We start from the raw sequence: 461,373 nt of genomic DNA on the forward strand, positions 1-461,373 counted from the left end.
TTGTCGACACCGGAGACTATCTCCCGAATGCTCACAGCCGGAACTGTGACAAGGTCCTCAAAGGTGAACATCAGATTGCGAATGTTAAGAGCCAGTTCAGGCTGCGCGCTCTCGATCGATTCCAGAATTCTCTTGGACTCTTCCGGATTGACCCGATTCAACAGATCGGCCACCGCCCGGAAACCCGAATAGCTCTTCCGTTTGGAATCTCCCACGTTCTCCAGCCGCCGATGCAGGACCAGCGCAACCTTCTGCGCCATTTCCGGCGAAAACTGGCGCATCTCGGCCAGCCGCTTGATCGAGACCACCTTATGATCCTCGCTGAGATTGTCAAAAACCTGCGAGGCACGTTTCGGGTCGAGATGAGCCAGCACCAGCGCAATGGTCTGCGGATGTTCCGAATCCAGCAACTTGCCCAACTGCTGCGGATCGGTCTTCTGCAATTTGCCAAGATTGCCCTGGCTGGCTTCCTGAGCGCGCCGCACCAGCATCAGCAGATCCTCTGCGCGCTGCTTGCCGAAGGTGTCGTGCAGAAGACGCGAAGCAAAATCCAGCCCGCCGTGCATCATCACGTGCTGAGTCTCAAGCAGTTCCCAGAACTCTTCCAGAACGGCGCTCGAAACCTCCGGCGGAACAGACCTGAGATCGGCCAGTTCTTCCGTAATCCGCTGCACATCCATCTCCGGAAGAGAACGAAGAATTTCTTTGGCGATGTCCTCGCCAACAGCGACCATCAGTATCGCCGCCTTGCGCACTCCGTTCATCTGCGCAGTCAGCCTCCGCTGCGGCGCTGCATCCTGTCCAAACTCGGCCAACGCGATCCTCCTGTCCAGCCACTTGCAGTTTCTGTTGCACGTTGTCGACTTCGAGAATTTAGTCGGAGTGAATCCAACTCTGCAGCAATCGGGAGCTCTGTGCCGGATCGCGCTTCAACGTTTCCGTGACCTGATCGAAGACGCGTTGCACGCGTTGCCGTTCCGAATCCAACGATGCCTGTTCCGGGGTAAGCAGACCCTCCGGTTGGGCGGGCGGCGCGGCAAGAACCGGCTGTTTGCCTGCGGGGAGTGCCGACTCCCTGGCATGTTTCAGCGCCGGCCGGATGGCAAGCGTGATCAGCAGTACCAATCCCACCAGCAAAGTCGCAAACTTCACGAGAACAGGCGATCGTTCGATCATCGCCAATGCCCTGCTCAAAAGTGACGGAGATGCAGCATTGCGGTTCTCGTCGAAGCTCATATCCTGCACCGTCACAATATCGCCCCGGCTCCCGTCAAATCCGACCGCTGCCTGAGCCAGTGAAGTCAGCATCCGCAACTCTTCAGCGCTGCGTGGCTTCCAACTGGGATTCTTGCCGTTCGGATCTCCGGCTGCGGCTTCCATGCGGTCGTTGACCACGATGGCTGCCGTCAGACGGCGAATGTGTCCCGGCTCCTGCGTCACATGCCGAACGGTCTTCGACGCTCCATACGTTCCACTCTCGGTTTTGGCGCTCTGCGGCGGCGTCACCTGCTGTGGATAGACCGGAAGAGCCTGAGAGTTGGGGGCATTGCTCGCCGTTCCCGGAACCCCCACCGGCACTTGTTGAGGAGAGGTCGTCTGCTCGGTGCGTTGCATGGAAAGCGTAACCACCTTGGCGGGGTCGTAACTCTCTTCCGTGACGTCCGTGGATGTAGGATCATAATCCACCGTTACAGATGCGCGCACATTTCCCTGTCCGGTTACCGGTTCGAGGGTTTCGACCAGCTTCGCTTCCAAACCTTCTTCCATCCCCAGCCGGATCGCCTCGCCGGTCTTCGGACCCAGCGGCAGATGACCGCTCGCATCGATCAGAGACACCTGCGCCGGAGACAACCCATCGACGGCCGACGCCACGAGGTTGCGAATCGCTTCATCTTCGCCATCCGCCAGCGTACGATGACGCAGCGTCAACACGACCGCCGCTTTGGCGGGTCGCTCTTGGTCGCGAAAGAGCGATTCATGCGGCATCACCAGATGCACGCGCGCCGACTGTACATCGGCCAGCGTAGCGACCGTATGCTCCAGTTCGCCCTCCAGCGCTCGCTGGTAGTTCACCTGTTCGTCGAACTCCGATCCGACCCAGTTGGGCTTATCGAAGAGCTCAAACCCCATCCGTCCGCTGCGCGGTCCGCCCTTGGACGCGGTCGCAAGACGCGCCTTGTCCAGCTGCGGAGCGGGAACTCGAATCGCCGTTCCGTTGGCCGCCAGATCGAATGGTATCTGCGCCTGGGTAAGAACCTGCGCCATCTGCCGCGAATCCTCCGGATCGAGACCGGCATACAGCGTTCGCCAATCCGTTCGAGTGCCGTACCAGGCCATACCAGAGATCGTTGCCAGGATGAGGGCTGCTCCGATCAAAGCCCAATTGCGCTGCCGAGGCGGCAACAGCGCCCATTGCGCTGCACCTTTGCTCCAGTAATCCCCGAAGACTCCGAGCGCACCCTGCGCTCCGACCGGCTCTGGAATCCCCGGAGTCGGCGATTTCTTATCTAACTGTGCTCCAGCTGCCATGGCTCCCCATCAATCCGACTTGAACGGCTAGAACTGCATTCCCATGACCTGCTGGTAGGCCGCCAGCGCCTTGTTGCGCACCGAGAGCACCAGCTCAAAACCCATCCCTGCCTTTTGCGATGCAATCATCGCCTCGTGCACATCCACGCCCTTGCCCGTCATCAGGCCTTCGATTGCCGTCTTCGCCTGCTTCTCAAGCTGCTCCACCTGCCCCATGGCGTCGGTGAAAACGTCGGCAAAGGGAGCCGGAGCGCCCGCAACAGCGCCGTGTAAATCCGTAATGCCGGGCGCGAATGCCACACCGTTCGCCGGACCGGCCTCGAGCGGTGCACCGAAGAGAGAAACTGGAGTCTGCGTCACTGGCAACATGCATCTGCCTTTCTGGTTTGCGATTCGGCAGCCGGCTTCACTTGGAGATATCCAAGGCCGAACTGATCATCGATTTCTCGGCCTGCACTGCCGAAGCATTCAGGCCGTAGGCCCGCGTCGCTCCCATCAGGTCGACCATCTCGGTAAGCGGGTTGATATCCGGATAAGAGACATATCCCTCAGCGTCCGCGTCTGGGTGGCTGGGATCGTAGCGCTTCAGCGGAGGCGCCGTATCCTGCACAACCGCTGCAATGTGTACTCCCGGTGCGATATTGCCGCCAGCGAGCGACCCCGTAGGCAACCCGGGCGCAAATCCGGAAAAGGGACCCTGGCCCGGAGCAGCCATCGACGCATCAAGCTGATTGGCAAACTCCGGGTCGCCTCTGCCAGCCGCAAAGACCACGTGCTGGCGGTGATAGGGCGTGCCCGCAGAAGTCCGTGTCGTTTCCGCGTTGGCCATGTTGGCCGCCACCACTTCGGCGCGCATTCGCTCCGCCTGCATCGCCGATCCGGATTGATCGATCATTCCAAAGAGATTCACTCGTCGGCTCCCGTTCCCGCGTTTCTATTTCGCGTCCGCGTGGATCGCGTCCATGATCCCGTTGTACTGCCCCTTGAGCAGCGCCACTCCGGCCTTGAACCGCAACTGCGCCTCGGCCAGATTCAAGCCCTCCCGGTCCATCGAGACGTTGTTTCCATCCGGCCGCACAATCAGGCCATCCTCGGCGATCAACTGCGGCTCAGGAAGCGCCTCGTCCGAGTCGATAGCATTCATCGCCTGCCGCATCTCGCCCTCAAAGTCCATCCCTACAGCGCGATAGCCGGGAGTATCGATATTTGCCATATTGGCGGACGTCAACTGGATCTGACGGGTATTGAGGTCCAGATACCTGGCAATTTTGTCGCTTAAATCCGTAGCTATCTGCATACTCTCCTGACTTCCTCTGCGCTTTCGGAACTCGCTGGCAGAGTTGCATTCGCTCAACCACGCGAACCAGACACAGCCTAGAAACTTCTAATGCAATTCCCGGAACTGCATCACAGCACAAACAAAGCTTCTTCAATTCACCGGGACCAAGCCAAAATCAATCTCATCCCGAGAAATCACTGGCTCGTCTCCAGCCAGAATCGCGGCTCGCTCCAACACATGCTCCAACTCCCGCACGTTTCCTGGCCATGGGTGACCGGAGAGCTTTGACATGGCGCCGGGATCGATCCGCTTCACGGGCGACTTACGCCCCATCCTCTCCAGGAAATGACCCACGAGTTGCGGCAGATCTTCCATGTGTTCCGACAGAGCCGGAGTCCGAATCAGAAAAACAGCCAGCCGGTAATACAAGTCGGCGCGAAACAGCCCCTTCTGCGCTAATTCCGCCATAGGCTGGTGGGTCGCGGCAACAATTCGCACATCTACCTTGACCCTCTCGTTATCCCCAATCCGCTGCAACTCGCCGCTCTCGAAGAACCGCAGGAGCTTCGATTGCAGCGCCAGCGGAATCTCACCGATCTCATCCAGAAACAGCGTTCCGCCGTCGGCCGACTCAATCCTCCCGATTCGCCCCTGTACCGCGCCGGTAAATGCACCCCGAGTGTGACCGAAAAGCTCCGCCTCAAGGAGTGCCTCGGGAATAGCCGCGCAATTGATGGCAACAAATGGTTTACGGCTTCGGGTCGAAAGGCGGTGCAGCGCCTCGGCTACCAGTTCTTTTCCCGTCCCGGTCGGCCCCTCAATCAACACTGGAGTCGACCTGGCGGCAACCAAACGGATGCGGCGGCTCACATCCAGCATGACCGCGCTGGATCCGATCAGCTCCGGAATAGGTTCCGTCTGGGCCTCGCGGCGGGCAACAATCATTGCGGGCACTCCACCTCCGGCAAGAGAAACGGGAATTCCGGCTCCTTGCTGAGGCGACTGAGCCAGCCGAGTCAGATCGGTCGATTTGTCATTGCTGCTCTGCCTGGACGGGCTCTCCGAAGCCGACATACATACAGGATTTCTGAGCCCAGAGTCGAACGCTTGAGGGCGTTGTTGTCCACGGGCAAGAAAGAGTTGCGCGATGGAATCACTTCTTTCCTCCAATTCGGGCGCTGCCTGCCAGGACGCCGTGTCACTCTCCAGGCTCCGCAGTGCGTACAGTAACTCCTGGCGGTGAGGACTGCGAGTGCCCTCTTGAAATGGTGTGCCGTCGGTCATCATCACGTCGACAAGCGGGTTTTCGCGATGAAACTCCGATAGAAACTCGTTCACTTCCAGATCGGCCAGCCACGGATCGATGACCATCGCATCCAGTTGCGGCATCGCCGTTTTGGCAGCCAGCCAGGCTTCCGCGCCGCCGGGAGCTTCCAGAACCTGCCAGCGCAGGCCAGACAAACATTCGCGCAGCCGTGCGCGAAGGCTCGCATCGGCACTCGCAATCAGGACAGTCTTTGTTCGCGACCGGGTCGACACCAGCGGAGCGGTCGGTGCAACGATCGAATTTGCGGACGAAATGACACTGTGCAACATGCGCTGCTCTCCTTGGATAGCGTTATGTAACTAAGAGTTGAGAATCGCTCTCTGAGTTCACTGCTTCAGGCGATCGGGACCGGACTGGATTCAGAACTGTTCAGCGGATCAGGATGCGCTATCGGAACCGTGCCCGCCAATGCGTTCCGGCTGTTTTGGGCTGCAAGCAAAGCCTGCACCGAAACCTGCATCTCCGTCTCGGTTGGCACCACATACCCCTGCCCGCGAACAGTGCGCAACAGGAAGCCCGGGGGAGGATCTTTCAGCTTGCGGCGCAAGTAGTTGATGTACACGTCGACGATGTTGGTCGTCTGGGCCGGCTCCATATCCCACACCGCATCCAGTAGTTCGACCCGGGAGACACACTGGCCTCGATTCAGCATCAGGTGCTCCAGCAGCGCGAACTCTTTGTTGGTCAGAGCGATTACCTGATTCCCCCGCCTTGCTGTATGCTCCAGCCGGTCTAGTTCAAGGTCTCCTGCTCGGAGAATCAATCTCGCCTCCCGTTTCCGCCGGACAAGTGCCCTGCACCGTGCGCGCAGTTCGTGCAGGCTGAACGGCTTCACCATCAGGTCGTCTGCGCCCAGATCAAGACACCGAATGCGCGTTTCCACTTCCTGCCGGCCGGTCAGGATCAAGATCGGCAGCTGAGGGTCGATAGCTCGCATTTCGGCAAGCGCCTGCTCCCCGTCCAGCACCGGCAGATTCAAATCCAGAATCGTCAAATCCGGGAGTTCGTCCCGAAATGCCCCCAGAGCCTCGACGCCGTCATAAGCACAACGCACCCGGTGACCGTCTGCTTCCATGCCTCGCCTCAAGAACATCGCCAGCGCCTGGTCGTCTTCGACTATCAGCAACTTCATGAACTCGCTCCCGGAGGTCAGACGCCATGTATTTTTGCTGGCGGCAACTGCCTCACCTCCACACTGCCCTGTGAGCCGAAGGTGCCTCAATGGAATTCCATTAGGAGAATCTGGAGAGTTCCGGGATTGGGAGAAGTTGAAAGGCATTCCCAAAAATGCTTCCAAATGGAACACTTCTGAGGGGAAGATCATTGGAATCCTCCCACCGCGCCCGACAGCCTTCACAATCTGTTGGGGAAGGTAGAGCGAAAATAGTTCTGGCTATTTCGCTTTTCATTCGCTAGAATGCGCCCATGGCTGTTACACGCAGACAAAAAGAGGTTCTCGACTTCCTGGAATCGTTCGTCAACCGCAATGGCTACTCGCCTTCCTTTGAAGAGATCGCGCGAGGATTGGATCTGAAGTCGCTTGCCACTGTTCACAAGCACATCACCAACCTCGAAAAGAAGGGGCTGCTGGACCGGGTTCACAATCGGAGCCGTTCCATCGACGTTGTGCCTGTCGGCACGCGCACCCGGACCAGCGAGCGCTTGCCCCTGATGGGTAGAATTGCCGCCGGTCTTCCGGTCGAGGCGGCCGAGAACACCGAGAGCATCTCCTTGCATGATGTGGTGGGAAACAAGGATGTCTTCGCACTTGAGGTGCGGGGTGATTCGATGCGTGACGAGCACATCATCAGCGGCGACTACGTCCTCGTCGAACGCACCCGCACCGCCCGTCAAGGCGAGATTGTGGTCGCCCTGGTGCGCGGGTCGGAAACCACCTTAAAACGCTTTTATCTGGAAGGCGGCCAAGTACGCCTGCAACCGGCGAATCTAGAAATGGACCCCATCTTCGTCCCTGCCGCGCAGGTCGCAATTCAGGGACGAGTCCTTGGAGTCATCCGCCGCTATCGCTGACTTATGGCTGTCTTAGAGACAAAAAAGCGGCCAGGCATTAAAGCCGCCGGCCGCTTTTTGATGTCTTAATTCACGCTGGCAGGAGACAATGCCAGAACGCGATTGACCTTTTCTTCGATCACTTCCCGGGGCACATACCCGACAATCTGATCTGCAACCTTACCACCCTTGAAGATCAGCAATGCCGGAATTCCGCGGATTCCATAACGCGAAGGCGTAGCGCCATTCTTGTCGACATCCACCTTGACTACCTTCAGTTTACCGGCATACGCCGTCGCTAAATCGTCAACGATCGGGGCGATTGCCTTACAGGGGCCGCACCAAACCGCCCAAAAGTCTACCAGGACAGGCTGCTCCGATTGCAGCACTTCCTGATCGAACGTTGCATCACTCACTTCAAACACTGCGTTTCCGGCCATGATTCTCCTCGCGGTCTTGACAGTCAAGATTGCCACTCTCTGTCAGTCTAACCGCACCTGCCAGTTTATGAGATGCAATTGATCGCCGGAAGTCGCAAAGGCAACGGTCTAGGGCTAAAAACCCAGAGCCCAAACTGCACCAAGCCCAAAATGAACCTGAATATAAAAGCGCCCGGACTCCATCAAGGAATCTCGGGCGCTAGAGCAGCCCTCCCCCAGAACTGCCCACACGGTGAATCTAGGTTTTCTTCCGATCAAAAGCAAGAAATCTTAGGTAACACTGAAGGTAATCACCATCGGGGGATGTATTACTTGCTAACTACCATGGAATAAGCGGTTCAGCGGCGATAACTCCTTGCCTCTCCCTTATCTTTCCGCCGGTTCTAATTCATTGATGGAATTCAAGTTTCTTGTCACACCTCTTCGCTCAAACCGGACCGCCAGGATCTCCGCTTCCGCCTGTCCGGAAATAGCATCCCGAACCGCCTCGCAGGCGCCCGCGACCCATTCGTCTCCGGAAAGTACGAGCAAGACCGATGGTCCCGCGCCGCTCAAGGCTGCGCCCAGAATTCCCTCGCTCCCGGCTAGCGGAAGCAGAAGCGGCAGCAGCGGACAGATCTCCGATCGATATGGCTGGTGAATCCGGTCGGCCATCGCCGGACGCAGCAGGTCCCCGCGTCCCTGCGCAAAGGCGAGTCCCAGAAGAGCCGCCGCCTGAATATTTGCGACCGCATCGGCGCGCGAATACCTCTCCGGGAGCACGGCCCGCGCTTTGCTGGTGGCCAGCGGCGCCGTGGGCATCACAACCATCGCTCGCCAATCAGCGGGAGGCTCGACCCGCGCCGAGTGAATCACCCCACCTTCATAAGCGGCGACAACCATCCCTCCCAGCCAGCACGCGGCCGCGTTGTCCGGATGCCCTTCCAGCGCACACGCCTCTGACAGAATCCGCTCGCTGCTCCAGTTCAACCCGCCAAAATGCGAGGCAAGCGCAATCGCCGCCAGCCGTCCAGCCGCGGAAGAACCGCAGCCCATGCCCAACGGAATCTGATTCTCCATCCGCAGGGCCAGCGGAACCACGTCCCGCCCTTCCCGCGCCAGCAGAGTGCGATATGTCTCCAGAATGAGGTTGTCTTCCAGCCGCGAACACAAATCCGCATTCCGGCCCGCCGCAGAAATGGAGAATCGCTCAGCCTCTTCCGCTTCGACAATCAGATGAAAACCTAGCGCGACGGCGGCCGTATCAAAGGCTGCTCCCAGATTGGCCGAGGTCGCCGGCAATTGAAGTCGAATTGAGTCCACTGTCAGACCCACCTGTCCTGAATTTCCTTGAGCGCCTTCAGCACTGCGTCCGGCGTGGCCTCAACTTCGACAGCATTCCGGCGAAGCGGCTCCATCGTTGCAAGCACGGGTTCAGCCTCTTCCGGTTGCAGCAGCGTTCCACGGTGAAAATCGATCGTGTAGTCGGCATCCTTGAGAGTATGTCCGGTCAGGAGCAGCACGACTGTATCGGAGGGCGCAACCTTGCCTTCGGCCACCAGCTTTTTCAAGCCCGCCAGCGTCACTGCCGAAGCTGGCTCGCTGCCGATTCCCTCGCGGCCAATCTCGGCCTTGGCGACGGCGATTTCTCCCTCGCTCACATCCAGGCACCATCCGCCCGTCTCGTGAATCGTATGCGCCGCCTTCCGCCACGAAGCCGGACTCCCGATCCGGATGGCTGTAGCCCTCGTATGCGCGGCCACCGGCTCCAGCTTCTTCCCGTCGTTCGCAGCAAAGCTCCGCGCCAGAGGATTCGCGCCCTCAGCCTGAATCACCGAGATCTTCGGCAATCGCGAAATCAGCCCCAGAGCCTTCATCTCGCGCAATCCCTTGCCCAGCGCCGAACTGTTTGCGAGATTCCCGCCGGGAACCAGAATATGCTCCGGTACGCTCCAGTCAAAGTACTCCGCAATCTCCAGCGCTGGTGTCTTCTGCCCTTCGAGCCGATATGGATTGACCGAGTTCAGCAGATAGATCGGCGCCTGCTGCACAATCGTCGAAAGCACACGTACGCAGCCGTCAAAATCCGTGTTGAGCTGGCATGTCACGGCGCCATAGTCCATCGCCTGCGACAGCTTTCCCCACGCAATCTTTCCCTGCGGAATCAGCACCAGGCACTTCAGTCCTGCCCGAGCCGCGTAAGCCGCCATCGCCGCCGAGGTGTTTCCCGTCGACGCGCAGGCCACCCACTCAAAACCCCGCTCCTTGGCAACGCTCAACGCTGCTGTCATGCCGGTATCTTTGAACGAGCCGGTCGGATTCATGCCCTGATGCTTGGCAAAAACCTGATCCACGCCAAGCGCCTTGGCCGTCCTCGGCAGGTGGTACAGAGGAGTGTTTCCCTCCTGCAACGTCACGGCATTTCCGAAGCTATCCAGAATCGGCAGCAATTCGCGAAAACGCCAGACACCAGAGCGGTCAAGGAGTTCAGAAGACGCCCGCCGTTCGCGCCACAACCACTTCAAGGCCCCGGCATTGGGACGGTCCGTGCCGCCCACCAGGCCCCAGCCCGGATACTCCACTTCAAAGAGGTCGCCGCACTCTTTACAACGAAAGATCGAACCAGCCTGATCTCCGCGAATGCGCACACCGCAGCCGAAACAACGCAACTGATGCAGATTGTCGTTCATCCTAAGTGTTAGCCTACCAGCAAGCACCCAGAAGCCGGGTGAACATCGAAAGAAGACCCAATGTTCGAATTCCTGAACCGTTCTAAATCGATATCGCAGATCGTCGTAAAACGAGACCCCGCGTGCCGGCCGATTTTCATGGCCATGGCCCTCGCGCTTCTGGCCATGGTGTCGACGTCAATCTCCGCTCACGCCCAGACGGCTCCCCTGCGCATCGCCGCGGCAGCTGATCTACAGCCTGTCCTGCCGCCCATTCTGAATCAGTTCCGCGAGTCCACCGGGATTGAGGTTCAAGCCACCTACCAGGCTTCCGCCGCCCTCACGACGCAGATTCTCAACGGCGCTCCCTTCGATCTGTTTCTCTCCGCTGATCTCAGCTATCCCAAGCGCCTGCTGGATGCCGGAAAGGCAGACACAGCGGGCCTTTCTAACTCCGCGTCGCCCGTCTCCTACGCGCGCGGCACGCTCGTACTGTGGACCCGCAAGGATGGTCACTGGCCCAACCCAACCCTTGAAACCCTTCGCGATCCATCGCTGCAACGCATCGCCATCGCCAACCCCGACCGCGCCCCCTACGGCCGCGCCGCCATCGCCGCACTCACCAATCTCAAACTGCTAGATACCCTCAAGCCAAAGTTCGTAACCGCTGAAAACATCTCCCAGACAGCGCAGTTCGCCGAAACCGGCAACGCCGATGCCGGACTGATCTCTCTCACCTCGGCTAAAACCGAGCACCTTGCGTCCATCGGCAGTTACTTCGTCATCCCAGGTAATCTCTATCCTCCCATCGAGCAGGGCGCGGTCATCGTCAGCAACACACCGCAGCGCCAGAATGCCCATCGGTTCCTGGAATTCCTCCTGTCCCCGCCCATCCAACAGCAGCTCGCCAAAAGCGGCCTTACACCCGTGAATTAGCCCATGGATTGGCAGGCTCTCACACTCACCCTCAAACTCTCCGCAATCACCACCGCAATTCTGCTCTGCCTCGCAATCCCTCTTGCCGCATGGCTTGCCTTGGGGCGCTCTCGCTGGCGTCTTCTCGCACAGGCCGTCACGGGGCTGCCGCTCGTCTTGCCTCCTACCGTGCTGGGATTCTACCTCCTGATTCTGCTCGGCCCCCGAACCGGCTTCGGCCGCGCTATCGCATCGCTCCTCGGTCATCCTCTGGCCTTTTCCTTTGAAGGACTCGTCGTCGGCTCCGCCATCTATAGCCTGCCCTTCGCCGTACAACCCATCGTCGCTGGATTCGCCGCAGTCGACTCGTCACTGATTGACGCTGCGCGCCTTCTCGGAGCCAGCCCGCTCCGCCTCGTCCGGACAATCCTCGTCCCCCTGGCCAGCCGCTCGCTGCTTGCCGCCGCTGTACTCAGCTTCCTGCACACCATTGGCGAATTCGGCGTCGTCCTCATGCTTGGCGGAGACATCCCCGGAGCCACACGCACCCTCTCGCTCGTCCTCTTCAACCAGGTCGAGGGATTCGACTACGCCGCCGCAAACCGAACCGCAACTCTGCTCTTCGTCCTGTGCCTCGCCGCTTTGGTCGTCGTCTACGCTGGGCCGAATAATCTCGCAACCGGTCCAACCAGCAGCAATTCCCGCAGTCGCAATCGTGGGAGTGGCAATGATTGAGTTCCAAATCGAAGCCAAACGCGGGGGGTTCCACCTTGAAATCGAGTGCTGCCTATCCGCCCCCTGGACCGTAGTCTTCGGCCCATCCGGCGCGGGCAAGAGTACCTTACTGCGCATCATCGCTGGACTCGAAGAACCGGATTCCGGCCACATCACCATTTACGGCCAACCCGTAACGAACACACGAGCGAGGTTAAACCTTCGCCCCGGGCGCCGCTCCACCGGGCTTGTCGCGCAAAAATCCGCGCTGTTCCCACACATCTCCGTTGCTGCAAACGTTGCTTACGGCCTTGCGAGTTGGACTCAGATCCCCCGGCAGCAGCGAGTCGCTGACATGCTCGAGCTCGTCGGAGCTGCACACCTCGTCGACCGCTCGCCGCGCGCACTCTCCGGCGGCGAGGCCCAGCGCGTCTCCCTGGCCAGAGCACTCGCGCCTATGCCGCGCCTGCTGCTGCTCGACGAACCGCTCTCCGCACTCGACGCAGACGCGCGCGACCAAATCCTAATCCGGTTGCAGGCCTGGCTACGCGAACAGGCTATCCAGACCATCCTCGTCACCCACGACGCCGCCGATGCCCTGGCCACCGAAGCCGAAGTCGCGCTCATCCGCGAAGGAAAGCTGGCAGCCCTCGGCCCGGCCAGCGAAGTTCTCGCCACCGAACGTCAACGTCTGCTCGCTCGGCTGAATGCCGGCTAAAATCCAACCAGAACAGGCTCCATGGTTAGTGCTATGCCATCACGCGCCAGTCGCCCAACGATCAGATCTCGCAGCGCAAGGATGTCACTCGCCGACGCGCCGCCGAGATTCACTAGCGCCAGCGTGTGCCGCGAAGAAATCCCCGCGCGCCCCAGGCGAAACCCCTTGGGAAACCCTGCCTGCTCAATCAGCCAGGCCGCAGGCAGCTTCACCTGGCCCGCGCCGGCCGGATAGTGCGGCGGTTCCTTACCCAATCTTGCAGTCAATTCCTCGAAGCTCTCCATCGAAACAATTGGATTCTTGAAGAAGCTCCCTGCGCTCCGGCAGTTCTCATCCCCATCCACCAGCAGCATTCCCTTGGAAAGCCGAATGCGCCGGACTTCCGCGGCAATCTCCGCCAGAACGGGATCAGAACCCGCTGAAAAAACCCGCTGCAGATCTGCGTACCTGAGATTTGCCTTCCCGCCAGGAGTGAGCCGGTAATCGACTCGCAGCACTAGATATCGTCCCTTCGCCGAAGAATTGAAGACACTGCTCCGGTATGCGAAGCCGCACGCCTCCCCAGACATTTCCTGAAAATTGAGCGACTCCAGATCAAGAACCCGGACACGCTCGATTGTCTCCGAAACTTCTTGCCCGTAGGCCCCCACATTTTGCACCGGAGTTCCGCCTACCGACCCCGGAATCCCGGCAAGACACTCGATTCCCGAGCACTTCTCTGCAACCGCTCGCTGGACAAATCCATCCCAGTCTTCTCCAGCAGCCACGCGAAATTCCCGCCGGCCGCCGTCTTCTTCCGCCTCAACGCCCTTGAGCGCCATCCGCAGAACCAACCCAGCAAAACCTGCATCCGAAATCAGCAGATTGCTCCCACCGCCCAGCACGAAGAGCGGAAGCAACCGCTCTCGCGCCCAGGTCACCGCATCCACTATCTCCGCCTCGCTGGCAGCCTCCGCGAACCAGCGCGCCGGGCCGCCAATCCCAAATGTCGTGAACGGCGCGAGCGCCACATTCTCTTGAATCTTCATTTCCGTCAGCCTACAACAGTCGGCAGACCACGAAATGAAGCCTGGAACCCGAAGCGCGAGGATACGCTCAGCCACCTTTCCGGTAGAATAGAGGAACAGGCGATCACGCCCTGCCGGAGGCAACGATGTACCCAGAGATTATGGTTATACCCATGCGCGAAGAGTTGACCCGCGCTGGCATTCAGGAAGCGCGCACCGCCGAAGAAGTTGACGCGGCGCTCGCCAAGCCGGGCACCACAATGCTCGTCGTCAACTCCATCTGCGGTTGCGCAGCCGGCAAGATGCGACCCGGCGTCCGCATGGCTCTCACCCACTCCACGCTGCCCGACCAGAGCATTACAGTATTCGCCGGTCAGGATCGCGAAGCCACCGAGCGCGCCCGCTCCTATTTTGAAGGCCATCCGCCCACGTCTCCAGCGATCGCCATCCTGCGAGACGGCAAGCTTGTCTGGCTGATGCAGCGCTTCATCATCGAGTCCAGCACTGCCCCCCAGATCGCCGGTGAAATCGTTAAGGCCTTCGATGCCCTGTGCGCTAAGGCAACCGCGTAACAAAGTTTTTCAGCCTCACGCAAACGGCCTCCGGATCCGGAGGCCGTTTACTTTGCAACTTACAATGAACGGCTCAATCCGCCTCAACCGCCTGCGGCAGATTCTGCACCTTGCTGTGCTTCAGCGAATACCCGAAATAAACAACCAGGCCCAGCAACAACCACCCAATCATCACCGCCCAGGTGATAAAGGCCAGTTGCGTCATCAGATAGCCAGCCGAAAGAATACCGAGAATCGGAACCAGCGGCACCAGCGGCGTCTTGAAGGGCCGATGCATCTTCGGATGCCGCACCCGTAGAATCCAGACACCTGCGCACACAATCGTGAAAGCAAGCAGTGTGCCGATATTCACCAGGTCGGCCAGGTTGTCGATGGGCAGAAATGCCGGCATGACGGCAGCAAAAACGCCAAAGACGATGGTTGTGATCCAAGGCGTGCGAAACCTCGGATGGATAGCTGACGCCCACTTCCAGAGCAACCCGTCTTTTGACATCGAATAGAAAACCCGCGACTGGCCGAGCAGCATTACCAGCATCACGGTAGCCAGGCCGAATACCGCTCCCACCTTGACCATCGTCGCGCCCCAACTGATGCCCGTCGCATCAATGCCAACCGCCACGGGAGCGCCTACATTCAAGGTGCTGTAAGGCACCAGGCCCGTCAGAACCGTCGACACCAGAATGTAGAGAACGGTACAAACGGCAAGTGAACCCAGGATTCCGATGGGCATATCCCGTTGCGGCTTCTTGGCCTCCTGCGCCGCAGTCGAGACAGCGTCGAAGCCGATGTAGGCGAAGAATATCCGCGCCGCACCTCTGGGGATTCCGCCCCAGCCAAAGTTGCCATGGCCGTCGGACGGCGGAATGAATGGATGCCAATTCGCCTTCGCGACCTCGGGATGCCGAAACAGGAAATAACCTCCAATAGCCAGAAAAACACCCACGATCCCAAGCTTGACGATCACAATCGCCGAGTTGAAGTTCGCAGACTCCTTGATTCCAACCACAAGAATTGTCGTAATCACCATGACAATCGCCACCGCAATCAGGTTGCAAATTCCGGTGACATGCGGCAGCCCAGTCGCATCGATGCCGGGCGGCAGTGTCATCAACGGAGTCCACTGTTCCTTATAGAACACCAGCACGTTGCCCGTGGTCGTTGTCAGTTGCGGCGGAATATAGATGTGGTACTGCTGCAAGAGACTATTGAAATACCCCGACCACCCGGAAGCGACTGTCGCGGCACCAAACGCATATTCGAGCACCAGATCCCAGCCGATGATCCATGCCACCAATTCCCCAAGCGTTGCGTAGCCATAGGTGTACGCCGAACCGGCAATGGGAATGATCGAGGCGAACTCGGCATAGCAAAGTCCCGCGAAGGCGCAAGTGATTCCGGCAAGCACAAAGCTCAATGCCACCGCCGGCCCCGCGTACTTGGCAGCCGCCTGACCTGTCAGCACAAATATTCCGGCGCCAATCACCGCACCGATGCCAAGGGTGATCAGGTTCAACGCGCCCAGCGAGCGCTTCAGCGTATGCTCACCCTGTTCGCCTGCCTCTTGCGAAAGCATCGACATCGGTTTAATGCGAAGTAGTCTTGACATCAATGAGGGCACTCCTCCTCAACAGCTTGGTTCGAATTGATTTAAGCCAGCGGAGCTACGCAATCTTGGGCCGCCGCGACCAGAAAAGATAAACAGGAATGCCGAGCAATACGATGATCAACCCTGGCCAAGTGTATTGTGGCTTGTACCGCAATAATACGACACATATCCATGCAGCCATCACAATATACAGCGCTGGCAGAAATGGATATCCCAGCGCCTTGTACGGCCGCGGTTCCCCCGGTCTCTTCACGCGCAGCACAAAGAGCCCAACGATGGTCAGAATATAGAACAGCAGAACGGCAAAGACGATGTAGTCCAGCAGTTGCCCGTACGATCCCGAGATACACAGTACCGCAGCCCACACTGCCTGCACCACCAGCCCGGCAACAGGCGTACGATACTTCGGATGCAGCTTGCTGACCGATGAAAAAAAGAGCCCGTCGCGGCTCATCGTGTAATACACCCGCGCTCCGGCAAGCGTCAGCCCGTTGGCGCAGCCAAAGGTCGAAATCAGGATCGCTCCCGCCATCAGAAACGCTCCACCGCCGGGGAAAATCTGTTCCAGCGTCGCCGTGCCAACACGCTCTTCCGCGGCATATTGCACTCCGCGCGCCAACACCGTCGCGCCGTGCGGGTCACCATGAAGTGGGAGCACCAAAATGTAAGCCAACGAAGCCAGAAAGTAGACCGTCAGCACAAAACCCGTTCCCATCACCAGCGAGAGCGGAATATTCCGCTTCGGATTCTTTACCTCGCCAGCCGTGAAGGTGATGTTGTTCCACGCATCCGCGGAAAAGAGCGACCCGGTCTGCACGACCGCCAGAATCACCAACAGATTCACCAGCACAGTCGGACCGCCGACGCCAACCTGCACCGGATGCAGCGAAGACCACCCAGCATTCCGCCAGAACTGCTGCAATCCAGGGCCAAAATTTGCCGCCCAGGCAATCGGATTGCGCCCAACCGTAAAGCCCAGCAGCACCAGCGCCGCCAGCGAAAGCCCTTTCGCCGTCGTAAAAACATTCTGAATCATCGCCCCGATATTCAATCCGAAGATATTCAGGAACGCCAGCAGAAAAACAATCAGAATCCCCACCAGGTTTGCCGTGCTGATGCCGATATCCATGTTCCCCAGCACCATCGGCCCAAACGGAATCGACGGAACATGCGCAATATGCCAGAGCCAGTGCGTACTGGAAATCGACGGGAAAAACACGCCAAGAAACTTTCCGAAACCCACCGCAACCGCAGCGATCGTCCCCGTCTGAATCACCAGAAACAAAGTCCAGCCGTACAGAAACCCGCATAAAGGGCCAAGCGACTCACGCAGATACACATACTGGCCACCGGCCTTGGGCATCATGGCCGCCAGTTCGCCATAGCTCAGCGCGCCAATCATGGTCATGACAGCCGTCACCACCCACGCCGCGAGAAACAGCGCAGGGGAGTCGGTCAGCCGCCCGATCTCGGCGTCCACCAGAAAGATTCCCGATCCGATCATAGAGCCGACAACAATCGTCGTGGAGCTGAAAAGCCCAAGCGACTGCACCAGTTGAGGACTGGACGGAATCGATGCCGGAACAGGTGGAGCTTCTCTAAGGGAACTGGTCGAGTTCGTCATTTGGAATGGTTTTACCGGAATTGCAATAAAAAGTCTTCTGCTTTCTTTATATCGCGTTAACCCAGCGTTGCCATCCACCGGCTAAACTCCACCGCCGGGTCCTGCGACCGAAAGATCGCAGCGGATACAGCAACCACATCTGCACCCGCCCTTAAAATGGCCGGAGCCGTGTCAAGCGTGATTCCCGCTGCTGCCACCAGCACGGGCTTCGCTCCAGCCGTTGCACGAAAACGCGCCACGCCCTCCACTCCAATCGGCGGAACGGAGGTCTGCTTCGTCGTCGTCGGAAAGACCGGCCCAAACGCGATGTAATCCGTTCCACGAGCCAGAGATTTCATCAACTGCGCCTGTGTGCTTGCCGAAGTCCCAATCAGCGCCGCTGCTCCCAGCAGCTTTCGCGCTTCGGCAGGTGGCAAGTCGCCCGCATCCACATGAACGCCGTCGAAGGCCGCCGCCAGCGCCACGTCCACGCGATCATCCATCACCAGCTTCGCCAACGGCATCGCTACCCGCAGAATCCGGGCGTCCGACAGCACTTCAGCATCTGTCCCGATCTTATTGCGGTATTCCATCAACCGTACACCCGCATCGGCCAATGAACGCCCCAGCCGATCAAGAAACTCCCCCCGGCCAACGGCAGGAAAAACAGAAACATCCAGAATCGGATAAATCTTCGGAAAAACGAAACCCATGAATCAAGACTAATCGACAGAAAAGAGAAGAACAGGGACCAGAACGAGAGTTCAAGGATCAAAACATACGTCACATACGTCGAGCCAAACGAAATCTCTTCTGCTCCCCGATTCCTATCCCTGCTTACTTCACATTTCATCCGCTGAAGGCCCGTACACTCCGGGAACTTTTGCGCCCAGCAAACGCAGATCGACGCCAAGCTGTGCTCGGTGATGTACCGTGTGGTTCAGCACCCAGTTACGAAAGACGTTATAGCGTGTGTCGTCAATCCAGGTCTGATCGCCCGCCACCATCTTCCAGTTGTCGTCCCACTTAGCCGGGTCAAACCCACCCAGTGCCGCTTTCGCCTCAGCCGATTCCTTGTCGAAGCGCTCCAGTAGAGCGGCCTTGTTCGCAGGAATGTACGGCTTCCAGTCTTCGCTCGGCTTCCACTCAAGTTTGTCCGTGGTCAGCGTGGAAATCGCCCACTCACAGGGAGTCTCTGCCACATGCCCCGCCAAACGTCCCAGCGTAAAGGACTTCGGATGCGGTTTCCAGCTGAAATCCGCATCTTCCGGAATAGCATCCAGCACTCTGCGGGTCAATGCCACTTCACGATCGAATTCGGCGATCAGTTCCTTTTGAATGTCCATAAGCAACCTCCAATCGTTGCGGAATAAGCATACGGGAAGTTGCGTGACAATACGAATAAAAAGCGAAACAAAGAGGAATTATTTGCGAACAAATCGCCGCCGGCTCAGGAACGCTTCGCCAGGAATCGCTCCATGAACTTCGTATCAAAATCCCCCGCGCGAAAGTCCGGATCGGCAAAGATCTCCTGGTGCAGCGGAATCGAAGTCTCGATCCCCTCCACCACAAACATCCCCAGCGCCCGTTCCATGCGCGCAATCGCCTCTTCGCGGTCCTTGCCATGCACAATCAGTTTGGCGATCAGCGAGTCGTAATACGGTGGCACAACCCCCTCCGCGTACTGCGCCGTATCCACACGCACTCCATTCCCGCCCGGCAGATTGAAGACCGTAATCTTCCCCGCCGAAGGAGTGAACTTGCGTGGATGCTCCGCGTTGATGCGGCACTCAATGGCATGGCCCCGAATCTCGACCTTCTTCGGCAGAATCTCATCCAGCCGTTCGCCGGAAGCAATGCGCAACTGCGCCTTCACCAGATCGATGCCCGTAATCGCCTCCGTTACCGGATGCTCCACCTGGATGCGCGTGTTCATCTCGATAAAATAGATCGACCCGTCCTCATCCATCAGGAACTCGATCGTCCCGGCATTCTGGTAGCCAATTTCAGTCAGGCAACGCTTCAGCGTGCTGCTCAGGTGCTCGCGGATCTTCGGCGTTACCTTCAGCGATGGCGCTTCCTCGATCAGCTTCTGATGCCGCCGCTGAATCGAGCACTCGCGCTCAAAAAGCACTTCGACATTGCCGTGCTCATCGGCCAGTATCTGAAACTCGATATGCCGCGGCCGTTCGATGAACTTCTCCATGTACAGCTCGCCGTTGCCGAAAGCGTTCGCAGCCTCAGTCGATGCAGCGTGATAAAGATTCGGCAACTCCTCGGCGCTTCGAACGATCCGCATGCCGCGTCCGCCGCCGCCAGCCTTGGCTTTCAGAATCACCGGATAGCCGACTTCTGCAGCCCACTTCAGCGCATCCTCGGCATCGGCAACCACCCCATCCGAACCCGGCAGAATCGGCACCTTGGCCTTCTTCATCGCCTGCCGCGCCTTTTCCTTCTCGCCCATCAAGCGAGTCACTTCCGGCGGAGGTCCGATGAACTTGATGTTCGACACCCGGCACACCTCGGCGAAATTCGCATTCTCGCTCAGCAGTCCATAGCCGGGATGAATCGCGTCCACGTTGGCGATCTCAGCCGCCGAAATCACTGCCGGCACATTGAGATAGCTGTCTCCCGGTCGTGGTGGCCCGATGCAGATGGCTTCATCTGCAAACCGCACATGCAGCGAATTGCGATCCGCCTCGCTGTACACGGCAACCGTGCGAATGCCCAGTTCCTTGCAGGCACTAATGACGCGCAGCGCAATTTCGCCGCGATTGGCAATCAGAACTTTCCTCAACATGGGCAAATTACGATACTCGAATGGCAAAGAGAGGTTGGCCGTACTCGACGGGCTGGCCGTTGGTGACAAGGCGCTTGACGATTTCGCCGCTGGCGTCGGCTTCAATCTCGTTCATCAGCTTCATCGCTTCCACGATGCAGACGACTTGGCCTTTTTCAATGCGGTCGCCGTTGGAAACGAAGGCCGACGAGCCGGGTGAAGGCGATTCGTAGAACGTGCCGACGATCGGCGATTTGATAATGTGCAGGCTCTCGGCCTCTACCGCAGGCGCTGAAGGCGCAGCACCAGCAGACGGAGCAGACGCGGGATCAACAGCCAGCGGCGCTACGGCCATCGCCGGCGCTGCCGCGCCCGGCTGGGACAATCCCATTAGCCTCGCCAAAGAAACCAGATCCAGACCCGATGCAGGAGCCGCAGGCGGCACAACCGCCGAAGCAAACTTCAATCTCACCTTGAAATCGCCCCGATCCAGATCAAATTCGGCGATCTCGTTCTCTTTCAAAAAAGCAATCAGTTCTTTTAACTCTTCCAAACCGTCTGGTTTCATACTTGGCTCTTGCTCTCCAACTCATTCCAACTCAAAAAGTGTTGTCATCCTGAGCGCAGCGAAGGATCGGCTTCCGTCTTTCCTGATCCTTGATTTCTGTCCCTGGCTTTAAAGCTCAATCAGCGCCTTCGGGGACTTCGTGAGCACATTCCCACCCGTCCTCGTCACCGCCACCATGTCTTCAATGCGAACGCCAAACTCTCCTGCAAAATAGGCCCCGGGCTCAATCGTAATCACCATGCCCGGCGCCAGCTTGTCTTTCTGCCCCGCGCCAATCCGCGGGCCCTCATGAATCTCCAGCCCAACGCCGTGCCCGGTCGAATGGCTGAACGCCTCGGCCATGTCGGCCACACGCAAGACCCCTCGCGCAGCCTCATCCACCTCGCCGCATTCCACTCCCGCAGACACAGCAGCCACGGCAGCTTCCTGCGCCGCAAGCACCGCTTCGTACACCTCGCGCTCACGAGCGGTCGGCTTGCCCAGGCAGACGGTACGCGTCATATCCGAGCAGTAACCCTTGAGGATAACACCGAAATCCAGGGTGAGTAACCCTCGCCGGGGCAGCCGAGCCTGGCTCGCGCGGCCATGCGGCAGCGCGGACCGCTCACCCGCGGCCACAATGCTCTCAAAGGACATCCCCTCAGCCCCGCGCAACCGCGCCTGATACTCAAGCTCTGCCGCAACCGCCGCTTCCGTCAACCCCGGCCGAATGAAACCAAGCAGATGCTCGAACAAGCTGTCGCCCAGCCTCGCCGCCTCAGCCATGATGCCCAACTCGTCCTCATCCTTCAGCCAGCGCAGCGGTTCGATGAGCGACTTCCCCGGCATCAACAGCTTCCGCCGCAGCTTCGCAGGCAGCGCCGTCTTGAACCGCTCTAATTCCGCCACCGAAGTATGAGCCGAATCAAACCCGACCGTCGCGCCCTGAGCCGCACCATCCCCCAACGCAACCTGCGCCGCCAGCCACTCGACCGCCGCCACAGCCGGAGCCGAAGGCACAATCTCCACCTTCGCAACCTGCACTTCCTCGGCAGCCTGCACGATGTAGCGTCCATCGGTAAACAATCGAACCGCCCGGCGAGTTACCGCCAGCGCCGCACTCGACCCCGTAAATCCACACAAATAGCGAACATCCGGCAGATGCGTTACCAGCAGCCCCTGCAACCCCGCCCCACTCATCCGCCGCCGCAACAACCCGATGCGTTTCGAATAATTCATCCGGTTAGGTATATCACGCCACAGGACTCGGCACCCAGAGCGCCTACGGCGCGCCGTCATCCCAGCCCAGGCCACCGGCCCGCCCTCAATAAGTTAAGAATCAATTCGGCTTGCCGATCACACAGACGTGATGTGGAAACCTGTCAGTTTTACTTAGGTATTGACCGTGGATAGGGACTCCAAACCTCCAGCCGTGTGATGTCGGTCATTTCGCCGCTGTTCAGGCCCATGTGGCCGTGCATATTTGCGGCGAACCTTCCAGTGCAGATGACATATTGGTCGTTGACGGCCTTGATTTGTCCTTGTGTCATTTCCTTCGGGACGTCAATCCAAAGCCCATTCTTTGTAAGACTGTAAAGGAAGTCATCGCTGTGCAAGTAAATAACGTTTCCTTCGAATTCCAAATGAAGAAAGCCTGTTATCCGCACCCTCTTGTTGTCAAAAGCCTGTGGATTTGCAATCAGCTGAATCAGGCTGACATCCTCGCCCCCAACATCGGGGCCGCCCTTAGGGTAATATCCGTCCATTTGAGCATGTGCGGAGCAATTGGGCGCGAGGAGGAGAATTCCCAACGCAAACATCCCAAGACGGTTCATAGGGCTACTCCAATTGAGTAGAGTTTGGGTAAATTGTATCGCCCGACGAACGGGAGCCACTGGTTCTGGTCGGATGGTCGCCTACCCGGAAGTCACTGTCAAGAAACTGGCAGAGGCATCAACTTGTCGCTTTTCCCGCTGGAAATAGCGACAAGCTTAATACGCCGCCTTAACCGGCTTCTTCTGCTTCGCCCCCACCGCCGGCTCCGGCACAGCTGTAGCCATATCCGACTGGCGATCCATCCACTCATCCAGCCGCGAACGCTTAAATCGCCACCGGTTTCCCAGCTTGAAAGCGGGCACAAAGGCCTCCGAGGCATACTTATACAGCGTATCCGGCGAAATTCCCAGGTAATCCGAAGCCTGGCGAATGTCCATGACCTCGCGAATCTCCGGAACCAGCAGGTTGGACTTGACAGCATTGCGCATGAGGGAGTCTCCGAATAAAGTTCGTTGCGATCCGTGAAAGTCGGGGGACCGATGAGCCGTTATCCCTGTGTATAACGCGAATTCAACCCGAAATTCAAGGCTGACGCAAGGCTATTCCTGTAATTCTCCATGAAACCTCGGTCCTAGTCCGCTTTTATGGTTCGCCCAATTCTCCTTCTCAATCCCCCCAATCCCATCCTGTTGGGCATCAGACTTTCCCCGATACATTCCCTTGTACCGTTGCGGCAAATGGTGCGAATCTCCCTGAAAACGTCCGCCATGCACTCCGAATTTGATCCAGCCCAATTACAACTTCCGCCTAAAGGCAGTGTTCTATTTCGCAGTAGTTGGCGGTGAGCATCCATCCGCCTATGATTCCGGCAGGAGATTCATCTCCACATCCTCTCGTCCAGTCCGCTAGGAGGAATCACCGTGCAAAGGGCCTCAAACCAGTCCGCCTCAATGATTCGCTCCGTCACGGCAGCTCTCCTTTGCGCATTACTCCCCGGCCAATTCGGACAATTTGCCTGTGCTCAAATCGGCACTCAAGTTGGCTCGGCCCTCGGGGCACGTCTGGGAACACAAACCGGCAAGAAGCCCGCTCCCGTCGCAACAATCGAGTCCTCGCCCGATGCGGCAAAGCCCACCACCGATCCACGCATCCTGCACCTTCTCAGCCGCTTCACCTTCGGCCCCACAACAGAAGAGATCGCCTACATCCATGCCCTTGACGGCAAGCACGACGGGAAACATGATGTGGATCAATGGTTTGAACAGCAACTCCACCCCGACCGCATCCCCATCTCCACCGGTGACCGCTTTCTCGCTGACCGTCTCTCCGAATTCCCCGCGCTGCTACTGCCCGTCGACGAACTCCTCGCCCGTTTTCCCAGCGGCGCCATGATCCGCCAGTCCGCCAACGGCAAACTGCCCATCCCCGACGACCCCTATCTTTACGCCATTTATCGCCGCCACATCGGCATGTTCGAAGAAAAACAAGCCCAAAAGGAACAATCCAAAGCCACGCCGGAATCCCCAAAACCCGCCCCGGCGAAGCAGGAACTGGCAGGCAAAATGAACATAACGGCCCCGCCAGCGGTCGAAACCAATCCCGCCGCAACCACCGAGCCAGCCAAGCCCACCCCAACCAAGCCTGAAACGGCCAGTGCAGCACGTCCCGCCTACGCCGACCTGCTGGTGAAGAACGTTCTCGCCCTGCCTCCGGCAAAACGAGTACAGCGCATTCTCTACATGCAGCCCGCCGAATACGAACAGTTCCACTCCGCCCTCAAAGGCCCGCAAAAATCCCAGCTAATCGCAGACCTGAATCCCGTAGAGCGCGAACTACTCTCCGACTTCGATAACCCGACCCGCACCATCGTCGAAGAACTCCAGGCCCAGCGCCTGTTACGCGATATCTACAGCTCTCACCAGTTAGAAGAAGTAATGACCACCTTCTGGCTCAACCACTTCAACGTCTATCTCCATAAGAACGAAGAAACGCCCTACTATCTCGTAAATTACGAACGCGATGTTATCGCTCCGCGCGCCCTCGGTAACTTCGAAGACCTGCTCGTCGCCGTCGCCAAGAGCCCGGCCATGCTTCTCTATCTCGATAACTCCAGCAGCACCGGCCCCGACTCGGTCGTCTCCGAAAAGCAAAAGGAACGCGCCGCGCTCGGCAAAGCAACCAAAGCCACCCCTCCGGGCTTAAACGAAAACTACGCCCGCGAACTGATGGAGCTGCACACCCTCGGCGTCAACGGCGGCTACACTCAAGCCGATGTAACCGAAGTGGCCAAAGTCTTCACCGGCTGGACCGTCGACCGCCCGCAACTCGGCGGCGGCTTCAAATTCGACGAAACCCGCCACGAACCGGGCAAGAAGCTCGTCCTCGGCCATGTCATCAAAGAGAGCGGCCAAAAGGAAGGCCTGCACCTGCTGCACCTCCTCGCCACGAACCCTGCAACCGCGCACTTCATTTCGCAGAAGCTGGCCGTCGCCTTCGTCAGCGACAACCCGCCGCCCGCGCTCGTCAACCGCATGGCCCAGACCTTCCTCGCCAAGAATGGCGAAATTGCAGCAGTCCTCCGCACCATGGTTCACTCGCCGGAGTTCTGGACTCCTGAGGCCTATCAGGCCAAGGTCAAAACGCCTCTCGAATACGTCGTCTCAGCCGCCCGCGCCAGCGGCGCCAACATCACCAATGCCCAGCCCCTCGTGAATGCGCTCAACCAGATGGGAATGCCTCTGTACGCCTGCGTCCCACCCACTGGCTATTCAGACAAAGCCGACACCTGGGTCTCGACCGGCGAACTGGTCACCCGCATGAACTTCGCGCTCTCGCTCGCCACCAACCACTTCGGCGGCGTCCGGCCACAATGGGCCCCAGCCTCACTGTTGACGGGGTCTCCAACCGAAGCTGAGCAAAACCTGGAAGCCCAACTCATCCCAGCAGGAGTCAGCGAAAAAACCCGCGCCGCAGTCCTTAATCAGAACCAATCCGCTGCATCAGCTCAAGTATTTCCGCAACCAGTCACCGACCAATCCCTGAGCGGAAAGCCTCCAACTCCAGCCGGACTGGCCAATGCGATCCAACAGCAAAACGGCCAGATAGCGGGCCTTCTCCTCGGTTCCCCCGAGTTCCAACGCCGATAGATTCAGGAGTCTCCGCATGACCAGCACACGACGCATCTTCCTTCGCAACGGCGCACTCGCCCTCGCCGGAACCACCGCGCTTCCCGCATTCCTGACCCGCGCAGTGATGGCCGCGACGACTACGGCAACTGCGCAAGGCAAGAAGCTCGTCGTTATCTTCCAGCGCGGAGCCGCAGACGGCCTCAACATCGTCGTTCCCTGGCGCGAACCGAACTACTACGCAATGCGCCCCACCATCGCCATCCCGCAAAATCAGGTCCTCGACCTCGACGGATTCTTCGGTCTGCACCCGGCCATGGCATCGCTCCAGCCGCTCTACCGTCAGGGGCATCTGGCCATCATCCACGCCACCGGCTCACCCGACGGCACCCGCTCCCACTTCGACGCCCAGGACTTCATGGAATCCGGCACACCCGGCACCAAGAGCACGCGGGACGGCTGGCTCAACCGCGCCCTGCAAGCCGAAGACCTCCGCCGTCGTCAGGAACACACCGCATTTCGCGCGGTAGCTCTAGGCTCCGACGTCCCCCGCACCCTCGAGGGCAAAATCCCCGTCCTGGCCATCAGCAACGTGCAGGACTTCGCCGTCGGCGGGCGCGGTCCAAAGCCTGCGCCAACAGCAACGGCATTCGAAGCCATGTACGACCAATCGAGCGATTCCCTGCTCCACAACGCTGGAGACAATTCCTTCGAAGCCATCAAGATGCTCCGCGCCACCGACCCCGCGCACTACACCCCCTCGCCCGACGCCAACTACCCCGACAGCCCCTTCGCCAAGAACATGAAGCAGATCGCCCAGCTTCTCAAAGCCAACCTCGGCCTCGAAGCCGCCTTCACCGATATAGGCGGCTGGGACACCCATCAGAACCAGGGCAGCACCGACGGCCAACTCGCCAACCGCCTCCGCGACTTCTCCGACTCGATAGCCGCCTTCTGGCGCGATATGGGCCCTGACGCCGAAAGCATCACCCTCGTCACCATGTCCGAATTCGGGCGCACCGCCCACCAGAACGGCACCGGCGGCACTGACCACGGCCACGCGAACGCCATGTTCGTCTTAGGAGGCAACGTGAGAGGCGGCAAAGTCTACGGCAAATGGCCCGGCCTCGCCGATCACCAGCTCAACGAAGGCCGCGACCTCGCCATCACCACCGACTACCGGCAGGTCCTGGGCGAAGTAGTCAGCAAGACAATTGGCGCCAACAACCTGGAAGTAACCTTCCCCGGCGCAAAGCTAAACCCCAAACAATTCCTGGGATTGGTATAGTCTCACCCGCAAAAGCAGATGCCCGGTTCTCGTAAGTAAGGACCGGGCAACATTCACACATAGTACCAATCTGTCAGGGCAACCTACTCAGATCACCTTCCGATAACGCAAACCATCCTCGCCCCACCCATAAAACTCCGCATCCACTCCAAACCGCAGATACCCGCAGCCTTCATACAAAGCCACAGCATCGGAGTTCCGCTCGGAAACATGCAACTCTATCGCCGAGCAGCCCGCCTCGCGCGCGCTCTCCTCCACGCGAGCAAGCAACTGCCGCGCCACGCCCATCCGTCGAAAGGCTGGCAGCACCTCAATGGTCCAGATATAAGCGGCGGAAGGATCGTCCTCGCTCGATAGCCCCAGAATGGCAAACCCGGCGCGGACATTGTCTACAATCCCCAGCCACGTCCGGCAATTGGGATCATGCGCCAGCGAACGCATCAACCCGCGGCTGAATCGCAGCGGAGGAGCAAAGCAAACCTCCTCCACCGCATACAACGCCCGCAGATCGGAAACCTCAAAAAGCCGCGAAGTCACAGTAGAAACTACATTCGTCACGAATGCTTAGATCGTATCCGACGCCTTTTCGTTTCACGGTACATTGAACGGAGGTACCCAGGCTTCAATTCTGAAACCTGGGCCTTGGTCATGAACCAGAAGCCAAAAGCTACCCTAAACCTTCGCTTCCAGATCCGAAATCACGTCAAAGAACCGCTGATCCAGCCGCCGATTCGTCGCAATTGCTTCCTTGATCGTGATGTCCGTAATATCGGTGCCCTTGAGCACCGCGATCCGGCCCCACTTCTGCTGGTGCACCATGTCGATGGCGTGCAGCCCATACCGCTGCCCGAGCAACCGGTCATACGCCGTCGGAGAGCCCCCGCGCTGCGTATGCCCCAGGTTCACCGAGCGCGTCTCAAAGCCCGTCTTCTCCTCGATCAGCTTCGCCAGCGCCTCGCCAATCCCCGAAAGCCGCGCATGGCCGAACGAATCGACCTGCTTCGACCCGATCACCTGCCCAACCTCCGGCAGATGGCACCCCTCAGCCACAACCACAAGCCCATAGGTCTTGCCGCGATCGTAGTTGTACTTCAGCAGGGCCGAAACGTGATCGATATCGATCTCCTTCTCCGGCACCAGCACCACATCCGCGCCGCCTGCCACGCCGGATGCATACGCGATCCAGCCCGCATCGCGGCCCATCACCTCGATCACGATCACGCGATTGTGCGAATCCGCCGTCGTCCGAATGCGATCCACAGCCTCGGTCGCAATCGAAACCGCCGTGTCGTAGCCAAAAGTCGCGTCCGTACCGTTAATGTCGTTGTCGATCGTCTTCGGCACACCCACGCCCGGGATGCCAGCATCCGTCAGCGCCAGCGTCACTGACTGCGTATCGTCGCCGCCCAGGGCAATGAGCGCATCGATCTTGTTGGCCTTCAGCACCTGCTCAACCTGCTCGATGCCGCCCGGAATCTTCTTCACATTGGTCCGCGAAGAGTGCAGAATCGTCCCGCCCAGCAACTGAATGCCATCCACCCGTTCCAGCGTCAGCGGAATCCACTTGTTGTCCAGCACGCCGCGCCAGCCATTTAAAAAGCCGACAAACTCATCGCCATACTTATTGATTCCCTTCCTCACCGCGGCATAGATCACCGCATTCAATCCCGGGCAATCGCCACCACCGGTCAACAGCGCAACTCGCATCGCTTCATCTCCTCAATAATCGATCTGGCTGACGCAAACACCCGCCAAACCGTCCTCCGACAGTGTACCCGCTCCAACTCCGGCAACGCGCCAAACCCCTGAGTTTTGAAACGTTCGGCCTCGACCGTTCACTAACTGGTGATGGAAAGGCCCCGCCTGGAGTGTTCAACGGAGAGCCAGCCATATCCACGAGGAGAACTCCATGACAGAATTCACAAATCCCTTTGAAAGACCCTTCGAAATCGAGCGAAGGCATTTCATCCCGCGGCTGCTCACCAACCCGAACTACTTCGGAAACCTGCCTGACAGCCCGTACAAACCCGTCAAGGAAATCATCGCCAACACCTCCTACGAGGAACTGAAGTGCATTGGCTTCAACCCTCAGCTCAGCCGCATCGAGGGGGTTGTCTGGATCAAGCAATCCACCGGATACAACGGCGGCCTCTGCACCAACGGCTCGCTGGAATACGTCAGCTTTTATCTGTCCTACGACAACGGCGTCACCTGGCTCTTCCAGGGAACGACGAATTTCCAGGTCTTCGACGTCGATATCCATCATCCGCTCGAATACGCAGTCGATCTCGCCATCTCACCCGAACGAAAACTTTGCCGCGAGGCCAACCTGCCTCTGCTGCGCGGAGTTCTCTCCTGGGCCACGCCGCCCACCAGTCCAACCATTCCGCCCGTGTGGGGCAACATCCTCGAAACCCGCATCCAGATCGCGCCCTATCTCCGAAAAATTCCGATTCACGATTTCTTCCAGACCGTCGATGTCAAACTGCCGAGCGATGTCGCCGAACTCATCTCCACCAGCGCCACCATCGACCTCGCTGAACCCAAGGAACTCTCTCCGGCCGAATTGCAAAAACTATACGGCGATACCTCGGTTCCCGCTCATCGCTATCTGCACAAAACCGTCCAGAAAGCGCTGAATTTCCCGGCTGGACTGACAAAATCGACCAGCCTCTTCAGCGGCCTGGACATCGACATCGCCGCCATCATCGCAGAGCTGGAAAACCCCAACGGCAGCACCGAATTCGAGCAGCTCGAATGCATCGGCCTGGACGAAGGCGGAATCGTAGACGCCCTCGTTGGAACCCTCCAGATCAAGCTTCCCATCGGCTACTCCGGCGGCCTGTGCACCGCTGGCAGCACCGAGTATGTTGCCTTCTGGATCGACTGGGGCAGCGGCTGGGAGTGGGCGGGAACGCCGTCCGTGAGAGTCTTCGACATAGCCTCAATTCCCAGCGAAGGTCTGAGCTACGCCGTCTATTGGCCGGTCGACCTCAACTCCCATCGCAAACCATGCACCGAAGGACCGGTAACCGCGAAAGTCCGGGCCATCCTCTCCTGGGATATCGCTCCGCCCGCAACCGATCCGGACTACGTTCCAGTCTGGGGCAATCGCCTCCAAACGCACATCCTCGTCGACCCAGGCGTACCGGTCCAGACCGGTAACTACACGCCGTTCCTGCAATCGATCTGCGACGTCGCCGTCTGCGATATCGACCAGACAACAGGCTGGGCGCCCGGCGACAGTCCCTTCGGAGCCTCAATCTCCATCTTCGGTTACATCCCGGGCGCGCCAACGCTGGATGTCATCCTCGCCGGCAATGCACCGCTCTATCAGATCACCGTGCAGCAATGGGATACCGCAACCAACACCGGCATCGGCAGCCCGCAAATACTCACCGATCCGTTCTCCGTCACTGTCACTCAGCAAATTGGCGGCGGAGCCGTAACCAGCTTCCCTCTTACGCAGAGCGCCCCCGGAGGCTTCTTCACCTACCAGAATGCGACACCCGGCCCAGCAGGCTGGCGAAGCATTTCTCCCGACGGGCTCCTGGCCATCTGGAACTCCGCAGCATCAACCGGCACCTGGATGATCTCCATGGTAGTAACCGACCCCGTATCCCATGCGACATTCCTCGGAGGTTCGATCGACTGCTCGAATGGAACAACGCGGCAAGGTGTAGTGATCGATCTGGATCAGCTCGCCCCAGTCACCGATCTCGAGATCACCGGCTACATTCCAGCCGGAAGCTCCGGTCCGTGCCAGTCGGCTGTCAATTGCCAGACCTTCACCGTGGGCGACACAATCTGTGGCACCTACAGCGTCAGCGACGAGCATCTCGGCAGCTTCAGCCTGAGCGAGGAGCCGTTCCCCAACCCAGCCGCCTTCACCATCGACGGCAACCCGGTGGACGGGCTCTCGTATCCCAATCCACTGCTTCCGCTCTCCGGAACAAAATCCGGCGTGTGGACCTTCGACACCACCGGCCTACCAGCCTGCGGTTACACGATCCAGCTTCTCTCCGGAGACAGGACGATCGTTGACTGCGTAACCAACTGGGAAAACAACTCCGAGTTCAAAGGCTTCTGCCTGAAAGAACCCGGAGCGGCCAGCTAACCAATGAACGACCTGTATCGCCTGCTGCTCGGCGTTCTATGCGTCTGGCGAATCACGCATCTCTTCCAGGCCGAAGATGGCCCATGGGACGTGATCGTCCGCATCCGCCAAGCGGCAGGCGACGGGATTGCCGGTCAACTGCTCGATTGCTTCTATTGCCTGAGCCTGTGGATTTCCATCCCGCTGGCCTGGGCAATAGGGCATTCGATCCAGGAAAAAATCCTGATGGGTCTGGCCTTCTCAGGTGGAGCAATCCTGCTGGAACGCTCTACCTCAAAGGCCATCCCGGACGCTCCAATCATCCAGGCGTTGTTTGAAGAAGACAAGGAGAAATAACCATATGACTTGCTGCGGTCAAGGAAGAGGCAAAGTCGCCATGAACGGAAAACTCACCCGTCCGGCGCAACGCCCAACACCCGTTTCGAGCGCCGTTCTGTACCAGTACACGGGAACCACAGGAATGACGGTCACGGGGCCAATCAGCGGCGCAAGATACCGCTTCGATCAACCTGGCGCAAAGGTCCAGATCGATCGACGCGACGTCTCTTCGCTCACCGGTCTGCCCAATCTCAGCCGCCTGACCTGACCGGACATCTCAAAGAGCGCTTTGAAGAGCCGCTTCCTCTTTTGCAGCACTTGCCGAAATCTCGCCGGAGGGCAGGAACACAGAAAACGCAGTCCCGCTGCGGCCCTCTCGCTGCGTGCTCCACACCCGGACGTGCCCATGCTGCCGCTCCAGCAGCTGCGCGACCACCCACATGCCAAGCCCGGTTCCCGTCTCCGTCTTCGTCGTAAAAAAGGGCTCAAAGATGCGCCGCATCGTCACCCGGTCCATGCCTACGCCGGAATCACAGAAGGTCGCCCGCATCCCGGCTTGCTCCCGGTTCCGCCAGTCGCAGGAAGACTGCAGCCGTATCACCAGACGGCCCCCTTGCGGCATCGCCTCGACGGCATTCGACATAAGATTCGCGAAAATCTGTTGCGTCTCGCTCGGCAGGCAGGCGATGCTCGCCTCGCTCTCCGCACGCACTTCCACTGAAATTCCCGCAGCCACTAACTTGCCGCGAAACAGAGTCAGAACCGCATCAATCAGCTCCGACAGCTTCGTGGTCTTTGGTGAGCCATTCTGGCGGTGGAACTTCAACGTCTGCTGCGTAATCAGCGAGACTCGCATCAGCTCATCCATCGCCTGGCGTGCGTGCGCATGGGCAGTCTCAGTCGTGTCAGCAAGGGTAACCAGAAAAAGCAGGTTTGCGACAGCAGCAAGAGGATTGTTGATCTCATGCGCGACCGAGGCCGCCAGCCGTCCCACGACGGCCAGCTTCTCGGCACGCAGCATCGCCTCGTCGGCCTGCTTGCGCCGGGTTACGTCCGACAGAACGCCCATCACCCGCGTCAAACGCCCCGCGCTATCCCGCTGGCATTTGCTCTGCGACTCCAGCCAGCGCACCGACCCATCCGGCCACACGACGCGATATTGGTGGTGGTAATCTGCCACACCCTCGCGAATCCGCCTGGCCGCCTCCTGCACTCCATCCACGTCCTCCGAATGAACATACCGCAACCAGGACTCACCAGAAGGCTCGATGGAGCCAGGTTCCAGACCGATCATCCGGTACATTTCGTCGGACCAGTAGCCCGTACCATCTTGCAGATCCCAGACCCACAACCCCATGCCATTCGACTGCAAGGCAATTTGCAGCAACTCATCGCGGTCTTGCACTGCCTCACTGGCACGGGCGCGTTCCTCAGCCAGCTGCCGCTCCGCATTGGCAAGGCTTAGCCGCCCGCGCAGTCCTTCCATCGCAATCTGAGCGCGCTGTTGCGCCAGCCGCCGGATTGTGTAGCCCAACAGGATCGAGATCGTGAGAAAGACCGCCAGTCGCAATTCCTGCGGAGCGCTTCCCACCGAGAACCGGAACTGGGATCGCGTGAGATACGAATCAACGAGGCTCGCTTCGGTAAGGGCACAGGATACTCCACCCCACATCCCCAGAAACCACGAGCTCAGAATCACCGCCGGAAACGCGAGAAGCAATGGAAAGGCGCGAAGCGGCTCAAGCGAGTAAGTCAGACCCGCCGCAATCCCGGCCGCGCAGCAGCCCAGCAATGCGCGGACCATCCATGGCAGCCCTTCCAAGGCCGTGACAGCGGGAAACTTCAGTACCTTCATTCGGCGTAGGCTCTTCGGAAAGCGTCGTCAACCTGAGCGCGAAACCACGCCCGGATGCACCTATTAGAAATGTCGCGCTGTCCCAACAGGAATATTACATAGAAGGGAGCCGCCACGCCAGCTTGGGCTGGCGTCCCTGCGACGCCGTCCAAACCCGAACAGTATTTCGCGAAAACGGACAAGGACACTCTCCCGATCCAACAACCGCAAACGGTCAAACCACCTCTTTGCAACCACTTCCAACAACCCGGACCATCCTCTCGACAGGCCATGAAATTGCTACGAGTGGATGCCAGAAGCACGATCAACGGAGGCATAGATGGCGCACTTTGAACGCATTCGCGACGTAATCTCCGGGCCAATGAGCCCCGAGATCATCCAGCAGCGAACTAAAGCCGGTTGGCAGATGGTTTCGATCGAATGGCGGCGCGAGCTGCCCGATTCGGAGACCCCCTCCGAAGGCGCATACGACGAAGACATCCCCTACGGCCTGCGCATCTCCAACGACGGACAGCGTCTCGAAGTCGACCCCACCGAGAACCGCGCCCTCATGCTAATGATGGATCTCCTCGGCCAGGATTTCTCCTACTCCGCCATCGTCAGCGACCTCAACGAAAAAGGCTTCCGCACCCGCTCCGGGCATCCCTGGACCCGCGTCGCCGTTTTCAACATGATGCCGCGTCTGATCGAAGCCGGCCCGCGCATCTTTCACTCCGAAGAGTGGAAAGCCGCTCAACCCTCCCGCCGCGACAGCTGATCAGAAGGAACAGAAGAAGACAGAAAAGAAACAGGCCCTTGAATCCAAGGGCCTATTTTGTGTCAGCTCAAGTTGTCATAAATATTAGCGATGCCCGTGCGGAGCCTCGTGTCCGTGCTCGTCATGCATCGCCTGACCGTGAAATTCCGCGCGGTGATCTGCCGGATGTTCTCCACGTGCCGGCAGAGGACCATGGTATCCATGCCGATAATCGAAATGGTGATCCACGTGTCCGTAGAATCCATGTGGCCCATGGAACCAGGGTCCCGCGCCGATGAACACACCGCCCGTGAACCACTCCGGCCCATAATACCCATCCGGCGCGCAATTATACGGAGGAACTTCGTAGTAGCCGTACGGGCAAACCGGCGGCGCACCAATTTCCACGGCCACTTGTGCAGGGGCCCGATTCGCCGCCCCAAAAAGCAGGCCGGCAGCAAGAGCTGTCAAACCAAAATACTTCAACATAGGCATAGTCTTAACCTCAGACCATTGGAAGGGCAGCAGGCACAAATGGTTGTTCGGCAATCTTTTTTGCGGCATAAGATATCTGACCACCCCGTCCCAGACCTGTATCGAACCGGACACCAGCCGCACGCAGATCAACCTGCAACCAGTCATGATTCAATGAGATATGGCTAAAACTGGAACGCTGGCCCAGCAGTTTACAGAGTGGAAGATCCAGTAACCCGCTAGGCTGGAACTAAGCGTTTCGTCAGGCGGTTTAGTCTGACTAGGATTCCCTTTTTCGAAAGGCCTTCTCAATGAGCACCGTCAAGCTATGGACCGAGGAAGAAGTCGCAGCAGATCCGCGCGTAAAAGCGGTCTTCGAAGACATCCGCGCAACTCGCAAATCCGACTTCGTCAATAATTTCTGGCGCGCACTCGCCAATCAACCGGCACTCCTTGAACGCACCTGGTCGAGCATCAAGGAAGTCATGGTCCAACCCGGTGCGCTCGACCCGCTCACAAAGGAATTGATCTATATCACGGCTTCCACAATCAACGGCTGCAGCTACTGCATTCATTCCCACACCGCAGCAGCCCGCGCCAAGGGTATGACCGACCAGCAACACGCCGAACTCCTCGCCGTAATCGGCATGGCCGCCGAAACCAACGCACTCGCGAACGCTCTCCAGATCCTTGTAGATCCGGAGTTCTCAGTGAAATAAGTACCTGTCTGGAGAGATTCGCGGCCTTCGCACAGGTCTTCAGGTAGGGTGATTTGAATCCTTCGACGCGCCTGTCCCGCGCCCATCCTTGGAGAAACCCTCGCAAGGTGTTTCAATAGAGCCACATGCCTCAAACCGGAACGCTGGTCCTGCTGCTATTCATCGTGCTCGTAGCCGCCGCCCTCCTGGTGGTCCTGCAGCTCACGCGTCTCGGCTATCTGGTTCGAACATCCATCCCCGACCGTCCCCGCCGTCGCGTCTTTCTATCCTCGGTCGCGTTCTTCGTAACCTTCCTCGGAGTTCGTCTGCTCGTCTACCTGGTCGATAGCGGCAAGGGTCCATTCCACTGGGTCGTGATGGGCGGCCGGCATATCCATCACCTCGTCTGGGGAATTTTGATCCTGCTCCTCGTCGGCTACGGATGGCTGCTTGATCTTGGACGCGCGCACTCGCCGATGTCCATCCTGCTCAGCCGCATCATGTCCATCGCCTACGGCGTCGGCGCAGCGCTCACATTGGATGAGTTCGCCCTCTGGCTCAACCTCGACCCCGATGTCTATTGGGTCAAGACCGGCGGACGTCTCAGCGTTGACGCCGTCGTGCTTTTCGGATCGCTGCTCATGGTCGGCGCCTGGGGCGCGCCATTTTTTCAATCTCTTCAGCGACTATGGACCCGAGGCGGAACACTCCGCCGCAGAATGGTCAAGCCTATTCGCCGCGTGAAGTGGCCTCATCGGCGTAAAGGCCCGCGATCAACTCCGCGTATCGCTCCGTAATCACCCGCCGCTTCAGTTTCATGCTGGGCGTTAATTCACCTGAATCCAGCGCCCACTCATCGGCAACCACCCGGAAACGCTTCATCGTTTCGAAGTTCGCCAGCGTTGAATTCACCTTCGCCACGATCTCCCCGTATTGCGCCGTCACCCTCGGATCAGCCACCAGATCGCGCCGCGTCAGAGCCCCGATTCCCTGCTGCCGCGCCCAATCCTCCAGCGCCGCAAAATTGGGCGAAATCAGCACCGAAACAAACTTGTGCTTATCTCCCACCAACGCCGCCTGCGCAACCAGCAGATTGGTCTTGAGCCTGCCTTCGATCGGCTGCGGAGCAATCAGCTTTCCGCCCGAAGTCTTCAGCAGCTCCTTCTTGCGATCCGTAATGTATAGGAAGCCGTCGCCGTCGATCTTCGCGATGTCTCCGGTATAAAACCAGCCGTCCGCATCGAAAATTTCGTGCGTAGCCACCAGCTTCTGCCAATACCCCTGAAAGATCCCCGGCCCACGCACCAGCAACTCATCATCCGCTGCCAGCCGGCACTCCACATTCGGCAGCGGCTTACCCACCGTTCCCATCCGATGCACTCCAGGCGTATTGATGGCAATCACAGGAGAGGTCTCAGTCAATCCATACCCCTCCAACACTGAAATCCCCACCGAAGCAAACCAGTTGCCCGTATCGACCCCCAGCGGCGCGCCACCTGAAATGAACTTCGTGATTCGCCCGCCAAAAGCCTCGCGAATCTTCAAATACACCAGCTTTTCCGCCAGCCTCCAAAACGGCGAGCCAGGCCGTTTCCCGTCGTGAATCATGTCCTTGTAGCCTGCTCCCAGACCAACCGCCCAAGCCAGAATCCGGGCCTTCATCGGCGACACGTTCGATTTCTGCTCCACCCCTTGCCGGATCTTTTCATACACCCGCGGCACGCCCACAAAGAGGGTCGGCCTCACCTGCTTCAACGCAAGAATCAGCTTATCGAACTGCGTGCAGTACGCCACCTGGGCGTCCGAATAAAACATCGCATAATCCAGCGCCCGCGCCGTGATATGCGACAGCGGCAGATAGGAGATCGACGAATCCTCCCGTCCCAGCCCAAAGTCTCGCGTGGCATAACTGGTATTTGAGGCCAGATTGCCATGCGTCAGCATCACACCCTTCGGCTCTCCGGTCGTCCCCGAGGTGTAGATGAGCGTCGCCAGTTCATTCGGCTGCACCGACTCCACAAGCGCGTCAAATTCCGCGTCGCGGTCCAAACCCCGCTCGTCCAGCGATTGCGTCAGCATCGAAAACATGACCGCGTCCGGAGGAACAGCGATGGAATCCATCATCACCACATGCTCCAGCGACGTCTCGCCGCGGATCGGATGCACCTTGTCATACATCGCCCTCGTCGAAACCACGGCGACCTTCGCGCCCGAGTCGCGCAGCAACTCCCCAATCTGCTCCGTAGTCAGCGTCGGATAAATCGGCACATCCACCGCGCCAATTCCCAGCACGGCAAAATCCGTAATCTGCCACTCCCAGCGGTTCTCGCTCAAAATCGCAATCCGGTCGCCGCGCACGATGCCCCACTCCCGAAAAGCCTTCGCCAGAGTCCGCACACGCTGGTAGACCTCAGCAGAGGAAATCCCCTTCCACGCGCCAGCCTCGTCCTGATACAGCATCGCGTCCGTGCGCTTCGAAGCAGCCACGCGCAAAAACAGCTCATTCACCGTTCGGATATCCCGATTCAGGCCCGTCGTCTCTATCGCTTCCGTCTTCAATTCCGTCCCGCTCATATAGCTCCGCAGCAAATCGCCTGGAAAAGCAATGGCCAACGTGCAAGTGTAGCAGCGATGCCATGGGAACGCGCACGCCATGTCATCCTTTCCGAAAGGCCGTCGATCATTTCCACCACTCCGACCGCAACTCCCTTTCAGGCACAACTTCCGCCGGAAGACCCGGCTCAGGCGCCCACAGCTTCACGCCCTCCGCAGCAAAAATGCACTCGATCGGCTGTCTCCACGCATGAAGCGCAAGATTGAAGAGTCCCCAATGAATAGGCATCAACAATCCCGTGCCGCCCATTGCCCGGAACATCCTTACTGCGCCCTCGGGCCCCATGTGAATATCAGCCCACAGCGGATCAAACGCTCCAATCTCCAGCATGGTCAGATCGAACGGCCCATACTCCCGCCCAATCTCCGCGAACCCATCCCATTCCCCGGAATCCGCGCCGTAATAGACTCGATGGTTTGGCCCCGCCAGCACAAATGAAGTCCACAAAGTCTGAAAGCGGTTGAACAGACTGCGCCCGGAAAAATGCCGCGCCGGAACCGCGATAATTTCCAGACCGCCCACAGAGACGCCGTCTGTCCAATCCAGCTCCGTAATACGCTCCGCTGCAACACCAAGCCCAGCGAGAATCGAGCCCACCCCAAGCGCCGTCACCCAGCGCGCCCCGCGCACAGCCTCCAACCGCGCCAGGTTTGGAATGGTACGTGCGCCAAGATGGTCATAGTGATCGTGTGAAAGCAGAACCGCATCAATGCGCGGCAACTCTTTCAACCGCAGCGGAGGAGCAAAAAATCGCTTCGGCCCCGCCCAAGCCATCGGCGCGGCGCGCTCATCCCAAACCGGATCCACCAGCACCCGTGCTCCGTCGATCTCGATCAGCATCGTCGAGTGCCCCATCCACGTCACGCGCAGCCCGCTCGCAGGCGCCGTCTCATAGATGCGTGCATCTGTCCGAAAAGGCCCTAAAGCTTTCTTCGGAGTCGTCTCAGCCCTGTTTGTCAGGTAACGGCCGAGCACTTTGAAAAGCATTCCAGGATCGCCGACACCCGTCGGCACCGGGTTCAGAAACTTCCCATCAACCCTCTCCGCACGCCTGATCATCGTCATTCGTCGCCATCACTCCCATCGCAGCTTCTCTCTGAGATCGTCTCATCCCGCGCACGGCCCGAACCCACTTCGATTGCACCCATTCCAATTCAAGCCGAATAGCGGAATTCCAAAAGTAAAATGGAGCTTGGCCAGATTCTTGGAAGATCGCTTCCTTTTTCTTTCATACAAATGAGGATTTCTTTGATTCGCCGCTGTTTTAGCAACCCGCTCTTCCTGCTCGCCTTCGCCGCGGGCCTCATCGCCTTCGCTATCCAATCCGGAGAACTGGGCACCGCCGACACCACCCACCGCCTCCAGTCCGCCCACGCCTTCTGGACCTCCGAGCCACCCGTCTTTCCCAACGAATTCCCCGAATTCGGCGTTCACGGCCGCGGAGACACCCTGCAAAGCTGGTACGGCATCGGCCAATCCCTGCTCATGCTCCCCGCCGACATCGTCGGCACCGAGATCGAGCACCTGCCCATCTTCGCCAACTACTTCGGCAACGACCCCGCCGTCCGCAGCATCCTCGTCAGCTTCAGCACCAACATTCTGCTCTCCGTCCTCGCCGCGCTCATCTGCTTCCGATTCCTGCGCCAATTCCACTTCACCATCAATCAATCCGTCGCCGGCACGCTCGCCCTGCTTCTGCTCACCACCCACCTCCACTACACGCAAAACATGATGGAGAACAACTACATCTTTCTCCTCACCATCGCCGGCTTCTCTTTCCAATACGAGTGGCTGCAAACCGGCTCCCGGCGCGCGCTCCTGATCGGCTCAGCCGCATTCGGACTCAACCTGCTCACCCGCCTCACTACCGGCCTCGATCTCCTCGCGGGCAGCCTGTTCATCCTGCTCGTACTTCTCTTCGAACGAACCAGCAGCCGCGCCTTCTGGCTGCAATGCCGCACCTACCTCGCGACCACCCTTCCTGTCTACGCCGTCTTCGGCCTGTTAGACCGCCTCTACCAGTTCTACCGCTTCGGCTCGTTCACCAACACCTACGTCAGCGTCGTCGCCAAAGAAACTCTGGCCCGCCATCCCGATTGGCCCAAAACCTACCCCTTCGAAACCCCATTCCACATCGGCTTCTACGGCGCGCTCTTCGCTCCCGAAAAATCCATCTTCCTCTTCGACCCTCTTCTGATCCTGACCATCCTGCTCATCGCCACATCCTGGAGAAGATTCAGCCCGGCCATCAAGGCCTACACCATCACTATCTTCACGCTGCTCCTCACCTACATCTGCTTCTATGCACGCTACACCGTCTGGAGCGGCGACGATGCCTGGGGTGATCGCTACGTCTCCACCACCGTCGAGCTAGCCACCCTCCTCGCGCTTCCGCTACTACTCCGCCATCGCCGCCAACTCCCGGCATTCCTCTTGCCCACCGGGATCGCTCTCCTCGCCATCAGCGCCGTCGTCCAGGCTGCATCGCTTGCATTCTGGATCCCGCTCGAGCTTTACCAGATCGACAACTTCGGCCATCCCATCTTCACCATCGGCCTGCGCCTCGAAAACATCGCAGCCTTCGCCCTCGGCAAAATGGACGCCTGGGGCCTCAACACCCCAGCCATGACCCAGGACCAATGGGACTACGTCCACATCACCACCTGGAACTTCCTACCCTTTTTGTTGAAACGCGTCGGAGCAACCCCGGCCTGGGTGGTTAACATCGCCTTCGCCATCTGGTATGCATCGCTGGCTGCTCTCGCATCTGTCCTCTGGCAACTCCGTCGAGTCCTCGCGCCCAGCGATTCCACCATCGCCCACCGCTAAAACAACAAAATCCGGCGTGCGGGAACCGCAACACCCCTGATCTTCGTTCTGACAAAAGCAGTTTCCGCTGTACCATCAATCCAGATCAGAATCAGGATCAGAATCGGTTCCCGACCCCATGAGCACCTCCGCCGCACAACCCGAAGCCACCGGCGAAGCTCGCACCAAAGCTCAGACACCGGCGCCTACCGCATTGTCCATGCGCGAAGTCCTGCGCATCCCCACCATGCGCCGCCTCTGGTACGCCCAGATCGTCTCCAACTTCGGCGACTTTCTCGCCCTCTTCGCCGTCATCGGAGTCCTCACCTTCAAACTCCACGCCACCGCCCAGCAAGTCACCGGCGTGCAGATCTCCTACCTCGTCCCCATTGCTATCCTCGGCATCCTCGCCGGAGTCTTCGTCGACCGCTGGCCGCTCAAGCGCACTCTCGTCTCCAGCGATGTCATTCGCGGCTTCCTCTGCCTGCTCCTGCTCGTTTCCACGCAGATCTGGCACTTCTACGCCATCCTCGCCGCCATTAGCGTTGTCTCCAGCTTCTTCGGCCCCGCGCAGGGCGTAGTCATCCGCGAAGCGGTTCCATTCCACGGCCTGCGCTCCTCCAACGCGCTCATGCAGCAGGTCATGTTCATGATGCGCATCATCGGCCCCGCTGCCGCCGGAATGCTCGTCTCCGCCTTCGGGCCGCAGGTCTGCTACTGGCTCGACGCCGTCAGCTTCTTCGCCTCGGCCACCTTCATTGCGTCCACGATCATCAAACGCTCCCCATCCATCCACCACCACACCGCAGCGGAAGACAAAGGAGCCATCGCCAAAATCTGGCATGACATGCAGCAGGGCATGTCCTTCATCCTTCATCACTCCGCGCTGCTCTTCGTCATCCTGGCCATGTCCGCCGGAATGTTCGTTCTCGGCTGCTTCGGCCCGCTCATCGCCGTCTACGTCCGCGACTCCGTCCACGCCTCCACCACCGTCTACGGATGGGCATCCGCCATGATCGGCGTGGGCATGTTAGTCGGCGTCAACGGACTCAACACCTGGGGCACAAAGATCCGCAACACCACGCTCGTTTACGTAGGCCTGCTCGGCATAGCCTTCGGCATTCTCATCCTGTGCCTCATCACCTACATCGGGAGCACCCTGCTCGGAGACTTCCTCATTGGCTGCGCCGTAGCCTGCATCATCATTCCTGCTCAGACCTTGATGCAGCAGGAAACTCCCCCCGAACTGATGGGCCGCGTCGGCAGCACCTTCATGTCCTGCGTCTTCTCCGCGCAAATCCTCGGCCTGCTCCTCTCCGGAGCACTATCCCGCTTCACCAGCGTCCGCAACGTCTTCGCCATCTGCGCCGCCATGCTCGTCCTACTTTCGCTCGCAGGCAAACTCTTCATGGAACCGAAAACCTCATCCTGAGCAAAGCGTCGATCCGCATGACGGAATCACCCCGCATCGCAGCCGTTCAATAAACCGTAAGCGACAAAGTAGCCGCATGCTGCAGCGACCCAGCCGTTGCAGTCACCACAACTACAGAAGTGAGCGGCTTAAGCGTCGTCGATGACCCGCATCCAACCATCCCGCTCAAACCAGCCACGCTCGCGGCAAGCAACAACAGCATCGGCAACCGCCGCCTTCGACGCCCCAGGCAGCAAAGCGCCACCGCCAGCCCCGAACTCGAAATCCACAACCCCCTCCCATGTCGGAGCTCCGCCGTAAGCGCGGCAGCGGACACCGTCAACGTTGTAGTCGAAGCCGCCGCGCCCGACGGCGTCACCGTCGCCGGAGAAAAGACGCATGTCGCCCCTGAAGGCAACCCCGAGCAACTAAACGAAACCGCCGAATTGAACCCATTCTCAGGAGTGATCGACAGATTCGTCTTCGTGCTCCGTCCCGCCACAACCGTCAAAGATCCAGACGACACCGCAACCGAAAAATCCGGAGCAGGCGGAACGATCACGTAGCTAGCCGTCGCTACCGCACTGTTGTTGTATCCCGGAGCTATCGCAATCGCCTTCAACGTTTCTGAGGTTGCAACAGTGATCGGCCCTGTATAAACCGTCGAACTCTTCGTCGGCGTACTTCCGTCCGTTGTGTAGTAGATCGTCGCTCCCAGAGTCGCGTCAGCGATAGAAACCAACTGCGCGCCAGTATAAGTACCACTGGCCAGCGAAAAAGCCCGCGTGGACGCAGGTGGCGGCGCAGGATAGCTCCCTGCCTTGCCCCTCGCCACAACAGTCGTCTGTCCGACGCAGCACGGTCCGACGCCAATCAGTATCAGCACTGCAAACGCAGCGCCAAGCCTCAGATCACACCATTTCCTTGGAAATCTCCCCTGCCTCGGCAACCCGACCCCTCACCACAAATAAATATTCCAAACTAGAAGACCGCCTGGTATCGCCCAATTCGCAGCGTGGGGGGAGAATCACGAACAAATCAGAGGATCGACCAAAAGAATAATTCACAGAATTCAAAGGAGGCAAAGACACAAGAAATAGTCCGGCTCCTTCCCGCTAAATCCGGCTGCTACAATCTTGGACGAGCCGAGGGGTTTCCAATGATTCGCGCAGGTCTGGTGGGGTATGGATTGGCGGGCAAAGTCTTTCACGCGCCATTAATCACAGCTGTCGAAGGCCTGGAACTGGCCGCTGTCGTCGAGCGCAAATCGCGCAACGCCGAAGCAGCCTATCCCGGCATCACCACCTATCCTTCGCTTGAGGACATGCTCGGCGACCCCACCCTCGAACTCATCGTCGTCGCCACCCCCGACAATTTCCACGTCGCCCACGCCAAGGAAGCTCTTCAAGCCGGCCGCCACGTCATCGTCGACAAGCCCGTCGCCGGAACCGCACGAGAGATCGCAGACCTGATGGCCAGGGCTGTGGAAATCGACCGGCATCTCATTCCCTTTCATAACCGTCGATGGGACAGTGACTTTCGGACACTTCAGAAACTATTACTTGAAGAGAAACTGGGCCGTGTTGTCTACCTTGAGTCAACCTTCGACCGCTGGCGTCCGCACCCTCGCCTCACAAAATGGCAAGAAGACGGCAGTACCCCGGGCGGCGTTCTCACCAACCTCGGCACCCACCTCGTCGACCAGGCTCTCGTCCTATTCGGCCCACCCGAGGCCATCAGCGCCGACATCACCAGCGAACGCGACGGCGCAGCCGCTATCGACTCCTTCACCTTGCGCCTACACTATCCGCGCCAAACCGTAAACCTCGCCAGCAATTACTTAGCAGCTCTGCCGCGCCCCCGCTATACCGTCCGAGGCACTCAGGGAAATTTTGTAAAGTGGGGCCTCGACCCTCAGGAAGAGCGCTTAAAGGAAACCGGGCGCGTCGTTGAACCCAACTGGGGACTCGAACCTCCCGCCTCCTGGGGAACCCTGGCCATGGAGCCGAAGGGCGAGCCGGTAGGCGACACAGGCGGCAGCATGGTCACTCATCCCGCAAAACCCGTTCCCGGCGACTATCGCCTCTACTACGCAGGCGTTCGAGACGCCATCCTCGGCAAATCCCAGCCGCCCATCCAGGCAGCCGACGCCTGGCGCGTAGCCCAGCTTCTCGAATGGGCCATCGAAAGCAACACCCAGCGCAAAGAAATCCCGTGCAACTGGAATTTGGAGCCTTCCCTCAACTGGCTACCCTAAGCAGCCTTCACCAGCTCCGCCGGATCTTCCTGATCTGGCTTCCGCACCGTCGCAATCCAGATCAGGATCAACCCCGCCAATACCGACCCGAGACTCGCCAGCTGCGCATTCGATAAACCCCAAAGAATCTTCGGATTGCGCCGGATAAATTCAACCAGAAAGCGAGCGATGCCGGTCAACAGCAGATACTCGCCAACAATCTCGCCCGTACCCAGCTTCTTTCCCCCGCGCTTCCAAAGCCACCACCCAATCGCAAGGCCCACAATCAGCTCATAGATCGGCGTCGGATGCACCCGCACCCCCGGCGGCGTCGGATCAATCCCATTCGGAAACCCCATCGCCCATGGAAGATTGCTCGGAATCCCATAATCCCCGTCGCCGGAGGTAAAACACCCGATCCGCCCCATCGCATAACCAACCGCAGCGGCTGGCGAAGCCAGATCCAGCGTCCGCAAGCCGCTCAATCCATTCATCTTGCCTTGCACAATCAGCGCAATAATCCCGGCGACGAGTCCGCCAAACCAGGCAAATCCCCCCGTCGACCAAAGCACCGACCAGCCGTCCATCCGAAACTCCTGCGGTGAATCCACCACATGCCAAAGCTTCGCGCCGATAATTCCAGCCACCACCGTCAGCGCCACAATCCCCAGCGCATCCGCCAACTGCCCCTGAGAATCGACAACGTGCGCTCTCTTAAAGCTCCAATGCATCACGATCGCACCGCAGACTGTGGCCACCCAAAGCATCAAGCCAAAAGTAGGAATCTCCCACGGCCCGACTGGGATTAGCCTTCCCCCAAGGTTCAAAACGAAATGAATTCCAATGTGGATATAAGGCAACATAGATTCCAGAATACAGCGACGAGGGACAGAAACCAGGGAACAGGGATCAGCGAATAGGGAATAGAAACACGAGTGCACGCCGCCTTCCCAGCTATTCCCTGATCCCTGATCCCTATTCCCTATTCCCGGCCTCCCAAGCGATACTGGAACACATGGCGACCTCTACCTACCAGGGCCTTGAAGTCCTAATCAGCCGCGAGCAGATCGCGGAGCGCGTGCGTCAGATGGGTGAACAGATCACCCGCGATCTGGCCGGAGAAAAACTGGTCATGATCGGCGTGCTCAAAGGAGCAGCCCCGTTTCTGGCCGATCTCGCACGCTGCGTCTCAGCCGACGCAACCTTCGACTTCGTAGCTGTCTCCAGTTACGGCAAAAGCAATCGCACCTCAGGCGCGGTCAAGCTCATCAAAGACCTGGACGAGCCGATCGAAGGCAAGAACGTTCTAGTAGTGGAGGACATTCTCGACACCGGGCTGACTCTAACCTTTCTGCGCAAGGTTTTCCTGCAGCACCATCCGAAAACTTTACGCATCGCAGCCCTGCTCGACAAACCATCCAGACGCATCGAGCAGATCGAAGCCGATTACGTCGGATTTTCCATCCCCAACCTCTTCGTCATCGGGTACGGAATGGACTTCGCGGAGCGCTATCGCAATCTACCCGACATTTGCCTCATGCCCACCGAAAGTCAGTAGCCGATGCCGCAAAACAGGGCTATACTCCTGTTCCGGTGTGGGCATCGCAACCCCAACCCACTGGAACCGAAAAGCCTTCCCAAAGGAGTAAAGCGGAATGCCAAATCGAACGCAGTACCCCGATGTAGTGCTTACAGCTTCACCGCTGCAATCACCCAGCATCGCCCTCGACACCGATGTCGACGCCGATCTGGATATAGACAATGGATACTTTGACGCCGCAGCCTTCGCGGCCGACACACTCTCCGACTGGCGTCGGCTCGCAGCCGTCATCGACCACACCCTGCTCAAGCCCGAGGCCACGCGGACGCAGGTCGAAAACCTCTGCGACGAAGCCATCCGCTACCGCTTCGCCTGCGCCATGGTCAACCCCGTCTGGGTCTCCACCGCTGCAGGCCTGCTCGCCGGAACCGGCGTTCCCGTCGGCGTCGTCATCGGCTTCCCTCTCGGAGCCTCGCTCGCGTCCACCCTGCGCCAGGAAGCAGCCGCGCTCATCCGCCTCGGAGCACGCGAACTCGACATGGTCATCTCCATCGGCCAGCTCAAAAGCGGCGAACACGCGGCCGTCGAGCGAACCATCCGCGGAGTAGCCGAAGTCGCCCACAACCACGGCGCACTGCTAAAAGTTATCCTCGAAACCTGCCTGCTCACCGTCGAAGAAAAACTCCGCGCCTCCGAAATCGCCATCCACGCAGGCACGGACTTCCTCAAAACCAGCACCGGCTTCTCCACCAGCGGCGCAACCGCCGCCGACGTAGCCCTGCTCCGCGGAGTAGCCGGAGCCCGCTGCGGCGTCAAAGCCTCCGGAGGAATCCGCACCCTCGCCGACGCCAAAGCCATGCTCGAGGCCGGAGCCAACCGCATCGGCGCCTCCGCCTCAGTAGCCATGGTCCGCGAACTCGGCGCCGACTAGCCTACTTTCATCGGGGAGCCCTTGAAGCTCCGGGCTCCCCAATCCTCCGGCGCCAGATCCCGCACATGCTGCGAAAACAGCCAGCGGTGCCCCTCCAGATCCTCCGCAGCGTACTGCCGTTCCCCGTAGATCGTTTCGTTCAGTTCCTCGACAATCCGCGCCCCCTCGGCTCTTGTTCGCGCGTAATGGGCATCCACGTCGTCCACAAAAACCGTCAGATACACCGTCCCATGCCCAAGATCCATCGGAGTCGGGAACCCTCGCGCCCGGGACACCTGAATGCAAGCGTTCCCCGCGTAGACCTGTGCGCCGTTCACAGGTCCTCCACGCTCGCCATAGCGGTAATGCTCCACAAACCCGAAGACCCTTCCCAGCCAGGTCAGCGCGTCCGGAATGCACTCATACATCACATGCGGCAACACGGTATCGGTCGGAACAGAACGGTTCTTCATCATGGCTCGACATTCTAAGACGATTCTTCCGATTCGCGCCACACCCATCCCCAAAGATCGACATTCCGCTACAATCAAGCCGGATGCCTGACGAAGCCGCACTTCCTCCGACCGAATTAAAACCAGCTCTCGAAGCCGCCCCAGAAGCAGTTGCACCCGAAGCCGCTTCCATTGACCGGCGCGCCCCCGAGCTGGAGGGAGATTACCGCCCCGCCGCCGGCAATTACCTCGACCCCATCAACGCCCGCATCGAAACCACCGACCTGAGCGTCCTGCTCCGCATGTCCGAAGCACTAAACACCACGCTCGACTTGCGCACTCTCCTCAAGCGCACCTCTGAACTCATCCGTTCCGTCATCCAGTACCGCATCTTCGCCATCCTCCTCCTCGACGAGAGCAGCAAAGAACTCCGCATGCGCTTCCAGATCGGTCACACCCCCGAGATTGAGCGCATGACCTTCCCTCTAGGCCACGGAGTCGTCGGCCAGGTCGCCCAGACCCGCAACGCCATCCTCATCAACGACGTCTCCAAAGCCGAAAACTACGTCTCCGCCAACGACGCCGTCCGCTCCGAACTCGCCGTCCCGCTCATCAACAAGAACAAAGTCATCGGCGTCCTCGATATAGAAAGCGAAGAGCTCAATTACTTCCGTCCCGAGCACCTCCACGTGCTCACTCTCACCGCCTCGCGCATCGGCCAGGCCATCCAGAACGCGCGCCTCTACTCCCGCGTCACCCGCCAGACCCAGGCCCTCGAAGTCCTCAACCAGATCTCAGTCGAACTGACCTCCATCCTCGACCTCGACCAGCTCTTCGAACGCATCGGCCAGCTCCTCCGCCGCCTCATCGACTACCAGATGTTCACCATCATGCTCGTCAACCCCGGCGGAGACCGCCTCGTCACTCGCTACGCCTGGCGCTTCGGCCACGCGAGCACCCCCACCCGCTCCATGCCCATCAGCACCGGACTCGCCGGCGCAGCAGTTGCCGAGTGGCGGCTCATCAACGTCCCCGACGTCCGCCTCGACCCCCGCTACCACATGGTCAATCCTGAAACCCGCTCAGAGATGATCATCCCGCTCTTCTACAAAAACCGCGTCATCGGCGTCCTCGACCTAGAACACGTCAAGCCCGGCTACTTCCACGAGCGCCACGAGCGCACCCTGACCACCCTCGCCGCGCAAATCGCCATCGCCATCGAAAACGCCCGCCTTTATCAACAGGTCGTCCGCCACGAGCAGCAACTCGAACGCGACCTCTCCATGGCCCGCCAGGTGCAGTTACGACTCCTGCCGTCCACCGTCCCCGAACACACTCACGGCGAATTCGCCGCCCGATTCCTGCCAGCCCGCTCCATTGGCGGAGACCTCTACGACTTCGTCGAATACGACAACAACCGCACCGCAATCATCCTCGGCGACGTCAGCGGAAAAGCCGCCCCAGCCGCCCTCTTCGCCGCACTCGTCAGCGGTATCATGCGCTCCGCGGCCATGCAGCGTCCGGCGCCCTCCGAGATGCTCAAGCTCTTGAACGAGGCCCTGCAAGAGCGCAAACTCGAGTCGCAATACGTCACCATGCTCTATTGCGTCTGGAACGACGACAATCGCACTCTCCAGGTCGCCAACGCCGGAGCCGTCCCGCCCATCTTCTGCCGCGGCGGCCAAATCACCACCATGCGCGCCGAAGGGTTCCCCCTCGGCATGTTCCCCGAAGCCGAATACGAAGAATTCTCTGTATCCACCCAACCCGGCGACGCCTTCGTCTTCGTGTCGGACGGAATCACCGACGCCGAAAACGCCCAGGGCGAAATGTACGGCACCGACCGCCTCACCGGAATCCTCTGCGGCCACCGCACCATGCCCGCCGCCCAGATCGCCGAAGCCATCTTCGCCGACGTAGCCCGCTTCCAATCCGGCCAACCCCGCTTCGATGACGAAACAATCTTGGTCCTGCGAGTCAGGTCTTGAAAGTTAGACCTTAAGAGTCACACCGGACCGCCGGAATCCCTGTCTCAACCACCGCGCTCCAACACCCCCCATCAATAATCGATCCAGTCGCTTCAAAATCCCGGTCGTCCGGATTCCATTTCCGTGCTAGCATGAATGCCATTACGCGCTCCGGCCTCTTGCAAATCTGCTGTGGAGCGTCCCTCTCAAAGTTCGCCATAACTCCCAAAGGAGGCGGACATGGCTACGATTCCCGCACACGTCCTATCAGCCTGCATCTCAGGCCTGTTTCTTGCCGCCACGCTTCCCGCCCAGGTCACTCCTGAACAGACCCCTCCCACCCAAGCCTCTCCTGCCCAGGCCACGGACGACGCCACGCCGCCCTCCGGGGTTTCAAAGGTCCGTATCGTCCGCTTAAGTGAGGTCAAAGGCGAAGTTCAGTTGGATCGCGACATCGGCCGCGGTTTTGAGCCGGCAATGACCAACCTGCCCATTGTTGAGCACAACCGACTGCGAACCGCCATGGGAGTCGCCGAGGTCGAGTTCGAAGATAACAGCACGCTGCGGATCACTCCTGATTCGCTCGTGGAGTTCCCGCAGCTTGAGCGCCTTCCTGCGGGCACAACTGCCTCTTCCGTGCACGTCATAAAGGGCATGGCCTACGTCAGCCTGGTGAAGACGCGAGGCAATGAGTTCAATCTTCTGTTTGGCCAGCAGAAGCTCCAATTGCCGCCCTCCAGCCACATTCGGCTCCATGTGGATGATTCGGAAGCCAAGCTCGCGGTGCTAGACGGAACAGTGCGCATCGACGGCCCCGCGGGCCCGACCGATGTTCCCAAGAAAAAGACGGTTACCTTCCACTTGCAGGACCAGGCTCAACCAATCCAGACCAAGGACGTAGCCGCCGAGGCATTTGATACATGGGACAAAAACGCTTCCGGATACCATGCGCAATCCGCATCCCTCGGTGCATTCGGTAGTTCGCCCTATGCCTACGGCGTGGGCGACATGATGTATTACGGAAGCTTCATGAATGTTGGCGGTTGCGGCTCCATGTGGCGTCCCTATTTCGCCAGCGCTGCCTGGGATCCGTATTCGAACGGCGCCTGGGCCTGGTATCAGGGCGCGGGCTATTCATGGGTTTCTCCGTATCCCTGGGGATGGACTCCCTATCACTATGGCAGCTGGTCCTATTGCTCCGGCGCCGGCTGGGGATGGCAACCCGGAGGTTCCTGGAACGGGCTGAACAACAGCATCGCGTCAGCTCCAAAGAACGGCACAGGCTTAATTCCGCGTCACCCGATCACACCACCCCGCGCCGGCGAAGCCACACTGACCGAAGTGAACCTGAAGCCTCTCGTCAAGTCAGAAGTTGCTACAGCAGACTCCTTCGTCTTCCGCAAAGACTCCGCGGGTCTCGGCATTCCACGCGACACCCTGGGCAAACTGGATAAGTTTTCGCAGCATGCCATAGAACATGGTGCGGCGACCACGGCCATTTACATCAACGCTCCGTCATCCGCCAACGGACGCCCATCGAATGCTGCCGCAGCAGCAGGCTCGATCCATCGAGGTACTGCCCCGCCCTCAGGAGCGGAGATGTCTTCGAGAATGGGCTCATCGAGCGGCGGGAGTGGGAATTCAGCAATGTCAAGTGGGGCCTCCAGCCATTCCTCTGCCGGATCAGGTCATCCGCACTAGGAATCAGTCAGGTTAGGCTAGAAATCCTCCCAACGGAGGCCATCGCTCTACAAGATCGAACTTAGCCGGTGGGTTTTTACTCCCCACTTGCTAAGTTCGAGCCGAATGCAAGCAGACGACCGTCGCAATCCTTGACTACAAACTCCCGCGTGCGCCATGGCATGTCAGCCGGTCCCCGGGTGAACTCCACCCCTTTGGACGCGAACTCCGCGTGAAGCGCGTCTGCGTCTTCGACAAAGAGATATGCATCCAGCAGTTCGTCCGCATATTTGTCCGGATTGGCAGTCGGCGGATCGGCGCAGCGAAAGTGAATCGCGTGCTGGTCGCGCGCCACGATGGCGTACGTCGGCGGATCCTGCCATGCCCCCAGACACTCGAAGCCGAGCTTGTCCTTGTAATAGGCAAGCGTGGCGGGAATGTCTGTGGTGAAGAACAGAGGTGCGATCTGACGGATCATCGATCAAGTGTGCGGCAGCCCAGCTATCGCCGGCGAAGTCGAGCGCCAGCTACTATACATCCCACCTCACAAAGGGATGCTGCGCCGGTTTTTCGCCACAAGTCCGAGGTCTTGCAGTTGGTTCGTGCACGCAATAACTAATCAGTATCGAAGAATTCAAAGGTGACTAAAGTTGCGCATATCCAAGATTCTGCGGTTTATAGAATCAATCAGGCAAAACTGGTCACAAGAGCTCGGCAGCGGTCGCGACCCTTGAAATTCTGGCCCCAAAAACCTGGAGGAACGGTTGAAACGCAATCGGTTCGCTTGGATACTTTTCCAGCTCCTGGCCTCGCATGCCTTGGCTCAGAAAGGCCCAACCACGTTCGATTGGCCGGTCTACGGAGGAAACATCCAGGGTTGGCATTACAGCCCAGACAGCCGAATCAACGCCGACAGCCTTCGCCGATCGGGAGGCTTGGCTCTCAAATGGTCCTTCGATCAAATACCTCGCTACGACGGCCCATGGTTCCACAAACACTCGGAGAGCTGCAAAGACGGTTTCCACGAGACCATGCAGGACACCCCGGAAGTCTCAAGCGACGAACTCTTCGTCGCAACCTGGCATCACCTCTACGCCTTCGACACCCGGCCTAAACCAGGTTCCGCCATCCAGCCCAGGTGGATCTATTCGCTCTCCTTTGAAAACTACTCCTGCACGGGCTACTTGTGGTCCGGTCCGTATCTCGCAGCCTCTGCAACCAATCGCGGAGTAGCAATCGATAAGGGCGTACTATACGCTACCACCCTGGACGGCCAGCTGATCGCTCTCAAAGACCTGAAGAAGCCAAAGCCACAATTGCTTCCGGGCTTTCCCATCAATTTGCTGGATCTCAAAACTCGTACCGGTATCCCACTCAACCAGATACCCGACGACCAGTCGCAAAGCTACTCCACGTCATCGCCGCCTATCGTCTACGACGGGAAGGTAATCGTAGGCGTGGCCGGTGGCGACGGTTTAGACGACGGCTTCATCCAGGGATTTGTCACCGCAATTGATCCCCACATCCCCGAGGTGAAATGGATCTTCTGCACGGTTCCTGGGCTGAGTCTCAACGCGGACTCGCCCCTCGGCAACAACGTTATAGGCTGCACCGATGACAAGTCACAGCCGGCCACATGGCCTTCCAACAAAGCCGGCAGAGAGGGCGGCGGCGCAGTATGGATGACCCCCACTATCGATCCTTCGCATGGGCTGATTCTGTTCGGAACCGGCAATCCCGTAGGCTCCCGCAAAGACGCCGCGGGAGAGATCCATCGATCGGCGTACACCGGCGACGACAGATCGGGCACGAATCTCTTCACGGACTCGATCGTCGCCCTGGATTCGAAGGGACGACTGCGCTCCTATTACCAGGAAGTGCACCACGATCTCTGGGACTACGATCAAGCGTCTCCAATCATCGCGATCAAGGACAAAGACATCGACATCCTGGGAGCCGCTGGCAAAACCGGCTGGTGGTACCAATTCGACGCGGGAAAGTTCACGCGCAACGACCCCGGGTCCGCCATGTTTGATCTCACCGGCAAGCAGGAGACAGCCGTTTCGGTCCATCCTGCCTATCAACACGCGTGGCCCACGCAGCCCGAGCCAGCGCCGGCATATAACTTCATAGCTCATCGCATGAATATGTTTGCCCCCCCCATTAAGCCCGTGCATCCAGGCGACACTATCTGCATATCTCCCGGTACCTTCGGAGGCGCGGAATGGGGCCCTGTCACCTATGACCGGCAAACAGGGCGCATCTACCTGATCGATGTGGAAGAGCCAACCTCCTATGCATCCACCACCGAAGGAGCCCACCGGCCACCATGCATAGGCGTCAATGACCCAAAGCAAAGCTATATAAGAGCAATCGATCCCCATACCGGCAAAGTAGATCCAAACCTCATCAGTGAAGACCTCGGCGAATATCCCGGCGGATTGCTCTCGACCGCGGGTGGTTTGATCTTTGTGGGCACGCGTGACGGAAGGCTCAGGGCATATGACACCAGCCTGAAACTCGTGTGGAGCGGCTGTGTCGAGAACGTCGAAAAGATAACTGGCTGCCAGTTCACCATAACCGCTGCACCCATGTCGTTCACGATTCGGCGCACTCAATACATCGCCATCACGGCAATGTCGATTGCTCCAGGAGGAAACAGCGCAGTCTTCGTGTATGGCCTTCGGGGTAAATAACGCGTCATCAATCTCTAGTGATGCGAGCAGCATTCTCTTACGAGGCATTCGTCAGGCGCCCTGTGACTATCCTCCACCGCAAAGTGAGTAGATAGGAAAAGCAGTTACTGCAGAGGGCTGCGAGCAAGAATCTTGCACTGCTCGACTTGTTAGAACGAGAGCAATGCGGACGACTCAAATCGAACTAGGCCAATCGCATAATTGCGCCGCGTCAAATCTTCGTGTTGCAATGGTCACCCCAAGAGTACCAAGCATTGAGAGACATTGCATTTCGAAGTTTTGGTGTATATCCACGCGCCAGCTAGATTCATTCTCGCAGCGCTCGTGTTCTCCGCGGCTTACCTGCAACGCTGGTTGATTATCTCGTCCGAAGTGATCGGGACCTGTTTTGGTGCAATTGGGAGACTGGTTCAAGGCGGAAGACAGATGAATCGATTGGTAAGGATTGCCTGGTTCTTGCTTGCGGCTGCTGTGTTTTCTACGGCTTCTCTGGCTTCTGTATCTGTTTCACTTGCTCCCGCAACTGTACACGTACCGCTCGGCGGTCAAACTCAATTCACCGCGACCGTTGGCGGGACTACCAATAGTGTCGTGATCTGGAGTTTGAACGGCGTAAATTGCAGCGGAAACACATGTGGCCAGATATCCAGTGGTGGTTTGTATCTAGCTCCGGCCACTGCTCCATCGTCGAACGTTATCACGGTCACCGCAACATCGCTGGCTGATCTCTCTGCATCCGCCAGCGCATCCGTTATTTTGGGCGCAACTTCGGACATTACTGTCTCCGTGTCACCGGCACAGGCAACAATCGTTGTGGGCCAGAAGCAGCGCTTCATTGCCATGGTGAACGGAACAACCATCACCACTGTTGCCTGGCAGTTAACCGGCGCGGGTTGCAGCGGATCGGCATGCGGCACCCTCACGACTGATGGTCTCTATACCGCACCCTCAGGAGTACCAGCTCCGCCGCAGGTTACGATCACGGCACTATCTGTGGCTGATCCTGCAAAGTCCGGTTCCGCGACGGTTACGATTGCCCCGCCCGTCGCCGTGAGTGTTTCTCCTGCGACGGTTCAAGTCACAACTGGAACTCAAAGGCAATTCACGGCAACCGTCACCGGCACATCGAACACCGCTGTATCGTGGAGCCTTGCCGGCAGCGGCTGCACTGGGGCGGCCTGTGGGAGTATTTCCAGCACTGGACTTTACACTGCGCCAGCGTCCGTGCCCTCGCCTCCTCAGGTATCGGTAACCGCAACATCAGTGGCTGATCCAACCAAGTCGTCCACAGCGACGGCGACAATCATTCCACCCGTCGTAGTCACGGTTTCGCCATCGACCGCGCAAGTGATCGCCGGAGCCCAGCAGCAGTTCACGAAAATTGTCACCGGTACATCCAACACCGCTGTATCCTGGAGCCTTGCAGGCAGCGGATGCGCCGGGGCAGCCTGCGGGAGTATTTCCAGCACTGGACTCTATACTGCGCCATCGTCCGTGCCCTCGCCTCCTCAAGTATCGGTAACCGCAACCTCGGTGGCTGATCCAACCAAGTCGGCCACTGCTTTGGTGACGATCATCCCGCCTGTCGTAGTCACGGTTTCACCATCGACTGCGCAAGTGGTCGTAGGAGCCCAGCAGCAGTTCACGAGAATTGTCACCGGTACATCGAACACCGCTGTATCCTGGAGCCTCGCCGGCAACGGCTGCACCGGGGCGGCCTGCGGGAGTATCTCAAGCACTGGACTTTACACTGCGCCAACGTCCGTGCCCACGCCTCCGCAGATATCGGTAACCGCAACCTCGGTGGCTGATCCAACCAAGTCGGCCACTGCTTTGGTGACGATCATCCCGCCTGTCGCAGTCACGGTTTCACCATCGACCGCGCAAGTGCTCACTGGAGCCCATCAACAGTTCACGGCAACTATCACCGGCTCATCCAACACCGCCGTATCGTGGAGCCTCGCCGGCAGCGGCTGCACAGGGGCAACCTGCGGGAGTATTTCAAGCACTGGACTTTACACTGCTCCAGCGTCGGTACCCACGCCACCACAGATATCTGTAACCGCAACCTCGGTGGCTGATCCAACCAAGTCGGCCACTGCTTCGGTGACGATCATCCCGCCTGTCGCAGTCACGGTTTCACCATCGACCGCGCAAGTGCTCACTGGAGGTCATCAGCAGTTCACGGCAACTGTCACCGGCTCGTCCAACACCGCCGTATCGTGGAGCCTTGTCGGCAGCGGCTGCACCGGGGCAACCTGTGGGAGTATCTCAAGCACTGGACTTTACACTGCGCCAGCCAGCGCTCCTGCTCCGAATCAGGTTACAGTCACCGCAACTTCTGTAGCCGACGGCACCAAATCTGCCCACGCTACAGTGACAATTATTGGACCGGTGTCGGTCACGATTGCCCCAGCCACCGCACAAGTTGTCATTGGAAGCAGTCAGCAATTTTCCGCCACGGTGAACGGCATATCGAATACCAACGTCTCGTGGAGCGTAGCCGGCGCCGGTTGCAGTGGAACAGCCTGCGGCACCATTTCCCCTACCGGCCTTTACTTTGCGCCCGCTGCTGTTCCAAATCCAGCGCAGGTATTTGTCACAGCAACCTCATTGGCCGACGCAACCAAATCGAGTACAGCCACGGTAACAATCACTCCGCCGATTGCGGTGACGCTCTCACCAACAACGGCGACGTTGACGGTGGGCGGACAACAGCAGTTCAAGGCTGTGGTCACTGGATCGACAAATACCGCTATAACGTGGAGCGTCAGCGGCAGCGGCTGCGTCGGAGCAGCCTGCGGGATGATCTCGTCAACCGGGCTCTACACTGCACCGGCATCTGTTCCGAGTTCCGCGGTGATTGTCAAAGCGGTGTCTGTTGCCAATCCAAGCAGCTTCCGAACCGCCACGGTGACCATTGTCCCGCCAATTGTTGTCAGCGTCTCACCCGCTACAGCGGAGCTTGTTGCTGGCGCCGATGAGCAGTTCACGGCAACTGTCTCTGGAACGACAAATCGATCCGTCACCTGGAGCGTCACGGGCAAGGGTTGCTCTGGACTGGCATGTGGCACAATCACGTCCACTGGTTTCTATGGCGCTCCGGGGATCGTTCCTAACCCGGATCAAGTAACTGTGACAGCGACTTCAACCGCCGACCCAAGCAAGTCGGATAGCGCGACAGTGACTATTCTTCCACCCGTTGCCGTAACGATTTCGCCGTCCAGCACTCAGGTAGTCGCCGGCGGACGCCAGCAGTTCATTAGGATCGTGACCGGAACGACGAATACTTTGGTGCACTGGAGCGTAGAGGGTTCGGGTTGCAGTGGAAGCGCCTGTGGAACGATCAGTTCGAGCGGCCTCTACATCGCACCGGCTAACATTCCAAGTCCTAATCAGGTGACTGTCAAAGCAACATCGGCGGCTGACAGCACAAAATCGGCATCGGCGATCGTAACGATCATTCCGCCGGTTCTTGTGACCATCTCTCCTACGAACGCTGTTGTAGCAACGAACAGCCAGCAGCAGTTCCGTGCGATCGTCGCTGGCAGCACCAATACCTCCGTCGACTGGAGTCTCAGTGGCGCCTCCTGCTCCGGCTCTACCTGCGGCAGCATTACTTCCGCAGGCTTGTATATGGCTCCGGCAACTGTACCGTCGGGCGCTACCGTGATTGTCAAAGCTACGTCGCAAATTGACGTTTCGCAGTCTGCTTCTGCAATCGTAACCGTCGTGGCTAACCAGAACTCCAAGTTGCAAGGTCAATACGCATTCGAATTCACCGGTCTCGACGCCAATGGCATATACGAGTCGGTAGGATCATTCACCGCGGATGGCAATGGAAATATCACATCGGGCGAGCAAGACGTGAACAACACGCTCGGGCCCAGAACAACTCTCGCCGTCACAGGAAAGTACCAGGTAAGCGGAGAAAATCGTGGCACGCTCTCACTCGTGAGTTCGAGTGGAAGTCAAACGTTCAGCTTCGCGCTTAACTCGGCCGGGACCTCCGGCAGGTTCATCGAGTTCGATAGCTCCGGGATTCGCGGATCGGGCATTCTTGAGCAGCAGGATAGCACTGCATTCTCCCTGACTGCGCTGAAGGGGCCGTATGTTCTCAGTCTTGCCGGCAAGACTGGAACAGGCAATCGCATCGGCGCTCTCGCCATCTTCGACTTCGATGGCTCGGGTGACATTGTCGGCGGCAGCATGGATGTGAACGATGGCGGCACAATTTTGCCGACATTTGCCTCCTTCCAGGGCATCTACCGTGTTGACAGCTCGGACAGCTCAGGACGCGGCATTGCGAATCTAAGTATTCCCGGATTCGCCGGCGGCGCGTTGCAGCTAGCCTACTATGTCGTATCTGCCAATAAGCTCCTGTTGGTTTCCACCGAACCGCTCAGTTCCAGTAGCCCAATCCTCGGTGGCGTCGCAGAGCTGCAATCGGGAGCTCCGTATCTCGAATCGTCCTTCAAAGGTCCAACGGTATTTAGCCTCAGTGGAGTGAGCGGCAATATCCCGCAAGTCCTGGTGGGGCGAATCTCATTTGATGGAATTTCTCAGCCATTGGTGGAATTCGATCAGAACACCGGTGGCGCCATAACCACCGGCAACGTGCTCACCGGAGCCTACAGTGTGGGCCTGACTGGAACCGGAACACTGAACCTGGATAACTCAAACGGCATGACGAAGGTGTGGGACATGTATGCTATTGCTCCAAATCATGCCTATTTGATGGATGCATCCTCGTCTGATGTCGGCATGGGCGAACTGAAGCCGCAATTGGCCGAGCCACCTTTCGCGAACACAAGCGTAGTGGGCTCGTATCTCATCGGTTCAGGGGAGCCGCTGGTCTACACGGCGCCCCTGGACTCTGGCGTGGCCAACTTTGACGGAGTCCGCGCCGTCGCAGGCGTTGAGGACATCAGTTCGAGCTCCGCACTCTCTTCCGCCCAGCCTCTGATAGGCAGCTATAGCATATCGGGTTCTCTGAATGACGGCAGAGGAACCATGCTTCTCACTTCACCCGGCGCTGCGACTTATGCGCTATGGGTAACTAGCGCATCCGAGGTATTGGGAGTCGAGATCGATTCGTCCAATCCGCAGCCGGTCGTTCTGCACCTGGAGCAATGATGGCCGGGATTTAGAGCGTGGCCAGCTTCCGGTCATTCAATTTCCGGTTCTACTTGCCACGTGGTTCCGCGCGGCGGGCTAGGCATTCTGGGGAATAGCTTCTCCTCCGCCAGTGTGTCAGCATGTTCGCCGGGCAACTGGAGCGCCGCTTTGCATGGGTCGAACGAAGCGTTCAACCCGCTCAGGCATGGCGCGATCCAGGCGGCAGGAAGCTTCTATTTACGGTAAAAGCATCCTGCGATCTTCAACTCGCGAAAGGAGGGTTGACAAATGCCGATGCAGAACACGAAGGCAACCGACAACAAGCAAATTGCGCATAGGTTCATGGAAGAGTGTTGGAATAAGGGAAACCTCGACGCGATCCCGGAATTCGTCGCTGTAAACTGCCGATTCCACGATCCCGTCTTCCCCCACCTTGTCTCAGGAGCCGCAAACATGCGCAGCCACATCGAGAACTGCCGCCGTGGCTTCCCCGATACGAAGTTCACGATCGAGGACACGATCGCCGAAGGCAATGAGGTTGTGCATCACTGGACAGTCACCGGTACCCACAAAGGTGAGTTCTTAGGCCTGGCCCCCACCAACAGGAAGGCCACCGTTAGTGGCACCTCTATCTTCCGCATCCACAATTCCAAAATCGCCGAACAATGGTCGGATTGGAACCTCATGTCTTTGATGGAACAACTGGGAATCGCTTCAGTACAAGCCTCGCCGTCGAAAACGTCGAAGGCCGAGTCGAAGGTTCACGCCTGAAGCTTGCAGAAAGCCCGCCGCGCTCGTCTCTATTACGACGGCCGTTCTCACAATCTCTCTTTGACCAGAGAGACCTCCGATGCCCCATCACTGGGTATCGCATTCTTCGGCCTATCTTTGTCACCTCGACTGCGGCGGGTAGTCTAACAGGACAAACCATCCACACCATTTCGCCGGCTTCGGTCCCGGCCGGCTAGCTCAACTTTTACGGAGATGTCGCTAACCCAGAAACACGCGTCATCTGGTGTTGAACGATAGCGAAGCTACGGCTAGCCTTTCGAAACATGGTGACCTTGACGGTTCCGGGTTCAGGGACTCCGCTGTCCCCGCTTGCTAGAAATCACTCAAAGTCACTGTTCCGACAGGGCCTTCACCGCATCGGTTGCGTCTGGATATCCGTGCGCGCTGGATTTCTGATACCACGCGAGGGCGTCGGTTCGACTCGGAGATGTTCCCAATCCTTTTTCGTAAAGGTAGCCCACCTTATATTCGGCTTCAGCGCGTCCCTTCTGGGCAGCCATCAGGTACCATTTCATCGCGTTTGGATAACTCTGCGCGACTCCCAATCCTTGCTCGTACATCTCGCCTAACCGGTATTGGGCTTCGGGCCGTCCTTGTTCGCCCGCTTTCGCGTACCACTTCGCTGCCTCTGCGTAATCCTTGCTCGTTCCGCGGCCCTGGTCGTACATCACGCCCAGCCGGTACTCGGCATCTTTGTGGCCCTGCTTCGCAGCAAGCGTGTACCACTTGATAGCTTCTGTAGGATTTTGAGGAGACTGCGCTACATCGTACATTCCTCCCAGCCGATACTGTCCATCGGCATATCCCTGATCCGCTGCAAGCCGGAACCATCGCATCGATTCCCGCACGTTGCGCGGAACCGCCAGTGCGTACTTCATTCCGAGCCGAACCTGAGCGTTGGGATCGCCCGACGCAGCCTGTTGATTGAGCGCAGCAGCGTCGTCTTGCGGAAGGCTGAATCCAAGCGGTGCAACCGCAATGACAAGTGAGAGTAAAGCTGAGAGTCGTTTCATATCGGTCCTCATTGCTCGAAGTGCAGAATTGTTGGTTGAGGAGTGGTCGAGTCAACATTCAATCCGACAAATTCGGATGCGCTTGTCACCCAAACCGCGATCGTCTTGCCACTTGGCGAAGTCAGCAAAATCGAACCTCGGCCATTGTTCGAAACGCTCGATACCGAATAGGTTCCAGTCAGTATCTGATTTGGCGAAAGCGTGGAAGCCTGACTTATATCTTCCGCTCCCGTGGCCGCACCAAGGCCCTGGAGATTGCTGCCTCCGTCAAAGTTCGCAGTGCCTGAGTCGAGTGGAGTTGTCTGCAGGATCGGTTCGCCGGAGCCAAATAGATAGCTGCCGAGTATGTTCGAATTGGAGAAGGGGGCAAACGCCGTTTGCGCCTTCATTTCGCCAACGGACACGGTACCCGTTGAAGCATCCATCAAGAATGCCGTGTTCGGCGAAATTGCGTATAGATACCAAATCGTAACGCTGCCGTTGGCCGGGTTATCGAGATTGATAGTTCCGCGTCCATTCAGTTCTATGTCGTAAGCACCTGTCATGACCGTGCCGACACTGACGGTGCCTCCATTGTTTTGATCGAAAACTGCCGTAATGTTTGAGCCACCGTTGAACTCGAAGCGGCCAACGGTATCTTCAGGAGCCGTTCCATTTGTGCCGCTCAAGCTGAACACAGACCCGCCGCTAAAGGAGGCGGTTGTATAAGGAGCTCCGCTCTGCAATTCGGCCGGACCACTGAAGATTGGATTGTTGAAGCTGAGTGGATCAGTCGAGATCAGCAACAGCTCGTTCGCAGAGACTACATAGAAAGCGAAGTCGAACATCCCTCCATCAAAGCCCGGAATGCTGAGCGTTGCAGTTCCGCGTCCCGTCGAATCCACCCCATATGTTCCGGAGAACGTTGCAAAAGTTGGCGAAACAGCGCCACCGTCGTTGACATCCAGACTGCTGCCGGAGATGAACCCACTGCCATCGGGAAAAATAAGTCCCAACGCGCCGATACGTTGTCCAGAAACGTCCATGCCCGTAAGCTTGAGAACATAACCTCCGGCCAGTACGGAAGGATCGAATGCAGTCGTGTCCTGCTTCTCAAGCACGCCGGAACCACGTACTCCGGATGAATCAAACGAGATGAATCTTCCCTTCGTCCCGAGAAGGTTCAGTGCAAATCGAAACGTATGCGCTCCCAGCGGCCCACTAATGGTCATCACACCGCGATTGTCGGCGCCAACCTGGTAGGTTCCTGAGATGGGTGAGTCGCTAAGTACGCTGGCAGTGTTATTAATATCCTCGTGACCTGAAACCAGCTTGCCATTACCGTCAGCAGTGAATGACCCCGCCTCCTGATAAACGCCATTGCTGTCGAAGCCTGAGAACAGAAAGGCGAATTGCCCCGACAACTTTGCGTTAGCGGTGGGATAGATGGTTACAACGGCTGAGGCCGAAGTAACGTTGTTGACCTGAGAGGTTGCCTTGACGATCACCGTAGCCACAGAAGGAACAGTCGCCGGCGCCGTATACAAACCCTGAGATGTGATGGTGCCGCATGCACTTCCCGAGCAGCCAGATCCACTGACGCTCCATGTTACGGCGTGGTTTGTAGAGCCTGAAACCGTTACTCCAAATTGCTGTTGCTGCCCAACGGTGACAATGGCGCTTGTCGGCGATATGGTCACCGAAACAGGAAGAATCACAGTGACCGTTGCTGAAGCTGCGGTCTCGCCATCCGCATTAGCGGTGGCTGTTACCGTCACCTGCGGAGGGTTGGGCACTACACTGGGAGCGGTATACAGTCCAGTCGAAGAAACGGTACCGCACGCCGCACCGGAACAACCAGCCCCTGTGACACTCCACGTCACGCCGGTTGTCGTTGTGTTTGTCACCTGAGCAGTGAATTGCTGCCGCCCTCCTGCGGCGACCTGTGCCGATTTCGGAGATATGCTTACAGCAATCCGCTGAACGATCGTCACCGTCGCCGTACTAGACTGCGTGGAGGCGGCAACGGACGTTGCGGTTACAAATACAAGAGATCCAGCAGGGAGCGTGGAAGGCGCCGTATAAACCCCGCCTGATGTGATCGTTCCACATGCAGCGCCGGAACAACCATATCCGCTAAGACTCCACAGGACGGCGGTGTTGCTCGTTCCGGTTACAGTGGCCTTGAAAGTTTGTTGCGCACCTGTATTCAATTGCACGCTGCTTGGTGACACCGCGACAGAAACCTGACCTGGCGCCACGATAGTGACCAGGGTAGAGCCCGATTGCGAAGGATTTGCGAGAGATGTCGCGGTGACTGCAACCGTGTTGGGGCTAGGCGCTTTTGCCGGCGCTGTATAGAGGCCCGTTGACGAGATGGAGCCGCACGTGATGCCGGAGCATCCGCTGCCCGAGACGCTCCAGATCACCACGCCGCTTCCGGGACCGCTCGCGGAGAACTGTAACGTCGCCCCAGGCTTTACCTGAGGAGCACTGGGAGCGACCTTGATAAGTGAGGAGGAAGCAGCGACTATCGTTGCTGTCGCGCTTGCCGATTTAGTAGGGGCGGCTACGGAAATCGCCGTGATCGTGACCTTGGGTATCGCTGGAACGCTGGCGGGAGCAGTGTATACGCCGGAAGTTGAAATCGATCCACATGCGGAACCTGTACAACCAGTCCCGGCAACAGACCATTTCACAGACGTATTCGTAGTGCCCGTAACTTTCGCAGAGAACGTCTGCTGTCCTCCGGCGCTGACTTGAGCAGTCGACGGCGATACAGAAAGCGAAACCGAGGATGCAGACTCTATGCTCACCGTAGCAGAAGCTGACTTCGTTGGAGTAGCTGCGGAAGTCGCGGTAACGGTGACTTGTGCCGGTTTCGGAATGACGACCGGCGCTGTATACAAACCGCCCGAAGTGATCGCGCCACAGGCGGTCCCGGAACAGCCTGCTCCGGATACGGTCCAGTTCACCTTGGTATTCGAACTGCCCGTAACAACTGCGGAGAACTGCTGCTGTCCTGACGGGGCAATTGTTACCAGCGTGGGGGAGATTGTCACTCCAATGCCGACAGACGATCCAATCGTAACGCTGGCGCTGCCCGACTGAGTGAGATCGGCAAGGGAGGTTGCAACCACCGCTACGATTGCAGGATTAGGCGCCGTAGCCGGCGCCGTGTAGAGTCCTTCTGAAGTAATCTCCCCGCAGGAAATGCCACTGCAACCGCTCCCCGAAAGGCTCCAAAGTACAACACCGTCTGCTGATCCAGTAGCCGTGAACTGCAACTGGCCGCCAGGATTAACATGCGCGGAAGCGGGTGAAACCACTACCGACGCCATGGCGGCACTGTGCAAAGCTGCAACTAACAGCGCGATCCACATCGAGTTCTGAAGGCACTTCATTGACCACCTCGTAGTACCTCAAATCAAAGAATGGGGGAGCGCTATTTCCTGGTAGTTACAGACAACGGGCTATCTCTGTGATATTTGCGGTCTCTGGGCGGCTAAGGCGTTCAACTGCTGATTCACAATGTCCTTGAGGGCCGCATAGTCGACAACGCCGCTGAAGAAATGGCCATTGACAAAGAAGCTGGGAGTGCCCGTCAATCCAAGACTCTTGGCTTCATCAAAGTCTTTCTTAACTGCAGCCGCCTCTGCCCCGCTATCAAGGCACGTATCGAAACGATCTCCATCAAGCTTCAACACACGCGCGTGTTCCTTCAGCGCATCCAACTCCGTCAGTTTGCTGTAGAAGAGAACGTCGTGATATTCCCAGAATTTTCCTTGCTCGCCAGCACAACGAGATGCCTCCGCCGCCTTTTCCGATCCATGGTGCATTGGCAGTGGAAAGTCTTTAAACACAACTGTGAGCTTGTCACCATACTCCTTTTTGAGTTGCTGTATCTGGGAGTTCACTTTCTGGCAATACGGGCATTGGTAATCGGCAAATTCCACCAGAACAACCGGTGCACCTGTCGCTCCGTGCGTATAGGCTTTGGCGATATCCACTTGGGCGGACGGGGGCATCAACTCGATATTGATCGCCGCCTGCTTACGCAACTGCTCCACATACGCTGCGCGAGCCTTATTCCTGCGCAGTTCCCGAATGTGCTGCAACACATCATCGTGCACTGATTCAAAAGAGTCTTGCGTGTCCAATCCTTCGTAGTAGACCTCGAGCTGGTCTTCTGTGGGATCCTTCACTCCCTTATAGACTTCCGTTTCTAAAAGCTGATCGAGGGGGATACCCTTTTTGCGCGCTTCATCCGCAAGAAGCCGGTTATCGATTAGTTCTTCGAGAGCCTTTCGCTCGTTAAGATAAAACTGATACTGAGCCTGGAGAAGCTTTCCGCTCTCGAACTGCTGCAGATCTGTGAGTGTGAGATCGGCGCCGCTAACCCTGGCAACGACCTGGGCTGATTCTTGTCCGGACTGACCATTCAGCATGGTTGCGGCTGTGAGAGTTAGTAGAACAACCAAGGAACCTACGATGTGCCCAGTTTTCATTGCCTTTTCCTTCTCCATCGTTGCGAATGCGTCATTGATAAGTTGTGCCAGGGCGGGGAAGTCTGCTGCCCCTGGCACTCGAGGACTTTCGGCCGTCTGGCATGCCGTAGTGCCTTTCTTCCTGCATGCCGAGATGGTTTTGTCACTAGTCGCCAGTACCGCAAGAGCAGATGCCCTGTCCGCTTCCCAGGATGTTCACGAAAGCGCACTGCGCCTGCAGATTTGCAAGCTCGGTCGCGCCAAGTGTGGAATCCGAGGACTCGGTTTCAGTGATCGGCCAGGCAGTGCCTACGGCGTTCTGGATATGAGTTACCCACGCGCGAAGGTTTGCTTTTGGCGTGACATTGGATGTCGGATCGCACGGAGAGTTGTTGACCGCGGCAGAAACGATCTTAACAACACCATTCCTCGACACAACGCCGGTCAGTGGATTCGACGTCAGGTTAGAGCGAACCGATAGCGTCCGCAGGCCGTTGTGGGTCTCGACGCAACCGCAGCACTCAGTCAGCTGTTGATCTGCGTCAAACACGTAGATCATCGCGCAGAGGTTCCCGTATGTCAGGCCTGGATTGTCAATCCGGACAGTCGCATCGGGCGCTGGAGCGGCGTTATTCGAGAAGTAGTTGACTTTGTACACATCCTGTGCGGAGGCAATGCCGGCGCCGACTGTGATCAGGCCAGCGATTACCAGGGCAACGGAAAGCGTCTTACATGCTGTGAGTTTCATTCGGAGTCCTCCTTAGCGTATTCTCAGCTTTCGATAACAATAGCTGGGAGCGCTCAGTGCCCAACTCTAACCACAATTCAGTTCTTTGCAATTACCCAGTTGACCTACTCCGGTTAGTTATGCCATCCACGCTACTCCATACGCATTAGCCTGACCCCCATATGCATTAGTCCAGCATTCAGCCGATCAGCTTAACCGATAAGAACTAAGCTTTCGCAACATGTTGAGATCACGTACGACAATCAAATCCGTAGTGCCACGCGGTTAGATCGCATGAAATGCAGGCCCGAGTACGAAAGGAGCATCTGCAGCGCCCTCGTTGAATGCGGCATCACGATCGACCACAAAACGGTCAATCGCATTCAATCTGCGAAGAGGCCATAAGAGCATTTAGACACATTCCCAACGCACTCATCCGTGGCTTCTGCGCCGCAAGGGCCCTATTGTGGCGGAGACTGATCGTCCAACGCCTGGAGCTGGCGTTTCTGCAGCTCATCCAGAACTTGACCTGTAGTTCTTCCCGACGCAGCCGCAGCCTGCTGAACATTGAAGCCGGCAGGAACACCGACCACATTAGTTGCACTGGAAGTGGGCTGATTAGGGGGAGGAACTGGTGGGCTTGGCTCTCCCTGACTGTCATTGGTGAAGCCGGCTGCGCCGTACAATGTCGGGGCTTCAGCTTGATCGGCAACCGGCGAGCTCACGTGCTTCGATCCTGCAGAAGCTAAGTCAGGCCGTGAACTCAGTATGAGCTTTGTTACATGCTGTGGATCTTCGAATGAAGTCTGAATGACATAGTTAAACTTCGACCCATACAAGAATTGAGTCAAGGCGTCTCGCAGCGGTGCTGGCCCTACATGATCGAAGATTGGGTCATCCATAGACTCAGCAGGGAGTTCCACCGATATCCCTGTGCGAGTGCGAATTGCTCCAATCACATCTCTCAAAGGAATATTCTGCGCGTTGATTGTAAGCATCCCGTCGGAGTAGGAGACGGCCGACGCCTTAGGTGCTGGTTCCCCTTCGGGTGCTGAACCGGGCTGCTGCGACGGATCGAGGGCTCGCTCCAACTCAGGCCCGGTCTTCTTCTTCTTGCATAGCAAACCTTGTTCTGGCGTTGCTGAACTGGAAAGCTTATCTTGTGGAAGACTGAGATCCTTGACTTTCAATTCCGAAGTGCTTTGCGACCCGGACGGTTGCTCTGCATCGACCGCGTCTGCGTTCGCCGGCTCGCCTTTGTGCACGCCGAGGGCAAGTTTATGCGGATCGTCCTGCTTAAGTCCGTCGCATATCTGAGCTTGGGAATTCCGCGGCTGATCCTCGGTGGAGGAACTGCCGGTCTGCCCCAGGACGGTTGGCGATGATGAGACAAGCGCCCAGAATGCCGCCAGCAGTAAGAAGTACTCGGAACCGCTCCGAATACCATCTGGAAACCGCAAAGATGTCGAATGTTGGCCATTCGAGAATGACAACGATTTGGAACGCAGCATAGCGTCCTCCTGCGGCTCCAATTGCACCACCGCTGTTGCCTGACCACAATCGCACGTATGGACTAACCAAAGAGACTAGAGATCGCTTATCCGCAGTAGAACTGTTTTGTTGTTTTTCTTATCTGTTCATGCAACGCTCACTGATATATCGCTTTGTTGCAATTTTGTAAAACTCGCTAGGCTGCAACTTCGCTTTTTGCCGCGCGTCTATTGGGCGATAGTTTCCCCAGCAGGTATAAACCAATGTAACTAGAGGTGTAAGTTCGTACTCATATACTACCTACCGATTAGTCCAAATAGGCGAGCCCGAACGGCGCAATCGATTCTTCTTGACAATGTCCAAACTACCATGGAAAACTCCGGATGCAACTAAATGAGCTCATTCTAATTGAGCAAAGTCAGCCGTTTCTGGTGTCCGGCGCCGTCCGTGACATGGACCGGATGCCAGGCAGTTGTTTCGATGCACGGTTTCCCAGGTTGCCCCTACATCGAATCCTCGCCTCCGGCCACCAAAGTATCGGCACCAAAATGCGGAGGTAGGAACGATGACTACGGCGTTTACCATGCCGGGCTTTCTGTTACTGAACGAGGGATTCCAGCCGATTGCTTTCAATTCCGAGGCTCTTCAGATATTGGCGTTTCCCACAAGGCCGGAACGGATTCCGCACACAGCCGTATTTCTCGAAGACAAAATCAGATCAAGCCTCTTGGATCGACGCAACGATTCCTCGCCGGAATTTGTCAAAGCGTATCGGTCGGGGGGACGCATGTATATCTGTCGCGCGTTTCACATCGATTGCAAAGGACAAGAGGTTGCACTTTGTACTACGGCTCTCATTCTGGAGCGTCACTACTCCTCCGTAGCGGAGTTGAGCGATCTCCTGCGTCAGTTCGATCTGACGCCGCGCGAGTTGGAGACGGTGACCTTGCTGGTCGAAGGGCTCACCAGCAAGGAGATCGCGAACCGTATGAACATCAGTCCAAATACCGTTAAAGCATTTCTGCGCCTCGTGATGGTAAAGATGGATGTCTCCACACGGTCCGGGATTGTGGGAAAGATCGTAGGGCCTCATTCCTGACAGAGTGCTTAAGCTTGCTGAACTAATTCCTCTGAGGAGTTTACCGAACGTCGGGAATAGGGTAATCATGGCTCTACGTGAAACGCACAAACCATTTCGATCGGCGTCATGAAGTACGATTGCCTCAAAGCCTTGAGGTAACGGTCAGTGAGCTGCCCCAGCTCGGCTCAACGGAAGATCCCGGCGTGTGCGCCGTAAAGGCCCGTGTGCAAAATATCAGCCATCATGGGGTTTGCCTTATTACATCCTCGCCAATAGAGAAGTCATCGCTCATTCGGTGCGAGATTCCGGTTGGAGATGCTCCTTTGCTCATTGCCACTCTGATGCAAGTCCGTTGGACTCGCAAGCAGGTAGCGCCGCCTGAGAGCTTCATATCAGGACTGGAAGCGCTTCTCTGAAAACCACTGCGAGCTCTGCATCTCGCGAGTGATCCGTATTTCCTGGCTCCTGCATAGTCCTATCTTCTCAAAAGAATTGCCTTTCTCTCGATTGGGAGCAGGGGCTTTACAGCTCCGTTCTTCTGCTGTGCCGTGTCGGCATAGAGTCTAGATGAGTTGCGATTAGCTCCCATGAAGTAATACAAATGGGCTAACATCCTTGCTCTAACTCGGAGTGTTTAAGCTACTTAGATACTTGCGTCCCACCACCTCCTGGCCTAAAGTCTTACTCGTTCAAAAGCCTAGCCCATTAGAAGTAGTCGCCGATGAGGTATCTGCAGATATGATCGATGCCAAGACTCAAATTCTCCATGCCAACTGCAAGCAGCAACTCGCAGCGGTTACCCTGTTTGGACTAATGCTGTCCGGATGCGGAGGGCCGAAAGCGATACTGAGCACTTCTCCTCAAATTGAGCAGTTGAAGGTTACTCCCACGGCTTCGAGCATTGCGCTCGGGCAGACGGCGAATTTCGCCGCAACAGCGATCTTGACAGATGGCTCTTCCAAGGACGAGACCAATTCAGTGACGTGGACTAGCAGCAATGGCGGCGTTGCTAGTATCGATGCAACCGGTCATGCCACATCGGTGTCCCCGGGGAATGCGACGATTGTCGCGACGCTCCATGGGGTGACAAGCGCTGCATCACTCACAGTTTCCAAAGCCGCAATGGTAAACATCGCAGTCACTCCGTCCTCTTCGTCGCTCGCGTCCGGGACCTCGATCCAACTGAAGGCGACCGGCACCTTCACCGATCTCAGTACACAAGACGTCACCAACGCTGTCACTTGGAAAACATCTGACCCAGGTATCGCGGCTGTAAGCTCCGCCGGTCTCGCTGCTTCCATATCTATGGGCAAAGTGTCGATTACTGCATCTGCCGGGTCTGTGAGCGGGTCCTCCCAGCTTACTGTGACGGCGGCAACGCTTGTCGCCATTTCGCTGAACCCGAGCGGGATCACCGTTCCTGCCGGGATCACAGCTCAATTCACGGCGCAAGGCACCTACTCAGACGGTAGCGTGCGCGACCTGACGAGCGCCGTCTCATGGAGCAGTTCTCCGCAGGGCATAGCAAGTATCAATTCCTCAGGATCCGCGACCGGTGTAAAGGTGGGAACAGCCGCGATCGCCGCGCAGTTGGGAGGTGTGAGCGGCACGAGTACTTTGACCGTTTCCGCCGCGCAGCTGAAGTCGATCTCAATCAGCTCTGGGAGTTTCACGATACCGCTTGGCAACGTCGAGCAAATGACCGCAACGGGCACCTACACGGATGGCAGCACCCACGACCTGACAAACTCCGTCTCATGGTCCAGCGCTTCCGCAGCAATAGTCAGTGTCAATTCCTCAGGATCCGTGACAGGCCTGAAGCTGGGAACAGCAGCGATCGACGCGCGATTGGGAGGCATGACCGGCACGAGTACTTTGACCGTTTCCGCAGCACAGCTGAAATCGATCTCAATCAGCTCGGGAAGCCTCACAATACCGCTTGGCAACGTCGAGCAAATGACCGCAACGGGCACCTACACGGATGGCAGCACCCACGACCTGACAAACTCCGTCTCATGGTCCAGCGCTTCCGCAGCAATAGTCAGTGTCAATTCCTCAGGATCCGTGACAGGCCTGAAGCTGGGAACAGCAGCGATCGACGCGCGATTGGGAGGCATGACCGGCACGAGTACTTTGACCGTTTCCGCAGCACAGCTGAAATCGATCTCAATCAGCTCGGGAAGCCTCACAATACCGCTCGGCGCCGTCGAGCAAATGACCGCGACGGGCACCTATACAGATGGCAGCACCCGCGACCTGACAAACTCCGTCTCATGGTCCAGCGCCTCCGCAGCAATAGTCAGCATCGGCAGCGGCGGCTCCGCCAAAGCCAGCGCACTCGGCAAAACCGACGTTTCCGCAATGAGTTCCAAGATCAGAGGTGACGCAACGGTGACCGTCTCCCCTGCGGCTCTTTCCTCAATCGCTGTTTCGCCTTCAAATCCAGCCGTGCCTTTGGGACGGGGTGTTCAACTCGCTGCCATCGGATCATTTACGGATGGCAGCACGCAAGATGTTACAGGTTCCGTGACGTGGGCAGTGAACGACGATTCCATTGTGAGCGTGAAAAGCACCGGATACGCGACCGCTATTCACGTGGGATCAACCGGTGCGGAGGCGTCGATGAACGGCATTCAGGGCACCGTAACCATTCTTGTCGAACCCCTTGCGGCAGTCGGCTATTTCGCTACCAGGCCGAACGGGATCGATACCGCACTGCGTGTGACAAATCCCGGTTCCGATGAACCGAATCTGTGCGTAATGGTCTATGTCTTCGATCAAGATCAGCAGATGTCCGAGTGTTGCGGCTGTCGGATCTCTGGCGATGGCCTTCGCACTTTCTCCTTGAACAAAGACCTCATCGGCAATCCCCTGACTGGCCGTGTTTCAACATCGGGTTCGATCCTTCTGGCAACCGGCGACTATGTCAGTAATCCGTCCTGCAACGCTTCTTCGATCAACCCTACGGGCACGGCGAGGGCTTGGAGCACACACCTTCAAGCGAACTCCGCAAACTCGAGTACTGTCTCTGAAGAACCCCTCTCCGAAACTCCGCTTAACGCAACCCTGACCCTTGCGCTGCAAGCGCAGTGTAGTTTCGTTCAGCAACTCGGTGGAGGCCAGGGGATTTGCACTTGCGGCACCGGCGACTGAATATCGTCACAAAGCGGCTCCGCTTGGCTGTCGGGGGCGCACGAAATCAGTGGGCACAAATTCTATCGGTCGGAGTCAACGAATCGAGTCTGCAGTTCTACGTAACGATGCCCATTTGTGTCATGTAGGCATGCATATCCTGCTCGCTCCCTTGAAAGAGGAGCACATACGTCCTTCGTCCATCGGACCAGCGACTGTCGCTGCCTGCTGTCTCGTGAAAAGATTTGATCGTGTTCTCTGCCGTCAATCGGGCATCGATGATCAGCAGGCTGGCGCGTTGCTCGTTCTTCATCTTGAGCAGGACAGCTCTGTGACTGGCGACCTTAAGCGAGCTTGCGGCGCGAAACTCTATTTTGCTCAGTTCGGGAGGCAGCTCCGCATCTCCCGAAAGAGCGCGTGCGCTCCAGTCGAGAAGCTGCTTTTGATCGGTGCTGTTGATCTCCACAGAGGGAGGCTGACTGAGAAGAGTCGCTACCTCTCGGCTCAGACGCGCGTCCTGGAGCCAGGGGCCGAGCCTGAGCGTGACGCCAAGGAGAAGAGATGCCGCGATGGGTAGCAGAAACCAATTTCTCCAACTGGACTTACGAGGTGCTTTCTGAAGACGCTCATAGTCCAGGCTTGCGAAGATTTTTGCCTCCAGCGAAGGGCTCTCTGGGATCTCTGAAAAGGTCTGGCGAATCCTCTCATCGCTCGCGCTGAAGTTCGCGAACCATTGCGCACATTCGGGGCAGGTTCCAAGATGGTCAAGGAGTGGCTTGGAGTCTGGGAGATTATCACCCGGACGCCACGCGTACATCTCCGATTTGTAAAGTTCGCAGCTCATAGGAATTTCGCCTTCTTCATCTGAACTAATTTCGTGGGTGCCTTCATCAACTCTTGCAGTTGTTGTCTTGCGCGGGCGAGCCTGGACATGACTGTTCCAATCGGGAGTCCCAATGCTTCGGCAATCTCCCGATAGGAGAGATCCTGGAAGTAAAACAGAACAACCGGAAGACGATACCGTTCCTCGAGCTTTTCCAGAGACTGATGAAGGGCAAGAGCATCGGCACTGAGAGCCGGCCGGCTCTCCGGCTCATAGAGCATCTCGTCGAAGGAGACTGCCCCTCTCGATTTCGTTCGCCGCCGCATCTGGCTATGACAGTGTCTTAAGATGCCAACAAGCCATCCTTTTACAAGTTCCACATCACGCAGACTCGAACGAGAACGATAAGCCTGCAAGAAAGCCTCCTGGGTCAATTCTTCCGCGTCTGTCCGCGAGCCAGTCCACCAGTAGGCGATCCCGAAGAGGAGCCTCTGGTGCTGCCTTACCCAATCGTTGAACATCTGGTCAGTGATCTGCACCGTAAACCGTCTTTCGATTGCCCGCTCTGCTTTCACCAATAAAGTGCATTCTGCCTTCCGTTTTATTCCAATGCTTTCTATCTTTTCTCGCAAATATTCTTCGCAAGGCCTAAATCCATAATTTCATGCGGATTGAATCGCATGAACTCGGAAGCGAATTGAACACCTCGAAGGTTTTCATACACAACAGCGGAAAACTTCCGGCGCTGAGGGAATAAACCGGCTCTCGCTCGACACTTCATTGACAGCAAAGACGAGCCGTATGGAGATTGTCTCGGTACGTATAGAAGGAGCAAATCAATGAAGCTCAAATGGATGCTACCCGTTCTACTGGTTACTTTGACGGCGGCTGCGCAAATTCCCTCTGGCATGGATCAGTTCATGCAGGTGATGCAGACGAGCATGACAAAGATGGATAAAGGCATGGCCGCCGCACCGATGACCGGAGACGTCGATCACGATTTCGCCACGATGATGACTCCCCATCATGAGGGTGCCATCGATATGGCCAAGGCGGAGCTGAGCTACGGAAAAGACCCCGTGATGCGCCGGCTCGCAGAAGAGATCATCGTCGATCAGGAATCCGAAATCGATGCCATGAACCTTTGGCTCAGCAAGAAACACTAACCATTACGCTCACCCTTACCTTCGAAAGAGAGACAAACGATGCGCTTCTTAGTGATTCCCGCACTCCTGACCGCTTGTGCGGTGTCCGGTCTAGCCCAAACCGCAGACCGCGTCTACACAGCCGACCAGACCTCGAATACGGTCTCGGTCATCGATCCTGCGACAAACAAATTCCTCGGCTCCATTCATCTCGGCGATGACGTGCCGGCGGCGCTGAGCCCCCTGTATCACGGCGAACTGCTGGTGCATGGCCTTGGTTTTTCCCCCGACCACAAGACGCTTGCCGTGGTCTCCATCGGCTCCAATTCCGTCACCTTCATCGACACGGAGACCAATACGGTCAAGGGAAAGGTCTATGTAGGCCGCTCTCCGCATGAGGCCTTTTTCCGGCCCAATGGTAAAGAGCTCTGGTTGGTGGTGCGCGGTGAAAACTATGTAAGCGTGATCGATCCGGTGAAGATGAAAGAAGTACGCCGCATCGAGACTGCGAACGGTCCAGGCATGGTGCTCTTTCGCCCCGACGGTAAATATGCATTTGTTCCTTCCAGCTTTACTCCGGAGATGGATGTTATCGATACGAAGACCTACAAGATAGTTGCAAGGGTACCGCAGGCAAGCCCGTTTTCCCCAAACCTTGCGGTCGATCAGGACGAAGTCTGGTTTACTCTCAAGGATTCGGGCAAGACCCAGGTCGTAAGCGCGAAGCCACCCTTCCAGACGCTGGCCACGCTCGAAACAGGACCCATCACAAATCACGTTACCTTCATAACAAACGAAGCAGGACGGTTTGCCTATGTCACGGTAGGAGGCAAGGACGAGGTGTTGGCCTACCGCCGCGTGACCGGCTCCGCGCCTCAGTTAGTGGCAACGATTAAAACTGGTGACCTGCCCCACGGCATCTGGGGGTCCGGCGATGGAAGTAAGGTTTATGTCGGTTTGGAAAATGGGGATTCAGTGCAGGCTATCGACACGATGACGAATCGCATTGTAGCCACGATCCCTGTCGGCCAGCTGCCCCAGGCGCTCGTTTACGTTCCCGGGGCAGTCTCCTCCGATGCGGGCAACGCCAATCTGAAGCCTCTCGGCATTTCAAGCGATGCGCTCCACCTCGAACTGGTCCCACCAACCTCTGGCGATTCACAGGCACACGCGAGTGTCTCGATCAACTCGCTCGGGCCGATCGACAACGTGCAGATCGCGGCAACGGGCCTTACGCCCGGGAAGAAGTATGACCTGATCCTGACCGGCGGCTCCGAACCTCAGAAACTGGCAACGTTCAAAGCTAACATTGGCGGCGTCGCGATCGCACAGACGATGGGGCCTATAAAACATGCTGTAACCCCGTCGCAGACCGCATCCGCTATGACGCTCGAGGTCCTGTCGGACGATGAAAACGGGGGTCAATTGGTGCTGAAGCAGATGTAGCCGTCGATGTCGGGCACGTGCAATCAACATGCCTATCACTGGCGGGTCAGGCAAACCGAGGGTGACGACGTTATCATCTCTACCGGCAGGGTGAACAGAAACGTCGCACCCCTTCCCTGGTTGGCGTTCGCCCATAAGCGGCCACCGTGTGATTCGATGATAGTGCGGCTGATCGCCAAACCCATGCCCGAGCCCTGAGGTTTGGTGGTGAAGAAGGCGCTGAAAATCTGGTCAGTCTTGTCGGCTGGCAATCCCACACCGGTGTCGCTGACTGAGAGTAGCAGTTGACCATCCTGAGCCAGCTCCGTTTTAACCATAAGTTCACCGCCAGTGTCTTTCATCGCCTCAATGCCGTTGAGCATGAGGTTCATCAATACCTGCTGCAGTTGCACGCGATCTGCCGTGACCGGAGGAAGTTGGGAGGCTAGATTCGCACGCATGTGAATCGAGTAGCGGTTGGCCTCACTGCGCAGCAGGACAAACATTGCAAGAACCAACTCGTTCACATCGACCAATCCACGTTCCGGCGGAGCGCCTTTCTTATAAAGAGATCGCAAACCGTCGATTATCTCCGTCGCACGGGTGCCGTCTTTCATGATTCTCGATGCCGCTTCGCGCGCCTCTTCCACATCCGGCCGGTCGCGCGTAAGCCATCCCAGGCAGCTCGCGGCGTTTAGCATTGCCGCAGTGATGGGCTGCCTTAGCTCATGAGACAGCGAAGCGGCCAGCTCTCCCATCATGCTGATCCGGTTCTCATGTGCGAGATCTGCCTGTAGCTGGCGTACTTTCTCGCGTTCCTGTTCTGAGCGTTTGCGATCTTCAATGTCCGTCAGAGTTCCATACCACTTGAGAACATGTCCGTGCTCATCACGGAACGGCACAGCACGAACTAGAAACCAGCGATAGGCGCCATTCGCATCGCGATGGCGTGCCTCATTCTCGAAGGGTGCGCCAGTCGCCAGCGACGCTTGCCACTTGCTCAGGTGCTCATCCAGGTCATCGGGGTGAATGGTGAGCTGCAAGCCAGAGTCCAAATTGGCTCTTTCTGACAGCCCTGTATAGTCCAGCCAAGGTCGATTGACAAATTCCGTGGACCCATCGGACCGGGCGGAGAATGCCATTGCCGGAATCGTTTCCACAACGTCCCGAAGGTGCTTTTCCTCTCTCCGGAGCTGCCGAATGCGCCATCGATAAAATGCCCCGAGCAATGTTACAGAAACGATCACGCAGACCGCACGGAACCACCATGTATTCCACCACGGAGGCAGGATCTTGATGGCTAACTCCAAGCCTGGCTCGCTCCAGGCGCCCCGGCTGGTTGCGCCCTGCACACGGAAGGTATACATCCTTGTCGGCAGGGTGGTGTAAGTCGCCAACCGTTGGTTGCTGCCCACCTCGTGCCATTCGTGGTCTAATCCGTCCAGCTTGTAGCGGTAGCGGTTGGTAGCCGAATTGAAATAGCTGAGTGCGGAGAACTCCAGCGAGAAGACGTTCTGGTCATGAGAAAGGGTGAAGGCGCTGGTGTAGCCGATGGACTTCCGGAGCGGTGAATCAGTTCCAATCGTCACGGGGTGGTTGAAGAGCCGGAAATCAGTGAGAACGACCGGCGGAACGTATGGACTGTCCCCCACCTTGTCCGGATGAAATGCTATGCCTCCACTGAATCCCCCAAAAAACATCTCACCACTCGAGCTTTTGAAACAAGTGCCCCAACCGGTCAAGTCCGCACCGGGAAGACCATCCGCGGCGGAGTAGTTCCTGAAGGTCTGCTTTGACGTATCGAATTGCGACAGACCGTTATTGGTGCTCATCCATAGATTGCCGCGTTCGTCGTCAAGGATGCAACTCACCACATTTCCAGATAAGCCATCTTGCTCGTCGTAAGTCTTAAATCTGCCGGTCTTTGGGTCGAATCTGTCCAGCCCATCCTGAGTGCCAACCCACATCGTCCCTGCGTGATCGATGTGCACAGAGTTGACCCGGTTGTTGCTCAGGCTCGTCGGGTCATTTGCGTCGTGCTGGTAGATAGCCGTGAACCGCCCTGTGGTTGGATCGAAACGTTGCAGACCTGAGGAATGCGTGCCAACCCATAACTCTCCCTGACGGTCTTCCTCGATCTCGATATCGACCAGCGCCCCGCTTTGTTTATCGGGCTTATACACGGTGAAGTGAGAAGTCGCCGGATCAAAGCGATTGAGGCCATCAAACGTGGTGGCCCACAGCGTACCGTTGTGATCGATGAGCAGCCGATCCACAACATCATTGCTCAAACTGAATCGATCCGTTGGGCTGTGCCGGAACGTCTTGAGCGCTCCGGTCTTGGGGTCGAAACGGGCCACCCCATGGCTGTCGCTACCGAGCCAAAGAAAACCCGATCGGTCTTCGACGATAGCAATCGGGCGCGGGCTGACTCCTGGTCCTGCAGTCTGATAGAAGGTGTATTGCCCTGTGTTGCGGTCGATGCGGTTGAGCGCGTCAATCGTGCTGATCCACAGGATTCCTTTGCGATCCTGATAGATGCCGTTGACCATCGTCCCCTTGAGGCTGTTCGGATTGCCGGGCTCGTGCTTGAATTTCTCAAAGAGCGGCGGTCTCGTAGAGAACCGGTTGGGCGCCAACATGAACATGCCTGTCCAAATGTCTCCCTCGCGATCCTGAAACAGAGTAATCACATTGTCTTCGCTGAGACTATCCGGGTTCGCGGGGTCATTACGGTAGCGAATGAACTTCTGGCCCTGTCGGTCATATTTGACAAGGCCGTCGCCATACGTCCCAAACCACAGAGTGCCTTCCCGGTCTTCGAACGCCGTCATAACCCCGGTCAGCAGTGCATCAGAAAGATGCCCCTTGTGGAACGAATAACGAGTAACCGTATTCGTCTTTCGATCGAAGACCCCTAAACCGCCTCCAGTGAGCTGGAATATCCAGAACACGCCAAAGCGATCCTCATAGAACGACGTAGGGGCAAGGTTCTCCAACGGGACGTGGAGCGTGACCTTCCCCGAATCCCGATCGAACGCATCCAGCCCTTCGTGGGTCCCAACCCAGAAAATCCCCTCTCTGTCTTCGCCGGTTGTTCTGATCTCGTCGCTGCTCAGGCTCAAGGGATTGTTAGGATCGTGACGATAGTGAATGATCCGTCCGGTAGAGGGATCGAATCTGTAGAGGCCCTTCCTGGTTCCAAGCCACAACAAACCCGTGTGGTCCTGGCTGATGGTGGTGACAGGAACCGTTTCCCCTTGCGAGCCCGCGGTATCAATGCGGTAGTGAGTAAATGTCTCGGTGACCGGGTTGAATTTATCCAGAAAATCATCGCATCCGACCCAAAGTGTGCCCGAGCGATCCTTGAACAGCGAGTAAATGTAGACTCCGCTTAGACTATTGGCAACACCAGGCTCATGCCTGAACACCTTGAACTTGTAGCCATCGTACCGGTTCAGTCCATACTGGGAACCAAACCACATGAAGCCCTGATCGTCCTGCACGATCTGCCATACCATCGTTTGTGATAACCCGTCTTCCGTCGAGAGTCGCGTGAAACGGATATCCTTCCCGTCGACCACTGGCAGGATGACTGTGTGAGGGTCCACATGCGCCTGCCGCACGACTCCAACATTCACGGGCCGATTGTCGGGGCGACCCGCTGCGTCGTGGGCCATCCCCAATGTGGTAGAACACAAGAGCGCGGCAACAGAATAGCCGACAGCCAGGCGGACGAGGACCGTCCGCTTAATCATTCCTTGAGAGACAATGGAAATCACAATATTTGCCACTTCTGTCAGGGAGTTCAGATCTACTCGCTGTAATAATACCCCGCAACTCTACAACAGGTTACGAGATCACAGTCGCAACGCCGACTTCCCTTCCGCGGCGCCAATCCTCGGGGCCGCCCTCATCGCGCTGCGTTCTGCGCACGATGAGGGTTGGCTGGCAACTCTGTCTCTAAACTTTCTCCAGCACAATATGGGTCGCGTATTCAGTAGGGCTGTGTTCTGTCACCGAAAATCCAAGCGCAGGCAGGTCGAGATCGGCGAACAGCGCTTCTCCCTGACCGAGTACGACGGGGGAAAACGCGAATTGCAGAGAATCTATCAGCCCAGCTCGCAGATACTGCCGCACAGTGGAAACACCACCTCCGATCTTGACATCTTTCTCGCCCGCTGCTTGCTTCGCGAGTCTCAACGCTTCTTCGATTCCGCCGGTGGTAAAGTAGAAGGTCGTTCCTCCCTCCATCACCAGAGGCTCCCGCTCGTAGTGGGTTAGAACGAAGGTTGGCGTATGATAAGGCGGGTTATCGCCCCACCAGCCCTTCCATGAGCGATCCAGCCACGGGCCGCGCACGGGACCGAACATATTGCGACCGAGGATGAAAGCGCCGAAGTTCTCCATTGCTCTTCGCGCAAACTGATCGTCGGTATCGACAGCTCCACCTTCTTGCCCATGCATCGCGCGGAATGTCTTTGTCCGAAAGAACCACTGAAAGATCTCGGTCCCCCGCTTGCCGAGAGGATCACTCAGGCTCTGCTCAATCCCAGCGCCGAAACCATCCAACGAAACACTAAATCCTGCAACACGAACCTTTGGCATCTGTATTCCTTCCTCCTGGATTTCTGTGCAAACTCTTTCTTGCGTTGGCCGGACGCCGCAGCTAAATCAGCTTCCCTCCCCCGGCCACGGTCCTGATCACTCTTCTGCCCGTCCTCAGCGTGCGGTTTCGTTTCGCCGTCGCTGCTCGCTCTCCTGCATCATCTGGTTTAGATCGGCTGCCGGCCGTATCTCCCACGGCCCATACCTCAGGCCCGGATGCTGCGAGATCAGCTGAATGGCATGGTTCATATCCCGCGCCTCCAGAACGAGAATGCCGCCAAGTTGCTCCTTGGTTTCCGCGTAGGGTCCGTCGGTAGTTGCGACTTTGCCGTTCTTCCAGTACAGGGTCAACGCGGTTTCCGGGGGTTGAAGAGCCATTCCGGAAGCAAAATGCCCATTGGCGCGCAAATGGGCGTCGTATTCAAAACACTCATCGAGCATCGCGTGCTGCTGGTCCTCAGTCATGCCCTGGAATTTCCCCGGCTCGATGTATCCCAAACAGATATATTTCATCGTACGTCTCCTATTGTTGGCGGCCAGCAGTACAACCTTGTGTGCTGGATCGTTCCCCCTATAGTCGTCGAGCGTGGGAAAGATCGACAGCAGGGCCGATTTTTATTTCAATTCCCGCAGCCGTCCCGCGAGAAAACGGCGTTCTGGCTCTTGTCGGACAAGGGCCAGCGCCTTCTCATACGAAGCGCGCGCCTCGGGAATTCGCCCCAGCCTGCGACACAAATCCGCACGGGCAGAGTGTGCGAGGTGATAGTTGGCGAGTTCCTCGCGTTCCAGCAAGTCATCGATGAGACGAAGACCCAGTTCCGGCCCCTCGGACATTGCGACGGCAACTGCACGGTTGAGTTCGACGACCGGAGAAGGTTGAATATGAACCAGCCGGTCGTAGAGCAGCCGGACTTGGCGCCAATCCGTCGATGCTGCCGAGGGAGACTCGGCGTGGACTGCGGCAATGGCGGCTTGAAGGGTGTACGCACCGAAACGCCTCGACGCAAGAGCGCGCTCGGTGAGAGAGATGCCTTCAGCGATCTGGTCCTTGTTCCAAACGGAGCGATCCTGCTGATCCAGCAGGATCAACTCGCCTTCCGGGGAACTCCGGGCCGCACGGCGCGACTCCTGCAACAGCATAAGCCCCAACAAACCCATCACCTCCGGTTCCGGAAGAAGGTCGAGGATCAGTCTGCCCAGACGGATTGCCTCGCGGCTCAGCGCGCCGTGTGTCGATTGCGCCGAATACCCCTCGTTGAAGATCAGATAAACGACCAGAAGTACGGCTCCCAACCTTGCCGGTAATTCTTGCGATACAGGCACCTGGTAAGGAATAGCCTTATCGCGGATGACGGCCTTCGCGCGCACGATGCGCTGCGCGAGCGTCGCCGGATTAACGAGAAATGCTCGAGCAACCTCCTCTGTTGTCAGGCCGCACACTTCACGCAGAGTAAGAGCAACTTGTCCTTCCGGCGCCAGAGCGGGATGGCAGCAGGTGAAGATGAGACGGAGGCGGTCGTCCTCGATCTCCTCTTCCTGGGGTCCATCGTTGATGCGCGCCTCTAGGTTGAGCGCGAGGTCCGTTTGTGCGGCGTCGAAGCGCGCCCTCCGGCGCATCCCGTCAATGGCCTTGAAGCGTGCGGTTGAAATGAGCCAGGGGCGCGGGTTGTCTGGTATACCGGCCTTACGCCAGGCGTCCAAAGCAGTAGCAAAGGCCTCGTGCATGGCCTCTTCAGCGAGATCGAAATCGCCAAGGAGGCGCACCAGCGTAGCCAGAATCCGGCCCGATTCAGACTGGTAAAGCGTCTCTATGGTTCTGCTCAAATGTTCGGGTACATTCGACGGCATGCAAGCCACACTAGCAAACGTGCTGTCTCGGCACAACCAGTCTCGACTTCACAGTTGTGATCACGACTTGAGAGACTAGCTGTGCTAACAGTCCAATGGGTTCATTGAAGGCATCTTGCGCCCGGACAACAGGATAAATCCTCGTAAACGCCAATGCGGGCACGGCGAGATTTGACGCCCGCGTTCAGAACCGTATCAAAAAAAGAGACCGCCACCTTGCATGGAGGTCTCTTGGCATAATACGGGGCTTATCGCGCCACATCGCTTTTGATGGATGTGAGAACAGCGTCACAGGTCAGTTCGTCAATTACCCGCATAACTTCCTGCCCCGTATCAAACTTCGCAAATTCAATAGCCAATTGCGCCGCTGATGATCGATAGTGCGGTTCGTTGAGGACAGACCGTACGGCTTGCGCCAACGCCTCGACTGTTGGGGTATTCGTCTTTAGATCGATGCCGGCTCCGGACCACTCGACGCGCGCATTTACATCTGCCTTATCCTCCGTAAGACCGGCTGTCACGAGTGGGATTCCGTGCTTTAACGCTTGATTTACTGTGTTGTAGCCTCCATTCGTTACGAAGACATCAACCTTCGGCAGGAGCCACTCCAACGAAAAATAGGATGCAGCGCGTGTATTCGCTGGCAACGGCTTTGGCAGTTCATCGATCGAGCGGCCACCAACGCCGACAACTACCAAAAGATCTGGATCGTCTTCAAGTGCGGATAACGTCGGCGCCACCAGTTGTGTGAAATTGTGGTTTGAAACAGTCCCCTGAGTAACAAAAACTACCTTCCGGGAATCATCCAATTCATCTGCCCAGGCCGGAATCGGAGCTTGCTTCGGAACAATTGGCATTGCTCCAACGAAATGCACCGTTGGAGGGAGATCAGCTCTTGGGAATTCGAAGTCCGGCACGGTGAGTTGCAGACAGGCATCAGGTAACTGGATAACCGCGTCCAAAATGTTCAGCGGCAACGCCGGGAAACCACCGCCTGTCAGAAGAGAGTTGATGTATTCGCCAATTGGCTTCGTAAATGCAGCATCAATCTCATGGGCAATTTCGGCATAAGCGTTTTTCCAGGCAGGCGGCAAACCCAGATTGCATGGAGCATTGTCGTGGCGATGCCAGAGTAAATAGGTTGACCCAACAGAAATGATCGGCGGCCGGTTGGCGCGGGGTCCCAGCAAGAGCGGAAGAATACCTAAAAACAAATTGTCAACGATGATGACATCGGGGGTAAATGTTTCGATTGCATGTTGTACGTCCCGATTCTGATCAATCAACGGATCTGCAAAGACGCGTTCGAAGTAAAACCGTGTCATCTCGACACCTGGTGCCATCGTCCGAAACTCCGGATACGCTGCGGCGAAATCCCGTAAGTCAAGATCAGCAGCTCCGGAGAAAGGTACGAATCTTGCGCCGATGTGCTCGATTCGGTCGCGGAGTACGTTGACCGACAGACCAATCACTTCATGGCCCTGTTCAGTAAGAATTCGTCCAACTGAGAGTACGGCATTGAGATGGCCCATGAGGGGTACGGACGTTATAAGAACCTTCAAGATTTATTCCTTTCGCTTACGTGGTAGAGTTTGGCTGTTGTACATGTGCAACGGCCGTCTGCCAATTCGAGACAGTTGGCCCCACAGTACTCCTAAGTGGAATCGGGGCATTCCTAACAGCTCGGGAGTGATAGGCCTCCCGATGTTAAGTGACCGAAAAGCCCTGTTTTATTCCCAATCTTTTGAAATACCGAAGTAAGCCTCTTCAGAGGCCGATCCGGCGGCGGCATTCGCCGAGCCAGCGTTCCAGCTCCGACAGAAGGAACGGGGAGGCCGAGCATATGCCGGGAGGCCTGCTTCGGTTAAGATCCATAATCGCCAGTACCTGCAACAGTTCAGTAGTGGGGTGCGAAAAGACCTTCACTCTCACTTGTCGCGCCGGATCGAACTGACCGTCCGTAAAAATGCTCGATTCACCGCAAAGATCAAATGAATAGTGGCTCTTCGGTTTTTTGGGGTAGAGAATGCCGGGCCAGGATCTGGGTTATGCTTTTCTTGCTTCCAACCTTGAGCGGAGTGGAGATTTAATGTCTGTTGATGTTTGTGACTTCAATCCTTGTTCCTTGCCATCTCTCGACAATAATCCCCAATCACTCCTCGCATCGTCCAAGTGCAAATGCTTATACGGCATAAGGTTTGTCTATACCACTGCTTTCGAAATCTCTCTACCACGCAGGCACGTTGGTTTTGCTATCAAATAATCCTTCGCGACGAAGAGTCCTGCCGTGAAGTGCTCCCCTTATCATTCCTGTCACAACAGAGAGTCGTCGAAATATTGAAGTACCGGTCGGTCCGGGTGACTTTTTGTGGCGGCAACGAGAACGGCACTTCACTCCAGGAAACCGAATATAGTGCATTCGCATTCTCAACGCATGTACCATCGCCGAGTATCAAATCGAGTTGATTTGAGTTCGAGAAGCGTTTCGGCCTGTTCACGGAAATCGACATCCATGTAGGTCATTTGTCAAGAAGAAGCACGAAGTCTCTCTGCGCGCTTTATTTCTCTGCGTAGATGACCTGCCCGCCTCGTATCGTGTAGCGAACTTGTGAAAATGCTGAAGAGTTCTGAGCCGGGTCAGCGCTCAGAATCACAAGATCGGCATCCAATCCTTTCGCTATGCGTCCGCTGCGAGTGGAGTAGCCGAAGCGCTGAGCGGGGTTCGTAGTGAGGGAAGCCAGAATCTCCTGAAAACTCATCCCGGCGCGGGACATCCACTTGAATTCTTCGGAGGTGTCGAACTGCTGAATGTAGCCAACATCGGTGCCGAAGAGAACTTGCCCTCCTGCTCGCGAGAAAGCCTCCAGTTGCTGGGCCGCTCTGCTCATCCCCTTCTCGACATCGTCCGGTGAGGCATTGCCCTTTTTGGATTCGACGTCCCAAAGGGTGAGCGTCGGAGTAAGAGCCATGTGAGCAGCCGCCAGCCGCTGAGCGAAAGACGCACTCCAAAGCTCGTCGCTGGGAGTGGTGTGGGCCAGGATATCGACCCCGCTCTGAATCGCGACCTCGATTCCTTGATTATTGGAAACATGGGCAAACACAGGTTTGCCAGCACTGTGGGCCTCGGAGACAATCACCTGGGCGAGGTCTAAAGGCATAGTCAAGATCTCATCGCGCTCGATCGAATTCGCAAAAATCTTAATGCCATCCGCGCCGTCGCCAATCTGCTGGCGCACTCGCTCCTTGGCTTGCGCCGTTGATTCCACCTCCGGAATGCTGATGTGATTGGCTTCGAGGAACCCTTTGACGTAAATCGGCGTTCCACCTTTCACCCAAAAGGGCTCGCCGACTGAGAGAATCCGCGGTCCTTTCACGTCGCCGCTTTCTATGCGATGGCGGATGAGATTGGTGTTCTGGAGCACAGAAGCGATGTCAAAGACGGTAGTGAATCCCCACCGTGTAAGCATCTGTTGAAGTTGTGACGAGATCTGCCCGGAGGAGAGATTTTCGGCATGAAGCAGCCCTGGCAAAAGGATGTGCACGTGGCTGTTCCAGAAGCCGGCAGTCACGACGAGACCCTTGCAGTCGATTACGGTCGTACCGCGTGGGACTTTGATCTCTGCAATCGGTCCAACCGATAGAACGCGGCCGCTGTGTACAAGGATCGTGCCGATTTCGATAGGTGGCTCAGATGGGGACAGATAAATCTTTGCACCAACCAGGGCCAGATCGGACGCGTGGCTTTGGAAAGTTGCAAAAAATGCCAGAACCAGAAGGATAGGTAGCGTCAGTCTAAGTCGCATCTTTAGAACATACGACCTAAGCTCAAAAATTGTTCCGAAGTGTCTTTAGGAATGATCACTTTGCCATGCGTGATTGAACTTAAGAACGCTCATTCCATAATTCGATCGTCGTGGCATTCCCGTCTCTTCGCCGCCCACAATTCTTCGCTAAACTGAAGAGTCATACCAAAATCATCCGCAATCCTCCGGAGCTTGTCTTGCACACCGCCACAGAAGAACGCCTCATCCGTCCCGCCAAAAACATCTACGGCAGCCTGCGCCTTCCCGGCGACAAGTCCATCAGCCACCGCTACGGAATGCTCGCCGCCTTCGCCGAAGGCACCTCGCGCTTCACCAACTTCTCCACCGGAGCCGACTGCGCCTCCACGCTGGCCTGCATGAGCGCCCTCGGCGCACAGGTCAACCGCCGCGAAGACGGCACGGTAGAAGTCACCGGCGTAGCAGGCAAGGTCAACCAGCCCTCCAGCGAGTTAGACTGCGGCAACTCCGGCAGCACCATGCGCATGATCTCCGGATTGCTCTCCGCTCAGCAAGGCGAATTCACACTCATCGGCGACGAATCGCTCTCGCGCCGCCCCATGAAGCGCATCCAGCTTCCTCTCGAATCGATGGGCGCCAGACTCACGCTAACTGAAGGCCACGCGCCCATCCACATCCACGGCTCGCAGCTCAAGGCCATCGACTACACCCCGCCAGTTCCCAGCGCCCAGGTCAAAACTTGCGTTCTCCTCGCCGGTCTGCAAACCCCGGGCACCACCACCGTCCGCGAAAGCATCCGCACCCGCGACCACAGCGAACTGGCTCTCCGAGCCTTCGGTGCCAACGTCGAGCGCAGTGTCGACTCCGTCTCCATCACCGGCCCGCAAACCCTCAAGGCCATCGAAGCAGCCGTCCCCGGAGACATCTCCTCCGCCGCATTCTTCCTCTGCGCCGCCGCGCTCTTCCCCGGCTCGCAACTCCTGCTCGACTCACTCGGCCTGAATCCCACCCGCGCCACGCTCCTCGACGTCCTGACCTCACTGGGCGTCCAGGTGGCCGTCCTAAATCTCGAAGACAAGCACTCCGAACTCGTCGGTACCGTGCAGATCACCGCGCCACCCGAAGGCCTCGGCAGCACCTCAGTCACCGGCTCCCTGGCTGCCCAACTCATCGACGAACTGCCCGTCCTGGCCACCATCGCACCCTACACTCGCGGCGGCATCCGCATCCGCGACGCCAAAGAGCTGCGCGTCAAAGAGTCCGACCGCATCGCCTTGGTCGTTCAGAACCTCCGCGCCATGGGAGCCGAAGTCACCGAGCACGAAGACGGCATGGACGTCCCCGGTGGCCAGCAACTCCACGGAGCCACCATCGACTCAGGCGGCGACCATCGTATCGCCATGGCCTTCAGCGTAGCCGCCCTCCGCGCCACCGGAGACTCACTCATCCGAGGCTCAGAATCCGCCGCCATCAGCTTCCCCGAATTCTTCGACCTGCTGGACTTCATAGCGGAACGATAGCCAGATCAGCTCCATCCCAACTTCAGAACAAACAGAAAGGCCCGGCGCCGAAATCTCGGCTGCCGGGCCTTCCCTTCTGCGGGGAGAACACTATTTCATTCTACTGATTCGCTGGCGGCGCAGGCAACGTAGGCTCATTTCCCGGCTTAGCCGGTTCCAGTCCGGGAATCACCGGAACTTCCTTCACCACCCCCGTCGCAGCATCTCCGAGGCTGATGCCGTAGTGCTGTAAGGTTGTCGCGAGCAACTGATAGAGCAGCGCGCGATCCTTCGCATACGCGGCCTTGGCCGAGATCAAGCTGTTCTCCGCCGTCGCCAGATTGCGCGACTGCTGCAAGACTAGCGCCGTCGTCGAAGCTCCCAGGTGGAGCTTCTTCTGCTCCGCATCCAGGCTCTGCGCGTTGTACCGCTGAGACGCCTCCGCAGCCAGCACAGCGGCCCGATCGTTCGTCAACGCAAACTGCTGATTGACCACCTGCATGCGAATCTCGGTGTAAAGCTGCTCCAGCCGTAACTGCGCCTGCCGGTATTCAATCAAGGACCGAGACCGATCCGCCTGCGCCGTACGATTCCTCAGCGGAACATTCAGCGTAAAGCCCGCACCCTTATCCGGCGCCGAGTTGTTGAAGAGATTCTGCAGCACTGTTCCATAACCCGACGCGGGAAAGGATCCGGGAGCATACGGCCCACCCGTCGCGAAATTGAGGGCTTCCGGACTCTGCGCACCGCCCAGAGCACTCGAGTTATAGAAAGCGAAACCATTGAGCTGAGGCAGCAGCCCGTTCTTTGTCGCCTTCAGCGTGATCTCATCCTTCTTCAGCGAGAGCACAGCCTGTTCCAGCTCCGGCCTCTGCTGAAAGGCCGTCTTCGCCAGATCATCCGCCGACTGCTTTTCTTCCGGCAGCTCTTCCAGGCTCACCCGGTCCGTCGGAATCACCGGCGCGGCGATGAGCGCCGGCTCGTTCAGATTCCGTGCAATCGCCTGCTTGATGATCAACTGCTGATAATTCAGGTTGCTCTGCGAACTGATGAGCGCCTGCTCATCCGAAGCGACCGCTGAATCCGCTGTCACCACATCCAACGGAGCCATTGTGCCAATCTCAAGCTGCTTGCGGTCGTCCGCCGCAACCTTGCGGGTCTGCTCGATCGCCCGTTCCTTTGCCTGCAAGTCCTCGTACGAGCTCACCAGCGCCCAGTAGATGTTCTCCACCTGGTTGACCGTATAAAGAATCTGCTGCCGGAAGGCTGAATCGGTAATTCGCCGGTCAAAGATCGCTTCCTGGATATATCGTTTGTTCACCCATGTCCCAGCCCCGTAGAGGAACGGCTGAATGAGCTTAGCCTGGAAGCTCGAAGACAACTGAGGACTGTAATCGACAAACGGGTTGTCCGTCGTCTGCCGGCTATTACTAAGGGACACCTGCAGATTGGCGCCCGTTCGAAACCCCTGATAATAACTGAAGTTGTATTGGTCGGTATTGGTAGTAAGCGTGGTCTTGCCACCCGAAAACAAGGTGTTTGGCTGCGGAGCCGATGCCCGCTCCAACTGGATCGTTCCCGTCAGATAAGGATCGAAGTTCGCCGGCGCCGGACCCGCACCGTCCGTCGAAACCACCAGACCCGATGCCCCGGTAGCAGCGCCGGCAGTCGTGCCACCTGGGCCGCCGCCGATCGTCAAGGTAGACGAGCTGCCGCCCAGCGTGTTGGTCAACAGACCCGAATTGACGCCACGAAAGAGGGAACCAGCCTTGGTGCGCAGAATATCCGTGTCGGCGATATCCAGGTTGTACCGGGCAATCGCCAGATCGTAGTTGTTTTCGAGCGCCAGAGTGATCGCGTCGCTCAGGCTCAGGTAAATCTTCCCGTTCTTCACCAGGTCCGAAAGCCGCAGGGAATTCATGAAATTCGCTGGCGGAACATCCGTTCCCTGAAAAATCTTGATCGGATTGGGAAACGGATTGTGTCCTTTGCTGAAGTCCTTGGCCGTATCCCGCAGGAAGAGCGGTTCTGTGCTCACTGGCGCCGGAGCAGCCGGCACCTCCGTAAGCACCTTGTCCCCAGCCTGCGGAGAGGTCTGCTGGGCGATCCCTGGTGGCATCGCGGTCGTCAGACTCAGCAGCACCACAGCAGCGGCGCGCAAATTTCCAGTGGTGCCGCTGCGGCTCTTGCCGCGAGATGCTGTGACATTCTCCATTTGCTTGCTTTTCTCCTGCGCTAATTCAAGATTCCGGTACAAATGCATGAATCCTCTCCACCTATCTCTGTGCCAGATCGAATGCTGCACATCCAGACTCACCAGTCAACCCGCCGGACGCACTTTCTACACACTTGCGCCACGAACCGGGAACCTGTCGAGTAATCCTGTTTCTGCTACGAATCGGATACGTCAGGCGGAGCAAATTCGTTCCCGCAAACACCTGCAAACGCTCGGAGGACACACCTCACGCATCTCGAAAATCACATGGCTCCGTCCCGCCCCATCAAACCTTGCCGGAAGCCACCTTGTTTTGGACAGAAAAACTGAGTATATCCCAGCCCCAGGAACAGCCCGGTCAGTCCGACTTGCCCGATGCGGTATCCTCAGCCAAGCGGATACCCCAGATTCGAATCGAATTCGATTCGAAGACGATTCCTGAAGACGATTCTTGAATCAGGGTTCCCTTCCTTAGACGAACCAATGCAGAACTGGAAGCTGACCCTCACCTACGACGGCACCAACTATTACGGATGGCAGGTCCAACCCGGCCTTCCCACCATTCAGGGCGAGCTTCAAGCCGCCATCCAGCGAGTGCTCAGCAGTTCCTGGGGCGAAGCTCCTCTGCCGCAAGGCTCCGGTCGGACCGATGCCGGCGTCCATGCCCTCGGTCAGGTCGCCAGCTTCGAGCTCGGCGCACCCATTCCGCCAGAAAACCTCCAGCGCGCCCTCAACCGCACCCTCCCAGCAGCCATCCGCGTTCTCGATGCCCAAATCGTCCATGCCGCCTTCCACGCGCGGCACGGCGCCCTAGCCAAGACCTACGAATACCGCATCTTCCGAGGCCAGCTTTGCTCGCCGTTTCTCGCGCCCTACATCCACCACTGCCGCTGGCCTCTCGATTTCGACGCCATCCAGGATGCAGCCAACGCAATCATCGGGGAACATGACTTCCTCAGCCTTGCGGCCAGCGATCCCGACCTCACTCTCCGAGGCGAAGAAGAACCCGAAGGCGATACCAGTATCCCAACCCGCTCCACGATCCGCACTATCTTCTCTTCCGAATGGACCGAATCTCCCGGCGAACTACTTGTCTACCGCGTCCGAGGCAATGGATTCCTCCATCACATGGTCCGCAACCTCGTCGGCACCATGCTCGAAATCGGCCGCGGCCAGTTCCCTGCCGGCTCCATGCCCGCAATCCTCGCAGCCCGTTCCCGCTCCATCGCGGGACCCACCGCCCCAGCCCGTGGCCTGTTCCTGCATTCCGTCGAATATCCAGAAGAATCTCTGCTATAACGAATCTGCTATGACGAATCCGAAATAACGAGTCTCTGTTCCGAGGAGGCGAGAAATCATGCCCAACCCCGTCGTCCACTTCGAAATCGGCTGCCGCGACCGCGAAAAGTCCACTGCCTTCTACCAGCAGCTCTTCGACTGGGAGATGACATCCGGCCCAATGAGCACCGACATCCGCACCGACGCGGAAAACGCCGTCGCGCAGGCCATCGGAGGCCACATCGTCAGCCTCGGCCACGAGCCCTTCCATTACACCAACTTCTACGTCGGCGTCAGCAACGCAGCCGAATACCTCGCCAGAGCCGAAGCCCTCGGAGGCAAAACCCTCGTCCCACCCATCAAGCTCCCCAACGGCAGCACCTTCGCCTGGTTCTCCGATATTGACGGCAACACTGTCGGTCTTCTCTCCCAAGAATAAGCCAGAATCTCGCGTGTTACTTTAATTTACATACATAACATCAAGATAACGCTCCACTTGCTAATTAACTACCGCCTCTCCCTCTCAGCTTCCAGCAGCTTCTCCCAGTTCCACATTCCACTCGTTGTCTCCTTCGAGAGCGGAAATCCCAACTGATGCGCCAGCATGCACACCTGTCCGCGATGGTGAGCTTCATGAGAAAGCATGTAGCAAAGCATCTCCGGACCCACCGGCCACGGTTTCGCCCAACCGTCTCTCCAAAATGTCTCGACCCGTCCTCCGCCATCGCCAAATGCTTCCGCCAGCATCTCCGAACAGCGAGCAGCGCTCTCAGCCAATCCGGCACGGGCCTCTTCCGGCGTGCAATGCGCCCGGTTGAGCTGTGCCGGAACGCCCAGATGCGAAGCCGTAAGCCTCACCCACTTCGTGCGGACGTTGTGCACATGCGTGAAGATCGCCGCAATAGTGCGGACTTTACCTGGCGGTTTCGCCCTCCACACAGCAGGATCAAGGTGTTCAATCAGAATCTGATTCATCCGCTCATTCATGCCAAAGATCTGAACCGCCGCCTGGCCAAATTGAGAGGAGGGCTTATATCCAGTAGCATCCACGGCTCGTCACTCCTAAACCAATACCCGGCTGGAACTTGACCAATATTACCCCCGGTCCGTCCGCAAAGCCGCATCAAAGCAGGTCAAACCCATCCCCGCCCATACCTGCTAGCCTGAAAGTACAGATATGGCGATTCTCTCGCGCAGTTCGGCCTTTTCCCGTGTACTTGCTCTCGCCGAGCAGCGCCCTCTACACGAAGCCTTCCGCTGGCTCCACCTTCACAGCCAGCAGATGCTCCACTGGCAAATGGAACTCGTAGCCATCCCCGCCCCGCCCTTCGGCGAAGAACAGCGCAGTCTCTGGATGGCTCGCCGATTCCTCGAAGTCGGCCTCTCCGATGTGTACACTGACGCCATCGGCAACGTCTTCGGCACCATCCCCAAGTCCAATTCCGAGCCAGAGAACGAGCCGGAGGATCAATCACCCATAATCCTCCTGTCCGCCCACCTCGACACCGTCTTTCCGCTCGACACCCCGCTCAAACCTATCCTCCGTGGCGAACGTATCGAAGCCCCTGGCGCCTGCGATAACGCTTCTGGAATCATCGGTCTACTGGCAATAGCTCAAGCACTCTTAATCTCCCGGATGCCTCTCGGCGCGAACCTCGTCTTCGTCGGCAACGTCGGCGAAGAAGGCGAAGGCGACCTGCGTGGTGTACGTCACATCTACCAGCATTCACCCTACGCCGGCCGCATCGCAGCCCACATCGTCCTCGACGGTGCCGGAGCCGAAACCGCAGTCACCCAGGCTCTCGGCAGCCGCCGCTATCAGGTCACCGTCAACGGTCCAGGCGGCCACAGCTTCACCGACGCTGGAACCCCAAACCCCATTCTTATCCTGGCTTCCGCCCTGACCACGCTCGCCGAATCCTCACGCGACCACTTTCCGGACGAACCTCGCAGCACGCTGAATGTCGGCACCATCCAAGGCGGCACCTCCGTCAATACGATCCCCGAAATCGCCACCGCAACCGTCGAGTTCCGCTGCACCGACCTGCGCCCCCTCGTCCGTCTCGAAGTCGCCCTGCATCGCGCCGTAGAGGACGCCGTGGACGCCGCCAACGCCAAGGTCAGTGTCCGCTCCGACCGAAGAGAGCAAAAGCATTCTCCAGGATTGCTCCGCTATATTATTGAAAAAATTGGAGATCGACCCGCGTCCGAGCTGCCATGCGAATCCCCGCTCATGGAGGCCATCAAGGCCGTAGACCGTCATCTCGGTCTCCGCACCGACCTGCGCCTCGGCTCAACCGACGCCAACATTCCGCTCTCGTTGGGCATTCCCGCCGTCTCGCTTGGGGCAGGCGGCGAAGGCGGCGGTGCGCACACCCGCGCTGAATGGTACTCCGCTGCCAATCGAGAATTGGGTCTGCGGCGCGTTTTGCTGCTAACCCTCGCCATGCTCGACTGGGCAGGAAAGCAGTCCTGATTGCCGAATTTTGCCGTCCGCACAGACGGGACCGCGAACACAGATCGTCCGAAATGCTAGATAATTTTTCGGAACTGTTACATCGTTTGCCGGATTTCTAACGTAAAACGCCAGACAAGTTCGATCGATTGTGCCGTGTGAAGCGCGTCGGCGGAAAGCTATCCTCTCATGCGCGGATTCACCCATCGGTAGGTCAGATCCGTTAGCAGGTTTACCAGCACGTAGGTCAGCCCGATAGCCAACAGACTTCCCTGCACCAGCGCATAGTCCCGACCCGAGATTGCCGTCACCACCAGCCGCCCCAATCCGGGCCAACTGAAAATCGTCTCCGTCACAATCGCCCCGGCCAGCAGCGCGCCAAACTGCAACCCAACCACCGTCACAATCGGCACCAGCGCATTGGGCAGCGCATGGCGATAGACTACTGCATTCTCCGAGAGTCCCTTGGCCCGCGCTGTACGAATGTAGTCCTGGTTCAGTTCCTCCAGCATCGCCGTTCGCACCATTCGCGTTAAAATCGCTGCCAGCGAAACCCCCATCGCCACCGCAGGCAGCACCAGGTACCTCCAGCCGTCTGCCGAAAACAGTCCACCAGGCCCGGCCCCTGAAACCGGCAGCGATCCCAGCCCGATCGAAAACACCAGAATCAGTACCGGCCCAAGCGCAAAGGCCGGCACCGAGAGACCGAAGAGGCTCACCAGACCCACCGTCTGATCCTGCCATCGACCGCGGCGCACCGCAGCCATCACTCCAGCCGGCACCGCCAGCGCCAGCCCCAGCGCCAACGCCGAGACGGTCAGTTCAATCGTGTACGGATACCGCGTCGCAATCAGATGAACCACGGTGTCATTCAGCCGGATCGACCGCCCCAGGTCGCCATGGAGCACATCGCGCCAGTAATGCAGATACTGAATCCCGAGCGGCAGGTCCAGCCCATACTGATGCCGCAACGTCGCCAGATCCGCCGCCGTCGCGCCTTCGCCCAGCATCTGCTGCACCGGATCGCCCGGCACCAGGTGAATCAGCAGAAAGACGAGCGAAACCACCACCCACACAACCGGAATCGTCAGCAGCACTCGCGTAAGGATCGACTTCATGGCTCACTTCCACCATAAAGCCTCGCGGCCAGCCGGCCCGAAATCAATGGCAGCGACTAGAACACCACCTGCCGAGGGCCTTGCGCGTCCCTGTCGCGGCGGTACGCCCCTCTCGTCATAATCTTGCGCTTGTTGCGCGACCCGCCATTGCATTCGCTGCAGGACAAAACCAGATTCCACGGCGAGCCATCGGGGTTCGTCGCATTTTGAGCATCCTGATACAACATCATCAATTCCTGGTCGCCGCTGTTTCCAAGGTTTTGCGAGGCAACGTGATCCCCTTCCACGCCCGCGGACGTCACCGCCTTCCCGCACCAGAAGCATGTGAACACAGCGTAGAGCGTTCCTTCGATATTCTTCACTACAAAGTCGCTATTTTGATAAGCGGTGTTGATGACACTCGCTTTGTACGAGTTGCCTGGCCAATCGTTGAGGTCCCATTGATTTCCATTGCGATCTGTATATCTGGGCATACTGTCTCACATCCCTTCAATGACAACTAAGTCTTCCGGCCGTTGTCTTCTGGACGATTGTGAATGAAAACGATCTTCCTGAAGGCCCGCTCTGGATGTCATTGCATCCGCAGGAAGACCACGCAGCGGGTTTATAACACAGTCTTTCAACCACGGTCGAGAAACTTCCGTACCGCGCAGTATCCGCGAAGTATCATGGATCGGAACTCCAATTCAGTTATCGAGATAAGGGAAAGTCCCATGAAACAATCAGGTCATAGACTTCTGTTAAAATTCGCCATTCTGGCTGCTTCTGTATTCGTTCCTTGTGCGCACTCCGCACTCATTGCTCAGACGCCTGTCTCGAAGCCGGAAGAGATCGAGTGGACCTGGGAAGTTCGCCCCGTGCATCCTGATCCAAAACTCCCAAATGTTCTCCTGCTCGGCGATTCGATCACGCGGGCGTATTTCCCTGAGGTGCAGCGCCAGCTTACCGGCGTCGCAAATGTCTACCTGATGGCCACATCGGCCTCTCTAGGCGACCCGCGTCTCACGCGCCAGATCGAAGAGTTTTCCTCCGCCGAGGCAGTCAGCTTCAGCCTCATCCACTTCAACAACGGTATGCATGGCTGGACTTATTCCGAGAAGGAGTATCAGTCGGCATTTCCGGCGCTTCTCACCGAACTCCACACAATCGCACCGAAGGCCGCGCTGGTCTGGGCCACATCAACTCCGGTCAGGACGGAAACCCAGCCGGGTCCCACGAATGCCCGGGTCGACGCCAGAAACGCGATCGCACAAGCCGCAATCCAGCCCAACGGAATTGTTCTCGACGACCAGCACGCGCTCATGGCGCAACACTCCGACCTCTACCAGGACGCGGTGCATTTCAACGATCAGGGTGCCGCGATCCAAGGCAAGCAGGCCGCGCAGATCATTCGCGAAAGGCTGGCCAAACTTCCGGCCCAGTAACAGGCGATTGCATCTCGCAGAAAATTCGCTTCCTAGGGTCGCAATTCCATTGCCTCGAACGACGAATCATGCGATAACTACGTCATGCGTAGTACGCGACACGTAGTAGAAGCCGGCAACGTCCCCGAAATGGGCCATTTTTCCGACCCTCCGTTGCTTGTGCTTGCCAGCCTTGCCAGCGGTCCTAAGCACGGCCACGCCATGATCGAAGACATTGCCGCCATCTCCGGCTCGCGCCTCGGCCCCGGCACGCTCTATGGCGCCATCGCCCGCCTGGAGCAGCAAGGCTCGATCGAGCCGCTGCCTCCTGAGGAGCGCCGCCAACCCTATCGCATCACGGTGGACGGTCTGCGCGTCCTTCGCGCCAGACTGACCACTCTGCATCACTTCACCAAAGCCGGCCTCAAGCGGTTGGAGGCTCTATGACACCCGCGCTCGCCCGCCTGCTCACCCGCCTCTATCCCCGCAACTGGCGGGCGCGATACGGCGCAGAGTTCGAGGCTTTTCTTCAGGACACTGAAGGCGGCATTTCTACGGCAATAAACATCGTCTGCTCCGCACTCGGCGAGCGCATCTTTCCGACGCAAGGAGGCAACATGAATCCCGATCCAAATTCCTTCGGAGCCATCACAAAGCAGCCAAGCGCCTTTCTTCCACTGACCATGTCCCTTACCGCACTGACAATGCTTGCCTCGGTCCTGATCTGCGAATTGATTCAAAATGGCCAGATTGTTCGGGAAGCAGACGAAGGCACCGTCGCCCATCTCTGGCAAATCCTGATGGCTGGTCAATTGCCGATCATCGCCTTCTTCGCCATCAAGTGGCTGCCGCGCGCGCCAAAACCAACACTCGGCATACTCGCCCTGCAAGCGGGAGCTGCGCTCGCATCGATGGCCCCGGTCTATTTCCTCAATCTGTAATGGCCAGCTACCTATTCACCTACGGCACCTTGCAGCCGGGCCTTGCACCAGACTGCATTGCGCACGCGGTCAATAAGCTGCGCTCAATCGGCGAAAGCTCTATCCACGGCGAACTCTACGACCTGGGCGAATATCCCGGCGCAGTCCTCAATCCCCGATCCAGGCACCAGATTCACGGCATGGTATTCCTGCTTCCGGAAGACGCGAATATTCTCCGTCAATTTGACGATTACGAGGGATTCCAGATCGATTCTCCCGAAACCAGCCTCTTCCTGCGCGAGCTGCACCCGGTAGTCCTCACTGCCACTGGTCAAACGCTTCCCTGTTGGGTCTATGTCTATAACGGAAAACCAGACCCCGTGCGAATATTGCCAAATGGGAGATTCTTAGGTTGAAGATAGTTCAAGATCCTTACCGGCAATGGCCTCGAACCCTTTAAGCAACAATCTCCAACCCTTTTTTCTCGACCAGTGAAAGGAGCTTCAGGGATGCTCCATGAGGATGCTTCTCTCCACGCTCCCACTTGGAAACCAAGCCGGGAGTCACATTGAGATAAGCCGCAAAGACGGTCTGACTCGCCTTCTCGCGCACTCGCAATGCACGAATCTTCTCTGGCGTCATCTCTTGAATGGGCGTGAGGCAGAGTGCATCGAATTTGCGCATCGTCTTTTGATCAATTCCCCCAACGCGATGCAGATCGGCCGCAGTTTCATGAATCGCAGCCATGGCGTTGCTTCGATATTTCTTAGCCATTATCTCTCTCCTCCTGTTCATCGACATTGAGCAGCGCACCATTCTGGACCCGCTTCGTCATCTCCGCTTTCGTGTAACCTAGAAGCACTTCCGCCAGCTCTCGAAACGCCTCAAGCTCATTAGGCTTAATATTTGCAAGATCCTTCTTCTCAAAGCCGAATACAAACACTGCGCGATCATCTTTCTTGAAGAGAATAATAGAGCGTGAACCACCCGACTTCCCTTCTCCATGACGCGCAATGCGTTGTTTGATTACTCCTCCGCCAAGATCGGCATCGATCACGCCTTTATTGACTAGCCAAGCCGTCCTCCAAAGGTCTGCGTCGGAGATTCGAGCCTTTTTCGCGAATCGTGCAAATGCCTTGCTCTTATAGGCGGAAAACTCCTCTGAAGGCTCTTTCTTCATCTACACAACTATAGCACTAAGTATCATAGTATTCTGAAACCACTTCTTTCTCCACTGGCTCTACGCGAATCTGTTTGATGCGCCGACCATCCATCTCCGTAACCGTCATACGCCGTCCTTCGAAGACGATGCTTTCGCCACCGCGTGGAATCTTCCCCAGCCGCATCAGCAGAAACCCGGCCAGCGTCTCCACGCCGCCATCGCGAGGAAGCTTCCATTGCATCTGTGTCTCCAGATCGCGCAGGTTGACGCTGCCTTCCAAGAGCAACGCTCCTGACGCCGTGGTCAGCACGGGCCGCGCGGGGTCGTCAAATTCGTCGTTTAACTCGCCGGTCAACTGCTCGACGGCGTCTTCCACCGTCACCACACCGACTGTCGAACCGTATTCGTCCACCACAATCGCCATCTGCCGCCGCCGCTGCTGAAACTCCCCGATCAGATCGAGCACCGTCTTCGTCTCCGGAACCATCAACACATCCCGCATTACCTGGCTCACCCGCAGTTCGACAAACGGAGCGACAGCCGACCGAGTGCCCGCCGTGCGCCGAAAGTGCATCAGCCGCGCCAGGTCCTTCGCGTAAACCACGCCGATAATGTGTTCCGGCCCGCGCGTCTCGTCGTAGACCGGAACCCGTGAGTGCTGATGGTCGATCACCGACGCGCTCGCCGCGTCAATCAGCGTGTCCCCAGGCATCGAAATGATCTTCTGGCGCGGCGTCATAATCTCGCGCACAGGAATTTCGTCAATCTCCAGCGCACGGTGAATCAGCCGCTCCTGAAACGCCGGCAGAACGCCCATCCGCCGCGCCGCTGTCGCAATCAGCTTCAACTCCTCGGGCGAGTGCGCCGATGCCTCCGCCGTCATCGACACGCGAAACATCTTCAGCACAACCCGCGCCGAGCTCTGCAGCAGCCGAACTCCCGGGCGCGTCACGGCCATGAAAAAGAGCATCGGCCCGGCCACGGCAATGGCCAGATTCTCAGCCCGGCGCAGCGCCAGCGACTTCGGCACCAGCTCGCCCAGCAGCACATGGAGGTAGGTGATCAGCGCAAACCCCACCGTCACCGAGGCGATATGCGCAAAGACAATGGCGTGCGGCAGCCCTTCCATCCATCCGTAAAAAAGCTCAGCCGCCAGCGGCTCGCCGATCCAGCCCAGCGCCAGGCTGCACAGCGTCACTCCAAGCTGCACGGCCGGCAGGAAGCCATCCAGATCGCGCTGTAACTGCCGCACCGAGGTGGCTCCGGGAACGCCGGCGGCGATCATCTGCTCGATCCGCGTATCGCGCATAGAAACCAGCGCAAACTCCGCTGCCACGAAGAATCCATTAGCCAGAATCAGGATGGCGACAGCGACGATTTGGAGCAGTGGCAGACCGTGCATGACTCTCTTTTCTTGGCTGAGTCTAACATTCAGCAGTTTCCGCAAACTTTCGCAGGGTTCACCGGATTTTCACGAACCCTCTGCCAGGTCCAACCAGGTTCTGGAACCAAACTCCGGAACCAAACGTATGAGTCCTCAGCGACCACCCCCATCTGTGCAAAAAGTTCGGGGCTGGCCTAAAATTTTCCGCAATCGGCAATCATTGGAGGCAGTTGTGGCTGCAAGAAAAAAGGGTCGAATCTGGCTCTGGATCAGCATCGTCGTAGTCGTGGTTCTCGTCGGAGCAGGCGCCGGCATCGCTCATCTCGCCTCCGGCACCCGGCTCGATCCCAACAAGATCGGAAAGGTCACCCGCGGAGACGTCGCAAAATCCGTCGTCGCCACGGGCAAAATCACGCCGATCACCCAGGTTGAGGTTAAGTCCAAGGCTTCCGGCATCGTGCAGCAGCTCTTTGTCGACATCAACAATGTTGTCCGCAAGGGTCAGCCGCTCGCCCAGCTTGACCAGCAGGAGATCTCAGACCAGGTCGCCGCTCAGCGCGCTCAACTCGCCGCCCAGCAGGCCAACGTCACCAACTTCGAAGCAGCCATCGAGCAGGATAAGGTCAACGCCGCCGCTCCCGACCTTCCCATGTATAAGGTCACTCTCGACCGCAACAACGAGATGGTCAAGCAGGGCCTCGTACCCCAGCAAAACCTTGACAACGCCAACCGCGACTACCTCGCCGCCCTCACCAAGCGCGACGCCTCCAAAGCTCAGATCGGCGTCGACAACGCCAAGCTCAAGCAGGCACTCGCCCAGGTGCAGCAGAGCGAAGCCAGCCTCAAGCAGCTCGAAGAGCAGCTCGGCTACACCACTATCGTCGCACCCATGGACGGCGTCGTTCTCTCGCGCGACGTCGAAATCGGCGACGCAGTCAGCTCCATCCTTGTCCTCGGCTCCACGGCCACACTCGTCATGACTGTGGGCGACACCACCGAGGTCTACGTCAAGGGCAAAGTAGACGAAGCCGACATCGCCCACGTCTACATGGGCCAGCCTGCGCGCATCAAGGTTGAAAGCTTCCGCGACCGTTACTTCCAGGGCAAGGTCACCAAGATCTCACCGATGGGCGTCGAAAAAGACAACGTCACTACTTTTGAAGTCCGCGTCTCGATCAATAACCCCGGCGGAGAACTCAAAGCACAGATGACCGCCAACGCCGAAATCCTCCTCGACGAACACAAGAACGTGCTCACCGTCCCGGAGAATGCGGTGATCTACGACAACATGAAGAACGCCTCCGTCGAAATCCCCGACAAGGCCCAGAAAGAGGGCAAGCGTAAGATTCCTGTCAAGGTCGGCCTCTCCAACGGGTCGGTTACCGAATTGCTCAGCGGCCTCAAGGAAGGCGACCAGGTCGTGCTCCAGTAAGTTCCCGTTATCCCGCACTTAGTTGCGGGATAACTCAATGCGGCGTTTCATCGCAATGTTCGTTTCCGGACACAGGAGTTGCAAATGCGGACAAGGCCTCGAAACAACAATCCTCCGCATCTCCGCAAAACACTTAGAATGAGCATGATGCACTCCGGCATCTTTGGCACGTGGGATGCTACTTATCTGGCAACGAGAATAAGGCCGCAGTTGCGAAGATTCTCCGCGGCTCCCATAACGGCAATTGACCCGGCAATCACCCTGTGAGGAACGATATGAAGCATTGGATTCCCGCAACTGTCCCAGTACTAGGTCTCGTATTCGCTCTCAGCGCAATCCCGGCGCTGGCCAGCGAGGCTACCTTCGAACGCACGCTCTCCGTTTCCGGCGCAGTTACGCTGCACATCTCGACCGGCTCTGGTTACATCCATATCAAGCCCGGCTCCGATGACAAGGTGCATGTCTTCGGCCGCGTCAAATCGTCCGGCTTCGGCGGCAGCGAAGACCGCGTCCGCGACATCGCCGCGCATCCGCCGATTGAGCAGACCGGCAGCATCCTCCGTATCGGCGGGCACCAGGAGAACATGCACAACATCTCCATCGATTACGAAGTCGAAGCCCCAGCCCGCGCGTTTCTCGATGCCGGTTCGGGCTCAGGAGACATCACCGATGACGGCGTCGGCGTCAACGCCCGCCTGAACACCGGCTCCGGCACCATCCACGCCACTGGCCTCAAAGAGAGCTTTACCGTTGAAACCGGCTCAGGAGATATCTACGCTGAGCAATCCGGCTCTGGCGACATTAAGGCCAACACCGGCTCCGGCACCATCGAAATCAAGAACATCTCTGGCGGCCTGCGCGCCCAGACTGGCTCCGGAGACATCAAGCTTGGCGGTCAGGCTAAAGCAGACTGGCGCGTTACTACCGGTTCTGGCAGCGTCGAACTCTGGCCTGACCACTCCGGATTCACGCTCGACGCCTCAACTGGCTCAGGTGATATCAAAACCGACCACGAAATGCTCGTGCAAGGTTCGATAGAGAGCCACCACCACATCACAGGCAAAATCAACGGAGGCGGCCCCACAGTGCGGGTCGAAACCGGCTCCGGAGACATCCGCGTCCACTAGCTGCGCGAGTCGCTAGTGAACAAACGGCCAGCGAACCGTGCACTTCCCACGGCAGTTGCCCCCTGCCTGTGCTTACTGGTCGCTGGCCATCATTAAAAAGCGTTCCTCGGCGAGGTCTGAAAGGCTCCACGGGACGGGCCTCGCCTTTTTTTAACGTCAAAAATACAGACTTTCACTCCCTCACGCAAACCCTCTCAAATACCCCCGCGTCCTCCCGCTTCAATTAGACCCATTCCAATAGCAAAATCCCATCCCCGCGTCGATTTCCCATTTCGGAACTACAACGTAAACGGAATTCTGATTCATGTTTCAAACAACTGTTTCACGGAGCTACACTTCATCCCATCCGCCCCCAGAATCAGGAGATATTCCACTGTGTCCGAAACTGTCCACACCGGTATTTCTGACAACTCCCTTGGAGCCGTCAGCTACCTCACTCTAATTCCTGCGATCGTCTTCCTGGCTATCGCCCCTTACAACCGGAGTGCATACGTGCGCTTCCATTCCTGGCAATCCATCATCGTCGGCGCGATCGCGTTCCTCGTCAACTTCGTCCTTAGTTCCCTGATGCAGTCGACCTCGTTCGTCAGCCCGCGTGTATTTCTCACTCTCAGCGCATTGATCGGCGTCGCTTATATGCTCGTCATGATCCTTTGCGCAGTCCGCGCCCTCAACGGCAAACTCTTCAAGCTCCCTTTGGTCGGTGCCTGGGCCGAACGCCAGGCAAACCGTTAACCCCACGGACGTTCCCTCAAAAGAGCGCCCACATTTCGATCATCCTTGTAACTCCAGCTTGTCTCTCCACTTGGACAAGCCTCACCCGCTGAACGGATATCTGGCTCCGGCAATGCGCAGGCGCCAGCGACCTCAACCATCAGCCCTCCCCTCAACATCTCGCCCATCCTTGCCTCGTCCCAACGAGCCAAGGATGGGCCTTATAACTTTCGGATAACATCCACTGGTATTTTCTAAATTCTGCGGAACAACTCCCATCGCAAACTAAATCGATTGCGTTGAAAGTCGCAGCGAAGAAGCCAAATCTTCCCATTCGGATCGCATCCGAGGACGTCGCAAATCCCTTGACATCGCCACTTCCGGTCAACTAATCTCGCGGCGCTTCCATCGCGACCTCGCGGCGAACGCGAACGGCCACTCCTCGAATTCAACGCGAATATAGCCAATGTCTACGGGAGAGCTACCAATGAGATTCCGGACTTCCATACCGCGCCTTCCTGGCAAGGCCGTGTACATGCTCGCGCTTTTGCTTTGCATTCTCGCATCGTCCTCGGTCCTTGCGTGGTCCGATCCTGCGATCCCCGCAGGCCACATCCGCGTTCACTACTTTCGCCCGGACGGCAACTACAGCGGCTGGACAATCTATGCCTTCGACAACACCACCGAAAACACCGGCAACTACGGCGGCGGCCCTGTTCAGGTGACCGGAACCGACAGCTATGGAGCCTACTTTGACGTCGGCGTGACCACCGGCGCGCAGGAAGTCGGAATCATCATCCACAACCCCACCGCCTCAGGCGGCGACCAGAAGGACACCCCCAACAATCTCTTCGTCGATCCTTCAACGCAGGGCTTCGAGTACTGGGCCTATTCCGGCATAGCCAAGCTCTACACATCGCCGATTAACCTGACCAATCCCACCGCCATTCTGCCCGGATACGTCCGCGTTCACTACCACCGCACGGACGGCAATTACAGCGGATGGACGATCTACGCCTTCTTCGATACAACCGAATTCGCAGGCGATTACAACAGCGGCCTCGTGCCTGTAACCAATACCGACTCATACGGCGCATACTTCGATGTAGCAGTCGTCGCCAACGCCCAGAATCTCGGCCTTATCATCCACAATCCCTCGGCATCCGGCGGCGATCAGAAAGACCCAGGTCCGAATGAGTTTGTCGATCCCACGACCGAAGGCTTCGAATACTGGGGCTACACCGGAATCGGCAAGCTCTACAAGAGCCAGCCGAGCCTCACCAATCCCAACGCACTGTTGCCCGGCTATGCCCGCATTCACTACTACCGGCCCGACGGCAACTACGCCAACTGGTCCGTCTACGCCTTTAACGACACCGCCGAATACACCGGCGACTACAACGACGGGCTTACCTTCGTCACCAGCATGGACACCTACGGCGCATACTTCGACATCAGCCTCATTCCCAACGCGCAAAACCTCGGATTCATCATTCACAACACCGCGACCGGCACAAAAGACCCCGGCCCCAACATGAACCTCGACGTCGCCACCAACCTGCAAGCCTGGGCCATCTCCGGCAATGCCACAGTCTTCACGTCGACGCCGACACCAACCCAGATCCTCGACAGCCTGCTCAACGTGGAGCAGGCCTACTGGCTCGATCGCCAGCGGGTCGCCATCCAGCCGCAGTTCGCGCAAAGCGGAGATACTTACGTACTTAGTTCGAGCCTCACGGGCGGCCTTTCCGTGACTCCAACCGGCATCACCGGCGGCACAACCATTCCGCTCACCGCCGGCGGAACGCTTACCGCCGATGAACTCCTTCGCTATCCACAACTAAGCGGCTACACCGTCCTCCAACTCCCCGCCACCACAACAGTCGCAGCACTGCAAACCTTCCTCCAAGGTCAGCTCGCCTTCTCCGCCATCGGCTCCAACGGCTCGCTGCAATACGCCACCGGCATCCAGGACGCAGGCGTCCTCGACGACCTCTACTACTACCCCGGCAAACTCGGCGTCCTCTTTCATCGTGATGAAGCCACCTGGTCCGACTGGCCCGAAGACGAAAACTACGCCATCAAGCTCAAACTATGGGCGCCCACCGCGCAATCCGTCTCGCTCCAGCTCTTCGATCACGAAGCCGACACCACCCCTTCCGCCACGGTTCCCATGCACGAACACAACGGCGTCTGGGTAGCCGGCGGCGATGCAAGCTGGAAGGACAAGTACTACCTCTACAGCGTCAAAGTCTGGGTCCCATCCGACTCCGCAGTCGACACCAACGTCACCAGCGATCCCTACTCCATCGACATCGCTCTCAACGGTACAAAGAGCCGCATTACCGACCTAGACTCCGACGAAACCAAGCCCCAGGGATGGGACGAACAAAACTCCCCGTCCCTCCGCAGCTTCAGCGATCTAAGTCTCTACGAACTCCATGTCCGCGACTTCAGCATCAACGACCCCACCGTCCCCGCAGCCCATCGCGGCTATTACGAAGCCTTCGACGACCAGACCTCCAACGGCATGAAGCATCTCCGCTCCCTCGTGCAGAGCGGCCTGAAAGCCGTCCATATTCTGCCGTCCTTCCACTTCGCCAGCGTCAACGAAGATAAGTCCACCTGGGTCATTCCCAGCGGCCTCGCCGCCTTCCCGCCCGACGGAACGCAGCAACAGGCCGCCGTCACCGCCAGCCAATCGAACCCCGCATATAACTGGGGCTACGATCCCGTCCATTACATGACTCCGGAGGGCAGCTACGCCATCAACCCCGACAACCGCGTCCGCGAATACCGCGTCATGGTCAAAGGCCTCCACAAAGCCGGCCTCCGCGTCGTCCAGGACGTAGTCTTCAACCACACCAACGCCAGCGGCGAAGGCCCCAACTCCAACCTCGACGAAGTCGTGCCCAACTACTATCACCGTCTCGACGCCAGCGGAAACCTCGAAACCGGCTCCTGCTGCCCCGACACCGCCAGCGAACACAAAATGATGGAGAAGCTCATCATCGACTCGCTCCTGCTCAACGCTCGCCAGTACAAAATCGACGGCTTCCGCTTCGACATCCTGAGCTTCATGTTCACCTACAACATCACCGACATCCAGAAAGCCCTGCAAGCGCTCACCGTTGAGAAAGACGGCGTCGACGGCAGCAAAATCTACCTCTACGGCGAAGGCTTCAACTTCGGCGACACGGTCAACAACCAGATCGGCCCCAACGCCTCGCAGGTCAATCTCTACGGCTTCGGCGTCGGCACCTTCAACGACCGTATCCGCGACGGCACGCGCGGCGGCAGCCCCTTCACCGACGAGCGCGTCCAGGGCTTCGCCACCGGCGTCTTCACCGACCCGAGCGACTTCACCAACAGCACGCTCTCATCCAGCCAGCAGCAATCGCAGCTCCTCCAATACTCCGACTGGATCGACGTCGGCCTCACCGGCAACCTGCGCGACTTCACCTTCATGGACAGCGCCGGAGCCACCGTTACCGGCGCCCAGATCAGCTACAACGGCCAGCCCACCGGCTACACCAAGAGCCCCATCGAAGCCGTCAACTACGCCTCCGTCCACGACAATCAGGACCTCTTCGATGCCGTCCAGTTGAAGTCCAGCTTCAGCGACACCATCGCCACCCGCGCCCGTCGCCAGATCATGGGCATGAGCCTCATCACCCTCGGCCAGGCAATCCCCTTCTACCAGGGCGGCGACGACCTCCTGCGCTCCAAAGACATGGATCAGAACAGCTACAACTCCGGCGACTGGTTCAACAAGATCGACTGGTCCGGCCAAACCGCCAACTGGGGCATAGGCCTGCCCATCGCCAGCCAGAACCAGAGCCAGTGGCCCATCATGACACCGCTGCTCAGCAACCCCGCCTACACTCCGCTGCCCGCCAATATCGCCTACAGCCAGGCAGCGTTTAACGAACTGCTGCAAATCCGCTATAGCTCAGACCTCTTCCACATGGCCACCCTCGAAGAGATCCAGCAAAACCTCACCTTCCTCAACACCGGCCCAAGCCAGACCCCTGGCCTGATCGCGATGAAGCTCGACGCCAACGGCGGCCACTACGGCGCCTACAAACACATCGTCGTACTCTTCAACGCCACCAATGCCTCCGTCACCTTTACCGACAGCCGCCTGCAGGGCCTCGCACTCCGCCTGCACCCTGTCCAGCAAAACTCCGCCGACCCCACAACGAAGCTCTCAACCTTCAACTCCAAAGCAGGCACAGCAACGGTCCCCGCCATGACCACAGCCGTATTCGTAGCCGAATCCGAATAACGAACATCCATGCGGGTGCGGGTGCCCCAGGTCTCGATTCTGAGACCTGGGATTCTGAGACTCGCGTTCAAAGCAAAAAAGAACCCCACAGACGTTCATCCGTCTGTGGGGTCTTGTCTTTGCCTTTGCTATCGTTAGTGGCCCAGCCCGGCAGCCATCGTCTTCACCATCGTCCCATTGGCGTCATCATCCTTCAGAGCCCACACATACGCGCCGCCAAGCCCACCCGGAACCTTGACATCGATATACAGCATCTTCAGAAACGCCGTAGTCGGATCGTCATAGGTATAAAACGTCTCCGACGCTGGATCATACAGCGACACCGCCAGCCTCTGCGCATCGAAGTAACTGCTGTACCCATTCGCCTTCAAGTTAGCCAGCGTCCCATAAGTCGCAATCCCCGGAGTCAGCAACGTATCGCAACCCGACGTAGCCCCGCTCAAATCCGTGCACAATCCCGTCCCATTCGCCAGCGGAACCGCCGACGGCCCCTTAGAACTCTGGTACAAGCCATGGTTCACATTCGGAACGCCAGTCCAGCCAGCGCCATAGAGCGGCAATCCCATCGTGTACTTCGACGGCGGAACCCCCGCACGCAGATAAGCATCCACCGTCGAATCAATATCAAGATCCTGCCCATACAAAGGATCTTTCTTCGAATCAAACAGCGGAGACGCATCATTCGTCTGCGTATCCCACGACCCGGCATAGTTATATCCGTCAATGGTGATGAAATCCACCTGCTCGGCAGCATGTTTCAGATCGATGTTCACATAGTTCTGCGCGCCCGCCGGCCCGTCAAACGACATCACATACTGCTTGCCCGTTGTCTTGCTCAGAGCATTCAACTGACTGCGAAACTCCGCCAGCAACGCCGTAAAGTTCTGCGTATCGGCCGACGTCGGAAACTCCCAATCGATATTGAAACCATCGAAGAGACCAGGAGCCGTAACACCCGTTGCGATATTTCCCTTCACAAACATATCAATGCACGAAGCAGCCAGCGCCTGCCGCCCGGCCTGCGTACTCGACGCGCTCACAAAGCCCGCAAGGTTCGTAGCCGAAGCGCCTCCAATCGACATCAGCACCTTCAACTTAGGATGAAGCTGCTTAAGCTGTTGAATCGCCCCAAAGTTCCCATACAGCGGCGCAGAATACGCCACACCGCTCACACTCGGCAGATTAGGTGTCGAATAGTCCGCCCAGCTATCGGCAATCGAGCAGGCAGGCGCAGGACTGGTAGTTACATTGGCAAACGCGTAGATAAGGTGCGTCAACTTATCCGCCACGCCATTCTGTTGCAGATTGGCGATGTTATACCCGGCATAGTAGATACTCCACTCCTCGAAGTATCCGCCAAGAATCTTGCCCTGGCTGCGATCTTGCGCAAATGCGGGGTGCAGGCTTGCGAGGAACATCATCAAACACATCAAAACCGCTTGAGTGAATCGCTGAAAAAATCGTCTCGACATTCGGGAGCGCTCCTTGAATTGAATTCCTGAGATTCGCGGAGTATAGGGGAAAGCCAATTCCATCTGCAATGATTATTTTCAAAGAAAGTGATCAACAATCTGACCGAACACCACCCCAACGACGCAAACAGAGGGGAGCAATGGCCTTCAGGCCACTGAAAAACCGGCCACGGAATCCCGCACTCCCCTTGAATCTCAGCCCTAGCGAAGAGGTGTCCCATCTTTGGCGCGCGCCTCGAACAACGATAAGACTCAGAGCCCGTCGGCTTGGGCTTTTTGGGTTAGACATTTGGCTTAATTCAGTTAAGCAATTTACAATCAATACTTTACGAGAACAACCTAAGAACGAGTGCCCGATGACGATAATATGACTGGAGGGAATCAGTTAGATCCCCTTACCACATGTATTCGGACTGCGAAATGGTTTCTGGGTCTTAATACAGCGGCCCAACTCACAGAACCACGGCGAGAAACCTCCATCCGAGATGAATATTGGTAAAATGATGTACCCTAATCTCATCCGACTAATTAGGTAGGGAAAATCCCCATCTTTTCAACGACATGTCAAATCTAGAACGCAGAAAAATCGCCCCCCCCGGCCAGCTTCAGACTGAATTGTTGAGGTTCACTGTATTCCTCCCTGTCGCTGAGAAGATCGGCGATCAAAATTGGTGGACTGAATTGGTCGGCGTCGAACCAGAAATTCGGAATTCTCGGCCGAACATAGGCTTCCTCCAAGAGGCGGGCCCAATTGACGCCTACGGGTTGGTTCTAACTACAAACCCAGGCCGCGTGGATTGGCTATTAACTCCGAAACAGCAAGAAGGTATTCCACCCATATCTCGCTGGGCGGGTCCCCTCAATGAGACGTTGCCTTTCTTCCAAAAGCTCATGACCACGTGGATCGCGGGTCATCCCTCCGCCGCCAGATTAGCTCTCGGAGCAATAGTGCACGAAAAGATGAACAGCCGGCAAGACGCTTATAGGAGACTAGCTAAGTATCTGCCCGCTGTCACAATTGACGCAGACGGGTCGAGCGAATTGGCCTATCAAATAAATCGACCAAGGCAGTCGAAGGTCGCTCTTGGATTGCAAATCAACCGTCTAAGCAAATGGTCCGCTAACCTTTTCGTGCCATTTGGATTCTCGATTAACAATCCTGCACAGGCACAGATGGAAAGACTAGGCGACGGCGAAACCACCTGCCGCATTGAACTGGACATCAATACGGACCCCGCGTATGTGGAGGGGTTCAGCCAGCTAATCATAACCGGGCTAACTGCAGAGTTCTGTGAGCTAGCGATGGAAATCACTGAGTTTGGAGACATCCAATGAGTGCCTGCCATACAGCAATCCCGGCCGAATTCGAGTGGTCTTGCCCACCCTCAATTGCAAAGGTTACTGTCGATGCTTATGAATCCATGATCAGCACAGCGCCTAAACCATTTGAGAGAGCTTCGGGACTTATTTTGCGCAATCCGCAACTTAACAAACTGGTTCCGACAAACCCATCAGGGATAGTAGGAGCTGGCCGCACAGAAAGTGGCGTGTCGGGGCCCGTAATCCTTACAACCGAATCGGGGGAGATTGGCGAATTCGAGAATTACCTTTCCGGAACTACACTCCTGCTAACTGACCGCGGAGGAGTCGGCCGATTCCAAGAAAACTCGGCCGGACCAATCTATTCCTTTACTGATTTGGAAAACGGATATTATAGGAGCAAGGTGCCTTTCGTCCGTGCCAGAAATCACGAGACGGAAGACAAATTCAGGCTTGCTTTTCAGAGAGCCACCGAAGAGCGATTCGAAGATGGCATGGAGAGCCAATTTTCAAGGGAGTTGGAGACTCTGGTGAAGACCTTCGGCACCGATCCTTTCAGTATTCTGAATAGACTCTTCAAAGATTCCTCAATTTCCCCCACTGTCTGGGCGGAAGCTGTAAGGTGGGTTGGGCGTGCGGAACAACTCCTTACCCGCTCAACTAGACTTCTATTATTAGAGCTGTCCATTTCGTCCGAATTTGCTGTTGTCCGCGATAGCGCCGCTCTCGGAATAGCCTATATGGACGATCAGTTGGCAATACCTATGATCGAACGGGCGATCGCATCAGAGAAACTGACTGAACTGAAAGCGGACATGAGGCAAGTCCTCCAGCAACTAAGAGGGTGCTAGTGTCTCGACTTCTTATCACAGTTAACAAGAGACTATGGGACAAGGAGTTGCTTCCGAGCTTTGTCCAACCGGGCGACATTACTGCGGACTGCCTAATGAGTCTGAGAGTCACAGACAACAGTATGTCTGTTTGGGAAGTTACCGGAGACGACGCCAACCTTGAGCGGGTGCTTACGGCGCTAGCCGCGAATCGTGATCATCCTACCAATATCGACTATTTGATATTCGACTCGAACATCCCAGCATCCCTGGGGCTGGAAGTGATAAGAAGGCCTGGCGCAACTCCAGACGTGGACGCAAATGAAGCTTGGCACCGCGATCTCGTAGATATATCAGGAAGGAAGCTTCTAGGGTTCGCCGTAGAAGTATTTCAGAATTCAACCCGGAGAAGATGCCCGGGAAAAGATGTCCTGAGACTGCTCAAAGAAGCATTTAGGCGTAAGGAAATCGATCGGGAAAGGATACCCCCGACTTTGTTGCAAAAGATCGAAAACGGCCTGCAGCTTTAGCCTCGCTGGCATGACAGTGGATCGTGCATGACTTGAAATCTCCAAGAACAAGAAGAAGATGCAAATCCCAGCTTTTTCGATTACTCGTTGTCCTAGGGAAGTCATCAAAGACAGTATCCGGCGTAGCAATCGCCTTCCGCGCTCAATTGGAAATCTTGGCGGTCCTGATAGTCCCCGTTGAGCCCGCGAAAGCAAGGGCTAGATGATGGTCAACGTTCATCCTCACTTCGCACGCTTACCCTGAACCGCATGACTTCGCCCCCGATCGTCGAGAGCGATTTTCCTGGCTGCCTGCCCAAATGATAGCCCTCGCAATTCTCCCGATGCGGACCTCAGCCCAGACCAATCCGAAAGGCTGGGAAGCTCGCGCAGGAGCTGATCCAGGCGCTCCAATTGAAGATCCTGCCCAATGAATCCGGCTGCCTCGTCATCATCGGAGTCTCCTCCGAGCAGGTTAACGTTGAGGGCCACGCCAAAACCTTGCGCCAGCCCATCAGCCCAAACTGGGTTCCGTGAACAGCAAGCCGCATTTGCCGAGAATTACCCTCAAATCAGCCAGAATAAAGTGAGACGAGCCCTGCCGTGAGACGCGCTCGTCCATCCGTCACCACCCGGGAAGAATCCGCAGCTGCAAATGCGCACAAAAACCGCCCTAAACGCCCTTTTAGCGACCAAATTCCTACCATAATCCAAACAATCGAAATGACTTACGCCCCCAAAACATCTACCCCTACCCCTCTAAATTCTCCTTTTATTCGCCCATATAGCGCCACCGCTATATCCCAAAACCACCTGAAAACCGGATCACAATCACCCCAAACTCCCCGTAACCGTATCTATAAGCAAACAAACCACATCCAACAAACTCCCTTGACACATCCCAGCGCCCCAAACCCCCGTAAAATGTTCCACGTAGAACACCCGTAGAACACTCCTCGTTACCTGCCGCAAAGCCGCAGACCCCGCTTTCCCGTAAACTGGAGTCATGTTGCGAATTCTTCGCCCCCTGCCAACAGACTCCATCCGACTGCTGGTCTTCGACCTCGACGGCACCCTGATCGACTCCTGCCAGGACCTCTGCAACTCCGTCAACGCCACACTGGAGCACTTCCACCTCCGTCCCCTGCCGGACGAAGTAATCGCCAGCTTCATCGGCGACGGCGCCGCCATGCTCATCCGCCGCGCTCTTGCCGTCCCCGGCGAGCTTCCCGCCAACGGACCTGCCCCGGCCGAGGCTTTCTTCGAGGAAGCTTTTGCCTACTTCCTTGCCTACTACCGCGCCCACAAGCTGGACTACACCACCGTCTACCCCGGCGTTCTCGAATCCCTCGAAGCCCTGAAAACCCTCCCCGATGGCAGCGCCCGCAAAATGGCAGTCCTGACCAATAAACCCGTTGGGCCAGCCCGGGCAATCTGCGACGGCCTTGGATTATCTCCTTATTTTTTCAGCATTTATGGCGGCGACAGCTTTCCTACAAAAAAGCCTGATCCATTCGGCCTGCAAACTCTGATGACAGAATCCGGCGCAACACCAGCGGAAACAGTGATGATCGGCGACTCCGACATTGACATCGCGACCGCACGCAACGCAGGAGCCTGGGCGATGGGATGCACCTTCGGTCTGGCCTCCGATACTTTGGAAGACGTCACGCCTGACGCTTTTGCCGATCACGCCTCCGCCTGGGCCCTGGCGCTCGGCGGTGCGGAAATTGTAGCGTGAACAAATTTCGCTGCTGAAACGTCCATAGATTGAGTTGTCATTAAATTGTCAGGTACGTCCATTTATTTCCCCGTTTATCATGCGGGTCAGGAGCTACCCTTGCACTCTGTCAAGTTTCGTTGTACTGCTCTGTCCTCTGCCTTGTCCGTTCCTGTTATTGCACTGATTTCACTTCCCTTTACCGCAGTTGCCCTGCCTGCGGCCGGGCCGGGCGTGACCGGTTCCGGAAGCTTCACCGCCACCTACCCGGCAATCGGACTCGGAAATGGCCCGGCGTCGTCTGCCCCGGCAGCGGTCGTGCGCGGAACCGTAGCCGACCCGAGCGGCGCGATTGTGCCCAACGCCGAGGTGGACCTTGTTGACGGCAAAGGCGCGGTAGCCGCAACACTGCACTCGGATGGCGAAGGTAATTTTCAACTGGCTGCTCCGGCGCTCGGCGACTACACGCTGGTTGTGTCGGAGGCGGGTTTCGACACGGTGAAGACAGTGGTGAAGCTTGGGCCGCAGAGCGCGCCTCCTCTGACACCCATGCTGCACATCGTGCTGCCGATTTCGGCGGCGTCGACAACGATCAATGTGAATGCCGGCAGCAGCGTCGATTTGACCGCGACAGACGCCAATTCCGATACGTCGGTCATGAGTGCGGATGATTTGAAAGCGTTACCAATCTTTGACAACGACTACGCCACGGCAATGAGCGCCTTTCTCGACTCCGGCACCGAAGGGACCGGCGGCGCGGGATTGCTTGTCGATGGCGTGGAGGCAAACCGGGCAACGGTTTCCGCCTCTGCAGTGCAGGAAGTTCGCATCAATCAGGACCCTTATTCAGCGCAGTATTACTGGCCCGGCCGGGGACAGATGGAGATCATCACCAAATCGGCCGCGGACCACTATCACGGCCAGTTCAATTTTTCCTTTCGCGACTCGGCTTTGAACGCGCAGAATGCGTTGGCGGCGACCAAGCCTGCTGAGCAGCGGCGCATCTATGAGGGGCATGTCACCGGGCCGATTCCACATGCCAAGAACAGTGGATTTCTCATCACCTTCAATCGGGCAGAAGAGGATCTGGATGCAGTCGTGGTGGCCACGCTTGCGCCCACGACGGCCGATCCTACGGGACTATTCCAGGCCAACGTTCCGGCGCCCACGCGCGACACGGAATTCAGCACACGGGCGTCGCACCAGTTCGGCGACCGGCACTCGGCCTATGCGCAGTATTCCTACCAGGATTGGAATGCTCAGAATCAGGGCGTTGGCGGCCAGACGCTGGCTGCCGCCGGCTACACCAACCGCTACCATGAAGACGACGTAATCTTTCACATCGATTCCACGCTGTCGCCGGTACTCCTGAACCAACTTTCGCTCGTATTCGAGCATGATCGCGGACAGAATCAGAACGCTATCGAAGCGCCGCAAGTGAGTGTCTCCGGCGATTATGTCGGCGGATCGGCGCAGAATGACTCGGTGTCCACGGAATACAACGCACGGCTAAACGATATGGTTACCTGGACTCATGGAAGACATACCGTTAAAGTCGGCGCCAGCATTCCGCATATCGACCGGCGCGTGCTCGACGATAACACCAACGATCAGGGGAGTTATACCTTCGCGCCGACGCTGGGTGCGAATGGAAATGTCATAGCCACCGCATTACAGAATCAGGCGGCCGACCTGCCGTCTGCCTTTACGGAAAACAGTGGCGTTTCGCGCTTTGTCTATCACCAGCAGGAGGCGGGTGCCTTTGCGCAGGATCAGTGGAAGATCACGGATCGCTTCTCGCTCACTCCGGGACTGCGCTATGACTGGCAGAACTTTCTGGCGCAGGATCGGTTGACCTTCTCGCCGCGCGTGTCGTTCGCGTGGGCCATTAACCCAGACCGCAAGATTGTGCTCCGCGGCGGCGGCGGTGTTTACTACGACCGCTTTGGCTCTGGCCCACTCATTGATCTTGCCCGCTATCAAAACGGGCTGCGGCGGTCTGTGAACCTTTCGCTAAATCCGGTAGCCGAGCCACAGTGTCTCGGCAATTCGATTTCCAGCTGCGTCGCCGATGCGCCGTATAACCTGGTGGAGTTGCAGCCGAACGCAAAGGTGCCGTATCAGATTCAGTATGGACTCTCGATCGAGCGCGGCTTCGGCAAGAGCGCGGTCGGAACGATCAGCGTGTATTCCGTGCGCGGCGACGACCGCTTCCGCTCCGTGGATATCAATGCGCCGACGCCGGAGTCCAATTACACCGAGCGGCCCAACCCAGCATATGGACGTATTCGCGAGATGCAACCCGAGGGAACGTTCATGGGCAATAGCATGGACATTTCCTTCCACGGCGCGCTGAACAAGTACTTTACCGGCTTCGGACGCTATACCTGGTCGCACTTCGAGTCCAACCAGGAAGGAATTGGATGGTTTCCGCAGAACCAGCTTGCACCCAATGACGAGTGGGCGAACTCAAGCTGGGACCGTCGCAATCGCCTTGGCATGTATGCCATCTTCAACCATGAGAGCGTCGCAAATCTGGCGGTGGGAATTTTCGCCAACGCGGGTTCACCGTGGACGGTGCTGACCGGCACCGATCCTTATGGCGATGATCTCTTTAATGCGCGGCCGGAAGGCGTGGCGCGCAACTCGGAGAACCTGCCCAACTATGTTGATCTCGACGTCCGCTGGGGACACGATTTCCATCTGACGCAGAGCAAGGAAGAGGAATCGCCGAAGCTGGGCTTTTCCGCAGGCGCATTCAACGTGCTGAACCACGAGAACGGGACGGCAGTGGATCAGGTGGAGAGTTCGTCGGAGTTTGGACAAGTTACGACGGTCGCTCCGCCTCGACGAATCCAGTTGGCGATGCGGTTTGAGTTCTAAGACAACCGTAGTTCACAAGCCTATCGGTTTCGAAATCGGGCGCGGCTGATACAGATCCGCGCCCGATTCTCCGTTTTCAGGCCTGCAGGTTGATACTTGTGTCCAGATTGTTTTCGGCCTCGATCAGGGTGCTTCCCGTCGCGCTCACGCCAGGAAGGTCGGGAACGGTGGCGACGTACTCCCCTGCCGAAAGGCTGATGTCTGTCGAGTAGGTCTTGCCTGCGACGCTGGTGGAATAAACAGTATTTTGAGCCACTAGGCTGGTCGTGCTCTGAGACTGCGCCAGGCTGGCTGCCGTTGCGGACGTGTTGTTGATCTGCATAGCGTTCCCTGCCTTTCTAAGTAACGATCACCGCGTAGGTTGGACACGTGGGTTGGAGTTGAACGGTCCAGCTCTCATCCATGAGAATTGTGGACAATTGCCGAGAATTACGGCAGTGGGTCAGTTTGAAAAAAGACCGACCCTCAGGGGCTAAACCCCTTTTATATTGCCGGGCTTAATGTACGGGCTGAAGCCCGTACCCTTCAAATTGACCCATCACCAGAATTACGCCCAGAAGGACACTGGAGCCGCAGTGGATGGCTGCGAAGACTCCTGCGCCTGCGAATTGGCTTTCGTTTCAAACGGCGTCCCGATTTCGAGCGCCGCAGCATTGAGCTTCGCGGCTGCATCCCGCAGTTCGCGAGCCCGCCGCAGCGACTGGGCGTTCTCTACGGCCTGGGCTCCGGCGAGAGCGTTACTGCCCGCAGTCGGAGCCATGGTGTGTGAATATGCATGCCGAACCTCCCTCCGGTAAGCGCGGAATATGACTTGCCACATTCCATGCAAAGCCAATACCAATCCTCCTTATCGGCGGATTGGAAAATTCCAATAGAATGCGGGATTCAATTGGATGGGAGTGGCGATCTGGCGTATGCGCGGCGGATTCCGGGAACTTCGGAATGGCTCGGCGCGTATTTCGCTCTCAGGAGGGCTGCCGTGCCACGAAATTCGTATCCCACGGTTCGACTTCTACGCGGTATCCTCGGAATCTTTATCTTTGTTCTCGCGACCGGATGGATGGTGACTCCAGCGCTTGCGGCTCAGGATGTGGTTCAGTTTGGAAATGCAATCAACGTTGCGCCGAGTGAGACGATCCACGATGCCGTCTGTTTTTTCTGCAGCGTGAATGTGAAGGGCAACGTCAATGGCGATATTGTTGCGTTTTTCGGCAGCGTGCGCATTGACGGCCACGCCAACCATGATGTCGTGGACTTCTTCGGCGATGTGAAGATAGCCGACAATTCCTCAATCGGCCATGACCTGGTGAATTTCTTCGGCGGAGTTCGCATGGGCGAAAACGCTACCGTCGGCCAGGATGAAGTGGTCATGTTTGGCGAGTTGCGCACTGCTTCGACCGCCAGCGTCGGAGGCGAGCGCGTGGTTGAGCCAGGATGGGTCTTCTGGGGACCGTTTCTGGCGATCTGTTTCGGAATATATTTTCTGGTCCACGAGCTCCGAAGCTATAACCGCAGGCGGATGATCCGCTTCTGAGTCGACGGTCTAGTGCTTCCCTAGGCCCAGCCGCCGTCGACGATATAACTTTGTCCGGTGATTGCGCTGCTGTCTTCCGCAGCGAGGAAGAGAGCGAGGCGTACCACCTCGTCCGGAAGAAGATGGCGTTTGAGGGCCTGATTGGCGAGGACCTCGGCGCTGTATTCAGGCGTCAGCCAGAGCCTCCGCTGCTTTTCGGTGACAATAGCGCCGGGCAGAATGGCGTTGACGCGGATGTTATCCTTGCCTACTTCGTGCGCAAGCGTACGGGTGAGACCGACGATTCCCGCTTTCGCGGTGACATAGACCGGCACGCCGACCGATGGGATCAGCCATGAGATGGAACTCATATTGATGATCGACGCGGAGCCGGATTGCTTCAGCGCAGGCAATGCTGCCTGAGTCACGAAGAACTGGTGGCGTAGATTGACGGCCATTAGGCGGTCCCAAGACTCAGGGGTCACTTCTTCAACGGTTTGCCGCAGGTCGTTGGCTGCGTTGTTGATGAGAATGTCGAGGCCACCCAGGGATTCAATTGTGCTCAACACGGATGTGCGAACTGCGTCCAGATCGGTGATATCGCAGTGGATGTAATCTGGCTTCGGGTGGCCGTTGGATTCTATCTGGTCGACCAATTGACGGGCTGCTTCATCCTGAATGTCGAAGAAGGCGACTCGTGCTCCCTGCTGAGCAAAGCCGGTCACAAAGGCTTCGCCAATGCCGGTGGCGCCGCCGGTGATGAGTACGCGGCGGCCTTTGATGCTCGGGTAGATGGCGAACTGAGATTCGTGATTGGTCATTGACTACCTTGGGACTTCCCTGTCCTGCTATCTTCGGCTTCTTCGCCTGGCGTCGACTTTGATCCAGTGCTGGAACTCATCGGCGTAGAGTTCCCCGTTCAGATCGGAAACGCGCTGCTGCATGCGCGTCTGCGCGTCGGAGATTGCCTGGTTGTAGATGGTGGGTCCGATCTCTTCGAGGAAGAAGTTGAGCAACAGGCCTGCGGGAAGTTCGCCAAGGGGTTCCGTCATATTCTCCTCAAAGTAACGCCGAAGCGAAGCAATGGCATCGGCGCGCGCCTGCTTTGATATCTCTATTTCCGTCATTCGGGGTGACTCCTGGTATAAGCGACACTTCATGATACCCGCGTCATGATACACGAACAGCCATGACCGCTAAAGCGAGGAAGACACGAGCTACTTGGACGGAGTTATATCCGTGACGGGCAGGTCCCAGTGGGATACCAGAATTTCAAAGCGTCGCTGCTCCTCGCGCTTGTAGGCCTCCTGATCGGGATAAAGCTGCTTGATAAGCACTTCTTCCTGCGGATTCGCAGTCGTTGCGATGGTGGAGTTCGGAAAGGTGATTGTGACGCGATAATCCCAGCGGCCATCTTCGGTGGTGTGGTATGCGGGGGACTCGATCTTGACGGAGGACATGCGGCCGGTTTCTACGATTTTTTTGAGGAGCGGATAGTGGTTCTTGAGGAAGAGCGAAAGGAACTCCTGCTGATGACCCCATTGCACCTTGTAGTAGTACTCGATGGTGTAGGGCGCATTGGCGGCGGCCTGCGGAGGCGCGCCCTGGGCGAATGCTGGAACGGCGGCAACGGCGAGAAGCAAGGCCAGGAGAATGCGGCGCATGATAGCTCCTTTGGAGGCATTCCGACGAGGATGGGAGCAATTCTATCCTGAGATGCGCGAATGGATGCTATCTGGCGGGAAGTCCCTGGTTGGCGAGGGTGTTGGGAGCGGCGTGGAGAATGACGGCAAGGGCGACCAGCAAAGCCGCGTAGTAGGTCCAGGTGCTCCAGTCTGATTGCTGAGGCTTGTCCTTCGTGAAGAGACGCCAGGTTGTACCCGCCGCGACGAAGAAGAAAATGCCTTCGCCGGTGTAGTACCAGAGCCCGAGCGCGGTTGCGAGCAATGCTGCTCGCTCGACGACGCCGAGAACGCTCGCTGCCTGACCGCCATCGAGGACCCAGATGGGGATAAGATTGAGGACGTTCAGGACAGCTCCGGTGCGGGCCAGAGCAGCCCAGAGCGGGTCGCCGGTCTGCGCGTAAATGAGAAAGCAGACAGCGGCGGCGATCCAGCCTGCGAGCGGGCCGGCGAGGGAGATCTGGGCGATCTGGCGGCGGGTGACGCCGAGGCTGGTCCAGCGGACGTAAGCTCCGAAGCCGGGGAGAAAGACGGGCATTTCAGCGGGCAACCCGCGGCGCTTGATGTCAACGAAGTGACCCATCTCATGAATCAGGATGCAGACCGAGATTCCGAGGCCGTAGCGCCAGCCGAAGATACTTACGTAGAGAGCGATGAAGAAGAGGAAGCTGAACAGGAATTTCAGCTTGAAAAGAAAGAGGAAGAGCGTCTTGAACTTGAGCAACAACAGGGCGAATGGACCAAGCGGACCCAGCTTCTTAACCCATCCCTGCGTGGCCTGGCCTTTGGCTGGCGCGGACTGTGGGGCGGGTTGCGTGGTCTCCAACGCTCGCATCCGTTCGCGGACCCATTCGGCTTGTTTTGAGCCGGGAGGCAGCAACGACAGGGACCGGTTCCATACCTCTCTTGCCTGCGAGAATTCGCCGTTCGATTCGTGAGCGCGGGCTTCCTGCGCCAACGAATCCAGTTCGCGACTATAGATGAGCGCCTGGCACTGAGGACAGGAGAGCGCCCCGAGTGGCAGGTCGGAGCCGCAGTTGGGACAATTGGCGATAGCTGAATGAGGAATGATCGACAAAGTTACACGATGCTTTCTAATCGATCATAACTGGTTGAGCCAGAGTTTGATGGTCACGGAGCTGCCACCCAATACGGACCGTCTACACTGAGCGGCTTCGGACGGGTCATCTTCCATGCGACGCAAAGGCCCAGGAAGAGCATCGCCATGCGGATTCCGGCGGCAACGAAATTTGTTCCCAGACCAAGGAAAGGAGAAGCAACGCCCCAAATCGGGACCTGATTCAGCAGACCAGCCCAGTTGGTCGAGGAACCTGACTGGGAAAACGCCTCATACAGGTTCACTGGAATCGCGGCGAGGGAAATTGCCGAATAAGTCAGCACGACAGCCGCAAATTGGTATCGGCCTCCACCCAGGCCATTGGAGCCGTATTTCATGGACATGCCAACGATCCAGGCGACAACAAGTGCAAGATAACCAAGCGTGCTATGCGTGGCGATCGTGAATCCGGCATAGAGGATGGAACCCACAATCGCTCCTCCGATGCCGAAGAACAGAGCCAGGGCATAGGCAACCTGACTATCGGAAGATCGCCCGGTGCGCGCCTGCACGGCACAGGAGGGGCAGACCATCTGGCCGTTGATACGAAAGTATTCGAACGAGATCAAGTTATTGCAGTTGCGGCAAAGCTCGGTACGAGATAACTCTGCTAACTCGGCTCCTTGAAACCGCGGAAAATCCGGGTGGGAAGTGTGACTCGCGGGTAACGAGTCCAAGTTAGAGGTGTTTTGTTCTAAGCTATACATAACTCAGGAGAGTAGCATTGATTCACACACAAGCTACTACTCCATCGGTGAGTCTTTGGTAATTTACGGTAACATTGCAGGAAACTCAGTTTCACAATAGAACATACGACATCTATGTCATGGGTTATATATTTTGCGATTGCTGGATTATGTTGGAGTTATTTAATTGTGCCGTGGAGGCTGGCTTTGCACTATTTCAGGCTGAAAGGTCCGGACACGACCAGGGGCCTGAGACGCGTTAGTTGCCACGCGATAGTCACGCTGAACAGGAGGACGATCAGGCCGATGCCGGCATTGACTGTGTTGTTTGCGAGGCCCCGGAAAGGTGAGGCAAGGCCGGTGAGTACGAGATCCGTGAGCAGCGCACTCCACTGGGAGGTGAATCTGGTTAAGGAATCGAGGTTATTGTAAGTGCCGTAGAGAAATGCCGGGAGTGCCTTGAGGGCAACGGCGAGATACGTGAGCGCGGCGGCAACGACCTGGACGCGAAATCCACCAACGCTTCTCGCTCCAGCCATGACGGTCTTGCCTACGATCCAGCCGACAAAAAGAGCCAGATAGCCGACGGTCCAGCCCATATCGGAGTTAAGAGCGGCATAAATAGCGCAGCCTGCGCTTGCGCCGACGATGCCGAAGAGAAGCGCGCCAAACAGGGAGCCGTGGCTCGGCGTCGAGATGCCTGCATGAATCTGATCGGCGCAGGTCGAACAGATCTTTTGGCCATTTACCCGGTAAAACTCACTGAAGATGAAATGGCTGCATTGGCCGCAGCGCAGTTTAGCCTTCTTTCCGTACTCTGCCGAGGAGAACTGCGGCAGGAAGGCATTCGTCTCACGGCGCAGGGACGTCGCAGCCAATTCCTGCGTAGTTTGGAGGGATTCTGGCATGGATGACGCGAGATTACACGAATTCGCAGGAATGCGCGCTATTAATTTCGCGATTTTTAGTAATGGCTAGTAATCAAGGGTCCAGTGTTGGCAGCCTGTGCGGGCTCTTGCTTAATGTGTAGGGTGACGCAGGCATTTTTGGCGCTGTGAACAGCGTCCTGGCGCGGCGTCATCTGTGCGTGACTTCCGGCTCGCTGCTATACCTTGTAGGGGCCGTCCAATCGATTGAGATTGCGCGACCTGGAGGCGAGGATATTCAAAAATCGGTCGAAACTCAAAAAACGGTCGAAGGGTGACCGGTTTTCGTTTGAACGGCGAGCGCGGGCCAGAATAGCGCACAGGGCGCACGCCACTTGACCGCTGACGCGGTAGTAGACACCGCAGAGGAAATTGCCGCAGATTGGGCAGCGGTCTATGCAGCACGCCTCGCCTTTTCCAGCGGAGGTGGGAAGCGAGTGAGCAGAGTCGAATGAGGGACTCGCGGACGCTCCGGGCTTGGATGTATTTTGAATTGAGTTATCCATAACTTAGGCGAGAGTAGCACGGTTGCTGTCAATAGCCAGCTTATAAATAGAGATAATTCTAGTAACTCTGGGTAACCATCGCTAGCTTCCTTGCGCCTGGAGCAATACTTACGACATTTATGTCTGCTATTATGCTCAAGTTTTTGAGCCATTTAAAAAGGAAAATAGCTTTCGAATTCGCTTGATGTGTCTTGAAACGAGACATAGTAAGGTTGCCGTGTCGTCTAAGCACTGAGCTGTTGTAAGTGGTGGTCGAGATGTTGTACATTCCTTTGCCCCGCTTTTCGGCGGTTAGTTTTCCAATGAAGCAGTGAGGATTCTTCGTGCAAGCTGCCAGGCCACCTTTGCAGAAGCGGTCAAGCAGGGCGATGAACCTGTGCCGTTCCGCGACGGTTGATTCGTAGAGGCTCTTCGTGGTGGGTCAGTGCACTTGAGTTGAGTTGATCGAGCTGGCGATTCTTCACGAAAGATTGCCCCGTCACGTGGTTGGACCGATGCTACACTTCTCCTGCTTCTTATGGGGGTTCGATTTCCATGTTCGAAAGCGACATCAATACGGTGATTGGCGCGATCATCGAGTTGTTCACGCAGATGGGTAACCCGCCCCCTTTGCAGGCGGGACAATGGGGGCCGACGATTACGACTTATTGCGGGAACGGGGCCTGGAATATGCGAGGCACGTCCAATTACTTCAACTGCGGGGTGAACCAAGGTCCGAATACACCCGGCCCGTTTGGACAGAAAGGGCATCTCTCCCGGCAAGATGGTGAGAACGTTGCTTTCTGGTTCGAGCAGCAGTACGCGCAGTTTCGGCCCAACGTGCTCCAGCAGGGGACGAAATGGAACTTCACGATGGTGATCGGCCACTATGCGTTCAACTTTCATATGGAGATCGGTTGACGGCGGGAAACTGTTCCACGCAGAGCACTGTTGGTGAATGGAGCAGACTTGGCTCGAAGAGTTGTTGCGATTGGTTTGTTTTCAGGTGTATGGAGACGCCTGCTTATTGGGATGTTTGCGCCTCGTTGCAGCAAATGGGGATGTCGGTGATCCCCTGTATCAAGACGTTTCGCGGCGCGTGGAGTCTGTGGGATCGAATGTGTTCAGGTTCATCACGTCCTTTACATATTGTTCCGGGGAGTTCGCGGTACGACTTTCCGGATAAACAGCAGCTCCAGACGTAGACAAGGAAAGTTTGTCCAGTTCACCCCGTAGATGCTTGGCGAGCGGGCGGCCATCCTTCTCTTCGAAGATGGTCACATGCGTTCCTTCTACTACGCAAACACTTACTGAGTCGGCGATGTCTCTCCACTTTTCTTCCACTCTGGTTTCAAGCCGCAGCGGCTGGGCCGTTGACACGTAGACCAGCATGGGACCGGAGTATTTCTTCGGTACATATTCCTCAACTGCGGTATGCAGAGCTTTTGCATATTCCTGTGCGTCCCGGGGGATATGGTTAAAAAAGGACAATCGACTCTCTGCCGGATGGCGCTGAATAAGACCGGCTGCTTCCCTGCGTCTTTCCTGTACCCTTGTAATGGATTCATTTGCTTTATTCCAAATGACCTTTACGGCCGACAGAAGAGATGGATTCCGCTTGACTTCTTCATAGGCCCACTCGGCGAAATTTCTATTCTGGAAATAAAAGCGCGCACACTTTTCGAAGATACCGAAGGGTCTTTTGTCGGCTGGGGTATTGAGCGGTCCAAAATCGATTGCGATCAGCAGGGCAACTTCCCTGTCATGGACGTTCTTCAATTGTTGCGCCATTTCAAGAGCAATGACCGCACCCACGGACCAACCAGACAGAGCGAGCGGGCCTGCCGGCTGAAATTTTTGAAGCGCATCGACATAATATTTTGCGAGCTCCTGAACCGAACTGCCGCGTTCGGCATTTCGTTCGGAGGAAGGTGGGTGGATGCTAAAGAATGGCTGGTCTGGGCCAAGCATCTCCGCCAGACGAAGAAAGTCTGTAGAGCTCGGGTTTAAGGAATTTACGCCATAGAAAGGGATGCGGCTGCCGTCGTCCATGGCCACAACATGGAGAGGCGTGATTGGCCCACCCACCTGGCCTTTGCCTGAACGCCACCTTGCCTCCTTCCAGCGCAAAGCGAATGCGATTTCGCGCATCTTCGTGATACTCGAAGTTCCAGTATCGATGTCCAAGACATTGCGATTATCTTCAGGCGTGGCGTTCATAAGAGCGTTTTTCTCAAACTTTCAGATACGAACGGACACCGACAAGTGCATTTGACTACTGGACACCTGTGGCTGTTCAACTGCATTACTGCTTGAGTGCAAGATAACCTGGAATGATAGTCGAATTGTACGTGCCCCGGCTCAGGAGCAAAAAATCCTGGAACCGGTAGGCATGGTGAGGACTACTAGCTGCAACGACCGCAGGGGAGGCGGATCCTAATCTACACAGCCGTGCTTCACTCACCGCACTAATCAATTATTGTAATTAGCCCCTTGCGCAATCGAAAGAAAATTATTATTGCGCCGATCTCGGCCATCTTGCGCTTATGAGGATTTTGCGATCATCTCATTCGGATCATTTCGCGTAATTTAAGGGTTTTATAGGCCGAATTCGCCTTATGTTCACCTTTTGGGCTATGGACCGGACTTAAAGGTAGCCCGGAGGAAGACGCGGCGCTCTGACATAAGTCATAGCGAATCCCGCAACCGGAGCTTAATCTTTGATGTGAGCAGGCTTCTCGATTTTGCCGAGGAGGCGAGCGATGAAAGCGACTCAAGTACTCGGGTGCGACCCCGTCTCGCGCAATTGGCTTGTGCCCGCAAAAGCAGAAAGGACTTAAATGGAAGCATTTTCACTTGGTTTTTGGGGCCTTGCCGACCAGAGTCTCCAATGGATTGGAAGAGGTGCTGCGTGGGTTCTGTTGAGAAGGCGTTACCCAAGAGACGAAAGCGCTCTTTGTGCCGCAACAGGCGGTGCGCTTCTATGCGCGGTGTTCGGCGGAGCCATCGGATTTGCTCTTTCTGATCCTTCGCGAGATATAAGCGCGATTGGAGGAACGATACTTGGATGTTTGCTAGGGATGTGCACAGGAATCATTTTCGGAGCGTTTGTTGAAACTGTCGACAGCGCGATTAAAGACCTGCTGAGATCTTTGAATTCGAAATAGCTATCAAATTTAGTTAGCTTTCAACCCTGGAGCGCATTAGCTGGTCTTGTTACCCAGGGCGTTGCTCTGGGCTGGGATAGCGATGCGCCTTTGGCGCTTTGGGTTGGTCGAGATTATCGGAGCGTGCTGAGTCGGAGGGCTCGAAAGAAGCCGGGTTTTGTCGCTTGCGCATGGCCGAGTGGGGGCTTTGAGAAGCCCAGGTCTCAGAGGCGAGACCTGGGGCACCCTCGATTGTTACTTATTGAGATCTGGGCCACCCGCCATTCGAATGAATATAAAACAGACGCATTATAGGATTTGGACACAACGATTGACGTGGATTTTAGAGTCCCTTGACCATATTTGAATGCTATCGATTTTGTTTCGCTTTCCGACAGTAGAAACTCCGCGTGAATTGGCTCTGCTTCGTCGAGAACTTTTCCCTCTCGGCGATGTCTTTTGTCGAGCCATGCTGGATATTGCTTCTTGACCTCAAATTTCGCGCTCGCGTTCACTGGCCTGAGCCTGTAGAGCGCATTCAGAAACGCGCTCTTTCCTGATTCGTTCTTCCCTACTATGCAAGTGACATCGCTTTGGATGGCCACCTCGTTGGAGTCGAGGATGCTCTTGAAGTTCTCTACTCGGACACTCGTAAGTTTCATCTAACCCCCATATTCTTGTTGTGCTTGAAGATATCAGATTGATTCTATTCCTAGACCTCGCTTTGCGATTGTAGTCGATGGGCAAATCTCCAATATATTGCGGACGATATTTCGCCTTATTTTCGCCTTTCTTGTATACTGATTGCTATGGACTTTCAACTCGTTACGCCTTATCAGCCTAAGGGGGATCAGCCTAAGGCTATCTCGGAACTGGTGTCGGGGTTGGCTGCCGGGGAGCAGCACCAGGTTTTGCTGGGGGTTACCGGGTCGGGTAAGACTTTTACCATGGCCAAGGTGATCGAGGAGTTGAATCGGCCTGCGCTCATTCTGGCACATAACAAGACGTTGGCGGCGCAGCTTTATAACGAGTTCAAGCAGTTCTTCCCCTCGAACGCGGTCGAGTACTTTGTCAGTTATTACGACTATTATCAGCCGGAGGCTTATATTCCCGCCGGGGACTTATATATCGAGAAGGAAGCTACGATCAATGAGGAGTTGGACAAGCTTAGGCTATCGGCTACGCGAAGCTTGTTTGAGCGGCGGGATGCGATCATTGTCAGTTCGGTGAGCTGTATCTATGGTCTTGGTTCGCCGGAGGCTTACTACGGGATGTTGTTGTTGCTGGAAAAGGGGCAGCGAATTCACCGCAAGGATATCTTGCGGCGGCTGGTGGAGATTCTGTATGAGCGGAACGATCACGACTTCCGGCGCGGAACATTCCGGGTGCGCGGGGATGTGATCGAGGTCTTCCCTACTTATGACGAGAATGCTTACCGGATTGAGTTGTTTGGGGACGAGATTGAGTCTTTGTCCCAGATCGATCCGTTGTTTGGGACAGTGAAACAGAAGTATGCGAGGCTGCCGATTTATCCCAAGAGCCACTATGTAGTGCAGCCGGAGCGCAAGGCGCAGGCTATCGAAACCATTGTGGCCGAGCTGGCGGATTGGGAGGCTGAGTTAGAGAAGCAGGGGCGAATGGTGGAGGCGCAGCGCATTCATCAGCGGGTGCGGTTTGACCTGGAGATGATTAAGTCGATGGGTTACTGTCATGGGATTGAGAATTACTCGCGGCACTTCAGCGGACGGCTGCCGGGTGAGCCTCCGCCGACGCTGCTGGATTACTTTCCGAGGGACTTTCTATTATTCGTCGATGAGTCGCATGTAACGATCCCGCAGGTGCACGGGATGTGGTTTGGCGACCAGAGCCGGAAGCAGAATCTGGTGGATTATGGGTTTCGGCTGCCTTCGGCAAGGGATAACAGGCCGCTGAAATTTGACGAGTTTGAAAACCGGATCAACCAGACGATTTATGTTTCGGCGACTCCGGGGCCGTATGAGCTGACCAAGGCGGCCGGGGTGGTGGTGGAGCAGGTCATTCGGCCGACGGGGCTGATTGATCCGGAGGTTGAGATTCGTCCGGTGAAGGGGCAGATTGACGACTTGCTGGGGGAGATTCGCGACCGGGCGAAGCGCAATGAACGGGTGCTGGTGACGACGCTGACCAAACGTATGTCCGAAGACCTGGCGGGGTATTACACCGAGGTCGGCGTGCGCTGCCGGTATATGCACTCGGAGATTGAGACGCTGGAGCGGATCAAGATTCTGGCGGGGCTGCGCAAAGGTGAGTATGACGTGCTGATCGGGATCAATCTGCTGCGGGAGGGGTTGGATCTGCCGGAGGTTTCGCTCGTCGCGATTCTGGATGCGGACAAGGAAGGTTTTTTGCGGTCGACGGGGGCGCTGATTCAGACGATTGGGCGCGCGGCGAGAAATGTCGAGGGTCGGGCGATTTTGTATGCCGACAGGATGACGGATTCGATGCGCCGGGCGATTGACGAGACGGACCGAAGACGTGAGATTCAAAGAGCTTACAACCTGGAGCATGGGATTACGCCGCAGTCGATTTTGAGCAAGCTGGAGAATTCTCTGGCGGCGATTTTGAAGGCGGAATATGGCGATCCACTGGAGGAAGCGGCGGAGGGAATGCCGGAGTTTGCCTCGCAGGCTGAGCTGGATAAGTACCTGGAGGGGATGGAGGCGCAGATGCGGGAGGCGGCCAAGAAATTTGAGTTTGAGAAGGCGGCGAAGTTGCGGGACACCATCAAGGAGCTGCGGGCGAAGGAGTTCTTGTTCGGTTAGGGATGGCAAAACCGATTAACTTCCAGTATTTTCAGGCAACCTCTGCGCACTTTAGCACATCTATGTGGCTAGTTGGTAAATACCGGGGGAAAAGCTAGATGGTAACATTCATCCGGCCACGGGTGATTATGGAGAAGATTTTGCTAGTGGACGACAATCCACTTCGGGCCTCAATGAGGAAATCGTTATTGGAGGGTAGCGCACCGGATGTGGTGCGAGCGCTGGATGCGTCTGAGGCGCTGTGCCTGGTGGAGTCGCCGGAGTTTGCGCAGGGGCTGGCGCTGGTGATTACCGGACATGCGATGAAAGGGATTTCAGGGCCAGAGTTTGTGGCGGAGTTTCGCAGCAGGATGCCGGCGGTCCCCGTGCTGGTTCTTAGTGCCGTGCCGAATGCGGAGCAGGAGTATCAGGGGATTCCGGATGTCCTGGTTTCGCAGACGACGTCACCGGATGAGCTGAGGTCGCTGGCGCGGGGGCTAGTGGTTTCCCGGCAGAAGCGAACGGCTTGAGAAACTGCCTTCCGTGTAACGGGTTTTGCGGTCGCAGAACAGCTTCGGCTAGAGAGTCCTGATAGAAAGACAGAGTGAAAAATGTCCGTCATATGCGCCGGTTTCCGGCGCAATTTTTATTGACATTTACGTCTATTTACTTACGTCACAGTTCATTCCATGCGGATGGTCAGGACCGGGCAGCTGGCTCCGTAAAGAATCTCCAACAGGGTGTGGCCGAGGAGGATCTCACGCAGGACGGAGTGCTTCCTGACGCTGGTGATGATGAGATCTGCTCCAGCTCTGGCTGAGGCCTGGCAGATAGTTGGGCCTATTGCACCCTCCAGAACTTCCACTTTGGTATCGGCGAACTGCACCACCGCATGGAGTTGCTCCGTAGCGGCTTCGATTCGCTCCGGGGTTGCGTGTTTCGGCAATACATGCGCGAGGGTGTATTCGACGGGCAAGCGACGTCGAAGGGCGCGGGCGTATTCGAAGTTCCGAATGGATTCGGGGCTGAGGTCTGTGACGCCGAAGACGTGGAAATGACCTTCGCCAACCCATTTGCGGACTGGGCGGCAGTCGGCGACAGTCAGCACAGGGATCATGGTTTTGCGCAGAATGCGTTCGGCGGTCGAAGCAAGCGCGAATCCGCCGAAGTTTGATGCGGCTTGCGTTCCGAGAACGAGTATGTCGACCCGGTATTCGGCGATAACCTGCTCGATCTGGGTGTCGAGGTCACCCTTGCGCATCAGTATCTGGCAATCGATGTGCTGCATTCTGACGGACTCGGCGAGTTCTTCGAGGGCCGATTCGCTGCGCTGGAGAATTTCGAGCGTCGCTCCAGGGACGCTGTTTGCCACGAAGGCTGTCGCGTTGAGGACGTGCATGAGCAGGAGGGATGCGCCGTAGACATGCGCTACCGCGATCGCATGTTCCAAGACCAGGGATGTCTTGGGCGAGAAATTTACGGGAACCAATATCCGGTTTACTTTGCCTTCGAGAAAGTTGCCTGGTGTGTCGTTCATTCGTGCTTTCCTCTCGGCTTCTAGGCTGTCTCATCTCTAAGTTCGGCGAATGAGGTTATGCATTATTCCTGGCATCGCCTTCCGCCCTCTGTGAGATGAGCGGCGCGGATCTTTGATCCGGAATTTGTTCGCGTCCAGTTCGCTTCAGGGGTCGGAAGCGAGGTGTCCTACGACTCCGCATTACGACACCGCATTCCGTCTCCTCAAACCTTTGGTTGAGTTTCGTAACAATTGCTTTCCATAGGATGAGACTGGCTTTACGAGGCGCTTGGTAGCGTGTGGCGGCTGGTGCGACAATCGATTGTGACAAATAGGGCGGAGTGGCGAAAAGCTTATGGCGGCATTTGGTAGTTTTGCTCTTCTGATTGGACTAGCGCTGGCGGCTTATAACCTGTTTGCCGGCGGAATTGCGCTGCGTCTCCTGGCTGTCGGCGGGCTGGCGAGGGTTTCGCCGGAGAGGCTGGCTGAGACGGCGCGGCGGGCGGGGATTGCCGGATTTGCGGCGGTTACGGCTGCGGCCTTTGCGCTGAGCTGGTCGGTCTTCCACAACGATTTTTCTATCGAATATATTGTCGAGCACTCGAATATCGCACTGCCCGCGCCGTATAAGTTCGCCGCGCTTTGGAGCGGGCAGGAGGGTTCGCTGCTGCTGTGGGCATGGTTGCTGGCGGCGTATGGGTTTGTGCTGCGACTGACGCATAAGAGCGACGTGAAGCTTCATGCCTATGCCGGAACGATTCTGGCCGGGGTGCAGGTCTTCTTTCTGCTGTTGCTGAACTTTGCCGCGCCGCCGTTTTCGCTGGTGCGGGGCGGGGTTGCGCCGGCGGATGGGAATGGCCTCAATCCCCTGCTGCAGTATCCGGAGATGGTGATTCATCCGCCGATGCTGTACCTGGGATATGTGGGATTCACGGTGCCGTTTGCGTTTGCACTGGGCGCGCTGATGATGCGGTATCCGGGTGAGAAGTGGATTCACATCACGCGGCGCTGGACGATGTTTACCTGGATGTTTCTGACCATCGGGATCTTCCTTGGTATGCACTGGGCATATGCGGTGCTGGGCTGGGGCGGGTACTGGGGTTGGGACCCGGTGGAAAATGCTTCGCTGATGCCGTGGCTGACGGGCACGGCTTTTCTGCATTCGGTGATGATGCAGGAGAAGCGCGGCATGATGAAAAGCTGGAATGTCTGGCTGATCTTCTCGACTTTCATGCTGTCGATTCTTGGGACGCTGCTGACGCGCGCGGGGCTGGTGAGTTCGGTTCATGCCTTTGCTCAGTCGTCGATCGGGAACTGGTTTGTGGCGTTCCTGGTGCTGATCGCTGTCGTCTGCATATTCACCTTTGTTTTGCAGAAGGATCATCTGAAGTCGGAGCATCGCGTCGAGTCGCTGGTGAGCCGGGAGTCGAGTTTTCTCTTCAATAATCTGGTGCTGCTGGCGGCCTGCTTCACGATTCTTTGGGGGACACTGTTTCCGGTGCTCTCGGAGTATGTGGAGGGGACGAAAACGACGCTCTCGGGCGCGTATTACAGCCACATTGCAATACCGATCGGCGTGTTTCTGCTGCTGCTGACAGGCGTTGGGCCGCTCTTGGCGTGGCGGGCATCGTCGTTCAAGAGCCTGCGGCGGAATTTTATTCTGCCCGGGGTTGCGTTTGGGGTGACGGCGATCGCCTGCATCGCGGTGGGGTTGAAGCCGTGGGCGGATGAGGGCGTTTTTTATTCGCTGATGACGTTTTCGCTGGCGGCGGCTGTGGCTACGGCGGTTGCTTCGGAGTTTCTGCGCGGGGCGGCGGTGGTACGGCGGCAGACGGGCAAGGATTATCTGTCGTCGACGATTCTGCTGGTTCGGAGGAGCACTCGGCGGTATGGCGGATACCTGGTGCACTTTGGCGTGGTGATCATCTTTATCGGATTTGCCGGTTATGCCTTCAATCGCAGCGCGGAAAAGCCAATGGGGCCGGGCGACAAGATGGAGATTGGGCCGTATACGCTGGTGAACCTCGGCAATACGCAGGAGTCGAACGCGAATTACGACTCGGAATTTTCGCTGCTGGATGTTTATCAGAACGGCAAGAAGGTGCTGGCCCAGTCGATGGCTCCCGAGAAGCGCGTTTACGCGGTGAACGGGCAGCCGCAGACGATGGTGGCCAACCACTCGACGATGCAGTGGGATTTATATGTGGTGTATGAGGGACGGGATTCGACGACCGGGTTGCCGATTATCAAGGCCTTCCTCAATCCTCTTGTGATGTGGATCTGGGTGGGGCTGGTTGTGGTGGTGCTTGGAACGCTGGTGGCGCTGGTGCCGAGTCTCAGCCCGTCGCGGGCTGCGGTGGCTGTACCGGTGCCGCAGCCTGGGCCGATGCAGGCTGCTGTGGGAGTGACTGGGGGCGGAGATTGATGCGGTTTCTTAACGGGCGTGTGTTGGACCCCATCCTTTGTGCAAAATCGCCCAAAGGATGGGGCACCCAGATTTCCAGATTCTCCAATATCCGGCCCAAATTTTCGGGACCGTTGGCTCGTGTGGCTCAGGCCCTGCTGGTCGCTTGCGTGGTTTGTTTTTCTGTGGGGGCGACTGATCCGCAGGCTCGGTTTAACGATCTTGGCCACAAGATGATGTGCACCTGCGGGTGCGGCCAGGTGCTGCTGGAGTGTAACCATGTGGGCTGCACGGTTTCGGGTGGAATGCGGGATGAGTTGACCGCGGGCCTCGCCACGGGCATGAACGACAGCCTGATCCTGCAGAGTTTTGTGCAGAAATACGGGGCGACGGTGCTGGCTGCTCCGACGACTCAGGGGTTTGATCTGGTGGCCTGGATCATGCCGTTTCTGGTTGCAGCCGTTGCCCTGGTGGGAACGATTCTGCTGGTGCGGAACTGGGCGAAGAATCAGGCCCAGCTCGTGCATGTTGGGGCAGATGGCAAGGCTCGACCGCCGGGTATTGGAGCCGAAATGCGGGACCGGATTCGCAGGGAAACGGAGACGGATTAAAGCATCTGCGTACCCCACCCTTTGGGCAAAAGACGCGCCAAGGATGGAGCGCCCGAAGATTTGGTTTAAGACAGAATTCAAGAGCGCGAGCGAGGGTTCGATATGTCGAGTACGGACGGGATGATTGGCGGCGCGGTATTGGCGTTGCTGCTGTTTCTCTTTACCTTCTGGCCGGAGAAGAATGCGGCGGTGCAACGGCAGAAAACACGGCTGGATTTTCTGGAAGAGTTGAAGGAACAGATCTACGCGAATCTGCGCGACCTCAATTTTGAGTATCAGGCGGGCAAATATCCGCTGGAGGATTACACGGTCCAGCGCGGGATTCTTGAGAAGGAAGCGGCGACGGTGCTGGCGGAGATGGATTCGCTTCAGGCACATGCAACAGGGGTTAGGCATTAGGGAATAGCCGGCCGCGGCGTCTGGTGAGCCCGCCGATTTCTTGCTTGTGGAAAGGTTCTGTTTTGAATTCAAAGACTTTCTTTTGTCTGCGGGTCTCTGCGCTCGCGATGCTGGCTGCTGGTTCCCTTGCATTTGCGGGGACGATTACCGGTACCGTTACGAACATGACAACGAACAAGCCTGCTGGTGGAGACAAGGTTTCACTGCTGAGTCTCTCCGCCGGGCTGGAAGAGTTGAGCAGCACGAAGACAGACGCGAGTGGACAATTCAAGCTCACGACGCCTTCTTCTGATGCGCCTTTTCTGATCAAGGTGGAACATCAGAAGGGCGCGTATTTCAAGAACATGCCGCCAGGAGCGGTCAACGCCGTTATCACCGTGTATGACGTGGCGGCGAAGGTAGGGGGCGTCTCGACGGAAGCCGATGTGCTGCGGATTGAAGCTGACAACGGGCAGTTAAAGATTACGGAGAACTACTTCGTCAAGAACGTCTCTTCCCCGCCCCGGACGGAGTCGAGCGAGCACACGTATGAAGTTGTGATTCCGCCGGATGCGACGCTGGAGGGCGCGGCGACCGTTGGTCCAAGCAACATGCCGCTGGCGGCGACTCCCGATCCCGTCAGTCCGAAGGGACACTATGCGTTTTCGTTTCCGATTCGGCCGAATGAGGGCGAGAACGGAACGCGCTTTCAGTTGACGTACCACGTGCCGTATTCGGGCAGCTACAAGTTCACGCCGAAGCTGATGCAGGCGACCGATAATCTGGCGATCATGGTGCCGAAGAGCATGAAGTTCGAGCCCGGCGCGGGCACGAGCTATCAGACGGTTCCGGACAATGTGAGCGCTCAGACCTTTCTGGCGCGGGGTGTAAAGCCGGGTCAGGCATTGGAATTTACGGTTTCAGGTACGGGCGCGTTTCCGCGAGATTCGCAGGCGGGCGGACCGGATGGCGGTGGTGCTGCTGGTGGCGGAGCGGGTCCGCAGGCGGGTGAGGACACCGCGGCGCAGGGTGGGCCTGGTGGGAAGCCTGGGGGTGGATTGGGGAATCCGATCGACACGCCGGACCCATTGAGCAAGTACAAGTACTGGATTCTGGGCGGGCTGGCGCTGGTGCTGGCGGCTGCGGCGGCTTTCCTGCTGCGCAAGCCGGCTGTGGCTGCCGTTCCAGCGTCCCCGGTGGGCGCTGCCCCATTGCCGGCTGAGCCGCAGATCGCGGCGTTTGCCGCGCCGAGCGGAAAAAAGAAGAGCCAACTGCTGCTGGATGCACTGAAGGAGGAGCTGTTTGCTATCGAGAGCGAGAAGGTGGCCGGAAAGCTTTCTCTGGAAGAATATTCTGAAGTTAAGTCGGCGTTGGAGATTGTGCTGCGTCATGCTTTGAGCCGGCAGTGATGGGACTGTTGCGCTGTGCCGGCTATCGCTGATCCCCACCCTGATTTGTGGCGATGCGCTATTGATTCAATCGCATTGATTGGTTGCTTAGGTTGGAGTTATGAAGACGCTGATTCGAACGCTGATTTTGCTGTCCCTGATCGTCTGGCTAGGCGCGGAGATCTTTTTTCCTGCTATTGCGGCGATTACATTTGGGCAGCTTGCGCCGGATACGCATGCGGCTGGTCAGATTGTTGGCGCGCTGCTGCGTATTATGCACTGGATGGGACTGGTCTGCGGAATTGTGCTGCTGGCGTTGCTGGCGTTGGCCCCCGCCTGGGGTATTTTCAAGTCGCGCTCGGTATTAGCGCCGATGGTGCTGGTATTGCTGATGGTTGGGCTGACGGCTTATTCGCAATTCAGCATTATTCCGGCAATGGAGCGGGATCGCGTTGCGGCAGGCGGTGTGATTGACGCGGCTCCCGCAGACAACCCCGCGCGGATTGACTTCAATGTCCTGCACGCGCGCAGTACGAACGTAGAGGGCACGGTGCTGCTGCTGGGGATTACGGTGGTGGCGCTGGTGGCATACGCCGAGAGTGCAGCGGCCAATCGTGTCTAAAGAACGTCTAATATCTGAAGCAGAGTATGAGCAACTGAAGTATTCGTGGCTTAAACCTTGATAGAACGATCCGGGAATTAACTCCAGCAGGAAAAGATGAAACAAATCGTAGTTGCGGTGCTTGCCGCTTTGATCCCTTTCGCCCCTTATGGGTTGTGCGCTCAAGATTCGACTCCTCTTACTCAGATTCGATCCACGCCGCTGCCGGAAGTAACGGGTGGCGACTTCGATCACTTTGCGGTGGATATTCGTCATGAGCGGCTGTATGTGGTGTCTGAGGTCTATGCCTCGATTGAGGTCTTTGGCCTGAAGACGGGTGAACACTACCAGAGTGTCCGCGGGGTGGTGAAATCGCCGCGCAAAATTGCTTTCCTCGAAGACAAAAATCAATTGATGGTGCTCGATGCCGGTGGCGCGGCGTGTCTGTTCCTCGACGGGCACGATCTTCATCTCATGGGCAGCGTTGCGTTGGAGCCCGGGCCGGATGCAGGGGTCTATGATCCGGTGTCCCGGATTTTTTATGTGGGTAATGGGGGTCGCGCGGCGAAAGCTGACTTTTCCTATATCAGCATGATCTCGGTAGACCAGCAGAAAGTGGTGGGCCGCGTACGGGTGGAAGCCTCGACGCTCAAGACGCTGGTGATGGACCAGGCGGCGCAGAAGCTCTACGCGACGATGCGCGACAAAAACCAGGTGGCGGTGGTGGACCTGAAGACAAGGACTGTAGAGCAGACTTGGTCTTCGCCGGAGCTGCATGTGGACTCTGCGATGGCGATGGATACGCTGGATCAACGGGTGTTTGTGGGCAATCGCAATCCCGGTGAGTTGGTGGTGCTGAATGCGCGCGATGGTAGCGTGGTGGCGACGCTGAAGATCGGCAACGTCTCCGATGATATGACGTATGACGCGACGCACCATCGCATCTACATCACAAGCGAAGATGGGTTGGATGTGGTGGCGCAGGACGCCCCAAATCGGTACCGGGTGGTGCAGCATATCGATACTTTGGGAGGAAAGACTTCTATCTATGTACCATCGTTTGGACGATTTTTTGTGGTGCATACAAAGGGAGAGTTGGCAAAAGAGGCGGGATTGCAGGTATTCAAGGTGAATTAGAGCAAAACCGCAGTAATCGTATCCCTCTTTGGCATCGTTCAAAGTGGATTTTTCTTGAGGAAAAATCCACCTGGCCTTAGTCGCTTCGAGACACACCTACTGTGGTTTTGCTTTAACGCACGAAGGAGGATGAGGCACCCCGATGCAACAAGGGATGCTTCGGACGTCCAGCGAAGTTTGTGCAGTTAGTCCGCGTTCTCTTTCACGACCCTCAGCGTCACTTCTTTCAAGAAGGAGGCGCCGGGGTTGCCATGGTCCGGCTCCAGTTCCCACACGACATCTTGAATCCTGTAGGAGTGGTGAGCGTTTTCTCCATCACGGATGCGAATCGACTCTCCGATGCGTGGAACCCTGGAGCGCCCTGGAAGCCTGAGCTGGATGTCTGAGGAGCCTGCCTCCAGTATCTGAATTCCGATGGAATGGCCGGTTGCTAATCCCTGAACCACCGCGTCTGCGTCGCTTGCGCGGGTGGCTGCAAGTTCCTTTTCACCAGTTTCGATCAGTGAGCGCGCCTTCTTGAGTTGGATGCCTCGATCCCGCAGGATGCGAGCAGCGAGACACTTTTCCTCGCGCAGAATTCCCAGCAGGAGGTGCTCGGGACCGATGTGCTTGTTGCGAAGACGCTCAGCCTCTTCGGCGCTATAGGCCAGGATGCGCAGGGCCTCGTCGGAGAGGGGCAGGTCGATGCTGGTTGCGATCTTTTGCCGTTTCGTGGTGAGTTCAGAGATTGCAGCACGAATCTCTTCCTCGCTGAGATTGAGGCCGAGAATCAAAGTGAAGACGCCCTTGTTTTCCCGAAGCAGGCCAAGTAGCAAATGCTCGGTCTCGATGTAGGGACTACCAAACTCGCTGGCTTCGTATCGGGCAAAAAAGATGACGCGGCGGGCCTTTTCGTTGTATCGCTCAAACATTGAGCCTCCCTGAATTGCGGACGCTTCTAAATTTACATCGAGCCTGTGAGCTTTCCGCTGTGCTGGTCATAGTATTCTGACAAATGCTTAAACTTTCTTTATTTCTCGGTACGGTTGCGGCGCTGGCGGATATTGCCGGCGGTCTGGTGTTGGTCAAAGCAAAAGGCGTCCAGCGCTATCTGCGGTATTTTGTTGCGCTGGGCGCGGGCTTTCTGATGGCCACATCCGTGCTCGAAATGCTGCCGGAGAGTTTGAAACTGGATGCGAAGCTGGCACCTGTGCTGGTGATGGCGGGCTACTGTGCTTTGCACTTTCTGGAACACACCATCGTCGCGCATTTTCACTTTGGCGAAGAGACGCATCATGGCGAATTCGTTTCGACGCATACCAGCTACTCGGTGCTGGGTGGGCTGGCAGTGCATTCTGTGTTTGATGGCGTGGCCATCGGATCGGGATTTGCGATCAACAGCCTGCTTGGCTGGCTGATTTTTATGGCGATCTTTCTGCACAAGGCTCCTGAGGGATTCACGATGGCTTCGGTAATGCTGGCCAGCGGCAGCAGCCGGCGGACGGCGCTCTATTCTGCCGTGGCGCTGGCAGGGGCGACGCTGGTTGGGGTGCTGGTGATTGGACTGGTGCCGCAACTGGTGCGGTATGGGTTGCCGGTTTCGGCGGGTGTGGCGCTTTACGTGGCGGCGACGGATCTGGTGCCGGAGGTGAATCGCGAGCCGGGGGTGAAGATGGCGCTGGTTTTCTTTGCCGGGGTGGCTGGGTTTCTACTGTTGCGGATGTTGATGCCATCGATTTGATGGGTTGAAATTCGTGAATCCCACCCTTACCGCAAAGTGCGCGTCAAGGATGGGACACCCGGCACCCGGAGATCCCCAAATGAATCGCCCGCAACTGGAATGGGAATGCTCCTTGGGCGGTTCGGGTTTTGGTATGCGGTGGGATTGACGGGCGGTACACTGGAAACGATGAAATTGGATATGAGCTTCCCGGCCGCGCTTGGCAAACATCATCCTTTGCGCAGGTTAGCTGTCAAGGATGCCTTTGCGCTCGGGACTTTGGTCGCGATCACGCTGGCGCTTTTCGGCATCACCGGTCTCTACTACAGTGCCTATACTCGTTACCGCGCTGCTCTGGGATTGCCGGTGGATAATACTCCGGTGATTACGCTGCCAGTGGTGAGGCGGCATTGATGCCTAGCTCGTCCGACGGTTCTCAGGCGCCTGGGTTGCCTGACTTCCAGCGGCCCAGTCTCGAAGAGCAAATCGTCGAGAGGCCAGTCTTCAAACAGCCAGCCAGCCGAGAGAAGCGGCTCTTTCTTGTCCTTCCTATCTTTATCGGCATCCTCTCCGGATTACTGGTGGTCTGTTTCCGCATCTCCATCGAGTGGCTTCGGCTTGCGTTGATGGGCAAGAGTCTCCACCGAGGCGACTGGCGCCTGATCGCCGTGCCTGCGGCGATTGGCTTGATTGTGGCGCTGCTGGTCGAGTTTGTCTTTCCCTCTGTGCGTGGATCGGGGCTGAACCAGACAAAGGCAGCGATGTATATCCACGATGGGTATATCTCGCTGCGGACGATGTTCGGCAAGTTCATTTGCACGGCGCTGGCGCTGGGGGGTGGATATTCGTTAGGACCGGAAGACCCTTCGTTGCAGATTGGCGCGGCGATCTCGTCGACAGTGAGCCGGAGATTTGGGCTTTCGCCTGAAAATCTGCGGCTGTTTGCGCCAGTGGGCGCGGCGGCGGGACTGGCGGCAGCTTTCAATGCTCCGATCACGGCGCTGCTCTTTGTGATCGAGGAGGTTGTGGGCAACTGGAATGCGTCGGTGCTGGGGTCGATTGTGTTGGCGGCCATCTCCGGGGATGCGGTTTCGCGCTGGTACTTCGGCGATGCGCCGCTGTTTCGCATACCAGAGCTGGAGCTGCGCGACCCGCGCGAACTGCTGGCTTACGCCATTCTCGGGGTTGCAGGAGGATTAGCGGCGCTCGTGTTTGCGGCGACGCTGCGGCAACTCAGGCCCAGGCTGGCGGCACTGCCGCATTGGACGCGGCTGGTGCAGCCTCCGCTGGCGGGAATGTTGATCGGGCTGATTGGATTTCTCGGGTATCCGCAGGTGATGGGTGTGGGCTACGAGACGATCAACCAGGCGATTGGCGGAGGATTGCCGTGGAAGCTGCTGCTGGCGCTGGCCGCGTTGAAGATGCTGGCGACGACGCTGGGATTCTCTTCGGGAACGCCGGGCGGCATGTTCGCGCCGACGCTTTTTATCGGGGCGATGCTGGGAACGGCGATCGGAAGTATTCAGCAGATCTGGCTGCCGCATCTGACAGGACCGATCGGATCGTACACGCTGGCCGGGATGGGCGTGCTTTTTGCCGCTTTTCTGCGTGCGCCGTTGACCTCGGTCTTCATGGTGCTGGAGGTGAGCGGGAACTATTCGATTGTGGCGCCGGTCATTCTGGCGAACACTGTGGCTTACCTGATTGCACGCAGATTCGATCCCGTTCCGATCTTTGAGGTGTTTACGCGTCAGGATGGGCTGGATCTGCCGTCGATGGAAGAGGTACGTGCAGAAGAACGGCTGCATATCGAAGATGCTTTAGACACGGTCATCGAGTTCTCGGAAGAGCCGATGCCGATTCCAGTGCTGCCTGCCAGTCTGCGGCTGCGCGAGGCGCTGAACGAATCGGAAGCCAGCCCGCATGATTCGGGCGCAGTGGTAATTCAGTTTCCGGATGGAAACGGATACTCGCTAGGTGCCGCGGAACTGGAGAAGTTTGGCGCCAATGCCTCGCCGGAAACGGCGGTGGGCGATCTGCTGCCGGAGGAGCGGCTTCCGCTGCTCTATCCCGATATGCCTCTGGATGGGACGCTGCGCCACTTTGCGCGGTGGCCAGCGCTACTGATTCGCAACCGGGCGCGAACCACGGCTGTGGAGGGTGTGCTTACGGAAAACGCGGTGCTGGCTTGTTTCCGGGAGCAGCGCCACGGCGAAATGGGGTGAAGTTAAGCGCTAGGAATGACTTCGAAATCGGTATTTCCCGGCGTAAAGTCTCGCCAGAAGCTTTGCGTAATCGACTGCAACCTTGAAATTGGCTTTGCTTGCACCACGATACCTGCGGCCGAACTCGAATGGAATCTCTTCAATCGATTGAATGCGACCACGTACCAGAATTTCAAGGAGGAGTTTGAAACCCGAACGTTGGAATCGGATCTGGTCGAGGCAACGGCGGCGCACCATAAAAAAACCCGACATTGGATCTTTGGCCCGGACACGCGACCTCTGTAACGGCCAGGTGACCCAGACGGCGGCGGCGGAAAGGAACTTGCGGGCTGGATTCCATTGGCCGAGTTCCCCGCCGGGAGTGTAGCGGCTACCAATTACAATGTCGCGATCGTCTAAGATAGCAGCCAGCAACTCTGGCAGAAGTTCGGGCGGGTGTTGGAGATCGGCATCCATCACACCAAGGACTGCGGCGTCTGTTCGCTGCCAGCCGTGCAGGATAGCGCCGGATAATCCCCTCTCACCCTTTCGCACCAACAGGCGAACGCGCGGATCTTCCACGGCGAGGGCTGAGACGGCCTCGACGGTGCCGTCGCAACTGTCGTCGTCGACGACCAGAATTTCGTAAGGAACACCAACCGGATCTAGAACAGACCGGACCTGACGCAGAACATTGCAGATGTTTTCAGCTTCACGAAGGGTTGGGATCACGAGCGCGAGTTTTGCAAGTTGGGCATTGCCCCGTGGCAACTCAGCCGCGTCAAGGTTGGCTCCGGTATCCACCGGCATATAGGATGGTTTTATGACTACTGACGACATGTTTATCATGAGTATACGGAGTTCAACCGATTGAAGCGTAACAAATTCCTAGCTGTTCTTCCGCCGACCCTGATATTCACCGTTCTCGGATTTGCGGTGATGGGTTACCACCCAGGCGCAGAAGATGACGGCGTGTACCTGACAGCAGTCAAAGCCGACCTCCATCCTACCCTTTTCCCCCACGATTCAGAATTCTTCCGCCTGCAATTGCAAGCTACTCTATTTGACGGGTGGATGGCCCACTTTGTTCACATGTCCGGCATTCCGGTTGCGTGGGCTGAATTGATATGGCAATTTATCTCAATTTTCTTCATCTTACTGGCGTGTCGAAACATCGCTGCACAACTATTCCCTGAGAAGCGGGCGCAATGGGCTGCAGTTGCGCTCATATCGGCGATGTTCACGCTTCCGGTGGCTGGGACGGCGCTCTACCTAGTCGACCAGCATCTGCATCCGCGCGCGTTGGCGACCGCGTTAGTTCTGATCGCGGTGTCACGAATTATGGCGGGGAAACGGTGGCAGGCTCTGCCGTTGTTGACTCTCTCCATTGTGCTTCACCCGATTATGGGTATGCTGGGCCTTTCCTTCTGTCTCATCCTCACACTCTCGATGCTCGAACCGGTGCCAGTGCGTCTGCGTGAGGTAGGCAGTACGCTGGCATCCGTGATGCCCTTGGGATGGATCTTTGAGCCGCCATCCCCGGAGTGGCGGGAGGCTCTGAATACGCGCTCCTACTACTTTCTTTCGCGCTGGACGTGGTATGAGTGGCTGGGCGCGCTTGCTCCGCTGGTGCTCTTCTGGCTGTTATGGCGTGTCGCGGCGAGGCGCGGCGAAACGAAGCTGGCAAGGCTCTCGCTGGCGATCTTTGTATATGGACTGTTTCAGCAGATTGTGGCCATTGTTGTGTTGGGAGTGCCTGCCTTTGCGCGCATGACTCCAATGCAGCCGATGCGCTTTCTGCACCTGATCTACGTCTTTCTTTGCCTGATCGGCGGCGCATTCCTGGGTAAGTATCTGCTTAAGACAAGCGTCTGGCGATGGGCGGTCTTTCTGCTGATTGCCAATGGCGGAATGTTTCTGGCGCAGCGGCAACTCTTTGCCGGAACGCCGCATCTTGAGCTTCCCTCCGAAACGACTGGGAACAGGTGGCTGCAGGCCTTCGAGTGGATAAGGCAGAACACCCCTGAAAATGCGTACTTCGCGCTTGATCCGAACTACATGTCTCTGCCGGGCGAAGATTACCACAGCTTCCGGGCTCTGGCGGAGCGCAGTGAACTCTCCGACGCAATCAAGGACACGGCTGTCGTGACACAGGTACCCAGCCTGGCTCCGGAATGGCATGAACAACAGGAAGCGATGGCTGGATGGTCGCATTTTCAGCTCGCGGACTTTGAGAGGTTGAAGACGCAGTTTGGCGTGAACTGGGTGGTGGTCTCTTATCCGCCGCCGGCTGGGCTGACGTGTCCGTGGCACAATGGAAGCATTTCCGTGTGCCAGATACCTAGATCATCCGTGGTAGGTGCTCAGGGATCAGAGATCGCTGCTCACTGACTACGGGATACCGACCCCTTGCATAGGGATCGGTTCCAACCGATGATCTTCCGTGCCCTTTGCTACTTGGGGTGGTTTCCGACAGAATAGTGAAGGACTAACTTCCCAACGACACGGAGACTGACCGATGTTGAACCTGACGCAGCGCCTCACGCTTGGATGCCTGCTGCTGGTTGCATTGTCGTTGACGCTTGCGGTATGGGTGCATCGGGAGCTGGTTCCGGCTGGAGCTGCGGGCGGCCATGCGCCGCTGATTCTGTGGCTGCTTTCTGGAAGCGCGATTCTGGTGGCGACGGGTACGCTCATCTTTGTGCTGCGGCCAGTTGAGCAGCTATCCCGGGACATTCGGAGGATCGCGTCGGGCGATCTGGCGCACCGTTCAGAATGGGGCGTGGGCGCGAAGGGCAGGGACAGCTTTGGCATTATTGCCAATGAGATGAACCGCCTCGCGGTACGGCTGCGCGAATTACGCGAAACGGAAGCCGGGCGGCGGCAGATGGAGTTTCAGCTCTCGGATGCCGTGTTGCAGTCCATCTTTGAGCCGATTATTGTGACTGACAGCAAGGGGCACGTGCTGAAGCTGAACCAGGCCGCGGCGGAGTTGCTGGGAGGGCCAGCGTCGGCGCAGACGGAACGGATGGCGATCATCAATCTCGCGAATACGCCCGGCGGGGATAAGATTCTCGAGGCCATTCGCAATGCCGTGCAGATGCAGAAGGCGGTCGCGGCGGAGGACGAGGCTGCGATGCTGCCGATGCGAATTGGCGAGCGGGAACAGAGCTTCCGGCTGCGGACGACGCCGATGCGGGACTCAGACGGGCGTTTGCTGGGTGCTGTGACGACGCTCGAAGATGTGACGTCGTTACAGGATACGGATCGGTTTAAGACGCAGTTCATCGCGGTAGCTTCGGCGCGGCTGCGCAATCCCTTGTTGCAGTTGCGACGGGGATTGTATGCGCTGACGATGGGTTTTGCAGGTGACTTGCGGCCGCTACAGGCCGAGCTGGTGACGGCGGCGACGCAGGAGGCGCAGAAGCTGGATGACCTGATGGCCGATCTGATCGAGGTCGCGGAGCTCGACTCGGGCAAGCGCGAGCCGCTGATGGAACGGCTGAGGCCGTATACGGAGCTCGTGGATGCTCGCAACCGTGTGACCGATGAGGCGTGCCAGCGCGGCATTCGCGTGGAGATTCGCGCGTTTGCGGATTTGTCGTTTATTCAGGCGGATCGGCGGGCTGTGCGGACTATTTTTGACAATCTGCTGAGCAATGCGCTGCGCTATACGCCAGCGGGTGGCGAAGTGGTTCTTGAGGCGGAAGAGCGCAAAGGCTTTATTCAGTTTTCGGTTCGCGATAGCGGGCCTGGAATCGCGGCCGAGCGGCTGCCGAGAATCTTTGACCGCTTCAGCTCCTTTTCGGATGGCGGTTCCGGTCTTGGACTGGCTCTGGTGCGGAGGCTGGTGGAGTCGCTGGACGGACAGATCTCTGTGGAGAGCCGCCTGGGCCATGGTGCAACCTTTCGCTTCACTCTTCCTGTTGCCAGCGTCGAAGTGAGCCGTCACCCGGTTGAGGTGGGCTGAGCGTGACTGAGCTAGCGACCGAACTGCAACTGGAACGCAAGATCGAGCCGGCCAAACTGCGCATTTACATCGGCGCCGCACCGGGAGTCGGCAAGACCTACCACATGCTCAACGACGCGAACCTGCTGCGTGAGCAGGGAGTGGATGTGGTGATCGGCCTCGTTGAATCGCATGGCCGCAAGGAGACCGAGGCGCAAATTCGCGATCTGGAGATTGTGCCGCTGCGCGTGATTCCCTATCGCACGGTGAAACTGCAGGAGATGGATGTCGAGGCCATCCTGGCGCGGCATCCGCACACGGTGGTGGTTGACGAACTGGCGCACTCCAACGTGCCGGGGAGCAAGAACCGCAAGCGCTATGAAGATGTGATGGAGTTGCTGGATGCAGGCATCAATGTGATGACGGCTGTCAACATCCAACATCTGGAGACGCTGAACGACGCGGTCGCGCGATCGGCGAATACGACCATTCGCGAGACCGTTCCTGACAGCGTGTTGAAGCGCGCAGACGAAGTCGTGAACGTGGATGTGACTGTGGATGAGTTGCGGACACGGCTGCGTCAGGGGAAGATTTATGCGCCGGAAAAGGTTGAGCAGTCGCTGGCCAACTTCTTTCGCAAGGGCAACTTGAACATGCTGCGCGAACTGGCGCTGCGCACCACGGCAGAACAGGTGGGTTCGCAGGCGGCGCAGTATCGACGCAACCAGGGACTGGAACAGGCTCCGATGCCGGAAAAGGTGATGGTGTGCCTCTCGACGCGGCCGGGTACGGAGAAGCTGGTTCGTGTGGGCGCGCGCGTGGCGGGACGGCTCGCGACCAACTGGTATGCCGTTTATGTGGCGCGTCCCGAGGATGACAAAGGGCATGGCGACCCGGAGGCTTTTCAGCGGCTGCAGGAGTCTCTGCGCATGGCGAGGGAACTGGGTGCGCAAGTGGTGACGCTGCATGAAAAGAATGTCTCAGATGCGTTGATTCGCTTTGCCCAGCAGGAGAGCATTTCGCATGTGGTTTTTGGGCAGTCGGTCCGGTCGCGGTGGGATATTCTGCTGCGCGGCTCGGTGTTGAACCGGTTTCTGGCCGAGGTGCGCGATGTTACGGTGCAGGTGGTGCCGGTGCAGAAGCTTGTCCGTCGGGGATGACGGAAATTCAGAGGCTTTTCGGATATTCCCTCAGGGGCTAAAGCCCATTGATTCTGCGATCTTTATGTAGGGGCTGAAGCCCGTACCCTTCAGGTTCCTTGAGACGGATCACTTGCTGCGGATGCTGCGGAATTCTCTCCTTGACAGCTTAGGAGAGCTTGGCCTATTCTCCTAATCAATTTAGGAGACCACGTGACTGACCAGGCTCAACTTCTTCCCGGAACGCTCGATCTTCTCATTCTCAAGGCCGTTTCACTGGGACCTCTGCACGGGTACGGCGTGCTGTTGCGCATCGGGCAAATCTCACGAAGCGCTCTGCTGATCGAGCAGGGAGCGCTTTATCCGGCGCTGTTCCGGCTGGTGCGGCAGGGGCTTTTGAAGTCGAGCTGGGGTACTTCGGAGAACAACCGCCGCGCCAAGTTCTATGAGCTTACCGATCAGGGGCGCAAGCGTTTCAGCGAAGAGACGGATGGCTGGAATCGTCTCGCCTCGGCTATGGCCACCGCGCTCGCCGCGCAGCCGGAGGAAGTATGAGCTTAGTCGAATCGATTCGCTATCGCGTCGCTGCATTCTTCCGGCGCTCCCAGAAGAATGCCGAGTTGGAAGAGGAACTGCGCTCGCACATCCAGCATCGCGCGGACGATCTTGAGCGATCGGGACTGGGCCGCATGGAGGCTGAGCGCCGGGCGCGGGTGGAGTTTGGCGGCTATGTTCGCTACAAAGAGGAAAGCCGGGAAGCGCTCGGCGGCAATTTCTTCGAAACGCTTGCGCAGGACTTACGGTTCAGCATGCGTAAGTTGCTCAAGTCTCCTGGATTTACCCTCACTGCCGTTTTAACGCTGGCTTTGGCCATCGGAGCGAATGCCGTCGTATTCAGTGTGTTAAACGGACTGGTGCTTCGCCCGCTCAATGTGCCGAAGGCGAAGGGCCTTTACATGATTGAGCGCGGCAGCGATGAAACGCCGCAGCAATCGTATCCCGACTATCGCGACCTCCGCGACCGCAACCGCAGCTTCGATGGCATGGTGATCGCGAGCATTGCGCCGGTTGGCCTGGACATGGACGGCAAGGCGTTCACGACATGGACCAATGAAGTGAGTGGGAATTACTTTGACACGCTCGGCGTTCAGCCATATCTCGGCCGCTTTTTTCATGGCTCAGACGAGCACGGACCCAACGGCAGTCCATACATCGTGCTTTGCTACGCATTCTGGAAGAGCCGTTTCCACGCGGACCCGAACGTGATCGGCCGCGTCGTGCAGGTGAATAAACATCCCTTCACCATACTGGGCGTGACGCCGCCGGAGTTTCGCGGGACAGAGATTGTCTTCAGTGCTGATTTCTTCGTGCCCATCGTCGATCAGGAACAGATTGAGGGCTCGAACCAGCTCGAAGGACGCGGGACACGCGGTATGTGGGTTGTGGGACATCTGAGGCTGGGCGTGCAGCCTGCGCAGGCGGTGGCGGATCTGAATTCGATTGCAAGCTATCTCGCAAAGACATATCCCAAAGAAGATGGCGAGATGACCTTTATGCTGGCAAAGCCGGGGCTGATGGGCGATATGCTGGGCCGTCCCGTGCGCGCCTTTCTGGCCGGGCTGACGCTGCTGGCAGGGTTGATTCTTCTGGCCGCATGCGCCAATCTGGGCAGCCTCTTTGCGGCGCGCGCCGCGGATCGTTCGCGTGAGATTGCGCTGCGCCTGGCGCTTGGTTCGAGCCGGAGGCGAATTCTGCGCCAGTTGCTGGTCGAGGCAGTGCTGGTGTCGATAGCTGGTGGCGCGGTGGGCCTTGCAGGCAGCATTGCCTTATTGCGCTGGTTAAGCACTTGGCAGCCGGTGCCGAATTTTCCTATCAATCTGCCTGTGAATCCGGATGGGAATGTCTACGGCGTAGCTTTGCTGCTGGCGTTGGCCAGCGGATTACTTTTTGGCGTGATACCGGTGCGCGAAGTGCTGCGCGCTAATCCCTGGCAGACGGTCAAAGCGGGCTCGACAGGTGCGCCGGCGCGGCGGGTTACGGTTCGCGATGTGCTGCTGGTTCTGCAGATCGTCGTCTGTGTGGTGCTGGTGACGTCGTCTCTGGTGGCGGTGCGCGGCCTCGCGCGGTCGCTGCACAGCAATTTCGGATTTCAGCCGCAGAACGTCCTGATTGTGAATACCGATCTGGACATGGCGGATTACAAAGGAGCGCGTGTGCCCGTGATGCAGAAGCGTCTGCTGGAAGCGGTTGCGGCGATCCCCGGCGTGAAGAGCGTGGGGATGAATGATCGTGTGCCGCTGGGCCTAGGCTGGTCTTCGGATGTGGTCTACCGCGACAGTACGACGGACATGAAATCTGCGAATGCTGCTGGCGAGGCGATGTTCTACAACGTTTCTCCTGGATACCTTCGTGCTGCGGGTACGCAACTGCTGGCGGGCAGGGACTTCACAGTACACGACGACGGCAAAGCTCCTCGCGTCGCCGTGGTGAACCGCGAATTTGCACGCAAGATACTTGGTTCCGATGTCAATGCTGTGGGCAGCTATTTCAAGCTCTTCAGCGGAGCGCGCGTTCAGGTCGTGGGTATGGTGGAAGACGGAAAGTACAAGACCCTTACCGAAGATCCACAGCCGGCGATGTTCTTCCCTGTTTTGCAGTCACCCACCAGCGCCACGTGGCTGGTGGTGCGCACGAATCGCGATATGCAGTCTATGACAGCCGCGCTGGAGCGGGCGATGCGCGAACTCGATCCGGCATTGCCGTTCAACATCGTGAGCTGGAATAAGGAGTTGGACAGCGCGCTCTTCGCGCCGCGTGCGGCGACTATCGCGCTGGGAATACTGGGCGTGCTGGGCGCGATGCTGGCAGTGACGGGCATCTTCGGCATGGCTTCCTATTCGGTGAGCCGGCGGCTGCGCGAACTGGGTATTCGCATCGCGTTGGGAGCGCAGCCAAAAGAGGTGCTATGGGCTGCGCTGGGCAGGGCTTTACGGTTGCTGACCGTCGGCTCAATGGCCGGGCTGCTTCTCGGACTTGCGGCTACGCGGGTGCTGTCTTCCATCGTGTATCAGGCGACGCCGCGCGATCCGCTGGTGCTGGCGGGAGTAATTGTGGCGATGTTGTTGCTGGGGTTGCTGGCTACGTGGATTCCCGCGCAACGCGCGTTGTCGGCCGACCCTCTGATATTGCTGCGCGAGGAGTGAATTAGAGAGCGAAGATTGCGTGAGCGCCTGTGCGGAGGACGATTTCTCGGTGATAATCGGATGACTTCCCTTGCGTGTGGAGGATTCCATGGCGAACCGGTTTGGTACGGACGTTCTGATTCAGGCGGAAGACCCGAAGGGTGTGGCGGCGTGGTACGTCAATCATCTTGGATTCGAAATCACCGGCGAAGAGCCTGAGATGATCAGCCTTCATGGAGAGCACATCAACCTCTTTATCGAACGCGGGCCTGCGCTGGGACCGGTCTTCGAGGTCTCAGTTGGCGATGTCGAGGAAGCCAAACTCCGGCTGGTTAATAACGGCTGCAAAGTCGTCAAGGATGAGCCGGATTTTCCGCGATGCTATGTCCGTGATCCATTCGGGCTGATTTACAACCTGACGAAATAAGTTTCTCCCGGTGGGGGAAACATTATTCGCTGAAGACCTTGACCTTCACGTTGGAGCCGTCTTCCTTGGCGGCGACATCGGCAGTCAGTTCGTCGAGTTGATCGATCAGCTCTTCGAGATTCTCCGGCTTGATCTGCGAGAGGGTTAGTGGAACGCCGTGCTGGCTGAGCGCCTGGTCGAGGTGCTGATGGGCCTGGGCCGGGATGAGGCTGGCAAGGCGAACGCCTGCGCGGAGCAGTTGCATGGGGACGCGGATGTTGACGGTCGTCGGGCCCTTGTTTCCATTCGTTCCTTCGTCGGTATCGACGAGTACGCGAAGATACTTGGCGCGGCTCTTTGGCATTTCGGCCTTTGCGCCATTGCTGGGCGAACTACCGTTCGGCGCGGATTCGGAGGCGGCGCTTCCATTGGATTCGAGGGCGGTAAGCAGACGCTCGGCCTCTTCGGCGGTGATCTTGTTGGCGGCCAGCATGTTCAGGATTTGACGGCGATTTTCGTTCATGGCAGTTCTCCCAGGAGGCGGTAGCAGAAGGCGAGAAGATGATGGAAAGCTGCGGACCGGGTTATGGACTGCAGCGCGGAGTCGAAGGTGTTGGTGAGATTCGAGCTTAGGTGCGGGTGCAACTGAGTGATAGAGGTGAGCGTGACAGCAGCGAGGGTCCAGGCAGTCAGCGCTAGTGTGACGGCAAAGAATCGCTCTCTTGTTCCGGCTGCTGCTAAAAGCCTCTCCGCCTCGGCGACGTCAAGTCGGTGAGCGGCGAGGAGGGTGAGGATTTGAGAGCGCTCAGTTGGCATGGCCGCCTCCTACAGAATTTCCACCAGGATCTGGTTGCCCTCGGCGACGACACGCACGTCGGTGCCGGGCAGGGCGCACAGAATGCCCCAGAACACCGAAATGGATTGCCAGAAGTTGATGCGGCCGAGGAAACAGGCCGCTAGCAGGACCAACAAGAGCAGTGGCGAGAGAAGGATGACGGGAATCCAGAGCAGAAAGAGCGGAATCCAGAGGCGCAGGCCACGCCAGTACGGATTGTGGATGTGGACAATGGCGACATTGGGTGTCATTTGAGGGCCTCCAGTGCCTTAATGGCTTCGGTGGCTGTGATTTCGCCTTTGTTGAGCCGGTCCAACACTTCGGTGCCCATTTCGGCGCCGGTGGGAGCGGGGTTGGTTTCGACAAACTCAAGCTGGCTGGCGATACGGTTGAGGCGCGACTTGATGGTCGGGTAGCTAACGCCGAAGGTCTGCTCCATATCCTTGATGGAACCGTGGGAGCGGACGAACGCTGTCACGAAGATCTGGTCTTCGAGGCTTAACCGGGCGAGTTCGGGCAGGGTGAATGCGCCTTCGACGGTGATCTGCTTCTCGGGGAGGCGGACGCGCTCGACCAGGATTGAACTGCCCTGGGCGATGCGGAGCAGGTCTTGCCAGTCGGACGGTTTTTGGGGAATGGCCATTGGGGAATATCTTTCCTTAACGACAAGAACACAATAATTAATCTTTTTAATAAATACAACAATATTTGTTGAGAAAATTTATTTTTCCAAAAATCGAGCGCCATTCAGAAAACCTCTCCTAATTCCAGACGAATCGAGTGGCACAGCAGTCAAGGAATGCCAAAGTCTATTCGCTTGGACCCGTTGTTTACTTTTAAAGCTTTGTTGAGGGAATTTAGTGGGCCGAGGCAGAGCTGCAGCGGGGCAGTCTGGCAAGTTTTCCATGTCGTCGCCGGTACAAATTGGTTTCTTAAGGGTGGCGACCACTTCCCGTCGCTCAATCTGCTGCATGTGAAGGTGAAACCGTGTCAAGGATGGAGTACCCCGCACGTCGCGGAGAACATCATAGAGGTAGACATCGCGCCGTACCCCTTCAAACGCGAAACCTCGCGCGAAGTTTGTAGAGGCCGAGATCGGAATCATACTGTTCGGCGCGATAGTACGACGGGGGTCACGAAAACTCTCGTGTTGCGCAAATCGCGGCTGTCGTCATAACTGTACATCTCGCTTCGTAACGTTATCCCCGGCCCCAAAAAGCAAGGGACCGGGGCACCCTCAGTTGCTTAGGACGAAGGGTGGGTCACCCGTCCGACTTTACTCGACGACTTCGAAGAGGTCCATCGGGTAGGGATGATTTCTCATTGGCTTGCGGGGTAGATAAAGGACCCAAATTCTCGCGCCCGCACCATACTCATCCGCACAGTCGCTTTTTCCCTTCATCGTAGTGCCGTCCTCAGTACAAAATTGGTACTCTACCTCATATCTTCGATCGGTGAGTTTACAACTTGTTACTACCCCCCCTGCGGCATTCCCTTCACGTGCCAATTGTCGTTCCCGCCATATGAATGCGAATACTAGGGCGCCCAAGCTCGTAAAGAAAATCTCAATCGCCGTATAGAAGCCTCCGATTGCGACAGACCACTCCCATGTATCCGGGTGATTGATGGTTGGATTGGTCGGAAGGAATCGGATGGGTATCTTGTCTGCTTTGTCGAGCGATGTACCGTCGGGCGGCACTTTAGCTTTGCCGGAATAATGGACCCCGTTGACAGAGAATCTGTAATTGACACCTATTGGCGCGAATCGAACAATTGAGAATCCTGTCACCTCGCCGATGACCACACGACCGTTGCTACGTAAAATGGCCCTCTGTTGGAACCCTATGATGTTGTTGTAACAGAGCCACCCAATCGTGATTAGGCCGCCGGCGAAAAACACAACGACTAATGTCAATGCAAACTTCGCATCAGGCGATGAATTCAGCCGCACCTTTCTCGGCACGGGTTGGGTCAGTTCCGAAGGAACCGAAGCGCCCGTATTTGTCGAGGCCATCCAATCCATGTTTGCTTCCTCCTACTAAGGCTCTAGCGCAGCTCCTATCCCTGTAATGCCACATCCGAGGACAAAACCAATGTCGTCGACAACGAACGCCGCCTCATTGGCCGCTGTGGGTTTTTCCAAGTAGTTGTTGAGGTCATGAATGGCCACTGCGCCGCTCGTTACACAGGCTCCCAAGTCGGCTGCGCTTTTGGCCAACTTCAAGAAGTTGCCGACGGGCGACGCACTTATAGTTACGCACCCATAGATTCCGGCGGCGATTCCGGCGGCAGTATAGCCATCAAACTCTTCCGCCAACAAGACTGTGGTAGCCGCAAAGACTATATTGGCAAAACATCCAATGGTATTCACATATTCAACAGTAGATAGGGACTTCCGCGAAATTATCAATGTGTCTTCAATGATGTCACGACCACGCGGATCGCTCCAATTCGTCGGATTGCCCCCCGCATAGAGGTATTTATGCAACGTAATCGGCAACCAGAGGGCGCCGTCCTCTGGATCTCTGCTCAAGAACCTTCCGGTGAGCGGGTTGTAGTATCTGGCGCGGAGGTAGTAGAGGCCAAGGTCCGAGTCGTACTGTTCGGCGCGATAGTACGACGGGCCGGGCGACGCTTCGTGGATTGCAATTGTCGCGGCAATCGTCATAAATGTAGACCTTGCATCGTAGGCGTAATTCCGGGTCTGAAAATCCGGACCGGCGGCCATCCGGCGGCCTGATTTATGTGAGGTTCTACGGAACTGTCAGCGGGCGCAAGGCGTGGGCGTCGTCGGTCTGGAAGAGGCCAGTGGGCCCGGCGACTGTCGATGGTTGCGACCGGAAGAGATAGCGGACGGAGAAGCCTGCGGTCAGATTGGTGTAGTTGCGCGAGTTGTTGGCGCCCGCGAATGCGCCGACGAACCAGTGGTCGCTGATGCCGTAAGCGGCCTGGCCGCGGAGATCGTAGTTGGGGCCGACGCTCGTCAGGGCTGCGAGTTTGGCGTTGTTGAAGGTGTTGGTTTCGATGCCGAGATCGAGCGGGTCGAGCGGTTCTGCGTCTTCTGAGAAGGCCTGGATTCCAAAGCTGCCGAGAACCGTATAGTGCAAGCGCGGGCCGCGATGGCCGGTCCAAGTGATGGGCACGTTCGCGAGGAAATAGAACTGCGGGCTGAAGTATCCGCCCATGCCGTAGGTGTAGGCCTGCAGGTTGTAGGTGTAGTGCATGGCAAAGAAGTTGGCGCCGACGTTGAGACTGCCGTATTCCGGCATGGCAAGGACACGCCAGTAAGCTCCGGCGGAGCCGTCAAAACGCTTGTTTTGCTCGACATGGAAGCCGGTGATGTATTGGCCTCCTGCTCCTAGATAGAAGCCGGAGGTCAGGTCGCCGCGCGAGTATTGGACATTGCCGGAGTTTGCGATTACTCCACCCCAGACGTTGCCGGGATTGAAGGCGGTGATCGAGCCGGGATCGCGCAGGCCGGAGTAGGAAAGCTGCGTATCTTTGACCGAATCGCGGTTGAAGGTGAAGGTGAACGGTCCTGCGCCGGGCCGCCAACTGGCGCGCGCGGTCCAGTTGGAGATGAGGAAGCCGTAGGGCGTGTAACCGCCGGCGATGGCCAGATTGCCAAAGGTGAGCTGCGCTTCGCCGGCGATTCCCGACGAGTTCTGCTGCGCGGGGGGCGTGGTGGAAGCGGCGGCTCCGGTGAGCGTTCCGATTGGCTCCGGGCTGGAAGCGGTAACCGCTCCGGTAGTGAGCTGGATGACCGCGCTGCCGTTGGCCTGGCCGGAATCGAGAAAGGCTGGCCTGGCGATGAAGGTCAGACGCGCAGCCTTAGCGAGCGGAACAGATGCCTCGAAGATAGCTTCGAGGGAGGTGAGTGCGTTGTAGCCGGGGTCGCCTGTGCGATAAGCGATGGTGCCGGTGCCACCCAGCCATGGACTGTAGCCGCCCTCGATAGTGCGAAGCTGTAATTCTGCCTCTTCTCTGGGATTAGGCGTGGTGGTCTGTGGATGCGTAAGGCGCGCCCACGGTCCTTTCAGGGGAGGCAGGTTGCGCTCTTGCAATTCCTGGTCGCTGAGGCCGGTGTTGCTGGTGGACTGGGTGCCCTGCGTGGCCGCGTCGGTGACTGGAAGCTGCGGGACGGCCGCGGGTGCTTCGCCAGGTGCGGTGACGAGCGTCGGAACGGAGTTGGCGCTGGAGGCGGGCTTAGGTTTGCGCCGTTTGCGCGTGTGTTTCGTAAGCTGAGGCGTGGGCTGCTGCGCGACGGGTTGCGGCGGGACCACGGGCGTCACTGGCTGAGGAGCAGGCGGAGTGGCCTGTTTTTGGGCTGAGTATGCGCCAGCGGCTGCGTCCTGAGCGGAGGGCGTGTACTGCGCGTTACTGTCGCTTCCGAAAGCCTCTGTGCGCGCCGGATTGTTGGTCTGGTTCTGCGCAATGGTCTGACTTGCGGCTGTTGTCGAGGCTGGAAGGCCGACGCCAGGAGTGGCGGCGTTGGGAAGATAACGAATGACGCCTGCTGCCAATCCTTGGGTAATCTGCCCATCCGTTTCATCGGTTAAAAGAGCCTGAGCCCGCGCGGCGACGGGATTCATGGGTTCTGATGAGAGACGGAGACCTGTCTGGGCTGGCGACTGGAAGCTTTGTTGCACCAGTTGCGGGTAGACTGGCTGCGTTGTTGGCTGGGTCCTGGGCTGGGGTGCGGGCTGCGGCGTAGGCTGAGTTCTGATGGGCTGATCGCGCGGTGAGGCGGTCGCGGAGCTGGTGATTGTTTCTTCGGTTGGGGGAAGATGAATCCGGCCGGAATAACTTGTGGAAGATGAATCCTTCTTCGCGCTCGCGCTGGTGGAGGTTGCGGATTTGCCTGGCGAGGTTTTCGCCGTCGCTGGATTTGCGTTCGGCTTGCGGTTTGATGACGACTGCGGATGGTAGGGCGGAATCACGTAGCCCGTCGGGCCTGCTGGAGCCGTTGGGCTCGCTGCGGGAGACGGATTGATCTCGGAGGACGGCAGCGGCGTAATGGTGGTCGTGGGCACCGGATATACGGGCATGGAGCCGGGAAGCGTGCCGGAGGCTGGCTGCTGATTGTTCAGAATGACGGGCGGACCCGGATCGTATGGATCGTGGCCGTAGGCGGGCAGCGGAGGAAGCTGCTTTGGCGACTTTCCTGCCCTTGCTGTGTCCTGATCGGGATTGAGGAGATGGGCCAGATCGTCCGGAGTGGCGGCGCGGCTGTTTGGCTTGATGGTCTCGGGATGGACGAGTTCGTGAGCGAGCTTGTCGGTGGGCGAGACCTTGGGCATAGCGGCGAGCGAGGCGCGCCAGTAGTCGGCGGCGCGGGCATTGTCTCCGCGAGCCTGCTCGAAACGAGCGGCTTCGGCAAGGATGGCGGAGTCGCGCGGGTAGCGATCGAGAGCCTGGCGCAGCCAATGTTCGGCCTGGGCCTTGTCGTTGGCGGCGAGAGCTGAGCCGATGGCACCCTGAAAATCCGCCGCTGTTGCGTCCTGCATGTCGATCTGTTTGAAGATTTCTAGCGATTCTTTGGCTCGGCCGACGCGGAGGTATCCGCCAGCGACGGCTTTGCGTACGGAGAGGTTGTCTGGGAAGGCCTGGGCGGCTGCGTCCAGGATGTCGATGGCGCGGGCGGTGTTGCCGTTGTCAAAGGCGGTTGCAGCGCGGCGGGTGCTCCAGTTTGCCCACAAGCCCTGGATGGTCTCGCGCTGGGCCGTCGTGAGGTCTTCGCGAGCTCCGAGGCGCATCAGGGCCGGGTAGAGAGCGCGGTCGTTAAAGGTGTTGTAGAGCAGATAGGCGTTCTGAATTTCGACGTCTGCAGGTGGCTGCTGGCGTAAGACGGCATAGTGTTTCTGTACCTGATTGAAGAGCGCCATCGCATTGACCGTGTCACCTGCGTTGGCATAGAGGCTGGCTTCGCTCTGCTCGAACTGAACGTCGGCCTCCAACTGCTTTCGGACGGCGGGCGGGATCAGCTTGATCTCCTCCAGCGCCTCTGCATCGCGGTGCGTGGCCTGCATGGTACCGATCAGCCCGCGCCAGGCATCGAGATTATCCGGGTGGGCTTCGAGGATCTGGTGGTAGAGCGCGTAAGCCTGCGCGGTGTTGTTGCGCTGGAGGTAGATGGCTGCGAGTTGAATTTGGAGGCCGAGAGACGGCGCGCCGCCCGCCTGCATCTGGAGCTTTACCGAGCGCTCCAGCAGTCCCTGGGCGATTTCGAACTGATTGGACTGCTGATAGATGGAGCCGAGCATGGCAAGGAAGCCGGAGTCGCCGAGGGCGGCTTCATAGGTATCGGGCGGCATCTTTTCGACGAGTTCGATGGCCGCGTTGTCGTGCTGCAACTGATGTTCGGCTGTGACCAGGCCCATCCACGCGGGCAGGCTGGTGGTTTCGTCGTTGAGCACCTGCTTGTACAACTCGGCGGCCTGATCGTAGCGGCGGGCGGACATGAGGATGCCTGCGTATTGAAGCCGGGTTCCAGTCTTGAGCGCAGAGCCGTTGTCGGGAAAAGGCAGCGCCAGAGCCTGTGCGAGGGTCTTTTGAGCGTCGGCATCGCGGCCCATGGCCTGATACATTCCGGCGAGGGTCTGCAGGTAGTCGGGATCGCGGTTCAGGTTGGCTTTGACGGATGCCGGAAAGCGCGTCATGAGGGACATTGCCTGCTGCGTCTGGTTGTTGCGCGCGTAGGAGAGGAACAGACCGCGCCAGGCGTCGAGGGAAGCAGGCTGGATCTTGAGAATTTGCTGGTAAATCGCCGATGCGTCCGGGTATTGCTGGTTCTTGGTGTAGATGCCAGCCAGGCCATTGAGCGCTTCGGGGCTGCGCGGACGCATGTCGAGCGCGGCTTTGTACTTCTCGGTGGCTACATCGAGCTGGTTGGCATTGAAAGCGGTCGAAGCCTCGCCCATGGTGAACCAGAAGCGCGAGGTGGCGAGGCCTTCGCTGACGGAGTGATCGCGGAAACCGTTCTGCTCGGCCTGTTCGAGGTAGCTGATGGCTGCGCCGAAGTTGCTCTGTTGCATGCGCAGGAAGCCCATGCCAGCAGCGGCGCGGGCGTCCTTCTCGTTCTTGTCGAGCATGGCCTGGAAGCGGGTTTCGGCTTCGGTGAGGCGATGCGCGTTGAGCGCGGCGAAGGCGGCTCGTTCTTCCGGAGTACGAGCGATCCCGGCATTCATCTCGGCCAGCTTGCCTTCGTTGGCTTTCAGGCGCTGTTCGAGTTCAGTGTCTTTGGGATGGGTCCTGAGGTACTCTTTCAACTCCGCCGCCGAAGCGGGGTTGGCGGAGTCCCAGATGAGCGCCTGGCGGAGCGAGTTTTGCGCGTCGGAGCTGTCGATGTGCTCGTGCAGAATCTTGATGCCTTCGGCGCGGGTGCGGGCGTCGTAGGTCAACATGCGACCGAGGGTCACGATGAAGCGGGGATCGCCGGGGTTGCGCGCGGCGAGGGCTCGCATGGCGTTCAGCGCCTCGGTCTTGCCGTTCGGAGTGGCGTAGAGGGTTTCGTAATAAGCGAGGGCGATGTCGCCGTCCGGCGGGTGGTCGCCGTAGTATTCGCGATAGATGCGCATGGCGGCTTCGGGATTGCCAGCTTTGGCAAGCGTACCGGCCTGGCCCAGGCGAACATCGCGGGTCTTGTTGCTGGTGAGGCCCTGAATCCGGCTAATGTTAGGGTCGCTGGGGTTGATCTTGCGCAGCTTGTCGAGCGCTTCATCGGAGGCTGCGGAGTTGCCGCTGAGACGGTAGTCGCGGGCTACTCCCGCAAGCGCCATCTGATTATTCGGATCGGAGAGAAGTATCTGCTGCCAGACCTGGACAGCGATGTCGGGACGGCCTCGGGATTCAAGCGCCTGGGCCTTTTCGATGAGGGTCTTTTCGGCGTCGCTTTGCTTCTGCGCCTGAGCTGATGCGGAATAGTTTGAACTCAGAAGACACAGCAACAGAGACGCAGCCAAAACAGCCACGCCGGGAACAGTCAACCGCTGCTGTTGTCGTCGCACTAGCGACTCCATCGTACTAGTAGCTCCCCACTGCTTCCAAACTGATACCGCTTCTCAATCCAGCCGCTGCCGAACAGGACTAGGTTTTGATCGTAATACGTTGGACCGGTTCCGTAACCTGCACCGTACAGATTCGATTTTTCATCGAGTTGCGATTTTATACGCACCAACTGTTGGGCAACAGAGGCCTGGTTGGAATTGCCGCTCAAATAGGGCAACAATGCGGCGGAAAAACCGACTGGACCGGGTGTATTCATGGGCACTCCGTCGCTGTTCACCTTCTCCGGTGGCGCGGGGTGCTGCTGCATATAGGCGTTCATTCCGGGCAGGGCGTGGAGGATACGCGCCTTGGCCGGAGTTGTGTCCGGGAGCATGCCTGCCCAGAGATAGACGCGGATGGCGTCGTAACTGCCCAAAGGATCGGGGGATTTATGTCCGTTGGCCTGGCATGGCGCGAATCCTTCGCCGGGGGTATAGCAGACCCAGTCCATGGCGAAACCGTTCTTTGCGCTGCGCTCAAGGATGGTTGGAACTTGCATGGCGAGGTTTGCCCAGGGGCCTTCGCGGTCGATCGCTGCGAGACGCTGGAGGATAAAAAGCGGCATGTAGCTGGGGTTGAGAACGGAGAATTGTGGAAATTGGAAGCCCTTTGCGCCGGGCAGCAATACGGGGCCAATTCCGGAGAGTGTGGCGATTTCTTTATGGGCGATGACCGACGCAAGGCGACGGCCGAGGGTGGCATAGTGGGGATCGTTCCAGAGACGGCCGGCTTCGATCAGGTCGTAGGCGATCCACAGGTCGGAGTCTGAAGCGGAGTTTGCATCGAGAGCGCCCCAGTTGCCGTCTTTGCCTTTGCCCCAGCTCCAGGCTGGGAGATGAGCGCCAAGGTCGCCTGCGGCAAGATTGCCCTCGGTCCATTCGAGCACCTTTTCGAACCGGGCGCGATCGTTGTTGACGAGAGCGAAGAAGAGCGCGTAACTCTGGCCCTCGGAGGTGGTGCGGTCGCCTCCCTGAGGGTCTATGACGCGGCCGTCGGAGCTGATGAATCGTCCTACATATGCCTGCCAGAGGCGGGCATGATCGGACTGAGAACCCTGGGGACTCTGGGCATAAGCGTAGCCCACAATCAGACCGGAGAACAAACTGAAAAACAGACCCAGCAAGCCTAAGCTTCGTGCCATGGACGCCGCCCACCTTCCGCTTTGTCGCTCGATGCCCCGCATATTAGTTGTCTTCCAACTGGAGGCGCTTGCGCGCGTGAGTGCGCAGCCAGATGCGAACCCAGACGGCCAGCAGGAAGGAGAGTCCCAGAGCGCCTACGGCAGCGAGCCACGGGACCTGCATGAACCACAGAGTAATGCGAGTCCACCATGGCAATGTACCTATGTGATACACATTGCCGCCGAGGCGGAAGGACTGAAAGAGCGAACCGTGCAGAACGGAGACCGTCCCGTTGATATCGCTGGCCTGCTGCACCTTGAGGAACGTGGTGAGGAAGTTGTCATAGGTTGGGGCGTCTTTCACATTGATCACCACAACGCTGCGTCCTGGGGTGAAGGGCGACTCGATGCCTTCGATGACTGAGTCCGGGGTGCCCGATGCCGTCAGGTCGCCGGACTCGGTGTGCTCTTGCGCCTGAATCTTCCACCAGGCATGATGCGGCAATCCGAAAAGACCTTCGGCGTCTTTGATTTGCACCTGGCCGCCTTGCAGGTTCACAGGAAGCTTGTCGGCGAGTTTGGCGAATCCTGGCTGGTCGTCCCCTGTGCCGAGAACGAGGAAATCGGTGTCCGCGCCGGACTTCATGGCATCGGAGCCGTCGACCTTCACGCGGAAGACGGGCATGCCGGTCTGGCGTCCAAAGTGCCCCATGAGGGTGAGGTATAGCTCAAGCTCCTGTGGCGTGGGCAAGGAGGGCAGAATGACTGTGGTTTCGCTCAGGTCGGCGTGATGCGTGAAGGGGAAACCGGCGTTGGCGAAAACTTCGAGGTTGGGCAGCGGGGCGTAATGTGGGTAGCTGCGCAGGTCCAGATACGTATCGCGCAGGATGGCTCCCTGCATGTTGATGGGGGTGGTGTCGGTGCAGCCGCCCTTCTTGACCATCTGGAAAGTGAAGTCGAAGGAGAGCGAGTTTGAGAATGGGCGCAGGTTGACGACCGGAACAGGGATGTCGGTCTTGACGATGCGCGAGGGTTCAGAGCCGGGGATGAGCGGCAGCGACCCCAGATAGGCGTTGTTGACGCGGACCTGGATGCTCGAAATGGGTCCGATGGGGATGGAGTTGTAGCGATACACCATTTTGAGGATGGCGTTGGGCTTTTCGCCGTAGAACATATCTGGCGGGACGCGAAAATAGACATTGACTGGCGCGGAGCCATCGCCTTGCAGGGATTCAGCGGACGCATAGTCCCATAGGGCGATGGTGCCGTCGGTGCGCGCCCATCGCGGCGCTACGTCGGGGCCTGGCGAATTGGGCAGCTTGAGGTTGTCGATGGTGACGCTAGATCCCGCGAGCATGGAGGAATGCAAACCCACGGCCTGAGCGGCAATCAGCGTCTGATCGGCGTCCTGGCCGGTCACGATCAGGACTTTACTGTACGGATCGGCAGGATTGGGCCGCATGGCGACGGTGGGGCCGGTGATTGTCCCGAGATTCAGGCCGCCGGGCAGGTTGCCGGGATTCTCCGCAATGACGATGGCGTTACCGCTGGGCAACGGGCCGATGTAGGTGGGAAAGCGGACTGGCCGGTTTTCTGATTCCATGCCGAAGTAGGAAGAGACGATGCCGGCTGCCTGGATGGCCTTGGGAGATGGCAGCGCGGGAAAGACGACGGGAAGTTTGGGAGCATCGACGACTTCGGTGTCCAGGAACGGCAGGGGCAGTTGCTTGAGATCGTCGGTGAGCGGGAGCACGTCACCGGAGAAATCCATGTAGGTGCGGGTAGCGACGCGAGCCCAGAGCGTGGTGTTGGCCGGGTCTTCGCAAACCATCACGTAGTGGCCGATGAACTCCATGGTGAGGATGTTTTTGCGGACCAGAAGCTCGGCGGGTATGGATATCTCAGCTTCTTCCTCCTTGCTGCCGGTTGCCGCAGTTTGGTCGGGAGGAATGGGCAGAGTTGCAAAGAGGGTGCCGTTGAGCATGAGTTGCAGGTGGCTGAGCTGCGGCAACAGGCTCGGAGAAAACGAGTAGAAGATGTGAATTTTGGCGGACTTCACCACATGCGTCTGCTGCAGGGTGAAGAAGATAGAGTGCTGGCTGTCGATGCCATGCATCTCGATCGGTCCTGAGCCAACGTCGGCGAGGGTGAAGAGATCGCGGAACTGGCCGGGAGGCGGCGGTGCGACTTTGGCGATGGCCTGACGAGCGTCGCTGCCCACCGGGATGGAAGATCCAGACACCCCAGATTGAGCGCTGGCAACCGTCGAGCCGAGACCAAGCATTGTCATTGTGGCCAGCATGGCCATTGGCAACAACATTGCCAGAAGCATATGCGCGGCACGCGTAGAGGGAAGTTTGTCCTTGGCTTTGGACTGGGACTTGGATTGGGAAGCGGTTGCACCTTTGGCCGGACCTTTGGCTTTCGCGGCTGATTTTTCCTTAAAGAACAGGCTCACAAAAGTCATCTTCAGGCCCTTGAAAGAGATGGAAAAGATGCGCCCGAGGCTCGTCATGGGCTGATCGATTTCGCGGCTTTCGCCCCAGCCGAGCCAGGTATCAGCGCGCGAATAGAGAACCATGGTGAGGATTTCCTGTTCGGCGATGGTCAGGTCGCTGAATCTCGCGCGCAGTGTGGTCTTGTCGCTGAGAACAATGGTGGCGGGAAGATCTGCCTCGACGTTGGGCATGGGAAAGGTCAGCCTGGCCAGTTCGCCGGGCGTGATGTCAATAGGTTCGTTGATCCGGATGGCCGTGCCGCCGCTGGAGAGGTCGATGGTTTCGCCCTGTACGATACGCCCATCGGCGAGCTTGATCGTAACCGCGGTGACGATCTTGATGCGCACATGGTGGCGTAACTGCTGCATCTCGCGCGAAACCGCGGTACATACGCCGAGGACGACGATGTTGAAGAAGCACCAGACGCAGTTCATGATGACGGTGCCGGGGCGGTCCTTGTCCCAGATGAAAAAGCGCGGAATAGCGACGAGCAACCCGAGAAAGTTGAGAAAAAGCAGCACGAGGAAGGGCTGCGCGATGTTTTTATCAAAGAAGCTGCGCTTGACGATGCCGCCCTTGGCGGTGACGTTGAACTTGCCCAGTTTGGGATTGATGAGCGCGAGCATCGTCGGCAGCAGGATGTACGGTGAGAGGACCGTCTCGTAGATCTCGTTCCAGAAGGAGTGGCGATGCTGCCCCTGGATGCGCGAGTTGACGATATTGGAGAGCGTGAGATGCGGCAGCGCATAGGCGAGAATTGCGGCCCAGTAGCCGGGCACGTTGGTATGCGAAAGCAACAGGTAGATCAGAGGCGCGGTGAGGAAGATCAGCCGCGGCAGCGGATACAAAAAGTGAGACATCGCATTGAAGTAGCACAGACGTTGCGCGAGGCTGAGCTTAGGGGCGAAGAGCGGGTTATCGGTGCGCAGAATCTGGATCATGCCGCGCGCCCAGCGAATGCGCTGGCCGACGTGCGCGGACAAGCGCTCCGTGGCAAGGCCGGCTGCCTGCGGAATGTTGATGTAGGCGGTGTTCCAGCCGTTGGATTGCATGCGCAATGAAGTGTGCGCGTCTTCGGTGACTGTCTCGACCGCGATGCCGCCGATTTCATCGAGCGCTTCGCGGCGCAGTACGGCGCAGGAGCCGCAGAAGAAGGTCGCATTCCAGAAGTCATTGCCATCCTGCACGATGCCGTAGAAGAGCTCGTTTTCGTTGGGAATGACCTGAAACTGCCCCAGGTTTCGCTCAAATGGATCGGGCGAATAGAAGTGGTGGGGCGTCTGCAGCATGGCCAGATTGCGATCGCGCAGAAACCAGCCGATGGTCATCTGCAGGAAGCTGCGCGTGGGCACATGATCGCAGTCGAAAATGGCCACGTAGGGCGAGTCAAGCGACTTGAGTGCCGTATTGATGTTGCCTGCCTTGGCGTGGAAGTTGTCCGGACGAATCTTGTAGCCTACGCCGGCCTGAAAAGCGAAGTCGGCGAACTCCTTGCGGCGTCCGTCGTCTAGGATGTAGACGTGCAGCTTGTCGGTGGGCCAGTCGATATTGAGCGCGCCGAGCGCGGTGTAGCGGACGATTTCGAGCGGTTCATTGTAGGTGGGAACCAGGACGTCGATGTGAGGCCATTCTTCCGTGTTGTCAGGCAGCGCCATGGGCGCACGGCGCAAGGGCCAGATGGTCTGGAAGAACCCCAGGAAAAGAATGACAAAAGCGTAGCTCTCGGCGAAGACAAGGGACAGGATGAAGAAGGCATCGAGCGCGCCCCAGTGATTCGACGGGTCCTGAAAGAACTGCGCCGTCATCGACAGACGCCAGAAGCCGTAACGAAAGGTCGCGAAGAGCGACAGGATCATCAAGGTCAGCGTGATGAGGTACGAGTCCGAGGTGCGGCCCAGCGCGAGGCCCATCAGGAGCGTAAGCAGGCCGCAAACCGCCTGCTGCGGCCAGGTGAGCGGCAGCGTGGCGAAGAAATAGAACATGACCAGGGCGACGCCGAGAAAGCAGAAACGGAGCAGCCTGTTCAGGAAGGTCTCGCCGGCACCGATTTCGTGCCAGACCTGGGCAACGCTCATCGTTCACTCCAGCGCACGCCACGATAGGTTTGCGTCGCGGGAGCATTGAGGCTCCGCACCCATCCGGCGAGGTTGGCATAGTCTTCGGCAACGACGGCGTTGGGGGCGTAATCCATTACGGTCATTCCTTCGGCAAGAGCTTCGCTGACTGCGGGACTGCGACGCAGCGCGAATGGCAACAGACGGTCCCCGATCTGCTCGCGCAGGATCTCGCGAACATCGAGATGCAGGGGCAAAGAATAGTCAAACTGGTTTAGTACATAGTACGGCATGATCTGCTTGCCGCCGGCATTGGCGACGTTGCCGCTGTTGCGGAAAAAGGCTTCAATGGCACCGACGCTGACGACCGAGTTCATATCGGGAAGGACAGGGACAAGTACGACCGGCGCGAGGCGAAGGACACGCCGCGTGGTGGAACCGGAAGCCGTGGGCAGATCGACGAGAACGCGATTCGCGCCGCGAGTATAGCGAGCGACTTCCGACGCCAGCCAGTCCTGATTCGTATCCTGATTTGGCGTATGGCCGGGGTCGGCGCTGCGCTCGGGTGGCTGGCCTTCTGGGTCGAGGGTGACGAGCTGAATGGGTGCGTCTGTGCTGACGCCTGGAGGATTGAAGGTGCGCAGCATTCCGGGACGCTGATCGCGTGCGCCGAAGAAGAATGGAAGCAGTCCGTAGGCGGCTGTATCGACGAGCAGGATACGTTCTCCGCGCGAAGACAATGCCCTGCCGAGCGATGCGACGAGGCTGGTCTTACCGACTCCGCCGGCGAGGGAAAAGACAGCGAGCACGGGAACCCGAGCGGCGGGTTGCGACGGAACCGGTTCGGGCGCGGATTGCGGATCGAAGACGCTCTTGAGCGCATACCAGCGATTGGCGATGCGGTCGCGCGAGCCTGCTAGGGTGTCATCGACGAATCCGGAATTTTGGCCTGAATTGGGTGAGTTGCCGGGACCTTGTCCTGATCCTTGTGCCAATCCTTGCCCTGGCCCCTGGGCGTACATCGGAATGGGCGTCCCCGTCTGCTGCGCGACTGGATAGTTTCTCTGCGCGGCGTATTGGGTCAAAGACGGTTGCTGCGCGGGAGCAGACGGCAATTCGGGGGCGAGCCACGCCGGCCGCGAAGCTGCGTCGCGGAACTCGCGCGGCTCTCGCAGTTCTGCCGGGTGCCAGGGAGAGGATTGATAGGACTCCGCCTGCGGTGCGGCAAAGGACTCCACTGGATATTGCGGCAGAGCGTATTGAGGAGCTGGGTAGTCGGGAAACGCGTTCGGGACCGAAGCTGGCGGCGGATAGGACGGAACCTGAAAGGAATTCGAATAGCCTGACTGACTGCTTCCTGACTGATTGGAGACCGCTGTCGGGTACGGAGCGGGCGGATATTCCGGCGCGCGTTCGGCTGGGAGGGAATACGAAGGGAATACTGTCCGCTGCGGCTCTGAGGAAAAGGACGGGCTGTGAATGGGCACTCGTTCGGCGTGTTGAGACGGCGCGAACGGCTGACCGCCGGACGGCCCGGATGAGCAAATTGACGCGGGATTGGGCGACTGTGCGCTGGCCTGAGGAAAAGACGGCTGCGGATTCCCCGCCGCGAACGGCGAACCCAGGCTGCCTGGGTGGGACTCGGGCAGAGCAGGCTGCCACGCCCGCTGCTGTGCGGCCTGACGCTGCGCTTCCTGAGCCGCGAGAACTGCCTGGCGCTCGGCCTCGGCCTGGCGCGCGATCTCGGCAAGACGCTCAGCTTCGGCCTGGCGCGCCGTCTCGGCGGCTTCGGCGGCAAGGCGAGCCGCGATTTGCGCCTCTTCCTGGCGCTGGCGTTCGGCTTCTTCTTCCTCGCGCCGCCTCTGTTCCGCTAATGCCTCTTCAACCCGCAGGCGGGCTTCTTCTCGAGCCTGCGCCCGAGATGCTGAGAAATCGCGGTATTTTGCGCCATGCAGATTGGCCCAGGAATAGAGTGTTGCGACATCTTCCGGAGTCGATGTATCGCCTTGCTCGATCTGGGACTTGGAAGCGATCGGATTTGAATCTGGCACAGCCATCTGCAACTCTCCACGGCAACTCTGGATTGCCGAACTTCTGGACTTCTCATAGCGTCCGATAAGTGAGACGGAATCGCGCGTGGAAGTCCAAAGAAACCGCGGCCAAAATCGTTACAATCATTGCGCCGAACGCCGGATACGCGAATGGAGACGGAGCTTGCAGAACAGGCTTCTGGTCAAGACTTTAGGGTGAGCCTGTTAGCAGAACGATAACACCCCTGCGGTTACCCTCGTGTACCACTTTCTTGTTACCGGCGGCTCAGTGCCTAATCGGGACGGCGAGTAAGCATTTTTCTTGCTGTACGGTAACATTTTGAGGGTCTTCCAAGAGATAGCAAGTCTGGTGCATGACAGGGCACTCCGTGAATCGGCCGACCGGTAGCCCTCATGAAACCTTCTGCTATAGGAAGAATCGGCAGATTGAGGTAATTTTGTGGTCGAAAATCGGGCCGTGACTCGATTGCCAGATTTGCGATTGGTGGGCCTGGAAGGAATCAGGACGGAATCTGACCCGGCCGGAGATTGTGCTACCTTTGTAAATGGAAGGCCTTCAGGAGCACGTAGCTCAGTTGGTAGAGCAACGCACTTTTAATGCGTGGGTCCTGGGTTCGACTCCCAGCGTGCTCACCACTCCGCAGGCCGCCCACCCTTTCAAAACTGAATAGCAATGCAGTGACAGGGATCTTCGCGAGCGGTTTGTGTAAATGCAAACCGCTCGCGAGAGCCATGAGGCGAATTTTTACTCTGTGGCTTCGGTTTCGGTGACGGTGACAGTGACGGGAGCTTCCAGCTTGAAGTGCCAGATGAACTGGGTACCGCTCCACGACTCGATGAAATGCGCCGTGCCTCTCCCCCCGGAGAGCGACCGGTCAGATTCTTTGAATATCGTATAAGACGTCTCGTCGACCATCTTTTTGTTCTCAGTCCGCTTTTTATGTTTATTGCCGCTGGTGCCGCACCACGCATTCCCGATGTAGTTATAGTCATAATCGAAAATTGAGTCGCAGTTGATCGGACTGTTGCCCTTGTACGAGCTCCAGCCGGTCCGCGCTTCGCAGGCTGTGTGGCGCGAATAATTCTTGCGCCACCACTTGACTTCTTTGGCGAGTTGCTGCTGGGCCTCTTGTCTGGAAAGGGGCATGTGAGCGTTTCCTCCTTGTGCACCAAAGTTATATAACGTCAGACATCCCATTGCGTAGTGTCTTTCTTATTCGCCCAGAGCTCGCAGACGCGCCGCAGCATCTTCGGGAGTAATGTCGCGCTGAGGCATGCCGAGCATTTCAAAGCCGACCATGAATTTGCGGACAGTGGCCGAACGCAGCAGCGGCGGGTAGAAGTGCGCGTGGAAATGCCATTCCGGATGGGCCGCGCCGTCGACGGGCGATTGATGGAAGCCCATGGTGTAGGGGAAGCTGATGTCGAAGAGATTGTCGTAGCGGCTTGTGACACGCTTAAGGATGTCGGCGAGGCTGTCGCGTTCGTCGCTTTTGAGTTCCGGGAGCAGGCCGCAATGGCGGCGCGAGAGGATCATGGTTTCGAAGGGCCAGACGGCCCACCAGGGAACGACGGCTGTAAAGTGATCGTTCTCGACGATGATCCTTTCGCCGGAGGCGCGCTCGGCGGCTAAATAATCGCAGAGCAGGCAGGAGCCGTGCTCGGCGAGATAAGCCTGCTGGGCTTCGGTTTCGATGGCTGGTTCATCGGGAATGTGGCTGGTGGCCCAGATTTGGCAGTGCGGATGCGGATTGCTCGCGCCCATCATCGCGCCCCGGTTCTCGAAGATCTGGATGTGCTTGATCCAGTCCTGAGCGGCAATCTCCTCGGTTTCTGCGGCCCATGCGTCAATGACGCGGCGAATGTCGGGCCGCTGCATTTTAGCGAGCGTGAGGCTGTGGTCGGGATGGAAACAGAGGACTTTGCAGATGCCTTGAACGGGTTCCGCGGCCAGCAGCGGTGAGGAGGTTTCGTCCACGCTGGCGGGAGGATTCGGGAGGACGGCGGCGTAATCGTTTACAAATGAAAACACGCCATCGTAGTCAGGGTTTGCTTCTCCGCCGGCGCGTTTGTTTCCGGGGCAGAGATAGCATTCCGGATCGTAGGTGAGGCTGGCGGGGGCTGCGGACTTGCTGACTTCTCCCTGCCACGGGCGCTGGGTGCGATGCGGCGAAACCATGACCCAGGAGCGGCGAAGTGGGTTCCAACGGCGATGCGGGTACTGCCACTGCTTTTCCATGTTGCTGCTTTCTTGGTTTGGAGTCTGTCTCATCAGGACTTTACATCATCGGGCAGTTGGAAATCATCACGCGGTGGGACGGTCGGGTGCGGGCATGGTGGCCAGAAACTGGTTCAAGAAGGCGTGGCTATACTCTTCAAGCAATTCAGAGACGCGCTGCGGATCTCTGGAGCGCACGATGAGGCCCGCGTGGTGGTGCTTTCTCATGCGATGGACGATCTCCGGCGCATTGAAGCTGGAGGTGTCCGGCTCTTCTTCTTTAGCGAGGCACAGGACGCTGCCGGCGTATTCCTCAAAGGCAACGGGTGGCGTGTAGACCTCGCCGCGCAGGTGCGCGACTTCGATCTTTGCCCATTCGCGCCACAGATTGACGCCGGTGGAATATTCGACCAGGTCTGAGATGAAGGCTCCGCCCACACGGGCAGCAATTTCGAGGAAATAAAAGCGTCCGTCGGCGTGGGCACGGATGTACTCGCCGTGCGTGACGCCGCGCTGGAGGCCGAGGACTGGCGCGAGGCTGGCGTTGAGTTCGGTGAGTTGCTGCCAGTCGCTGCTCTCGCGGTCGACGGTGCGAGTGGTGAAGACTCCACCCTCGTGCATGACCTGCATGGGCGGACGGCCGTACTGATGGACCGACGAAAAAACAACTTTGCCTTCGCTCACGATGGAATCGACGTGGAAGATGTCGCCGGGAACGAACTGCTCCATCAAGAAATAGCTCTGCCGGTCGCCAAGTTCGTCGAGAGCGCGCCACAGGTCTTCCGGCACTTGGATTTTCTTGATTCCGAGCGCGGAAGCTTCGGAGCGCGGTTTCAGAAGCCACGGAGCCGGAACGCGATCCATGTAGGCGCGTAGTTCGTCGTAGTTGAGCACGCGGACGAATTCAGGAACGAGGAAACCGGCGTCGCGGGCGCCCATGCGCATGGCGAGCTTATCCCGGTAATAGGCGATGGCGGATGTGCCGATGCCGGGAATGCGCATGTGTTCGCGCAACTGGGCAACGATCTCCATATCGAATTCGTCGAGAGCGACAAGGCGGTCGAAGTTCCGGCTGCGCGCCATCCAAGTGACGGTGTTGAGGATCTGCTCATTGGTGAGTCCCGAGGGCATGGTCACCAGCTCTTCCAGGCACTCGGCCGGCCAGGGCGCATGGCGATGCTTGTCAACGGTGAGGAGCGTGGTGTGGATGCCCAGATCGGCGAGCTGGCGCAGGAAGTCGTGACCTTTTTCGTAGCTGGCTATGCACAGAAACCGCTGGCTTCTCTCCGGCATGGTTTTTCTCCTGACTCTGGAGTGAATGGCGTCGCGTTGCGTTGCGGAACAGATACGGACTCAGGGGCGGTTGTGTCGATTGAGGATAGTTCTACCACAACCTGCAGGGCAGGTTGCGCGCATCGTTTGGTCTCTCCCGTGTGCCCCTATCATGTGCCCTATGACGTTGCGCTTCCGGGCTTGGGCCAGGACAGGCCTTGGAGAGTACACTCAATCAGACGAAAGCGATTGGCGATGTTGAATTTTACCGATATTCCCGCACTCCATGACCAACTTACGACACGCTGGCACCAGGACGCGTTCGAGATCTGGCGTCCTCCGGATGATCCGTGGGCTTCGCTGGTGGCAAGGCAGCACCTGGCCAACTTCGTGCTTTGGCATACGGAGGACGAAGCCCGGACACCGGGAGCGACCGATGCCGATCTGGCGCGCGTCAAGCGACGCATCGACGAGACGAATCAGCGTCGCAACGATCTTTCCGAACAGATCGACCTGGCGCTGCTCGAGCGCCTTTCGCTGGAGAAGCTGCCGAACCCAAGAGCGCCGTTACACTCCGAATCCCCCGGTCTGATGATCGACCGGCTTTCGATCCTGGCTCTGAAGCTGTTTCACACCCGCGAAGAGATGGAGCGCGCGGGTGCGCCGGAGGGCCATATGGAGCGCAACATGGAGCGGCTTGCAATTCTCGCCGAGCAGCGCGGCGACCTTGCCGCTTGCCTTGTCCGATTGTGGGAAGAGGCCGTGGCCGGCAGCCGGCGCTTCAAACTATACCGGCAATTGAAGATGTATAACGACCCCGCGTTGAACCCCGCGGTGTATCGCAGTGTCCATTAGCGACCACGCGGTCCAGACACTCGCTGCACCCTCGCGGTGGGGCGGGAAATACCGCCCCGAGTTGGGGACAAACGTGGCTAAACTGGAGGCCAAACCCGAGGCCATTGACGCGAGGCGGGGTTCTGCGTATAAAGAGGGGCTGAAGCCATGAATACTTTTGTGGAACGCGGACCAGTCCGTGAATCTGCCAAAGTGATTGCGATGGCGCGACGACTGAACATGACGCTCGAGGCCCGAATACCCTTGTCCACCCGTAGGAAGGCAATTCCGCCCAATGAACGTCCCGGCGGAACCGGTACCGTGAATCGAGGCCCGGCGAACCACGGGATCACACATCAGGACGCGGCGACGGTCCAGCACTATCAGGCCGCTCTGCAACTGCTGCAACAAGCCAAATTCGAGAAGGCGCTTGTGGCCTTTGAGAAGCTGCTGGGAACTGCCCCGCCTCCGCTGGCGGAGCGTTGCCGGATGTATGTAACAGCTTGTCACCGGGAACTGAGCAAAACCAAGCTGGAGTTTGCTTCCCCGGAAGAGCAGTACGACTACGCCGTGTCGCTCTTGAACATGGACTACTACGAAGAGGCGCGGGACCAATTCCGCGAAATTCTTCAAGGACATCCCTCGGCGGACTTCGCTCTTTACGGGCTGGCAGTCCTGGATGCGATTACCGGGCAGGTCGAGGAATGCCTGGAACATCTGGCGATGGCGATTGAGGGTAATCCACGCAACCGTTTGCAGGCGCGCACGGATACCGACTTCCAGAGCATGCAGGACGATCCGCGATTCACGGAATTGCTCTACCCCGAGGCACCGTAGAATGTAGTTAGAGCGGAGTCGTTCGTTTCGAAGAACTCAAGACGCCCCTCCCGCGAAGGAAGATTATTTTGAGTACCTCGTTGACGAGCGTGCAGCCGGTGCCCTTGCGGGTGGTGGCCATTGGGGGAGGTACGGGGCTCTCGACCCTGTTGCGCGGTCTGCGCAGGCATGTGGCGGCGCCGGGTCAGATGCCGGGCCAGACCGTCGAGCCGAGCCTGATTACCGATCTTGCCGCTCTGGTGACGGTTACCGACGATGGCGGCTCTTCGGGGCGATTGCGCAAGGGATTCAACATGCTGCCGCCGGGCGACCTGCGCAACTGCATGGTGGCCCTCAGCGAGGAAGAAGACCTGATCGCGCAGCTCTTTCGGCATCGTTTTCGCTCTGGCGGAGACATAGAAGGCCACAACTTCGGCAATCTCTTTGTTGCAGCGCTGACGGAGATTACCGGGGATTTCGGGCAGGCGATTCAGCTTGCATCAAAAATTCTCGCCACACGCGGGCGAATTTACCCGGTGACTACCGCCAACGCCACGCTGGTGGCCAGCATGGACGACGGCAGCCTGGTGCGCGGGGAGACGAACATTACCGCAAGCAAGTGCCGCATCGTGGAGTTGATGCTCGATCCGCCTGACGCTGCGCCGCTTCCCGAAGCCATCGAGGCGATAGAGCGCGCCGACCTGATCACCGTGGGCCCCGGGTCGCTATACACGTCGCTCATCACCAATCTGCTCGTGCGGGGCATTCCGGAGGCTCTGGCGAAGGCACGCGGGTTGCGGGTATTCATCTGCAACCTGATGACCCAAGCCAATGAAAGCCTCGGTCTGAGCGCCTCGCAGCATATTCAGAAGATTTACGAGCACACCGGAGCACCGATCTTCGATTACGCGATTATCAATACCGCACCGGTTTCGCCGGAGATGCTGCTGCGCTACGCTGCCGAAGGCTCGCTGCCGATTACGCCCGATGTGGACCGTGTGGAGAGCATGGGCGTGCGGTGCATCGTGGGCAACTTCCTGAGCGAAGGGGATGTGTTGCGACACGCGAGCGACCGAGTGACCGGCGCGCTGATGGAGCTGGGCCGGTTTGCGGTTGTCAGAAACTGACGGAGAATTCCCCGATTCTCCAAGATTCCGCTTCCCCACTTCCCTGCTGATCCCGTACATTAGGTCGCGCTGGTGGTACCGCTGAAATCCCCCTAGTTCCACGGAGAAAACATGCGCGCGAGCCGCGGTTGGATCGTTCTTTCTTGTTGCACGCTAGCCTTGGCAATGGTCGCCTGGGCGCAGGGCCGCAGGGCTGGTCTTTACGAAGTCACCACTGAGATGACCTGGCAACAATCGCCATTTCCTAATGGGATGGGTCCGGCGCATGGTCCGCGAACCAGTCAGGTATGCGTCAGCCAAGAGCAGATCGATAAGTACAATGGCGTTCCTCCGCAGACGCGCGGGGACTGCCAGGTGAGCAACATGGTCAAGAAAGCCGACGGCTACACTGCGGACATCAGTTGCACGGGGCAAATGATGGCGAAAGGGACCGTGGAGGCGTCGTATACCGAGGATGGCCATGGCAAGACCAAGATGCACATGGTCGGCACGATGTCGATGGGGCCGAACTCCGCGCCGGTGGAGTACACGATGCTGAGCGACTCGACCTACAAGGGCGCGGATTGCGGAAGCGTGAAGCCAGTCGCCCACTAGGGAGGGCGAATTAGCTTGCGAGGGCTGCGCCTTCTGTCGTGCGCTTGAGCTGGCCGCAGGCGGCGTAGATGTCGCGTCCGCGCGGACGGCGGATGTAGGTCTGGATTCCGGCGGCGAGGAGCTGCTGCTGGAAAGCGGCGACGGACTCGGCGGTGGGGCTGTTGAAGGCGATGCCGGGGCCGGGATTCCAGGCGATCAGGTTGACCATCGCGGGCAGGTTAGCGCGCCGGACGAGGCGGATGACCTCGGCTGCGTGCTCGGGCTGATCGGTGATGCCGCCAAGCATGACGTATTCGAAGGTGACTCGTTCGCGCGGGCGGAACGGGATGGTGCGCACTGCGTCCAGAACCGCTGCGATGTTCCATTTGCGGTTGACGGGCATGATGGCTTCGCGGACCTCGTCGTTGGGCGCGTTGAGGCTGATGGCCAGCTTGGGCCGGATTTTTTCCTGGGCGAAGCGTAGGATGCCCGGGACGATACCGGAAGTGGAGACGGTCATGCGCGGCGCGGCGATGCCAACCTCGTCCATCAGTAGGCGGACGGCGGCCATGAAGTTGTCGTAGTTCAGGAACGGCTCGCCCATCCCCATGAAAACGAGATTGACACGGCTCTTGTTCAGCTCGACGCGATGGCGGTCGAGTACGGCGACGACCTGCCCGGCGATTTCGCCCGGCGTGAGATTGCGCTGCAAGCCGAGTTTGGCGGTGAGGCAGAACTGGCAGTTGACGGCGCAGCCGATCTGACTGGAAACGCAGATGGTTGCACGTCTCCAACTACTGGTGGCATCAGGCGAACTGGCTTCGGTGCTATTTTCTTCGCTGAACTCCGCGCCATCGTCGCCTTCGGGCATCCATACGGTTTCGACGGTCTGGATGCCGGTCTGAATCAGGTAGCGTTCGGTGCCATCAATGCTGCGGAAGCTCTCGGCGATATGGGGCCGGCCGACTTCCCACCCCGCTGCGGTGAGCTTGTCCCGCAGGGATTGCGGCAGCGTAGTGACCTGATCGAGATGGGTGACTCGCTGGCGGTAGAGCGCGTCTGCGAGCTGTTTGGCGCGATAGGGGCGTTCGCCAAGCTCTTGGAACAGCGCTGTCAGGGCGGCGGAGTCGAGGCCAAACAGCTGCTGCCGGATCGGGCTGGCTTCGGCTGCGTAGCCGTCCAGTGAAATCAGCGTTCCGGCGGTCGCATCGGATTTGTAAGTCGACTCAGTCATGAAGGATGGGGCGAATCCCGGCGCGAAAGCGTGAATTGGCCACTTTCAGGATACCAGCGGTTGCGTTTTCGCGTTTCTAGCCGCGTGGCCAGCATCGCCGCGAAGCCTGGCGAAAGGTCATTCGGCGCGCAGTGCCGCGGAAGAATACAATCGAATGGTGAGCTATGCCGAATAACGACCCGACCGCAACCGACACCACGACAGAACGAAACCTCTGCCGCACGGTTCTTCCCAATGGGCTGATTGTGCTTACCGAACGAATGGAGCATCTGCGCTCTGTTTCGATGGGGGTGTGGGTCAAGTCCGGCTCGCGCTACGAATCCGCCGAGATCAACGGCATCTCGCATTTTGTCGAGCACATGCTATTTAAGGGAACGCGCTCGCGCTCGGCGCAGCATATTGCGCGGGAGATGGATGCGATCGGCGGCAATCTGGACGCGTTTACCGGCAAGGAAACGATCTGCTTCAGCGTCAAGGCGCTTTCGAATCATGTGCCTATCGCGCTCGATGTGCTTTCCGACCTCGTGCTCAACCCCACCTTTGCCGATACGGATATCGAGCGCGAGCGGGGGGTGATTCTGGAAGAAATCAAGATCGACGAGGATAATCCCGACGTGCTGGTGCACGAGATCTTTACACAGAACTTCTGGAAGGATCAGCCGCTGGGCAAACCGATTCTGGGTACGACGAAGACCGTTTCGGGACTTCAGCAGCCTACGCTGTTCGACTATCATTCGGAGCGTTTCCGGGCTGGGAATATGGTCTTTTCGGCGGCGGGAAATCTCGATCATGACCAGTTTGTGGCAGCTGTCGCGGAGCAGTTTCAGACGCTGGCTTCCGGAACGGCGGAGATGTCGTTTCAATCCGCGCAGGTGAGCGCACCGATTATTTTGCGCAACAAGCGGTCGCTCGAACAGGTGCAGATCTGCCTGGGCGTGCCTTCGCCACCGATTACGGACGAGAACCGCTACGCGACGCTGATTCTGAACACGGTGCTGGGAGGCGGCATGAGTTCGCGGCTCTTTCAGACGATTCGCGAAGAGCGCGGAATGGCCTACTCCATTTATTCCGATCTGAGTCCGTACAGCGACACGGGTGCGCTTTGCGTCTACGCTGGCACCTCGGCGGACAAGACGCTGGAGATGCTGGACCTGGTGATGGCCGAGTTCCGCGCACTGAAGGAGTCGCTGCTGACCGACGAGGAGCTGCACCGCGCCAAGGAGCAGGTCAAGGGCAACATTCTGCTGGGGTTGGAGAGTTCAGGATCGCGGATGTCGAACCTCGCCAGGCAGGAGATGTACTTCAACCACTTCTTCAGTGTGGAAGAGGTACTGGAGCGGCTGGACGCGGTCACGGCGGATCAGGTGCAGCAGATGGCGCAGAAACTGTTTGTCTCCGAGCGGATCGCGGTTACGCTGCTGGGCCGGTTGGACGGGCTGAAACTGCACCGTTCGCGGCTGGTTTGTTGAGCGGATTCAAGCGAAATTCGAACTCGCTGCGTCTATTGCGTTAGCAGCAGTCTAAGGCGGGCGAAAGCCAGCAATTCGCCGCCCGCGAAGGACTTTCTTTTTAGCAGGCGAACGGTTAGGATTCTTTTCGTACAGGCTTGAACGCTTGTCGTCGGCAATGCCAGGATGATGGCTCAAACATTGAGGCTTTGGACACCCATGAATACTCTCAGAATGAAGACCCCACGCCAACGCCCCAACGGCTTTACGCTGATGGAGTTGTTGATCGTAATCAGCATCATGCTCATCCTGATGTTGATGGCGATCCCGAACTTCAACAAGATGAAGGCTTCGGCGAACGAGAATTCGGCGATCAATTCGCTGCAAGCTATTTACAAGGCTGAAATCCAGTATCAGACCACCTACCCGGCGAACGGCTTTGCATGTTCGCTGCAGGCTCTGGGCGGCGATCCGAAACAGGGCAATCCGACGCCAACCTCGGCGCAGTTGCTGCAAGGCGATCTGCCTGCCGGAGTGAAGGCCGGCTACACATTCAACATCGTCAACTGCACCAAGGTTACGGTCAACAATACCGACCAGATCACCAGCTTCCAGGTGACGGCGGTTCCGCAGGCGGTGGGCAAGACCGGTTATCGCGGTTTCTGCATAGACGAGTACAGCGAGATCAAGGCCGATCCTCAGGGCGGAACAAACTGCACTGCGTCGATCCAGTGAGCAAATCCGAATCGAGAAAAGCGGGCAGCAGGGCCGGGAGTGGCGTATCTTTCCTCACGGCTCTGCTGCTTTTTGCTGCATCCCTATCGGTTGCCGGTCAGCAGGTTGCTCTTTCCGCGAACGACCTGGCAAAGCGCGTCGACGACCACTACAACCATCTGCAAACGCTCAAGGCCAGCTTCAAGGAGCAATATGACGGCCTCGGGATGCATCGCTCCGAAGCTGGCGTAATGATGCTGCGCAAGCCGGGGCGCATGCGCTGGGAGTATCAGAGCACAGCAGGTAAGGTCTTCGTCCTCGATGGCAAATATGCGTGGTTCTATGCTCCGGGCGACACGCAGGTGCAACGGATCGCCGCCAGCCAGCTTGACGATCTCCGGTCGCCGCTGCGTTTTCTGCTCGGACATACAAAGATCGAGTCCGAATTGCAGGGCTTGACACTGGCGACGGGGCCTGGCGGAACATATACGCTCTCGGGACAGCCCAAAGGCCAGCAAAAGCGCATTGCAAAGCTGTCGCTCACCGTGACCGCAGCAGGCGCTATTACAGGAATATTGATTGTGGAAGCAGATGGCGCAGAGACACGATTCAATTTCACGGACGAAGCCGCGAATACCTCAATCCCGGACGCCGCATTTCATTTCGCTCCGCCGGCTGGAGTGCCGGTAGTCGACGCGTTGCCGCCGGTGTAGAAACAGCTCGTTGGCGGGTTAGCGCCGCTCGCGCAGCGTTAGCGAGTTGGCGGTGCGACACCGCTGCATCGTTGACCTTATTCGTATCGCAGAGCTTCGATTGGATCGAGGTTCGCGGCGCGGATGGCCGGAATCATGCCGCTGACGAGGCCAGTGACAACGAGAATTCCCGTAGCAACCATCACCGATGTCGGCGAGATGCGCAGATAGATATCCGCGTCCTCCGCGTGGGTGGCCATGGCGCTGTAGAAGGTAATCCGCCCCACTGCCACCGACACCACCTCAGCGAGGATGATACCGAGCGCGCCGCCCACCCCGGTAATCACAAACGCCTCCGCCAGGAACTGCGTCAGGATATGCCGCTTGTGCGCCCCCAGCGCCTTCTCGATCCCAATCTCGCGTGTGCGCTGCTGCACCGCCACGAACATGATGTTCATCAGTCCGATGCCGGCAATGCCCAGCGTCAGCGCGCCCACCAGGGCCAGCAAAACCTGCAAGGCAATCGAAAGAATGCGGAACTGGCTCAGCTCTTCCATGATGTTTGCCACATAAATCGCGCGGTGATCCGAGGGCCGGAAGTGATGTGCCGCGGCGAGTGTGGCGCGCAGATTTTTTTCCACCAGCTCGTAATTTCCGACGTAGTTCAACCAGATGCCGTCGAGGTACTTGGTGTCTTTAATGTCGCCCATGGTGCTGAAGGGGATGTAGACCTGGCGGTTGTTATCGTTGTCTCCCTCCTGCATCTTGGATTCGAGCACGCCGACCACCGTGAACCGAATGCCATTGAGGCGGATCGACTGCCCGATCGGATACTGGCCGGAGAAAAGCTTCGTTTTCGATTCCGCTCCGATGACGGCCACATGCGCTCTTTGCGCCTCTTCGGCCCCGTTGAAGAAGCGTCCGGTCTCGACCGGCAGATGCATCACCTCTTCGGCCACCGGCAGCACGCCGTTCACCGTCCAGGTGTAGGTGTGCAGATCGTCCTGCACCGGCACATCCTTATTCACTGTCGGCGTAATGTGGACCATTCCCGGTACGCTGTTCGCCAGCAGGTCCACGTCGTCCTGCGTAAATCGCACCTGCACTCCCGCCTTGTCTCCACCCGCCTGCTCGCTGGTGCGGCCGGGGAAGGTCCCGATCAGCGTCGTGCCCCACTGCGCGAAGATAGCTTCAATCGCCCGGCTGAAGCCTGCTCCATACGCCAGCAACAGCACCACTGTGGCAATGCCCCACGCCATGCCAATGATCGTGATGGTGGTGCGGCGGCGGTTGTAAACCATCGCCTCCCAGGCCTGACCGAGAATATCTTTCAGCATTGCAATTCCCTTCCCGCTATTCTCTGCGAAGTGCTTCTACCGGTTCCAGCGCAGCGGCCATGCTTGCTGGGTAGACGCCGGCGACGATGCCGCAGATGGCTAGCGAACCCAGCGCCAGCGCCGCCGACCACCAAACGAGTTGAGGCGGGTCGAAGCCCGGCATCTTACCTGTAAGCAGCCCTTGCAGGATCGCCATGAATCCTGCCGAAATGCCAATGCCTATGATCCCGCTCACGCCGGTCAGGATCAGCCCCTCCCAGAAAAACTGCGCCAGAATGCTGCCTTTGGTCGCGCCCAGCGCCTTGCGCAGCCCGATCTCACGCGTTCGCTCCGTCACCGAAACCAGCATGATGTTGATAATCCCCACCGCTCCGAGGCCGAGCGTAACGATGCCTACTCCGCCGAGGAAGAGGTCCATGGCGTCAAAGATCACATCCACCAGATGGCTGGTGTGAATACTGTCAAACTCATCGAATGCGTCCTTGAGCGAAGGATCGAAGTCGTGATTGTGTCCCAGCACCCGGTGCACCGCAGGCACAGCCGCGTCGCTGTTACCCTTGGTCGCAGGCTGATATTGAATCGTGTTCACCGCATCCTTCGGGATGTTTTCGCCCTTCATGGCGAATAGTTCCTGCGCGGTGGTGAGCGGGATATAGACCTTTTGGTCGTCGAAATCCTGACCGCCTCGGGCGATGGTGGCCACGCTACCGACTACCGTGAACCTCGTTCCGTTGATGGTGATCGATTCGCCCAGAAAGGGATGCCCCGGATAGAGTGTATGCGCAGCTTTCGAACCCAGGACCGCCACGCGGCGATGTTCGGTCAAATCCGCATCGTCCAGAAAACGGCCCTGTGCAACCGGGACGAACCGGATTTCCGAGAAATTTGGCTCTACGCCTAAAACCAGCATGGAAGTATTGGACCAGGCGCTCACCTCGTACAAGTCGTTCCGGTTCAGAGTAGCCGTCACCGAGCGAAGCTCCGGCAGCTTGCGCATATCAATCTCGTCCCGCAACGTGAGCTTGTACGGGCGCATCGCTGTGTGCTGGTTGGGCAGCGCCGGAATCGTCGCGTTGAAGGTCATCACCACATCGTTGCCGATACTGGCCAGGTTGCGCCGTTGCCCGGAACGAAAGCCCTCGCCCAGACCTACCAGAACCAGAAGCGAACCCACTCCCCACGCGATGCCGAACATGGTGAGGAAGGTGCGCAGCTTGTTGGCCATCATGGCGCGGAAGACTTCCCCGAGAATGTCACCAAAGTTTTGCATAGGAGGATCGCAGGCTCAGCTTGCCCGACGGCATGCTGAGGAGTTGTACGCAGAAAGGGAGCGGCCGGTTCCGTAGACTGGATCGCAAACCGGATCGCACGGCTGGTTCTGGATCTGGTTCTGCGTTTTGGACGGATTTGCAACAGGACGGTTAACGGCTTTGCTGCGAATCTTTAAGGCTTTCCCTATCGGAAAAGCGGCTCTGCGGCATCGAGTTCTACTTTGGGCGCATATCCGAGCTGCTGCCAGAATTCGCAGACCAGAGCTCGCGCTTCCGGGGTGGTCTGGCTGGTGACGCGGATGGGAATCTCTGCTGCTTTCAGGGAAAGCTGTGCGGCTTTCAGATCGATTCCGATGCACTGGCCGGGACGATAGGTGCAACTGGCGAGATCGGCGATGGAGAGACTTGTCGTCGGCGTGGCGAAGACCGTGCGCGGCGGCGCCATGCGATCCAGCAAGCTGAAGATTTCCAGCTTGGATTCGAGTTCATCAGGGACGCAGTCGATGGCCAGGTCGGCATGCCGCACTGCCTCCTCGACGGTGCGGGCAAAGCTCACCAGCGGCATCGCTTCCGGGCCTAGTTCTTCGCGCAGAGACTCCTCGGCGTGACGGAGGCTGGACGGCATCACGTCTTCCAGGATGACTCTAAAGCCTGCGCTTGCGGCATGTCGAGCGAGTTGGCGGCCCAGCGGACCTGCGCCAATGATTGCGACTGTAATTAGGGCAGTGGTCAAGCAATTCACCCGAGAATCTTCAAGCTCCGGACGGAAACAGCCAGCGCCGACGGCGGGAAATACCGGCTACTTGGCGGCAAGCGCGTCGAGAACATCCTTGGCGCTAGGTTTGGCCTGGGCGAGATGCGCGGAGACACGTGCCCGCTCCTCATCGGTCAATGTGGCTACTCCGGTGAGAATGCGGCGCAGCGTTACGGACACGTCATCGATGTAATTCATCAGGCGGATTGCTTCTCCGGTGAGTGGCATGGTGGGGATCCTCGCAGGTGATTAATTCAAGCTCTATTGTCCGTGGTTGGGGTGTGGGGTGTAAAGGCTGGCTACGCGGTGTTACCACCGCACGCGAACCAAGGCGACTCCCTGACGCGGAAGAGTCAGGCTGATTTCGGTCGTGCCGTTCGCCACGGGGACGGAATGAGGCGCAACGATCTGTTCCAACGCACCGGAAGCTTCGAGCTTCTGTTGCTGCTCGGTCGTCGGCTGGGCCGGGCTGCCCATCTGTTGCCACACCGCATAGGAATTGCTGTGACTCGCATCCATGCGGAACTCCTCGGCGGTGGCTGATTCGCCGGATAATCCTTCGAGCCTGAGTTGGATGGCGGCTTCCGCACCGGAGATATCGTCATCGTGATAGTGCCAGATTAGAATTCTGGCTTCATGATGCTTGTCTGGAGTTGTCTGCGTTGTGGCGACGGCGTTAATATCCGGCGAACCGACGGCTCCTACTTGTTCGATATCTTCTAAAGAAAGTGCGCCGGAGCTATCAGTCTGCGCCCAGTTACCGCCTAACATGCCCATCATGCGGAAGACGTTTAGAACTGGCTTGTCGATGCCATTGGTGGCTAACTCGCGAAAGCCTGCAAAATAGGGTTGGTCTTCGAACTCGAAGGCCCATGTTACCGAGCCTTCGACGGTCAGCCCGTATTTGCGGGCGAGTTCGTAGGTGCGCATGGTGGCTTCGGCGACGCTCACGCCGTAGAGCGGTCCATTGCGATAGCCGTTTTCCGGTCCTTTGCAGGCAGCGCAGCCTTCGGGGTCGCTTTCGCCGAGGACGATCGGCGTATTCCTCCACTCGGGATAGCTTGCAATAATTCGCATCCCGCGATCAACGGCGCGAAGCTGATGGCCAATGTCCATGCGGACGTGGCCATTCACGGAAACTGGCCTGCCCTTGGGGTGATAGCTGATGAAGTCGAGCGGCGTGCCGGTCTTGCCGGTCGCGGTGTTTACTCCGTGGGCGCAGTGCTCCAGAAACTGGCGCAGGAAGGCTTCGGCGCGGCTGGATGCTACTCCGGTCGATTCGGGACCGCCGATGCGCGCGTTCGGCAGCACGGTGCGGATTGCGTTGGCGCTTACATCGTATAAGTGGTCGTACTCTTCGGGCGTTCCGTGCCAGTAGCCGATATCCGGCTCATTCCAGATTTCCCACATCCATTGGTCGACGCTTGCGCCATATCGCTGCCTGAGGTGCGCGGCGTATGCGCCGACTAACTTCGCCCACTTATCGTAGTCCTTCGGAGGATAACTCCAGCCGGTGTAGATGTCGCCTTTGGGAAAGGTGTGACGATAGGGCTCCGGATGGATTGAAAGAGCTTCGGGCATGAAGCCAATCTCGACCAGAGGACGCACATGGGCAGCAGTGAGGGCGTCGAAAATGTGGTCGGTGATGGTCCAGTCATAAACGACAGTTCCGTCGGGCTTTTCGGTATAGGCGTTGGTCGAGCCCCACTTAAGCGAACCTTCACCGTTGCCGCTTGTCAGCAGGTTATGCGGACGGAAATAGACGGGAACGGGGCTCAGAGCGCTGAGTTCATGAAGCAGTTTCTGGCCGTTTGGGGCTGAGATGTAATTCGGCTCATCCGCGCCGAAGAAATTCCAGATGGGCTTGTAGGGACCCATGGTTTTGTCGGCGTGAACGGTGATGGTGACGGGCCGGGGTGGCTGCGCGTAGACAGTAGGGGGCAGGAGTCCGCAAGCGATGGCTCCGGCAAGGGTCCAGGCAATTCCGGCTGGCAGTATTGGGTTGAATCGCAATGCTCTCGCTCCAGGGAAACGATTTCTGATATTGATTCGACAGGAGCGATATTAACGCATTTGGAGCCTAAGGAGTCTCAACGGGGCCGCGCCGAAAGAGAATCGTGCCTTCCTCGTAGCCAGTGCCTGCGGGCGCGAAGCCAGTCTTTTCGAGTACGCGGATCGACCCGCGCAGATGAGGAAAGGTTTGCGCGACGAAGGCTCGAATCTTTCGGCGCGATTGAAGCCACGGGAGCATCGCGACGACGGCCTCGGACGCAAAACCCTGGCGCTGCCAGACTGGAAGGATTCCATAGCCGATCTCTGCTTCTCCTGTGTCGGGCTTCGGCAGTCCGCAACCGAAGGTGCCGATGAGCGTGCGACCGGTTTCATGGCGGACGGCCAGATAGCGGCACCAGCCAATCGCTTCCGGGGTCTCGGCAAAGAGTTTCAACAGGTATTCGAAGACATGCAGCTCCCAATTCTCGTGCGGCCACTCGTCGGGAACTTCAGCGCCGAGGACGCTTCCTAGTTCGATTCTCATGGCCGGGCTGTTTCGCCGTTGAATGAGGAGCGATTCGGGCGTGACGGCGACGAGGTCAAGACGCGGCGTGGCGATGTCCTCGAAGATGGGCATCGGTGGGAATATCGAGGGTCTGTGTGCCTGATTGTGGATCATTTGTTCGCTCTCGGATTACCGGCCTTCCGGCCTGGGTTCAAAAATCGGGCATAGCCTTCTTGCCGCAGTGAATGGCGGTGAAGTGCTTCGGGCGCGAATCTAGCGAGAGACGATCATAGGCAACGACGAAATGGTAGCATGTCCCGATGCGCCCAAAATCAAGTGCTTTCGCCCCAGCAAAATCGATAGCTATTCTGGCCGTGTCCAATCACTCAGTGATGAAAGATCTGATGAGGTTGAAATTGGCGGCTGGGAAGAATGTGTTGACCGTTCACATCTTGACCGAAGGCAATATGAATCTGGCCTATTTCCAGTTCAAAGAAGCTTAATTAGTGGCCTTGGAATGTCTGGATGAGCAGCCAGATGTTCAGGCCAGCGATGACTACGGCTACCGTCCATGACAGCCATTTGAGCCATGCGGCGTTTACGAACTGACCCATCTTGCGGCGGTCGCTGGTGAAGGCTACCAGCGGGAAAACGGCGAAGCTGAGTTGCATGCTCAGGACGACCTGGCTGAAAATCAGGAGCTTTGCGGTGCCGTGTTCTCCGTAGAGCGCGACGACGATTATGGTGGGAATGATGGCGGCGAGGCGCGTGATCAGGCGGCGCTGCCACTGGGGCAGGCGGATGTTGAGAAAGCCTTCCATGACGACCTGGCCGGCGAGGGTTCCGGTCAGAGTCGAGTTCTGGCCGGAGGCGAGAAGCGCGATGGCGAAGAGGCCGCTGGCGGCTCCGACGCCGAGCAACGGGGAAAGCAGCCGGAAGGCATCTTCGATTTCGGCGACCTCGGTGTGGCCGCTGCGATGGAAGACAGCGGCTGCGACGACCAGAATCGCAGCGTTGACGAATAGAGCCATGGTCAAGGCCGCGGCTGAGTCCCAGTTGGCGAAGCGGATGGCTTCGCGCTTGCCTTCGGTTGTGCGGGGGTAGTCGCGTGTCTGGACGATGGCCGAGTGCAGATACAGGTTGTGCGGCATGACGGTCGCGCCGAGGATGCCGATGCCGATGTAGAGCATTTCGGGGTCGGTGAGCAGGCGGCTTTGCGGAATTAGCAGGTTGGCGAGAATGGGCGCGTATTCGGGGCGGGAGAGGAAGATTTCTATGCCGAAGAGCGCGGCGATGGTGCCGATGAGCACGATGACCAGCGCTTCGAGATAGCGGAAGCCACGATTTTGCAGGAGCAGGATGAAAAGCACGTCGACACCGGTGATAAGCACGCCGATCATCAGCGGGATGTGGAAGAGCAGTTGCAGCGCGATGGCCGAGCCGATGACTTCTGCAAGGTCGCAAGCGGCGATGGCGATTTCTGCGATGAACCAGAGGGCGTAGGCTACCGGGCGGCTGGAGTTGGCGCGGCAGGCCTGGGCTAGGTCCTGTTCGGTGGCGACGCCTAATTTGATGGCCAGGCTTTGCAGCAGGATGGCCATCAGGTTCGAGAGCATGATGACGAAGAGCAGGGTGTAGCCGTAGCGCGAACCGGCGGCGAGGTCCGTGGCCCAATTGCCGGGGTCCATGTAGCCGACGGAGATCAGGAAGCCGGGGCCGATGAAACCGAGGAGGCGGCGCCAGAGATGCGGCGATTGAGAGACGCGCACCGAGGAAAAAATGTCCGGCATGGAGGGGCGAAGGACTTCGACAGGGATTTCGCCGGACGGATTTTCGGTCATCTGGGTCGCCATGGTTTAGAGGGACGGACTTGCCCCCTTAGCAAGAGTATGCCATAGGGCATTAACCATGGTTAATAAATATTATTTGCCGCGTTTTATCTCATCGAATCTTTTGCGCCGTCCCGAAGTGGGACTCGTTTGACCCAGACGCGTTCGGCGGCGGGGCGGCCCAGGGTGGTTGATCCGAGGGGAGTTTCGATGGAGACGGTCTGGTCGTAGTTTTTGGCGACGAGGCGGATACGGGTGGTGGGGCTGATGCCGGACTGGTAGAGGAAAACGAGCAGTTTGGGGTCGCGTTCGTAGAGTGAGGTGACGACGTAATCGGCGTTTTCGGCGGCTTCGGAGAGTTGGATCAGGCCACGGCGGCGGCGCTGAGTCGGGCTTTCGGGAAGGACGGTGTTGCCGTGGGGGCAGGTTCCCTGTTCGCCGAGTTTTTCGATGAGGCGGGCTTCGAAGGCGGGTGAGACGGCGTGTTCGAGGCGCTCGGCTTCGGCATGGATTTCGTACCACTCCATGCCGAAGATTTCGGAGAGCATGCGTTCGATGAGGTGATGGCGGAGGGCGGTGCGGTAGGCGGTCTCTTTGCCGCTCGCGGTTAGTCGGACGATGCCGTCGGGCTTGACTTCGACGAAGCCGTCACGTTTGAGGCGCTTGAGGGCCATGGTGACGGCTGGGGCGGAGACGGAAAGCCAATGGGCGAGCGTGGCCGGGATGACGTGAAGGCCTTCGGATTCAGCTTCGAGGATGGCTTTGAGGTAGTCCTCTTTGGAGACGGTGATGGATTCGGTCATGGTTTGCGGCGCTTACGGGGGCAGATTTGGGGCTGACTTCTGGTTTTCAGGTTGCATTCGAATGATAGAGAAGATCGCGGGCGGATGCGAATTGGAGTCTGGTCAGTTTGAGAAAGGCAAGCCCTCAGGGGCTAAAGCCCCTTGATATTGCATGGCTTAATGTACGGGCTAAAGCCCGTACCCTTCAATCTCAAGTCCATCCCCTCCACGCTGAAGCCCTGCCCTTCAAACTGACCCACTACTCGAATTGGTGTGCCGTAGGAGAAAAAAAAAACCGGTCAATCTTCAGGGTGGGGGTAGGGGGTACCTTGTTTTTGTTGTATCTGTTTCATTATGCTGGAGTTAATGACGAAATTGGGTGTGAAATATGCTCATTTTCAGGGGGTTTTGGGGCTGTTTTTGTGCTGGATTTGTTCTTCTTTCTTAGCAGCGAACTGTGGGCGGCGGAGGCGATCTGGGCGGCGTAAAGAAGCCGGGCGGCATCTGAGCCGTTGATGGCGTCGATGAGCATGGCGTGGGCGACGCAGGCGATGAAATCGCGGATGTTCTTTGGGCCGGAGAGCGGCGGCATGGCGTTCCGATAGGCGATTTTGGCTGCACGCTCACTGTCCCACTTGTTCTCCCCCTGCTTGGCGGCTGAGCTGTGAGCAGTTGTGTAGGCCTGGGAGCAGCGAGCGACGGCGGGGTTGGCGGCGGCGGGACAGGAAAGATCGAAGGGTTCCGCGGGTTTTGCCGGTGTGACCAAGGCCTGCTGTACATATTTGGCCAGTTTGGTTCTCACTGATTCTTTGGAATATTCGACGGTTGCAGTTTGCGTGCCTTCTGACATTCGCTTGACTCCTTCGGCGGCTGGAACCGGTGTTGAAGATTTATGGCAGCCGACTCTCTTCATTGTGCTGGAATTGTGGGTAATTCTACGCAAATGAAAGGTTGGTGAGATGGCAGGAGCTAAATGTGTCGGATCACCGTATAGACTTCATTCCCACAAAGGGTGAGTTTCGGGACGCATAGAAAACGGCTGATATGTTTGGAGTGAAAAGCGGCTAACGCAATAGAGGGCACAAATGGTTCGAGAAGAAGCATCAGACGCCAGAGAAAAGTTCGAGTTTACTATCACCCCATTTGTGAGTGGCGGGTTTCTTCTTTCAATACATTTCTGCGGGGACGGACGCAGCAACATAACGGGTGCTGGAGTATGGCCGACGATTGAGAAGGCCAAACAAATTGCGCTGGAGACTTCGCATCGACTTCTGAATGGCGCGACTGTTGAATGGCAAGATTGAGTTGTCTCGAAAAGGGTAAGTTTCGGGGCGATTCGCGGCCCCGCTGTCTGATGCAAACCGAGAGATGTGGCGCTGTGGAAACCCAGGTCTCAGAAGCGAGACCTGGGGCACCCATGCTTCGATTATTCAGATCTTGGCCACCCGCCGATGGATATTCGGAACGCTTGAGCCTTCGTTTACAGTGGCTTCGCTGTTTGTCCCGAAACTTACCCTTTGCGGGACGGTCAAACGCCGAACTGGCGCAAATGATGGTCAAGGTGTTTGTACATTAAAATCGCCCACTCCTCCGGCGTCATCTTTCCAAAGAAAGTATGCGGATTGCTCGTACACCCTGCCGCCCCTCCCGCCGCAAATTTGTCAATTAGTCCCGATAACCGGTCCCGTTCCTTGCCCAAATCTCGTTCGTCGGCCACGATGAGGCTTCTGGCTGTTGGCGAATTCTTCCGGATCGGGTCTTCGTTCCGAAACACAATCGGCTTGATCAGCCGCCCCATCAGACGTGCGGGTAGCGCTCCCTTTTCTGGCACCACTTCTCCGACCGCCCACTGCATACTCACCGAGCAATGCGCCAGCATCTGCGCCGCGGTCATCGTGCCCCAGCGCCTCTCACTTTGCGGCTCCAATTGTCCCAGCCGGGTTTTTACCTGATTCGCGACCGTCGCATCGAACAGGTTTTTCATGATCCCATGACTCCTTTGAATGAGAGTAACGGAGAGCCCGTCTCAGAGATAGGTCATTGAAAGATCATTTTTCTGCGGTTCGCTAATTGAATATCCGAACAGGCGCAGTTTCACAACTTACCCTTGGTGAGACTCAGGCAGCGTCGTCATCTTCAGGAATCTTGCCGGATGCAGTTTCGCTGGGATAGTTGAAGAGGAGTTGATTGCCGTCGAGATCATCGACCACGAGAAGTCGATAGCCCCACGAACCCTCCTTGACTGGAACGCCCCTGCCTTCGAGTTCTGCGCGTAGCGCATCGAGCGCGGCGACCGCGACCTCGTATGTTGCTGGCTCGACGTTCAGGGAGATGAAGATCACTCCCTTGCCAATCTTCTCCGGAGCCATGTTGTTGGCCAGGATGAAAGCGCTGCCCTGCCGGTCGACCTCTGCGACGCGCGCGCTGCCTTCCTCGTCGTAGCGCCATGGGCTCGTGAAGCCGAGCAGGTCAATGTAAAAGCGAAGCGAAGCATCAACGTCCTTGACGTGCAAGATGGGGCGTGCGAACCAGTCCGTCATGGACAACGTCTCCTCGAATTAAAGGTTTCACAAAAGACTCTTTGTGAGACGAGCAGTCGGTCAGAAAATTGGCTGCAGTACTATCCGGCCGTACGCGATGAACGCCATGATAAGGCCCAGCACGCCGCTCATGATCATGGGCGCGACCTCGCGGTACTTGACATGCACGCCGACGAATACGAGGCTCTCGACCGCGAGGACCGTGGCGGCCAGGATGGTCAGCGGCGGCTGCCAATGGAACGCGGCGGGGACGATGAGCCCGACCGTGCATATGAGTTCCAGGATGCCGAGAGTCATCCAGACGTTTCGCGGCAAGGCGCCAAAGGATGGGACGTCCTGGCTTACCTTGTCGAACAGGAAGACCTTCATGACGCCCGACGATCCGTACAGGAACGCGGCGAGGACTTGCAGGACCCATAACAGTATGTTCATCGTGGCCTCTTTCCGGTTTCCGCGTCAACGCGCAGGGCGGTTTCTTCCCGCGCTACCCACTTTCTTAGCCATGGTGAGCCTGAACAACCCGATGATAATTCCCTTTGGTGTTACCGGTTACTAAGAATGTGGAACAGCGAGCTGATTGGCAGCCGTCGCGATAACACGCTCGACGGCGCTGACGATTGCGTCGATGTCTTCGTCGTTGGTTTGCCAGTTGCAGACGCTGATGCGCATGGCCCGTTGGCCCTGGAATGTGGTGCCGGTGAAGAAGACTGTGCCTTCGGCACAGATGGCAGCGATGATCTGGTCCGTGAATAAGTCATGATCTGCCGCGGTGGCGGTGGGCGATGGGTTCAGGAAGCGGACGAGGCCCTGGTTGATGACAGGCGTATTGAGCGCCCTCGCGTGTGGCAACGCACCGATACGCGATGTGAGTTGGGTAGCGAAGCGGCAGCAGCGATCGACGAGAGAGGCGATGCCGTTGCGGCCCAGTTCGCGGAGTGCGGCGTAGGTGGCGAAGCCTCGGGCGCGGCGCGACATTTCGGGATTGAAGTTGATCTGGTCGCGCGCGTTGGTGCTTGCTGCGATGTAGGCGGCGCCTTTCGACATGGCCGCCTGATGCGATTCGGGATGCGCGACGAAGGCGTAGGCGGAATCGTAGGGGACATTGAGCCATTTGTGTCCATCGATGACCCAGGAGTCAGCGAGGTAAGAGCCGTTGAGCAGATGCGCGTGGCTGGGGGATGCGGCGGCCCAGAGGCCGAAGGCGCCGTCGATGTGGACCCAGGCGTTGTGGCGGTGAGCGATAGGGATGAGTGCGGCGAAGTCGTCGTAGATGCCTTCGTTCACATCTCCGGCCTGAAGGATGACGATGGACGGAAGGTAGCCTGCCTGTTGCAAAGCTGTTTCGAGAGCTTCGGGCAGTAGCTGGCCTGCGTCGTTGCCGGCCAGGTAGTGGATGTTGGAGGAACCGATGCCGAGCATGCGGATGGCGGCGACGGATGAGGCATGGACCTTGCGGCTGGTGAAGACGCGGATGGCGGGAGCGGCGGCGAGGCCGGCTTCTTCGATGTCAATACCGAAGCCGGCGAGGACGTGATGGCGCGCTGCGGCAAGCGCTGTGAAGTGGGCCATCTGGCAGCCGTTGGTAAAGGCGAAGCTGGCGGTGGAGGGAATGTTGAGGATGTCTTTGAGCCAGGCTCCGGCTACCTCTTCGACGACGGCAGCGGCGGGGGAGTGGGCGTAGATGGCGGCGTTCTGATCCCAAGCCGAGGTGAGGAGATCGGCGGCAAGTGCGGAGGGAAGGCTGCCGCCAATGACCCAGCCGAAGAAGCGGCTGCCGGAGGAGCGATTGAGGCCGTCTTTGCAGGCTTCGATGAGGTCTTCGATGACTGTGGCAGGATCGAGGCCGGTGTCGGTCAGCTCGACGCCGAGGGCGGAGCGGAGGTCATCAAGGGTCGCGGTTCCGGCCACGCGGGCTTGAGGCTGGGCGATGTATTCGAGGGCGTGATCGAAGGCTAGCTGGAGGGGGTGAGCTGAATTAGCCATTTGTATTGATGATACTGCGGGGGAGCATGTGAGACGCAATGGTATCCGGCGAGGCGCTTGCACCGGCGGGAGCCGATCCCTGAACGATTGAGTATGCCATCGACTCTGTCCCTTCCGAATTCCGGTTAGGCGACCAAGCGGAACTCAAAATCGCTGGCCGCAGTCGGGTTGGAAACGCGCATTGGACTGTGGGCGCGAGTTGAACGCACAACCAATGGGATGGTATGCCGCCTTTGGCCGGACTATGAGAGGGAACGACGAGGATGTTTGCGGTCAGTTGTGCGAGCGAGGCCTTAGGCTCGCTTTTCGATAGCGTACCGGGAGCGCCCTGGAAGGGCGCGGTCGGCTCATGGGGATGCGGGGTCAGATCGTGGGGAAATGGATGTTCAGCTTATAGCAAAGAAAGAGAATCAGGAGAGCGCCCAGTGTCGAAAAAATGAGGCCGGCTGGATGATATCGTTCGTTCCTCGGGCGAGAAAACATATGGGTAACGGCGCCGCCGAGGACCGATCCTATGATGCCGAGAACGATTGTCCAGAAGAGAGTCATATGGATGTGCATTATTGATTTCGAGATAAGCCCCGCGAGTAGCCCGATTATTAAATACCAGAGTATGTGAAACATACCGTTGCCTCCATGTTCTGCCTTCGGCCGGAATCTCGATTTTCGGCAGATCAGTCCGGAGTTTAGCGATGCTGAAGGAGATTGAATGGTCATTCCGATACGTGCGAGCGAACAACTGGGCAATTCCTCCAAGCCGGCTTTTTCCGGCAGCCTGTTCAGGCTTGGCTTGTTGCTGAGCCTGTCTGACGGCGGGCTTTGACGTCGCGCATTGGAGGCTGGCCGAAGAAGCGGCTGTACTCGCGATTGAATTGGCTGGCGCTTTCGTAGCCGACTTCGAAGGCGGCGCTGGCAGCGTCGAGGCCGTGATTCAACATGCGTTCTCTGGCTACGTGCAGGCGAACGTGCTTCTGGTATTGCAGCGGGCTCATGGCGGTGAGGGATCGGAACTGATGATGGAGGGTCGATACGCCCATGCGGGCCATGGCTGCGAGTTCGTCGATGCGCAGGGGCTTGGCGTAGTTGATGCGCAGCCATTCGACGGCCTTGGAAGTGCGATGGCTTTGTTCGCCCAGGGTTGCGATGGCGCGGAGATGCTTTCCCTGCGGGCTGCGCAGGAGACGGAAGACGATTTCGCGCTGGATGAGGCTGCCGAGGAAGGGGATGTCCTGCGGCGTGTCGATGAGGTCGACTAGGCGGGCGCAGGCATCGAGGAGTTCGATGGAGGTGACCCCGATGGCCATGCCGCGTGCGTCGGCGGAGTCCTCGCGAACGTGAAACTCCTGCTGGGAGAGAATTTCGCGGACGGCGGGCATTTCGAGTTTGAGGATCAGGCCGAGCAATGGGACTTCTTCGGTGGCTTCGACGACCTGGCTGACGACGGGCAGATCGACGGAGGTGAGCAGGAAGGTCGACTCGTCGCAGACGTAGGTGGTTTTGCCGACGTTGACCTGTTTTTTTCCCTGCACGAAGACGACCAGACTTGGTTCGTAGGCGGCTGAGGCGCAGGGGGTGGGCTGGCTGCGGCGGTAGAGGCGCAGGCCCGGTATTGCGGTGAGCATGTCTCCTTCGGCAATGGCGTGCGCAGCGATCTTGCGGGCCAAAATCTGGCGGGCCTGTTCATCCCTTTTCGTTGCAACTGCGTAGTCTCCGTTCCTGTCTTTGTGGTTCGTCATCTGAGCCCTGCCACTCCCTCCAAACCAGCGTACCTCCGATGCGGGAGGGTATGCACAAAAATCTGAGCATCGACAGGATTGGGCAATAGATTGGCAGGATTGGGATACCGCTGAAATTGCTGCCTCCCGTAGTCTGATTCACGAGCGAATTGCTCGCCATTTGTAGGGAAGGTTGAGGAAGATTCATGTACAACGCAAAAGCTTATTCTGTCGCGAGCGCGACATCGCCGTTTGCCTCCACCACGATTGCCCGCCGGGAACCGACCGAGCATGACGTGCAGATCGAGATTTTATTCTGCGGGATCTGCCACTCTGATCTTCACCAGGCCCGCAATGAGTGGAGCGGCGTGATGCCGACGGTTTATCCCTGCGTGCCGGGACACGAGATTGTTGGCCGGGTGACGAAGGTTGGCTCTGCTGTGACGAAGTTCAAGCCGGGAGACCTTGCGGCTGTGGGTTGCCTGGTGGACTCGGATGGCACCTGCCCTGAATGCAAGGCCGGGTTTGAGCAGTTTTGTCAGAATTTCACGTTGACTTATAACTTTCCGGACAAGCATACGGGCGGAGTTACCTATGGAGGTTATTCGGAAAGCATTGTGGTTAAGGACCACTTTGTTGTGAAGGTTCCATCGAACCTGGATCTTGCGGGCGCTGCGCCGTTGCTTTGCGCCGGGATCACGACTTACTCGCCGATGCGGCATTGGGGTGTGGCCAAGGGTAAGAAGGTCGGCATTGTTGGCCTTGGCGGACTGGGGCACATGGGCGTGAAGTTTGCGCACGCATTTGGAGCGCACACGGTTGTGTTTACCACTTCGCCGGGCAAGAAGGACGATGCGCTGCGGCTGGGAGCCGATGAGGTTGTGATTTCACGCAATGCGGATGAGATGGCAAAGCATGCGGGGAGCTTCGACTTCATTCTCGACGCCGTTGCCGCGGATCACGATATCAACGCCTACATCAACCTCTTGCGTCGCGACGGGAATCTCACGATGGTGGGCGCGCCGGAGAATCCGCTGGCGGTCGGGGTATTCGGGCTGATCATGGGACGGCGCAGCATTTCAGGTTCGCCGATTGGGGGATTGGCGGAGACGCAGGAGATGCTGGATTTCTGCGGGAAACACAACATTACTTCCGATGTTGAGGTAATTCCGATTCAGAAGGTCAACGAAGCGTACGAGCGGCTGCTCAAGTCGGATGTGAAGTATCGGTTCTCGATCGATATGGCTTCGCTCAAATCGGAATAGCACCCCGACCATTTGGGGAGACAAATGCAAAAGCGTAAGTTGGGTAGCAACAATCTGGAAGTGTCGGCGATTGGGCTTGGCTGCATGGGAATGAGCTTTTCCTACAAGCCCTTCCCGGAAAAGCATGAGGCGATTGCTCTGCTTCGTGGGGCGGTGGAGCGCGGCGTTACTTTTTTCGATACGGCTGAGGTCTATGGGCCGTTTAACAATGAAGAGCTGGTGGGCGACGGTCTTGCGCCGTTTCGCGGGCAGGTAGCGATTGCTACGAAGTTCGGATTTGATATCAATCCGGATGGGAGCCACGGCCCGAAGGGCACGGACAGCAGCCCGGCTCGGATTCGTCAGGTTGCGGAGGCTTCGCTCAAGAGGCTCAGGGTCGACACGATTGATCTCTTCTACCAGCACCGGGTCGATCCTAAAGTTCCGATTGAAGACGTGGCTGGCGCGGTGAAGGAGCTGATTGCTGAGGGCAAGGTCAAGCACTTCGGCTTGTCGGAGGCTGGCGCTAACACCATTCGCCGCGCTCATGCTGTGCAGCCGGTTGCAGCGCTTCAGAGCGAATACTCGCTTTGGCATAGGACGCCTGAGGAGGAGATCATCCCGATGCTCGAAGAGCTGGGCATCGGATTCGTCCCATTCAGTCCGCTTGGCAAAGGATTTCTGACGGGAAAGATCGACGAGAACGCTACGTTCGCCAGCACCGACATTCGGAGTTCGATCCCTCGCTTCAGGCCGGAGGCTCGGATTGCGAACCAGGCGCTGGTCAATCTTTTGACTAATGTCGGCGAAGCTAAGAAAGCTACTCCGGCGCAGATTGCGCTGGCTTGGCTGCTGGCGCAGAAGCCGTGGATTGTGCCGATTCCGGGCACGACGAAACTGCATCGGCTGGAAGAGAATATCGGGGCTGCTGCGATTGAGCTTTCGGAGAACGATCTTGCGCAGATTGAAAGCGTGGCATCGAAGATTGTCGTGGAGGGTGCGCGATATCCGGAGCACCTGGAGGCGATGACCGGACTCTAGACTGTTGGGCGGCTTGGCCGATGGCGGCGCGGAGAGATCGAGTATGAAGGCTCTGTATTTAGGGTTGTTGGTCGGCAAGGACCTGTCTCGCGTTTACGAGTTCACCCAGGACGAACGGTTGACCATCCGATCTGCCCGGCCCGAGGAACACTGATCTGTCACCTGGGAGCATTATTGAGCTAGTTGCGCTGCGTTGGCCATGTATCGCGAACTAGTTCTTATCAGGGGAATGAGAATGACTCCATGGAAGAAGGACGAATTGCGCAGGATTGCGGAGGCCGATGACTTGCATATAGCGCCTTTCCGTGAGGATGGGAAGACATATGGCACTCCGACATGGATATGGTCGGTTGCGGTCGATGATGCGCTCTACGTGCGGGGCTACAACGGGACAAGCTCTCGATGGTATCAGGCTGCAGTGCGGCAGAAGGCGGGACGGATCACGGCCGCGGGCATGACGAAGGAGGTCGAATTCGGTCCGGCAGAGGGTCCGATGAATGATGGCATCAATGATCGCATTGATGACGCTTACCGGACGAAATACGGTGGCAGCCCGTATCTCGATCCGATGATAGGCAAACGCGCCCGCGCTGCGACAGTCCGGATCATGCCGCGTGAAGGCAATGCGTGATTCGCGGCTGAAGATTCGCCGGTAAACCATGAGAGATTGGAAGATAGAAACGACAACGGAGAGGATGGCGCGCGTGGAAATTAAGAGGATCGGCATACAAGCTTCAGCAAAGGGACCTTCGGATTGGTTTACTGGCATGGTGCGGATTGATCCGCTATTCACTGCGCCCGATCCGGCGCGGGTCGTCGGCGCTCAGGTCACTTTCGAGCCCGGCGCACGCACCGCGTGGCATACACATCCGCTTGGCCAGACGCTGATTGTCACCTCGGGCTGCGGCAGGGCGCAGCGCTGGGGTGGTCCGATTGAAGAGATTAGGCCCGGCGATGTGATCTGGTTTGCGCCGGGAGAGAAGCATTGGCACGGGGCTTCGCAAACTACGGCGATGACCCACTTCGCCATCCAGGAAAAGCTGGACGGGAAGACTGTCGATTGGATGGAGCAGGTGAGCGAGGAGCAGTTTGGCGCGTAATCCTGCGAATTCGTGTTGCGCTATGCTACGTTGACCTTTTTGGGGCATGGTTATGCGCATTTGGACCGCAATTCTGCACAAATTGCGCATTCCGTAACGAAATTAGGAACGAATCTCGAGCGGAAATCACAATTCTCATCTCAGAGTTGTAACTTGCCGAGTATGGAGAGGCGCAGGAACGGCGCGCCCATTCCTTGCCTTCCATAACAAGGTTCGGCGCCGTGACGCATTCAGGGGATTGTGTCACTCATAAGAGCCATGTAACACTCGGGCACATCTGAAGTAATCAGTCCAGTGACCACGAGGATAACAATGGTAACTAGGAAGTTGTCAGCCAGCCGGTGCGATGATCGCACGCAAGAATCACTCAAGCCCGAGGCTGGCTGCCCAATCCATGTTGTTAACCCGGACGCTACGGTAAGTCATTGGAGCGGGACGGCAGAGTTTGCGAACGGCTATGCAGACAGTGAAACAGAGGATTTGCGCGCGGGGAAGGACAGTCATGGCTTTCCGGCGATAGTCCGCAATGAACCCATGTACGGTCGCGAGGGAGTGATCGAGTTTGCGGTAACCCGGGGGAAAGATGCGGGCGTTTTCGGCGCAAAGGAGTCTGTTGCTGGGATAACACAGCAGCTTGAGGTTGCGCTCGGGCATGCGCCGGCAGGCATGGCGATCTTCGATAACGCTGAGGCGCTGGTGTTTGCGAATGATAAGTTCTTCGACTTATTGGGTTTGTCGAAGGGAAACGTCCGGTCTGGAATGGGACTTCGGGCTATTGTCGAGGCAGGAGCGGGGGCTCAGCCGGTCGAAGCTCTGTATAAGGACTTCTGTCTCAGGCGCGAGGCTGGCGTGCAACGTGAACTCCGCCGTGTTTCCGACACAATGGAACGCTATATCTCCATACGCGAAGAATCGCTTCCCGGCGGCGGATGGGTGGTAGTCGTTGAGGATATCTCTGAACGCAGGAACTCGGCGCTTGTGATCGAGCAAATGGCGCATTATGACGGATTGACAGGGATCCCAAACAGGGCATTGTTTCTTGAGAATCTCATGCGCGCGGTAGCGCAGGCAGATCGCGGAACTCCCTTTGCTTTGCTGAGCCTTGAGTTAGACAATCTCAATTGCATCAATGACACATTTGGCCACCCCGTTGGGGACGAGTTACTGAAGGCTTTGGCACGAAGGCTGGACCAGTGCATTCGGGAGGGAGATACGATTGCGCGCGCTGGAGGAGACGATTTTGCCATTATTCAGACAGGTATCTCGGGACCGAATGACGTGGAGGCGCTGGCCATCCGGGTTGCGGAATTGCTGCGGGAGCCTTTCGAGATTTGTTCCCAGCAAGTGATTGCGGCAGTCAGTATCGGAATAGCCCTCGGACCGCAGGACGGGCACGATATGGATCGGATTCTCACGAACGCGGACCTGGCGTTGAATCGAGCCAAGGCAATGCGTCCCGCACCGTATTGCTTTTTTGACTGCTCTTTGGATGTTGAAATGGCCTCCCGGCGATCGATTGAGCAGGATCTGCGTTATGCGCTGCTGCGTGGCGAACTGGAGGTCTATTACCAGCCGTTGATCGATCTGGCAGCGGGCCGAATTATGGGATACGAGGCTCTACTGCGTTGGAATCACCCGACTCGCGGAGTGGTTTCGCCTTTGGAATTTATCTCGGCGGCGGAGGATTGCGGGCTCATTGTACCGATTGGCGAATGGGTGCTTGAAAAGGCTATACGGACGGCTGCGCTTTGGCCGTCGAATCTCAAGGTGGCGGTCAATGTATCCGCTGTTCAGCTAAGAACCGGAGTGTTTGCGAACACAGTGAGAGATTGCCTGGCTATGTCCGGCATGGCGCCAAAATGTCTGGAGCTTGAAATCACTGAATCCGTGCTGCTCCAAAATTGCAATATGACGCTCACGGCGCTGCGGGAGCTGCACGATCTTGGCGTCCGAATCGCGCTGGACGATTTTGGGACGGGGTTTTCGTCGCTGAGTTGTTTGCGCGACTTTCCTTTCGACCGCGTGAAGGTTGATCGAAGCTTCATTCAGGGATTGCCGGAGGAAAAGCATGCAAGTTTGCTGGTTAAGGCGATCGTGGCGATGGCTAGCGGCTTTGGAGTCGCTGTAACCGCTGAGGGGGTGGAAACGCTCGACCAGTTGCGATACTTGCATTCGATCGGCTGCACCGAGGCTCAGGGGTTTCTGTTTGGGCGGCCTGCGCAAGCAATCCGATTGAACCACCGGTATATGATCTGCCAGGAAAGTTAGGGCCGAAGGGCAAAAGCGGATTCTCTTCGAGAATGACAGAAAGAAAAACAAAAGCAAGGACTCGCAGTGGCCTCAGGCTGGCGTTGCGGAAGTGGTTGGCGCGGAGGGTGTAAGACCAGCGGACTGGGTCAGTGGATCGTTGTCGCGGTCGGTGACGTCTACGAGATCGGCGAGGCGGGCGGCCAGCTCGGGGGTCCAACTGCCTTGGGGGGCACGCCAGCTCCAGTTTCCGCCGGCTATGGCTGGGGTGTTCATGCGGGCTTCGGAGCCGAGGTTGAGCAGATCCTGGGCAGGGACGAGGGCCATTTCGGCGACGCTTGAGGAGCTGGCGCGCATGAGCTGCCAGACCGGTGTCTCGTGGACGGGGCCAACGTAGGATTCCAGGTTGGCGCGGGTGGTTTTGGAGGTCTTTTGCCACCAGCCGAGGGTGGTGTCGTTATCGTGCGTGCCGGTGTAGGAGACGAGGCCGGGGACGAAGCGGTGCGGCAGATGGTCGTGGGCCTCGACGGAATCGAAGCCGAACTGGAGGACGCGCATGCCGGGCATTTTCTGGCCCAGGCGCAGGGCGTCGACTTCGGGGGTGATGACGCCGAGGTCTTCGGCCACGAGCGGCAGCGGGCCGAGGGTGTGTTCTAGACGGTCGAAGAGTTCCGCGCCGGGGGCTTTGATCCATTCTCCCTTGACTGCGGTTTCTTCTTCGGCGGGGATGGACCAGTAGGCTTCGAAGCCGCGGAAGTGGTCTAGGCGGACGATGTCGTATTGCATGCAACTGCGGCGGATGCGCTGCACCCACCAGGCGTAGCCGGTTTCGGCGAGAACGTCCCAGCGGTAGAGGGGATTACCCCAGCGCTGGCCCGTGGGCGAGAAGTAGTCGGGCGGGACGCCGGCGACACGGATGGGGTGGAGGTTTTCGTCGAGCTGGAAAAGGCCGGGATTTGCCCAGACGTCGGAGGAATCCATGCTGACGAAGATGGCGATGTCGCCGAGAATACGGATTTTCCGCTTGGCCGCTGCGGCGCGGAGGTTGCGCCATTGCTCCTCAAAAGCGAATTGGAGGACTTGTTCGGTGGCGAGGTCGCGACCGAACTGCGCGGTGGCATCGGCCATGGCCGCGGGTTCGCGGCGGCGCAGCGGCTCGGGCCAGGCGGTCCATGCACCGGTATTGAAATGGCGACGGAGGACGGCGTAAAAGGCGTAATCGTTGAGCCATGAGGCTTCCTGGTTACAGAAGGCGGTGAAACGCTGCCATTGGCCTTCGAATTGGGGCTCATTGGGAGCGCGGTCGAGGAAGTTGCGGGCTGCTTCGTGAAGCAGGGGTTGCTTGCGGTTCTCGATGTCTTCGAAATCAACATTGCCGTTGCGGCCGGCGAGGTTGGCGATGCGGTCGCCGGAGATCCAGCCCCAATCGCAGAGGAGTTCGAGGCTGATCAGGTAGGGATTGCCGGCGAAGGCTGAACTGCCGGCGTAGGGAGAGTTGCCGTAGCCGGTGGGGCAGAGCGGCAGAACCTGCCAGATGTGCTGTTTGCCGGCAGCGAGAAAGTCAAGGAAGTTGTATGCCTCAGGGCCGAGGTCGCCGATTCCGCCGTAGGAAGCCAGGGAGCTGATGTGCATCAGAAGGCCAGTCGAACGTTGAAAGCGCATGGCTTCATTATCCGATGGATACCCGAGGTTGGGTGCGCAAAAAGAGATCGACCGGACCTTCAGCCCCCTTTCTGGTCCTCAATACCCAAAAGCCCAGGCCGATGGCCTGGGCTGGGATAATTCGCGCCTTCGACGCTAGGGTATGTTACTGTCCGAGGTCGACGCCGCCTTTGGCGGCTTTGGCGTTGACCTGGATGAGACGAGCCTTCTTGAACTCATCCTGGGCGTTGGATACGAAGATCCCGAAGACTTCTTCGCGGCGCTGATCGAGGATTTGTTCGCGGGTTTGATCCAGGTTCTTGGTGATCTCGTCGGCGGTTGGTTCCTGCTTATCGAGGAGCTTGGCCACGACGCCGGTGCGCTGTGCGTCGATGGGGCCGCTGATGGAACCGACGCTCAGAGTGAAGAGGTCCGGGGCGACCGTGCCGACCTGTCCAAGATCGGGAACCTGACCGGATTCGCCGACGAGATCGCTGGTTTTGACGGTGGCTCCGACCTCTTTCGCGGCTTTTGCCAGATCATTGAGAGCGTGGGCCTTGTCGGCGAGTTCCTTGGTCTTCTGGGTGAGCAACTGGGGCAGGCGCTCGTCGGCGTAGTCCTTGGCGACTTTGTCCTTCCAGTCGGCGAAGGTGGGCGCGTGGGGCGGAGTGACGCCGGTTACCTGGAAGATTGCGAAGCCTTCGCCGCTGGGAGCAAAGGCCGGATCGGCGCCCTGTTTGGCCGCGAATGCTTTGGCAATCACCTGCGAACCATCGGGCAGGCCGGAGATGACACCCTGCGCGCTGAGGGACGGGGTGGTTACGACTTCCAGATGGTGGGCTGCGGCGGTCTTGGCCAGGCCGTTCTTCGCGGCTTCGGTAGCGAGGGACTGCGCGTAGGCGGATTCGGTCTGGGTTTCTTTCTGGCGAAGCAGGGTGGACTGGATGACAGGCTGGACTTCGCTGAGAGGTTGGGTGTGCGCGGTCTGGCGCTCCTCGACCTGAACGATGTGGTAGCCGAACTGGCTGTGGACGATTTTCACGTCGCCGATCTTCTGGCCGAAGATGGCGGCGTCAAACTCAGGAACCATCGCGCCGTGACGGGCAAAGCCGAGTTCCCCGCCCTGCGCGCCGCTGCCGGGGTCTTCGGAGTTCTTTTTGGCGAGTTCGGCGAAGTCGGCTCCGCCCTGGATCTGCTTGAGGAGTGCGTCGGCCTTGGCTTTCGCTTCGGCATCGGTTTTGGATGCGCCGCCGGGGAACTTAATCAGGATGTGGCGGGAGCGGGCCTGTTCGGGCACCTGGTACTCGGACTGATGGGCGCTGTAGTAAGCCTGAATCTCCTGATCGGAGACTTTGGGCGTGCCGCCGGGAACCTGATCGGCGGTAAAAGCGAAGTAGGTGATCTTGCGCTCTTCCGGAACGGCGTTGGCGTAACGGGCCGCGTTCTTGGTGAAGAAGCCCTGGAGATCGGCGTCGCTGGGGTTGATCTGCTTGCGCAGGTCATCGGAAGAGATGACGGCGTAGTCAAACTTGATCTTGATGTTCTGCTTGCGGTACTGATCGCGAATTTCGCTGTCGCTGACGGTGACGCCGGCGGTGATCAAGGAGCGCAGGCGATTGACAGTGATGTCTTCGCCAAGCGCCTTTTCGAAGGCCGCAGTGGACATGTCGAACTGGCTGGTGATGAACTGGCGGTATTTTTCTTCGCCGATGAACTGGCCTTTGGGGAAGAGAAATTCGCCGTACTGGCCGGTGTGGAGGAAGTTACGCACATCGTCGTCATTGGCCTGGACGCCGAGGCTGGCGGCCTTGGCGAGCAGCACCTTCTGGAGGATGAGCTGCTGGCCGACGCGCTGCACCATATACGGCAGGGCGAAGTCAGGCAGGCGCTGGCGCTGCAATTGCTGCTGCGCTACTTCCTGGACGCGGGTCATGGTCACCGTGTCGCCGGAGAAGGTGAAGCGGCTGTACCAGTGCGGGTAGACGGTCGCGTAGGTGTCACCCGTCACGGAGTCGGTCTGGAAGATGCCGGGGATCAGGGTGACGACCATCGTGATGACGGCAGCGCCGATGATCACGATAAAGATGGCCTTAACGAGGCGATTGTCTTTGCTTTGCAGGAAACGAATCATGAGCGGGTGACGACCTTTTACGGATGTGCGCGACCGGAATCGGGGGCGATGCTGTGCCCTGCGGGAGGCGAACTTCTCCTACAGAAATTCTTGGTTCTCTGCGATTATAGACGAGGTCGGCAGTATCTTTCCTGAGGAAGAGGCATCGATGGCAACTCCCCCGCCGGAATTGGAATGGAACGACGATTTTCGGCTGCTGGTTTCTAGCCGGAGCAGCAGCATGGAGTGGCCGGATGCGGAGCATGCGGGCGCGTGAAGCCAACTGCTATCGACCGAAGGTTGTTCTGCCGGGGGCTCGCGACTCTCGCGGGTTCTGCGGGAATTACCTCCTGGGCTCGGCCTGTGCTAATGGGCGAGAAGGCCGGGTATGGGCTGGTCGCGCAAACCGACCGCTTGCGAATCCTCAAAGCTGCCAACGCGGCTATGGATTTCGAGCCGGCGACGATCACATCGTTCCCGTCGAGCAAGAGTCCGGGCGGCGTGCATGATTATTTTTCTCAGGCGGACTATTTCTGGCCCGATCCGAAGAATCCGGATGGGCCTTACGTCAATCGGGATGGGCAGAGCAATCCGGACAATTTCAATGACCATCGCAAGGCGATGATCGCGTTGTCGATCCGAGTGCCTGCGCTTACGGCCGCGTGGATGCTGACGCGGGATAAGCGATACGGAGAGCGCGCCTGTGCACATCTTCTGGCGTGGTTTGTTACACCGGCCACGCGGATGAATCCGAATCTGGAGTTTTCGCAGGGAGTGCATGGGGTTTCGACTGGCCGCTCTTACGGGATCATCGACACGCTGCATCTGGTGGAAGTAGCACGCGCGGCGAGTATTGTGGCTCCTGCGATGCTTTCGGCGGAGGAGAGTGCGGCACTGAAGAGCTGGTTTCGCAGCTATCTGGAATGGATGAAGACTAGCGATAAGGGAAGGACGGAGCGGGATGCGCTCAACAATCACGCGACCTGCTGGGCCTTGCAGGCTTCGGAGTTTGCGCGGCTGATTGGAGATAGCGAAACGCGGGAACAGGTCCATCGGCAATACACTGACGTTCTTTTGCCCGGGCAATTGGGGGTGGATGGGTCGTTTCCAAAAGAGTTGGTCAGGACCAAGCCTTACAGTTATTCGATCTTCAATTTCGATGTGATGGCGGCGCTTTGTCAATCCCTGAAAGGCACGGGAACTGACCTGTTTTCGTTCCGGTTGGCGGATGGACGCGGGATTTGCAAGGCTGCGGAGTTTTTGTATCCGTATCTGAAGGATAAGAGCGGGTGGCCTTATGCCAAAGATGTCGAACACTTTGACGCGCTGCCGGTGCGGTCTCCGGGATTGCTGTTCGCGGGGCTGGCGTGTGATCGGCAGCAGTATATCGCTTTGTGGAAGACGCTGAATCCAGATCCCGAGGATGCGGAGATTATTCGCAACTATCCGGTGCGGCAGCCGCTGCTTTGGGTTTGAGGAATGTGGAATTTGGCCGTGTTTCAAGCTGGAACTGGGCAGGATTGGCGGCTTCTATAATCAATCGTTAGAGTTGCCGTAGAGAATCTGATGACGCGTCTCCGAGGAAATGTCTGCCTTTGAAGCCTGATATGACAGTGCGGTTTGCCGGTGTGGAGCTGGCGAACCCGATTATTGCCGCTAGCGGCACGTTTGGCTATGGGATCGAGTTCGAGGAGATTGTCGGGCTCGAAGCGATTGGGGCGTTTGTCACCAAGGGGCTGTCGCTGGAGCCGATGGCGGGTAATCAGGCGCCGCGTATTGTGCAGACTGCGGCGGGGATGCTGAACGCCATCGGGTTGCAGAATATCGGCGTGGTGGAGTTTATCGAGAAAAAGCTGCCGCAGCTTACGCGATATCCAAAGGCGAAGTGCATTGTGAATGTCTTTGGGAACAAGGTCACGGATTATGTGCAGGTGATCGAGCGGCTCAATGATGCGCCGGGGATTGTGGCTTATGAGCTGAATGTCTCCTGCCCCAATGTGCATGAAGGTGGGATGACATTTGGGGCGGATGCCGGGGCGTTGGAATATCTGGTGGCGCGGGCCAAGGCTGCTTCGAAGAGGCCGCTGATTGTGAAGCTTTCGCCGAATGTGACTTCCGTGGCGCAGATGGCACGGATTGCGGCGCTGGCGGGGGCGGATGCGATCTCGCTGGTGAACACCTTTCTGGGGATGGCGATCGATGCTGAGACACGGCAGCCGACTATTCGCAATGTGACGGGCGGACTCTCAGGGCCGGCGATCAAGCCGATTGCGCTGCGGATGGTGTATGAGACCGCGAAGGCGGTTTCGGTGCCGATTCTGGGGATGGGCGGGATTGTTACGGCGGAGGATGCCGTCGAGTTTCTGCTGGCCGGGGCTACGGCGGTGCAGGCGGGAACGGCGAGTTATGCCGATCCGCGGGCGGTGGAGCGGCTGGTGACGGGGTTGACTTCCTGGTGCCGCGGGCATTCGGTGGAGCGGGTTTCGTCGCTTACGGGTGGGTTGACGATTCCGTGGCAAGGTTAGCCGAAGTTTTGGGGGAAGGCTTGGTTGCATGCGATTGCTCTGGTGCTGGCGGTGTAAGCGTGAGATGCCAATGTTGGACGAAGCGGAGTTCGCCTTGGCTTCGAGTTTGTTCCATGACGCGATGAACTCGGCCAAGGAAGTTCGCAAGAACACCGGTGTTCCAATCCCACATGAGTCAGTTCAGGTATGCTTTCGGCCTGTTCTTGATTACTACGAGCGGGTTACGGGATATAAGGAAACGAATCATGACGCGGTAATGCATCATCGGATTTCTCGTTATTGACCACCTTGTGAACGATGTGGCAAACCGCTCAGAACGCCGAAGGCAAAGCTATGCGGCAGTTGCATGTGGCCAGTGAGTAGCCTCAGGGGCTAAAGCCCTCTTGATTTCTGTGGTCTGATGTGCGGGCTGAAGCCCGTACCCTTCGTACTGGCCCACAGCCAAGGCATTCCCTCGGGGCCTAAACGCGGATTCATTCTGTGGCTTTATGGCGCGGCTAAAGCCGCGCCCTTTCAAGACAAAAAGAGGCTTGCGTCAAGCTGGAGCGGGTCACTGGGCCTGATTCTTTAGCAGCGCTACTGTGGCTTTGGGATTGATCAGGTGGCGGCGGCCGTCTGGGCTGGGGTCTGCGGCTTTCTCCATCAGGGCTATGACTTTTTCTGGGGTTAAGGATGGGTCGATTGCTATCAGCTTGGCGGCCAGATTAGCTACGTTGGGCGAGGCCATGGAAGTGCCTGAGAACTTCATGCGGGTTCCGCCGGGGACGAAGCTTTCGACCTGAAAGCCGTCGGCGTCGAGAACTACGGTTGGGCCGTAGCTGGTGAAGGATGTCTCTTCGCCTGCCTGATCGACGGCGCCCACGGTGAGGAGATTGGGCTCTTTGAGGGAGGCGGGGACGTCGCCGAGGAAGCCGGGATTGCTGTCGGAGTTGCCTGCGGCGCAGACGAAGAGCGTGTTGGGCGCGCTCCGGATTGCGCCTTCGACGGCTTCTTTCCAGATGCGGTAGATCTTCGCGGCGAACTGTTTCCGCAACTCAGGGTCTTTTTCGGTGCTGGTCTTATTCAGCCACTGCTCGATCTCGCTCTGGCTATCGGCCCAGCTCATGTTGACGACGCGGACGTTGTGTTCGCGGACGTAGTTGCCTAACTGGAGGAAATCGGCTTTGAAGCGATTGGCCCACTCTTCGGTGGGCGCGAAAGGCAGATCAGGGAGCCCGTCGTTGAACTCAAGGACGACGAGGCGGGCTGCGGGATTGCCGCGCACGGCGATTCCGGCGACGTGGGTACCGTGCATATACTGGCCGAGGAAATTCAACTGCTTCAGGAATGGCGCGAGCTGGTCGGGCGGCGTGGTGGATAGGTATTTGCGGGCTGCGTCTGCGGCAGGGGAATCGATGCTGTTCTGGGCGTCGTCCATTCCCTGCTCCAGTTCCAGGGCCTTGGGGTAAAGACTGGTTTGCTCCGCGGTGAGGGGCTGCAGATCGGCAACGTAGGGCTTTCCGTCCAGATCGAACGCCAGGCCGTGGGGGCCGAAAACTCCCGGGGATGGGTCGGTGAAGAGCTGCTTCGGATAGAGGGCGGTGTCGACGCCGGAGTCCCAGATGCCGATGCGCACTGGAGTCAACTTTTCTGTCTCGGTAAGGGTTACTTCCCGCGTGGCCCAGATATCCGGTTTTTTCTCTGTATGCGCCTGAATGTAAGGGACGAGGACGGCTTCGATCTGCTCTTTTAATGGCAATTGAAACTTGACGACGACTCGCGAACTCAACAGATTGACGGCGGCAGAGTAGTCAATGCTACCGGTTTTGGCCACTTGCGGGTCCACGTTAGCCTTGTAGCTACCGGCAAAGAGGGATGGCGACATGATTTGAAAGGATGCTTTGAGCTCCTTCACGGTATCCTGCACTGCGGCCCATGGAAGCGCGTTGACTTCCTTTTGAAAGTTGGCAAGGAAGGTGCTCGCAAATGCGGGACCGCTGCTGGAGCCAGTTTCGATCCACGCATTGAGCAACGGACGAGAGAGGATGCCGTCCGTGATTCTGGCTTCAGGCTTCTCCTCAAGATCGCGGACTTTGTTGATGGTGGCAAGTGCACCTTTTGGGTCGCCGGCAAGGATTTGCGCGTTGAATTTTGCCAGGAGATAGCCGCGCAGTGTGGGCTTGTCGTCGATCTGATAACTGGCCAGGATGGAATCGATGTCGGCGGTTACTTTGCGGGTGAAGGCGTCGAAGGTGGCGTCGTCGGCTGCGAGAAGATCGCTGGCGCTGCCGGTCAGCGGATAGCTGATTCGGGGGAGATCGGCGTCGCTGGTTACCTTTTTCTTCGCGGCTGCTTCCTGTGCTGAGGCCCGATAGAAAAGCATGGACGCAAACAGAAACAGGGCACAAGCTAGTGGCTTCATCCAATGGGGCATACGATACCTCACAGTGGGGGACGCAGCTATGGGAGCACACTTTGGCTTGCTGGACCAGAGAATTCTTATTCGATGGATTAATAGGGAGTGCGCCGTTGGCGGCGTCAACTAAATTCGCATGCCGGGAGATGCAAAAGCCCGCTGCGGAGTGATCCGCAGCGGGCTTTTGGGGTTGACTGATTGCGCTTGGCTCAGCGCGGCCTGAGGGAGCGGATTGCTTCGGGCAGGCGCGCTTCGATCAGGCGGGCTCGCTCGGCCGCCATGCCGCCGAGATAGGCAGAGGCTGGCGTGGTTACGAGCACCAGGATAAAGGCGATAAGAGAGAAGCCGAGGCCGGCGAAGGCTGCCGAGACCAGCATCTGGTACATCGAAACCTTGTCCAAGCCGAGGATGTTGAAGGCGACATGCTCCATGAACTTGACGCGCTGCAGGACAGCCAGAGCGAAGAGAAAGGAAATCATGGAGAGCGCCGTGAGGACAGCCAAGGTTCCATCAAGAGATCGATGGAATTTTTGCCGTGCTTTGCAGTGTGCGCATTCTATGAGGTGCTGTTCGTAATCTCGGCGCATCTCGGGAGTAATGCCGGAGATGTCATAGCGCCAGCTACCCAGAATGGCTCCAACTACCCTGTCGGTGCATTGGGTTCTTGCCATAGAGATTAGACTCGCTTTGCCGCGGTTTTGGTTCGCATTTTTAACACTTCGTGACCTAGGTGGACCTCAACAGGTTTGAGTGTCCACAGCTTGTACGGTTGAAGAACCGGACAAGTTCCTGGAACAAGGAATATCCCACTATTGTAACCTATGGCGGTTACGAATCCGTTACGTAAATCGCCGTATGACACTCAAAAGCAAACAGGATCGAGTGGCTCGTCCTGGCTGGCGAGGTAGAGACGGTTGGCGAGCAGGTTCGGTTTGGAGACGAGTGCGCGTTCGGCGGCGAGGCGGGCCAGCTCGGGCAGATTGTTGCTTTCGGACAGATGGGCGAGGATCAGGTAGGTCGCCGTGCCGTCGTATGTCTCTTCGAGGAACGCGGAGGCGGCGGCGTTGGAGAGATGGCCGACGCGGGACAGCACACGCTGCTTGACTGACCATGGGTACGGCCCGTCGCGGAGCATTTCGAGGTCGTGGTTGGACTCGAGCATGATGAGGTCGCAGCGGCGGAGCTGGGCCTGGACGTTGGGCGGCATGTAGCCGAGGTCGGTGGCGATGGCGAGGCGGATACCTTCGGCGGTGAAGACGAACCCGACGGGGTCGGCGGCGTCATGAGGGATGGTGAAGGGGCTGATGCTGAGGTCGCCGATGGAGAAGGTTTCGCCGGGGCGGAAGTAGGAGACGCTGGGAAGATGGGCGGGATTAGGTTTTGGCGCCTCGGTGACTGTTTCCGACGGCGGATTCAGGTCGGCGCAGGCTTGAAGAGCGATTTCCTGGGCAGGGGACAAGCTTACCTCGGGGGCTAAAGCCCCGGTCGTTGCATGGGTGTTATGTACGGGCTGAAGCCCGTACCCTTCAGCGGATAGGTTTATTTCGCCGTTCGTAGCGCTATGGCTTGGTTCAGATAGGATATTTGCGGCTTCGGCGGCCTGCTTTTGTTCGCGGTATTGCTGGGCCCATTCGGCGTAGGTAATGCGTTTTTGTGGGGTTACCTGGCGAACCCAGGCGCGATGGGTGGCTTCGGTGAAGTAGACGGGGATGCCGAGCTTGCGGGCGGTGACGGCGAGGCCGTTGATGTGGTCCTGGTGCTCGTGGGTGACGAGGATGGCGTCGAGGGTGCTGGGGTCTTCGCCGACCTGCTTCATGCGGCGGAATAGCTCGCGGCAACTGAGTCCCGCGTCTACGAGAACACGTGTGGAACCGCCCGTGCCGGGGGTGCAGGAGACGATCGAGCTGTTCCCTTTTGAGCCCGAGGCGAGGACGGTGAAACGCACCATCTTATGAGCATAGTCCTGTTCGGTGTGGAATTGAGGGACGGAATCGGGATGGGATTTGCGAATTCGTAACTGACCCGTTAATAGGTGTAAAAGCCGCGGCCGGATTTGCGGCCCAGCCAGCCTGCGTCGACCATGCGAACGAGGAGCGGGCAGGGGCGGTATTTGGGGTCGCCGAGGCCTTGATGCAAGACGCGAAGAATGTCGACGCAGACGTCGAGGCCGATGAAATCCGCAAGGGTGAGTGGCCCCATGGGGTGAGCCATGCCTAGTTGGAAGACCTGATCGACGGCTTCGGCGGTTGCGATGCCTTCCATGACGGTGAAGGCGGCTTCGTTGATAAGCGGCATGAGAACGCGATTGGAAACGAAGCCGGGGGAATCGTTGACTTCGATGGGTGTTTTGCCGAGACGAACGGCTAGATCGCGAACGGTTTCGAAGGTGGTTTGGCTGGTTTGCAGGCCGTGAATGATTTCGACGAGGGCCATGACTGGGACGGGGTTGAAGAAGTGCATCCCGATGACCTGCGTGGGCCGGTTTGTCTGGGCGGCTAGTTTGGTGATGGAGATGGAACTGGTGTTGGTGGCGAGGATTGCGGACGGCGGGAGGATTGTGTCGAGGGAACGGAATAGCTCGGACTTGATTTCGAGGCGCTCGCTCGCGGCTTCGATTGCGAATTCGGCTTGGGAGAGCTGGTCGCGGTCGGTGATGAGGTGAATGCGGGCAGCGGCGGCTTCGACTTCGTCAGAGGTGAGCTTGCCTTTGGCGGCTTCCCTGCCGAGGTTGGTGCGTATGCGGGCTAGAGATTTGTCGAGGAGGGTTTGGTCGATGTCACAGAGGAGGACAGCAAAACCGGAGCGGGCGAAGATGTGGGCGATGCCGCCGCCCATGGTGCCTGCGCCGATTATGGCTACTGTTTGGATGGGGGACATTCAGGCTACTCCTAGAGTGGGGTGCGAACCTCAGGGGCTAAAGCCCCGATTCGCAGCAGTTGCTAATGTACGGGCTGAAGCCCGTACCCTTCAACTTGAGGCCACAACTTTCCATCGCATTGGAGATTGTTAAGAAGCAGGTCCTTCACTTCGTTCAGGATGACAATGCTTTGATTTTGAAGGAATTTCGGAGGCAATCAGTCCACACGGACGATGAGGCAGGTGATGTTGTCGTGGCCACCGGCTTTGTTGGCTGCCTGAATGAGGCGGGAACATAGTTCTTCGAGCTGGGCTGGACTGGATTCGGAGCTGAGGGTGGGTGTGTTCAGCAGGGACTCGATCTTTTCGTCGCTCAGTTCGCGGGAGAGGCCGTCGGAGCAGAGCAGGAAGAGGTCGCCGGGCTCTACTTCGGCTTCGATTACGTCAGGAGTCACATATTTCTGAGTGCCGAGGGCGCGGGTGATGACGTTGCGCAGCGGCGAGCGAGCGGCTTCGGCGCGGGTCATGCGGCCGAGGCGGACTTGCTCTTCCACGAGGGAATGATCGTGGGTGCAGAGCTGAATGTGGCCATTGCGGAGACGGTAGCAGCGGCTGTCGCCGACATTGAGGATCCAGACGCGGGGTTCTTCGTCGGGCAGGCCGGCAAGCAGGCCGACCAGGGTGGTGCCCATGCCGCTCAGGCGCAGATTGCGCTGGCTGCGGGAGTGGATGGCTTCGTTGGCGGCTACAACGGCTTCTTCGGCGATTTTGGGAATTGGGCCTGCAGAAGTTCCATTCTGGGTGTGGCCGGACCGGGTTTGGGAGTTTTGGGGATCGCGGCGGGCTTCTCTTTTTTCTGTGACAAGCCGGAGGACTTCTTCGACGGCCAGGGAGCTGGCGATTTCGCCAGCAGCGGCTCCGCCCATGCCGTCACAGACGAGGTAGACGCCGTGTTCGACCGAATAGCCGAAGGCATCCTCGTTGGAGGCACGCTTGCGGCCACGATCGGTGATTGCTGCGGCGGTGTATCGCACTACTGCGGTGGCCACGGAGTTCTCCCAAACGATAAGTTTACAACGAGATTTCAGAAATCGGCGAAAGGGGCGGTCATGGAGTTTTCGTTGGGTACAAAGGCAGCTCAGGGTTTGGCGAGAATCGGCTGGGATGCATGGGGTGGAGGGATCGGTGGCGCGGGCGGCAGATTGTAGACCTGGATGGCTCCGTCATTGAGGACTGCGAACCGCTGACCGGAGGGGGAAAGCGCGAAGTTGCCGCCGCCGTCGAGGACGGGCGAGGCCGGGACGGTCAGCTCGACTTTTCCGTTGGCGACATCGAAGACCTGAACGATCTGATCGCGGATATCGGAGTCGTCGAGGGGGTTGTAGGGGCCGATGGGATGGGTGACTTCGAGAGTTGCGCGGGCGAGCCGCGTACCGTCGGAGGAGGTTTCGAGGAGCGGCCAGATTCTGGTTGCGGTGCATGAGGCGTCCCACAGGCGGGCGTGGTCTTTGTCGCTGTTTCGCAGAAGAGCGGTCAGGTGACGCGCGCCGGTGGCGTTGCAGGCAGAGGCCAGGACGACGCCGGGAGAGAGTGCGTCCAGGGTTGGATTGCAGGTGGATTCGACCCATCCCAGCGATACTGTGGAGCCTTGGAAGTATTGGTAGCTCACCATCCAATTGCTGCCGCTTCCGCGCAGGGCCTCGTAGTATCCCTCGCCGTCGACGGGGAGATGGATGGCGCCGTTGACCCGGCTGAAGAGCATGACTTTGCGGTTATCCATGCGCAGGATGCGGACCAGGCTCTGGGACGTGGACTGCGCCTTTTGAAATTCGGCGTCGAACCGGTCGTTTGCCGCCATGCTGGCAGAGGTGGTGGATGGCGGGGATTGCTGAGTTGCATCGGCCTCGTCTTTTGTCTCGGCTTTGGGTGTCTCGGCTTTGGGAGTCTCCGATTTTGGGTCGGCAGCGGCGGGCTCATTGGTATCGGCAACGATGAGGGCCTGGTCGGGTGCGAACTCGATGAAGCTGACGGGGCCGGGAAAACGAAGGAATGGCTGGAGATGCAGCGCGGCATCGCCGATCTGAAGGGCGTTTCTGTCGCGGAGGATGAATTTTCCGCTCTTGAGCGGCCAGAGATAGCGGCTGTAGTCGTGCAGCTCCCAGAGAGCTTCGGCGGTGACTTTGCCGTCGGGGAGCGAAAGTGTTACCGCGCGAATATGCCGTTTGTCCTGCAGAGGCTGGCCGGGACCGGCGGGTTCGCGGGCGATGAGTCCGGGGACACGAAAGGTGAAGAGCAGGGTGTCTTCGTCGAGAAAGTTAAGCGAAACCTGGGCAAAGCGGTCGCCGAGATAGAACGCCGCGGGCGGGGCGAAGCCTAGCGGAGCTACGGGGATGGCGAAACTGGGGGGAACGACGTTTTGATCTGCGGCATGAGCCTGCTTCTTTTTGGCATCGGCCGAAGCAGAAGCGGAGGCGAGCATGGAGGCGAATGGATCCTGGGCTTGGGCCTGGGCGCGAGAAACGCCGACGGCGGCGAGGGCGAGGGCCAGGGCGATTCCTCTGGGGATCAGGAGCCTGAAGCGTAGGCCGGGGCTGAATGAGCTTGTCATCACCGCTCACCATTGTCGCTTATCCGGGGCGAGGATGGGAGCCGGTTTGAGACAGGTGTGCGACAGTTGAAAGGATGGATCAGGAACGGACACAACAGGGACGGACACCACGCAATTTGAACTGGCTGGGGTATGGCGCGTGCGCCATGGCAGGCTGCCTTTGGGGGACAGGATTTTTCTTTGGAAAGCTGGCGCTACGCGAGATGGGCGTGGGGCATATGGTGCTGTACCGGTTTCTGTTTGCCAGCCTGGGCATGCTGCCTATCGCCTGGACGGCGAGGCCGAGGCGCGAGTTCCAAAACGGGTTGGTGGGAACGATAAGACCGGCCTGGACGGCGCGAGAGATTGGTGTGCTGCTGTTGTCGGCGGTGCTGGGGATTCCGATCCAGTTTCTGTTGCAGTTTGAGGGACTGGCGCGGACGACGGTGAGCCACGCTTCGCTAATGGTGGGAACGATGCCGGTGCTGCTGGCGCTGGGGGCAACGATCTTTGCTGGAGAGCGGCTGGACTGGGTGGGATGGCTCGCGCTGGGCGGTTCGACGGTAGGGGCGGCGTTGATTGTATTGGGCGGGCATGAGGCCGGAGCTGCCGGTGTTGCTCCGTCGCTGACCGGGGATTTACTGGTGGTGCTCTCGCTGACGATCGCGCTGGGATGGATCTTGATGAACAAGAGCCTGATGCTGGTGCATGGGCCGCTGGCGGTGACGGCATACGGAATCCTGGCAGGAACTCTGATGCTGGCAGCCTGGGTGATTGCGGTGGATGGTCCGCCGCCGGTGGCTAGGGTAAGCATGACGGCGTGGCTGGCGCTGGCAGCGAGCGGGGTACTGTGTACGGCGACAACAACCCTGCTTTGGAACTGGGGAATACATCATGTTCCGGCGAGCCGGGCCGGGGTGTTCCTGAACATTGAACCGGCACTTGGTTCGGTGCTGGGCGTGGAGCTGCTGGGTGACAAACTGGGGCCGTTTGCGTGGGTCGGGGGTGGGCTGATTCTGGCCGCGGCAGTTACTCTAACGGCTCGGGGGCATGACTTTGACCCGGAAGTACTATTGGATTAAACCAATACATAGGTGTCTTCTACTACCAATCGCGCAACTTTTGCCGATAAATGTGCTCATACAGGTAGGTAGTTTGTGGAGGCTCCTATGGCTTCTCTCATGTGGAATCACTCCTGCAGCGTTGGCGTGCAGGCAATGGACAATCAGCACGGTATTTTGTTGGATGCTTTGAATGAGCTTCGAACGGCTTTGCTGAAGGGCACCGAGTCAAAGGTAGTGCGAGCGATGCTGGCGCGAGTCTCCGAGCTGATGCGGCTCCATGCGGAGAGCGAAGAGCGTCTGCTGGCGCTTTATGACTATCCTGGGCTGGCTGCGCACAAGGCAGAACATCAGAGACTGCTGGGACGGCTGGCACAGTTTGATGTTCGCTTTGAACAGCGGCAGTCGGGCGCGGTGTATGAGCTGGTGGAGTATCTGCGGAAGTGGTTTACGAATCACACGGGTGTTTCCGGGCAGAAATATGGGCCGTGGCTGCAGAAGTGCGGCGTGCAGTAGGGATTTGCGAGAAGCCTCCAAGAGCAGTTGTAAACACCAACAAGCATTTGCCCTGCTTATGAGTTAGGTCAGACCTGTTAGCATCTAGCTAACTTTTCTGAGGAATATCGAACTTGACTCACCGGCATGACTTATCCTTCGAGTCCCATCCTTCTGGCTTGACTGAAGACCAAATAGAGAATTTAGAAGCGCAGTTCGCCGAACAGCAAACAATCGTAAACCTCTGCTGTATACCGTCTGGGCTTGCATTCCTCTTCGCTGCCCACGCCTCGTTTGCGGCGATCACTCAATCGCTCACGAACTCCGACGGAATTCTTGGATTTCGAGTCCCATGTCAGCCTGTCATCTGCTGGTTTTTTGCTGGCTTTGGGGCAGTCAGTCTATGTTTTGAGATCACTCTTCAGGTATGGGCTCTCTTCGTTGGCCATACAATGGTTAACCTTTATGCCGACTGGGACAGCAGGCAACCCAAGAAATCCCGTGGTGGGATCATATATTACGATGCGCGCAGTGCTCTCCGGTGGCTGTCGCTCCTGATCACACTTCCAATTGGCGTATTGACCGTTCTTGCCTTAAATATGCACACTACCTTTGGCGATGACGGCATTCACGAATTCGGGTACGCTTTCGCGAGACCAACCGTTCACTCTTACATGAATATCCGCCAAGTTGGTCTCATCCGAGGAGTCTTGGGCAAGCACAACAAGTTCATCGAGAGACCTTTCGTTGTACTCGATTTCGTGGACGGCCATCGTTGGAATCAGAACAACTGGGACGACTCGTCGGCGGCCACGGAGCGAACAATTCAGGCAGTTATCGAGAAACACACCAGTGTGCCTATCGCCGATGTTCTAGTCATCGAAGACCTACCGAGCCCAAATCACTGACACAGCCAAAACTGGTCGAATTAGCCTTCAAACGTAAGTTGCGGCGAGATATAGGCGGGCGTGAAGGGCTTGGGTTCGCTGGCCAGATCGTAAATCAGGCGCTCCAGAACGAGGCGCTTGTCGGGTGGCGAGGAGCGGAGTTCGAGGTCGGCGCGGGCGATTAGGCGCAAGGCGCGGCTCAGATCGCGGCGGCTCTTGTAACGGCGGGCCTGACGGATCAAATCATCGGCGGCGAAGGGCGGCATTCGGAAGCCTTGCCAGAGCGCCTGCCAGATGGCTCGGGAATCACGGACGTTCTTCTCTAAAATTACAAGCATCTGGCGGAAGGTGCGAGCCAGCATATAGAGATGGCCAATAGCGGCTTCTTCGCCAGCCTCGGAACTATTCAACAAGCCATGCAGCAGAGCCAGAGCGCGGGGGCGGTCCTTGGCGCTGATGGCGTCTGTGAGTTCGTATAAAGAGCGCTGCTTGGCGCTCAAGACCATGGTTTCCACGTCACCGAGGGTGATGCGGCCGCGACCGTAGCTGAAGAGCAGAAGCTTTTCTAGTTCGGAGGCGATGAGCATCATGTCGGAGCCGAGGGCGTCGACGAGTTCGCGGACAGCGTCGGGGTCCATCTTTGTGCCCTGCTCCTGAGCGGTGGCGGCGACCCAGCGCATGGCATCGGAGTCTTCGACGCGGGCCAGCTCGACAATGCCGCAGTGGTCACCGAGGGTTTCGCGCAGGCGCTCGAAGCGATTTTTGTCTTCCATGTCCATGCGCCGCGGGTCGGCGGGGATGCGCAGGTGGTCGGCGATGAACAGAATGAGCGCCTGCGGGTTGGGCGACGCGAAGTAGCGGTTGATTTCGGCGAACTCGTCTTTTTTTGCGCCGCGGGTGTAGAGCTGCTTGAGGTTGCGGACGAAGACGACCTGGAATGGCGCCATGAGAGACGGGGTGCGGGCGCGATCCAGGATTTCGAAGATGGAATGCTCGGTCAGGTCGAGTTCAGAGAGGCAGAAGTCGCGCAGGTCTTCGGGGACGAAGGCTTTGAGGACGGCTTTGCGGCAGCGCTCGTAGAGGAAGGTTTCGTCGCCGACGAGGACGTAGCCGGGTTTAAGCGCGCTGTTATTGGTGGCTGCGGCGGCGATATCGGCGGTGAAGCGGTCTGCGGCGGCGAAGCCGACTCCGGGACGCGATGTGCTCATTGAAAATGGCCCTCGGCGATGTGTCCCGGATTCATTGGTTTAAGGATACCTGTTGCCGGGGTCGGCGGGCGGTGGAAATCTGGGGCGGAATTGGGGTGATTACCATTCGCGCTGCGATTTTTCGGCTTTGGTCAAAAGCTTTCCAGAACATCCGCAACGAGGGCGCGGGCGAAGTCGCGGGAGAGACGCTGGACGGCGGCTGGGCTTTCGTCGAGGAAGCTGGGTAGATCGGTGGTGGCCTGATATTCCTGGCGGAAGACGTAGTTGTTGTTCTGGTAAAGGACGCGGCCGTCGCGCGCCTTGAGAGTAACGGCGGCTACGAGGGTGATCAGGTAGCTCGAAGACTGCTGCGTCTGGGAGTTGTAGTTCAGTGGAGCGACGGTCTGGCTCAGGATGGTGCCGTGGAGAGTGGCGTCGGCATCGGAGTTGTCGTTGGGAGTGACGACGAGGCGGGTGCGCGTGGCGAATTCGCGAATGACTGCCGTGGTCATTTCGATTTCGGTGCGGTTGGAATTGGTTCGGGTCGCGAAGACGGGAACGGCGAGGGTCTTTGTACCGGGCGGCAGGTGGGTGGCGGAACCGACGGCGTGGTAGCCACAGGCGGTCAGGCCGAGGAGAAATGCAGCGATGGAGATAAGGACGGCGGACCTGCGCATGACTCTTTTTAGTGTACCTGCGGATTTATGGATTCAGCGCAATCCCACCCTTGGCGCAAAGAGCGCGCCAAGAATGGGCCACCCAGATTCAGTCTATTGAAGCAGGATCATTCAACCCAGGCTGTGGCGAGTTTGCCGAGGCCTTCTTCAGGAAGCGCGAGGCCGTCGGAGCGATTAGAGAAGTAGCGCTGATTGATTTCGATGGAATCGAGTTGCTCGGTTCGCTGAAAGCCGGCGGATCTGAGTTCGTTTTCCATCTGTTCTGAACGGAAAAAGAGACGGAATGGTTCTCCGGCGGCGGCTACGCGGGCGGCCAGGGATTTGCGGGCACGCTGAAGGGTGGGGCTGAGTTCTTCGTCCGAGAGGGCGTAGTCGAAGGTGATGCCGCTGCCTACGGGCATGGCCGCGATCAGATCGAGGGTCGAACGGAAAGCGGGAAGAGTGAGGTAGGGCACGACTCCCAGCCAACTGAAGAAGGTTGGAAGATTGGCGTGGAAGCCGCCTTCGGCGAGGCCATCCTTTAAGGTGCGGTGTTCGAAATCGAGAGGGACAAAAGTGAGATTGGCCGGTTCCGGGATAGCCGCAGAACGCAACATGCCTCGCTTCCACTCCTGAGTGGCGGGAAAGTCGACTTCGAAGACTGCGAGATTTGGGAAGGGATTGCGGCAGGCGAAGGTGTCGAGACCGGCGCCGAGGACGACGTACTGGGTTGCACCGGCGGCGACGGCAAAGGCCAGGTTGTCTTCGGCGTAGCGGCTGCGGGCAACGATGAAGGCGCGAAAAGCTCGCGCCCTGGGGTCGGCGTGGCGCACCGGATCGGCGTGGAAGGCAGTTCCGAGGAGCGGCACGGCGAAGGGATCGTCGAGGATTGCGGGGCTATCAAGAATCAGGTGGGCGGCGCGGCGGCTGGCGACGGCCAGGGCGGTCATGCTGGATCGGCCGGGGCGCATGATGTCAGTTTAAGACAGCCGGTGCGTGCGGCGTAGGATGTTTCCATGAACTGGATTTTCTGGTCGTTGCTTTCCGCATTGTTTGCCGCTGCTACCGCCATTCTGGCCAAGATTGGCGTGGCGCATATCGATTCCAACCTGGCGATGGCGATCCGGACGACGGTGGTCGTCGTATTTGCGTGGTCGATTGCGCTGGCGCTGGGCAAGCATGGGGAGATCCGGCAGGTGGATGGGCGGGCCTGGCTGTTTCTGGCGCTTTCGGGCCTGGGAACGGGGCTTTCGTGGCTTTGCTATTTTCGCGCGCTGCAACTGGGGCCAGCTTCGCGGGTGGCTCCGCTGGATAAGTTGAGCGTGGTGCTGGTGATGGTGTTTGCGGTTGTTTTTCTGGGAGAGAAGATGTCGCCGTGGGCGGTGGTGGGCGGGTTGATGATTGCGGGGGGCGCGGTGGCGATGGTACTGGCCTAGATTGTTGGGAATGATCGCTGAGAATGCAAAAAGGCCACCCTCGCGGATGGCCTTTTGATTGTTGCCTTTACGGGTTGATTGATACTTCCGTGGGTTATGCCGGGGAGGGTGAACCTTCGGGGAAGCCGGGGCCACCGCGTCCAGACTCCGGTTTCAGGACTTGCTGAACGCTGCCGCCGCCCTGATCGCTGGGCGATGCGAGGGATGAGCGGACTTCGGGAAGTTCGGTGCCTTCGATCAACATGCGAACTTCTTCGGCGTCGATGGTCTCGCGTTCCAGAAGAGCATTTGCAATGCGGTGCATGGCGGGCTGGTTGGCGTCTACGAGCGAGTATGCGGATTGATAGGCCTCGTCGATCAGGCGGCGAACTTCCTGATCGATCTGGCGCGCCGTTTCTTCGGAGAAGTCACGGTGCTGGGCGATTTCGCGTCCGAGGAAGATCTGTTCTTCCTTTTTGCCGAATGTCAGCGGACCGAGGCGGCTCATGCCGTACTCGCAGACCATGCGGCGGGCTAGATCGGTTGCGTGTTCGATGTCGCTGCCAGCGCCGGTGGACATCTGGCTGAGGAAAATCTCTTCCGCCACACGTCCGCCGTAGGCTGTGGCCAGACGGGTTTCGAGGTACTCGCGGGTATAGTTGTGGCGGTCGCCGGGAAGGTAGACGGTGACGCCTAGGGCCATGCCACGCGGGATGATGGTGACCTTGTGGATGGGATCGGTGTGGTCGCGAAGGACGGAGACGAGAGCATGACCGGCCTCGTGATAGGCGGTGACCTTCTTTTCTTCGTCGGTGAGCAGCATGGACTTGCGCTCGGCACCCATGAGGACCTTGTCCTTGGCGATCTCGAGGTCGTACATGGTGACTTGCTTGCGGTTTACGCGGGCGGCGTTCAACGCAGCCTCGTTGACCATGTTGGCCAGATCGGCGCCGCTGAAGCCAGGTGTTCCGCGGGCGAGGACGTTGAGGTTGACGTCGTCGGCGACGGGAACCTTCTTGACGTGGACGCGCAGGACTTCTTCGCGGCCACGGACATCGGGAAGGCCGACGACTACGCGGCGGTCGAAGCGGCCGGGGCGCAGAAGGGCTGGATCGAGGACGTCGGGACGATTGGTTGCGGCGACAAGGATCACGCCGTCGTTGGATTCGAAGCCGTCCATTTCGACGAGGAGCTGATTCAGGGTTTGCTCACGCTCATCGTGTCCGCCGCCGAGGCCTGCGCCGCGATGGCGGCCAACGGCGTCGATTTCGTCGATGAAGATGATGCAGGGGGCGTTCTTCTTACCTTGTTCGAAGAGATCGCGGACACGGCTTGCGCCGACGCCGACGAACATCTCGACGAAGTCAGAGCCGGAGATGGAGAAGAACGGAACGTTGGCTTCGCCTGCGACAGCGCGGGCGAGCAGGGTCTTGCCGGTGCCGGGAGGTCCGACGAGCAGGACGCCCTTGGGAATACGACCGCCGAGCTTCTGGAAGCGCTGGGGCTCGCGCAGATACTCGATGATCTCTTTCAGTTCTTCCTTGGCTTCGTCAACGCCAGCGACATCCTTGAAGGTCACTTTCTTCTGCTGCATGGAGAGCAGGCGGGCGCGGCTCTTGCCGAAGGACATGGCCTTGTTTCCGCCGGACTGCATCTGACGCATGATGAAGAACCAGATACCGAGGATCAGGACCAAGGGTCCGATCTGGAGCAGGATCGGCCAGAAGAGGTTGCCCTGTGCGTCCTTGATGGTGGTCTGAACCTTGTTCGCGTTCAGGAGGTCGTACATATTCGGGTAGTTGCTCGGGACCTCGGTGTGGAATTGGGTCGATTCCTTGCCGTCGCCTTTCAAGTGACCGTGTACTTCCATGCCCTGCACGGAGACGTCATTCACCTGGCCTTGCTGAACCCTCTCAAGGAACGCGGAGAAGGGTATGTCCTGTTCTTTGCCGCCCATCACGGCACTCTTTTGCACGACTCCAAAGAGCAGCACGAGACAGATGACGATGAATGCCCAGAACATGATTGTCTTAACGGTCGAATTCACCAGGACTCCTTTTTGTGGCATGGGAGAGAATTGCGTGGGGACTCCCAAACCGCTTGCTGCCCATTAGACGTCTTGACACGCCTGAAAGAAACAGGAAGATGAAAACAATCCCCATTCAATCAGACAGCATGCTCGACGCATACCAGCCAGTCCACTGATTGTACTCCTAACTGGGCAAATCTGGCACTCCGCATGTGGTCCGTTTGGGGCAGGCTGCAGAACGAAAGAACCATCGGAATGGAAGACTTGGCTTGCTGGCGACTGGAACCTGCGAGCTATCTCGGTAACGGAATATTCCGCAATTTCGTTCCCGGCTTCCGGGTATATCGGCGTTATATCGACGGAAAAATATGACTTTACGAAAGTTATTGTTCGCGAGGGAAGATTTTTCCGATCTTCGCTACTCCTCTTCGGCTGTAATGGTCATTTCGGAGTGGGGCGCAAGCTCCGCGCCTTGCATCCAGATGATCTGGCCCTGCCATTCGACGACTGGCCATGTGGCGCGGGCGGTGCCGGTGACTTTGAGGCGCTCCAGGACTTCCTTGATCTTGCGGGGGCCGCTGGAGTAGCGAAGAGTGACCCGGTCGCCGGGACGCCAATTGCGGATGGTGGCGGGCGCGACGGCACCGGCTGCCTGGGCGCGGAATCGGCGGCCGAATGCGGTGGTTTCGCCGGGGATGGGGAGCTGGAATTCGGTAGGTTGGCTGGATTCGGCTCGATTGGCGGAGCGGGCTGCTTTCGCGGAGTGGGGCGCGAGGCGGAGTTCGCGGGGAGTGCGCTCGGCGGTGATTGGGCCGGGAAGCGCGAGTTGTTGGCCTGACCGGCCTTGGAGTCCCAGTTGGCGGAGGGACTCGGCGGCGTCGAAGCTGAGGGAAACTCCTAGCTGGGCGGCGGCGTGGCGGAGCAGACGGCGTTGCATGGCTACGGGTTGCGCGGCGAGGCGTACCGTGTCGATGGCGATGGCGCTATCGGCAGTGCTGGCGCGGCCGCCTCCGCGGACCGGACGGCCAGAGAGGAGAAGTTGCGGGGCGAGACGGGCGATTTCCGATGCCCACCAGGCTTCTTCGTCACGGGCGAGGGTGGCCATGTTGTTGAGATGTTCCCGGATGCGGGGGTTCCATTGTTCGAGTTCAGGCAAAAGCTGGTGGCGGAGGCGGTTGCGGGTATAGGTGGGATCTTGGTTCGAGGCATCTTCGCGCCACGGTTGGCCGAGGATGGCGAGGTAGGACTCGACCTGGGAGCGCGTGGCGCTGAGGATGAGGCGGAGAATGCGGCCTTCGGGAAACTGGACGACGGGGTGAATGCCGGATAGGCCCTCGGTCCAGGCGCCGCGGAGGAATTTACCGAGAACGGTTTCGGCCTGGTCGTCCAGGGTGTGGGCGGTCGCGACGGCGTCGATTTGATGCGAGGCCATGAGTTGGCGAAACCAGGCGTAGCGCAAGCGGCGGGCGGCTTCTTCGATTGATTCGCTGCTTTTGCCTGTCTCGGGAGCTCGGGTGGCTTCGGCTGCCGTGTCGACCTGATGGGTATGGAACTGGATTCCGAGGGATTGGGCGAGTTCGGCGGCAAATTGCTGGTCGCGGTCGGCCTCGACGCCGCGCAGGCCGTGGTGGAGGTGAGCGGCATGGAGGACGATGCCCAGTTCTGCCGCGTGGGCGGCGAGCGCCCGAGTCAGAGCTACGGAATCAGCTCCGCCGGATAGGCCGACGGCGAGGCGCAGGCCGGGTGGGAGCATGGTTGTGTCGAGCGGGATTGAGGGAATTGGAGCAGGATTTGCCACTGGATGATGGTAAATCCAGTTGCTACAGCGGCTGGAGTCTGTCTCCCAGGCCTCGCGTTGTATACTCCGATGGTTATGCAGGTATTTGCCATACTCCCGGCGGCAGGCGTTGGGACGCGGATGGCCGCGTCTCAACCCAAGCAGTTTTTGGAATTGAACGGTTTGCCGATCCTGATCCACTCGCTGCGGGCTTTTGCGGCGGCGCGGCGGGTGACGGCGATCTACGTGGCTGTACGGCGAAACGAGATTGAGCGCGTCGAGTCGCAGGTTGGCGAGTATGGCGAGAAATTTGGATTTGCGGGGCGCGTCTTTGTGGTGGAGGGCGGCGATACCAGGCAGGAATCGGTGGTGAACGCGCTGAATGCCATTAACGAAGGACGGGGCGGCGACGAGGAAGACATCGTTCTGGTTCACGATGCCGTGCGGCCGCTGATTGACGCCGCGACGATTGAAAGGACGATCGATGCTGTCGCGGAACATGGCGCTGCGATTGTGGGCTTACCAGCGATTGACACGGTGAAACAGGTAGAGCGCACGGCTCATGGAGCGCTGGTGACCTCGACGATTCCGCGGGAGTTTGTGGTGCTGGCGCAGACGCCGCAGGGGTTTCGTTGCGGACTGTTGCGCAGGGCCTTTGCGGAGGCGACCGCCGATGGCTTTGTCGGCACGGATGAGGCCAGTGTGGTGGAGCGTGCCGGGCACGCTGTCGCCGTTGTACCCGGCTCTCAGGTTAATCTGAAGATCACACAACCCGGCGACCTGGCATTGGCGGAGTTCTACCTGCGCCAGCGAGGTTAGCCGAAAGAGAAAGTCACAAAAACCATGGACACACGTATTGGCTTTGGCTGGGATTCGCATGCATTCAAGCCGGGCGTTCCGCTGCGCATTGGCGGGCTGACGCTGGATCATCCTGAGGGGCTCGCTGGACATTCCGATGGCGACGTACTGCTGCACGCGATTACCGATGCGCTGCTTGGAGCGGTGGCGGCGGGCGATATAGGCAGCTTTTTTCCTCCGGGCGATCCGCGATGGAAGGATGCGGATTCGGCGATTTTTTTGAACCTGGCGATTGAAGAGATTCAACATGCGGGATACGGCATTGTGAATGTGGACACCACCCTGGTGCTCGCCGCGCCGAAGATTTCTCCGATTGCGGGGGAGATGCGTGTGCGGGTGGCGGAGCTGCTGTGTATCGATCTCGATCAGGTGAGCATCAAGGCCAAGACTCCCGAGGGATTGGGCCTGGATCATGTGGCGCAATGCCATGCCGTAGTGCTGCTGGAGCGGGTGCGTGACCCTGAAGATCTTAAGAGCATGTCGGCTGTGATACAGAGCCAGCGCGAGTTGGAGGATGTGGTCGAGGATCTGCTAACACAGGTACATGGGGTGCCGAAGCGGACCGAGATCGTGCCCGCCTTTGATACGGACGACATTACTTAAAGGCAGGGAACAGAGATCGGGGAACAGCGAACAGATACCGGGGGATCATGCGGATTCGTGTACTTACGATTGCTTTGGTGCTGGGCTCGGTCTTCCCTGCCCTGTACGGTCAGGCGAATGAAGACTGGCGGACACCGGCTGAGTTATCCGAGTATCGCACTACGCCGGATTATGCCGAGACGTTAAAGTATCTCGACCGGATTACGGCTGCTGCGCCGGGTCAGGTGAAGATTGAAGACTTTGGCAGAACTGGCGAAGGGCGCGATCTGAAGATTGTGATTGCTTCGAAGGATGGGGTCTTCGATCCGGGGGCGATTCATGCTTCGGAGCGGGTGATTCTGTTGGTGCAGAATGCGATCCATGCGGGAGAGATGGATGGCAAGGATGCCTGTCTGGCGCTCTTGCGGGATATGGTCGTCAATAAGTCCCGCGCTTCCCTGCTCGATCATGCGGTATTCGTCTTTATTCCTGTTTATAACATCGATGGGCATGAGAGGCGGTCACCTTATAACCGGATCAATCAGAATGGTCCGGAGGAGATGGGTTGGCGCGGGAATGGGATGAATCTCAATCTGAACCGCGATTACATGAAGGCCGATACGCCGGAGGCTCGGGCTTTCCTGAAGTTATTTCACCGCTGGCTTCCGGATTTCTTTGTCGATGACCATGTTACGGATGGTGCGGACTTTCAGTATGACGTGACTTATACGATCGATGACGGGCCGGATGTTGCGCCGGCGACGGCGAAGTGGATTCGGGAGACAGTTACACCAGAACTGGAACGGCAGGTGGACGCGGCTGGGCATGTGGCTTCGCCTACTTACATTACGCTGATGGATGATACCGATCCGGCGCAGGGATTAGGGTTCAACGACAATCCTCCGCGGTTTTCGACGGGGCAGATCATACTGGAAAATCGGCCGGGGATGCTTGTCGAGCTGCATATGCTGAAAGATTACAAGACGCGGGTTACGGGAAACTACGAGATACTGCGGGCTCTGCTGGAAGTAATGAACCAGGATGCGGCAAAGTTGATCGCTTTGAATGCGCAGGCCGATAAGGATGCGGCGAAGCTGGGTGCGCATCCACTGGATAACTCGAAGTTTCCTTTGAAGCTGGAGTGGAACGGCGAGACGACACCATTTCTCTTTCGTGGATATAAGTACACGCGGGAATTGAGCGCGGTTTCCGGGACAATGTGGGTGAGTTATTCGCATGAGCCCTGGAATGCCACGCTGCCGTTTGCAACCGGAGTCAAGGTATCTGTCGCAACTACTCCACCCGCGGCTTATATCATTCCACGGCAATGGACGCATGTGATCGATGTGCTTGCCGCGCATGATGTGGTAATGCGGCACACAACTGCCGATTGGACAGGCAAGGTTGAGCGTTACCACTGCGATGGAATGGTGTGGCAGGGACCGCCGTTTGAGGGGCGGCATCCGATCTTTGCGGGAGAAGGCGCTGGTAATGAGCCGGGGAAGTTCGGCAATTGCTCGCTGACGACGGAAACGGCCAGTTTTCCTGCGGGTTCGGTGGTGGTAGCGCTGAATCAGCGGCTTTCGAAGGTGGCGATTCACTGGCTGGAGCCGGAGGCTCCGGACTCGGCGATGCGGTGGGGATTGTTTGACCCGATCTTTGAGCAGCGGGAGTACGGCGAGGGATATGTGCTGGAGAAACTGGCGCGGGAGATGATGGCGAAAGATCCCGCGCTGAAGGCGGAGTTTGAGAAGCGAGTAATGAACGACGCGCAATTTGCAGCGAGTCCGGAGGCGAGGCTGGAGTTCTTTTATGAGCGGTCGCCGTGGTTTCTGGAGAATCGCGTCGGGTTGTATCCGGTGGGGCGGTTGCTTTCGCTGGATGGAGTGCCGGTGGAGTAGCTCATAAATGCGGTACCTGGTAGCGCAGAATCTGTTCGTCCACGGTGACGAGCGTTATGCTTTCCAGATATGTCTGAGCAACGAGCAGACGGTCAAATGGGTCGGTGTGAATCGCAGGCAGACTGCCTGCGGTCTCCGCATGTTCTACAGAAATCGCTAACGCTTCAAAACGATACTTGGCAATCGCATCTGCAATAGAACCGGCGAAAGCCAGCTTGCCGATTTTGCGCTTGATGCCAATCTCCCATGCGCTGGCTGCACTCACATAGATCTGGTTCTCCGGCAGACGGATGGCGTCTCGATGCACGCTTTGCAAACGAGAATCGTTTTGAGTCCACCAAAGGAAGATATGTGTATCGAGCAGGATCTTCATCGGTTCAAAGACCGAAGTCGCGCAGGACTTCATCCGGCAACGGCGCGTCGAAATCATCTGCCAGATACGTTATGCCGAGGTAATTTCCGCCAGGTTCTCGCGGAGAAATAGATTCGGGGCCTATCGGGACAAGCTTGGCCAGGGGTTTGCCGCCTTTGGCGATGATGATTTCTTCGCCGTGGGCGGCGCGCTCGACGAGGCTGGAGAGCTGGGTCTTGGCTTCGTAGAGATTGAACTGCGTGCTGGCCATTGCAGCCTCCTCTAGCAGGTCGCGTTGACTTCATTGTGAACTGATTCTCGTAGTTGGTCAAGTTGGTCAAGCCGATCTGTCAGGCGGGCGCCCCAGGCGTCTCCCTGCTAACATCAAGAGTTGGTAATCATGACAGAACTGAACTCATCCCCTGCTCCTATTCGCGTTCGAATCGCTCCTTCACCCACGGGTGATCCTCACGTTGGAACGGCTTACATCGGCCTTGTGAACTATCTTTACGCGCGGCAGCGCGGCGGGCAGTTTGTGCTGCGCATTGAGGACACGGATCGCGCCCGCTTTGTGGGGACCAGCGAACAGATGATCTTTGACGCGTTGCGCTGGCTGGGCCTTGCGTGGGATGAGGGTCCGGATGTTGGCGGTCCTTATGGGCCGTACCGCCAGTCGGAGCGGACGGAGATTTATCGCAAGCACGCGGAGATGCTGCTGGCGAACGGTACTGCTTACCGCTGCTTCTGCACGGCTGAAGAACTGGAAGCGAGCCGCAAGCAGCAGATGGCGGCGAAGCTGCCTCCGCGCTATGCGGGGACATGCCGGGCGCTGAGTGCAGCGCAGATTGAGGAGAATCTTGCGGCGCAGAAGCCGTTTGTGATTCGCATGAAGGTGCCGACGGAAGGATCGACTACGTTTACGGACGAGTTGCGCGGCGAGATCACCTTCGATCACTTCAATGTGGACGATCAGGTGCTGATGAAGTCGGATGGTTTTCCGACGTATCATCTGGCGAACGTGGTGGACGACTACCTGATGCAGATCACCGATGTGATTCGCGCGGAGGAATGGATTTCTTCCACGCCGAAGCATGTGCTGCTATACCAGGCCTTTGGATGGCCGATTCCGCGGTTCTGGCATATGCCGCTGCTGCGTAATCTGGACAAATCGAAGATCTCGAAGCGGAAGAATCCTGTTTCGCTGGTGTATTACCGCCAGGCGGGGTTTCTGCCTGAGGCTGTGCTGAACTTTCTGGGATTGATGGGCGGCGGGATGCCTGCCGACATCAACAACGCGACTGAGAAATTCACGCTGGCTGAGATGGTGGAGCATTTCGATGTGAAGAATATCCGCACGGCAGGGCCGGTCTTTGATCTAACCAAGCTGAAGTGGCTGAATGGCGAGTATATTCGAGCGCTTGCGCCTGCGGATTTTTATGCGGCGCTGCGTTCGACGGTGCTTTCGGATACCTATCTCAGCGAGATTGCAGGGCTTGTTCAGACGCGGGTTGAGACGCTGGGACAGTTTGGCGATCTGACGCACTTTTTCTTTGCAGACAACATACTTCCGGTGCAGGAGGTGTTTCTGCCGAAGAAGCGGACGCTGGAGGAGACGCTGGCGTTTGCCGCAGAGCAGCTTGCTGTGCTTGAAGCTGTCGATTGGTCGACCGAGGCGCTAGAGCCGACACTCAAGAAGCTGGGCGAAGAAAAGCAGTGGTCGGTCAAGGAGAACTTCATGCTGCTGCGTGCGATTGTTACGGGCGGCACGATGAGTCCGCCGCTGCTGGAGAGCGTGATTGTCTTTGGGAAGGCTCGCACGCTGGATCGAATGCGGCGTTTTCTGGAGGCGCAGAAGGGCCAGAAGAAGTAGGCAGTCAAGTTACCCAGTCAGGCTATTTCTTTAAGAGCGGTTCGCGGTCGATCTGGTTGCCGTCCAGCAGGATTGTGTTGATGCGGCGGGCGTTCCAGATGTTGACGGTTGGATCGGCGTCGAGGATGAGGATGTCGGCACGGCGGCCTGCGGTGATCTGGCCGAGTTCGGTCCAGTGAAATTGATCGGCGTAGTTATTGGTGGCGGCGGCGAGTGCTTCGCGCGGGGACAGGCCGAGGCGCACCAGCATCTCCAACTCGGTGTGCATGGAGATGCCGGGCATGGTGCCCATTGCGGATGCTCCGCTGGCGGCCAGGTAGTGCGGATACGCCTCGAAGATGGCCTGGTTGATGGCCCAGAGTTTCGAGGCTTCCAGATCGGCCTTCTTGCGCACATTCTCTTGCAGCCATCGTTGGGACGCCATCGGCAGGTGGCGGCCCCAAGACGGGATTGGGTAGACGGCCTCGCCGGTCTTTGGATCGGGCGGAAAATTCAGGTCCCGTGGGTCAAGCAGTTGCGCTGCAGGTTCTTTCCAGAGATTGCGATGACCGGGCAGGCGCAGGTAATAGAGGCTGAAGGTGGGCATCAGCGCGGTTGGGTGCGCGGCGAGAAACTGGGCGTAGAGGCGCAGGCGGTAGTCGGTGGGCGGCAGACGCTCGGCGTAACCGTAGGCGGTGCGGCTGGCTGAGCCTTCGGGGTCATCCATGAGCGGTTGCTGGAGTTCGTCGGGGATGACGCCGAGTTCATACCGGCTCATGTGCAGGAGAGCATCGACGCCGGCTTGAATCGCGACTCGGTAGGGAGTTGAAACGAACTCGCCGTAGGTGATGAGGCCCATCTGATGGGCGTGCTCGATGATCCATTGGGTGTTGGCTGCGGTTAGATCATGACCCAGCCATAGGACTCGCGTGCCGAGTTTGGCGGTGTCGGCGAGTTGGCGGGCGGTGTCGTCCGGGCTTAACTCGACAGAGTGGCCTGGAGAGCCTTTCGGGTCGGCGAGCTTCCTAGCCCACCCAGGTTGGCTGATGAGCAGGCTGAAATCGTCGGTAGAGCCGATGCTGTCGACGAGATAGAGGTGAGGGGTGGGGTTCGCTTGCTGATCGACGTGGCCGCGGCGCTCGTCGCTGCTGGCTACGACCGTCGTGACGCCCATGTAGAGGTTAGCATTGGCCTGGCCCTGGCTGTTCATACCGGCGAAGCCATCGATGAGGCCGGGAATGAGGAATTTTCCGGTGCAATCGATGACGCGCGAGCCCTTGGGGATGGGCAAGGCAGAACGGGGACCGACGGCGAGGATGTGCCCGTCGCGGATGTAGACGATGGCGTCCGGGATATCGTTGGCGGAGTGGCCCCAATTGGTGACGTCAATGATTGTTCCGCCAGCCAGGACGAGCGGTGGCGCGGGAATTGATTTAGGTGGGGCGAGTTGCGAGGCGTGCGTGGAGGCTTTTGGACTCAGGGCCTGAGCCGGGAAACAAATCGCAGGCGCCACGAAGATCGCGCACAGAGATCCCAGAATTGATTTTGGGATCAATCTTGGATTGAACAGGCCCGGCAACAATCGCGGCATTCTTCGCGTAAGAGGTGGCATCTTGAGGGTGTTCCTCATATTGTTGCATGGCGACACCAATAGGTGGCGGCGCCTAAATCATCCGCTCGGTTGATTCAACTTGATCGGGTTGTCTTCCGTTGTCCTCTTTGGGACTTCCGAAGCAGTTGTTGCGGCCCACTACAGGTTTATCATCGCAGAGCGCTACGCTCCTGCTGATTGCGGCAGGAGTGCAACGAAAGATTTGACGAACTCGCCGTCAGATTGCGACACGCGTGCGATGCCTGATCCCAGCCAGCCAAGGCTGGAGCTGCGCATACGCGGCGTCGGCGGTGATGCCGTAGCGGGCGCGAAGCTGGTCGACTTTGCCGTGTTCGATGAACTGGTCTGGCCAGCCGATGCGAACTACGGGAACGCTAAGCCCGAGCTGGTTCAGCGCTTCGATGATCGCAGAGCCGAAGCCGCCGCTGAGAACGTGATCTTCAAAGGTCACGAAGGCGCTGGCGCGGCGAGCGAATCGTTCGATGGCTTCGAGGTCGAGAGGCTTAATGAAGCGCGGGTTGATGACTGCGGCGGAGTAGCCCTCGCTGTCGAGGCGCGAGGCAAGTTCCTGCGCCATGACGATCATGGGACCGAGGCCAAAGATAGCCACGTCGGAGCCATTCGCCAGCACCTCGGCTTTGCCGACGGGCAGTAGCGCGGGGCGGGGTTTGCGAGCGACGCCGGCGACGACTCCGCGAGGGTAGCGAATGGCGCTGGGGCCGGGGATTTGCAGGGCGGTTAGCATCATGTCGGCCAGTTCGTCTTCGTCTTTGGGAGCCATGACGACGATCTCGGGAATGTCACGCAGATAGCCGATGTCGAAGAGGCCGTGATGGGTGGGGCCGTCGTCGCCTGAGAGGCCGGCACGGTCCATGCAGAAGACGACGGGCAGCTTTTGCAGGCAGACGTCGTGGACGATGGGATCAAAAGCGCGCTGGAGGAATGTCGAGTAAATGGCGCAGACAGGCTTGAAGCCCTGGGTGGCCATTCCGGCGGCGAAGATGACGGCGTGCTCCTCGGCGATGCCGACATCGAAGTAGCGCTTGGGATGGTGCGGCCGGAAGTGGTCGAGCGCGGTGCCGTTGGGCATGGCTGCGGTGATGGCGACGACTTTTTCGTCCTCGTTGGCGAGTTGAACGAGGGTATCGGCGAAGACTTCGGAGTAGGTGACCTGTCCAACGGGCTTTGTTTCGCCGGTTGCGGGGTTGTACGGGCCGAGACCGTGGAATTTCTTCTGGCCGTCGAGGGCTGGCTGGAAGCCTTTGCCTTTTTGTGTCAAGACGTGCAGGAGGACGGGCCTGTTTTCTGTCTTGAGGAATTTGAAGGTCTCGATGAGCAGCGGGAGATTGTGGCCGTCGATGGGGCCGTAGTATTTGAGGCCGAATTCCTCGAATAGCATGGAGGGCCAGAGCATGCCTTTAGCTGCTTCTTCGGCTTTGCGGGCGACATGGACGACAGCTTTGCCGCCGAAGCGTTCGAGCAGGCGGGTGGCGGAGTCGTGGAGGTGCTTGTAGCGCTCGTTGGTGACGATGCGATGGAAGTATCCGGCGATTGCACCGACGTTGCGGTCGATGGACCACTCGTTGTCATTGAGAACGACGATCAGGCGCTTGGTCTGCTCGGCAATGTTATTGAGCGCCTCGTATGAGATGCCGTTGGTGAAGGCGGCGTCTCCGGCGAGGGCGACGACGTGGTTGCTGCCGCCGTTGAGGTCGCGGGCCACGGCCATACCGAGGGCGGCGGAGAGTGCGGTGCCTGCGTGGCCGGCTCCATAGGCGTCGTGCTCGCTCTCGGTGCGCAGCATGAAGCCGTTGAGGCCGCCGGGCTGGCGGATGGTATCAAATTGTTGACGACGGCCGGTGAGGATCTTGTGGACGTAGGCCTGGTGGCTGACGTCCATGGTTATCTTGTCTTCCGGGGTGTTGAAGGCGATGTGCAGGGCCATGGTGAGCTCGACCACGCCGAGGTTGGGGCCGAGGTGACCTCCGGTGCGGGACAGCGTGTGGATCAGAAACTCGCGGATCTCGGCCGCCAGGGTTTCCAGTTGAGCGGGGGTGAGGCGCTTCAGATCCTGCGCCGATTGGATGGTGTCTAACAGTGTCGCCATTCAGCTTCCTTCCGCGTCCATTTCGGGACTGACTCGGGACGAGGTCGTTCGGCATTGGCTGAGTACGGCACCGCCTTCCCAACCGGGAGGGCGAAAAATCAAGACCGAAAGAAAAAGACCCCACCACGCAGGGGTCTTGAGGCAGCCAAGGCCTCCCTGATTATAACAATTCTGCAATTTTGACTTCGCACAGGCTCAAACGTTCGACGACGTCGTTGCAGCAATAGTCACATATAGGACGCTGCATTTCGAGTGCGGAGAGCAGATTTTGTTTGCGGTAGGATATGGGTGCGGACTGGCGCAGATGAGGGCGAGATCGGGGCGAGATGAAAATTGGTCGGGTTGGAATATTGGCTTTGATTTTAATGGCGGGATCGCCTGCTCTCGTCCGGCAGGCGATGGGCCAGGTGCTGGGCAGCGGCGTGCTTACGCCGGGGGCTGCGACGGATGTCCCGAACCCGCTGGCGGATACGACGATGAGACCCGGAAAAGCGATTCTCTTCGACCTCGAGGCGAAGTTTGCCAAAGCAACGGCTGAGGGCGGGGGCAAGGCCTTTGCGACCTGGTTTGCCGAGGACGGGGTGTCGCTGGCAAACGGCCAGGCGCCGGTTCATGGACGCGATGCTATTGCCAAACAAGCTACCTGGTCTCCGAAGGATTACCAGCTTTTGTGGACTCCGACGGATGCGGTGATGAGCGCGACCGGAGACATGGGCTACACGTGGGGTCACTATGAAGGACACAGCCGCGATGCGGATGGTAACTCGAAGGTTACGTCGGGGCGCTATCTGACCATTTGGCGAAAAGAGCCGGATGGCGCGTGGAAGGTTGTGCTGGACGCGAGCAACGATGAACCAGCCAACGCGGGCGACTGCTGCAAGCTGCCGCCTGGCCAGTAAAGTCAATAAAATAAAGCATTACGAAGGTTTTAACGGTACTGTATTTAGATCGGGAATTGCCTGCATCTGACATTACTTCTGTTGGATGGGTGCCGTGGGGTTTGCTGACCCGTTTGTGCGAGTTCCAATTCGTTGCCTTTCAGCCATACTGAATTTCGTTGGTAAATGGCCGTCATGTCTCTAATTGAAGATAAAACCCGGCCGGAAAGCCGAGTTGTGGCTTCGGCTCCGGAGCACGAGGTCTTCGACCGTAATCCGGACCCCGCTCTGGAGGAGCTGGTGCGGCTGGCGGCGGTGCTTTCGGGCGCGGACTATGCGTACCTGGGCTGGCTGGATTCCCGCAAGTTGTGGTTCAAGTGCACCTATGGCTTTTTGGCGCGGGAGCAGGAGCGGACGACGACAGCCTGCCAATGGATGATGCAGCAGGGCGCACCGTTGCTTTTGCGGGACACGGCTGAGGACAGCCGTTTTCGGGCCGAAGGGGTCGAGCTGGAGAATGCGCTACCCTGCCGGTCGTATCTTGGCATTCCGCTGATTGGGCCGGGAAACAGGATTATCGGAACTCTGGCGGTATTGGCGATTGAGCCCGGACGTTTCAGCCCGGAGCACATCAGCCTGATCAGCATTCTGGCGCGCCAGGCGGTGACACGGGTTGAGTTATACAACCGGACTGCGGCGCAGGAACAGGCGCAACGTTCCCGGCAGCGGCTGGAACGGGCGCTTGCGATTGAGCGGAATTTTGTGTCTGCGACGCTGGATTCGATTCCGGCGCTGGTTGCGGTGCTGGATACGGCGGGGCGGATGGTGCGGTTTAATCGCCCGGCGGAAGAATTGACCGGATTGAAGCTTGGCGAGATTGTAGGCCGGCCGTTTGTGGAAGAAGTTCTGGTGGAGCGCGAGGCCAGAGGCTGGGCGCAGGACAAGGTTGCGCTGGCGTCTGCGGGGCAGACGGTTGGACCTTATGAGAATTTGTGGCGGACCGCGCACGGTTCGCCGCGAAGGGTCAGTTGGACCCTGCGGCCCTTGATTGGACCGGGGATTGGATCTGGAATTGGGCCCGGCAGTGGAACGGGTGCTGGCTTGGGACTCGACGCGGGGACCGAGGTGCAGTACCTGATTGTCAGTGGCCGGGATGTGACCGGGCAGCGGCAGGCAGAGCAGGCGCTGCTGACGAGCGAGACGCGGTATAAACAAGTGGTCGAGAACAGTCTTGGTTTCGTTTTTACCTGTACGCTGGAGGGCCGGCTGACGTCGTTGAACACGTATACGGCGGAAAGTCTCGGGTATCGTACGGAGGACCTGATCGGGAAGCCTCTCTCGGGCCTCTTGAGCAAGGCGGGGTTGGAGAGCTTTGCCGAGAGTCTGAAGACGGTGATCAAGACCGGCGAATACCAGGGAACGATTCCGATTCTGAGCAAGGACGGAAGTGAGCGCCAGATTGCTTTTCGCAGCCGCCGGATGGATATACCCAGCAACTCCTCTTTTGTGCTGACGCACGGGATGGATGTGACCGAGCAGAATGACGCCGGAGATCAGCTCAACCTGGTGAGACGTCAGCGGGAGTTAATTCTGGCCGCGGTCGGCGATGGCATTTACGGGATGGATCTGGAAGGAAAATTTAGTTTTATCAATCCAGCCGCGGCGAAAATGCTGGGCTACACAGCAGAAGAGATGCGCGGAAAAGATATTCACGAGTTGATTCACCACAGTCATGCCGATGGCACCCAGCATTCCAAGGCGAACTGCCCCATTCTCCTTGGATTGCGACGCCGGGAGGGAGTTCGCATTCGAGATGATGTCTTCTGGCGAAAAGATGGGACCACGATTCCTGTGGAATATATTGCAAGTCCATTGATTGATGAAGGGGCAATTGCCGGTATGGTAGTAGCTTTCCAAGACGTATCAGAACGACGTCGGCTTGAGAAGATGAAGGACGAATTCATCTCCACTGTGAGCCATGAGCTGCGCACCCCACTGACTTCCCTGCGCGCATCGCTGGGACTGATCTCTTCCGGCTCGCTGGACAAGCGCCCGGAGAAGCAGAAACAGATGCTTGAGGTCGCGATCGGCAATTGCGACCGGCTGGTGCGGCTGGTCAACGACATTCTGGACTTTGAACGCGTGGAGAAAGGCGGTATGCCGCTGCACTGCGAGGTGCTGCAGGCGGGCGACATTCTTCGACGCGCGGCAGATGTCGAACATGAGGCGGCGCTCAAAGCGCAGATCACTTTTCGATTTGATACGCCATCGAAGGTGCTGGTTTATGTGGACCAGGATCGCATTTTGCAGGTGCTCGCGGAGCTGGTTTCCAATGCAATCAAGTTTTCACCTCCGCAGACGATCATCAAACTGACGGCACAGGCGCTTAAGCGCAACCTTGAGCGTAAGTCTGAGAGCGGTCTGGATGAGGTTTGCATCATCATTGAGGACCAGGGGCGCGGGATTCCGCAGGACAAGCTGGATATGATCTTTGAACGATTCCAGCAAGGCGATGCGTCCGACTCGCGGGCGCTGGGTGGAACGGGATTGGGTCTGGCGATATGCCGCCGGATCGTGCAGCAGCATGGAGGCCGCATCTGGGCCGAAAGCGAACCGGGTAAGGGCAGCCGGTTCCTTTTTACGGTGCCTGCGGGCAAGGTGGAAAGCAAGACAGAATCTGCAACAGCGCCGTGAGAGAATTCCCTCGGCAGAACCTGAAGCCAAGGGGGCTGCCTGAGGGTCATTTTCGATGGCGACACGCCCCAATGTTCTCAATCTTTTGCTTGGCCGGCCCCTCGCAACTTCGGAGGAACGCGCGGAGCATATTGGCCCGATTGCGGGTATCCCCATCTTTGGGCTGGATGCGCTCAGTTCGGCTGCGTATGGACCTGAAGCGGCATTGACGCTGCTGATTCCGCTGGGACTGCTGGGCGTGAAGGAGATTGTGCCGATCAGTCTGGCGATCCTCGGGCTGCTGATTCTTGTCTATTTCAGCTACCGGCAGACGATTGAGGCCTATCCGCAGGGAGGCGGCTCGTTTACCGTTGCGAGCGAGAATCTGGGGGATGGCGCGGGATTGCTTGCGGCGGCTGCGTTGATGATCGATTACGTTCTCACGGCGGCGGTGGGAATCTCGGCTGGCGTGGGCGCGCTGATCTCGGCTGCGCCATCGCTGCAACCGCATACGCTTGCGATCTGCCTGGGAATTCTCGCACTGCTGACCCTGGTGAACATGCGCGGGGTGCATGACACGGGCGTCGTGTTCATGATTCCCACATACCTGTTTCTGATCACGTTGCTGATCATCATCGGCGTGGGCGGTTGGCAGATTCTGGCGAGTGGCGGGCATCCGCATCCGGTGACGCCGCTGCCTTCACCTGCTCCCGCGACAGCGGCGCTCTCGCTTTGGCTGCTGCTGAAGGTTTTTTCTTCCGGTTGCACGGCGATGACAGGGGTGGAGGCGGTGAGCAATGGGGTGATGGCTTTCCGCGAGCCGGCCTGCGGCAATGCCAAGAAGACGCTGACGATCATCATCGCACTGTTGTGCGTTCTGCTGCTGGGGATTGCCCTGCTCTGCCGGGCGTATGGCGTGGCGGCGACCGACCCGGATGGGGCACATTACGAGAGTGTGCTCTCGATGTTGACGCGGGCGGTGATGGGGCAGGGATGGTTCTATTACTTGACTATCGCATCGATCCTGCTGGTGCTGGCGCTGTCGGCTAATACGGCCTTTGCGGACTTCCCTCGCCTGACCCGTGCTATTGCCCTGCATAACTATCTTCCGCATGTCTTTCTGCTGCGCGGGCGGCGATTGCTGTATTCGTGGGGAATTTATGTGCTGGTGGCGCTGACTGCGACGCTGCTGATTATCTTCGGCGGGGTGACGGACCGGCTGATTCCGCTGTATGCGATTGGGGCTTTCATGGCCTTTACGCTTTCGCAGGCGGGGATGGTGATGCATTGGCGGCGGCAGGGGGGCGCGTCCTTAAAAAGTGTAGTGAACGGCGTGGGTGCGCTTGCGACTGGCGTAACCACGCTGGTGGTGCTGGTGACGAAGTTCGTCTCGGGCGCGTGGATTACGGCACTGCTGATTCCGGGGATGATCCTTTTGATGCGGGCAGTGCGGCGGCACTATGACCGCGTGGAACGGGAGACTGCGCTGGAAGCGCCGTTGATTGCAGCCCACGTTGAGGAGCCGATTGTTGTGATGCCCATTGACCGCTGGAGCCGCATTTCGGAAAAGGCTCTGACGTTCGCTCTGTCGCTATCATCCGATGTCCGTTGCGTGCACATTCAGGTCGGTGACGAGGACGACAAGATCAGCTCCGATTGGCCAAAGCTGGTGGTAGCTCCTCTCGAAGCAGCTCAAAAGCCCGTGCCGAAGCTGGTGGTGCGGAAGTCCTCGTTTCGTTATATTCTGCAACCGCTCCTAGATTACATTCTCGAAATCTGCCCGGCGGACGAGGCGCAGCGGGTTTGCGTACTTGTCCCGGAGCTGGTGGTGCGGCACTGGTGGGAGAACCTGATGCACAATCGCAGGGCCGATCTGCTGAAAGTGCTGCTTCTGGTGCGCGGCAACCGCAATATCGTGGTGATTAATATTCCCTGGTACCTGGACAAGGAGAAGCAGACCGGATGAGGGTGCAACGCGAATTCAGACTGTTAAGCTGAATGAGAGCCCCGGTTTGCCGTTTGGACCGTCTAAACGATTTAAGCAATATCGATCAGGCACATCAGGCAAATATTTGAGTTGAGGGATGGATTTGAGGAGATCTTTGGTGAAGGGTAAGTTTTTGCTGTCTGCTTTTGCGTTGTTGCCCATGTCTCTTTTCGGCCAGGTGGCCAAGCCTGCGGCGGCGGACACGGCTCCGGAGTTTGCGCGGTACGAGATCTTTGCTGGAGCGGACTATTCCAGCGCAAACCAGGTGAAGAGTTCTTCGGCCCTGGTCGGCTTCAATGTCGGCGCGGATGCGAAGCTCAAGAAGTGGTTTGGCGGGGTGGTGGATTTTGGCGACTACGGTGACTCGCACGGATTGGTGACGCCGACGGTCACGACATTTCTGGCCGGACCGGAGTTTTATATTCCCTCCGACAGGCTCACCGGATTTCTGCATGTGATGTTTGGCGGAGCGCACACCAGCAACGCGGGCGAAACGCCGGATATTTCGTTTGCCTATGCCTTCGGCGGCGGAATTGAATACACCGTCAAGAAGCATTGGGCCGTGCGTGTGTCCGGGGACGACATTCTGTCCTCCTTTGTTCAGAGCTATGGTACTTCTGGCGAATCTCCGCACACCCGGGCGAATGGTCGCGCCTCCGGCGGCATTGCTTACCGTTTCTAGCCATTGGACTCTCGTTATTGCAAGGTCGCCAGCCAGTTGAGTACAGCGACCTGAAGGGCAATGCGCTGATCCGAATAAGAGTGGTCTGTCTGGAAGTGTTGCTCGGTAACATGGGTGCCGCCCAAGGCTCGGACCGTGGTCGCAAGGCGAGTGGCTGCGGGAGAGAGGCCGTCGTCTGAGGTGATGAGCAGGAGCGGGCGGTTGCCGAACATCGCGGCGTAATCGACAAAATTCCACTGCTTGCGGTGGGAGAGCATCTCGTCAGCGAGACTCTCTGCCGTGCAGCCCGCCAGCGGCAGGATGTCGTTGTCGGCGAGGCTCTTGAGGAGCCGGGTGCGATTGGCGGCTTCGTGGTCCGCCGGGACATAGCCGCCTGCCCAGTCACTCATGTTGGCTGCTGAAATGAGCCCGATTCCAAGGATTGCAGGGTCTTGCGCGCCTGCGTAGGCTGCCATGAATCCGCCCATGCTATGGCCGACGAGGGCGATGCGTTTTGGGTCGGTGCGCAGGCGAGTTGCGTTGGCCGGATCGCGCAGGTAGGCTATGGCTGCGACCGTGTCTTCGATGGAATTGGCGAAGGAAAATGAGCCCGGCGAGCCCCAACTGCCGCGATAGTCGAAGAAAATGGCGTTCCAGCCAGCGCGGCGAATCGATTGAGCTAGATCGAGGTTCTTCTCATTGCCCGGGAAGCCGTGAAGGACGATTACGACCGGGTGCGGGCCAACGCCGGAGGCCAGATAGGCGATCGCGTTCAGTTGCGCGCCATGGCTGGGAATCTGGAAGGCATCCATTTTGGCGGGATTCGCCTTGTCTGCGGGTGGGTCGGCGGTCAGAGCCGCGGGCGGTTGCTGAGCTGCGGCTGATGTGGATGCGGCGAGAGTTGCGGTGAGCAGGACGGCCGAAAGCTGGAACCTGAGCATAGCTGCCATTGTGCGGCATGAGGATGGCCGCGTCCAGCGAAGCCTTTCATCGTGGCGCTGTGCGGTGCTATTCCTGATGGAGTGCGCGGGCGACGTCCAGTTTGAGGGCGCGTCTGGCCGGAACGAGAGCGGCGACCACAATGATCGCGAGAAGGACGCCGATTGCAGCGGCGTAGCTGGCGAGATCGAGATTGCTGACGCCGTAGAGCACACGACGAAGTACGTGCGAGAGTGCGGCGGTGAAGCCAACGCCGGTGATCAGTCCGAAAAAAACTGGCCAGGAGAACTGACTCAGCACGGATGCCAGAACTTTAGAGTGACTGGACCCCAAAGCGATGCGGATAGCGATGTCTTTAGTGCGCTGAGAGACGGTGTACGCGACCAGGCCAAGAATCCCGAGGCCCGCAAGGAGAACGGCGACACCGCCGAGAAGACTTACGATCTTTGCGATATTTTCGGAGCCACGGGTAGCGTCGCGGAACTCGCCTTTGAGAAGGCGGATGTCCGGAAAGAGCTTTGGATCGAGGCTTTGTGCTATAGATCGGATTGTTGGAGCTAGGCTTTCAGGCGTGCCGGCCGTCTTGACTAACACGACCAGATCGGTCATGTCCGCCTCCTTCGCTGCGTGATATAGCTCGACAGTGTCGCCATCCTGCATGTCGATCAAGCGCGCATTGGCTACGACTCCGACGACCGTATCGCCGGGGCTGGAACCGCTGGCGTCCTGCTTGCCGAGAGGGTCTTCGCCGGGCCACTGTTTGCGGGCGAGGGTGTCGCTGATGATGACCGCGTGATTCTCCCCAGGAAGAAAGTTGCGTCCGCGCACAATCGGAATCTGCATGGTCGAGAAGAATGCGGGATCAACCTGAAAGGGGAAGATGCGTACCTCATGCCCGTTAATAGTGTTGGAGATGGTGGAGACACGGACGTGCCCAAGAGGCGGCATGGAGGTGAGCGCAACAGAGGTGACGCCGGGGATTGCGCGCAGGCGATCTGAGAATCGTTCGAGATAGTTGCGGGCTTCGGCTGGCTTGTAACCATGGGTTCCGAGGCCCGGATCGATTGCGACTACCTGCTCGTAGCCGAAGCCGGGGTTTGTGTAAAGAGCGTGTTGCAGGGCCCGTACCAGCAGGCCTGCGACGATGAGGAGCACGCAACTTGCTGCTATCTGTGCGCCGAGCAAAACCTGACGGGCGGTGGTCTTGCGATGGCGCTGGCGGGCGATCTGCAACGCAGGTGCAAACCCGAAGAGGACGGCTGCGAAGAATCCGATGCATACGGTGAAAGCGATGACGCGCCAGTCGGGCGTTGCTGTCATCCACAAGGGCGCGTCGGCATGGACGATGGTGATGCGCATGACCACATAGCCAAGAAGCAGCCCGGCGAAGGAACCTAGAGACGAGAGCAGCAGGCTTTCGGTAAATAGCTGGCGGAAGATGCGGTTGCGGTTGGCGCCAATGGCTACACGGATACTAATTTCGTGTTCCCGGGCAACGCCGCGGGCGAGGAGCAGTCCGCCAAGGTTGGCGCAGGCGACCGCGAGAATGAGCAGAACGAGGGAACCGGCCATGGTTACGGCAGTTAGCAGTTCGGGCTGCATCAGTTGATCGTGGCCACCGGGATCGCTGCGGATGTATTCGTTGTCCCAGATGTCTTTCGGATGGATTTTGCGCAGTTGATTGGTGAGTGCGAGCAGTTCCTGTTCGGCGGCTTTTGCAGAGACGCCGGGGGCGAGCCGTCCCCACATCTCGGCTGGCCCACTTGAGCCCTCGTCTGTGAGGGCGGTGTTGCCCTGGATGAAGTAGGGAATCTGAAGGATCGGGAACCAAAGATCGGGGTGCTGGCCGCCGAGAGACGCGAGCGCGTTGGGGGTGACTCCGATGACTGTGGCGGGCTTGTGATTGATGTGGACGATCTTGCCTGCGATGTTGGGATCAGAACCGAAACGCCGTTGCCAGAGGCCATAACTGAGGACCACGACTGGAGCTGCGGTGGGCGCATCGTCCTGTTGAGGATCGATGAGGCGGCCGAGAGCCGAGTGGGTGCCGAGTTCGGAGAAGTAGTTGGCAGTTACGAAGTTGTCAGAAACCGGCTGGACATCGTTTTCGAGCTGCAGGCCGCTCGTACCCAGGGTGCCGATCACGGCAGAGAGTGTCTTAGCGTGATCGCGGTAGAAGATCATTGACGAGTAGGAAATCGTGTTGGTGGACGCATCCGGAGAACGGCGCTGGAGGCGGACGAGCGATGCTGGATCGCGCACAGGTAAATATTGAAGAACCATGAGATTAAAGAGGCTGAAGGCGGTTACGTTCACGCCTATTCCGACGGCCAGAACAAGGATCGCGCTCAGCGTGAAGCCGGGTGAACGGCGAAGCGTGCGTGCGGCGTAGGCCAGGTCCTGAAAGAGGCGGTCGAACCATTCAAGCCAGGTCCAGCCCCAGGCTTCCCGGGCTTGCTCTTGCAGACGGACTTGGTTGCCGAAGGTGCGTTTCGCTTCCGGGCGGCCGGCGCGCTCGGCCATTTCGCGGTGGAAGGCCATTTCTGCTTCGAGTTCGCGGCGCTGGCGGTTACGGGTAAGCAGATAGCCGATGCGGCGGAGGATTTCTCCGATCTTTTCCATGGTTGGGCCTTTCGTGGACCTTGCCTCTCAGGCGGTGCGCAGTACGGATTGAATGGCCTGGGTTACGCGATCGTAGTCCTTGAGTTCCGCTTCAAGTTGCTTTTTGCCAGCAAGGGTGAGGCGGTAGAAGCGGACTTTCCGGTTGGTTTCGGAGATTCCCCATTCGGCCGAAGCCCAGCCTTTGAGCAGGATTTTTTGCAAGGCGGGATAGAGCGAACCTTCTTCGACCTCCAGAACCTCGCTGGAAAGGACGTGGATGCGCTGGGCGATGGCGTATCCGTGGAGTGGGCCGGAGTGGAGGACGCGCAGGATCAGCATGGCCAGGGCTCCGGAAGGCATTCCGGACTTAGGCATTTCGTTTTTAGGCATAGCATTCACAGGCATAGAATGGCTATGCCTATAATCAAAAGTCAAGGATTATTTTTGTACGCAACGCGATTCTTCTATTTTCGTGAGAGGTTGAAGGATCTATGCGGGAGGCAATTCGCCTATGTCTTCATTCCAGATTTCAGGATGTGCTGCGATATAGCCGGACAGCAGGTCGACGCACTCCTGGCTGTCGAGGTCGATGACGCGGATGCCGTTTTCTCGCAGCCACGCGACACCTCCCTGGAAGTTGCGGCTTTCGCCGACGACGAGGGTTCCGATGCGGAACTGACGGATCAGGCCGCTGCAATACCAACAAGGAGCGAGGGTGGTGACCATTACGAGGTTACGGTACGAAACCTGACGGCCCGCGCGGCGGAAGGCATCGGTTTCGCCGTGGATGGAAGGATCGCCGTCCTGGACGCGGCGGTTGTGTCCGCTGCTGAGGAGTTGGCCCTGCTGCGTGAACAGCGCTGCGCCGATTGGGATTCCGCCTTCGGCGAGACCTTGTTGGGCTTCTTTGAAAGCTACCGTCAACATTTGTTGAAACAGGCTGTCTTCTGAGTGTGATACGGGATCTGGCAACTTAGTTTCCTTGGAATTCGTCATCGGCACTATCATGCAGGATACGGTATGACGGTGAGAGTTTTGCGTGGAATCAATCTTTGTGGGTTCGTGTAAGAAATATGTAAGATGAACCCCAAGGGCAGCGTGGAATCATTTCAGAAGTGGGCTGATCGTTCCCGATGAGCTGACACACGATGTATTGGAGAAGAGCGATGGCAGACGGACCAAAATTGCGAGACGACCAGCACTTGCTGGGGTTAGAGCCACTCACAGAAGCGGCGCACTCGGAAGAGCATGGCCTCAAGGGGCGGGTGAGCCGGCGAAGCTTTTTATCCGGGCTCGGAGCAGCGGGATTGGTCGCGAGCGCTTCTCCGCTGGCAATGGCTGCGGGAGTGGAAGCGCCAGCTGGTGCACAACCGGAATCAGGTTCGTCCGCGGCAGCATCGACCGTGCTGGTGAACGGGAAGAGCTACGACCTCAGCGGGCTAGAGCCTCGGGTTACCCTGTTGGATCTGTTGCGCGAGCGAATTTATCTGACTGGCACCAAGAAGGGATGCGATCACGGTCAATGCGGGGCCTGCACGGTGCATGTCAACGGGCGCAGGGTGAACTCGTGCCTGACGCTGGCAGTGATGGTTGCAGGCAAGGAAGTTACAACCATTGAGGGCCTTGGACAGCCGGGCAATCTGCATCCGATGCAAGCGGCTTTTGTGGAGCATGACGGCTATCAGTGCGGCTATTGCACTTCGGGACAGATTATGTCTGCTGTGGCGCTATTGAAGGAACCGATTGGACCTACGGATGAGGACGTGAAGCACGGTATGGCTGGCAATATTTGCCGTTGCGGAGCTTATCCGAATATCGTGGCGGCGGTGCAGCAGGTGCGCGGCCATGCTTCCAACACAAGCGTTTCTTAAAAAACCTGGAACCGAATCAGGGGGTTACGATGCATAACTTTACTTATGAGCAGCCTTCTACTATCGACAAGGCTGTTAGCTCAAGTGGGCGTTTTATTGCTGGTGGAACGACGCTGGTGGATCTGATGAAGCTGGGCGTGGAGTTGCCGTCTGCTTTGGTGGATGTGACGGCGCTACCGCTGGACCAGGTGGAAGTGCTGCCGAATGGCGGGCTGAAGATTGGGGCGATGGTGCGCAACAGCGATCTTGCGAATCATCCCGAGGTGCTGAAGAACTATGCGGTTCTGTCGCAGGCACTCCTTTCGGGCGCCTCGCCGCAGTTGCGCAATATGGCGACGACGGGCGGAAATCTGCTGCAACGGACGCGGTGTCCTTACTTCCGCGATCCTAGTTCGGGAGCATGCAACAAGCGCGATCCCGGCAGCGGATGCGCGGCGATGGAAGGTCATCACCGTATGATGGCGATTCTCGGAACGAGCGATCATTGCATTGCTACACACCCTTCCGATATGTGCGTGGCGATGACAGCGCTGGAAGCTGTGATTCATGTACAGGGCGCGAAGGGCACGCGGGAGATTGCGATTGGCGAGTTCTACAAGCTGCCGGGGGATACTCCGGAGATTGAGAATGTGCTTGAGCCGGGCGACCTCATTACGCATGTCACGCTGCCTCCTGTTGCCGATACGAAGCAGGTGTATCTGAAGCTGCGCGATCGTGCTTCGTATGAATTTGCGCTGGCTTCGGCTGCGGTGGTTGCGCATGTGGAAGATGGGCGTATTCGCTCGGTGCGCGTGGCGATGGGCGGAGTGGGAACGCGCCCGTGGCGTTCGCATGGGGCGGAGGTGGCTTTGACAGGGAAGGCTCCGAGTGTGGCGACCTTCCATGCGGCTGCGGAGGCGGCACTCAAGGGAGCCAGGACGCATCCGGAGAATGCTTTCAAAGTGGAACTGGCGAAGCGCTGCGTGGTGCGCGCGCTGAAGATGGCGACTGCTTAGAGCGGAAGTACGTAAGGAGATTTAACAATGGCTAGCGTGTTTGATGCAGTCGATGAAACGGGCAAAGTCGTTACAGGAGCTGCGGTGATTGGCGCTTCGGTGCCACGCATTGACGGGCCGCTCAAGACGACCGGATCTGCGCAGTATGCGGCAGATTTTCACTTTGAAGGGTTGGCTCACGCGGTGCCGGTGCAGAGTACGATTGCCAGCGGAAGCATCAAGCGGATCGATGTATCTGTCGCGGAGAAGATGCCTGGAGTTCTGCTGGTGCTGCATCATGGCAACATCGACAAGCTTTATCGCGTGGTGCCGAATGACTTCAGTGCGACTTCGTCGGAGGCGCGGTCGCCGTTTGAAGACGAGAAGATTTATTACTGGGGACAGTATGTTGCCGTTGTGGTTGCCGAAACGCTGGAGCAGGCGACCGAAGCTGCGCAGGCTGTCAAGGTTGAATATGCGACTGGGCCTCAGTCGCTGAATCCAAGCCTGAGCGACTACGCGGGTAAGCGTAAATCGGGTTCGAAGCGCGGGGATGTGGACGGGGCTTTTGCCTCTGCGCCGTTCAAGGTCGATCAGAACTACATCACCCCGGTGGAGACTCACAACCCGATTGAAATGCATGCGACGGTTGCGACGTGGGACGGCGAAAATGTGACGCTGTACGAAACTTCGCAGGGCGTAGTGAATCATCGCTTAGCCATCGCGCAGATTCTGGGCGTGCCGCGTGAGAATGTGCAGGTCATTACCAGATTTCTTGGCTCGGGATTTGGCGGGAAGCTGTTTCCATGGCCGCATTCGGCGATGGCGGCGGTAGCTGCCCGGCAGTTGAAGAGGCCGGTGAAGCTAAGCCTTTCGCGGCGGATGATGTTTTCGAATGTGGGCCACAGACCGCGCTGCGAGCAGCAGATTAAGATCGGCGCGACGGCCGAGGGCAAGCTGGTTGCGCTGCGGCAGGACTATCTGAATCACACTTCGTTTATCGACGAAATTGACGAGGGCTGCGGCGAGGCCACGCCTTATCTGTATAGTGTGCCTAATCTTGAGATTACCTCGGCGCTGGTGCAGCGGAATATCGGCACGCCTTCGCCGATGCGTGGTCCGGGCGCGGTGCCGGGGCTGTTTGCGATGGAATCGGCGATGGATGAGTTGGCCATTGCGCTGAAGATGGACCCGGTGGAGTTGCGGCTGCGCAATGAGCCGGTGAAGGACGAAGGGACCGGGCAACAGTTCTCTTCGCGGCATTTGAAGGAGTGTCTCGAAACCGGGAAGCAGAAGTTTGGATGGGACAAGCGAACGCCAGCGGTCGGTTCCATGCGACGGGACGGCAAGATTCTTGGATGGGGAATGGCGGCGGCGAGTTGGGGCGCGTACCGTTTTGGCGCTTCGGCAACAGTGGAGCTTTGCGCGAATGGACGCGTATGCGTTCGCTCGGCTACGCAGGATATCGGGACTGGAACCTATACGATCTTTGCGCAGGTAATGCAGGAAAAGCTCGGCGTTCCATTCGACAGGATCGATGTCTTCATGGGCGATTCCAGTCTGCCGGAGGGGGCGATGTCTGGCGGATCATGGGCAACTGCCAGTTCCCTGCCCTCGATTTCGGCGGCGGCGACCAATGCGAAGAAAACACTGCTGCAGTTGGCAGCCTCGACGGCTGGCTCGCCTCATGAGAATGTGGAACCAGCAAAGCTGGAACTAACCTCGGGTTGGGTTCATGCCGCAGACAAGCCATATCACACGGGAATTCCGTTTGAAGAAGTGGTCAAGCTGGCACGGCTGAGCGGTATTACAGGCGAAGGCAAGACGATTCCGACGTTTGAAGATCCAAAGGCGAAGGATCTATCGCTGCACTCGTACGGCTGCCAGTTTGTGGAAGTGGAGTGGGAGCCGGAGATTGCGCGGCTGCGCGTGAGCCGCGTAGTTTCGGTGATTGACGGCGGCCGCATCATCAACCGCAAGGCGGCGACCAACCAGATCATGGGCGCGGTGGTGATGGGCGTGGGCATGGGCTTGCTGGAGCAAACTGTTTACGACCAGCGCAACGGACAGCCGATCAATGGCAGCATGGCCGATTACCTAGTGGCTACTTGCGCCGACTCGCCCAGCATTGACGTCACTTTCCTGGACCATCCTGACCTGGCAATGAACGAATACGGAGCGCGCGGGGTCGGGGAGATTGGATTGGCTGGCGTCGCGCCGGCAATTACGGCGGCTGTTTACCATGCAACCGGAGTTCGCGTGCGGGAGCTGCCTGTGCGGATCGAAGACCTGCTCAAGTCGGATATTCGCGAGGCCTAGTCGTTTTCTATGACCGATCTCGAACAGATATTGCCGCTGTGGCAGGACCTCCGGAAGAGTGCGACGGAGTACGTCCTGGCCACGGTGGTGAAGGTCGAAGGTTCGGGATACCGCAAGACTGGGGCACGGATGCTGATTGCGGCCGACGGACGCCGGGTGGGGACGATCAGCGGCGGGTGTCTGGAGGCCGAGGTTGCGCGCAAGGCCTTCTGGCGGACCGAAGATGGGCCGGTGGTGCGGCGCTACTCAACCAGTGCCGAGGACGGTGACGTTCCGTATGGGATGGGTTGCGGGGGCATTGTCCATGTACTGTTGGAGCGGAGCGCAACAGCGGATGCGCTGTTGAAGCGGCTCGCGGTAAGTTTCCACGAACGAACTCCTTTGGCAATCTCTACCGTGCTCGACGGAGAATGGATTGGGCACCGCGCGTATTGCGGGTCTGAGCTAGAAGAGGCTGGCCATGAGGCCGGCGCCAAAATTGGCGGTGCGCTTTCCGAATTGGCATACCAGAGTTTTCAAGGACAGCGGTCTTTCGCCCATACTGTTGAGACCGGAGATGGGCGAATGGCCACCGTCGGCGTTGAATGGAATGCGGCGCGACCGGGGCTCTTTGTCTTTGGGGCGGGAGACGACGCGATACCGCTTGTCCGGCAGGCGCGGCAACTGGGATGGTATGTTGCTGTGGCCGATGGACGCTCTCATCTGGTAACGCAGACGAGGTTTCCGGAGGCGAATCACTTGCAGGTGCTGCGTGTGGGGGAACCTGCGCGGTTTACAATTCTCCCGACCGACGCGGCGACGGTTATGACCCACAGTCTTGAGCAGGATACTCGGATACTGACAGGATTGCTGGAGGAGGAGCCAGCTTATATTGGCGTGCTAGGACCGCGCCGGCGCACTTACGATATGCTGTTCTCTATCGCCCAGGATAATGGCGTGCCGGATGTCAGAGTCGATTCTCAGGTGGAACGATGGATGGAGCAGCTACACGCGCCGATGGGACTGGATCTTGGCGGAAATAGCTCGGCGGAGATTGCTCTCGCTGTAATTGCGGAGATTCAACAAGACAGGCATCGGACGAGCGGGTTGTCCCTGCGGACCATAAGAGCCCGCCACGCCGGGTTACGTAAGATCACCGCTTAATTAGCGCATATTATGCCGTTCGGTAGAACGCGCTCACCATGATCCTGAATGGCAACTTACCTGGCGGACACATTTACTGAATTTGTTTACTGATTTGCTGCTCGGAAATAAGTTGCTCGAAAGCGGACAGGCCGCGCAGGCCAGCGAATTCCTTGTCTGCGAGGACCTTTTTGCGGTCGGTGAAGCCTTCGTCGATGGCCATTCGCAGGTATCCTACCGCGCGGTCGGGCATTCCAACGCGTGCGTAGCTCTTGGCGAGATAATAGTTCATGGCACCGCGCTTCTGGGTTGGAGTGGGTTCTCCAATGCGCAGCTGACCTACTCTCTCGAACACTTCAGGATCGATGCCCAGCGCGGCTTGATAACAATCCCAGCCTTTCTTGAACTTATTTTCCGCCAGCAGATCCGTGCCCAAATTCTTGTAAATCAGGGCCGACTTAGGCTTGATTTTGAGCGCCTTGCGGTACATATGTTCGGCGATGCCATACTCTTTCCGGGAGTAATAAACCGAGCCGAGATTATTCATAACATCCGCATTTTTTGGATCCAGCTTTAAAGCCGTCTCATAACTCTTTTTGGCTTCATCTGTCACGAACATCTGCTGCTGAGCGATGCCGATCTTGTTCCACACGGCGGCCGACTTGGGGGAAACCTGCATGTATTCCTGAAGCGCGGCCTGAAAGTGCTTGCGTACCATCTGGAGGTCGCCAAGCTCTTCTGGAGAGAGTGCAGACTCTGCTCCGACGCTGGCCGAGGAGGGTTGAAAGACAGGCACCTGGGCGGGAATTGCGCTTTGCGCCATGAGAAGGGGGGTGAGCCCGGTCAGAAACGCGACAAGAGACCATGCAGCATGAAGCCGAGCGTTACGCCAGAAACGATCGAAGCAAAGAGTTGCTGTTGCCATGTCTGTCACCCCGGCCTCTGAATTGCGGAGCGCAAGTCACTTGTCCGGAGACCTCGTCTGTCGATGAAAGGGCTTCACTTACCTACCAACGAACACCCTTCTCAAACTTTCGCGGTGAATTGTGACAGGATTGTAAGAGAATCGTCAAGCTGCTAGCGCACACCCGATAAACAGGCATGACCAGTTTTGGGCTCGGAAGCGGAGCCGAAACGCGCTGATCCCTGTCAACTGGCAGGCCGACCGGGAATCGTGGACGCAAGTTGCTAGTCGTACCCACACGGCTGCGGACATCGGCAGGCAATCGGCTGGAAGCTGTTCAAAAGGCATATCTTACCGAGAATTGCATCTGGCGAGATTGCAGCAGTGATGCGCTTCTACCTCCGATATAGATTGTATATATGCCGCAGTTGGCACTGATGGCGGGGATAACCAGCCAAGCGCTACCTGCGCCGGTCGCGATGCAACATCGCGACAGAACCGGATGCGCGCCTGCGATACTGAGTCGCTACCGCTATCACGGGATTAAGCCGAACGGGTCTTCCCCTTGTTTAGCGGGGGAACCGACCTGGCGCCATTCGTTGCCACTTCAAGAAAGGCGTGAGCTGCGCGGGTCAGGGTTTTATCCTTGCGAAACACGAGGGCTAATTCCCGCTGTATCCGCATCCCATCCACCTTTATCGTTTTAAGAGCACCTGCGGATTCATCGGCGAGCACGTTGGTATGCGGGAGGAATCCCATGCCAATTCCCGCGCCAATCAAGCGTTTCAGTAACTCGCTTGACTCAAGCTCCATTGCTATTCTTGGTTGCAGGTCCTTGCTGTGAAAAAAGTGGTCAATCTTCTCTCTTTGCCTGCCGTGCTTCATCATCAGCAATGGGTATTGAAGTATCTCATCTAACTTAACGGTATCTCTTTCCGCAAGAGGATGTGTCGTAGAAGTTACAAGTACAACTTCATCCTTGTGGATGTTATGTACCAGCAAACGGCTGTCCTTGACCGGGAGAGATACGATTCCAAAATCCACTTCGCGACTGAAGACGGCCTCAAGGGTCCGTGATCGCTCCGAACGAACGATGCTGAGATGGACGCGGGTGTACAGTTTCTTGAACTGGGCAAAGACTGCGGGGAGTACATAGAGGCTGGTCGCCTCGCTAGTGCTCACGGAGATTTCCCCGCGCGGCGAATGATACAACTCGCTTACGCCGGCAAGGATATGACTATGGCACTGCAAGCAGTGCTCCGCAAAGGGCTCAAAAAGACGCCCCGCAGCGGTGAACGTGACCTTGCCGCCCTCGCGATCGAACAACCGGGCGCCCACTTCATTTTCGAGCGAGCGAATCTGCGCCGAGATCGCCGGTTGAGTGACACCAAGCTTCTCCGCAGCCCTGGAAAAGCTCTTCAGCCGGCTCACGAGTTGAAATGTCTTAAGTTGCTCAAAGTCCATAATTAGGTAGGCCGCTGCAATGTGCATCTGGGAGATAGGAGCGCTGGTTTAGAGGAATCGACCTTGGCCTGATGATAAATCATTCTTATTCTCCGGACAAACAATATCATCGCCGACCGTTCGCGAAACCCTCTGACTTAAGATGTCGGGACAATACTTGCGTGAGCCCGCGACAAGACACCTCATTGAATGTCGAGATTCCCACGAGAAGTGAGAGCGCAGCTTCTACGCCTCATTTAGAGGAAATGATCGCCCGGAGACGGCGCACGTTGCCTGGTATCTGGTCACGCGGGATACTACCGAAGCCGAGGATGAATCCGTTTTGATGTTTTTCGCCGAGATAAGACGGAGAAAGCGGCCATAGCCAGAGCCGTTCGCGGGCGGCTCTGGCTGCTATCTCAGTGTCGCGCAGTCCGCTCTGTAGCGTCATAGTCAGGTGCATACCGGCTTCCGCTCCGTGAATCTCCAATTCATGCCCGAATTCGGCTTTGAGGGATTCGACGAGGGCTGTTCGCTTTTCGCCGTACGTTTGGCGCATTCGGCGAATATGGCGCGTGAAATGTCCTTCATTGATGAAGTCAGAGAGGACTTCCTGGTAGAGGTAGGGGGGGAAGATATCCATGACATGGCGCACAGAGACAAAACGCTCCACAAGATCGGGCGGAATCACGATGTAGCCAAGCCTAAGGGATGGAAAGAGAACTTTGCTGAAGGTTCCGATATAGATGACGCGCTGGTTCACGTCCAGGCCATGCAGGGAGGCGATAGGGAGGCTCTCGTACCGGTATTCGCTGTCGTAGTCATCTTCGATGATCCAGGCTCCCACGCTCTGCGCCCAATTGAGGAGCTGGAGACGGCGCGATGCACTCATTGTTACTCCGAGAGGGTACTGGTGTGAGGGAGTGACGAATGCAGCTCGAGCCTTACGGCGCGCACGGATGCCGGCGGGCACATTCATGCCTTCGTTGTCCACCGGTATTGGAACGGGGACGCAGCCTGCAGCCATGAGCACGCTGCGCTGAAGGCGATAGCCCGGTTCTTCGACCCAGACTGGATCGCCTCGATCGAAGAGCACTCTCGCTGTGATATCGAGCGCCTGTTGTGAACCGGAGACGACCATGATCTGATTTGATTCGCACTTTACGCCCCGGGCGGCACGGAGATAGTCCGCGATCGCTTCGCGGAATCTGTCTGTTCCGAGCGGGTTTATATGGTGGATGGCATTCGCATGCGGGTTGCGGCTGTGGCGGGCGACCAGGCTCGACCATAACTGGAACGGAAACTGATCGAGTGCCGGCTGATGAACGCCGAAGGCGCCCCAACCGCGAACTGCAGGGTGATTATCGAATGCCGGATATAGAAGCGAACCGCGTGCTACAGAGCGGGGACCAGAAGGTTTTTGAACGGAAGCCTTTGGAAGCAAAACCGACATTCGCTGTTCGGGCAATGAGGACGAAACGAATGTACCCGAGCCGACGGTGCTCTCGAAGTATCCCTCGGCGAGCAGCTGCGCGTATGCGTTGAGAACGGGAAACCGGGAGACCCGTAGCTCAACCGAGAGTTCGCGGCTCGACGGAATCCGTTGGCCGGGGCGCAACTCCCGCCGCAGGATTGCGGAACGAAATCCGTCATAGATCTGCTTATGCAACGGACTCGGGGATTTGCGGTCGACTGCTATCGCAGGTAGGATGCCAGACGCTGTGCGGTTCACAGAAGCATTATAGTGGCCAGCATCTTTTTGGTTCGAGTGGATATGGCTACTAGCCACTCTATTTCAGAAGATCAATTGCACTCGATGCTCTCAACAGTTGGCGAGCGGTCTATTTTAAGAGATTCGTTCGATTAGGCTTTGCTGCGTCTACGGGCACAATTCCCTTCTGCGAGCCGCCGTCGAGCAGCAAGGGCAAACTGAGAGGTGGGCGAAAATGGATGCAGTCTCCTTCATGCAGCGCCAAAAAGACAATTCCGCCGATGAGCACAGGCTGACGGATGCTCTGGGGACGCTCTCCGGGCGAAGACCAAAGGCTCTGTTGCCGATCATGGTGGGCGGTTTGGCGGCAGGAGGATTGGACCTCATCTCCGCATTCATCACGTATGGTTGGGGCGTGCCGCGCGTGATTGCAGCGGGACTGCTTGGAATCAAAGCGATTCACGGCGGCCTTTTCGTCTACTTTCTCGGTGTCGCTTTGCAGTTTTTCATCGCGTTGTCCGCGGCTGCGATTTACTACGCCGCAAGCCGAAAGCTTGAGTTCTTAAAGGACCATGCGCTCATTTGCGGATTGTTTTATGGCATCGCGGTTTTCCTTGTCATGAATCTGATCGTCGTACCGCTTTCCGCGTTGCACGGTAGGGGACCTTTTGGATTGATGGCACTGATTCAGGGACTGGTGGTGCACATGCTTCTCATCGGGCTTCCTATTTCTTATAGCGTGAGAAGATTTTCGGAGTAAGCGTGTTAGCCAAGATCCGATATAAGTCTGGAGGATACAGGGTTGGTCACGATAGGTAAGCCTGGCAGGTTTCTCTTTGCTATCTCCATTGCGGCATTCGGTGTTCAAAATATTATCTGGGCTCGCACCGGCGGGACAGTGATGCGGATGATTCCCTGGCTTCCGAGTATGCCGCTGCTGGTATATCTCACGGGTATCGCATTCCTTGTTATAGGAATCTGCATGACGGTCAACCTGAGAACCCGGCTTGCTGCAATTCTATTGGGCATTTTGTTTCTTCTTAGCGAAATCTTCCTTCAGATACCCAGGGCAGCCGCGAGCCTGCTGGATCTCAGCCTCCGCACGGTAGTTTTTGAGGTTTTCAGCCTGTGTGCGTCGGCTTTGTTCCTGGCGGGAATGCTACCGGCACAAATCAGATTCGTGGACCGCTGGCAAGGTGCGCGGAGGGGTTTGATCCTGTCGGGCCGTGTCTTTCTGGCGGTGTCTTCTGTTGTCTTCGGCATCAGCCACTTTCTGATTCCGAGCTTTATCGCCACTCTTATACCGCCGTGGATTCCGGGACCGGGATTATTCTGGGCATATTTCACAGGGATCGCCTTTGTTGCGGCGGGTATCAGCATTGCGACCAATTGGATGGGCAGTTGGGCAGCGGCGATGCTTGGAACGATGTTTCTTCTTTGGTTCCTGCTGTTGCATTTGCCGCGAATCATGAGTTATCCGCGTTCGCACGATCCGGCGGAGTGGTCGAGCGCCTTTATTGCGCTTGGTCTTTGCGGAGGGTCGTGGATTGCAGCGAGTGCGCTATCCAGTAAGCGGCTGAATGCATTCACCGGAGGCTCGATCTAGCCCACCGGCACCAGCGAGGTATCGACGGGTTTGTAGGTTGGCGCCATTTCCATTCTTACTGGTGTCGGTGTAGGCGATAAGTGCTGTATCTGCTGGCTGGACTCGAAGCGTACGAGCGCATCTTTTTGATCAAAGGTGAAGGTGAAGTTCTGCATTGCGCTGGAGCCGAAGTTTGCAAGCGGAAAAGCGGGATTGATCTCGACGAAGGGCCGCAGGAATATGTAGTTACCGAAGTGGAGGTCCGAAGTAAGGCGGGCGGCTTTGAGTTCGAAGCGCGACGAGAGGGATTGTCCAATGCCGAAGAGCGATGGCGCGTTGTCGAAGTTGAGATGAGAGGCAATCTTCTCGGGAAGGCTGAGTCCGGTGCCGCCGGAGTCGATTTGCGCGTCAATCTGAAGCGATCCGATGTGCAGTGGGACGATCGGGATGCCGTCGGGCATGCGGAAGGGCAAGACGGATCGCTCACCGTCCGGCTCCAGCGATCCGGAAGAGAGCGCCATGCGATGGTTTGGATAATCCAGGGTAAGGAGATAGTCACGAAAGAGCTCGAACCCGAGCAACCCGTCGCAGACGCCATCGGCGTCGCTGAGAGAATGTCTTGCGGCCTTGACATCGCGGAAGACGACGCCGGCAACCTCAAGGGATTGAATCATAACCAGCGGCACTCTTTGTCCGCCTTGTTTGCTGGCGTCGCTCAGGTGGACATAGCCAGTGACAGGCAGCCCGAGTTCGTCGGCCAGTTCCCCGGTTACGAATGCTTCGGCGCCGGTTCCTGTGTCGATGACGAAGCGGAAGGGACCTTTGCCGTTGACCGACACCATGACAAACGGCTTGTCATGGGTCAGTTCCATTGGGGTCGACAACGGGACGATCTGAGAAGCAGTCTTAGATGCGGTCTGGGCTGCCAGTGCCGCGGCGATGAAGCCCGCAGTTATCACGATTGCACAAATCCGGGGAAAGAACCTGGACATAACTGTGCCCCTTACGGCCTCTGCTTTCTATGCACCCGACCGGCAAACCATCGAAAGGTAGGCAGAAACAGCATCGCCTTGAATTCGGGAAATGCGGTCCTGTTTCTGCCCCATGCCGCAACGGAGGAAGCCGGCATCCTCTCAATTTATGACTCGCCAAGCAGGAAGAGGCAATAGCCACTCTGACGCTGTTTGCCATAGCCACAGGTGAACTTGAAAGAGGAATGGACGCGGCCGGTGAGAGGTAAGTCACTTCCATTGAATTTGTTGGAATAATTTACGCAGACGCTTGCCTTTGGCGGGATGGATCATTTCTACGAAGCTGACGCGTCCCTCTAGATGGAGTTGGAACTGGGGACGGGATTCTCGGTTCTGACTTTCCGGACCATTGCGGATGCAGTTATGGAGGATCGCTTTGAGGCGGTCGAAGTCGCCGCGCACCAGATTGACGTGCTTATTTACAACGAGGCCGGCAAGATATTGGCGGACGCCCTGGCGCATGAGGCGCGTCTTCCGATGATGGACGCGAAAGCCTTCCTCGGCAAGGATTGCGGCGGCTTGGATGGCAAAACGCGGCAGGCATTTCTCGAAGACTTCGCCGCCGGAGAATGCCAGGTCGTCGGCATAGCGGGTATAAGTTGCGCCGCATGACTGCGCAAGGCCATTTAGGCGGCAATCGAGGTGGTACGTACAGATGTTCGCAAGCGCCGGCGATGTGGGCGCCCCCTGAGGAAGATGAGGGCGGGAATAGAGCCGTATGGCTTCGGCTATCTCTGAACGATTCAGCTTCGTGCCGAGCTCCGGGCTGCTCTCAGACCAAATGCTACGCGGTGCGGCGTTGGTGCAGATGCCGCCCAGCAGGTCGGCGACGGACTCGGGATAGCCTGCGGTGCGAAAGATGGTCTGAATTCTGCAGGCTGTGAAGGATGGGAAAAAATCCTGCAAATCCATACGGAGAACCACTCTCCGGCCCGCGTGAGGGGCGGCAAACGTCTTGATGGAACGCCCTTTGACGAATCCGTGCCCCGTCGGATGAATGGGGATGTTGTCGAGGATTTTGGTGAGAATCTGGCGCTGGATAATCTTAAGATGCTGCTTTGGCGATTCGATGAGCCGAAGTCCGCCCGAGTTCTTGCCAACGACTCGATAGTGATAATGACATAGGCGGGAAGCGCTGTTCGCGGCACCGTTGACGGAGCCATGTTTCGGTCCGAGCCCTTTCAGATTGGCGAACCATTCCAACTCCGAGACGCTGAGATGAAGCCAGTCGGCGAGGGATCTCACGGATTCGATGGCGGGGATGCTCCAGTTTACGGCGGATGGGACGGGTTGCATCCGTTGGGGCGCGGCGAGCAAGTCGGCTACGGATAGCTCGGGATATCGTGCGAGGGCGCGATGTAGGCCGTGATCGCGTTTCAGGAAGTCCAGGACCTCCTGACGTCTTGGCCGGAGCTTGTTTTCGAAGTTCTCGCGGTATCTGCGCGCCAGGGGCGTCAGCCAGCGCCATTTCCTGCCGAGGGTCTGGCTGCAACGGAGGACGATTTCGTCGACGGAAGGCTCACCGGCGAGGATCGACCTTGCCAGCGCAATCAGCAGCAGCGGATTGGGCGCTTGAGTTGACAGTGGAATGCTCCAACGAGTCTGTCCTTGCGAGAGCGGATCTGCGCATTCGCGCAGCGAGGCTCGCGCGACGAATTCCCAGTCATTCACGATTCCCTGGGGTAGCCCCAGAGAGGCCGAAGTCGAGCCGCGAGGCCCGAGCTACGCCATGCTTGGAGCACTCCACCGTCAGCAAGATGATAACAAGACGGCCTTGGATAACAAACGGTCTCATTTGCGAATGTGCGAACCGAAGCATCCGCCTCTTACCGACTTTGAAGTCGGCTTTATTCTGAACCGAAGGCGATGAACACGGATTGGGCCAACTCGCGCATTTATGATTGCGAACATGAGGAACACAGTCCGCTGGGGAGTACTCAGCACCGCAAATATCGGTCTCAAAAAAGTCATCCCTGGAATGCAGCAGGGCCAGCAGACGAGCGTCACGGCCATCGCGTCGCGCGATCTTGCAAAGGCTCAGGAGGCGGCTGCCGCGCTGGGTATCGCCAAGGTGTATGGGTCTTATGAGGAGCTGCTTGAAGATCCCGAAATCGACGCCATTTACAATCCGCTGCCAAATCAACTGCATGTACCGTGGACGATCAAGGCGGCTGAGGCGGGCAAGCATGTTTTATGTGAAAAGCCGATCAGCCTGACAGCTGCCGAGGCGGAGACACTGCTGGCTGTTCGCGCGCGAACGGGTGTAAAGATCGGTGAGGCGTTCATGATTCGCAGCTATCCGCAATGGCTGCGCGTTCGGGAGTTGCTGGACGAAGGCCGCATCGGAGAGCTTCGCTCGATCATGGGGTGTTTCAGCTATTTCAACGTCGATCCAGCCAATATTCGGAATATCGTCGAATCCGGCGGCGGCGGTCTGATGGACATTGGTTGCTACATGATCCATGCGTCGCGCTACGCCTTTGCGCAGGAGCCGGATCGCGTGGTTGGGCTGGTCGATCGCGATCCCGTGATGCAGACGGACCGGCTAACCTCGGCGATGCTCGATTTTGAAGGCGGCCAGTCGATTTTCACCTGCAGTACGCAGCTGGTGCCTTATCAGCGCATTCACTTTCTTGGCACGCGAGGACGGATCGAGTTGGAGATCCCATTCAATGCTCCGCCGGATCGGCCTACCCGGCTCTTTATCGACAGTGGCAAGGATGTCTTCGGCGGCGGAATCACGACAGAGACCTTCCCTGTCTGCGATCAGTACACGCTGCAGGGAGACGCGTTCTCGAAGGCAATTCTCGAAGATACCGAAGTTCCTGTTTCTGTAGAGGACGCGATTGGAAATATGGCTGTGATTGAGGCTATCTTTGCATCGGGTGCTTCGGGGCAGTGGGAAGCGCCGAATCGATTCAAGAATCAGCACCCCTGAAGGTGAAGCTTATCCGCGATATACGCCGAATTTCGTTTCTCGATTCGCATACCGAGGGCGAGCCAACGAGGCTTGTGCTTGCAGGAGGCCCCGATCTTGGCGCGGGCCCGATTGCTGCGCGGCTGGAGCGGTTTCGGCGGGAACAGGATGAGTTTCGCTCGATGGTAGTCAATGAGCCGCGCGGTTCGGATGTGATTGTAGGTGCGCTGCTTTGCGAGCCAGTCGATGCGAGCTGCGCGGCTGGAGTGATCTACTTCAACAACGTGGGATATCTGGGCATGTGTGGCCATGGCACGATCGGATTGGTCGGTTCGCTGGCTTATCTGGGGCGAATTTCGGCTGGAGTGCACCGCATTGAGACGCCGGTGGGTGTGGTGTCGGCGACTCTGCACCCTGGCGGCAAGGTCACGGTGGGGAATGTTCCGGCGTATCGATTCCTGCGCGGTGTTTCGGTTGAGGTTCCGGGACATGGGAGGGTGACGGGCGATGTTGCGTGGGGTGGAAACTGGTTCTTTCTGGTGGAAGACCACGGCAAGGAGTTATCGCTCCGATATGCCGAGGAATTGACAGAATTCGCGTGGAGTATTCGGCAGGTTCTGGCTGCTGCGGGGGTGACTGGGGCGGACGGCGCCGAGGTCGATCACGTGGAGTTGTTCAGCCATTGGGATAGTGGCGATGCCGACAGCACGAATTTCGTTCTGTGCCCCGGCAAGACTTACGACCGCTCGCCCTGCGGGACGGGTACTAGCGCGAAGCTGGCTTGCCTTTACGCAGACGGGAAGCTTGCGCCGGGCGAGGTTTGGAGGCAGCGCGGTATTCTTGGCGGGGTCTTTGAGGGAAGCTTCCGAGTGCAGGGTGATGCAATCCTGCCGAGCATTACCGGTTCGGCTTATGTGACGGCAGAGGGCTCGCTGCTGGTTGACCCTGAAGATCCATTTCGCGTGGGGATTGGCAAGTGAGGACGAGTTACGACGCGGTTGTCATCGGCGCGGGTATCGTCGGCGCAGCGTGCGCGATGGAGTTTGCGATTGAGGGCATGAGTGTCGCCGTGGTTGAGCGAGATGTTGTTGCCGGGGGTGCTACGGGCGCGGCGATGGGGCATGTTGTGGTAATGGACGATTCGCCGGCGCAATTTGCGCTCACACACTACTCGCAATCTCTCTGGCATGAGCTTGCTCCGGAACTGCCACTGGACGTCGAATACTATCGGCCGGGAACAATCTGGGTAGCGGCTGACGAGGAAGAGTGGGCTGAGGTTTGCCGGAAGCGGGAGTTCTATTCGGCGCATGGCGTTGCAGCGGAGTTGCTTGATGCAAAGCTCCTCGCCGCGGCTGAGCCAAATCTGCGGCGCTCCTTCCTGGGTGGCCTTCTTATGCCTGCTGACGCAGTTCTGAATCCGTCGCGTGGGGCAGCTTATCTTCTGGACAAAGCAAAACAGCAGCGGGCTGGAGTGGATGTTTTTCTCGGTCAGACGGTAATTTCGGCTGGGGATGGCGTTGTGTCATTACGGGACGGAACCCGGATTCATTCGCCGGTCATTGTCAACGCGACTGGCGCGGTTGCGCCTGAGCTGATGCCGGGGATTGCGGTGCGAAAACGCAAGGGCCATCTGATGATTACCGATCCTTGTCCGGGGTTTGCCAATCATCAGTTGGTGGAGCTGGGCTACCTGAAGAGTGCGCATACTTCCGAGATGGATTCGGTTGCTTTCAATGTGCAGCCACGCAGGAACGGACAGTTGCTGATTGGGTCGTCACGGCAGTTTGATTCGGAGGACCCAGCTGTTGAGCAGCACATGCTGGATGCGATCATGGACCGGGCACGGCTGTATATGCCGGAGATTGGTTCGCTGAAGGTGTTGCGGGCGTGGACGGGTTTTCGCGCGGCAACGCCGGACAAGCTGCCGCTGATTGGACCAAGCGAAGATCCGACGGTGCTTCTCGCCACTGGACATGAGGGTTTGGGCATCACGACATCGCTGGCGACTGCGCGGTTGCTTGTCGATTTTATTGCGGGAAGACGGACCTCGACCCCGATTGACCCTTATCTGCCGAGCCGGATGACGAAAGACTCTTCCAGTGTGGGAAATGATTAAAGGAGAGACACGATGAAATGGCAAGGCGTATTGCCCGCGATGACGACCTGCTTTGATGAAGAGCTGAAGGTCGATCACGCCTTCATGACGAGACATGCAAGTTGGATGCTAGACAGCGGCTGCACGGGAATTGTTTCGCTAGGTTCTCTGGGCGAAGCGGCGACGCTCAACTTTGATGAGAAGATCGCGATCCTGAAGAACATGGTCGCCACCGCGAACGGACGCGCGCCGATCGTCGCGGCGATTTCCGCGCTGTCGACTGTGGAAGCGGTATCGCTGGCAAAGGCTGCGGCGGATTGCGGATGCGAGGGACTGATGGTGCTGCCGCCTTATGTCTACCTCGGAGACTGGCGGGAGATGAAGGCGCATGTGGCCGCAATCTTTGAAGCCACGCCGCTCTCGTGCATGCTCTATAACAATCCTGTCGCTTACGGAACGGATTTTCTTCCTGAGCAGATTCACGAGCTGGCGTCTGAACACCCTAACATGCAGGCCGTGAAGGAATCGAGCACGGATGTGCGGCGTATTGCGGCGATTCGCGCGATTGAGGATGGACGTTTGCAGATTCTGGTCGGCGTGGATGACCTGATCGTCGAAGGGATCGCTGCCGGCGCGACGGGATGGATTGCGGGACTTGTAAATGCTCTGCCTGTCGAGTCTGTCGCGCTCTTTGATCTTGCTACTCAGGGACGCGCCAGGGAATGCACTGGGGAAGCCTTTGAACTTTACCGATGGTTTCTGCCGTTGTTGCGTATGGACACGGTGCCGAAGTTCATCCAGTTGATCAAGCTGGTTCAACAGGAGGTGGGTGAAGGGAGCGCGCGTGTTCGACCACCACGTCTTGAACTAACAGGGAGCGAGTTGAATGCCGCGTGTGCAGTGATTCGTGCAGCGATTGAGAACCGGCCAAGCCTTATGGCCAAGGTTGAATAGAATTACGCAATTTTTATGGACGTATCGGTAGCCTGAATGGATAAGCCATGGTTTCCGCACTCGCAGTAAAGCGGCTATTACGAATCCTGGCGTCTACGTGTATGATCGCGGCGATCACGTGGATCGCCTATATCCTGCATGCGAAGGCCTTCATTGCGGGATTCCTATACCTCCTTCTCGTTTTGCCGATTGCATTTCTGTGGGGCTTTGTTGAAGCGACGATCGCATCGATCCTTGCGGTTTCCTGTCTGGATTATTTCTTTACTCAGCCTCTGCTCAACTTTTACATGTCGGACCCGCAGGACCTGTTTGCCCTGGCGGCCTTTGAGACGGTTGTATTGTTCATCAGCCGCCTGGCGGCCCGGTTGCGGAGACAGGCTTTGGAGACAGCGGAGCATCAGGCCAGCGCCGCCCGGCTTTACGCGATGAGCAAGGAGCTGCTTTTTATCGATCGGGGAGAACCGGTCGGCCCGCAGCTCGCACTACTGATTGCCGATGTCTTCGATGCTGCAACCGTAGCAATCTGGAACGCTCAGAGTGCGAAGCTGGATGCGGCGGGAACGCAGGGCATCACGGAAGACGAGATGAGAGCGGCCCATCTGCGCGAAAGCCCGCAGGACGATCACAAATCGGGCAAGCTCCTTCGCCCGCTCTCGCTCAGATCACGAAGGCTCGGGACTCTCTGCCTAGTGAGCGGTCCGAATAACAGGATCGATGGGCGAAGCGCGGACGCGATTGCTTCCCTGGCCGCCATCGCTATGGAGCGGGAGCGCGCGTTTCTGGCAGAGAGCAGCGCCGAGGCGTCACGACAGAGCGAGCAGCTTCGTTCCGCTGTTCTGGACGGGCTGGCGCATGCATTCAAAACACCGCTTGCCACAATTCAGGCAGCTAGCTCCGGTCTTGTCGAAATCGGGAGGTTATCTGCGGTCGAAGAGGAGCTCGTTGCTGCGATTCAAACAGAGACGCAGCATCTCACGGATTTGACGACCCAGGCGTTGCAGACCGCAAGACTGGAAGACAAGCAGCTCAAGGTCAACAAAGAGCGCATACTCGTCGAGACATTCCTCCACACGGACTGGTCACAATTTGCGCACGGGCTGAAGGGTCATCCATTGAAAATTGAAGCACCGGATAAAGGCTGCTCGGTTTGGGCCGACCCCAGGCTGTTGCAGATGGCGCTGTCGCAGTTCCTCGATAACGCGTCTAAATATGCCGAGCCGGCATCGCCGATTCGATTGTGCGCGGCGGTTACGGACTCGGAGACGGTGTTCAGTGTTCATAACCGGGGTTCGTACATCTTTCCGGAAGAAGGGGAAAAGATCTTTCAGCGCTTCTACCGTTCCCCGGACTCGCGTTATCGTGCGCCGGGGACGGGCATCGGTTTGACCGTCGCGAAACAGATCGTGGAAGCTCATCTAGGCCACGTCTGGATGGAAAGCGATGTGCACAGCGGAACTACGTTTTATATGGGTTTGCCACACATTCATCGGGAGGTGCGATGAGCGAGGCTCAGGGCACGGTTCTTGTCGTTGAGGATGATGTTTCGCTGCGCCGTACCTTGCGCACAACGCTTACCGCATTGGGCTTTGATGTGGGCGAAGCGGGTACCGGCGAAGAAGCCCTGATGCGTCTGCGCATGGTGGATTATGAGGTGGTGCTACTGGACCTCAACATGCCGGGCATGGGAGGCATTGAAACCTGCCGCGCTATTCGACGCGCTTACCCGCGCCTGCCGATTCTGATGCTGACAGTGCGAGACAGCGAGGACGATAAAGTGTTGGCGCTCGAGACAGGCGCGGATGACTACATCACCAAGCCTTTTCAGATGCGCGAACTGACGGCACGCATTCGTTCCGCGATTCGCCGCTTTCGTGCGCCGGAGATGAGCACGGAGACGCTGATCGAGGTTGGGCTGATTACGCTCGATCCTGTCCGCCGCAAAGTCACCAAGGGAGATACTGCGGTGCATCTGACGCCGAGGGAGTTCAGTGTGCTGCAGTTGTTGATGGAGAACGCCGGAAAGCCGCTTCCGCATGTCAAGCTGCTGACTGCCGTTTGGGGGGAAGAATGCAGCGAGAATCGCGAGTACTTGCGCGTGCTGATGAGCACTCTGCGCAAGAAACTGGAGACAGATCCGGCGAACCCCGAATATCTGCTGACGGACAGCTACATCGGATACCGCTTCCGGGATAGATGAAAACCTCGCATGGCGGCGCGCATAGCCTCGACGGATCTTTAGATCGATATTGACTCAGGGCGGCTATGATAACTGGGATGCGAGGAGGTTCGGTGGAATGGGGTTGAGCGAGGACTTGGAGCAGGTAGCAATGCAGGAAAATGCGTTGCAGTTGCCGCGACTGGACATGCAGGTGGCATGGGAACTGGGAAGCAGCCTTAGAACTATGGCGAAAGAGCGTGGAATGTCGGTGGTGATCGATGTCCGGCGTTTCGGCCAGCAGTTGTTCTACGTAGCGCTCGAAGGCACGACGCCGGACAATGCGGAATGGGTACGCCGCAAGAGCAATCTGGTGGCGCGTTTGCACCGCTCTTCCTATGCGATTGGCTTGAGCCTGAAGATCAAGAATGAGACGCTGCTCGAAAAGTACGGACTGCCGATTGCAGACTATGTGGCTCATGGAGGTTCGTTCCCGCTCGCCGTCGCCGGAACGGGAGTGGTGGGCAGCGTGACCGTCTCCGGGCTGCCACAGCGCGAAGATCATGAGCTTGTCGTGGAAGCACTCTGCGCCGCATTGAACCGGGATTACTCAGCGTTTCGGCTTCGCGCAGAGTAAGACCTCTTCATTCAGCCGCAACAAGACCTGATATTCGGGGTCATACGCTCCTAGAGTCTCTACCAGTCAGACATTGGCGAAACAAACTCACGAACTTCGCGTCATGCTTCTTATCGGCAGCATTGCATAGCATGCCGTTTCGAGCGCCTTGACGCCGCAGTGGTGACACGGAAGTTGCAATTTGCTCTATTGGCTCCTGCGCCAATGGCGTGGTAACGTGTGGAGGTGTACATTCGTGCACTCTAGGATATTTCTTTTTGTTTGCAGTATCTTTTGACACTGGGTCGATTTGAGACTGATCCGAGGCTGGATCGCGGCTGAACCCAGTGCTTTTATTGCTTTGACGAAAGCCAGGCCGAGACGATGGATGCAACCTCCGCAGGGATGATTGGCAAGTACCAGGTCATAAGGGTGCTCGGACGCGGGGGCATGGGCGAAGTTCTTCTCGCACAGGATGACCTCGGACGCCGAGTCGCAATCAAGAGGCCATTCAAATCTGCGATGGAGGATGGGTTGGCCCGCTTCAAACTGGAAGCGCGAGCGTCGACTCTCAGCCATCCCAACATTCCCGTCGTATACGAAATGGGGATGCAGGATGGATTGCCGTTTATCGCCATGGAGTTTGTCGAAGGGGACCCGCTCGACAAGCTCATCGCGTCGAATAAGCCGCTGGAACTGATCACGAAGCTGAGCATCATTGAGCAGGTCTGCTCGGGTCTCGGCCATGCCCATCAGAAAGGCATCATCCACCGGGATATCAAGCCTGCGAACGTCATTGTGCAGCCGAATGGCGTGGCGAAAATCATTGACTTCGGTATCGCCAAGATTCAAAACCTGGAGCAGACCTCCGGCCTTACGCAGACCAGCCAGATCATCGGTTCGCTCCACTATATTGCGCCAGAGCGATTCAAGGGCGAAGCGATCGACGGCCGCGTGGATATCTTTTCCGCCGGCGTCATGCTGTATCTGCTTCTGACCGGGAATTTGCCCTTCGGCGGCGGCGAGGCCACTGCCTCTTACCGGATCGTGAATGAGGCGCACACCTCGCTGAGTTCCCACATCCGCGATTACCCGCCGGCGCTGGACGGGATTATGGATCAGGCGCTAGCGAAGGATCCGGAAGACCGCTTCCCAACGGCTGAGGACTTTGCGGACGCACTGCACGATGTCATCGAAGATCTGAAAAAGACTCGCGTCTTCCAGTTGGTTGATGATGCCGAGCGGCTCAACATTGAGAGTCGCTTCGCGCCAGCCTTGGAACTGCTCGATGAAGCGTTGAAGCTTGACCCGGCCAACACGCAGGCTCGAAAGCTGCGCCGGTTTGTCCGGGAGCACCAGGAGCGGCAAAGGCGCGCAGAACGCTTGCGGGAGATCATTGCGCGCGCAGAGGAAGCGCTTGCCGCCGAGAACTATCCGGAGGCACTGGCGCTGCTCAAAGAAGCGCAGAAGTTGGACGCGACCTTCCCGGAGCTGGCAGAGAAGATTCAGGTGGTCGAAGAGAAGAAGCGCCGCTACGAGCTGAGCGTTGCCGCGCTGACCGAGGCCGCAGCGGCCAAGGATCGCGGCGATCTTACAGCGGCGCTGCGGATCACCGAGAAGGCAATCCAACAGGATCCTGAGAATACCAAGCTGATCGGAGTGCGCGGCGCGCTGGTCAAGCAACTGGAGACGGAGGCGCTCCAAGGCAAAGTTCTGGCGCTGATCGAATCGGCACGTCGTGAGATTGCGGTGCAGCATTTTCCGGTTGCCGAACAGCTTCTGAAAGAAGCGGAGGGTATCGACCCCTCTCACCCGAAGATTGACGAGTTGCGCAGAGAACTGACCAAGGTCAGGGAGTCGGAAGAACGCCGCCAGCTTCTGGAAGAGATTCACAGGCGAATCAACGAGTTTTTGCGCTCGGACAACTACGAGCAGGCAGCCGACCTGCTCAATCGCGCCATCGACAAGCTGCCGGCGGAGACTTCCCTGCACCGGCTCAAGGTCGAGGTCGATACAGCGGCGCGCAAATTCAACGCCAAGCAAATCGTGGATGGCGCCATTGGTTCCGCCAGGGAACTCTTCCCTACGAATCCCCTCGAGGCGCTCTCTGGTCTGCAAAAGGCGATCGAGCAGATGCCCGGCGAAGAGCGGCTCGTCTCTTACGAACGGACGCTGCGACAGGAGTACGAATCACATCGCGTCGAACAACTGCTGGCGGATACTCTGCGCAAGGCCCGGGATCTGATTTCGGAGCGGGAGTTCGAAAAGGCGATCCTGGTTCTGGAGACGTATCAGCTGGAGTCCGGCAATCAGGCCGATGTGGGCGACCTGCTTACCTTTGCGCGGAACGAACTGGCAGGAAAGCAACGCCGCATGCTGGTGGAGCGGACAACAGCCGAGGTCCGTTCTCTCATTCGAGACGAACGACTGGAGGATGCCATTCGCGTGCTCGAACCTGCGATTCGAGATTCGGGCGACGCAACGCTGACGCGCCTTCTAGAAGAGGTCCGAGAGCAACAGGCCTCCGTTGCGCGCAAGCTCGAAGTATTGCAAAAGCGCGTTACCCTGTTGCGGGAGAACGGCGAGCTTGACGAGGCTGTTCAGGTGCTTCAGGAGCACCTTGCGCTAGCGCCGAAGAGTCCGCGGGTGCAGGAACTGCTGACGGCCGTGACAGCCGAGCGCGATCACAGACAGGTTACGAATCAAGCGATCACGGTTGCGCGACAAGCGACGCAACGCCACGAGTTCCCCGCAGCGCTCGAAGCACTGCAAGCGGTGGTGCATGCGTATGGTGACTCCGCGGAGTTGACGCGGGAGATTCAGCAGGTTGAGGCCGCGCGCGCTGCTTACGCTACGGAGATTGTCGGCAAATCAATCGAGGCAGCGCGGGCGGCCTTGCTCAAGAGCGATGCGGATGGGGCGCTGACGGCATTGAAATCTGCGAGCGCAATGATGGAGTTCGCAGACGCTGCCAAGCAAGCGGACTGGAAACGAATTGCGCAGGCGGCCAAAAAGGCTCTTCAACAGCCGGCCTCGGCTACGTCGGCTGGCGCCGAGTTCATCGGAGCGATCAGCGATGCGCCGGCTGCAAAATCGCGCACTCCTCTCATTCTGGGTGTGGCTGGCGCGTGCGTGGTGCTTGCGGGCGCTGGTGGTTTCTTCTGGTGGAAGAGCCAGCCAGCACCCCAGCCGGTTGGTCCGACTGAGGCGCATATTCGAATCGCGAAAGCTCCTCCCGGCGCACTGGTTTCGATTGACGGGGGCAAGCCGCAGCCTGCCGATGCCAACGGTGAGTTGATGGTCCAAGTGCAACCCGGGTCCCATGTGCTGGACGTTTCCAAGGATGGCTTCGATCCCTTTACCGACAAGATCCAGGTCGGCGCGGGAGAGACGGTGCAGGATTATGTCTCGCTGACCAAACAGCCGGTCGCGGCGAAGGCGGGAACCTTCTCGCCAGCGGGAAACCTGCCGGAGTTCAAAGTCGCGGTCGATGGGAAGAACAGAGGCTTGATGCGCGCAGGCGCGCACCTGATTCTGGAAGAAGGCTCGCATAAGATTCGGTATTCGAACCCGGATGATTCAGACTCCCAGGAACATACGATCCAGATCGCGGCGGGTCAGAATATCGCGGATACCTTCACGCTAAAGCCGCCTGCGCCTCCGAAGCCGGTTCAGAATACCCCACCGGGGGTGTTAGCCGGCAAACTCGCGATTCAGACCGTTCCGGGCGCACAGATCGTTGTCGATGGACAGCACAAAGCGACAGCCGACGGTTCGGGCAATTATCTGTTCGATAGCCTGCCCGCAGGCCAGCATGTGGTGGATATTGCTTCGGACAAGTACCAGCCGGTTCAAGGGCGCCAAGTCAACGTTATCGGCGGCCAGACCCAATCGCTCAACGTTCAACTGACTCCGATACCGCAAGCTCCAACAACGGGTGGACTTGCGATCCAGACGACTGCTGGCGCGACGGTCTCTATCGATGGTCAACGCAAAGGCGCTGCGGATGGCTCGGGCAGGTTTGCGTTGGATGGTCTGCAGCCCGGTCCGCACTCGATTGACATCTCTTTGGACAAGTACCAGGCGATGCAGGAGCGGTTCTCCGTCACAGCAGGACAAACCCAGACCGTCTTTGCCCAGTTGCAGCCGGTACCGCAGGAACAAGCCGTTCAGCCGAAGCCTGTGGATACCAGCGCGGCGGATACACAGGCAATCCAGGAAGCCCTCGAACGGTTTGAGGCGGCATTTGACGGCCGCAGCGTCGCCAAGCTGCAAACGGAATGGCTGGATATAGGCAAGCAGCGTGGCAAGCAGCTCGACGACCTTTTCCATAACTTCGACTATGCGCAGATTACGGAAAAATGCTCGGGAACACCAACAATTTCCGGTGGAAGCGCCGAGTGGAAGTGCAACGAGCTGGTACAGTTCCAAAAGGGCGTTTGGCTGAAGGCACAGCCCAAGACCCTGTATTTTGTGAAGCAGGGTAACCGTTGGGTAATGAAAGATAAGTTGCCGTGATTGGATGCTGAGAAGTTATCGGTAAAGTATGTCCGCCGCAAGGCCCTGAATTCCGTAATCTTATATAAACCATCAAAGGCATAGGAAGCAGCGTGATTCAAAAGAGCACGCTGCTCTACTTTCGCGCCCCAGAGAAGGTCTACCTTGTTTTGAAGCTGTAGGAGATGCCGCCGGAAGGCGAAGGATCCGGGCGCAGACCTACGTTGTTCAATTGCAACAGGACATTTCCGTAGAGAATCAGCTTCATCTTTCGGAACGGCTTCCACTTAAGGCCGCCGCTGAAGTTTGCGGTCGTGTACGTATCCTGAAACGTGTTGACGGTAGTCAGCGTTGCCGAGGTGGTACTGGGAGTTGGCGGCGTGGCGTAATCCAAGGATACTGTTCCTGTGGCAATCGAATTCGCGTTCGCAGACTGAGTGGAAATCACATCACCGGAGATCGTCAGGTGACGGTTGACTCCGTAGTCCGCGCCCCCGACGAATTGAACTCCTCCCGGTAATTGCCGGTTCGGACCAGTGCCACTGGGATTCAGCAGTACCGAGTTGGTGTTCCATTGGTAGGCAATCTTGGCATGAGGGGATACGCGCCACTTGTAGGACGTGAGGGCATAAAGATTCACGCCGTAGGCGCCCGAGCCAAGATAGTTCAGGGCGTCTCCGGTTGGCAGGCGAAGCACGCCGCCGGCTGCGAGCGAGCCACGCCCACCGTCCCCGCCACTCCACAGAACGTGCTTTACATTGATGGCCACATCGCCGATGCCATTTGCGAAGCCAGGAACATAGGTGTTTCCAATTCCGTTGGTGGAGACGATCTGGCCCTGCGTGTTCAGGTTGTAAGCGGTCGCGCTGATCGCTCCCGCGCCGATCGAAACTCGTGCGTAGGGAACAATGACGGTGATGTCTGTGTTCTTTGGTAGCCCATATGTGGCCAAAGCTACGTATTGGTTGTATTTGAAGCTGATGTGCTGCTGCTGTTCGATGTACTGATTCGAGCCGTTTCCAGACGCGAAATATGCGAACGGCACCGATGCCAGGTTGATGCCGTCCAAGTGATTGAAGGTGAACTGCTGAAAGTTGAAGCCGAAGACAAGGTTCCCGCGACCGACGGAGTCCGGACGGTCAACAAGAATTGGGCCGAGATTATCAAACACCTCCGGATTGCCCTTCACGACGAGCACCGCTGTTCCAGGAGCCGAGACGGCAAGCGGCAACTGGCTCAACTGAGCGCCGATGGAACCGTCGATTGCCGCTGCCGTCGCAACGCCCGTCAAGCCCGCATTGCCGACACTTGCGTTGGTGGTGAATGGAATCAAGCAAACCAGTGGGAGTTTCCCGGTGGCGCTGCAGTTGACCTGCGCCTGCGCACTCATGCATCCCGCGCACCAAAGTAAGAGAACCATTAACTTGCTCTTTGTCATCGTCATATCCTCACTCAGTTTGCGATCCTCGACTTTGCCGTTGGACCACGTTAATCCGCTCCAGAACACACTTCAATCCTTACCTAGAGCAGCGAAACTGCGCTGCCAGGCTTTGCTTACTGCTCGATCAACAGCGGAACCACCGCCACGGTTGTTGTATTTCCGTTTTGAGTGCTTTCAATCTGAATGACATAGGAGCCGACCACTCCCACCGTTGAAGACGCGCGGGTGAACCCCCCGCTGCTGCAGCCTACGCCGTGCATTGCGGCGATCGCGAGCAACACCATTCCGAGGTAGCGCAACCAGGTCTTCCGTCGCCTTCTTGCCCCCGGCAACAGACTCAATGCGAACAGTAACGGGACACCCATCGCAGCTGCCGCAAAGACTGTCCGTGAAGTGGCCACCTGTGCTGCGGCCGCCGTGCCCGCCGTGACGGTAAAGCTGTAGGAGTTCGGACTTCCCGAGACCGGAGTAATCGCAGAAGTCTGAATACCTATCTCGGTCATGGGAATGACAGTATAAGTTCCATTGCTGTTGACGATGCTGATGCTGCCGATAGACAGTGACGCGCCGCTTGGCAAGGGCGACGCAAGGTTGAACGTTGCCGTATCTGTACCAACGATGGGTGTGGTCGCCTGAGTCGCCAGGTTAATAACACTCACAGAGACCGCCACTATATGAGTCAGCGTCGGTACCCTTGCATCGCCGATTGTCAGTTGGACCGCGTATGTACCAATCGGAGCCGCAGAGGTAGCGGTTATCACGACTACGCCTGTTGCTGGCGTCGGGGACGGTTGAGGTGCGCAGCTCAAGCCCTGAATCGCGTTGCCGGACGCGTCCGGCGCTACATTGCAGGCGATGACCGCGACCGGATCGCTGAAGCCGTTCAAGGCCGTGGAGGTCAGGTTAATCGCGGTCGGACTGAACGGATCTGTGAGGTTCGTGTTCGCGGTTGTGGACGAGCCCTGTGTGAGGGTGATCTGGCCAGGCGTGATCGAGGACGAGAAGTTCTGCACTGTTTGCGTGATGGGGGAGCTGGTGCTGCCGCCGAAGTTCGCGTCCCCTGCATACGTGGCTGTGACTGCCACGGTACCGCTCACTGTATTCGGGTAGCTGATAGTGCAGGACTCCGTATATGGAGCCGCTCCTCCTGGGGGCAGAGCCGCAGTCGCGATGCAACTGTACGAAGCACCTCCCTGCGTCAGGGAAAAAGTGACTGGGCCGGTCGGAGCAGTCCCCGCAAATGCTGGCGTGACGGTCGCGGTGTAGGTGACGGCCTGCGTAACTACGGTGACCAACGTGGATGAGGCCACGCTGATCGAGGTCGCGGTCTTGTTCACCGTTTGGCTGAAAGGAGTAGTGGAAGAGCTCGTTGTAAAGTTGGCGTCTCCACTATAGGTGGCGGAGATACCGTGCGGGCCGGCTGTTCCAAGAGTGGCTTTGCATGGGGGAACACTTCCGTCAGCGGCTAAAACCGACGTGCAAAGAGTGCCCGAGACCGAATCGGAGAATGTTACGGAACCGGTTGGCAGCGTTAAACCGGCGTCGGTAACGGCAGTGGGGGCAATAACCGCGGTAAAGCTTATCGATTGATTCACCGAGGACGGGCTCGGGGTGGGCGCTGAGACCGTTACAGATGTGCCCGACGCATTCACGGTTTGAGCCACAGGCGCCGCAGTTGACCCGACGAAATTACTATCGCCGCTCGTATAAAGAGCCGTGACCGTGTAGGTGCTTGCTGCCGGGAATGGCGCAGTGCATACGGCTGAAGTGGTCGACCCAACAGTTTTCACGGTTTGCGGTGTGGAGCAGAGGATGATAGTGGTTCCAGCTTGAACGTAACTGAAGGTAACCTTGCCGGTTGGATTAGTCGTCCCGGCGAGCGCTGGTGAGATCGTTGCTGTGAGTGTTACAGGTTGATCCACGGTCGACGTGGAAGGCGAAGCAGTAACGGCTGCGGTGGTGGCAGTCGGATTGACGATCTGGTTCAGTGCGTTGGAGGTTGCCGGCTGGAAATTCGAATTCGAGGGTGCGAATGTAACGACGATTGTGTGAGTCCCGGCAGTTGGGAGGGCGGCGGTGCAGGAGGGCGCGACGCCGCTCGCGAGTGCGAGCGACGAGCAGAGCACGGTCTTGTTGAGGGTGTCGGTGTAAGTGACGGCGCCCTGAGGAATCGCTGAACCAGACGTGGAAGCTGTCACCGTGGCCGAGAAGGTGACCGGCTGATTGACCGTCGAAGGCGCCAGGCCGGAAGTAACTACGACCGAGGTGGCTGCGGCGGTGATCGTCTGCGTGTAGTTGGCGGAGGTGCTTGAACTGAAATTTGTATCAGCGGATGTAAAGGCTGCGGTAATGATATGCGCGCCCGACGAAGTGAAGGCGAAAGAGCAGGTGGGCACGGTAGCCGTCCCCGAGATCGGATTAGAGCATAAGGTAGTTGCCGGAGTTGTGGAGGTATCGGTGAAAACGACCGTTCCCGCCTTGGGCAATACGGAGCCGGGGAATGCCTCACCTAACGTCGCCGTAAATATCACCGTCTGATTGACGGTCGAGGATGCAGGCGATGATATCAGCATGGTTGTGGTGCCCGACGGCTGCACGTTCTGAGTTACCGCAGCCGAGGTGTTACCCGTGAAGTTGGTATCTCCACTGTACACAGCCGTTACACTGCGCATTCCTTCTGTGGCAAAAGGCGCGGAACAGGCGGGAACGGTGCCGTTCGAGGCGATCGTCGAGGTGCAGAGCAAAATGGGTTTGCCGGAAGTGGTGTCAGAGAACGTGACTGTACCCGTCGGCAGCGTCAGACCGCTGTCTGTGACAGACGGCGTGACGACTGCGGTAAAGCTGACGGACTGATTGACGGCAGATGGTGCGGGCGTGAGCGTCGATATAGCTACGGTTGTGCTAGTGCCCGTTACCTTTTGCGTCGCAGTCACTGGAGTTCCCGCAGTGAAATTCAAATCTCCGCTGACATAGGTCGCTGTGACTGTGTAAGTGTTAGCCGCAGTGAATGGAGCGATGCACGTGGCAGAGGTTATTCCGGCTGTCGTCTTCACTGTCTGGGCTGTCGAGCACAGGACTACCGTGGAGCCGCCCTGAACATAGCTGAAGGTTACCTTTCCAGTTGGATTGGTCGCTCCGGAAGGCGTTGGCGTGATCGTAGCCGTTAGAGTCACAAGCTGGTTCACTGTTGAGGTCGAAGGCGAAGTTGTCAGTGCGACTGCCGTCGTACCGGCGTTCACGACCTGATTCAACACACTCGATCTAGCGGACTGGAAATTCAAATTTGAGGGAGTGAAGGCAGCAACGATGGTGTGAGTGCCCGCAGTCGGCAGCGTTGCCGTGCAAGACGGAACATTGCCTGTGCCCGTCAGGGTAACCGTGCACAGAAGAGTGCTTGGTGTGGTGAAAGTATCCGTGTACGTCACCATGCCTTGTGGGAAGGCGGCTCCAGCACTAGCGGACGTGACGACAGAAGAAAAGGTCACGGACTGATTCACGGCCGATGAGGTTGGCAACGAGGTGAGGCTGATGGTGGTGCCAGCAGCAAGAACGGATTGCGCATAGCCAGCGGAGACTGGACTGGAATTGAAATTCGCGTCCGTGGAGTTGAATATGGCCGTGATTATGTGCGTTCCGGCAGACGTGAAGGCATAGCTGCATGTAGGCACTACGCCTCCGGTCACCGTATTGGTGCAGAGCACTGTGGCTGGGGAAGTAGTGGTATCGGTATATACAACTGTTCCTGTCTGGGGTGATGCGGTACCGGTGATGGCAGGTGTGATCGTAGCTGTGAATACTACCGTTCCATTGACACTTGAGGTAGCCGGTGACGAGCTCAGCGTGGTCCTGGTGTTTGTGGGACTGACAATCTGGGTTGCTGTTGCCGCCGACCCGGCCTGGAAGTTCGAATCTCCGCTATAGGTCGCGCTGACAGAAGCTCCAGGCGAAGGAATGGCCTGACTGAATGCGTAGCTGCAGGTGGCAATATATGGACTTGTTGTACTGAGAGAAACCGCTGAACATAGAGTCGTAGAGCCCTGCATGAAGGTAATTGTGCCGCTCGGGGTAACTTTCGGATTTGCGTTGTCTGAAAGTTGAACAGTTGCTGTGAACACCACTGTCTGGTTGACCGAGGAAGTTGGCAGTGAGGAAGCCACCGTCACCTGCGGTAGGGCCTTGTTTACCGTTTGCGCCAGTGTTGGCTGGGTACTTACGGTGTAGCTTGAATCGCCGTTGTAAATGGCGCCGATCACATCGGCGGGAGCCACCAGAGAAGAGGTCGTGCAGCTTGCGGTCCACGAGGAACTCACGAGCTTGATTGTCTGTGGTGGGCAATCCGTGCTTGGCACTTTGTTTATGGTGAAGCTCACCGTTCCTGACGGAAGCACAGGCGTCAAGGTCGCTGCGCTGAGGTTGGCGGTGAATGTCACCGCCTGGTCTACGGTCGGAGCGACGGCGGAGGAGGTCAGTCCGAGAGTCGCAGGCAACGCATTGACTGTCTGACTGAAGCTTACCGCAGTAACGCTGTAGTTGCTGTCACCTGCGTAGGCGACCCCGACCGACTCCGCAGTTGCAGAACCGGCCAGACTGCTGGTGGTGCAGGTCCAGGTGCCTCCACTATTCCTGGCGACAGATGTGCAGCCGGCAATGGCGACGTTATTGACGGTGAAGCTCACTGTCCCGGTAGGCGCGATTGGAGTCAAGGGATTTGAGCCGGCGCTAAGGGTGGCAGTGAACGTGACCGATTGGTCGACGTTGATCGTGCCAGAGGATGATCCGACACTCAAAGAGGCGCTCTCAGGGTTCACCGTTTCGCTCACTGCGTTGGAGGGCGTGTTACCTGGATTCGTGGTGTCACCACTGTAGACGGCGGTGATCGAATCGGTTCCTGTAAGGAAGGACGATGTCGTGCAGCTGGCCACTCCACCTGAATTCAGCGCCGTGGTGGCCGAGCAGTCGGGAATGAGCGTGGCTACGCCGCCGTTATTGGCGCTGTAAAAGCTGACCGTACCTGCGGGACTGCCAACAGGGCTGACGGTAGCCTGAAGAACGAAGGCCTGGTTGACCGCCAGGGTTGTGGGTGGTGTGACAACCAGCGAGACAGTAACGCCTGAGGTTGGCGTCTCTGGCATCACATTTGCGAGTACAGTAACGTCCTTGCCCAGTGTGGCAGATCCGGTATTGCCATTGGCGGTTGCCAAGCTGGCGCGGCTTGAGTTGGTGGAAGTAACAGCGGCGAGCGCTTCAGGGCCTGTGCCGACTGGCATGGCGAAGGAAGCAGCCAGTGTACCGTCTCCTTTTCCGTACAAGACGCTTACGGTGGAGTCCTGAGTATTCGCGACGGCCACGTCCAGTTTGCCATCTCCGTTGAAATCAGCGATGACCATCGAACCCGGCGCGTTGCCGACCGCATATGGGACTGAATTCTGGAAACTGCCGTCGCCTTTGCCTCTGAGGACGGCCACTGTGTTAGCAGAAGAACTGGAGACGAGCAAATCGAGCGTACCCTGTCCGCTCAGATCTTCCAATGCAATGGAAGATGGGTTATTCCCAGCCGGGACGTCTGCTGCCGCCTTGAACTTGCCCGTTTGGCTTCCGAGAAGCACGCTGGCTGTACCGGAGGATTTGCAGGATACGTCGATGCCGCAGCCATTGGCGACAACAATATCAAGGCTCTTATCGTTGTTCAGATCGCCAACGGCAAGCGATACCGGCGAGTAGCCCACGGGATATATAGCGGAATTGCTGAAGCTTCCGCCGCCCTGTCCTAACAGAATCTCAACACTTCCCGCTTCTGTACACTTTGCGCTTCCGCAATCCTCAAGCACGGCGAGGTCCGGCTTGCCGTCATTGTTAAAGTCACCGACGCCGACGGCGATCGGAGCACTGGTTACTGAGGCCGTGAAGGGTTGTTCAAAACTCCCCTCTCCCTTGCCTATCAAAACCGCGACGGTCTTGTCCTGACGGTTGAGCGCAACGATATCCGGGATCTTATCTCCGTTCACATCCACAAGCGCGACTGAAACGGGGCCAAAGCCGACTGGATATGTATCCGAGGGCTGATAACTGCCGTCCTTATTGGCGAGGAAGACAGTAACCGAACCACCCGAACTGCAGGTTGAGTCTGATCCACAATAGTTGGTCACGACGAGGTCCGGCAGTTTATCGCCGTTGAGATCGGCAGATGTCACAGCGCGTGGCTGCATGCCGGAGGGATACGATCGCGCGGCTTTGAAGGTGCCATCGCCGTTGCCAAGCGCAATACTGACCGATTGAGATAACGAGTTGATTACGGCCAGATCCAGGTGGCCGTCCCCATCGAAGTCACCAGATACTGCGGCCAGCGGACTGTTCCCGACCACAAAGTCAACCGAAGTCTTAAATGTTCCGTCACCGTTGCCGCTGAATACGCTGAACGTATTGCTGCCGCTGTTGACCGCAACAAGATCGGGGATTCCGTCACCATCCACATCGGCCGCAATCGTAAAGATGGGGCCGGTGCCAACAGGGTATTTAGCCGGCGACGCAAAGCTCCCATTGCCTTTGCCAAGAAGGACGGAGAGCGTCTTGGCTCCTGGCTCTGTAACTGCGAGATCGAGATTGCCATCGCGGTTGAAGTCCCCCGAGACGATGGACGACAGTGAGCCGGAACCAACAGGCACATCGGCAAGAGCACGAAAACCGCCGCTGCCCGTTCCCAGCAGAATGGTGACAGTTCCATCCGCATTCGCGAGGGCTATGTCAGTATGGTCGTCGTTATTGAAGTCGGCGACTGTGATTGCTGTCGGCGTCTTAATTAAGGACGTGAGAATCGGCTTTTGCAGGTTTCCCTTGCCGTCGTTGAGCAAGACCGCCAACGATCCACCTGTCCTACTGGTTACTACAAGATCCGTCCGACCGTCTCCATTGAAATCTCCGGCGGCAAAAAAGGCCGGATCGAAACCGAGGGCGAGAGTTTGCTTCGGCAGCAATGTCCCAGTGCCGTTACTCGTCAGGATACTGATCGTTCCCTTCGACTCATCCCCGACAACTACCTCCGGCTGTCCGCTGGCGTCGAGATCGGCCACAACAACAGCGCCTGGGTGCGAGCCCGTCGTGTAGTCCACGCCGGAAGCGAACTTGCCATTCCCTGCCCCTAGAAAAACCGTGACCTTGCCAGTGATGGAATCGGTTGTGACCAGGTCAAGCTTGCCGTCCTGATTCAGATCGCCTGTGGCTACGTTCGTCGGCGATCCGGAGAGAGCCAGCGAGGGCGCAATGACGAACGGAACGGGCGCAGTCCCGCTTATCGACGAACCAGCAGTCCCTGACTCGGCGGATTGCGCGGAGATGCCGGTCATCAGACAGGCATTCGAAACCAGCAGAAGCACTATAGCCGAGGCAATACTTCCAGAGAGGCGAAACCACTTTTGAGGATTCATACCGATTCTCCAAGCAACAAAGCTAAAGACCTACATTGAAACGCAACCAGAGTTTGAAAATATTGCCCCGCTCAATTCAGGGCTTGAAATGGACGAAAAGCGTCCCGTTCGCATAAAAAACGAAGGAAGAAGTTAGATGGAAAGCAACCGTGCGAGGTAGCAACCACTCAATTCGCCGACGCAGGTTGCAGGGCGGTGCAGTAACTTTGTTAAAACCGCAACAATCGATATGCCTTTCCTCACAATGTTACCTGGCAGGAAAAATTTATCGTTTCCGAACGGAAGTACCGAAAGTAACACGCCCCTATACCCAAGTCAAAACAAAAAATGAACGTGGTTGGACAGTGGCAAATCGTCTACAGCAATCCGGCTGCGCGCACAGCAGGTGGCCGGTTTCTCTGAATGTCAAAGCGTGAGATCTGAGACTGAGGTCTGAGAGAACGATAAGATAGACAAGGCTTTACTAGATCCATTGGGGGCCTTCCCATGATATCGCTCTTCTTCGTTGGGGACAACATACAAGGACACGAGTGCTCCCACAAGATGAAACGTCTCAGGATCAGTTCTGAGTTATGTTCCAGACAAAGACAAGCTCCGCCTTTCGGCGACTTTGAAGTCTTCTCGTATTGAGAGCTTCTGGCGTACACTCGTTTTTGACCCGAAAGGAGCCCTGCCATGCCGCTTCAGGTGTGTATGGGAGCGATGATGCAGTGTACCTTTGGCGCTGCGCCAAGTTCACTGGTTGTTCTGCCCACGAACAAGGTGCTTACCGGCGAGGTGCCGGATGCCAACATCATGGACCACATCCCCATGACCAACATCATGCCGTTTGGCATGTGCATGTCTCCCTCCAACCCAGTGGTCGCAGCGGCCACCGCAGCAGCTCTGGGAGTTCTCACGCCAATGCCATGTATTCCCAACACGCCGGCGCCCTGGGTCCCAGGCGCGGCAACTGTCATGCTTGCTAACTTCCCTACCCTCGATAATGTCTCCCAACTCATGTGCATCTGGGGCGGCGTGATTACGTTCAGCGACGCAGGAGAAGAGACAGTCATGGTACCTTGAGGTGCCGTGCATCTTCTTCGACTTTGCTCTGTGGAATTTCGGCCACCAATGCGCATCCGAAGGATTTTCATCGATTTTCTGCGCGAAATGGTTTAACTTGCTCCGGTGGCTTTGGTCCGCCCATGAGGCCGGTTGTCATGACTCAGACAGCAGCATATACCCTCGATTTCGCGGCAGCCACGGATATCGGCTGCCACCGCGGTAACAACGAAGACAGCTTCGGCTACGATGCCGAACTACATTTGTATGTCGTCTGCGATGGCATGGGCGGAAGCGCCGCCGGAGAAGTGGCCAGCGGAATGGCTGTGCGGGCCTTGATCGAATCATTTGAGTCGCTTGCCCTTCAAGCGGTGAGCAGTGGCGAACAACTCTCCATAGAGCAGCGTCTTCTGTATTCCATCCATGAGGCAAACCGGGTTGTCCGTTCGGCCTCCGAATTGAATCCTGAACTTCACAACATGGGTACGACGCTGGTCTGCGCCTGTCTGAATGAACACCGCATCGTGATTGGAAACGTCGGCGACAGCCGCGCTTATATGATCCGCAATGGCGTTTGCACGCAGATAACACTGGATCACTCTCTGCTGGACGAACAGGTGCGCCAGGGACTGATCACGCCAGAGATGGCGGCGGCATCCAACTTGCAGTCCGTGATCACCAGGGCCATCGGCACCGCGAACGAGGTCGAGGCGGATCTCTTCGCTGCGGAACTCAATCTGAATGATATGTTCCTGCTGACCTCGGACGGGTTGACGCGCTATGCGAAGCCCGAGGACATTGCTAAGGCTGCTTCTCCCGACGCGGAGTTGACGACAATCTGTCAGAGCCTGATCGATCACGCCAAACAACGCGGAGGCGCGGACAACATCACCTGCATGATGCTCCGGGTTGTCGAAACACCACCTGCTTCGCAGAGTGCGCCAGACTTAGCTTCGTAAATCAAATCTATTTCGGCTCGCATTCAGCGAAACACTCTTGCAGCGCCCGACGGATCAGCGTGATCCGTCGGGCGCTGTTTTGCGAAGAAACCGCGTAACTACTTGACTACGGGCGAGACGCAGGTCAGACCGGTGAAGTATCCGGGCAGGAATAACTCGGCTCCTGGTCCGGTAATTTCAAAGCTGACAACTTTTGTGGGTGTTCCGGATTGATCGACTTTCTGGCCGGCAAAAGTTGTGACAATCGGGAAGTCGAGTCTAACTCCAGCCGGAGACTTGGTGGGCTGGCCTACTTTGGCCAACTGGAACAGAGACCACGTCCCCTGGAAATCGCCGCCCTGGCTTGTGTCGTAGAAGACAGTAGCCTGATGGGCGCTTACGCCATTCCACGTGTAAGAAGAACCATTGGGAATCTTCTGACCATCCACTGCAATCGACGCGGTTCCAATACCCTTGCTCGGCAAAAAGCGCGGCGTAAAGCTGAAGGTCGGGTTCTGGCTGCCTGGTGGATAAAGCTTCGAAGAGACCGCGGCCGCATGGCTGAAGAACTGCACAAACTTCGGGTTCACCGGTTGCGGCGCACTCGGTGCGGCGACATACTGCCCTCCCTGCGGCACCAGATAAGCCTTGAGGGCGGTGTTATAGATCGACCATAACGCTCCGGTGTCAGGAGCGAAGACCTGGTTGACCTCGGGCAATGTGGCCATCGTCGTCGAGTTCGGATTGAAGGGGAACTTGCCGAGGAGCGGATTCAGGGCTCCACAGATCTTGGCTCCAGCACCGTTGGCAGGTGCGCCCGGGCTCGGTGCGAGCTTGGCAGCGCATTGCACCGGTGCTTGCATCAAACCGAGGACTGTGGCTTCGGTGTGGAACTGCGAGTCGACGTTGAAAGACTGGGCGGCCTGCTGCGCAGCGATGCCTGCGGCCGAAGCCGCCTGGATGACAGGCGCAAATGCAGTCGGATCAGTGGCCGCCGCGGGGTTCTGAGCGACCAAGTCCAAAGCGCCCGAGAGAGCAAGCAGCGCATTCACATAGCCGGTGCTCCCTGGCCCGATGAAGCGGTCGGTCGCGTTGGGATCGACCAACGCCTGGGTCGGTTGGAAGGTGGATTTGATCTGCGGATCGCCGACAGCGGTGTTGTGGGAGACCGTATAGAACAGGGCAAGAAGCGGCGAAGCGGGACCAGCCAGCGCATTGAGCCTTGTCGGAGCCTCATGTACGTTGCCGCAACTGACCACCTTTGCGTCGATGAGGAAGGCATGCCACTCCTTGATGAAGTCTGAGGAGTACTGCGCAGCGAGATCCTTGCTCACGGAAGCCGTGTTGAGAGACTGTCCTGCTTGATCCCCCAAGACCCAGGTTTCGCCCTGTAAGTAACCTTCGGGATGCTGAAGGGCGTTTTGCATGAAAGCGAAGCCGGTTTTTGTGAAGGCTCCGCGCACCACATGGCCGTCCGTTACGGAGGCAGCCGAGCCGGGATACTGCTTGTTGAAGTCGATGTTGGAGCCGGTCTTGTCGGCGTCGTTGAGCATCGCCTGGTAAACGCGGGTCTCAGCCAGGAAGTGGGAGAGATAACCGCGCGTGTGGCTTACAACCATGGTGTCGGGGTTGATCGAATATGGAGGCTGGCGGACCAGTTCATTGGCGTAGAAGTCGATCTGCTTCTGCGCAAGCTGCTGTTGGTCTCCGTCGATTTGCCGTGATCCTATCCAATATTGGAGGAAAACCGGGGTAAGAAACTTGGCAACGCTCTTATCTGGATTGCTCGTGGTAATGAGATACGCCTTGAGCGGGTTATATGCAGCTAGATAAGACGAGGAATCGCTGCTGGTTGCTGGAACATCCGGCAAGGTGCGCATGTAACCGACAAAGCCCGCCTGCGTGGGGTTGAGCAGCATCGGACGGAAGCGGTCGAAGTAGATTCGCCTTGCCTGCGCGTCCAGTTTGGCCCCTTGATACAGACCCCAGCGATAGCTCCATGGGGCACCGTTCTGCTGGTAGCCGTCCAGTTGAACAATTGTTTGGCGCAACTGATCGAGGTGTTGCAGATCGCTCAGACTGGGCAGCGATGGGGCAGTCGCAGCTGTAACCGGCAGGGCCTTGGCCGCGTTTTGAATCTGATGTTCCAATCCAAGATTGTTGAAGAACGAGACCAGGAGCAGGACGGTGTACACCGCGAAAAGAAATGCCAGCGTTCCGAAAAGAATGCGGCGGAAAAGACGCGCCGGAGCGGTCTGCTGCGTAGCTGAGAGCGCGCTCTTATCGCCAAGGATAATTTCAGGAAACAGTCGCGGCAGAAAGGTCCATTGTGGCACGCGTGATGCGACCATCGTGGGCGGAGCAGCAGTGCGTCCGGGCGACTGCGATTTACCCAGAGAGATGTTGAGGTATTGGGTTGCGCCTGCGTCCTGCGAAACGCGTTCCTCGGCGACGGGCGCATTGGCCATTCGCTCAACTATCTGCGCGCGGATGCCGGTGAAATAAACGCCGCGCAGATAGGGATTAGCACTTAGCTGGCTGGGCTTGCACAGCTCCACCAGATATTGGTTCAGGTTTTTGCGAATCTTGCCAAATTCGCGAGGAAATTCGTAGACGCCGGGCGCGTTCCGCGGCTCGTTTTCGCGGTCGAGCATCTCAACGCGGAACTCTCCGAGTTTGTACGTAAGGCCGTCGAGAACAGCGGCAACCATCCGTGTCGCCTGATCGGCGTAGACACCGGCTGAAACATCGGTTTTCGGCAGTGGAGAACCGAGAATCTGGCGGACTTCCACATTCGAGAGATTACGTACGTACTCCTCGAAGTGAGGAACACGGTCCAGCTTGGTGACAATCACGTAGACGGGCAGAGTGGTGCCCAGCAGGCGGCTGATCTCGCGCAGTTGTGCGCCGGTGGCTCGCGCCGCTGCCATCAGAGACGCTCCTCCGTCGGCGAGGAGAAGTTGCTCAGCACTGACGCAGACAATCGCGGCGCGTGCGGCCGCGCCTGTGCCGAATGCGGAGCGATAGGCTTTGGGACGGGTGCGCTCAATCATCCGCGTGAGCAATGCGTTGCTCTGGCGGACGCTGGCTCCCGCTTCGAGAATGGCGGCAAGCTTGGTAAACCAAAGGTTCAGGACAGGAGTCGGAGCGGATTCGCTGTCACGCGAGGCTGTACCGGCTACCAACTCGGGATCAAGGCCGGATCGAACTACGAGTGTGGTTTTCGCCGCACCAGTTTCGCCGAGGAGGTAGATGACGGGCAAAGCGGCCAGGGTCTTCGCACCCTGCTGCGACTCGCGCAGCTTGCGATTCGCGTCATTGAGCAGTACGTCAACCTCGCCAGTGGCTCCGGCAGCATCTCCCTCCTGCCCCTCCCTTTTCTTTGCCCGGAAATGCAGAACGAGAATAACGACGGCAGCCGCGACACCAGCCAGGAGGATCAGCACGATAAAAACAATGGCCGCGACCCCCTGCAGATGGAGCAGGTAAGCGAGACCGAAGGCCAGAAGGGCGGCAATCAGAAGAACGGCGGCAACAAGCACATAGACGAGCAAGGGATCCCCCAAACAACCTTAGAAAAACTAGCCGAGCTGCGACGCTCCTGAAATCAGGGCAACCAGGGAGCCGCCGTATACGAGAATCGTCAGCAGCAGCAAAGCGATGGCCGCAATTCCCAAGCCGCGGCTCCAGCGATCGATCGCTGCGGTCTGCTTGACTTCGGGCGCTGGCGCGCCATCCGGCATGAATGCCACCTGCCCACGGATTCGATTGATCTTTTCCCGAGCCTGGTGGATGAGTGTTTGAATTTCCCCGCTCGGCCGGGATGCCCCAGCACTTCGTGCGGCACCCTGCTGCGTGGAAAAGTAATCTGTTGTACTTGTGCTAAGCGCATATTGGCCCTTGAACCCAAGCAGCATGCACAGGCAGAAGACCTCCAGGCAATCGGCGGTCTCCTGGGAATCCTGGCGGGCAAGAAGCGAGCGCAGGTGTTCGAAGAAAACCTCCCCAGCACGATTGTGGCCGAACATTTCTTCCTGCAAGGGGCGCTGAGCCCAGTCGGCGAAAGCCGGACTTTGCAGCTTGAGCACGCTTTCGTCCAGCAAAGCGACCACCGCGAAGAAAGCCAATTGATTCATCTCGCTGGAATAGCCGAGAGCTTTGGCGTCTTCCATGGCGGATTTGAGGGCGGCGCGGATGCTTGTCCGAAATCCCTGCGAGTTGGGAACCGACTGCTGAGCAAGCGAAGAGAGCCGCAGGATGGTGGTGAGCGAGTTCTCGTAACACGAGGCCAGGCTGTAAGTGCGCTGCGGACTTTCCTTCATCGATGTTTTCCCCGATAACGCTGCAATTTACCCCAAAGCCGACATTCGCGTCGCTGAATCAACTCAACGATCCGCGAACACGAAAGGATCGGTCCGGAAATCATTAAGAGCATACCTCAACCAAACGGAGGCAAGAGAAAAACTTCCGGCACGTATGGAAAGTGGCGGGGACCTGCTATGCGTTTCTTCCCAATCGATCGTTTGATCGCTTTCCGATTCGCGAACACGTTGTCTATGTAACGGGACGCCCAAACAGAGCACTCTCTCCCAGGAGAGTTTGTCGAGGGCGTGACAATCACTTTACGCAACAATCCGGGGCGTGTAAGCTTCGCAATGAGCACTGCTGCAAACTGTAGAGGACGATCTTTCGTATGACCGTGAACGACTTCAATCCGGGACAGGAGCCGCATGAGCAGGGAGAATCGCTCAGCGCCACGGGAATGTTCTTGCGTGCCCTTGAATCGAATTCGACGCCGCCTCAACAGCCAGCCGAAGCGGATGTGACAAAACCTGCCGCGCCGCAAGCTGCGCCCGCAGTCTCAGGCCCATCTCCTTCCGAACCTGGTGAGTTTACGCGAATGTTTCAGGCGTCGAACCCCGCTCAGAGCTCGAATCAAGCTCCGTCTACAATGCCGGTTCCGCCAGTGCAGCCTGCGCCTGCTTCCACGGCACCGGCTAATCCTCCGAGCCCTGCACCCGTTCCCGCCGCAGGGCCAGGTCCGGGAGAGTTCACGCGTATTTTTGTGAAAGCTGCGGCTCCGCCAGTTGAGCCATCTGTCCGAACGGTGGTAGAAGCCTCGCCTTCGGCTGTCGCACCGTCCCGCATGAAGGGTTTTTCCACTCCGGGGATATCAGACTCCGCATCTGCGGAGGGTAGCTTTACGCAGTTCTTCAAGGCTGCGTCTGCCGCCCCAACTCCTGCGCCTCCTCCGCCACCTGCTCAGAGCTTTGCACCACCCGCGCCTGCACCGGCTAAGCCTGCACCTACGAAGCCTGTTCAATCCAATGATTGGCCGAATGAATCGGCGTTCAGCGCAACCTCAAAGCCGTTCGAGCCCACGCCGAGCCCTGCGCCCATTTCCACGACTCCAGCCTCCGGCAGCGCGGCTGGCCTTCTTTCGGCGCTGTCTTCGCCGGGAGCAGGGACATACGCGCCGCGTCAGGCGGAGCCAGTTCCCTACCGGCCTGAGCCGATGCCTTCGTACACTCCTGCTCCGCCGCCGGCAGAGCCGTCGAGCATAGAGGCCGGCAGCGTTACAAGATTGATCCAGCGCCTGTCGCAGGTTCCCAAGGAAGCTCCGCCGGAGCCTCTGCCACCCGCTTCGCCTGCTCCCCTGGGCGCAAGTCCAAGTTCCGGCCCCGGAGAGTTTACTCGGATGATCTCCGGGAATGCGGTGCAGGCTGCGATTAGCACTGCGCCGTCCGCTCCGCCGGCTCCGGCAGTTGCCGCGCCTGCCGCGTCCATTCCGGCACCGGCAATCGCGGCGCCTGCAATCAAGGCTCCCGCGCCGCCGCCGGCTCCCAAGTTCGAAGCGCCTAAGCCTGCGCCGCCGGCAGTCGCCGCACCCAAGGGCAAGTTGGAGGCCATGGTGCCCATCCTGCTCGTCGTGAACACGTTTCTGCTAGTTGTCTTGCTGGTGGTAGTTATCTTCGCGATGAAAGGCAAGTAACTTCGCAGTAAGATAACTGGCTTCGCCATTGACGGCATCACTCAAGCGAGCAAGCCATTGTCGCGCAGCAGCGTGTCGGTCCGCTCAAAACTCGAAATCAGGATCATCCCCTGAGATCGAGCTTTGCCAGCCCATCTGGTTGCATCATCCTCATTGAACTTCAATTCGATCAGCAGCGCGACCAGATCGTCATAATTGTTAGCCTTGGCCGGCCGCGTAGCCAACCGGCCTGCGTAGGGAACAAACATTACCTCAAAATATGGCCGTACCCCTTCCGATCCAGGGTTCGCCGAAATGCGGAGATTCCCTGTGAGCTTCGCCATCCATCCACTCCTTGGTCTTGTGGACCTTCTTCTTGACTTCCATGCCTCCTCACCAGTCTTTCACAAGTGCCCAAGCCTCTTGTAACGAGATAAGTGTCGATCGATCGCAGCGATATTCCGCGATGAATGGACATGGAGGGAACGATGGATAAAACGGCCGGATTCTCCGGCCATCCATTACGGATGGGCGACAACAACAAAGCCGCGCTCGATCAGCTTGCGAATCATGGCCAGGCATTCGCGCCGCACCGTTTCCAGGGGAGCGTTTGCCGTGACGGCGAAACCCTGGATAGCTTCCTCGGCGGTCCGCGTACCGTCGCAGGTTGCGAGGAATTCCGCCACCAGCGGCTGCACCGTCAAGTGGAAAGGAAAACCGCTGATCAGGCGCAGGGTAAGCGACTCGGCGCGCCACTGACCTCCTGCCTGATCGCATATCTGCTCCAGTCGCACATTCGGCGAAAGCATCGGTCGAATCGCGAGCAACTGCTCGTCTTCCTCCATAGCCCGCACCAGATCGTGCGCAGCGAAGGTGGATACAATCAACTCGCCAAGATTACCAGTCGGAGTCTTGGGCACCTCTTCGATCCGCACCCAGTTGCTTCCCGAGCGACGACGCATCACTACAAGTCCATCGTGAATGGCCTCGACACCTCGCTGGCGATAGTAGTTCATGTAGCCGTCATACTGCGCGGCGTCATTCGTGGAGTCCTGCGATGTCTCTCGAATCCGATGTTGGGCGTACTCCGCTGGGTCCTGCGTCAGTCCCTTCATCACCCAGGCGTCGCAGCCAGTCCCCTCCAGCCATTCGGCGATGCGTTCCTCCCAGGGTTGACCTTTGACCTGCGCCCACTCGCAGAGCATCTGCATGTACCCACCCTCGTTCAAATAGCTCGGAGCCTCTTTTACCAGGCGGCGGCAAAGGCCATCGAGTTCCATTGAGTTATCGCAAAAAAGATAGTCGGTTTGCGGAGTTATGAAAAACGGAGGGTTGGAAAGGATCAGATCAAAACTGCGATCTGACACGGGAGCGAAACAATCTCCGGTAAGTACCTCAATGTTATTTACTTCATTAAGCCGGGCATTGAATTGCGCAAACAGAGCTGCTCTTGCGTTCAGATCCGTGGCTACTACGATGTCACTGTGCCGGGCCGCGCCGAGGCTTAGGATGCCACTTCCGGTGCCCAGGTCGAGCGTTGCGCGCGAGTGGCGGCGGACTGCGAACTTGTTCAGAAATTTGCTGGTCGGGTTAGGCCAGAGCACCAGTTCGGCCTGATGTGTCTCGAATGCCGAGGGATAATCGGACGCAACGAGAAAGTCGTCAATGGGCAAAAGCATCGCCCCGCCTACGAACCAATCTTCTTTCAACTCGATCAATCCCGATTCCAGCAACAGCGAGAGGAGCTCTTCAGGAGCCGCTTCCCGAACTGGAGATTTGTGTTGCGCACACCCCATCCAGAACCAGCGAAGCAATGCGTTGAGCAATGTTGGCGCGGAGGTGCGATCGAGCAATCGCGGCAGATTACGCAACTGGCGGGAAGGCAACTCCGCGGCGCCAAGGTGCTTGCGCAAGTTGGGTTCGGTATAGCCGGCTTCCACGAAGAAGTCGCGGAGTCGTTGGGAGTTCTGGGACGAAAGTAGCGTTAACATACGGTTCCAACCTTACCATTACCGCCAGCAGGAACAGGAAGATGTACCATGTAGGTCGATCACTCTTCGCCTCATTCGTGAATCTGTTCGCAGCCCTCCCAGTGACACGTTACCATCCCCGCTTTGCGTTGAAAACCCTAAGGTAATACGTGAAAAGATTTTGTCTTGACCAGCCATTTTGCGTGTGGTATCACCATTACGCACAAGAAATTGATCGATGGGGCTCTGAAAACTTCCGTTAGTTTTCTGCGCGATCTTCTTCTGCTACAGTTCCTTTGTTGCTCATTTTCAGAAACGTTCTCGATCCCCCTAGCCGCCAACTCCTTTACCGGAAACGCATTGGAGTGCGGCTGAAAATTCATTGAAACGATCGACCGACTTTGATCACTATCGGTAAAGGAAGGAATCATGGCCAGGCAAAGCGCACAGCACAAACTGGACCGGGTGCGGCCTCCGCGGGTGCAAATCACCTATGACGTTGAAGTTGGTGGCGCAATCGAAATCAAAGAGCTCCCTTTCGTTGTTGGAGTTCTTGGAGATTTTACGGGCAACCCGGAGCAGCCGCTTCCGAAGCTGAAAGACCGGAAATTTGTAGAGGTAAATCCGGACAACTTCGATACGGTTCTGGAGGGTATGAAGCCTCACCTCGCTTTCGCCGTAGAGAACAAGCTCAGCGACGATCCCGAAGCCGCAAATTTGAAGATCGACCTCAAGTTCCGCAAGTTTGACGACTTCGAGCCTGCCAATGTCGCCAAGCAGGTCAAGCCACTCAAGGAGCTTCTCGATCTGCGCACACGGCTGTCGGATTTGCGCGGTTCGCTGCAAGGCAACGACAAGCTGGAAGAATTGCTGCTGGAAGCAGTCGGCAATACGGAGAAGCTGGATAAGCTGAAGGGTGAAATCGGCAAAGGAGAATCCAATGGCTGATGCAGTTGCAAACCCGCAAGCCGCCGCTGCTTCCGTGGAGACACAGGAAGGCAGCCTGCTCGACCAGATAGTAGAACAGGGCCGATTTGGCGTTGAAAGCGCATCCCGCGAGCGTGGCAAGAATCTGGTGAAGGAATTTGTTGCCCAGGTTCTCGATGGTTCCATGACCATCGCCAAGGACGCCGAGATGATGATCAATGCGCGCATCGCGCAGATCGATCACCTGCTCTCTCTGCAATTGAACGAAATCCTCCATCATCCCAGCTTCCAGAAACTCGAAGGCTCCTGGCGCGGTCTGAAATATCTGATGGACAACAGCGAGACTGGAGTCGGACTCAAGATTCGCGTTTTGAATGCCTCGAAGAAGGAACTGCTGCGCGACATCGAAAAGGCGCCCGAGTTTGATCAGAGCGCGCTCTTCAAGAAGATCTACGAGGAAGAGTACGGTGTCTTCGGCGGAGCGCCATTCGGCGCCCTGGTTGGCGATTACGACTTCGGCAAGCATCCGGAAGACATGGCATTGCTGGAGGGTGTTTCGCACATCGCTGCGCAGGCACATGCGCCTTTCGTCAGCGCAGCCTCGTCTGATCTCTTCAACCTGGAGAGTTATCTGCAACTCGATGCTCCGCGTGATCTCGCGAAGGTTTTTGATAGCACGGAATACGCGAAGTGGAAGTCCTTCCGCCAGAGCGAGGATTCCCGTTACGTTGCCCTCGCGCTGCCTCGCACGCTGGGCCGCCTTCCATATGGCGCGGAGACCAAGCCAATCGATGAGTTCCGCTATGAAGAACACGTGGACGGCACCGACCACTCGAAGTATCTGTGGATGAATGCCGCTTACGCGCTGGCCTCCAAGATGACACAGTCCTTCTCGCTCTATGGCATGTGCGTTGCCATGCGTGGCGTCGAAGGCGGCGGTCTCGTCGAGGGTCTGCCGGCTCACACCTTCTCAACAGACGAAGGCGACGTTGCCCTGAAGTGCCCGACCGAAGTGCCCATCACCGACCGCCGCGAAAAGGAACTCGCCGACCTCGGATTTGTTCCGCTGGTGCATTGCAAGGGCACGGACTACGCGGCGTTCTTCAGCGTTCAAAGCTGTCAGAAGCCCAAGGTGTATGACACTGACTCGGCCAACGCCAATGCGCGTCTCTCCACGCAATTGCCGTACATCATGGCAGTCTCCCGATTCGCGCACTATCTGAAAGCGATGATGCGCGACAAGATCGGCAGCTTCATGTCGAGAGAAGAAGCAGACCGATTCCTGAATCGCTGGATTACAAAGTATGTCACACCGGATGACTCCGCTTCTCCTGCGACCAAAGCCGAGCGTCCGCTGCGCGAAGCCAGAATCGACGTCACCGAAGTTCCAGGCAAGCCGGGGTGCTATCGTGCGGTTGCATTCCTGCGTCCTCACTTCCAACTGGACGAACTCACTGTTTCGCTTCGGCTGGTTGCTGAGTTGCCCGCCGCCGCGAAGTAACTCCTCTGTGCCTCTTTCTGGACACAGGGTCGTTTTATCCTGTTGTCTGCAATCGCAAGTTTTTTTTTGAAACAGATACCCGAAGGAGATCGAAATGGCAGTTAATGCGTATCTAATCATCGACGGGCGCCCTGGTCCGAGCACGAGCAAGAAGGATGCTATCGACATTCTTTCTTTTAGTTTCGGCGCCAGCATGTCCGCGGTTATCGGCGCGGGTTCTTCCGGGGGCGAGTCCCGTTCGGGCCGCGCCAATCTCGGCGACGTCACCATCATGAAGGTGCTGGACAAAACATCCCCGCTTCTTTTCGATGATTGCGTCACGGGAAACTACCTGAAGAAAGTCGATGTCGTTTACGACAAGCCGATGGGCGACGATCAGCAGGACTACTTCAAGATTCACATGGAAGACGCGCTCATTACCTCGATTCAGCTCTCGGGTTCGAGTGAAAACCCGGTCGAGTCCATCAGCTTCGCCTTTAGCAAGGTCAAGGTCAGCTACAACCCAGAGGAAGACGGCGCTCTGAAGGGCTTCATCGACAAGGGCTTCGACGTACTCAAGCTCAAGCCGTGGTAACCCGCGGGCAAGCAGGGAAACGGTGCCACTAACAGCCAAAGAACTTTTCCAGGCAGGCAAGGTGCGGGAAGCCGAGAAGATGCTCACGTCGTATCTGCGTGAGCATCCCTCCGATACGGCTCAACGCACCTTCCTTTTCGAATTGCTGTGCTTTGAGGGCGAGTACAGTCGCGCTGAAAAACAGCTCGGAGTGCTCGCGGGCGGAAGTGTCGAAAAAGAAACCGGTGCGATTGTCTACTACGCTGCACTTCATGCGGAGAAGACACGTCATGAACTGTTCGAGAAAGAGGCCTTTCCCTCGGACTCGGCAACAACAAAGGCTCCACTCAAGGGCGAGCTGAACGGTAAGCCGTTCAACGACCTGCGCGATGCCGACCCGGATATTGGTGCGCGGCTGGAGGTATTTGCAGCCGGTGCTTACCTGTGGCTTCCTTTCGAGCATGTGTCATCGCTCGAAATGGGAGCGCCGCAGCGATTGCGCGATACGCTGTGGGCTCCAGCCCTGGTGCAAACGGCGCCTTCCTTTCGAGGAATGGACCTCGGTGAAGTATTGATTCCGGCTATCTACCCATTTTCATGGAAACATCCGGATGAAGCCGTATGGCTTGGCAGGGTAACGGACTGGTCCGTTGACGGCGATGGCCGGGAATATCCGTCGGGACAAAAGATCTTGCTCGTGGACGGCGAAGAAGTACCATTTCTTGAAGTTCGATCCCTTCAGTTTTTCCACCCCGCTGCCGCGCCCACCGAGTAGCAAAGCTATCCAGACAGGTTCCTGGCCAATATGCCCCTTCGCGAAGATATTCTCGCCCCGATTCCCGGAGAAAATCCCAGTGGGATCGATCTGCGCTACGATAACAAGCTGCTCATCCACGACAAGATCAAAGAGGCCCGTCGTCAGGACGACGATCTTTCTCAGGGCGATTGGCAGAGCGAGCGAAAGACGGCCAATTTCCCCTTCGTGGTGAAGCTGGGGCAGGACACGCTTGCGACTGTCTCGAAAGATCTTCAGGTTGCGGCATGGCTGACCGAAGCGCTGCTCCAGACCGAGCGATTCGAAGGCCTTCGGCAAGGTCTTGAACTGACCCATAAACTGATGATCGAGTTCTGGGAGACGGTTTACCCGATCATCGAGGATGGGGATCGTGAACTGCGTGCCGTTCCGCTTGCCTGGATTGGCTCAAAGCTCGACTTTCCTCTGCGCTCGACCCCGATTTGTGGAGCTGGCTACTCCTGGTTCGTTTACAAGGAATCCCGGGTTGTTGGTTACGAAGACCAGGCCAAGACCGACAAGGACAAGAAGACCCGGTCTACGATGCTGGCCAACGGCAAGATTGCTCCGGAGGTTTTTGACAAAGCCTTCGCGGAAACGCCCAAGGCTTTTTATCTGAAAGCGGAAAAGGACCTTGACGCCTGCATTGAGGCGCTTGCCAATCTCGATAAATACTGCGACGAGATGTTCGAGGACGACGCGCCGGCCTTTGGCACCCTGAAGACGGGACTTACGGAAGTCCGCCATACGATTCATCAGTTACTGGAAAAGAAGCGCGAGAAGGAACCGGATCCGGTCGAAGTCGAGTCCGTTGCTGAAGTTGCTTTAGAAGACACGCCCGCTGAGGAAGGGGACGCCGCTGCGGCTGCTTCGACTCGCGGTTTCGCAGGCTCCTTTGTGGCCGAACCTGCGGACCGTCGTCAGGCCGTGGCGAGCATTGCAGGCGCCGCGGCTTTTCTGCGCAAGCGAGAGCCATTCAGTCCGGCTCCTTACCTGTTGCTGCGCGCGCTTCGCTGGGGCGAACTCAGAACAGCTACGCGCCTCGGAGAAAGCAATCTGCTCGAGGCTCCGCCGACGGAGTTACGCCAGCAGATCAAGCGGCTTGCGCTGAACAAAAAATGGAGCGAGTTGCTGGAGGCGGGCGAACAGGCGATGGCGCTGCCGGGCAGCCGGGCGTGGCTCGACTTGCAGCGGCTTTCTGTCGCTGCCTGCACGGCCCTCGGAGCCGATTATCAGCCGATCGCGACTGCAATCCAGTCCGAACTTCGTGCCCTGTTAAACGATTTGCCCGAACTGCTCGATGTCACTCTGATGGACGACACACCCGCCGCGAATCAAGAGACCAAAGCCTGGCTGAGGGGTCTGCAAACGCCCACACCGTTGCCCCCGTCCGAAGAAGATGCGGCGCCGGAAGAGGCTCCTGCCGAAACCAATGGAACGCCCACCTGGCTTGCGCCCTCGGTCGATGCCTACATGCTCGCGAAGGATGCGCTCGCCGCTGGCCAGGAAGAGAAAGCCTTTGCCATCATGCGCGCCGAGGTGGGCCGGCAGCGTTCAGGGCGAAGGCGTTTCCGGCGCACCATGCAGATGATCGAGCTGGCCATTGCCGCCGGCAAGGACGGAATCGCGCAGCCCCTCCTGGAAGACATCGCGGCGACAATCGAAACCCACAAACTGGATGCATGGGAAGATCCCGATCAAGTGGCAAGCGATCTGCTCAAGTTGATGCGCTACAGCAAGAAGATTCAAGGCAGCTCCAGCGACAAGCAAAAGCTCTTTGAACGTATCTGCCGCCTTGACCCCGTCCAGGCGTTGAACGCGGGGTAAACGATGGCCAGGAGCCTTGGCGAAACAACGATTACCGTCTCCGTTCTGGATCGGCTTATCGATCTTGAGCCGGAAAACCGGATGGAGAATCCGCTGAGCCGTTCCCAGTCCGTGCGTCTTCTCAAGAGCGCCGTACGCCGAGATCTGGAATGGCTATTGAACTCGCGTCGCATCTGCGACCCTCCCAACGAAGCGCTGAAGGAAGTGAATCGCTCCGCCTATGTGTACGGGCTGCCAGATCTCTCATCGCTGACCATGGCTTCGACGGGAGATCGGAACCGGCTCGTGAAGCAGATTCTAGCCACCATCAACCTATTTGAACCGCGCCTTTCGAATGTACGTCTCGTGATGGTTGAGACCCCTGATGCGGCCAAGAAAGACGTGCGTTTGCGTATTGAAGCGATGCTGCGGATGGACCCTGTGCCGGAGCCGGTGTCCTTTGACACGGTCATCGAATTGAAGAGCGGCAATTGCCATCTCACCGGAAGCGACGATGGGGGGCGATGATGCGCGATGATCTGCTGCTTTACTACGAGCGGGAATTGGACTATCTGCGCAAATCGGCGGCGCAGTTTGCGGAGAAGCACCCCAAAGTCGCCTCGCGCCTGGTGCTTGAACCGACCAAGTGCGAAGACCCGCACGTCGAGCGGCTCCTCGAAGCATTCGCCTTTCTTACGGCACGCGTGCACCTCAAGATGGAGGACGAGTTTCCGGAAATTACCGAGGCGCTGCTGACGGTCGTCTATCCGCAACTGGTGCGTCCGATTCCGTCCATGTCGGTGGTTGAGTTTCAACTCGATCCGGACAAGGGAAAGCTCACCAGCGGCATGAAGATCGAGCGTAACTCGCCTCTCTATTCAAAGCCCATCGGCGGCGTCCCCTGCACCTTTCGCACTTGCTATGACACGACACTCTGGCCGCTTACGGTCGCTGCGGCGGAATTGAGCGCGCCCAGCCGGTTGAAGCCCGCAGTGAAGACAAATGACTCGGCGTGGGCCATCCGGCTTGAACTTCGCTGCGCCCGCGATGTGACTTTTCCCGCGCTCAAGCCGGACAAGCTGCGCTTCTACCTGGACGGCGAGAGCGGCTTGGTCAACATACTGTACGAACTGCTTTTCAGCCGTCTCAATCGCATCATGATTCGTGATCTGACGGCGGGTTCGCGGCTGGCGCCAGTAACTTTGCCGGCTTCAGCCCTGAGCGCGGTCGGATTCGGTCCCGACGAAGGTATAGTTCCCTACCCTTCCTCCTCGTTCGCTGGACACAGGCTGCTGATGGAGTACTTCGCGTTTCCTGAGAAGTTCTTTTTCATCGACTTATCCGGCCTCGAAGCCGTCGGCGAATCAGGTTTCAAGGACGCAATCGAGATCATCTTCCTCATCTCGGAAGTGGAAGGGGAGGGCCGCGTTCAGCGCCTGGAGTTGGAACTCTCCAAAAAGACCTTCCGGCTTGGATGCTCTCCGGTGGTCAACCTCTTTCCGCAGGTCGCCGAGCCGATCCAGTTGAATCAGCGCAAATACGAGTACCAGATTGTGCCTGACGTGCGAAGGCCTTATTCGATGGAGGTCTACTCGATCGACGAAGTCGGGGCCATCAATTCGAGCAACCAGAAGATTTCAACTTACGAACCGTTTTACTCGCTGCGGCATGCTGCGCGGAAAGAAGACCGGCCCTGCTTCTGGCTGGCTCGGCGGCGTCCTTCGGCTCGGCCAAACGACGATGGCACGGAGGTTTCGCTGTCGCTCGTAGATCTCTCGACTGCCACGGTCGATCCCGACGCTACCGTGCTTTCCGTCCGCACCACATGCACCAACCGCGATCTGCCGTCGCGCCTGCCCTTTGGCAATCAGGACAGCGACTTTGAGATGGAAGGGGCTGTGGCGATGCGGCGTATCGTGGCTTTGCGCAAGCCGACTGCGCCGGTTCGCCCCGCGCTGGGTAAAAGCACGTTGTGGCGGCTTGTCTCACATCTTTCATTGAATTATCTGTCGCTTGTCGAGGAAGGCAAGACCGCGCTCCAGGAGATTCTGCGGCTTTATGACGTGGGCCGCACGGCGTACTCGCAGAACGTGATTCAGAGCATTCTCCAGATCCGCAGCAAGCCGCATTTCACGCGCCTGATCTCCGAGCAGGGAGTCAGCTTTGCACGCGGTATACGCATTGAAATGGAGATCGACGAAGACCAGTTCACGGGTGGTGGCGCGTTTCTCTTCGCCAGCGTACTGGAACGGTTCTTTGGCATGAGCGCCTCGTTGAACAGCTTCACGCAGTTGAGTGTTACCACTCCTCAGCGAAAGGAGGGCCTCCACGAATGGGAACCGAGAGCGGGACGGAAGCTGCTGATCTGATCGATCCTGATGATCCAAATAACCCGGTCAATGAACTTGATTCAATCGACGAGATGGATTCGCTTGATCAATTTGACAAAGCGGACCAGGCAACTCCGGGCGCATCCATGAACCGGATGAATTCTCTCCTGGGCGAAGAACTGGTCGAGGATGCGCACTCCTTCGAGTTCTTTCAAGCCGTTTCGCTGCTGCAACGGCTCCGCGCGGATATGCGTCCGGTCGGAGGCTTCTCCAGCCCTGAGAACGAGGTTGTGCGGTTCCAGGTCAACCAGCGGCTCGGCTTTCCGGCAAGCGAAATACAGAAGCTCGAATTGAAGGACGACGCACCCGCAGAGATGACGGTCAATTTCATGGGGCTGACCGGTCCGCAGGGGGTGCTTCCCTACACCTACAGCGAGTTGATCCTGGAACGCGCGCGGGCCAAAGACTACAGCCTCGCGGCATTCCTGGATATATTCAATCATCGCGCCATTTCGCTCTTTTACCGGGCATGGCAAAAATCCCGCTTCCCGGTGACTTACTCCTCGGGCAAGCACGATCTTTTCAGCCACTATCTACTCGATCTCGTCGGACTGGGCACAACCGGGTTGCGCGACCGACAGGAGATTGACGACGAGGCGCTGCTGCACTACGTTGGCTTGATCGCCATGCAGTCGAGATCCGCTACGGCCCTGGAGCAGGTCCTCGCGGACTACTTTGAGGTGCCAGTCGAGATTCAGCAATTCACGGGGGCATGGTACGGCCTCGATCGCTCCACGCAATGCATGATGCGGGACGAGGAGTCGCCATCAAGCGAGGTTGGTTCCGGCGCAGTCGTTGGCGACGCCATCTGGGATCGTCAGGGGCGAGTACGCATACGTATCGGTCCGCTCGATATGGATCGCTACAACGACTTTTTACCCCAGGGCAGCGCGTACGACTCGCTTCGCGCCATCACTCGCTTTTTCAGTAATCAAGCCATTGACTTCGAGGTGCAACTGGTGCTGGATCGCAGCCAGGTGCCCGCGATTGAACTCGATCTGGACTCGAGCAAACCAGCGAGGCTGGGCTGGGTGTCCTGGGCGAAAACTATTCCGCTGAATGCCGATCCGGACGATACAATTCTGTCTCTCTAAGGGGGAACCATGGGACTGAACCTGAAAGCACTGATTGCCAAATTGAACGACCCTTCGCGGGCTGCGCTGGAAGGCGCTGCCGGCCTGTGTCTTTCCCGCACCCACTACGACATCGAAGTTGAGCACTACCTGACCAAGCTGCTCGACTCGTCCTCGGGCGACTTCGCGGCAATCATCAAACACTTTGAGATCGACAAATCAAGGCTCACTGCCGAACTGGCGCGTAGCATGGACAAGCTGAAGTCCGGCAACGCGCGCACTCCGGCTATCAGTCCCACCGTCCTAAAGATGCTGACCACCGCGTGGACCATCGGCTCGATCGACTTCAACGCGGGCCAGGTCCGCACCGGGTTCACCATTCTCGCACTGGCCTCCGACGAGGAGCTTTCGCGACTGATCCACGACGTGAGCAAGGAATTCCAGAAGATCAACGCCGAAGCGCTGCGCAAGGATCTGATGGGCATCGTAGCGCTCTCCAGCGAGACGACAACCAGCGGAGCAGCTATCGGCTCATCCGGGACAGGCGAAGGCGGCGCAAAGCCCATGGGCGGCAAGACGCCGAATCTCGACCAATACACGGTTGATCTGACAAGCAATGCCAAGCGCGGCAAAATCGACCCGGTGCTGGGCCGCGATGCGGAGATTCGTCAGGTCATCGACATCCTCACGCGACGCCGTCAGAACAACCCCATCCTCACCGGCGAGGCGGGCGTAGGCAAAACGGCCGTCGTCGAAGGCTTTGCCATTCGAGTCGTGCAGGGCGATGTGCCTCCACCACTGAAAAACGTGAAAGTGCATACGCTTGACATGGCGCTTCTACAGGCCGGTGCAGGCGTCAAGGGCGAATTCGAGAACCGGCTCAAGGGATTGATCGAAGAGGTGAAAGCTTCTGCCACGCCGATTATTCTCTTCATCGACGAGGCTCACACCATGATCGGCGCAGGCGGTCAGGCGGGGCAGAACGACGCCGCCAACCTGCTTAAACCTGCGCTGGCCCGCGGCGAATTGCGCACTATCGCCGCAACCACGTGGTCAGAATATAAGAAGTATTTCGAGAAAGATGCCGCGCTGGCCCGCCGGTTCCAGGTCGTCAAGGTCGAAGAGCCAAGCGAGCATCAGTGCATGATCATGATGCGCGGACTGGTGGCGTCGCTGGAGAAGCACCACAATGTACGCATTCTGGATAGCGCGGTAGCTGCCAGCGTCCGGCTCTCGCATCGTTTCCTTGCGGGGCGCCAGTTGCCCGACAAGGCGGTAAGCATCCTCGACACGGCTTGCGCCCGGCTTTCGCTGGGCCAGAACGCCACGCCGCCAGCCATTGAGGACCTGACGCGAGTGATCGACGCGCTGGAAGTGCAGACGCGAATCCTCGAACGCGAAGAGATCGTCGGCGCGGACCATCAGGAGAAACTGGCCGAGATTGCTGAACAGAAGCAGGCCGCAGAGGAAAAGCTGAAGGCATTGCAGGCCCGTTGGGACAAGGAGCGCGAGCTGGTCGCAAAGATTCGCGAATTGCGCGACAAGCTCGAAGCCGACCACGGCAAGAAGGCTTCTGCAACGCCTGCTGAAGCGACGCCGACGGACGACGCTGGAGAAACAGCCCCGCAAGTAACGAAAGAGGCAGTAGCGGAGGCAACAACGGGGCCAGTATCAGAGGCTCCATCTCCCAGAGCGCAGTTGCAGGCCCTCGAAGCGGAACTTGCCGCGCTGCAAGGAGAAACAGGGCTCATCCAGGTATGCGTTGACGCGCAGATTGTCGGCGAAGTGCTCTCGGCGTGGACGGGAATTCCCGCAGGCAAGATGCTCAAGGACGAGATCGCGACCATCCTCAGCCTTCAAGACCATCTCGGCAGACGCGTTATCGGCCAGCCCCATGCGATGGAAATCATCAGCCAGCGCGTCCAGACCTCGCGAGCCTCGCTCGACGATCCAAACAAGCCTGTGGGTGTCTTCATGCTCGTGGGCCCGAGCGGCGTAGGCAAGACCGAAACGGCCCTTGCGCTTTCCGACTTGCTATACGGCGGCGAACACAACCTGATCACCATCAACATGTCCGAATTTCAGGAACCGCACACTGTATCCACGTTGAAAGGCTCGCCTCCGGGATACGTGGGCTACGGCGAAGGCGGCGTACTTACCGAAGCCGTTCGCCGCAGGCCGTACTCCGTCGTGCTGCTCGATGAGGTCGAAAAGGCTCATCCCGATGTGCTGGAGCTCTTCTTCCAGGTCTTCGACAAGGGCAATATGGAAGACGGCGAAGGCCGCTCCATCAACTTCAAGAACAACATCATTATCCTCACGACCAACGCCTGCACGGACCAGTTGATGAAGCTGGTCGCCGACCCTGAGACCGCGCCCAGTCCGCGTGCGCTCATCGACACGCTGAAGCCAGAGCTGAACAAGATCTTCAAGCCGGCATTTCTCGGTCGCATGGTCTTGATCCCGTATTATCCCGTGCGCGACGAAGCGCTCAAACAGATCATCCGGCTCAAGCTGGGCAAGATTCAACGCCGCATTCAGGAGAACCACAAAGTGAAGCTCTCCTACGACGACGCATTCCTCAACGAAGTAGCAAGCCGCTGCACCGAAGTCGAAAGCGGCGCAAGAAACGTGGATAATATCCTCACCAATTCTCTGCTGCCGGACATCTCACGCACGATACTGAGTGGCATGGCCGAAGGCGAGAAGATGAGCGCAATTCACGTCAGCATCGGGGAAGATGGGTCGTTTGTTTATCAATGATGCATCACCAGGATGCATCGCTTGGAGGAACAAGCGGATACCAGCAATTGAAGCTGCAAGAAACGAGAGGCCATGGGCGGACATCGTAATCCCGGACCAACCGGAACCGGAACTGCCGGGAACGGTCATTCCGCCCATTCGGGCAACACGCACTCTCATTCCGGAGAACCTTCGTCTGGCCACAAGAAAAATCAGCATACGAAGCCACATCCAACTGGAACACCCGCTTCCGTCAAGCCGGTTCCGACTTCGAATCGTGTGAAACGGGTCGTAGTGGTCTTCAATGCAGATACTTCAACCGGAGAGGTTTTTGCGGTCGCTCCGGATGGCTCGATCCTTTTGAAAGGGGACGTAGTTGTCGGCGGGAAAGATTCGCCGACGCCAACCGGAACCTACCACGCCTTGCGTTGGGAATCGAATCATGTTTCCCAGAAGTACGGGTCTTATGCGAACACGCCCTGGGATCAGTCGCCGTTGGGCCTCAACGCATTCGGTCCCTTCCAACTGCATCTGAAGGAATTGGAAAGTAGGGGAATTTATCTTCATGGCACAATGGGCCCGTCCTGGAACCCATTCACGGCTCTGAATTCTCTGCTCAGTCCTACATCACATGGATGCGTCAGGATGTCGAATCGCACTGACATCGGCCTTCACGATCTGATGCCCCATCCGGAAGGAATTGAAGTCAAGATCAGCACCGACAAGAATGACATCCCTACCGGTCAAGGGAAGCCTCAAGGAAATCCATGACCCGCGCCGTGCTCGTAGTTTTCGTGATTTGTCAGATCGCAGGAGAAGTAGCTACCTGGCTCAGTTCGGATCATTCGAGCACGGCGGGACCCTGGCTTTGGGTCATCAGCGTAATATTTCTCTTGCCTGGAGATATCGCAGCGACCTGGTTGATTGAGAAGTTTCTGTGGAATTCTTCCTGGAATCTGCATCAGTTGCAATGGTTCAAGGCACCCTGCGAGATCGTCATCAACGCCCTGGTCTGGGCGCTCATTGCTGCGTGCTTCACCAGGATTGGCGGGAGATCAAAAAGGAAGAATGCTTAACGGATGCAGAGAATACACGCGGATTGACACGCCTGCCGGACACTCTGTAATCACGACAGCCAGGAAGGTTTGAATTCAGCTTATGCCTACTTCACAAGAAGGCCGTCTCATCTCCATTACCACGCCGCTCGGCGACGATGTACTGCTGCTCGCCGGTTTCAGCGGACATGAGGCGATTTCGCGCCTCTTCAGCTTCCATCTCGACCTCCTCACGGAGCAGGGCCCCATCGACTTCTCCCAAATCGTCGGCAAGAACGTAACGATATCGATCAGCCAGTCGGACAACACTCCCCGCTACTTCAATGGCCTCGTCAGCCGGTTCGCCCAAAGCGGCGGAGATACACAGTACATGCGCTACCAGATGGAAGTAGTTCCATGGACATGGATGCTGACCCGCTACGCCGATTGCAAGATCTTCCACAACAAGACGATCGGAGACATCATTCAACAGGTTTTCTCCGATCGCAGCTTTACCGATTTCAAAATGTCGCTCAGCGGCACCTATTCGCCGCTCGAATATTGCGTGCAGTATCGAGAGACCGACTTCAACTTCATCTCGCGCCTGATGGAACAGAACGGGATCTTCTACTTCTTCGAGCATGAGTCAGGCAAGCACACGATGGTGATTGCCGATTCTTCGAGCATTCACCAGGATTGCCCCGGACAGTCGAGCGCGGGATACAACCTCGCGGGCGGCGGACTGGACGCCGACGACGTCGTCAACTCCCTGAGCCTCGAACAGGAACTGAAAAGCGGAAAGTATACGTTGACGGATTATTATTTTGTGACTCCCTCAACCAACCTGCTGGCGAGCGAGTCGACTGTTTACGAGGTCGGAGGCAACTCCGGCTTTGAAGTCTTCGACTATCCCGGCGAATACACGACTCGGGGTGATGGCACCTCCTTTGCCAAGCTGCGCATGCAGGAAGTGGAAGCGGACCATTTGCTTGCCCATGGCAGCAGCGTCTGCCGCGCCTTCACGACCGGCTACAAATTCGAACTTGAGGACCACCCCCAGGACGCGTTGAACGACACCTATGTGCTCACTGAGATCCAGCACATTGCCTCCGTCGCCGAGTCATACTCGACCAGCGGCGGCGGCGAGGGCGAGGGCAAAGACAGTTATTCCAATCTCTTCACCTGCATTCCGGCTACGGTTCCATTCCGGCCCGCTCGCATTACGCCCAAGCCATTCGTGCAGGGAGTTCAGACCGCGACCGTTGTCGGCAAGAGCCAGGACACCGAGAACAGCAGTGCCGATGATCCAGGCACCGATGGCGAAGAGATCTGGGTCGACAAGTACGGCCGCGTGGTGGTGCTGTTTCCATGGGACCGCAAGACTGCGTGCTCATGCTGGGTTCGCGTCTCGCAGGACTGGGCAGGACAAGGATGGGGCGCCATCACGATTCCGCGCGTCGGGCAGGAAGTCATTGTCAGCTTCATCGAAGGCGATCCGGACCGGCCGATCATCACCGGGCGCGTTTACAACGCTACCCAAACCGTTCCCTATGCTCTTCCCGACAACCAGACTCGCAGCACCTTCATGACGCGGAGCTCCAAAGGCGGCAGCAGCAGCACGTACAACGAACTTCGCTTCGAAGACAAGACCGGCAGCGAACAGGTCTTTTTCCGCAGCCAGAAAGACTATGACAATTACGTCGTAAACGACACCCGCGAATGGATCGGCAACAACTGCAGCCTGATCGTAACCAAAGACCAGATGGAAAGCGTGGGCGGCGACCGCCATGAACAGATAACTGGCAAGAATATCGTCAAGATTGGAGGAGACCGGCAGGAACAGTTAGGAGCAAATGAGACCATCACAATCGCGGGAAACCGCAATGAGAAGGTAAGCGGAAATCACGTCGAAACGATCAGTGGCGACCTCAACAGCAACATCTCCGGAAATCTCAACCAGAAAATCGGTAGCACCTTGTCGCTCCAGGTGGGCCAGAATCTGTACGAAAAATCCGGCTCCAATTACGCACATCAGGCGGGCGAGCAGATCCATCTCAAGGCCGGAATGACCGTGGTGCTGGAAGCCGGCACAGAGATATGCCTCAAAGTCGGAGGCAACTACATCGATATCAATCCAGCCGGCGTCTCGATCGTTGGAACCATGGTCATGATCAATAGCGGAGGCTCTGCGGGCTCGGGCTGCGGCTCAAGTCCAACTGATCCCACAAGTCCCGATAGTCCAACCGATCCCACGAAACCGGATGAGGCCGACGACGGAAGCAAAGGCACCAAGATGAACTCGTAGCCGCATACTGGCGAGCTTCCGCCGTTGCTCACCTCGCTCTGAATTGTTATCGTACAAAAGGTCCGGTCATCGCCCATGAAGCAACTACAGCCCGTCCTCTGGAGCAAAGGCACCTTCCTGACGCCGCAACACATGCAGCTTCAGGACAGGTTCCTGGAAGACAGCCTGAACTTCCGGCTGCAGGCGCTCAAGTTCTGCGCCTGGGGGTTCAGCGAGGTCGTGCTCGATCAGGAATTGCTCGCTGACGGGCAACTGGCTGTCACCCGCGCTTCCGGCATTTTTCCCGATGGATTGCTCTTCGATATTCCGGGCCCGGATCAGCCGCCCCCCTCAAAAGCACTGGCCGAGTTCTTCGATCCCGGCGTGCGCGACCTCGACATCTACCTGACCGTACCGGATTACAAGCAGAAGGGATTGAACGTCGCCGGATTGGGCCGAGTGGCCGGCTCTCGCTACCTTGCTGAGATTGCCACCGTCCGCGATGACAACACCGGCACCGGCGAAAAGCCGATCCAGATTGCTCGTAAGAACCTGCGCTTGCTGGCCGCGAACGAAACTCGCGAGGGCAGCTCCGCGCTGCGCATCGCTAATGTGGAGAAAACCGAGTCCGGCGCGTTCCGGTTCAATACGCGCTTTGTTCCTCCGCTTCTCGAAGTGCGCGCCAGCGATTACCTGCGCAGCCTGATTAACGGCATTCTGGAGATACTATCGGCCAAAAGCACGCAGCTTTCCGGCAGCCGCCGGCAAAAGAACCAGAGCCTGGCCGACTTTACCGCATCGGACATCGCTAATTTCTGGCTGCTGTACACAGTCAACTCCAACATCCCGGTACTCAGCCACCTACTGCAAGGCCAGCGCTGTCATCCGGAGGAACTCTTCTCGGCCCTCACCGCGCTCGGCGCATCGCTCACCACCTTTTCAAACACGATCCGCCCGCGCGACCTGCCGCTTTACGACCATTTGAATCTGAGCAAGGTCTTTACCGATCTCGACGAGAAGCTTCGCATCCTGCTTGAGACAGTCGTGCCGACCAATGTCGTTTCTCTGCCCCTGAAGCACGTCAACAATACGATCTACGCGGCGGCGATCGATCAGGACAAGTACCTCAACAACACGCGCATGTACCTTGCGCTCTCAGCAGACACCAGCGAAGACACAATCATTCGCCGCGTCCCGCAACTGGTGAAGCTCTGCTCCGCGACGCACATCGAACAGCTCATCAGCAACGCATTGCCCGGCATTGCGCTCACTCATGTATCGAGTCCCCCCAGCGCGATTCCAATCAAGATGAAGTACCAGTACTTCAGCCTTAATCAGTCCGGCGCAGCGTGGGACACGGTGACCCGCGCACGCAACTTCGGCGCCCATGTTCCGGCAGATATCCCAAATCCTCAGATGGAGCTGATCATCCTGCTTCCACAGGCGGGTGGAGCGAAATGAGAACGCTGACAAAACCCGTCTGGTCTGAGGGGATGTATCTTGGCCCGCACCATTTTCAGGCCCAAAGCCGCTACTTTGAAGACGCCCTGGACTTCGTTACCACCAGCCTATGGCGCGACGCCTATGGATTTGCGGGGCTTCAGTTCGACCCGGACGCTCTGCGCAACGGCACCCTGGCGCTGACCCACGCGCGCGGTCTCTTCTCCGACGGACTCGCCTTTGACCTGCCCGGCTCAGATATTGCTCCGACGCCGAGGGATTTCGCCGCATTGTTTTCGCCCGTGGCCGATCACCTCACCATGCACCTGGCGGTTCCGGTTGCGCTGCGCGATGGCCAAAATACCAGCCTGCAAAGCGCCGCCGCACCATCCACTCAGATCCGCTATCAAGGCGTCGATCAGATGCTGCCCGACCAAAATACTGGCCTCGACGAAAAGCCGATCAAGATCGGACGCAAGAATCTCCAACTGCTGGCCGAAGCGGAAGTCACGGATCACTGCGTAAGCCTCCCGGTTGTTCGCATCCTCCGCGACGGTTCCGGTCATTATGAGGCGGATCACACCTTTGTGCCTCCCTGCCTCAGCCTGAGCGCCAGCCCAGCATTGATTGACATGCTGCGCCGTCTCATCGAGATTCTGGATGAAAAGAGCACTGTCTTCACCCAGGAGCAGCAGCAGCGCGATGGTGTCTTCCAGGCAGGCATGTCAGCCCGCCACGTGGCCCAATACTGGTTCCTCCATGCGCTGAACTCGAACGTGTCGCCATTGCGCCATTTCCTGCTCTCGCGCCACGCCCATCCCCAGGAGCTTTTCCGCGAGATGTCCCGTCTCGCCGGGGCTCTGTGCACCTTTGGGCTGGAGGTCCATCCCCGCTCGCTGCCTGCCTATGATCATCAGGAGCTTGGAGCGCGTTTCGCGGCCCTCGATGAACACATCCGCCGTCATCTTGAGATCGTGATGCCCTCCAAGGCCATCAAGATCCCCCTCAGCCAGGTCGAGACTTTCCTCTACCAGGGAGAGATCCAGGACGAGCGCTGCATTGGACCGGCGCGTTGGATTCTGGAGATATCGTCTCCCATCGGCGAGGCTGATCTCATCGCGCGCGTGCCAAAGCTCTCCAAAATGTGCTCTGCACGCTTTGTGCTCGAGCTGATCAAGCGCGCGTTGCCCGGCCTGCCTTTGAATCATCTTTCCGTACCACCGCCGCAGATTGCCGCTCGCGTCGAAAGCCAGTACTTTGCCGTCAATCGCGGCGGTCCGTGTTGGGATCACATCGTGCAAACCCGCCAGATCGGCGTGTATGTTCCAGCGGAGATACCGTCTCCACAACTGAGCTTGATTGTCCTGCTGGACGAGTAAGCCTCTCTTGCATGGCTTCCATGCGCTTCGCTGCCGATCCCTTGAATGGGGTACCTCCATTCCATTCTTCTCAGGGATGCGGGCTGAGTTGCTGCTCGATATCATTTTCAGAGGAATCTCATTGAGGTCCCTGGAGGATAAATCCTGCAGCGGCTCTTCTCCTCTTTTCCGGGCGGTTGGCCTGGTATCGGCCTGCTGCTATTGCGTCTGGCGGTCAGTTATCGGCTGATCGATCTCGGACTTGGTTTCCTGCTCGCCCAGGATTCGTCGAAATCCAGCATCTGGCTTATGGGCGCGACTTGGCTTGTCGCCGGTTCTTGCCTGCTCACGGGCTTTCTGACTCCGATTGTCAGCGCTGCGGCGGCAATTGCAAGCTCAACGGCAGTCCTTTCTCTGCTTTCATCGATCCCCCTTGGAGACTGGCGAAGCAGGATGACATCTGTCGACATCACGGCGGTCTTAATAGCTCTGGTCTTTCTTGGCCCTGGAGCGTTCTCTTTGGATGCGCGCCTATTTGGGCGGCGCGAGATCATCATTCCCGACACTCATCGTCCACCGAGACCGTAACGAGCGGCGCGATCACTCGGTACGAAATCTCCCCGGAGTGGCTCCGGTGAACCGCCGGAAAATTGTCGTGAACTGGCTCTGGCTGGCGAAGCCGCAGCGATAAGCCACTTCAGCCAGCGAAACATCCGCGTCCTTTAGCAATTGCTGAGCACGTTCGACCCGACGGCGAGATACATACTGGTGCGGCGTAAAGCCGGTCGATTGCCGGAACATATCCGCAAAATAATGCGCGCTCAGTTTGGCCACCTTCGCGAGCGCATCGATCGAAAGGTCGCGCTCGAGAAATTGCTCAATATATTCTCGAACCCTGCGCTCGCGGGCTGGCCCCAATCCCATGGCCGGCTCGGATGCTACCTCCAGATTGTCGTTGTAGCTGCGCAAGAGGTGAGTCGCCAGGACCGTGACAAGCGAATCTGCGAAGTCTTCGCACAGCCTTTGCGTTTCGCATTCCCGATACAGGGCACGCCCCAGTTCTTCGATGAACGGATCGCGCACCAGATGCGCTGTTCGCAGCTCAAAGGAACTGGAGTGCAGGATTCGCTCCGCAGTGTCCGCAAGCACGCTCTCGCTGATGTAAATGTGGATCAGACTCGCGCGGCGTTGCCAAAGTGTCCGATGAGGTTCCCCGGCAGGGATCACGGAAACCGCGTTTCCGCTCAGTTCGCGATGGCCTGGAGGCTTTGATCCGCTCCTCCACTCGGCATGGACGTGAGCTGGTTCCAGCCCGATGGTCACCTGAGTACAGTCGTGGGTGTGCTCGCGCCAGGCACTGCGAGGCTGGTCGGCGGCATAGACCCAGTATCCTTTGCCCTCAAACCAGAAATGCTCCGACGGGAGCGGGTCTTCGGCTCCAACGAGAATAATGCGCGTATCTTCCCGTTTTTCTGCAGGTTCCGGATTGTTTGCTTCAATTTGCTTCAATTTCCCGCCCGTACTTTCATTCTAAAGAATCCAAAATCCTTCGGGAGATGCGGAAAGACCGGCGCCGCAGATTTAACCATACTGAGATTCATGGACAGGGCTGAAGTCGTTCGGTACTTCACCCCAAAGGAGATGCGCATTTGAGCACTGAAACAGCATTGGAACTTATTCCGACAGCCAAGCTTACACAGGATGTCCAGATTTTTGAATACAGCAAGGCCGCTAACCCAATCGAGTCCGGATCAACGCCGAGCATTCCGATCAAGGAGTTTGCGGCGGACCTCTACGCGACCGGCAAGAGCCGCATTGCGCCGCTGGACCTGAGCGCCGAACTGCGAACCTCTTATGCGGCGACCAGTCCCAGCCTGTTGGCCAGCTTTGTTCGCATTAATGCCGGGGAGGAACTGACGACTTCTCCGAAGGCCAGCAGCGAGTTCTATTACGTCATTCGCGGCAAGGGAACCACGGAGACTGCCGAGGGCGCAATTACCTGGAAGGACGGGGATTTCATCACGCTTCCCGGACTGCGAGCAACCCACTTCGCGGAAGAAGACACAGCGTTCTACATGGTCAACGACTCGCCCCTGTTCGCCTATCTGGGAGCAAAGCAGTCCGAAGCGCGCTTCTCCCCGACTGTTTATACCCGAGAGGCCGTTTTCGCCGAACTCGAAGCCGCCAGGAACGACCCCGAGGCTTCAAAGCGCAGCCGCATCAGCGTCCTGCTGGCCAACAAGAACTTTGAGCAGACGATGACCATCACCCACACCCTTTGGACCATGTTCGGGGTAGTCGGGCCCGGCACGCGCCAGCTTCCTCATCGCCATCAGTCGGTTGCACTGGATTTTGTCGTGGAAGCGAAGCCGGGAGCATACACACTTCTCGGCCCGGAGCTGAATGAAGACGGCACGATCAAGGACGCGGTTCGCGTCGACTGGGTGACGGGAGCAGCCTTCGTTACGCCTCCAGGCTATTGGCATGAGCACGTCAACGCCTCCGACGCCGATGCATACGTAATGCCCATTCAGGATGCGGGCCTGCATACTTACCTGCGCACGCTCGATATTCAGTTCTTTCTAGAAGATTAGCTCGTGGATTAACGCAAGGATTAGCAGGTCAAAGACATTGGCTGTGGAGCGAATCGCTCCACAGCTCTCAACCATCCAAAAACTAATGGCAAGGAGAGCATCAGGCAGGAATGACAGACACAATCATCAATAAACAAAACACACAGCTTGGCTTCATCGGCCTGGGACTCATGGGCAGCCGGTTGATCCGCCGCCTTCATTCTTCGGGCTGGAATATACAGGGATGGAATCGCAGCGCGGAACCAGCACAAGCCCTTAGCCGCGATGGAATTGAAGTCGCCGATTCGCTCGCAAAATTGACCGCTGATTCCGCGGTCGTGCTTTCCTGTCTCGGCAACGATACAGCGGTTCAGGCTGTGTACTTCGACGAGGGCGGCGTCTTTGCAGCCGTCGAGCCGGGAACAATCATTCTGGAGATGAGCACCATCTCGCCTGAGCTGTCGCGCCTTCTGCATCAGGAAGCTGAGAGTCGCGGTGCGCTCTTGATCGATCTGGCGATTTCTGGATCAACCGCGGCTGTCGAGGCGGGCGCAATTACCCTCCTGGCCGGCGGCGATCCGGACACGTTCTCTCAATGTGTTCCCATCTACGAGTCGATTGCCAAGCAGTGGTTTCTGATGGGGCCGGCAACTAGCGGAATCCGCATGAAGCTGGTCGTCAATCTTCTTCTGGGCGTCAACATGCAGGCCATTGCGGAGGCAGTCTCGCTCGGGGAGCATCTGCGGATCGAGCGCGATGTGCTTCTTGATGTCTTATCCAAAACGGCAGTGATCGCTCCGGCCTTCGTCGGAAAATTCCAGAAGATCAAAGACAACGACTATTCGCCGCAGTTTCCGCTGCGTTTGATGAGCAAAGACCTGGATCTAGTTGACAAGGCAGCCAAGCTCTCCGGCGCAGAATTACCGGCAACCAAGGTGGCTAAGTCGATCTACGCTTCCATCTTGTCCTCAAGCGGGGATCTGGATATGTCTGCCATTACGCCCTTCGTCGGGCACTATCTCGATTCGCGTAAGTAATCGCCAAAGATGGCGTGTATCGAATTTACGTAGGCGCCGGGTGAAGGATGCAGTCCGTCCGGCAAAAGCAGTCAGGAGAAACTAAAATGAACGATCAAGAACACAACCCCGAGCAGGTCGAAAGCCCATCGCGCCGGAGCTTTCTGGGAGCCGGTTCCGCAGCATTCGCCGCAGCGGCATTCGCAGGACTGGCTGCAAATGCGCAGGAAGTTACACAGAACAAAAAGCAGGTCTCCGGCTGGCCTGGCGTTCTGAACGGCAAAGTAGCTGTCGTCACCGGCGCAGCGCGCGGAATCGGACGCGCTGTCGCTGTCGCCTTTGCCGAAAGCGGAGCGAACGTGGCCGGAATCGACATTTGTGCTACCGTCGATCCACGCTCCGGCGTCACTCCCGCCACTCGCGCGGAACTTGAGGAAACCGGGAGGTTGGTCAAAGCTGCGGGCGGTCAATGGCGCAGCTTCGTAATCGACCAGCGAGATTTGCCCGCCCTCCGTGGTGCTGCATCGCAGATCGAACGCGACTTCGGCGGGATTGACATTCTTTTCGCGAACGCCGGAATCCAGGCATTTAAGCCGCTGCTCGAACTCGAAGATGCGGACTGGAGCATCACGATTGACACCAATCTGACCGGCACTGCGAACGCGATCCGCGCCTTCGCTCCGGCAATGGTGAAACGCGGCGGAGGCCGCATCATTGTGACCACATCGACGCAGGGGCGTCATGGCACGCTGTATGCAGCAGCTTACTCCGCTTCGAAGTGGGGAATTATCGGACTGATGAAATCGGCGGCGCTCGAACTCGGCAAACACGGAATCACGGTCAACGCACTGGTCCCAGGACTCATCGACACGCCGCTGACACGCCACGAGGAACGCTATGCGCAAGCCCTTGAAGTTGGTGGCAAGACTCCGTCCGGCAACCTACAAAAAGACGAGCAAGACGCACGCAACGCGCTGCAGACAAAGTCTCCGCTCGGCGTACCATGGATCGACCCTGCAAATGTAGCTCCCGTGGTCGTCTTCCTGGCCTCGGACGCTGCGAGAATGGTTTCTGGATCGACATACGACGTCACAGGCGGCGACAGCGCGAATAACGCCACATAACCAACCTCGACCCCGCACGTATCAGTTGACGCTGATGGACATGCCGAGTCGCCGGAAATATCCGCGGCTCGGTCGTTTCACAATAAACACACCAGGCTTGCGGATGTATACCTTATCTTGTGAAGGACAACGTAGCGAGAGGTGCCATGGAACGCAGAAGTTTTCTCAAGTCAGCAGTAGCCGCCGGAGTTGGCGTAGCGGCCGTTGGGGCCACTCTGGCCCAATCATCCACACTCGACAATCAGGCGCAGGGAGGTTCAAGACCGATGTCTCCAGATATGCTGTACCGGGAACTTGGTAAGACTGGTGAGAAAGTCTCCGCGATTGGGCTTGGCGGCTACCACCTTGGGAAGCAGGACGATCCCCAGGAGAGCATCCGGCTCATTCGCTCCGCGATCGATCGCGGAATCACCTTCATGGACAACTGCTGGGATTACAACGATGGCTTAAGCGAGGTGCGAATGGGGCAGGCGCTGCGCGACGGCTATCGTTCCAAGGTCTTCCTCATGACCAAAATGGACGGCCGAACAAAGGACTCCTATAACAAGCAGCTCGAACAATCGCTCGGACGACTGCAAACCGATGTCATCGATCTTGTTCAGTTTCATGAAGTCATTCGCATGGAAGATCCGGATCGCATCTTTGCCGAGGGCGGTGCGATTGAGGCGGCCGTAGCCGCGCGTAAGGCGGGCAAGATTCGCTACATCGGATTCACCGGCCACAAAGACCCTTACGTGCACCTCCGCATGCTGGAGGTTGCAGAAAAGCATGGCTTCCATTTCGACACCGTGCAGATGCCGATCAACGTCATGGATGCCCACTTCCGTTCCTTCGGCAAGCAGGTCGTCCCGGTATGCGCTCAGCGCGGAATCGCGGTTCTGGCAATGAAGACTTTTGGAGACAACTTCATCCTGAAAAGCAACACCGTAACTCCGATCGAGGCGCTGCATTACTCGCTGAACCAACCGGTTTCGGTGGTCATCACCGGGATCGACTCCACAACGGTCCTTGAACAGGCGCTCGAAGCTGTAAAAACCTTCAAACCGATGAGCGATGCAGAGACCGCGAGCCTGCTTGAACGTACAAAAGACGCCGCATCCGATGGCAAATATGAACTCTTCAAAACCTCCAGTCACTTCGATGGAACCGCGCACAATCCTAGTTACCTTGGCTGACTAACTTCCTTTATCTCGAAAGATCAACCGCAAGACTCTACCTTACTTTTGGAGCAATCATCATGAGCCAAACACAAGCAATTACAGCAGCGGCTGCAGGAACCTTCCCCATCGGAGGCGATCTGATCGTCAATCGCCTCGGCTACGGAGCCATGCGCATTACGGGTCAAGGAATCTGGGGACCTCCCGCCGACAAAGCCGCGTCACTTGCAACTTTGCGGCGAACCATCGAACTGGGCGTGAACCTGATCGACACTGCCGACTCGTACGGACCCGGCACTTCCGAAGAGTTGATTGCCGAAGCGCTGTATCCCTATCCAAAGGATCTGGTCATTGCGACCAAGGGTGGATGGGAACGTCCGGGCCCTGGTCAGTGGACTCACAACGCCAGTCCCAAACATCTCACGCAAGCACTGGAAGGCAGCCTCAAGCGGCTTCGCGTTGACAGGATCGATGTTCACCAGCTTCATGCACCGGACAATGCCGTCTCTTTCGAGGCATCGGTTGAGGCGCTGGCAAAGCTGCGCGAGCAAGGCAAGATCCGCCACGTGGGCCTTTCGAACGTAACGCGCGAACACATCGAACGCGCTCGCAAGATTGTCCCCATCGTCTCAGTACAGAACCGCTACAGCTTTGCCGATCGCGAGTCCGACTTCATCGTCGACTATTGCGAAGAGCACGGCATCGCATTTCTTCCGTGGGCTCCGCTGGGACAGGCCAAGGAAGCGCATGACGCCATTCAGAAAGTCGCGAAGGAACTCCACGCAACGCCGCTTCAGGTCGCGCTGGCGTGGCTGCTCAAGCGATCCAAAGTGATTCTGCCTATTCCCGGAACCTCGTCGGTGGCGCACCTTGAGGAGAACATCGCCGCTGCCGGCCTGGAGTTGCCACAGGCAGCTTATGACAAGCTCGAGGCCGTAAGTCACCCACCGGTCAGCTTGCGCGGCTAACGGCTGAACAAACGCTGAACAATCGCTGAATAAACACACCAGGCTGCCATCTACAGAACTTTGTAGCTGGCAGCCTGGACCACGTTTCAGTCAACTAGCGTACCTGGCCTGCCGAGTTCTCGAGAAGGACGTTGGAAAGCACTGCTGTATCCGACGTGGCTGGCAGGTGCGAGCAGAAGCCTATACCTACGTAAAAGGGCCCGTCAAAGTGCAGCGTGATCGGCGGCCCAAGCTGGTGCATCGGCTCTCCCTCAAGGCTGACGAAAATTGCAATCGAGTCGCCATGCTTCTCGATCCCAACGCGCCTGGCGAGAACACCATTGAGGCCGCCGCCAAAGCGATATTGCAGATCCTTGATGGATTGGCCTTGTTCAGGACGATACGCCAAGTGGATCATGCCCACGCCGTGTTCGCCGAGCATCGCTTCCTTGGAATCGTCTTCAAGATTCTGGCGAATGACGAGGACTGCCTTGCGGTCACCGTAGCCCTTGGGGTCCGGAAACGTGACATCGGCTGCGAGTGAGACGTCTCCGGAAACCTTCGTCCAGAGATAACGGAACTCGTCGCGCGTATACCAGATGTTGTATCCGGCGGAGTGGATCGTGTACTGCTTCGTGCCGGCGTCGTAACTGGCGCTTCCCGGCACCACTGCGGCGCCAATATCGGATTGTCCCTGAAAGACTCCTATCGGCGTGTCGAAATTTCTGCTGGGCCGGTGAAAATCCCCGGGCGGCGGTACCTGCACATGCGTTGGGGAGCCGGGTTGCGCCCAATCCGGAACGGCCGGCGTTGACGTAGCTGGTGATTGAGCGAGCAGCAGTTGCCCCGCTGCGCCGACCGTGAGCATGAATACCGAGACGTGCAAGAGTTGTCTATAAAACGCGCGACGGTTGTGGGTTTCCATAGCACAGAACTTTAGCAGACTTGCTCACGGTAGCCATACCGTTGGCAAAGCACTGATACCGCTGTGCCGCAATGCGTCGACTGGAGTGAATTGACAGCACGAATCTCGATCTAGTATCCATGGTGCGTCCTTAAATACGCTCGCTGATCCATCCCAGTCTGCCAAATCCAAGAAGAGTTCCAGGGAGACGTCAACTGTGTCCATCCGGCAAGGTCTTTCACGGTACACTGCTGCGCTGCGGTGCGCAGTAGCCGTGGCGCATTCCATAATTCGTTCCAGTCGAAATTCCAGAGCGAAGCTTCTGCGCTTCGGGCTTCCGGCTCTTGCTCTTCTGCTTGTCTTTCATGCAACGCTGACGACCCAGGTCAACGCGCAAGGGAACGGCGCTGCAGTTGTGCAGGCGCCTCGCCCGTGGGGGCAAAATCCCAGCGGGATGCGCGTCTACATATGGGCGGGGCTCAAGTCGCACTTTTCCGGGCAGCACGACTATCCCCAGTTCCTCGCGGACTGGAGCAAGGTTCTCACCGAGCATGGCGCGGTAGTTGACGGAGCCTTGCATGCACCCACCGCGGCCGATCTCGAGCACACCGACGTTGTGATCCTGTACAAGGGCGACGCGGCTTACCTGAGCGATGACGAAAAAACTGCTCTCGATGCTTATATCAAGCGCGGAGGAGGACTGGTCAGCTTGCATGACTCGCTATGCGGCCCGGACCCCGCGTATTTCGCTACGCTGGTCGGCGGCGCGAAGAAGCATGGCGAGGTGAACTACACTCTCGGAGCGCCCATCCCTTACACCGTGGTAGATGCGGCCAACCCGATCATGAGCGGCATGACCAACATCACGATCTTCGACGAGGCCTTTTACAACATGATATGGGCGCAGAATCCTGGTATTCATGTGCTGGCGACTGCGGTCATACCGGGCACGCCGAGCGCGGGCACGCACAAGGGCGAAGTGGTGCCGCAGATATGGACATACGAACATACGCTGCCTGGCGGCGAGCCCGCCAGGGCCTTCGTCTGGATGCAAGGGCATGAGTACGCGAACTTCGACAATTACCAGATTCAGCGCATGCTGCTGCGCGGTATTGCATGGGCGGCGAAGAAGCCCGTCGATTCGCTGATTGACTATGTGCCGCCGCCGCCGACGCATGTGCAAGCGGCTGGGACGGGACGATAGCGGACTGAGTTTTTGGGCGAAAATGCAGGACTTGCGACACGACAAACTCATGGGGGGGTGGGGGTGGTCCTATTTTTCCCGTAAACGATTGAAAAGGTTATGGCTTACAGCGGAAATCATGGTGCTTAAATGGCGTTTTTGGGCGGTTTTAGTGCTGATTTGCGACAGCGAATTTCCTCTGCGAATCGCTGTCAGACAAGCAAAGACCGCCTCGGATGCCGCCCGGTTTTATTCTGGCTGATCTATTCTGACTGATTTGAGAGTAATTCCCGGCAAAGTTGGTTCGAGATTCTTCTAGAAGCGCCAGACCAAGCCTGTTGAGATACGGCCGAAGTTATTGGGCAGGCCGGGGAGCCGATACGGATTGGGGGGATACAGGTTGGCGCCGAGAGCGAAATTGGTGTACTGATAGCCGCCGTCCACACGATAGGCGAAGTGCTTCGAGAGCGTTGTGTCCAGGCCGCCGCCGAAGAACATCGCAAAGGAAGCAGCCACGCCGATTGCCTGGTTTGGCCCCCAGTTCTTGTTCAGACCGGCGTCTCCAAAGAGTGCTTCGCCAAAGATGGATTCTCTGCGGTAGCGCCAGACGTATTGGCCACCGGCCTCGATGAAGAGAGCGTGCTGAGGTGCTCCGAGGTTGGTTCCGCGATAGCCGTAGGTGTCGAGTTTGAGACGCAAGCGATGCCACGACGGAAAGGCGAGGGATGCGTCCCATCCGTTGAGCGACTGCCGCGATCCAGGAACTCCGTTGAAGGTGTTGGAAAGATAGGTGTAGCCGCCGTAGAGCTCATGACGGGCAGGAGCGTCCGATTGGGCGCGAAGGACGGGCGACAGGCAAAGGAGTGCGATGAGCGCGAAGATTCGAGACGGCATTCGGTATCCGGGTAAGTTGACCTGATCTATCGTATCGGTTTGACGTGGTTTATGGGAATGGACAGTCCTCGTTACTTCGCAGTCCAGCCGCCGTCGATGAGGATGTCGGTTCCGGTGATGAAGCCTGCTGCGTCCGAACAAAGATAACAGGCGAGCGAGCCGATCTCTTCGATCTTTCCCCATCGCCCGATCGGCAGGCTAGCCATGAATTGCGCATTGGCTTCCGGATTGTTCATGACGGCTGTGTTCATATCGGTTGCGAAGGGGCCGGGGCTGATTCCGTTGACGGTGATTCCTTCGCCGGCCAGTTCGAGTGCGAGCGCACGGGTGAACCCAAGTAGCGCCGCCTTAGCGGAGGAATACGCGGTACGACCGGGCAGCGAAACATGGCTCATGATTGAGGTCATGTTGAGTACGCGGCCGTAGCCGGAACCTTTCATGCCGGGCACGAAGGCACGGGACATCAGAAAGGTCGAGATCAGGCTGGAATCGAGGACGCTTCGGAACTCTTCCAACGAGTAGTCAACCATATTCTTGCGGATATTGGTTCCGGCGTTGTTGATGAGGATCTGGGGTGCTCCGAAGCGCTGCGTGACTGCTTCGGCCAGATTCGCGACCTGATCTTCCTGCGTTACGTCGGCAGTGAAGATGGCCGCTGTTCCGCCTAGTGCGGCGATGGTGTCGCGTACCTGCGTGAGGCGCTGTCTATCGCGTGCGACGAGGGCGATGTTTGCGCCGGATTCTGAGAGGGCTTTCGCCATTGCCTCGCCGAGGCCACGGCTTGCGCCGGTGATGACTGCTGTTCGGCCGGTCAGATCGATCTTCATGGGACGTGTCTCCTGTTTTGAGGTAGCTATGGATGAGTGGTATGCATTCCCTCAGGGGCTAAAGCCCACGTTCATTTTGTTCTGCTTTATGGCGCGGCTAAAGCCGCGCCCTTTCAAAACGTCGACGCGTTCATCTGTCTTCGTGCCGACTCAGGATCGAGGTAGAGCCAGCAGATGGCGGATATGGTTGCTGCCGCAGCCATGGTGTAGATGAGGATGTTCCAGTTGTTGCTGGTGCGTTCGAGGATGATGCCGCCTACTACTGGCGCGACGAAGCCGGCGAGATTGCCTAGCATATTCATTGCGGCTGCTACGGTTGCAGTGTACGGGCCTCCGATTTCGACGCAGGCATCCCAGGAGATCGGCATGGTAAGGTCGCTCGCAAAACTGGCGAGGCCCATGGCCAGCATTGCGAGGACGACCGATTGAATCTGTGCGAAGGCCAACAGGAGGATGGCTGTTGCGAGAAAGCCGCAGAAAGCGATGGCGCGACGGGGTAAGCGCTTTGGGGCGAGTCCTGAGGCGAGCGAACCGAAGCCTCCGAATAAGAGCGGCAGGACCGCGAGAGCGGCTGCGCGTGTGGGAGACTGGCCGCGCCCTTCGCGCAGATAGGTGGGCAGCCAGGTGATGTAGAAGTACCAGACGTAGGCGAAGCAGAAGTACTGGAGGACAAGGATCGATACCTGCGGAGTGAGCAGAAGTGAGAGCCAGTTTCGTTCGCCGGGCCGGTGTGCGGTGAGTACGCGTGAGGAAGCAAGCAATTCCCTTTCTGCTTCGTTCACGGCGGGATGTTGCGCTGGATCGTCTTTGAACCAGAGCAGGAAGATAACGCACCAGACGAGCCCCAACGCCGCGAAGCAGACGAAGGCCCAGCGCCAGCCGAGCCAGGTGATGCAGAGCAGGGCCAGCGGCGGCGTGGCCGCTCCTCCCCAGCGCGTGCATGCCCACATCAGGGCCTGTGCTGTGACGCGCTCTCGCGCTGGGAGCCATGCACTGAGCATTCGTGTGAGATTGGGGAAGCAACCGGCCTCGCCTGCTCCGAAGAGGAATCGGATTGCGTACATGGACGGGACGTTCCAGGCTGCGCCGGTAAGTGCCGTGCAGGCGGACCAGGCGAGAACGATCTGCGCCAGAACTCGCTTGACGCCGAGACGGTCGCCGAGCAGGCCCATGGGGATTTCAAAGATCGCGTACGAAAGTCCAAAGGCTCCGAAGATCAGGCCCATCTGCTGCTTTGGAATATGGAGGTCGCGCGCGATGGGTCCGGCAGCCTGGGAGATGGCGACGCGCTGCACATAGGAGAGCACGGCGAGGCCGATGGCCAGCGTGACGACGTTGTATCGGACGCGACTGGATGTATGAGTGGTCTTCATTGTGGCAGGCTCCAGGCGTAGAGGCTGTCGCCGGCTCCGAAGACGATGTATTGTTTGCCGTCGAGGAGGTAGGTGATGATGCCGCCGGATTCGTTGGCTCCCAGTTCGTGATGCCAGAGGATCTGGCCTTTATCGGCGCTGAAGATGATGGCGTTCTTCTGGTCGTCTCCGGTGATGAGGAGATTGGTCGCGGTGGTCAGGATGCTGGGGCCGAGAGTCGTGGGGGCATTGTTCAGGTTTGGATAGACGTGTCGCCAGACGGCTTTGCCGGTAAGCGGGTCGATGGCTTGGAGGACTCGCTCGGATGGGCCGATTCCCTCGCCTGTGCCGCCGTAGCCGGAAGGCTGATCGCTGTCGTCGGTGAGATAGTAGATAGCCTTGCCTTCGACTGAGTTCACGTAGACCAGGCCGGTGTTTGGATTGTAGGCAGGGGCTTGCCAGTTGGTGGCGTTGACGATGTTGATGGACCCGCCGACGGTGGGGTCTTTGTCCGGGATAGGGATCGGTTCGCCTTGCGGCGAGAGTCCGGAGGAATAATCGAGCGGGACATAGGGCTTGACGACGAGGTATTTGCCGGTGACGCGGTCGAGGGTTACGAAGAAACCGTTGCGGGCTGCCTGCGCGAGCAGTTTGCGCGGCTTCCCACTTACGACGCGGTCGAAGAGGATGGGTGCGGTGGTGTTGTCGAAGTCATGCGTGTCATGAGGCGAGACCTGGAAGTACCACTTCAGTTCGCCGGTGTCGGCGTCGAGGGCGACGATGGATTCGGTCCATAGATTGGCGCCGGGACGTCCCTGGCCGGCGAAGACCGGGTTAGTGTTGCCGGTGGGCCAGTAGAGCAGGTTTAGCGCGGGATCGTAGGTGCCGGGCATCCACGTCATACCGCCGCCGTGCTCGGATGCCGGTTCGTTGGGCCAGGTGGTCAGCGCGGGATCGCCTTTGCGGGGTGTAGACCACCAGGTCCATTGGAGATTGCCTGTGATGGGGTCGAAGGAATCGAGGAAGCCGGGCATGTCCATCGCATCGCCGCCTACGCCGATGATGACGTGGTTCTTGACGATGAGAGGCGCGGAGGTCGAGAAGTATTGCTTGCGGGCGTCGGCGTAGTTCTTCTTCCAAAGCTCCTGGCCGGTATTGGCGTTCAGCGCGATGAGCCAGTTGTCGGGCGTCTGAAAGAAAAGTGTTGTCTTCCAGATACCGACTCCGCGCTGGCCTACGAGATGGCCGCCGTGATCGACCCAGTCGTAGTGCCAGATCGGGTTTCCGGTGCGCGCGTTAAGGGCCCAGATGTGATCGGGAATCGTGATGTAGAGGATTCCACCGACTAGCAAGGGTGTGCACTTGATGATGGGAACGGGCGCGCCTCGCTGGGCACCCACGTCGGTGATCTTGTAGACCCATTGCTGGGTGAGATGTCTTACATTGGACGGCGCTATTTGGGTGAGCGTGCTGTAGCGCCTGCCGCTGTAATCTCCGTTGAAGGTGGGCCAACTGGTAATGGGGGCTTTGCCAATGATGCCGGGGTCAACCGAAGCATTGGGTGACGCATGTGGGACAGGGGGCGCTGCGCCTGCGAGAGTCGCGGTTGCAATGAGGATGCCGGTGGCGAGTCTCATTGCAGCGTCTCCAGGTAGGCGGTGACGTTGTGCATATCTTCGTTGGTGAGCGACTGGATTATCTGATGGTGTGCTGCGAGTGGATCTTGCATTTCGACCTGTACACCGGGCGTGCGGTCGACGATGTGTGTCTGGCCAGTGTGATCGATGAGCGTGATGCGAAAGTCGCTGATTTGTGTGACTCGCCCGGTTAGGGTTGCGCCCTCGGGGGTTTTCACGGTTGCGGTGAGGGCCAGAGATTCGTTGGTAGAACGGATCGGCCAGATCCAGCCGCGCTGTAGTTGTTCGGGTAGGCGGAAGCGGCTGCCGATGTGCGCGAAGGCTCCAGGGGCGTGGCAGGAGACGCAGTGGGACGAGACGTATTCGCGGCCCCTTTCTTCGTTGCCTACGAGGATGTTGAGCACATGATAAGCGCCCCGATTGGCCACTTCCTCGACTTGGACATGCACGAATTCGGCGATGTCCTTGAGCTGGTCTTCGGGCATGGTGGCGAAGGCGGGCATGCCTTTTTCCGGACGGCCCATTTTCAGGAACTCCGCGAGATGTTCGCCATGATCGTCTTTGAGCACCTCATCGGAGGTGATGAGGCTGGCTCCGGTTGCGCCGCGGGCCTGCGGGCCGTGGCAGAAGGCGCAGTTCTGCTGGTAGAGCGGCGCGCCGCGTGCTGCGGCGACTTTGTCCGGCTCAGGGCCGAGACCGAGAAAGGTGCGCGTGGCGGCGGCTCGCTGGTCTGGCGTTGTGCTCTGGGAGGCGGGCTGAGCGCCGTTCGGCAATTGCTGGCTGATTGCGATCTCCGCAAGGATTACGACGGCTCCGGCGAGCAGTGCTCGGACGACCGGATAGCGCATGCCTGAAGTTCCTTTCTCGATAGGTCACTTCGCTTGAAATAAATACGGACGCATTCCGTGCCGTGCAGTCGCCCGCCGCAAGTATACAAATACATCCCGGTTTGGGCGACCCGGGGCGAGAACGCACCGAATTACGGCCCGGATAAAGGTGCGTTAAAGACACTTTGAATTTAATTCGCTGCTTCGAATCCGGGGGAGGGTATGATGCACAGATAATCTTTAATCCGACTTTTTGATGGAGCGTGTGCATGGAAAACTGCAGACTTCGCCTTTTTGTGTTCCTCGCTGTGATCTGTTCCGTGGCCGCTGCTTCGACGGCTGCTGAGACCATTTCGCTCAAGGTGGATGCAACCAAAACTCCGCAGAAGATTTTGCGCGTTCATCTGACGATGGCGGTCAAGGCAGGCCCGCTTACGCTGTACTATCCGAAGTGGATTCCCGGCGAGCACGGGCCGGATGGTCCCATCGCAAGCCTTGCGGGGCTCAAATTCGAGGGCGGCGGGAAGGCCATTCCGTGGAAGCGCGACCTGCTCGACGCATTCACCTTTCATGTGGAGATTCCCTCTGGCGTAACGCAGTTGGAGGCGGACTATGACTACATCGAGCCCCAGGGTGGGTCCGCTACGGACAAGCTGCTGGTGCTCGAATGGAATGAAGTGGCGCTCTATCCGGCTGGCACGGCTGCGGAGCAGTTGAGCTATGAGGCAAAGCTTGTGATGCCGGATGGCTGGAAATTCGGCACGTCTTTGCCAGTGGAGGGGCAGTCGGGAAATCAGGTTTCCTTTGTGCCGATTTCTCTGGATCTGCTGGTGGATTCTCCGGTGATTGCCGGCGAATACTATCGCGCTATCGATCTCACTCCGCCGGGCGAGCCGATTCATCATGAGATTGACATGGTCGCAGACAGCGAGGCCGCGCTCGACATGAGCCCGGAGATTCAGAAGCAGATGACGAATCTGGTCGCTGAGTCGGGCAAGCTTTTTGGGGCACGCCATTATCGGGACTACCATTTTCTCTTTACGCTGAGCGATCATGTTGCGCATTTTGGGCTGGAGCATCATGAGTCGAATGACAGCCGTCTGCCGGAGCGCACCTTGATCTCTCCGGATGCGGGCATGGCGCTGGGAGGTCTGCTGGCGCATGAATTTGCGCACTCATGGAATGGCAAGTTTCGGCGTCCTGCGGACCTGACGGTCGCTTACTATGAAGAGCCGATGAAGACCGATCTGCTGTGGGGTTATGAGGGGCTGACGGATTTCGTGGGACCTTTGCTGGCTGCGCGCAGCGGTCTTTGGACACCGGAACAATATCACCAGTATCTGGCCAGCATCGCGGCGATGCTTGGTCCTGGCAGACCTGGCCGCACCTGGCGGCCATTGCTCGATACCGCCGTCGCTGTGCCGGGGTTCGGTTTTGGGGGCGGCAGCGGCTATCCGAGTTGGCGGCGTGGAAGCGATTACTACGACGAAGGCGATCTGCTTTGGCTTGAGGTTGCGACCATTATCCATCGGGAGACGCACGGGCTGAAGTCGATTGATGACTTTTGCCACGCGTTTCATGGAGGCGCCAATCAAGGTCCGCAGGTTAGGACATATACCTTCGAGCAACTGGTGAGCGATCTGAATGCTGTCGCGCCTTTTGACTGGGCTGCGTTCTTTCACACGAGGCTTGATTCGACCTCCGCCGATGCGCCAGTTGGCGGAATTGAGAACGCGGGTTGGAAGGTGGTCATGAATGGGGAGCCAGCGAAGTTGCCAGGACGACGCGGCAACATGGATGACATCTACTCGATCGGTCTGCAGGTTGGCAGTGACGGAACGGTGACGGATGCTCTCGTCGGAGGTCCTGCGTTCGAAGCGGGCATCTCGTCGGGGATGAAGGTCATTGGTGTGAATGGCCGCGTTTACACGCACGATTTACTTGAGGACGCGATCAAGACTACAAAAGACGGTGACCACCCTGTGACTCTTCTTGTGGTCGTAAACGACTACTTCCAGACATCGACGATCCACTATAACGGTGGCGAGCGTTACCCGCATCTGGTGCGGGATGATTCAAAGCCGGATTATCTGGACGACATGATCAAGGCGCAGGCTGCGCATCTATAAATTTGGCCGCCTCTTTGACTGCGGCAATGCCGATTATTGCGGTTCAAAAGAGTACGGAGGGAAGCCACGCTCCTGCTGGATCGTTATATAGCCCGATGCTCATCAGAGTCATCGGCTGGACGACGCGCAGACCGTTGGCCAGACACCAGCGCAGGAGAGCGCTATTGCGGGAAGGTACGAGAATTCCCGATCCGGCTAAGGATTCTGCGGATACGATGAGGGACTGCAGGTCAAGATTCGTCTCTGCCGTGGAATGGCCAAAGAAGCCGAGGTGCGATGTATAGCCGGTGATGCGGCCGGCGCGCTCCACCACGCACGCTGTACCGTGCTCGATTGCCTGTGCCAAGTCGACACCGCGGTCGAAGCCGTGAACTTGGTGCGACAGAGCGTTGCAGGCGCTTAAATCATCTGGTGTGGCCGGCCGCGCATGGCATCCCGTGATACTCCGTTCGAGGGTTCGTCCCTGCACACAACTCAGGGGTTCGCGGATGTCAAAGCCCAGCGACGTATAAAGCGAAAGCGAACGATTGTGAAAAGCGGCCTGGACGAGCCGAACACCAGCTGCGCCGCGCTCGCTTGCTCGATCCAGAACGGCTTGCATCAGTTTGCGGCCTGCTCCGAGATTCTGCGTTGCGGGGTCGATGGTGATGGGGCCGACGCCCATAATGATGGAGCGCTCATCAAGGCCGTTGCTACCGACGATTCGGCCTTCGCTTTCGGCCACTACGCAAAAGAAGCCGGGACTTGAAAACAATGTCGAAAGCAAGCCGACTGCGGCCTCTGGTCCGGGAAAATCGCAGGGAAAGCCGTGAGCTGCATTGATGGAGGCAAACGCGTCGTAGCAGATCTGGCCGCAGACAGGGCCGTCCTCTGCTTTGGCGGGCCGCACCACTACCTCGGACTTTATCTTCGACGACATATCGGAACAGCCTTTGATTTTTCAGGAAGTATAGCAGCCGCGCGGTTGCGCTCGTTGCAAGGTGGACGATGATTGCAAATCAGTCCTGATGCGAGCGGAATCTTAAAATGCCACGGCTTCGCGCATTTCAGCAAGGCGCGCTGCGAGGAATTCCAGGAACTGCGGCATGCCTGCGCCGGTCTTGGCGGAAATGCTAAAGACGTCCATGCCGGGGCGCACGGCCTGGATGTTGGCGAGTGCGGCTGACGCGTCGAATTCGACTGCCTCGGCTAAGTCAGTCTTAGTGAAGATAGCTACATCGGCGCTGTTGAAGATGGTCGGGTACTTGAGGGGCTTGTCTTCACCTTCGGTGACTGAAAGCAATACAAGGCGCAGGTTTTCGCCGAGGTCGTAGGAGGATGGGCAGACGAGGTTGCCTACATTTTCGATGAAGAGGAAGTCGAGCTGGTTGAGGTCCCACTCATCCAGGGATCTCTGCACCATGGCGGCTTCAAGGTGGCAGAGCGTACCGGTGGTGATCTGACGGACTGGCGCGTGGCTGCGGGCGAGGCGGAGGGCATCGTTTTCCGTTGCGAGATCGCCGACCAGCGCGGCCACGCGATAGTGTTCGCGGAGGATGGTCAGAATCTTTTCGAGGAACGCTGTTTTGCCCGAGCCGGGGCTGGAGACGAGGCTGACCACGAATACTCCGGCATTGCGAAATTGCTCGCGCAGGGCGCGCGCGATATGGTCGTTTTGCTTCAGCACATTCTTGCGAACTTCGATCAGGCGTGGTTCCTGCATCATGATTGGACCTCCAGTGCGGTGACTTCGAGTTCCCTTCCGCGAACGATCTCCGACGATGGCGCGCCGCATTGGGAGCAGCAAAACATCTGGATGGTACTGAGTTCGCATTCGACCTTGCAGACGAGACAGAATATAACCACTGGGACTTCCTCGATCACCAGACGCGATTGTTTGAGCGGTGTATCGAAGGATGCCATCTCATACGACGCGATGAGCGATTCCTTGACTATGCCGGAGAGAGCTCCGAGCTTGAGATGCACTGCGTTGATACGCACGCCGCGCTGTTCGGCTTCTTGCTGAGCGAGGTCAACGATGCTCATCGCAATCGAGAGCTCATGCATCGGGATTCTCCTTCGCTTCCTCGCGTGAGGCGCAAACCATTGTCGCAGATTCGGAGGCTGCTGAGGCGGCGAATGCTGCGAGCGTTGCCTGGCCGAGGCTGATTCCACCATCGTTGGGCGGGACGGCATGGTTGGTCCAGACGTGAATGGAAGTCTGCTGGAAGAGCGAATGAATTTGGGAGAGCAGGAGTTCGTTCTGGAAGACTCCTCCGGACAGGACTGCGGCGTTCAAACGATGCGCCCGGCAAAGATCGACAACGCAATCGCGCAGGGTTGTTGCCAACGATAGGTGAAATGCGCGCGCGATCTCGCGGATGTCTCGTCCGCGCTGGCGGTCGGAGATGACGGATTGCAGTAACGGACGAAAATCGAGTTCGGAGCCTATGAATGGAAAAGCGTAAGCCTCGGCGTGGGTTACGCTGCGGGCGAGGTGTTCGAGCCACATGGCGGCCTGGCCTTCGAATGAGATTTCGCGAGTGAAGCCGAGCAGGGCCGCGACTGCATCGAAGAGGCGGCCGATCGAGGTGGTGGGGAAGGTGCGGACGCCTTTGGTCACGAGTTCCACGGCCATATTGAAGCGGGCGGGAAAGTTGAAGGGCGTTGCGGTCATATCTGGCAATGGATCGAGTTGAGCGAGAAATCCAGCGGCGGCCTGCACTGGGAATCGCGCCGCCGCGTCTCCACCGGGCAGAGCTGCTGAGCGAAGATGCGCTACTCGTTCGAAACCCTCGCTGACGGAGCCGACGAAGAATTCGCCGCCCCAGATGCTGCCGTCGTCTCCGTAACCGGTGCCGTCGAAGCTTACGCCGACGACGCGCGTTTGCCATTCGCCGCGCTCGGCCAATGCTGATGCGATGTGTGCGCGGTGGTGTTGCATGGCGACGCTTTGTTGCGCATTTAATTCAGAGGCGTACATCGTGGAGGCATATTGGGGATGACTGTCATGCACGAGGAGCAGATCGTTCCAATTTATCTCGTACATGGAGACCAGATCTGAGATCGTTTCCTGAAATGCGCGGAAGGCGTGAAAGTGATCGAGGTCTCCGATGTGCTGGCTGACGAATGCCTGGCCATCTACGACGAGAGTAATCGTGTTTTTGAGGTCTGCGCCGAGGGCGAGAATGGGGCGATTGGTGGGTAAGGATGCCACGGCTCCGGGAGCGTAGCCGCGTGCGCGCCGCAGGATCACTGGGCCAAAGGCTCCGTCGTGGATGACTGAATCGTCGACGCGGCGGGCGATGGGGCGTTCGCCGATGAGGAATGCGTCGGCTATACCGTTCAGGCTTTCGAGAGCGTCTTCTTCTTCGAAGGCAATGGGTTCGCTGGAGCGGTTGGCTGAGGTCATGACAAGGGCTTCGGGTGCTCCTGCTGCGAAGAGCAAGTGTTGCAGAGGCGTATACGGCAGCATGACTCCGAGATCGTCGTTGTCCGGGGCTACGCCGGGCAGGTTGATTCGGGCGGGGGCGAGGACGATTGGATGGGCTATGGAGGTGATCAATTGCTCGGCCTGCGGCGAGAGCGTTACGAGCGTTCGTGCAACATCGAGATTTCTGGCCATGACCGCGAAGGGCTTTTCCTTGCGGAATTTTCTCTCGCGCAGTGCGGCGTTGGCGGAGGCATTGAAGGCATCGCAGGCAAGGTGATAGCCGCCTAGTCCCTTCACTGCGACGATCTTGCCTTCGTGGAGAAGTTGGGCGGCGCGTCGGATTGCCTGTTGCGTCTCCGCGATGGTTTCACCTTGTTCGCACAGGTGAAATCCGGGGCCGCAACCAGGACAGGCGATGGGCTGGGCATGAAAGCGGCGGTCGGCTGGATTGTGATATTCGGCGTAGCAGCTTGCATCAAGCGGCCAGGAGCGCATGGTGGTATTGGGCCGATCGTAGGGCAGTGCGAGGACGACGCTGTAGCGCGGTCCGCAATTAGTGCAGTTGATGTAAGGGTACAAGTAGCGCCGGTCGGCCGGATTGAAGAGTTCGTTGAGGCAATCGGAACATACGGGCAGGTCGTGAGAGATGCGTACTGTGGGCCGTTCGTTGCGTTGGCTCTCGCGAATGCTAAAGCCGCGGAAGCTTTGGACTGCAACGGTTTCAATCTCGACTACGGAGACCTGGGCGGCTGCCGGAGGATGGATGCGCATTTCGTCGACGAAGGACTCGAGGTCAGGTTTGGGACCCTCGACGTGAATCTCTACGCCCTGCTCGCCGTTCAGTACCCATCCGAAGAGGCCAAGGCTATGTGCGATTCGATAAACAAAGGGACGGAATCCGACGCCTTGCACCACGCCGCGCACGCGAATGGAATAGGCAGTCAACATGCCCTACGCTGGCCCCACGATGCAGCTTCTGCCTTGCCAGCCGATCTGGATGACTTTACCGTCTTCTACCAGAACCGGGACGCTGCGTGAGCCGCTCAATGCTCGCAAGCGGGTGTTGGCTTCCTTGTCGGTTTCCACGTCGTACTCGCGGAACTCACGATTGCGCCATTCGAGTGATTCGCGCATTTCCTGCGTGTAGGGGCATGTGGGGGAGCCATACAGCTCAAGCACGGGCATGATGAAGTGCCTCCAGTGTATCGAGAATGACGTGATATGCGGAGGCTTGTACCTCCTGAATGCGCGGAATGTAGTCGCTGCGGATGATGATGGGGAAATCGGCCAGGCTGCGTCGCGCGATTTCGCCACCATCGTTGCCAAGCAGAGCGATTGTCAACAGCTTGCGTTTGCGCGCCTCTTCGAGAGCGGAGACAATGTTGCGCGAGCCGCCGCTGGTGGAGATGCCGATGGCGACGTCGTGAGGCTGTGCCTGCGCCATGAGTTGGCGCAGGAAGATCACTTCTACCCCGATGTCGTTGGCGAGCGCGGTCAGGTTGGCTGGTTCCATGGAGAGCGAGATCGCAGGAATGGCGTGGCGGCCTGGTTGCGGCAACACGCAGTCCATCGCCCAGTCGTTGGCGTCGGTCGCGGAGCCGCCATTGCCGAAGAGGATGAGCTTTCCCCCAAGCAACAGGCGCTCGTGAATGGCGATTGCCGCGGCACCGATCCCCTCTGACTCTTCTTTGGCTAACCGTGTGCGCAGCGCCGTGTCGTCGCGTACTTTCATTTGAATGGACGACGCAACTTCATCTACGAGAGATGAGGTTTTTTGCTTCTGCTGGCCGAGGAATGGATAGAGAAAGCCGGCATCGCCTACGTCCTGGCCCAGCTCGCGATGTTCGAGGAAGACATGCACTGTCTCCCAGAGCGTGTGGTAGAAAATCTCGACAAGCTCCTGATGAATGAAGGGGTCTTTGATGTCTGTCTGGAGCGCGTAGGAACCAAATGGGCCGGGAAGAGCGAAGGTCATGGCGCCGCGAGCGCTGGCTGATGCAAGAGCCGCCCACACCTCTGCGTCCCCTTCGGGCGGACCGAAGCCGAAGACGATGTCGTCGCTTCTCAGGATGGCTTCGAGCCAGGGCCGGCCGAGGGCTGACAGGTCGAGCGCAGGGAGGGCACGCTTGCCGACGATAACCGGATGGACAAACTCGACGGAGACGTGCTGGGCATCGGTCGAATACGGGCCGCACCCCAAGGCGAGCAAACGCCCGCCGCTCAAAAAACGCTCCGCCATATCCCGGCAGGCCAGGGCCAGTGGGCGGGCCTCACGGGTGAAGAAGTCTTCGAGAATCGAATTGCGGCGCAGCAGGCGTTCCTCTATCTGTGCTGCGAGATTGCAGGCAGTTGGCATGGCGAGACCTAGCATATTCGCGGCAGCGGGTCGCCGACGAGCATGTCGATGATCCGCGAGCCGCCGTAGCGGGTGTTGACGAGAACTGCGTTGGCTGGCTCTTCCCGAATCTCTCCGATGATGCGGGCATCTTCGCCGCCTTCGGTTAGTTGAATTGCGTTCAAAGCCATATCGGCGTATTCGGGTGCGACTACGGCGAGAAACTGGCCTTCATTGGCGATGTGAAGCGGATCGAGGCCGAGCAGTTCACAAGCGCCGCGAACGGCTTCATGGATCGGGATCTCTTCTTCGAGCAACTCGACTCCCAACCCGCAATCGCGCGCCAGCTCGTTGAGGGCCGTCGCCACACCGCCGCGGGTGGGGTCGCGCATCCAGCGAATACCGGGACCGGCCTCGGCGGCGAGCGCCTCAACCATGGGCAGAACCGAGCGGGTGTCGGAGCAGAGATCTGCCTCCAGATCAAGTTCGCCACGGGCAAGGAGGATGGTTATGCCGTGATCGCCGATTGGCCCGGAAATCAACACTCTGTCGCCTGGCCGGACGGTTCGCGCGTCGATGTTCACGCCGAGTATGGGGCTGCCGATGCCCGCGGTGGTGATGTACATGCCATCGGCCTTGCCGCGTTCGACGACCTTGGTGTCTCCTCCGACCATAGCCACACCTGCGCGCTTGAGAGCAGCGGACATGGACCGAACCTCGGCTTCGAGGATGCTGCTGGAGAGGCCTTCTTCGAGAACAAAGGTTACGACCATAGCACGCGCCCTGGCCCCGGAAACGGCGAGATCATTCATGGTTCCGTTTACGGCAAGTTCGCCGATGGAGCCGCCGGGAAAGCGCAGCGGCTTGACGACGAAGCTGTCAGTGGTGAAATGAACCGACGCGCCGCCAATCTCAATACGGGCTGCGTCAGTCAGCGCTCCGTCTGACGCGGAGACCAGGAGTGGCGCAAACAGGCCCTCGACCAGCCTGCGGCTGGCTTTGCCGCCCGCACCGTGAGACATTTCAATCTGCGGGTCGCGGAAGCGAACGACCGATGAAGTGCTGGCGGATGAGTCGTCGGTCTTCAGGCTACTGCGGTGATTGAGGTCACCAGCGACTTCCGGTACTCGTAGTTGTAATACGCTGCGCATGAGCCCTCCGACGAAACCATCAGCGCGCCAATGGGATGTTCCGGGGTGCATTCCTTACCAAACAACTTGCATTGCGCGGGTTTCAAAACGCCTTTGAGCACTTCTCCACATTGGGCCGACTTCGGGTCCGCGACTCGCGTCTCGGGTACGCCGTAACGCCGCTCGGCATCGAATGCGGCGTATTTCTCGCGAATGCGAAGAGCCGACTGCGAGATGAAGCCCAGTCCACGCCACTCGAAGTATGGCCGTAGTTCGAAGACCTCGGCCATGGCTCTCAGCGCCGCGCGGTTGCCTTCCCAGGGGACGACGCGCTTGTACTGATTCTCGACTCTGGCCTCGCCTGCCTTCAATTGCTGCAGCAACATGATGATGGATTGCAATAGATCGAGCGGCTCGAAGCCTGAGGTGACAACCGGCTTGCCCTCATTTTTCGCGATCCATTCATACGGTCTGCAACCGATCACCGCTGAAACATGGCCTGGCCCGATGAAGCCATCGAGCCGCATGTCGGGCGAATCGAGGATAGCGCGAATGGCAGGGACGATGGTGACGTGATTGCAGAAGACAGAGAAATTTTCGATGCCCTCAGCCTCAGCGCTCATCAGAGTAAGCGCTGTGGAGGGCGATGTAGTCTCAAAGCCGATGGCGAAGAAGATAACTTCCTTGTCGGGGTTCTTGCGAGCCAATTGCAGTGCGTCTGCGGGAGAATACACGATGCGCACATCTGTGCCACGGGCTTTGTGTTCAAATGGGCTGCCGTGGGCCCCAGGCACACGCATCATGTCACCGAAAGCTGCGAAGATTCTGTTCGGTTCACGAGCGATCATCAGCCCGTCGTCGATCCTGCCCATTGGAAGTACGCAGACTGGGCAACCAGGACCATGAATCAGCTCAACGTTCGAGGGCAGAAGGTCCTTCAATCCGAAGCGGTAGATGGCATGAGTGTGGCCTCCGCATACCTCCATGATCCGGTAATGGCGGTCTGGGTCGACGAGACGGTAGATCTCTTGGGATGCCTTGGTGATGAGTTCTGGATCACGGAATTCGTCCACATATTGCATCGTAGTGTCTCCGTATCAAGCAATGAGCAAAGTCTTAGTTGGGAAAATCGGGACCATAGCGAGTTGCACCTTCTTCTAGTCCGTAACCACGAACCTCCTCCATCGCCTGTTCCGTTTCGCCGAGCATGGAGAGCAGACGCATCTGCTCGGCCGCATCGAACTCACTGATCTTAGACATAGCGAAGCCGACGTGAATCAGCACCCAATCGCCTGTCTTGGGCAAATCGTCCGCGAGCAGACCGAGTTGAACTTTGCGGCGTACGCCGGCGACTTCGACGACGCCCACCTGATGCTGGCCGGAGACGAGTTCGACAATCCTACCCGGTATCGCTAGACACATTGCTTTGCCCGCTTTCGCTCCAACGTTTCATGAGTTATAACATTCATCGTTGTCATCCTTGTTGCCGCGCCACCATCTCGAACGAGAATTTGAGTTCATCTTTGATTTTGAGTGCACCGCCCATTACGGAGAGTGGTCTAATCGCGTATTCGGATTGCCTCAAGATAAATTCACCGGAGGCCCGGAGCATCTCGTCATACATGGCAATGCGCGCTGTCAAAGGCTGGTTACGAGTTACTCCATGGAAACTCAAATTGCCATTGAGCATAGCGGAATACAGAGCTCCGTCGATCCTGGTAATGGAAACCACCGCAGCCTCATAGACAATCTCGGGATGCGCTGCGACCTCGATTACCTGTTCATTCATCAGCTTCTCAATCTCGCGTCGATCCTTGTCGGTGATGTCGTCCAGAACGCTTAATGAGGACGCCTGGATCGACAGCTGGAATCCGCCTCCTTTGAGATCGTCAGGATTGAAGTCCACGGCGCCTGCAAATTTGCGGATGCCGATGGTTGGGTTATGCCCCATGGCAGATAAGACGCCAGTAGCGAATGCCTGCACGGTAAACCTGCTGGCTTTGGGGTCTATGACGAAGTGCGCGAGTTTTGTTGCTGCAGCTTCCATGGAATCTGTCACGATTTCCCTTGCTCCATCCATGCGAATAGAGCCCATTCCGCTCTTCGGCTTTGACGCCTCTTACATCGACCGCAGTTTGAAGTACCGCTCGACATCCGGTATGACGGTTTGCGCAAGGTTGCCAACTCCGAGCTGGGACATGTAGCGGCGGATCATGGGGTTGGAGAGGATGAGTCCTGCTCCAAACACCATGAGGGCGACACCGCCGAGCAAGTACAGCGTGTCCTTATCGTTGCTCAATCCTGCGCGGTTCGCTTCAATCAGAGCCGTTGCCATACTGTTCTCCTTTACCGAGTCAAGTGGGTTAATTTCACAGTTTCTCTTTATTCAGAATTCGATTTACCAGCGAGGTGGTTGTAGTTACGGCTTCCGCAACCGCAGCCTCGACGGGCGCGCTAAGTCCCATATGTCCCTCGTCTCCGCCCAAAGTCGCGGGTTCGCAGCCTACCAGGAGCACTCGTTTGAGTGGCCCATTCATTGCGCGGGCCATGCGCAGTACGTTCATCGGATGCATGCTGTGCGGTTCGACGAAGTTTGGTTCGGATGCGGAAATCTTATCTGCATCCGGCTCCATAATGGAGACGGTTCCCGGTGGTTGTCCATGGGGATACGCGTCGATGAGGATGGTGGTTTCATAGCCGTCCTGCAAGGCGTAGGCCAGGTCGAGGCCGCGGATGCCGAAGTCAATCACACGCACTGCGGCGGGCAACTCGCATTTCGCCAGTCGACGAATCACCTCCACTCCGAATGCGTCGTCGCCGAAGAAGATGTTACCTATACCGGCGACGAGAATCTCCGGCTTCGCTGACAACGCTTTGACTGTCTGCTGATCTGGTGGGAGCAACTCGACTTCCGGGGGGCTGAAGAAGAAGCGGTGACCGGGTTGGCGCATCATGCCTAGATCACGTCCGGGATCATCCTCAAGCACCACGCAGATATGTATTTCACCTTCGTAGTCCTGCTCAAGACTCTCGATCGTTGCGATTTGTCCACGCAGGGCGATATCCAGAATATCGCCACCGTCTTTGGGATGGAGGCGCACGCGGTCTCCGGTTCTCAACTCGTCGCCGTTGACATACACGTGGTCGACTATGGCGTTGTCCTCGAGAAGGTTCCATTCCCATTCATTCATCGGAGCTCCTCATTGACTGGAGTCAAGCCGCGCAGTACTCCGTGCAGCTTCAAGAATTGCTCATCCGGCATGGATTCTGTGCGTTCAAGAATCGCGCGTGTGCGATCGTCGGACTGCCGCATCTCGCGCTTCTCGTCGTCAGTCAGGGTGAGAATTCGCAGGGAAAGAATCTCGTCGATCTCGGTGGAGTCAAAGAGATTGCCTGCGCTCTCAGGAGCAATTTGCGGGTAGTCGTAAAGGATGATCGGCGAAGATAGGACTGTATCTGCGTGCTTCGCAGCTTTGTCACCGACAAGAACCGGCCATGTGCCAACGTTGTTACACTCTGTGGCAAAGTCTTTCAAGTCTGGCGGAGGCTCAAGCAGGGATACGAATTCACCTAGCTCGACACCAAGAACCGTGTGCGCCGAGACCATCGAAAACATGAGGACAGCTTCGCGTTCCTCCGATTCAAGTTCGTCATTGCCAGCCAGATTACTAACTTGCACCTGGAGCCGGAAGAGGCCGTCGTGGCAACGCTGCGAGGATAATTGAACCGATCCTGTCAACGTCTCCCACTGGCGGACAATTGCTCCTTCTTCCCTGCCCTGCTCATCCACCAGATACTCCACAGTCTTCCCTTTCGGAAACGTGAACTGTATGCACGAATGCGACAAAAGATTCGTCGGATCAAGCTCTCCATAAGTAAGATCCCGTTCAACTGCCTCCTGCCACGGTAGATAGACTCGACCGCATGATTCGAAACTATCGACGAATTCATATAGACGAGACGCTTCAACGCGTTCTTCAGATTTCGATGTGTTGAGCCGGGCGATGGATCGCTGAACAATTTGAAGGAAACGCACCTTCACTGTGAGACGCGTCGAGTCCGATACTCTGACCAGGCACTCGGTCTGCATCGAGGAAGCTTCCGATCCCAACTGAAGGTCGCACCAGGATTGGGGATAGAGCACGCCGAAGTTCCATCGCTGCTGGTTTTTGATCGACGACTGTCTATAGGGATACAGCATATATCCCTCATAGAGTACGGCTTCGGCGATCTCTTCGACGCGATCCAGATTCATGATTTCACCAACTCCTCTGCAAGCAGCATCCTCTCCAGCGCCTGTTCCCACGTAGGGATGCAATGTTGCATCTTGTATAGATAAAGACGATTAAAGACATCACGACGCAGGCTAATCCAAACACCGTTCGGGTAGTATGTATCCATCATTTCGCGCCACACTTTCACCGGCAGCTTAAATCTTGCTTCCTGTTCCCATGAGATGGGTGCTACTTGCAGCGCGCTATCGAGTGGTGCATAGAAGACGGTGCCGCTAAAGAGCATGAGTAAGGGGATTTCACCGTCGGAAAGACCCTCAAAATACTTCGTTGCGGCGACGTTGAAGTCGAAGGTACACGGGACCTGAAGATCAACAGTAGTAGTAGCGCCCTCGAAGCCGGGAACGACCAGGTTGACGTGGGTCCACAGCATGCTACGCAGAGTCTGGCTCCATCGATCTGGCTCGCCAAAAAGATCGCGCATGCGGCCTTGTTCCTCTGGAGTATAGCGGCGGCGGGTGACTTCGATCTGTATCTGGCAACGCAACGCAACGGTGTGAATGGCCTCGTCGGATTTAGCGTTTCTGATTTTCAGCCTAAAGGCAAGCATGGGAACAGCCGCGAACGGGACGATTTCCACTGCATCGATATGGAAGCTCAGATCAGGCATATAGCCCTCCGCTGACAGGTTCTGCCTTCGAGCGCAACTCCGTGAAAAACCGGCCGATCTCGGCCCATACTTCTGCGCCTCCGGAAAGGCCCCGCCAGTTTGCGCGGATGAGGCCGACGAGTTTGTAGCACTCGTCGATTGGCGCGATGTAATATTCGGCGCGCGTCATACCGTACGCGTGGCCTACGCGATTAACAAGCAGTGCTTCGATGTCTGGGCGCATTGCATGCAGTACTGGATTGTCATCTGCAATCTCATTCCATGCTTCGAGCGGCAGCAGGGATTCAACTGCGCCGGCTGGACTCGGATAAAGGGCGATCATCCTGTTCTCGGCACTAGAGCGAAAGAAGTATGCCATATTGATGGGAATGAGAAGACTCTCCCATTGCCCATCAGTCATGACGAAGTTGACGAGATACTGAGCGCTTCTCGCGACACGTTTGTACTTTGATCTTTCCATGCCATCGAAGAGCATGGCGCATGCGTCGCAGGCGCAGAGAATCTGGCGGGAGGCAAGTTCGATCAAGTGCGCATGGTCATGAATCAAGCCTGCGCTGCAGAGTTCGCAGAATTCGGTTGCACGTGATGTCGACCGCCTTGTGCGCGTGAACTGACGCAGCGCTCCGAAGGCCTGATCGAATGAAACGGTGGGCTCCTCATTCATGGCGAGGCCTTTGCTCCTGATGGCCGTTCGGAAGATTCGCACCAACTGCCGTAAGACTGCGGCCCAGCAGGCTTTCCAATGCGACAAAGCCGTTTGGAACTGGCTCATCCAAGCCCAGAATCTCAAGCGTGGTTACATCCGGCGCGAACTCGTAAACGCAGTCTTCAACGATAGCCCGCAGATCCTTCGTGGAGGAGCCGCAACTGTGGCCTGAAGTGGCAAGGCGCAATTGAACATAGCCCCTATTGCTCTCGTCGGCACGGATGAGTTCCACTGCGGTGGCAAGTTTACGCAGGCGCGGGCGCATGCGTTCGACGGCTCTCATCACACGCGTTTGTAAATCATCCGGATGCAGTGAATAGAGCAGGAGCAGGCTGCCGACGATGGAATCCTGACCGAGTTTGTGAATCAATGCCGGTCCCGTCTCCGCACTCTCGAATACGATTTCCATAACGCTTTCCAGACCTGCGCCATGAACATCCATGAGAAGCTGGACCAACTCTTTCCCGGTGACTTTCGCCGCGCTTTCCGGCAGCCGATCGAACTCTTCGACCAGTTTGCCGAGGCGCTTCATTTGTTCCTGAAATTCGCTGTCGTTGGCCACACGCCCCCTTAGGACTTTCGCTCAGGCGTGAGCGCGGCTGCAACAGCACGCGCTCACGTTCTGCAGATAGACAGTTCACGGCTGCTGAACGCCGAACATCGGAGAGTGGTGTGTTTCGAGTACCTTCCCATTGCCGAGGTACATGTGCACACCGCAGGGCAGACAGGGATCGAAGCTGCGCACTGCGCGCATGATGTCGATGCCCTTGAATTTATCCGGACCATTTTCTTCGAAGATCGGAGTGTTTTGCACAGCATCCTCATACGGGCCCGGAGTGCCATAGGAATCGCGCGGGTTGGCGTTCCAGGGAGTTGGAGGGTAAGGATGATAGTTGGCGATCTTATGATCGCGGATTACGACGTGATGCGATAGAACTCCACGCACCGCTTCGTGGAAGCCGCAGCCGATTGCTTCCTCAGGCACCTTAAATTCGTTCCATGTGCGCGTGCGGCCAGCGTGCAACTCGGCCAGGGCCTGCTCGGCGAAGTGAAGCGCTGCTGCCGCGGCGTAAGCCTGGAAGTAGGTGCGCGCTCGATCCCGCTCGATGGCATTGCTCCACTTGGGGATCTTCCACTCGAACTCGACCTCTGGCAGCGAAGTGGTTTTGGGAAGGTAGATCTTGACGCTGTGACCTGTCGCTTTGATATAGCCAATGTCGACGATTCCGGCCAGCGCCGTGGCCCAGAAACGCGCGATAGGTCCACCGCCGGTATCGAGCGCGAGATAGTCGCCGGTGCGCTTGTCGTACCAGCGAGGCGACATAACCCATGTGTACTTCTCTTTGAAGTCGCGCTTCTGAGGTCTGGGGAAGGTGCTTTGATTCCAGGGGTGACGCTGGTCGACGGGATTGCCCAGCGGGTCCTGCTTGACGAAGGTCTGTGAGTTTTGCCAGTCGTCATAGTAGGAACTGCCGAGCAGAATTCGAATGTTCAGATTGATATCCACGAGATCTGTCGTAACCAACTGGCCGTCGACAACAACGCCTGGGGTAACGAACATGCCGCGACCCCAGTTCGTCATGTTCGCATAGGTGTAGTCGCAGACTTCGGGGTCGTTGAAGGAGCCCCAGCATCCAAGCAAAATGCGCCTGCGACCCACTTCTTCATAGCCGGGGAGGGCTTCATAAAAGAAGTCGAAGAGATCGTCATGCAACGGCACGACTTTCTTCATGAACTCGACGTACTTCATCAGGCGGACGATGTAGTCGGTGAAGAGTTGCACTGTTGGTACTGTGCCGACGCCGCCGGGATAAAGCGTAGACGGATGAACGTGGCGGCCTTCCATCAGGCAGAACATCTCGCGCGTCATGCGACTCACTTGAAGTGCTTCACGATAGAATGCGCCGGTGAATGGATTGAGCGCGGTCATGATCTCGCTGATGGTGTGGTAGCCGTGCAGTTCAGCGTGAGGCGCGGCAGTGCGCTCTGCCTTCTCCCATACGCCGGGATTGGTCTCTTTGACCATTTTTTCGCAGAAATCCACGCCGACCAGATTGTCCTGGAAGATGTTGTGATCGAACATATACTCGGCGGCTTCACCAAGGTTGACGATCCACTCGGCAATCGCTGGCGGGCGGACGCCAAAGGCCATGTTCTGCGCATAGGTGGCGCAGGTGGCGTGGTTATCTCCACAGATTCCACAGATGCGGCTGGTAATGAAATGGGCGTCACGAGGGTCCTTGCCCTTCATGAAGATGCTATAGCCCCGGAAGATGGACGAAGTGCTGTGACATTCGGCAACTTTGCGCTTGCCAAAATCGATCTTGGTGAAGATACCCAGACTGCCGACGATCCTTGTAATTGGATCCCAGTTCATCTCGACTAACTGGCTGGTTTGGGCGGCGTCTTCTCTTTGCGCGGCGGTAATCGTGCCCATCGTAGTGTCTCCTTTGCTCAGTTAGTACGTACTGGACTTGTAGCCGGTGGTGAGTTCGGCGCGTGGATGCCGCCACTTTGGCTCTTTGTTGACAGTGGCGTTGGTCATGGAGCGCAGGGCGCGAATCGCCGTGCCGTAGACGCCGACCGCGGTGCTTGAGAGTTTGCCGCCGGGAGGCTCGTCCATGAATGGCATGAACTTGTCGGGGAAGCCCGGCATAGTGCAGCCGATGCAGATGCCGCCAACATTGGGGCAGCCGCCGATACCGGCCATCCAGCCGCGCTTGGGGACGTTGCAGTTCACGACAGGCCCCCAGCATCCGAGCTTGACGATGCATTTCGGCGAACCGTAGGACGTGGCAAAATCACCCTGCTCGTAGTAGCCTGCGCGGTCGCATCCCTCGTGCACTGTTTTACCGAAGAGCCATGTGGGCCGCAGTTGGTCATCGAGCGGAATCATCGGGGCCAGGCCAGCGACTTGATAGAGCAAATACAGCACTGTCTCCATGAAGTTATCCGGCTGCACCGGGCAGCCGGGTACATTCACGATCGGCAGGCCAGCCTTGGATTTCCAGCCCCAACCGAGATAGTCGGCCAACCCCATGCAGCCAGTGGGATTGCCTTCCATGGCGTGAATGCCGCCGTATGTAGCGCATGTTCCGCAGGCGATGACGGCGAGTGCTTTCGGAGTCAGGCGGTCGATCCATTCATTGGTGGTGATGGGCTGACCAGTAAGTGGATTGGTTCCGAGGCCCGCCCAGTAGCCTTCTTTCTTGATCTTCTCGTTGGGGATGGAGCCTTCCACGACAAGCACGAAGGGATCGAGTCGTCCTGCCTCTGCCTCATACCAGAATTTCAGAAAGTCATCGCCGTTCTCATAGGCAAGCACGGGATTGTGCAGATGCACTTTTGGCAGCCCCGGGATTGCGCCCAACAGGACGTCTTCAATGCTTGGCTGCGTGGCCGCTGTGATGGAAACGGAATCTCCGTCACACCCCAGACCTGCGGTGATCCACACGATGTGCAGTTCCGCGACTGCGGGTTTCTTCTGAGTAACTCGACCGTAAGGAGCTGCTTCTGGTGTCATAACCTGGATTCTCCTTTTCGGATATTGGCTGGTCTTGCATGTAGATTGCAGGCGACACCGCGCGGCATCCGCCTAAAACGCAACTCAATCGCGAATAAATTCAGGAACGATAAGTCCGAATGATGTAAGCGAATTTTCCCGGTTTGCGTCAGCGCACAGTGGGCTTTAGCTGCGTTCACGCTCAGGAGAGACAGCGGGAAAACACCCCTCCTTAAACCCAGTTATCGGAACAGACGCGAGGAAAGGCTCGCAAGCGGGATGGACCCTATTCTGCGCTCATACTTGTTGCTCAAAGATAGATAGGGGAATTCCTGATACTAATATCAGGGAGTTTTGTAACTGGGTGTAGATACGCGAGCATCCTGCGGGATTGGAGTCTCAAAGGAAAGTCCGACTTGCGATAACTCAGCTTGACTTCTCGTTGATCTTCCACTGAATGGCGTGCTGGATCAGTTCGCGACCGCTGCGCAGTGCGAGTTTTTCTTTGAGGTGAGCCTGGTAAGTCTCGACCGTTTTAATGCTCAGGTGTAGTTCGTCGGCTATTTCGCGGGTCGCGCGGCCTTCGCCGATCAGGCGAAAGACTTCCAACTCGCGATCGGAGAGCGCGGCGATGCGCGACTGAATCATTGATGGGGCGCCACCGATGAACTGCTGCAGCATCTTGTTGGACATGCGGTCACTCAGATACAGGTCGCCATTGAGGATGCGGCGAATCGCTACCAGAACTTTTTCCGAAGCCTCCTGCTTCATGATGTAGCCGTTGGCGCGGGCACGTAGTGCGCGTTCGGCATAAATCGCTTCATCGTGCATGGATAGAATCAAAACAGGCAGGCCAGGGTCGGAGGCGCGAATGCTCTTGAGCAATTCCAGGCCGTCAGGACCGTTGAGCGAGATGTCCAGGATGAGAATGTCCGGTCGATGCCGGGCGATGGCCTGCATCGCGGCTTGCGCTTCCTCGGCTTCGCCGCAGACTTCCATATCGTGCTGCTGATTGATTAGAAGTGCAAGCCCCTGGCGCATGAGGGGGTGATCGTCTACAACCAAGACAGCTTTCTTGCCCTGATGCCTGAATCCCTCGCTCATGGTGGTTGCCGCCATGTGTCTATCCATAGGACCTGATGGGGAATATGCATGTTACGGCCGTTCCCTGAACGGGCGCCTGTGCGATCTCCAACGAGCCGCCGATCATGCCGGCGCGATGGTTCATGATGTGAAGACCCATGCCATGGCTGTTTCCATGAATGAGGGAGATTCCACTGCCGTCGTCCTGGATAAGCAGCGTACCCCAGCCATTCTCGGCCGTCAAACTGAGCAGGATGTTGCGAGCCCTGCCATGTTTCAGGGCGTTGTTCACCGCTTCCTGAGCAATGTGATAAAGGTGAGTGGCCATGGCATCGTCGTGAATCAGGACTTCGCTGCTGCACTCAAAGCGGCAGGTTATCCCAAATAGATCCTCAACTTCTGCCGCCCTGAGTTGCAGGGCCGACATCAGTCCCCGCGCGTCGGAGACTACAGGCAACAAACCTCGGGCCAGTTCGCGGGTCTTGTGGATGGCTTCATTGACCAGGCGCACGATTTTGGCGGCATCGGCTGCGTCAGTCAATTGTTTCTCAGCCAGTTTTGCTTCGTGCACCTTGGCCATGAAGGCTATACCGGTCAGGTGCTGCCCCAGGCCATCATGCAAGTCCTGCCCGATGCGCCGCTGCTCTCGGGCGCTGATGTTCACCAGCGCTTTTTCCAACTGCTCGCGTTCGGTGATATCGATCCCTGTCGCGATGATGTAGTTGGGTGTGCCATTGATTTGCGGCAGCATGGTGGTGGACCACGCGATAAGCCGTCGCGCGCCGTAGCGCGTCACCCAGTGGCTGCGGAAGTCGCGAGGCAGTAAATCGGCACTCAGTTCCGCAAAGGTAGCCTTGAAGCGCTCAACCTCTTCGGGTAACAGGAAGCATTCCCAGATGCATTTGTTTCGAACTTCGTGGAAGGAGTATCCAGTCGTCAGTTCGCAGGCACGGTTGAAGCGCACGATACGGCCTTCCGGGTCCAAGACGGTGACCAGGGCGCCGACCGTGTCCAGGATACCGGAGACTACGTTCCGCTCCTGTTGCAGAGCCTCTTCGGTGCGTTTCAGATCGGATATATCGAAGGCAACGCCGTGAATGAACCACGGCTCCCCGTCCGCCCGCCTCACCATTCGCGCGTCGCAGTGAAACCAGACCACGTGGCCATCGCGCGCAATCACCCGGTAAGAGGAGCGGAGCGGCGTGCCTGATAAGAACATGCTTGCCGCTTCCGTGCTCCAGCGCTGTTTGTCGTCGGGATGAATGTGCTGATACCAGCGAACTGGGTCTTCCAGCCACTCCTCGCGGGAGTATCCCAGTGCTGCCTCGATCTCGGGGCTGACATAGGCCTCGCTGACCCCGCGGTCTAAATAGGCCATGAAAACGACGGCGGGAATCTGTTCGAGCAGGGCGCGGTATTTGGCTTCGAGATTGGAATCTGGAGCGTCTCTCGAAGGCAGCGGCGACGCACTTGGAGGGACTTGGACAAATATGGAGGCCGCTTCCTCAGTCGCGTTGCTGAAGACACTCGCCAGATTGAGAAGGATCGCTTCCGCGTCAACGAGTTCGGGAGAAGACGCAAATTCCTCGAAGTGAGGACCTCGGTTTCCCCAGCCGGTCTGCTGAGATGATGCCACGGTTCTCTCCGCCTAAGTACATTCCGTCCAAATACATTCGGTTCCGGCAATCAACTTTTGGTTGCTTCAACCGAAATGAACTTCTGCCTTCCGTACTACTTGGCTGGTTGAGCGGTTCGCTGCCGCCAACTCGGTATTTTGTTCAGGGACGCCTGTGTGAACTTTCGAAGTGCATGAATCGCCCGCCCGTATGTCTGCACTGCCGACGAAGAAAGCAGCGATCCGGGCGGCTGGTTCATGAAGGGCATGAACTTGTCGGGAAAACCCGGCATCGTGCAGCCGATGCAGATTCCACCCACATTGGGGCACCCGCCGATTCCTCCCATCCAGCCGCGCTTGCCAACGTTGCACTGCACCACCGGTCCCCAACAGCCCAGTTTCACGATGCATAATGGCGATCCGTACTCTTCTGCAAACTGCGCCTGCTCGTAGTAACCTCCACGGTCGCATCCCTCGTGGACCGTATTTCCGAAGAGCCAGGTGGGGCGCAGCGCTTCATCGAGAGAAATCATAGGCGCGCGCCCTGCGGCCATGTAAAGGAGATAGAGCAGGGTTTCCATGAAATTATCCGGCTGGACCGGGCAGCCGGGCACACAGACGATGGGAATGGCGGCCTTGGACTTCCATTGCCACCCGAGGTAATCGGGCAGCCCCATGCACCCGGTCGGATTCCCCTCCATGGCGTGGATGCCGCCGTAGGTAGCGCACGTTCCCACGGCGATCACGGCCCAGGCATGAGGAGCGAGCCGGTCAATCCATGAGCAGGTGGTAATGGGCTGGCCTGTGGCTGCATCCGTGCCCAGCGAAGCCCAATATCCCTCCGCTTTATTGTTTTCATTGGGGATAGAGCCTTCGATTACGAGAATGAACGGCTCTAGTTTGCCTTCCGCAGCCAGGTGGAAGCGGCGCAAAAAATCGTCCCCGACCTCGGAAGACAGAAAGGGATTATGGAAGTTCACTCGGGGAGTCCACGGCAACGCACCTCGAACTATGTCCTCGATGCTCGGCTGTGTTGCCGCAGTCATGGCGATCGTATCTCCGTCGCAGCCCAGACCGGCGGTGATCCAGAGAACATCGATTTCCGCGATTGGCGGCGAATTCAGACTCCAGTTAGCCAAAAATCACCCTGCGCTTCCCAACGGGAATATGCGACGCAGGGTCCATAGTGTGCCAGAAATGAGGTTTAGGCAAGCGGAGAGGAGCCTCCGCTATGACTAGATCAGCCGATGGCACTCCGGATGAGCTCGCGAGCGAGTTCGATTTCTTCCGCTGTTACGGTGTGAGGCCGGCCGGGATAACGCCTGGTCGTCACTTCCGCGCCCATGTCGCGGAGAATGGCCGCAGACTCCTCAACCCTTGACCAGGGGACGTGCGGATCGGGGTCTCCGCTGGCGAAGAGGGCGGGCATACCTCCGAGTTCAGCGCTCCTTAAGCTGATTTGATCGGAGCTGGTTTGATCGCTCCGGATTGAGCCGGGCGGTCCGATCAATCCACCGGTGAGAGCGATCAGGCCTCCGTAGCGGGAGGGAAAGCTCTTCACAAACTCCGTCGAAAGACAGGCGCCTTGCGAAAATCCGCCGATGACGATGCGGTCGCGTGGAATTCCCGCCTCTTCGATAGATCGGACCACCGCGTTCACCTTGGCGAGAGCTGAGCTAAGGAATGGCTCGTTGGCCTGCCTGGGGGCGAGAAACGACTGCGGATACCATGTGTTCCCTTTCGCTTGCGGCGCAAGATAGGCCACTTCCGGTTCCCCGATTGCCTGCCCCAGGCCCAGTATGTCCGCTGCCGAGCCGCCGCGCCCGTGGAGCAGCACGACGGCCAGCGCAGCTTGTTTGAGAGGTGCGCCGAAATGTATCACCTCTCCGTTACCATGCGGATCAGAAATCATGCGAGTACCTCTTTCCCTAATTTCTCTGATTTGTGGAGAACAACCGGAGCAAGGCGCTCTTCGATAAGTGCACGCTGCGGCTCCAGCCATTTCGGAACTCGAAGCTGCTCACCGAGAGATTCGATTGGTTCATCGGTGGCGAAGCCCGGTGTATCGGTCGCCAGTTCGAACAAGACACCGCCCGGCTCACGGAAGTAAATAGAGCGGAAGTAGTCGCGATCCATCACGGGCGAGCTGTGAAGATGCTTGCGGATCACGTCTAGCCACTCCAGTTGCGCCTGGTCGTCGGCCGCGCGAAATGCGATGTGATGCACGGTCCCGGCGCCAAGCCTTCCACGAGCCGCCTTCGGATTGACAACGACATCGATGTGGTTGCCCAGCGCATCACCCTCTGCCGAAAAACGTAGCCGATTGCCTTCTTCGGCGACTTTGCGGAAGCCGAGCAGCCCGAGCGCGTCTTCGGTCTGACGAGCGTCCCGTTCGAGCATCGTGACTCCGAAGAAGCCACGGATGGCGTGTTCGGCAGGCACGTCCGCAAAGCGAGGAGCTTTCGCGTCCGAAGTGTCCGTGTGTCCGACGAGTTCGATCTTCATTCCATCGGGATCGCTGAAGATGAGCACCGTCTCTCCCATGCGGGTCTCCGTTTGCTCCAATTGCACGCCCTTTTCAACCAGCCTGTTTACCCAATAAGGGAGCGATGCGGGTGGAACGCTGAAGGCGGTATGCGTCACCTCACCGGCGCCGGTTACACCCCGGGCAGCTCCGGCCCACGGAAAGAACGTGAGGATCGTGCCCGGTGTTCCGGCGTCATCTCCAAAATAGAAGTGGTACGTCCCGGGATCGTCGAAGTTCACTGTTTTCTTGACGAACCGGAGTCCGAGCACTTTGGTGTAAAAGTCGAGGTTGCGTTGCGGGTCTCCCGCAATGGCGGTTACGTGATGCAATCCAACGATTGGGCTTGGCATTTTCAAATCTCCTTCGCTATCATAAGATTCGATATCGAAATAAAAGATTCAAACACGACAATTCCGCTACCTTAAAAGCTGTGCGGCGGGATGGAGCTGGATTCGGCGAGCTTGCCGCCGATCCGCGCTAGTCTGCATTAAGAAGGTAGAAGGAAGGGTAAGAGCTTGCAAAACATCCTTGTCCTCTTTGAGGCCACGCAGGAAGACACCGAAGGGCTCGCCCTGGCGATCGGGCTTGGCTCGGTGCATCAAGGAGCGAATATCCGCCTGCGGCATCTCGATCCGCAGCCGACCGCACAACTGGCGCATAAGAGTTATGGACGGCTCAAGGCAGACGATCTGCGCTGGGCCGAAGGCATCGCCGTAGTGCTGGAGACTGGTAGCTCGGAAGCCCTTGGCGAGATCGAACAATGCCTTCTGCTACTCTCCAAGGCCGGCAGTCCGTTCTCTAAGGTTGCCTATGTCTTTGGCGGGGATGCTGAGCAGAAGTCCGTTTCCCATTTGCATGGAGCGCTGCAACGGGCGGGCTTTCAGTTACTCAGCCAGCAGCCAGCGAATCAGGTGGTCACTCCTGCCTTCATGACGCAGATCGGCGAAAGGCTCGCTGAGGAAAAAATATGAACGAATGTCGAATCATGCTTCGACACCGAAACATCTGAACGACAATGAGCGTTCGTCGGACGAAGGAAAGCGATGCGGATTCAACCACCGGACCAAAGCTTTGGGTGGTGCTTGCGCGGGCCTACAAATCATTTGCGTCCTTTATTGAGAGTTGTGTCGAGGCTGAGGGACTTTGCCTGAGTGACTTCATGGTGCTTGAGGTCCTTCTGCACAAGGGACCCATGACAATCTCCGCCATTGGAGACAAGGTTCTGCTTGCCAATGCTTCCATGACATCCGCTGTGGACCGTCTGCATTTGCGCGGCTTCGTGCTGCGGAAAAACCACGAGAGCGATCGGCGTATCAGGATGGTCGAACTCACTCCCGAGGGACACGGATTTATTTCTGAGCTTTATGAGAGACATGCAAAGGAGCTGGAGGCCGTAGTTTCGGTTCTCACGCAAGCTGAGCGGGCTTTGCTGCGCTCTTCGCTTAAGAAGCTGGGCTTCTCGACGGCGGAAGCTGCGAGTAAAAAGGTCGCCGCAACCGACAAACATGGATTGGTCGCACATTGATTGGTAGCGGCGGTTGGTCGCTCCAACCGCAATTGATGCGCGACAGATGGGGAATACAGCCATGATTACGATACGGAAGAGCGAAGAACGGGGCCATAGCGACAAAGGATGGGTTGACTCGTACCATACCTTTTCGTTCGACAGTTACAAAGACCCGGCTCATATGGGATTTCGTTCTCTGCGCGTCCTTAACGACGATCGCGTGACGGCTGGCAGAGGCTTTGGTGCACACGCCCATCGCGATATGGAGATCCTGAGCTATGTCCTTGATGGCAAGCTGGCGCACAAGGACAGTATGGGACATGGGGAAGTCCTCGGTCCGAACGAGATCCAGCGAATGTCGGCAGGCAAAGGCGTTGTACACAGCGAATTCAATGGGTCGGAATCCGATCCGGTTCGCTTTCTTCAGATTTGGATCGTGCCGAAGATAACTGGCGTAGAGCCTGAATATGAGCAGGTGAAGTTCGACCCGGAAGAGAAACGGAATCGCTTCAAGCTTCTCGCCTCCGGGGAAGAAGCGCCTGGAGCAGTGCGAATCAGACAGGACGCTCGAATGTTCGTCGCTGAGTTGACTTCTGGCACGGAGTTAGAGCATAGGCTGGCCGCTGCGCGCTTCGCATGGGTTCATGTCGTCAAAGGGACCGTCCGATGCAACAATCAGGCTCTCGGTGCCGGAGATGCCTGTGCGATCGAGCAAGAGTTGGAGCTGAAGATAGTCGGCTCCGGTCCGGACGCAGCAGAAGTTCTGCTGTTTGATCTCGCGTAGGCACGCCCTCACCATCCCACGACAACCATGTAGAAATTCGAGTTAGATACTCTGGCGGCAGATAGGTGGTCCAGCGGGCACGTTACCTCGTGCACAATTCTCCTATTGACATTCTGTAGGACGAGTTGCATACTCATATAGTCTCTCGATAGGACTCTCTGCATGAGCAATTCTCAAACAAATCTTCTTCAAGGCACGCTTGATTTGTTGATTTTGAAGGCTCTCGTCTCTGGAGAACTTCACGGCTTAGGAGTCTCGCGCCGGATTGAGCAGATTACGCAGGGGACATTTCTCGTCAAGCCCGGCTCCTTATTTCCAGCGCTCCATCGCATGGAGGAAGCGGGATGGCTGAGTTCGTATTGGGGTGAATCGGAGAATAACCGGCGAGCGAAATTCTATCGGCTGACTAAGTCGGGCACCGCACAAATTCGGGTCGAAACAAAGGAATGGTCGAAAGTGGCAATTGCCATGGAGAACGCTTTGAAGTCTACTTAGGGGGCAACTGATGAATGTCTGGTCCCGCGCCAAGAATCTCTTCCGAAATCTCTCACAGAAGCAACAGGTTGAGAGCCAACTCGACGAGGAACTCAGTGCTTATGTCGATATAGCTGTAAAGGAGAAGATTGCCGCGGGGATACCCGCTTCCGAGGCTCGCCGGATCACGCTGGCTGAATTTGGCGGGATCGAGCAAGTCAAACAGGCGGTGCGCGATCATCGCGCCGGCACACGGTTGGAACGCCTTTCACGGGATATAAGTTTCGGCTTGCGCCAGTTGCGGCGAAACCCCGGGTTCACGGCGACGGCGATCCTTACGCTGGCGCTTTCCATTGGTGCAAATACAGCGATCTTTTCTGTCGTGAACGCGCTCATGTTGAAGAGTCTTCCCTACTCTCAGCCCGAGCGAATGGGCACCATTTACACCCGCATCACAGGCACAAAGCCGTCGGACGAGCGTCATCATATCAATGGCGAGCAATGGGTGTTGCTTCGCGATAACGTTCCCGCATTGATCTCAGCGGCTTCTGGAATACGAGCCTCGGGCGTCAACGTTCAAGCGGGCTCCAATGTGGAATATGTACACAACGCTCGAATCTCCGCGCACTACTTCGACGTTCTGGCCATTCAACCGGCATTGGGACGCAACTTCACTGAGGACGAGGACCGTCCTCACGGCCCTAAGAGCGCCATCCTGAGCGACAACTTATGGCGAAGCCTATTCGGCGCCGATCGCAATCTTATCGGGAAGACCATTCTCCTGAAAGGTGAGACCTATACAGTTGTCGGCGTACTGCCACCAGATATTACGACTCCATCCAATGCTGACATCTATACCTCGCTGCAAGCAGCGCGCGATGGGGAAGGCGGTGGTACGAACTTCGAAGCCATCACCCGTCTGCGCGACGGCGCCACCTGGCAGGAAGCGGATGCCGAGATCAACCGGAGTTGGTTGAAGCGTGCCAGCCGCTACGAACTGGAGGACGACCCAGGCGCACAAGTGACCTACTACTCTGTGCCGCTTCAGAAAGGTCAGGCGGCGGCGCTGCGTCCGCAGGCCTTGACGTTGCTGCTGGCAACTGGATTGATCCTGCTGATTGCCTGCGCCAACCTTGCGGGACTGACGCTGGTGCACATGATGCGGCGCATACCTGAGATTGCCACTCGCCTCGCGCTTGGAGCTTCTCGGTGGCAGATTCAACAGCAATTCTGGATCGAAAACCTGTTGCTGGCGATTGGGGGCGGCGTGGCTGGCATCTGCGTGGGCTACGTTGGTCTGAGATGCCTGCTGCAGTTGTTACCTGACCACTTTCTTCCTGTCGCGCATGTTCCTCTCGACGGTCGCGTGCTCGCATTTACGCTGATTCTATCGCTTTGTACCAGCGTTCTATTCGGCATGCTCCCGACGCTCGTGATTCGCAAGGTTGATCTGCGCTCGTCGATGGCGCAACGCAGCTTAGGAGGAAACCATCATCAGCGTGTGCGCCAGGCACTCATTATCGCAGAGGTCTCATTTACCGTCGTGCTGCTGGCCGCTTCTGGCTTGTTGATTCGCACGCTGATTCACCTGGAGACGCTTCCGCCTGGATTCAATCCAAACGGAGTCATGACGGCGAAAGCATCCCTTGACGATATCCGTTTTCACGATCCGGTCACGTTCCAAAAGCTATTGTCCGAAAGCACGGCAGCCATGCGTCAGATACCGGGTGTGCAGGATGCGGCAGTCGGCCTCGCGTTGCCGTATGAGCGCTCTGTGATTATGGGTGGAATCACCATCGGAGACGGCAAAGAGATCGGGCAAAAGGCGATGGCGGACCAGATATACGTAACACCGGGTTATTTTTCTACCCTACAGATCCCTGTTCTTTCGGGGCGATCTTTCACCGAGGCTGATGACGCGAATACGCAGCATGTGGCAATCGTCAATCAGGCATTCGTGCGCAAGTTCTTTCATGGAGCAAACCCCGTCGGCCGCCACTTGAATCTTCGAGACACCATGATAGTGGGAGTTGTAGCGGATGTATCGATGGCGCCCGGTATCGACGTAGCCGCTCCTCTGGCCGGTGAAGAAACCATATACATTCCGGCAACTCAAGTGGCGGTTAGTTTACTCTCAATGGTCCATGTCTGGTTTCAACCGAGTTGGATCGTTCGAACTGCTGCGCCGGTCGAAGGACTTACTGCGCAGATGCAACGTGCACTTGCTACTTCCGCACCCAACCTTCCTTTTTCTGGCTTCTACAGTATGCGCGACCTGCAGACGAAGACCCTCGCGACGCAGCGCGTAGAGGTGGCGCTATTGAGCGCAATGGCAGGTTTGGCACTACTGCTGAGTGCTGTTGGAATATTCGCGCTCGTGGCCAGCATGGTCGGGCAGAAGACGCGCGAAATCGGAATCCGCCTTGCTCTCGGGTCGACGATTCGCCAAGCCATGCTCCATATCGGAGCGCCCGGAATTGAATCCTCGGGATTTGGCCTCATTCTGGGTTTGATCCTGTGTGCAGGAGCTTTGCGAGTTATGCATAGCGTCCTCTATGGCGTAGGTGTCTATGACCTGACCACGATACTGGCCGTTGCAATGATACTGGCTGTTGTAACTGCCATCGCCAGCATCGTACCAATTCTTCGCATTTCTTCGATAGATCCTGCAACGACACTGCGAGAGGAATAGAAACGATTCAGCAGCGAAATCGCCTGCGCACAAATTTTGCCTGGCTAAGTTCCGAATAGTCGCAATCTGGAACTTACCTCGCCCTTCCACGCCCTATCTCAATCCCGCATTCAACTGAGCTCGTGCTGGGCTCGCGCTCGGCCGTGGCTCTGGACTGTGATATTAGAGGTATCATTCCTGGACGAAAATAGAGCGCCCGGGAACTGAAAATGCTCGTACAATCCCCGTTTTCTCTGAATCCGCTGGCTCCCTGAGGAAAACTCCGGGGCCTACCTATTTTTGTGACGCTTTTGTGAAGGGCGAAGAGCTATTGATACCTTCCTCAGGTGGCGGCGGAACCTGTAAACTCTGGTCTGTACCCGAACATCGCAATTCCACAAAGCACGCATGCTGCATGAATGCTCTTGAGGTTTCGTCTCGTGGTAACTTCCTTCGCCTCTTCGACAAACCCGGCTCAAGATGCAATCCCTCAGCAGGGGCATCCCTCTATGTCTTCTGCCGGAGTTGAAATGAACGCGAGCACGTTGGTGAAAGAGATATGGCAGGGGTGTTGGCAGCGCGATTCCTGGAATCGTGCTGCCCTGTTTCGTCTCGCTGGGGTTTTTGTGCTCGCAGCCCTCAGTTCGTGGCTGGGCATCGTGCTTTCGCATCAATCCGAGGGAGTCGCTACAATCTGGCTCTCCAATGGACTGATCCTCGGTCTTCTCATCACGCAGCCGCGGCGCCGTTGGCTGGCCTACTTCTTGATTGGACTGTCCGCAGATACCTTTGCCGATATGTTCTACGGCGATCCCTTCCGGCTGGCGATTGGTGTTTCCCTTGCCAACTCCGTCGAGGTTGTCTCTTCATGCCTCCTGCTCACTCTGTGGTTTGACTCGCCTCTGGATCTTTCCAAGCGCAAGACACTTGTTGGCTTTCTGGTTATTTCCGTTGTGGGGGCGACCGCGCTGACTAGCGCACTCGGAGCCTGGTGGACCCTACTCCTTGTTCCGGGACCGCCGTGGTGGCAGATGTTCCGGACATGGTATCTCGGGGACTTGCTGGGCATGGCGGTGCTCGCGCCATTGGTCATCATGGTGCAGCGGCCGGCATTCTTCTCGATGTTCCAGGCCAGGCACTTACCTCACACGCTGCTCGTTCTTTCCCACCCGATGATTGTGACCGTACTGGTCTTCACACACAGCAGAGATCCGCTGATCTTCTTGATGTTTCCTACGTTCCTCCTCGTGGCTTTTCGCCTGGGACTGCCTGGCACCGTAGTCAACATTTTCCTCGTTACCCTCATGGCCATCGGCTTCACCGTGAAGGGACACGGCCCTCTGATGCTCATCGTCGGCCAACACATGCTTCTGCACAGGATCGTTATTGCGCAACTATTTGCGGCGGTCGCAATTTTCACGATGTTTCCGGTAGCGGCGCTTCTGGAGGAGAAAGAGGAACTCAAGAACTCACTCGCTGCAAGCGAGGCCAGTTATCGCAAACTAGCCCACGCGGACGAGTTGACGGGGCTGCCTAACCGGCGGGCTTTCAATCTTCAGCTCGAGAACGCGTTTGCCGACGGGTTCTCGAACGGCAAACATCTGGGACTTGTCATCCTCGATGCCGATCTCTTCAAACAGTACAACGACCACGTGGGTCATCTCGGCGGAGACGCATGTCTGCGCTCCATTGCGCAAGTGCTCGCTGGCATCGTGGAACCGGCAGGGGCGTTTGCAGCGCGAATCGGCGGCGAGGAATTTGCGGTAATCCTTCCCGACACAACCGAGCCGCGTGCTCTACAGGTTGCTGAAGAGATTCGGCTACGTGTCGCTGAACTCGGTTTGCCGCATCCCGCCAGCCCGTGCGGAGTGCAAACCGTCAGCCTCGGGGTTGTGGTCCGAGTACCAATCAGCGGTCAGGCTTCCATTGAACTGGTGAGGTTAGCGGACCAGGCCCTGTACTCTGCCAAGCTCTCCGGACGAAACCAGGTGGCCTGCGGTTAAAACGATTCGTATTGAATTCCCCATGACTGTTTTTTCTTATTCGGGGATGCAAGACCATTCGATCGCGGCGTGCCCAGTGCCTTTTGTGCCAATGAGAGTAAGGCAAGCTGGCATCCCATGAATCGGGACAAACGAATGACAAATCGATAACAACTGCATGCCCCGCGCCAGACGATACTCGCGATCATGGCGATTGAACGAACCTACGACTCATCGAGAGCAATCACGCGAATTCTATGCTTACGGCTTTACGCCATTCTGTTATTTGCAATCCTGTTCGCACAGACTTTCCCTGCAACAGCACAGACTCCTGGCACCGGCGCCATTTCCGGCATGGTCTTCGATCCGGCAGGCGCCCCTGTTGTCCGAGCCAGCGTAACCGCCGTCAACGAACAGACGCATCAGTCCCGGTCAGTGGCTTCCAATTCTCAGGGCCTCTTCGAAGTCTCTCTACTCGTACCGGGTAACTACACACTCTCAAGCACAGCGACCGGCTTCGGGACGACGGCTCTCGATGCGGTCCAGGTGACGGCAAGCCAGACCACTTCGGTGCACCTCACGCTTGCCATCGCCTCCGAATCGCAGACGGTGCAGGTCAACAGCGCCGCAGAGGACGTTGAGTTGGAGAGCTCAACGCTCGGCGGCCTCGTCAACGAAACTGCGATCAGTTCCCTGCCGCTCTCAAACAGAAACTATACGCAGATCCTCGGCCTCTCACCCGGAGTTGTCGTTGACTTGCCGGATGCCACAGCGTTAGGCAGCGGCACGCAAAACGTTGCCTCCGATGGCGCCACGCCTACCGCCAACAACATCCAGTTCAACGGGATCGACGCCAACAATCTTGCGGAGAACTCCGCCGCAGCCGCCGAAACCGACGCAGGCACCGCGATTCCCGCGCCAGATACGATCCAGGAGTTCCGCGTGCAGACCGCGAACTTCGATGCCGGCTATGGACGAGGTACAGGCGCAAATGTCGACCTGGTCAGCAAGAGCGGTAGTAACAGTTTTCATGGCAGTGCGTGGGAGTTTGTGCGCAACACAATCTTCAACGCGAATGACTTCTTCTCAGAGCTTGATGGACAGCCTCGGCCGGACCTGAAACACAACCAGTTCGGCGGCGCCATCGGCGGACCGATCCGCCGCGATCGCACGTTCTTCTTCGCCTCATACCAGGGCCTGACGGAAGTGAATGGCCTAGGCGTCGAGCAGCACCCGATTTTGCCTCTGCTTACCTCGGACCGGTCCGCTGCAACGCTGGGTGCGCAGTTCTGTCCAGCAGGGCACCTCGACAATGCCGGCCAGCCAGCTACGGGATATCTGACCCTGGCCGGAGGCACGCAGGTCGCATGCGACGGCTCCAACATAAACCCGGTCGCCGTGGCCATCCTCAACGCCAAACTACCCAACGGCCAGTTCGCCGTGCCCAGTCCTCAGGTTCCAATTCCGAATACCGGCCAAGACGCCTCGGATCAGGTTCCGATGGGTCAGTCGACCTACGCCATTCCTGCGCGCTTCCGCGAGGATCAGGCCACCGCTAACATCGACCAGATCCTTACCGGTAAGAACACGCTTGCCGGTCGCTTCTTCTATGCCCGAACGCCAACAACAGAGCCCTTCTCGCCGAACGCCGCCAACGTCCCCGGCTGGGGTACGGACCAGCTCAATCGGAATACGATGTTTGTGCTTGCCGACACGCATGTCTTGCGCGCCAACTTTGTGAATGTCGCACGCTTTGGCTACATGCGCTTCGATGGCATGTCCAAAGTGCAGAACCCACTCACCGCCCAGGCCATCAGCGAAGGCACGCCCACCGGCGCCGTCGGTGCTGGACTCAATGCGCCGGGCCTCACCGTGGGCGGCTTCACCATCGGCGACGCAGGAACACCCTCTGCATGGCAGGTGACTAACTCCTTCATCTGGCAGGACACCGTGGCCCTGACCGAGGGTCGCAACAACATGCGCTTCGGGGCGGAGTTCAAGCGCCACCAGATCGATGCCAATACACCGATCGAAACCGATGGACTCCTCCAGATCGGCACCTTCGATGACTTTCTGCTCGGCCAGAGCGCGGCACAGAATGGCAGCCCCTTCGGCCTCAGCAACGTCAGCAACAGCACTGCTGGCGCGGGCATCTTCCGACGCAACGAGCGCTACACCGATACTGCGTTCTTTGTGCAGGACGACATCAAGCTCACGCCTCGTCTAACCCTCAACGCCGGGCTGCGTTACGAGATCTTCGGTGCCCCCACGGAGACCGACGGCCGCCTCGCCAACTTTAACGCCGATATTGCGGCCACTGGTCCCGTGTCGCCGGAGGGGACTTACAGCGGCTTCACGCTGCCTTCGAACTTTTCCGGTATGTTGCCGCAGGGCTTGATTCGGACCTCGTTCCCTGGCCTCTACCGCACGCCCCACGGTGATCTTTCTCCACGTCTCGGCTTCGTCTGGCAACCTACGCACGAGCCAGCGCTCGTCCTGCGCGGAGGTTACGGCGTCTACTTCGACCGGCACTCCGGCAACCTCGCCGAGCAAACCTTCACGCAGGCTCCGTTCTCCGTTCTCCAGATCGTGGCCGGCGCTCCCAACGGTGCGGCAACGTTGCAGAATCCCTTTGTTCCCGTTGTGCCGTCCAGCTCAGCCTTCCCCATTTTCACGCCACGCACAGCAACCTCGACACCGTTCATTGAAGGCACGAATCCCGGCATGCTCGACGGCCGTACCCAAGAATACAACCTCAATATCGAGTACGCGCTTGGACACGGTTATGTTTTGCAGACAGGGTATGTCGGCACGCAGTCCACGCATCGCTCTGGCCAGGTCGAGTTCGATCAGGCCGCGCTCGCCAGCCCTCAGGCTCCCATCAACGGACAGACCAACAACTCCATCAACAATGTCACCGCGCGCATGCCCATCCAGGGAGTAAGCCAGGGCTCGCTCTTCACCGATTCTGTCTTCGTCGGCAACTACAATGCGCTACAAGCGGGTTTGGTCAAGCATCTCTCGAAGGGCCTGCAACTCCAGGCAAGCTACACGTGGTCCAAAAACCTTGACGAGGTCAACGGCGAAGTCGGAACTGACCTCTTCGAGTTGCAGCTACCCACCAACAACCAGCATGACCTGCGTCACGCCTCCTACGGTCCTGCGGGAACCGATCGCGACCAGAGGGCTGTGATCAACTTTGTCTGGACCACTCCCAGCTTCGCCAACACGCCGATTCTTGCACGCCGCATTCTCTCCGGTTGGGAATTTTCGGGCATTGGCGTCGTGCAATCCGGTATCCCGCTCAGTGTTTTTGACGGCAACGCCGGCTCAGTCTACGGCCTGCTCGGTGGCGAGGTGCGAGCCCAACGCACCGGCAGCAATCCCAAGACCCACGGGTCGCTCTACTCGCGAGTCCTCAACGGCTATCTTGATCCCAAAGCATTCACCCGGGCACCCGAGGCGCCCAATGGCACCAGTCTCGCCGATCAGGACTTCGGCAACAGCGGCGTGGGCTTCGTGCGCGGTCCGGGCCAGCACAACATCGACCTCGCAGTCGAGCGTTCGTTCCCTGTCCGAGAAGGCACAAGCTTCCGCTTGCGCGCTGAGGTCTTCAACCTCACCAACACACCACAGTTTGGCAACCCTAATACCAGCCTTGGCTACACAGACCCCACGCTCGTGAATCCATCTGCCAGCAGCACTTTTGGCAAGATCACCAGCACTTCATCCAACCCGCGCATCTTGCAGCTCGCAGCAAAACTACAGTTCTGATACGGGACATAGCTACAGCCCAGGATAGCTCGCTAACACTCTTCTTTATAAAGATCAAGCCTATGGAGATCAAGGATACAAATGGTACAACAACCTGATATTGAATGCGACACTTCCGTTAGTGCACCAACGACAACCGAATTTCCCCGGCACCCGCTGGAGGGTCCCAGACTCACGCTGCGGAGCATTTTTTATCCATATGGCTTTCCGATTGAAATCAGGACCAACTCGGCCGACGTTCTGCGTCAATACGAAGCCATGTGGGGAATGTTCGAAAAGCAACACACGACGGATCTCATTCGTGCGGATGTCCAGGTTGTCACCTCCGATGCAAACGTCTGCCCTCCTGCCCCTGCTTACAGGCTCATCCTTCCTCTCATGATTGGTTCGGCGGACGCTGACAACTACAGCATCGTCGATCTCGAGCGCTCCCACGCTTCGATCGTGATCTCACAGGCTGCACTGCGGAATCCGCTCTATGCACAATACTTCCTCCTCGGAGTTCCTGCCTGCTGCATTACTACGCGGTACACCACGCCAATACATGCCGGATGCGTGGGGCTGCACGGCCGCGGGGTGCTCTTGTGCGGCGATTCCGGCGCGGGCAAATCAACGCTCTCTTACGCGTGCGCCCGTGCCGGTTGGACCTACACCAGTGACGATGCCTGCTTTCTGCTCGATCAAGGCTTCGGACGTCGCGTCACGGGCAACTGCCACCAGGTACGCTTTCGTCCCACTGCTGTCGAGCTCTTCCCTGAACTCTCAGGGCTTGAGATCACGCCGCGAGCAGCAGGCAAGCCCTCCATCGAGCTCTCCACCCAACCGATGAGACACATCCGGCGCGCATCAACAATGGGCATAGATGCCATAGTCTTCCTCAACCGCAATTGGGACCGGGCACCGCAGCTCGTCCCCGGCAGCCTGGAAGCTGCGCGCAAATCCATGCGTGAGGTGCTCTTTGGCTCCGTGGACACTCGTGCTGTGCAACACAAGGCCATTGACCGGCTACTGACTGCACCGCTCTATGAGCTTCGCTATACGAAGCTCGACGACGCTATCAGTCTACTCCGAGGACTGGTCGGGGATGGGCGATGATCGAGCTGTCGATTGACTCCGCGCCGCCCGACGCGATGACTCCGTCGCTCTGGAGAGATCCTTCGGGATGGATGCGTGACAAACAGCTCAGCCGCAGCTACTGGGTCTTCTTTTCCGCTGCATTTTTCTTCGACGCGGGCTTCGCTGTCTACTATTTCCTCTTCAACCTCTACCTTCTCGACTGCGGCTATCATGAACGGCAAATCGGGTGGATCGGCGGAGCACTCACTCTGGGCTCGGTCGTCGGGACATTGCCTGCAGGAGCCCTCACCCGGCGCATTGGCATCGAGCGCGTACTCACCGTACTCTTCCTCGTTGCACCGCTTCTGCACGCGATTCGTGTCTTCTGGATATGGGAGCCGGCACAGATCGGTCTTGCCTTTGTCTCCGGCCTGGCAATGAGCAACTGGGGCGTCTGCTTTCTTCCGGCCATCGCACGGCTCACGACCGAAAAGAACCGCACCGCCGCATTCAGCCTCATCTTCTCGGTAAGTGTCGGCACCAGCATGTTCGGCGGCATCGTATGCGGATATCTTCGTAACGTTCTCGCTATGGCGGGAGTTGCCATGCAGCCTGTCGATGTGAAGCGGTTTATCCTCCTCGCAGCTTCCGTTACCGTCCTGCTTGGACTCTTTCCTCTGTTTCGCCTCCGCATACCGGAGCAAATTTCAGAGACATCTCCAGAGGAAAAGACGGCATATCCAGATGCTTCGTGGATCGACCGCTTGCGCCTGCCTCCAGTTCGCTCATTTCTTGCGCGTTTCCTCTTCTGCATGGCGCTTTGGTCCGCGCTCCTGGCTGCGTTTACACCCTTCGCCAATATCTATCTTGCACGCGATCTGCACATCCCGATGGAACAGATCGGCCTGCTCTTTTCCGTTGTACAAGTAGTGCAGCTCTGCATGGGTCTGCTTACGCCGATGGTCTTCCGTGCAATGGGACTGGTCAAGGGCATCGCGGCAATGCAGGTTGCCGCAGCCCTCTTGCTCTGGGCCATGGCTGCCGTAACAGAAGCTCGCCTTGCTGTTGTGCTCTATCTCACCTTCTCAGCAGCGCAATGGATGAGTTCACCCGGACTCTACAACCTGCTCATGAGCGCAACGCCGGATGGAGAACGAAGTTCGGCTGCGTCGATGACGCTCTTTCTCAACGCGTTGGCTTCCTCGGGCGCTACTGCTACAGCCGGCCTGCTCTTCACACGCTTCGGTTATCCGCCAGTCTTCGTCGGTTTGGGCGTTGGAGCGGTCGTAAGCGCCATGCTCTTTCTACTGCTCATGACACAACCGCAGGAAAGCAGTTCCGGGCAGGATGCTGCTGGTGATCAGCATCGCGCCCAGTGCTCGCTGTAGATCTACACCTTACGGATTAAAGAACTTGAGTAGCTTTTGTTCGTCTTCCCGGCTGAGGTTTGCGCGCACCCGCATGTGACGCACAATCGTGCCAGAGATTCGCGGCGAGAAGCCTTCCGGAGCAGTATGGCAACGCGAATAGTTCTGTTCAAAGACACGTTGGCCTTCCTCCTCAGGCTGTGTAACAGTCTTAGCATTGGTCGCGGCTTTTTGACCGGCCGGCACTGCCGTCTTAGATTGGGCATGCAGCGAAGTCAATATAGGAATGAAGAGAGCGCCAAGCACCACGACACCGGTTGCAATATGTTTGCGACTCATTCCATCTTTCCTTTCCATGTCGGGAATAGAAAGCGATACACTACGCCCGTCTCCCAGATATTGCGGTTACCGGAAGAAGAAAACTGACGTGAGTAGCTGGTCAGAATCCTCACGTTGTGAGGCAAGTTGTAGTCGAGCCCGAAGTCGACCCGCTGCGTATTGGTAAGCGGCAGGCCATCACTCACGATGGTGTCGCGCCGAAAGGTCTGCTGAATGCGAAAAACGGGCTCAATACGCCCTGCCCAGCTGTCCAGCCCGCCAAACTTCTGCAGCCTGTAGTCCGCTTCAACCCAATAGCCCTGTGCATGATGGCCACGGGCAAACTCTGAACGGAGCCGAAAGGCCGTATTCGCAGGCTCCCACCACACATGCGCTCCATAGAAGTTCTCATGCGTGCCCTGCAGGAGGCGATTGTAGGAGAGCCCAACCTCCAGTCCCTTGTTCGGCAGATAGAGGCTTAAGCGTCCTCCTGAAGAACGCTGAGAATTGAATTGCTCGTTCCCGCTTCTGGCTGAAAAATAAGCGGCATAATCGATCGAGTACGAATGGCGAGCAATCGCGGAACCACGCAACTGCCCACCTAGACCAGTGCCAGTCGACATCAAGCCCAGGCTGGCGATCAGCGGTCCATCCTGTAGATTGTTGATCCACACCGGCGATAGCCGCTCGTTGTAAGTACCGAACGGGATCAGGAAGCTCCCGCCCACGACGGTCAGATGTGGCGAGGCAATGTAATCTCCCTGCATATAGGTAAGCCCGACGAAGTGCGTGTGACTGTATCCTGGCTGCCCATCGCCGTTCGGAGAAAAGCTCTCCGTCAACGCTGCTCGCGACTCAAAGAGCAGATGAGGCCCAAGCGGCGCCGCGATCAGCGGTTCAAGGATCGGCAAGTAAGTCGTATTTCCGCCATTTGTGCTGGTAAGAAAGCCCCCGCCACCCGAAATCAAGGGCACATCCTGCGCGGACGCTGAGTGTGCCACACAAAGGAAGACAAAGCCGGCAATCGCTATCGTCTTTTTATCAGACCGAAGACAAGACTGTATTCGACGTAACATGGCATAACTCTAGCCGGATGCGCATCGCAGCATGTCTTTCCATCATCTGCTCTTTGTCAGTTGAATGTCATCGCGTGTTGGCCCTGGATGACCGCGCGACGCACAACAGAACGATGAAACAGAACAATGACAAATGCCTGACCGACAGATGACAACTCCGAATCCAGCAGTAGATACAGTCATCTCAGTACAGCCAGCAATCGGCACATTGATGTCATCCCATCGCCTTAGCCGTGAGATGACTGGATGTCCGCAACACCACACTCACACAAGGAGCACTGATGAAGCCCAGATTCCTACTGCAGGTGCTGCTTGCCGCAGCTTCATTAGCCGGAATCGTTCCTGCGGCAGGACGCGCTCAGGCTCCGCCAAGACGCATCGAAATCACAGCCAGCCGCTTCAACTACAATCCTGGCACGATCACGCTTAAGAGGGGCGAACCGGTTATCCTGGTTCTAAAAAGTGCGGATGTCGCGCACGGGCTTCGCTTTCGTGACCTGCATGTTGATCTGAACGCGCGCGCGGGCAGCACCGCGCAGATCGGCTTCACCCCTGACAAAATCGGTGAATTCATCGGTCATTGTTCCGTTTTCTGCGGCTCAGGACACGGATCCATGCAACTCAGACTGCACGTGGTGAACTAGCCATCCGCGTCCAGCCCACATTCGGCATCTTCTACCAGCCGGAAGCCTTGGCGAGCCGGAGATGTACAAGCATTGAATGCGCTCGATCCATCTTCGCGAGAGTGGGCGGTGGTAACGCGGAGCGCATCCTCTGCCGAGGTGTCCTTGACCGCAGTTAACCCCGGCGTCATCCAGGCGTGGGTGGAGCATCGTTCTCATCGGCGTGCTGGGGAACCGGGAAATGTCACCGGATTGTAATTTTAAGCCGTTCTTTTCTACAAAATAGCTCCAGAGTTCCCCAGAAGGGCACACAATAGAGAAAGAGAGGCTGCAGACAACATGGTCAACGATCTGGAAATGGCACCCGGCATGCAAGAGACGTCTCTGGCTGCAAACAGCCGCGGCACAATCCTCGTCGTCGAGGACGACCCACGACTGCAAAAGGTGCTCCGCAGAATCTTCGCCGACGAACAATACACCGTCGTCGTCGCCGGGGACGGCCAGACTGCACTCGACCTTTTTCGTCTCGAGCATCCGCTTGCCGTCATCCTGGACCTGATCCTCCCCCAGATCTCCGGCCGCGAGCTCTGCCAAACCTTCAAGAGCATTTCAATCGATACGCCCGTCATCGTACTTAGCGCGATCACCGAAGTCGTCGACAAGGTTCTCCTTCTTGAGCTTGGCGCCGACGACTACGTCACCAAGCCCTTCAGCCCACGCGAACTCACCGCGCGGGTGCAGGCTGCCGTGCGCCGCCAGCATAAGCCGAGGACCGCCGCGACCTATCGCTTCGCCGACTGCGAGATCGACTTCAAGCGTATGACCGCCTGGCGAGCTGGTAATCCTGTTGTGCTCACTTCTCACGAGTTCAAACTGCTCAAATTCTTTATTGAAAACGCAGAGCTAGTTCTTACCCGGGAGGTCTTGCTCAACGAAGTCTGGGGCTATAACGCGTATCCAACTACCCGCACCGTGGATAACCAGATCCTGAAGCTTCGTCAAAAGCTGGAATCCGATCCGGCGACCCCCCGCCATTTACTCACCATCTACGGGGCAGGATACAAGTTTGTTCCTTAACGGAAATATGGACGAAGCGACACGGCCCGCACCTTCCGACAACTTGCATGCGCTCGCTGCTGACCTTGCGCCACGGTCACCCGGCATTGGCACCTATCTGCTGCTCGTCTTCGCCATGGCCCTGGTGACAATCCTTGTCACCGGCCTCTCGCTCCTGCTCATCCGTCACGAGCTTCACCAAGAGGTTTCTGAAAATCTTTCCCAGGATCTGACTCACTCCGTCACTACCTTTGAGGACATGCAGGGCGAGCGCATCAGCGCACTCGATCGCGAAAATGCGCTTCTGGCCAATTTGCCCACGCTCAAAGCCCTCATGACCAGTCGAGACGACCTTACGATCCAGGATGGCGCCGTCGAGTTCTGGAATACCAGCGGCAACGATCTCTTCGCACTCGCGGATTCAAGCGGCCGCGTCATCGCCGCATACACCCGCGGCTCCTCTTCAGACGCCGCCTTGCGTCAAGGGCTTAGTTCTTTGCTGACAGCTCCAGGCAAGCATTATCTGATTGATGGAAACTCCCTCTACGCCTGCTCCGTACGTCCGCTCTTCTTCGGTAGTGAAGAGACCGGAACCCTTCTCGGCTATGTCATCAGCGGCGCCTCTATCGAACGCACAGTGCGGCAGATCAGTAGCCCCACGGGTGTAGAAGCGGCCTTCCTGAGCGGCGGCCAGGTCGTCGCCAGCACCCTCGATCCCGCCACCCTCACCGACGTCGTTCGCCAACCGGGGTTGCTTGGCGGCAAGCCGGGGGCTCCTGCCACTGTCGAGTCTGGAAGCACGCACTACCTCGCCGCCGCACAAGACCTATCCTCTTCAGCGACCGCGCCCCTGCAGCTTGTCGTGCTCAAATCCTTTGCCCCGGCTGAGCGTTCCATCAACCACATCGATCGCATGATCCTCTCTGTCGGCGCTCTCGCTCTTCTCTGCGGCGCCGCGCTGATGATCGTCCTTTCGCGCATCCTCACCAGGCCCCTCGAACAGCTCTCTCGCAGCGTACGCGCCTTTGCGATCGGCAATGGCAACTATCGCATACCCCGTTACGGCACCCGCGAAGTCCGCCAGCTGAGCACAGCCTTCTCCGCAATGCGCCACGAGATCCAGGATGCAAACCAGGCCCGTCTTGAGGCCGAACGTCTCGCCACCATTGGCCGCATGGCCAGCTCTATCTCCCACGACTTCCGCCACTACCTCGCCTCGATCTATGCCAACGCGGAGTTCCTGCTCACCAGCCGTATCTCCGAGCCGGAGCGCGCCGAGATTTTCGACGAAATTCGCATCGCTGTTCTCGGAGCCACAGAGATGATCGAATCGCTGCTCATCTTCAGCCGCACCGGGCAGAAGATCTCGCGCTCTTCCGAATCCGTCTCCAAAATCCTGGAACAGGCGATCGCTCTTGTCCGCGCGCATCCTGACTCAGATGGCGTCCGCATCGTGTCTCGCAGCGACGATGCGACACAAACCTACGCCATGATCGACGGCAAACAGATCGAACGCGGGATCTTCAATCTGCTGCTGAACGCCTGCCAGTCCACACGCCTCAACGGCGAGACACCCACAGTGACCGTTATTCTGCAGGCCGAAGAGACACAGGTTATCCTTAGAATCGCTGACAACGGTGAAGGCGTGCCGGAAAGCATTCGCGGCAATCTCTTTGAACCCTTCGTCAGCGTCGGTAAACACAAGGGCACCGGCCTCGGCCTCACCCTCACTGCCTGCATCGCCGCCGAGCACGGAGGCGATATCGTCCTCCTCAGCAGCCGTCCCGGCGAGACAGTCTTTCAGATGCGCATAGCTCGCGATCCGCAGCTGTCTTCTGCCGATGTTTCTTCAGACACAGAACAACACGAGCGGATGATGTCCCATGAGACAACATGAATCCACGCAGAGAGTATCTGACACCAGATATCTCCCTCTTCTTTGTCACCCAGGGCCATGGCTCCTTGCGATGATGCTGGCAGCTTTCTCATACACACTCTCCGCGCAGGCTCCGGCACAGGATCCTCCCCGGCCCGATCTCTCCACACAGATTGAGAACCTGACAAGAATTCTTGAGGTTACCCAGGCACAGCTTGAAGAGTCGCAGCGCCAGTTGAACGCAGTCCGCGAGCAACTATCTGCCCTGCGGAAGCAGATGTCGCAACAGGAACCGGCCTCGCCTTCCGTTCCAACCATGAGCGGCCCCGTCGCGGAACTTGCCGCTGGAACAAGCGTGGCTGCGGACTCATCCTCCTCGTCCAGTTCTACCGACGTAGCTATCAACGAACTTCGTGAGCGCCAAGCGCTCCAGGAATCGCAGATCGCCACCCACGAGCAGGCAAAGGTCGAAAGCGCATCGAAATACCCGGTCAAGATTACCGGCCTCGTGCTCTTCAATGGCTTCGTCAACACCAGCCAGGTTGACGTCTCGGCTACGCCCACCGTTGCCGTCGGCGGAGCAGGCAGCACCGGGGCCACAATCAAGCAGACTATCCTGGGCTTCGACGCTCGCGGACCGCACATCTTCGGTGCCTCCAGCTTCGCTGATCTGCGCGTCGATTTCTCCGGAAGCTCACAATCAAGCATCAGCCCCGGGAGCTTTGCCGGGCTCTATTCCGGCAATTCCGCTCTGCTCCGCCTCCGCACCGCACACGCCGCTTTGCAGTGGTCCAACACTGAGGCATTCTTCGCCTTAGATCGCCCAATAGTAAGCCCCGATTCGCCAACGTCTCTCGCTGCCGTCGCCGAGCCGGCGCTGGCCTGGTCGGGCAACCTCTGGACCTGGAATCCACAGATCGGCCTCACCCGCGACATTCCCTTCGGAACATCGCAGGGACTGCGTCTACAGGCCGCGCTGATCGACGTATCCGATCCTCCAACAACTCCCATCATCCCCTCCTCTACATCCGCCAGCAGCACGCCCCCGGGCACGGCGGAGCAGAGCCGTTGGCCGGGTGTCGAAACGCGTATCGCTCTCTTCCGCTCCGGCACGGCGGAAAAGGAAAATCATTTTGGCCTCGGGGGCTACTACGCTCCGCACCGGTTTGCTTACGGAAAGGACTTCGACAGCTGGGCCGCAACAGTCGATACCAACCTGCATCTTCCCGCCGGCCTTGAGTTCACCAGCAGCGCCTACCGCGGCCTCGCCCTTGGAGGACTCGGCGGCGGAGCCTACAAGGACATCGCGTACTATATCGATTCAAACTTCGACTTCTACATCCATCCGCTCGATAGTGTCGGAGGATGGGCTCAGCTCAAGGAACGGATCAACAACCGCCTTGAGTTCAATGCCGCCTTCGGCACAGATATGATCTTCGCGCGCCAACTGCGCCGTTATGCTCTCTCCACTGGAAGCATCTACCAGAACCTCGATGCCACTCGGACATTCACTGGCAATTTCATCTATAGTCCGACCGCATCGCTGCTCTTCTCCGTCGAATACAGACGACTTGAGAGTTCGCCCGTCTCCGGCACTACAGCCACCAGCAATATCTTTGGCATTGCCGCTGGATACAAATTCTGAGGTGATACAACTCTGATGGAAAGCCGGGTATAAGTTCGGATGAATAACGCACGATATTTGCGATACGCACGATCTTTGTGCTGGTTTCTGTGCGCTTCGCTGTGTCCTGCCACTGCGATGGAGGCCCACTCACGCCCGGCAGGCGAACAGGGCGCTGAGATACGTCTCCATCTGACCTGGCCGCATACGACCGTCCACCACGCTGTCCCTGCGGTCCTCTGGCTCGAGCCACTTGCGGGAACCCCAGCCGTTCCCTTCATCTCCAGCGAACACTACACTCTGGCGCAGAAGAATCGCATGTTTCTTCCACACCTGCTCGTGGTGCCGGTAGGAGCAGTGGTCCAATTCCCCAACAAGGACCCTTTCTTTCACAATGTCTTCTCGCTTTTTGACGGAAAGCGCTTCGACCTCGGCCTTTATGAAGCTGGCTCCAGCAAGTCCGTCAACTTCTCACGTGAAGGCGTCTCCTACATCTTCTGCAACATTCATCCGGAGATGAGCGCCGTTGTTGTCGCGCTCTCCAACTCGCTCTACGCCGTCGCAGACCACAACGATACCTTCTTGCTCACCGGCATCCCTTCGGGCGACTACAGGCTGCATCTTTGGATCGAAGGTATCCGCCTCTCGGCCCTGGACGCGCTGAGCCGACCCGTGCATATTACCACGGGTATCGTGGACCTCGGTGAGCTCAACATCCCAGTAAGCTCACCACAGGAAAAGGGTCATACCAACAAGTTCGGCCAGCCGTACGCGCCACCTTCACAATCTCCCTACTAACAACTCCGTCCCGCACAAAGCATCTTCGCTAGCCAAAATCCTATTTGTCTCGGGACTCAGTTGTATTCGAAAGCGCTTCTTGGAGGCGTGGCGGTCGTCCAAACTGACTCGCAAGAAGGTGCAGCATCCACTGCCGATGCTTCGTCAGGTACGCGGAAAACCGTTCTGGATGGGCGGGATCGAAGACCGGTTCCTTCCAGTCGAACGTTGCGGGACGATAATTTTGATCGATAACGGCGGCTGGATCATGCGGCAGATCTACATTCCTGCCTAGATATTGATTCCCTTCAAACTGTATGTCTGTAGCGCCGCCCCACCCTGGATCAATCTCATATGTCCCGTCCGGGTTATGTTTCACTTCATGGCCATAGTGGCCTGTCCCCGCGACATCGAATAGATTTCCCCGGAAAATTGCGCCTTTTGACCACCCATCCCAACTGCTCACCAGGAGCACTTGCACGTCATCCTGCAGCCCTATATAAATCGCATTGTTCTCGACGGTTGTCTGATCGGCTCCACTTAAATTGAAGATTCGTGTGTGATCATTCCGGCTGATGTTGTATTTGATTACGGTGCCGGTATTGCCGAAATTTTCCGCAGGGTTGCGCTTGCCGGGCGTGCAAATCAGCATGAATCCGCCCTCGTTGTCGTGGCTATAGTTATAAAGGAAGTGCGTATTTCTCGAGTTGAAGTCTGAGTCGAATCCCTCTCCGTCGCGAGTCGTGTGCGTGAATGCGGCCTCATTTAACTGGAAGAGTGAGTTGTCCGTGCTCCACGGCCAGATTCCAGCGTTATAACTCCCCGCGCGCCTGTTGCAGTGCAATACGATGTTATGCTCTATCAGCGCGCCATCGGTTGCCCAGGGAACGATGCCGTCACCACCGATATCTTCGGCGTAGTTATCGCGAATTACGACGTGCAGGCTTGGATACCACCTGGTTCGCGGCGTCTCCGTGCTCTGTCCCGCAATGGCGGAACGGTCAACCTTCCAAACAATGTTCCGTTCAATCGTCAAGCCATCGAATCTACTTGGAACCTTGTCGCCAATGGTGCGAAAGAGAATGCCCCCGTTTTCTTTGCGTTCATTTGTCCCGTTCACATCGTGGATATAGAGATCGGCAACTACGAGATGATGAGCTGTTCCAAAGTTCGTGACTGCGATCAGTACACCTCGCCTGAGGCTTGGCTCTGCTCCATGGTTGGTGATCTCAAGATGCCGCACTTCCACTTCTTCAACGTTTTCAAGATGGACAACATCTTCCACCGCGCCATTCCCGTCGATGCGCGGAAGTGGTCCGTCTCCATAACGATCGATGACGATAGGCGCCCCATCTACTCCCGAACTCGACAACGCCAGCTGCCCTTCCCAGCGTGAGCCGCTACGAAACAGAATATGGTCTCCTTGCCCGAAGTGATTTTCGTTCACTTTTTGCAGAGACTTCCATGAAGTGGCTGGCGACGTGCCTGCATTCGAATCGTTGCCGCGGAGCGAGTCCACATAAAAAGTAGTCGCGCGTAACGAGATTGGCGCAGCAAGGGATAGTCCTACCAGGAGCAGGACGAGCGATCTGTTCACAGTGAGCCTCCTCGGCTTTTATCTATTGAGCTGCTGGCGAAGCTGACCGCAAAGCGGCTTTCGCAAGAGAGGAAAAGTCACTGAGCTGCCAACGATCTCTCCATCGAATCGCGAGTCCCTCGGAAGTGAATTCGACAGGCAACCACAGATAGCGCCCGTCGATTGCGTTGTCGGGATTCCAACGATCGGCGACGAAGATAAACTCGCCAGCTTTTCCGTGCACAGGCAGCATATAAGTTCCCTGAGCAAGAAATGTCTTGTCCGCGTTCGGACCGATTGATGGATTGCCCAACGGCGTCCACGGACCCCATATCGAATCGGCTATAGCCGCATAGGCCGCATTCGGCGCCCAGCCTGTGCAATGAGAAGCGACAAAGTAGTACTTGTTTCCATACTTAAGAATGGTTGGCGCTTCAAGCTTTTCGCCGATGAAGACTCTCCTCCAGCGACCGCTGGTTGAGAGATAGTCTTCGCTCAATTCCGAAAGATGCATCGTTTGATTCTCTTCCGAAGCAGTGAGAAGATACGCCTTTCCATCTTCATCCTGAAAGAGCGTCATATCACGTGACATTTCATTATCTGGACGAAAACTCTTCAGATAATGGAATGGTCCAATCGGCTTGCTGCTGACGGCGATGCCAACGCGGGCTGCACGGTAACCCTGCCCCTTCAGTTCAAGGTGGAACCACATCACATATTGTTTTGTGCGCGCATTATAGAGAACCTTCGGGCGCTCGAGGACGGAGCCCGCCACGATGTCGCTGGACTGATCGTCAGAGACGCGAAGCGCAATGCCTTCGTTCTTCCAGTGATATAGATCACGCGAGGAATAACATGAGAACCCGACGTTGGCTACATTGCCGCCGCGACCCGCTGTCTTGAATTCTCCGTACCAGTAATATTTCCCATCACGATAGAGAAATCCCGCTCCGTGCGCATTGATTGCGACACCTTGCGAGTCAAGCCATACTGCCCCGGGAGCGAAAGAATCTTCGGCAAATAAGGATTGCACTGCAAGAACAATTAAAAGCGATAGAGTAAGGCAGGCGAGTTGAATTATTTGGAATGATTTACGCATAGCGATTCTCGAGACCTTATGTGGAATGTTCAACGAAAGCGTGCTCCGGCACAGACGATGATGCACGGAGACCAACCTGCAACCGAAATGCGGCGATCTGAATCGACCGCCGCCACTGATTCCGGTTAACTACCATTCGAACCGAGCGCCAACTTGGCCAGTGCGATTTCCCGACACACCATTGACATGTCCGAAATAGCCGCTGCCAAAGGTCGTGTTTGGGTTGTTCCAATAGTGCCGATTGAAGACGTCGAAGAACTCAGCGCGCAGTGTGACGACATAGCGCCCGTCTGAACCAAAATGAGTCTTCTTCAACAGGCTCGCATTCTCTTGCGGCGCCGCCCAACCGCGCCAATTACTGAATAGCGTGGGACTGTTGCCGAGTTGGCCAAAGGTTGGATTGGAGAAGTTACTCGGGTCCACGAAAAGACTACTGGGATCGGGGGCCTCTCCGGCAATCGAAGGATTCCACGCTGGATTATAACTCTTGAATTGGTTTTTGAAGTTGGGATGCGAAGCCACGTTGGTGTATACCGCGCTCCATCCCGGATAGTAATTCATGGAGCCCACCGCCCCCAATTGACCAGCATTGCCATAGGAAACGATTGTTCCCGCAGTCCAGCCGCCAACTGCATAATTGAGCACTCGGGACTCGGAGAGGAACTTGCGTCCCTGGCCAAATGGCAGACCGTAGCTGAGATAACCTTTCACCGTATCGTTGGTGTGCGCATAACCGGCCTCATGCTTGTACTGATACGGATCCTGCCACCAGTAATTGTACGTCCAGGTATCGGTCAGCGCCGAGCCTGTATTGCCCGTCGATCGCGACCAGTTATAGCTCATGTCCAGATTGAGCGCGCCGCGCTGCTTGCTTCCTTCTACCGTGATGGCGTTATACCCTGACTGGCCAAGCGGCGAGTTGGTAAAAAAGACTCCGCCGCAATAGCAGGCCTGGACTTGCGGGTACGGATTGATGGCGAAGTACGCCTCCCCTGAAAAACCGGGATAAGGATACGGCACGCCCGCGCTTGCCGCCGAACTGGCGCTCGACACCCAGTCCCAGATGTTACCCGAGTTCAGCAGCTTCTGATAAGTGCTCCATGTCGGAAAGTTAGTCGGATTCAACGCTCCATCATGCAGGTTTCGGCCAGTGTTGCCAAGATAGCTGACTTCCACCTTTGCATCTCCGGGAAGTTGATATTGCAGCCCGGCATACCAGTTCTCCGTAAGTCCTAGCTGTCGGCTATGAGGATCGATGCTGGCCGGACCCCAACTCGTCTGAAGTGCAGCAGAAGTAGGATCAGCGCCGGTTGGAGGAGTATTGATGCCAGGGTATGGGCTCTTGTCCCATTGAAATGCCGGCGCTTGAGCCGACACCTCGAGCACTTGATTGAGACCGGTAAAGCCTACCGCAGACCCATACGGCACACCCGAGTATCCGTTCCACCCAAGTGGAACATAGTTGACCCCGAGTGAGCCGCGAGCCACCATCTTGCTGGTAACTTGATAAGACGCACCAAGCTTCGGAGCAAACTGATGCCAGTCGGTATAAGTTTCGAAGCTCCCGTTGGGATTGCTGAGCCATGTGTAGGCTCCAGGAATGCCTCCAAACACTTGATTGGGAGCGTTCACATTAAAGTCTGACCAGGTGCCGCCCAATACATGCAACGGTCGCGTCAGTTCCCAGCGCAAGTCGGCGCTAAGTGTAAGCCGTGAATTGATCCGAATATCATCCTGACCGAAAAACGCTACTTCCTTGCGGCGGCTGTCGAGATTGAAGGGGACTTGCTGGTTGGCGCTCTGCACCTGGCCGAGCATCAGGTTCGCAAAAGCGGAGCCCACATAAGGCTGAACACTGGTATTCGTCGGAGCGAAGGTGTTGTTGGAATAGTTGAACTTCAAGGCCCCGCCGGCGCTATCGGAGTTGAAGCCCAATTCGCGGTACTCCATTCCGAACTTCATCGTGTGACGGCCTTTGGTCCACGACAGCGACTCATTGACAATAGCGTTATACGCAACATATCCTCCGCCGCTATATTCCGGAGAAGTGCCGATCGAGGTTTCGCCCAGGCCATTCGGCGACCCATTGAGGGCGATTTGAGGGAAAATATGGAGGGGATCGACTGAACCGAAGCCAATCTGATCGGGCCAGTTTGTAGAATTGGCCAGCAAAGTTGTGGCTGTGCTTTTGTTCTGAAACGAATTGAACGTATAAGCGATGACATTGAGAATGTTCGGCGAGAAGGTATGCGTCTCGCTGCCGCGATATTCATTACTGACCGTAGTCTGCTGCAAGCCAAAGGAAAGCGGGCCGCCCGTAGTCGTGCCGGCCTGCCACAGCGTCGTATTCGAAGCGGCTCCGCACGCGCCTGTGCAGGTGCGCGGACGCAGGTTGTAAATATACGAGACCGCAATGTGATCGCTGTCCCTTACCGCCCAGTCGTACTTCAGACTTAACTGCGTCTGTGTAAATGCCGGCTCATTATTGGTCAACGTTGAATAGTTATTAACCACGCCTGCTGAAGTCGGCTTGTAGTACTGCTGATATATAGAAGCGATCTTCTGCGCGATCGGGCTGATGGGGTCCGTAATAACATTGCCCGGATAGACATTCCCCGTGGGACTAAAGATCGAGCCGTAATAGATCGTGTTTCCCACGGAATCCCTGTAGGGCGTAGTGCCGTTCATAATCGGACATGGACTGCTGGGACAAGTTGCCGTACCCAATGCGCTTGCTGCAGCCGGCAACAGCTCGCTGAAGTCCCCCGTGAGCATCTTTGCCGTCGGCACAGTGCCGCTGTTCGGAGTCTCCCGCCAGTCTGCCTGCTGGTACCGCTCATACGCCGCAAAGATATACATCTTGCGCTTCTTCCAGAGCGGTCCGCCGCCGCTGGCGCCATAATCGAAATAGCGGTCCATGGCGCGGCGATTGTCCTGTACGCATGCTGTGTCGCCAGTTGCGCACTGTGAAAGATACCAGTTGTTGACCCAGGTATTCGCGTTCAGAAACTCGTTCGCGAGGAAGCCGAATGTTGCACCATGGAATTCGTTGGTGCCGGATTTCATCTCGTATAGAAATGCACCGCCTCCACTGCGCCCGTCCTCAGCACGCAGACCCGTCGTGTCAACCTGGGATTCCTGTACCGCATCCATACTGGGCTCCGACTCGCCGATATGTCCAACCATGCCCGAATCCGTCGACGTACCGTCGATCATTACGCTCTTGGTGAATGCTTGCGAGCCTGCAATATTGGAACTCCATTCGCTGCCGGAAACATTGGGCGTAACGGCGAAGGCGAAACTGGTAATGTCTCGTCCGCCGCTGACGGTTAAGGGAAGGTCCGTCATCTCCTGGGCGCTCATGTTGGTGCCCACTTCGGGCTGAAGCTCAAGCACCGGTGTACCCGTTACCTCCACAGTCTCCGTTATGGCGCCGACTGTCAGCGCGGCGTCCACCTGCAAGGTATGCTGCGTTTCTACAACAATTCCAGCCCGATCTAAATCTTTGAATCCGGCTTTTTGGAAGCTGACATTGTACGCGCCGATCGGAAGATCAAGCAGAGAGTAGAAGCCATGATCGTTCGATACAGCCTTGAATTGCTCTCCGGTCGTCACCTGTGTTGCAACGACCTCGACTGAGTCCATCACCGCTCCCGAAGAATCGCTGACCGTGCCGGTAATTGTGCCGCGATCCGATTGTCCCCAGAGGAGCGCTGGAGCAGCGAACAAGGCAAAGAGCAAAAGCAGAAATATTTGTAAACGTTTGCAAACCATCCAATTCCTCTCGATCACTTCAAGTGTCACGTAGCCAAAATTTTCCAGAACTTAAATTCTTGTAGACGGATATTCGGTGGCATCGGAGCTTAACTAGCCAAATAGAATCAATCAAAAAGTGCCGTCTCACGTTCGCAGTAAAGCCTATGCTCTAAGAACAACGGCTGACAATCATACAAAAGTATGGAGATTCAATTAAGTCTTAAGGGTGGATTTTTAGAGATGGACTAGCCCGCGTTGCGCTGCAGCAATAATCGCTTGTGTCCGATCGGTAACGTTAAGGCGAAGAAAGATCATGCTCAAGTGGCATTTCACCGTGACTTCGGCAATGCCCAAAGCCGAAGCAATCTCCTTGTTGGACTTTCCTCTCGCCAAGAGCAAAAGAACCTGGTGCTCACGCGGGCTCAATTCCCCATCGGGCTTGCGGGACGCAAGAGCTTCGGTCACTGATGGCGGAAGAAATCTATCGCCCGCATGAACCCGTCGTAGCGCATCCAACAGGAGCTGACGGGGCATCCCTTTGATGAGGTAACCGACCGCTCCGGCCTGGAGGGCCTGATGGATATCTTCGTCTCCTCGATACGTAGTCAGAACAACGAAGCGCGCCTCCGGGAACTCCTTACGGATTTTGCGAATGCATGCGACGCCACTCATACGTTCCAGGCGAAGATCCATCACAGTCAGATCGGGAAGATGCTCGCGAAAGAGCGAAATTGCTTCCTCCCCGCTCCCGGTTTCTGCAACGACTGTCATGTCCGCCTGCGTATCGATGATCGTACTAATCCCAACGCGGACGACTGGATGATCGTCGACTACAAGTACTTTAATTTTTGTGGTTGCCTGAACTGCCATTCCCTATGAATTTCCTTTCCATCCCTCTACTCTTGCGTGGAACGCAGATCTGAACTCTTGTGCCGCTCGCCGGAAGGCTATCGATCGTCAAATTGCCGCCAAATAGACGAGCTCGCTCCTGCATCCCAATAATGCCGTAATGGCCATTCCTGGACAGCAACGAATTTGGTTCGAAACCACGACCGTCGTCACATATCGCAATCTTCATATCGTGTTCCGTGAAACACACATCGATATCGATCTTGCTCGGACTTGCGTGTGAGATGGCGTTGGTAAGAGCCTCTCTGATAGTCATCATAAGCTCGTGTGTTGCCGGCTCGCCAAGCCGAAATGAGACGCCCGTGATGCGGCATCCTATCGGGACACCGGAGTCAGCATAAAACTGCCGGGCAAGATCCTCGCACAAGGTGCCCCCATCGACAACCGACATAGATGTATTTCGCAGTGCCCACACTGCTTCACGGGCCGCTTCGATTGTCGCGCGCACCTGTTCGGTGGCGTAATTGAGGAGTTGATGCCGCAACGGCTCATCCGTGACCTCCACTCCGAGAGCAGCTTCCAGCAATGTGGAAACGCCCACGCATCCTTGGATCAATGTGTCGTGCATTTCGCGAGCCAACCGCGCACGTTCTTCGCTCACCAGATGGAAATGCATCTTCATCTGGCGTAGACGTATCCGATATGCAAGAAAAGCCAGCCCCAGCAGCGCAAGGACACAGCACGCCAGAAACCACAATGTCGTATACAGATGCGGCCGCTGCACTATGACAATGGAGGCTTCCGAGACCGAGCCAGGATTGCCCACCTCATAGAGCTCAACGCGAAACCGGTATGTACCCGGCGGAAGATGCGTGTAATAAGCGGTTCGCCGGGAAAACGCCTCATGCCATGGCTCGAGCCCCTCCATTCTGTAACGGTAGCGAAGACCTTCCTGCGAGCGAAGACGAATCGCGGAATAGGAAATCTCAAGCCTTCCGTTGCCTGGCTTGAGCACAATCTCCGGGTTAAGCGGCAAAGACTGACCTTCCGCCTCTAGCCGATCGATAACCACCGGCGAGGATCTCGCGGGAACAATCTTATCCACCGCGATGTGGACTGCACCCTTGTTACTCGGGAACCAAACATCTCCATTCGGTGCAACCGCTCCTCCTGGCTGCATGCCGCTATAAAGCTCAGCCGATTGCAGGTCTTGAGACTCCTCATAAAGAGTTAGATTGAGCCGCGCGCCATGCTGGTAGCTATCGAGATCGCGAACTCGCAACCTGGAGACTGTGTTCGGACCACCCAACCACATATTCCCTCGTGAGTCATCCAGTATCTGATAGATCGTGTTATTGGCAAGCCCATCGGCCGTCGTCAGATGAATGAGTTTACCGTCTTTGAATCCATAAAGACCGCTGCCCGCGCCAAACCACAACTCGCCAGACTCATCCTGGCAGATGCTCCACAATTGCTCCTGCTGCAACGACTGGGTCGCTATGTTATGGATAATCTTTCCGCCCGATATAACCGTCAAGCCCCTGCTCGTGCCCACCCAAATATTGCCGTCGTGATCCTCGAACAACGCCGTAACGCTGAAATAGGCCAGTCCGTTCCTAACATCGAAGTTCTCCGTGCCCTTCGCTCCCAGATGCGTGAGGCCCCCATCCGTACCTACCCAGATATCGCCATTTCTGCTCTGAAGAATCGCACGCACAAAGTCGTTGATTAATCCATGCCCGCTTGAAAATTTTTGAATGCGCTCGCCGTCCGAGTGCAGCAGCCCCGCGCCATCGGTACCGATCCAGAGACCGCCTTGCCTGTCGCGCACCAGAGTGCGAACGCGCAGGCCGGGCAATCCGGGAAACGCATAGGGTCTCGCAATACCGTTTTGAATCCGGAAAAGGTGTGTCGATGCAGCCACCCAGATCGACCCGTCCCTGTCGTAGTAAAGCGTCTCGAACTCGGAATCCGCACCTCCAGGAAAGGGCACGATGCTGACCGGCGTTCTGCTCAATCTCACGATGCCTGCCTGTGTGCCCAACCAGATATCCTGTTCGCTATCTTCCAGTACCGCCTCAACCGTTCTGCTGGGCAGGTTTCGGGAGGCGATATGGAAGAGATGGGACTGGCGATAGCAGAATAGCCCCTGTCCGATGGTACCCACCCACAGAGTTCCATTTGTGCTTTCCCGAATCACACTCACCTGTGCGGAGATGCCTGGTATGCGCGACAAGACGCCGGAATGCGTCAACCGTTCCAATCCAGAAAGCGTCCCTGCCCACACCGAGCCATCGCGCGCGGAATACATTGAAGTGATCAGGTTCGCAACCGACCCGCCTAGAAGCGGATACTGATGCGCGAATGAATTGCCAATGAATTCGAGCAACGTCGTGCCGCCCGCCCAGATATGCCCCCGCGTGTCCTCGACGATGGCACGCACAAAGATCGTTGGCGTTCCATCTCTGCTGTCGATCCGCTTCAGCGAGGAACCCTCTACCTGAAAGAGCCCCTGATCCGCGCCTACCCAAACCGTTCCACGGGTATCTTCATAGATTGCGCGTACGAACTCATCGGTACGCCCATCCCTGGTCGCGTAACTTTGGAACACATGGTTGCGGTAACGAAGCAACCCACCGCCCTCTGTGCCGATCCACAAACTTCCGTCCCTTGAAACCATCAGACAATTCACACCGCGTTCCAACACTGCGGGCGCAATATCGCGGTTATAGATCGCATAGCGTGCCCCATCGAACCGCAGCAATCCACCCCTCGTTCCGATCCAGAGGCCGCCGTCCCTCGTTTGTGCGAACGCTAGCGCAGTCTGATTCGGAAGACCGTCTTGTGCTTCCCAAAGCCTTGCCGTGTATCCCTGAAATCCAACATCCGGCGGTTCCGCTACTGCTGTATCTATCGCAATCAATAAAAGCACGATAAGAAGGGCAACACCCTTGGACACCTCTTGACTCCGATCATCTCGTAAGAAGCTTTGCTGTCTCAATCTCAACATGCAGGATGATCGTATGGCAATCGCGTTGGCTTTAAGATTGATCGCTTCGCAGGTTTGGTCCCATTCATATTCGAGTGGACCGTGGTCGCGGTCCGCTCATGTCGACCGAATCGAGTTGCGTGGCGCGCGTCGAAAAAGTCGTGGTCGATATCACCGGGCGACCGGAGCAAAGATCCGCGACCTCCTTGCAGATGGAAGACGATCGGGCTCCCTGCTTTGCGAGCAGGCGCGGGCACGGATTCCCTCCACGATACAGTCGAGTCCGAAATCGAACGCGGCGGCGGGATTCCTGAAGAACGTTCCCGAATCCAGCGCTCTCATCAAGGCGGGATAGCGATGGGCCTCTGGCCTCAGCAATGGAGCGAGATCGTGTATCCACTCTTGTTCCAACTCACGCCGTTCTGCAATCCGCTGAAATGTGGCGTGCCCACGTACATGGCCGATTACGGCGAGAAAGGCGTGGTGCTGATCCTGCGAACTCAGGCCCGATTCCGCCAATATCGCCAGAACGGCTTCTATCCACATCAACTCATTCGGACCCATAAGGCGATGGCGTACAGAAGTGGCCTCCAGGAACCAGGGATGGTTCCGATAAATCGACAGGCAGCGCCGCGCCCACTTTTTCAGGCGCAGGCTCCAGGGCGAGGACTGCTTCCCGAAGTTCGCAGCGGAGTCGCTGGCCGAGTCGATCATCAGGTCGAGCAGATCATCCTTGCCGGGGAAATAGCGATACAGCGCCATGGTTGTGACTCCCACTTCCCGCCCCACCCGCTGCATCGTGACTGCGTCGAGACCCTCGGCATCTGCCACCAGAATTGCAGCGCGCGCGATCTGAGACGGGCTAAGCGCGGGTTTCGGACCGCGGCTTGGAGGCGCCTTCGTGCCCCAGGTCAGATTTACGTCACGCTGGTTTTTACCGGGTATTTTGCTTGTGCTCAAGTCTCTCACCCACTGTTTGTTGGATCTCCTTCGACTACGCTTGCAGTACTTTTACAACTGTGTATAGTATACACAGTTAGGAGCATCGAATGATCTGGATGGTTTGCGCGCTGACGCTGATGGTCGCTATTGGGCTTCCGGCAGTTGCTCTGATTCAAAGAAAGTTGCGGCAATCGAAGACAGCGGCGGCGTTAGAAATCAAAAGCACCGATGGAATCGTGGAAGAGAGTTTCGTCAGGATCGGCGGAATGGACCAGTGGATTGGGATCAGGGGCGAGCATCAAGATAATCCGGTTCTTCTTATTCTTCACGGAGGTCCCGGTTGCTCTTATTCCATCTTCACGCCGCACCTGCGTCCCTGGGAGAAATACTTCACCCTCGTTCAATGGGACCAGCGCGGAGGTGGCCGGACTTTTTCCCGCATGGACCCGCGCGGAAGCGCTGAAATCAGCTTCGAACAGCTCACCCGCGATGCCATCGAGGTTGCGGAGTATGTACAGGCCAGGCTCCGCAAAGACAGGATCTTTCTTTTGGCGAGTTCGCTTGGCTCGACCTTCGGAACTGAAGTCGTGCGTCGCCGCCCGGATCTCTTTTACGCCTATATCGGCACAGACCAGAATGTTGGAATGCAGCGAGGAAGAGACAAGGAGCATGGTAAGGTGCACGAACGCCTGCGCGCGCTTGGACTTAAGCAAGGCGTAAAAGCACTCGAGCGTATCGGACCTGATCCTACGCGTTGGAGTCCCGAAGATTACAATGTCATAGCTCGCTGGACCATGAAGTCCGATCCCCAAGGATTCCGCCCTACCATGAAGCTGCTGAAGGACGCAGTCTGGTACACGCCGGGATGGACGCTGAAAGATGTCCGCGCATTTGTTGCAGGAATGCGTCGCACACTGGAGAAGCTTCTGCCGGAGATAGCCCGATACGACGCCTGGAAACAGGGCGCCCATTTTGAAATACCAGTCTTCATCTTTCAAGGGGAAAACGATGTGTTGACCACGCTAGAGCAGGCCGAGGCCTTCTTCGCTGACGTGGTCGCGCCCATCAAGCGCATGGCCTTGATCCCCGATGCGGGGCATTTTGCGGCATTCATGCAGCCAGACCACTTCCTGCGCGAACTTCTGGTTGACGTTCGCCCATTGGCCGAGACGCCCAGCCCGAGCACGATTGGCCGAACTTGCCAGGACTAATCTGGCATTGCGCATCATCCATACATCTGCAAATTCACGTTTTCTATGTATAGGATTTGTCGGCATGATCTAATCCTGTGATAGGGAGCTCCTATCACATGGAACTGAGACACCTTCGCTATTTCGCAGCAGTCGTTCAGTGGAATGGATATCGCGAGGCTTCGCGGCACTTATATGTTGCCCAGCCTTCGATCAGCCAGGCAGTGTCGGATCTTGAGAGTGAACTCGGTATCAAGCTCTTCTCCCGTGAGCGTCGCACCGCCCGCCTCACGCCGGAAGGCCAGGTCTTCTATGAGGAAACAACCAAAACTCTGGCACAGGCGGAACGATCGATTGCCATGGCACAGCGCGCCGCTAAGGGAGAGATCGGCAGGCTCGGGATCGGTTTCATGGGCTTTGCCACGTATCCGTTTCTTTCCGACTTGCTACGCAAGTACAAGTCACGACATCCAGGAGTCGCACTGCGTCTTGAAGAAAACGTACCATGCGGGCAGGACATCGCATTTGACCGTGGAGAGATCGACATCGGATTTACGCGTCCTCCTTCAGCAGATCGCAGCTCGTTGTACACCTCGCGCCTCATCTTCCGCGAACCGCTGGTAGTGGCGCTTCCCAGGGCTCGCAAAGTAAATGCGAAGCGGATTCGCATTGCAGATCTCGCCAGCGAGTGCTTCGTTATCTTTCAACGCGCAAGCTCCCCCGAAGTCTTCGATACGATTGTTCGGGTCTGCAATGACAATGGCTTCTCGCCAAAGCTGCACAACGAACTTAACAATATGCAATCCGTACTCTCTACCGTCGAAGCCGATGAAGGAGTTGCCATCGTTCCCGCCTCGGCTCGCAACTTGCGTGCCGACAACGTGGAATTCTTTCGCCTGCAACCTGACAACATTCGCATCGACTTGGTCGCCACATGGCAGAAGAAGGAGCCATCGATTGCGCTGAAGTCATTCCTCGACCTTCTGGACGAGGAACTTCCTTCCATTTCCCGAAAATCGCGTTACGCTTGATCGAGAATGATAGGTGATACCGATCACCTGATCGGAACATACGACGCATCTCTATCACGTTGTCGCGAGTCTCTTGTGGTGTACGGCGACAGAAGCCGTCACAAGCAAGGGGAAATTGATATGGGAACCAAGCAGAAAACAGTCATCGTCACGGGAGCATCGCAAGGCATCGGATCCGGTGTGGCGCAGGCATTCCTCGATCGCGGCTACAACGTGGTCGCGACTTCACGCAACATCACTAAGTCCGGGGCATTCTCCGGCTCCGAGCGGCTCGCGCTGGTGGATGGCAACATCGGCGAAAGCGCCGTAGCTGCCAAGGTAGTAGAAACCGCGGTCAGCAAGTTCGGATCGATCGACGCTCTGGTGAACAACGCAGGTATCTTCTTCACCAAAGCATTCACAGACTATACGGCTGAGGACCTGGAGGCACTTTCATCCACCAACCTCGAAGGCTTTCTCTACGTTACGCAGGGAACCGTGAAGCAGATGCTCGCGCAAAATTCGGGTGGCAGCGTGGTCAGCATCACCACATCGCTGGTTGTGAATCCCATCGCCGGCATCACCGCGTCCGTGCCGATGATTACCAAGGGTGGTCTTGAAGCAGTCACTCGGAGTCTTGCCAGCGAATACGCGAAAGAGCACATCCGCTTCAACACCGTAGCTCCCGGCATCGTCGATACTCCGCTTCACAAGAACAATCCTAAGGACTTTCTGAAGACGCTCTCGCCGATGGGTACAATCTCGGACGTAAGCGACATCGTGGACGCGGTTGTTTATCTCACGGAAGCCCGTCACGTGACTGGGGAGGTGCTGCACGTGGACGGCGGTTCGCACTCCGGCAAATGGTGAACTCGAAGGGCAAGCAAACGGCAAAGGCGGAGCGTCGGCTTGTCGAACTCGGCATAGAGCTGCCGCCCGCTCCCACTCCGTTTGGCGCTTATGCGGAAAGCGTTCAAACGGGCAACCTTCTCTATCTCAGCGGGATGCTCCCGGCTGTTGGGCATGAGCCAAGGTTCGTGGGCCGGCTCGGCAAGGAGTTCGAAGTCGAGCAAGGCCGCGAGGCCGCACAGATTGCGGCGCTGAACGCACTCTCTGCCGCGAGAAAACACCTGGGCTCGCTCGACAGGGTCACCAAAGTCGTCAAACTGGCGGTGTACCTGGCAACCGAAGGCGACTTCTTCGCGCAGCCCAAGGTAGCTGACGCTGCTTCAGAACTGCTGCGGGACGTCTTCGGGGAAGACAAGCTCCCAGTCCGAACCGTTCTCGGTCTTGCAAGCCTCCCACTCGGGGTGCCTGTAGTGCTGGAGGTCGTCTTTGAAGTTGAAGCTTGAAGAGGCGGGAATTCTCGCCTCCTCTCTTCACGAGTTCAAATGATGCAGAAGACGGCGAATTCTTGACGGGTTTAGGAAGAATTCCGAATCTGTCTGCAGAATACCTATTTACAAAATAGGTATTCTGATCCTAGAATTGCGCATGGCGAAAAACCCCGAACATCGCGACCTTTTCCCCGGCGCACTGGAGATGATGATTCTCCAATCGCTGCGGCTGAAGCCCATGCATGGCTACGCTCTGGTGAAACACATCAAGCAGGTTTCCGAAGACCTGCTCCAGGTGGAAGAGGGCTCACTCTATCCGGCGCTACAGCGAATGCTGAAGGAAGGCTTGCTGGAAGCTCAGACTGGGACCTCGGCCAAGGGCAGACCGACGCGGATTTACCGGCTCACTGCTGCAGGTATTCGTCATCTCGAAAGCGAAGTTGTCAGTTTCGAGAGGATGTTTGCAGGCTTTACCCGTGTGCTTGCCGCAGCCAAAGCATAGGAGGTGTGGATTGTCACGGTTCAGTCGCTTCTTCAGAAATCGCCGCTTTGACGACATCTCTGTCTCCATCCAGGAACACATCGACGAACGGACCGATGAATTGATAGGAGAGGGCATGTCGCGCGATGAGGCTGAACGAGCAGCGCGCCGTGATTTCGGCAATGTGACGCTTCTCCACGAGCGGAGCCGTGAAGTGTGGCAGTGGCAGAGGCTCGAATCGCTGCTGGTGGACCTGAAGCATGTATGTCGCAGGCTGGGGCGGTCGCCAGGGTTCGCGATCACGGTGCTGCTGACGCTGGCCATTGGCATTGGAGCGAATACGGCGGTCTTCAGCGTACTCAACAGTGTGCTGTTGCGGCCGCTGCCCTATCCGGAGCCGCAACAGCTCGTTTCGCTGCATCTCAACGCGCCGGGTGCACCCGGCCTGTCTGAGTTTCGCAGTGAGCTGCGCCTCTCGCCCTCGATGTACTTCACTTTTGCTACGCACAGCCACGTCTTCCAGTCGGTGGGCGTGTGGGGACCGGGCACGGCGAGCATCACCGGCATCGCGCAGCCAGAGCAGGTAAACACTGCGCAGATTTCCGGCGGCGTTCTTGAGACGCTGAATGTTCCTGCCTTCACCGGCCAGTGGCTTACGGCGGCCGATCAGGACCCTCATGGATTGGGTCGGGTTATGTTGAGCTATGGCTATTGGCAGCGCCGTTTTGGCGGTGACCCAGGAGTGGTGGGACGCACCATCCAGGTTAACTCGCAGCCGCGCGTGATTGCCGGGGTGATGCCGCGCGGATTCAAGATCGTGAATTACGACTTCGACCTCTTAGTCCCAATGGCCCTCGATCCGGTAAAGGAGATTCTGGCCGGCTTTGGGTATCGCGGCATCGCTCGGCTCCGGCCAGGCGTCACCATTCCTCAGGCGAATGCCGATGCGGCGCGCCTGCTCAACGTGTGGATGGACTCGTGGAGCAATGGCCCTGGCTCCGATTCGCACTGGTATCTGAGATGGAAGATCACGCCGGCGCTGGAGCCGCTCAAAGAAACCGTGGTGGGCAGCATCACGGCGGTGCTTTGGGTGGTTATGGGAACAATCGGCGTGGTGATGCTGATCGCGTGCACCAACGTGGCCAACCTGCTGCTGGTCCGAGCCGATGCGCGCCAGCAGGAGCTTGCGGTGCGCTCGGCGCTTGGCGCGGGACGATGGCGGATTGCGCGTGAACTCCTGCTGGAGAGCGTGACGCTGGGCCTGCTGGGCGGAGCAGCAGGCGTGGCAGTAGCCTATGCAGGACTTCGCCTGTTGTCTGCGATTGGGCCGGTAGAGCTGCCACGCATGAGCGAGATCTCGCTCGACGGCTGGTCGATTGCCTTTACGCTGGTCCTTTCCATGCTGTCGGGCTTACTCTTCGGCATGATCCCCGTACTGCGCTATGCTCCCTCGCAGCAGCGCGTGACCCTGCTCGGAGCGATGCGCACGGCGAGCGTAGGCCGCGAACGGCAGCGTGGCCGCAACCTCCTGGTGGTTGCGCAGGTGGCTATGGCGTTAGTGTTGCTCGTCGGGGCGGTGTTGATGATTCGCACCTTCCTGGCGATGCGCAACGTCGATCCCGGCTTCTCCGATCCTGCATCTCTCCAGGTCATGCGGCTCGACATTCCGGAGACGCTGGTGCGCGACTCCGTAACCGCCGTGCACATGCAGAACAGCATCCTCGATAAGTTGGCCGCGATTCCCGGCGTTTCTTCCGCTGGCTTCGCCGCTGCCGTTCCCATGAGCGGAGGCGAACCTGCCTGGAATGAGATCCTCATCGAAGGCAAGACCTACGAAGGCGACAATCCTCCCATGCGCCTTTTCAACTACGTCTCGCCCGGTTATTTCCATACCGCCGGTACGAGCTTCATTGCCGGGCGCGACTTCACATGGGCGGAGATCTACAACATGCAGCCGATCGGAATCCTATCCGAGGGCCTGGCCCGCGAGCTGTGGGGATCGCCACAGGCCGCCATCGGCAAGCGCTTCCACGAGTTTCCCAACCAACCCTGGTATAAAGTGGTGGGCGTAGTGCAGGATGTGCGTGAAAATGGCATCGATCAGGTGTCGCCCGCAACCGTGTACTGGCCCTCAATCTCGCACGATCTCTTCGGCCCGGGAGTTGTAGGAGCCAGGCGCACACTCGACTTCGCGATACGTACTAATCGCGCCGGAACGCAAACCTTCATCAACGAAATGCAGCAGGCCGTCTGGTCGGTGAATTCGAATCTGCCGGTTGCGGATATCAGCACCATGCAGGAGATCTACAGCGACTCCATGGCCCGCACCTCATTCACACTCGTCATGCTGGCCATTGCCGGAACCATGGCGCTCGCTCTCGGCATCCTCGGCATTTACGGCGTGATCTCGTATGCCGTCTCGCAACGCACGCGCGAGATCGGCATACGCATGGCGCTGGGCGCGAAGAAGGCCGAACTGATGTGGATGTTCGTTCGCTCAGCACTGGTGCTTACCGGCGTTGGCATGGGCGCCGGCCTGGGCGCGGCCGCAGTGCTCATGCGTCTCATGCGGACTCTTCTGTTTGGCGTCAGCCCACTCGATCCGGTCTCGTTTACAGCCGTACCGATTGTCCTGGCCATGGCGGCAGCGCTTGCGAGCTATTTGCCCGCGCGCCGCACCGCTGTTGTCGATCCTGTCGAAGCGCTGCGAGCCGAGTAATCAGACAGCGTAAAGGAATCGAGAATATCTCGACTTTCTCGGGCGCGTCGTGATGTGCTTATGTCGTGATGCGCTTAAATTGTCCGGTTCCGAACATGCCAATCCTGTTTGCGGACAGTGGCATCGCCGCGCTTCTCTCTAAGCCTTTTCTTTTGAGACCGACTGTTTTCCATGGAACGGAGAGCAACATGCTCTCGTAGTGCGAGAACAGGAGCTTGAAAGTCGGGAAGGGAGAGAACGAATGCTGGCGGATCTGCGCGATGCACTACGGCAATTGCGGAAGGCACCTGGGTTTGCGGCAACAGCGGTGATCACCCTGGCTCTGGGGATCGGAGCCACGACAGCCATCTTTACGCTGGTGCACCAAGTCATGCTGAAGTCGCTGCCAGTGGCCAAGCCCGACGAGTTGTGGCGGATCGGCGATAAGATCCGTTGTTGCAACTGGGGCGGCTACACGCAGGGCGAAGACGGAGACTTCGCACTCTTCTCCTGGGAGGCGTACAAGAATTTCCGCGACCACACACCGGAGTTTGTCGAGTTGGCTGCGCTTCAGGCAGGCAACGCCCCGCTGGGTGTTCGTAGAGCTGGCGCTCTGACGCAGGTGGACACGCGCAACGGGCAGTTTGTCTCTGGAAATTTCTTCCGCACGCTGGGCGTGCAGCCCTGGATCGGCCGATTGATGACGGACGCTGACGATCATGAAGGCGCTCCGCTGGTCGCGGTGATGAGCTACCGCGTTTGGCAGGAGAAGTATGGTTCCGATCCATCGGTGGTCGGCGCGAGTTACCAGATCAATGGGCATGCGTTTACAGTGATCGGCGTCGGGCCGCCGGGATTTTATGGCGCCAAGCTGGCGGGCTGGGGCATGCCGGATTTCTGGCTGCCGATCACTTCCGAAAATGAGCTTGTAGGGTCTGTCTCGCGGCTCAAGCGCGCGAATGAAAACTATCTGGACCTGCTTGGAAGGGTGCGTCCGGGTGTGAATCCACAATCCCTGGAAGCAAAGCTCAGAGTGGAATTCCACGACTGGCTGGCAAGCCATGTCTCCGATATGGAGCCGGGGGAAAAGCAGCTTTGGCAGCAGCAGACACTGCACCTGATTCCTGGCGGCGCGGGTGTGGCCGCCATGCGGGATGAGTATAAGGATGGCCTCAAACTTCTGTTGATCGCGGCCGGATGCGTGCTGCTGGTAGCCTGCGGCAACCTGGCGAATCTGATGCTCGCACGCGGATTGAAGGACCGCGCTCAGATCTCGATTCGCATCGCGCTGGGAGCTTCGCGGATGCGTCTGGTGCGCAAGGCCCTGGTCGAGAGCGTTCTGCTTGCGATGATCGGCGGTGCTCTGGGAATCACTGTGGCCTATGCCGGAACGCGGCTGATTTTGTATCTGGCATTCGAGATCGGCGGACCGAACAACTATGTGCCGGTCAGCCCTGCTCCGTCGTGGCCGGTGCTGTTCTTCACCCTCGGCGTTTCGATCCTGACGGGAATCATCTTTGGGACGGCTCCGGCGTGGATGACGTCGCATTCCGATCCAGTGGAGGCCCTGCGCGGAGCGAACCGCTCGGTTGGCGGAGGCAGCTCGTGGGCGCAGAAATCGCTGGTGGTGGCGCAGGCGGCAATGTCTCTCGTGCTGCTCTCGGCTGCTGCACTGCTTGCGCAGAGTCTGCGCAACCTGGAGCACCAGAATTTCGGTTTTGAGACCGAAGGCCGTTATGTCGCTTCGATCAATCCAACCTTAAGCAACTACAAACCCGAGCAGATGGAGCCTCTGTATCGCCGGATCGACGACCAGATAAAACAGATTCCCGGCGTGCGGATGGTGGCGCCGGTGCTCTACGCGCCGATGTCCGGCGATAGCTGGAACGAAGGGATTCGTATCGCGGGAAGGCCGGAGCCGGCGCCGAAAGAGGATACGGGTGCAGGCTGGGCGCGAGTCGTATCTGGTTTTTTTGAAACCATTGGCTCCAAGGTGGTGCTCGGCCGGTCCTTCACTGAGGAAGATACGGCAACGACGCGGAATGTTGCAGTAATCAACGAAGCGTTCGCCAAGCGGTTTTTCAAAGATCAGAACCCTATCGGGCAGCATTTCGGCATGAACAGAATCAAGTATGCCGGAACCTATGAAATCGTCGGCGTCGTGAAGGACATCCGGTATATGACCTACGATTACAAGGACCCGATCCGGCCCATGTTCTGGGTGCCCGAAACGCAAACGGTGCAGTACGACGATCCGGAATTTGCAGAGGGCGACAAGTGGTCGCACTTTCTCTATAACATCGTGATCTGGGCGCCCGGCAATCCTCCAGGCATGGAAGAGAAGGTGCGCAAGGCGTTGGCCAGTGTCGACTCGAATCTCGTGCTTTATAGCGTTGACTCATACAGCAAGATCGTCAGCGGCGACTTCCAGCAGCAGAACATGATTGCCACTCTAACCAGTCTTTTCGGAGCCCTTGGCCTGGTACTGGCGGCTGTTGGACTCTATGGAGTGATGGCGTACGCAGTAGAACAACGCACCAGCGAGATCGGCCTGAGGATGGCGCTCGGCGCGGGCCGTGGAGATGTAATCAGGATGGTGCTTCGGGGCGCATTCTGGCAGATTGGCCTTGGCCTCGGCCTCGGGATTCCGCTGGCGCTCCTGGCTGGGAAGCTGATGAAGGATCAACTATTCGGCGTAAAACCAGGGGATCCGGTTATGCTGGCCGCCGCAACCGCGTTGCTCATCGCGGCTGCGCTGCTGGCGTCTGTGGTGCCGGCACGGCGCGCCGCTGGAGTCGATCCGATGGTGGCGCTGCGAAACGAGTAATAAGGAATCCCCGATCGCTTCAGCAACATCGGACTTGGAAGGCAAGGCTCACGGGAACGCTCCGCGTGCCTTGCCTCTCATCGCTTCCTCAGCCGAACCGACTCCCAGCTTCCATCGGATGACCATCCCCCATCAACGGTGAGCGTTTGGCCGTTCACAAAGCCGCTCTCCGCATCGTCCGCCAAAAACGCAATCGCCCGCGCTATATCTTCCGGCCTCGCGAAGCGTCCCATTGGCACCCGCTGCATAATATCAGCATCGGTATAGCTCCCACCCGTCTGATCGGCGGCATCCATCTCCGTCTTCACCCATCCCGGACAAACGGCGTTCACGCGCACCCCGCGCCCGCCCCACTCCGCGGCCAGCGTTCGAGTCAGGCCAACCAGTCCGTGCTTCGATGCGTTGTATGCGGCCCGATCCGCGACCGCTACCAGCCCGGCAATCGATGCAACATTGATAATCGACCCGCTCCGCGCCTCCAGCATCTTTCGCCCGAACACCCGTGCGAGTAGAAATGGCGCGACGAGATTCACCTCCATCACCCGCCGATACTCGCTCGCCGTGGTCTCTTCAGCAGGGCGAATCAGGCTGATCCCGGCATTGTTCACCAGAACGTTAACCTGCTGATACCGCTCGAAGACTTGCCGTGCAAACTCCTCGACGATCTCTTCCCGCGCCACGTCGCCCGCGAACCAGAACGCTCTCCCGCCCTGCGTCTCGATCGCCTGCACCGTCGCCTTCGGCTCTTGCAGATCGAAAATCGCAATGTGAAATCCGCGCTCCGCCAGCAACTCCGCGGTTCGCCTCCCGATCCCCTGCGCACCGCCCGTCACAACCGCTACCCGTTCCCGACCCGCCATTCCGAAGCATCTCCTCGCTGGAATTACACCCCAGATTACCGCGCACCAGCTTCTCCGCCGCTATCCTGATCGAGTTGATGGGCGTCTCAAGCCATCTTATCGCGGCTCTGTTTTTGACTCCGTCTTAACGGTCGCGCCATATGGCATCAGAAAGGCTATTGGCCACTGTTCCTGACCCTCAGCTACCAATTTGGACCAAATCAGATCCGATCTGGCATCTGACGGCAGTATTGTCACTTGCGGATCTATTTCCTTGAAGAGAGTTGCCAGGCTGCGTGCTTCGCCGGTTGCAGCGAGTGTCACAGGTTCCCGATTTGAATGTGAGTTCCGGCTACGTACAAAGAGTTCAGCGATCTTAAGATCGTCCATCATCTCAAAGAAATATGGCCGGCCAGTAAGCAACGAATTATAAACATAATCCGCGAGCACACTCGCTAGAGGGTTGACATAAGCCGCGTCGAAGTTATCTTGTGCTAAGTCGGGAGCATCGGAGGATACCGCGCGATAATTCATCCGGGTTTCGCCTAGGCCGCGAAAGTCGAATGAAAACACCTCATAGCCGTCTTGCAGTAGTTTGGATATCTGAGGCCAGTCCTTTTCCGAGGCTTTGCCGTCAAGGCTAAACCAGAGAATTGCTCCTTTGGGATGATTGTCGTTAAGGTGAAAGTGAAGAAGCGGCATCTCCAGATAAGAGCTATGATGAAGCACGTAGCGGTCAATTTGCACGGCCCCAGCCGTTCTACTCCCAACAGCCTCCCAACGCAGTTCTCTCGGCGGGGAGTAACCGGCGTATCGGCTTACTGTCCAGGAGTCGACATCCGGGTCCCGTTCACTCCGGTATAGTTCACGCAGTGTCTTGCTGTTTCGAAGTGAGGCTTCATCGGAATGCGCCGCTATGAAATGCGGGAGCGTGTAACCCTCAGGAAAGTCAACTGTGACCTGGCCGCTTCTACTCACCTGGAGATCGGCGTCTGAGAATGTAGTGACAGGAGGAAGACCGTGCCGCACCGGCATTTTATTGAAGCGGTCAAGGAAACCCAACGCTGTTTCTTGATTTGCTACAGAATACTCGTGCCCATTGTAGCTCTCAACAAACGCAATTCGATCAGCATATCCAAAGCGTTTGTAGAAGGCGCTAACTTCAGAATATGATTTGCGGGCACCCTGCACCGGGAAGTAGTCCAGGGTAGCGGTCGCCACCATTACGGGTCTCGGATACATCATCAATAAGATCCCCGCGTCATCCACCCCCTTCGATAGGAATCCGAAGAGATCCTGTTCCGGATCGCTGTCGGGATCGGCAAAGATTCGATTCTCAACCCGCATAGGAAGCGCAGTGATGTAGCACGAAGGAATAACAACTTTGATCCGCTCATCCAGTGCACCGATTAACGCCGTCTGGAAACCGCCGCCGCTCGTTCCAGTTATATTGATTCTTTCACCGTCGACGTCTGAGCGGGTGAGCAGATAGTCCACAGCGCGAATACCATCCCAGATTTCCCACCGAGCCAGATTCGCCCCGGCCAGGTATGCGAGATTTCCCATGACCGCATGTTCCGCGCAAATCAGGTTGTAACGGCTCTTCTTTTCCTTTGCATCCCAAAATTGGCTTCGTTCGCCCTGTCCGACCGGGTCCCAACTAATAACGAGATAGCCGCGTAAGACAAGCCTCTGACAGAGGGCTTGATAGTGCGCTTTTCCGACTGGAGAATGTCCGGCAGGGACCAAGATAGCGGGATGCACCTTGTCATTATTCTCCGGTACATACACCAGCGCCGTCACATAGAAGCCAGGGAGGCTCTGATAGACGAGCTTCTCTATATGAAATCCATTGGCTGCGATTGTGCCAGTAATGGTCGCATGCAAGTCTGTTTTCTTTGCGGGAAGACCACCAATCATATCCAGCACAGATCTTCTTAGCTCTGCGCGTAATTGCAGAAGATCGCTTGCGCTCTTCACCTGCGACCAGCGGTCCCGACGAAGTTCATCCTGATTCCACGCGAGTGCGGTTTGGTATGCAAGATAAGGCGTAATCTGTCGATCTTGCAGTTCAGACGAAGACAATACGCGAAATGCTTCAGCAGGCGGCGCATTTTCGCGCGTCGGATTCAGAGGTTGGGTAGTTGTCTGAGAATTTTGTCCCAAAGCTATTGCAGTGTACATCGTTGCAATTGCAGTAAAGTAAGCCAGCTGTAAATAAATCGAACCCTTCAACAGAACCTCCCGGTGAGTTGTGTTCCGGTGCCATCCTGACGACGGCCTACTGCACCGATGCTACGTTCTTGATAATCGTTGAATCCGCAATCGCGGCAATTGAATCGATGTCGAAGTACTTATAGAGATCGAGACAAAAGAGATCGGGCGCAGAGCGAAAAGCGACAGGCGTGTCAAGCAGATAGCCAAAGCTCTTCATTGCATGACGGCTTGTGATCACAGAGAAGGAATCGGGATCGATGGCCGCAGCCACTGAAGCGATAACAGCCGAGCGAATGCCGTCTGTCTCAATCTCAACTTTCTTCTGACTACTGTTGGCGCGCATCCAATGTGCGATCCCGAGCAACTGCGCCACCTCCAGGCCAAGTGGGCGATCACCGACGCTCGCAGTCAACAGTTCCCAGTCTGTCGGATCTGGAGTTTGAGGACGAGTGAATCCGTTAAAGAGCAGATCAAGAGCCAGCACTTGCTCACCGTGATTTACGTGCGTTGATACCGCCTCGCTCGACGCTTCATAGCCCTTGTCGTTCAAGACGATCGTCGCTGGAGCACCTTCACCCGCGTCGTTGGCCTTCAGCCAGATGCCTGTGGCACTCAATTCATTTGTGAGATCAAAACGATAAGACACCGTTTGCATTGCCAAGCGCCTGGTGTTGCTCACTCTCCATGCATTTTCCACTGAGACTGGCGTATAGCGAATGATTTCCTTGAGCTTCTTTCGTTGTTCGACCGCCCATGACTTACGAGCATCGCCATCGTGCGGGACAGCCTGCCTGGTGATTCCTCCTGCAATCTTCCTGGCTAAACCGGTAATAGTTAAATTGTCCGCAGGAATGCCGACCGCCAGTTCCTCTCGGGTTTTGACCTCAGTAGAACTAGGAATCTCGTCGGTAACTGCAGGCATGTTGAAGTGTTCCGCAAAGAAGCTGTAGGAATGGAGACGATTCACCAATTGATAGTTGTGCGTACCAGGATCAGTACTCTCGTACCAGCCCAGGGCATCAGGTTTGCCGGAGAGATTAAAGAATGGCCGCACCTGATCGTAGATATAAGGCTTAACTATGGAGGCTCGAAAGCAGCAATTATCTTCGGCGTTGTGGATGAGCAGCGTGGGTCTTGGCGCGCGCATGGCAACCAGGAAGGGATAGTCCTCTCCCTGATTTAAGTCTGTGGCGTCCTCTTCAATTTCATCCGTATCGATTGGGTGCGTTAGATTGGATTGAAGCGATCCAAATCCAGCTACCTCGACACTCACTGCGACGCGGCTGTCCAGAGCGCTCAAGAGGATGGTTTGCCACCCCCCCCCACTCAAGCCCGTCACTCCCAACCGGGTCGTATCAACCTGAGGCAATGCCGCCAAATAGTCGAGGCCATGTCGCATCCCGAGGTAAAAGAAACCCAGAGCATTCGAACCTACAAGGTCAAGCGCTGCGGCATCATCATGATCGTTCCCTTTCAAAGCCAGTTCACCAAAGCCAACCCATCCGATACTAAGCGCGATGATCCCCCGCTTGGCAAAGTTGATGCATCGTTTCTGTTCATACTCCGCCGCCTCCCCCATGGGCTCGTGTCCAATCACGTTAAGGATCGCCGGCGCACGCCCATTCAACTTTTCCGGTTCATACAATAGCGCCGTTGCTTCGAAGCCCGGCACGATCTCATAGCGAAACTTCGTCACACGATAACCGTTCCGCGATTCTGCAGCTCCAACCTGCGAGAACTTCGGGGCGGATTGAATCCATTCGCTTGGCCATCCGTGAAACGCAATGTCATCCAGAATGTGTTTACGCAAGCTCTGTGACTTATCCGTCCAATCGCTGGCGCTCTGCGGCGATGGAAGCGCAGTAATTCGGCGACTCAGATACTTCTGTAATTGAAAGGCAGTGACGTCCGTTGTTTGTACTGGCTGCTCAAGCAAACTCTTCAGAGTGTCGCTTGTAGCCTGACCGTACATGGTAACTGCAGTCATCGGAATCGCAGCCGCAATAGCAATCAAAAGATTCTTTCCAACTAACCTCATATCCCCCCCCGGTAGACAAGCTTCAAGATCGATCGCTATTGCAGCCAGGCAACATTCAATATAACTGGCGCATCGTGCAGGCTATATGTCCGTTCTGTCCGTGCGCTCTCAGACTGGATGATCTACTATTTGCTCGTTGTGCGGATCCCAATACAACTTCTTGCCGCTCCAGTAGGACTGTGTCGCCATGATGCATACAAGCGAATGTGAAAATCCATGCTCAACCGTGGCGTTCGGCTGGTTGCGTGTCTGCATCGATTTAAGCCAGTTCACCAGATGATCCACATCGTCATCATCCGGACCCGTGGAGCTAGGTTCCGGCGCCCCGGGGACCTGTACAATTTCCTCACCGTCGTTCGATGGTCCCGTGATGGGAAGTTTATTGTAGACCGGTCCTGAGTCAGTGGGATCCAATTCATGCTTCCCTCCCTCGCGCGTTACCGAAAAGAGAGACGCTCCTTCACCGCCATAATTCTCTATGGTGCCTTCCCGCCCGTGAATTCTTGAAAAGCTCCGATAGCTATTTCCAAAAATCGTCTTATAGGTATACAGAAAGCCTTTCGGATATACGATGGCCGTCACGCAGGTATCAGGATTTTCCCGGCCATCTTTCCAGGTAAAGATCCCGCCGTTAGCTACCACGCTCTCTGGATACGCCTGGTCTGTCCAGAGATGTACTAAGTCACTGCCGTGGCTAAGCCACTGATCGAAAATACCTGACGAATAATCTTTATAAAGTCTGAACTCAAGATATACATGCGGATCAAACGGACGATCTGGTTTGCCGAGTAACCATCGCTTCCAGTCCGTGTCTTCTTCTTTAAGCTGCGAATTGCGGCCATAGAGCCATTGTTTCCACTTCATGTTGATGTCCATGAGCATTTCTTTGCTCCTGCCCGTGTCCATCGGTGTAAATCTCCAGCGTTCTTCGTTCACATTCCATTCCTGCTCAATATGAACAATGTCACCGATTCGTCCGGAACGAATGATGTCTCTTACCGCCAACGGATATGGCTGGCTGCGGTGTTGCGTGCCCATCTGCACCATCTGCTTGGATTGCCTGACGATGTTGCGCGTCTCAATGGCCTCGGAGAGCACATTGGCAAACGGCTTCTCGACATAGCAATCCTTCCCCGCCTTTACTACCTCCGCACACAACTTGGCGTGCTGAAAGTCGCCGGTAGCGATCATGACGCCGTCAATATCCTTCAGCGCCAACATATCTTCGGAGTACTTAAAGCTCTGCGGCTCCAGGTTGAATGCTCGCTTGACCTGTGCAGCCCGGTGCTCCCGTGCCAGGCTCCACAGATCGCAAACTGCTACCGTTTCCACGCGCACACGCTTGGAGGCAAGTTCAGCCATGTGCACGTGTCCTTCACTTCGGCCGCCGCAGCCGAGTTGACCAAGCCGAATACGATCATTCGCTCCGAGGACACGGGCGTAGGATTTAGCACTCATGCCTGCGGCGAGCATCACTCCTCCCGCCTGTTTCACGAATGTGCGACGGTCAATTCCTTCCTGTATTTTTTCGAGCATCGGATTCTCCTCCAGGCATCCAGCCGGTCCTTCGGAAACAAGGTCTAGAGAGCTAGTAAAGGTCTTTCAATTCAGCCGCGGAATCCACATCCAGATAGATCGTCACGTCAGGATGGTTGCGCAACTGGGTGGATGGGCAACTCGTCGAGATTGGTTCTTCCAGAGTACGGCGAACTGCCTGAGCCTTGCGACTTCCAGGGACCGAGACAATCAATTTCGGCACACGGAGCAAGGTTGGGATGGTGAGAGTCAATGCCTGATTCGGCACTTCTTCCAGGCTTGCAAACCAACCCTCTGATACCTGTTGCTGCTTGCATGCACTATCAAGATTAACTACCTTAATCGCCTGAGGGTCGTTGAAATCAGCCTCGTGGGGATCGTTAAATGCGAGGTGTCCGTTTTCTCCTATGCCGAGAAGACATATCTGCGGGTTGGCGAGATTGAGCTGTCGCATGTATTCGCGGCCAAATGCATCGATATCTTCAGCATTCCCATTCATCTCGAAGAACTCGCGCATGGCAACCCGCTGCGTCAGTTTCTCTCGCAGGTAAAGGCGAAAAGATGCGCGATGGTTTTCGTCGAGTTTGACATACTCATCCATGTGAAACCCAACCACCTTATCCCACGGCAACCCGGGAATCGAGGTCAAAGCTTCGAGTGTGTCGAATTGTGAGGCGCCCGTGGCGAAGATCACTCCGATCTCCTTGCCTGGTTGGGCGGAACGGCGCATTTCTTCAGCAACCGCCTGAGCGGCTGCTTCTCCAGCGCTCTTTCTGGTGGGATGTACTTCAAGTTTGATCTTGCCCGCGGTGAAACATACGACATCTTGATTTAGCGACTTCATCAATCCTCTTTTGTAAAGGTTCTCTTGGTGTCAGCCTCCCGGGAAGATCGCCCAAGCGGCACTTACCCGGGAAGCAAAGTTATAGGTCAGCTCGAGAATGGTGCTAGAAAAGTGCCTTAAGTGAAAACTGGAGAATACGTGGACTCATGGCATATGTGAGTTGTCCAAAGGCACTATCGGTGAGGCCCGTATCGGGCATGCCGAAGTTTACGTTATTTAGAGCGTTGTAAAATTCCGCCCGGAATTGAGCACTGACACCCTCTCTAATCTTGGTGTTTTTAAGCAGGGCTATGTCTGCGTCAAAATATCGTGGTCCACGCAGAACGTCCTTTCCAGAATTGCCGAATGTCCCGATGGCGTTAGCGGTAAATGCATTGGTATTAAACCACTGCTGTACAAGCTGGGTATGAGATCTGCCCGAGCTAAGAACGGCGCCCTTGATATTTGGCACGGCGAGGTCAGCCAGGTCGTTGCCTATCCCGCTGAAGGAGTTGTCATCGTTGGCGTAGATCGAGTACGGGAAGCCAGTTTGTTCGGTCGCAATTGCAGTAAGTTCCCATCCGTTGATCAGGCTTCCTGCCGGCCCATTCAGGTGAGCCGTGGGGAGTTGGTAATTTCCGGAGATCTTGAAAGTCTTGCTGATGTCTCCGTTGTCGGGACCATAATCAAAGGAGCGGCCACAAGTGCATGTATTGCTGCCGGTAGGATTCTGGCTTCCGCTGGATCCTTGTGGCCCGAAGTCATCCAATGATTTGCTCCAGGTAAAGTTGGACAGGAATGAGAACCCTTGTGTAAGTCGCTTCTGAAGCGTTAGCTGAAGCGCGTTATAGTTACTGTTCACTTCTGAATCGAGTTCATAGAGAGGGCCGAAGTTAGGATAGGGACGCCGTTGCTGCGTATTTGCTTCTGTTGATTGGCCTGGAATATAGACCGCGGCATTTGTCGCCAGCAATCCGGCCTCCTGGTCTCCGGTTCCGTTCAGATGACTTCCCAGGCTCCCCATGTAGGCGGCGCGAGCCAGCCAGCTTTGGCCAATTCCGCGCTCAAGTGTGAGGTTATATGTCAAAACAACAGGAAGACGGAAATGCTGCGAAAAATAAGGATTAAGAGATATATCCTGCGGGAAGCTGGCATTTGGGCCTGGGTTTGTTGGTCCAAATCCCGCCGGGAATGGGTTGGTGACGCCCGCGCTTCCATAGGGATTCGACAGATTGACATCGCTCAAAGATACAATTGGCGCGAACGGCGGAATGCCAACGGCATCTTCAAACGCCACGGTATTTGGAGACTCATAAAAGTATCCGGCTCCGCCACGTAGGCTGGTTTTCGCGTCTTGCGTAAGTTGATATGCGAACCCTATTCGGGGACCAAGGTTTCCGACGTTATTTTCAATAGAGGACTTGGGGCAACCCGCGTCATGATTATCTCCGCCGAAGAGCAGTCCCTGGGGCGCATTTGGGAAGCGTGTCGATTGCGAGCCAGGCTCGAAGCATGCTACCCGTCCCCGGCTATCCGTATAAGGAAAGAATGGATCCCAACGCAAACCCGCGCTCACTGTGAGACGAGGCGTCGCGCGCCAGTCATCCTGAACAAATGCGCTCCAGTTCATCCCGGTAACGTTGAGGTAAAGGCCGCCTCCCTGAGCAAAATTGGAAACCGCGCCGAGCATGAAGTCCGCCGTATTGTCCCCAGAGAGACTATTGGAGAATCCAAAGTTGCCATCCTCTTCAAACTCATTCGCCATGGGAGTACTGATACGTAAAACTTCGCCGCCAAACTGAATGGCATGCTTTCCTCGAATGAGAGTGGCCGTCTCGCGGAGGGACTGATCGCCACGCGTAAAGTCTCCATAGTGGAGGCCATGGATATAAATTCCGCCAGCTATTCTGAAATCGATGCCAGGACCGACTCCGACTGAAGGGCTTGGTGGTTGGGCGATGTTGACGCCGGCATCAGCCATATTGAAGGGGATATTTGAACGACTTCCACCCGCCTGGTTGGTGTAGCCGAAGTAGCTGTTCAGAAAGAAAGTGCTGCTGACGGAATAAAGATCGACCACACTGATGTTCTTAAGCGTGAGAGATTGCGCGGGATTGTTATTGATCTCCAGAATGTTCGTAGCCGGGGGCACAAAGATCGGAACATTGAAGTTCATCTGAAAATAGTGGCCGCTCAAATGATGCTTGCCGATGTTATAGTCCACCTTTGCCAGATACTCATCGGTGTTCTGCACCAGTGGGGCTCCATTGTAGGTCAGCTGGCGGCCGGGTCCATTAGGAAGCGGAATATGCTGCAGGAGATAGTTGGCTACCGGGCTGAATCTAGAGGTCGGGACCTGATTATTCAGAAACGGCGTTCCAGTGACCGGGTCAACGAGTTGCGTCGTGGGCAGCAAATCGGAAAAGTCGCCCTGGCGTTCAGCCGCCGTGGGCACAAATTGCACCTGGCCATTGCTGGCCGTATTAGTGCGCGTACCTTGATAGGATCCAAAATAAAAGAGCCTATTCTTCAGGATTGGGCCGCCAATGCTGCCGCCAAACTGATTTTGCTTGAGAGGGTCTGGAGATGTTGCGAAGTAATTGCTCGCATCGAGAGCATAGTTGCGAAGATATTCGAATGCGCTGCCGTGAATTTGGTCCGTGCCTGATTTAGTGACCACGTTCACGATTCCGCCCGTGGCATTGCCATAGGCTGCGCTCATATTATTCGTATCTACATTGAATTCCTGGATCGCGTCCGGATTGGGAAAGGGTAAGTTAGCGTTGATGTATGGATCGTTGAAGTCCACGCCGTCCAACAGATAGGAGACACCGTTTGCTCCGCCGCCATTCACTTTGGCGTATTGCTCACTCTGAAACGTGCCCCCCTCGCAGTTGGCCGCGCAATTTTGCGAGGTGACATTGGTTGCCCCCGGAATCAGAAAGACAAGCTGCTGTACATCGCGCCCATTTAGAGGTAAAGCCGAAACACTCTGTTGATTTATGAGTTGACCAACCGTGGCTGAGTCGGTAGTGACCAGCGACGCATCCGCCGTCACAGTCACTTGATCGGTGAACGCACCGACCTTCAATTCGATGTTCCGGCTTGCAGCCTGGCCAACGGCTAAAACAATTCCCTTTTGCACGTAAGAGGAGAAACCGGTCATATCGACGGTCAGCTCGTAGTTCCCCACAGGAAGGCTCGGGAAAAGATACTCGCCTGCCTCTCCGCTTTTCACCGTCTGGCTGAATCCGGTTTCTACTTCTCTCACCGTCACGTCGGCGCCCGGTAACGCGGAGCCCCCATTATCAGTCACAACGCCGCTCAACCGCGCTGTGGTCAATTGAGCCATCAACGTGCAAGCCGATATTAGGACGAGGAATAAACTGAACAACGCAAGGGCAGCGCCAAAATACGAGGATCTGCTTTGGTTCACTAGTTTCACTCTTGCCTCCAATGAGAAAACTTTCCTGTGGGTTCTTCCTGACTTTTCTTTATGCATCAAGCGACGAATCTACGCCTGCCTCATAGGGCAGTTTTCTCGCGACAGATGTTCACCAACCTTGCCGATGGGCAAGAAGGGCTAATCAGTCCGTCGGATGTCCAACGCTACGATCAGAAGGTCAACGAGTCTAAACTCAAAAAATGAAGTTGAAAGCGAGGTTAGGCGAGCATCTTCTTGGGGAGTCGAAGTGCCCAACATGAAAAAAGCATGAACAGACGCTAACATGAAAAAATAAGAAATGAAAGGTAAATTTACACAATAATGAGAAAGTTTCTCCAGACACCCAAAATTTGCGAAAGTGGAAGATCTGAATAGCAATCCACGCCGAGCCAAAAGCCTCCACACGCCTCTCTATCTGAAGCTCATTTGCGGCTGATTACAAGCACTTTACCCATCATCCTTCGACTGTCCATCCAGGAAAGCTGGAATGAGATGGAAAATAGGCCTGCTCCAGATCCCACCTGCCGTAGGAAAGGTTCTTCGATGCGCGGTCTCCGCAATTGCCTTTTGTGAAAATTTTCTTTATCTTTGACAGAGTTTACAGGCAAGAAAACGGCCGGGGCAACGCGCTTGCATCGTTTTTCCTAAAGCGTGTGAGAATTGAGTGGATGAAGGCAACTGGAGTAAGGCCACGCAAGGAACGCAGGAACGCATGACTGATATTCCTTCCAAAAGAAGCAAATTGGGCCTGCGGGAAATCGCTGCCGCCGCGCATGTCAGTATTGCAACTGTTTCGAGAGTCCTGAATGGAAGTAGCCGCGTCGATCCTGCCATACGAAAAAGCGTCCTGGCAGCTGCCGCAGATTTAGATATCGATTTCTCTCAGCGCAACAAGACCAAGGCGTTGGCTTTTCTTCTCAGTAACAGGAGTATGCAGCATGTCTTTCACTCCGGCATACTTCTAGGGGCAGAGGCCTATTGTGCCTCTCGTAACTGGGAACTCATCTTTCAGTCGTTCAACTACCCGTCTCAGGTTTCCGGGAGAGAACTCCACTTGCCGAATGTCGTGCAACGCCACGATATCGTTCGAGGCGTTATCCTGGCCGGCACCAACTCACCAAATCTCCTCGAGTTGCTGAACTACAAGAACATCCCGTTTGTAGTCCTCGGAAATAACGTGATAAGCGAAGTAGAACAGCTTGGATATGTTGGAGATGATGTGGTCTTTTCCAATGACATCCAAGGTGGGCAGGATGTGACTCGGCATCTGATTAGTCTCGGCCACTGCCATATCTGGTTTGTAGGCAATATTCGCCTTCCCTGGTTTGCGCGATGTTTTGAGGGTTATCGGCGCGCCATGGAGGAGGCTGGTTTACCACCTCGCCTAAGCACTGTGGATCTGGAAGACGAGACGGACATCGGCTATCTTGGCACCAAGTCTCTGTTGGCCAAAGGTGAGCCGGTCACTGCCATTTTTGCCGGCAATGATCCGACGGCGCACGGCGTCTATAAAGGATTGCGAGACGGCGGCCTGGACATTCCCGGCGATATCAGCGTTGTGGGTTGTGACGATACTGTAGGGTCGTGGCTGTACCCAGCCTTAACCACCATCCGTGAGTTCCCTGAGCTTTTAGGCAAGCAGATGGTAGAACTCTTGATCAACCGGATTACAAATCCCGGTCAAGCTCGACAGCAAGTCACGCTTCCCACAGAGCTTATCAAGCGAGAATCCTGCCGCCCGATCTCCTCTGCAACGGAAACATCGACCGCAGCGACATTCGCGCACACGACGATCTAATCCTGAGAGGAACAATCTGGCTGCTCCAGCAGAAGCAATGGCGCTGGGAAGTTAATTCCAGACTCGCGTACCGGATGGCGTTCAAACAATGGCATCAGGCCCGTGCCCCTGACGCTCAAGCGTGGACACTGATGTGGAGACAGTACGAGGCGGATACTTCTGGACCAAGCTTGCCGGATGCTTTGCATATTCCGTCCTGCCTGGTATCTAGCATTCACAGGTATTTTTACTTTCAAGGGGATTTCGGCTATTCTAGCCGTACACGGGAAAGGAGGATGATCCAGCCTATGAAATCAGACAGTTGTTCGTACCACAGTATCGATCAACGTGAGGTGACTGAGGCCTAGGGCATCGCGCCCCCCGCCCCAGTAGAAGCCCTGACGCAGAGTTCCGCGCCGGGCCACTGGCAATCGCCAAAGCGCGAGTGCCTTAGTCAATACCGCCAATCCCAACAGTTCACCCGGCAACGGCCTGCGCACTCTGATGCTCAGGCCGTTGCTGTATTTGCGCTTCAAAATCCCACCCCGCCACCCCATACTCATCGACCGCGCCGGTGGCTCAATCTACTGTCCTACCCTCAAAAATATTGCCTCGGAAATGCCAGCTCACACGTTTTACTTGTACACTTGCGCGAGTATGATGGGTATCGTCAGTACAGCATTCCGGATGGTCAGAATGAATTTTAGGTCGACTTCGCGCAACAGCATCCTCGCTGTCGCCGTCCTCACGATTTCTGTGGCAAGCAGCTTCGTCTCCGCACAAAACCCACGTCCGCACCCAGAACCGCCCTACGCACACGCCGCCTGGATGAACAAGGACCTTTCCCCGGACGAGCGCGCCGATCTGGTCATGAAAGAGCTCACGCTCGACGAGAAGATCGACTTCCTCCACGGCCAGGGCATGCCAGGCTGGGGCAAGCCCAAGCCCAACTACTACCTTGGCAACGGCGGCGCAGGCTTTGTCCTCGGCATCGAGCGCCTCGGCATTCCGTTCATCCAGATGAGCGACGCAGCCTACGGCGTGCGCTCCAGCGCCATGAACGGCCGCTACTCCACGGCGCTCCCATCCAACCTCGGCGCAGCCGCCAGCTGGGACACCGAGTCCGCCTGCGATTACGGCGCGCTCATCGGCCGCGAATTGCGCGCCCAGGGCTACAACATGACCCTCGGAGGCGGCGTCAACGTCACCCGCGAGCCGCGCAACGGGCGCACCTTCGAGTACCAGGGCGAAGACCCGATCCTCGCGGGCACCCTCGTCGGCAATCGCATCAAGTGCGAACAAGCCCAGCACGTCATCGGCGACATCAAGCACTACGCCGTCAACGACCAGGAGAGCGGCCGCAACGAGGTCGACTCCATCATCGACAAGCGATCCATGCGCGAATCCGATCTGCTGGCCTTTGAAATCGGCATCAGCGTCGGCAATCCCCAGGCTGTCATGTGCTCCTACAACGCGATCAACGGCGACTACGCCTGCGAAAACAAGTACACGTTAACCGATGTTCTGAAAAAGGACTGGGGCTTCAAAGGATTCGTCCTCTCGGATTGGGGTGGCACGCACTCGACCATCAAAGCCTCTGCAGCCGGTCTCGACAACGAAGAGCCGGGCGAAAACTTCTATGGCGATGCGTACAAGAAAGCCGTGGAAGATGGCAAGATTTCGCAAGCCGAGTTGGACGATCATGTGCATCGCGTCCTGCGTGCTGAGTTCGCCGCCGGCCTCGTCGACAACCCAATCCAGAAGAGCGTTGTCGATGTCATGGGCGGTCTTGAAACAGCCCAGCACATCGAAGAAAACAGCATCGTCCTGCTCAAGAACAGTAACCACATCCTGCCGCTCGACAGGAATTCGATCAAGTCCATTGCCGTTATCGGCGACCACGCGGATATGGGTATGATCTCGGGTGGTGGTTCGGCGCAGGTCGACCCTCCTGGCGGCACAAATCCGCCGTGGCTCGCGCACGTCTGGTTCCCTACTTCCCCACAGAAGGCGATTTCGGCCAAGATTCCGCCGGCCTCGATCAAGTTCAACTCCGGTGCAGACCCCGCTGCTGCGGCGGCGCTTGCCAGGACCTGCGATGTCGCCATCGTCTTCGTGGACCAATGGACCAGCGAAGGCATGGACCTGAAAAACCTCTCACTTCCTGACAATCAGGACGCGCTCATCGCCGCCGTTGCCGCGGCGAATCCCAAGACCGTTGTCGTGCTGGAAACCGGCACGGCAGTTAAAATGCCGTGGCTCGATCAGGTAGGCGCAGTCGCGGAAGCATGGTACTCGGGCAGCAGAGGTGCGGAGGCGGTTGCGAACGTGCTCTTTGGCGACGTGAACCCAAGCGGGAAACTGCCGATGACCTTCCCGCGTAGCGAGGCTGACCTGCCGCATCCCACCGTAGTGCAACCGCCTCCGCATTCGCAGGGAGCGTCGCCGGTGATGCGCACGGAAGGCGCGAAGGCCAGTTTCAGCGTGCACTATGACGAAGGCCTCAAGGTTGGCTACAAGTGGTACGACGCCGAGAAGAAACCCGTTCTGTTCCCATTTGGGTTTGGCCTTTCTTACACGACTTTCGCTTACTCCGACTTACATGTAACTCCGGGCGCTTCAACCAATGTCACTTTCAAAGTGACCAACACGGGAAGCCGCGCCGGAATTGAGATTGCCGAGATCTATGCCGCGCTGCCTGCCAGTGCGCAGGAGCCTCCGAAGCGTCTGGTGGGCTGGAGCCGGGTAAGTCTGGCGCCGGGCGAAAGCAAGGAAGTCTCTGTATCGATCGATCCCAAGTATCTGTCGATCTTTGACGTGGATGGAAATAAATGGAAGCTGGTTCCCGGGAGTTACAGCTTTATGGTTGGTGGGTCTTCGCAGGATCTGCCGCTGTCGAAGGCGGTTTCTCTGAACTAAGTAATGCGACAGGGCCACGTGGAACACACAATTGTTCCACGTGGAACATCTTCTAGGCCAAGGGTTGCGCCTGGCGTGTCAAGTGAATTTGTTGGAAGTTGTCTCTAGACTCAGAGTTAGAGTTGCGGAGAATTTACGGCCTTTGTGCTGTGGGTTTTGGAGTGCTTTCGGGATATAGCGCTATCGCTATATAACTGAGTGGTTTTTAAAAAGCCCCAAGTCTAAAATCCAGACCCGGGCTGACGCGCCGAACATTCGAGAGCCATTACTTCTGCGGCTTGTCGAAGGGCTGCTTCTCGGCAATTCTTCGGCGGTTCTCAGTCTGCCGAAATTTCTCGAATTTTCAGAAAAACGAGATAACAAAACCCTTCGTCGGTTGGGAATCTATATGAACCTAATCCATCTAGAACGTGCAAAGCTACCGATGTCATTTCCCAGCCAGTATGTTCGTCTGAATCGATGAAACCCGTTGTCAGCAACTCATAGCCATGGTTTTCGCCGAACTTTCGAACCTCGTCCATACCGAGATTGGAACGAGGTTCGAAATTCCGATTTGCCCACGTCCACTGCCAGCGTTCCCCCTTGGTTGTTCCGACAACCGTAACGTCAATCTGTAGAGTTGGCTTATCTGGATCGGAGAAGGTCAGAGTTACTGCATCTGCATCCCAATCCCATCGCTTGTACTTGCCGTATCTATTCCGAAAACGCTCGTTCTTTTCCATCGACTTATGGACAAGGGTATGAACCAGTTCTTCAAAGGATTCTTTTGTATCGGGCATGGAACGCATCTCACTTCTGGGGCTTGTCGAAAGGCTGCTTGTCGGTGATTCTTGGGCGATCTTCTGCCTGTAATTGCTTCGCTACCTGCTCCACTTCTTTGAAGACGCGCATGAAGTTGCCGCCGAGGATCTTGCGGCAGTCCTCCGCGCTGTAGCCGCGAGCGATCAGGGCTTCCGTGATCTTGGGCAGGTCGGCGGCAGAGTCGATCCCTTCAGGCAATTGGCCGCTAACGCCGTCGAAATCTGAACCAAGACCCACGTGATCGATGCCGGCAACTTTAGCGATGTGATCGATCTGGTCAATTAGGTCTTTCAGCGGCGGACGCGGAATGCGGTCGGCCATCTGGCGCTGGAGTTTTTCAATATCGGAGTAGGTGATCTCCTTGCCTTCGGCTTTGAACTTGTCCTTCAGCTCCTGCGTGGCCTTGTCGACTTCCGGCTTCTGGGCGATCTGGGCGTTGCGGTAGGCCTGCGAGATAAATCCGGAATAGAAGTTGACCATGATGACGCCGCCCTTGCTGTCGGGTCCGCCGGAGTTAGCGGCGGCGCGAAGCATGTCGTCGGTCATGTTGCGTGGGGCATCGCATAAGGCGCGAGCCGCAGAGTGCGAAGCAATCACTGGAGCGCGGGTGATGATGAGCGTTCGATAAAAGGTCTTGTCGCTGACGTGCGAGATGTCGACGATCATGCCGAGGCGGTTCATCTCGTAGACGACGTCTTTGCCGAATTCGCTGAGACCCTCTTTGGTGTGCGGGACTGTGGTGTCCTTGTCGTCGCCGGATGAGTCAGCCCAGCCATTCGAGTTAGACCAGGTCAGGGTCATGTAACGCACGCCGAGGTCGTAGTACATGCGCAACAGCCCGAGCGAGTCCTCAATAGAATGGCCGCCTTCGATGCCCATGAGCATGGCGTACTTGTGTTCGCGATGCGCGGCTTCGATATCTGCGGCTGTTGTGGCGAACTTGATTTCGCCGGGATGTTTCGCGGCCTGAGTGCGGACAGAGTCGATCAGTTCGAGTGTACGGCGGGCGTAGTGGCCTTTGTAGAGCTCCGGCTCGACCCAGATGGACATGAACGATGCGCCGAGGTTGCCTTTGTGAATGGCATCGAGATTGATCTGGCCGCTATTGAGTGGGTCGCTGAGATCGAAGTGCTCATCGACGAAGCGCTGAGGGGTGTCTTCATGGGTGTCGATTACAAGGGCGTTGCGATGGACTTGTGCGGGATCGATTTTGGTCACGGTATGAGTTTGATTAAGACGTGTTTTATCTGGCTGTGGCTGGGTTTGTGCGAATGCAAACGACGCAAAAAGCAAGGAGGCAGCGGCGAGGATTGGAAGAGTTTTCATGTTAGACGGGAATGACAGAACTATTGCTCGGATTGTAGCAGGGGCATTCGCGGCTAGGCGGGCACGAAATAAAGACTGACTACGGTGATGTCATCCGTCTGGCCGAAGCGTTGCGCGGTCTGGGCAATGTAGCGGGCTGGCTCGTGGCTGACCTGCTGGGTGCGTTCGAAACCAAAAAGTTCGCCTTTGGGGTCGGTGGCTTCGACAACGCCGTCGGAGAGAAATGTCAGGCGGTCGCCATGATTGAGTTGGAAGGTGGATTGCTCGTATTCGACGTTTGGAATGACGCCAAGCGGCAGGCAGGCTGCAAGCTCCAACTCGCGGCCGTCGCGGTATGGGCTGAGATGGCCGGCGTTGGCGATGGTCATCTGGCCGTTGGGGTAGATGCGAGCGCAGAGGCAGGTCGCAAATCCGGCCACTGGCCCTGAACTTGCGCCGAGCATGACCTGGTTCAAGTGCAAAAGAACTGTAGCGGGATCGTGGGAGAGTTCATTGCGGAGGGCGCCGACGAGGGTACTGGCGTTCATGGCGGCTTGCAGGCCTTTGCCGCTGACGTCGCCGACGACGATGAGCATGGAGTCGTCCTTGAGCGGCAGGACCTGGAAGAAATCTCCTCCGACGCCGTTGGCGGGAAGATAGGCGCTGTCCAGCATGAAGTTGCGATTGGAGGGCAACTGCGTGGGGATGAGCATGGCCTGAACGCTGCGCGCGGCTTCAATTTCAGCGGCGGAGCGCTGCTCTTCCTGACTGACGCGCACGAACCGGTAGAGGATAACGGCGATCAGGCTGCCCAGGAAAATGAGATAGGTCACCGTGCTGAGCGAATACTCGATCGGTCCGAGGTGGTAGATCGGGGAAGAAAAGCGGGCGGGTATCCAGCTTCGGTTTGCCGCGAAGTCGAGCAGGATGTTGATTGAGTCTGCTGTTGCGGCCAGGAAGAATGGCAGCAGCATTACGCCGGCTTCGCCGCGGCCTCGACGCCATGCGCGGAAGAGCATTACCGCGACCAGGCCGCAGAAGACAAACTGCGATGCAAGCGAGATGTATTTGAAGGCCGTATCGAGATGCAGCATTGAGGTGAGCGGCAGGAGCAGGGCGATGATCTGCCAGCCGCGCACCAGTTTTCGCGCGCTGCTGCCGGTGAATTGCAGGATGAACTCGAGCGTGGTGAAGATGAAAAGCCAACTCATCCAGACGCTGACGATTGCGAAGATATGCGACGGTATCAGGGAGAGTCCCCAGGCCGTTTCGCCGATGCCGCGCAAAGTTACCGAGAGACAGAGCAGAGCCAGCCACAGATATTCCGAGTGACTGCGCTGCGCCAGGTAAAGGGTCGCAGCCAGCCCCGCAACGCAAAAAAAGAGGAGGCTTGCGAGGATTTCTGCGATTGCATTTTTGCCCCATCGGCGGGAGTCCGCCATATCGAACGTCTCAGCGATGCTGGCTGAATCACCCAGATGAACTTTTTCTACGAGCCCATGGCTGATATCGGCGTCCGCCCAACTGCGAATGGCGATCACTACGCTGCCGTCCGCGCTTGCCTTGCTGATTGGGAGCGTAAAGGCTCCGGACTGGTACATGGCCGCCTTACTTAGGTTCCCTATCGGCATGCCCTGCGTGCGGGCAGCTTCGACGCCGTTAACGAAAACCTGCAACTGTCCGACGGAGTGCGGGACAACGAATAGCGAAAGATCGAGAACGCCGGAATCGGGGATCGGCACGGGTAGCAAGCGGAGCCGATACCATCCAAAGCCGGAATAGGTGTCGATTCCCTGATCAAGGAGCGAGGCCTGGAGATCGACTTTCGGCCATTTCGAGTCGTCGAAGTTGGGGTCGGCCCAGGCTGGGTCATCGCCGGTATGGAAGCGCCAGGAGCTATCCAGCTTGATAATGCCGTGAATCGCGGAGGGAACGACCAGGTGCTCGCGGTTATCGACGTCGACCGTGTTTTGCGTGGCGGCGGATGAAGGGGGTGGTTGGGCAGGTGGTTGCGCCCAGGTGTTGGGATTGGGGAAGCAGGCGAGCATGAGCACCAGAGGAAGCTTTGCCGCTATTTTCCTGAACGTCTTCATGCGTTTTTTCAGTGTAGCCGCAACGGAGGTTACGCGGGGAAAATGGGGCAGGTTCCCCGGAAACAGAGACCCCGGGGGTAGGGGGTAGGTCGTTTTCGCCTCTATCCTGCTCATCTTAATTGACTTGCGGGAAAAATCCGGCACTCAAAAGGACGCTTTTTGTGGGTTTTTGGGGTGCTTTTTGTGATGCTTGTTTCTCCATCGGGCGCGATGGGCAAGCTGAGATCGTCTCTTTACTCTATTTTGCGCTGTTGAAGGGTAATTGCACGCAATGGGCGGATTTGACTTCGGGACATCTGCAGATTGGGGCATCAGCCCTCCAGTCTGCTCTAATCTCTTTATGGCAGATCGGACACCGTACATGGCAATCACACGGGGAATTGCGGTAAGCGTTGAGCCCACTTACCTTGAGGCGAAGTCCTCGCCTCGGAGTTCGCAGTATTTCTGGGCTTATCGCGTGACGATCGAGAATCAGGGACGGGAAACGGTGCAATTGCTGAGCCGGCACTGGATGATCACGAATGCTCGCGGCGAATTGAATGAGGTCAAAGGGGCGGGAGTGGTTGGGGAGCAACCGGTTCTCGATCCAGGCGAAAGCTATCAATACACGAGTGGCGCGCCACTCAATACGCCGTGGGGGATGATGGGCGGAAGTTACCAGATGGAGAGCGAAAGCGGCGAGCGGTTTGATATTGAGATACCGACGTTTTCGCTGGATAGTCCGGGGCAGGGGTTGGTGGTCAATTAGGGGCCGGGATTGAGGCATTCGCGCTTTGCGCGAATTAGCCCCAGGTTTCAGAAGCGAAACCTGGGGCACCCGGCAAGAGCAAAGGCAAAAGCAGATCCTTCGCTACGCTCAGGATGACAAGCCGGTCGGGGTGCTTGACAGAATTGCACGATCGACCCGAGCCCCTTTCATGTCTTAGGCGCGTACGAAATCTTTGACTTGCTGGACGATGACGTCGCGGGAGACGTCGCTGATGGCTTCGGTCAATGGGAGTTGCTTGGGGCAGGCCTGGACGCAGTTCTGCGCGAAGCCGCACTCCTGGACGCCGCCGTCGCCCGCGAGGGCGCGCAGGCGCTCTTCTTTCAGGACTTTGCCAGATGGGTGGCTATTGAAGAGCTTGACCTGGGCGATAGTGGCTGCGCCGACGAAACCGGTCACATCGTTGAACTGGGGGCAGACTTCCATGCAGATCGTGCAAGAGATGCAGTTCGAGAGCGGGTAGGCGGCTTCCTGTGCCTGCGGGAAGATTCTGGGGCCGGAACCGAGGTCGTAGGTGCCATCGACGGGAACCCAGGCTTGGACGGCCTTGAGGTTTTCGAAGAGGACGCTGCGGTCGACGGCGAGGTCGCGCACGACGGGGAACTTGGTCAGCGGCTGGAGGCGGATGGGCTGCTCCAGTTTGTCGATCAGAGCGGTGCAGGCCATGCGGGCTTTGCCGTTGATGACCATGGCGCAGGAGCCGCAGATCTCTTCGAGGCAGTTGGAGTCGTAGGTGATCGGCGTGGTGGGCTGACCGGATGCATTGACCGGATTGGCCGCGATCTCCATCATGGCGGAGATTACGTTCATGCCCGGCTTCCAGGGCAGTTCGAATTTTTCCCACGCGGCCTCGACGTCGGGGCTGCTCTGGCGCTTGATTTCGATTTGGATGGTCTTTGCCACGTTGGATTTAACCTCAGGGGCTAAAGCCCCATTGCTCTTTGATCCTGATGTACGGGCTAACGCCCGTACCCTTCAAAGTCCCGGCCCGTTGATCGGACTGCTAGTATTTGCGGGGGCGCGGGGCGATGTACTGCGTGTCTACGGCTTCGAATTCGAAGCGCGGCTCGTCGGCGTCTGGCGCGAAGGTAGCCTTGGTGGTCTTGAGGAACTTTTCGTCGTTACGGTCCGGGAAGTCGGGCTTGTAGTGCGCGCCGCGGGACTCATCGCGGAGGGCTGCGCCCTGCGCGACTACTCGCGAGATCTGCAGCATGTTGTAGAGCTGGCGGGTGAAGGCGAAGCTGGTGTTGGCCCACTGGCTCTTGTCGCTGAGATTGATGTTGCGATAGCGTTCGAGGAGTTCGACGATTTTTTCGTCGGTCTTCTGGATGTTTTTGTTGTAGCGGATGACGGTGCAGTTGGCGGTCATGGTTTCGCCGAGTTCACGCCAGATCTTGAATGGGTTTTCCGTGCCGCTGGAGGTCATCAGTTGCTTGTTGATGCTCTCCTGACGGGCGAGTTCGTGGGCCGCGCCGCCGTCGCCCGGCGCGGCTGTCAGGCTCTTGGCGTAAGCAATGGCGTTGGGACCGGCCTGGAATCCGCCGAAGATGCAGCTTACGAGTGAATTGGCGCCGAGGCGGTTGGCGCCGTGGTACTGGTACTCGGCCTCGCCCGCTGCGAAGATGCCGGGGATGTTGGTCATCTGGTTGAAATCGACCCAGAGGCCGCCCATAGTGTAGTGCATGCCGGGAAAGATCTTCATTGGAACTTCGCGGGGGTCGTCGCCGACGAATTTCTCGTAGATTTCGAGGATGCCTTCGAGCTTGCGGTTCAGGGTTTCCTTGTCGATGTGGGTGAGGTCAAGATAGACCATCGGCTGGCCGTCGATGCCGAGCTGGTGCTCGTAGACGACCTTGTGAATGGCGCGGGTGGCGACGTCGCGAGGGACGAGGTTGCCGTATTTCGGATACCACTCTTCGAGGAAGTACCAGCGGTCGGACTCGGGGATGGACTTGCCTGGGCGATTGTCGCCCGCTGTCTTGGGGACCCAGACGCGGCCGCCTTCGCCGCGCGCGGACTCGGACATGAGGCGGAGCTTGTCTTCGCCAGGGATGCAGGTGGGGTGGACCTGGATGAATTCGCCGTTGGCGTAGTACGCGCCCTGCTGGTAGAGGGCGGATTGGGCGGAGCCGGTGCAGACGACGGAGTTGGTGCTCTTGCCGAAGATGGCTCCGTTGCCTCCGGTCGCGATGATGATGGCGTCGGCGGCGAAGGTGCGCAGCGCCATTGAGCGGAGGTCCATGGCACAGATGCCGCGAGCTACGCCGTTTGTATCGAGGACGGCGGATAGGAACTCCCAGCCTTCGTACTTCTTGACTTTGCCTTCAGATTCGTAACGGCGGACCTGCTCGTCGAGCGCGTAGAGAAGCTGCTGGCCGGTGGTGGCTCCCGCGAAGGCGGTGCGATGGAAGAGTGTGCCGCCGAAGCGGCGGAAATCAAGCAGGCCTTCGGCGGTGCGATTAAAAGGGACGCCCATGCGGTCTAGGAGATCGATGATGCCGGGGGCGGCTTCGCACATGGCCTTGACGGGCGTCTGGTTGGCGAGGAAGTCGCCGCCGTAGATGGTGTCGTCGAAGTGCTTCCAGGTGGTGTCGCCTTCGCCTTTCAGATTCTTGGCGGCGTTGATGCCGCCCTGGGCGCAGACCGAGTGCGAACGCTTGACCGGGACGATGGAAAACAGATCCACGGTGCCGCCTGCTTCGGCGATCTTGATGACGGCTGCGAGTCCGGCGAGCCCTCCGCCAACGACGATGATTTTAGGTGCTGCCATGATTGGAGTGATTCCTTCCCTGTTCTTGTTCGACCCTCAGGGGCTAAAGCCCGCCCACTTGCCTGGCCTATCTGTACGGGCTGAAGCCCGTACCCTTCCTATTTACAACCCACAACCAGTTCGGCTCATACGTGAGCCGGTTCGCGTTCCGGCTTTGGAATCGGCGGGGTGAATTGCAGCGGCCCGGCGATGCGGTTCCATGTATTGATGAGGGCGACGGCGGTTGTGAGCGATGCTAATTCGCTTGGAGAAAACTGGGCCGAAACGCCTGAGTAGTCTTCGTCGGTGACGTGGTCACCGGCAATAAAGGTGAGCTTTTCCGTCCAGCGCAGGGCTGCCTGTTCGCGAGCCGAGAAGATGCCGGCTTCGCGCCAGACTATGAGCAGGTCGAGCTTTTCCCGGGGGACGCCGAGTTTGCGGGCTGCGTTGAGGTGGTACTGGGTGCAGAAGGCGCAGCCGTTGATCTGCGAGGCGCGCAATTTAAGCATCTCGACGAGGTCGTGTTCGAGGCCAGAGGCGGCGACGGCCTGACTGAGCGAGGTGAGAGCGGCGTAGGCCGCCGGTACGAGCTTCTGATATTCCTGCCAACTGATGCGTGCGGTTGAGGGCGACATACGTTTCTCCTCTCTAAACTTGCGAATACGAAGCGGAAGTTACGAGTGAGCTTGTTGCCGGAGTTGCATCCTCCGGGGCGTTTTTGTAATCGGGTCCAACGAAGGCGTAGAGGCTGGCGAGGCCGAGGCCGCAGAGCAGGATTCCAACAGCGGCGCAGACGTAGCCGAAGCGCTTGCGGGCTTTGTTGCCGGGAGTGATGCCCCACTTGGCGGCAAAGAGCCAGATGCCGTAGGAGAAGTGCCAGCAAACGGCGATCATGGCGATGGCGTAGACGGCGAGCATCCAGGGGTTTGCTAGCTCCTGCTGGACTTTATAGAAGGCTGCGCCGGGATGTTCGGGCAGGTTGACGCCCATGAATCGCTGACGCAATACGTGCTGGATGATGTAGACGAAGGCGATGTAGCCGGTCCAGCGCTGGGTGACGTACATCCAGTTGCCGGCCCAGGGGTAGTAAATAACGTTGCTCTTGCCGCGCAGGGCGATGTAGACGCCGTAGAGGGCGTGATAGGCGAGCGGGATGAAGATGAGGCCCCACTCAAGGACGCGGACGAGAGGCAGGCTGTTGAGGAACTTGACCTGCGCGGCGTAAGCTGCGGGGCCTTTGAGCGCCTCGAAGTTGGAAAGGATGTGTTCGATGAGGAATGCGCCGATGGGCACGATGCCGGAGAGCGAGTGCAGCTTGCGCAGCAGGAAGGAATGGCCCTTGCCGGCGCGGAGAGGCTCTACGCCGGGCGCCAGTTTATGAGTTGATTCGCTGGCGGCAGGACGGGCGGCGGTTGCCATGAATTTAGAACTCCTGATAGCGGATATAGCGACTCGGCGCGGGTGCTCTGAAATGTCGAATCTAATGTGCATTATTGGTGGCGGGTCTTGGCACCGTCAAGGAAGCGGGGCTGGGGTTTGCCGCATTGCGAAAAAGGCCACAAAAGCCGATAAACCTTCGGCGCGGAGAAATCCGCTGTCAATCATAAGAGCTAGTTGTTTCAATCTAAGAGGCCCCAAAAGCAAACCCCGGAGCTTTCGCTCCGGGGTTTGCGAGATACAAGCTCGCCTACGAGCGTACGGAATGCCTTATTGTTTCTAGATTGCACGTGTGTATCAAGAGAAGCGGATAGCGTATTTCCGCTGGATTTACGGTCGGATATTCAAAATGTAAGCCGCGGCAGGAGGTCCGCAAATGCCAGGCCACGATGGCTGATGGCGAATTTGACGTTGATGTCGAGGTCTGCCATGGTCTGGTCGAGATCTGGAAGGTAAAAAAGCGGGTCGTAGCCGAAGCCGCCTGTGCCGTGTGGAGCTTCGAGAATCAGGCCTTCGACGGTGCCTTCGGATGTAAGAATCACTTCCCCGTCGCGGGCGGCGGCGAGGACGCAGCGATAGCGGGCCGTGCGGCGGGTCATGGGTACGCCATCGAGCTTTTGCAGGAGAACGATGTTGTTCCAAACGTCGGTGTTGTCGTTGGCGTCTGGGGAGTCGGTGAGGCCGCTGTCGGCGGCGAAGCGCGCGGAGCGGACTCCGGGTGCGCCGTCGAGGGCGTCGACTTCGAGGCCGGAGTCGTCGGCGATGACCAGTTCGCTGGGTGCGAAGCCGCTGTAGTAGACCGCCTTGGTGATCGCGTTTTGCTCGAATGTCTCGCCGTGCTCATGCGGGGCGGGGATGGTCCGAAGGCCGGGGACTGGGTCGATCGCAATTTGGTACTCTTCGGCTGCTTCGCGGAAGTCGGCTAATTTACCCGCGTTGGTGGTGGCAACAAATAGGCGGAGGGCCATGTTGCGAGTGTAACTGGAGTGAATCGATTTTTGCGCGGGATTGAATTTGAAGACGGAATTCGTTTAATGGGCGAGCAGGTAGACGCCGATGCAGACCAGAACGGCCGCAGTCCAGCGGCGTCGGTCGACGTTTTCCTTGAGAAAGATCTTGCCTGCGACGGCGTTGGTGACGAGGGTGAGGGAGGCTGAGGCCGGCGCGACGAGGCTGAGATTCAAGTGGTTGAGGGCGAAGAGCAACGAGAAGAATGCCAGTGCCAGAAATCCGACGCCTGCGAAGAAAAGCGGGCAGGTCACGACGGCTCGGATTGCGCCTTTGAGTCCGGAGTGAGCGCGGATGTCGTCGAGGTCGCCGATGGATTTCATCGCGGCCGCGGTCAGGACTTCTCCGGTGGTCGAGCACAAGACGACGGCGGCGATCATGGCGGAGGCGGTCAATGGTCCGGGAAGGGGAGCAGGAGCGAAAAGGGCGAGGATCATTTCGCGGCCACCTCCGGTGAGGAATTGACTTCGGCAGGAATTTCCGTGCGCGAAGGACCTTGCGCCACGAAGCCTACGCCGACGGTAATGAGCAGAATCCCAGCCCAGCGGGCGGTCGAGATCGGTTCGTGGAGCCAGAAGCGCGAAAGCAAGGCAACGATGACATTGCCGAAGGCCGTGGCAGGCAGAACAAAGGTGAGGTCAGCCCACGAGAGCGCCGTGAGATAGCTGGCGAAAAAGCCGATGAGCAGGGCAATTCCGGCAGCGATCCAGGGGGTGAAGACGGCGCCGATCAGAGAAGCGATGAGTTCGCCGGGGTGGGCGAGGCTGATGGCGGGCAGATCTCTCATGCCGCGTGAAAGACAGGTATCGCCGAGAGGGGCGCAGATGGCTACCAGGGCCAGAATCAGGTACTGGCTCGCTTTCAGCCTGGAATGTGTACTCGAAGAGATAGCGTATGGCTCCCAGCTTTTTGGTTTTCAGCCAAAAGCTCGTAAGGACTGAGCTGTCAACGGTGCTTACAATCAGGAAAATTCCAACCCGTCGCGAAAATCCGACCTGGTCAACTTAACCCTTTACTTAGACTCAGAGCGCCCGGACTCGGTTCCAAAAGTGATGGCGGCAGCCCGGTTGGGTCCTGCCGCCGTTTGCAAACAGAGTTTGAAGCTACGCTCCGGCGCTCAGTGGGTCCGGAGATTTGCCCTGGAGCTTCTTGGCGTCCTTGACCATCTTGTTGCGCTGTGCGCGCAGCTTGAGGAAGGCTTTGGCTTCGACATAGAGACGGGGAACGTCGCGGTTGACGATGGCCTTCCAGATGACGCGGAATGCAGCTTTGGGCCGGAAATAGTAGGCGTCGTAGAACTTGTGCACCATCTCCAGAACATATTCCTTGGGCAGGCCGGGGTATTCGATATGCGCCATCTGGTGGCCGCCAGCATCGCTCATCGCGTCCTGGTTGGTGATGAAGCCGTTCTTTTCGGCGTAGTCGAAGAACTCGGTGCCGGGATAGGCGTGGGCGATGGAAACCTGGATGGTTTCTACGTCGAGGGACTTGGCGAAGTTGATCGTGTTCTGGATAGACTCTTTCGTCTCGCCGGGAAGGCCGAGAATAAAGTCGCCGTGAACGACGAGGCCGAGGTCGTTGCAGTCCTTGGCGAAGGCGCGGGCACGCTCGACGGTGGCGCCCTTCTTGATGTTCTTGAGAATCTGCGGGTCGCCAGACTCGAAGCCAACGATGAGCAGGCGGCAGCCCGCATCCTTCATGGCCTTCAGGGTTTCGCGATCTGTAGTGACGCGCGAGGTGCAGGACCAGGTCAGATTGAGGGGCTTGAGCTTTTCGCAAAGCTCGACGGTGCGGGCCTTCTGGATGTTGAAGGTGTCGTCGTCGAAGAAGAACTCCTTGACCTCGGGGAAGTTTTCTTTGGCCCACTTGAGCTCGGCTGCGACGTCATCGGTGGAACGCTTGCGCCAGGCGTGACCGCTGAGGGTCTGCGGCCAGAGGCAGAAGGTGCACTGGGCCGGGCAACCGCGCGTGGAGTAGAGCGAGATGTAGGGGTGCAGCAGGAACGGCACATTGTAGCGAGTGACGTCCATGTCGCGCTTGTATATCTTGGTGGCCCAGGGCATCGCGTCTAGGTCTTCGATCTGGGGGCGGTCGGGATTGTGCACGACTTTGCCGTTTTCGAGGTAGCTGATGCCGAGGATTTCATTGAGCGGCTTGCCCTGAGCGTACTCGACGACGGAGTAGTCAAACTCGCGGCGGCAGATGAAGTCGAGGGCGTGGCACTCGTTGAGGGCCTTGTCGGGCGAAGTCGTGACAGGCGGGCCGACGAAGGCAATCCGGATCGAGGGATTGGCCGCCTTGATGGCTTCCGCGAGGCGCTGATCGCCTTCCCAGCCTACCGTCGAGGTGAAGAGCACGAGGAATTCGTAACCCTTGCAGATCTCGATGGTCTCGGTGGCGCTGACGTGGTGCGGCGGCGCATCGAGCAGACGCGACCCTTCCAGGAGACCGGCGGGATAGGCGAGCCAAACCGGATACCAGTAGGACTCGATCTCGCGGGTAGCAGGCCAGCGCGAGCTGGCGCCACCGTCGAAGTTCTCGAAGGAAGGCGGATTGAGGAAGATCGTTTTCAGTGGCGTGCTTTTCGTTGGCATGGACATCCTCTTGATTCTAACATTTTGGCGGTTTTTTCACCCGCCAGACCTCATTTGGTGACGGCCGCCGGCTCCGGGAGCTGCAACTCGTGCAGCCAGTCTTCCATGTGTCCGAGGGCCCGGAGAAGGCTCAGGCGGGCCTTGGCCAGGTCGAATCCAGCGTCGAGAGATTCGATGGTTCTTTGGCTCTCGTCGATGCGGGCTTGTTGCTCGGCTTTGGGAGAAAGCTGCGGCGCCGCGTTTGGTCCGGCGGCGCTTCCGTTGCCGTTTTGCAGCTCGGTTTGAACGGTTTTGACCTGCTCGGCTGCAATCTGCTGTTTTAGACTCGCGATTTCGGCTAGCGTGTCAAGTTCGCGCAGGCTTCCGGAGAGGTTGGCGATTTGGACGTCGTTCTGGCGCTGAGCCTGTTCGGCTTCGGCGGTGGCGCGGAGGGCGTCGGCTGCGGATTCTCTGGCTTTGGCCTTGCGAATCAGATCATAGATGGGAATCTGGATCTGGAAGCCGGCACTGAAGTTGTCAGCCTTGGGTTTTACACCGGTACGGCTGGTGTAGTAGAGGTTGTAATTGTTCAGCGAGGTTGCATCCCGGTTATAAGAAGCCCCGAATCCAATCTGAGGCCAGATTCTTGCGGCTGACTTTTCACCGCGAGCTACAAACAGCTTGGACTGGGCTTCAGCCTGTGCAGATTGGATGCCCGAGGTAACAACAGCGACCGTATCCGCGTGGATTGCGGGAATTTCGGGAATGCTGGCATGATCCGGCGTGATGGAAGTTTTGGGCAGACCAGTAAGCGATACGAGCTGGCTTGTCAGATTGTCAGCTCTCGCCTGCAGGTGGATGAGTTTGAGCTTGAGCTGGGCTACGATCAACTTGACATCCAAAAGTTGACTGAGGGGATCAACGCCTGCGTCGGTACGCTGCTGTTCGATGTCGATCAGGCGGTCCGCAAGAGCTTGCTGCTGGCGAGAGGCTTCCAGCTCTCTCGCAACTGTGTCCAGTTCGATGTAGGCCGTCGAGGCATCAAGAGCGACTTGCTCTTTTTCGTCGCTGAGCCTGAGCGTTGCGGCCTGAATACCGGCACGGGCCGCTTTAATGTACTGCCCCTGAGGGACACTGTAGGCCAGCGCTTGCATGGACGCATTGGCAATCGACGGCTGCCCGGTTGGAAAACCAATGGACGGAGGCCCGATGCTGGAGCCGATCACAAGATTTGGGACGTATGCATCCTGAGTCTCGGAGAGTGCCGCTTCGGCCTTGCGGACGTCCGCGTCCGCCAATTTGACCGCGCTGCTGTTGCGCTGGGCAAGATTAACTATGGTCCCGAGCGAAATCTGAGCCGGTGCAACGACTGGCGCCATCGCGAGCGCAATTGCAAACAACAGACCGCTGGTCCGGTTGAGCGGGAGTTGGGAGCGGCGCGAATTGTAACTGGCTTTCACTTGCAATGATTCGTTCAAAGCTTGAGGTCCTGCGCCGGTTTGTATTCGTGGGCGAGAGACAGCGCCGCTTCCCGTTCGCGTTCCGCGCCGGATGCGTCGCCCATCTGCTTGCGGAGTTTGGCGAGGCGAACGAGGGCGTCGACGGCGGGAGCTTCTTCGGTCTTGTCTGGCGAGGCGATGTAGCTCTCGAAGAGTTTGACGGCGAGTTCCGGCTCGCGATTGGCCCGGGCGAGGATCGTTGCGCCGTTGTAAAGGGCTACGGCGGCGTGATGGTCATGGGCCGCGGCAGCCTCGCCGCTCTTCACTGCTGCTTCCATTTCGGGCCAACGCTCGTGGCGGCGGTAGAAGCTGGCCAGGGCCATCCATTGGAATGCTGGATGGTTGGCGTGGGAGATTGCGGTCTTGAACTCCTGCTCGGCGGCATCGAGATCCTTGTTCTTTTCGGCGAGTCCGCCGCGCATCTGGTGACCGCGTGCCGGGTCCAGAGCTTCCATCTGTTTGGCCACGCCTTCAGCCTTGTCCATTCCGCCGCCGACGGCTCCAGGCGCCTCTTCGTAGAACTCGCCCAGATCGGTCAGCGCATCCTGATCGTGCGGATCGAGCCTGACGGCGATTTCAAACTCTTCCCGCGTCTTTTTCGCCAGGGAGAATGCGCTCAGGAAGGAAGCGCGGCTGGCACGCTCGCCAAGGGCTCGTCCGAACCAGAGATGATAGCGGGCATTTTGGGGGCTGATCTGCACGGCCTTTTCGCAATGGCTGGCGGCCTGGTCAAACTGCTGCAGCGTGTATTCGACACGACAGAGCAGATTGCTCGCTTCCGCGCTGCGGGCGTCTGCGCTGAGAGCCTCGCGGAGCAAGGTAGCTGCCTCGTCGGCTTTGCCGGATTGCAAATCAGCGATGGCTGTGGCCAGAGGCGCATCAGATGCATTCGACGCGCGCGCTGCTGGACCTGCGAATAGAGCGGCCAGCAGCAGGAAAGCCGGAAGCTTCGACCGATGGCCGGTGTCCCGGCCGGTACGAGAACGCGTTGCTGCCTGGGTTACAGCACTCACCGGACAACCTTCACTGGAACTCCCTCTTCGAGAGGCAGGCCATTCAAGCTGCTGGTGGCAACAACATCGCCATCCTTCAGACCGGCGGTGATGGCTACCTGGGTGAGGTTGATCGTGCCGGTCGTCACCGGTGTCCGCACAAGGCTGTCACTCACAACACGGTATACGTAATACTTGCCGTTTTCGACGTGCAGCGATTCACGGGGAACGGTGAGGATATTCGGCTCGCTGGATGTTGTGACGGTGACTGTGACGTGGGTATCGGGCAGGAGGCCGGGATTGGCGTCCGCGTCGTCGATCGTTACCAGGACTTCGCCGACGTTGCGGGTATTGAAGGTCACGATGGTAGAGGGAACGAGGGAGATGTGACCGTGCCACTCCTTGCCCTGACGGGCATCCCAGACGATGGTGATCTTCTGGCCGACGGCGAGGTTTCCGATTTCCGGTTCATCGAAGTAGGCACGAACACGGAGCTTCTTGAGATCGGTCATCTGTAGGAGCAGCTTGCCGTCCTCGACAAAGTCAGAGCGTCCGACGGGAATGGAATAGACGGTGCCGTCGATGGGGGCCCGGTAGGAGGTGCGTTCCAGAACGTCGCGCGCGGCAGTCAGATTGGCCTGAGCATCGGCAACCGCCGAGCGGGAGCGCTCCATCTCGGCGGGCGAATAGCGGGTCTGCTGACGGGCCTGGAGCGCGGCAAGACCATCCTGGGCGATCGATACGCGTTCCTGCGCCGCGGCCACTTCGCTCGCCGATGCGGCGCCCGTCGCCTGCAGTTTCTGAAGCGCGGCCAGTTCGCGCTGCGACGCGGCCAAATCGATTTGGGCACGCGAGACATTCGCGCCAAGCGATTGCCGCTCTTCGAGTGTCCCTCCCTGTTTCGTCGCTTCATATGTAGCTTCGGCGCTGCGAAGGGCGCTTTCGGCGGTGGCGACGCGGGCCCGGGCGGCGACGTCGTCCAATTGCATGAGCAGTTGACCCGCCTTGACGTGATCTCCCTGCTGGACATAGACCTCACGAACCGAAGTCGCGAGAGGGCTATGGAATTCGTAGTTCTGGATGGGTTCGACGAGACCGTTGGTGGGAACGGTGCTGAAAAGCTCCGACCGAACAGCCGTCGCGACGTGCACCGGCATGCGGTCGCGGGTCATGGCGCGAGCAACGAAAAATACAACTACCAGCAGCACTCCTGCCGCGATCCACAACCAAAGCCGACTTGTCTGCCTGTTTGCCTCTGCCATGCGAACGACGAATCCTGAAGTGTCTGTTATTGCGAGGGTTGCTGGTGCGCCAGTGAAAGGTCAGCCGAAAGCCAGTATATAGGACTCAGTTCTTGGGATTTTGACTCACGAGATGTTAGGGACCATGCGGAATACGGGTGGACGAAGCTCCGCCAGACCTCGAAAAGTACCTACAGACCGGGAATCAGGGCCAGATCCCGACCTGTCGAGCGATGAGCGGATGGGTGTCCGGCGTCTCATATGGAAGTAAAATGGAGGTATGGCACTTGAACAGCGTTACACCGACGAGCACGCAAAGGCAGGGCTCGACTTCCCTTTTCCGGCCATTGAAACGTGGCCAAATCAGTTTCCCGGTTATGAGATTCAAATTGACGACCCGGAGTTTACTTCGGTCTGCCCCAAGACGGGCCTGCCGGATTTCGGCGTATTGACCTTGCGGTATATGCCGCGGGAACGCTGCGCGGAATTGAAATCGCTGAAAGAATACCTATTTTGCTATCGCAATCTCGGAATCTTCCAGGAAAACGTGGTGAACCAGGTGCTCGAAGACCTCGTGAAGGCGTGCGACCCGGTCTGGGCGGTGATTAAGGGAGATTTTCGGCCTCGCGGGGGAATTTCGACGACTGTTGAAGCGCGATGGCCACGTCCACAATCCTGAGAAGGCGGCTGCGCCTCCGCGAATGTTTTTTCCCAAAATGAGTGATAGAGTGGCGATGTGCAACAGCTGCTCGCCATTGCCGCACTATTGTTCTGGCCCGGTTTTGCCCTCGCTCAGCAGACCGTCTCGTTTCCGACTGAGGACGGGGGCGTGATCTTCGCCGATATGTATGGGAGCGGGGACCGGGGCGTGGTGCTGGCGCACGGTGGCCGGTTCAACAAGGAGAGTTGGAAGCCCCAGGCTGAGCGATTGACTGCGGCTGGATTTCGGGTGCTCGCGATCGATTTCCGGGGCTATGGCATGTCTCACGGGCCGGGAGACAAGGATTTCTTTCATGCGCCGTTCCAGTTCGATGTGCTGGCGGCTGTGCGGTATCTCCGCGCTGCGGGCGCGAAGAGCGTGTCTGTAGTGGGTGGGAGTTTCGGCGGTTCGGCGGCAGGCGATGCGTCGATCGCTTCGCGACCGGGCGAGATTGAGCGGATTGTGATGCTGGGTGGGGCGCCGAATGGCCCTGCTGAAAAGCTCAAATCTGCTTCGCTGTTTATTGTGGCCCGGGATGACGCGAACGATGATGGTCTGCGGCTGCCAGGAATCCGGAGGCAGTTTGAGACGGCTCCGGAGCCGAAGAGGCTGATAGTCCTGGATGGTTCGGCGCACGCGCAATTTCTCTTCCAGACCGATCTGGCTGGGCGGGTCATGCAAGAGATTCTGGACTTTTTGAACGGGAAAGTACCGGAGTGAGCGTGCTGAGCGAGTCGCAGTTGATCCGCCCTCGGCGGACTCGGATGGCCCGCGGCGCGCTGGTGGCGCTGGTGCTGCTCACGGCGCTGAATCTTCTCAATTACATCGATCGCTATATATTGCCTGGGGCGCAGCCTCTGATCCAGGCGGATTTTCATGCGACGGATGAGCAGATGGGGGCGCTGACGACGGCGCTGTTCATCACCTATATGCTCACTGCCCCCTGCACCGGCTGGCTGGGAGACCGGTTTCGCCGCAAGCCGCTGATTGTCGCGGGAGCCGTGCTCTGGAGCCTGGCGACGCTGTTTACCTACTTCGTGCATGACTACTGGTCGCTGTACTTTCGCCATGCGCTGGTGGGGGTTGGAGAGGCGACTTTTGGAATTTTCGCGCCTGCGGTGCTTTCGGATTTTTTTCCCGCCCGGGATCGAAACCGGATTCTGTCGATCTTTTACCTTGCGATTCCTGTCGGTGCGGCGCTCGGATACCTGATCGGCGGGCAGCTTGGCGCGCGGTATGGCTGGCGGACGCCGTTCTTCGTCGGTGCAATTCCGGGGCTGCTAATAGCCGCACTTTATGCCCTGTTTGCGACGGAGCCGGCGCGTGGCGGGAGCGAGGCCAGCGACGAGCCACTTGCGCGGCCAACGACGCGAGAGATGCTTCGGAATTTCCTTGCGCTCTTTCGCAATCCCGGATTTCTGTGCGCGACGCTGGGGATGGCGATGATGGTATTTACCATGGGCGGAATCTCGACGTGGATGCCGACGTTTCTGCATCGGTTCTCGGGGATGGGTGTCGCCAAGGCTGGGACGATTCTGGGTGCGATCACTGTTGTGGATGGGCTGGCTGGGACGGCGATTGGCGGATGGCTGGCGCAGATTTGGCTGCGGCGCGACCATCGCGCGCTTTACCTGCTCTCCGCTTGGAGTGTGATTCTGACGCTACCGCTGGCTGCGCTGGTTTTCTTCGGGCCGCCTGCGTGGTCGATTCCGGCGCTGTTTGCGGCTGAGTTTTTCCTGTTTCTGAATACCGGCCCACTGAATGCGGCGATTTGCAATTCGGTTTCTTCCGGAGTGCGTTCTAGCGCGATTGCGCTGAATCTGTTTCTGATTCACATGCTGGGGGACACGTTTTCGCCACAGATTATCGGGCATATTTCGGGGCTGGCGAATCTGCGGATCGGGCTGGGGCTTACGCTGGTTACGTTGATTTTGTCGGGGGTGTTGCTCTTTGCTGGGGCACGGTTTGCGCCGAAGTTGGACGAATCTGCCGCGTAAGTTCAAAGAAGCGTTGTTTCGCGCGGCACGGAGCCCTATTCTATGAACATGGCAGTCGATAAACCTCTATCACAACTCAACGGCGAGGATTTGGAACGCAATCTACGGGCGGTCGACCATGCCATCGCGCAGCAATCGCTTGAGGGTTTGACGGTTTCTGAGTCGACTGTTGAAGACATGCGACGGGCCGCGCGGGGTGAAATCCGCGCAGATGATGTTATCGCCAATATCTACGCAAGGTTCGAGCATGTCCCGATACTCAGGCGATGACACTTACCTCGATCCAGCCTCAGGCGTACTGAAGAATCGGTTCGGGATTGTTGACGCAGCTATCCTTGAAATGACCGAGGCTGATCTGGTCGCGGCCCGCTCGCGTGAATTGGCGCAGAGCCCACTGCCGGGGCAATTCGATCTCAAGCATCTGCAGGCGATTCATCGTTATCTCTTCGGCGATCTCTATGACTGGGCTGGAGAATTGCGCACTGTCGATATCAGCAAGAATGACAATATGTTCGCCCACCATGCTCACATCGCGAGTGCCGCGAAGTCGATCTTAGAACGACTCGCCGCCGAGAAATGCCTGACAGGGCTCTCCCGCGACGAGTTTAGTTCGCGAGCTGCGTACTACTTCGGGGAAATCAACGCTCTCCATCCTTTTCGCGAGGGCAACGGAAGAACGCAGCGAGAATTCATCAGCCATTTGGCTCAGGCGAACGGCTATTACGTTGCCTGGGAAGATGTCAGACCTGCGGAGATGCTGCAAGCCTTGATGGAATCTTTTAGAGGAAACCTGTCGAGGTTGACCGCAATTCTTCGAGAAAATCTACATTAGGAATTAAGCGAACCTACTACGAGACGCGGGCGACTTCTGTGCTGGCCTTCACTGGTGCTGGAGCATTCTGGTCGGAGTGCCAGCGCATCATGGCGAAGCAGCCTTTGAAGATCGCGTAGGCGACGAAGACTCCGAGGCCCATTGAAGCGAGGGACGCGCAAACCAACATCACCAGATTAAAGAAGTCCTGCATATAGCTCCGTCACAACGGGGAATTCGGCCAAGGCGTTGCAGAATTGCAATGAGGGAGAATCTGATTCTTCTTCCCTAAATATGGATTCTCTCAGAGAATCCTGCCGCGTTGACCCTCTTGCTGTTGACAACTAGAATACCTGTAGAGGGTTCCGCCCATTGTGACAATACGGTTGCGATTGGCCGTTGAGCCTTATCTCATTGCAAAGTCTCTCTTGCCCACCTCCTTTTTCCTGCTCAAAATATGACAATTACACACATTTCGGTCCGTGGGGCGCGGCAGCACAATCTGCGGGACATCAACGTTCGCATTCCCCGGAACACATTGACGGTGGTGACCGGGCTGTCGGGTTCGGGCAAGAGTTCGCTGGCCTTTGACACGATTTATGCCGAGGGGCAGCGGCGCTATGTGGAGACACTGTCGGCTTATGCGCGGCAGTTTCTGGATCAGATCGAGCGGCCGGATGTGGATTCGATTGAAGGACTTAGCCCGGCGATTTCGATCGAGCAGAAGACAACGAGCCGCAGTCCTCGATCGACGGTCGGTACGATTACCGAGATTTACGACTATTTGCGGTTGCTCTATGCGTCGGTAGGCACTCCGCACTGCCCGAATTGCGGTAAACCAATCACCCGTCAGACGGCGGAGCAGATTGTCCAGCGCATTTTGCAGTTGGGCGATGGACAGCGGGTGATCATCATGGCTCCCGTGGTGCGGGGGCGCAAGGGCGAGTTTCGCGAGCTGCTGGATCAACTGGAGCAGCAGGGATTTCGTGCGCGCATTGACGGCGAATTACGCGATTTAGCCGAAACAATTGTGCTGGACCGGCGTAAGAATCACACAATTGAGGCTGTGATTGACCGGGTTGTGCTCAAGCCGGGCGTCGAAAAGCGGCTGGAAGGCTCGGTGGCCAAGGCGCTGCAGATGGCCAACGGGCTGGTGCTGATTGCCGGGTCGACAACGGCCAGTTCGGATAAGGAAGAGCAACTTTTTTCTTCATCGATGGCCTGCCCGGACTGCGGTTTGGACGTGCCAAAGCTGGAGCCGCGCAGTTTCAGCTTTAACTCGGCTTTTGGAGCCTGCCCTGAGTGTCACGGGCTGGGGTCGCTCTATGATTTTGATCCGGCAAAGGTGATTACGGACTGGTCGAAGCCGCTGCTGGATGGCGGACTTGGGCCGGGATCGGCTTCGCAATATCTGATCAAGCTGATTCACGTTGCGGCGACGCGGTACGAGATCGATCTCAAGTTGCCATTTGAGCAGTTGCCAAACAAGCACCAGCACATTCTGGTTTATGGGCCTCCGCGGACCGAGGCTCCGCGAACGGGATTTCACGGTATTTTGTCGTTTTTGCGCGATGGGATGGAGGACGCCAAGAGCGACGGCTATCGCGAGTACATGATGAACTTCATGTCGGCTTCGACTTGCCCGTCGTGCCGCGGCAAACGGCTGCGGCCTGAGTCGCTGGCGGTCAAGGTCGGCGGGCTGTCGATCAGTGATTTCACGGCGCTTTCACTGAATCGGGCGCTGAGTGCGGCGCGGGAATTGGGCTTTACGGCGCGCGAAGCGCTGGTGGCGGAGCGGATTCGCAAAGAGGTGGTCGAGCGGCTGGAGTTTCTGGCCGGGGTTGGGTTGAGCTATCTTTCGCTGGACCGGAATGCCGCGACGCTATCCGGTGGCGAAGGCCAGCGCATACGGCTCGCGACGCAGATTGGTTCGCGTTTGCGTGGGGTGTTATATGTGCTCGATGAGCCTTCGATTGGCCTGCATCAGCGCGACAACATGCGATTGATTGAAGCGCTGACGAGACTGCGCGATCTGGGCAACACGGTGTTGGTCGTCGAGCACGATGAGGATACGATCCGCGCGGCAGATTATGTGCTGGATCTTGGGCCGGGCGCGGGACGGCTTGGCGGAGCTGTTGTGGCGGAGGGAACGCCGGCGGAAATCATGGCTGCGCCGGAGTCGCTGACGGGGCGGTATCTTTCCGGCGAGGTGAGTATTCTGCACCGGGAGCGGCCACGGGCGCTGACCGGCAAGTGGCTGTCGATTGAGGGTGCTCGCGAGCACAATCTTCAGGACGTTACGGTGCGCTTTCCGCTCGGCGTGATGACGGTGGTGACGGGCGTGAGCGGCAGCGGAAAGAGCACGCTGGTCAACGACATTCTGTATCGCTCGCTGGCGCAGACGGTCTACGGCTCGCGCGAAGAACCGGGGAATCACGACACGCTGAGCGGCGCGGACCAGATCGATAAGGTGATTCGCATCGACCAGTCGCCGATTGGGCGGACTCCGCGGTCCAATCCGGCGACGTATACGCAGCTATTCTCGCCGCTGCGCGATCTCTTTGCGATGCTTCCTGAGTCGCGGGAGCGAGGATACAAGCCGGGGCGGTTCAGCTTTAATGTTGCCGGTGGACGCTGCGAGGCGTGTCAGGGCGACGGGCAGCGGCGCATTGAGATGAACTTTCTGCCGGATGTGTATGTTCAGTGTGAAGTGTGCAATGGTCTGCGCTATAACCAGGAGACGCTGGCGGTCAAGTTCAAGGGCTACTCGATTGCGGGCGTTCTGGACCTGACGATCGAAGATGCGCTTGAAGTCCTGAAGGACGTTCCGCTGCTGCGGCAGAAATTGCAGACGCTCGTTGATGTGGGGCTTGGCTATATTCATCTTGGCCAGAGCGCTACGACTCTGTCGGGCGGCGAAGCGCAGCGGATGAAGCTGGCGCGTGAGCTTTCGAAGCGACAGACGGGGCGGACGCTGTATCTGCTGGATGAACCGACGACCGGGCTGCACTTTGACGATGTACGCAAGCTGCTTGAGGTGCTGCACCGGCTGGCGGATCTGGGCAATTCGGTGGTGATCATCGAGCATAACCTCGATGTGATTCGCAATGCGGACTGGCTGATCGATATGGGTCCGGAGGGTGGCGAGGATGGTGGCCGCGTGATCGCCGAGGGACGACCGGCGCAGGTAGCTGCAGTGGCGGGCTCGTTTACGGGTGAGTTTCTGGCGCGGTACTATGCAGGACACGGCGCTCCAGCGGATGCTTTGCCGGAGGTTTCCTCGCCCGACGTGGATGCTCCCACCGAGATTACGGAAACGAAACCAAACGGGGCAGCATCCAAAAAGGCTGGAAAGGCTGTTGCAAAGAAGGCTGCCGGCGCAAGGACGCGGCAGAAAAAGGCGGGCCCTGAATGAACGATGGCGTAATCGGCGAAGGCGAGGTCGCCGGCAGACTTAATCCGGTTCCGGCGCCTGCCGAAGAAATGGGGATCGAGATCGCCTCTGAGACCGTGGATGGAGACTTGCGCCGGGAACCGAGCCTCGAAGCGGAGCTTATGCCGGTCGAGGGATCACGGTCTGCAGTGCAGTTTGAAGGCCCGCCGGTGTTCACCAATGGCTTTCCCTACCTTGTGCCTGAGCCGCTGGTTGCCCGCACTCCGAACTTCGCCGATGCCTGTCTGTTCCTGGTGCTTATGCTGCTGGGACTGCTGATTACAACGGGGCTTGTGGGCCTTGCGCTTCATTATCACTGGCTCGGACTGCGCAGCTTTGAAGAGGCTTCCAAGAGCACTCCGGTTGCCCTGGGAACGCAGTTGCTGGTTTACCTCATTGCGCTTACGGGGGCAGTTCCCTTCTTTCGCACTGTATGGGCCAGAGGGTATTTTGACGGTCTTCATTGGCACGCGGCGACTGCGTCCCACCTGCGTTATCGGCTCGTGGCGACGGCTTTTCTGTGCAACGTGCTGGCCATGGTGGGCAACTGGCTGCTGCCGTTTCCGCAGCATGCGCCAATCGACAAACTGTTCGGCTCCTCGCGCGATGCGTGGATGTTGGCTTGCTTTGGCGTGACCATCGCTCCTTTTTTTGAGGAGATGATCTTTCGCGGCTTTCTGCTTCCGGCGGTGGCCACGGCGTGGGATTGGTGCAGCGAGCGGATGACCGGCAGGCGACCACGGCGGCCCGACTCCGAGGGCAACCCGGTTTGGAGCGTGGGAGCAATGATCTTTGGCGCACTGATAGTAAGCGCGCCCTTTGCCCTGATGCATTCGGCTCAGGTGGGCGACTCGTGGGGCCCTTTGCTGCTGCTCTATTCGGTGAGCCTGATTCTCTGCGCGGTGCGGCTGGGAACGCGGTCTTTGGCGGCAAGTACGCTCGTGCATTCGGCCTACAACTGCATGCTCTTCACCGTGATGCTCGTGGAAACGGACGGTTTCAGGCACATGGACAAACTATGAGCCGGTTTTCCGCCCGATAAGCCGGAGCGGCGTGTTAACTTCTTTTCATCCATGAGTCTGTCTGCACCTCCGTCTACTTCGTTGCCCGCCAAAGTACCAGCCACGAACCCGCATGAGTTGCCTCGCGTCCTGGGCGGAAGCCACGCCATGGCGATCGTTGTCGGAACCATCATCGGCAGCGGCATCTTTCTTGTGCCAACGGAGATGATGGCGGCGGTTGGTTCTTCCGGGCTCGTCTACCTGGCGTGGATTGTTGGCGGTTTGCTGTCGCTGTTCGGGGCGATGACGTATGCCGAACTCGGATCGATGATGCCCTATGCCGGCGGCGAATACGTCTACCTGCGCGGAGCATACGGCGATCGGACCGGCTTTCTCTATATGTGGACGTGGTTCGCGGTGGCCAAGCCTGCTTCGATTGCTTCGGTAACCAGCGGGCTGGCGCGAACGCTGGGGATCTTTGCGGTCTTTCACTGGCTGGATACGGTGGCCGTGGGCGGGCCGCTGCCGGTGATGTGGTCGCAGATCTTTGCCATCGCCGTGACCTGGCTGATTACAGGGCTGAATTATCTCGGCATCAAAAAGGCCGGGGATTTTCAGGTTGTCTTCACCGTGCTGAAGGCCGTGCTGATTCTGGTTGTCGTTGGGTTCTGCTTCGGTTCGTCGCTTGGGTCGTGGGGCAATTTCGGCACTTCGGTGCATCCTGCGCCGGGTGGACTGACTGGATTCATGATCGCGCTGATTGCCACGCTGTGGGCATATGACGGATGGAACGATCTGACGATGGTTGCAGGTGAGGTGAAGCATCCGGAGAAGAATCTGCCGTTCGCGCTGATCGGCGGCCTCTTTGTTGTGGGTGTGCTCTTCATGGCGACGAATGCGGCGATCCAGTACATTCTGCCGGCGGCGCAGATTGCCGGTTCTCCGCGTCCTGCTGTGACCGCGCTCTCGGTTGTGGCCGGTCCGGCCGGTGCGGCTCTTGTCGCGGCGGGGATGGCTTTGAGCATCTTCGTCACGCTGAATGGAACGATTATGTCCGGCGCTCGGATTCCCTTTGCGGCGGCGCGGGACCGCTTGTTTTTTCCACGGTTTGGCGAAGTCCATCCGCGCTTCAAGAGCCCGGCTTATTCGCTGGTGGTGCAGGGATTGCTTTCGACCGTTCTGCTGCTTGCACTGGGACGATTTCAGCAGCTTTTCGAGCTGGCGGTCTTCGCCGAGTGGCTGTTTTATATGCTCACGGCAACTACCGTGTTTGTCTATCGGCACAAGCATCCGGAGATGGCTCGGCCTTACCGGGTGTGGGGCTATCCGGTGCTGCCTGCGGTCTTTGTTCTCAGCGCCGCGGTGGTGCTTTATTCGAGCTTTGCGGGGAACCTGCGCGGGTCACTGATTGGAACGGGGCTGATTTTGCTGGGCCTGCCGCTGTATGAGTGGATTCGGCGGCGGTATGGCTCGCAAGTAAAACAAGGTTAAGACTTAGATTCGATATTTGTGCGATGATTCCACAGCGGTCTTGCATTCGGAGGCCGAACGGAGATGACTTCGGACGAACTCAAGAAGATAATGCTTGACAATGCGGCGGAGATCACACGCCTTCACTCGCGAATCCACGCTACATATGCACTTCGGAAAGAGAGTTCCGAAAAATGGCAGGATTGGGAGAAGGCGTGCGATGACTTTCACTCTCGCTACACCAAGTTAGCCTGGCCGGTAACTTCCGGCGCTGAAGGATGGCTGGACACCATATCCTCGGGTGATGTGGACGCTGTAGAAGCTGCTCTTTGCTTCTTGGAATGCCGTCCGTACTTCTTTCGTTCGGGCTATATGTACAAAGACATTCTGCGCAAGATAAGGCGAGCACCTATGCCACCGGAACAGGCAACTCGGCTCAAAGTCATTCTCGAAAAATGGGCACTCTATCAACAGCTCAGGATACGAAACGGCAGGTAGGAGCGCCGCATTTGGTCAGCATGATGCAAATTCTTGAGAACTTAGAATGTACGCCCTGTTTGCCTCAGAGCTGGTGTGGGTAGAATGGTCCATCCGACTCTGGATTGAGGTAAGGGAATGCCGAAGTTTTTGATCGGAAGAAATATCCCAGGCGCGGGGAAACTCACCTCCGAGCCACTGCAGGGAATCTCGCAGTAGTCGTACTGTGTTCTTCGTGGAATGGGACCGGAGATTCAATGGGTGCAATCGTATGTTACGGACGACAAGATTACCTGCATCTACATTGCGCCGAATGCCGAAATGATTCGGGAACACGCCCGCCAGGGTGGCTTTCCAGCCGATGCGTTGCTGGAAGTGCGCACGATCATCAACCCGACGAGCGAGGGTTGACGCTGCCCGAGACTACTTGGCGCGGGGATGGGTCTTGTCGTACACGACGGTCAACTGCGCGGCTGTGAGCTGCGTGTAACGCTGGGTGGTGCTTAATCGCTCGTGGCCCAGCAACTCTTGAATGCTGCGCAGGTCGGCGCCTTCTTCGAGCAAATGCGTTCCGAAGGCGTGGCGAAGCGTGTGCGGATGCACATCGGACGAGAGGCCACGCTGAATGGCGATGCGCTTGACAATGCGCGCTACGGAGCGCGTGGAAAGCCGGCCGTTGCCGCGCAGATGCAGATTGAGCAGCAATGCCTCGGTGTTGCGCTGCGCTGCTGACAAACGCGCCTGGCGTTCGGCGAGATAGGTTCGCACGGCCTGCGCGGCCGCGTCGCCGAGTGGGACGTAGCGTTGCTTCTGGCCTTTACCGCGAACGAGGATCGCCTCGTTGGCCCAGTGGATGTCGGCGAGGTTGAGGCCTGTGAGTTCAGCGTTGCGGATGCCGCAGCCGTAGAGCAATTCGAAGATGACGGCGTCGCGCGCGGGCCAGCTTGCCGCAGCGTCCTCTTTATCGCCGATGGAATCGACGACGCGATTCATCTGTTCGATAGACGGCACGCGTGGCAGGTGCTTCGGCAGCTTGGGGGTCGCTACGAGCGACGCGACATTCTGATCGACATGGCCGAAGCGCGCCAGCCAGCGAAACCAGCTCCGCACGGCGGCGAGTGCACGGGCTGCGGAAGCCTTGGAAAGGCCACGTTGATACAACGATCCGAGGTAGGCTCGGATGCGGGTGTGTTCGATCGCCGAAGGGCGGGTTTCTGGGCCTTGCGCTTTGAGGATGTAGGCGACGAAACTGTGCAGTTCGCGCCCGTAGGCCCGCAACGTGTGAGGCGAGCTAGCGCGTTCGTTGGCGAGGACAGCGAGATAGGCGGTTACCAGTTGACCGAGTGGCGAGGGATGTCCCTCAGGGGCTAAAGCCCCGGCAGGCTCTGTGGCTTCTATGAGCGGGCTGAAGCCCGTGTCCTTCGGAGAACCGAATTCTTCCTCCACTGGATCGGGAAGTACGCTCATTGCGGCTTCTCCTCAAGGATCTGATCGTGAGCCGCGTTCTCTTCTGATTCGGCGGTTGCGCGACGTATGGCTCGCGGATGATGCTGGCGATGCACGGCCTTGAGCCTGCCCAGCGCAAGATGGGTGTAGACCTGCGTGGTGGAGATGTCGGCGTGACCGAGCAGGAGTTGCACTGAACGCAGGTCGGCGCCGTGTTCAACCATGTGCGTGGCGCAACTATGGCGCAGCGTGTGCGGGCTTGCGCCGCTGTTGCGGGATTTGACGAGTATCCAGACGGATTGGCGGGTTAGCGGCATTCCGCGCAGGGAGAGAAAGAGCTTTGCGCCATCGGCCGAATGGGCTTTGGCGCGGACGCGGGCCAGATGCGGACGACCCTCTTTGAGATAAAGACTCAGCGCTTCGAGGGCTGCCGCTCCCAGCGGGACAATGCGTTCCTTGTCGCCTTTGCCGCGCACCAGAACACGCCCGGAATCGAGCGCCAGATCGCTGGTGGAGAGGGTTGTGACCTCGGAGACGCGCAGACCGCCGGCGTATAGCAACTCCAGAATCGCGCGATCGCGCAGCGCCATGGCATGGGCCAGGGGGCGGCTCACGGATTGCCTGGCGGACAGTTCGGCGCTTTCCAGCATTGCGTTCACTTCCGACTCGGCGAGCGATTTGGGCAGCACCTTCCATGCTTTCGGAGACTCGATATTCACGGTCGGGTCGTGATCGATGCGGCGGTCGAGCAGGAGCCACTTATAGAAGCCGCGAATGCAACTGAGTTTGCGCGCGGCCGAGCGAGAGTCGATGTTGTGCGTTCGCAGATGCTCCAGAAATGCGGCTACGTCCTGCTGCGCGGCTGTCAGCAGAACGCCGTGGCGGCTTTCGAGGAACTCGGCGAAGGTCTTGAGGTCGCTGTCGTAGGCCTCACAGGTGAGCGGGCGCAGGCCCTTTTCGACGCGCAGGTAGGTCCTGTACTCCTGAAGCAGGCCGAGATTGCGCGCAGTGTCCATCCGCAGAGACTTCGGGCTCCTGGAGCATGTTCGGAAATAGTGTGGTTCAGAGAGTGCAGCAAGGAGTGACGTTTCTTTGATAGAAGGCGACGCGACCATCTGTTCTGTGGTCTAGGCCTTTTCCTAAAATGCTCTAGTTCGATTATGTGCTTCGGAATGCTCAAGCGGAGAACCGACGACCGATTCGAGAACCACACTCAATACGGAATCAACTTTATTAACAATGGGGAATTAGGGCTGTCCGTTAGAGTCAGGAGCTGGGCCGCTCCTGACTCCAACGCTCCTGACTCGAACCGACATTGCCCAATTTCAGAACGACAGTTTCAGGGCGAGTTGGATAAGGCGAGGATTATTCACGGTGGAATTGACAGCACCGAATCCCGGAGCTTTTAAATCGTTCACCGGCGAACCAAACTGTGTGTGATTGAAAAGGTTGAAGAACTCGGCGCGGAAGTTCAAGCCCATCTCTCTGCGAGGTAGCGCGAACTGTTTGACAACGGAGAAGTCCGTGTTGACGAAATCGGGCCCGACAACCGGGACCCGCGCCGCATCTCCCAACTGGCCGGCCGGGGGCGCCACAAAGCAGGACGCGTTGATCCATTGCAGCTTGCTGTGGTTCGCGACGTGAGGATCGCAACCTGCGACCATGTCAGGCCGGTTCCAATTGTTGTCATTGCCGCCGGTATTGAAGGTGACGCCGGACTGGTTGTTGGAATCGATCAATGGAACGGGAAAGCCCGAAGATGCTCGTTCGATCAGCGTCAATTGGAAACCGCCAAGCATGGCGTTGGTCAAGCCATTCCAATTGTTGCCAAACTGCTTTCCGCGGCCAAAGGGCAAGTCATAGATCACGCTGCCTGTGAAGCTGTTGGCAAGATTGATTTGCGATAAGGACCAATCCAGGTGTTGCCAGTTGGGAAGTGGGAAAAAGGGAGCGCTCACCTCGGAACCCAGGCCATCGGTTAACCCGTTGTCAAACGTATGAGACCACGTGTACGCAAACAGAGCATAGAGGCCGTGCTGCGGCGTCTTGGTCTCCAGTTTGACCTGCAGCGAGTCGTAGTTGGTCTTGCCCACATCGCCGAAGAGGAGAATGGCATTGCCCCCGGGGTCGGTAGCAGCATAGGGCGCTGTGTACGGCGCACCGCCAGGCAGGCAGCCGATCATGTAGGAACCGCCCGCGACGCATCCACTGGGACCGCTGGTGTTGAGGTTGTTGCCGGCCACGAGAATGTGTGTGCCCCGGGAACCGGCGTAGCCTTCGGTCAGGACCAGATTGCCGGCCAACTGGGTCTCGATGTTCACGTTGAATTGCTGCACCCGGCCCAGCTTGAGATTGGTGGGCTCGGTATAGAACGAGCCTGTAAACGCAGCGGCGGTCGGCGGCGTTGGAATGGTCGCGAATCCGTTGGAAAGGCTGATGTTCTCGGGGGTGCCTCCCAGGACGGTGGCGCAATACGAAGTGGAGAAGGCGCAGCCGGTGGAGAAGGTGGCGGGAAAAGCGTCCGACTCGCCGAGAAAGGGCGGGTTTTGCCAAAGGCCCTGCGCGCCCTGACTCCAGGCGGAGTCGTGATAGAGCGCGTAACCTGCGCGGAGGACGGTCTTCTCGCTGCCGAGGACCTTCCAGGCGGCGCCGATACGCGGTTCGAGAGCGGTCTTGTCCATTTGTACGCCGGCTGAGGCACTCACGCCATTTTGATTGGCGACGAGAAGCTGGCCGGTTGCGGGAATATAGTTAGCCAGGCGGTTGTGCTGCTCCGTGGTCGGAGTCGTCAAATCCCAGGCTAGGCCGAGGTTGAGGGTGAGCGATGAAGTGACGCGCCAATCGTCCTCGATGAATGGTCGATAGATCTTCCAGCGGCGCCCAGTGACCGGCCCGTCGTAGGTCTGGTCATGAATGGCAAGGCCGGGGATGCCGAGAAGGAAATCCGCCTCGGTATTGCCCGGAACGTTGGCGCTGCTGAGGCCGGTAAAGTTGCCAAAAACGCCGACGATCCAGAAGCCATCCTGAAAGGCCTCGGTGCCCACGTTCATCTGGTTGCCGCGGAAGTCTAGCCCCATCTTGAGGTCATGCTTATGCAGAGCCCAGCTCAGCGTGTCCTTGAAAGAGTAGATGTTGGTTCCACCCTGGAACGGAGAGTAGCCGCGATCACCGAGGGACCAAAAGCCGGGGCCGCCTCCCTGAAATTCCGTCGAGACAAGGCCGCAGCTATATGCGCCGGGAGGGCAGGTGCCGTTGATGCATCCCAGATTGGCGCCGGGAATGCCGAGGTTAGCAGAGGCGCAAGTCCCATTGTCTTGCGAATCGATGTAGTCGAAGATGCGGTTGTAGCCAAAGCTCGCCTGGTTGACCATCGTGGGAGAGAACACATGCGTCTCGCCGATAGCCGCATTGCGCGCATGGTTTCTAATCCGCTCGTTGCTGCCGAAGGCGTTAGACTCGGCAAGCCCCGGCGCACCGCCAGGCACAAACGAATACGCCTGGTCGTAGCTAAACCGGCCAAAGAGATTGTCCTTGCCGGACAGCGTGTGGTCCAGGCGGCCATCGAACTTGGTTTCATCCAGTTCACGCACCGGCTCATTGACGTAGTTGTAGCCAGAGCTGGGGTTGTTGGCGTTCGGCGCGGGATAAATGTTCATCATCCCCTGTCCGATGCTGCTGATCAGCCCGGATGGAATCTTGTTGCAAGGAATGCCCGAAGCCTGACTTCCATCGGGATTCGCAGCCAGCGGATTTCCCGCGCTGTCGCACTGGAAATACACATTGGGATAGACCGTCGCACTGGTTGACGCGCCAATCATATTCGGATTCACGATGCCCAGACCCGAAACAGGGTTGCCGAAAGCGTCGTTGGAAAAGTCGCCCGTGCGCATGGCCATCGAAGGCACCAGGCCCGTAAAGGCAATCCCGTGGAGCTGATATTTCTGTTCGCCATCGACGAAGAGAAAAGTCTTGTTCTTGCGAATCGGTCCGCCGATCGCGCCGCCGAACTGGTTTAGGTTGAATTTTTCCGGCGCGGTGGCAAAGTAACTTTTGGCATCGAGATCTGTATTGCGCACAAATTCGAAGAGCGTTCCGTGAATATCGTTGGTCCCGGATTTTGTGGTGACCAGCACGGTCGGCCCGGCTCGCGTGCCGTATTCGGCGGAGTAGGTATAGGTCAGAACCTTAAATTCCTGGATGTCGTCGATTGAGGAGAAGATGCCGATGCCGCCAGCAGTCAGTTCGTTATTGTCGACGCCATCGAGCAGCCAGTCCGTGCTGTTGGGGCGCGAGCCTCCGACTGACAGGGAGAAGGAACCGCGTGCGGCCACCTCGCTGTCGCTGCCGGAGGTGAAAAAGCTGTTGGGGTTGGTTTCTGCCGTGGCGCCGGCGGTGAGCGTGGCGAGTTGCACAAAATCGCGGCCATTCAAGGGGAGTTGCGAGACTTCCTGGGAAGTGATGACCTGACCGAGCGATGGATTGGCTGTCTCGACAGCGACCGCGTCACCGGAAACCTCCACGGTCGTGTTTACGGTGGCGGGGTCGAGTGAAAAGTCGAGTTCGCGAGCTTCCTCATTGTGGAGGGTTAAATCTCTGGATTCAGCGCTTCGGAAGCCAGGCGCATCCACATGCACGGTGTAGGTTTCAGCGGGAAGTAAAGGGATCAGGTAGTGCCCGGAAGTGTCCGTCTTGCTGTCTCGGGCCAGGCCCGTTTCCTGAACGGTAACGATGACTGTAGCCCCTGGTACGGCCGATCCGGACTTGTCGAGAACATTGCCGGAGAAGCTTCCAGTGGCCTGGGCATGAATGGCCGGAGCAATTAATAGTGCGAGAACAAAGACGACACCGGAAAGTAGAAATTTCGGAAATCTTGCATCGCCTGATGCTTCGGACGATCTCGGACAATTCATGGCAACCATCTTGCGTTTCATAGTCAAAACCCCTTTTCGGCAAATCGGCTAAGGTGGCTTTTGTATCGACTGCGCTGCGTTGAATTACTAGACTGTAAGAATTGGCTGGTAGAAAGTCAACGCAAGTTTTGGCGGATTCGGCGTTACCGCGGCATTTTCAGGACTTTTAAGGCAACTTCTTAAGCTGACTGGCTTTACGGGGCCGGGCCAACCATCCGTTTGAAAGCCCATTGGCCGGAATCGCCGGGTGAGTTGCGGAATTCAAGCCATTACGGCGAAACTGAGCGGGCCATGTGCTTTATCCGCATCCTCTTCGCTATCGCTTGCGCCAGCCTGTTGGCATCCTCGGACGCCGTTGCTTCGCACCTTGTCACCGGCAATGGATTCGGGTTCGCGGTGGTGTCGCCGGAAACAGCCACGATCACAGGGTTCTACACGCATCCGTACAGCTTTGTCCGGCCTGAACCCGGTAATCCGCTCAGTGAAGGAGTGGAAACCGCTAATTTCATCAAGAGTATTGGCTGGGGCGAAAGCGCGTTGCCCGGCGCGTCGGCTGATTACGAGGAAGATTCCCACATTGTCCGCGTGCGCAGCGGGAATGGCGAAGGAACTGTGTATATGCCCTTCGGCTTGCGCCGGGCGGCTCTCGTTCTCAGTTGGGAACCGGGAGGTGGAAATGCGCGTCCGGGTGGCTTGCAGGTGGAATGGAGGCATCCCGTCCGGTCCCAAAAAGCTGTGCGCCTGTCGAGCGTCGAGATGCAATTGCTGAAATTCGACGATGTGCCGGAGTCATTGCTGCTCATTCCGCTGGGTACTGAGCGAGCGCATTCTGTCTCACCGCAGCAGGTTCTCGCTTCAAGCTTGGCATGGGCACTGGTTTCGGTGGAAGGCGATGACGAACTGGAACAGGCTGCTCAGGACTTCATCCGGTGGCGCGCCGGACTCGCGCCGCAGGCGCTGGTAAAGCGGGAGATGGCAGAACTTGAGGAATGGCGCGTCAAGCCGTCCGTCCACTTCGCCAGTGAACTAGAGCGGCATCTGTGGCGTCAAAGCGAGGTGATGCTTCGGATTGCGCAGAGCCGTGAGCCTAACCAGCCCGGACGGCACAACTTCGGCCTCATCGTTGCCAGCCTGCCCGATGGCGCGTGGGTGACGCCGTGGGTGCGCGACATGTCGTATGCGGCTGTTGCGTTGGCACGCATGGGGCATCGCGATGAGGCTCGTGCTGCGCTGCTGGCTTACTTCAACGCTCAGCCAACGGGAAAGATGCGGGAACAGACGCAAGGGGCCGATTATCAGATCTCGGTTGTCCGCTATTTTGGGGACGGCTCGGAGGAGCCATTCTTTACCCAGGAAGGCGATACCAATATCGAGTTCGATGATTGGGGCGAGGCGTTGTGGGTGCTGGGGGAATATCTCAAGTTATATGACGATCCTGATCTGCTGCGCACGGCCACCTATCGCGGAAAGCTCTACGAGAGCGCGAGGGATTTCGTGATGAAGCCGCTGATTGCCAACTTGCAGAAGTACGGCGATGGCTTGATTGTCGATGCCGACACTTCGATCTGGGAGGAGCACCAGAAAGACAAGAAGCACTTCGCGTTTTCCACGGCTGCCGCTATTGTGGGCTTGCGCGATTTTGCGGAGGTCGCACAGCGGGCGGGGGATGATGCGACGCGCACCCAGATTCTGAATCAGGTGTCCCTGTTGCAGAAGGGGTTCAATGCCGCGTTTATACGGGAAGGTAAGCTGCGAGGAACCCTTGAGGAAGGGGTGAAGAACGACATTGATGGCGCCCTGCTGGCAATTATCGATTTTGGAATTGTCACGGATCTGGCTGTCGTGCGCGATACCGTTCAAAGAATGGAGCTTCTGAAGGTCGATTCAGGCGGCTACAGGCGTGTGCGCAGTACATACACTGATCCGGCCATCTTCGAGTATTGGTATGAGAGGCAGGAATTTCTGTTTGTCGATTTCAGCCTTGCGGAGGTGTATTGGCGGCTGGGAAGGAATGCTGAAGCGGCTGCGATTCTCGAACGCATCGTTCGCAAGGCAGCTGCGGATCACAACATTATCCCTGAGATGTATGTTGCTTTGCCTTGCCGCCTGTTTCCTGGAAAAATTGGCGACCCTACAGGCGCGTTGCCCATGGTGGGATACGGCGCGGGGGAATATATTCTGCACCTGATAAAGCGCGAAGCGATGCAGAGCAAACATTGACTACGTGTTATCGCCGCGTCCGTGCAGGGTTAGCGGAAGAGGACTACATTGGTTGAGGGAGCTTGCCGGGCATCGGCACGGCGTGGTTTCAGAAGCCAGGCTTCCGGCCGCAACGACTTACAGGCGCGGCTTATGCAATTTTGATGGGTACGAGCGAATAAAGCGGGGTTGAGGATTGCCGGAAACAATTGATTGGCCGCAAGACACCTATCCGACGCGAAAAAGTCGTCGCAAAGTTATCTTTTTCGTAGCCGTTGTCGCGGTGATTCTCTTTGGGAGCCGGACGGCGCTCTCCTATTTTGTCGAGGCGCTCTGGTTTCGGTCGCTGGGATATGGCGGAGTATTCGCGAAATCGCTGGGCTTGCAGTGGGGAATCTTCGCTGCCTTCGCGGTAGTCACTTTCCTTGTTCTCTACGGAACATTTGGCCTGCTGCGGCGGGCGCATTATGCGGATTTGCCCAGCGGCCACACCATCATCATCGCCGGGCAGCCGGTAAAGCTGTCGGTCGAGCCGGTTATCCGCGTTCTGGCCGTCGGCGTCTCGCTTCTCGTTGCCGGAATCAGCGGAGCCGCGATGATGGCCGAGTGGCCTGCGCTGGCGCTCTTCTGGTATGCGCCACAAGCCAGCGGCAAGGTGGCCGACCCTATCTTTGGCATGCCTCTCAACTTTTATCTCTTCACCCTGCCCGCGTGGCACATACTGCTGAACTGGCTGCTGATGCTTGCCGTGCTTCCCTGCATCATCGCCGGCCTATTTCTGCTGATTACCAGCGGAGCCAACGCGGCCCTTGGTGCGCTTGACGGGCATCGCGTGCGTTATGGACTCTCGGCGACACGGTGGCGGGGACTCTCGATTGCAGTCGCTTTTCTGCTTCTGGTTGCGGCTCTGCGCGAGTACGTCGGCCGCTTCGACCTGTTATTCGATCCGCATACAATCTTCCAGGGAGTCAGTTACACGGACGCGCATGTTTCGATCATCGGAATGCTGGTGATCTCGATTGCGCTTGTCCTCGGCGCGGTCATAGCGGCAGTTAGCGCGGTCCAGGCCTCGCGCAGCCGTTTGCTGGTCGCCGCGATCCTGCCCGCCGCGGTTTGCTATGTGGTGTTTGCAGTGGTTGGCTGGTATGTGGGTAACTTTGTCGTGAAGCCGAACGAGTTGGTTCGCGAACAGCCTTATATCTCCAACAACATTGAGATGACGCGGCAGGCATTTGGCCTGGATAAGTTCCAGCAGCGCGAGTTCCCGGCCGAAACCACGGTAGGCGCTACCGATCCCGCGAACAATCAGGCTACTTTGCAAAACATCCGCCTGTGGGACTGGCATGCCTTGCAGGATACTCTGCGCCAGATTCAGGAGATTCGCACTTATTACGACTTCCCTGACATCGATATCGATCGCTATGAAATCGACGGCAAAAAGCGCGAAGTGATGCTCGCCGCGCGGGAGTTGAATGTCGACAAACTGCCTGAGAGCAGCCGCAACTGGATCAACGACAAGCTGATCTACACGCACGGCTACGGCATCACCATGAACCCGGTGAACGGCTTCACCTCGGAAGGATTGCCGACGCTGATGTTGAGCAACATGCCGGTCCAGAGCACGGTGTCGGGCCTTGATGTGAAACGGCCCGAGATCTATTTCGGCGAGATGACCAACACCGATGTCTACGTCAAGACGCGTCAGCAGGAGTTCAACTATCCGCAGGGGCAGTCGAACAGCCTCACTTCGTATGAGGGCACGGGCGGTATTGTGCTGGGTGGCTTCCTGCGTCGGATTCTGATTGCCATTGACCGCAACGATCTCGGCAAACTGCCCTTCAGCGACGACGTGAACTCAGCTAGCAGGCTGCTGATGCGGCGCAATATTCGCGACCGCGTATCGGCTCTTGCGCCCTTTCTGACATTTGAGCAGGACCCCTATATCGTACTGGGCAACGATGGCAGGCTCAGGTGGGTGATTGACGCCTTTACTACCTCTGACAACTATCCGTACTCCAGCCATTACCGGGTCGACGACCAATCGATCAACTACCTGCGCAACAGCGTGAAAGCGGTGATCGACGCATACGACGGGACGACTACGTTTTATGTCTTCGATGACCAGGATCCAATCCTGGCAACTTATCGACAGATATTTCCCGATCTCTTCAAGGACAGATCGACTATGCCAGCCGGACTTGGCAAGCATGTGAGATATCCGGAGCTTCTGCTGAAGACGCAGGCGGAAGTCTACGGTCTTTATCACATGACCAATCCCGAGGTCTTCTACAACCGCGAGGACCTGTGGACTGTCGCCGCGGAAGTCGGCCTCGGCGATAGCGGCGAGCAGACAACGATGGCGATGCAGCCGAATTTCGTGCTGATGAAGCTGCCGGGCGACGATGGCGAGGAGTTCGTTGAGATACTGCCGTTTACTCCGGCCAACCGTAACAACCTGATCGGATGGATCGCGGGGCGGAGCGACGGCGCCAACTACGGAACCGCCGTCGTCTATGACTTTCCCAAGACGAAGCTGGTGGATGGTCCGCTTCAGATTGAAGCGCGCATCGATCAGAATGCGCAGCTTTCGGGTCAGTTGACGTTGTGGAACCAGCAAGGTTCGCACGTCCGGCGCGGAAGCCTGCTCGTCATTCCCTGCGGCAAGGCGCTGCTGTATGCCGAGCCGATCTACCTCCAGGCCGAGCGCAGCCCGATGCCGGAGCTACGCCTTGTCGTGCTGGCGTTGCAGGACAAGCTCGCCTACGGAACGACCTTCGAAGCGGCCCTGGCTTCGCTATTCGGCGGAAATGCCTCCTCTTTGACCGCCACGGAAGCGCCGCAGCCATCGGCTCCGGCGCAGTCTGTCGCTGGAGCGCCGCAACCGGTGGCCGATCTGAACGGGCTCATTTCCGAGGCTTCCAGGGATTTCGCCGACTATCAGCGACTCACCTCGGAAGGAAAGCTTGGCGAAGCCGGGCAGAAGCTGGAACAGTTGAAGCGGGCACTCGATAAGTTGAATTCGTACAAGAAGTAAGCTGCTACTCCGCAGGCCGCCGCGAAGTGGTTCGTGTTCTTCGCGGCGGCTTATCTTTGTATTGACAATGCAGCCGCAGGATGCGATGTCCGTCTACAGCGACCGCCCCTATTCGCCAAACGTTCACGTTGCGGGAATAGGCAAAAAGGGCTGTTCTAGGCGAAAATGGTAGAAATGCCGATTGAATGCAGATCCGTTAGAGATTGGTTGAATTGGGACGGGGCCAACTTCGGATGCGCTCAGGGCGAGGTTGGACGAGGTTGAACAAGCGTGACACCTACACAAGTTGAGATTCCAGGCTGGACTGCCGCTGAAATGGAGCGGCTGGTTGTTGAACTGAATCCTAAGGTTGCGGTTTTCGATTGCGACGGGACACTCTGGGGCGGCGACGCCGGATACGGCTTCATGATCTGGTCCATCGAGCAGGGGCTGGTTTCGCGCACGGCAAGCGACTGGATCGATACGCGCCACCGGGCTTACCTGGCGGGCAAGATTTCGGAAGTGGAGATCTGCGGCGAGATGACGCAGGTGTATGCCGGGTTGCGCGAGCAGGAGATGCGTGCTGCCGCCGCGGAGTTCGTAAAGAACCATGTGCAGCATCATGTCTTCGTTGAGATGGCGCGCTTGATTGAGGTTTTGCGGTCGCGCGGCGTGACGCTCTGGGCCGTTAGCTCGACCAACAAATGGGTCATCACAGAGGGAGTGCGGCAATTTGGCATTCCCGAGGAGCGTGTCCTGGCGGCCGAGGTGAGAGTTGAAAGCGCGCTGCTGACAGCCGACCTGATCGATGTTCCCACGGATGAGGGCAAGGCAACCTCGCTGCGACGAGTGGGCCTGGACCAGCCAGATGCGGTCTTCGGCAACTCGATTCACGATCTGGCGATGCTGGAGATTGCCCGTAAGGCTTTTCCTGTCAATCCTTCTCCGGCGTTGCTGGCGGCTGCGGCGAAGCATGGCTGGGGTTATTTCCGGCCGGCTGCCGCGGAGGGTGTTCACGCCGCTGTTGCCGGCGAGTAACCGGCGCAGGAGCAAAAGGGGCGCGAAAGAGGATTTTTCAGCTTGGCCCCGGAAACGGCTACACTGTTTCTGTGACGGAAGAGCAGCCAGAGCCCGGAGTGGATTCTCCTCCTCAGAACGATCCGGTAGAAACAGCGGTCAGTGGCGCAAGTGGAGCACAGAGCGCCCGGCCCAACGCGTTGCGGCTGGTGGTGGCCGCGCTGATGCTTCGCGGCGACGAAGTGCTCATCTGCCAGCGCAGGCCCGACCAGCCGATGGCGCTGCAATGGGAGTTCCCTGGCGGCAAGATCGAGCCGGGGGAAGGTCCTGAGCAAGCGCTGGCCCGCGAACTGAACGAAGAGCTGGGCATTGAAGCCACCATCGGTGGTCGCGTCACGCACATTCGCCATAATTACCGGCATGGAGGGGCGGTCGATCTGCAATTCTTCGCGGTTTACGAGTTTCGCGGCGAGATTGAGAACCGGATCTTCAAAGAGGTGCGCTGGGTGAAGCTCGAAGACTTGCCCAACTATGACTTCCTGGTCGCCGACCGGGGGCTGATCAAGGATCTGGCGGCTGGGAAGCTGCTGTAAGGTCCGCGTCTCAGTGGTGCGCCCTCAATGATGAGCAAAGATCAGCGCCACGTTCAATCCGATCACAATCAGGCTCGTGGCCCAGGCGATTACATTGAAGAGCCTTGAATTCGTGTGCTCGCCCATCAGGTCCTTGCGGTTGATCAGGATCAGCATCAGCACAATCACCACCGGCAGCAGGATTCCGTTCAGGACTTGCGAAAGGATGGCCATGCTGACCAGTTGCGAATCCGGCAAAGCGAGGACGGCGATGGCTCCTCCAGCGATCAGCAGCGTGTAGAGCCAATAGAAGAACGGCGCTTCCTTGAAGCTCTTGTCCACGCCGGATTCGAGGCCGAGGCCTTCGCAGACTGTGTAGGCTGTCGAAAGCGGGAGGATGGAGGCGGCAAAAAGCGACGCATTGAAGAGGCCGAAGGCGAAGAGCACGAAGGCGTAGTTGCCGGCCAGAGGGCGCATAGCGTCGGCCGCGTCCGATGGCACTTGGATCGCTCCCATCCCGTGGACGAAGAGCGTGGCGGCACAGGCCACAACGATGAACCATGCGACGATATCGGTGAAGAAGCTGCCAACGACCACGTCGAGGCGCGAGGCGGCGTAGTCCTTGACGCGAATGCCCTTTTCCACAATCGAGGATTGCAGGTAGAACTGCATCCATGGCGCGATTGTCGTGCCGACCACGCCGATGGCCATGTAAATGTAGTCGCTGGTCCACGCGGTACGGCGCGGCATCTGGACGGTGGCCAGGAGTGCGTCGTGCCAACTGGGCTGCGAGAGCACTCCTGCGAATATGTAGGCGATGTAGACGACTGAGGCGATGAGGAAGATCTTCTCGACCTGCTTGTAATCTCCGCGCACGGCCAGGAACCAGACCAGGACTGCGCAGATGGGCACCGAAACAAAGCGCGAGACGTGAAAGAGGTGCAGGCTGCCGGCGATGCCGATGAATTCAGTGATGACATTGGTGTAATTGACGATGACCAATAGGAGCATCATGACGACGGTGACGCGCAGGCCGAATTCCTCGCGGATCAGGTCGCTGAGGCCTTTGCCTGTTACAACGCCCATGCGGGCGCACATCTCCTGTACGACGATCAGGGCGAGAGTGATCGGGATCATCGTCCAGAGCAGCGTGTAGCCGTACTGCGCCCCGGCCTGCGAATAGGTGAGGATGCCGCCGGAGTCGTTATCGACGTTGGCGGTGATGAATCCCGGACCGAGGACGGCCAGAAACAGCATGATCCGGATTCGCCAGCGCTTCCACATCGTCACTCTTCCCGATTCCGGCCATGCCGCTAAGGTAGTAATCCTTCCTGAACATATCACCCCGGACATGCCCCGGACACGCATCAGACCTGGCGGACGAATTAGCAAAAAATGGACCTCAGAGCGCCTCATCAAACACCGCTTCACCTCTTTGTTTTCAGGTCTTGTTTTCAGATTGATCCGAAGGCATGTTTCGGAAGTGCGAGCCAGTCGGTTAGGATCATTCGCTGATCTGGTTTTCTCAAGAACAAGTTTTCTCAGGAACAAGTTATGGTGAAACGAATTTGTGTGTTTTGCGGTTCCAGCTCCGGAACCGGGGAGATGTATGGCGACGCTGCGCGGGAGGTTGGGCGTGAGCTTGCCCGGCGCGGGATCGAACTGGTCTATGGCGGAGGCAAGGTTGGCCTGATGGGCGCGGTTGCGGATGCCTGCCTGGCGGCGGGCGGACGGGTCACTGGCGTCATTCCCCAGTTGCTAAAAGACAAGGAAGTCGCGCATAACGGGTTGACCGAGCTGCTCGTGGTTCAGACCATGCATGAGCGCAAGGCCCTCATGGCTGACCTCGCGGACGCCTTCCTTGCGCTGCCGGGCGGCTACGGGACATGGGACGAGTTGTGCGAGGTGCTGACTTGGTCGCAGATCGGGATTCAGCGCAAGGCCAGCGCGATCCTGAATGTGAACGGGTATTATGATCCGTTGCTGGCGATGGCGGATCGGGCTGTTGCGGAGGGATTTCTGCGGGATATTCACCGCGAGCTGTTGTTAACCGACACAGAACCCGCGCGATTGCTGGACCGGATGGAGAGCTACACGGTGCCGTTGGTCGACAAGTGGATGGACCGGAAGAATCGATAGTCTGGCCGACAGGCTCGCCGTAGCTCCGAAAGATCTTTTGAGTACTGCATATTTCAAATTCAGAGAAAGGACTCGATGACGACAAATAACTCGACGAAGGATGCCTTCCTCGCGACCGGTGCGGCTTTGAAGGACGAGGGCGCATCTGCGGGAATTGGACGCCGCAAGATGCTTGGACTACTTGCTTCCGGCGCTGCCGTGCTGGGGTTGAACTCCGCTGCGGCTGCCGCTGCGGAACCGGGGGCGATGTCGCCACCTGCGAAAGAGGGTGAGATTGCGCCGGAGCAGCTTTTTGCGCAGGCACGGCTGCGGAGCTACAAGACACGACGCTCCTCAAGCTGGGATCGCACCGGGGGCAACAACGATGCCGTGCCGGTCGAACCAGGAACGGCTGCGACGATCCTCGATGTGGCCGGGGCCGGAGTGATTACGCATATCTGGTTCACGATCAACTCGCAGGATCGGTATCACCTCAAGAATCTCGTCCTGCGCGCCTGGTGGGATGGTGAGGCTTCGCCTTCGGTTGAGGTTCCGGTCGGCGACTTCTTCGGTCTGGGGCTGGGCGAGTATTTTGTCTACCAGTCGTCCATGCTGGCCGTCGCTTCGGTGAAGGCTCTCAATTCTTACTTCCAGATGCCGTTTGCCAATGGCGCAAAGCTGACCGTCGCCAATGAAGGCACGGTGCGAACGGACAGCCTCTATTTCGCGGTGGATTATGTGACGTTGCCGTCGCTTCCGGGAGATCTGGGACGGTTTCATGCGCAGTATCGGCAGGCCGCGCCGTGCGCGAGTGCGATGGACGATTGGAAAGTGAACTGGGACAGGAAGGTCAACGATCTGAAGAACCTGGATGGGAAGGACAATTATGTCTTTCTCGAAGCCACTGGACGCGGACATTTCGTCGGAGTGACGCAGGCTGTGCTGCAAAATCAGGATGGCTGGTTCGGCGAGGGAGACGACATGATCTTCATCGACGGCGACCCGCTTCCGACGATCAACGGCACGGGCACCGAGGATTACTACAACGGCGCGTGGGACTTCAGCAGCAAGCCCTTTGCCTATCAGCACAACGGCGCGCCTTACATTACGGGCGACGAGCGGCTCGGTGGACGATATTGCCTGTACCGCTGGCACACCGAGAGTCCGATCACTTTCGAGAAGTCGATTCGAGTGACGATCGAGCATGGGCACGGCAATCACCGCTCGGACGACTTCTACTCAACCGCGTACTGGTACCAGACTGAGCCTCACGCGCAGTTCCCTGCACTGCCCGCGCCTGAGGTTCGTGTCCCGCGGGTGTATCGCGTCGGTGGAGCTGGCGCTGTGCCTTTGCCGGGCGAGTAGAAAGCGTACTCTGTCCTAATATGCGAGTGCTGATCTTTGGAGCGACGGGGATGATCGGGCAGGGCGTTCTGCGGGAATGCCTGTTCGCGCCTGACGTGGAGTTGGTGCAGACTGTTGGGCGCGCATCGACGGGTGTGCAGAATGCAAAACTGCGCGAAGTGATTCAGGCGGACTTGTTCGATATCTCGGCTTACGAAGGCGAGCTGCGCGGATTCGATGCCTGCTTCTTTTGCCTTGGGGTTGCTTCTACCGGCATGACAGAGCAGGCGTATACCAGGTTGACCTTTGAACTGACGACGACTATCGCTCTAACGTTGTCCCGGCTGAATCCTGCGATGACTTTCGTTTATGTTTCGGGATCGGGAACGGATAGTTCGGAGAAAGGCCGCATGATGTGGGCGCGCGTAAAGGGGCGAACTGAGAATGCCTTATTGCGTATGCCGTTCCGCGCCGCGTATATGTTTCGCCCTGGATTTATCGTGCCGCTGCATGGCATTCAATCGAAGACTAGGATGTATCGAGTCTTTTATGCGACGCTCATGCCGATTCTGCCGATACTGCATCGCTTCTTCCCAAGATCCATATTGACCACTGAGGAGTTGGGGCGGGCGATGCTGCTTGCCGCGCGGCAAGCGCCTGCCAGGCGTGTGCTCGAAACCGGCGACCTGCGCGATCTGCTCAGCTGATCGTGTGCGTCAGGACCTACGGTTATGAGATTTCGCGCTTGTGTTCGAGTTCCAGAAGCTTCTCGATTGCTATGACTCTGCGATAGAGGGAAATGTCGGAGATATTTGTTTCCGGTTTGGTCGAATGCCAGTTCACGGCGGCGAAAAAGATCGAAAGACCGGTTGTTACGCCCCATGGGATGCGGCTGAATCGCATTACGTCCAACGCTGCTTTGAGCGGCTGGTGCCGAGGGTCCATTGCCAGGAAAACCAGCCACGCGAGGACTGAGATTGCAAGGATGGAGATGGAACAGAAGAGGAAGATTCCGAAACCTACCTGAACTGCCTCCAAAAGCCTGAGGAGGAATGGCAATCCGCCACCCCATTGTTTTCTATCGAACTTCATACGTGTATTTCGACTTTCTGGACCGCCTCCAAAGATGGCTTCCTAGAGAGTATCTATATAATTCGTGAAATTCGATTCCCTAATTGGGGCACAGGAGAGACTTTGGATGCAGTCGCGGATGAGCAAAGGTCGATGCCGGAGGTCTAGAGTTTTTCGAGCAGAAAGCTGATTACATGGTCGGAATGAACGACGCCAACCATGCGTCCCTGGGCATCGACTACCGGCAGTGAGTGCAGGTTGTACTTATCGAATATCTCCGCCACGTCGGATTGGTGCATGTCCGCGGGGCAGGAGCGGACGCGGGGCTCGGCGAGGACGGAAAGATGGCTGGCCGGTTGAGCCACAACCATGCGGGCCAGCGGAACGGAGCCGCGCAGGACGCGCTTGGCGTCGAGCAGGTAGATCTCGGTCACTGTCTCCATATCGCCGTCGTATTCGCGGAGCGCCTGCACGGCATCGCCGACGGTGGCCTCGACATCGACGGAGACGAAGTCGGTGGTCATGCGGCCGGCTGCGGAGTCCTCGTGGAACTCAAGCAGCTCTTCGACTTCATGGCGCTCCTCGGGCTCCATCTCTTCGAGGATCGCTTCGGATCGTTCCTCGGAGAGCTCGCCGAGCAGATCTGCGGCTGCTCCGGGGTCCATCTCTTCGACGATATCGGCGATGCGTTCTTCGTCGAGGGATTCGAGCAGCGACTTTTGCAGCTTGGGATCGACCTCTTCGAGGGTCTCGGCGGCGACTTCTTCGTCGAGCGTGGTGAAGATGGCTTCGCGCTCGGCTGGAGCGAGATCGGCGAGAATCTCGGCCAGTTCCGAGGGGTGCATTTCGGCGAGATGGTCGTGGTCTATCTTGAGCTTGACGCGGCGGGCGGGGTCGACCTCGATCACATCGACGAACTGCCACGGGATGCCCTTGGCAGCGAACCGGCGCGACAGCGATTCGAGGGTATGGCGCGGGAGCAGGCCTTTGAAGACACGCTGGACTGCGCCGCGCAGGCCGACTTCAACCTCGGAGACGCGCAGCAGGTGTACCGAACCGTGTCCCAGCCATTCGAGATCGACATCGTTGACGCGGACGACCTTGCGGCCATGAATGTCGATGATCTGGCGGTCGATCAGGTCCTGCTGAAGAAAGAGATAGTTCTCGTCGCCGCGCAGGGGGTTCAAGGCCGAGGGCGAGCGAAGCTCCAGCGTGCCTGCGGGGGTTTCCATCACCTGGTTGGAGGGAACAATTTGCAGGCCCTGGCGAGTCTTGAGCACAAGGCCTGCGACGCGACCAGCCTCTGCGCCGGTGGCTACGGCGATGTCCTTGAGTTTGCCGCGCACGGTACCCTGGGCGTCGGTCACAGGTGTGCCGAGCATGGCGGTGAGGCTTACGCGGGATGTGGTGCGAGGGTGCATTGCTTTTTCAAGTTCAGGCAGGTTGAGTTTAGCGTGATCGAGCCTTGGCTGGCGAACTCAGATCTCGACTTGGTGATGTCTCAGTCTGACGAGATCTATCCCTCAGGGGCTAAAGCCCCAATGGTATTGCTGATTTTATGTACGGGCTGAAGCCCGTACCCTTCAAACTGAGACACTACCCTCGACTGGTTAGTGATCAACCTGAGGCTATCGCCGATTTCGAAGTGGCCTGTACGATTTGAGCGAAGCGATTGACAATGGGCCGCGACTCACTGGCAAAACATGCGAATTCTATGTTGCTGACTATCCTGGCTCCGCGCTTTCCAGCCCCGATCGGAAGGCATACGACGTCCGGCGAGGCGATGAAGCGAACACAGGCGGGCGCGATGGAGACTCCGAGGCCTGCGCCGATGAGCCGGAGGATGGTGAGCCAGTTTGAGGCTTCCTGCACGATCTGCGGGCGGAAGCCATGCTCTTCACAGAACGTCAGTGGTTTTTCAAATGCGTGAGAACCAGCGCTGCGGGGATAGTAGACAAAGGGTTCGTTGCGTAAGGTGGCGGGCGAGATGCTTTTCTGCCTCGCTGCTGGATGGCGCGCGGGAAGAACCGCGACGAAGGGTTCGGAGTAGATGGGCGTCGCGATCAATCCTCCCGTTAAGTCGCCGGGATCGCTGTCGCGCAACAGACCTGCGTCGAGGGTTCCGTTTTGCATGCCTTCGATGACCTTCGCGGTGAAGGACTCGTGCAGATGAAGCCGCACGCTCGGATACGCTTCGCGATATTCGCGGAAGATGGCGGGCAGGATCGTGAGCATGGCTGAGCCGACGAAGCCAATGTGCAGAGAGCCCACTTCGCCACGACCGATGCTGCGGGTTTCTTCGATGTCGCGCTGCACGTTGCGCAGGGTGCGCTGGGCGCGCTCCAGGAAAATCGCACCGGCCGCGGTGAGACTGACGGAGCGGGAGGTTCGGTCGAAGAGCGGATAGCCAAGGATCTCTTCGAGGCGTCGGATCTGCTGCGAGAGCGGCGGTTGCGCCAGGTGCAGGCGCTGCGCGGCGCGGCCGAAATGAAGCTCTTCGGCGACGGCGACGAAGTAACGGAGATGACGCAATTCGATGTCGGTATTCATATATTCCAAGTCTTGATCTTACTGAACAATATATTGGACATATTACATCGGCTCAGCCAGACTTGGATGAGAGTTGGAATTGGAGGTGAAAAGTGGCGCAGGTTTTCGAAGAAGAGACAGTGCATGGTGGAGAATCCGACTTGAGCGAAATCGAGATTCGACCGCTCGAAATCGGCGAGGATGGAACGGCCTTTCGTGTGCTGAACGAAGAGTGGATTTCGCGGTATTTTGTGCTGGAAAAGAAAGATCGCGAGACGCTGGGCGACCCGGAGAATACGATCCTGCGCAAGGGCGGCAAGGTCTTCCTGGCTTATTCGCAGGGAGAAGCTGTCGGCTGCGTGGCGCTGATTCCGATGGGCGATGGGGTCTATGAGCTGTCCAAAATGGCGGTTGCGCCCCGGATGCGCGGCCAGGGGGTTGGCCGCAGGATTCTCGAACACTCCATTGCACAGGCGCGTGAGTTGGGAGCCAGGTCGCTCTTTCTGGGCAGCAATTCGGTGTTGAAAAACGCTGTGCATCTTTACGAGTCGATCGGCTTTCGCCATGTGCCGCCCGAAGAGTTGCCGGAGATGCACTATGCGCGGGCGGATGTATTCATGCGGATGGCGCTTGATTAAAGGTTCCATTGAGTTGGCATGGGAGTTAGGCTCCGGATTGATTCGTCTCTCACCTGCGTGATTCCACCGCGCGGGTTCCTCGCTTGACAGCGCGAGGCTTAGCAACGAAACTGCGAGGAAGGATTCTGAGCGGCGCGGACTGCGTCAAGCCTTATCGGGCTGTTTCGCAAGAGAATCCCGCTCCGGACTAGGAGCGTTCCTGCGGAGAGTTGCTTGTGACCGGACCACAGACAGGTCGGCTGAGCTTTAAGCTGGCATCAACGATGGACAGCGTGGCCGAGGTCGAGGCTGCCGCGGAGAAGCTTACCCAGGCCGCCGGAATGGATGAGGACGAAGGCTTTCGCGTGGTGATGGCGGTGCGCGAGGCGGCCGTCAATGCCGTGCTGCATGGCAACGGGTACGATCCTAATAAACAAATCACCGTCGGTCTTGAAAACACCGGTAAGTCGCTGGTGATCACCGTCGCCGACGAAGGCGAAGGACTCGATCCGGAGAAGATTCCCGATCCGCTGGCGCCGGAAAATCTGCTGCGGGGAACAGGCCGCGGCATCTTCCTTATCCGATCCTTCCTGGATGAGGTACACTTTCGACAACTGCACCCTGGAACCGAGCTGACGCTGGTAAAGCATCTGACACCGGCCGGCAGCAACGAAGCGAGTCAGGATCTGGATACGAAATAACCGAATACCCTAAGGAGGGATCTCTGTGGCACTCTCAATTTCAACCCGTCAGCTGGACGGAGTCACCATTCTAGACCTAAGTGGGCGGATCACGCTCGGTGAAGGTAGTGTGCAGTTGCGCGATGCCATTCGCGACCTGATCAGCAAGGGCGAAAAGCACATTCTTTTGAGCCTGGGCGATGTGAGTTACATCGACAGCTCCGGCCTAGGCGAGTTGGTCAGCGCATTTACCACGGCCAAGAATCAGAATGCCGATGTGAAGCTGCTGAATCTGACCAAGAAGGTCAAGGACGTGTTGCAGGTGACCAAGCTCTATACCGTCTTCGATATCTACGACGACGAAGCCCACGCCATCAGTTCCTTCAAGTAGCCGCCACCCTGTTCAGAAACTCAAAGGGCTACGCCGACGGGAAACTGTCGGCGTAGCCCTTTTCTCCGTTCTGGTGTGCGCTGTGGCTAGAACTTCACGGCAGGCGCGTTGCGTGACGCGGCGCTCGCCTCAAAGTACGCGTCGTTCATGTGGAAGCCGAGCATGTTGGCCCAGATGCTGTTGGGAAACTGGCGCACGTAGGTGTTGTAGGCCCGCAGAGAGTCGTTGTAGCGACGGCGGGCCACGCCGATGCGGTTTTCGGTGCCGGAAAGCTCATCTTGCAGTCGCAGAAACTGCTCGTTGGAGCGCAGTTGCGGGTAGTTTTCGGTGAGGGCCAACAGGCGGCCGAAGGCGGAATCGAGCGTGCCATTGGCGGCGATCTTCGACTTGGGATCGTGCGCGTTGAGAAGGCCGGCACGGGCGTTGGCGATGTCGCCGAAGACCGTGCTTTCTTCCTTGGTGAATCCTTTGACTGTTTCAACCAGGTTGGGGATGAGGTCGGCGCGGCGCTGCAACTGCACGTCCACGTCGGACCAGCTTGTTTTGACCGATTCGTCCAGCCTCACCATCTGATTCTGGGCGCTTACGAAGCTGCCATAAATGAGCAGCCCTATCACGACGAATACGCCGACAATTCCGAGAACGATCCAAAGTCCACGACGCATACAGTTCTTTCTCCTCTGGCTTCCACGCGGGGAAGCACGTTTCTAAAAATACCTTTTGAGAACTTAGTAGTCTCCGCCAGCGCCGCCACCACCGGATTCGCCACCGCCGAAACCGCCGAAGCCAGAGTCTCCTCCGCCGCCGGAATCACCGCCGCCACCCCAGCCGCCTCCGCCGCCCCAACCGCCGCGACCGCCGCCGCCGAGGAACCATCCGAGACCGAACCCGAACAAGCCGCGCGCGCCAAGGAAGAGGAGCACGAGCACTATCAGGACGATGCGGAAGATGAGGCCGATGGAGGAGCCGTGATGCCGCTGTTGCGGAACCTGCAACTGCTCCATGCCCGATGTGCCGAACGATTGTTCACCAAGGCTCACCTTCGCGTCGGCCGCGATCACGTTCGCGATTTGCGTTACGCCGATGGTTACCGCTCCGTCGAAGTCGTGCTGGCGCAGGTGAGGCAGCATCCTGCGGCCGATGTCGCCGACTTTCGCGTCGGGCAGGATGCCTTCGAGGCCATAGCCGACTTCGGTCCAGTAATGGTGATCCTGGACGGAGATCAGCATGAGAATGCCGCGGTCGGAGCCCTTTTTGCCGACCTTCCACTTCTCTTCCAGGCGATTGGCGAAATCCGCCTTGTCGTCGCCGTCGAGATTGTTGAGGATGACGACGGCTATCTGCGCATTCGTCTTCGAGTGGTCAAGCTGGCCACACAGGCGGTCGAGACGAGAAACTGTCTCAGGCGAGAGGACGTGTGCGAAGTCGGAGACGTAATTGGTAGGCTTTGGCAGGTCTTCAACGCGCTCGGAATAGCCGGTGAGAGCGGAAAACGCGAATACCAGACTCAGGATGAGCCAGGAAAAACCCGAACGGGAACGGCGAACTTGCATGTCACTTCTATTGTACGCAAGCGGACGAGTGGAGGTTCCCAAGACGGGCCGGGGGTAGATTCAGTCGATTCGGACGACTATTCTTGTATGAGATGACAACCGAGATTAACACGCAGCCAGCAGCAATCCCGAACGCAGCCTTTGCAGCACCCATTGCCCGCAAGGACCTCAAACAAACGTCCATGCACGGAACCGTCCTGGTGGACGAGTACGCGTGGCTTCGCGAAAAGGAGAGCCCTGAGGTCACGGCTTATCTTGAAGCCGAAAACACCTATGCCGAGGGTGTGATGGCTCCGCTGGCTGGTTTGCGCGATGAGCTTTACGAGGAGATGCTGAGCCACATCAAACAGACGGACGTCTCCGTGCCTTATCGCGACGGCGGCTGGTGGTATTACTCGCGGACGGAAGAGGGTCTGCAGTACCCGATTCATTGCCGCAAGGCGGATCTCCCCGATGCCGCCGAAGAAGTGATTCTGGACGGCAACAAGCTGGCCGAAGGGCACAGTTTCATGGCCATCGGCGGCACGGACGTGACCGATGATGGCCGGTGGCTGGCATACAGCGTGGACCATACGGGGTTTCGCCAGTACACGCTGCACATCAAGGATCTCAGTACGGGAGAAGTGCTGGAAGGGGTTGTGGAGCGGGTTGGCTCCGTTGTTTGGGCGGCGGACGGACTGGAAGGCGGGCGAACGCTCTTTTATACCGTCGAGGATGAGGAACAGAAACGGCAGTATCAGCTTTGGCGGCATGAACTGAGTTCCGAGCACTCGGCGGACGTGCTGGTCCTTGAGGAGCCGGACGAGCGGTTTAATCTCGGCGCGGGACGGACGCGGGACGGCAAGTTTCTGATTCTGGAAGCGGGCAGCCATACTACGTCGGAATCGCGTTTTCTGGCTGCCGACAACCCGACAGGCGAGTGGACGCTGGTTGCTGCGCGGGAAGATGAGCAGGAATATGCGATTGACCACCGCAATGGGCTGTGGTTTATCCGCACCAACGATCGCGGGCGCAATTTCCGGCTTGTGACTGCGCCTGTGGCTACGCCGGGCCGGGAATACTGGACTGAACTGCTGGCGCACCGCAGCGAGATCATGCTGGAGGATGTCGATCTCTTTGACCGCTTCTTTGTCTGTTGCGAGCGGGAGGATGGGTTGCCTCGGCTGCGGCTGTGGAGCTTTACTGAGAACGACCGGGCGATTCAATCGAATGAGATTCGTTTTCCGGAGCCGGTCTACAGTGCGTTTCCGCATATCAACCGCGAATTCGACACGACCAGGTTTCGCTATGCGTATCAATCGCTGGTAACTCCGAGCTCTGTTTACGAATATGACGTCGCGGCTGCTGAATCGACGTTGCTGAAGCAGGTCGAAGTGCCGGGTGGATTCGATCGCGAGTTATATGCTTCTGAACGCGTCTTCGCTACGGCTTCCGACGGTGTTCGGGTGCCTGTGTCGATTGTGTACCGGAAGGACAAGCGAGAAGCTGCGGGGAATCCGCTGTATGTGTATGGGTATGGATCGTATGGTTACTCGCTTCCGATCGGGTTCAACGCCAACCGGCTCAGTTTGCTGGATCGCGGCGTGGTGATGGCGTATGCGCATATTCGCGGTGGCGGCGATCTGGGCAAGCCGTGGCACGACGCGGGCAAGATGCTGGTGAAGCGCAACACCTTCACTGACTTCATTGGGGCCGTGGAGTATCTTACGGCACACGGATATGGCGATCCAGCGCGCGTGGCGATTGAAGGCGGCAGCGCGGGCGGATTGCTGATGGGCGCGGTCACCAATCTGAAGCCGGAGATCTTTCGCGCGGTGGTGTCTCATGTGCCGTTTGTCGACGTGATGAATACCATGCTGGATGCTTCGCTGCCCCTCACTGTTCCCGAATACGAGGAGTGGGGAAATCCGAACGAGGCTGAGTATTTTCATTACATGCTAAGCTACTCGCCGTATGACAATCTCAAGCAGGGAAGCTATCCGGCGATTCTGGTCAAGACGAGCCTCAATGATAGCCAGGTCATGTACTGGGAACCGGCGAAGTACGTTGCGAAGCTGCGCACACTCAAGACGGATGGCCATCCGCTGTTGCTGGTGACCAACATGGAAGCCGGTCATGGCGGCGCGAGCGGGCGGTATGACTATCTGAAGGAGATTGCTTTCGACTACGCGTTCCTTATCAAAGAATTGGGAATCGTTGCTTCTTCGAGCGAAGAATAGACATTATGCCGGGGAAACACTGCGTCGGTATTTCAATTTAGCTTCACACTTTCTGTATTTATAGGGAGCTGTATGTTGAAACTATTGAGCGTCACAATCCTGATGGCACTGGCTTTAGTTCCCGCCGATGCTCAAGAACCAAATCCCTCCATCGCAGCTCCCGCTACTGATGCTGTTGCTGAACGAGTAAAGGTGTACTACGGCGGCCCAGAGGTGATTCTGCCAGAGTTGCTTCCACCACCAGAATCGCTAAAGCATGACGACGAGTGCGTCAGGGAGCTGAAGGGCTACGTCAAGTTGTCGCTGCTTGTGGATTCCGAAGGCAGACCGCGCAACGTCACCTTTAACCGCCCTCAGGGCAATGAGCTTGATCAACTTGCACTTCTTGCTGCTGAAGCCGACCGGTTTAAACCGGGGACGCTCAATGGCGTACCGGTGGCCTCTGCAATCATCATTGAAATGCGCCTACATGGCTGCGTTGTGTCAACGAAAGACAGTCCCGGCAACAATCGACTTGCCCTGAAATTCCGAAACTTGCCGGATCAGAAAATCGATACAGCTCCTGAAGCCGAGGACGAAGTTACGCTGACCCCGGACGGCATTCAGAAAGTGGAACGGGTGGGAGGGAAGGTTTTGCCGCCCAAAGCCATCCTGAAACCGGATGCGGGGTACTCGGATTACGCGCGACGCAAAAAGATCGAGGGAGACTGTATTGTAGTACTTACCATTGATGTGCACGGCCTGCCGCAGAACGTTCACGTCACGCGGGGACTTGAGCCTGGCCTCGATGACAAAGCGATAAGTGCCGTGCGTCACTACCGCTTTCAGCCAGCCACGTTGGATGGTATGCCTGTTCCGGTTGTAGTGTCCGCCGAGGTCCGGTTTAGGCTGTATTAGGCTGATCGTCGGTCCGGGGCATTCTTAGCGACTGGCCCTCGCGACGCGCGAGGGCCAGTCAGCGAGTAGCTTCCGGGATGGCGTCGCCTTCGCCGGGGGCCAGAAACAGGTTGGCTTCGAGGCCGTGCTGGCGGGTGTAGAGGTCGTAGTAGCGGCCGCGCAGTTTGTATAGATCCTCGTGATTGCCGCGCTCGACTATCCGGCCGCCTTCTACCACCAGAATCTGGTCGGCGCGGCGGATGGTCGATAGTCGGTGGGCGATGACGAAGGTTGTGCGGCCCAGCATGAGCTGGTTGAGTCCGGCCTGGATCATGGCTTCGGATTCGGAATCCAGCGAACTGGTCGCTTCGTCGAGGATGAGGATGCGCGGCTGCGCCAGCAGTGCACGGGCGATGGACAGGCGCTGGCGCTGGCCGCCCGAAAGCTTGACGCCGCGCTCGCCGACGATGGTGTCGTACTGCTCCGGGAAGCGCTCGGCGAATTCATCCACTCTGGCGGTGCGGCAGGCGAAAAGAAACTGCTCCTCTGTGGCTTCGGGGCGCGAGAACATCACGTTGTCGCGAATGGAGCCGTCGAAGAGGAATGAATCCTGCAGGACAACACCAAGCTGCGAGCGATAGCTGTTCAGGTTGACTGTGGCCAGGTCCTGCCCGTCTACGAGTACGCGTCCGGTGACCGGATTGTGGAAGGCGCAGACCAGGCTGATGATGGTGGACTTTCCGGAGCCGGAGGAGCCGACCAGAGCCGTCACGCTTCCCGGTTCGGCGAGGAAATCTACGCCGTGCAGCACCTGTTTGCCCTCTTCGTAGGCGAACTCGACCTGTTCAAAGCGCACCCGGCCGGTGATGGGCGGCATGATTCCGGTGCGTTTGGGGTCGGCGTTCTCTTCCATCTCGGCGAGGATTTCGGTCGTCCGGTCGAGGCCGGCAAAGGCTTCGGTGAGCTGGGTGCCGATGTTCACGATCTGGAAGACGGGCGCGATCATGAAGGCGAGGAACATGTTGTAGGAGAAGTAGTCGCCGACGGTCCACGAGTGAGCCAGCACGGCGTGACCGCCCAGCCACATGACCAGTCCGGAGACGAGTCCCAGCACGGTCGTAGAGGCAGCGCCGAGAGTGCTAGTCATGGTGAGCGAGCTGATGACGTTACGGAGCAGGCGATCGACGCCTTCGCCGAAGACGCTGGCTTCGCGATCCTCGGCGTGATAGCCCTTGATGACGCGAACTCCGCCGAGCGATTCGGTGAGCCGACCGGTAACCTCGGCGTTGATCTTGCCGCGCTCGCGGAAGATGGGCCGGATCTTTTTGAAGGCGGATTGCAGGATTATTACAAAGGCACCGATCACCGTGAAGACGGTGAGCGTGACAATAACGCTTCTGTTCAACAGATAAAGGAAGGCGAGGATGGCGGTCAGCATTCCGCCGACGAACTCGACGAGGCCGGTGCCGATGAGATTACGGACGCCTTCGACGTCGGTCATGATGCGCGAGACGAGCGTGCCCGTGCGGTTGGCGTCGTAATAGGCCACGGAAAGGCGGCCGACGTGCTGCTGGACCTGTTTACGAAGCTCCGAGATGAGCTTCTGTCCCTCTTTGGAAAGAAGCTGGGTCAGCGAAAAGGATGAGATGGCCTGGATCACCGTGGCCGCAAAGACAATGCCGATGAGCATGGGCAGCATCTGCGGCTTTGGGTTCTTGGACGCGAGAACGCTGTCAAGCAGGTACTTGCTCAGATAAGGAAGAGTCAGACCTGCGACAGTCTTGATAGCGACCAAGACGAAACCGACGGCGATGAGCAGACGGCGAGGCTTGACGAGAGACCAGATGGTGGGCCAGAGCTTGCGGAGATTGACCTTCTTTTTGGGTAGGTCGCTGCCGCCTTTGCCTGCACCGTGCGCGCCCCGCTCCGCACGCATCGCCATGGCGCCACCCCGCATGGTCGCCATGGGCTAGACCAGCCTTGCACGACGGGCGGCGATGAAGGAGCGCACGCAGAGGATCACGTACACGAGGCAGAGGAAGGCCATGACCGCCTTGGACTCGGTGGCCGGAGGATTTTTCACGACCGCGCCGCCGAGCATTTGAAACCACTGGATGAGTCCCATGACGGTTCCGAGAAATCCAAGCAGGCCCAGGGTCACGTTGATGTGCATGAACAGTTTCCGGCGGCCAGCGTCCGGTGAGAAAGAGAGTATGCCGAAGAGACCGAGAAGCAGGCCGAGCCATGTGGGAATGAGCGCCGTATAGTGAACGCTTCCGGTGGCGATGAAGCCGACCAGGCCGAGCGCAATGAATAAGATAGCAAAAACAATGGTAACCTTCGCCATTCGGGCGCAACCTCAGGGAAATAATTCCAGACACAAGTCTACTGGAAGGGATGTGTCAAGGGTACTGGAGATTCAATCCTTCCGCTTGAGGCTCTGATTGAGGCTGGTTTCTTCGCAGCCGAGCCACTTCAGAATTCGCGGGATGGCCTGCTCGATCGGTTCGGAGCCATCAAGGCGCAGGGTGTTTGCTGCTCCGACTGGCGGTTGGAGGGTGGCGAGCTGGCTGTCCAGGAGCGCGGGCGGCATGAAATGGCCGGGGCGATGGGCCATTCTGTCGGCGAGGACACTGCGGGGCGGGTCGAGCCAGACGAAGCGCGCTTCGGGGAGATCGGCGGTCAGGTGCTGGCGGTAGGTTTCCTTGAGCGCCGAGCACGTCAGGATTCCGGACTGGCCCGTCTGATGCCAGTTGGCTAGAACCTCATGGAGCGTGTCGAGCCAGGGTCCGCGATCGGCGTCGTTCAGCGGAATTCCCGCGGCCATCTTTGCCTTGTTGGCGTCGGAGTGGTAGTCATCACCCTCGGCGAATGCCCAGCCGGTTGCTTCCGCGAGCTTGCCCGCCATGTAGGACTTGCCCGAACCACTTACGCCCATCACGATAACGATCACGGATCACCTAGCCGTTGGGATAGAGTTTGGCGACGTCGGAGAGCACCTGCTCCGGAGTCCAGTCATTGCCCGAATAGAAGCGGACAACTTTGCCGTCCGGACCGATCAGTGTAGTCGAAAGGGTGTGGGTGATGGTGCCGTCCGCTTCGTTGGTAAGGCCGACGTCGAACCACTCGGCCATGGGATGCAGCTCGGCTTTGCTGGAAACGGCGAAATCCCAGTGCGCGAAGGCTTTGGGCGCCATGCTGCCCATGTAGGTTTCGCCGTAGCTCTTCAATCGCGCCGGAGTGTCTCCGTCGGGATCGAAGCTGGCGCAGAGCAGATGGGTTTTTGCGTAGAGGCCGGGGTTCGCGGCAAGGGATTTTTCGAGGACTGCGAAATTGTGCGTGACGCGCGGGCAATAGTCGGGCAGCGGGCAGCGGGTGTAGATGAAGGTCAGCAGTAAAGCCTTGCCGTGAAACTGCGCGAGGTGGATGGGGTGGCCGTCCTCATTGATGAGGCGAAAGTCGGGAACTTTGTCTCCGTAATCGGGGACGTGGTACTGGACTTTGGGAACGTAATCCGGCTTGGCCTGGCCGACGACGACGAAGTGATCGACGAAGACTGCAGCATCCGGCGTCTGCGAGACGAGCACGTCGGCGTTGATGATGTCGCCGGGGTGGAGTTCGCCGATGATGCTGGCGTCCCGCAGCTTGTAGGGCATGGTCATTGCTTCCATGAAGCCGGGGATGGCGCGGTGGTCGAGGGTGACTTCGCCGGTTGCCGGGTTGGTGGAAACTACTTTGCCGTGAAGCGGGTAGGTTTTGAACTGCTGCGGAGTGGCGTTTGCGGAATTGGTTCCGGCTGGGCGGCAACCGATCAAACCGATGACTGTGACGAGCGACAATGTCGAGAAAATGAGCGTGGAAAAAAACAGGCGTTTCACAGTCCAGTGTACAACTGGTCCGGTGGGCAAATTCCCATGGATGTTCAGTTCGGGACCGGTTCCCAGAGCGGGAGTCTTTCTGAGCGCGACACCGATGTCGCACTTATTGGCCGCGTCTGCGCCTTAAGATTAGGAGCGGACGGGAACGCTGAGAGATGAACAGCCGACAGACATTTCGGATCGCACACGTGGACGGCTGGCTGGCGGATGGCGGCGTGGTCCTGACGGCGAACGAGCGGGCGGCGCGGGCTGTCTCTGTCGACTTGGGTCGGGCGCGAAGAGCCGAGGGACGCTCCGCGTGGCCGACGCCAGCCGTCTTTGCGTGGGATAGCTGGGTGCGCGAGGAGTGGCGGAAGCGGAATCGCGCCGGGCTGGTGCTGCTCAATCCGTTACAGGAGCAGGCGCTCTGGATGCGGGTGATTGGCAGGAGCCGCACGGGGCAAGGATTGCTCCATCCGGGCAGGTTGGCCGATGCGGCGCAGCGGGCGTACCGGTTGCTTTCGAGTTACGCGCCGGACTCGCTCAAGCCCTCGGCACGATTGGGCTGGACTGGCGATGCCACGGTCTTCAGCGAATGGCTGGAGGCTTTCGAGTCGCGCTGCCGCCGCGAGGGACTGGTCAGCAACAGCCGTCTTGGCCTGGAGCTTACCGAGTCCCTGACGCAGGAAAGATTTCTCGGGCGCGACGGCGAGGTGCGCCGCAGTCCGCTCCTGCTGATTGGCTTTGACCGGTTGCTGGATACGCAAATAGCTCTTCTGGATGCTTGGGGCGATTGGCGGCTGGATGGGACTGGGCAGGGCTCGCTATCCAGGCAATTCCTGGCCGCTCCCGATGCGGCGACCGAGCTTGCAGCATGTATGGTGTGGCTGCGCGCGGAGGTGGCCAAAGACTCGGACGCGCGGCTGATCGTCGTCACGACCGCCTTGCAGGAGCGACGCGGCGAATTAGAGCGGGCTTTGCTCGATTCGGGGCCAGACGGCGGGGTTGTTGATTTTGAATTTTCGCTGGGTGTACCGCTTGGCCAGACCGGGCTGGTGCGGAGCGCGGTTTTGCTGTTGCGCTGGCTGCATGAGTCTCTAACGGAAGCCGAATTGGACTGGTTGATCGGCTCGGGGCACTGCGCTGGGAGTTATGAGGAAGAAATTGCTCTAGCCGAAGCGATGCGGGCATTTCGCAGGCGCGGTCAGGAACGGCCAGAGTGGGGGCTGGACGATTTCGCGTCCAGCTTCGAGCGAAGGGACGCTGAATCGGAGGGACCTGCCGGTCACGAGGTCTGGGCGAATCGTTTGCTGTCGGCCCGGGAGCAATTGCAGGCAGTGCCGAAGCGGCAAAGCCCTCTGGAATGGGCTGAGGCTGCGCAGAGATTGTTGAAGGCGGTTGGCTGGCCTGGTTTTCGGCCGCTTTCGAGTGCAGCCTTTCAGGCGCTGGACCGCTGGGAGCGTTTGCTGGAAGATTGCGGCTCTCTGGGATTTGATGGATCTCAGGTGGAGTGGGCGGAGTTTGTGGCGACTGTGGCGGACGCAGTTTCGTCGACCATCTTTGCCGCAGAATCGAGCGATGCCCAGGTGCAGATCACGGAACCGCTGGAATCTGCCGGGCAACTGGCGGATGGTATCTGGTTTCTGGGCGCGAACGAAGAGGCCTGGCCGAGTCGCGGGCAGCCCAATTCTCTGCTGCCGATCGGGCTGCAGCGCGAGATGGGTATGCCTCACGCGAGTCCGCAGGCGGACTGGGAGCTGGCGCAGCAGGCGACAGAACGGCTTTTTTCGAGTGCGAACGAGGTTGTGTTCAGCTATGCGAAGCTTTCGGCGGGAACCGAAGCGCGGCCTTCTCGCCTCGCCGTACGACAGGTCGGCGAGGCCGTCGATTTGTCGGAAGACTCGACTTATCCCGATCCGCGGGAGGACCAGACGGAGAGCTTCCCGGATAACAGCCTGATTCCCTTCCCGCACCGCATAATCGGCGGTGGCGCGGCTACACTGACACGTCAGTCGCTGTGTCCATTTCAGGCTTTTGCTACGGCTCGTTTGGGAGCCGACGACTGGGAGCCTGCGGAGACTGGATTGAATGCGAAGCAGAGGGGTCAACTTCTGCATTCCGTGCTGCATCGGGTGTGGAGTGGTTCGGCGCGCGGTGGGATTTCGAGCCTTGCCGAATTGCAGGGTATTTCGGATCTGCACTTGTTTGTGCGGGGAGCCGTTCGCGTTGTCATGGTGGAGAGCTTCGATTCGAACCGCCGCAATTCCCTGCCCTCACGCTTCCCCGCACGGTATTTGCAACTAGAGGCGGAACGGCTGACGGAGTTGGTTTCCGATTGGCTGGAATATGAGCGGGAGCGGCAGTCCTTTGCCGTAGCCGCGACCGAGGTCAAGCGCGAGGTCACTATCGCCGGGCTTACTTTCACGTTGCGACTGGACCGAATTGACACGCTCGAAGGCGGCGGAAAGCTGGTGATCGACTACAAGAGCAGCGAGGTTGGCCCCAAGGCCTGGGCGGGCGAACGTCCGGACGATGTGCAACTGCCGTTGTACGCCACATTTGCCGTGGATGGCGATCTGGAGGGTTTGGTCTTTGCGCGGGTGCGGCCTGGAACGACTAAGTTCTACGGGCGGGTTCGCAGCGCCACGGAAACTTTGCGGCCTGATCTGACCGCGCGCGACCGGCTGGTGAGCGATCCGCTAACCGAGTTGCAACTAGCGGAATGGTGGGAGCGGATCGAGCGGCTGGGCGAGGATTTTCTGGCCGGTCGCGCCGTAGTCGATCCAAAGGAGCCAGACAAGACCTGCGCGAAGTGCCACCTGCACGCCATTTGCCGGATCAACGAGAATCAGCCATGGGTTGCTGTCGCCGGCGACTCGGAGGAAAACGGAGATAGCGCGGAAAGCGAGGAAGGCGCAGGAGGTGGCGATGCCTGAACGTGTGGAGATTGTGCAGGCCCGTCCGGCTATTGCTCCGCCCGATCAGGCGGAGCGCAGCCGCGCGCTCGATCCGGCGCGATCATTTCTGGTGCAGGCTCCTGCCGGTTCCGGCAAAACGTACCTGCTGACGCAACGCTTTCTCCGGTTGCTGGCCCAGGCAGACAAGCCGGATGAGATCGTCGCAATTACATTCACCAATGCCGCAGCGGCGGAGATGCGCCATCGAATTCTGGAAGCACTGGAGAAAGCGGAATCAGCCGAGACCGTTGACGGCGATCCGGAAAGTCTGCCAGCGCTGGCGACGAGGGCGTTGGCGCGCGCGAAACAGTTGGGATGGCAGATACTCGACCAGCCGCACCAGTTGCGCGTGACGACCATCGACGCCTTTTGCCGTGGGATGGCGCTGCAGAGTCCCTTGAGCTGGGGGCTGCTCTCGGGCCTCGGCGGACGGCTCGATCCGGTGAACAATCCGAATGACCTTTATCGACGCGCGGCCACGCGGACGATCGAGCTGTTAAACGCGGAGGAATCGCCGACACGGCAGTCGGTGGAAGAGCTGCTGCGCTGGCGCGACAACCACTGGAAGGATGTCGAAGATCTCCTGGTGCAGATGCTTGGCCAGCGCAATCGCTGGTTTCAGGGCTTTGTATTTGACCGCGAAGTGGATTGGGAAGAGCTGCGGGAGCGACTGGAAGCTCCTTTTTGCAGGGCGGCGCACGGACGGCTCGAAACGCTGGGCCGGTTGCTTGATCGGCATCCAGGAAGCCGGGAGTTTGCTCTCAGGCTTGCCCGGATTGCGTGCGAAAACCCGGGCAAACTCTCACCTTTGGGACTTGCCGAGCGCGCCGAACTGCTGACCGTATTTGTCGGCGAGGATGGCGTCGTCGAGCCGATTGTTCTGGAAGATGCCGCCGCAGCGTATTGCGATCTCGCCAACTTTCTGCTGACTGCGAAGGGAGAATGGCGCAAGAAGGGCGGCCTCACCGTCAACCATGGCTTCCCTTCCGGCACGCAGGGCAAGGCAGCAAAGGAGCAGTTCGCAGAGCTTGTAGCGTCGCTTGCCGAAGAGCCCGGACTGCAAGCGGCGCTGGCGGCGTTTCAGGAGCCGATGCCGCTCCGCTATACCGACGCGGAGTGGGAGCTGATTCGTCACTGCTTTGCGGTGTTGCGCTTTGCTGCCGGGCAGTTGCAGGTGGTTTTTGCCGAGACAGGATCGGTCGACTTTACGGAGGTAGCCCAGATTGCGCTGCGCATTCTGGCGCCGGAGAATGGATTTCCCTCCGACTTCGCGATGCGTCAGGCGGACGGCATCCGCCATCTGCTGATTGATGAGTTTCAGGATACGAGCCGGAATCAGCACCAGCTCCTGGCTCGGCTGATCGCGGCGTGGCCGGAGCGCGAAGGACGAAGCTGCTTCTGCGTCGGCGATCCCATGCAATCGATTTACGGCTTTCGCGAGGCCGAGGTCGAGCTGTTTGAGCGCCTCAAGACGCATGGCCTCGAAACCGCTTCCGGCATCTCCAACGAGCTATTCCGGTTCGATTTTGTGCCGCTTCGCGCTAATTTCAGGACAGTGCCGAGCCTTGTGAACGACCTGAATGGCCACTTCGAGCGCGTCTTTGCTGAAAACGATGGCAGCGGTGTGCGCTTTTCAGCGGCTGAAGCGGCGCGGCAATCGCCTTCGGTGGCTAAGAGCGAGCTGCATCTGGCGTTCACTATGAATGGAAAGGCGGATGAGGCTGGTTTTGCGGATGCTGCGGCAGAATTGACTCGCGAGAACCAGCTTGGCGAGATCGTCGCGCTGATCGGAAGCAAGCTGGAGGTCGCCAATCAGCGAAAGAACATTCCTGGAAGCGAGAAGTATCGGATCGCGGTGCTCGGCAAGACGCGGCCATCACTGAACCGAATTGCAGAGGCTCTAAGCAAGGCCAAAATCAGTTTCCGGGCCATCGATTTGGTGCTGTTGCGGGATCGGCCCGAGGTACTGGATGCGCTTTCGCTGGCGCGGGCGCTGCTCAACCCAACCGATCGAACGGCGTGGCTAGGAGTGCTGCGCGCGCCGTGGTGCGGGCTCTCCCTGGCGGAGCTGCATCTCGTAACTTCGGCGGACGATGCAGTAATCTGCGCAACGCCTGTCCCGAAGCTGCTTGCGTCGCGGTTGCCGATGCTCTTCGAGCAGGGCCTGTTGAGTGCGCATGGATTTCAGGCGACTTCGCGCGTCGCGCATGTTCTGAAATCTGCGGCGGAAAATCGATCAACCTCCAGCACTGCCGCGCTGGGAACGTGGCTTGCGTCGGTTTGGAAGGCGCTCGGAGGCGGCGACACCGTTGACGCCGTGCAAGGCGCGAATCTTCGCCTGCTGTGGGCTGCGTTGGATAAGTTGCTGGAGGGAGAACTCGACCTGCTCGGCGGCGGGCTGAACTCGGCTTTGAACGAGCTGTACGCGCTACCTGATCCGGACGCCAGCAGCGATTTTGGCGTTCAGTTGATGACCATCCATAAATCGAAGGGGCTGGAGTTCGAGGTGATCCTCGTACCGGATCTGGAGGCGGAGGGAAAGAAGTCGGAGAAGACGATGATCAGCTGGCTGGAGCGCGGGCTTGCCGATGCTGGCGGCGACGGCGATCAGCTTACGGAGTTTCTGATTGCGCCGATTCAGGCCAAGGGCGCTGAAATCGGCGTGGCCAAGAGATGGGTCGACCGCGTGAAGAGAAAGCGCGAAGAACAGGAGTTGCGCCGTCTGCTCTACGTTGCCGCAACCCGCGCCCGCGAAGAGCTGCACCTCTTCGCCAGACCACGATTTCGGATGAGCCGAAGCTCTGAGGAGCCGGAACTTGCCAGTCCGACCGGGATGCTCAAGACGGCGTGGCCGGCGATTGGCGAAGAGACTCAGGCCCAATTCGATGCATGGCTTGCGCAGCGATCCGCAGCTCAGGAACAGGTAACTCCGGCTCCATTGGAGCTGGCAACACTGGCTGCAGAGGCCAGCAACCTGCTGCAGATGCCGGTGACCGGGCTGGCCGCCGCGTCACGGCCCACAATGCTACGACGGCTTCCGGAAGGCTATCAGCCGCCAGAATTGGCCAACTTTGGCACATCGTCCTCACGCGCGTCGCAAGGCTCTAACCGGGAAGAATCGCGGGAGGCACTATACGCCCGAACCGAAGGTGGACTGCGCTCACGGCTGCTGGGCACGGCCATCCACGCATTCCTCGAAGAATTGAGCATCCTGCGCCGGAGTATGAGTCCAAGTGAGGCCGCAAGCGCGGTTGCCGATGCCCTGCCCGCTGTTACGGCACAGGTTCGCAGCCACGGACTGACGCGCGATGCGGCGGAGCGGCTTGCCGGCGAAGCGCTCGCTGTTGCGCAGCAGGCGTCGACAGATCCGACCGGTTCCTGGATTCTGGCTCCTCATCCGCAGGGAGACGCCGAGGCGCGATGGACCGGGCTTGTTGGTCCCGATGCCGCTGGTGGACGCGGCCGGCAGTGGAATCTGCGCCCGGACCGGGTCTTTTTCGCCGAGGCTCCTCCATCTCTGGAGTCGGTCGCGGATTCTGTCCCTGCGAATGAGCCCATCTGGTGGATTATCGACTACAAATCCGCCGGTGCGGATGGAATCGATCTGGTGGACGATGCTGCGAAACAGGTTTTTCTGAGGGCGCAACGGGAGCAATATAAGGACCAGCTTGCCGCTTACGCTCAGGTCTTGCGCAGCCTGCACGAGGCGAAGGGGGAGCAAACAACGCCAATCCGGACGGGGATATATTACCCGCGGCTGCAACTTCTGGACGTCTGGAATGCCTGATCCTATGGATAAAAAATTCTCAGCATGGCATTTCGAGAATCCGCGCAACAAATTTCCCGGGGCCGTGTCTAACTTGGGGACTTAGGGTTCACATCTTCATTTCACCGCTCGTTCGCAACAAGCGGACCTGCAATTTTGGAGGATTGGGGCCGTAGTCCAATTTGCATGGCTTTGGTCTAACTCTATATCGGACCATTTTTAGGACTCGGGAGGTTTGACAGCACCCCGGCTTCTTGCATATTTGCTCACCGCTGTTCTGCACGTACATCCTGGTGCAACTCCCATTTGCGCGTGAGGCTCTTCGTTTTTTTTCCGGCTGTCTGCGTAACGGAAGCTGCTCCCCACGATCATTCAACGCTTCTCCAATCTGCAGGGACGGCCATGAAAACTTTTGTTCATCGTTTGCAGCACCAGTTTTTCCTCCCCCTCTCGTTGTCGGTGTCTGTATTACTGGCTGGTGGAGCACCCATCGCCCAGGCCGCAGGTCAGGCTCCCGCTCCCACTGCTCGCGTTGCGGCCGAGATCAATGGCTCGCAGATGACCGCGCTGCCCAACTCGAAGCGCTCTCTTGCGCTGGCGCAATACGATACTGGCCGACTATCTCCAGCAACGAAGCTGCAGGGCATAAGCATCTCCTTCAGCCGTTCGGAAAGCCAGGAAGCAAGCCTGAAGGCGTTGATGGCGGCGCAGCAGAACCCCTCCTCGCCGCAGTACCACCAGTGGCTTACGCCAGACCAGTTCGCTGCGCAGTTCGGCATGTCGGATGCGGACCTTGCCAAGGTCCAGACATGGCTGGAGCAGCAAGGCTTTTCAGTTGACTCCGTTGCCCGCAGCAAGAATATGATTCGCTTCTCCGGCACGGCTCGCCAGGTGGAAATGGCTTTTGCCACCGAGATGCACACCTACTCGGTCAAGACTTCCACTGGTGTAGAGAGCCACTTCGCACCGTCCACGGCATTGAGCGTGCCGTCGGCGCTGGCAGGTGTGGTCGAGAGTATTCGCAACCTGGACGACTTCCGCCCGAGATCGCACAGAAAGGCTATGCCGCTGGGTGTCGCCCACCCTAACTACACCGACGGCTCCGGGGGACATGAATTGGCGCCGGCGGATATTTACACGATCTACGACGTTACCCCCCTCTACAGCGCCGGCATAACCGGCACCGGTCAGTCGATTGCCCTGATTGGCCAGTCCGATGTGGATCTGACCGATATTGCAAACTTCCGCACGGCGGCAGGATTGCCTGCGACTACGCCAACCAAGGTTCTTGTTCCCGGTAGCGGCGCTCCTTATTTTTCCAGCGGGGACGAGTCGGAATCGGATCTCGATCTTGAGTGGTCCGGAGCCATCGCCAAGTCGGCGAACCTGATCTTCGTCTACACCGGAGACAGCTCGAACAGCTCTGGCGCCTTCGACTCGATCATTTACGCCATCGATCAGCGGATCGCTCCCATCATCAGCTCAAGCTATGGCGATTGCGAAACCGATCTGAATGGATCGAACCTTGAGACCAACTTTGAACAAGCTGCGGCTCAGGGGCAGACCGTCCTATCGGCAGCGGGCGATGACGGCTCGACCGACTGCTTTGTCGACACCAACCTTACGGTAGCCCAGCAGGGCGCGCTTGCTGTGGACTACCCAGCGAGCAGTCCCAACGTGACAGGCATCGGCGGCACGGAATTTGCCGGCGATGCCAGCGCCGCAGGCACCTACTGGAACTCAAGCAACGGCACCGGCGGCAGTTCCGCGATCGAATACATCCCGGAGACTACATGGAATGACGACAGCACCTGCAAGTCCGATGCCTCAAGCCCGCTTTGCGCGACTGGCGGGGGCGCCAGTTTCCTGTTCACGAAGCCGTCGTGGCAGACC

374 protein-coding genes, 1 tRNA gene and 1 pseudogene (2 of these 376 cut by a window edge) are annotated in these 461,373 nt (G+C 57.9%); 179 read left to right on the forward strand and 197 right to left on the reverse strand.

What is annotated here, in order from left to right:
- From fliG to OHL23_RS12205, 7 genes are all read right to left on the reverse strand, one after another.
- Positions 1–815: the 5' portion of a flagellar motor switch protein FliG gene (gene fliG / locus OHL23_RS12175; protein ID WP_263352153.1), read on the reverse strand. It extends 235 nt beyond the left edge of the window; the window shows 815 of its 1,050 coding nt (coding positions 1–815); it begins with the start codon at positions 813–815; its stop codon lies beyond the left edge, outside the window.
- Between the two features lie 58 nt (positions 816–873).
- On the reverse strand, positions 874–2,529 hold the full coding sequence (gene fliF / locus OHL23_RS12180) for a flagellar basal-body MS-ring/collar protein FliF (protein WP_263352154.1): 1,656 nt from the start codon (positions 2,527–2,529) through the stop codon (positions 874–876).
- A 27-nt stretch (positions 2,530–2,556) separates the two neighbouring features.
- The gene (gene fliE / locus OHL23_RS12185) at positions 2,557–2,898 is read right to left on the reverse strand and encodes a flagellar hook-basal body complex protein FliE (RefSeq protein WP_263352155.1); all 342 of its coding nucleotides are present in this window, start codon (positions 2,896–2,898) and stop codon (positions 2,557–2,559) included.
- Between the two features lie 37 nt (positions 2,899–2,935).
- Positions 2,936–3,439: a flagellar basal body rod protein FlgC gene (flgC, locus tag OHL23_RS12190; RefSeq protein ID WP_263352156.1), complete on the reverse strand. Its 504-nt coding sequence runs from the start codon at positions 3,437–3,439 to the stop codon at positions 2,936–2,938.
- A gap of 24 nt (positions 3,440–3,463) precedes the next feature.
- Positions 3,464–3,826 carry a flagellar basal body rod protein FlgB gene (gene flgB, locus OHL23_RS12195; protein ID WP_263352157.1) on the reverse strand — a complete coding sequence of 121 codons (363 nt, stop codon included), beginning with the start codon at positions 3,824–3,826 and terminating at the stop codon, positions 3,464–3,466.
- A gap of 132 nt (positions 3,827–3,958) precedes the next feature.
- Positions 3,959–5,404 (reverse strand): sigma-54-dependent transcriptional regulator, encoded by a 1,446-nt coding sequence (locus tag OHL23_RS12200; RefSeq protein ID WP_263352158.1) that lies wholly within the window; start codon positions 5,402–5,404, stop codon positions 3,959–3,961.
- A 65-nt stretch (positions 5,405–5,469) separates the two neighbouring features.
- A complete protein-coding gene (locus tag OHL23_RS12205) occupies positions 5,470–6,267 on the reverse strand; it encodes a response regulator transcription factor (protein WP_263352159.1) in 798 nt (265 codons plus the stop codon).
- Positions 6,268–6,560: 293 nt separating this feature from the next.
- Between OHL23_RS12205 and lexA the strand changes: the two genes are divergently transcribed.
- Positions 6,561–7,166, forward strand: coding sequence for a transcriptional repressor LexA (gene lexA / locus OHL23_RS12210; protein WP_263352160.1), 606 nt, complete (start codon positions 6,561–6,563; stop codon positions 7,164–7,166).
- A gap of 65 nt (positions 7,167–7,231) precedes the next feature.
- Here lexA and trxA read toward each other — a convergent pair whose 3' ends face one another.
- The 3 genes from trxA to thrC form a co-directional block, all read right to left on the reverse strand.
- Complete coding sequence (trxA, locus tag OHL23_RS12215; RefSeq protein WP_263352161.1) at positions 7,232–7,585, reverse strand: thioredoxin; 354 nt, start codon at positions 7,583–7,585, stop codon at positions 7,232–7,234.
- 366 nt (positions 7,586–7,951) lie between these two features.
- Positions 7,952–8,899 (reverse strand): homoserine kinase, encoded by a 948-nt coding sequence (gene thrB / locus OHL23_RS12220; RefSeq protein WP_263352162.1) that lies wholly within the window; start codon positions 8,897–8,899, stop codon positions 7,952–7,954.
- Positions 8,890–10,254: a threonine synthase gene (gene thrC, locus OHL23_RS12225; protein WP_263352163.1), complete on the reverse strand. Its 1,365-nt coding sequence runs from the start codon at positions 10,252–10,254 to the stop codon at positions 8,890–8,892. Before thrC ends, thrB begins: the two co-directional genes overlap by 10 nt.
- 60 nt (positions 10,255–10,314) lie before the next feature.
- Between thrC and modA the strand changes: the two genes are divergently transcribed.
- From modA to OHL23_RS12240, 3 genes are read left to right on the forward strand one after another with little or no spacing between them, the layout of a single operon-like run.
- Entirely contained in the window at positions 10,315–11,169 is an 855-nt protein-coding gene (gene modA / locus OHL23_RS12230) for a molybdate ABC transporter substrate-binding protein (RefSeq protein ID WP_263352164.1), read from the forward strand.
- 3 nt (positions 11,170–11,172) lie between these two features.
- Positions 11,173–11,883: a molybdate ABC transporter permease subunit gene (gene modB, locus OHL23_RS12235; RefSeq protein WP_263352165.1), complete on the forward strand. Its 711-nt coding sequence runs from the start codon at positions 11,173–11,175 to the stop codon at positions 11,881–11,883.
- Positions 11,876–12,580 carry an ABC transporter ATP-binding protein gene (locus tag OHL23_RS12240; protein WP_263352166.1) on the forward strand — a complete coding sequence of 235 codons (705 nt, stop codon included), beginning with the start codon at positions 11,876–11,878 and terminating at the stop codon, positions 12,578–12,580. Before modB ends, OHL23_RS12240 begins: the two co-directional genes overlap by 8 nt.
- On the opposite strand, the gene OHL23_RS12245 is transcribed toward OHL23_RS12240, so the two are convergent.
- Positions 12,577–13,608 carry a UDP-N-acetylmuramate dehydrogenase gene (locus OHL23_RS12245; protein ID WP_263352167.1) on the reverse strand — a complete coding sequence of 344 codons (1,032 nt, stop codon included), beginning with the start codon at positions 13,606–13,608 and terminating at the stop codon, positions 12,577–12,579. The genes OHL23_RS12240 and OHL23_RS12245 overlap by 4 nt on opposite strands.
- 125 nt (positions 13,609–13,733) lie before the next feature.
- Here OHL23_RS12245 and OHL23_RS12250 point away from each other — a divergent pair, with 125 nt between their 5' ends.
- The gene (locus tag OHL23_RS12250; protein WP_263352168.1) at positions 13,734–14,159 is read left to right on the forward strand and encodes a BrxA/BrxB family bacilliredoxin; all 426 of its coding nucleotides are present in this window, start codon (positions 13,734–13,736) and stop codon (positions 14,157–14,159) included.
- Between the two features lie 73 nt (positions 14,160–14,232).
- Here OHL23_RS12250 and OHL23_RS12255 read toward each other — a convergent pair whose 3' ends face one another.
- The 9 genes from OHL23_RS12255 to OHL23_RS12295 form a co-directional block, all read right to left on the reverse strand.
- Entirely contained in the window at positions 14,233–15,765 is a 1,533-nt protein-coding gene (locus OHL23_RS12255; protein ID WP_263352169.1) for an amino acid permease, read from the reverse strand.
- 55 nt (positions 15,766–15,820) lie between these two features.
- On the reverse strand, positions 15,821–17,389 hold the full coding sequence (locus OHL23_RS12260) for an APC family permease (RefSeq protein ID WP_263352170.1): 1,569 nt from the start codon (positions 17,387–17,389) through the stop codon (positions 15,821–15,823).
- 56 nt (positions 17,390–17,445) lie between these two features.
- Positions 17,446–18,081, reverse strand: coding sequence for a thiamine phosphate synthase (locus OHL23_RS12265; RefSeq protein ID WP_263352171.1), 636 nt, complete (start codon positions 18,079–18,081; stop codon positions 17,446–17,448).
- Positions 18,082–18,210: 129 nt separating this feature from the next.
- The gene (locus tag OHL23_RS12270) at positions 18,211–18,714 is read right to left on the reverse strand and encodes a DinB family protein (protein ID WP_263352172.1); all 504 of its coding nucleotides are present in this window, start codon (positions 18,712–18,714) and stop codon (positions 18,211–18,213) included.
- A 104-nt stretch (positions 18,715–18,818) separates the two neighbouring features.
- Complete coding sequence (gene accC, locus OHL23_RS12275; RefSeq protein WP_263352173.1) at positions 18,819–20,168, reverse strand: acetyl-CoA carboxylase biotin carboxylase subunit; 1,350 nt, start codon at positions 20,166–20,168, stop codon at positions 18,819–18,821.
- A 7-nt stretch (positions 20,169–20,175) separates the two neighbouring features.
- Positions 20,176–20,715 (reverse strand): acetyl-CoA carboxylase biotin carboxyl carrier protein, encoded by a 540-nt coding sequence (gene accB, locus OHL23_RS12280; RefSeq protein ID WP_263352174.1) that lies wholly within the window; start codon positions 20,713–20,715, stop codon positions 20,176–20,178.
- 108 nt (positions 20,716–20,823) lie between these two features.
- Positions 20,824–21,933, reverse strand: coding sequence for a M24 family metallopeptidase (locus tag OHL23_RS12285; protein WP_263352175.1), 1,110 nt, complete (start codon positions 21,931–21,933; stop codon positions 20,824–20,826).
- 149 nt (positions 21,934–22,082) lie between these two features.
- A complete protein-coding gene (locus OHL23_RS12290; protein WP_263352176.1) occupies positions 22,083–22,529 on the reverse strand; it encodes a hypothetical protein in 447 nt (148 codons plus the stop codon).
- A 156-nt stretch (positions 22,530–22,685) separates the two neighbouring features.
- A complete protein-coding gene (locus OHL23_RS12295; RefSeq protein ID WP_263352177.1) occupies positions 22,686–22,958 on the reverse strand; it encodes a helix-turn-helix domain-containing protein in 273 nt (90 codons plus the stop codon).
- A gap of 432 nt (positions 22,959–23,390) precedes the next feature.
- Here OHL23_RS12295 and OHL23_RS12300 point away from each other — a divergent pair, with 432 nt between their 5' ends.
- On the forward strand, positions 23,391–25,616 hold the full coding sequence (locus OHL23_RS12300; RefSeq protein WP_263352178.1) for a DUF1800 domain-containing protein: 2,226 nt from the start codon (positions 23,391–23,393) through the stop codon (positions 25,614–25,616).
- A 16-nt stretch (positions 25,617–25,632) separates the two neighbouring features.
- Positions 25,633–26,883 (forward strand): DUF1501 domain-containing protein, encoded by a 1,251-nt coding sequence (locus tag OHL23_RS12305; protein ID WP_263352179.1) that lies wholly within the window; start codon positions 25,633–25,635, stop codon positions 26,881–26,883.
- A gap of 87 nt (positions 26,884–26,970) precedes the next feature.
- On the opposite strand, the gene OHL23_RS12310 is transcribed toward OHL23_RS12305, so the two are convergent.
- Positions 26,971–27,441: a GNAT family N-acetyltransferase gene (locus tag OHL23_RS12310; RefSeq protein ID WP_263352180.1), complete on the reverse strand. Its 471-nt coding sequence runs from the start codon at positions 27,439–27,441 to the stop codon at positions 26,971–26,973.
- 114 nt (positions 27,442–27,555) lie between these two features.
- The gene (locus OHL23_RS12315) at positions 27,556–28,590 is read right to left on the reverse strand and encodes a 6-phosphofructokinase (RefSeq protein WP_263352181.1); all 1,035 of its coding nucleotides are present in this window, start codon (positions 28,588–28,590) and stop codon (positions 27,556–27,558) included.
- 202 nt (positions 28,591–28,792) lie between these two features.
- Between OHL23_RS12315 and OHL23_RS12320 the strand changes: the two genes are divergently transcribed.
- The 3 genes from OHL23_RS12320 to OHL23_RS12330 are packed head-to-tail and all read left to right on the forward strand — an operon-like array spanning position 28,793 to position 31,586.
- On the forward strand, positions 28,793–31,000 hold the full coding sequence (locus OHL23_RS12320; RefSeq protein WP_263352182.1) for a hypothetical protein: 2,208 nt from the start codon (positions 28,793–28,795) through the stop codon (positions 30,998–31,000).
- 3 nt (positions 31,001–31,003) lie between these two features.
- Entirely contained in the window at positions 31,004–31,336 is a 333-nt protein-coding gene (locus tag OHL23_RS12325) for a DUF1360 domain-containing protein (RefSeq protein WP_263352183.1), read from the forward strand.
- 4 nt (positions 31,337–31,340) lie between these two features.
- Positions 31,341–31,586: a hypothetical protein gene (locus OHL23_RS12330; protein ID WP_263352184.1), complete on the forward strand. Its 246-nt coding sequence runs from the start codon at positions 31,341–31,343 to the stop codon at positions 31,584–31,586.
- 9 nt (positions 31,587–31,595) lie between these two features.
- Here OHL23_RS12330 and OHL23_RS12335 read toward each other — a convergent pair whose 3' ends face one another.
- Complete coding sequence (locus tag OHL23_RS12335; RefSeq protein WP_263352185.1) at positions 31,596–33,173, reverse strand: PAS domain-containing protein; 1,578 nt, start codon at positions 33,171–33,173, stop codon at positions 31,596–31,598.
- 319 nt (positions 33,174–33,492) lie between these two features.
- On the opposite strand from OHL23_RS12335, the gene OHL23_RS12340 reads away from it, so the two are divergent.
- Entirely contained in the window at positions 33,493–33,930 is a 438-nt protein-coding gene (locus tag OHL23_RS12340; protein ID WP_263352186.1) for a recombinase family protein, read from the forward strand.
- An 84-nt stretch (positions 33,931–34,014) separates the two neighbouring features.
- On the opposite strand, the gene OHL23_RS12345 is transcribed toward OHL23_RS12340, so the two are convergent.
- Complete coding sequence (locus OHL23_RS12345; protein WP_263352187.1) at positions 34,015–34,404, reverse strand: hypothetical protein; 390 nt, start codon at positions 34,402–34,404, stop codon at positions 34,015–34,017.
- A gap of 290 nt (positions 34,405–34,694) precedes the next feature.
- Here OHL23_RS12345 and OHL23_RS12350 point away from each other — a divergent pair, with 290 nt between their 5' ends.
- Together OHL23_RS12350 and OHL23_RS12355 are read left to right on the forward strand one after the other, a co-directional pair.
- A complete protein-coding gene (locus OHL23_RS12350) occupies positions 34,695–35,102 on the forward strand; it encodes a carboxymuconolactone decarboxylase family protein (RefSeq protein WP_263352188.1) in 408 nt (135 codons plus the stop codon).
- Between the two features lie 125 nt (positions 35,103–35,227).
- The gene (locus OHL23_RS12355) at positions 35,228–35,878 is read left to right on the forward strand and encodes a hypothetical protein (RefSeq protein ID WP_263352189.1); all 651 of its coding nucleotides are present in this window, start codon (positions 35,228–35,230) and stop codon (positions 35,876–35,878) included.
- On the opposite strand, the gene OHL23_RS12360 is transcribed toward OHL23_RS12355, so the two are convergent.
- Positions 35,811–37,655 carry an AMP-dependent synthetase/ligase gene (locus OHL23_RS12360; protein WP_263352190.1) on the reverse strand — a complete coding sequence of 615 codons (1,845 nt, stop codon included), beginning with the start codon at positions 37,653–37,655 and terminating at the stop codon, positions 35,811–35,813. The genes OHL23_RS12355 and OHL23_RS12360 overlap by 68 nt on opposite strands.
- A gap of 106 nt (positions 37,656–37,761) precedes the next feature.
- Positions 37,762–38,760 (reverse strand): MBL fold metallo-hydrolase, encoded by a 999-nt coding sequence (locus OHL23_RS12365; RefSeq protein WP_263352191.1) that lies wholly within the window; start codon positions 38,758–38,760, stop codon positions 37,762–37,764.
- Positions 38,761–38,943: 183 nt separating this feature from the next.
- On the opposite strand from OHL23_RS12365, the gene OHL23_RS12370 reads away from it, so the two are divergent.
- Together OHL23_RS12370 and OHL23_RS12375 are read left to right on the forward strand one after the other, a co-directional pair.
- Positions 38,944–40,524 carry a hypothetical protein gene (locus tag OHL23_RS12370; protein ID WP_263352192.1) on the forward strand — a complete coding sequence of 527 codons (1,581 nt, stop codon included), beginning with the start codon at positions 38,944–38,946 and terminating at the stop codon, positions 40,522–40,524.
- A gap of 118 nt (positions 40,525–40,642) precedes the next feature.
- A complete protein-coding gene (locus OHL23_RS12375) occupies positions 40,643–41,935 on the forward strand; it encodes an MFS transporter (RefSeq protein ID WP_263352193.1) in 1,293 nt (430 codons plus the stop codon).
- 46 nt (positions 41,936–41,981) lie between these two features.
- Here the strand turns inward: OHL23_RS12375 and OHL23_RS12380 are convergent, their stop codons facing one another.
- Entirely contained in the window at positions 41,982–42,800 is an 819-nt protein-coding gene (locus tag OHL23_RS12380) for a chitobiase/beta-hexosaminidase C-terminal domain-containing protein (protein ID WP_263352194.1), read from the reverse strand.
- 273 nt (positions 42,801–43,073) lie between these two features.
- Between OHL23_RS12380 and OHL23_RS12385 the strand changes: the two genes are divergently transcribed.
- Positions 43,074–44,171, forward strand: a complete 1,098-nt coding sequence (locus OHL23_RS12385; protein WP_263352195.1) for a Gfo/Idh/MocA family oxidoreductase — start codon at positions 43,074–43,076, stop codon at positions 44,169–44,171.
- Here OHL23_RS12385 and OHL23_RS12390 read toward each other — a convergent pair.
- Positions 44,168–45,013, reverse strand: a complete 846-nt coding sequence (locus OHL23_RS12390) for a prolipoprotein diacylglyceryl transferase (RefSeq protein ID WP_396127349.1) — start codon at positions 45,011–45,013, stop codon at positions 44,168–44,170. The genes OHL23_RS12385 and OHL23_RS12390 overlap by 4 nt on opposite strands.
- 152 nt (positions 45,014–45,165) lie before the next feature.
- Between OHL23_RS12390 and hpt the strand changes: the two genes are divergently transcribed.
- Positions 45,166–45,708 (forward strand): hypoxanthine phosphoribosyltransferase, encoded by a 543-nt coding sequence (gene hpt / locus OHL23_RS12395; RefSeq protein WP_263352196.1) that lies wholly within the window; start codon positions 45,166–45,168, stop codon positions 45,706–45,708.
- A gap of 97 nt (positions 45,709–45,805) precedes the next feature.
- Positions 45,806–46,621 (forward strand): deoxyribose-phosphate aldolase, encoded by an 816-nt coding sequence (deoC, locus tag OHL23_RS12400; RefSeq protein ID WP_263352197.1) that lies wholly within the window; start codon positions 45,806–45,808, stop codon positions 46,619–46,621.
- On the opposite strand, the gene OHL23_RS12405 is transcribed toward deoC, so the two are convergent.
- Positions 46,618–47,076, reverse strand: coding sequence for a VOC family protein (locus OHL23_RS12405; protein WP_263352198.1), 459 nt, complete (start codon positions 47,074–47,076; stop codon positions 46,618–46,620). The genes deoC and OHL23_RS12405 overlap by 4 nt on opposite strands.
- 80 nt (positions 47,077–47,156) lie before the next feature.
- On the opposite strand from OHL23_RS12405, the gene OHL23_RS12410 reads away from it, so the two are divergent.
- Together OHL23_RS12410 and OHL23_RS12415 are read left to right on the forward strand one after the other, a co-directional pair.
- A complete protein-coding gene (locus OHL23_RS12410) occupies positions 47,157–49,040 on the forward strand; it encodes a GAF domain-containing SpoIIE family protein phosphatase (protein ID WP_263352199.1) in 1,884 nt (627 codons plus the stop codon).
- A gap of 219 nt (positions 49,041–49,259) precedes the next feature.
- Positions 49,260–50,720, forward strand: a complete 1,461-nt coding sequence (locus OHL23_RS12415) for a DUF6600 domain-containing protein (RefSeq protein ID WP_263352200.1) — start codon at positions 49,260–49,262, stop codon at positions 50,718–50,720.
- Between the two features lie 76 nt (positions 50,721–50,796).
- On the opposite strand, the gene OHL23_RS12420 is transcribed toward OHL23_RS12415, so the two are convergent.
- Positions 50,797–51,177, reverse strand: coding sequence for a VOC family protein (locus OHL23_RS12420; protein WP_263352201.1), 381 nt, complete (start codon positions 51,175–51,177; stop codon positions 50,797–50,799).
- A gap of 286 nt (positions 51,178–51,463) precedes the next feature.
- On the opposite strand from OHL23_RS12420, the gene OHL23_RS12425 reads away from it, so the two are divergent.
- From OHL23_RS12425 to OHL23_RS12435, 3 genes are all read left to right on the forward strand, one after another.
- Positions 51,464–53,395, forward strand: coding sequence for a PQQ-binding-like beta-propeller repeat protein (locus OHL23_RS12425; protein WP_263352202.1), 1,932 nt, complete (start codon positions 51,464–51,466; stop codon positions 53,393–53,395).
- Positions 53,396–53,821: 426 nt separating this feature from the next.
- The gene (locus OHL23_RS12430; protein ID WP_263352203.1) at positions 53,822–58,531 is read left to right on the forward strand and encodes a beta strand repeat-containing protein; all 4,710 of its coding nucleotides are present in this window, start codon (positions 53,822–53,824) and stop codon (positions 58,529–58,531) included.
- A gap of 270 nt (positions 58,532–58,801) precedes the next feature.
- Entirely contained in the window at positions 58,802–59,284 is a 483-nt protein-coding gene (locus OHL23_RS12435) for an ester cyclase (protein WP_263352204.1), read from the forward strand.
- Between the two features lie 350 nt (positions 59,285–59,634).
- On the opposite strand, the gene OHL23_RS12440 is transcribed toward OHL23_RS12435, so the two are convergent.
- The 5 genes from OHL23_RS12440 to OHL23_RS12460 all read right to left on the reverse strand — a co-directional run bounded on the left by OHL23_RS12440 (position 59,635) and on the right by OHL23_RS12460 (position 67,022).
- Positions 59,635–60,318, reverse strand: coding sequence for a tetratricopeptide repeat protein (locus OHL23_RS12440; protein ID WP_263352205.1), 684 nt, complete (start codon positions 60,316–60,318; stop codon positions 59,635–59,637).
- 8 nt (positions 60,319–60,326) lie between these two features.
- Positions 60,327–63,701: a beta strand repeat-containing protein gene (locus OHL23_RS12445; RefSeq protein ID WP_263352206.1), complete on the reverse strand. Its 3,375-nt coding sequence runs from the start codon at positions 63,699–63,701 to the stop codon at positions 60,327–60,329.
- A 69-nt stretch (positions 63,702–63,770) separates the two neighbouring features.
- Entirely contained in the window at positions 63,771–64,805 is a 1,035-nt protein-coding gene (locus OHL23_RS12450) for a thioredoxin domain-containing protein (RefSeq protein ID WP_263352207.1), read from the reverse strand.
- A 145-nt stretch (positions 64,806–64,950) separates the two neighbouring features.
- The gene (locus OHL23_RS12455; protein ID WP_263352208.1) at positions 64,951–65,532 is read right to left on the reverse strand and encodes a hypothetical protein; all 582 of its coding nucleotides are present in this window, start codon (positions 65,530–65,532) and stop codon (positions 64,951–64,953) included.
- A 440-nt stretch (positions 65,533–65,972) separates the two neighbouring features.
- On the reverse strand, positions 65,973–67,022 hold the full coding sequence (locus OHL23_RS12460; protein ID WP_263352209.1) for a hypothetical protein: 1,050 nt from the start codon (positions 67,020–67,022) through the stop codon (positions 65,973–65,975).
- A gap of 545 nt (positions 67,023–67,567) precedes the next feature.
- On the opposite strand from OHL23_RS12460, the gene OHL23_RS12465 reads away from it, so the two are divergent.
- The 3 genes from OHL23_RS12465 (at position 67,568) to OHL23_RS12470 (ending at position 71,236) form a co-directional block, all read left to right on the forward strand.
- Positions 67,568–68,101: a response regulator transcription factor gene (locus OHL23_RS12465; RefSeq protein WP_263352210.1), complete on the forward strand. Its 534-nt coding sequence runs from the start codon at positions 67,568–67,570 to the stop codon at positions 68,099–68,101.
- 77 nt (positions 68,102–68,178) lie between these two features.
- A complete protein-coding gene (locus OHL23_RS28840) occupies positions 68,179–68,499 on the forward strand; it encodes a PilZ domain-containing protein (RefSeq protein ID WP_396127352.1) in 321 nt (106 codons plus the stop codon).
- 322 nt (positions 68,500–68,821) lie between these two features.
- Entirely contained in the window at positions 68,822–71,236 is a 2,415-nt protein-coding gene (locus tag OHL23_RS12470) for an Ig-like domain-containing protein (protein WP_263352211.1), read from the forward strand.
- Positions 71,237–71,333: 97 nt separating this feature from the next.
- Here the strand turns inward: OHL23_RS12470 and OHL23_RS12475 are convergent, their stop codons facing one another.
- Complete coding sequence (locus OHL23_RS12475) at positions 71,334–72,059, reverse strand: hypothetical protein (protein WP_263352212.1); 726 nt, start codon at positions 72,057–72,059, stop codon at positions 71,334–71,336.
- A complete protein-coding gene (locus OHL23_RS12480) occupies positions 72,056–72,613 on the reverse strand; it encodes an RNA polymerase sigma factor (RefSeq protein ID WP_263353234.1) in 558 nt (185 codons plus the stop codon). Before OHL23_RS12480 ends, OHL23_RS12475 begins: the two co-directional genes overlap by 4 nt.
- Before the next feature lie 264 nt (positions 72,614–72,877).
- On the opposite strand from OHL23_RS12480, the gene copM reads away from it, so the two are divergent.
- Together copM and OHL23_RS12490 are read left to right on the forward strand one after the other, a co-directional pair.
- The gene (gene copM / locus OHL23_RS12485) at positions 72,878–73,204 is read left to right on the forward strand and encodes a CopM family metallochaperone (RefSeq protein ID WP_263352213.1); all 327 of its coding nucleotides are present in this window, start codon (positions 72,878–72,880) and stop codon (positions 73,202–73,204) included.
- Positions 73,205–73,243: 39 nt separating this feature from the next.
- Entirely contained in the window at positions 73,244–74,629 is a 1,386-nt protein-coding gene (locus tag OHL23_RS12490; RefSeq protein WP_263352214.1) for a YncE family protein, read from the forward strand.
- A gap of 35 nt (positions 74,630–74,664) precedes the next feature.
- Here the strand turns inward: OHL23_RS12490 and OHL23_RS12495 are convergent, their stop codons facing one another.
- The 6 genes from OHL23_RS12495 to OHL23_RS12520 form a co-directional block, all read right to left on the reverse strand.
- A complete protein-coding gene (locus OHL23_RS12495) occupies positions 74,665–78,366 on the reverse strand; it encodes a sensor histidine kinase (RefSeq protein ID WP_263352215.1) in 3,702 nt (1,233 codons plus the stop codon).
- A 205-nt stretch (positions 78,367–78,571) separates the two neighbouring features.
- Positions 78,572–79,216, reverse strand: a complete 645-nt coding sequence (locus OHL23_RS12500; RefSeq protein ID WP_263352216.1) for a dihydrofolate reductase family protein — start codon at positions 79,214–79,216, stop codon at positions 78,572–78,574.
- A 114-nt stretch (positions 79,217–79,330) separates the two neighbouring features.
- Positions 79,331–79,729 (reverse strand): YciI family protein, encoded by a 399-nt coding sequence (locus OHL23_RS12505; protein WP_263352217.1) that lies wholly within the window; start codon positions 79,727–79,729, stop codon positions 79,331–79,333.
- Between the two features lie 102 nt (positions 79,730–79,831).
- Positions 79,832–81,040, reverse strand: coding sequence for an RNA polymerase sigma factor (locus OHL23_RS12510; protein WP_263352218.1), 1,209 nt, complete (start codon positions 81,038–81,040; stop codon positions 79,832–79,834).
- 272 nt (positions 81,041–81,312) lie between these two features.
- Complete coding sequence (locus tag OHL23_RS12515; RefSeq protein ID WP_263352219.1) at positions 81,313–82,626, reverse strand: nucleotide disphospho-sugar-binding domain-containing protein; 1,314 nt, start codon at positions 82,624–82,626, stop codon at positions 81,313–81,315.
- Positions 82,627–83,622: 996 nt separating this feature from the next.
- Entirely contained in the window at positions 83,623–84,867 is a 1,245-nt protein-coding gene (locus OHL23_RS12520) for an amidohydrolase family protein (RefSeq protein ID WP_263352220.1), read from the reverse strand.
- Between the two features lie 197 nt (positions 84,868–85,064).
- On the opposite strand from OHL23_RS12520, the gene aroA reads away from it, so the two are divergent.
- The gene (aroA, locus tag OHL23_RS12525) at positions 85,065–86,366 is read left to right on the forward strand and encodes a 3-phosphoshikimate 1-carboxyvinyltransferase (protein ID WP_263352221.1); all 1,302 of its coding nucleotides are present in this window, start codon (positions 85,065–85,067) and stop codon (positions 86,364–86,366) included.
- 100 nt (positions 86,367–86,466) lie between these two features.
- On the opposite strand, the gene OHL23_RS12530 is transcribed toward aroA, so the two are convergent.
- Entirely contained in the window at positions 86,467–88,560 is a 2,094-nt protein-coding gene (locus OHL23_RS12530) for a TolC family protein (protein ID WP_263352222.1), read from the reverse strand.
- A 483-nt stretch (positions 88,561–89,043) separates the two neighbouring features.
- Here OHL23_RS12530 and truA point away from each other — a divergent pair, with 483 nt between their 5' ends.
- Complete coding sequence (gene truA / locus OHL23_RS12535; protein WP_263352223.1) at positions 89,044–89,859, forward strand: tRNA pseudouridine(38-40) synthase TruA; 816 nt, start codon at positions 89,044–89,046, stop codon at positions 89,857–89,859.
- 58 nt (positions 89,860–89,917) lie between these two features.
- Positions 89,918–90,277 carry a VOC family protein gene (locus tag OHL23_RS12540; RefSeq protein WP_263352224.1) on the forward strand — a complete coding sequence of 120 codons (360 nt, stop codon included), beginning with the start codon at positions 89,918–89,920 and terminating at the stop codon, positions 90,275–90,277.
- Between the two features lie 68 nt (positions 90,278–90,345).
- Here OHL23_RS12540 and OHL23_RS12545 read toward each other — a convergent pair whose 3' ends face one another.
- Positions 90,346–90,888, reverse strand: coding sequence for a DinB family protein (locus OHL23_RS12545; RefSeq protein WP_263352225.1), 543 nt, complete (start codon positions 90,886–90,888; stop codon positions 90,346–90,348).
- A 127-nt stretch (positions 90,889–91,015) separates the two neighbouring features.
- On the opposite strand from OHL23_RS12545, the gene OHL23_RS12550 reads away from it, so the two are divergent.
- Positions 91,016–92,314: a M20/M25/M40 family metallo-hydrolase gene (locus tag OHL23_RS12550; protein WP_263352226.1), complete on the forward strand. Its 1,299-nt coding sequence runs from the start codon at positions 91,016–91,018 to the stop codon at positions 92,312–92,314.
- 158 nt (positions 92,315–92,472) lie between these two features.
- On the opposite strand, the gene OHL23_RS12555 is transcribed toward OHL23_RS12550, so the two are convergent.
- Complete coding sequence (locus OHL23_RS12555; protein ID WP_263352227.1) at positions 92,473–93,411, reverse strand: ABC transporter permease; 939 nt, start codon at positions 93,409–93,411, stop codon at positions 92,473–92,475.
- 56 nt (positions 93,412–93,467) lie between these two features.
- Complete coding sequence (locus tag OHL23_RS12560) at positions 93,468–93,884, reverse strand: hypothetical protein (RefSeq protein WP_263352228.1); 417 nt, start codon at positions 93,882–93,884, stop codon at positions 93,468–93,470.
- 240 nt (positions 93,885–94,124) lie between these two features.
- Between OHL23_RS12560 and OHL23_RS12565 the strand changes: the two genes are divergently transcribed.
- From OHL23_RS12565 to OHL23_RS12580, 4 genes are all read left to right on the forward strand, one after another.
- Positions 94,125–94,835 carry an SGNH/GDSL hydrolase family protein gene (locus OHL23_RS12565; protein WP_263352229.1) on the forward strand — a complete coding sequence of 237 codons (711 nt, stop codon included), beginning with the start codon at positions 94,125–94,127 and terminating at the stop codon, positions 94,833–94,835.
- Between the two features lie 84 nt (positions 94,836–94,919).
- Positions 94,920–95,261, forward strand: coding sequence for a PadR family transcriptional regulator (locus OHL23_RS12570; protein ID WP_263352230.1), 342 nt, complete (start codon positions 94,920–94,922; stop codon positions 95,259–95,261).
- Complete coding sequence (locus OHL23_RS12575; protein WP_263352231.1) at positions 95,258–95,755, forward strand: hypothetical protein; 498 nt, start codon at positions 95,258–95,260, stop codon at positions 95,753–95,755. Before OHL23_RS12570 ends, OHL23_RS12575 begins: the two co-directional genes overlap by 4 nt.
- The gene (locus OHL23_RS12580) at positions 95,755–96,150 is read left to right on the forward strand and encodes a gamma-glutamylcyclotransferase family protein (protein ID WP_263352232.1); all 396 of its coding nucleotides are present in this window, start codon (positions 95,755–95,757) and stop codon (positions 96,148–96,150) included. The genes OHL23_RS12575 and OHL23_RS12580 overlap by 1 nt, the downstream gene beginning before the upstream one ends.
- Before the next feature lie 40 nt (positions 96,151–96,190).
- On the opposite strand, the gene OHL23_RS12585 is transcribed toward OHL23_RS12580, so the two are convergent.
- From OHL23_RS12585 to OHL23_RS12595, 3 genes are read right to left on the reverse strand one after another with little or no spacing between them, the layout of a single operon-like run.
- The gene (locus tag OHL23_RS12585) at positions 96,191–96,508 is read right to left on the reverse strand and encodes a helix-turn-helix domain-containing protein (protein ID WP_263352233.1); all 318 of its coding nucleotides are present in this window, start codon (positions 96,506–96,508) and stop codon (positions 96,191–96,193) included.
- On the reverse strand, positions 96,501–96,914 hold the full coding sequence (locus OHL23_RS12590) for a type II toxin-antitoxin system RelE/ParE family toxin (protein ID WP_263352234.1): 414 nt from the start codon (positions 96,912–96,914) through the stop codon (positions 96,501–96,503). The genes OHL23_RS12585 and OHL23_RS12590 overlap by 8 nt, the downstream gene beginning before the upstream one ends.
- A gap of 16 nt (positions 96,915–96,930) precedes the next feature.
- The gene (locus OHL23_RS12595; protein ID WP_263352235.1) at positions 96,931–98,298 is read right to left on the reverse strand and encodes a hemolysin family protein; all 1,368 of its coding nucleotides are present in this window, start codon (positions 98,296–98,298) and stop codon (positions 96,931–96,933) included.
- Positions 98,299–98,512: 214 nt separating this feature from the next.
- Here OHL23_RS12595 and OHL23_RS12600 point away from each other — a divergent pair, with 214 nt between their 5' ends.
- The 4 genes from OHL23_RS12600 (at position 98,513) to pulA (ending at position 105,841) form a co-directional block, all read left to right on the forward strand.
- Positions 98,513–99,712, forward strand: a complete 1,200-nt coding sequence (locus OHL23_RS12600) for an efflux RND transporter periplasmic adaptor subunit (protein ID WP_263352236.1) — start codon at positions 98,513–98,515, stop codon at positions 99,710–99,712.
- Positions 99,713–99,987: 275 nt separating this feature from the next.
- The gene (locus OHL23_RS12605) at positions 99,988–100,839 is read left to right on the forward strand and encodes a DUF4097 family beta strand repeat-containing protein (RefSeq protein ID WP_263352237.1); all 852 of its coding nucleotides are present in this window, start codon (positions 99,988–99,990) and stop codon (positions 100,837–100,839) included.
- A 375-nt stretch (positions 100,840–101,214) separates the two neighbouring features.
- Complete coding sequence (locus OHL23_RS12610) at positions 101,215–101,574, forward strand: DUF4870 domain-containing protein (RefSeq protein WP_263352238.1); 360 nt, start codon at positions 101,215–101,217, stop codon at positions 101,572–101,574.
- A 466-nt stretch (positions 101,575–102,040) separates the two neighbouring features.
- Positions 102,041–105,841 carry a pullulanase-type alpha-1,6-glucosidase gene (gene pulA, locus OHL23_RS12615; RefSeq protein WP_263352239.1) on the forward strand — a complete coding sequence of 1,267 codons (3,801 nt, stop codon included), beginning with the start codon at positions 102,041–102,043 and terminating at the stop codon, positions 105,839–105,841.
- Between the two features lie 134 nt (positions 105,842–105,975).
- Here pulA and OHL23_RS12620 read toward each other — a convergent pair whose 3' ends face one another.
- Positions 105,976–107,313 carry a glycoside hydrolase family 18 protein gene (locus OHL23_RS12620; protein ID WP_263352240.1) on the reverse strand — a complete coding sequence of 446 codons (1,338 nt, stop codon included), beginning with the start codon at positions 107,311–107,313 and terminating at the stop codon, positions 105,976–105,978.
- A gap of 870 nt (positions 107,314–108,183) precedes the next feature.
- Here OHL23_RS12620 and OHL23_RS12625 point away from each other — a divergent pair.
- The 6 genes from OHL23_RS12625 to OHL23_RS12650 all read left to right on the forward strand — a co-directional run bounded on the left by OHL23_RS12625 (position 108,184) and on the right by OHL23_RS12650 (position 114,575).
- Positions 108,184–108,648, forward strand: coding sequence for a hypothetical protein (locus tag OHL23_RS12625; protein WP_263352241.1), 465 nt, complete (start codon positions 108,184–108,186; stop codon positions 108,646–108,648).
- On the forward strand, positions 108,645–109,484 hold the full coding sequence (locus OHL23_RS12630; protein ID WP_263352242.1) for a hypothetical protein: 840 nt from the start codon (positions 108,645–108,647) through the stop codon (positions 109,482–109,484). Before OHL23_RS12625 ends, OHL23_RS12630 begins: the two co-directional genes overlap by 4 nt.
- On the forward strand, positions 109,484–109,993 hold the full coding sequence (locus tag OHL23_RS12635; RefSeq protein ID WP_263352243.1) for a hypothetical protein: 510 nt from the start codon (positions 109,484–109,486) through the stop codon (positions 109,991–109,993). Before OHL23_RS12630 ends, OHL23_RS12635 begins: the two co-directional genes overlap by 1 nt.
- Before the next feature lie 393 nt (positions 109,994–110,386).
- On the forward strand, positions 110,387–110,509 hold the full coding sequence (locus tag OHL23_RS12640; protein WP_263352244.1) for a hypothetical protein: 123 nt from the start codon (positions 110,387–110,389) through the stop codon (positions 110,507–110,509).
- A gap of 469 nt (positions 110,510–110,978) precedes the next feature.
- Positions 110,979–111,713: an HAD family hydrolase gene (locus tag OHL23_RS12645; RefSeq protein ID WP_263352245.1), complete on the forward strand. Its 735-nt coding sequence runs from the start codon at positions 110,979–110,981 to the stop codon at positions 111,711–111,713.
- A 99-nt stretch (positions 111,714–111,812) separates the two neighbouring features.
- Positions 111,813–114,575 (forward strand): TonB-dependent receptor, encoded by a 2,763-nt coding sequence (locus OHL23_RS12650; RefSeq protein ID WP_263352246.1) that lies wholly within the window; start codon positions 111,813–111,815, stop codon positions 114,573–114,575.
- Positions 114,576–114,651: 76 nt separating this feature from the next.
- On the opposite strand, the gene OHL23_RS12655 is transcribed toward OHL23_RS12650, so the two are convergent.
- Both OHL23_RS12655 and OHL23_RS12660 read right to left on the reverse strand, forming a co-directional pair.
- Positions 114,652–114,897: a type II toxin-antitoxin system HicB family antitoxin gene (locus OHL23_RS12655; RefSeq protein WP_263352247.1), complete on the reverse strand. Its 246-nt coding sequence runs from the start codon at positions 114,895–114,897 to the stop codon at positions 114,652–114,654.
- Between the two features lie 225 nt (positions 114,898–115,122).
- Positions 115,123–115,410 carry a hypothetical protein gene (locus OHL23_RS12660; RefSeq protein WP_263352248.1) on the reverse strand — a complete coding sequence of 96 codons (288 nt, stop codon included), beginning with the start codon at positions 115,408–115,410 and terminating at the stop codon, positions 115,123–115,125.
- 144 nt (positions 115,411–115,554) lie between these two features.
- Here OHL23_RS12660 and OHL23_RS12665 point away from each other — a divergent pair, with 144 nt between their 5' ends.
- Complete coding sequence (locus OHL23_RS12665; RefSeq protein WP_263352249.1) at positions 115,555–116,109, forward strand: hypothetical protein; 555 nt, start codon at positions 115,555–115,557, stop codon at positions 116,107–116,109.
- Between the two features lie 20 nt (positions 116,110–116,129).
- Here the strand turns inward: OHL23_RS12665 and OHL23_RS12670 are convergent, their stop codons facing one another.
- The 6 genes from OHL23_RS12670 to OHL23_RS12695 form a co-directional block, all read right to left on the reverse strand.
- On the reverse strand, positions 116,130–116,909 hold the full coding sequence (locus tag OHL23_RS12670) for an SDR family NAD(P)-dependent oxidoreductase (RefSeq protein WP_263352250.1): 780 nt from the start codon (positions 116,907–116,909) through the stop codon (positions 116,130–116,132).
- Positions 116,910–116,936: 27 nt separating this feature from the next.
- Complete coding sequence (locus OHL23_RS12675) at positions 116,937–117,215, reverse strand: DUF2164 domain-containing protein (RefSeq protein ID WP_263352251.1); 279 nt, start codon at positions 117,213–117,215, stop codon at positions 116,937–116,939.
- A gap of 90 nt (positions 117,216–117,305) precedes the next feature.
- Complete coding sequence (locus tag OHL23_RS12680; RefSeq protein WP_263352252.1) at positions 117,306–117,752, reverse strand: hypothetical protein; 447 nt, start codon at positions 117,750–117,752, stop codon at positions 117,306–117,308.
- 67 nt (positions 117,753–117,819) lie between these two features.
- Positions 117,820–118,848 (reverse strand): site-2 protease family protein, encoded by a 1,029-nt coding sequence (locus OHL23_RS12685; protein WP_263352253.1) that lies wholly within the window; start codon positions 118,846–118,848, stop codon positions 117,820–117,822.
- Between the two features lie 53 nt (positions 118,849–118,901).
- Positions 118,902–119,456: a hypothetical protein gene (locus tag OHL23_RS12690; protein ID WP_263352254.1), complete on the reverse strand. Its 555-nt coding sequence runs from the start codon at positions 119,454–119,456 to the stop codon at positions 118,902–118,904.
- A gap of 329 nt (positions 119,457–119,785) precedes the next feature.
- Positions 119,786–120,481: a hypothetical protein gene (locus OHL23_RS12695; protein WP_263352255.1), complete on the reverse strand. Its 696-nt coding sequence runs from the start codon at positions 120,479–120,481 to the stop codon at positions 119,786–119,788.
- A 1,058-nt stretch (positions 120,482–121,539) separates the two neighbouring features.
- Between OHL23_RS12695 and OHL23_RS12700 the strand changes: the two genes are divergently transcribed.
- Complete coding sequence (locus OHL23_RS12700; protein ID WP_263352256.1) at positions 121,540–121,905, forward strand: hypothetical protein; 366 nt, start codon at positions 121,540–121,542, stop codon at positions 121,903–121,905.
- Positions 121,906–122,064: 159 nt separating this feature from the next.
- On the opposite strand, the gene OHL23_RS12705 is transcribed toward OHL23_RS12700, so the two are convergent.
- Both OHL23_RS12705 and OHL23_RS28845 read right to left on the reverse strand, forming a co-directional pair.
- Positions 122,065–123,204 carry a thioesterase domain-containing protein gene (locus OHL23_RS12705; RefSeq protein WP_263352257.1) on the reverse strand — a complete coding sequence of 380 codons (1,140 nt, stop codon included), beginning with the start codon at positions 123,202–123,204 and terminating at the stop codon, positions 122,065–122,067.
- A 1,150-nt stretch (positions 123,205–124,354) separates the two neighbouring features.
- Positions 124,355–124,792 (reverse strand): AAA family ATPase, encoded by a 438-nt coding sequence (locus OHL23_RS28845; protein WP_396127358.1) that lies wholly within the window; start codon positions 124,790–124,792, stop codon positions 124,355–124,357.
- A gap of 147 nt (positions 124,793–124,939) precedes the next feature.
- On the opposite strand from OHL23_RS28845, the gene uvrB reads away from it, so the two are divergent.
- Both uvrB and OHL23_RS12715 read left to right on the forward strand, forming a co-directional pair.
- Positions 124,940–126,931 carry an excinuclease ABC subunit UvrB gene (uvrB, locus tag OHL23_RS12710; protein ID WP_317891680.1) on the forward strand — a complete coding sequence of 664 codons (1,992 nt, stop codon included), beginning with the start codon at positions 124,940–124,942 and terminating at the stop codon, positions 126,929–126,931.
- Positions 126,932–127,059: 128 nt separating this feature from the next.
- Entirely contained in the window at positions 127,060–127,440 is a 381-nt protein-coding gene (locus tag OHL23_RS12715; RefSeq protein WP_263353236.1) for a response regulator, read from the forward strand.
- 152 nt (positions 127,441–127,592) lie between these two features.
- Here the strand turns inward: OHL23_RS12715 and OHL23_RS12720 are convergent, their stop codons facing one another.
- Positions 127,593–128,447, reverse strand: coding sequence for a universal stress protein (locus OHL23_RS12720; protein WP_263352258.1), 855 nt, complete (start codon positions 128,445–128,447; stop codon positions 127,593–127,595).
- Between the two features lie 334 nt (positions 128,448–128,781).
- Between OHL23_RS12720 and OHL23_RS12725 the strand changes: the two genes are divergently transcribed.
- The 6 genes from OHL23_RS12725 (at position 128,782) to OHL23_RS12750 (ending at position 134,945) form a co-directional block, all read left to right on the forward strand.
- A complete protein-coding gene (locus OHL23_RS12725; RefSeq protein ID WP_263352259.1) occupies positions 128,782–130,851 on the forward strand; it encodes a heme lyase CcmF/NrfE family subunit in 2,070 nt (689 codons plus the stop codon).
- Positions 130,851–131,441 carry a cytochrome c-type biogenesis protein gene (locus OHL23_RS12730; RefSeq protein WP_263352260.1) on the forward strand — a complete coding sequence of 197 codons (591 nt, stop codon included), beginning with the start codon at positions 130,851–130,853 and terminating at the stop codon, positions 131,439–131,441. The genes OHL23_RS12725 and OHL23_RS12730 overlap by 1 nt, the downstream gene beginning before the upstream one ends.
- 102 nt (positions 131,442–131,543) lie before the next feature.
- Positions 131,544–131,840, forward strand: a complete 297-nt coding sequence (locus OHL23_RS12735; RefSeq protein WP_263352261.1) for a hypothetical protein — start codon at positions 131,544–131,546, stop codon at positions 131,838–131,840.
- Positions 131,841–131,902: 62 nt separating this feature from the next.
- On the forward strand, positions 131,903–133,228 hold the full coding sequence (locus OHL23_RS12740; protein ID WP_263352262.1) for a peptidase associated/transthyretin-like domain-containing protein: 1,326 nt from the start codon (positions 131,903–131,905) through the stop codon (positions 133,226–133,228).
- Between the two features lie 100 nt (positions 133,229–133,328).
- A complete protein-coding gene (locus tag OHL23_RS12745) occupies positions 133,329–133,829 on the forward strand; it encodes a DUF4149 domain-containing protein (RefSeq protein ID WP_263352263.1) in 501 nt (166 codons plus the stop codon).
- Between the two features lie 96 nt (positions 133,830–133,925).
- The gene (locus tag OHL23_RS12750; protein WP_263352264.1) at positions 133,926–134,945 is read left to right on the forward strand and encodes a YncE family protein; all 1,020 of its coding nucleotides are present in this window, start codon (positions 133,926–133,928) and stop codon (positions 134,943–134,945) included.
- 185 nt (positions 134,946–135,130) lie between these two features.
- Here the strand turns inward: OHL23_RS12750 and OHL23_RS12755 are convergent, their stop codons facing one another.
- Complete coding sequence (locus OHL23_RS12755) at positions 135,131–135,856, reverse strand: Clp protease N-terminal domain-containing protein (RefSeq protein ID WP_263352265.1); 726 nt, start codon at positions 135,854–135,856, stop codon at positions 135,131–135,133.
- 83 nt (positions 135,857–135,939) lie between these two features.
- On the opposite strand from OHL23_RS12755, the gene OHL23_RS12760 reads away from it, so the two are divergent.
- From OHL23_RS12760 to OHL23_RS12770, 3 genes are all read left to right on the forward strand, one after another.
- Positions 135,940–136,665 (forward strand): ZIP family metal transporter, encoded by a 726-nt coding sequence (locus tag OHL23_RS12760; RefSeq protein WP_263352266.1) that lies wholly within the window; start codon positions 135,940–135,942, stop codon positions 136,663–136,665.
- Positions 136,666–136,833: 168 nt separating this feature from the next.
- A complete protein-coding gene (locus OHL23_RS12765) occupies positions 136,834–137,058 on the forward strand; it encodes a hypothetical protein (protein ID WP_263352267.1) in 225 nt (74 codons plus the stop codon).
- On the forward strand, positions 137,058–138,869 hold the full coding sequence (locus OHL23_RS12770; protein ID WP_263352268.1) for a chloride channel protein: 1,812 nt from the start codon (positions 137,058–137,060) through the stop codon (positions 138,867–138,869). The genes OHL23_RS12765 and OHL23_RS12770 overlap by 1 nt, the downstream gene beginning before the upstream one ends.
- 9 nt (positions 138,870–138,878) lie before the next feature.
- Here OHL23_RS12770 and OHL23_RS12775 read toward each other — a convergent pair whose 3' ends face one another.
- Positions 138,879–139,688, reverse strand: a complete 810-nt coding sequence (locus OHL23_RS12775; protein WP_263352269.1) for a polyprenol monophosphomannose synthase — start codon at positions 139,686–139,688, stop codon at positions 138,879–138,881.
- A gap of 30 nt (positions 139,689–139,718) precedes the next feature.
- Here OHL23_RS12775 and OHL23_RS12780 point away from each other — a divergent pair, with 30 nt between their 5' ends.
- From OHL23_RS12780 to OHL23_RS12805, 6 genes are all read left to right on the forward strand, one after another.
- Positions 139,719–141,239, forward strand: a complete 1,521-nt coding sequence (locus OHL23_RS12780; RefSeq protein ID WP_263352270.1) for a DUF6798 domain-containing protein — start codon at positions 139,719–139,721, stop codon at positions 141,237–141,239.
- 127 nt (positions 141,240–141,366) lie between these two features.
- Positions 141,367–142,818, forward strand: a complete 1,452-nt coding sequence (locus OHL23_RS12785) for a sensor histidine kinase (RefSeq protein WP_263352271.1) — start codon at positions 141,367–141,369, stop codon at positions 142,816–142,818.
- Between the two features lie 2 nt (positions 142,819–142,820).
- On the forward strand, positions 142,821–143,957 hold the full coding sequence (locus tag OHL23_RS12790; protein WP_263352272.1) for a universal stress protein: 1,137 nt from the start codon (positions 142,821–142,823) through the stop codon (positions 143,955–143,957).
- A 192-nt stretch (positions 143,958–144,149) separates the two neighbouring features.
- On the forward strand, positions 144,150–144,491 hold the full coding sequence (locus OHL23_RS12795) for a PadR family transcriptional regulator (protein WP_263352273.1): 342 nt from the start codon (positions 144,150–144,152) through the stop codon (positions 144,489–144,491).
- Complete coding sequence (locus OHL23_RS12800) at positions 144,488–147,139, forward strand: ABC transporter permease (protein ID WP_263352274.1); 2,652 nt, start codon at positions 144,488–144,490, stop codon at positions 147,137–147,139. Before OHL23_RS12795 ends, OHL23_RS12800 begins: the two co-directional genes overlap by 4 nt.
- A gap of 88 nt (positions 147,140–147,227) precedes the next feature.
- Positions 147,228–147,545, forward strand: a complete 318-nt coding sequence (locus OHL23_RS12805) for a VOC family protein (protein WP_263352275.1) — start codon at positions 147,228–147,230, stop codon at positions 147,543–147,545.
- Between the two features lie 22 nt (positions 147,546–147,567).
- On the opposite strand, the gene OHL23_RS12810 is transcribed toward OHL23_RS12805, so the two are convergent.
- From OHL23_RS12810 to bcsQ, 10 genes are all read right to left on the reverse strand, one after another.
- Complete coding sequence (locus OHL23_RS12810) at positions 147,568–148,047, reverse strand: SHOCT-like domain-containing protein (RefSeq protein WP_263352276.1); 480 nt, start codon at positions 148,045–148,047, stop codon at positions 147,568–147,570.
- Positions 148,044–148,340 (reverse strand): hypothetical protein, encoded by a 297-nt coding sequence (locus OHL23_RS12815; protein ID WP_263352277.1) that lies wholly within the window; start codon positions 148,338–148,340, stop codon positions 148,044–148,046. The genes OHL23_RS12810 and OHL23_RS12815 overlap by 4 nt, the downstream gene beginning before the upstream one ends.
- A gap of 9 nt (positions 148,341–148,349) precedes the next feature.
- Positions 148,350–148,610, reverse strand: coding sequence for a hypothetical protein (locus OHL23_RS12820; protein WP_263352278.1), 261 nt, complete (start codon positions 148,608–148,610; stop codon positions 148,350–148,352).
- Positions 148,607–149,002, reverse strand: a complete 396-nt coding sequence (locus OHL23_RS12825; RefSeq protein WP_263352279.1) for a DUF2089 domain-containing protein — start codon at positions 149,000–149,002, stop codon at positions 148,607–148,609. Before OHL23_RS12825 ends, OHL23_RS12820 begins: the two co-directional genes overlap by 4 nt.
- 633 nt (positions 149,003–149,635) lie before the next feature.
- Positions 149,636–150,382 (reverse strand): DUF3592 domain-containing protein, encoded by a 747-nt coding sequence (locus OHL23_RS12830; RefSeq protein ID WP_263352280.1) that lies wholly within the window; start codon positions 150,380–150,382, stop codon positions 149,636–149,638.
- Between the two features lie 15 nt (positions 150,383–150,397).
- Positions 150,398–151,087 carry an RHS repeat-associated core domain-containing protein gene (locus tag OHL23_RS12835; RefSeq protein ID WP_263352281.1) on the reverse strand — a complete coding sequence of 230 codons (690 nt, stop codon included), beginning with the start codon at positions 151,085–151,087 and terminating at the stop codon, positions 150,398–150,400.
- Positions 151,088–151,112: 25 nt separating this feature from the next.
- Positions 151,113–156,365: a cellulose synthase subunit BcsC-related outer membrane protein gene (locus tag OHL23_RS12840; protein ID WP_263352282.1), complete on the reverse strand. Its 5,253-nt coding sequence runs from the start codon at positions 156,363–156,365 to the stop codon at positions 151,113–151,115.
- Positions 156,365–157,546, reverse strand: coding sequence for a cellulose synthase complex periplasmic endoglucanase BcsZ (gene bcsZ, locus OHL23_RS12845; protein WP_263352283.1), 1,182 nt, complete (start codon positions 157,544–157,546; stop codon positions 156,365–156,367). Before bcsZ ends, OHL23_RS12840 begins: the two co-directional genes overlap by 1 nt.
- A gap of 43 nt (positions 157,547–157,589) precedes the next feature.
- Positions 157,590–162,098, reverse strand: coding sequence for a UDP-forming cellulose synthase catalytic subunit (gene bcsA, locus OHL23_RS12850; protein ID WP_263352284.1), 4,509 nt, complete (start codon positions 162,096–162,098; stop codon positions 157,590–157,592).
- Positions 162,095–164,134 (reverse strand): cellulose biosynthesis protein BcsQ, encoded by a 2,040-nt coding sequence (gene bcsQ / locus OHL23_RS12855; RefSeq protein ID WP_263352285.1) that lies wholly within the window; start codon positions 164,132–164,134, stop codon positions 162,095–162,097. Before bcsQ ends, bcsA begins: the two co-directional genes overlap by 4 nt.
- 554 nt (positions 164,135–164,688) lie before the next feature.
- Between bcsQ and OHL23_RS12860 the strand changes: the two genes are divergently transcribed.
- Positions 164,689–164,764, forward strand: a tRNA-Lys gene (locus tag OHL23_RS12860).
- 109 nt (positions 164,765–164,873) lie between these two features.
- On the opposite strand, the gene OHL23_RS12865 is transcribed toward OHL23_RS12860, so the two are convergent.
- The 3 genes from OHL23_RS12865 to OHL23_RS12875 form a co-directional block, all read right to left on the reverse strand.
- Positions 164,874–165,275, reverse strand: coding sequence for a hypothetical protein (locus OHL23_RS12865; RefSeq protein ID WP_263352286.1), 402 nt, complete (start codon positions 165,273–165,275; stop codon positions 164,874–164,876).
- 66 nt (positions 165,276–165,341) lie between these two features.
- On the reverse strand, positions 165,342–166,367 hold the full coding sequence (locus tag OHL23_RS12870) for a UDP-glucose--hexose-1-phosphate uridylyltransferase (RefSeq protein WP_263352287.1): 1,026 nt from the start codon (positions 166,365–166,367) through the stop codon (positions 165,342–165,344).
- Positions 166,368–166,433: 66 nt separating this feature from the next.
- A complete protein-coding gene (locus OHL23_RS12875) occupies positions 166,434–167,639 on the reverse strand; it encodes an ATP-grasp domain-containing protein (protein ID WP_263352288.1) in 1,206 nt (401 codons plus the stop codon).
- Between the two features lie 234 nt (positions 167,640–167,873).
- Between OHL23_RS12875 and OHL23_RS12880 the strand changes: the two genes are divergently transcribed.
- The 4 genes from OHL23_RS12880 to OHL23_RS12895 all read left to right on the forward strand — a co-directional run bounded on the left by OHL23_RS12880 (position 167,874) and on the right by OHL23_RS12895 (position 170,989).
- The gene (locus OHL23_RS12880; RefSeq protein WP_263352289.1) at positions 167,874–168,473 is read left to right on the forward strand and encodes a DUF4254 domain-containing protein; all 600 of its coding nucleotides are present in this window, start codon (positions 167,874–167,876) and stop codon (positions 168,471–168,473) included.
- A 147-nt stretch (positions 168,474–168,620) separates the two neighbouring features.
- Entirely contained in the window at positions 168,621–169,289 is a 669-nt protein-coding gene (locus tag OHL23_RS12885; RefSeq protein WP_263352290.1) for a TPR end-of-group domain-containing protein, read from the forward strand.
- A gap of 68 nt (positions 169,290–169,357) precedes the next feature.
- Positions 169,358–170,395, forward strand: coding sequence for a gluconeogenesis factor YvcK family protein (locus OHL23_RS12890; RefSeq protein ID WP_263352291.1), 1,038 nt, complete (start codon positions 169,358–169,360; stop codon positions 170,393–170,395).
- 111 nt (positions 170,396–170,506) lie between these two features.
- On the forward strand, positions 170,507–170,989 hold the full coding sequence (locus OHL23_RS12895; protein ID WP_263352292.1) for a DUF3617 domain-containing protein: 483 nt from the start codon (positions 170,507–170,509) through the stop codon (positions 170,987–170,989).
- Positions 170,990–170,999: 10 nt separating this feature from the next.
- Here OHL23_RS12895 and rlmN read toward each other — a convergent pair whose 3' ends face one another.
- Positions 171,000–172,202: a 23S rRNA (adenine(2503)-C(2))-methyltransferase RlmN gene (gene rlmN, locus OHL23_RS12900; RefSeq protein WP_263352293.1), complete on the reverse strand. Its 1,203-nt coding sequence runs from the start codon at positions 172,200–172,202 to the stop codon at positions 171,000–171,002.
- 164 nt (positions 172,203–172,366) lie between these two features.
- Between rlmN and OHL23_RS12905 the strand changes: the two genes are divergently transcribed.
- The 3 genes from OHL23_RS12905 to lolA all read left to right on the forward strand — a co-directional run bounded on the left by OHL23_RS12905 (position 172,367) and on the right by lolA (position 175,077).
- Complete coding sequence (locus OHL23_RS12905; RefSeq protein ID WP_263352294.1) at positions 172,367–173,671, forward strand: M16 family metallopeptidase; 1,305 nt, start codon at positions 172,367–172,369, stop codon at positions 173,669–173,671.
- A gap of 213 nt (positions 173,672–173,884) precedes the next feature.
- Positions 173,885–174,385, forward strand: a complete 501-nt coding sequence (locus OHL23_RS12910; RefSeq protein ID WP_263352295.1) for a type IV pilin protein — start codon at positions 173,885–173,887, stop codon at positions 174,383–174,385.
- Entirely contained in the window at positions 174,382–175,077 is a 696-nt protein-coding gene (lolA, locus tag OHL23_RS12915) for an outer membrane lipoprotein chaperone LolA (RefSeq protein ID WP_263352296.1), read from the forward strand. Before OHL23_RS12910 ends, lolA begins: the two co-directional genes overlap by 4 nt.
- Before the next feature lie 77 nt (positions 175,078–175,154).
- On the opposite strand, the gene OHL23_RS12920 is transcribed toward lolA, so the two are convergent.
- From OHL23_RS12920 to OHL23_RS12985, 15 genes are all read right to left on the reverse strand, one after another.
- Positions 175,155–176,393 carry an ABC transporter permease gene (locus OHL23_RS12920; protein WP_263352297.1) on the reverse strand — a complete coding sequence of 413 codons (1,239 nt, stop codon included), beginning with the start codon at positions 176,391–176,393 and terminating at the stop codon, positions 175,155–175,157.
- A 16-nt stretch (positions 176,394–176,409) separates the two neighbouring features.
- Positions 176,410–177,663: an ABC transporter permease gene (locus tag OHL23_RS12925; protein WP_263352298.1), complete on the reverse strand. Its 1,254-nt coding sequence runs from the start codon at positions 177,661–177,663 to the stop codon at positions 176,410–176,412.
- Positions 177,664–177,848: 185 nt separating this feature from the next.
- Positions 177,849–178,397 carry a 3-hydroxyacyl-CoA dehydrogenase NAD-binding domain-containing protein gene (locus OHL23_RS12930; protein ID WP_263352299.1) on the reverse strand — a complete coding sequence of 183 codons (549 nt, stop codon included), beginning with the start codon at positions 178,395–178,397 and terminating at the stop codon, positions 177,849–177,851.
- A gap of 66 nt (positions 178,398–178,463) precedes the next feature.
- On the reverse strand, positions 178,464–178,646 hold the full coding sequence (locus OHL23_RS12935) for a hypothetical protein (protein ID WP_263352300.1): 183 nt from the start codon (positions 178,644–178,646) through the stop codon (positions 178,464–178,466).
- An 81-nt stretch (positions 178,647–178,727) separates the two neighbouring features.
- Positions 178,728–180,431 (reverse strand): GH39 family glycosyl hydrolase, encoded by a 1,704-nt coding sequence (locus tag OHL23_RS12940; protein WP_263352301.1) that lies wholly within the window; start codon positions 180,429–180,431, stop codon positions 178,728–178,730.
- A gap of 67 nt (positions 180,432–180,498) precedes the next feature.
- Positions 180,499–181,047 (reverse strand): GNAT family N-acetyltransferase, encoded by a 549-nt coding sequence (locus tag OHL23_RS12945; protein WP_263352302.1) that lies wholly within the window; start codon positions 181,045–181,047, stop codon positions 180,499–180,501.
- A 371-nt stretch (positions 181,048–181,418) separates the two neighbouring features.
- Complete coding sequence (locus tag OHL23_RS12950) at positions 181,419–182,756, reverse strand: Nramp family divalent metal transporter (RefSeq protein ID WP_263352303.1); 1,338 nt, start codon at positions 182,754–182,756, stop codon at positions 181,419–181,421.
- 95 nt (positions 182,757–182,851) lie between these two features.
- On the reverse strand, positions 182,852–183,547 hold the full coding sequence (locus OHL23_RS12955) for a metal-dependent transcriptional regulator (protein ID WP_263352304.1): 696 nt from the start codon (positions 183,545–183,547) through the stop codon (positions 182,852–182,854).
- 331 nt (positions 183,548–183,878) lie between these two features.
- Positions 183,879–184,376 (reverse strand): hypothetical protein, encoded by a 498-nt coding sequence (locus OHL23_RS12960; protein ID WP_263352305.1) that lies wholly within the window; start codon positions 184,374–184,376, stop codon positions 183,879–183,881.
- Between the two features lie 678 nt (positions 184,377–185,054).
- Entirely contained in the window at positions 185,055–185,510 is a 456-nt protein-coding gene (locus OHL23_RS12965) for a DUF1569 domain-containing protein (RefSeq protein WP_263352306.1), read from the reverse strand.
- Between the two features lie 133 nt (positions 185,511–185,643).
- The gene (locus tag OHL23_RS12970) at positions 185,644–186,066 is read right to left on the reverse strand and encodes a VOC family protein (RefSeq protein WP_263352307.1); all 423 of its coding nucleotides are present in this window, start codon (positions 186,064–186,066) and stop codon (positions 185,644–185,646) included.
- A 60-nt stretch (positions 186,067–186,126) separates the two neighbouring features.
- Positions 186,127–186,498 carry a DoxX family protein gene (locus OHL23_RS12975; RefSeq protein WP_263352308.1) on the reverse strand — a complete coding sequence of 124 codons (372 nt, stop codon included), beginning with the start codon at positions 186,496–186,498 and terminating at the stop codon, positions 186,127–186,129.
- A gap of 120 nt (positions 186,499–186,618) precedes the next feature.
- Positions 186,619–188,049, reverse strand: coding sequence for a pyridoxal phosphate-dependent decarboxylase family protein (locus OHL23_RS12980; RefSeq protein ID WP_263352309.1), 1,431 nt, complete (start codon positions 188,047–188,049; stop codon positions 186,619–186,621).
- 363 nt (positions 188,050–188,412) lie between these two features.
- Positions 188,413–188,766, reverse strand: coding sequence for a GlsB/YeaQ/YmgE family stress response membrane protein (locus tag OHL23_RS28850; RefSeq protein ID WP_396127359.1), 354 nt, complete (start codon positions 188,764–188,766; stop codon positions 188,413–188,415).
- A gap of 62 nt (positions 188,767–188,828) precedes the next feature.
- Entirely contained in the window at positions 188,829–189,785 is a 957-nt protein-coding gene (locus tag OHL23_RS12985; RefSeq protein WP_263352310.1) for an AraC family transcriptional regulator, read from the reverse strand.
- 185 nt (positions 189,786–189,970) lie between these two features.
- Here OHL23_RS12985 and OHL23_RS12990 point away from each other — a divergent pair, with 185 nt between their 5' ends.
- The 5 genes from OHL23_RS12990 to OHL23_RS13010 all read left to right on the forward strand — a co-directional run bounded on the left by OHL23_RS12990 (position 189,971) and on the right by OHL23_RS13010 (position 195,417).
- On the forward strand, positions 189,971–191,029 hold the full coding sequence (locus OHL23_RS12990) for an NAD(P)-dependent alcohol dehydrogenase (protein ID WP_263352311.1): 1,059 nt from the start codon (positions 189,971–189,973) through the stop codon (positions 191,027–191,029).
- Positions 191,030–191,053: 24 nt separating this feature from the next.
- A complete protein-coding gene (locus OHL23_RS12995) occupies positions 191,054–192,049 on the forward strand; it encodes an aldo/keto reductase (protein ID WP_263352312.1) in 996 nt (331 codons plus the stop codon).
- Positions 192,050–192,284: 235 nt separating this feature from the next.
- Complete coding sequence (locus OHL23_RS13000) at positions 192,285–192,680, forward strand: DUF2255 family protein (protein WP_263352313.1); 396 nt, start codon at positions 192,285–192,287, stop codon at positions 192,678–192,680.
- A gap of 73 nt (positions 192,681–192,753) precedes the next feature.
- Positions 192,754–193,149, forward strand: coding sequence for a (R)-mandelonitrile lyase (locus OHL23_RS13005; protein ID WP_263352314.1), 396 nt, complete (start codon positions 192,754–192,756; stop codon positions 193,147–193,149).
- Between the two features lie 312 nt (positions 193,150–193,461).
- Complete coding sequence (locus OHL23_RS13010) at positions 193,462–195,417, forward strand: putative bifunctional diguanylate cyclase/phosphodiesterase (protein ID WP_263352315.1); 1,956 nt, start codon at positions 193,462–193,464, stop codon at positions 195,415–195,417.
- A 72-nt stretch (positions 195,418–195,489) separates the two neighbouring features.
- On the opposite strand, the gene malQ is transcribed toward OHL23_RS13010, so the two are convergent.
- Together malQ and OHL23_RS13020 are read right to left on the reverse strand one after the other, a co-directional pair.
- Positions 195,490–197,058: a 4-alpha-glucanotransferase gene (gene malQ / locus OHL23_RS13015; protein WP_263352316.1), complete on the reverse strand. Its 1,569-nt coding sequence runs from the start codon at positions 197,056–197,058 to the stop codon at positions 195,490–195,492.
- Positions 197,059–197,203: 145 nt separating this feature from the next.
- A complete protein-coding gene (locus OHL23_RS13020; protein ID WP_317891681.1) occupies positions 197,204–199,168 on the reverse strand; it encodes a peptidylprolyl isomerase in 1,965 nt (654 codons plus the stop codon).
- A 252-nt stretch (positions 199,169–199,420) separates the two neighbouring features.
- Here OHL23_RS13020 and OHL23_RS13030 point away from each other — a divergent pair, with 252 nt between their 5' ends.
- Together OHL23_RS13030 and OHL23_RS13035 are read left to right on the forward strand one after the other, a co-directional pair.
- Positions 199,421–200,623 carry an alginate lyase family protein gene (locus OHL23_RS13030; protein ID WP_263352317.1) on the forward strand — a complete coding sequence of 401 codons (1,203 nt, stop codon included), beginning with the start codon at positions 199,421–199,423 and terminating at the stop codon, positions 200,621–200,623.
- A gap of 119 nt (positions 200,624–200,742) precedes the next feature.
- Positions 200,743–201,672 (forward strand): dihydroorotate dehydrogenase, encoded by a 930-nt coding sequence (locus OHL23_RS13035; RefSeq protein WP_317891682.1) that lies wholly within the window; start codon positions 200,743–200,745, stop codon positions 201,670–201,672.
- Between the two features lie 550 nt (positions 201,673–202,222).
- On the opposite strand, the gene OHL23_RS13040 is transcribed toward OHL23_RS13035, so the two are convergent.
- The 6 genes from OHL23_RS13040 to OHL23_RS13065 all read right to left on the reverse strand — a co-directional run bounded on the left by OHL23_RS13040 (position 202,223) and on the right by OHL23_RS13065 (position 209,531).
- Positions 202,223–204,085 (reverse strand): S8 family peptidase, encoded by a 1,863-nt coding sequence (locus OHL23_RS13040; protein ID WP_263352318.1) that lies wholly within the window; start codon positions 204,083–204,085, stop codon positions 202,223–202,225.
- A 191-nt stretch (positions 204,086–204,276) separates the two neighbouring features.
- Complete coding sequence (locus tag OHL23_RS13045) at positions 204,277–204,738, reverse strand: hypothetical protein (RefSeq protein WP_263352319.1); 462 nt, start codon at positions 204,736–204,738, stop codon at positions 204,277–204,279.
- Between the two features lie 191 nt (positions 204,739–204,929).
- Positions 204,930–206,015: an MBL fold metallo-hydrolase gene (locus OHL23_RS13050; protein ID WP_263352320.1), complete on the reverse strand. Its 1,086-nt coding sequence runs from the start codon at positions 206,013–206,015 to the stop codon at positions 204,930–204,932.
- A 77-nt stretch (positions 206,016–206,092) separates the two neighbouring features.
- Complete coding sequence (locus tag OHL23_RS13055) at positions 206,093–206,944, reverse strand: 3-hydroxybutyryl-CoA dehydrogenase (RefSeq protein ID WP_263352321.1); 852 nt, start codon at positions 206,942–206,944, stop codon at positions 206,093–206,095.
- Between the two features lie 197 nt (positions 206,945–207,141).
- Entirely contained in the window at positions 207,142–207,972 is an 831-nt protein-coding gene (locus tag OHL23_RS13060) for a PP2C family protein-serine/threonine phosphatase (RefSeq protein ID WP_263352322.1), read from the reverse strand.
- 89 nt (positions 207,973–208,061) lie between these two features.
- Positions 208,062–209,531 (reverse strand): hypothetical protein, encoded by a 1,470-nt coding sequence (locus tag OHL23_RS13065; protein ID WP_263352323.1) that lies wholly within the window; start codon positions 209,529–209,531, stop codon positions 208,062–208,064.
- Between the two features lie 74 nt (positions 209,532–209,605).
- Between OHL23_RS13065 and OHL23_RS13070 the strand changes: the two genes are divergently transcribed.
- The 3 genes from OHL23_RS13070 to OHL23_RS13080 all read left to right on the forward strand — a co-directional run bounded on the left by OHL23_RS13070 (position 209,606) and on the right by OHL23_RS13080 (position 211,974).
- Entirely contained in the window at positions 209,606–210,592 is a 987-nt protein-coding gene (locus OHL23_RS13070) for a DMT family transporter (RefSeq protein WP_263352324.1), read from the forward strand.
- A gap of 87 nt (positions 210,593–210,679) precedes the next feature.
- Positions 210,680–211,087, forward strand: a complete 408-nt coding sequence (locus tag OHL23_RS13075; protein WP_263352325.1) for a bacteriohemerythrin — start codon at positions 210,680–210,682, stop codon at positions 211,085–211,087.
- 689 nt (positions 211,088–211,776) lie between these two features.
- The gene (locus tag OHL23_RS13080; RefSeq protein ID WP_263352326.1) at positions 211,777–211,974 is read left to right on the forward strand and encodes a hypothetical protein; all 198 of its coding nucleotides are present in this window, start codon (positions 211,777–211,779) and stop codon (positions 211,972–211,974) included.
- 20 nt (positions 211,975–211,994) lie between these two features.
- Here OHL23_RS13080 and holA read toward each other — a convergent pair whose 3' ends face one another.
- From holA to OHL23_RS13095, 3 genes are all read right to left on the reverse strand, one after another.
- Complete coding sequence (gene holA / locus OHL23_RS13085; RefSeq protein WP_263352327.1) at positions 211,995–213,161, reverse strand: DNA polymerase III subunit delta; 1,167 nt, start codon at positions 213,159–213,161, stop codon at positions 211,995–211,997.
- Positions 213,162–213,292: 131 nt separating this feature from the next.
- Positions 213,293–213,817 carry an LPS assembly lipoprotein LptE gene (gene lptE / locus OHL23_RS13090; RefSeq protein ID WP_263352328.1) on the reverse strand — a complete coding sequence of 175 codons (525 nt, stop codon included), beginning with the start codon at positions 213,815–213,817 and terminating at the stop codon, positions 213,293–213,295.
- Between the two features lie 107 nt (positions 213,818–213,924).
- Entirely contained in the window at positions 213,925–214,746 is an 822-nt protein-coding gene (locus OHL23_RS13095; RefSeq protein WP_263352329.1) for a class I SAM-dependent methyltransferase, read from the reverse strand.
- Positions 214,747–214,812: 66 nt separating this feature from the next.
- Between OHL23_RS13095 and OHL23_RS13100 the strand changes: the two genes are divergently transcribed.
- Entirely contained in the window at positions 214,813–215,232 is a 420-nt protein-coding gene (locus tag OHL23_RS13100) for an EamA family transporter (RefSeq protein WP_263352330.1), read from the forward strand.
- Positions 215,233–215,326: 94 nt separating this feature from the next.
- Here the strand turns inward: OHL23_RS13100 and ftsH are convergent, their stop codons facing one another.
- Positions 215,327–217,258 carry an ATP-dependent zinc metalloprotease FtsH gene (gene ftsH, locus OHL23_RS13105; protein ID WP_263352331.1) on the reverse strand — a complete coding sequence of 644 codons (1,932 nt, stop codon included), beginning with the start codon at positions 217,256–217,258 and terminating at the stop codon, positions 215,327–215,329.
- 400 nt (positions 217,259–217,658) lie between these two features.
- Positions 217,659–219,038 carry a tRNA lysidine(34) synthetase TilS gene (gene tilS, locus OHL23_RS13110; RefSeq protein WP_263352332.1) on the reverse strand — a complete coding sequence of 460 codons (1,380 nt, stop codon included), beginning with the start codon at positions 219,036–219,038 and terminating at the stop codon, positions 217,659–217,661.
- A gap of 75 nt (positions 219,039–219,113) precedes the next feature.
- Between tilS and ispD the strand changes: the two genes are divergently transcribed.
- Genes ispD through OHL23_RS13125 form a run of 3 tightly spaced genes read left to right on the forward strand, consistent with a single transcriptional unit; the run spans position 219,114 to position 222,358 of the window.
- Complete coding sequence (gene ispD, locus OHL23_RS13115) at positions 219,114–219,836, forward strand: 2-C-methyl-D-erythritol 4-phosphate cytidylyltransferase (RefSeq protein WP_263353239.1); 723 nt, start codon at positions 219,114–219,116, stop codon at positions 219,834–219,836.
- 24 nt (positions 219,837–219,860) lie between these two features.
- On the forward strand, positions 219,861–220,478 hold the full coding sequence (gene ispF / locus OHL23_RS13120) for a 2-C-methyl-D-erythritol 2,4-cyclodiphosphate synthase (protein WP_263352333.1): 618 nt from the start codon (positions 219,861–219,863) through the stop codon (positions 220,476–220,478).
- Between the two features lie 47 nt (positions 220,479–220,525).
- Positions 220,526–222,358 carry a M14 family metallopeptidase gene (locus OHL23_RS13125; RefSeq protein ID WP_263352334.1) on the forward strand — a complete coding sequence of 611 codons (1,833 nt, stop codon included), beginning with the start codon at positions 220,526–220,528 and terminating at the stop codon, positions 222,356–222,358.
- 1 nt (position 222,359) lies between these two features.
- On the opposite strand, the gene OHL23_RS13130 is transcribed toward OHL23_RS13125, so the two are convergent.
- Together OHL23_RS13130 and OHL23_RS13135 are read right to left on the reverse strand one after the other, a co-directional pair.
- Positions 222,360–222,764: a type II toxin-antitoxin system VapC family toxin gene (locus OHL23_RS13130; protein WP_263352335.1), complete on the reverse strand. Its 405-nt coding sequence runs from the start codon at positions 222,762–222,764 to the stop codon at positions 222,360–222,362.
- Positions 222,736–222,981, reverse strand: a complete 246-nt coding sequence (locus tag OHL23_RS13135; protein ID WP_263352336.1) for a type II toxin-antitoxin system Phd/YefM family antitoxin — start codon at positions 222,979–222,981, stop codon at positions 222,736–222,738. Before OHL23_RS13135 ends, OHL23_RS13130 begins: the two co-directional genes overlap by 29 nt.
- Positions 222,982–223,110: 129 nt before the next feature.
- Between OHL23_RS13135 and gltX the strand changes: the two genes are divergently transcribed.
- On the forward strand, positions 223,111–224,580 hold the full coding sequence (gene gltX, locus OHL23_RS13140) for a glutamate--tRNA ligase (RefSeq protein ID WP_263352337.1): 1,470 nt from the start codon (positions 223,111–223,113) through the stop codon (positions 224,578–224,580).
- Between the two features lie 22 nt (positions 224,581–224,602).
- On the opposite strand, the gene OHL23_RS13145 is transcribed toward gltX, so the two are convergent.
- Both OHL23_RS13145 and dxs read right to left on the reverse strand, forming a co-directional pair.
- Positions 224,603–226,072: an amidohydrolase family protein gene (locus OHL23_RS13145; protein WP_263352338.1), complete on the reverse strand. Its 1,470-nt coding sequence runs from the start codon at positions 226,070–226,072 to the stop codon at positions 224,603–224,605.
- A 316-nt stretch (positions 226,073–226,388) separates the two neighbouring features.
- Positions 226,389–228,278 carry a 1-deoxy-D-xylulose-5-phosphate synthase gene (gene dxs / locus OHL23_RS13150; RefSeq protein ID WP_263352339.1) on the reverse strand — a complete coding sequence of 630 codons (1,890 nt, stop codon included), beginning with the start codon at positions 228,276–228,278 and terminating at the stop codon, positions 226,389–226,391.
- Positions 228,279–228,643: 365 nt separating this feature from the next.
- Here dxs and OHL23_RS13155 point away from each other — a divergent pair, with 365 nt between their 5' ends.
- The 4 genes from OHL23_RS13155 (at position 228,644) to OHL23_RS13170 (ending at position 234,498) form a co-directional block, all read left to right on the forward strand.
- A complete protein-coding gene (locus OHL23_RS13155) occupies positions 228,644–229,177 on the forward strand; it encodes a YybH family protein (RefSeq protein ID WP_263352340.1) in 534 nt (177 codons plus the stop codon).
- A gap of 174 nt (positions 229,178–229,351) precedes the next feature.
- The gene (locus tag OHL23_RS13160; RefSeq protein WP_263352341.1) at positions 229,352–231,850 is read left to right on the forward strand and encodes a PAS domain S-box protein; all 2,499 of its coding nucleotides are present in this window, start codon (positions 229,352–229,354) and stop codon (positions 231,848–231,850) included.
- A 55-nt stretch (positions 231,851–231,905) separates the two neighbouring features.
- Complete coding sequence (locus OHL23_RS13165; RefSeq protein ID WP_263352342.1) at positions 231,906–233,795, forward strand: APC family permease; 1,890 nt, start codon at positions 231,906–231,908, stop codon at positions 233,793–233,795.
- A gap of 139 nt (positions 233,796–233,934) precedes the next feature.
- Complete coding sequence (locus OHL23_RS13170) at positions 233,935–234,498, forward strand: hypothetical protein (RefSeq protein ID WP_263352343.1); 564 nt, start codon at positions 233,935–233,937, stop codon at positions 234,496–234,498.
- Positions 234,499–234,512: 14 nt separating this feature from the next.
- On the opposite strand, the gene OHL23_RS13175 is transcribed toward OHL23_RS13170, so the two are convergent.
- From OHL23_RS13175 to OHL23_RS13190, 4 genes are all read right to left on the reverse strand, one after another.
- On the reverse strand, positions 234,513–235,418 hold the full coding sequence (locus tag OHL23_RS13175) for an alpha/beta hydrolase family protein (protein ID WP_263352344.1): 906 nt from the start codon (positions 235,416–235,418) through the stop codon (positions 234,513–234,515).
- Between the two features lie 67 nt (positions 235,419–235,485).
- Positions 235,486–238,038: an ABC transporter permease gene (locus tag OHL23_RS13180; RefSeq protein ID WP_263352345.1), complete on the reverse strand. Its 2,553-nt coding sequence runs from the start codon at positions 238,036–238,038 to the stop codon at positions 235,486–235,488.
- A gap of 27 nt (positions 238,039–238,065) precedes the next feature.
- The gene (locus OHL23_RS13185) at positions 238,066–238,407 is read right to left on the reverse strand and encodes a PadR family transcriptional regulator (protein WP_263352346.1); all 342 of its coding nucleotides are present in this window, start codon (positions 238,405–238,407) and stop codon (positions 238,066–238,068) included.
- 99 nt (positions 238,408–238,506) lie between these two features.
- Positions 238,507–238,989: a nucleoside deaminase gene (locus tag OHL23_RS13190; RefSeq protein WP_263352347.1), complete on the reverse strand. Its 483-nt coding sequence runs from the start codon at positions 238,987–238,989 to the stop codon at positions 238,507–238,509.
- Positions 238,990–239,183: 194 nt separating this feature from the next.
- On the opposite strand from OHL23_RS13190, the gene OHL23_RS13195 reads away from it, so the two are divergent.
- Genes OHL23_RS13195 through OHL23_RS13210 form a run of 4 tightly spaced genes read left to right on the forward strand, consistent with a single transcriptional unit; the run spans position 239,184 to position 244,324 of the window.
- A complete protein-coding gene (locus OHL23_RS13195; RefSeq protein WP_263352348.1) occupies positions 239,184–239,888 on the forward strand; it encodes a (2Fe-2S)-binding protein in 705 nt (234 codons plus the stop codon).
- A 29-nt stretch (positions 239,889–239,917) separates the two neighbouring features.
- Complete coding sequence (locus tag OHL23_RS13200) at positions 239,918–240,883, forward strand: FAD binding domain-containing protein (protein WP_263352349.1); 966 nt, start codon at positions 239,918–239,920, stop codon at positions 240,881–240,883.
- A gap of 27 nt (positions 240,884–240,910) precedes the next feature.
- On the forward strand, positions 240,911–243,181 hold the full coding sequence (locus OHL23_RS13205; RefSeq protein WP_263352350.1) for a xanthine dehydrogenase family protein molybdopterin-binding subunit: 2,271 nt from the start codon (positions 240,911–240,913) through the stop codon (positions 243,179–243,181).
- Between the two features lie 9 nt (positions 243,182–243,190).
- Positions 243,191–244,324 (forward strand): XdhC family protein, encoded by a 1,134-nt coding sequence (locus OHL23_RS13210; RefSeq protein ID WP_263352351.1) that lies wholly within the window; start codon positions 243,191–243,193, stop codon positions 244,322–244,324.
- Between the two features lie 73 nt (positions 244,325–244,397).
- Here OHL23_RS13210 and OHL23_RS13215 read toward each other — a convergent pair whose 3' ends face one another.
- The 3 genes from OHL23_RS13215 to pdxR all read right to left on the reverse strand — a co-directional run bounded on the left by OHL23_RS13215 (position 244,398) and on the right by pdxR (position 248,382).
- Entirely contained in the window at positions 244,398–245,228 is an 831-nt protein-coding gene (locus OHL23_RS13215) for a tetratricopeptide repeat protein (protein WP_263352352.1), read from the reverse strand.
- Between the two features lie 522 nt (positions 245,229–245,750).
- The gene (locus tag OHL23_RS13220; protein ID WP_317891683.1) at positions 245,751–246,698 is read right to left on the reverse strand and encodes a LysR family transcriptional regulator; all 948 of its coding nucleotides are present in this window, start codon (positions 246,696–246,698) and stop codon (positions 245,751–245,753) included.
- A 205-nt stretch (positions 246,699–246,903) separates the two neighbouring features.
- Positions 246,904–248,382 carry a MocR-like pyridoxine biosynthesis transcription factor PdxR gene (gene pdxR / locus OHL23_RS13225; RefSeq protein WP_263352354.1) on the reverse strand — a complete coding sequence of 493 codons (1,479 nt, stop codon included), beginning with the start codon at positions 248,380–248,382 and terminating at the stop codon, positions 246,904–246,906.
- A gap of 214 nt (positions 248,383–248,596) precedes the next feature.
- On the opposite strand from pdxR, the gene OHL23_RS13230 reads away from it, so the two are divergent.
- Positions 248,597–249,121, forward strand: coding sequence for a hypothetical protein (locus OHL23_RS13230; protein WP_263352355.1), 525 nt, complete (start codon positions 248,597–248,599; stop codon positions 249,119–249,121).
- A 42-nt stretch (positions 249,122–249,163) separates the two neighbouring features.
- Entirely contained in the window at positions 249,164–249,967 is an 804-nt protein-coding gene (locus OHL23_RS13235; protein WP_263352356.1) for a DoxX family protein, read from the forward strand.
- Here OHL23_RS13235 and OHL23_RS13240 read toward each other — a convergent pair.
- Together OHL23_RS13240 and OHL23_RS13245 are read right to left on the reverse strand one after the other, a co-directional pair.
- The gene (locus OHL23_RS13240) at positions 249,964–250,938 is read right to left on the reverse strand and encodes a retropepsin-like aspartic protease (RefSeq protein WP_263352357.1); all 975 of its coding nucleotides are present in this window, start codon (positions 250,936–250,938) and stop codon (positions 249,964–249,966) included. The two genes, OHL23_RS13235 and OHL23_RS13240, sit on opposite strands and share 4 nt — an antisense overlap.
- Positions 250,939–251,187: 249 nt before the next feature.
- The gene (locus OHL23_RS13245) at positions 251,188–252,648 is read right to left on the reverse strand and encodes a reverse transcriptase family protein (RefSeq protein WP_263352358.1); all 1,461 of its coding nucleotides are present in this window, start codon (positions 252,646–252,648) and stop codon (positions 251,188–251,190) included.
- Positions 252,649–252,886: 238 nt separating this feature from the next.
- Between OHL23_RS13245 and OHL23_RS13250 the strand changes: the two genes are divergently transcribed.
- From OHL23_RS13250 to OHL23_RS13285, 8 genes are all read left to right on the forward strand, one after another.
- Positions 252,887–253,915 (forward strand): Gfo/Idh/MocA family protein, encoded by a 1,029-nt coding sequence (locus OHL23_RS13250; RefSeq protein WP_263352359.1) that lies wholly within the window; start codon positions 252,887–252,889, stop codon positions 253,913–253,915.
- Between the two features lie 2 nt (positions 253,916–253,917).
- The gene (locus OHL23_RS13255) at positions 253,918–254,874 is read left to right on the forward strand and encodes a proline racemase family protein (protein WP_263352360.1); all 957 of its coding nucleotides are present in this window, start codon (positions 253,918–253,920) and stop codon (positions 254,872–254,874) included.
- Positions 254,871–256,010, forward strand: a complete 1,140-nt coding sequence (locus tag OHL23_RS13260; RefSeq protein WP_263352361.1) for an NAD(P)/FAD-dependent oxidoreductase — start codon at positions 254,871–254,873, stop codon at positions 256,008–256,010. Before OHL23_RS13255 ends, OHL23_RS13260 begins: the two co-directional genes overlap by 4 nt.
- 12 nt (positions 256,011–256,022) lie before the next feature.
- The gene (locus tag OHL23_RS13265) at positions 256,023–256,943 is read left to right on the forward strand and encodes a dihydrodipicolinate synthase family protein (RefSeq protein ID WP_263352362.1); all 921 of its coding nucleotides are present in this window, start codon (positions 256,023–256,025) and stop codon (positions 256,941–256,943) included.
- Between the two features lie 47 nt (positions 256,944–256,990).
- Positions 256,991–258,445: an ATP-binding protein gene (locus OHL23_RS13270; RefSeq protein ID WP_263352363.1), complete on the forward strand. Its 1,455-nt coding sequence runs from the start codon at positions 256,991–256,993 to the stop codon at positions 258,443–258,445.
- Complete coding sequence (locus OHL23_RS13275; protein ID WP_263352364.1) at positions 258,442–259,140, forward strand: response regulator transcription factor; 699 nt, start codon at positions 258,442–258,444, stop codon at positions 259,138–259,140. Before OHL23_RS13270 ends, OHL23_RS13275 begins: the two co-directional genes overlap by 4 nt.
- Before the next feature lie 97 nt (positions 259,141–259,237).
- On the forward strand, positions 259,238–259,735 hold the full coding sequence (locus OHL23_RS13280) for a heme-degrading domain-containing protein (protein WP_263352365.1): 498 nt from the start codon (positions 259,238–259,240) through the stop codon (positions 259,733–259,735).
- Between the two features lie 363 nt (positions 259,736–260,098).
- A complete protein-coding gene (locus OHL23_RS13285; protein ID WP_263352366.1) occupies positions 260,099–264,232 on the forward strand; it encodes a protein kinase domain-containing protein in 4,134 nt (1,377 codons plus the stop codon).
- A 139-nt stretch (positions 264,233–264,371) separates the two neighbouring features.
- Here OHL23_RS13285 and OHL23_RS13290 read toward each other — a convergent pair whose 3' ends face one another.
- Complete coding sequence (locus OHL23_RS13290; RefSeq protein WP_263352367.1) at positions 264,372–265,649, reverse strand: hypothetical protein; 1,278 nt, start codon at positions 265,647–265,649, stop codon at positions 264,372–264,374.
- Between the two features lie 116 nt (positions 265,650–265,765).
- Positions 265,766–273,073: an Ig-like domain repeat protein gene (locus OHL23_RS13295; RefSeq protein ID WP_263352368.1), complete on the reverse strand. Its 7,308-nt coding sequence runs from the start codon at positions 273,071–273,073 to the stop codon at positions 265,766–265,768.
- Positions 273,074–273,748: 675 nt separating this feature from the next.
- Between OHL23_RS13295 and OHL23_RS13300 the strand changes: the two genes are divergently transcribed.
- Both OHL23_RS13300 and OHL23_RS13305 read left to right on the forward strand, forming a co-directional pair.
- Positions 273,749–274,138, forward strand: a complete 390-nt coding sequence (locus OHL23_RS13300) for a DUF4280 domain-containing protein (RefSeq protein WP_263352369.1) — start codon at positions 273,749–273,751, stop codon at positions 274,136–274,138.
- A gap of 137 nt (positions 274,139–274,275) precedes the next feature.
- Complete coding sequence (locus OHL23_RS13305; protein WP_263352370.1) at positions 274,276–275,076, forward strand: Stp1/IreP family PP2C-type Ser/Thr phosphatase; 801 nt, start codon at positions 274,276–274,278, stop codon at positions 275,074–275,076.
- 98 nt (positions 275,077–275,174) lie between these two features.
- On the opposite strand, the gene OHL23_RS13310 is transcribed toward OHL23_RS13305, so the two are convergent.
- A complete protein-coding gene (locus OHL23_RS13310; RefSeq protein ID WP_263352371.1) occupies positions 275,175–278,609 on the reverse strand; it encodes an ImcF-related family protein in 3,435 nt (1,144 codons plus the stop codon).
- 27 nt (positions 278,610–278,636) lie between these two features.
- Positions 278,637–279,377 carry a DotU family type IV/VI secretion system protein gene (locus tag OHL23_RS13315; protein WP_263352372.1) on the reverse strand — a complete coding sequence of 247 codons (741 nt, stop codon included), beginning with the start codon at positions 279,375–279,377 and terminating at the stop codon, positions 278,637–278,639.
- Positions 279,378–279,748: 371 nt separating this feature from the next.
- On the opposite strand from OHL23_RS13315, the gene OHL23_RS13320 reads away from it, so the two are divergent.
- Complete coding sequence (locus tag OHL23_RS13320; RefSeq protein ID WP_263352373.1) at positions 279,749–281,047, forward strand: hypothetical protein; 1,299 nt, start codon at positions 279,749–279,751, stop codon at positions 281,045–281,047.
- Positions 281,048–281,088: 41 nt separating this feature from the next.
- Here OHL23_RS13320 and OHL23_RS13325 read toward each other — a convergent pair whose 3' ends face one another.
- Positions 281,089–281,370, reverse strand: a complete 282-nt coding sequence (locus OHL23_RS13325) for a hypothetical protein (RefSeq protein ID WP_263352374.1) — start codon at positions 281,368–281,370, stop codon at positions 281,089–281,091.
- Positions 281,371–281,547: 177 nt separating this feature from the next.
- A complete protein-coding gene (locus OHL23_RS13330) occupies positions 281,548–283,017 on the reverse strand; it encodes a class I SAM-dependent methyltransferase (protein WP_263352376.1) in 1,470 nt (489 codons plus the stop codon).
- Positions 283,018–283,425: 408 nt separating this feature from the next.
- Here OHL23_RS13330 and tssB point away from each other — a divergent pair, with 408 nt between their 5' ends.
- The 14 genes from tssB (at position 283,426) to tssK (OHL23_RS13400) (ending at position 300,918) form a co-directional block, all read left to right on the forward strand.
- The gene (tssB, locus tag OHL23_RS13335; RefSeq protein ID WP_263352377.1) at positions 283,426–283,944 is read left to right on the forward strand and encodes a type VI secretion system contractile sheath small subunit; all 519 of its coding nucleotides are present in this window, start codon (positions 283,426–283,428) and stop codon (positions 283,942–283,944) included.
- Positions 283,937–285,424 (forward strand): type VI secretion system contractile sheath large subunit, encoded by a 1,488-nt coding sequence (tssC, locus tag OHL23_RS13340; RefSeq protein ID WP_263352378.1) that lies wholly within the window; start codon positions 283,937–283,939, stop codon positions 285,422–285,424. Before tssB ends, tssC begins: the two co-directional genes overlap by 8 nt.
- Positions 285,425–285,518: 94 nt before the next feature.
- Positions 285,519–285,998, forward strand: a complete 480-nt coding sequence (locus tag OHL23_RS13345; protein ID WP_263352379.1) for an Hcp family type VI secretion system effector — start codon at positions 285,519–285,521, stop codon at positions 285,996–285,998.
- Positions 285,999–286,020: 22 nt separating this feature from the next.
- Positions 286,021–286,752, forward strand: coding sequence for a type VI secretion system accessory protein TagJ (locus OHL23_RS13350; RefSeq protein WP_263352380.1), 732 nt, complete (start codon positions 286,021–286,023; stop codon positions 286,750–286,752).
- Between the two features lie 30 nt (positions 286,753–286,782).
- Positions 286,783–288,597, forward strand: a complete 1,815-nt coding sequence (tssA, locus tag OHL23_RS13355) for a type VI secretion system protein TssA (RefSeq protein WP_263352381.1) — start codon at positions 286,783–286,785, stop codon at positions 288,595–288,597.
- 3 nt (positions 288,598–288,600) lie between these two features.
- Positions 288,601–289,104 (forward strand): type VI secretion system baseplate subunit TssE, encoded by a 504-nt coding sequence (tssE, locus tag OHL23_RS13360; RefSeq protein ID WP_263352382.1) that lies wholly within the window; start codon positions 288,601–288,603, stop codon positions 289,102–289,104.
- Positions 289,101–290,945 (forward strand): type VI secretion system baseplate subunit TssF, encoded by a 1,845-nt coding sequence (gene tssF / locus OHL23_RS13365; protein WP_263352383.1) that lies wholly within the window; start codon positions 289,101–289,103, stop codon positions 290,943–290,945. The genes tssE and tssF overlap by 4 nt, the downstream gene beginning before the upstream one ends.
- Complete coding sequence (gene tssG / locus OHL23_RS13370; protein WP_263352384.1) at positions 290,909–292,060, forward strand: type VI secretion system baseplate subunit TssG; 1,152 nt, start codon at positions 290,909–290,911, stop codon at positions 292,058–292,060. The genes tssF and tssG overlap by 37 nt, the downstream gene beginning before the upstream one ends.
- 9 nt (positions 292,061–292,069) lie before the next feature.
- A complete protein-coding gene (gene tssH / locus OHL23_RS13375) occupies positions 292,070–294,802 on the forward strand; it encodes a type VI secretion system ATPase TssH (protein WP_263352385.1) in 2,733 nt (910 codons plus the stop codon).
- 72 nt (positions 294,803–294,874) lie between these two features.
- Complete coding sequence (locus OHL23_RS13380) at positions 294,875–295,552, forward strand: L,D-transpeptidase (RefSeq protein ID WP_263352386.1); 678 nt, start codon at positions 294,875–294,877, stop codon at positions 295,550–295,552.
- Complete coding sequence (locus tag OHL23_RS13385; RefSeq protein WP_263352388.1) at positions 295,549–295,857, forward strand: hypothetical protein; 309 nt, start codon at positions 295,549–295,551, stop codon at positions 295,855–295,857. The genes OHL23_RS13380 and OHL23_RS13385 overlap by 4 nt, the downstream gene beginning before the upstream one ends.
- A gap of 82 nt (positions 295,858–295,939) precedes the next feature.
- Positions 295,940–298,120 (forward strand): type VI secretion system Vgr family protein, encoded by a 2,181-nt coding sequence (locus OHL23_RS13390; RefSeq protein ID WP_263352389.1) that lies wholly within the window; start codon positions 295,940–295,942, stop codon positions 298,118–298,120.
- Between the two features lie 75 nt (positions 298,121–298,195).
- Complete coding sequence (gene tssK, locus OHL23_RS13395; RefSeq protein WP_263352390.1) at positions 298,196–299,560, forward strand: type VI secretion system baseplate subunit TssK; 1,365 nt, start codon at positions 298,196–298,198, stop codon at positions 299,558–299,560.
- Entirely contained in the window at positions 299,557–300,918 is a 1,362-nt protein-coding gene (gene tssK, locus OHL23_RS13400; protein ID WP_263352391.1) for a type VI secretion system baseplate subunit TssK, read from the forward strand. Before tssK (OHL23_RS13395) ends, tssK (OHL23_RS13400) begins: the two co-directional genes overlap by 4 nt.
- Positions 300,919–301,497: 579 nt before the next feature.
- Here the strand turns inward: tssK (OHL23_RS13400) and OHL23_RS13405 are convergent.
- Positions 301,498–302,406 (reverse strand): AraC family transcriptional regulator, encoded by a 909-nt coding sequence (locus OHL23_RS13405; RefSeq protein WP_263352392.1) that lies wholly within the window; start codon positions 302,404–302,406, stop codon positions 301,498–301,500.
- Between the two features lie 140 nt (positions 302,407–302,546).
- On the opposite strand from OHL23_RS13405, the gene OHL23_RS13410 reads away from it, so the two are divergent.
- From OHL23_RS13410 to OHL23_RS13430, 5 genes are all read left to right on the forward strand, one after another.
- Entirely contained in the window at positions 302,547–303,491 is a 945-nt protein-coding gene (locus OHL23_RS13410; protein ID WP_263352393.1) for a cupin domain-containing protein, read from the forward strand.
- A 110-nt stretch (positions 303,492–303,601) separates the two neighbouring features.
- The gene (locus OHL23_RS13415; RefSeq protein WP_263352394.1) at positions 303,602–304,507 is read left to right on the forward strand and encodes an NAD(P)-dependent oxidoreductase; all 906 of its coding nucleotides are present in this window, start codon (positions 303,602–303,604) and stop codon (positions 304,505–304,507) included.
- A gap of 86 nt (positions 304,508–304,593) precedes the next feature.
- Positions 304,594–305,610 carry an SDR family NAD(P)-dependent oxidoreductase gene (locus OHL23_RS13420; protein WP_263352395.1) on the forward strand — a complete coding sequence of 339 codons (1,017 nt, stop codon included), beginning with the start codon at positions 304,594–304,596 and terminating at the stop codon, positions 305,608–305,610.
- A 146-nt stretch (positions 305,611–305,756) separates the two neighbouring features.
- Positions 305,757–306,785, forward strand: a complete 1,029-nt coding sequence (locus OHL23_RS13425; protein ID WP_263352396.1) for an aldo/keto reductase — start codon at positions 305,757–305,759, stop codon at positions 306,783–306,785.
- Between the two features lie 62 nt (positions 306,786–306,847).
- Complete coding sequence (locus OHL23_RS13430; protein ID WP_263352397.1) at positions 306,848–307,735, forward strand: aldo/keto reductase; 888 nt, start codon at positions 306,848–306,850, stop codon at positions 307,733–307,735.
- 94 nt (positions 307,736–307,829) lie between these two features.
- Here the strand turns inward: OHL23_RS13430 and OHL23_RS13435 are convergent, their stop codons facing one another.
- Positions 307,830–308,639: a biopolymer transporter Tol gene (locus OHL23_RS13435; RefSeq protein WP_263352398.1), complete on the reverse strand. Its 810-nt coding sequence runs from the start codon at positions 308,637–308,639 to the stop codon at positions 307,830–307,832.
- Between the two features lie 196 nt (positions 308,640–308,835).
- On the opposite strand from OHL23_RS13435, the gene OHL23_RS13440 reads away from it, so the two are divergent.
- Positions 308,836–309,822, forward strand: a complete 987-nt coding sequence (locus tag OHL23_RS13440) for a ThuA domain-containing protein (RefSeq protein ID WP_263352399.1) — start codon at positions 308,836–308,838, stop codon at positions 309,820–309,822.
- 294 nt (positions 309,823–310,116) lie between these two features.
- Here the strand turns inward: OHL23_RS13440 and OHL23_RS13445 are convergent, their stop codons facing one another.
- The 5 genes from OHL23_RS13445 to OHL23_RS13465 all read right to left on the reverse strand — a co-directional run bounded on the left by OHL23_RS13445 (position 310,117) and on the right by OHL23_RS13465 (position 315,359).
- On the reverse strand, positions 310,117–310,695 hold the full coding sequence (locus tag OHL23_RS13445; RefSeq protein WP_263352400.1) for a hypothetical protein: 579 nt from the start codon (positions 310,693–310,695) through the stop codon (positions 310,117–310,119).
- Between the two features lie 71 nt (positions 310,696–310,766).
- Complete coding sequence (locus OHL23_RS13450) at positions 310,767–311,522, reverse strand: SDR family NAD(P)-dependent oxidoreductase (RefSeq protein ID WP_263352401.1); 756 nt, start codon at positions 311,520–311,522, stop codon at positions 310,767–310,769.
- 113 nt (positions 311,523–311,635) lie between these two features.
- Positions 311,636–312,895, reverse strand: coding sequence for an MFS transporter (locus OHL23_RS13455; RefSeq protein WP_263352402.1), 1,260 nt, complete (start codon positions 312,893–312,895; stop codon positions 311,636–311,638).
- A complete protein-coding gene (locus tag OHL23_RS13460) occupies positions 312,892–314,511 on the reverse strand; it encodes an acido-empty-quinoprotein group A (RefSeq protein WP_263352403.1) in 1,620 nt (539 codons plus the stop codon). The genes OHL23_RS13455 and OHL23_RS13460 overlap by 4 nt, the downstream gene beginning before the upstream one ends.
- Positions 314,508–315,359: a c-type cytochrome gene (locus OHL23_RS13465; protein WP_263352404.1), complete on the reverse strand. Its 852-nt coding sequence runs from the start codon at positions 315,357–315,359 to the stop codon at positions 314,508–314,510. The genes OHL23_RS13460 and OHL23_RS13465 overlap by 4 nt, the downstream gene beginning before the upstream one ends.
- 248 nt (positions 315,360–315,607) lie before the next feature.
- Between OHL23_RS13465 and OHL23_RS13470 the strand changes: the two genes are divergently transcribed.
- Positions 315,608–317,467: a M61 family metallopeptidase gene (locus tag OHL23_RS13470; protein ID WP_263352405.1), complete on the forward strand. Its 1,860-nt coding sequence runs from the start codon at positions 315,608–315,610 to the stop codon at positions 317,465–317,467.
- 43 nt (positions 317,468–317,510) lie between these two features.
- Here the strand turns inward: OHL23_RS13470 and OHL23_RS13475 are convergent, their stop codons facing one another.
- From OHL23_RS13475 to OHL23_RS13585, 23 genes are all read right to left on the reverse strand, one after another.
- Positions 317,511–318,386, reverse strand: coding sequence for a GNAT family N-acetyltransferase (locus OHL23_RS13475; protein ID WP_263352407.1), 876 nt, complete (start codon positions 318,384–318,386; stop codon positions 317,511–317,513).
- A gap of 102 nt (positions 318,387–318,488) precedes the next feature.
- Complete coding sequence (gene hypB / locus OHL23_RS13480; protein WP_263352408.1) at positions 318,489–319,172, reverse strand: hydrogenase nickel incorporation protein HypB; 684 nt, start codon at positions 319,170–319,172, stop codon at positions 318,489–318,491.
- A complete protein-coding gene (locus OHL23_RS13485; protein WP_263352409.1) occupies positions 319,169–319,513 on the reverse strand; it encodes a hydrogenase maturation nickel metallochaperone HypA/HybF in 345 nt (114 codons plus the stop codon). Before OHL23_RS13485 ends, hypB begins: the two co-directional genes overlap by 4 nt.
- A complete protein-coding gene (gene hypF, locus OHL23_RS13490) occupies positions 319,506–321,827 on the reverse strand; it encodes a carbamoyltransferase HypF (RefSeq protein WP_263352410.1) in 2,322 nt (773 codons plus the stop codon). The genes OHL23_RS13485 and hypF overlap by 8 nt, the downstream gene beginning before the upstream one ends.
- A gap of 3 nt (positions 321,828–321,830) precedes the next feature.
- Complete coding sequence (locus OHL23_RS13495) at positions 321,831–322,064, reverse strand: Uxx-star family glutaredoxin-like (seleno)protein (protein ID WP_263352411.1); 234 nt, start codon at positions 322,062–322,064, stop codon at positions 321,831–321,833.
- Entirely contained in the window at positions 322,051–323,235 is a 1,185-nt protein-coding gene (locus OHL23_RS13500; protein ID WP_263352412.1) for an SIS domain-containing protein, read from the reverse strand. The genes OHL23_RS13495 and OHL23_RS13500 overlap by 14 nt, the downstream gene beginning before the upstream one ends.
- An 8-nt stretch (positions 323,236–323,243) precedes the next feature.
- Positions 323,244–324,365 (reverse strand): hydrogenase expression/formation protein HypE, encoded by a 1,122-nt coding sequence (hypE, locus tag OHL23_RS13505; protein ID WP_263352413.1) that lies wholly within the window; start codon positions 324,363–324,365, stop codon positions 323,244–323,246.
- Complete coding sequence (gene hypD, locus OHL23_RS13510; protein WP_263352414.1) at positions 324,299–325,426, reverse strand: hydrogenase formation protein HypD; 1,128 nt, start codon at positions 325,424–325,426, stop codon at positions 324,299–324,301. Before hypD ends, hypE begins: the two co-directional genes overlap by 67 nt.
- 34 nt (positions 325,427–325,460) lie before the next feature.
- Positions 325,461–325,766: a HypC/HybG/HupF family hydrogenase formation chaperone gene (locus OHL23_RS13515; RefSeq protein WP_263352416.1), complete on the reverse strand. Its 306-nt coding sequence runs from the start codon at positions 325,764–325,766 to the stop codon at positions 325,461–325,463.
- 52 nt (positions 325,767–325,818) lie between these two features.
- Positions 325,819–326,439, reverse strand: a complete 621-nt coding sequence (locus OHL23_RS13520; RefSeq protein WP_263352417.1) for a YceI family protein — start codon at positions 326,437–326,439, stop codon at positions 325,819–325,821.
- A gap of 24 nt (positions 326,440–326,463) precedes the next feature.
- Positions 326,464–326,679, reverse strand: coding sequence for a hypothetical protein (locus OHL23_RS13525; protein WP_263352418.1), 216 nt, complete (start codon positions 326,677–326,679; stop codon positions 326,464–326,466).
- 34 nt (positions 326,680–326,713) lie between these two features.
- Positions 326,714–327,535, reverse strand: a complete 822-nt coding sequence (locus tag OHL23_RS13530; protein WP_263352419.1) for a hydrogenase maturation protease — start codon at positions 327,533–327,535, stop codon at positions 326,714–326,716.
- Positions 327,532–328,599: a hypothetical protein gene (locus OHL23_RS13535; RefSeq protein ID WP_263352420.1), complete on the reverse strand. Its 1,068-nt coding sequence runs from the start codon at positions 328,597–328,599 to the stop codon at positions 327,532–327,534. The genes OHL23_RS13530 and OHL23_RS13535 overlap by 4 nt, the downstream gene beginning before the upstream one ends.
- Positions 328,596–329,246 carry a DUF6084 family protein gene (locus OHL23_RS13540; protein WP_263352422.1) on the reverse strand — a complete coding sequence of 217 codons (651 nt, stop codon included), beginning with the start codon at positions 329,244–329,246 and terminating at the stop codon, positions 328,596–328,598. Before OHL23_RS13540 ends, OHL23_RS13535 begins: the two co-directional genes overlap by 4 nt.
- Complete coding sequence (locus OHL23_RS13545) at positions 329,239–329,910, reverse strand: DUF5947 family protein (RefSeq protein WP_263352423.1); 672 nt, start codon at positions 329,908–329,910, stop codon at positions 329,239–329,241. Before OHL23_RS13545 ends, OHL23_RS13540 begins: the two co-directional genes overlap by 8 nt.
- Positions 329,903–330,514 (reverse strand): cytochrome P450 family protein, encoded by a 612-nt coding sequence (locus tag OHL23_RS13550; RefSeq protein ID WP_263352424.1) that lies wholly within the window; start codon positions 330,512–330,514, stop codon positions 329,903–329,905. The genes OHL23_RS13545 and OHL23_RS13550 overlap by 8 nt, the downstream gene beginning before the upstream one ends.
- A gap of 75 nt (positions 330,515–330,589) precedes the next feature.
- The gene (locus OHL23_RS13555; protein WP_263352425.1) at positions 330,590–332,389 is read right to left on the reverse strand and encodes a nickel-dependent hydrogenase large subunit; all 1,800 of its coding nucleotides are present in this window, start codon (positions 332,387–332,389) and stop codon (positions 330,590–330,592) included.
- Between the two features lie 21 nt (positions 332,390–332,410).
- Complete coding sequence (locus OHL23_RS13560; RefSeq protein ID WP_263352426.1) at positions 332,411–333,475, reverse strand: NADH-quinone oxidoreductase subunit B family protein; 1,065 nt, start codon at positions 333,473–333,475, stop codon at positions 332,411–332,413.
- 405 nt (positions 333,476–333,880) lie between these two features.
- Positions 333,881–334,573 carry a response regulator transcription factor gene (locus tag OHL23_RS13565; RefSeq protein WP_263352427.1) on the reverse strand — a complete coding sequence of 231 codons (693 nt, stop codon included), beginning with the start codon at positions 334,571–334,573 and terminating at the stop codon, positions 333,881–333,883.
- 4 nt (positions 334,574–334,577) lie between these two features.
- Complete coding sequence (locus tag OHL23_RS13570; protein WP_263352428.1) at positions 334,578–336,173, reverse strand: PAS domain-containing sensor histidine kinase; 1,596 nt, start codon at positions 336,171–336,173, stop codon at positions 334,578–334,580.
- A 95-nt stretch (positions 336,174–336,268) separates the two neighbouring features.
- Positions 336,269–337,291: an NADH-quinone oxidoreductase subunit B family protein gene (locus OHL23_RS13575; protein ID WP_263352429.1), complete on the reverse strand. Its 1,023-nt coding sequence runs from the start codon at positions 337,289–337,291 to the stop codon at positions 336,269–336,271.
- 101 nt (positions 337,292–337,392) lie between these two features.
- Positions 337,393–338,064, reverse strand: a complete 672-nt coding sequence (locus tag OHL23_RS13580; protein WP_263352430.1) for an alpha/beta hydrolase — start codon at positions 338,062–338,064, stop codon at positions 337,393–337,395.
- Positions 338,061–339,029 carry a ring-cleaving dioxygenase gene (locus OHL23_RS13585; RefSeq protein WP_263352432.1) on the reverse strand — a complete coding sequence of 323 codons (969 nt, stop codon included), beginning with the start codon at positions 339,027–339,029 and terminating at the stop codon, positions 338,061–338,063. The genes OHL23_RS13580 and OHL23_RS13585 overlap by 4 nt, the downstream gene beginning before the upstream one ends.
- Positions 339,030–339,194: 165 nt before the next feature.
- Here OHL23_RS13585 and OHL23_RS13590 point away from each other — a divergent pair, with 165 nt between their 5' ends.
- The 9 genes from OHL23_RS13590 to OHL23_RS13630 all read left to right on the forward strand — a co-directional run bounded on the left by OHL23_RS13590 (position 339,195) and on the right by OHL23_RS13630 (position 352,315).
- Positions 339,195–339,650, forward strand: a complete 456-nt coding sequence (locus OHL23_RS13590; protein ID WP_263352434.1) for a hypothetical protein — start codon at positions 339,195–339,197, stop codon at positions 339,648–339,650.
- Positions 339,651–339,694: 44 nt separating this feature from the next.
- The gene (locus OHL23_RS13595) at positions 339,695–340,204 is read left to right on the forward strand and encodes a MarR family winged helix-turn-helix transcriptional regulator (protein ID WP_263352435.1); all 510 of its coding nucleotides are present in this window, start codon (positions 339,695–339,697) and stop codon (positions 340,202–340,204) included.
- A gap of 61 nt (positions 340,205–340,265) precedes the next feature.
- Positions 340,266–340,970, forward strand: a complete 705-nt coding sequence (locus OHL23_RS13600) for a pirin family protein (RefSeq protein ID WP_263352436.1) — start codon at positions 340,266–340,268, stop codon at positions 340,968–340,970.
- A 162-nt stretch (positions 340,971–341,132) separates the two neighbouring features.
- Positions 341,133–341,465 carry a PadR family transcriptional regulator gene (locus OHL23_RS13605; RefSeq protein ID WP_263352437.1) on the forward strand — a complete coding sequence of 111 codons (333 nt, stop codon included), beginning with the start codon at positions 341,133–341,135 and terminating at the stop codon, positions 341,463–341,465.
- A gap of 10 nt (positions 341,466–341,475) precedes the next feature.
- Positions 341,476–344,136, forward strand: coding sequence for an ABC transporter permease (locus tag OHL23_RS13610; protein WP_263352439.1), 2,661 nt, complete (start codon positions 341,476–341,478; stop codon positions 344,134–344,136).
- Positions 344,137–344,645: 509 nt separating this feature from the next.
- Positions 344,646–346,118: a GGDEF domain-containing protein gene (locus OHL23_RS13615; RefSeq protein ID WP_263352440.1), complete on the forward strand. Its 1,473-nt coding sequence runs from the start codon at positions 344,646–344,648 to the stop codon at positions 346,116–346,118.
- Between the two features lie 186 nt (positions 346,119–346,304).
- Positions 346,305–349,871 (forward strand): TonB-dependent receptor, encoded by a 3,567-nt coding sequence (locus OHL23_RS13620; protein ID WP_263352441.1) that lies wholly within the window; start codon positions 346,305–346,307, stop codon positions 349,869–349,871.
- 267 nt (positions 349,872–350,138) lie between these two features.
- On the forward strand, positions 350,139–350,966 hold the full coding sequence (locus OHL23_RS13625) for a phosphoenolpyruvate carboxykinase (ATP) (protein WP_263352443.1): 828 nt from the start codon (positions 350,139–350,141) through the stop codon (positions 350,964–350,966).
- On the forward strand, positions 350,963–352,315 hold the full coding sequence (locus tag OHL23_RS13630; RefSeq protein WP_263352444.1) for an MFS transporter: 1,353 nt from the start codon (positions 350,963–350,965) through the stop codon (positions 352,313–352,315). Before OHL23_RS13625 ends, OHL23_RS13630 begins: the two co-directional genes overlap by 4 nt.
- Before the next feature lie 9 nt (positions 352,316–352,324).
- Here the strand turns inward: OHL23_RS13630 and OHL23_RS13635 are convergent, their stop codons facing one another.
- Together OHL23_RS13635 and OHL23_RS13640 are read right to left on the reverse strand one after the other, a co-directional pair.
- The gene (locus OHL23_RS13635) at positions 352,325–352,633 is read right to left on the reverse strand and encodes a hypothetical protein (protein WP_263352445.1); all 309 of its coding nucleotides are present in this window, start codon (positions 352,631–352,633) and stop codon (positions 352,325–352,327) included.
- Positions 352,630–353,586, reverse strand: coding sequence for a hypothetical protein (locus OHL23_RS13640; RefSeq protein WP_263353240.1), 957 nt, complete (start codon positions 353,584–353,586; stop codon positions 352,630–352,632). Before OHL23_RS13640 ends, OHL23_RS13635 begins: the two co-directional genes overlap by 4 nt.
- Positions 353,587–353,969: 383 nt before the next feature.
- Between OHL23_RS13640 and OHL23_RS13645 the strand changes: the two genes are divergently transcribed.
- From OHL23_RS13645 to OHL23_RS13665, 5 genes are all read left to right on the forward strand, one after another.
- Positions 353,970–354,332, forward strand: coding sequence for a cupredoxin domain-containing protein (locus OHL23_RS13645; protein ID WP_263352446.1), 363 nt, complete (start codon positions 353,970–353,972; stop codon positions 354,330–354,332).
- Between the two features lie 318 nt (positions 354,333–354,650).
- On the forward strand, positions 354,651–355,388 hold the full coding sequence (locus OHL23_RS13650) for a response regulator transcription factor (protein ID WP_317891684.1): 738 nt from the start codon (positions 354,651–354,653) through the stop codon (positions 355,386–355,388).
- Between the two features lie 7 nt (positions 355,389–355,395).
- Positions 355,396–357,264, forward strand: a complete 1,869-nt coding sequence (locus OHL23_RS13655) for a sensor histidine kinase (protein WP_263352447.1) — start codon at positions 355,396–355,398, stop codon at positions 357,262–357,264.
- Positions 357,265–357,334: 70 nt separating this feature from the next.
- Positions 357,335–358,888, forward strand: coding sequence for a hypothetical protein (locus OHL23_RS13660; RefSeq protein ID WP_263352449.1), 1,554 nt, complete (start codon positions 357,335–357,337; stop codon positions 358,886–358,888).
- 39 nt (positions 358,889–358,927) lie between these two features.
- On the forward strand, positions 358,928–359,665 hold the full coding sequence (locus OHL23_RS13665; protein ID WP_263352450.1) for a cupredoxin domain-containing protein: 738 nt from the start codon (positions 358,928–358,930) through the stop codon (positions 359,663–359,665).
- A gap of 40 nt (positions 359,666–359,705) precedes the next feature.
- Here OHL23_RS13665 and OHL23_RS13670 read toward each other — a convergent pair whose 3' ends face one another.
- The 6 genes from OHL23_RS13670 to OHL23_RS13695 form a co-directional block, all read right to left on the reverse strand.
- Positions 359,706–361,241, reverse strand: a complete 1,536-nt coding sequence (locus OHL23_RS13670; RefSeq protein WP_263352451.1) for a right-handed parallel beta-helix repeat-containing protein — start codon at positions 361,239–361,241, stop codon at positions 359,706–359,708.
- 22 nt (positions 361,242–361,263) lie between these two features.
- Positions 361,264–362,319 (reverse strand): glycoside hydrolase family 43 protein, encoded by a 1,056-nt coding sequence (locus OHL23_RS13675; protein ID WP_263352452.1) that lies wholly within the window; start codon positions 362,317–362,319, stop codon positions 361,264–361,266.
- Positions 362,320–362,448: 129 nt separating this feature from the next.
- The gene (locus OHL23_RS13680) at positions 362,449–366,093 is read right to left on the reverse strand and encodes a TonB-dependent receptor (protein ID WP_263352453.1); all 3,645 of its coding nucleotides are present in this window, start codon (positions 366,091–366,093) and stop codon (positions 362,449–362,451) included.
- A gap of 216 nt (positions 366,094–366,309) precedes the next feature.
- Positions 366,310–366,945 carry a response regulator gene (locus tag OHL23_RS13685; protein WP_263352455.1) on the reverse strand — a complete coding sequence of 212 codons (636 nt, stop codon included), beginning with the start codon at positions 366,943–366,945 and terminating at the stop codon, positions 366,310–366,312.
- Complete coding sequence (locus OHL23_RS13690; RefSeq protein WP_263352456.1) at positions 366,917–369,883, reverse strand: sensor histidine kinase; 2,967 nt, start codon at positions 369,881–369,883, stop codon at positions 366,917–366,919. Before OHL23_RS13690 ends, OHL23_RS13685 begins: the two co-directional genes overlap by 29 nt.
- 201 nt (positions 369,884–370,084) lie before the next feature.
- The gene (locus OHL23_RS13695; RefSeq protein ID WP_263352457.1) at positions 370,085–370,873 is read right to left on the reverse strand and encodes a TetR/AcrR family transcriptional regulator; all 789 of its coding nucleotides are present in this window, start codon (positions 370,871–370,873) and stop codon (positions 370,085–370,087) included.
- Positions 370,874–370,962: 89 nt separating this feature from the next.
- Between OHL23_RS13695 and OHL23_RS13700 the strand changes: the two genes are divergently transcribed.
- The 7 genes from OHL23_RS13700 to OHL23_RS13730 all read left to right on the forward strand — a co-directional run bounded on the left by OHL23_RS13700 (position 370,963) and on the right by OHL23_RS13730 (position 380,398).
- On the forward strand, positions 370,963–372,066 hold the full coding sequence (locus OHL23_RS13700) for an alpha/beta fold hydrolase (RefSeq protein WP_263352458.1): 1,104 nt from the start codon (positions 370,963–370,965) through the stop codon (positions 372,064–372,066).
- A 98-nt stretch (positions 372,067–372,164) separates the two neighbouring features.
- Complete coding sequence (locus OHL23_RS13705) at positions 372,165–373,076, forward strand: LysR substrate-binding domain-containing protein (protein ID WP_263352460.1); 912 nt, start codon at positions 372,165–372,167, stop codon at positions 373,074–373,076.
- A gap of 120 nt (positions 373,077–373,196) precedes the next feature.
- Entirely contained in the window at positions 373,197–373,925 is a 729-nt protein-coding gene (locus OHL23_RS13710) for an SDR family NAD(P)-dependent oxidoreductase (protein WP_263352462.1), read from the forward strand.
- A complete protein-coding gene (locus tag OHL23_RS13715; RefSeq protein ID WP_263352464.1) occupies positions 373,919–374,407 on the forward strand; it encodes a RidA family protein in 489 nt (162 codons plus the stop codon). Before OHL23_RS13710 ends, OHL23_RS13715 begins: the two co-directional genes overlap by 7 nt.
- 142 nt (positions 374,408–374,549) lie before the next feature.
- Positions 374,550–374,894, forward strand: coding sequence for a PadR family transcriptional regulator (locus OHL23_RS13720; protein ID WP_263352465.1), 345 nt, complete (start codon positions 374,550–374,552; stop codon positions 374,892–374,894).
- 10 nt (positions 374,895–374,904) lie between these two features.
- Positions 374,905–377,592: an ABC transporter permease gene (locus OHL23_RS13725; RefSeq protein WP_263352466.1), complete on the forward strand. Its 2,688-nt coding sequence runs from the start codon at positions 374,905–374,907 to the stop codon at positions 377,590–377,592.
- A 241-nt stretch (positions 377,593–377,833) separates the two neighbouring features.
- Positions 377,834–380,398, forward strand: a complete 2,565-nt coding sequence (locus OHL23_RS13730; RefSeq protein WP_263352467.1) for an ABC transporter permease — start codon at positions 377,834–377,836, stop codon at positions 380,396–380,398.
- 77 nt (positions 380,399–380,475) lie between these two features.
- On the opposite strand, the gene OHL23_RS13735 is transcribed toward OHL23_RS13730, so the two are convergent.
- From OHL23_RS13735 to OHL23_RS13760, 6 genes are all read right to left on the reverse strand, one after another.
- Positions 380,476–381,258 (reverse strand): SDR family NAD(P)-dependent oxidoreductase, encoded by a 783-nt coding sequence (locus OHL23_RS13735; protein ID WP_263352468.1) that lies wholly within the window; start codon positions 381,256–381,258, stop codon positions 380,476–380,478.
- Positions 381,259–381,354: 96 nt separating this feature from the next.
- Positions 381,355–383,472 (reverse strand): alpha/beta hydrolase family protein, encoded by a 2,118-nt coding sequence (locus tag OHL23_RS13740; protein WP_263352469.1) that lies wholly within the window; start codon positions 383,470–383,472, stop codon positions 381,355–381,357.
- A 46-nt stretch (positions 383,473–383,518) separates the two neighbouring features.
- A complete protein-coding gene (locus tag OHL23_RS13745) occupies positions 383,519–385,492 on the reverse strand; it encodes an alpha/beta hydrolase family protein (protein WP_263352470.1) in 1,974 nt (657 codons plus the stop codon).
- Positions 385,493–385,600: 108 nt separating this feature from the next.
- Positions 385,601–387,028, reverse strand: a complete 1,428-nt coding sequence (locus tag OHL23_RS13750) for a Gfo/Idh/MocA family protein (protein WP_263352472.1) — start codon at positions 387,026–387,028, stop codon at positions 385,601–385,603.
- A 52-nt stretch (positions 387,029–387,080) separates the two neighbouring features.
- Complete coding sequence (locus tag OHL23_RS13755; RefSeq protein WP_263352473.1) at positions 387,081–387,872, reverse strand: 6-phosphogluconolactonase; 792 nt, start codon at positions 387,870–387,872, stop codon at positions 387,081–387,083.
- 103 nt (positions 387,873–387,975) lie between these two features.
- A complete protein-coding gene (locus OHL23_RS13760; RefSeq protein WP_263352474.1) occupies positions 387,976–391,296 on the reverse strand; it encodes a TonB-dependent receptor in 3,321 nt (1,106 codons plus the stop codon).
- Positions 391,297–391,960: 664 nt separating this feature from the next.
- On the opposite strand from OHL23_RS13760, the gene OHL23_RS13765 reads away from it, so the two are divergent.
- Positions 391,961–393,094, forward strand: a complete 1,134-nt coding sequence (locus OHL23_RS13765; protein ID WP_263352475.1) for a LacI family DNA-binding transcriptional regulator — start codon at positions 391,961–391,963, stop codon at positions 393,092–393,094.
- Positions 393,095–393,769: 675 nt separating this feature from the next.
- On the forward strand, positions 393,770–395,992 hold the full coding sequence (locus OHL23_RS13770) for a glycoside hydrolase family 3 C-terminal domain-containing protein (protein ID WP_317891685.1): 2,223 nt from the start codon (positions 393,770–393,772) through the stop codon (positions 395,990–395,992).
- A gap of 317 nt (positions 395,993–396,309) precedes the next feature.
- On the opposite strand, the gene OHL23_RS13775 is transcribed toward OHL23_RS13770, so the two are convergent.
- From OHL23_RS13775 to OHL23_RS13785, 3 genes are all read right to left on the reverse strand, one after another.
- Positions 396,310–396,771 carry a DUF6882 domain-containing protein gene (locus OHL23_RS13775; protein WP_263352479.1) on the reverse strand — a complete coding sequence of 154 codons (462 nt, stop codon included), beginning with the start codon at positions 396,769–396,771 and terminating at the stop codon, positions 396,310–396,312.
- 10 nt (positions 396,772–396,781) lie between these two features.
- A complete protein-coding gene (locus OHL23_RS13780) occupies positions 396,782–398,011 on the reverse strand; it encodes a dipeptidase (protein ID WP_263352480.1) in 1,230 nt (409 codons plus the stop codon).
- 161 nt (positions 398,012–398,172) lie between these two features.
- Positions 398,173–400,191 carry a PP2C family protein-serine/threonine phosphatase gene (locus tag OHL23_RS13785; RefSeq protein ID WP_263352482.1) on the reverse strand — a complete coding sequence of 673 codons (2,019 nt, stop codon included), beginning with the start codon at positions 400,189–400,191 and terminating at the stop codon, positions 398,173–398,175.
- A 361-nt stretch (positions 400,192–400,552) separates the two neighbouring features.
- Here OHL23_RS13785 and apaG point away from each other — a divergent pair, with 361 nt between their 5' ends.
- Positions 400,553–400,939 carry a Co2+/Mg2+ efflux protein ApaG gene (apaG, locus tag OHL23_RS13790; protein WP_263352484.1) on the forward strand — a complete coding sequence of 129 codons (387 nt, stop codon included), beginning with the start codon at positions 400,553–400,555 and terminating at the stop codon, positions 400,937–400,939.
- 174 nt (positions 400,940–401,113) lie between these two features.
- Here the strand turns inward: apaG and sdhB are convergent, their stop codons facing one another.
- The 11 genes from sdhB to OHL23_RS13845 form a co-directional block, all read right to left on the reverse strand.
- Positions 401,114–401,860 (reverse strand): succinate dehydrogenase iron-sulfur subunit, encoded by a 747-nt coding sequence (sdhB, locus tag OHL23_RS13795; RefSeq protein ID WP_263352486.1) that lies wholly within the window; start codon positions 401,858–401,860, stop codon positions 401,114–401,116.
- 100 nt (positions 401,861–401,960) lie between these two features.
- Positions 401,961–403,730, reverse strand: a complete 1,770-nt coding sequence (gene sdhA / locus OHL23_RS13800; protein WP_263353242.1) for a succinate dehydrogenase flavoprotein subunit — start codon at positions 403,728–403,730, stop codon at positions 401,961–401,963.
- Positions 403,731–403,852: 122 nt separating this feature from the next.
- Positions 403,853–404,341: a carboxymuconolactone decarboxylase family protein gene (locus OHL23_RS13805; RefSeq protein ID WP_263352489.1), complete on the reverse strand. Its 489-nt coding sequence runs from the start codon at positions 404,339–404,341 to the stop codon at positions 403,853–403,855.
- A 13-nt stretch (positions 404,342–404,354) separates the two neighbouring features.
- The gene (locus OHL23_RS13810; protein WP_263352490.1) at positions 404,355–405,125 is read right to left on the reverse strand and encodes a succinate dehydrogenase cytochrome b558 subunit; all 771 of its coding nucleotides are present in this window, start codon (positions 405,123–405,125) and stop codon (positions 404,355–404,357) included.
- Between the two features lie 362 nt (positions 405,126–405,487).
- On the reverse strand, positions 405,488–406,111 hold the full coding sequence (locus tag OHL23_RS13815; protein ID WP_263352491.1) for a non-canonical purine NTP pyrophosphatase: 624 nt from the start codon (positions 406,109–406,111) through the stop codon (positions 405,488–405,490).
- 63 nt (positions 406,112–406,174) lie between these two features.
- On the reverse strand, positions 406,175–406,588 hold the full coding sequence (locus OHL23_RS13820; protein ID WP_263352492.1) for an EamA family transporter: 414 nt from the start codon (positions 406,586–406,588) through the stop codon (positions 406,175–406,177).
- Positions 406,585–406,938 carry an EamA family transporter gene (locus tag OHL23_RS13825; RefSeq protein ID WP_317891686.1) on the reverse strand — a complete coding sequence of 118 codons (354 nt, stop codon included), beginning with the start codon at positions 406,936–406,938 and terminating at the stop codon, positions 406,585–406,587. Before OHL23_RS13825 ends, OHL23_RS13820 begins: the two co-directional genes overlap by 4 nt.
- A 316-nt stretch (positions 406,939–407,254) precedes the next feature.
- Positions 407,255–408,745 carry a hopanoid biosynthesis associated radical SAM protein HpnJ gene (gene hpnJ / locus OHL23_RS13830; protein WP_263352493.1) on the reverse strand — a complete coding sequence of 497 codons (1,491 nt, stop codon included), beginning with the start codon at positions 408,743–408,745 and terminating at the stop codon, positions 407,255–407,257.
- 50 nt (positions 408,746–408,795) lie between these two features.
- Entirely contained in the window at positions 408,796–410,202 is a 1,407-nt protein-coding gene (locus tag OHL23_RS13835; protein WP_263352494.1) for a TolC family protein, read from the reverse strand.
- Positions 410,199–411,236 (reverse strand): tetratricopeptide repeat protein, encoded by a 1,038-nt coding sequence (locus tag OHL23_RS13840; protein ID WP_263352495.1) that lies wholly within the window; start codon positions 411,234–411,236, stop codon positions 410,199–410,201. Before OHL23_RS13840 ends, OHL23_RS13835 begins: the two co-directional genes overlap by 4 nt.
- Positions 411,233–412,477, reverse strand: a complete 1,245-nt coding sequence (locus tag OHL23_RS13845; protein ID WP_263352496.1) for an efflux RND transporter periplasmic adaptor subunit — start codon at positions 412,475–412,477, stop codon at positions 411,233–411,235. The genes OHL23_RS13840 and OHL23_RS13845 overlap by 4 nt, the downstream gene beginning before the upstream one ends.
- Positions 412,478–412,736: 259 nt before the next feature.
- Here OHL23_RS13845 and queF point away from each other — a divergent pair, with 259 nt between their 5' ends.
- The 5 genes from queF to OHL23_RS13870 are packed head-to-tail and all read left to right on the forward strand — an operon-like array spanning position 412,737 to position 415,985.
- Positions 412,737–413,135 carry a preQ(1) synthase gene (gene queF, locus OHL23_RS13850; protein WP_263352497.1) on the forward strand — a complete coding sequence of 133 codons (399 nt, stop codon included), beginning with the start codon at positions 412,737–412,739 and terminating at the stop codon, positions 413,133–413,135.
- Between the two features lie 57 nt (positions 413,136–413,192).
- Positions 413,193–413,876, forward strand: a complete 684-nt coding sequence (locus OHL23_RS13855; protein ID WP_263352498.1) for an alpha/beta hydrolase — start codon at positions 413,193–413,195, stop codon at positions 413,874–413,876.
- On the forward strand, positions 413,873–415,153 hold the full coding sequence (locus tag OHL23_RS13860) for a spinster family MFS transporter (RefSeq protein ID WP_263352499.1): 1,281 nt from the start codon (positions 413,873–413,875) through the stop codon (positions 415,151–415,153). The genes OHL23_RS13855 and OHL23_RS13860 overlap by 4 nt, the downstream gene beginning before the upstream one ends.
- A 42-nt stretch (positions 415,154–415,195) precedes the next feature.
- Positions 415,196–415,423 (forward strand): antitoxin VbhA family protein, encoded by a 228-nt coding sequence (locus tag OHL23_RS13865; protein ID WP_263352500.1) that lies wholly within the window; start codon positions 415,196–415,198, stop codon positions 415,421–415,423.
- Positions 415,401–415,985 (forward strand): Fic/DOC family protein, encoded by a 585-nt coding sequence (locus OHL23_RS13870; RefSeq protein WP_263352501.1) that lies wholly within the window; start codon positions 415,401–415,403, stop codon positions 415,983–415,985. The genes OHL23_RS13865 and OHL23_RS13870 overlap by 23 nt, the downstream gene beginning before the upstream one ends.
- A gap of 16 nt (positions 415,986–416,001) precedes the next feature.
- Here the strand turns inward: OHL23_RS13870 and OHL23_RS13875 are convergent, their stop codons facing one another.
- Positions 416,002–416,178 carry a hypothetical protein gene (locus OHL23_RS13875; RefSeq protein ID WP_263352502.1) on the reverse strand — a complete coding sequence of 59 codons (177 nt, stop codon included), beginning with the start codon at positions 416,176–416,178 and terminating at the stop codon, positions 416,002–416,004.
- A gap of 243 nt (positions 416,179–416,421) precedes the next feature.
- Between OHL23_RS13875 and uvrA the strand changes: the two genes are divergently transcribed.
- The 5 genes and pseudogenes from uvrA to OHL23_RS13900 all read left to right on the forward strand — a co-directional run.
- Positions 416,422–419,379 carry an excinuclease ABC subunit UvrA gene (gene uvrA, locus OHL23_RS13880; protein ID WP_263352503.1) on the forward strand — a complete coding sequence of 986 codons (2,958 nt, stop codon included), beginning with the start codon at positions 416,422–416,424 and terminating at the stop codon, positions 419,377–419,379.
- Positions 419,376–420,419: a CPBP family intramembrane glutamic endopeptidase gene (locus OHL23_RS13885; protein WP_263352504.1), complete on the forward strand. Its 1,044-nt coding sequence runs from the start codon at positions 419,376–419,378 to the stop codon at positions 420,417–420,419. Before uvrA ends, OHL23_RS13885 begins: the two co-directional genes overlap by 4 nt.
- A gap of 51 nt (positions 420,420–420,470) precedes the next feature.
- On the forward strand, positions 420,471–421,889 hold the full coding sequence (locus OHL23_RS13890; RefSeq protein ID WP_396127360.1) for an APC family permease: 1,419 nt from the start codon (positions 420,471–420,473) through the stop codon (positions 421,887–421,889).
- A gap of 63 nt (positions 421,890–421,952) precedes the next feature.
- The gene (locus OHL23_RS13895; RefSeq protein ID WP_263352506.1) at positions 421,953–422,366 is read left to right on the forward strand and encodes a hypothetical protein; all 414 of its coding nucleotides are present in this window, start codon (positions 421,953–421,955) and stop codon (positions 422,364–422,366) included.
- A gap of 216 nt (positions 422,367–422,582) precedes the next feature.
- Positions 422,583–422,756: pseudogene (locus tag OHL23_RS13900) on the forward strand (DUF4242 domain-containing protein); the annotation flags it as partial.
- Between the two features lie 12 nt (positions 422,757–422,768).
- Here the strand turns inward: OHL23_RS13900 and OHL23_RS13905 are convergent.
- The 3 genes from OHL23_RS13905 to OHL23_RS13915 all read right to left on the reverse strand — a co-directional run bounded on the left by OHL23_RS13905 (position 422,769) and on the right by OHL23_RS13915 (position 428,701).
- Positions 422,769–423,812, reverse strand: coding sequence for a tyrosine recombinase XerC (locus OHL23_RS13905; RefSeq protein ID WP_263352508.1), 1,044 nt, complete (start codon positions 423,810–423,812; stop codon positions 422,769–422,771).
- The gene (locus OHL23_RS13910) at positions 423,809–424,807 is read right to left on the reverse strand and encodes a site-specific tyrosine recombinase (RefSeq protein ID WP_263352509.1); all 999 of its coding nucleotides are present in this window, start codon (positions 424,805–424,807) and stop codon (positions 423,809–423,811) included. Before OHL23_RS13910 ends, OHL23_RS13905 begins: the two co-directional genes overlap by 4 nt.
- Before the next feature lie 309 nt (positions 424,808–425,116).
- Positions 425,117–428,701, reverse strand: a complete 3,585-nt coding sequence (locus OHL23_RS13915; protein ID WP_263352510.1) for a TonB-dependent receptor — start codon at positions 428,699–428,701, stop codon at positions 425,117–425,119.
- Between the two features lie 291 nt (positions 428,702–428,992).
- Between OHL23_RS13915 and OHL23_RS13920 the strand changes: the two genes are divergently transcribed.
- From OHL23_RS13920 to OHL23_RS13935, 4 genes are all read left to right on the forward strand, one after another.
- On the forward strand, positions 428,993–430,921 hold the full coding sequence (locus tag OHL23_RS13920; protein ID WP_263352511.1) for a glycoside hydrolase family 15 protein: 1,929 nt from the start codon (positions 428,993–428,995) through the stop codon (positions 430,919–430,921).
- A gap of 175 nt (positions 430,922–431,096) precedes the next feature.
- Entirely contained in the window at positions 431,097–433,934 is a 2,838-nt protein-coding gene (locus OHL23_RS13925; RefSeq protein ID WP_263352512.1) for a UPF0182 family membrane protein, read from the forward strand.
- Between the two features lie 270 nt (positions 433,935–434,204).
- Positions 434,205–434,951: an HAD family hydrolase gene (locus OHL23_RS13930; RefSeq protein WP_263352513.1), complete on the forward strand. Its 747-nt coding sequence runs from the start codon at positions 434,205–434,207 to the stop codon at positions 434,949–434,951.
- Positions 434,952–435,049: 98 nt separating this feature from the next.
- Positions 435,050–435,523, forward strand: a complete 474-nt coding sequence (locus tag OHL23_RS13935) for a (deoxy)nucleoside triphosphate pyrophosphohydrolase (protein ID WP_263352514.1) — start codon at positions 435,050–435,052, stop codon at positions 435,521–435,523.
- A gap of 24 nt (positions 435,524–435,547) precedes the next feature.
- Here OHL23_RS13935 and OHL23_RS13940 read toward each other — a convergent pair whose 3' ends face one another.
- Positions 435,548–436,786 carry an Nramp family divalent metal transporter gene (locus OHL23_RS13940; protein WP_263352515.1) on the reverse strand — a complete coding sequence of 413 codons (1,239 nt, stop codon included), beginning with the start codon at positions 436,784–436,786 and terminating at the stop codon, positions 435,548–435,550.
- Between the two features lie 270 nt (positions 436,787–437,056).
- Between OHL23_RS13940 and OHL23_RS13945 the strand changes: the two genes are divergently transcribed.
- The 3 genes from OHL23_RS13945 to OHL23_RS13955 all read left to right on the forward strand — a co-directional run bounded on the left by OHL23_RS13945 (position 437,057) and on the right by OHL23_RS13955 (position 439,671).
- Positions 437,057–437,641 carry an LOG family protein gene (locus tag OHL23_RS13945; protein WP_263352516.1) on the forward strand — a complete coding sequence of 195 codons (585 nt, stop codon included), beginning with the start codon at positions 437,057–437,059 and terminating at the stop codon, positions 437,639–437,641.
- A gap of 75 nt (positions 437,642–437,716) precedes the next feature.
- Positions 437,717–438,985, forward strand: coding sequence for a glycoside hydrolase family 172 protein (locus OHL23_RS13950; protein WP_263352517.1), 1,269 nt, complete (start codon positions 437,717–437,719; stop codon positions 438,983–438,985).
- A 20-nt stretch (positions 438,986–439,005) separates the two neighbouring features.
- Positions 439,006–439,671, forward strand: coding sequence for an NAD-dependent epimerase/dehydratase family protein (locus OHL23_RS13955; RefSeq protein WP_263352518.1), 666 nt, complete (start codon positions 439,006–439,008; stop codon positions 439,669–439,671).
- A gap of 22 nt (positions 439,672–439,693) precedes the next feature.
- Here OHL23_RS13955 and OHL23_RS13960 read toward each other — a convergent pair whose 3' ends face one another.
- The 3 genes from OHL23_RS13960 to OHL23_RS13970 form a co-directional block, all read right to left on the reverse strand.
- Complete coding sequence (locus tag OHL23_RS13960) at positions 439,694–440,056, reverse strand: hypothetical protein (protein WP_263352519.1); 363 nt, start codon at positions 440,054–440,056, stop codon at positions 439,694–439,696.
- 143 nt (positions 440,057–440,199) lie between these two features.
- Positions 440,200–441,456, reverse strand: a complete 1,257-nt coding sequence (locus OHL23_RS13965; protein WP_263352520.1) for a magnesium transporter MgtE N-terminal domain-containing protein — start codon at positions 441,454–441,456, stop codon at positions 440,200–440,202.
- 196 nt (positions 441,457–441,652) lie between these two features.
- Positions 441,653–442,585: a LysR substrate-binding domain-containing protein gene (locus OHL23_RS13970; protein WP_263352521.1), complete on the reverse strand. Its 933-nt coding sequence runs from the start codon at positions 442,583–442,585 to the stop codon at positions 441,653–441,655.
- Positions 442,586–442,677: 92 nt separating this feature from the next.
- On the opposite strand from OHL23_RS13970, the gene OHL23_RS13975 reads away from it, so the two are divergent.
- The 3 genes from OHL23_RS13975 (at position 442,678) to OHL23_RS13985 (ending at position 444,252) form a co-directional block, all read left to right on the forward strand.
- On the forward strand, positions 442,678–443,202 hold the full coding sequence (locus tag OHL23_RS13975; protein WP_263352522.1) for a GNAT family N-acetyltransferase: 525 nt from the start codon (positions 442,678–442,680) through the stop codon (positions 443,200–443,202).
- Between the two features lie 263 nt (positions 443,203–443,465).
- Positions 443,466–443,882, forward strand: a complete 417-nt coding sequence (locus OHL23_RS13980; RefSeq protein ID WP_263352523.1) for an ATP-binding protein — start codon at positions 443,466–443,468, stop codon at positions 443,880–443,882.
- Between the two features lie 25 nt (positions 443,883–443,907).
- Entirely contained in the window at positions 443,908–444,252 is a 345-nt protein-coding gene (locus tag OHL23_RS13985) for an STAS domain-containing protein (protein WP_263352524.1), read from the forward strand.
- Between the two features lie 86 nt (positions 444,253–444,338).
- Here the strand turns inward: OHL23_RS13985 and OHL23_RS13990 are convergent, their stop codons facing one another.
- Together OHL23_RS13990 and OHL23_RS13995 are read right to left on the reverse strand one after the other, a co-directional pair.
- Positions 444,339–444,917, reverse strand: coding sequence for a LemA family protein (locus OHL23_RS13990; protein ID WP_263352525.1), 579 nt, complete (start codon positions 444,915–444,917; stop codon positions 444,339–444,341).
- 63 nt (positions 444,918–444,980) lie between these two features.
- The gene (locus tag OHL23_RS13995; protein WP_263352526.1) at positions 444,981–445,805 is read right to left on the reverse strand and encodes a TPM domain-containing protein; all 825 of its coding nucleotides are present in this window, start codon (positions 445,803–445,805) and stop codon (positions 444,981–444,983) included.
- 92 nt (positions 445,806–445,897) lie between these two features.
- On the opposite strand from OHL23_RS13995, the gene OHL23_RS14000 reads away from it, so the two are divergent.
- Positions 445,898–448,024, forward strand: a complete 2,127-nt coding sequence (locus OHL23_RS14000) for a S9 family peptidase (RefSeq protein ID WP_263352527.1) — start codon at positions 445,898–445,900, stop codon at positions 448,022–448,024.
- A gap of 72 nt (positions 448,025–448,096) precedes the next feature.
- Complete coding sequence (locus tag OHL23_RS14005; RefSeq protein WP_263352528.1) at positions 448,097–448,921, forward strand: energy transducer TonB; 825 nt, start codon at positions 448,097–448,099, stop codon at positions 448,919–448,921.
- A gap of 58 nt (positions 448,922–448,979) precedes the next feature.
- On the opposite strand, the gene OHL23_RS14010 is transcribed toward OHL23_RS14005, so the two are convergent.
- The 4 genes from OHL23_RS14010 to OHL23_RS14025 all read right to left on the reverse strand — a co-directional run bounded on the left by OHL23_RS14010 (position 448,980) and on the right by OHL23_RS14025 (position 452,778).
- Positions 448,980–450,866, reverse strand: coding sequence for an ABC transporter ATP-binding protein (locus OHL23_RS14010; protein WP_263352529.1), 1,887 nt, complete (start codon positions 450,864–450,866; stop codon positions 448,980–448,982).
- 3 nt (positions 450,867–450,869) lie between these two features.
- Entirely contained in the window at positions 450,870–451,247 is a 378-nt protein-coding gene (locus tag OHL23_RS14015) for a hypothetical protein (protein WP_263352530.1), read from the reverse strand.
- A 72-nt stretch (positions 451,248–451,319) separates the two neighbouring features.
- The gene (locus tag OHL23_RS14020) at positions 451,320–451,853 is read right to left on the reverse strand and encodes a gluconokinase (RefSeq protein WP_263352531.1); all 534 of its coding nucleotides are present in this window, start codon (positions 451,851–451,853) and stop codon (positions 451,320–451,322) included.
- 7 nt (positions 451,854–451,860) lie between these two features.
- Positions 451,861–452,778 carry an SCO family protein gene (locus OHL23_RS14025; protein WP_263352532.1) on the reverse strand — a complete coding sequence of 306 codons (918 nt, stop codon included), beginning with the start codon at positions 452,776–452,778 and terminating at the stop codon, positions 451,861–451,863.
- A gap of 155 nt (positions 452,779–452,933) precedes the next feature.
- On the opposite strand from OHL23_RS14025, the gene OHL23_RS14030 reads away from it, so the two are divergent.
- The 3 genes from OHL23_RS14030 to OHL23_RS14040 all read left to right on the forward strand — a co-directional run.
- Entirely contained in the window at positions 452,934–455,693 is a 2,760-nt protein-coding gene (locus tag OHL23_RS14030; RefSeq protein WP_263352533.1) for a PD-(D/E)XK nuclease family protein, read from the forward strand.
- Positions 455,686–459,501 (forward strand): UvrD-helicase domain-containing protein, encoded by a 3,816-nt coding sequence (locus OHL23_RS14035; RefSeq protein ID WP_263352534.1) that lies wholly within the window; start codon positions 455,686–455,688, stop codon positions 459,499–459,501. Before OHL23_RS14030 ends, OHL23_RS14035 begins: the two co-directional genes overlap by 8 nt.
- Before the next feature lie 381 nt (positions 459,502–459,882).
- Positions 459,883–461,373, forward strand: the 5' portion of a protein-coding gene (locus tag OHL23_RS14040; protein WP_263352535.1) for a protease pro-enzyme activation domain-containing protein. 1,428 nt of this gene lie beyond the right edge of the window; only the first 1,491 of its 2,919 coding nucleotides appear in the window; the start codon lies at positions 459,883–459,885; the stop codon falls past the right edge of the window.

It is taken from the genome of Acidicapsa acidisoli, from assembly GCF_025685625.1.
Classification (GTDB): Bacteria; Acidobacteriota; Terriglobia; order Terriglobales; family Acidobacteriaceae; genus Acidicapsa; species Acidicapsa acidisoli.

Coding starts and splice junctions, on each gene's coding strand:
- fliF (WP_263352154.1), bottom strand. CDS start 2,529: ATGGCAGCTGGAGCACAGTTAGATAAGAAATCGCCGACTCCGGGGATT.
- fliE (WP_263352155.1), bottom strand. CDS start 2,898: ATGTTGCCAGTGACGCAGACTCCAGTTTCTCTCTTCGGTGCACCGCTC.
- flgB (WP_263352157.1), bottom strand. CDS start 3,826: ATGCAGATAGCTACGGATTTAAGCGACAAAATTGCCAGGTATCTGGAC.
- OHL23_RS12200 (WP_263352158.1), bottom strand. CDS start 5,404: ATGTTGCACAGTGTCATTTCGTCCGCAAATTCGATCGTTGCACCGACC.
- OHL23_RS12205 (WP_263352159.1), bottom strand. CDS start 6,267: ATGAAGTTGCTGATAGTCGAAGACGACCAGGCGCTGGCGATGTTCTTG.
- lexA (WP_263352160.1), top strand. CDS start 6,561: ATGGCTGTTACACGCAGACAAAAAGAGGTTCTCGACTTCCTGGAATCG.
- trxA (WP_263352161.1), bottom strand. CDS start 7,585: ATGGCCGGAAACGCAGTGTTTGAAGTGAGTGATGCAACGTTCGATCAG.
- thrC (WP_263352163.1), bottom strand. CDS start 10,254: ATGAACGACAATCTGCATCAGTTGCGTTGTTTCGGCTGCGGTGTGCGC.
- modA (WP_263352164.1), top strand. CDS start 10,315: ATGTTCGAATTCCTGAACCGTTCTAAATCGATATCGCAGATCGTCGTA.
- modB (WP_263352165.1), top strand. CDS start 11,173: ATGGATTGGCAGGCTCTCACACTCACCCTCAAACTCTCCGCAATCACC.
- OHL23_RS12240 (WP_263352166.1), top strand. CDS start 11,876: ATGATTGAGTTCCAAATCGAAGCCAAACGCGGGGGGTTCCACCTTGAA.
- OHL23_RS12245 (WP_263352167.1), bottom strand. CDS start 13,608: ATGAAGATTCAAGAGAATGTGGCGCTCGCGCCGTTCACGACATTTGGG.
- OHL23_RS12250 (WP_263352168.1), top strand. CDS start 13,734: ATGTACCCAGAGATTATGGTTATACCCATGCGCGAAGAGTTGACCCGC.
- OHL23_RS12255 (WP_263352169.1), bottom strand. CDS start 15,765: ATGTCAAGACTACTTCGCATTAAACCGATGTCGATGCTTTCGCAAGAG.
- OHL23_RS12260 (WP_263352170.1), bottom strand. CDS start 17,389: ATGACGAACTCGACCAGTTCCCTTAGAGAAGCTCCACCTGTTCCGGCA.
- OHL23_RS12265 (WP_263352171.1), bottom strand. CDS start 18,081: ATGGGTTTCGTTTTTCCGAAGATTTATCCGATTCTGGATGTTTCTGTT.
- OHL23_RS12270 (WP_263352172.1), bottom strand. CDS start 18,714: ATGGACATTCAAAAGGAACTGATCGCCGAATTCGATCGTGAAGTGGCA.
- accC (WP_263352173.1), bottom strand. CDS start 20,168: ATGTTGAGGAAAGTTCTGATTGCCAATCGCGGCGAAATTGCGCTGCGC.
- accB (WP_263352174.1), bottom strand. CDS start 20,715: ATGAAACCAGACGGTTTGGAAGAGTTAAAAGAACTGATTGCTTTTTTG.
- OHL23_RS12285 (WP_263352175.1), bottom strand. CDS start 21,933: ATGAATTATTCGAAACGCATCGGGTTGTTGCGGCGGCGGATGAGTGGG.
- OHL23_RS12290 (WP_263352176.1), bottom strand. CDS start 22,529: ATGAACCGTCTTGGGATGTTTGCGTTGGGAATTCTCCTCCTCGCGCCC.
- OHL23_RS12295 (WP_263352177.1), bottom strand. CDS start 22,958: ATGCGCAATGCTGTCAAGTCCAACCTGCTGGTTCCGGAGATTCGCGAG.
- OHL23_RS12305 (WP_263352179.1), top strand. CDS start 25,633: ATGACCAGCACACGACGCATCTTCCTTCGCAACGGCGCACTCGCCCTC.
- OHL23_RS12315 (WP_263352181.1), bottom strand. CDS start 28,590: ATGCGAGTTGCGCTGTTGACCGGTGGTGGCGATTGCCCGGGATTGAAT.
- OHL23_RS12320 (WP_263352182.1), top strand. CDS start 28,793: ATGACAGAATTCACAAATCCCTTTGAAAGACCCTTCGAAATCGAGCGA.
- OHL23_RS12325 (WP_263352183.1), top strand. CDS start 31,004: ATGAACGACCTGTATCGCCTGCTGCTCGGCGTTCTATGCGTCTGGCGA.
- OHL23_RS12330 (WP_263352184.1), top strand. CDS start 31,341: ATGACTTGCTGCGGTCAAGGAAGAGGCAAAGTCGCCATGAACGGAAAA.
- OHL23_RS12335 (WP_263352185.1), bottom strand. CDS start 33,173: ATGAAGGTACTGAAGTTTCCCGCTGTCACGGCCTTGGAAGGGCTGCCA.
- OHL23_RS12340 (WP_263352186.1), top strand. CDS start 33,493: ATGGCGCACTTTGAACGCATTCGCGACGTAATCTCCGGGCCAATGAGC.
- OHL23_RS12345 (WP_263352187.1), bottom strand. CDS start 34,404: ATGCCTATGTTGAAGTATTTTGGTTTGACAGCTCTTGCTGCCGGCCTG.
- OHL23_RS12350 (WP_263352188.1), top strand. CDS start 34,695: ATGAGCACCGTCAAGCTATGGACCGAGGAAGAAGTCGCAGCAGATCCG.
- OHL23_RS12355 (WP_263352189.1), top strand. CDS start 35,228: ATGCCTCAAACCGGAACGCTGGTCCTGCTGCTATTCATCGTGCTCGTA.
- OHL23_RS12360 (WP_263352190.1), bottom strand. CDS start 37,655: ATGAGCGGGACGGAATTGAAGACGGAAGCGATAGAGACGACGGGCCTG.
- OHL23_RS12365 (WP_263352191.1), bottom strand. CDS start 38,760: ATGACGATGATCAGGCGTGCGGAGAGGGTTGATGGGAAGTTTCTGAAC.
- OHL23_RS12375 (WP_263352193.1), top strand. CDS start 40,643: ATGAGCACCTCCGCCGCACAACCCGAAGCCACCGGCGAAGCTCGCACC.
- OHL23_RS12385 (WP_263352195.1), top strand. CDS start 43,074: ATGATTCGCGCAGGTCTGGTGGGGTATGGATTGGCGGGCAAAGTCTTT.
- OHL23_RS12390 (WP_396127349.1), bottom strand. CDS start 45,013: ATGTTGCCTTATATCCACATTGGAATTCATTTCGTTTTGAACCTTGGG.
- hpt (WP_263352196.1), top strand. CDS start 45,166: ATGGCGACCTCTACCTACCAGGGCCTTGAAGTCCTAATCAGCCGCGAG.
- deoC (WP_263352197.1), top strand. CDS start 45,806: ATGCCAAATCGAACGCAGTACCCCGATGTAGTGCTTACAGCTTCACCG.
- OHL23_RS12405 (WP_263352198.1), bottom strand. CDS start 47,076: ATGATGAAGAACCGTTCTGTTCCGACCGATACCGTGTTGCCGCATGTG.
- OHL23_RS12410 (WP_263352199.1), top strand. CDS start 47,157: ATGCCTGACGAAGCCGCACTTCCTCCGACCGAATTAAAACCAGCTCTC.
- OHL23_RS12415 (WP_263352200.1), top strand. CDS start 49,260: ATGGCTACGATTCCCGCACACGTCCTATCAGCCTGCATCTCAGGCCTG.
- OHL23_RS12420 (WP_263352201.1), bottom strand. CDS start 51,177: ATGATCCGTCAGATCGCACCTCTGTTCTTCACCACAGACATTCCCGCC.
- OHL23_RS12430 (WP_263352203.1), top strand. CDS start 53,822: ATGAATCGATTGGTAAGGATTGCCTGGTTCTTGCTTGCGGCTGCTGTG.
- OHL23_RS12435 (WP_263352204.1), top strand. CDS start 58,802: ATGCCGATGCAGAACACGAAGGCAACCGACAACAAGCAAATTGCGCAT.
- OHL23_RS12440 (WP_263352205.1), bottom strand. CDS start 60,318: ATGAAACGACTCTCAGCTTTACTCTCACTTGTCATTGCGGTTGCACCG.
- OHL23_RS12445 (WP_263352206.1), bottom strand. CDS start 63,701: ATGAAGTGCCTTCAGAACTCGATGTGGATCGCGCTGTTAGTTGCAGCT.
- OHL23_RS12450 (WP_263352207.1), bottom strand. CDS start 64,805: ATGAAAACTGGGCACATCGTAGGTTCCTTGGTTGTTCTACTAACTCTC.
- OHL23_RS12455 (WP_263352208.1), bottom strand. CDS start 65,532: ATGAAACTCACAGCATGTAAGACGCTTTCCGTTGCCCTGGTAATCGCT.
- OHL23_RS12460 (WP_263352209.1), bottom strand. CDS start 67,022: ATGCTGCGTTCCAAATCGTTGTCATTCTCGAATGGCCAACATTCGACA.
- OHL23_RS12465 (WP_263352210.1), top strand. CDS start 67,568: ATGACTACGGCGTTTACCATGCCGGGCTTTCTGTTACTGAACGAGGGA.
- OHL23_RS12470 (WP_263352211.1), top strand. CDS start 68,822: ATGATCGATGCCAAGACTCAAATTCTCCATGCCAACTGCAAGCAGCAA.
- OHL23_RS12475 (WP_263352212.1), bottom strand. CDS start 72,059: ATGAGCTGCGAACTTTACAAATCGGAGATGTACGCGTGGCGTCCGGGT.
- copM (WP_263352213.1), top strand. CDS start 72,878: ATGAAGCTCAAATGGATGCTACCCGTTCTACTGGTTACTTTGACGGCG.
- OHL23_RS12490 (WP_263352214.1), top strand. CDS start 73,244: ATGCGCTTCTTAGTGATTCCCGCACTCCTGACCGCTTGTGCGGTGTCC.
- OHL23_RS12495 (WP_263352215.1), bottom strand. CDS start 78,366: ATGATTAAGCGGACGGTCCTCGTCCGCCTGGCTGTCGGCTATTCTGTT.
- OHL23_RS12500 (WP_263352216.1), bottom strand. CDS start 79,216: ATGCCAAAGGTTCGTGTTGCAGGATTTAGTGTTTCGTTGGATGGTTTC.
- OHL23_RS12505 (WP_263352217.1), bottom strand. CDS start 79,729: ATGAAATATATCTGTTTGGGATACATCGAGCCGGGGAAATTCCAGGGC.
- OHL23_RS12520 (WP_263352220.1), bottom strand. CDS start 84,867: ATGCGACTTAGACTGACGCTACCTATCCTTCTGGTTCTGGCATTTTTT.
- OHL23_RS12530 (WP_263352222.1), bottom strand. CDS start 88,560: ATGGAGAATGTCACAGCATCTCGCGGCAAGAGCCGCAGCGGCACCACT.
- truA (WP_263352223.1), top strand. CDS start 89,044: ATGCAGAACTGGAAGCTGACCCTCACCTACGACGGCACCAACTATTAC.
- OHL23_RS12540 (WP_263352224.1), top strand. CDS start 89,918: ATGCCCAACCCCGTCGTCCACTTCGAAATCGGCTGCCGCGACCGCGAA.
- OHL23_RS12550 (WP_263352226.1), top strand. CDS start 91,016: ATGGCGATTCTCTCGCGCAGTTCGGCCTTTTCCCGTGTACTTGCTCTC.
- OHL23_RS12555 (WP_263352227.1), bottom strand. CDS start 93,411: ATGAAGTCGATCCTTACGCGAGTGCTGCTGACGATTCCGGTTGTGTGG.
- OHL23_RS12560 (WP_263352228.1), bottom strand. CDS start 93,884: ATGCCCAGATATACAGATCGCAATGGAAATCAATGGGACCTCAACGAT.
- OHL23_RS12565 (WP_263352229.1), top strand. CDS start 94,125: ATGAAACAATCAGGTCATAGACTTCTGTTAAAATTCGCCATTCTGGCT.
- OHL23_RS12570 (WP_263352230.1), top strand. CDS start 94,920: ATGCGTAGTACGCGACACGTAGTAGAAGCCGGCAACGTCCCCGAAATG.
- OHL23_RS12575 (WP_263352231.1), top strand. CDS start 95,258: ATGACACCCGCGCTCGCCCGCCTGCTCACCCGCCTCTATCCCCGCAAC.
- OHL23_RS12580 (WP_263352232.1), top strand. CDS start 95,755: ATGGCCAGCTACCTATTCACCTACGGCACCTTGCAGCCGGGCCTTGCA.
- OHL23_RS12585 (WP_263352233.1), bottom strand. CDS start 96,508: ATGGCTAAGAAATATCGAAGCAACGCCATGGCTGCGATTCATGAAACT.
- OHL23_RS12590 (WP_263352234.1), bottom strand. CDS start 96,914: ATGAAGAAAGAGCCTTCAGAGGAGTTTTCCGCCTATAAGAGCAAGGCA.
- OHL23_RS12595 (WP_263352235.1), bottom strand. CDS start 98,298: ATGCACGGTCTGCCACTGCTCCAAATCGTCGCTGTCGCCATCCTGATT.
- OHL23_RS12605 (WP_263352237.1), top strand. CDS start 99,988: ATGAAGCATTGGATTCCCGCAACTGTCCCAGTACTAGGTCTCGTATTC.
- pulA (WP_263352239.1), top strand. CDS start 102,041: ATGAGATTCCGGACTTCCATACCGCGCCTTCCTGGCAAGGCCGTGTAC.
- OHL23_RS12620 (WP_263352240.1), bottom strand. CDS start 107,313: ATGTCGAGACGATTTTTTCAGCGATTCACTCAAGCGGTTTTGATGTGT.
- OHL23_RS12630 (WP_263352242.1), top strand. CDS start 108,645: ATGAGTGCCTGCCATACAGCAATCCCGGCCGAATTCGAGTGGTCTTGC.
- OHL23_RS12645 (WP_263352245.1), top strand. CDS start 110,979: ATGTTGCGAATTCTTCGCCCCCTGCCAACAGACTCCATCCGACTGCTG.
- OHL23_RS12655 (WP_263352247.1), bottom strand. CDS start 114,897: ATGCAGATCAACAACACGTCCGCAACGGCAGCCAGCCTGGCGCAGTCT.
- OHL23_RS12670 (WP_263352250.1), bottom strand. CDS start 116,909: ATGACCAATCACGAATCTCAGTTCGCCATCTACCCGAGCATCAAAGGC.
- OHL23_RS12675 (WP_263352251.1), bottom strand. CDS start 117,215: ATGACGGAAATAGAGATATCAAAGCAGGCGCGCGCCGATGCCATTGCT.
- OHL23_RS12680 (WP_263352252.1), bottom strand. CDS start 117,752: ATGCGCCGCATTCTCCTGGCCTTGCTTCTCGCCGTTGCCGCCGTTCCA.
- OHL23_RS12695 (WP_263352255.1), bottom strand. CDS start 120,481: ATGCCAGAATCCCTCCAAACTACGCAGGAATTGGCTGCGACGTCCCTG.
- OHL23_RS12700 (WP_263352256.1), top strand. CDS start 121,540: ATGTTCGAAAGCGACATCAATACGGTGATTGGCGCGATCATCGAGTTG.
- OHL23_RS12705 (WP_263352257.1), bottom strand. CDS start 123,204: ATGAACGCCACGCCTGAAGATAATCGCAATGTCTTGGACATCGATACT.
- OHL23_RS28845 (WP_396127358.1), bottom strand. CDS start 124,792: ATGAAACTTACGAGTGTCCGAGTAGAGAACTTCAAGAGCATCCTCGAC.
- uvrB (WP_317891680.1), top strand. CDS start 124,940: ATGGACTTTCAACTCGTTACGCCTTATCAGCCTAAGGGGGATCAGCCT.
- OHL23_RS12715 (WP_263353236.1), top strand. CDS start 127,060: ATGGAGAAGATTTTGCTAGTGGACGACAATCCACTTCGGGCCTCAATG.
- OHL23_RS12720 (WP_263352258.1), bottom strand. CDS start 128,447: ATGAACGACACACCAGGCAACTTTCTCGAAGGCAAAGTAAACCGGATA.
- OHL23_RS12725 (WP_263352259.1), top strand. CDS start 128,782: ATGGCGGCATTTGGTAGTTTTGCTCTTCTGATTGGACTAGCGCTGGCG.
- OHL23_RS12730 (WP_263352260.1), top strand. CDS start 130,851: ATGCGGTTTCTTAACGGGCGTGTGTTGGACCCCATCCTTTGTGCAAAA.
- OHL23_RS12735 (WP_263352261.1), top strand. CDS start 131,544: ATGTCGAGTACGGACGGGATGATTGGCGGCGCGGTATTGGCGTTGCTG.
- OHL23_RS12745 (WP_263352263.1), top strand. CDS start 133,329: ATGAAGACGCTGATTCGAACGCTGATTTTGCTGTCCCTGATCGTCTGG.
- OHL23_RS12750 (WP_263352264.1), top strand. CDS start 133,926: ATGAAACAAATCGTAGTTGCGGTGCTTGCCGCTTTGATCCCTTTCGCC.
- OHL23_RS12755 (WP_263352265.1), bottom strand. CDS start 135,856: ATGTTTGAGCGATACAACGAAAAGGCCCGCCGCGTCATCTTTTTTGCC.
- OHL23_RS12760 (WP_263352266.1), top strand. CDS start 135,940: ATGCTTAAACTTTCTTTATTTCTCGGTACGGTTGCGGCGCTGGCGGAT.
- OHL23_RS12765 (WP_263352267.1), top strand. CDS start 136,834: ATGAAATTGGATATGAGCTTCCCGGCCGCGCTTGGCAAACATCATCCT.
- OHL23_RS12770 (WP_263352268.1), top strand. CDS start 137,058: ATGCCTAGCTCGTCCGACGGTTCTCAGGCGCCTGGGTTGCCTGACTTC.
- OHL23_RS12775 (WP_263352269.1), bottom strand. CDS start 139,688: ATGTCGTCAGTAGTCATAAAACCATCCTATATGCCGGTGGATACCGGA.
- OHL23_RS12785 (WP_263352271.1), top strand. CDS start 141,367: ATGTTGAACCTGACGCAGCGCCTCACGCTTGGATGCCTGCTGCTGGTT.
- OHL23_RS12800 (WP_263352274.1), top strand. CDS start 144,488: ATGAGCTTAGTCGAATCGATTCGCTATCGCGTCGCTGCATTCTTCCGG.
- OHL23_RS12805 (WP_263352275.1), top strand. CDS start 147,228: ATGGCGAACCGGTTTGGTACGGACGTTCTGATTCAGGCGGAAGACCCG.
- OHL23_RS12810 (WP_263352276.1), bottom strand. CDS start 148,047: ATGAACGAAAATCGCCGTCAAATCCTGAACATGCTGGCCGCCAACAAG.
- OHL23_RS12815 (WP_263352277.1), bottom strand. CDS start 148,340: ATGCCAACTGAGCGCTCTCAAATCCTCACCCTCCTCGCCGCTCACCGA.
- OHL23_RS12820 (WP_263352278.1), bottom strand. CDS start 148,610: ATGACACCCAATGTCGCCATTGTCCACATCCACAATCCGTACTGGCGT.
- OHL23_RS12825 (WP_263352279.1), bottom strand. CDS start 149,002: ATGGCCATTCCCCAAAAACCGTCCGACTGGCAAGACCTGCTCCGCATC.
- OHL23_RS12830 (WP_263352280.1), bottom strand. CDS start 150,382: ATGGATTGGATGGCCTCGACAAATACGGGCGCTTCGGTTCCTTCGGAA.
- OHL23_RS12835 (WP_263352281.1), bottom strand. CDS start 151,087: ATGGCCGCCGGTCCGGATTTTCAGACCCGGAATTACGCCTACGATGCA.
- bcsZ (WP_263352283.1), bottom strand. CDS start 157,546: ATGGCACGAAGCTTAGGCTTGCTGGGTCTGTTTTTCAGTTTGTTCTCC.
- bcsA (WP_263352284.1), bottom strand. CDS start 162,098: ATGAGCGTTGCCCAGGTCTGGCACGAAATCGGTGCCGGCGAGACCTTC.
- bcsQ (WP_263352285.1), bottom strand. CDS start 164,134: ATGGCTGTGCCAGATTCAAATCCGATCGCTTCCAAGTCCCAGATCGAG.
- OHL23_RS12865 (WP_263352286.1), bottom strand. CDS start 165,275: ATGCCCCTTTCCAGACAAGAGGCCCAGCAGCAACTCGCCAAAGAAGTC.
- OHL23_RS12870 (WP_263352287.1), bottom strand. CDS start 166,367: ATGGAAAAGCAGTGGCAGTACCCGCATCGCCGTTGGAACCCACTTCGC.
- OHL23_RS12875 (WP_263352288.1), bottom strand. CDS start 167,639: ATGCCGGAGAGAAGCCAGCGGTTTCTGTGCATAGCCAGCTACGAAAAA.
- OHL23_RS12880 (WP_263352289.1), top strand. CDS start 167,874: ATGTTGAATTTTACCGATATTCCCGCACTCCATGACCAACTTACGACA.
- OHL23_RS12885 (WP_263352290.1), top strand. CDS start 168,621: ATGAATACTTTTGTGGAACGCGGACCAGTCCGTGAATCTGCCAAAGTG.
- OHL23_RS12895 (WP_263352292.1), top strand. CDS start 170,507: ATGCGCGCGAGCCGCGGTTGGATCGTTCTTTCTTGTTGCACGCTAGCC.
- rlmN (WP_263352293.1), bottom strand. CDS start 172,202: ATGACTGAGTCGACTTACAAATCCGATGCGACCGCCGGAACGCTGATT.
- OHL23_RS12905 (WP_263352294.1), top strand. CDS start 172,367: ATGCCGAATAACGACCCGACCGCAACCGACACCACGACAGAACGAAAC.
- OHL23_RS12910 (WP_263352295.1), top strand. CDS start 173,885: ATGAAGACCCCACGCCAACGCCCCAACGGCTTTACGCTGATGGAGTTG.
- OHL23_RS12920 (WP_263352297.1), bottom strand. CDS start 176,393: ATGCTGAAAGATATTCTCGGTCAGGCCTGGGAGGCGATGGTTTACAAC.
- OHL23_RS12925 (WP_263352298.1), bottom strand. CDS start 177,663: ATGCAAAACTTTGGTGACATTCTCGGGGAAGTCTTCCGCGCCATGATG.
- OHL23_RS12935 (WP_263352300.1), bottom strand. CDS start 178,646: ATGCCACTCACCGGAGAAGCAATCCGCCTGATGAATTACATCGATGAC.
- OHL23_RS12945 (WP_263352302.1), bottom strand. CDS start 181,047: ATGCCCATCTTCGAGGACATCGCCACGCCGCGTCTTGACCTCGTCGCC.
- OHL23_RS12950 (WP_263352303.1), bottom strand. CDS start 182,756: ATGACCGAAAATCCGTCCGGCGAAATCCCTGTCGAAGTCCTTCGCCCC.
- OHL23_RS12955 (WP_263352304.1), bottom strand. CDS start 183,547: ATGACCGAATCCATCACCGTCTCCAAAGAGGACTACCTCAAAGCCATC.
- OHL23_RS12960 (WP_263352305.1), bottom strand. CDS start 184,376: ATGTCAGAAGGCACGCAAACTGCAACCGTCGAATATTCCAAAGAATCA.
- OHL23_RS12965 (WP_263352306.1), bottom strand. CDS start 185,510: ATGAAAAACCTGTTCGATGCGACGGTCGCGAATCAGGTAAAAACCCGG.
- OHL23_RS12970 (WP_263352307.1), bottom strand. CDS start 186,066: ATGACGGACTGGTTCGCACGCCCCATCTTGCACGTCAAGGACGTTGAT.
- OHL23_RS12975 (WP_263352308.1), bottom strand. CDS start 186,498: ATGAACATACTGTTATGGGTCCTGCAAGTCCTCGCCGCGTTCCTGTAC.
- OHL23_RS12980 (WP_263352309.1), bottom strand. CDS start 188,049: ATGGCTAATTCAGCTCACCCCCTCCAGCTAGCCTTCGATCACGCCCTC.
- OHL23_RS28850 (WP_396127359.1), bottom strand. CDS start 188,766: ATGACCATTCAATCTCCTTCAGCATCGCTAAACTCCGGACTGATCTGC.
- OHL23_RS12985 (WP_263352310.1), bottom strand. CDS start 189,785: ATGACGAACCACAAAGACAGGAACGGAGACTACGCAGTTGCAACGAAA.
- OHL23_RS12990 (WP_263352311.1), top strand. CDS start 189,971: ATGTACAACGCAAAAGCTTATTCTGTCGCGAGCGCGACATCGCCGTTT.
- OHL23_RS12995 (WP_263352312.1), top strand. CDS start 191,054: ATGCAAAAGCGTAAGTTGGGTAGCAACAATCTGGAAGTGTCGGCGATT.
- OHL23_RS13000 (WP_263352313.1), top strand. CDS start 192,285: ATGACTCCATGGAAGAAGGACGAATTGCGCAGGATTGCGGAGGCCGAT.
- OHL23_RS13010 (WP_263352315.1), top strand. CDS start 193,462: ATGGTAACTAGGAAGTTGTCAGCCAGCCGGTGCGATGATCGCACGCAA.
- malQ (WP_263352316.1), bottom strand. CDS start 197,058: ATGCGCTTTCAACGTTCGACTGGCCTTCTGATGCACATCAGCTCCCTG.
- OHL23_RS13020 (WP_317891681.1), bottom strand. CDS start 199,168: ATGATTCGTTTCCTGCAAAGCAAAGACAATCGCCTCGTTAAGGCCATC.
- OHL23_RS13040 (WP_263352318.1), bottom strand. CDS start 204,085: ATGCCCCATTGGATGAAGCCACTAGCTTGTGCCCTGTTTCTGTTTGCG.
- OHL23_RS13045 (WP_263352319.1), bottom strand. CDS start 204,738: ATGGCAAGAACCCAATGCACCGACAGGGTAGTTGGAGCCATTCTGGGT.
- OHL23_RS13050 (WP_263352320.1), bottom strand. CDS start 206,015: ATGGTGCGTTTCACCGTCCTCGCCTCGGGCTCAAAAGGGAACAGCTCG.
- OHL23_RS13055 (WP_263352321.1), bottom strand. CDS start 206,944: ATGTCCCCCATCCAAACAGTAGCCATAATCGGCGCAGGCACCATGGGC.
- OHL23_RS13065 (WP_263352323.1), bottom strand. CDS start 209,531: ATGACAAGCTCATTCAGCCCCGGCCTACGCTTCAGGCTCCTGATCCCC.
- OHL23_RS13070 (WP_263352324.1), top strand. CDS start 209,606: ATGGATCAGGAACGGACACAACAGGGACGGACACCACGCAATTTGAAC.
- OHL23_RS13075 (WP_263352325.1), top strand. CDS start 210,680: ATGGCTTCTCTCATGTGGAATCACTCCTGCAGCGTTGGCGTGCAGGCA.
- holA (WP_263352327.1), bottom strand. CDS start 213,161: ATGAGCACATCGCGTCCCGGAGTCGGCTTCGCCGCCGCAGACCGCTTC.
- lptE (WP_263352328.1), bottom strand. CDS start 213,817: ATGCGCAGGTCCGCCGTCCTTATCTCCATCGCTGCATTTCTCCTCGGC.
- OHL23_RS13095 (WP_263352329.1), bottom strand. CDS start 214,746: ATGACCGCCCTGGCCGTCGCCAGCCGCCGCGCCGCCCACCTGATTCTT.
- OHL23_RS13100 (WP_263352330.1), top strand. CDS start 214,813: ATGAACTGGATTTTCTGGTCGTTGCTTTCCGCATTGTTTGCCGCTGCT.
- ispD (WP_263353239.1), top strand. CDS start 219,114: ATGCAGGTATTTGCCATACTCCCGGCGGCAGGCGTTGGGACGCGGATG.
- ispF (WP_263352333.1), top strand. CDS start 219,861: ATGGACACACGTATTGGCTTTGGCTGGGATTCGCATGCATTCAAGCCG.
- OHL23_RS13125 (WP_263352334.1), top strand. CDS start 220,526: ATGCGGATTCGTGTACTTACGATTGCTTTGGTGCTGGGCTCGGTCTTC.
- OHL23_RS13130 (WP_263352335.1), bottom strand. CDS start 222,764: ATGAAGTCCTGCGCGACTTCGGTCTTTGAACCGATGAAGATCCTGCTC.
- OHL23_RS13135 (WP_263352336.1), bottom strand. CDS start 222,981: ATGGCCAGCACGCAGTTCAATCTCTACGAAGCCAAGACCCAGCTCTCC.
- gltX (WP_263352337.1), top strand. CDS start 223,111: ATGACAGAACTGAACTCATCCCCTGCTCCTATTCGCGTTCGAATCGCT.
- dxs (WP_263352339.1), bottom strand. CDS start 228,278: ATGGCGACACTGTTAGACACCATCCAATCGGCGCAGGATCTGAAGCGC.
- OHL23_RS13155 (WP_263352340.1), top strand. CDS start 228,644: ATGGCGGGATCGCCTGCTCTCGTCCGGCAGGCGATGGGCCAGGTGCTG.
- OHL23_RS13160 (WP_263352341.1), top strand. CDS start 229,352: ATGTCTCTAATTGAAGATAAAACCCGGCCGGAAAGCCGAGTTGTGGCT.
- OHL23_RS13165 (WP_263352342.1), top strand. CDS start 231,906: ATGGCGACACGCCCCAATGTTCTCAATCTTTTGCTTGGCCGGCCCCTC.
- OHL23_RS13175 (WP_263352344.1), bottom strand. CDS start 235,418: ATGCTCAGGTTCCAGCTTTCGGCCGTCCTGCTCACCGCAACTCTCGCC.
- OHL23_RS13180 (WP_263352345.1), bottom strand. CDS start 238,038: ATGGAAAAGATCGGAGAAATCCTCCGCCGCATCGGCTATCTGCTTACC.
- OHL23_RS13185 (WP_263352346.1), bottom strand. CDS start 238,407: ATGCCTAAAAACGAAATGCCTAAGTCCGGAATGCCTTCCGGAGCCCTG.
- OHL23_RS13195 (WP_263352348.1), top strand. CDS start 239,184: ATGGCAGACGGACCAAAATTGCGAGACGACCAGCACTTGCTGGGGTTA.
- OHL23_RS13200 (WP_263352349.1), top strand. CDS start 239,918: ATGCATAACTTTACTTATGAGCAGCCTTCTACTATCGACAAGGCTGTT.
- OHL23_RS13205 (WP_263352350.1), top strand. CDS start 240,911: ATGGCTAGCGTGTTTGATGCAGTCGATGAAACGGGCAAAGTCGTTACA.
- OHL23_RS13210 (WP_263352351.1), top strand. CDS start 243,191: ATGACCGATCTCGAACAGATATTGCCGCTGTGGCAGGACCTCCGGAAG.
- OHL23_RS13215 (WP_263352352.1), bottom strand. CDS start 245,228: ATGGCAACAGCAACTCTTTGCTTCGATCGTTTCTGGCGTAACGCTCGG.
- OHL23_RS13220 (WP_317891683.1), bottom strand. CDS start 246,698: ATGCACATTGCAGCGGCCTACCTAATTATGGACTTTGAGCAACTTAAG.
- OHL23_RS13230 (WP_263352355.1), top strand. CDS start 248,597: ATGGATGCAGTCTCCTTCATGCAGCGCCAAAAAGACAATTCCGCCGAT.
- OHL23_RS13240 (WP_263352357.1), bottom strand. CDS start 250,938: ATGTCCAGGTTCTTTCCCCGGATTTGTGCAATCGTGATAACTGCGGGC.
- OHL23_RS13250 (WP_263352359.1), top strand. CDS start 252,887: ATGAGGAACACAGTCCGCTGGGGAGTACTCAGCACCGCAAATATCGGT.
- OHL23_RS13265 (WP_263352362.1), top strand. CDS start 256,023: ATGAAATGGCAAGGCGTATTGCCCGCGATGACGACCTGCTTTGATGAA.
- OHL23_RS13270 (WP_263352363.1), top strand. CDS start 256,991: ATGGTTTCCGCACTCGCAGTAAAGCGGCTATTACGAATCCTGGCGTCT.
- OHL23_RS13275 (WP_263352364.1), top strand. CDS start 258,442: ATGAGCGAGGCTCAGGGCACGGTTCTTGTCGTTGAGGATGATGTTTCG.
- OHL23_RS13280 (WP_263352365.1), top strand. CDS start 259,238: ATGGGGTTGAGCGAGGACTTGGAGCAGGTAGCAATGCAGGAAAATGCG.
- OHL23_RS13285 (WP_263352366.1), top strand. CDS start 260,099: ATGGATGCAACCTCCGCAGGGATGATTGGCAAGTACCAGGTCATAAGG.
- OHL23_RS13290 (WP_263352367.1), bottom strand. CDS start 265,649: ATGACAAAGAGCAAGTTAATGGTTCTCTTACTTTGGTGCGCGGGATGC.
- OHL23_RS13295 (WP_263352368.1), bottom strand. CDS start 273,073: ATGAATCCTCAAAAGTGGTTTCGCCTCTCTGGAAGTATTGCCTCGGCT.
- OHL23_RS13300 (WP_263352369.1), top strand. CDS start 273,749: ATGCCGCTTCAGGTGTGTATGGGAGCGATGATGCAGTGTACCTTTGGC.
- OHL23_RS13305 (WP_263352370.1), top strand. CDS start 274,276: ATGACTCAGACAGCAGCATATACCCTCGATTTCGCGGCAGCCACGGAT.
- OHL23_RS13315 (WP_263352372.1), bottom strand. CDS start 279,377: ATGAAGGAAAGTCCGCAGCGCACTTACAGCCTGGCCTCGTGTTACGAG.
- OHL23_RS13320 (WP_263352373.1), top strand. CDS start 279,749: ATGACCGTGAACGACTTCAATCCGGGACAGGAGCCGCATGAGCAGGGA.
- OHL23_RS13325 (WP_263352374.1), bottom strand. CDS start 281,370: ATGGCGAAGCTCACAGGGAATCTCCGCATTTCGGCGAACCCTGGATCG.
- OHL23_RS13330 (WP_263352376.1), bottom strand. CDS start 283,017: ATGTTAACGCTACTTTCGTCCCAGAACTCCCAACGACTCCGCGACTTC.
- tssB (WP_263352377.1), top strand. CDS start 283,426: ATGGCCAGGCAAAGCGCACAGCACAAACTGGACCGGGTGCGGCCTCCG.
- tssC (WP_263352378.1), top strand. CDS start 283,937: ATGGCTGATGCAGTTGCAAACCCGCAAGCCGCCGCTGCTTCCGTGGAG.
- OHL23_RS13345 (WP_263352379.1), top strand. CDS start 285,519: ATGGCAGTTAATGCGTATCTAATCATCGACGGGCGCCCTGGTCCGAGC.
- tssA (WP_263352381.1), top strand. CDS start 286,783: ATGCCCCTTCGCGAAGATATTCTCGCCCCGATTCCCGGAGAAAATCCC.
- tssE (WP_263352382.1), top strand. CDS start 288,601: ATGGCCAGGAGCCTTGGCGAAACAACGATTACCGTCTCCGTTCTGGAT.
- tssF (WP_263352383.1), top strand. CDS start 289,101: ATGATGCGCGATGATCTGCTGCTTTACTACGAGCGGGAATTGGACTAT.
- tssG (WP_263352384.1), top strand. CDS start 290,909: ATGGGAACCGAGAGCGGGACGGAAGCTGCTGATCTGATCGATCCTGAT.
- tssH (WP_263352385.1), top strand. CDS start 292,070: ATGGGACTGAACCTGAAAGCACTGATTGCCAAATTGAACGACCCTTCG.
- OHL23_RS13380 (WP_263352386.1), top strand. CDS start 294,875: ATGGGCGGACATCGTAATCCCGGACCAACCGGAACCGGAACTGCCGGG.
- OHL23_RS13385 (WP_263352388.1), top strand. CDS start 295,549: ATGACCCGCGCCGTGCTCGTAGTTTTCGTGATTTGTCAGATCGCAGGA.
- OHL23_RS13390 (WP_263352389.1), top strand. CDS start 295,940: ATGCCTACTTCACAAGAAGGCCGTCTCATCTCCATTACCACGCCGCTC.
- tssK (WP_263352390.1), top strand. CDS start 298,196: ATGAAGCAACTACAGCCCGTCCTCTGGAGCAAAGGCACCTTCCTGACG.
- tssK (WP_263352391.1), top strand. CDS start 299,557: ATGAGAACGCTGACAAAACCCGTCTGGTCTGAGGGGATGTATCTTGGC.
- OHL23_RS13415 (WP_263352394.1), top strand. CDS start 303,602: ATGACAGACACAATCATCAATAAACAAAACACACAGCTTGGCTTCATC.
- OHL23_RS13420 (WP_263352395.1), top strand. CDS start 304,594: ATGAACGATCAAGAACACAACCCCGAGCAGGTCGAAAGCCCATCGCGC.
- OHL23_RS13425 (WP_263352396.1), top strand. CDS start 305,757: ATGGAACGCAGAAGTTTTCTCAAGTCAGCAGTAGCCGCCGGAGTTGGC.
- OHL23_RS13430 (WP_263352397.1), top strand. CDS start 306,848: ATGAGCCAAACACAAGCAATTACAGCAGCGGCTGCAGGAACCTTCCCC.
- OHL23_RS13435 (WP_263352398.1), bottom strand. CDS start 308,639: ATGGAAACCCACAACCGTCGCGCGTTTTATAGACAACTCTTGCACGTC.
- OHL23_RS13445 (WP_263352400.1), bottom strand. CDS start 310,695: ATGCCGTCTCGAATCTTCGCGCTCATCGCACTCCTTTGCCTGTCGCCC.
- OHL23_RS13450 (WP_263352401.1), bottom strand. CDS start 311,522: ATGAAGATCGATCTGACCGGCCGAACAGCAGTCATCACCGGCGCAAGC.
- OHL23_RS13455 (WP_263352402.1), bottom strand. CDS start 312,895: ATGAAGACCACTCATACATCCAGTCGCGTCCGATACAACGTCGTCACG.
- OHL23_RS13460 (WP_263352403.1), bottom strand. CDS start 314,511: ATGAGACTCGCCACCGGCATCCTCATTGCAACCGCGACTCTCGCAGGC.
- OHL23_RS13465 (WP_263352404.1), bottom strand. CDS start 315,359: ATGCGCTATCCGGTCGTCCGAGCACTGCTCGCCGGAGCCGTCGTAATC.
- OHL23_RS13470 (WP_263352405.1), top strand. CDS start 315,608: ATGGAAAACTGCAGACTTCGCCTTTTTGTGTTCCTCGCTGTGATCTGT.
- OHL23_RS13475 (WP_263352407.1), bottom strand. CDS start 318,386: ATGTCGTCGAAGATAAAGTCCGAGGTAGTGGTGCGGCCCGCCAAAGCA.
- hypB (WP_263352408.1), bottom strand. CDS start 319,172: ATGATGCAGGAACCACGCCTGATCGAAGTTCGCAAGAATGTGCTGAAG.
- OHL23_RS13485 (WP_263352409.1), bottom strand. CDS start 319,513: ATGCATGAGCTCTCGATTGCGATGAGCATCGTTGACCTCGCTCAGCAA.
- hypF (WP_263352410.1), bottom strand. CDS start 321,827: ATGTTGACTGCCTATTCCATTCGCGTGCGCGGCGTGGTGCAAGGCGTC.
- OHL23_RS13495 (WP_263352411.1), bottom strand. CDS start 322,064: ATGCCCGTGCTTGAGCTGTATGGCTCCCCCACATGCCCCTACACGCAG.
- OHL23_RS13500 (WP_263352412.1), bottom strand. CDS start 323,235: ATGCCAACTGCCTGCAATCTCGCAGCACAGATAGAGGAACGCCTGCTG.
- hypE (WP_263352413.1), bottom strand. CDS start 324,365: ATGCGCAGCGTATTACAACTACGAGTACCGGAAGTCGCTGGTGACCTC.
- hypD (WP_263352414.1), bottom strand. CDS start 325,426: ATGCAATATGTGGACGAATTCCGTGATCCAGAACTCATCACCAAGGCA.
- OHL23_RS13515 (WP_263352416.1), bottom strand. CDS start 325,766: ATGTGTCTAGCGATACCGGGTAGGATTGTCGAACTCGTCTCCGGCCAG.
- OHL23_RS13520 (WP_263352417.1), bottom strand. CDS start 326,439: ATGGGCTCTATTCGCATGGATGGAGCAAGGGAAATCGTGACAGATTCC.
- OHL23_RS13525 (WP_263352418.1), bottom strand. CDS start 326,679: ATGGCAACGGCTCTGATTGAAGCGAACCGCGCAGGATTGAGCAACGAT.
- OHL23_RS13530 (WP_263352419.1), bottom strand. CDS start 327,535: ATGAATGAATGGGAATGGAACCTTCTCGAGGACAACGCCATAGTCGAC.
- OHL23_RS13535 (WP_263352420.1), bottom strand. CDS start 328,599: ATGAATCTGGATCGCGTCGAAGAGATCGCCGAAGCCGTACTCTATGAG.
- OHL23_RS13540 (WP_263352422.1), bottom strand. CDS start 329,246: ATGCCTGATCTGAGCTTCCATATCGATGCAGTGGAAATCGTCCCGTTC.
- OHL23_RS13545 (WP_263352423.1), bottom strand. CDS start 329,910: ATGAATGAGGAGCCCACCGTTTCATTCGATCAGGCCTTCGGAGCGCTG.
- OHL23_RS13555 (WP_263352425.1), bottom strand. CDS start 332,389: ATGGGCACGATTACCGCCGCGCAAAGAGAAGACGCCGCCCAAACCAGC.
- OHL23_RS13560 (WP_263352426.1), bottom strand. CDS start 333,475: ATGACACCAGAAGCAGCTCCTTACGGTCGAGTTACTCAGAAGAAACCC.
- OHL23_RS13565 (WP_263352427.1), bottom strand. CDS start 334,573: ATGGCGGCAACCACCATGAGCGAGGGATTCAGGCATCAGGGCAAGAAA.
- OHL23_RS13580 (WP_263352430.1), bottom strand. CDS start 338,064: ATGATTTCTGATCCGCATGGTAACGGAGAGGTGATACATTTCGGCGCA.
- OHL23_RS13585 (WP_263352432.1), bottom strand. CDS start 339,029: ATGCCAAGCCCAATCGTTGGATTGCATCACGTAACCGCCATTGCGGGA.
- OHL23_RS13595 (WP_263352435.1), top strand. CDS start 339,695: ATGAGCGTTCGTCGGACGAAGGAAAGCGATGCGGATTCAACCACCGGA.
- OHL23_RS13600 (WP_263352436.1), top strand. CDS start 340,266: ATGATTACGATACGGAAGAGCGAAGAACGGGGCCATAGCGACAAAGGA.
- OHL23_RS13605 (WP_263352437.1), top strand. CDS start 341,133: ATGAGCAATTCTCAAACAAATCTTCTTCAAGGCACGCTTGATTTGTTG.
- OHL23_RS13610 (WP_263352439.1), top strand. CDS start 341,476: ATGAATGTCTGGTCCCGCGCCAAGAATCTCTTCCGAAATCTCTCACAG.
- OHL23_RS13615 (WP_263352440.1), top strand. CDS start 344,646: ATGAACGCGAGCACGTTGGTGAAAGAGATATGGCAGGGGTGTTGGCAG.
- OHL23_RS13620 (WP_263352441.1), top strand. CDS start 346,305: ATGGCGATTGAACGAACCTACGACTCATCGAGAGCAATCACGCGAATT.
- OHL23_RS13625 (WP_263352443.1), top strand. CDS start 350,139: ATGTTCGAAAAGCAACACACGACGGATCTCATTCGTGCGGATGTCCAG.
- OHL23_RS13630 (WP_263352444.1), top strand. CDS start 350,963: ATGATCGAGCTGTCGATTGACTCCGCGCCGCCCGACGCGATGACTCCG.
- OHL23_RS13635 (WP_263352445.1), bottom strand. CDS start 352,633: ATGAGTCGCAAACATATTGCAACCGGTGTCGTGGTGCTTGGCGCTCTC.
- OHL23_RS13645 (WP_263352446.1), top strand. CDS start 353,970: ATGAAGCCCAGATTCCTACTGCAGGTGCTGCTTGCCGCAGCTTCATTA.
- OHL23_RS13650 (WP_317891684.1), top strand. CDS start 354,651: ATGGTCAACGATCTGGAAATGGCACCCGGCATGCAAGAGACGTCTCTG.
- OHL23_RS13655 (WP_263352447.1), top strand. CDS start 355,396: ATGGACGAAGCGACACGGCCCGCACCTTCCGACAACTTGCATGCGCTC.
- OHL23_RS13660 (WP_263352449.1), top strand. CDS start 357,335: ATGATGCTGGCAGCTTTCTCATACACACTCTCCGCGCAGGCTCCGGCA.
- OHL23_RS13665 (WP_263352450.1), top strand. CDS start 358,928: ATGAATAACGCACGATATTTGCGATACGCACGATCTTTGTGCTGGTTT.
- OHL23_RS13675 (WP_263352452.1), bottom strand. CDS start 362,319: ATGCGTAAATCATTCCAAATAATTCAACTCGCCTGCCTTACTCTATCG.
- OHL23_RS13680 (WP_263352453.1), bottom strand. CDS start 366,093: ATGGTTTGCAAACGTTTACAAATATTTCTGCTTTTGCTCTTTGCCTTG.
- OHL23_RS13685 (WP_263352455.1), bottom strand. CDS start 366,945: ATGGCAGTTCAGGCAACCACAAAAATTAAAGTACTTGTAGTCGACGAT.
- OHL23_RS13700 (WP_263352458.1), top strand. CDS start 370,963: ATGATCTGGATGGTTTGCGCGCTGACGCTGATGGTCGCTATTGGGCTT.
- OHL23_RS13705 (WP_263352460.1), top strand. CDS start 372,165: ATGGAACTGAGACACCTTCGCTATTTCGCAGCAGTCGTTCAGTGGAAT.
- OHL23_RS13710 (WP_263352462.1), top strand. CDS start 373,197: ATGGGAACCAAGCAGAAAACAGTCATCGTCACGGGAGCATCGCAAGGC.
- OHL23_RS13715 (WP_263352464.1), top strand. CDS start 373,919: ATGGTGAACTCGAAGGGCAAGCAAACGGCAAAGGCGGAGCGTCGGCTT.
- OHL23_RS13720 (WP_263352465.1), top strand. CDS start 374,550: ATGGCGAAAAACCCCGAACATCGCGACCTTTTCCCCGGCGCACTGGAG.
- OHL23_RS13730 (WP_263352467.1), top strand. CDS start 377,834: ATGCTGGCGGATCTGCGCGATGCACTACGGCAATTGCGGAAGGCACCT.
- OHL23_RS13735 (WP_263352468.1), bottom strand. CDS start 381,258: ATGGCGGGTCGGGAACGGGTAGCGGTTGTGACGGGCGGTGCGCAGGGG.
- OHL23_RS13745 (WP_263352470.1), bottom strand. CDS start 385,492: ATGAGGTTAGTTGGAAAGAATCTTTTGATTGCTATTGCGGCTGCGATT.
- OHL23_RS13750 (WP_263352472.1), bottom strand. CDS start 387,028: ATGCTCGAAAAAATACAGGAAGGAATTGACCGTCGCACATTCGTGAAA.
- OHL23_RS13755 (WP_263352473.1), bottom strand. CDS start 387,872: ATGAAGTCGCTAAATCAAGATGTCGTATGTTTCACCGCGGGCAAGATC.
- OHL23_RS13770 (WP_317891685.1), top strand. CDS start 393,770: ATGAATTTTAGGTCGACTTCGCGCAACAGCATCCTCGCTGTCGCCGTC.
- OHL23_RS13775 (WP_263352479.1), bottom strand. CDS start 396,771: ATGCCCGATACAAAAGAATCCTTTGAAGAACTGGTTCATACCCTTGTC.
- OHL23_RS13785 (WP_263352482.1), bottom strand. CDS start 400,191: ATGAAGACGTTCAGGAAAATAGCGGCAAAGCTTCCTCTGGTGCTCATG.
- apaG (WP_263352484.1), top strand. CDS start 400,553: ATGGCAATCACACGGGGAATTGCGGTAAGCGTTGAGCCCACTTACCTT.
- OHL23_RS13805 (WP_263352489.1), bottom strand. CDS start 404,341: ATGTCGCCCTCAACCGCACGCATCAGTTGGCAGGAATATCAGAAGCTC.
- OHL23_RS13810 (WP_263352490.1), bottom strand. CDS start 405,125: ATGGCAACCGCCGCCCGTCCTGCCGCCAGCGAATCAACTCATAAACTG.
- OHL23_RS13815 (WP_263352491.1), bottom strand. CDS start 406,111: ATGGCCCTCCGCCTATTTGTTGCCACCACCAACGCGGGTAAATTAGCC.
- OHL23_RS13820 (WP_263352492.1), bottom strand. CDS start 406,588: ATGATCCTCGCCCTTTTCGCTCCTGCTCCCCTTCCCGGACCATTGACC.
- OHL23_RS13825 (WP_317891686.1), bottom strand. CDS start 406,938: ATGAGAGATCTGCCCGCCATCAGCCTCGCCCACCCCGGCGAACTCATC.
- hpnJ (WP_263352493.1), bottom strand. CDS start 408,745: ATGCCAACGAAAAGCACGCCACTGAAAACGATCTTCCTCAATCCGCCT.
- OHL23_RS13845 (WP_263352496.1), bottom strand. CDS start 412,477: ATGGCAGAGGCAAACAGGCAGACAAGTCGGCTTTGGTTGTGGATCGCG.
- queF (WP_263352497.1), top strand. CDS start 412,737: ATGGCACTTGAACAGCGTTACACCGACGAGCACGCAAAGGCAGGGCTC.
- OHL23_RS13865 (WP_263352500.1), top strand. CDS start 415,196: ATGAACATGGCAGTCGATAAACCTCTATCACAACTCAACGGCGAGGAT.
- OHL23_RS13870 (WP_263352501.1), top strand. CDS start 415,401: ATGTCCCGATACTCAGGCGATGACACTTACCTCGATCCAGCCTCAGGC.
- OHL23_RS13875 (WP_263352502.1), bottom strand. CDS start 416,178: ATGCAGGACTTCTTTAATCTGGTGATGTTGGTTTGCGCGTCCCTCGCT.
- uvrA (WP_263352503.1), top strand. CDS start 416,422: ATGACAATTACACACATTTCGGTCCGTGGGGCGCGGCAGCACAATCTG.
- OHL23_RS13885 (WP_263352504.1), top strand. CDS start 419,376: ATGAACGATGGCGTAATCGGCGAAGGCGAGGTCGCCGGCAGACTTAAT.
- OHL23_RS13890 (WP_396127360.1), top strand. CDS start 420,471: ATGAGTCTGTCTGCACCTCCGTCTACTTCGTTGCCCGCCAAAGTACCA.
- OHL23_RS13895 (WP_263352506.1), top strand. CDS start 421,953: ATGACTTCGGACGAACTCAAGAAGATAATGCTTGACAATGCGGCGGAG.
- OHL23_RS13905 (WP_263352508.1), bottom strand. CDS start 423,812: ATGAGCGTACTTCCCGATCCAGTGGAGGAAGAATTCGGTTCTCCGAAG.
- OHL23_RS13910 (WP_263352509.1), bottom strand. CDS start 424,807: ATGGACACTGCGCGCAATCTCGGCCTGCTTCAGGAGTACAGGACCTAC.
- OHL23_RS13915 (WP_263352510.1), bottom strand. CDS start 428,701: ATGAATTGTCCGAGATCGTCCGAAGCATCAGGCGATGCAAGATTTCCG.
- OHL23_RS13920 (WP_263352511.1), top strand. CDS start 428,993: ATGTGCTTTATCCGCATCCTCTTCGCTATCGCTTGCGCCAGCCTGTTG.
- OHL23_RS13940 (WP_263352515.1), bottom strand. CDS start 436,786: ATGTGGAAGCGCTGGCGAATCCGGATCATGCTGTTTCTGGCCGTCCTC.
- OHL23_RS13945 (WP_263352516.1), top strand. CDS start 437,057: ATGGTGAAACGAATTTGTGTGTTTTGCGGTTCCAGCTCCGGAACCGGG.
- OHL23_RS13950 (WP_263352517.1), top strand. CDS start 437,717: ATGACGACAAATAACTCGACGAAGGATGCCTTCCTCGCGACCGGTGCG.
- OHL23_RS13955 (WP_263352518.1), top strand. CDS start 439,006: ATGCGAGTGCTGATCTTTGGAGCGACGGGGATGATCGGGCAGGGCGTT.
- OHL23_RS13960 (WP_263352519.1), bottom strand. CDS start 440,056: ATGAAGTTCGATAGAAAACAATGGGGTGGCGGATTGCCATTCCTCCTC.
- OHL23_RS13965 (WP_263352520.1), bottom strand. CDS start 441,456: ATGCACCCTCGCACCACATCCCGCGTAAGCCTCACCGCCATGCTCGGC.
- OHL23_RS13970 (WP_263352521.1), bottom strand. CDS start 442,585: ATGAATACCGACATCGAATTGCGTCATCTCCGTTACTTCGTCGCCGTC.
- OHL23_RS13980 (WP_263352523.1), top strand. CDS start 443,466: ATGGACAGCGTGGCCGAGGTCGAGGCTGCCGCGGAGAAGCTTACCCAG.
- OHL23_RS13990 (WP_263352525.1), bottom strand. CDS start 444,917: ATGCGTCGTGGACTTTGGATCGTTCTCGGAATTGTCGGCGTATTCGTC.
- OHL23_RS13995 (WP_263352526.1), bottom strand. CDS start 445,805: ATGCAAGTTCGCCGTTCCCGTTCGGGTTTTTCCTGGCTCATCCTGAGT.
- OHL23_RS14000 (WP_263352527.1), top strand. CDS start 445,898: ATGACAACCGAGATTAACACGCAGCCAGCAGCAATCCCGAACGCAGCC.
- OHL23_RS14005 (WP_263352528.1), top strand. CDS start 448,097: ATGTTGAAACTATTGAGCGTCACAATCCTGATGGCACTGGCTTTAGTT.
- OHL23_RS14010 (WP_263352529.1), bottom strand. CDS start 450,866: ATGGCGACCATGCGGGGTGGCGCCATGGCGATGCGTGCGGAGCGGGGC.
- OHL23_RS14015 (WP_263352530.1), bottom strand. CDS start 451,247: ATGGCGAAGGTTACCATTGTTTTTGCTATCTTATTCATTGCGCTCGGC.
- OHL23_RS14030 (WP_263352533.1), top strand. CDS start 452,934: ATGAACAGCCGACAGACATTTCGGATCGCACACGTGGACGGCTGGCTG.
- OHL23_RS14035 (WP_263352534.1), top strand. CDS start 455,686: ATGCCTGAACGTGTGGAGATTGTGCAGGCCCGTCCGGCTATTGCTCCG.